Raw genomic sequence first — 458,970 nt, forward strand, 5'->3', positions numbered from 1 at the left:
TGCACGCACGGCACAGGCCCTTCACAACACCAAGGAACTGACTCCGGACCAGATGCGTGACGGCATGGAAGCGCTCAAGATCGACGCCGCCCGCATGGAAGAGCTCGGCCTTGCCGGGTTTGGTCCTGAAATTGCCGTATCCTGTGAAAACCACGGCGGACCGGGCCTTGGCGCAATCCAGCAGTGGAATGCGGGTGAAGGCGAATGGACGCTGATCAGCGATTTCGGTCCCGCGGACCGCGAGATCATCGATCCGCTGATCATCGAAGACTCCATGGCATTTGCCGCGGAGAACAACATTCCTGAACGCTGCAACTGATGCAGCCATCGGCCGCGCCTTCGGGCGCGGCCATCCCAACCGACAAACAGGACAAAGACCTCATGAGTATCGCGGAAGCGCCCGAACAGCCGGCCCCGGCGGAAGATACGATCCTCTCGGTGAACAATATCGAGGTGATCTACAATCACGTGATCCTTGTTCTGAAAGGCGTGTCGCTGACGGTTCCAAGAGGCGGGATTGTCGCGTTGCTTGGTGCCAACGGCGCAGGCAAGACAACAACGCTCAAGGCTGTTTCGAACCTTCTTCATGCCGAGCGGGGCGAGGTGACCAAGGGCTCGATTGTCTTTGAAGGCAAGCAGGTCGAGGCGCTGACGCCGAACGAACTGGTTCGCCAGGGATGCATTCAGGTCATGGAAGGCAGACACTGTTTCGGGCACCTGACCATTCAGGAAAACCTTTTGACCGGCGCTTTCACGCGCCGTGACGGCAATGCCGCCATCAAGCAGGATCTGGAGATGGTTTATGACTATTTTCCACGCCTGCGGGAACGCCGTGCCAGCCAGGCCGGATATACGTCGGGCGGCGAACAACAGATGACGGCAATCGGACGTGCGTTGATGTCGCGGCCCAAGATGATCCTGCTGGACGAGCCCTCCATGGGGCTTGCGCCGCAATTGCAGGAAGAGATTTTCGAGATTGTTCGCAAGCTGAACGAGCAGGAGGGCGTGTCGTTCCTGCTTGCAGAGCAGAACACCAATATCGCCCTGCGTTATGCGACCTATGGATATATTCTGGAGTCCGGCCGCATTGTCCTTGATGGCGTCGCGTCCGAGCTGCGAGAGAACGAGGATGTGAAGGAATTCTATCTCGGCGTGGGCGGGGAAGGGCGCAAATCGTTCCGCGATGTCAAGCACTACAAGCGGCGCAAACGCTGGCTGGCCTGATGGTGAGGACCGCGTGGTGCCAATCGGTGACGGAAGGCTTTCCCGATGCCATTTGATGGCGGCAAACTTGACGACGTCAGACGGGATCGTTAATTAAACAAACGTTCATTTTTTTAATGGGCAAAACCGCTGTCGCACAAATCGGTGCGGTGAGCGGGAGTAGGGATACCGGAGCCAGGCAGCGGAAACAGGATGGCACGCAAGGTAGGATCGATTGGAGCGGAAACGGCGGACAGGGTACGCCTGGCCGCATTGTCGCTATTTGCCCGCTATGGTTATGCCGCCGTTTCAATGCGCCAGATCGGCCGCGAGATCGGGCTGCAGGCCGGCGCGATCTACAATCATTTTCCGACCAAGCAGCATTTGCTGCGTGGCCTGATGGTCGAGCATATGGAACGCTTGCTCACAGCCTGGGAGGCCGAGAGAGACGACAATCTGCCGCCGCGTGAAGCGCTTGTCGCCTTTGTTCGTTTTCATATTCGTTATCACGTTAAATGCGGCGAAGAAGTCTTTATTTCCTATATGGAATTACGAAATCTGGAAGAGCAGAATTTTGTCGAGGTTGAAGAGCTGAGGCGGCGTTATGAGCACTCGTTGCGCTCGATCCTGGAAGCCGGAACCGAGGCAAGAGTGTTTACCGTGAGCGATCCGCGCGTTGCGACAATGGCTGTGATTGCCATGCTGACCGGCGTCACCAACTGGTACCGGACCGACGGTCGCCTGTCGCTGGACGAGATTGAAGAGCTTTATGTCCGCATGATTTCGGGCGCGGTCGGAATGAAGGAGAACTGACGTGTATACGACGGGCATGAATTTCGGGCTCGGTGAAGACATCGAGCAGTTGCGCGAGACGGTCTATCGTTTCTCGCAGGACCGGATTGCTCCGCTTGCATCGGAAATCGACGAGACAAACCAGTTTCCGATGCATCTTTGGCAGGAAATGGGAGCGCTCGGCTTGCTGGGCATGACTGCGGATCCCGATTTCGGCGGGACGGGTCTTGGTTATCTGGCCCATGCCGTTGCCATGGAGGAGATTTCGCGGGCGTCCGCCTCAGTCGGCCTTTCCTATGGCGCGCATTCAAACCTTTGCGTCAATCAGATCAACCGCTGGGGATCGAACGAGCAAAAGGAAAAGTATCTGCCAAGGCTTTGTTCCGGCGAAAATGTCGGTGCGCTGGCGATGTCGGAACCCGGCTCCGGGTCGGATGTCGTGTCGATGAAGCTGAAAGCGGAAAAGCGAAACGACCGGTTCGTGCTCAACGGCAACAAGATGTGGATCACCAACGGTCCGGATGCCGATACACTTGTCGTCTATGCAAAAACGGACATGGAAGCCGGTCCGCGCGGTATTACCGCTTTTCTGATTGAAAAGGGTATGGCCGGGTTTTCGACGGCGCAGAAACTCGACAAGCTCGGCATGCGCGGTTCGAATACCTGTGAACTGGTGTTCGAGAATTGCGAGGTTCCCTATGAGAACATGCTTGGTGAGGAGGGGCAGGGTGTACGCATTCTGATGTCCGGCCTTGACTATGAGCGTGTTGTCCTGGCGGCCGGTCCGGTTGGTATCATGGCGGCGGCGCTTGATATCGTTGTGCCTTACGTCCATGAGCGCAAGCAGTTCGACACGCCGATCGGTGAATTCCAGCTGATGCAGGGCAAGCTTGCGGACATGTATACCACCATGAATGCCTCCCGTGCCTATGTTTATTCGGTGGCATCGGCCTGTGACCGAGGCGAGACGACCCGCAAGGACGCCGCCGGCTGCATTCTATACGCCGCGGAAAAGGCCACCCAGGTTGCGCTCGAGTCCATTCAGGCTCTCGGCGGCAATGGCTATATCAACGAATATGCGACCGGTCGGTTGCTGCGTGATGCCAAGCTCTATGAGATTGGGGCCGGCACATCTGAAATCCGCCGCATGCTGATCGGCCGCGAAATCTTCGCCGAAACCGCCTGACGCGTATTTAACGGAGCCCCAATGGCTGTCCTTTCATCACAGATCGCGCCGTCCTCCCAGGCTTTCGCGGACAACAGCAAGGCTATGCATGCGCTTCTTGAAGACATGCGGCAGGTCGCGGCAACCGTTGAGCTCGGCGGCAGCGAACAGGCGCGCGAGCGGCATCTGGCGCGCGGCAAATTGCTGCCGCGTGAGCGGGTACGGCGGCTGCTGGATGCCAATTCCCCGTTTCTGGAAGTCGGTCAGTTTGCAGCTCACGGCATGTATGGCGGAGATATCGCCAGCGCCGGTCTGATCACCGGCATAGGCCGGGTGTCGGGCAGGGATGTGATGATCGTGTGCAACGATGCAACGGTCAAAGGCGGCACCTATTACCCGATGTCCGTGAAGAAGCACCTGCGGGCGCAGGAAATTGCGCAGGAGAACAACCTGCCATGCGTGTATCTGGTCGACAGCGGCGGCGCGAACCTGCCGAACCAGGACGAGGTGTTTGCCGACCGTGAGCATTTCGGGCGGATATTCTTCAACCAGGCCAACATGTCGGCCAGCGGCCTTTCGCAAATCGCCGTTGTCATGGGCTCATGCACCGCTGGCGGCGCTTATGTGCCGGCAATGTCTGACGAGACCATTATCGTGCGCGAGCAGGGCACGATTTTCCTTGCCGGGCCACCTCTGGTGAAGGCCGCGACCGGGGAAGTCGTGACGGCTGAGGACCTTGGCGGCGGCGATGTGCACACACGGCTTTCCGGCGTTGCCGACCATCTGGCCAATGACGATGCCCATGCACTGGCGTTGGCCCGCAGAGCCGTCGCCAACTTGAATGCGGAGCGTGGCATACATGCCGATGTGCAAGCGTCCGAAGATCCTTTGTACGATCCTGCCGAGATTGCCGGCGTCGTTCCGCCGGATCTCAGGACGCCCTACGACATACGCGAGGTGATCGCCCGTCTTGTCGACGGTTCGCGCTTCGATGAGTTCAAGGCGCGTTACGGAACGACCCTCGTTTGCGGCTTTGCCCATGTACACGGCATGCCCGTCGGCATCGTTGCCAATAATGGCGTGTTGTTTTCCGAGAGCGCGGTCAAGGGCGCTCATTTTGTGGAACTGTGTTCGCAGCGGCGTATTCCGCTCGTCTTCCTGCAAAACATCACGGGTTTCATGGTCGGTCAGAAATATGAGTCCGGTGGCATCGCCAAGGACGGGGCAAAGCTGGTGACCGCGGTGGCGACCACCGCTGTGCCGAAGATAACAGTGCTTGTCGGCGGCTCGTTCGGGGCCGGCAACTACGGCATGTGCGGACGCGCCTACGGGCCGCGCTTTTTGTGGACATGGCCGAACAGCCGCATATCGGTCATGGGTGGGGAACAGGCTGCCGGCGTTTTGGCAACCGTCAAACGCGAAGGCATCGAGCGCAAGGGTGGATCTTGGAGCGCCGAAGAAGAAAACCACTTCAAACAGCCGGTTATCGATCAGTTTGAAGAGCAGGGGCATCCACTCTACGCATCGGCGCGCCTTTGGGATGACGGCATTGTCGATCCGCGCAAAACGCGGGACGTTCTGGCGCTGTCTCTTTCCGTTGCGCTGGGCAGTCCGGTCGGCCGAACGCAATTCGGCCTGTTCCGGATGTAGGCGGGGATAGAAACATGTTCAGCAAGATACTGATCGCCAATCGCGGAGAAATCGCCTGCCGGGTCATCCGTACCGCGCGTCGTCTTGGCGTTTCCACGGTTGCTGTCTTCTCCGATGCCGACCGGGGTGCCTTGCATGCGGAGCTGGCCGACGAGGCCGTTCACATCGGCGGGGCGGCGGCTGCGGAGAGCTATCTTGCGGGCGACCGGATCATCGATGCAGCGCTTTCGACAGGTGCCGAGGCGATTCATCCTGGCTACGGATTTCTTTCCGAAAACCCTGACTTCGTCGAGGCCGTTGAAAAGGCGGGGCTGACCTTCATAGGGCCTTCTGCCAAGGCCATACGGGCCATGGGGTTGAAGGATGCGGCAAAATCCTTGATGGAAGAGGCCGATGTTCCGGTGGTTCCGGGCTATCATGGCGAGGCGCAGGACCTGGTGGTGTTGGCTGGCAAGGCCAATGAAATCGGCTTTCCGGTGCTGATCAAGGCGCGGGCCGGCGGTGGCGGCAAGGGAATGCGGCTCGTTGACGATCCGAAGGATTTCGGAGATGCGCTCTCAGCTGCAAAACGTGAGGGCAAGGCGTCCTTCGGCGATGAACGGGTTCTGGTGGAAAAGTTCGTCGCCTCGCCGCGACACATCGAGATCCAGGTTTTTGGCGACAATCATGGCAATGTGGTTCATCTCTTCGAACGGGATTGTTCACTGCAGCGACGCCATCAGAAGGTGATCGAAGAAGCGCCAGCGCCCGGTATGACGGATGAGATGCGCGAGGCCATGGGTGAGGCGGCGGTCAAGGCCGCAAAGGCGATTGGTTACAGCGGCGCAGGCACGGTCGAGTTCATTGTTGACGGCAGCGAAGGGCTTAAGTCGGATCGTTTCTATTTCATGGAGATGAACACAAGGCTTCAAGTTGAGCATCCGGTGACCGAGAGTATTACCGGCCTTGATCTCGTCGAGTGGCAATTGCGCGTCGCATCCGGCGCGCCGCTTCCGCTTGCACAAGAAGATCTTACGATCAATGGCTGGTCCTTCGAAGCACGTGTTTATGCCGAAGATGCCAAACGTGGCTTTCTGCCGGCAACCGGGACGCTGTCGCGTCTGCGGTTCCCCAAGGAGGGCGTTCGTGTGGATTCCGGGGTGCGTGAAGGTGATACGATTACGCCGTTTTACGACCCGATGATTGCCAAGCTGATCGTGCACGGGCCCGATAGGGATACGGCACTCAAACGCATGGAGGTTGCCCTTAACCGGACAGAAGCCCTCGGCACGACCACCAATATCGCGTTTCTGGCGGCCTTATGCCGGCAGAAGGATTTTGCCCAGGGTGATGTTGATACCGGTCTGATCGATCGCGAGCTTGACAACCTCAACGCGGCTGCCCCGGTTCCGGATCTCATGATTGCTCTTGCCGCGGTTGCGGTGCTGGAACCAAATGGTTCCGACCCGGCATCCGACCCATTTGAAACACTTGGCATGTGGTCCCACTGGACGCCGCCCAAACGGGTAGTGCATCTTGTGAACGGAGACGCAGAGTACGAACTTGCGGTTTTCAGGCTTACGTCAACAAGGTGGAGTGTCTCGAACTATCGTGAGAGCAGCAGCAGCTTTGACACGGTTGAGTTCGAACTTGTTTCAAACCAAGGCGGCGAGATGCGCGTGGACCATGAAGGCCGGATATTCGGCGCGCGGTCCTTGCGTATTGGAGGTGAGCTGACGCTCATGAGCGGCGGAGCCTCTTTCTCGTTTGTACTGCCGGATGTTTCCGTCGGGGAGTTCGATACGGACGAAGGAGGCGATCGCCTTGTCGCGCCGATGCCGGGGGTCATCAAGCAGATGAGTGCGGCCGCCGGTCAAAGTGTTGAACCGGACACAGCGCTCATTGTCATGGAAGCGATGAAAATGGAGTTGACGCTGACGGCGCCGCGTGCCGGTGTGATTGCCGAGATTACCGTGTCGGAAGGCGACCAGGTGGCGGACGGCGATCTGCTCCTGTCGCTCGAACCGCAGGGCGACTAAGGCGCTCCAACCGAATCACAGAAGGATTTTGCCGGGCAGCAGGCCCACTGTGCGCAGGCGCATAATGTGCGCATCCGAAATCGTGCCATATTGGCCACAATCTTCTCAAATAGGGCGCGAAAATACCTTTTTCACACATGTAGAAGTTGCCGGACGTTGCAAAAACGTAAGTTTTGCGTAAGCTTTGTAATATATTGTTGTTGCAGAATTCTATTTCCTCCCTAGACTCAGGCTGCTTTATCGGCAGCCTTCTTTTTTGTTAAAATTCAAATAGTTGACTGGCTCGCTTAGATCCGTGCTCGCGCCGAATCGTCCCGGGTCTTGTGCGAGTGATTCGTGCAATCCGGCTGTTTTAGGGCAAGAATTGGATTACGGATTCAATTTTTCCGTTTAATGACAAGCAAAGTCGAAAAAGGCAGGTTTGTATCGCCGCGGATGTGAAATCGAAATGCGGTGCTGGGAGAAGGCAATGAGCGAAGTCCGGATAGAGAACGCCGATGCAGTCAACCGCTTCTGGTTTGATGAACTGAAACCTGAAGACTGGTTCACCAAGAGCGATGAGCTTGACAAGGATATAGCCAACCGGTTCGGGGCAACGCATCTGTCACTGGCGGGAAACATACCACAGCAATGGTGGGACTCGGCGGACAGTGTCCTTGCGCTCGTGCTTGTCTTCGATCAGTTCCCCCGCAATATCTACCGGGGAACACCACTTGCATTTGCAACGGATTGTCTTGCCTTGAAGGAGGCGAAAGCTGCGATTGCCGCGGGGCTGGATCAGCTTGTGGATGAGACGCGGCGGGCGTTTTTCTACATGCCGTTTGAACATTCGGAAGAGCTGTCCGATCAGGATCGGGCCGTGGAACTGTTTTCGCGACTGGGCAATGAAGAAATGCTTCGCTACGCGCATATGCATCGCGACGTGATCGTGCGCTACGGGCGTTTTCCGCATCGCAATGCCATTCTCGGCCGCGAGAACACGGCTGAGGAAACTACCTATCTTGCAGAGCCGGGGGCCGGGTTCTAGGCAGGCTATGCTTCATGCACTGCAAACAATGGTTGTGGATTTGGTCACGACGCGAGGCTGTCAAAACCCTGCATTCGTCCTATACCGTCATATGAATCGATTGGGGAAAAGCCGGTGATGCCGCTCCTGTCGCGTTTCTTGGTCATATGCGCTCTCTGCCTCGGCATTTTTGCCGTTTCAGGATACCCGTCCTTTGCCCAGACAAATGCGGGCTCATCCTCCGTTTCTTTCACATCCGACGATGTCAAAGCCGCCAACAAACAGATTGATGGGGCTGACGAGGAACTGGACAACTTCCGGGAAAAGGAAGACGCCGCGCTTAACGACGACCTTCGTCTTGTTGAGCTGCAGCAGCAGCTTGAGGACATAGCTGCCTCAATGGAGCAGATCTACAAGGATCTGCAGCCCCGTCTTGAAAGCATCAAGGCGCGTGAAACCGAGCTTGGTGACCCTCCGGGCGAAGGTGATCCGGAAGAACCGCTAACGCTAAGGCAGGAGCGTACGAAGCTGGCGGCCGACCGCGCTGCGGTCAATGCGGAAATCGGTGAGGTTCAAAATGTAGCGGATCGGGCGAGAACGCTCGCCGAGGAAGTGTCAGGGCTTCGCAGAACCCTTTTCCGGCAGACCCTACTCGGCCGGTCCGACCTTTCGGAGAAGAACTTCGAGGCCGCGGGCAGGGCGTTGGACCAGGAAGTCCGCGAGCTCGTCACCCGCATATCAAGCTGGTTTTCCTTCACATGGTCGTTCGAGAGGCGGGCCTTTTTGTCCGCGATTACTCTCACTTTGCTCTTTGGTGTACTCTTTGTTTACAGCGAATACCGGCTTTTCTCGCGGTTTGTGAAACAGGACCGGTCGCAGACCAATCCGTCTGCATTCAGCAAACATACATTCGCATTCTGGTCGACGCTGCTGCCCGCAATCGGCGTCGCAATCTTTTGTTCTCTGGCGCTCTTTTTTCTGGATAATTTCAATGTCCTTCGTCGGGATATCGCAAACCTCCTGACACCGCTCGTCCAGTTCATCATTGTGCTTTTCTTTGTCGGCCGACTAGCCAATGCGGTTCTGGCTCCCGCTCACCCCCATTGGCGGCTGGTCAACGTTTCCGATCGCGGTGCCCATACGCTTTGGTGGCTGATCTTCGGGATGACCTTCATCAACGCGTTCGATTACCTGGCCGGCAGCGTATCGGATGTGCTGCAGTCGCCGGCGATCTTGACCATTGCGCGCAGCTTCGTTGCATCGGTCCTCATCGGGGGGCTGCTGGTCTTGCTGTCGCGTGTCCAGCCGATGAAAACCGATGATGGATCCAGCAAGCCCTGGCCCCGCAGTGTTTCAATCCCGCTGATGGTCCTCGGATTGGCTCTCATCCTGTTTTCGGTGTTCGGCTATGTGGGCCTTACACGTTTCGTTGCAACGCAGGTGATCATCCTGGGCGCATTGCTTGTCGCGATGTATCTGGGGTTCCTTTCAGCCAAAGCCGTCTCGGAGCCGGAGGATTTCAAAGCCTCATCGCTTGGACAAGTGCTTTCCAACCGGTTCAACCTTGGTCCGATTGCTGTTGAGCAGATCGGCCTGCTGTGCGGCCTTTCGATCTATGTGCTGGTTCTCGTATTCGGCGTTCCGGTGATCTTCCTGATCTGGGGCTATCACATCCGTGATATCCAGAGCTGGGTCGCGGACAGCTTCAGCCAGATTACTGTCGGCAATGTCACCATATCGCTGTCCGGTATTCTTGTCGGACTTGTCGTTTTTGCCGTTGGCTATTTCATCAGCCGCTGGTTCCAGCGTTGGCTGGACGAGAATGTCATGCGTCGCAGCCGTATGGAAACAGGTCTGCGCAACTCGGTGCGAACCGGCATTGGCTATCTTGGCATTGCCATTGCGGCGATTATCGGTCTTTCCGTTGCCGGCCTTAACCTTTCGAACGTGGCGCTGGTTGCCGGTGCGCTTTCGGTCGGCATCGGCTTCGGGCTGCAGAACATCGTCAACAATTTCGTCTCGGGGCTGATCCTGCTCATCGAACGGCCGTTCAAGGTCGGCGATTGGGTGGTGACCGGATCAACACAAGGCTTCGTGCGGCACATCTCGGTGCGCGCGACGGAGATCGAAACGTTCCAGCGTCAATCGGTCATCGTGCCGAATTCCGAGTTCATCAATACGCCGGTGGCCAACTGGACCCACCGCAATTCGATCGGACGCCAGGAGATTGCGGTCGGTGTTTCCTACGATTCCGATCCGCGCCGGGTCATGGCCATACTGGACGAGATTGCGGAAAACCACGATCTGGTCCTACGTGATCCTCCGCCATTCGTCGTTTTTGTCGGTTTCGGCGCTTCGTCTCTCGACTTTGAGCTGCGGGTTTACATGAGCGACGTGCTTTCCGGGCTGTCGATCGCCACCGAACTGCGTACGCAGATATTCGAGCGGTTCCGCGAGGAAGGCATTGAGATTCCGTTCCCGCAGACCGATGTGCATATCAAGGAACCAAAGGACGGCGAGGCGTCTGTCGCTGAAGAGGCCAAGAAGCGCTTGCAGGCGCAGGCGGCTGAGCAGAAAAATGCGGACGATCCGCAGCCATTACCCCGGCGGCACGACCCGGACGATTAACGCCGGTTTTCGCAGTTCATTAACCGTTTGAGCAAATGGACGGCCCAAAACCTGCCTGAGATCGGGATGATTCACGGCTTTTGAACCTTGCCGCGATAGTCCGGCGGTATGAACGAGCGGGTGACTGAACCAGATATCGCCGATACGGCGCGTACGGTACCACTGTGTGTCGATCTCGACGGCACGCTGGTGAAGACCGATACGCTCTGGGAAAGCCTGATCGGTCTTCTATTGAAGAACCCGTTCCTGCTCTTTGCGGCAGTGGCATGGATTTTTCGCGGCAAGGCTGTGCTGAAAAACGAGGTGGCGGCGCGCATCGACCGTGACGCTTCCTCATGGCCCTATCGCGAGGAAGTTATCGATTTCCTCAAGAGCGAGAAGCAAAGGGGACGTTACATCGTCCTGGCAACCGGTGCGCCCGAGAAAGTCGCACAGCCGATTGCAGATCATCTCGGCCTGTTTGATGAAGTCCTGCATACGACGTCGCAAGTCAATCTGACCGCACATCGCAAGCGGGACAAGCTGATTGAACGTTTTGGCGCCGGCGGTTTTGACTATGTGGGTGACAGCCGGGACGATGTTGCCGTCTTCGAGGCAGCCAATCGAGCGATCCTGGTCGCGCCGGACGGTACCGCATCCCGCTGGGCGGACAGCCATGATGCTGACGTTCTGGTTGAAAGCCGGATGAATCTCAAGCTTATCCTCAAGGCGATGCGTGTTCATCAGTGGCTGAAGAATGTGCTGCTTGCCGTGCCGCTTGTGCTGCTTCACGAGTTGTTGAATTTCGGTCTGCTGGTGAGCGTCATCACAGCGTTCTTCTCCTTTTCGTTTGCTGCTTCGTCGATCTATCTTTTCAACGATCTGACGGATCTGGAGAATGACCGGCTGCATCACCGAAAGAAGAACCGGCCGCTTGCCAGCGGTGCTTTGAGCATAGCAAGTGGGATGAAGCTGGCCAGCGCGCTTCTCGCCGGATCCGTCGTGCTTGCCCTGTTCCTGCCGGCGACCTATTTCGGCGTGCTGCTTATCTATATCGCGGCGACAACAGCCTATTCGTTCGTCCTGAAACGCAAGCTGCTCGTGGATGTCTTCACCCTTGCCGGTCTTTTTACGCTTCGCATCATTGCGGGTGCCGCGGCCATCCAGGTCGCTCTGTCCTTCTGGCTGCTTGCCTTCTCGATCTTCTTCTTCCTCTCGCTTGCCCTGGTCAAACGCTACGTGGAACTGCTGGAGCTCTCGGACGAAAAGGGCTCGAAGAAACTCGGTCGCGGCTACTATGCGCTGGATTTCGATATGATCGGCCAGGCCGGCATTTCGTCCGCATTCGGTGCGGCGCTCGTGCTTGCGCTTTACATCCACAGCGACGAAGTCCAGGAGATGTACCGGATGCCGGCCTTGCTTTGGCCGCTGTGCCCGATGGTTGTCTATATGCTGCTGCGCATCTGGATGATCGCGCGGCGTGGTGAAGTCCACGATGACCCGGTCGTTTTTATCATGGGTGACTGGCGCAGCCAGCTTGTGATGGCCATCGGCGCGGTTCTGGTCATCCTGGCGGCGACGGCCTATCCGTTATGAGTTACGACAGTTGGGGCAGCAACACAGGCGTGGATCGTGCCGCCTGCGCCGCCGCTGATGTGACGCCGGAGCTCTTACGTTCGGGCAGTTTTCTACCCTTCGGCAATGGCCGTTCCTATGGGGACAGTTGCCATAACGATAGCGGCCGGCTGATTGACAGCCGAAACGCTAACCGCATTCTGGGATTTGACGAGGCAAGCGGTGCATTGACCTGCGAGGCCGGCACGCTCTTGAGCGATGTGCTTGCCTATGCCATCCCGCGCGGATATTTCCTGCCTGTTACGCCGGGCACGCGTTTTGTCACCGTAGGCGGGGCGATCGCCAATGACGTGCATGGCAAGAACCATCACCGGCGCGGCACCTTTGGCTGTCATGTTGCCCGATTGACGCTGGTGCGCAGCGATGGCGGGCCGCTTGAGTGTTCACCGACATCCAACAGTGAGATGTTTTCGGCGACCATCGGCGGTATGGGGCTGACCGGCCTCATAATGCAGGCAACCATCCGCCTGATGCGGGTCGGCACGGCGGATGTCAGACAACGGACGCTACGTTTCGGCAATCTCGACGACTATTTCAAACATTGCGATGCGTTTGACGCGGCCCATGAATATGCGGTGGCCTGGATCGATCAGTTGGCCCGGGGCCGAAAGTTCGGGCGAGGGCTGTTGCTGGGCGGTGACCATATTGCCGAAAAAGCGGCCCCCATGCGTCAGTCGGAGCGCCAATGGCTACAGGTCCCGTTCACACCGCCGATCAGTCTTTTGAACCGTTACACACTGGCCGCGTTCAACGAGCTGTTCTTCCGCAAGGAGAAGGTCGGCGAAGCCATCCGAACGGTGCCGTGGCAAAGCTATTTCTATCCGCTCGATTCCATCGGTCGCTGGAACAGGCTTTACGGTCCGCGCGGTCTTTTTCAGCATCAAAGCGTCTATCCGCAAACCAATGGCTCAGAGACAACGGCGAAGCTCATGGAATGCGCGCAAGCCCATGGCCACGCGTCGTTTCTGACGGTCCTGAAGAAATTCGGCTCGGTTCAATCGCCGGGGCTGTTTTCATTCCCGCGGCCGGGCTTCACCCTGACCCTTGATTTTGCCAATCAGGGAAAGGCCACGCTGCGGCTGCTGGATGCGCTCGACGATATCGTCGTGGCAGCCGGCGGTGCGGTCAATCCTTACAAGGACGCCCGTATGGGCGCTTCCGTTTTCGAGGCGTCATTTCCGGATTGGCACCGGCTGGAGAATTTGCGCGATCCGGCGATGATGTCCGATTTCTGGCGGCGTACGGCAATGGTGCTGGCATCACCGGAAAACACCGCTCACTTGGGCATTTCAGCGAAAGAAGCTGCAATTTGACCGTTTCGGGAAACACTCTCTTTACCCTCCCGATTCACGGAATCTACGGCTTTTCAAGTTATCAGACGGGTGAAGTGGGGAAGCCTTGATGAGCTATATTCCGTTCCTGATCTTTACAGTGCTGGCAAATGCGGGAGCACAATTGTTGCTCAAGCAAGGCATGATCACTTTTGATGGTAATGCTTTTGATGCCGGCGGCTTGCTGATGAAGGTCGTAGCCGTCCTATTCAACCCATGGGTATTTGCGGGATTGGTGACGTATGTGCTGGCCATGGGATCGCATCTTTATGTCCTGTCTAAGGTGGACGTCTCCTTCGCCTATCCATTCCTTAGCCTGGCGTATGTGCCGGCTGCGATTTTGGCCTACTTCCTATTCAAAGAAGACCTGAACGCTTGGCGTGTTTGGGGCATTCTTCTCATTTGTGTCGGAACTGCGTTCATGGCTCAGTCCGGACACAAGGATCCCAGAGAGATCGTTGGTTACAGCGATCGGGGCGAGCCCGGTATCAGTAAGGTCGACACATGAAGCACATTCTGTTTGGAGGTGACGGGGCTGTTGGTCGCGTCCTTGCAGCGCGGCTGGTCAAGGATGGCGAGGACGTCGTCGTCTGCGACATTTCCAAGGGCGATGTACCGCACTATGCCAACTGTCGTTTCATCGACCTCGATGTGACCGACAAGGAGCACTTTGCCAAGGTCGATATTGCCGCGGACGACATGGTCTACAATCTGTCGGCCAAGACGTTGTCGCCGCTTCAGGTTCGCGCCAATCGGCACGCTTTTTTCTGGCCGGTGAACTACTGGGGCACGGACAATATCATCAATAAGATGGTCGATAGTGATGCCACCCGGCTTGTGCATTATACGACCGACATGATCTACGGGCACACCTTCACCGGTCCACTGACGGAGGAGCATCCCGCCAATCCGCTTGGTGACTATGGTTTGTCAAAACTCAAAACCGAGGAACTGGCCGCCCATTGGCGTAAACGCGGCATGAATATCTCGATCTTTCGCCCGCGGCTTGTTATCGGGCCCGGCCGGCTTGGTATCCTGTCGAAGCTCTTCAAGCTGGTGGACTATCATCTGCCGGTGCCGATGATCGGTTCAGGGCGCAATCCCTATCAGTTCATTTCGGTTTTTGACTGCGCGGAAGCCGCGCGTCTTGCCTGGAAGGCTGGCGTGCCGAACGAAGCCTATAATCTGGGCTCTGACAATCCGCCGCCGGTACGCAAGCTGCTGCGGGACCTGATCGACCATGCCGGATCGAAATCCTTTGTGCTGCCGACACCAGCCTGGGCGGTCAAGCGCACGCTTGATCTGTTCGATCTCGTCAATCTCCCGATCATGGATCCGGAGCAATATCTGATTGCCGACGAGATGTGCATTCTGGATTGCAGCAAAGCCAAGGAACAGCTTGGCTGGGCAGCCGAATATCGCGACGAGGACATGCTGATTGCAGCCTATGACGAATATCGTGAGGGCCTTTCCAGCAGCAAAAACGAAGCGCCTGTCTCGACCAAACACAAAGCCACCATTTGAGGTCCGATCATGAATATGGCTCCAAAAATTACCAAGCCCAACCTGCTGTCGGTCGAGGACGCCAAGGCGCTCGACCTGCCGCATATGACAGAATATTTCAAGGATCACCTCAATCCCGGCCAGCTCCATTTCATGAAGCTTCTGGGCTTCAACAAGGTCAAGATCGAGCGTGCAGAGGGCATGTATTATATCGATCAGAACGACCGGAAAATTCTTGATTTCTTCGGTGGTTTCGGATCGCTCGCCTTCGGTCACAACCATCCTCGGGTGCTTGATGCGCGCATCAAGTTCCAGCAGGAAAAACGCCACGAGATCGCTATGGCGTTCCTGTCGCAATATGCGTCCGCGCTTGCCAAGAACCTTGCCGAAGTCTCGCCAGGTGATCTCGATATGGTGTTCCTGGGTTCGTCCGGGTCGGAAGCCATGGAAGCGGCCGTCAAGGTTGCCGAGCGCGCCGCGGGCCCCGAACGCAGCCGTATTGTCTATGCGGAAAACTCATTTCACGGCAAGACGAAGGGTGTGCTGTCGCTGACGGATTCACCGCTCTATCGCGGTGAGTTTCGTCTTGTGGATGAGACCTTGTGCGTGCCGTTCGGCGATATCGATGCGATCCGCAACGCTTTCGAGGCCGATCCACGGATCGGTGTCATCGTTCTGGAAACGATCCAGGGCGGGGGCGGCATCATTTCCGCGCCGGTATCCTTCTGGCAGGAATTGCGGGCGCTGTGCGACAAGCACGAGGTGCTTTGGGTGGCCGACGAAGTTCAGTGCGGCATGGGTCGCTCGGGCCGTTTCTATGCCTTTGAACATGCTGGTGTCGTTCCCGATGTGACGGCGCTTGCCAAATCGCTTGGCGCCGGCAAAAGCGCCATGGCCGCGATGATCGCCCGGCGCGACATCTATATGAAAGCTTATGGCAAGCCGAATACGGCGCTCATCCACGGCCCGGCAACGTTCGGCGGGATCGGCGAGGCCTGTATCACGGCGATCGAAGGGCTGAATATCCTCTATGATGACGATCTGATTGCCAATTCGGCTGCCCAGGGCGCTTATCTTCTGAAGAAGCTTGAGGCTTTGCAGGACAAGTATCCGAAAATCATCAAGGATGTGCGCGGGCAGGGGCTCATGATCGGACTTGAGTTCCAGGATTTCAGCCAGACCCTTCCCATGGTTTTGCGTCCTGTTGTTTCGGTACTTGATGACAAGCTGAAAGGCTCATTGTCAGGCTTTATCGGCGCATTGCTGCTGAAAGACTACGACACCCTGGTTGCCTTTACGGAATATAACCGCAACGTCATCAGGTTGGAGCCGCCGCTGATCTGCATGTCGGAACATGTCGACGCCTTTGTCGATGCCCTCGACAGCCTCCTTGGCCGCGGCATTGTCGGGATCGTGAAGGACTTTGTCGCCAGTCAGGTGAAATAGGCACAGCCCCTCCATATCCGGGCCTTGCGTCCGGGCAAATCTTCAACGCGTGGCTTGTCGCCGCGCGTTTTTTGCATGTCGCAAACAGGCAATAGGTTGCCAGTTGCGGCGTTCATATTTGCTGTCGAACCACGGAGTGCCGTGGGTAAGGCGGTTCATGCCGGCACAATTGGCTTATAAGGATACGGTGTTACCGTCACGGACCAATGTGACGGTATCATTCGGGATTTCGGCAGCAAACCCGGGCGACCGGTGGCGGAAAGGGCAGCAAGATGAAGAGCAGCGCACGTGCGGTTGTTATCGGCGGAGGCGTCGTCGGCGTCTCGACGCTCTATCACCTGGCAAAAAAGGGCTGGGACGATGTCATCCTTATTGAGCGCAAGGAACTGACATCCGGATCCACATGGCATGCAGCCGGCCTGCTGCCGCTCTTTAACATGAGCTATTCGGTCGGACAGATCCATAAATACTCGGTGCGCTTTTATCAGGAATTGGCCGAAGAAACCGGAATGGATACCGGATTCCGCAAGGTGACCAATGTGCGCCTCGCGCGAACGCAGGACCGGCTGGACGAATATGAGTATTATATGGGTGTTGCCGAGACGATCGGTATCCATGTCGACCGGATGAGCGTCGAGGAAATCAAGGAGAAGTGGCCGTACGTGAATACGGACGGGTTGATCGGTGCCATCTGCCATCCGGAAGACGGCTATATCCAGCCGGCCGATCTGACCCAGGCGCTGGCCAAGGGCGCACGCGACCGAGGGGCCACCATCTACCGCAACACATCTGTGACCGGCATCGAGCAACTGGGTGACGGGCGCTGGCGGGTGATTACCGATCAGGGTGAGGTGACGTGCGAACATGTCATCTCCTGTTCCGGTAACTTTGCCCGCCGGACGGGTGCAATGATTGGGCTCGACGTGCCGGTCATTCCGGTCGAGCACCAATACATCGTCACTGAAGCTCATCCCGAAATTCAGAAGTTCCGCGCCGAGGGCGGGGCGGAACTGTGCGTACTGCGCGAATCCGATTCATCCTGGTATATGCGAGAGGAGGCGGGTGGCCTTCTGCTCGGCCCCTACGAAAAAGGCGCGCCGTGCTGTTATGTCGACGGTCCGTCCGATGACTCGGAGTACGAGCTTTTCCAGGAAGACCTTGAACGTCTGATGCCGCATATCGACACGGCCATCGTGCGGGTTCCCTATTTCGGCGAGGCGGGCATCAAGAAGGTCTATAACGGTGCGATCGCCTATACGCCGGACGGCTCGCCGATCATTGGCCCGGCGCCCGGCAAAGAGAATTTCTGGCTTAACGAAGGTCATTCCTTCGGCGTGACGGCCGCTGGCGGGGCAGGCTGGCAGCTTGCCGAATGGATTGTCGATGGCGAGCCGACCATCGACATGATGGGTGTCGACCCGCGCCGGTTCGGACCTTACGCCACCGAGGGATATCTGAGGGAAAAGAACGAGGAGGCCTATGCCAACGTCTTCACGGTTCACTATCCCGACGAGGAACGCGGCGCGGCGCGGCCTTTGAAGCGTTCGCCCTGTTATGACCGGATGAAAGATCTGGGTGCGGTGTTCGGCTCGGTCTATGGCTGGGAGCGGCCCAACTGGTTTGCCCCGGAAGGTTACGGGATTGACGTGAACAGCATTGAAAAGCCGGATGTCCTGACCAACCATAACCACCCGACGCCGGACGAAGACAACAAAGTGAAGGAAATCTGGTCCTTCCGCCGCTCCAATTATTTTGAGCATGTCGGCAAGGAAGTGCAGAACGTGCACGAAAATGTCGGTCTGCTCGACATGTCGGCCTTCGCCAAGATGGAGGTCAGCGGCCCGGGTGCGCGAGATTGGCTGGAATCAATCCTTGCCAATTCCATCCCGAAGAAAATGGGCCGGATCGCGCTGTGCCATCTGCTGACGGAAGCCGGCGGCGTGCGTTCGGAATTCACGGTTTACGAGTGGGCGCCTGGGCGGTTCTATCTGGTTTCCGCCGGTGCATTCGAAGCGCACGATCATGACTATCTGCGCAAGCTTGCTCCGACAGATGGTTCGGTTCGCCTCAATGCCATCACCGAGCGGCTCGGTGTGCTTGTCCTTGCCGGCCCGCGTGCGCGTGACGTTCTGCAGAAACTGACACGGACGAGCCTTGATAACGCCGATTTCCCGTGGCTGTCGGGTAAGGCAATCAGTGTCGGCACGGCCAGCGCCCATGCGTTGCGCGTCAACTTTGTCGGCGAACTTGGCTGGGAACTGCACCACCCTATCGAACAGCAGAACGCGATCTTCGATTTGATCATGGAAGCCGGTGCGGAGTTCGGTATCAAGCCGTTTGGTATTCGCGCCATGACGGCCATGGCGATTGAGAAGTCATATCGTCTGATCCCGCGCGAGCTTTCCATTGAATACAACGCCTATGAATCCGGGCTCGACCGGTTCATCAAACCGAACAAGGGCGACTTCATGGGGCGTGAGGCGGTTGTGCGGGCTTGCGAGGACGGGCTTAGCTGGAATTTCGTGACGCTTGATGTTCAGGATGTGACGGATGCCGATGCACGTGGAAGCGAGGCCATCTATCAGAACGGCTCGCTTGTTGGCCGGGCGACCCATGGCGGTTACGGATGGCGGCTTGGCAAATCCATCGCGCTCGCCATGGTTCGGCCGGAGTTCAGCAGCGAAGGCACGGAGCTGGAGATCAAAATCCTCGGTAAGATGCACAAGGCAGTCGTCATCGGCGAAAGCCCGTTTGATCCGGACAATGAAGCCCTGCGGGCCTAGTCAAAGACTTGGCACGCGGGCCTCTCGAAATATGCCCTGTGCGTGGTGGCCTATGTGCTGGTCGGGACTATTTTGAGGCGTGGATTGTGCACTTGCCGACATAGGCGTGCTTCCATTTTTTTGTGCCTGCCTCACAGTTCCGCATGGCAAGGGCTTCGGCCTCTGCAGTGGACTTTCTGTTCAGGGCGCTTCCGCAGATAAACATTTTGCCTTCATAGGCTGACGCAAGAGGCTCCGTCGAGGCGTAAGCGGAATGTCCCTTTGCTTCGATATACTTCTTTATCGCATCAGGGCAGCTTCCCCTGGCGCCCGTGGCAAGGGTCCGGCGGACATTGCCTTTCCATCCGGCCAGAGAGTCGCCGGGTGGCGGCGGCGCGGATGTCGTGCAGGCGGTAAGAAGCGCTGCCAGAAAACAGCAGAGGGCGACTTTGGGTGCGGACATGGAAGTTTCCATTCTGACAGATTGGCGTTGTCCCTGACGGCCGCCAGGAAATAGAAAAGGGTAAGTCTTTTTCTTACCGGGTAATTTCTATTCAGGGTTGTTGTTTTTGTCCATCAATATTTTGGCGTATTCTTAGCTTTTGCGACAGAATACTTACATCCAATTGTGACTTGCAGTCTCACAGCAGCCTAGGCAGCCGATGTCAGCAGTTGTTTTCTCTCCGCGCGTTCCTGCTGGGGTGAGCGGCCGTAAAGCTCTCGGTAGCATTTGGAAAAATGCGAGGCCGAAACAAAGCCGCAGGCCACCGCCACCTCGACAACCGGCATGGATGACTGGATCAGCAGATGCCGTGCACGGTCGAGGCGGATTTCCAGATAGTATCGGGCAGGGGACCTTCCCATTTCCTGTCTGAACAGGCGCTCGATCTGGCGGCGCGATAGACCGGCATAATCGGCGATCTCCAGAAGCGACAGCGGTTCGGAAAGGTTGCTTTCCATCAGCTCGATGATCGACAGCACCTTGGAGTTCTGAACGCCAAGCCTCGCGCGCAGCGGCAGGCGCTGGCGGTCATGCGGATTGCGCACCCGGTCCGTCAGTGCCTGTTCGCACACACGGTTGACGAGGTTGTCGTCATGATCCTCGCCGATCAGGTTCAGCATCATGTCGAGCGAAGCGGTGCCGCCTGCGCAGGTGTAGATATTGTCGTCCGTCTCGTAGAGGTCGGCATAGACATCGGCCATCGGGAATTTTTCGGAAAAGCCCGGAAGATCTTCCCAGTGGATCGCACATCGCCTGCCCGAGAGAAGGCCGGCCGCGGCCAGTACGTAGGCGCCGGTACACAGGCCGCCAACGGAGATATTGCGGTTGTGCACCTCACGCAGCCAGGCATGGACGGATTTTTGGGCATGTGTTTCGACATTGACGCCCGAACAAACAAACACCATGGAGGGCCGCATTTCGCCGGCAAGATGACGGCGCTCTTCTTCCAGGGTTGATGTTGCCGATACCTCGACACCGTTGGAGGCTCTTACCGGCTGGGCGTCGAAGGAGGCGACACGCCATCTATAGGCCTCGTAGCCCAATATCCTGTTGGCAAGACGCAACGGTTCGATAGCTGTCGCAAATGCGATCAGCGAAAAATCCGGTACCAGATAAAATACGAAGGATCGTTTCACCAGCGGCGCATCGCCATCCATCGCCATCAATCCTTGATCAATGCTCAATAAAGACCCAGACCTTGGCATAGAGAGGGAATTCTGTGAAGCGGAAAGTTCCGGTTTTCAGACCGATTTCGTCGGACCGCCAAACAGTGAAAATGTGATAAAAAACACCGGCGTGCAACAAGGCACGCCGGTCTCATTCAGTGTCCCATCCTGCGGCAGGATTCGCGCGGATCGTAACGCGCCGGCCAGCCGATATCGTGGCGAATCTGATCGTTGAGCTTCGCGATTTCCCGCTCGGTGTAACGATGCAGACTACGGCATTTGTGCTCTTTCCAGGCAGATATGATCCATTGCCGCAAGTGCTGCAGAAATCCGGTCTGTCCGCCTCTGGCGGTATCCAACCCGCCTGATACAACTCTAAGGCCAGAAGACAGACGGTTCTCGACTGTATTGTGTTTCAACATGTTCAGGCTCCTTCCAGAATTCCCGGCGTTCATCGAAACAACCGGTTGGCTCAAAGAAGGTCGCGACCCTTGATATTGACTATGGGGTTTTTATTTGGTTCAATCAAACAAATAGTAATCATCCTTTCATTCAGAAAAATTGAACGATAGCCATGAACGCTCCTTTGAATCATCCCGCGCCGCTTTTGGAACTGGATATCCTGCGCACCTTCGTGGCGATTGCCGATACGGGCAGTTTCACAGCAGCTGCCTCCATCGTCTTTCGCACGCCCTCAGCGGTTTCCATGCAGATCAAGAAGCTCGAGGAGTTGCTGGGGCGGCCGGTCTTTGCGCGTGATGCCAGATCGGTCTCGTTAACGAATGACGGTGTGGTTCTTCTCGGCTATGCCCGGCGTCTTTTGTCGCTTAACCGTGAAGCGGTTTCACAGTTCGTTTCGCCGGACATTTCCGGCGTCGTGCGTCTTGGCTCACCTGATGACGTGGGCGAGCGCATGCTGCCGAGCGTGTTGACGCGGTTCGCCAAGACGCATCCGTCCATAGCGGTTGATGTCGTCATTGACATGAGTTCCAATCTTATCAAACGCATGGAGGAGCGGCGGCTCGATATAACCCTTTTGACCTGTTCGACCGGCAATGTGCCGCAGGGGGGAGAGGTTCTGCTGACGGAACAGCTCGTGTGGGCCGGTGCGAAGGGTGGCAGCGCGCATCTGTGTTCGCCGCTGCCGGTTTCGCTTTGGGAAGAAGGCTGTGCCTGGCGGGCGGGGGCGGTCGACGGGCTGAACGAGCGCGGCACCAAATACCGTGTTGCCTATATGAGCGCCCATACCGCCGGTCAGCGAGCGGCCATCATGTCTGATCTTGCCATCGCACCTTTGCCGAAATCCTTTGTCGGTGACGATCTGGTCGTTTTGGGCGAGGAAGACGGTCTGCCGCCCATCGGTTCCTATTCGCTCGGCATGATCGTGAAAAACGATGCGGAACCGCCGGTTGCGGCTGCCGCCGATCATATCCGCGCCGCCTTCGCGACATTGAACGAAACCGGAGAATTCTGAGCCTGATCCAGCCTCGGTGAAGACAGTGTTTAACGGGGGATCATCTCGACGCGCCGGTTTTGGGCGCGCCCGTCTTCGCTGTCATTCGGGGCGACGGGCGCCAGGAAGCCGGCCCCCGCGGCGACCAGCCGATCCGCGCCGATGCCATATGTCGCCGAAAGGGCATCGACGACGGCCTGCGCACGCCGTTGGGACAGGTTCAGATTGTAATCCATCGCTCCCTGGTTGTCCGTATGGCCGACGATCACCACGGAAAGGTCCGGAGCGGTTTTGAGGAACTTGGCCATTTCCTCCAGCGTCGGCGCCGATTCGGGCTTGATGTCTGCCTTGTCGGTATCGAAATAAATGCCGTAAAGGGTAATGCTTCCCTTTTCCGCAAAGGCCTCCTGCATGGCTTTTGCATCGACCATCTGAAAGGCCAGGTTGTCGAGTTCCACGACAGTGACTTGTGTGCGGATATTCCTGTTCGTATCGGCGCTGATCACCACGGACGCGTATGTTTCGCCGCCATCGGAGCTGCGCCTGGCTCCCAGATAGCGGAAGTTGAACGGGTCGACGACCATCTTGGGCAGCGGGAAGGTGTCGAGCGCATAGGCGAAATTGCCGCCGCCGCATTCCTTCGTCTTGCACTCAAACAGGATTTCGAACCCGTTCTGTGTCAGTCCGAGCTCAAAATTCCGCGCCACCTCGGCAAGCGATTGATCGCCTTCCAGTGTGTAGGCGATGCGTGTGACGACGCCCTCTATCGACTTTGCGTTTTCAGGGTCGCGTTTTTTCGCCGGTGCGTTTGGAAAAGCATATTCGTCGAAGTCGCGGTAGTCATAGGCGAGGATGTGAGAGCCCTCGAAACGTCCGATAAGCGGATGATCAGCGCTGCCGGCAATGTCTTCTGCGACTGCGCTCGTCGCCAGGGCGGTTGCCAAAAGGGTGTAGGCGGCCATTTGAACTGTGAGGTTTTTCATCCGGTTGCTCCCATCATCTGCTCACGCCACGGCAATTCTAGCCGAGCGGTGTCAGGTCACAAGTCGTCTGATGGCGGTATTTCAGCCGCGGCGGCGGCGTCTGCGCCCGGTCGTTGCTTCGCCTGCAGCCGGCTGTTTAGCCTTTGGCGGCAAGGTGACCGTCTCGGCGAGCCTCGGGAATGGATCGATCTTGTTTGGCAAGGCCATGGCGTTGACGAAGTGCTCCTGGAATTTGGGCTCCAGTGCAGTTTCGATCTTTTCGATCGCGGTCACGGTTTGCTCGATTTCGCGTCGGTAATCGCGGTTCAGCAGAGCCATGCGGGCACCGGTTCCGGCCGCGTTGCCCACTGCTTTGACCTTGTCCAGATCACAATCAGGTACAAGACCGAGGACCATCGCGTATTTCGGGTCGATGAAAGATCCGAACGCACCGGCAAGGCCGATGCGATCGACTTGGTCGACGGATTGCTTGTCCATGAGAAGTTTGATGCCGGCATAAAGCGCAGCCTTGGCAAGCTGGATCGCGCGGACATCGTTCTGCGTGATGGTGAGCGGCGTCTCGCCTTCCCAAAGAATATAGGAGAAGGTCCGACCATCCTCGACAATGCGTTTTGACCTGGCAGCAAGCGACCCGTCGATCACGCCGTCTTCGGTGATGATGCCGGCGAGATACATCTCGGCAATCACCTCGATGATGCCCGATCCGCAGACACCGGTCACGCCTGTTTTTTCGGCCTGAGCGGCAAAGTCCGGTTCATCCGACCAGGGCTCTACGCCAATGATGCGGATGCGCGGCTCGAGGGTTTGCGGATCGATCCGCACGCGTTCTATTGCGCCGGCGGCAGCGCGCTGGCCGCAGGAGATTTCAGCACCTTCAAAGGCGGGGCCGGTGGGCGAGGAGGCGGCGACGACGCGGCTTTGGTTGCCCAGCACAATTTCCGCATTGGTGCCGACATCGACCAGCAGCATCATCTCGTCCTGCCGGTGCGGTCCCTCGCTCAGCGTTGCCGCTGCCGCGTCCGCGCCGACATGGCCGGCGATGCACGGCAGCATGTAGACGCGGGTGCCGTGGTTGAGCGCGAGATTGAGGTCGGAGGCCCAGCTATGAACAGCACCCGATACCGCAAGGGCGAACGGCGCGCCGCCGAGTTCCGTCGGATCTATGCCGAGGAACAGGTGATGCATGATCGGGTTGCCGACAAAGACCGCATCCAGAATGTCCACGGGGTCGACTCCGGCTTCGGCGCAGAGTTCCTCGATCAGGCCGTTCAGTACGTTATGCACGGCATTGGTCATTGCCTCGCAGCCGTCGGGGTTCATCATGACGTAGGACACGCGGCTCATCAGATCTTCGCCGAACCGAATCTGAGGATTCGACGCGCCGGCCGATGCAATCGTCAGGCCGGAAAGGAGTGATGACAGGTGCATCGCAATCGTTGTCGACCCGATATCGCAGGCAATCCCGTAAGCCTCGTTTTTCAAGCCGGGATAAAGGGCGATAAGAGACGGACGGGCCGTGTCCATATCTCTATGAATCGCAGCTGTCACGGACCACTTGCCCTGCCGCAGGATCTTCTGCACCCGCGGCAGGAGATGCTGGTCGACAATGATGTCGGAAAAACCCCAATCGCGCTCCAGCGCGGTCTTCAAACGATCGAGATCACCGAGCGGCTTGTGCATGTCAGGCTCTTCGACCTCGACATAACACATCTGGATTGCCGGATTGCGTTCTATGAGCCGTGTGTCGGCAGCCTTACGCACGATCTGGGCGTTGACCTGAACGTCCTGCGGGATGTCGACGACAAGGTCTCCCTCTATGGTCGCCGAACAGGACAGACGTCTGCCGTCCTTCAATTCGCGTTTCTCGGCATAACGCTTTTCCTTCGCGCCAAAGGCCGAGATATGGGTGTCGGCAGATGTGACGCCGTGCTTGGCGAAATGGCCTTCCTGAACCTCGATCTGGCAGCGACCGCAAATGCCGCGCCCGCCGCAGACGCTCTCGACATAAACGCCGAGTTGGCGTGCGGCCTCAAGAACTTGCGTGCCTTTCTTGAAGCGGCCACGACGGCCGGACGGCATGAAGAGGACGAGGGGGTCCTTGTCGCTTTCAGCCTGTCGGTTCATGTCCGGCCGTCCTTCCTGGATCCTGCGCGATTGCTGCATTTGCCCATGAGGCCGGGTTTGCCCGGCCCGTGAGGCTGTGCGGTTCAGGCGCGGGCGCGTCGTCCGCCGCGGCGGCGGCCGCCGTTTGTTGCGGCAGCGGCCACGGCTCCATCCGGAGCGGAAGCATTCGCCGGCGCGCGGTCACGATAGGTCATAATCCAGTTCTGGCAGTTGGGGTCGGTCGCGTTCAGGACATTGGCACCATGAACCATTTCCATTTCCTGCGGCCTGCAGGGGTTCATAATGGCCGATGTCATGCCGGATGCTATGACCATCGGTATAAATGCGGCGTTGATCGCGTGACGATGCGGCAGGCCGAAAGAGATATTTGAAAGGCCGCAGGTGGTGTTGACGCCGAGCTCGTCGCGCAGCCTGCGAACGAGCTTGAAAACCTGCTGACCAGCCGTTCCCATTGCGCCAATCGGCATCACCAGCGGATCGACGACAATATCCTCGGCCTTGATGCCGTAGTCGGCAGCATGCTCCACGATTTTCTTGGCGACTGCGAAACGGACGTCCGGGTCTTCGGAAATACCGGTTTCGTCATTTGATATCGCGACAACCGGGACATCGTATTTTTTGACCAGCGGCAGGATCGCCTCCAGCTTTTCCATCTCGCCGGTCACCGAATTGACCAGTGGCCTGCCCTTGGCGACTTCGAGACCGGCTTCGATCGCGCCGGTTACGGAGGAGTCGATCGAAAGCGGGACATCGACGAGGTCCTGCACGATACCCAGCGTCTTGACCAGAAGCGCCGGTTCCGTTGCATTAGGGTCCACAGCGGTGACGCCTGCATTGACATCGAGCATCGTCGCACCGGCGGCAACCTGTGCGAGGGCGTCCGACTTGACCGTCTCGAAATTGTCGTCCTGCATCTCGGCGGCCAGCTTCTTACGGCCGGTCGGGTTGATGCGTTCGCCAATGACGCAAAAGGGCTGATCGAAACCGATAACGATTTCCTTTGTCGCGGAAGCAACGATTGTGCGGGCCATATGTCAGTCCTCAAAACTGCGCTGTTGATGACGTAGAAGGATATAAAGATGTCTTTATATCCCATGTTCCGCGATCTTCAAGCCACTCCGAGGTTTTTTTCAACCCGCCAAAGGCAAACACATGAATCTGCCGGATTGGTGTTGCCGCGCCACTTAACACGTGCGTCTCGATGGGCCCGACAACATTTTCCGGCGAGTGCGAGGTTGCCAGTGTTGTTAGAGACAGGGCGTTCTTCTTTAAGAACGATACAGAGTTTCCGACACCGCACATGGCGGCGAACTTCAACAGTGTCGTGATTTTCGCCGGACCCGCGACACCGAGATGCACGGGAAGGTCGATCCCGTGGCCCTTCAGGCTATCTGCCCATGAAATGAATTTTTGCGCATCGAAACCGAATTGCGTGACGATGCGAAGTTGTGCATCGCTGCGCTCGGCGAAAGATTTTTTCAACCGCAGCGCTGCAACAGCTACTTCCTCGGAAAAGTCGGGGCTGCCTTCCGGGTGACCGGCAACGCCGATCGAGGACACACCGTATTTGTCGAAATATCCGGTTTCAAGCACCTCCATCGTGGAAGAGAACTCCCCGGCCTGGCGTTCCAGCCCTCCGCCGATAACCAGCACATTGTTGACACCGGCCTCTTCGCTCATGCGCTTGATACGGTCTTCCAGGACAGGGCGGGTCGTCAGCCTGCGGGAGGCAAAATGCGGGACCGGTTCAAAACCCAATTCCCGCAACCTGCGCGCGGCGGCAACCAGCGTATCCGTCGTGTCGGTGCCGACATCCGTCACATAGACATGGGTTCCCTTTGGGAACAGGTTCGGCAAGTCGGCTGATTCCACAGCCTGACGCGGCGCAACCTCAATGGATGCCGCTATCTTATCCGGTCGCGCCGGCTTCATTTCCACCACTGTCGTCATCGCTGCCGGCTCTCCCACCCGAGTTTACGAGGTCTACAAGGCGTTCCTTGGTGTAGCTTTCTTCCAGATAGGCGGCGGCTTTGTCCGCCTCCGTTTCCAGATCGTCGGAGACCGGCTGTGGATCGCCGCGGCGCCACTGCGCCAGATAATCATCCGTTTCGTGGGCGCCGGAGCGCATCGCACACATGTCGATGGCTTCGGTAAAGCGCAGCGACAATTCGCGTTTTGCGCTCTTGCGGCCCTTCCGGACGATGATCTGGGCGGGAATGTCGCGCCAATAAACGGTGATCAGATCAGCCATTCACAGTCTCCTTGTAACATAAGATGGTGTTAATCGGTTTTCCTGGCTATCTGCGCGACGACGCGCACCAAGTTTAAAAACGACGTCAGTGCTGCGAATCTATATAAAGCGTCGCCGCGATCGGCAAAAGCCAGGTCGCGCGAAACGTTTATGCGCAGTCATATGGGGCAAATGTGGGATCAAACCACCGAATTGAAGATGGCGGTTGTCAAAAACAGTACAAAGGAGAAAAGAAGCGTTGCGATGATGCCGATGATCGAGCCGACGGCCAGACAATTTCCGTCCTGCTCCGTGTGAGCCAGTCCGATGGTTGCGATGGCGAAGGCCGGGAGCCAGTTTCCAAACGGAATGGGAACAACCACGATAAAGGCAAGAAAAAGGATATAAAGTCCAAAAAGCCGTTCCGTCAGATCGCTTCTTAGCGGCCAATGACGCGGGCGTACCCAGGCCTCCATCCATTTGAGCCAGGGATCGCACCGTTTGACGATCTTTTGCAGCGTTTTCTTTTCCAGCGAATAGTTGGCAAGGCGTTCGGGCAGCCAAATCTTGTTGCGCCCGGCAACGATCTGCCAGGCGATGACAATCAGCGGCAGGCCGAGAACTAGTGTTGCGCCGGGTGGCAACGGTATGAGGTTGGGGATTGAGAAGACAAGCAGGAAAGCACCGAACGAGCGCTCATCAAGCGCTTCGGCAAGCTGGCGCAGTGTGACGCGCGGACCTGCCTCGTCAGCAAGCCGATTAAGCAGGGCGGAAAGGCTCTCGGTATGTTTATGGTCGTCAACGGAGATAACTGAAACCGAACCTTTTGCCGATCTGTCGCTCAACTCGAACCCTCTTTGTTCCCGCCCACACATAGACGGCGAGGGCATGCAAGATGAAACATGTGGGCCTTCCACGAGGTTTTGGCAAGAGTCAAATCACCGGGTCCGGCTTCGTTGCTGCCGGGACGGCCGCCATAAGAGCGCCACGAAGGTCGCCGTAGCCGGTAAAACGGTACTCGTATTCCAGGCCGAGATACTCGGCTGCCTGTCTGGCCTTTTCCTGCAGTTCCTGATCTGCCTTCTGGGACAGGTACACCAGCTTGCGGTAGTTGCCGAAATACATGTCCCGAAGTTCGGGATGCCGGTCGAGGGCAAGCGGTTCAACGATGAAGGCCTCAAATTGACGGGCCAGAAAGTCCGTCAGAAAGAATGCGTCGATATCGTCATCCCACGTCTCGAATTTCTCGTTGCCGGCGAAGAATGAATAGCAGTGCGGGCCGGCAATCCTGCCGACGTCTTCCTCTTCGCACACCCTGTCGAGCATACCGCCCGTTCCGCAATCGGCGTAAGCGACATAGATATTGCTGAAACCCTCCTCGCGCGCCTCCCGTATCGCGGCCTGGACGCCGGGCGCTATCTTTTCGGGATAAAGATGCCACTTGGCCGGGAGGCAGACCAGGTCGATATGGGTGAGCCCGTTTGCCTCGCAGACCGCCAGGATTTCGCGTGCGATGGCTCCGCACCCGATGATGCGGACGGGGAGGGCCTCTTGCACTGATGTCGCGGTCTCGGACATGGCGATGCCTATACCCCAAAACTCAAAAGGCGGCCATCCGGCCGCCTATGGATGTGTACAGATTGACACAAAATTTTACCCCGCGTCGGCCATGGAATTGTGCTTGCGCTTCATGAATTCCTTTGCCGTTTCGACGGCGACAGCTGCATCGCGGCAATAGGCGTCTGCACCCACCGCCATGCCGAATTCCTCGTTAAGCGGCGCTCCGCCGACGAGCACGATATGATCGTCTCGGATACCCTTTTCCTTCATCGTGTCGATCACGACCTTCATATAGGGCATGGTGGTTGTCAAAAGCGCCGACATGCCGACGATATCAGGCTTGTGTTCGTCGATGGCTTCCAGATAGTTCTCGACCGCATTGTTGATGCCGATATCGATGACGTCGAAGCCGGCCCCTTCCATCATCATGCCGACAAGGTTCTTGCCGATATCATGAATGTCGCCCTTGACGGTCCCGATAACCATTTTCCCGAGCTTCGGGGCGCCTGTTTCTGCCAGCAAGGGGCGTAGAATGGCCATTCCGGACTTCATCGCATTGGCTGACAGCAGAACCTCCGGCACGAATAGGATACCGTCGCGGAAATCTTCGCCGACAATACGCATGCCCTCGACAAGGGCCTGGGTCAGAACATCGTAAGGGACCCAACCGCGGTCCAGCAGAATCGTCGTTCCCTCTTCGATTTCCTCCTTGAGGCCGTCATAGAGGTCGTCATGCATCTGCTGCACGAGTTCGTCGTCGGAGAGTTCGGACAAAATTATTTCGTCGTCAGACATCGGCGTTCCCTCGAGGCTAGCGATTGTCTCGCCTTTTTTGAACCACGTAAGTGCTTATGCTGACAAGTGTTATGAGGAAAAAACATAAGCTGTGGCTTCTTAAAAACGACGCCACGCGATCTGAAAAGCGACCAACGGATAACAGTTGCGGTTGGGTGGGCGCGGATCGGTGGCCTGTCCTGTCGCCAGAGCGTCACGGCTTGGCGCATAGAGAAAGGCAGCGAAAGGGCTGTGGGCTAGCATGAATGGGGATGGTTTGCTGACGCTGGTCGGCCGCGCGAGGCGAGAAAAAGACTGTTGCGATATCATGGATTGTGCCAGGGGCACGAAAGGTAACCGGTATGGAAGCTGAAAATCGTGAAGAAGGCCGCCGGTCAGGCAGGCGCGGCAGTGGTGGTGCCGCCGCACGTCGCGCGGCACGTAGCGCGGCTGGTCCGGGCGAGAAGCATTATTACATTCAGCGCAAGATCCGCGAGTATGAAGTGCTGGATGAGGAGGCGCTTGCCCTTATCGAGGCCAATGCCGAGACGGTGCTTGAAGAGATCGGCATCGAGTTCCGCGACGATGCGGAGGCCATTGCGCTTTGGCGCGAGGCCGGCGCCGACATCAAGGGCGAGCGGGTGCATTTTCCAAAAGGCCTTTGCCGCTCGCTTTTGAAAACAGCGCCGCAGGTCTTTACACAGCATGCCCGCAATGCGGCACGCTCGGTGCAGATTGGCGGCAAGGCAACGGTATTCGCGCCCGTGTACGGACCGCCTTTCGTGCGTGATCTTGATGGTGAGCGGCGTTACGCCACGATTGAGGATTTCCAGAACTTTGTGAAGCTGGCCTATATGGCGCCGTCAATGCACCATTCGGGTGGCACGGTCTGCGAGCCGGTGGATGTGCCGGTCAACAAGCGTCACCTAGATATGGTCTATGCGCATATGCGCTTGTCCGACAAGCCGTTCATGGGCTCGGTGACGGCGCCGGAGAGGGCGCAGGACACAGTCGACATGTGCAAGATCCTGTTCGGGGCCGACTACGTTGATCAGAACTGCGTCGTTATCAATCTGATCAATGCAAACTCGCCGATGGTGTTTGACGACACGATGCTCGGTGCGGCGAAAGTCTATGCGCGCAACAACCAGGCATGCATTGTCTCGCCCTTTATCCTGGCGGGCGCCATGAGCCCGGTTACTGTTGCCGGCACGTTGACGCAGGTGCTTGCCGAGGTGCTTGCCGGGGCATCGTTTACGCAGCTCGTACGTCCCGGCGCGCCGGTGCTTTTTGGAACCTTTGCGGCCTCCATTTCCATGCAGTCGGGTGCGCCGACCTTTGGCACGCCGGAGCCGTCGCTGGTGTCCTATGGCGCTGCGCAGCTTGCACGCCGGCTCGGATTGCCGTTCCGCACGGGTGGTTCGCTATGCGCATCAAAGCTGCCCGATGCACAGGCCGCACAGGAAAGTGCCAACACGCTGAACATGACGCTGCTTGCCGGAACCAATTTCGCTTTGCATTCGGCCGGTTGGCTGGAGGGCGGCCTGGTGTCGTCCTACGAGAAATTCATGATCGACGTCGACCAGCTCGGCATGATGCAGAAATTTGCCGCCGGCGTTGATATCTCCGAGGATGCTCAGGCGATGGATGCGATCCGCGAGGTTGGGCCGGGCAGCCACTACCTTGGCTGTGCGCATACCCAATCGCATTTCCAGACGGCTTTTTATCGCTCGCCGCTGGCCGACAACAATTCGTTCGAACAGTGGCAGTCAGAAGGCGAAAAACGTATGGAGGTCCGGGCAAACGAGCTTTGCAGGCAGTGGTTGAATGCCTATGAGGCCCCGGCCTTGGATGAGGGCGTCAATGACGGCCTGCGCGACTTTATCCACCAGCGCAAGGAAGCCATGCCGGATGCGTTCACGTGAAAGGGTGCGGATGATGCACGCGCCAAGGTGGCTCGCCTTATTCACCGGGACGTATGGCGCTCTGCCTTTCGTGAGGATGAGTCATGAGCGATCATCGACATTGGCACGCGGTTGATGGGCTCTATGAGCGCATTGACACAGCCCTGCGGGAAAGGGGCCTCATGGCGCGCGGCGGTGTCCAGTTTGCGGATGTTGCCGATCCGGCCCTTTGTGTGACAGGCTTCAGCACCATCATTTTGGCCGGTCATGCCGGGTCTTCCTTCTGGCCGCAATTTGAACGTTTCCGTCAAAAGCGCCGCATGGCCGACCCGCTGGATGCGTGGTCGCGCCGCATCGGTGAAGAAATTGAATCGGAATTTGGCTGTAAGGCGTTCTATCCATTTGAAAAACCATGGTGGCCGTTCCAATCCTGGATCAATGCTGCTGAAGGGCTGAAGCCTTCTCCATTGGCCATCCTCATCCATCCCGAATACGGGCTTTGGCATGGTTATCGCGCTGCGTTCGGGTTCCGGGAGGCGATTGCGCTCCCAGAGCCGGCGGAGCTTAATCATGCATGTGATGATTGCGCGGAAAAACCATGTTTGTCGGCCTGCCCGGCACACGCCATTGCTCCGGATGGCTTCGACCTTCCGAGGTGCCGGTCACATCTTTCTACGGATGACGGCCGGCAAGGCTGCATGCAGTTTGGTTGTCTGGCGCGCAATGCCTGTCCGGTCGGCGAGGCCTACCGGTATAAACCCGCACAATTACGCTTTCACATGGATGCGCTCTAGCTCGCCTGAGCGCGCCTGCGTCCGCGCCGCTCGCGTCTTTGCGGTGCACTGTCATTGGCAGCTTTGTTCCGCATTGGTCCGATGCGCTCGACAATTTCTTCAACAGTCGGGCGGGCCGCCTTTTCATGTGTATCGATCGCTGTCCGCATGGCGCGCAGATGGTCGCAGGATGTGCCGCAGCAGCCGCCGATAATCAGGGCGCCGGCGTCTATAGCCAAGCGGGCATAGTCCGCCATCAGCGGTGGGGTCCCGGAATAGTGGATTTCGGAGCCCTTGAACTCCGGGATACCGCAATTGCCTTTGACGATAATGGTCTGTTCCGGCGCGGCCTCACTCATATCGAGCAGTGAGGCGAGGATATCCGACGCACCGACCCCGCAATTGGCTCCAACGGCAACCGGAGCGTCCACGCTGTCATCGACGACATTGTGGATGTCTTTGGGATGCAGGCCCATCATCGTCTTGCCGGCCGTGTCGAATGATCCGGTATAGGTGTATGGCATGCCACATTTGTGCGCGGCTTCAGCCGCAGCCCGGATTTCCTCGGGTGCCGACATGGTTTCGATCCAGGCGATTTCCGCCCCGCCTGCCTTCAAACCCTTTATCTGCTCCACAAAGGCGTCTACCGCATCTTCATAGCTGAGTGCGCCGAGCGGTTGCAGCAATTCGCCGGTCGGTCCAACCGAGCCGGCGACAATGACACGCCGGTCTGCCTTGCCAGCAACTTCGCAGGCGATTTCCGCCGCGCGGCGGTTGAGTTCAAATACCCGGTCCTGGGCGTGATGGAGTTTCAGGCGGTGCCGGGTGCCACCAAAGCTGTTGGTCAATATGATATCAGCGCCGGCATCGACAAAATCCTGATGCAGCTTGAAGATCTTCTCCGGCGAATCCTCATTCCAGAGTTCCGGGGCTTCGCCCGATTCAAGCCCCATGGCAAACAGGTTGGTGCCTGTCGCGCCATCGGCGAGCAGGACGCCCTTTTCGGCAATGAGGTCGGCAAGCGGATTGGTTGATCCGGTGGACATGGTGCGCTTCCTGTTAAGGTGATTAACGTAACGATATAAAGATATCTTTATATTGAAGCAATCAAGAAATTCTAAATGCAAAGAAAAAAGGCGGCCCCGAGGCCGCCTTTTTCCAGCTTTTCCGGCCTTATTCCGCAGCCATGGCGTCCTCGTGGCTGACAGGTGTCACCATGGCTGCGATCACCTCGTGGATATCCACCGCGCCGACCGGCGCCCCGCTCGCATCGGTCACATGGGCTTGAGCGACGTTGGCGTCGGTCATGGTTTTTGCTGCCTCTTCCAGCGTGGTGCCGAGCGGGATGCCCATACCTTCGGCGGCCCCATCGAAGGGCTTCATGATCGTCTCGATGAGGATCACGCGGCCCCGGTTCACTTCCCTGACGAAGTTCGAGATGTAGTCGTCAGCCGGGTTGAGCACGATGTCCTGACCTGTTCCCTGCTGTACGACTTCACCATCGCGAAGGATGGCGATCTTGTCGCCAAGGCGCAGCGCTTCATCGAGATCGTGGGTGATGAAGACGATGGTCTTGCGAATCTCCTTTTGAAGATCGAGGAGGACCGACTGCATGTCCATGCGAATAAGCGGGTCAAGCGCCGAGAATGCTTCGTCCATGAGCAGGATCGGAGCATCGTTTGTCAGCGCTCTTGCAAGACCCACGCGTTGCTGCATGCCGCCGGAGAGCTGATTGGGGTAGTTGCCTTCAAAACCACTGAGGCCAACCCGGTCGATCCAGCGCTGCGCCCGCTCAAGCTGCTCGGAACGCGAGACGCCCTGAACCTCAAGCCCATAGACTGAATTGTCCATCACAGTGCGGTGCGGCAGCAGGGCAAATTTCTGAAACACCATTGCCGTTTCGTGACGGCGGAACTCACGCAACTGGTTGGGATTCATCTTGCAGACGTCATCATCGCCGACGAGCACCTCGCCTGAGGTGGGGTCGATCAGGCGGTTGATGTGCCGGATCAATGTCGACTTGCCGGAACCGGACAGGCCCATGACGACCTGGATACCACCGGCCGGCATGTCGATGTTGATGTCTTTCAGGCCCAGTACATGACTGTGCTTTTCATTAAGCTCGGTCTTGGTCATGCCTCCTTTGACAAGATCGATGAACTTTTCCGGCGTCTTGCCGAAAATCTTGTAGAGGCTGCGGACAGAGATGCCCGGGCTTTCCTTCGCATCAGCCATGGACGACCTCCTGGTGTTTCTGCAGACGCTTGCCGAATGCCTGGCTTGTTCTGTCAAAGATGATAGCGATGCCGACGATCGCCAGACCGTTGAACACGCCTAGCGTGAAATACTGGCTATTGATGGCCTTGAGCACCGGTTGGCCGAGGCCTTGAACACCGATCATGGACGCAACAACCACCATGGCGAGCGCCATCATGATGGTCTGGTTGATGCCGGCCATGATAGTTGGCAGCGCAAGCGGCATCTGAACATTTTTCAGCCGCTGCCAGTTGGATGAACCAAAGGCGTCCGCGGCTTCCAGCACGTCCTTGTCGACAAGGCGGATACCCAGATTGGTCAGGCGAATGATCGGTGGAATGGCGTAGATGACCACCGCAATCAGACCCGGAACCTTGCCGATGCCAAGCAGCATGACCACCGGAATAAGATAAACGAAGCTCGGCATGGTCTGCATGACATCGAGGATCGGATTTATGACAGCCTGCACCCTGTCCGACCGGGACATGATGATGCCGATCGGGATGCCGATAAAAATTGCCAGTATCGTACACACGAAGATCATGGAGATGGTCTTCATCGTGTCTTCCCACATATCGAAATAGCCGATCAGAAGCAGGGTAACGACTGTTCCGACAACGATCTTGATATTGCGGCTCGCAAACCAGGCGATCAGCGCTATCGCGAGGATGATGATCGGCCATGGCGTCTCAGTCATCAGATCCTCGGACCAGATGAGAAATTGTTTGAGTGGTTCGAAGAACAACTCGATATATTCGCCATATTCTCGTGTGAAGCTTCTAAAACCGTCGTCGATCGCCTTCTTCAGCGCGCGCAGACTTGCCCCGTTCATGCTCGGAAATTCGATAAGCCATTCCATTTTGTGGTCCCTTCCAGCCCCGCAGGTGGACGCTTTTTCTTGTTTTTGTCGTTCCTAGCAAGAAGCCCGGCGGTTTTCGCCGGGCTTCGCAATTTCTAAGAGTTTGCCAGGTAGTTCTTGACCTTTTCGGCGGCCTCAGGGGTCACCCACTTGGTCCAGATTTCTTCCTGGTTCTCAAGGAAGTAACGTGCACCTTCCTCGCCGGTCGCCTGGTTTTCGACCATCCATGCAAGAAGGCCGTTGACGGTCTTGTTACTCCAGGAACGGTTGGACAGATAGTTGTAGGCGGTGCCTCCGCGTTTCTGGAACTCGTCGGTTACGACGGTGTAGACTTCCGATTTCGGCCATGCGTTCGGCTTCGGATTTTCGCAATCGAGCTGGGACGTGCAGTTATCCCACTCTTCCTTGCTGTGGGGAACGCCAAAACCAAGGCGCACCATCTCGTATTTTCCGAGGATGGCGGTTGGCGCCCAGTAGTAGCCGAGCCAGCCCTGATTACGCGAGAAGGCCTTGGCGATCGAGCCGTCCAGTCCGGCAGCCGAGCCTGTGTCGACCAACTGGAAGCCCTTGTCTTCAGCCTCGTAGGCCTTGAACAGATTACCGGTGGAAATCTGGCAGTTCCAGCCCGACGGGCAGTTATAGACACCGCCCTTGTCCGGATCTTCCGGATCGGGGAAGAGGTCCGGACGTGCCAGCGCATCGTTGATCGTTTTGATCTCAGGATAGGCTTCGACGATATAATTCGGAACCCACCAGCCTTCAACGCCGCCATCGGCAAGCGATTCCGCGGCAATGTGCAGGCGGCCTTCCTTGACGGCGGCATCGACGGCGTCACGGAATGCGTTGATCCACAGCTCGGGCGCGACGTCCGGCTGGCCTTTCTCGTTCATTGAGGTGAAGGTGGGCATTGTATCGCCCGGTACCATTTCCGCGTCGCAACCGTAGCCTTCGGAAAGGATGATCTGGTCGACATTCGCCAGCACTTCGGCCGACTGCCAGTTCATCTCCGCAATCGTAACCGTACCGCATTCTTCAGCGGATGCGGCGTTGGCGAAAAACATCATTCCTGTGGCAAATAGCGACGAAGCAATCAGCTTCTTCATTTTTTAAGGTCTCCCGTTTTGCAGCGTCTTAAATATGTCACGCCCTGGTGCTCCACTGCAAAACACCAAGCCGTTTTTCCTTTCACAGGCCGATCATGCCCCGAGCTCACGACCTGTTGTCCCCTCCGGCCTTTGCGACCGTTACGAGCATAGAAAAGCAACAAAAAGGCAGGCAATGGTCTTTTTGCGACATGCTGCAAGCTTATGTTGTTTCCCAGTGGGGTTAAAGCTCAAAATTGGACGTCCGGAACAACTTGCAACATGGTAACTAAACTGGTTTTTTTTGTGTTTGACTCTGAATGATTTGATGCTGAATCAAAAAATCTGATATCTCGAAAGCGACACACGTTTCCATTCCACCTTGGGGACAGTGCCGGTCTTGCGACGTTTCATTGCCGCAATCGGGCTGGCCTTTGCCCGGACAAGCGGTCTATATGCATTGGAAATTCGGGGCTTTGTTCCGCTCCGGTGGCAGACCCAGGGGTGGCGGAAAATGAATCAGCATGTGAATGTCAAGCGTCGTGATCGCGGTCCGAAGGGGCGATCCCTTGACGACACCGCGTTCGAGGAAATGCGCGGGCTTTTCGAAGGCGAAAACCTGCGACGCGATCTGCTCATCGAATATCTGCATCGGGTGCAGGATACCTATGGATGTCTGTCCGCAGCGCACATACGGGCGCTTGCGGAAATGATGAAGCTGCCTCAGGCCGAGATTTACGAGGTGGCGTCTTTCTACGATCATTTCGATGTCGTGCGGGAAAATGAAGATCCGCCGGCGCCCCTGACGGTGCGGGTATGCGACTCCCTGTCCTGCATGATGGCCGGATCCGAGGCCGTGATATCCGCGCTCAATGACGGTGCGGATCCCTCATTTATGCGGATCGTGCGCGCACCGTGCATGGGTCGCTGCGACACCGCCCCTGCAGCGCGGGTTGGCAACCGGGAGGTGGATCACGCATCGGCTGACGGGCTGCTCAAGCTTGCCGGCGAGGGCGGTTTCGATGCGATCATTCCTGACTATGTCAACCTCTACGCCTATCAGGAATATGGCGGTTACGGGACTTACGAAAGGGTAAAATCGGGAGAAATCCCGATCCAGTCGCTTCTCGACGCCTTGTCAGACGCAGGGCTGCGCGGCCTTGGCGGCGCGGGATTTCCTGCCGGCAAGAAATGGGGCTTTGTCCGGTCCTATGACGGCCCGCGGCTGATGACGATCAACGGCGACGAGGGCGAACCTGGAACGTTCAAGGACCGGTATCTGCTGGAGAGCGATCCGCATCGCACGCTCGAAGGTGCGTTGATCGCCGCACATGCCGTTGAGGCTGAACGTGTCTATTTTTATATGCGCGACGAATATCCGGCTGTTCTTGAGATCCTGCGAACGGAAATTGCGGCCCTTGAGGCAGCAGAACTCATCGAGCCGGGTTTTATCGAGCTTCGACGCGGCGCGGGCGCTTATATCTGCGGCGAGGAAAGCGCCATGATCGAAAGCATCGAGGGTAAACGCGGACTGCCGCGCCATCGCCCGCCCTATATTGCTGAAGTTGGTCTCTTCGGCAGGCCAACGCTTAACCATAATGTCGAAACGCTATGGTGGATTCGCGACATTATCGAAAACGGTGCCAAGTGGTTTGCCGATCAAGGCAAGCCAGATCATCCGGGGCCTCGATCCTGGTCGGTTTCCGGGCGGGTTAAGGAACCGGGAGTTAAATTGGCACCGGCCGGTGTCACGATCCGTGAGCTTATCGATGAGTATTGCGGCGGCATGGCAGACGGGCACGTCTTTAAAGCTTATCTGCCGGGCGGTGCGTCGGGCGGGATTTTGCCGGCCGGTTTTGACGACGTTCCACTGGATTTTGGCGGCAAGCTCGCCGAACTCGATGCATTTGTCGGCTCGCATGCCGTGGTTGTGTTGTCTGACAAGGACAGTGTGAAGGACGCAACGCTCAATCTGTTGAAGTTCTTCAAGCATGAAAGCTGCGGCCAGTGCACACCTTGCCGGTCGGGCACCGAGAAAATGGTTGCACTTCTTCAAAAGGACGGTCCGCTGGATGAAGTGGCCATCAGGGATCTGGAAGCCGTTATGCGCGATGCGTCAATCTGCGGGCTTGGTCAGGCGGCGCCCAATCCGGTCAATCATCTGCTGACCCATTTCAGGGATGAGCTTTGATCGTGAAACGCTGGAGGCGTGTGCGGCAACCACATTGTCGCATTATCTGTTCCACCCCGCATTACATCTTGCCCTTTGCCGGTTGGCGCGGCAAATAATGTGGTGTTGCCGAGTGTTTTCCGTGGCGCTGGAGATGGTGCGCCTGCCGAGGTTGAATTGAGATGACGGATATTACCTTCAAGCTTGACGGCAAGACCGTCACCGCCAGAAGCGGCGAGACGATCTGGGAGGTTGCCAAACGCGAAGGTACGCGCATTCCACATCTTTGCCATCTCGACAAACCCGGCTACAGGCCTGACGGGAATTGCCGTGCCTGCATGGTTGATGTCGAGGGCGAACGCACGCTGGCCGCATCATGTATAAGGCAACCAAGCGATGGCATGGTTGTTCACACCGATACCGAAAGGGCGGAAAAATCGCGCCATATGGTCTTTGAACTGTTGGCCAGCGATATGCGCGAACCGGAAGAAGGCCCGGACAATCAGTCGGAGTTCTGGAACTGGGCAGGTACCATGGGCATTGGCGGCTCGGACCGGTTTCCCTCCAAATTCGCAGATGAGGGGATGGACACCGGCTTCGATATCACCAACCCGGCCATTGCCGTCAATCTGGAGGCCTGCATTACCTGCGGCGCCTGCGTGCGGGCCTGCCGGGAAGTCCAGGTGAACGATGTGATCGGCATGGCCGGACGCGGCAATCATTCCGTTCCGGTGTTCGATATCCACGATCCGATGGGGCTTTCAACCTGTGTGACCTGCGGGGAGTGCGTACAGGCCTGTCCGACGGGCGCGTTGTTTGAGAAGACGCTGCTGGATGAGGAGAACAAGACCCGCGCTGTGCAGGAATTCGACAAGGTGGTCGACAGCGTCTGCCCGTTCTGTGGTGTCGGATGCCAGACAAGCGTTGCCGTCAAGGACAATCGTATTGTCCAGGTCGACGGGCGCAACGGACCCGCGAATGAGAACCGCTTGTGCGTCAAAGGCCGTTTCGGTTTTGACTATGTGCATTCGCCCGACAGGCTGACCAAACCGCTGATCCGCCGCGACGATGCGCCGAAAGCCGGCGATATCGACCTGCGCGATGTCGACCCGCTGACCGTCTTCCGCGAGGCAAGCTGGGAAGAGGCTCTGGAAAGAGCCTCATCCGGGATCAAGACCATACTGGACCGTGATGGCGGAGCGGCGCTTGCCGGTTTCGGATCCGCCAAGGGATCCAATGAGGAAGCCTATCTGTTCCAGAAGCTTATACGCGAAGGCTTCGGTACGAATAATGTCGATCATTGCACCCGGTTGTGCCACGCGTCTTCAGTCTCTGCGCTTCTCGAAGGTGTCGGGTCCGGTGCGGTGTCCGCGCCGTTCACGGACGCAATGAAGGCAGACTGCATCATTGTGATCGGCGCGCGGCCGGCGACAAACCATCCCGTTGCCGCAACCTATTTCAAACAGGCCGTCAAGCAGGGCAAGCAGCTGATCATCATGGATCCGCGGCGGCAGAACCTTATGCGTCACGCCACCCATGCGCTGCAGTTCAAGCCCGGCAGTGATGTTGCTATGCTCAACGCGTTGCTCAATGTCATCGTTACCGAAAAACTCTACGACGAGCAGTATATCCAGGCGAATGTCTCCGGTTTCGAGGCACTGAAAGAGAAGGTCAAGGACTTTACGCCTGAGGCCATGGCGGAGGTCTGCGGGGTGGACGCTGAGACGTTGCGCACCGTTGCGCGTGTTTACGCGACTTCGGAGCGTTCGATCATTTTCTGGGGCATGGGCGTTTCCCAGCACACGCACGGCACGGACAATTCGCGCTGTCTGATCGCCCTGGCGCTGACAACGGGCCATGTGGGCCGGGAAGGCACCGGCCTTCATCCGCTGCGCGGCCAGAACAATGTTCAGGGTGCCTCGGATGCCGGCCTCATTCCGATGTTTTTTCCCGATTACAAATCCGTCGAAAACGTCGATATCAGGAGCAATTACGAAGACCTGTGGGGGCGCTCGCTCGATCCTGTGAAAGGATTGACGGTTGTTGAGATCGTCGACGCGATCCACGACGACGTGATCAAGGGCATGTATATTATGGGTGAAAACCCGGCGATGTCGGACCCCGACCAGCTTCATGCCCGGGCAGCGCTCGCCAAGCTGGAGCACCTTGTTGTGCAGGATATCTTCCTGACGGAAACGGCTTGGCATGCCGACGTTGTTTTTCCGGCATCAGCCCATGCCGAGAAGCTTGGAACCTACACCAATACGAACCGCCAGGTGCAGATCGGCCGGCCGGCGCTGGACCTGCCTGGCGAAGCGCGCCAGGACTGGGAGCTCATTGTCGACCTTGCCAAGGGCATTGGCCTCGATTGGGCCTATCGCGACATTTCTGAGGTTTACGACGAGATGGCGGCTGTCATGCCTTCGCTCAGGAATATTCCCTGGGAAAGAATCGAGCGGGAAGAATCGGTGACCTATCCGGCGGATGCGCCGGATAAACCCGGCAATGAGGTGATTTTCCGGGAAGGATTTCCGACTGCGGACGGCCGCGGGAAAATCGTTCCGGCCGATCTTCTACCCCCCGACGAGGTTCCGGATGAACAGTATCCGATGGTGCTGACGACAGGCCGGCTGCTTGAGCACTGGCACACCGGCGCCATGACACGGCGCTCCGGTGTTCTCGACGAGATCGAACCGCAGGGCATCGCGGTCATGAACCCTTACGAGATTGAACGCCAGGGTCTGGCTGCGGGCCAGATGGTTTCCGTGGAGACGCGACGCGGTGTTGTCGAAGCAGTGCTGCGTGCCGACAGGGAAGTTGCGGACGGGATGATCTTCATGCCGTTTTGTTTTAACGAGAGCCCTGCAAACAGGCTGACGAACCCGCAGCTCGACCCGTACGGGAAGATTCCGGAGTTCAAATATTGCGCGGCGCGTATTGAAAGCATGGAACAGGCTGACGCTGCAGAGTAGGCGGCCTTAAAGCGCCGTTAGCTCAGATAGCCGAGCGAACGCAGGCGCCGCTCGATGGCCTCACGTTCGGCTGCGTCGAAGGCGCGCTGCTCGTTGTTGTGCTGTTCGAACATGGTCCGGAAAGTCATCCGCGCTTTTGTCATCAATTGGCGGCAGGTTTTCTGCGGCGGTATGGCAACCAGGGCTTCCTCGATCAAGCGAGAGTGCTTCTTGGAGATTTCAACATGCTGTTGCTCGTGCCATACGACATGCCGGCTGAGTGCCTCGAAGGCTGAGCGGGTCCTGCCGTCGGCCCTGTTGAGTTCCGACCATTCGGGCAGGGTCACCAGTAGATCAAGATCGATATCGGCACTTTCAATCCGGCATGTATCACCTTCTCGAACTGTTTTGACCTTGGGTGTCATTTTGGTCTCGGTCGTACCGATCGCATGGCCGTTCTGCGGCCCCCGGCGGGCGATCTGCTCGTTGATCTGTTCCACGGTGGTGCCGGGAACCTTGTAGTAGACGGTTGTCAGCCCCGAGCTCGTGCTGGTGCAGGCCGAAAGCGCCATAAGGCCCGCCACAACCAGGATTGTTCGGCCCGTTCCCAGACCTGTCCCGAGCTTCCTGTCTTTGATGTTGCGGCGCATCAACTCTGTGCTCTCCCCATTGTGCTTAAGACGAGCTGTGCACAAGTTTGCGGAAAAATCGTGTCAGGTACAATATATGTCGGGCAAAATTCACCAGCCCGGCGGCCGGAGATGTCAAAAATGTCACATCGCCCTTTACCGGATGGCGGAAAAATGGTTCATGAAATGAACGGTCGTTTGTTTTGTTGATATGTCGGATGGCTGTGGAGCGCGACTTCAGCGCCCGCGTCGTTGAATGTCAGGGAGAAGGACAATGGATGCAGTTGTCGAAACGCAGCAGGAACGCTTCGGGCTGACAGAGGAGCAGCGTGCGATACAGGATATGGTCACGTCCTTTGCTGAGGATCGCGTGGCACCTTTCGCTGTGGAATGGGATCAAAAGAGACATTTTCCCCAGGACGTGGTGCGTGAAACCGCTCCGCTCGGTCTTGGCGGCATCTATGTCCACGATGATGTCGGGGGCTCTGCACTTGGACGGCTGGATGCCGTTGTCATATTCGAGGCGCTTGCCAAGGCCTGCCCGGCATTTTCCAGCTTCATCTCCATTCACAACATGGCGGCATGGATGATCGACCGGTTCGGTTCGGATGAACTGCGCCAACGTTTTCTTCCGGGGCTGACATCGATGGAGCAGATTGCCAGCTATTGCCTGACCGAGCCGGGCTCGGGCTCGGATGCGGTGGCCCTCAAGACGCGGGCGGTGCGCGATGGCGACCATTATGTCATCAACGGCGCCAAGCAGTTCATATCGGGCGCCGGCGTCAACGATATCTACGTTACCATGGTCAGGACCGGCGAGGACGGCCCCGGTGGCGTCTCTGCCCTTGTCATTCCCAAGGACGCGCCGGGACTGTCTTTTGGGGCGCCGGAGACCAAGATGGGCTGGCATATCCAGCCGACCGCGCAGGTCATTTTCGACAATTGCCGTGTGCCGGTTGAAAACCGCATCAACGATGAGGGTATGGGTTTCAAGATCGCTATGGCCGGTCTTGATGGCGGACGGTTGAATATCGCCGCCTGTTCTCTCGGCGGTGCGCAGTCAGCGTTTGAGAAGGCCATCGCCTATACGGCGGAGCGGCAGGCATTCGGCAGGACCATTAATCAGTTCCAGGGTCTTCAGTTCAAGATGGCCGATATGGCGACAGAACTCGAGGCATCGCGCCTGATGCTCTATGCCGCGGCTGATCGGCTCGACCGGAAGGCCTTTGATGCAACGACATGGTCGGCCATGGCCAAACGCTATGTGACGGATACCGGGTTCAAGGTCGCAAACGATGCATTGCAACTGTTCGGCGGCTACGGTTATCTGGCCGATTATGGCGTCGAGAAACTGGTCCGAGATCTACGGGTTCACCAGATTCTTGAAGGCACCAATGAAATCATGCGGGTTATCATCGCGCGTCAGCTCGGCCGCTGACGGACCGGTTGCATAAAGGCGGGAACAAACATGACCAATATCGCATTCATCGGCCTTGGAAATATGGGTAATCCAATGGCGGCCAATCTCGTAAAGTCAGGCCTGAACGTGACGGGCTTTGATCTTGTCGCCGGCAATCTGAGCCAGGCAGAAGCCAATGGCCTTGCCATAGCATCGACAGCCGCTGCCGCTGTCGATGGCGCCGATGTGATCATTACGATGCTGCCGGCGGGCGCGCATGTGCTGTCCGTCTATGAGGAGATTCTCCCGTATGCAAAGCCCGGAGCACTGCTGATCGACTCGTCCACGATCGATGTGGAGAGCGCACGGCAGGCGCATAAGATGGCGGCGGACAGGAAGATGCTCTCGGTGGATGCACCGGTTTCCGGTGGCGTCGGTGGGGCGGAGGCCGGCACGTTGACATTCATGGCGGGTGGTTCAAAGGAGGCCTTCGCGCTGGCCGAGCCGATCCTCGATCCGATGGCCGGTCGCGTTGTCTATTGCGGCGATGGCGGCGCCGGGCAGGCCGCAAAGATCTGCAACAACATGATCCTCGGCATATCCATGATCGGTGCCGGAGAGGCTTTTGTTCTTGCCGAAAAGCTCGGCTTGTCGCATCAGGCGCTGTTTGACGTGGCATCGACATCGTCCGGCCAGTGCTGGTCCATCAACACTTATTGCCCGGTTCCGGGGCCGGTTCCGACATCGCCGGCCAACAATGATTACAAGCCCGGCTTTGCCGCAGCGCTGATGTTGAAGGATCTGAAGCTGGCTCAGGAAGCAGCGCAAAGCGCCGGTGCTGTCACACCGCTCGGTGCGAGTGCTTTGCAGCTCTATGGTCTTTTCAATGCTGCCGGTGAGGGAGGGACCGATTTTTCCGGAATCATCAATCTGCTGCGCGGCGAAGAAAAAAAATGAAACAAAAGTGCCGAATTTAGTTTTGATTAAGGTCTCAATAACCGTCCGGTAACGTTATTCCCCTAGAACAGTCCTGCGGCGGGAACACCGCCGACGGCTCCGGATCAGGTACTGCGTACCGGGGTGTCTGCGATCTTCGTGCGTATCAACGAAGGGCCGCGTGTTTGGTGGCCGTGCCGCGCCAAGGGCTTCCCGAAGCGCGGTTGTCGCGTATCCGAATCTCTCTTCCCTTGCAATTTCCAGGCGTTTCAGGCTGCCCGGTTCCCTATGATCGCACGCACTGAATCAGAAAGACCGTCCCAGTTTGTGACGGGGACGGCCTTGGTCTCGTTCCGTCAGTCGGTTATCCGGCCGAATAGGTCCTGATCCATGCGGTCGCCGAGGCCACCAGACTGCGATTTGAAGCTTCATTTTTGCGCGCATTGTCGGCAACGCCGTTCCATGCAATGTGCACGCCGTCATTCTTGTTGAAAATATACAACATCGCCAAATTCCTTAGTTGAGGTTACAGCGCACAGGGGTGCTGTTATCGCCCATATAGTTGTGAAGCGAGTGCATTGGAATATCTAAATCCGTCACTGGATATTCTCTCTGCGCCTTCGCTGAACACACGTGACGCACATGCACGTGCAGCAAGCTTTCGGGTTTGAAATTGGCGCTAGGCAGTCGCCGGCATCGGTGATACTCAGACCGGCCATGACACGGGCACTTATGCTTCAGGGAACCGGATCGGATGTCGGCAAGACAGTGCTTGTCGCCGGCCTGTGCCGCCTCGCTGCCAACCGGGGCCTGAAGGTTCGGCCCTTCAAGCCGCAAAACATGTCAAACAATGCCGCCGTTGCCGACGATGGCGGAGAAATCGGCCGCGCACAGTGGCTGCAGGCGCTTGCCTGCCGGGTCGAGCCTTCCGTGCATATGAACCCGGTTTTGCTCAAGCCACAGTCGGAATGCGGTTCGCAAGTGGTGGTTCATGGCAAGGTCCGGGGCCAGGCGCGGGGCCGCGATTATCAGCAACTGAAGCGCGGCCTTCTCGAAGCCGTCATGCAAAGCTGGGATGCCGTCCGGCGCGATGCCGACCTCGTCATCGTCGAGGGTGCGGGCTCTCCTGCGGAAATCAACCTGCGCGCCAATGATATCGCCAATATGGGTTTTGCGACGGCGGCCAATGTGCCGGTCGTCCTTGTGGGCGATATCGACAGGGGCGGGGTCATAGCTTCACTGGTGGGCACCCACCGGATCCTCGCAGACGAGGACCGGAACATGATCCGCGGTTACCTCATCAACAAGTTTCGCGGTGACGTTTCGCTTTTTGAAGACGGCATCGCACGCATCGGCGAGTTTACCGGATGGCCCTGTTTCGGAGTCATTCCGTGGCTGGAAGAAGCCGGGCGTCTTCCGGCCGAGGATTCCGTGGTGCTGGAACGCATGGCGCGGGGCAAGGGGACAGCTCTGAAAGTCGCTGTTCCCGTGCTTGACCGTATCGCCAATTTTGACGATCTCGATCCGCTACAAGCCGAAGCCGATGTGGATGTGGTTATGGTGCGCGGCGGCGACGACCTGCCAGAGGATGCCGGGCTTGTCGTCATTCCGGGATCGAAATCCACCATTTCCGATCTTGCTGCCTTTCGTCGCAACGGCTGGGATATGCAGCTTAAAGACCATATTCGCCGTGGCGGCCATGTCGTCGGTATTTGCGGTGGATTGCAGATGCTCGGCCGTAAGGTCTTTGATCCGGAAGGCATCGAAGGTCCTGATGGCGAAGCCGATGGCCTCGGCCTTCTTGATATTGAAACTGTGCTGGAACCTGAGAAAACGGTTCGCAATGTCAAGGCGCATAGCGCGATCTTCGACGCCGCGATGTCGGGGTACGAAATTCATCTTGGCCGGACCGAAGGGCCTGATTGCAACCGTCCCTTCTGTTTTATCGATGGGCGTCCGGACGGCGCCATATCGGGCGATGGACGGGTCGGCGGAACATATCTTCACGGTCTCTTTGGCGCGGATGCATTTCGCCGCCGGTTTCTTTCAGGCTTCGGTATTGCTGCTGACGGACTGGATTACCGGGCGCATGTGGACGAGGCGCTTGATGCAATCGCAACGCGTCTGGACAGTCTGATCGGACCACACTTGCCCGGCTTTAAAGAGCTTTCTTAACAATCCGCTAACTCTCTTTCATAAACCGGTGTTTGTCTTTTCACGCTATTGTGTAGGTAGTTTGCGCGACCGAAATGAAAATCGGCTCGCGTCCATACCTATCTAAGGTGTGGAAACAGCTGACCCGGACTGACCGGTGAAGCAGGTGAATGATTGTTGCATTGCCTTTGGGCTGGCACTCGCTTTGCTGCAGGTGCAGATCTGTTGTGATCATCCCAAAGGCAGGTCCGGGCGACAAAGCCGGACGAGATGGTGTATCGCTTTTGTGGAGATCAGGGTGACTAACCCGGGTTTGACTTTATTTGGTGTCGTAAAAAGCAGACTGCGCGCGGTCGTTGCCCGCTCGCTGTTGCTTCTGGTCGGAATCGTCATTCTGGCGCAGGGCGTCAACGCCCATTTCATGCCGCCGCTCACCGGTCCGGATTTGCTGGCCGACATCATACTTTGCCTTAAGATCACGCTGGTTGTTGCTGTTCCCTTTGTTCTTTATGTCGTCACGCTTCAGACACGTGCGGATATGCTGGCTGAACATTTTCGCATGCTTTCAAGAACGGATGCGCTGACAGGCCTTTTGAACCGACGCGCTTTTGTCGAATCCCAAAAAATGTCGAAGGATCAAGGAAGGAGAAAAGGACATTCAAAACGGGCTGACAGCAGGGCGCTGCTGGTAATCGACCTTGATCATTTCAAGCAGGTCAACGATCAATTCGGACATGATGCCGGTGATGCCATCCTGGTTCAGGTGGCCGATCTGTTCCGCATCAATCTGCGGGCCGACGACGTTGTCGCGCGGCTGGGCGGTGAAGAATTTGCCGTGGCCTTGCAACGCGGAACCGTCCAGGAGACATGGAATGTCGCACAGCGCCTGCGCCAGGCGGTTGAACGCAATGTGTTCATCTACGGTGAAAACGAAATCCGGCTGACAATCAGCGTCGGCGTCGTTCGCTATGAGGGCGGCAAGTGTTTCGAAACCGCGCTGCGACAGGCCGATCTGCTGACCTATAAATCCAAGAAGGACGGGCGCAACCGCGTCAGCTATGTCGACAACAAGTCAGGACTGGCCGCTGCCGCATAGAGGGGACATGTCCTTTCGGTCCTAAACATTCCATTCAAAGACCGGCTTTAGAGCGCGAAGTACGTCAGTGCTGATTGACACCCCTGTCCAACTGCGCCTATCACTCCTAGTGCGAATGGTCCGCAATGGCATAAAGCCAGGAGGATCAAAGGGAATGCGACGGGCGGACCCAAACCGGGCGCTTAAATCGCAGCCGACCCCGCGACTGTAGAGCGGATTGGCAATCCCTGCCGGAGAATGAAGGTGATCCGAATAGTCGGAGCATGTGGGTTTTCCGGTAAGCCACTGGAGTGGCGGCGCGATGAACCGGGTTGGACGCCTCTAGAAATCTGCGAATCGTCCGCCTTCGCGCCGCAAACACTCTGGGAAGGTGAGGGACTGCCGGACCGGCCGATTGGCCGATCAATTCGTGAGCCAGGAGACCTGCCATTCGTAAGGGGCGTTTTTGCCCGCCTGAAAGGGACCTGTTCCCCGGCCGGACACGGAGGTTGCGATGGCTGCACAAAATCTATTACCCGCCATTTTGGTGGTCACTGCGCATAATGTATCGGACGCTCACTGTTTCCCGTATCGATAGCGGGACGCGCGACCATGATTATGCAATCTTCGCCCGCCGCGTCTGCGGCCGGCTGGCTCCTGGCATCTGACTGTCCGCCCGGTGGTTTGACGGCAAAGCGTTTGCGTGGACAGCCATGACCACGCTCGGCCCTGGTGTGACGTTCATTCTCGGCGGTGCCCGCTCCGGTAAATCCGCCTTTGCCGAAGAGCTGGTGATTTCAAGCGGCCTTGAGGCGGTTTATCTGGCGACCGCTCAATCCCTCGACGGTGAAATGGAAGACCGTATCCAACGTCATCGCGATCGGCGCGGTGCTGACTGGAAGACTGTCGAGGAGCCCTTGGAGCTCGTCGCGTCCTTGCGCACGCAAGTGCGTCCAGGTCGCGCTGTTCTGGTTGATTGCCTGACGCTTTGGATAACCAACCTGATGCTCGCTGAGCGCGATATCGCTGCTGAAACACAGACGCTCATCGATCGGCTCAAGGATATCAGCGGTTCGGTTGTTCTGGTTTCCAACGAAGTGGGGCTCGGTATCGTTCCCGAAAACGCCATGGCACGCGCCTTTCGCGATCATGCCGGGCATTTGCATCAACGTGTCGCATCATGTGCGCGCAACGTATTTTTTGTAGCGGCGGGCTTGCCGCTGAAAATGAAGGGTTGAACAATGCAGGGACAGAAAATTCCCGCGACTGTGATTACCGGATTCCTTGGTGCCGGAAAGACCACAATGATCCGCCACCTGCTCAGCAAGGCAGACGGGAGACGCATTGCGCTGATCGTCAACGAGTTCGGCGATCTTGGCGTGGACGGTGATGTGCTGAAGGGATGCGGCGCTGAAAACTGTACGGAAGACGATATTGTCGAGCTGACCAATGGCTGCATCTGCTGCACCGTTGCGGACGACTTCATACCGACGATGGAAAAACTCCTGGACCGGGACGAAAAGCCTGATCACATCGTCATTGAAACCTCCGGTCTCGCCTTGCCCCAGCCTCTGGTCGCCGCCTTTAACTGGCCGGGCATCAAACCGCGTGTCACCGTCGATGGCGTGATCACTGTTGTGGACAGTGCGGCTGTGGCCGATGGCAGGTTCGCCGAGGATCACGAGCGGCTCGATGCGCAACGCAGGGACGACGATGCGCTGGATCACGAAAGCCCGCTTGAAGAACTGTTTGAAGATCAATTGACCGCGGCTGACCTGATTGTCCTCAACAAGGCGGATCTGATTGACGATACACGTCTTGAAGCGGTTCGCAGCGATGTCGCGGTGCGGTCGAAGCGCAGCCCGGCTATGGTCACGGCCAAAGGCGGTGAGGTTCCGCCTGCTGTCCTTCTGGGGCTTGGCATGGAGAGCGAAGCCGATATCGCAAACCGCAAGTCGCATCATGAACGCGCGCATGATGCCGCGCATGAGGCTGGTGAAGATCACCACCACGATCATGACGAGTTTGACAGTTTTGTTGTTGAGGCCGGTGCGATCGCCGATCCGGACCGGTTTATCGAACAACTGAAATCCATCATATCGGATCACGACGTGCTGCGGCTGAAGGGCTTTGCCGATGTGCCGGGCAAGCCGATGCGGCTTGTGATCCAGGCCGTCGGGACCCGTATCGATAGCTATTTCGACCGGCCCTGGTCGGTGGGCGAGGTGCGAGGCAGCCGGCTGGTTGTCATCGGCCTTCATGATATCGACAAATCCACTATAGAAACGGCCATCCGGCAAGCGGCCGGCGGCTGAGAGACGATATGCATCTGCTGCTGGCGCAAAAGGGTACGATCTCCGACAGCGATGAGGCCGTCGATCTCGGCCAGTCGCCGGGCGACATTGTTTTCCTCAGCGCCGCCGACACGGAGCTTGCAAGCCTCGCAGCCGCGCAGGCAGGTCTCACCTCCTCGGCGCCGACACTGCGCCTTGCCAGCCTCATGACGCTGCGCCATCCGATGTCCGTTGACAGTTATGTCGAGCGGACGGCCAAACATGCGCGGCTGATCGTCGTGCGCGCATTGGGCGGCGCGAGCTACTTTTCCTATGCGCTTGAATGCCTGCACAGCTGTGCCGTGGCCAACGGCATTGCCATGGCCGTATTGCCAGGCGACGACAAGCCGGATGACGGCCTTTCTTCGTTTTCGACCATGTCCGAAGGTGATGTTGAAGCGCTATGGCGTTATCTGGTTGAGGGCGGGGCGGCAAACACCGCGTCCTTTCTCACTTATTGCGCATGGCTTCTGGGCCGCGCCGACAAACCTGCCTCGGCAGTTCCTCTGCTCAAATCCGGTCTTTGGTGGCCTGGGCTGGACACCCCGGCGCTGGCCGATATCGTCACGTCCGGAAATGAGCGGCCCGTCGTGCCGATCTGTTTTTACCGGGCGCTTGTGCAAAGCGGTCAAACCCAGCCGGTCGAGGCGCTTGTCAGCGCGCTGCAGGGCGAAGGCGTTCAACCGTTGCCGATTTTCATTTCGAGCCTGAAGGATCCTGTGTCTGTCGCCACAGTGGAAGCCGTTTTCGGCGAATGTCCGCCTGACGTTGTTATCAATGCAACGGGGTTTGCGGTTTCCGCACCCGGCGGCGCGCGCAAGCCAACAGCTCTGGAAGCAACCGGAGCGGTCGTTCTTCAGGCCATATTTTCAGGATCCACCCATGAGACCTGGTCAGCATCCGCGCAAGGTCTCAGCGCCCGCGATCTGGCGATGAACGTCGCATTGCCGGAGGTTGATGGCCGTGTGCTCAGCCGAGCCGTGTCGTTCAAGTCTGCAGCCTCCTTTGATGAAAAGGTCGAAGCCAATATCGTTACGCATGTCGCAGAGCCGGATCGGGCCTTGTTTGTCGCCCGCCTTGCGGCCAATTGGGCATCCCTGCGCCGGGGCAAACCGGTAGAGCGCAGGGTTGCGCTCATTCTTGCCAACTATCCGAACCGGGACGGCCGGCTGGGAAACGGCGTCGGTCTTGATACGCCGGCGGGGACGATCGAAGTTCTTACAGCGATGGCGGCTGCCGGTTACGACGTTTCCGCACTGCCCGACGATGGCAACGTTCTGATGGATGTGCTGATGGAAGGGCCGACTAACGCCGCCGTGGATGCGCGTGCGATCCGCGAGACCATCAGCCGGACAGATTACCTTCAATTTTTCGATCAACTGCCGGAACCTGTGAGACGAGCCGTCAGCACCCGCTGGGGTGCGCCGGACGAGGATCCGTTTTTTGTGGGTGACAAAGAAGGCGGCCGGTTCGCCTTGCCGTTGATGCGGTTCGGCAATGTGATGGTCGGTATCCAGCCGGCGCGGGGCTACAATATCGATCCGAAGGATAGTTATCACTCACCCGATCTGGTGCCGCCGCACGGCTATCTGGCCTTCTATGCATTCTTGCGGACCTCGTTTGAAGCCGACGCAGTTGTCCATATGGGCAAACACGGCAATCTTGAATGGCTGCCCGGCAAGGCGCTCGCCCTGTCGCAGGATTGCTACCCGGAAGCCGTCTTTGGCCCCGTTCCGCATCTCTACCCCTTTATCGTCAACGATCCGGGTGAGGGGACACAGGCCAAGCGGCGGACATCGGCAGTGATTATCGATCACCTGACACCGCCGCTGACAAGGGCCGGGAGTTACGGGCCGCTGAAGGATCTGGAAGCGCTGGTCGATGAGTATTACGAGGCGGCGGGCAGCGATCCGCGCCGGTTGCGGCTGCTGAAAGCGCAAATTCTCGATCTGGTGCGCGATATCGGGCTCGACAGCGATGCCGGGATCGCTACGGGAGACAGTGACGAGGCAGCGCTGGAAAAACTCGACGCCTATCTGTGCGATCTGAAGGAAATGCAGATACGCGACGGGCTTCACATTTTCGGTCGTTCTCCGGAAGGACGGTTGCGGGACGACCTGATATGCGCCCTGGCGCGGGTTCCGCGTGGCATGGGCGAGGGGGGCGATGCCAGCCTGCAACGGGCGATTGCGGATGATCTGCAGCTCGGTTTCGATCCGCTTGATTGCGCCATGGCGTCACCCTGGAGCGGTTCGCGCCCGCAATGGCTTCTGGACCTTTGCTCCGATCCGTGGCGCACGGCGGGCGACGCCGTTGAACGTATCGAACTGGCGGCACAGGAACTTGTGTCCGGCCGCAGGGAATGCCCTGCTGAGTGGACTGCGACGCAGCAGGTTCTGGAAGGTGTCAGTCAGGTGCTGGAACCAGCTTTGCGCCGCTGCGGAACGGCAGAGCTGGAGGGCTTGCTTTTGGGTCTCTCGGGGCGCTTCGTCGAGCCTGGGCCATCGGGTGCGCCGACGCGCGGGCGGCCCGATGTCCTGCCGACCGGCCGCAATTTCTATTCCGTCGACAGCCGTAGCGTGCCGACGCCGGCTGCCTGGGAACTGGGCAGGAAATCGGCAGAACTGCTTGTTGCCCGCTATACGCAGGACCATGGCGAATGGCCGACCTCTTTCGGTCTTACGGCGTGGGGCACCTCGAACATGCGTACTGGCGGGGATGATATTGCCCAGGCACTTGCGCTAATCGGCGCAAAGCCGGTGTGGGACAATGCCTCGCGCCGGGTGACGGGATATGAGGTCGTTCCGCTGGCGCTGCTCGACCGGCCGCGCATTGATGTGACGCTTCGCGTATCAGGCTTTTTCCGCGATGCGTTTCCGGAGCAGATTGCACTGTTCGACCGGGCGGTGCGGGCGATTGGCGTGCTGGAAGAGGATGCTTCGGACAACCCCATTGCTGCCCGTATGAAGGCCGAACGTCAGGCCCTGGTGGATGATGGTGTGGATGAGCAACTTGCATCCGAGCGCGCCGGATACCGTGTCTTCGGGTCAAAACCGGGTGCCTATGGCGCGGGTCTTCAGGCCTTGATCGATGAAGGCGGTTGGGAAGGCAGGCAGGATCTTGCCGAAGCCTATCTGGTCTGGGGCGGTTATGCCTATGGTGCCCATGCGGAAGGCAGGGCCGAACGCAATGCCTTGGAAAAACGGCTCGGCACGGTTGAGGCGGTGGTGCAAAACCAGGACAACCGGGAGCACGATCTGCTCGACAGCGACGATTATTACCAGTTCGAAGGCGGCATGACGGCTGCCGTTGAAGCGCTGTCCGGCAACCGGCCATCGGTTTTCCACAATGATCATTCGCGGCCTGCAAAGCCGGTGATCCGTACACTTGAAGAGGAAATCGCCCGGGTGGTGCGCGGCCGCGCGGTTAATCCGAAGTGGATCGACGGCGTTATGCGCCATGGTTACAAGGGCGCGTTTGAGATTGCGGCCACCGTCGACTATCTCTTCGCCTTCGCCGCGACAACGGGCGCGGTCCGCGACCACCATTTCGAGGCCGTCTATCAGGCCTTTATTCTTGATGATCGTGTCCGCGACTTTATCGAACAGAACAACCGTCCGGCCCTGCGCGAAATGGCGGCGCGGCTGGACGAGGCGATCACGCGCGGGCTATGGGTGCCGCGGTCCAACTCCGCGCAGTTCGATCTGCGCGCGCTCTCGGGAACCAGTGAAGAAAGGCGGTCCGGACATGGCTGAAAAGTCTGACAAGCTGAAAAACCTCTCTGAAGAGGAACTCAATGCACGCCATGCGGAGAAGATGAAGAAGAAGAAAGCGGCCCGCGACAAGATCATCGCCACCAAGACCATCGAAAAGGGTTTGACCATCGTCCACACGGGCAAGGGAAAGGGCAAGTCCACCGCTGCGTTCGGTATGATATTCCGGGCGATCGGCAATGATATGAAGGTTGGTGTCGTCCAGTTCGTCAAAGGCAAATGGGGCACCGGCGAGCGCAAGGTGCTTGAGGCCTTCCCCGATCAGGTGACGCTCGCCACGATGGGCGAAGGTTTTACCTGGGAAACACAAGACCGCCAGCGCGACATCGATGCGGCACGCCAGGCCTGGGAAAAGGCGAAGGAGATGATCCTCGACGACGAGCACCAGATGGTGCTGTGCGATGAGTTGAACATCGTGCTTCGCTACGACTACCTGCCGATCGACGAGATCATCGAAACGCTGAAACAGAAGCCTGAAATGAAGCATGTGATCATTACAGGCAGGAATGCGAAAGACGAGCTCATGGACTTCGCCGATCTCGTGACCGAAATGGAAATGGTCAAACACCCGTTCCGCTCAGGCGTGAAAGCCCAGGTCGGTATCGAATTTTAGTCCACTCTAACGGTTTTGGGTAAGGCAGTTGTGCTTCATTAGGGTTGCAGTTTGGCGTGTGACAACCATCCTTTGCGGTCTGTCCGAACACAGAGGCGTGACCTGATTCTGTATGTGCTTGGATTTCTGTAGCTGTCTTTTGATTGGTTGGAGTTTTAAGTTTGTCAAAGGGTAGAGAGAAGGCAGGAGTACTTCCCTATCTGATAGGTGGTTTGTCCTTCATTCCCCTTTTGGGGGTAGTATTTGGAATTATAGCCATAGTCTGGGGCGTCTTCACCAGACACGTAGCTGGACGAAAAGTAGCGATTATCGGGGCATGTGGTATCGCGTTCACCGTTGTTATCTATTCGGCGCTTTTCTATTTTGGTTTTGTTCAGCGCGGCGGTGTCTACGACAAGCTGAGGTCAGAGGCAGCAAGGGCCCAGCTCACATCGTTGGTCAGCGCGATTGAATTCTACAAATTGGAGAACGGAGCTTATCCAGCTACATTGATTGAATTGGCAGCTTCTCTTCCCGACAATTCGATGGTGTTTGTTTATGACCCTACTGACATATCGACGGGCGACAACCGAAGACGCTTTTATTACAGGGTATTAGAGAACGGAAAATATCATCTGCGAAGTGTTGGTCTTGATGGCAAGCTGTTCACTGAAGACGACATACTTCCCGATATCGAACTCAAAAAAGACAGTAGGATAGGAGTTCAACTCCAACCCTAGCGTGCCCATCTGTCTTCGCATTGTGCAAGCGTAGCTTCTCGATCGAAAGGTCTAATATTAGGACCGGAATACCCCCACACTCGACGATCGGTTTAGAATGGGCGATGTAGTGCTGAAATATCGGTGCCGGGCAGGGCAGTGTGCATTCTTCGTTTGCTTGACTGTATCAGCAACGCCCAATTGTCATCTTTCTAGCGATGACTGGATTGTTTCTCAAACGTGTTTTCATACGCCGAACTGATCATTGCCTGCGACCCGGCACCTCAAAAAAGAGTTGATCGCGGTTAAACTCGTAAGATAGGCTGGAGCCGGGGAAAATATTGGGGGGCAATACGTGAATTATCTGGGCTATCTGCGCGGGTTACTTGCCGCGATGAGCTTTGCCGTTCCGGCAGCCTACGCAGCGGACTCCCTGACCGTCACGACACTTGAATGGCCTCCCTATACGTCCGAGAACCTTCCCAAAGGAGGTGCCACCACCGAAGTGGTGCGCCAGGCTTTCGCCGCCGCGGGGCTTGACGTCAGCGTTGTGACGCTCCCGTGGAAGCGGGCCATTTCAATGGCCAAGGAAGACGCTAAATCCGTTGCATATTTTCCGGGTTATCACTGCCGTCATGTGGACGGATTTGTTGCCTCCGATCCGATCGGCAACGGGCCGCTGGGGTTTGCGGAGAATGTCAATTCGCCCGTAACCTGGGCGAATGTTGACGATATTGGTGAGCAGAAGCTCAAGGTCGGCACGGTTCTTGGCTACGCCAACACGGATGAATTTGACGAGAAGGCCGGAACCGGCTGGATTCGTGCGATCCCGGCTCCGGACGATGTAACGAACCTGCGCAAGCTCGCCCGCGAGCGGATCGATATCGCCGTTATCGACAAGCTGGTCCTGTCCTATCTTCTGGCGACTGAAGACTCGCTGAAGGATCTGAACGAGGTTCTGGTGTTCAACGAACGGCCGCTTGAGGACAAGACGCTTTATCTTTGTTTTAACGACGATGAAGACGGGCGTGCCATGCGTGACAAATTCAATGAAGGTCTTGCCAAGATAAACGTTGAGGGCGTCGTCGAGAACTATTTCGAAGACGAGTTCTGATGGTTGATTCGACTGGCGGATCCACCGAGGACAGATCGGCAAATCCGGAACCTCAAGTGCGCAGCCGGTTTGGACGGTCCGTTCAGACCAAGTTTCTGCTTTACGTGGTGCCGCTCGTTCTTGTCTCGACGGTTGTTGTTTTCGGCCTTTTTGAATGGAATGCCCGCCGGTCTGCAGAGGAACAATTGCAGGGCAAGCTGGAAAAGCTTGCCGAGATTCAGAGCGCGGTGGTTGCAGAATCCCTTTGGAACGTAGCTGACGAGCAGATCAAGCTCATTCTGGCCGCCTTGCTGACTGACTCCGATGTCCTGGCAGCTGCCGTTTATGACGAGCGCGACAGGCTCGTTGCCGAGGCGGGCATGACCGATAAGTTCGATACGACGCGGTTTATCGCACAGGAGGATATTTTTTACGACTCAGGTGATCAGAAGATCAGAATCGGCTCGTTGCGCATTGCCCTTGCCGAAACCCGGCTGGGGGCGTTGGCGAGCGAACGCCTGGCGCTGGTCGTGCTCCTTGCGGGTATATTGCTCGTCGCAGTTGTTGCGGCGACCCTGACTGCCAACAGGCGGATCATTGGCCGGCCGCTGGCCCTGATGATGGAGTCCATCAACCAGCCCCGCTCCGGAGCGCCGCGAAAACCGGTTGATTGGAAGAGCGACGACGAGATCGGGCGGGTGGTGACGGCATTCAATGAAATGCAGGCGCGCCAGAACGCCTATGAGCAGCAATTGCGCGCCGCCAATGATGAGCTTGAGCGGCGTGTGCAGGAGCGGACCGCCGAACTGGTGGATGCAGAAGCAACGGCCCGCGAGGCACGGGGACAGTTGACGGACGCCATCGCCAGTATTTCCGAAGGCTTTGCGATTTATGACGATAAGGACCAGCTGATTGTTGCCAACCAGCGCTACCGGGAAATCATGCTTGGCGATGCGGAGGCGGAGTTGCCGGGCGGCACGCCTTATGTGGACCTTTTGAAGCGCGCCGCCGATTCCGGACGTTTTCCAAATGCGAAAGAAGATCAGGTATTGTGGATCGAGCGCCAGATCGGGCGGCATCGGGCAGCCGGTACCCCATACATTCAGGAACTGACCGGCAAGCAGTGGCAGCAGGTCAGCAATCGCCGGACTGACCAGGGCGGCACCGTTGCCGTGCATTCCGATATTACGGAAATCAAGCGCATATCCGACGAGCTCAAGAGCGCCAAGGATGCGGCCGAGGCGGCCAATGAGGCAAAGAGCGCGTTCCTGGCCACCATGAGCCACGAAATCCGCACGCCGCTGAATGGCATTATCGGGATGAGCACATTGCTCAACGGCACCGATCTTGACGACGAGCAGCGCGACTTCAGCGATACGATCGCAACCGCCGCGGACACATTGCTCACCATCATCAGCGACATTCTCGATTTCTCCAAGGTCGAGGCCGGTGCGCTTGAGCTTGAACGCACGCCGATGGACCTTGTCGAAACGGTCGAGTCGTCGGTGGAGCTGGTTGCCTCGAAAGCGGCCGAGAAGGGAATTGAGCTTGCCTGCCGGATCAATCCGGATGTGCCGGCAGCGCTTTTCGGCGATCCGGTTCGCCTTAAGCAGATCCTGATGAACCTTCTCAACAACGCAGTGAAGTTCACTGAAGTTGGCGAAGTGGTGCTGACGGTCTCCACCATGATGCCCGAGGCGGGGGAAACCCCGGGTGAGACAGCGCTTTTGACATTTGCTGTCCGTGACACCGGAATCGGCATTCCGGCGGACAGGATGGACCGGCTCTTCAAATCGTTCAGCCAGGTGGATGCCTCGACCACGCGGCGTTATGGCGGTACCGGACTTGGCCTCGTCATCACCAAGCGTCTTGTTGAACTGATGGGTGGTGAGATCTCGGTCGAAAGCACGGCAGGCGAGGGCACGACCTTCACCTTCACGCTGCCGGGCGAAGTCGCACGACTGCCGGACAGGGCGAGCCGAGAGACGCAGCTTTCAGCCATCCGCGGCAAACGGGTCCTGATTGTTGATGACAACCGAACCAATCGTTTGATTCTCAATGAAAAATTCAGGTCCTGGGATTTGGTTCCACGGACTTGCGGCACGCCGGGAGAAGCACTTGAACTGATCAAAAACGGTGATCTCTTCGACATCATCATCGTGGACTACAAGATGCCTGAAATGAACGGTTTCGAGTTCACGGCCGCGGTTCGCGATTTCCTCGGGGGCGAGGCGCCGCCAATGATCCTGTTCAGTTCGGTATCGCCGCTTGAAGATCGTTTCCGCGAGGGTGTGGCGGAGATGAATTATGCTGCATCGCTGACCAAGCCGGCCAAATCAGGCCAATTGCTGAGTGCGCTGGTCAGAACTCTTGCGCCGGATGTTGTTGCAACGGAGCCGCAAAAGGACGAGACGTCCAATGCCGAGATGGCGGAAGGGCAGGATCTGAGGATCCTTCTTGTCGATGACAATTCCATAAACCAGAAAGTCGGCCGCAAGATTTTGAAACGGCTCGGTTACGACCCGGTTGTTGTCAGCTCCGGTGTCGAAGCGATCGAAGCCTGCCAGAGCGACGAGTATCACATCGTCCTGATGGATATCGAGATGCCCGACATGGACGGCATCGCGGCGACCGGCAAGATAAGATCGTTATTGCCGGAGGACCGTGTGCCTTACATCGTTGCGCTTACGGCAAACGCCATGAATTCGGAGCGAGAGAATTACCTGAAGTCCGGGATGGACGATTATCTGAGCAAGCCGATTGACGTCGATGCTCTGACGGAGAGTTTGGCATCGGCAATGGAACTGAAGGAAAACAGAGCGGCCAGCCACACAGGATAAAGGTCGCCACAGAACGGGGGAAACAGTGTCGGACGATGTAATTGACCGCAACGCGCTCAAGCGCTTGCTGGACGTTATCGGCGGAGACCGTGACGACTTCGAAGAACTCCTCGAAGAGTTCGAGGAATCGACGCCGCAGACCTTGCAGAAGATGACGGAAGCTGCTCAATCAGCTGACCTTGATGCGCTGAGGATTGCGTCCCATAGCCTGAAATCCAATGGCAGGGATTTTGGCGCTGCTGCATTGGCCGCGGCCTGCGAGGCGCTGGAGCAAGCGTGCCGCGAGGGATCGGTTGACGATCCGCAGGCGAGGGTGACGGAGATATCCGAGGAGCTGCAGCGCGCCCGCGCGGCGCTTGCGGGTGTCGAACTCTAATGAACGAGGCGCTCTCGACGTCTGCAGGCAAAGGCGCTCAAACCGCCGATGCTGCGCGGATTCTTGTGGTTGACGACAATAGTCTCAGTCGCAAGAAAATGCGGATGGCCGTCGAGAGCCTGGGACATTCCGCCGATGTTGCGAAGAACGGCCTGGAAGCGCTTGAAGCCCTGAAATCACAGGCGTTTGATGCTGTTCTGCTTGATATCGTCATGCCCGAGATGGATGGCTTTGATGTGCTTGCCGCTATGAAGGCGGATGAGCGGATGCGTGATGTTCCGGTCATCGTGATTTCGGCTCTTGATGATGAGACGGAGAGCGTCGTCAAGGCCATCGAACTGGGCGCGGAAGACTTCCTGCCGAAGAATTTCGATCCGGTACTCCTGCGCGCGCGCGTCGAGAGTTCCTTGTCGAAGAAACGGTTCCGCGATCAGGAGCTGGAGTATTTCGGCCGTATCGAGCGTTTGACGGAAGCCGCCGAAGTGCTTGAAAGCGGCAGGTTCAATCCTGAAAGCCTTGAACTCGATGAACTTGCAAACAAGGATGATCCGCTGGGGCGGCTGGCCGCCGTGTTTCGCGGCATGGCCGGCGAGATCTATGAGCGCGAACTGAAGCTCAAGCGCGCGATCCACACCTTGCAGGGAGCGTTCCTCGTGATCGCCGTCGGTCTTGTGTGGGGTCTGACACCGGCGCTTTCCCGCATGGCGTCCGGCCTTGGATCGAACCCCTTGGGTCTGGCCATCTGGGTCAATGGCATCGCCGCGGTGTTCTGCCTGGGGATTGCCGCCTACCGGGGAAAGCTTCCCAGGCTTAATTGCTCCCAATTCATGTTCTTCGTTTACTGGGCGATCATAGCCGGCATCCTGCAGCGCATGACGACCTTTGTCGTCACCGAGCACGTCGAGGCGGCGATGTTGTCTTTGATCGTCACGCTTCAGGGTTTCATGGTTTTTGCGTTTGCTGCCGTTACGCGCATGGAGAAGGCGACGCCCCGGCGTCTCGTCGGACTGCTCGTTGGCCTCATAGGCGTGTCGCTTGTCCTGCTGACGCGATTTGACATGTCGAACGGCGCTCAAAGTGCGTGGCTGCTCTTTGCCATGCTGCTGCCGTTGCTCTTTGCCGTCGAAGCCCTGGTGCTTGCCGGAAAGCGCCCCGAACATGTGGATATCTTTGCCTCCGTGGGGCTGATGATGGGGCTGTCGGCCTGCATGCTTGCGCCGTGGGCCTATTTCAGCGGGGATCTCATGCCGCTGGGTCCACAGATCGGGCAGCTCGAAGTCCTTGTTGTCCTGATGGGCATTGTCGGGGCGGGATCGTTGCTATTGGCCTTCCATCTGATCGCCACCGCCGGCGCGGTCTTCTACAGTCAAAGTGCCTACACCATGACGATCGCGGGTGTGGTCTGGGGCATGCTGTTGCTGAATGAGGAACTGTCCGCGCTGGCCTGGATCGCCTTTGCAATCATCGCGATCGGGATGTATCTGGTCGAGCCGAAGGCCAGCGATGAAGAGTTGGTCATCAAGCGGTCTTTCAACGCCCGAGACTAACGCGCGGCAGGCAGGCCGGCGTTGCCCTGTCATCCGATTGGGGCCTTTAACACGGTTATGTGTTGCTTTGCCCAAATCCCGCCAGCTGATTTCAGCCTTGACCGGGCAGCTTATAATACTTTAGGATTTTCTATATAGTATAGGAAAACCTAAATGATTCTAAGTCACGATTCGGCTTTTGCTGCCCTTGCCAACCCGGTTCGCCGCCAGATGCTGGATGAGTTGCTGGGCGGCAGTAAGACGGTCAGGGAGTTGGGCAGCGGCCATGACCTGACGCCGGGCGCGATCTCTCAGCATCTGAAGGTTCTGGAAGAAGCACAGCTTATCAAGCGTGTGGTAAAGGGCCGAGAGCACCACTGCGAGCTGTCGCCGGCCGGCCTTGATCCGGCCCTCGAATGGGTCGAGCGGCATCGGGCGTTTTGGAGGCAGAAACTGAGATCCTTCGGCGCCCATATCGACAAGGGTTCCGGCGGAGAGACCAATGGGTGACGTTCCCGAAGACAATTACCGGGTCCATGAAAGCATGTGGTTCAATACCGATCGTGAGACGGCGTTTGCCGGCTGGACGGAACCGGAGGCCATTGCTTCCTGGTTCGGCCCGCCCGGCTACAAAGCCGAGGTTCTTGAACTGGACCTTGTGACAGGTGGGCGTTGGCGGTTTCGGATGGTTCCGGAGGCGGGTTGGCCATCGCATCATGCCGGTCGATATGTCGAGATAGTCCGGCCGGGCAGATTGGTGTTCACGTGGGAAAGCGAGGAGGACCTGCATCTGACAAATGGGCGCGAGACTCTTGTCACCGTGACATTTGCAGAGGAGGCCGGCGGTGTGCGGATCGATATCATACATGAGCGATTGCCGGATCGATCAGCGAAGGAGGCGCTTTCCTACGGGTGGCGCAGCGGCATCGAACGTCTCGAGGACTGGCTCAGGAGGCTTGAAACATGACAAGTCACATCACCGGCGGATGCGCCTGCGGCGCGGTGCGATATGAGGCTGCCAACGATATCGAATTCTCCTTCAACTGCCACTGCCGCAAGTGCCAACATTCGACCGGGACGGGACATTCTTCCGCTTTTGCCTTGCCCGTGTCGACGGTGCGGGTTCAAGGCGAAATCAGGGAATTCGAGGCTGGGAGCGACGCCGGAGCCGCGACGTTTTCCGGTTTTTGCCCGATATGCGGCTCTCCGATGACCAGCCGGACGGAGCGGTTTCCTGAGCGGATATACTTTCATGCCGCGACATTGGATGATCCAACGGTTTTCAGCCCGATGTTCACGGTCTTTGAAAATTGTGCGCAACCATGGGACCCGCCTCGAAAAGACCTCGAACCCGCCTCGCATTGAACTCCTCGCGACACGTTCCGCAGGCGACCGGAACTCGCATCGGCTTTTCTCCGGCCATCCAGCACGGGCTATTCACTCAATGCACGGTTCTGGTCTTCCTTCGTGTTGCGTCTGTAGACACTCATGATTGCGCCATTTTTACAGGCCTGCGATTTGACAAGCGAAAGCTGCGCCGAAGGGCTGTTTTGCCCGAATAGCCGCTTGCCTGATCCGACTGTCACCGGAAAGGTCCATAGGCGGAATTCGTCGATCAAATCATGGGAAAGAAGGGTCTGGATGAGCTCCCAACTTCCGTGAATTTGCAAAAGCGGGCCATCTTCGTTTTTCAATCGCGAAACGGCATTCGCAATGTCGCCAGAGATCGCGACGGAATTGTTCCACGTCAGATCTTTCAGCGTCGACGTCACCACATATTTTCTGGCTGAATTCATCATGCGCGCGGTCGGACTTTCTTCAGCTTCCGGCCAGTGGCCGGCAAAAAGCTCATAGGTTTTGCGGCCGAACAGCATGTCGTAGGGTACGGCCATGGCTTCCTTTTGCACCTGCTCCATAACATCTTCCCAGTAGGGAGCGGCCCAACCGCCTTTTATAAAGCCGCTGGACCGGTCTTCCTCGGGCATGCTCGGTGCCTGCATGACGCCATCCAGCGTAACGAAAGTCAAAATCGATAGGTCTCTCACCGGTCGGTCTCCTTTTTCAGAAACCCTGCGAGAACGGTGAGGGTGCCCTCCCATCCGTTGGCATGGATGGTGCATGCCGTGTCCGACGGGATTCCTTTGTGCGTAATGACAATTTCAGTCACGTCCGCCTTGTCGAGAAACTCGAACGTGACTTCCATTGGTATGTTTTCAAGCGGATCCGGCGCTTGCCAGATCCATGTCATGGCAATGAGTTCGGGCGGTTCAATCCGCTGGAACACGCCGGCAACTTCCGGGTTTCGGCCGTCGGGCATAACGTAGCGGAGCCGAAACTCGCCGTTCGGTGTGAAGTCGAACGTCAGCGCTTCCACTGAAATATCCGTACTGGGCGTGAACCATTGTTTAAGGAGCTCCGGCCGCGTGAAGGCCTTAAATATGCGTTCGCGCGGCGCTGCTATGTCACGGCGCACAATCAACGGGATGGGGTAATCCGTCACCGGCCGCCTCCTGCCTCATCATCTGAGCAAACAAATGCTTCCAGGCGTTCCAGCGTGCCTTCCCAGAATGTACGGTGTTCTGCTATCCAGTCCTCAGCCTCCCGCAGTGTCTTTGTTTGCAAGTGAAACCGGTGCACGCGTCCGACGATTTCACGACGGACCATGCCGGCTGCTTCGAGCACCTTGAGATGTTTGGAGATGGTCGGCTGGGCGACGTTGAAGGGTGCGCGCAACTGGTTGGCCGACAGAGCGCCATCGTGGGCCAGCATGGAAATCATCTGACGTCTGGTGCCATCACCGAGTGCGTGAAAGGCGCGATCAAGCGCCGCTTGATATTGAATAGCCATGTGGCTATATGATTGACTTTTTCCGGGATGTCAACGCCGGCCTGGAGATGATCGCCGTCCTGCCGCAACGTGATCCATATCGCTGTGCTGCGAAACACTGTATTGTGCCGCAATGTCCGCAACCACCCAAGAAGGGAGCATTTTCGGGATGAAAGAGACATGAATTCCGCGCGCATCAGTCTGACGGGGAAGGTCTTTGAGCAGGATTTTGCTCCGTGGATCCGCCGCCACTCCAGAAAGCTCGGTCTGGAGATCCTTAGGCTGTCAAGAGATCGCGATGCGCTGATTGTGGAAGCCTGTGGATCAGAGCCGATGCTGCAGGCTCTAGCCCTTGGTTGTGCGCTTGGACCGGAAAGTGTTCTGGTGGATAGGTTTGATATCGAAATCCGGAATTTGCAATAATTTTATGCAATTAGACGGTTTTGTTGGCGTCAAAATAGGCATCTTGCCCTGTCAATAGCAGGGCCTGAGAAACATTGAGCAATTTAGTCAACGAACGTTGATTTGCCCGCAAAAATGATTCTAACCTGTGCTCACTTAGGAGTTTTGAGATGGGTTGGATTGCGGGGGGCCTGTGTGCCGATGTTCCGCCGGGCACGGTGGTGCCGATCTGTGTCGATGGTGTAGACCTCGCAGTCTGGTGCTCGCAAAAGGGTACCTTCAGCGCCTGGGGCGACCGCTGCCCGCACCGCGGCATGAGATTGTCCCACGGCTTTGTGCGGGGTGAAACGCTGTCCTGCATTTACCATGGATGGCAGTATGACGAAGCGGGAAGCTGCGCCTACATTCCGGCACACCCGGCGCTGACTCCACCGAAAACGATCTGCGCCAAAAGCTATTTGTGCAGCGCTAAAGACGGCGTTATCTGGGTTTCGCTTACAGAGACAACAAAAGAGCCTCCAGATATCGGAAACCGGAAACCCGTTCGGTCTCTTCCATTCGATTGTTCGCCAGGCGATCTTGGCCGTCTGCTCAAGACCAACCTTCATCCTGTTATTGTTGTCGGCGGCAGTTCCGATCTGGCTTTGGCCGTCCAACCGGTCTCCGATCGTACATGCATGGTGCACGCCCTTGCTGCCGAGGGCCACGATCCAAAAGCCGTCTCCAGACAGCTTGAAGACATGAGGCGTGCGTTTGAGGAACAGGCGGCATGACGGGAAACGCCGAGAACCACTGGTATCCCGTAGCCATGCTGTCGGGGCTCACCGAGGCGCGAGAAACGCTCTTGCTCGGCCGGCAGATAACCGTCGGGCCCGGTGAGGATGTAGCATGGGCCAAATCCGCGGACGGGTCGCCCATGCCGGTTGTCGAGCGATTTGGCCATTTGTGGACTTGCCCGGGAGAACCGCGCAAGGATCTTTTCTCGATACCAGAAGCAGATGCGCCCGGCAGGCGGCTTGTGGATGTCGGCTCGGTCAAGGTCCGCTGTTCGCCGCTGAGAGCTGTCGAGAACTTTCTCGACATAGCGCATTTTCCCTTCGTTCATACGGATATCCTCGGCGCAGAACCCCATACCGAGGTCGAGCGCTATGAGGTGGAGATTCAGGACGACACGGATGAGGTCTGGGCCAAGAAGGTCAAGTTTCACCAGCCGCAGGCGGCAAAATCGGCAACAACCGGGATTATGACCGAATATATGTATCGGGTCCCCGAGCCGACATGCTCGGTACTCTACAAGACTTGCCCGCCGAGGCCCGGCGAATGGGACATCATCACTCTTTTTGTGCAACCGCTGACGGAGGAGTGGTGTGAGGTCTGGCCATGGATGGCCCTTTATGACGACGAGAGCACCATGTCGGAGATGGTGAGTTTCCAGCAGATGATCTTCTTGCAGGACAGGTCAATTCTTGAAAATCAGATCCCCAGGAAGCTGCCGCTGGACCCTGGTATGGAGGTTCCCACCCAGGCCGATATGACATCGGTGGCGTATCGCCGGTGGTTGAAAAAGATAGGCTTTGGCTACGGCGCGCAATTGGTGGCCGCATGATCCTCCATGACTATGTACTGAGTGCCAGTTGCTACAAGGTCCGGCTCATGGCCGCGCTGCTGGGGCAAAAGCTCACCTTAAAGGCGGTCAACTTTCACCCGGCGCGGGAACACAAATCGCCCGAGATGCTGGAGCTCAATCCAGCCGGCACGCTGCCTGTTCTGGTCGATGGCGACGTCATCCTGACCGACAGTGTGGAAATCCTGCGATATATGACACGTGGTGTTCCGCAATGGCATACGGACGATGAAAGCTGGTTCGGCTTCGCAGCCACGCTGAACGATACGTTGGGTCTGGCGCGGCTGCATGACATACTAGGGTATGAGGCCGATATCGAGGATGCCAGGAAACAGGGCGTCGCATCGCTTCGTTTTCTTGAAGCTGCCCTGGCGGATCGGCGCTTTGACGGTGGCATGTTCCTCACCGGACCAGATCCGACGATCGCTGACATCGTCTGCTTTCCCAACACTGCGCTCGCTCCCGATGGCGGTGTAAGCCTTGACCTTTATCCGTCCATCCGCCTGTGGATGCGCGCCATTCGATCATTGCCCGGATTTATCGAGATGCCCGGCATTCATCGGCTGCATGAACTCTCGCCGGTTCCGCAGGCTCAAATATCTGTATCCGAAAGTGTTCCGTCATGACTGCGCTGCTGCTTCGAAAGTGTGATGCGATCGTCACATCCGCGTTGGAGCCTGTGCGCATCGGTGAGGATATCCTGTGCGAAAATGGTGCTGTTTCCGCGATTGGGCCCGACCTCCACATTCCCGAAGGCGCGCAGGTGATCGATGGCGCCGGGCTCTTTGTCTATCCCGGACTCGTCAACACGCATCACCATTTTTTTCAATGTTTCGTGCGTAACAGGGCCGAACTCGACTGGACCCGTTACTCGGTCATCGAGTGGCTGGATCTGATCTATCCGATATTCTCGCGGCTGACCGAAGACTGCTTCTATCACAGTTCCATTGTCGCCATGGCCGAACTGATAAAACACGGATGCACAACGGCCTTTGACCATCAATATTGCTTTCCGCGCCATGCCGGCTCTCGCATTATCGACCGTCAATTCGAGGCGGCGGAGCTGCTGGGTATGCGTTTTCACGCCGGGCGCGGCGGCAACACGCTGCCCAAGTCAGAAGGCAGCACCATTCCGGATGAGATGCTGGAGAGTACCGACGCGTTCATTGCCGACTGTGAACGCGCGATTGACACGTTTCATGATCCTGCGCCGCTGTCGATGCGGCAGGTGGCTGTCGCGCCGTGCCAACCGGTCAATTGTTACCGGGAAACCTTCGAGCAATCGGTGCGGCTCGCCCGCGACAAGGGTGTTATGCTGCACACCCATGTGGGTGAGGGAGAAAGTCCGGTTATCGAGAAGGTTCATGGAATGCGGACCGTGGACTATTGCGAAAGCATCGGTTTCGCCGGGGCCGACACCTTCTACGCCCACTGCTGGGAACTGAGCCGTGACGAACTGGAAAAGCTCGCGGCCTCGGGCACGGGTGTGTCGCACTGCCCCGAACCGGTCTATCTGGTGGGTGCGGAGGTGACGGATGTGCCCGCGATGGACGCCCTTGGTGTGAGGCTGGGTCTGGGCTGTGACGGGGCTGCTTCCAACGACAATTCAAACCTCATGCACTGCATCCATTCCGGTTATATGTTGCAGTGCCTGGCAGCGGCGACACGCCAGGACCCGGTACCGGTTCCCGCCCGCTTCCTCGGCTACGCTACAGAAGGCGGCGCTTCGCTTCTCGGTCGCTCCGACATTGGAGCCCTGCGACCAGGGATGGCCGCCGATCTCTTCGCCATTGATACCCGCAGGCTGGATTTTGTCGGAACACGGCACGATCCGATCAGCCTGCCTGCGAAGGTGGGCATGGGCGCGCCGGTTGATCTTACCGTGATCAATGGGCGGATCGTCTGGAAAGACGGCGCATTCCCGGATCTGGACGAAGGCGCGCTGTTCGCCGCCGCCGAAACCACGCTTCAAACTGTACTGCCCGATACAAAGCTTAGGAGATAAGACATGCAGAACCAACTCAAGCGCCGCACGTTTCTGAAGACGTCGCTGGCTGCCGCCGCGGCAACCACGGTACCCTTCAAAGCCCATGCGGCTGATGCATTGAAAATGGGTGTTGTTTTGCCATCCCCGGTAGCCGATGTCGGCTGGTCCCATACACTGATGGACGGAGTAAACACCGTCAAGGAAGCCTATGGCGACAAGATCGAGGTCACGGTTCTGGAAAATATCGCGGAAGGCCCTGACGCCGACCGTATCGCCAACGGGTTGGTGGGAGATGGCAATACCGTTCTTCTTCTGGGTTCCTTCGGCTACCAGAATGGCGGTATGCAAATCGCAAGGCGGCGTCCTGACGTGTCGATCATTCATGCCTCCGGCTTCATGACCGCCCCGAATTTTTCTCCCTTTACCGCCAAATACTGGCAAGGCACCTACCTGATGGGAATGGCTGCCGCCTCGCTGAGCAAAACCAAGAAGCTGGGTTGTGTGGCCGCCTTTGCGATCCCGGAGCTCATTACCTCGATCAACGCCTTCATGCTGGGCGCCAAATCGGTCGACCCGGACACTGAAGTCAGTGTCGTTTGGGTGAACTCCTGGTTCGATCCTGCTTCGGAACAGGAAGCCGCAAAGGCACTGATCAGCCAGGACGTGGATGTGATTTTCTCAAACGCGCAAGACACGCCATCGGTTATCTCCGTAGCCGAGGAGGCAGGGGTCTACGCATTCAATCTCAACTCGTCGATGAAATCCTATGCGCCAAGCAAATATCTCGGCGTGGTGGGAACCGATTGGGGACCGCACTTCAAACGGCTTGTTGACGCCCACGTGGCCGGCAATTATCCGGGCGAAAACTTCTGGCTGGGTATGGAGGATGACATCGTCTATACGGCTGACTGGAACGCCGACATTCCCGCTGACGCCGTGGCGGCAATAGAGGCGCGGCAGAAGGAAATTCGCGACGGTTCCTTTGTGGTCTTCAAGGGCCCGCTTGTCGACCAGTCCGGAACCGAGCGTTTCGCCGAGGGTACAGCCATGTCGGATGGCGAAATTCTGGGTATGGATTGGCATGTGGCCGGCGTCACCACGCCTTTGCCTTCATGAGCAAGCCTGCATTGCTGACGCTGACGGGTGTTTCCAAGCGTTATGGCAAAATACAGGCCAACAGAAATATCGACCTCAGCGTAAAGCTGGGGTCTATTCATGCCGTTCTGGGTGAAAATGGTGCTGGCAAGTCCACGCTGATGAAGCTCATTTACGGAATCGAGCAGCCCGACGAAGGCACAATTGCCTGGGAGGGCAAGCCGATTTCCCTGTCGCGTCCCTCCGAGGCGCAGGCGCTGGGTATCGGAATGGTGTTCCAGCACTTTTCGCTCTTCGAGACGCTGAGTGTCGTGCAAAATGTTTCTCTGATGGTGCCGGGGCGATTGAACGAGCTGGCTGACCGGATCACCGAACTTGGCGAGCAATTCGGCTTGAGTGTCGATCCTCATGCCATGGTCCACACCATGTCCGTGGGTGAGCGGCAGCGCGTCGAGATCATCCGCTGCCTGCTCCTCAATCCCAAGGTGCTTATCCTTGATGAGCCGACCTCAGTCCTGCCGCCGCAAAGCGTGCGGATGCTTTTTGATACGCTGAGGCGGCTCCAGGCCGAGGGCATGGCGGTTCTTTTCATCTCTCACAAGCTGGAAGAGATACGTGAGCTCTGTGACGAAGCCACGATCCTGCGCCACGGCGAGGTTACGGGCAGGGTGGATCCGCGCGAGCACGATGCGCATTCCCTTGCAAAGATGATGATCGGTCGTGATATGCCGCATCTTTCACCCGGCACCCATGCCACGCCGGGCGAAGTCAGGCTGGTCCTGAACGACCTCAGCCACCCGCGGGCAACACGGTTCGGTACGTCGCTGGAGAAGATAAATCTGTCGCTGCGCAGTGGGGAAATCATTGGCATTGCCGGGATTTCCGGCAACGGCCAGCAGGAGCTGGCCGCGCTTGTTTCCGGCGAGACCCGCGCCGGGGATGCCGCGATGATTGAAATCATGGGACGTCCGGTGGGCCACCTCGGACCGCTTCAACGCCGCAAGCTGGGCTTTGCGTTCGTTCCGGAAGAAAGACTGGGTCGCGGTTCGGTTCCTGAAATGACGCTCTCCGACAACAGCCTGCTGACGGCCCATTCCCGCGGAATGCTGCGTGGCGGCTTCATTCGCCGCCAGATGGAGCGAGCCTTCACGCGCGACTGCATAAAGGCCTTTGACGTGCGCACGCCCGGCATCGACGCCGAAGCCGGAGCGCTCTCGGGCGGCAATCTGCAGAAATTTATCCTGGGGCGTGAGATCATGCTGGCGCCCGGCGTGATGCTGGTCGCACAGCCGACCTGGGGTGTTGATGTCGGGGCGGCGACGGCCATCCGTCTGAAGCTGCTTGAGATGAGGGATCAGGGTGCCGCGATCCTTGTTATTTCCGAGGAGCTGGAGGAGCTTTTCGAGATCTGTGACACGCTGCATGTGCTTCGTGCCGGTCATCTCTCACCGCCCTTGCCGGCGGCGGAGACCTCAGCCAGGGATGTTGGCGCATACATGATTGGAGCGGCGGCATGAAAGTGCGTCTGGTCCGCCGAGACAGCGCGTCGCGCATGGCCATGCTGGCCGCGCCTGTACTTGCGCTGGTATTGACGTGTCTGACAAGCCTTATCCTCTTCGCCGCTTTGGGTAAGCCGGCCGGTGTTGCCCTTCACGCCTTGCTGCTGAAGCCCTTTTTGAGCTGGTACAGCTTTTCCGAGGTGTTGCTGAAAACGGCGCCTTTGCTCCTGATCGCCCAGGGTTTGGCCATCGGGTTCCGGGCAAATGTCTTCAATATCGGCGCCGAGGGGCAGTTTGTGATCGGCGCCATTTGTGCGTCGGCCTTTCCTGTCTATTTCCCCAATGGCGATTTGCCCATGATGCTTCCCGCCATGATCATATGCGGGGCTTTGGGCGGTATGGCCTATGCTCTGATCGCGGCGGCACTGCGCACCCGTTTCGGGGCATCGGAGATCCTGGTGACGCTGATGCTCACCCTCATTGCGATACAGATTCTCAACTATCTTCTCCTCGGCCCCTGGAAGGACCCGCGCGGGTTCAATTTTCCACAGACGGTGATGTTCCCCTTCAATGCGCTGTTGCCAATTCTCATAGAGGGCACGCGAACGAATATCTCACTGATCTTCGCACTCGTCGCGAGCGTGTTTACCTATCTGATGATGCAACATCATTTCGGCGGATATCAGCTGCGTACCGCCGGCCTCGCGCCCAAGGCGGCCCTTTATGCGGGTTTCAGCGCTCCGCGTCTGATCTGGATCAGCCTTGCTTTTGGCGGGCTGGCGGCCGGCATCGCGGGTGCCAGCGAAGTCGCCGGCCCACTCGGCCAGTTGCAGCGCTCGGTTGCCACCGGTTACGGCTTTGCGGCGATTATCGTGGCCTATCTGGGCGGGTTGAACCCGATCGGCATCGTGATCTCCAGCTTCATCATATCGGCGCTCTATATCGGCGGTGACAGCGCTACTGTTTCCGCCGGTCTGCCGGTAGCAGCGGTGGAGGTCTTCCAGGGCATGCTCCTGGGTTTTTATCTGCTCACCTTCACGCTGATCCGTTACCGGATAGAGTTTGACCGGAGGATTGCGGCATGAGCGGGCTTGAATTCCTTCTGGCCGGAACACTGGCCGCCGCACTGCCGATGCTTCTTGCAGCGTTGGGCGAAATGGTTGTTGAAAAAACCGGCCTTTTGAACCTCGGTCTTGAGGGGATGATGGCGTTGGGGGCCGCGATCGCCTTCATCTGTGTTTATCACAGCGGTTCACATGGTCTGGGATTTCTGGCGGCCGCATTCGCGGGTGCTTTGCTATCCATGCTGTTTGCTATTCTGGTTATCGGTGTGCGCGCCAATGCCGTCGCGACGGGACTGGCGGTCGGGGTTCTGGGGCTGGGCCTGTCGGCGCTGTTCGGCAAGTCCTACGAAAGCCTGACGGTTGATGGACTTCCGGAAATCGGTCTGCCGGTTCTCTCCCAGATCCCGCTCGTCGGTCCCACCCTTTTTACCCAGGACATCGTGGTCTGGCTGACGATCCTCGGCACGGTTGGTCTTTGGTATGTGCTCAACCGCACGAAACTGGGCCTGATCATCTCTGCCGTTGGGGAAAACGCTGAAGCCGCGCGGGCTATTGGTTATCAGGTTGGCGCTATTCGTTGCGCGGCCGTCGGTTTTGGCGGCGCTCTTTGCGGTCTGGCCGGGGCCTATGCCTCGACGGTCTACACGCCGCTTTGGGCTGACGGGATGATTGCCGGCCGCGGGTGGATCGCGCTTGCACTGGTTGTCTTCGGAACATGGAAGACCGGTCGCGTGGTTTTCGGCGCGCTGTTGTTCGGCCTTTTGTCGCTGGGAGAACTGACCGCGCAGGCTGTCGGGGTCGGTCTTCCGTCCCAGCTCCTGTCCAGCCTCCCATATATCGTGACAATCTTGATGCTGACCGTGATCTCAAGCCGAGGCCTGAAATCCAGGACATAGGCAGTCTTGCGCGTATCTTTATAGCCCGGATGCAGCGTCTTCATATTGGCTGGACAGGGTAAGCCATTGTTCTTCGGCCTCGGCAAGCCTCTTTTGCGCTTCGCCGCGGTTCTTTGCTTTTCGTGTGGCACCATCCGGATCGCGTTCATAAAGCGACGGGTCGGCAAGCTCCGTGTCCAAAGCCTGAATTTCTTTCTCAAGCCGCGCCGTCAGCGTCTCGATTTCATTGATCTTTTTCTTCAAGGGCGCCAGCTCCTGGCGCCTTTCGGCGGCGGCCCGTCTCAGATCGGCTTTTGACTGACCGGTCGCGTTGTCGCGCGCCCTGGCCTTGCGTGAGTTGCCGCCAAGGATCAGTGTCCGATAATCGTCGAGGTCGCCTTCATAGGATTTGACCGTGGCATCGCCCACCAGCCACAGCCGATCGGCCGTTGCCTCGATGAGGTGTTGATCGTGCGAGATCAGAATCACCGCGCCTTCGAAGGTGTTGAGGGCATCAATCAGAGCGGCGCGGCTGTCGATATCCAGATGGTTGGTCGGCTCGTCCAGTATAAGCAGGTTCGGGCCGTCAAATGCCGCAAGACCCATCAGCAGGCGGGCCTTTTCACCCCCCGACAGGTCGCGGGCGGCGGTGTCCATCTTTTCGGTTGAAAGGCCCATCTGCGCGACCCGTGAGCGCAATTGCGCCTCCGTCGCGTCCGGCAACAGCTTGCGTACATGTTCGACCGCACTGTCGGCGGGCCTTAGATCATCCAGCTGATGCTGGGCGAAATAACCGATCTTGAGGTGCGCAGCCCGGGTCATCGAGCCTGCTTCCGTCGCCAGTTTGCCTGATATCAGCTTGGCGAAGGTGGATTTTCCGTTTCCGTTGGCGCCAAGAAGGGCGATCCGGTCGTCATTGTCGATGCGCAGATCAAGCCTGGACAGGATTGGCTCACCCGGTGTGTATCCCACCGATGCCTTCTCCAGGGCGATGATCGGCGATGCCGGTTGTTTGGCCGGTTTTGGAAATGCGAAACCCTGGACGTGGTCATCAACGACCGCCGATATATTGCCGAGGCGTTCGATGGCTTTGAGGCGGGACTGCGCCTGCCGGGCTTTCGAGGCCTTGTAACGGAAGCGTTCGACAAAGGCTTCCATGTGCTTTCGCTTGGCGAGCATCTTTTCGCGGGCCTTGGTCTGCAGCGTCAGTGCTTCGGCGCGCTGGCGTTCGAACTGATCGAACGGGCCGCGATAGAAGCTCAGCCCTTTTTGCTGAAGGTGAACGATCGAGTTGACGGCGCGGTTCAACAGGTCGCGGTCGTGGCTGATGATGATGACCGTATGTGGATAGCGTCTGACATAATCCTCAAGCCACAGAGTGCCTTCCAGGTCGAGATAGTTGGTCGGCTCGTCCAGGAGCAGAAGATCGGGCTGGGCGAAGAGCACTGCGGCCAGCGCGACCCGCATGCGCCAGCCGCCGGAAAAGCTTGCCGCCGGTCTTTGCTGGGCTTCGTTGTCGAAACCGAGACCGGATAGAATGCTGGCCGCGCGTGACTCGGCCGAATGGGAATCGATATCGGTCAACCGTGTCTGGATGTCGGCAATGCGATGCGGGTCGGTTGCCGTTTGTGCCTCCGCCAGGAGGGCTACGCGCTCCTCATCGGCCCGCAAAACGATATCGATCAGCGGCTCATCCGTTCCCGGCGCTTCCTGAGCGACCTGTCCGATGCGGCAGTTCTTCTTCAGGCTGACCGAGCCGGTTTCCGATGAAAGGTCACCGCAGATCACCTTGAACAGGGTGGATTTGCCGGTGCCGTTGCGGCCGACCAGTCCTGCCTTTGTTCCCTCCGGCAGGGTCAGCGACGCGTGGTCGATCAGCAGGCGCCCGGCAATGCGCACGGAAAGGTCGGTTATCGTCAGCATAGGGCTTATTGGATCGGGCGCGGCCCGAACGCAAGAAAAAACTAGGCGCTGGTGCGAGTGGCAAATTCTGTCGCGTAATGATCACGCTGCAGCCTTGCCGCCGTCACGGCATTGCGCAGCAGCATGGCCACCGTTACCGGCCCGACACCGCCGGGAACGGGCGTGATCCAGCCGGCAACCTCCGAGCAACTGTCGAAATCCGCATCGCCAACCACCTTCGGCCCGTCCGGCCCGTCGATCTGGTTGATGCCGATATCGATCAGGACAGCGCCCGGTTTCAGCATATTTGCCGTGACGAGACCCGGCTTGCCGACGGCGACGAAAACCGCATCGGCCGAGCGCGAATGCATGGCGATGTTGCGCGTTTCATGGTGGCAGACGGTAACGGTCGCGCCTTGCGCCATCAGCAGAAAGGCGATTGGTTTGCCGACAATGGCGGAATGGCCGATGACGGTCACCTCCAGCCCTTCAAGGTTTACCCCGGTTGCCTTCAGAAGTTCCACGGCGGCAACGGCTGTGCAGGGTCCCATCTTCAGGTCGTTGTAGACGATGTCGCCGATATTGGACGGGTGCATGCCCTCGACATCCTTGAGCGGATGCACGGTGCGCTGAAGGCGCCGCTCGGTCAGATGTTTCGGGGTCGGGCGCTGGATGATGATACCCGTGACGCGCGGATCCGTGTTGAGACCCTGAATGATGCCGACAAGCTCATCGCGGCTGATGTCGGACTGATAATTGCGGGCTTCAAATTCAATGCCCACCTTTTCGGCAGCGCGCTGCTGGTTGCGCACATAAAGGGCCGAGGCGTCCACATCTCCGATCGAAATGGATACCAGCTTGATCGGCCAACCTTCCTTCTTGAGGGCTTCAACGTCCTTTGAGACGGTTTCGCGAATGCCGGCTGCAATGGACCTGCCATCGAGCAATTTGTGTGCATGGGACATTATCCGGAAATTCCTTCTGCCGGGTGATGCGGTTGCATGAACTGCGCAATAGGCAAATTGCAATGCGGCGTAAACCGAAAAAGGCACGGCCCACACCGCGATGTGTTGAATGCCGTGGCAAAACCGGCAAAATGCCGCCGAATTTCTTCTTTCGGATTTCTCGGAGCATTTGATGACAATTACACTCTATGAACTCACCGGACGCGACACGGAGCGGCCGTTCAGCCCCCATTGCTGGAAAACGGTTATGGCCCTTGCGCACAAAGGCCTGACCTATGAGCGCTCCGCTGTGCCGTTTACCGAGGTTCCGAACGTCGAAAACGGGATCGGCAAGACGGTGCCGGTGCTGCGCGATGGCGAGCATGTCGTTTCCGATTCATTCGATATCGCGCTTTATCTTGATGAAGCCTACCCGGACAGGCCAACGCTTTTTGGCGGCGAGGGCGGTGTTGCCCTGTCGCGCTTTATCGAAGCCTGGAGCGCGACCCAGATATCAGCGACGATATTCGGTGCCTTGCTGCTCGACATCCATTCCATGCTTGAGCCGGTAGATCAGGACTACTTCCGCAGGAGCAGGGAAGCGCGTCTCGGCAAGTCACTGGAAGATGTTGTGGGTGCGAGTCCGGACAAGGTCAAGGAGCTTGCAAACAGGCTCGATCCGTTACGCTTGATGCTCAAGCGTCAGCCCTTTATCGGCGGGGATCAGCCGTTGTTTGCTGACTATATCGTGTTCGGGATTTTGCAGTGGGCCCGCATATGTTCGCCCATTCAGCTGCTGCAGCCGGATGATCAGGTCACCGCATGGTTTGAGCGCTGTCTCGACCTGCATGGCGGCGTTGGGCGGTCGGTCGCCGCGGCTGCCTGACCGGCGGGTGAGGGGAGACCCTTGTGTTGCCTTTCCAGCAAGGCTATAGAGCCGGCAAATCTCCCGCGAATATGACAAAGGATAAGCAGATCATGGCGATCGAACGCACCTTCTCGATGATCAAACCCGACGCGACAAAGCGCAACCTGACCGGCGACATTACCAAGATGCTGGAAGATGCCGGACTGCGGGTCGTGGCCTCCAAACGCGTCTGGATGAGCCTGCGCGAAGCCGAGGGCTTTTACGCCGTTCATAAAGAACGTCCTTTCTTTGGCGAACTGACCGAATTCATGTCCTCAGGTCCGACAATCGTTCAGGTGCTTGAGGGCGAGAATGCCATCGCCAAGAACCGCGAAGTCATGGGCGCGACCAACCCGGCCGATGCCGCGGATGGCACAATCCGCAAAAAGCATGCCCTGTCCATCGGCGAGAACTCCGTGCACGGCTCGGACGCGCCGGAAACCGCGGCAGAAGAAATTGCCTACTGGTTCTCCGGAACGGAAATCGTCGGCTGATCCAAAGTCGCGGATCCGACAATCAAGGCCGCCGCCTCAGAGAGGCCGGCGGCCTTTTTATTGGTTTGCATCGGTGATGCGGTTCCGCATGTCCGTGAAAGAACACACACCAGCGCGTGAACACCGGTCCATAGCCTGAGATGTTCCGACGTCCGGCTTATTCCCAAGCCTCATTGAAATACCTTTGGTAATGTTCTAGGAGATCCGGAACAGAACCTGCCTGTCATATCGAAGGAACGATGCCGATCCGGCCGTGCTGCAATCGCATGCGCTGGAGCCTGAACAAAACCGAGACACACATATCCACATATTTCGATGGAAGCGGCCTGCTCAGCTTGTCACTTCCGAAAGGAAATTCGCGCCTGACATATGGCGTGAGGGTTGGGATGTGTCTTGTTGTGTTTGTGCGGGTTGAACCCAGGTCCGGCATATTCTCCGATCCACCTCAAATCCCTACAGATGTCCAAGACCATGCCGCCTGCATTCGACCGGAGGCCGACATGCATGTCGAGCATAATCAAAAGATCGCCCTGTGCGAGTTTGGCGAAGAGTTGGGGTTAATCGCTCCCGAAACCAGAAACCGTCAGGACAAACAGAAAAAAGTTGAACAAATTCTATCGTTTGTTGAGGAAATTGCGACAGTTTCACGACACTATTCCAAAAGCAAACCACTTCAGCTTGTCGACGGGGCCGCGGGAAGCTGCGCTCTTGGTTTCTTCATCTATCACTATTATCACGGGTTGATCGGGCGCTCCGTCCAGGTCAAGTCCATCGACACAAACGCGGCCCTTATGCAAAAGGCTGCGAACACTGCACACCGTCTTGGTTTCTCGGGGATGGATTTTCAGAATGGCGATGTTCTGGATCTTGAAACACAGGTACAACCGGATGTCGTCTGTGGGCTTCATGCCTGTGATCTCGCGACGGACAAGGTCATCGCCCTCGGGGTCCGTACAGGCGCGCGCAATATCCTGTCGGTATCTTGCTGTCAGCACAGCTTTCGAAAGAAGATGACATTCGCCCCGGAGCTCAGATTTTTTACGGAGCATCGGATCTATCGTGACCGGATGACTTACATGGTCGCTGACAGCATGCGCGCGCTTCTTCTTGAGATGGTCGGATACAGGGCCAGCGTCGTGGAGTTTGTATCCTCGCGCGCCACCGACAAGAATGCGATGTTGCGCGCTGCGCGCACCAACCTGCCAGCCTCGCGATCAGCAATCGAAGGCTATCTGCGTCTGCGGGACGCATATCGCACAGCGCCTCGTCTTGAGGACTACCTTTTCGCATTTGGCCGTCTGCCCGAGGCTGTTCGAACATGATGGAATTCCAGGCAGGGAATGCCAGAAGGCCGGGCCGGATTTGAACCGCAAATCGGCCCACCTTCATTCAAGCAGCCCATCGGATCGGGGCAAAGATACGCGATGTTCAACACAGGCTGTTGAATGTCAGTTGACTTTGACATCCGCTTCATAGACGGACCTCCCGCTTTCGACCCAAGCCCGCTGTCGATAGGTTTCTTCTTAAACATTGGAGAAAGTGATCATCTGCAAACAGCGGCTGGAACGGCCTGATTTCAGCCCGTCATTTTCACGGTAGGGAATACCTCTTCAAATACTTCACTGCGTTGACCAGCAGTGCTCTCCGAGTGTGTTCATCGTCCGAAATCTGCACGATAGGCACGTGGTGTTGTCCCCACCAATCTGGTGAACGAGCGGGTAAAATGTGCCTGGTCACAATAGCCGGACAGGAAACCGATCTCGGCCAGCTCCCGCGCCGGCTCATTGCAGAGATACCTGGCCGCAGTCTGAAGTCGGGCCTCGGCGATCAGTCGCGAAAACGACGTTGAGTTCTCAGTTAAGCGGCGCTGTAAGGTGCGTCGGGAAGCCCCCGCTTCGGCACAGAGGTCTGTGAGAGTCCAACGGCGCAACGGGTCTGAGGCGACGCGATGGCGTAGGTTTTCGACCAAGCCTTCATGTGGTGCCTCTGGCGCCATTGCCGACTGGCCATCGAACGGCGCACCGCTCAGGACGATTTGTTGATGTGCGCCAACAGCACCGGGGTCATGCCAAATACCCGCGTTCCGCAAGACCTTGCCCTCACTCGCACACAGATCGACTGGGGCAGAGGTTACGATTTCGCACAGCACGGTCAGCACCGCCATAACAAGAAGCGTCTCGACCTCGGTTGGCGGCGCATGGCCATCGCGTGCGCGGTGGCGCAGACCAAACGTGGTCTGCCCCTGATTTTCGACCTGTATCTCGTGACGGCCGTGGCTGAATTTTTCAAGCCGCCGCCAGCGATCCAGCAAATCCGAAATGCTACGGGCTTTCAGGAGCGCTTGAGCGACCGGTTCAGGCGGCATGTCGCGCGCTGCATCTGCAATTGTCAGAACTGCGATCCTGCCGTGCTCGGCCATGACCGCCTCAAGCAGTTCGCGCTTGGCCGTCCGCGAAACCCGAGCGCCCGTTGGCGGGCGAACCGGCACCGGAATGCCCTGCTGCGCCAGCCCTGCTGCGACCAGCCGGATCATCGTCGCCGATGCAAAATCCTCATTTTTTGAGTTCGCGGTCATTCAGCCACTTTTTCCCTTCGCAATTCATAGACCCAAGCGGGTGGGATGTTAAAGGGGACGAAGGCGATCCGGCGAGTAACAATGCCAAGATGATCGAGTATCGCGCCTGGCACAGGGCAACGCCAGCCATAGGTGAAAAGGCGAAAGCTGCCACCGGGCCGAAGGCTGGCGAAGCTTCCCGCCAGGATGCGAAACACCTTGCCGTGCGGCATGGACAGCAGCGGCAAGCCGCAGATGACCACGTTAGCCGGGACGCCAAAGAGATTGAGGTGCCGGATGCGCGCTGCGTCTGCGCAGATTACCGTTGCCGCAGGATATCGGGCGGCCAGTGCGGAGGCAAATCCGCTGCTGGCCTCTATCGCCGCGATGCGACTATCCGGAATTCCGCGGGCAAGCAGGGCGGATGTGAACACACCCGTTCCAGGACCGAGTTCAATCACGGGTCCATCTGATGCCGAGAGCCCATTTGTGATCGCGCGAGCCAGACCAGAGCTTGAGGGTGCGACAGCGCCGACCTTAAGTGGGGCTTTCATCCACTCGCGCCCGAAGCTGGACGCGGGCAGGCGGCCTGTCGCTGCATCTCCTTTAAAGAGAGTGCTCCATGTCATGCCGCAAACTCCTCTGCCTGCACCGGAAAGCGCGTGGGCCTGACGCCGGTGGCTGCGCGGATCGCATTGGCGATGGCGCCCGGGCCAGCGACAATGACGGTCTCACCTGCACCCGCGGGCGGCAGGTCGCTGGTTATCAGGTCCACGTGAAGCGGTGGTACCTCCGATAGGGCAGGAATCGGAATGTCGTTGAAGTTTTCCGCGACGACACGACCCGTTTCGATCGGCAGGTCATCGGACAGGATCATTCCGATGCTCCAGACCAGGTTGCCTTCGCATTGTGCGCGCACCTGATCCGGGTTGATCACCAGTCCGCAATCGTGAACACACCAAAGCCGGGTCACACGAACATAACCTGACGGATCAATCGCCACGTCCGCAACGACTGCGGCGTAGCTGTTTTCTTTATAAATGCCACAGGCAATGCCTCGACCGGTCCGTATGCGATTTTTGATCGATGCCGCCTTGCCCGGCCAGTTTGCCGTTTTGCCTACCCGTCGCAATACATTGGCGAGGCGGGGATCACGTATATGGGCAAGGCGGAACGCAAGTGGATCGGCACCTGCTGCAATCGCAGCTTCGTCCATGGCGCTTTCAACCGCCAGGCAGTTTGGTCCCGCACCCAATCCGCGCCATGGGCCGGAGTGGACTGGCAGCCGGATCATATCGTATGCCGCATGGGCGCGGTCCACCGCATAGGGGATCCGCATCCCTCTGGCGACACCCGGATCGCCTGCGACAAAATCAGTGGCCTTCTGCATCCAGGCCGGCATGCCCGCTGACGTGAATATGATGTGCGAAGATACCTGCTGGTGTTCCCAATCCGTGATCCGACTTTCCGAAACCCGCAGGCGCAGCCGGTGCGAGGAAGGGGGTCGGTGAAAGCCAAAGGCAAGCTCTTGCGCTCGCGTCCACTGGACTTTAACCGGCGCGCCGACGGCCTGCGCCAGAGCCGCCGCCTCGATTTCCGCGCGGCACAACACCTTTCCGCCGAAGGCTCCACCAATCCGCATGCTTTGGACCGTCACAGCATCTTGTTCTAGCCTGAAATGACCGGCCAGTTCATCGCGGACATAAAATGCATCCTGGGTGCCGGTCCAGACTTTCAGCCGCCCATCGTTCCACTCCGCCACCGCGGCACGGGGTTCGATCTGTGCATGAGGCGCGAAGGAAAGGTCTAACCTCAGGTTGATATCCCACGATGTCCCGTCGACAGGATCATCCATTACCCGGTTGCCGAGTTTGCCCTTGCTGAGTGTGGTGTCAATGTCGATGGTCTGAGCAATGTTTGAAAATGTCGGGTGGCAGTCGATCTGCCAGTTGACCGCCAGGGCCTCTGCGATCTGGTCCAGGGCGGCGGGTCGCTCGGCGACGATCCCAAGCCCCTCAGCCAGTCCGTTCGGGTGACCGCAGTCTTCGACAATAGCAACAAAGCCCGGGATTGTTTCGGCGGCAATTCTGTCCCAGCCTGTTGCCCGTGATCCAACCTCGGGCGAGACCGGCGCACGCAGCACCCGTCCGTGAAGTAAGCCCGGGCGAGCGACATCCGCCGCATAGAGTGCGGACCCGGTCACGATGTCCCGTCCCTGCGCAAGCTCGGGCGAAGCGCCGATCAAACCTCCTCTTTGGAGCGCCCTGAGCGTACTCACCGGTCGGGGCGTCACTTCCACGTGACCTTCCAGGCGACCAGCTTCCAGCGCATCCCGAAGACTTGCACAGGCTTGTGCCAGAGGTTCAGAGAACTCTGCTACGGATTCGCTGCCCACCGTCGCTTTGACGGGAGACAATGAGGTGTCGTGGAGGGCAAGCTGGACGGCTTCCCACTCTACCCCAAGTTCGGCGCATGCGATTTGTTTGAACGCGGTGGCAACATTCTGTCCCATCTCAGCCCTTGGCAAGGTCAAAACAAACAGACCTTCCCGGTGGGAGATCCAGCCAAACGCTGCATCTAGATTCGGCTCGGGTCGCTTTGGTATGACAGGGACGTGGCTCCATGTCGTGATGCCAGCGCCAATCAGTGCAACCAGCCCGCCACCTGCGGTGGCAAGAAACGTTCTCCGCCGCATCACGTAGCCTCCACCGCGCGCTGGATTGCAGCGCGAATCCGTCCGTAGGTGCCACAACGGCATAGATTCCCGTCCATTGCAGCATCTATATCGGCGTCACTTGGCGATGAGAATTCATTCAGAAGCGCCACCGCCGACATGATCTGACCTGGCTGACAATAGCCGCATTGCGGAACCGCGAGGTCGAGCCATGCCTGTTGTACAGGATGCAGTACACCGTCTGTCGCGAGCCCCTCGACAGAGCGGACTTCGGAACCCTCAATGCTTTCGGCAGGTGTTATGCAGGACCGCGTTGCAACCCCGTCAACGATCACCGTACAGGCACCACAGACACCGACACCGCACCCGTATTTCGCACCGACAAGGCCGAAATGATCGCGTAGCAGAAAGAGCAAGGTTTCGCCGGCCCAATCCGCCGGAATAGCTTGGGTTTTACCATTCAATACAAAGGCCATGACTCATTCCCGTTCGTTGGTTTCGAATGGAATTTAGGAACCTGTGGCAAAGTGGTATTGAACGATCACGCCAAAATACGCTTCTCCTCCTTTTCCGCACAATGAAGGTGTCGTGTTTGCTCGCCGGCAGCGTGATGGATGATCGCAGGTTTATGTGCTCGTCAGGTAGAGCGTGACACAGAGGTTAAGTATTCAGCGAGCCGCTTGGGTGCCACGGTTACACCCGGACAGGCAGCAATGAGCATCCGGCGTTGCCTGCGTGAACATGTCCGGACGCCTGCTATAGCCGATCGGCAGCAGCCAGACGATCTCAGCAACAAAAGTATACGCAATCATCGCCGTCAGCCGGGAAGATTGTTTGCTTCCTTTTGTCCGCCCATACAAGCTCTCAGAAGATATCTGATCGTCCCGGTGCTGATGCTCCGTGGCGGTTTCCAGACTTTTCGCCGGTGTTTGCAGGCGGTTTTGATAATTTGTGCTGCAGATTGTGGCAGGCGCGCGGTCGTGTCTATTGCCAGCGCTTCATCGCATCTTCATCCGTGTCCCGGGCATCCACCCAGGAGCCGGTGCTTCCATCGATCTTGATTTCACGTTTCCAGAAGGGTGCCCTGGATTTCATGAAATCCATGAGGAAGGCCGCGCCATCGAATGCTGCCTGCCGATGGCGTGAGGCGGCTATCACCAGAACGATATTTTCGCCCGGAGCAATCCTGCCGTAGCGGTGGATCGCGGTGACGGCATCAAGCGGCCAGCGCTCGCAGGCCTCTTCGGCAATGCGCCGCATTTCGCTTTCGGCCATGCCCGGATAGTGTTCAAGCTCCAGCGCCTCCAACGCACCTTTTTCGTCGCGGCACAGACCGGTGAAGGTCACAACCGCGCCGATATCGCTCTTGCCCCCGCTCATGAGATCGATTTCCTTGCGGATATCGAAATCCTCCTGCTGAACCCGGATATCCGGTTTGACACCCACGTCTCAGCCTCCCGTCATTGGCGGAAAGAGCGCGACTTCACGCGCATCGCCCAGCGCATCACCGTGCTGGCTATGCTCCTGATTGATCGCCACATGAATGACCTCCGGCGTCTCAAGGGCGAGGGCGTATTCCTCACCGCGCGTGCGCAGATGATCAATGAGGTCCGATACTGTGACGACGCCGTCCGGCAGATCGATCGTTTCTTCGCTCTTGCCGATGCGCTCCCGGATCCATGCGAAATAGACAAGCTTGATCATCAGTTCTCCACCACGTGCTTCAGTCCTGCGCGGAAATAATCATATCCGGTATATATCGTTACGACGGCGGCGATCCACAAAAGCGTGATGCCGATTTCCGTCGTATAGGGGATGATGACATCGCCGGCGGGCCCTGCCAGGAGGAAGCCGATTGCGATCATCTGAATTGTTGTCTTCCATTTCGCGATCCAGGTCACCGGAACCGAGACCTTCAGTTCAGCCAGATATTCCCGCAGCCCAGAAACCAGGATTTCCCGGCAAAGGATGATGATGGCCGCCCAGATCGTCCAGCCGGCAATTGTGCCGTCGGCCGCCAGCAGCAGAAGGATTGAAGAGACGAGCAACTTGTCGGCGATCGGGTCGAGCATGCGCCCGATATTGGACGTCTGATTCCAGATGCGCGCCAGATATCCGTCGAAGAAATCGGTGATCGAGGCAACGATATAGAGCGCAAGAGCACTCCAGCGCGCCACATCCGATCCATGCAGGCGGCCCTCGACAAAGAAACAGAGCACAATCAGCGGTACGGCCGCGATACGGGCATAGGTCAAAAGGTTCGGAATATTGTAGGTATGCGATGCCATGGGGGCCCGTTTCTTGAATTTGCACCCATACAAATAGGGCCGGCGCTCCGGCGTCAATAATCAATTGAAAAATGGGCCACTCGTCGCAGTACCCGTCTCGGTGATTGCCTGACAGGCAGCCAGCTTCTATGACAGGATCAAACTTGCACAGGTGGTTACAGCAATCTGAGGAAAGGTCGACAATCTATGGATTCCGCATCGCCATGGGCCGGCCGTTACGCGCCTACGCTGGAAGACTTCGAAAGGCTGGGGCGCGAGGCGCTCGACATGCTGCCGGAGAGTTTCCGCGGGCTGTGTGAGGATATCCAGATTTCCGTGGCGGATTATGCGACCAAGGATGTCTTGAAATCGCTTGACCTGACGAGCCCCTATGACCTGCTCGGCCTGTTTGAAGGCCTTGGTCTTGCCCAGGGTGCCAGCGAAATCCGCACGGGGCAGTTGCCCAACCGGATCTGGCTCTATCGGCGGGCCATTCTGGAGTACTGGGTCGACCGGGAGGAAACGCTTGACGCCATTATACGCCATGTCCTTATTCACGAGATCGGTCACCATTTCGGGCTGTCCGATGATGACATGGAGGCGATAGAGGCCGAGGCGTACTGACTGGCTCTAGTTGCCCGCGTCCTCGTGAAAGTGGTCATAAATCTGCTGCGCCATGGCTTCGGAGATGCCGTCGACGCTTCTGAGATCCTCTACTGCGGCCCGAGAGACCGCCTTGGCTGTGCCGAAATGATGTAGAAGGGACCGTTTGCGTGACGGTCCGATACCGGCAATCTCGTCCAGCGGATTGCGGGTCATTTCCTTTTTGCGCCGGGCGCGGTGCGTTCCGATGGCAAAGCGGTGAGCCTCATCGCGCATGCGCTGGATGAAATATAGGACGGGATCGCGCGGCGGCAGCGAAAAGTCCTTTTTACCCGTCATGAAAAAACGTTCCCGTCCGGCATCGCGGTCCTGACCCTTGGCAACACCGATCGTTGCGACACTGCCCGTCAGTTCAAGCTCGTCGAGCACGGCATTAACCGCCGAGAGCTGGCCCTTACCCCCGTCGATCAACAGGACATCCGGCCAGCTCGGGACTGTGATGTCTGCATCGTCACCGACCTCCGGTATTTCCGGTCCGGGCTTGCCGTGCTCCTTCACCAGCCTTGAGAAGCGCCGCTGAATGACTTCCCGCATCATGCCGAAATCATCGCCCGGGGTCAGGTCCTTGGATTTGATGTTGAACTTTCGGTACTGGTTCTTGATGAAGCCCTCAGGGCCGGCAACGATCATGCCGCCGATGGCGTTGGTGCCCATGATGTGCGAGTTGTCGTAGACCTCGATCCGACGCGGCGGGTTTTCCAGTCCGAATACTTCCGCAAAGCCCCGGAGGAGGCTTGCCTGTGTCGAGGTTTCCGCCAGTCGGCGGTTATGCGCGTCCTTGGCGTTGGCGCGTGCATGATCCATCAGATCACGTTTTTCACCCCGTTGGGGCACACTGATGGTGACCTTGTGGCTGGCGCGGATAGAAAGCGCTTCGCTGAGCAAGGTTTGCTCCTCAATCGGCTCGGAAATGAGAATCTGGCGCGGACAGGGCTTGTCGTCATAGAATTGGGACAGGAAGGCGCCGAGGATTTCCGCGGGCGAAAGCTGGGCGTCCGCCTTTGGAAAATAGGCTCTGTTGCCCCAGTTCTGGCCGGTGCGGAAGAAGAAGACCTGAATGCAGCTCATTCCACCTTCCTGATGGATGGCAAAAACGTCGGCTTCCTCCACCGTCTGCGGATTGATGCCCTGATGGCTTTGGACGTGCGACAGTGCTGCAAGCCGGTCGCGATAGATGGCGGCCCGTTCGAAATCGAGTTCTTCCGATGCCTCCTGCATGGCCTTCGACATGGTCGCCTTGACCTTCTGGCTCTTGCCGGAGAGGAAGTCCTTGGCTTCTTCAACCATTGAAGCGTAAGCGTCCTCGGTGACTTCTCCGGTGCAGGGCGCGGCACATCGCTTGATCTGATGAAGAAGGCAGGGCCGGGTGCGGCTTTCATAGACCGAATCCGTGCAGGTCCGCAGCAAGAAGGCGCGTTGCAGCGAATTGATGGTCCTGTCGACAGCCTGGGCTGAAGCAAAGGGGCCGAAGTAACTTCCTTTACGCGCCCGCGCGCCCCGGTGCTTGTAGATGCCGGGGGCCAGGTCACCCTCGGTCAGCAGAATATAGGGGAAGGACTTGTCGTCGCGCAGCAGCACGTTGAATCGGGGCCGCAGACGCTTGATCAGATTGGCCTCAAGCAACAGCGCCTCGGTTTCCGTGCGCGTTGTTATGAACTCCATATTCGTGGTGATGCGCACCATGCCGGCGATACGATTGGTGTGGCCGCGTCCCTGGGCGTAGTTGGAGACACGCTTTTTCAGACTGCGGGCCTTGCCGACATAAAGCACATCGCCGTTTTCATTCAGCATGCGGTAGACACCCGGTGCGTTCGGCAGAATCTTGACAAAAGCCTGGATCAGTTCCGGGCCTTTCAGGCCGCTGCCAGCGCGCCCGCCGTCCTCCCAGCCCTCCGTTTCGGATGGCAGGCGGCCGGGTTTTTTCAGCACGACGTCCTTGGCGCCGGCGGGCGCTGCGCTATCCGATTTGGCCATCGGGTCCTTCCGGGTGCGTTTGTCTTCATTATGTGATGCGCGGGAGCCGGGCTGTCAAATTGATGCGTGCGGCCGCGTTGGCCTCATCCACATGGTTTTAATGATGCAGGCAAACAGAATGGTGGTCTTAAAAAACGGCCACGACATAGGTGACAAACAGGGCCAGCATGACGACGCCATGAACGCGTGTGATCGACTTGCCAAGCAGCGACCACAGGATCAGCAGAGCGCTTGTAATCGCCATGATCCACATATCGATATGAACGATGTGTGAGGGAACGTAAAGCGGATGCACGAGGCTGGTGATGCCAAGGATTGCCGCCATGTTGAAAATATTGGAGCCGACCACATTGCCGATGGCAACGGCGCCGCTGCCGCGCCAGGCTGCCATGACGGTGGTGACAAGTTCGGGCAATGAGGTGCCGATCGCTACGATCGTCAGGCCAATGATTGTCTCGGAAACGCCGAACACACGGGCGATGTCAACGGCGCCATTGACTGTCAGCGAGGCGCCGACCGGCAGGCCGATCAGACCGAACAGGAGATAGGCGGCGATCCGCGAGTTTTCAGCTGGCAGTTCGTCCAATTCGTCGTGATAGTCGCCGCCGAGCGCCGCGGTAACACGGTCTCTGCGAGCCCGGATGAACTGCCAGGAAAGAAAAAAGATCAAAATCAGCAGAAGGATCAAACCATCGACATGATCGAGGATGCCCGAGCCCATCATGGTCATGAGCACAACGGTCAGCAGCGCCATGATAAAAAGGCTGAAGCCGATGCCCTTCTCCTTGCATGCGATCGGGGCGATCAGCGCCGGCGCGCCGAGGACCAGCAGGACATTGGCAATGTTGGAGCCGACGACGTTGCCGATCGCGATGCCGTAAACGCCTGTGAACGCGGCTTTCAGGGAAACCAGGAGTTCTGGTGCCGAGGTGCCGAAGGCGACGATCGTCAGGCCGATGACCAGCGGGCTGATGCCGAGTTTTTCCGCCAGCGAGACTGCTCCGCGGACGAGGTAGTCTCCGGCAAACAGCAGAAGCGCCAACCCGGCAATCAATATGAGGAAGCTGATCATGAAATGGCTGATTCCGGGCTGGGGAAGCGTCGTTTTTTAGTCTGTGGCGCGGTTCCTTGCATATAGGTACAAGCGCGCAAAACACAATGGCGCTGCACGAGAACAAAAGAATTGTTGGCCCTTATACTCACGGGGCGTTTGGTTTGAACTGATCGTATTCAGGAAAAAACCTTGCGAACTTTGCAGGCCAGTTCTTCAATTTCGGCCGTCCGCGCTCCCATTTGCCTTCAAAGCGCAGCGAGAGATAACCCAAAAGGGCAGCCAGTGCGAAGTGTCCGCCATGGAGTTTCTTGGTGGTTCTAGGCAGGCTTTCGTTGAGATGATCCAGGGACCGTTCGACCTTGGACCACTGACGATCGATCCAGGGCTGATGAACCTTTTCTTCGGGGCGAAAGCGCCGCTCATACATTATGGCCAGCAGGCAATCCGTCACGCCGTCGCACAGCGCTTCCAGGACTTCGGCCTCGGTGCGTTTCTGGGCATTGCGCGGATACAGTTTCTTGCCGCTTTCGCGGTCGATGAACTGCATGATGGCACGGCTGTCGTAAACGGCGGTTTCGCCGTTGATCAGAGTGGGGATTTTGCCAAGCGGATTGTTCGAAACAAGCTCAGCGGGATCGGCCGTCGTATCAACGCTCTCGGAGCGGGTGTCGATGCCGACATAGTGTGCCGCCATGCGCACTTTTGCAGAATAGGGGGAAGGGGGCGAATAGAGCAGCTTCATCGCGATGTCCTTTTGGCTGAATTCTGGTGAGAAGAGGCAGGTGATTATCTGCCACGCACAGGCGGCAGCACGACGGAGGACCGCCGGCAGGCACGGCTCGTGACTTGCGGGCAGGAGCGGTACTGAAACTCCGTCGTCATGCAAATGCGGACTTCACGCAGGCGGCGTTTATCGCAGGTGACAGCGAAATGATCGTCCTCAAGCTGCGGATTTGCATTGATGAACGCTTGTGCAACCTCATCCGGCGACATGGTCTTGTAGGTACCGTCCGTCGAACCGATGTCCGGCACGGAGACACTCGCATGGGCATCGCGGACTGCATCGAAATAGTCGTCCTGATCAAGGCCGGAACAGGTCCCGTGTTTTTTCCATTGGTGACGAATGAGGCCGCGGCTCGGCATTATGGGAAGCATCTGGTCCTCGATCGCCCGTGTAACGCGCTGGCTCCCTTCGTCGCAGAATTCCGGATATCCCTTCTCGAACTGCGGCCAGAGCCCGTGGACGATAAAGGCATAGGGGCGTGCGCCGTTGCACTGCTGCGGATTGGCCCGCTCGCCTTCGGCCTCGCAATAGCTCGGAGACCAGGAAAGCGCCAACACGTAAAAATCGAAACCAGACGGGCCGGATGTTTTCCCGTTGTCAGAGGCATCGCATCCCGCCAGCAGAAAGAGCCCGGCGCAAACCGGTACGATAAAGGCACGCAGCAGTTGCAATTGTCTATCGCACTGACCGGCAATAGGCGCCGTAGACATGCCAGGGATCTAGGCCGTCGATGCAGAACTCGACATTGTCACCGACACCGGCAAAACCCTGACCCTTTTCGATCAGGTACCAGATGGAGCGGGTATGGCCGTCGCTCATCGCCACCTTGCCCTGGCAGTAACGTCGCGCGATCCGGTGCATTTCGGTGGCCGGCTCGTAGTTGCGCTCATAAACATCCAGATAATCAACGATCGCCAGATCCCGCTGAATGACGTTTCGATCAGCAATGCGAAAACGGTGCGATATGGTCCGGAAAACAGACGGGCTGTCACAGGCGGCAAAATGATGCCATCCGAAGGCGCTTGCGGGCGTTACTTGCCCGCCAAGGAGTGCCGGAACGGCAATGGCGGCGGACAGGACGGCGTGCAGAGTAATTTTGCGAAACATGGACATGGGTCCCCCAGGTCTAAAATCTACCGAATGAGTAAATCAGATTCGGACAATCGCGAGCTGCCTGTGAGGATGATCAACCGGCGGCGGTGCGTCAAGCCTAGCGGCAGGTCGGACTCCTCTATTTTTTTCGCGTCTGCCTTTCCTCAACGATCCAGAAAAGATCATGGCTGGCCTGACCGGTCTGTCTCAGGCAGTTCTGAAGCACCGGCAGAAGCATCTTCAGTTCTTCTTCAAGCGTATAGGGCGGATTGACCAGGATGAGGCCGGAACCGCACAAGCCGGTGGTTTCTTCCATGCTGCATATCTGCAGTTGCGCGCAGAGCATTCTGTCAATGCCAAGAGCGTTCAGCTTCTTGTGGAATTGTGCCAAGGGCGCGCCCTGTTTGATGGGGTACCAAAGACAGTAGATGCCCGATTGCCAACGGCTGTAGGCGCGAGCGAGCCCGTCAACAAGGCGATCATATTCTCCCTCCTTTTCGAAGGGCGGATCGACAAGGACCACGCCTCGGCGCTCTTTCGGAGGAAGGTGCGCGCCGAGTGCCAACCAGCCGTCGAGTTCAGTGACCCGGGTCTGGTAATCCCCCTCGAAATGGGATTTCAGGGTCAGGCAATCCTCGCGGTGAAGTTCAATCGCCGATAGCCGGTCCTGTTTTCGCAGCAACATGCGTACAAGTTTTGGAGAGCCGGGGTAACAGGTGATACCGCTGCCGGGGTTCATGGAGCGGACCACGTCCAGATAGGGTTTCATTAGATCGGCTGCGGCTGGCGGAAGATCGGCATCAAGAAGCCGGCCGATCCCTTGGCGCCATTCGCCTGTTTTTGCCGCTTCATCAGAGGAAAGATCATAGAGGCCGGCACCGGCATGCGTATCAACGACGCGAAATGCCTTGTCCTTGCGCTGCAGATAGGTGAGAAGCCGCACCAGCACTGCGTGTTTCAGGACATCTGCGAAATTGCCCGCATGATAGATATGTCTGTAATTCACGCTCTTTTGCGCCTGTGCTTGTCGAGTTTCCCGTTTGTGTCCGGGCTTGCCGTGTCCGGCTTATATCGGAATATGAGTGATAACCGCCAGCCAGATCGCTTCCGGATCGGTTCCTTCCTTCGCATCCTTGCTCTATATCCGAGGACATCCTGTCAATAATGGGGTTTTGGATGAGTAAAGAGGCGCAAGCCAGAACGGGCTATTCGGCCTGTCCGCATGATTGCCCATCGACCTGCGCCCTAGAGGTTGAGTTGCTGGACGGCAACCGTGTCGGACGCCTGCGCGGCGCCAGCGACAACAGCTACACGGCCGGTGTGATATGCGCCAAGGTGGCGCGCTATGCCGAACGCGTGCACCATCCCGGCCGCGTGCTTCAACCCCTGTTGCGCAAGGGAACCAGAGGAGACGGGAACTGGCAGGATCTGTCGTGGGACGATGCGCTTGATCACATCGCGGAGCGGTTTCTTACAGCCGAGCGCAAATGGGGTTCGCAGACCGTCTGGCCCTACTACTATGCAGGCACGATGGGGCTCATTCAGCGTGATTCCATTCACAAGCTGCGTCATGCAAAGAAATATTCCGGACAGTTCGACAGCATTTGCACAAACGCTGCCTGGTCTGGGTTCTATTTCGGCGCCGGGACCCTTGCCGGTCCCGATCCGCGCGAGATGGCCAAGTCCGATTGCGTGGTCATCTGGGGCACCAATGCGGTTTCTACGCAAGTCAATGTCATGACCCACGCGGTGCGGGCGCGAAAAGAGCGTGGCGCCAGGATCGTGGTCATCGATATATACGACAACCCAACCATGGCCCAGGCCGACATGAAGCTGATATTGAAGCCGGGCACAGACGGTGCGCTGGCCTGCGCGGTCATGCATGTCCTGTTTCGGGATGGCTTTGCCGACCGGGCCTATCTTGACCGTTATTCGGATGATCCGGTCGGGCTTGAGGTGCATCTGCAATCGCGCGGCCCGGAATGGGCCGCGCAGATTACTGGTCTTGCTGCGGAGGAAATCGAAGCATTTGCCCATCTGGTCGGCGAAACCAAGCGCTCTTATTTCCGGCTGGGCTACGGTTTCACACGCCAGCGTAACGGAACCGTCAACATGCATGCCGCGTCCTGTATCGCCACCGTTACCGGCGCGTGGCAGTATGAAGGTGGCGGCGCGTTTCACTCCAATGCGTCGGTTTTCGGGTTCGATCATTCCAGGATCATGGGGCTTTCGCTGCGTGATCCTGATGTGCGTCACCTCGATCAATCCAAGATAGGACGGGTCTTGAAAGGTGACGAGGAGGCTCTGGGGGGTGGTCCACCGGTGACGGCCATGCTGATCCAGAACACCAACCCTGCCAACGTCGCCCCTGAGCAGCGCAAAGTGATCGAAGGCCTGATGCGCGAGGATCTCTTTACGGTTGTCCATGAGCAATTCATGACCGAAACCGCTGAACTTGCCGACGTTGTCCTGCCGGCAACGGTTTTTCTGGAGCATGACGATGTCTATCGCGGCGGCGGCCACCAGCACATCATGCTGGGGCCCAAACTGATTGAGCCGCCAGAAGGACCGCGGCCAAATCTCTTCGTCGTCAACGAACTGGCGAAACGTCTTGGTGTCACCGATCCGGGGATGTTTGAAGCCGACGCCCTGTCGCTGGTCGACGACCTGTTGCAAAGGAGCGGACACGGAGACCTTGAGGCGTTGCGCGCAAACAAATGGATCGACTGCCAGCCGGATTTCGAGACATCCCACTTCATCAAAGGTTTTGCCTGGCCGGACGGCAAGTTCCGGCTGCGATTGAGCTGGCATGATGCACATGCGCCAAACCGGCCGCCTCGCATGATGGGGCCTCAAGGCCCGTATGAACAACTGCCCGAGTTCCCCGATCACTGTGATCTGATCGAAAACGCCGATGCCGAGCATCCCTTCCGTCTTGCGACGAGTCCGGCGCGCAATTTTCTGAATTCGACATTTGCCGAAACGCAAACATCACGGAAGCGGGAAGGGCGGCCGGAGCTGATGATCGGCAAGGCCGATGCCGAGCGTTGCGGCGTTTCAAACGGGGATCTGGTGACAATCGGAAACCCGCGAGGGTCCGTCAGGCTTCATGCAAGGATCGTGGACGGTGTCAAACCGGGCGTCCTGGTTTCCGAAGGACTGTGGCCCAACAAGGCCTTTGTCGACGGGGAAGGTATCAACGTTCTGACGGGTGCCGACTCCATCGCACCCTTCGGCGGCGCGGCATTCCATGACAACCATGTGTGGCTGCGCCTCTAGTTTTGCTGTTTGTCGATATCGTGGGAATAGAGGATGTCGTCCGGATCAGGCTCGGGAAAGGCGTCCAGAAGCACTTTCCCGGTCGTGGTGATACGGACCTTGCCTTCGGCGACAAGCCTTAGCGCCGACGGATAGAGATTGTGCTCGGCCTTCAGGACGCGGGCCGCCAGCGTCTCGGCATCGTCTCCGGGCAGCACCGGAACGGCGGCCTGGGCAATCAATGGGCCTTCGTCCATGCCCTCGGTCACGAAATGAACGCTGCAGCCATGCAGGCGAACCTGATGGGCCAGTACGCGCTCATGGGTATCAAGGCCCCTGAAGCTCGGCAGCAGCGAGGGATGGATGTTGATCATGGAACCGAGCCACTTGCCTACGAACGCGCCGGAGAGCAGCCGCATATAGCCGGCGAGGCACACAATGTCCGGCTTTACGGTCTCCAGAGCAGCATGAACCGCATCCTCATGAGCCTCGCGGCTGGTGTAGTCCCTGCGGTCCAGCACATGCGTTTCGATTCCATAGTCTTGCGCCAGTTTGAGACCGGCGGCATCGGGTTTGTCGGATATGACACCGACAATGCGGCACGGGTAGCCGGCGGCCATGGTTGCCGAGATCAGGGCGCTCAGGTTCGAGCCGCGGCCGGATATCATCACCGCCACCCGTTTATGGCTGCCGGCGCTCATAGGCTGAGTGTTCCGTTGGTGCGCACGATGGCGCCGCTGTTCCTGTCGACAAGGCGGCCGATTGGCGTCGCGGTTTCTCCTTGGTCCCGAAGCACGTCCAGCACCTCGTCCACGTGTTCCTGCGCGACTGCGGCGATCATGCCAATGCCGCAGTTGAAGGTTCGCAGCATTTCGTCGCGTTCAACGCCGCCTGTTTTGGCAAGCCACGAAAAGACAGGAGGAACCGATATCGAATCAAGATCGATCTCTGCGGCCAGCGTTTCGGGAAGTACCCTTGGAATGTTTTCCCAAAATCCGCCGCCGGTAATATGCACCAGCGCTTTGACCGCATCCGTCGCACGTATCGCGGCAAGCACGGGGCGCACATAAATACGTGTCGGCGCAAGCAGCGCCTCGCCAAGTGTGGTTCCGGCGTCGAATGGGGCGGGCGCATTCCATGCGAGACCGGAGAGCTCGACAATGCGACGGACAAGAGAAAATCCGTTTGAATGAATGCCGGAAGACGAAAGGCCGATCAGGATATCGCCGGAAGCGATATCGTTGCTCGGCAACAGGCCTCCGCGTTCCGCTGCGCCGACAGCAAATCCGGCGAGATCATAGTCCGCGTCCGAATACATGCCGGGCATTTCGGCTGTTTCTCCGCCGATCAGGGCGCATCCCGCATCGATGCAACCTTTGGCAATGCCTGCTACGATGGCCTCGCCCTGGTCGACATCCAGTTTTCCGGTTGCCAGATAATCAAGGAAGAAAAGCGGTTCTGCGCCTTGCACCACAAGATCGTTTACACACATCGCGACGAGATCGACGCCGACCGTATCGTGGCGATCCGACTCGATGGCGATTTTCAGCTTCGTTCCGACACCGTCATTGGCAGCGACAAGAACCGGGTCTTCAAAACCTGCCGCTCTGAGATCGAAAAGGCCGCCGAAACCGCCGATTTCTGAATCTGCGCCGGGGCGCTGTGTTGATCTGACATGCGGCTTTATGCGCTCTACGAGGCTGTTGCCCGCGTCGATATCCACGCCGGCATCGCTGTATTTCAAACCGTTGGCCCGATCGCTCATACGTGTCCTCAAAATTTGCCGATCCTCGCTGGCGAAATGCCATGTCCTGCTGGTCCGTGCAAGGCTGGCTGCTGGTGGCGTGGAGAAAAAAGCAGTGTTATCCCGGCCTCGCGCCGGATTAAATTGATCGGGAATCGCGATAAAGCACTGTTCAGTCGTTGAAATTGTGGATCAGTGATACGAGATCATGGCAATGTTCATGTGACCGGTTGAGATTCGGCGCGACCCGTATAGCGGGCAGGCTGGATCAGGATGCCGTTTATCCGTGTGCTGCCGGTCACGCACTCAAGATAACAGACAGGCTGTCCGGACCAACCAGACGCATGACAATACCAAATATCATAACCGTTCTGCGCTTCCTCATGGTGCCGGCTGTTGTCTACTCGCTGCTTGTCGGCGCGATGTGGCCGGCCTTTGTGATATTTGTCATTGCCGGCATATCCGACGCTGTCGACGGCTTTATCGCCAGGCAGTTTCAACAGCAGACCGAGCTGGGCGCCTATCTGGACCCGATCGCCGACAAGCTGTTGTTGATGACGGTCTTCATCATGCTGGCCATTTTGGGGCATCTGCCGCACTGGCTTGTCGTGATGGTTGTTTCGCGCGACATTCTCATCATTATCGCCGTTATCCTGTCCAGCGTGATGGCGCGACCGTTCGACATGAATCCGATATTCGTATCGAAGGCGAATACCGCGCTACAGATTGCGCTGGCATCGGTTGTGCTGGCTGAGCTTGCCTTCGGAACAACATTCGGCGATCTGCGATGGCTGCTGATCTATGGTGTCGCAGTGTTGACCGTTCTTTCCGCAGCGGCCTATCTGAGGGTCTGGGTTGATCACATGGCCGGGTAGGTGCACATGTTGATGGATTTTATTTAGGCATGGGGGCCGCGATGGTTACACAGATCAACACGGCTTCGTTGCGCAGGCAGGCTGTTTTCTGGCTGGGTGCGTTTTTCCTGTTTGGCCTGTTTCTTTATGTTTTCAGGGGCATATTGCTGCCCTTTGTGGCGGGGATGGCGCTTGCTTATTTCCTCGATCCCGTTGCCGACAAGCTTGAAAACTGGGGCATATCGAGGCTGGTCGCGACGGTCCTGATTCTCATCACCTTCCTGCTGATCTTTATCATCGGGTTGATGATCGTCGTTCCGGTGCTTGCCAGCCAGGCGAGCGGCTTCATCGCCAAACTGCCTGACTATGCAGCCCAGCTTCAGTCCTTGATCGCATCGACAAACACGGAATGGCTGAGCAAGTGGATTGGCGCGGAACTGCCCGATCTCAAATCGTCGCTGGGCGAACTGCTTTCCCAGGGAGCCGGGCTGGTCGGGCAGGTCTTCCTGCAGGTCTGGAATTCCGGCAAGGCGCTTGCCGACATTGCATCCCTGTTCATCGTTACGCCGGTCGTGGCGTTTTATCTCCTGCTTGACTGGGACCGGATGGTTGAGACCGTCGATGCATGGATTCCCCGCAGCCAACTCAACTCAGTCAGGGAAATCTCGCGCGATATGGACAGTGCTATTGCCGGTTTTGTGCGCGGGCAGGGCAGCGTCTGCCTGATCCTCGGCGTTTATTACGCAGCCGGTTTGACACTTTCCGGGCTGAATTTCGGACTGCTGATCGGCCTCTTTGCCGGGCTTATCAGCTTTATTCCCTATGTGGGCTCGATGGTTGGCCTGGTGCTGGCGGCGGGCGTCGCGCTGGTCCAGTTCTGGCCGGACTATATTTCGATTGCCGTTGTGCTTGCCGTATTCTTCTCCGGACAGTTCATTGAAGGCAATATCCTCCAGCCCAAGCTTGTCGGCCGCAGTGTCGGTCTTCATCCGGTCTGGCTGATGTTCGCACTGTTTGCCTTCGGTTCGCTGTTCGGTTTTGTCGGTCTGCTTGTCGCCGTGCCTGCGTCGGCGGCGCTGGCCGTGCTTGTGCGCTTTGCCCTTAAGCGATATCTGGAAAGCAATCTCTATGATGACGGAGCCGGCCCGGTTGCCGTCAAAGAGGATGCTGAGAAGGACAATGGCGCCTAACAACGGTAAGGGGCGTGAGCGCGGGACAGGGCAGTTGCCCCTCGAATTCGCTCACCGGCCCAATACAACGCGCGACGATCTGGTTGTATCCGATCCGTTGAGTGCAGCCATCGGGATTGTCGATATATGGCCCGAATGGGTTTCGCCCGTCGTCATCCTTGCCGGCCCGACCGGAGCCGGTAAAACGCATCTCGCCGAGATATGGAAAGACAAGTCCGGGGCGGTGACGGTGTCGGCGCATACCGGTGACAGCTCTGCCCTCCAATCTGCCAGCGAAGGGCCGGTGCTGATCGAGGACATTGATCGTGAGGGCTTTGACGACACCCTGCTTTTCCACCTGATCAACACGGTGCGCCAGCATGAGACCGCGCTGATGATTACGACGCGGATCTGGCCGGCAGCCTGGCCCGTGGAGCTTGCCGATCTGCGGTCCCGGCTCAAGGCTGCAACGATTGTGGAAATTGGCGAGCCGGATGACGATCTTCTTGCCCAGGTTATTGAAAAACTGTTCGCGGACAGGCAAATCGTCGTCGACCCCAAAGTTGTCCTCTTTCTGGTGCACCGGATGGAGCGGTCGCTTGACGCTGCGCAGACCATTGTGGAACGCATGGACCGGCTGGCGCTTGCGCGCCGCAGCAAGATCAGCCGATCCCTTGCTTCCGAGGTGCTTGCCGAGCTCGAGGCGGGTCAGAACGCCGATTTACCATAAGCCTTTGTCGCATAGGCATATTGTCGGCTGCGGTGTATGATTGGCGTGAGGTAAGATCGCAGATGGACGACAAGACAACAATAGCACCGCCAGACGGCCAAACGGGGCTGGCTGAAGCCACCGAAACACTTATGAATAGCCCGGAGCGCTTCATAAACCGCGAATTCTCCTGGCTTCAGTTCAATCGGCGGGTTTTGGAGGAGACGCAGAACAGCGCGCACCCGCTGCTTGAACGTATCCGCTTTCTTTCAATATCCGCGGCCAATCTGGACGAGTTCTTCATGGTGCGTGTGGCCGGTCTTGAAGGCCAGGTCAGGGAGGGCATTACAAGCCGCTCCGCGGACGGACGCACACCTTTACGCCAGCTCAACGAAGCGCTTGACGAGATCGGCAAACTACAGCTTGAGCAGCAGGCCTCGCTGGCAGTTTTGCAGCAATATCTGGCCGAGGAAGACATATTGATCGTTCGGGCCGGTGACCTCGACCGCGATGATCTCATTTGGCTTAAAAAGGAGTTCCTGTCGTCAATTTTTCCGGTGCTGACGCCGCTCTCGATCGATCCGGCGCACCCGTTTCCGTTCATACCCAATCTCGGCTTCTCGATTGTCCTGAAGCTCTACAGCCGCAAGAAGCGCGAAAGCATGACAGCGCTTCTGCGCCTGCCCGTTGCGCTCAATCGTTTCGTGCGGTTGCCCGATCGCGATGACAAGGTCCGCTTCATAACGCTTGAGGATGTCGTCGGTCAGTTTATCGGAACGCTGTTTCCAGGATACAGCGTCAAGGGTTCCGGCACTTTCAGGATTATCCGCGACAGCGATATCGAGGTCGAGGAAGAGGCAGAGGACCTTGTCCGGCTGTTTGAGCGCGCCCTGAAACGCCGCCGCCGCGGCTCGGTCATTCGGATTGAATTTGATTCAGAAATGCCGGAAGCGCTGCGCCACTTCGTAACCTCGGAGCTTAACGTCGCGGAGGATCGCGTGGCTGTCCTGCCAGGCCTGTTGGCGCTTTCCACGATATCGGAGATCGTCGATACGCCTCGCGATGATCTGAAGTTTGAGCCCTACAATGCGCGTTTTCCTGAGCGTATCCGTGAACATGCCGGCGACTGCCTTGCGGCCATCCACGAAAAGGACATCGTCATTCATCATCCGTATGAATCGTTTGATGTCGTTGTGCAGTTCCTTCGGCAGGCGGCATGCGATCCGGATGTCCTGGCGATCAAACAAACCCTCTACCGCACCTCTAATGACAGCCCGATCGTCCGCGCACTGATCGATGCGGCGGAGGAAGGCAAGTCGGTGACGGCTCTCGTCGAACTGCGTGCGCGTTTCGATGAGGAAGCCAATATCCGCTGGGCGCGTGATCTGGAACGGGCAGGGGTTCAGGTCGTGTTTGGTTTTCTGGAACTCAAGACACATGCCAAGATGTCGCTGGTCGTGCGCCGCGAGGAGGGCAAGCTTGCGTCCTATTGCCATCTGGGAACCGGTAATTACCATCCGGTCACCGCCAAGATCTACACGGATCTGTCCTTTTTTACCTGCGACCCGGACATAGCGCACGATGTCGCACATGTCTTCAATTTCATCACCGGTTACGGGCAGCCGACCGAGGAGATGAAACTGGGCGTCTCGCCCAGCACGCTGCGCAGCCGCCTGCTGGAACATATCGAGGCCGAGATCGAACACGCAAAACGGGGTAAGCCGGCCGCAATCTGGATGAAGGTGAACTCGCTTGTCGATCCTGTGACCATCGATGCGCTGTACAGGGCAAGCCAGGCCGGCGTTGAAGTTGATCTTGTGGTGCGCGGCATTTGCTGTCTGCGTCCGCAGGTCGAAGGGTTGTCCGAGCACATTCGCGTCAAATCGATCGTCGGACGCTTCCTGGAGCACTCGCGCATCTTCTGCTTTGGCAATGGCAGGGGCCTGCCGAGCGCGGACTCGATTGTCTATATCAGTTCGGCGGACCTCATGCCGCGTAACTTGGACCGGCGTGTGGAGACGATGGTGCCGCTGGAGAATCCGACGGTGAAAGAACAGGTTCAGTCACAGATCATGCTTGGCAACCTGATCGACAACCAGCAGAGCTATGAGATATTAGCAGACGGCACGTCGCGTCGCATGGATGTGCGTGCAGGAGAGGAGCCGTTCAACGCCCAGCATTATTTCATGACCAATCCCAGCCTGTCCGGCCGCGGCGGTGCTCTGGCATCGAGCGCTCCCAAACTGATCGCGGGCCGGGTTTCACAAAAAAAGAAGAAGAGTTGAGCACGTAAAGCCGCATGGTTGAATCGGAAGCCCAGGGCCGTCTGCCCGGCATAGCGCCGATATCCGTAGTTGATATTGGATCGAACTCGGTACGTCTTGTCATTTATGAAGGACTGAACCGCACGCCGACGGTTCTGTTCAATGAAAAGGTTTTATGCGGCCTTGGCAGGGGTATCGCGGCGACCGGTCTTTTGAGCACCGAAGGTGTCCAAAAAGCGCTGGGCGCGCTTCGGCGGTTCCACGCCCTGTCAGAACAGGCCCGCGCCACCGACCTTCATGTGATCGCTACCGCTGCGGCGCGGGAGGCGGCAAACGGCCCTGACTTCATCGAAGAGGCCCAGACAATCCTCGGTCGCGAAATTCACGTCCTAAGCGGACGGCAGGAAGCGCATTATTCGGCGCTTGGGGTCATCAGCAGTTACTTCGACCCTGACGGCATCGTGGGAGACCTCGGCGGCGGATCGCTTGAACTTGTTGATATTCGAGGAACGCAAATCGGCGACGGCATAACCTTGCCGATTGGCGGATTGCGGCTCTCGGAGGCAGCGGCCGGTTCGGTCGACAAGGCGCAGAAGATCGTTCGCAAGAACCTCGCGGCTGCAACCTTGCTGGAAAGGGGCAAGGATCGCACATTCTATGCGGTTGGCGGTACCTGGCGTAACCTTGCCAAGCTTCATATGGAGATGATCTCCTATCCGCTTCATATGACGCAGGGTTACGAGATCGAGACGAAAGATGCGATTGACTTCTTAAAGGGGGTCGCCGGGGACAATTCCGCCAAAGGCAAGGCGATACGTGCTGTGTCGCGCAACCGTCGCGGACTTTTGCCTTTCGGTGCGGTGACCATGGCGGAAATCCTGCGCGCCATGAAGCCGCAGAAGGTGAGTTTTTCTGCGCTCGGTGTGCGCGAAGGCTTCCTTTATTCGCTGTTGAATGGACAGGAAAAAGCCGAGGACCCGTTGATCTGCGCCGCTGACGAACTGGCTATCCTGCGTGCCCGCTCACCGGAACATGCAAGGGAACTGACCCGCTGGACGGAGGATGCATTCAAAGCTTTCGGCATTGACGAAACGGTCGAGGAAGCCCGCTATCGCCGCGCCGCCTGCCTTTTGGCGGACATAAGCTGGCGTGCGCATCCCGATTACCGTGGGGCGCAATCACTCAATCTGATATCGAACGGCACATTCGGCGGCATCACCCATGCCGGCAGGGTCTATATCGCGCTTGCCAATTATTACCGCTTTGAAGGTCTGCGCGGCGATGACCACAGCGAGACGTTTGCTGCCATCGCATCGCCGCGCTTTCAGCAACTGGCCAAGCTGCTTGGCGGTCTGTTGCGCGTCAGCTATCTGTTTTCGGCATCCATGCCCGGCGTGACACCGCTCATCCGCTTCGAACCGGCGGGGCCGGACGAGCTGGTGCTTCACGTGCCCAAAAGGTTGCGCGCCTTTGCCGGCGAACGCCTGGAAGGCCGGCTGCTGCAGCTCTCACGACTGACCGGCCACGCTATCCATCTTGAGATCGGTTCCTGACCGCGCTGTTACGCCCGCCGGTCAGTCCGACAGGTCGACGACCTCGACCTTGCGGTCGACGAAGCGCAGCGCCAGCTCGCCGCGGAGCAGTTTGAGAGCCTTTTCTCCGAAAAGCTCGCGCCGCCAGCCGGACAGTGCCTCGACATTGGCGTTTTCGCCGTCAGCGGCGATACGCTCAAGGTCTTCGGTGTTGGCGATGACTTTCGGCGCCACTCCGTGCTTTTCGGTTGTCAGCTTCAACAGCACCTTGAGCAACTCGCTTGCCGCCGCCGCGCCTTCCGGCGGCTGCGACGGCCGCACGATGCGGGGCAGTTGTTCCTTTGGTGTCGCCAATGCCTCGTCGACCGCCGTGATAATCGCTCCGCCGGCCTGGGAACGTTCCCAACCCTTGGGGATCGACCGCAGGCGGCCAAGCGCGTTAACGTCGCGTGGCTGCTGCTGAGCTATCTCATAGATTGCCTCGTCTTTCAGCACACGCCGGCGCGGGATGTTGCGCTCTCGAGCTTCCCACTCGCGCCACGCGGCGACCTTTTTCATGACTTCGAGGTCCTGAGGCTTCCTGACCCGCATGCGCAGGCGCTTCCAGGCATCGTCCGGATGCAGGTCGTAGGTGGATGCCGATTCAAGTACATCCATTTCCTCTTTGACCCAGTGAACGCGATTGTCCCTCTCAAGCCGCGCTTTCAGCATGCGGTAGACGTCCCGCAGATGCGTGACGTCGGCAAGCGCATAGCTCAGTTGCTTGTCTGAGAGCGGCCGCCGGCGCCAGTCGGTAAAGCGCGAGGTCTTGTCGATCTGCGCTCCGACTGTCTTTTGAACAAGCTGATCGTAAGAAACAGAATCGCCGAAGCCGCAGACCATGGCGGCGACCTGCGTATCAAATATCGGATGCGGGATGAGGTTGCCCAGATGATAGACGATCTCGATGTCCTGGCGGGCCGCGTGAAAGACTTTGACGACGGAGGTGTCCGCCATCAGCGCAAAAAAGGGCTTGAGGTCGATGCCCTTGGCGAGCGGGTCGACAATGAACGCCATGTCGTCGGCCGCCATCTGGATGAGGCAGAGCTCCGGCCAGAAAGTTGTCTCTCGAATGAATTCCGTGTCGATTGTGAGGAAGTCTGCCTGGGAAAGACGGTTACATACGGTTTCAAGATCACCGGTGGTACTAATGATATCCATGTAAGCTCTTTATCTAATAATCCATGCCTTGTCTTGTCTTGCCTGATTGCCCGTCTCGATCAGTACTGAACTATCTTGCTGGGGATTCGGGTAAAGGGCAATGTCGCGCGCGGCCGTGCGTGATGACTGCCGGATAAGCAGCCGGAACCCGCATGCGCTGACTGGTCAGAACGAAATGCCGCAAATGTGGCGTTATTTCATGCCGCTTCTTGACAAATCACGCCTGTCATGCGCTTGTCCGCCCGGTTTTCAAGGTGACCATCCGGACATTCGGTCCGATGCCGCTATCAAACGCAAAATGATTCAGGAAATACCGATGCATCGCTATCGCAGCCATAACTGCGCCGCCCTCCGTAAATCCGATGTCGGGTCAACCGTCAGGCTGTCCGGCTGGGTCCATCGTGTCCGTGACCATGGCGGCGTCCTGTTTATCGACCTGAGGGACCATTATGGTGTCACGCAGGTGGTGGCCGATCCTGATTCAGCGGCATTCAGACTGGCCGAGACGGTTCGTGGTGAATGGGTCATCCGTATCGACGGTGACGTCAAGGCGCGCTCGGACGATACGATCAATCCGAACCTTCCCACCGGTGAGGTGGAGATCTATGCCCGTGAGATCGAGGTGCTTTCAGCGGCCAAGGAACTGCCGCTGCCCGTGTTTGGAGAACCCGAATACCCTGAAGATGTGCGATTGAAGTACCGTTTCCTCGATCTTCGCCGCGACACGCTGCACCAGAACATCATCCGCCGTACAGAGATTATCTCGGCGATGCGCGAACTGATGGGCGGAGCCGGTTTTACCGAATTCGCGACGCCCATCCTGACGGCCTCATCGCCGGAGGGCGCTCGCGACTTTCTGGTGCCGAGCCGTATCCACCAGGGCAAGTTCTACGCACTTCCGCAGGCGCCACAGCAGTATAAGCAGCTCATCATGGCGTCCGGTTTCGACCGTTACTTCCAGATTGCGCCGTGTTTTCGCGATGAGGACCCGCGCGCCGACCGGCTGCCCGGCGAGTTCTACCAGCTTGACCTTGAGATGAGCTTTGTTGAGCAGGAAGACATCCTGTCGACGATTGAACCGGTCATCCGTACGGTTTTTGAGCGGTTCGCGGACGGCAAGCCGGTCTCGCAGACATTCCGGCGCATTGTCTATGCGGATGCTATGCGCAAATACGGAAGCGACAAGCCGGACCTTAGAAACCCAATCGAAATGGAGGCCGTGACCGAGCACTTTGCCGGTTCGGGCTTCAAGGTCTTCGCCAACATGATCGCGGGCGATCCCAAGGTGGAAGTCTGGGCGATCCCGGCCAAGACGGGCGGAAGCCGCGCCTTTTGCGACCGGATGAACTCCTGGGCGCAGGGCGAGGGACAGCCTGGCCTCGGCTATATCTTCTGGCGCGATGAGGACGGTGCTGTTGCCGGCGCCGGGCCGTTGGCAAAGAATATAGGGCCAGAGCGCACCGAGGCGATCCGTACCCAGCTTGGTCTGGAAGCGGGCGACGCCTGTTTCTTCGTCGCCGGTCAGCCCGGCAAATTTGCCGGCTTTGCTGGCGATGCCCGCACGCGTGTTGGTGAAGAACTCGGCCTTGTCGACACGGACCGGTTCGAGCTGTGCTGGATTGTCGATTACCCGTTTTATGAATGGAATGACGAGGAAGACTGCCTCGATTTCTCGCACAACCCGTTCTCCATGCCGCAGGGCGGCGTGGAAGCGCTGGACGGCGAGGATCCTCAATCGATCCTGGCCTATCAGTACGACATGGTCTGCAACGGCTTCGAAATCGCCTCCGGCGGCATCCGCAACCATATCCCCGAGTTGATGGTCAAGGCCTTCGGTCTTGTTGGTTTCGACGCCAAAGAGGTCGAGGAACGCTTTGGCGGTCTCTACCGTGCCTTCCAGTATGGCGCACCGCCCCATGGCGGAATGGCAGCAGGCATTGACCGGATTGTCATGCTGCTCATAGGGGCGAAAAACCTGCGCGAAGTTACCATGTTCCCGATGAACCAGCAGGCCCAGGACTTGCTGATGGGTGCGCCGAGTGAGGCAGAACCGGCTCAACTACGCGACCTCAATGTGCGGATCATCCCGCCGGCCAAGGACGAGTAGCCAAGGGTGCCTCTCGTTCCAGGCGCGTACGAACAAAAAGACTATCGGCGGCCGGCGGCAGCCTGGAAATTGCGTCGGTCCAGCGTTCACTGCCCGACGGGATCTGCTCGTGCGAGCTCTGGCGGATGGCCGGACAAATGCCGAAGAACTGGACGGCATCGCGAGACAGCAGCAGTCTGTTCACGCTCAACCATGTGTTGAGATCAACCCCAGGAAACCAACCACAATCAAACTGACTGCCCACACAGTATCCAAATTGAACCAGGTTTTGGACAGGAACTTCAAGCCCAGCCAGAAATAGGTTCCTGCGGCCAGCGCGCCACCAGCCAGTGTCATGGCGGCCGTGTGGGTGACTCCGACCAGAAACGCTGTTCCGATATTTCCTGCCATCAAGCTTCCGGAAGCCAGGTGACCGGCGTCCTGGTGCTGCGGTGCGCAGATACCAAGGTAGATGGGCACCAGCATCAGGCCGGCTCCGTGCGCCATGGCAACGAGAAACGACCATAGCGCCAGTCTGGATGGCGGAACGCGCGACAGGATGCGTGGATGGCGGCGGACAACTAACAGATAGATGCCGAGGGCAATTAGAATGAGTCCGGCACCAATTCGGACCTCACGTTCCCAGTAAACCAGCGTGGTCATCATGGAAAACGGCAGGAGGATGACCATCATGGCCATGAAGTGTCCGGCCGAAAGGGCCGCCAGTGCGTAGATGAGCGCTGTGCGCTTTTTCTCCATGAGTGCCGAAGAAACCGCAAGCGGCCAGCCCATGGCAGGGTTCAGCCCGTGGTAGAGGCCGGAAACGATGACGGCCCACCAAAGGGCCGCCACAAGAGATATGTCAGACAATTGCTAAACCGATGGATAACAGAAGCTGTCTGTCGAACAGTCGCCACCTTCCAAACGGATCTGGTGGCTGCGGTAACCGTCCGGGAACTCAACCCAGAAATCCTTGTTCAGTGTCAGACCGCCATTTTCACCGACATCCGCCATTACCATGGCTGCACCGCGCTCTCCGGGATAGAATTGATCGTCCCAGGTGGAATAGAGGGAATTGGTCCAGTAAACGCGTTTTCCGTCTCGGCTGATTTCGACCATTTGCGGACCGTATCCGAACTCTTTGCCGTTGGGATGCTTGTGTTTGGCCACAATGCCGCCAATTTCAACCTTGCCTGCCAGCTTCGGCGCCATCGGATCAGAAACGTCATACTGATGCATTTCACCGGTGCCCCAGCAGGCCACATAAAGATATTTGTCATCGAGGCTGAGGTCTATGTCGGTGACCAGCGGTGGTACGGCGGAGAAGCCCTTCAGCAGCTCCGGAAGGTCGTCGGCATCAGCGGGAACAGGAGGAATGGTCACTGTCTTCTTTGCGTGAAATTTGCCATCTTCGTCACGCCACCAGGTAAAGATCGCACCTTCCAGATTCGTTGTATCAACAACCACGCCGCAGAAGCCGTACTCCTTTGCCGGGTCGTGAGCCGGACGGATTTCCAACGCCATCTGATGGTTTTCGCCCAAATCGATCGTCTGAATGTTCCGGCGTCCACGCAGATCCCAGAAATGGATGGAGTGTCCGTACTTGTTGGAGAGCAGGTCTTCTGGAACGATGCCGTTCTCAAATTGCGGCGGCAGACCCCATTCAGAACTCACCATATAATCACGCGGCAGGTTCCACCAGAAATCATAGTGCTTGTCCTGTGCGCCGCGATCCATCTCATAACGACCAAGCACGTCAAATGTTTCGCAATCCATGATGAAGATGCCGGGGGGGCCATCAGTACCATCTTCTCCGCCACCGCCGAGGGTCGATACATAAATGCCTTCTGGACCGCAATGGATCGTATGGGGGCGGGAATATCCCGTCTTTTCCAGGATTTCATCAGCTTCAATCGTGCGATGAATTTTCATGTTCATCGGATCTTTCACATCGATCACGTAGATACGCGACGATCGGATTCCCGGAACAATAAGGTAGCGCCGTTCGAGGAAGGCGTGGCCCGTCAACGGAGACAGAGCCGACGAACAGGCGTTCCAGCCAAAATGGTGAAACTCGTCCCCCTTGTTGGGCATAAACAGGCTGCTGACGATCTCTCCGAAGTTTTTTGATTTAGGGTCAACATCCACCACAGCGATACCGTCCGGTTGTGATCCGTCAGGGCTTAGCATCAGCGTGAATGCAAGGTTTTCGACCGGCGCGGCCATCGCCAGCTTGGCCGTTGCATGAAAAGTTGGATCAGGGCGTATGCTCATGTTGTTTCCTCCTGTTGAACTCACTTATACCTAGATCGCTCCAAGCGGGTGTCAGTCAGCCAAATGCAATCGTGAAACGGTCGGCAGAGCTTTTTGATGACATCGACACCATTATCTAAGGCCTTTGATTGTGTTCCTCCTCCTCAATCTTATCGATCTACGTCATGGGTTTCACCCGGGCAGCCGTTTTATCGGCAAATGCGGCAAGTCGTTCGTTCGATGCGGGTTGAGTGTTCACCACACCCGCCACGAACGCCTCCATGTAAGAAGCATCAAGCGCTGACATATTTCGGGTGTGCGAAATGGCAGAGCAAATGGCGAAATTAGAAAGCGGTGGCACACTGGCTGTAGCTTTGGCTATCTCCAGGGCCTTGGCCTCGCTGTCCTCCTTCACAAGATATTGACACAATCCAACGGCCAAAGCTTCCTCCGCCTTGTAGATGCGCCCGGTCAGCATCATATCGATCATCCGGGCGCGCCCCACGAGTTCGGCAACTCGAATGGTCGCGCCGCCGCCGGTAAACAACCCGCGCTGCCCCTCCGGTAATGCAAAATATGTTGTCTGGTCGGCGACGCGGATATGAGCGGCTGATGCCAGTTCGAGACCACCGCCGACCGTTGCGCCTTTCAAGGAAGCAATGACCGGAACACCACTATACTCCATCTTGTTGAAAGCCTCATGCCAGCGAAGGCAAACATGCATGAAGTCCGCAGCGCTGCGCTCCTGCTTGTGATGTTCCACGAGGTCCAGCCCTGCCGAGAAATGATCACCTTCGGCGCGCAAGACAACAGCGCGCGCACCGCTACGGGGAATGGCTGAGAAAACGGAAATCAGTTCTTCGATGGTTTCAGCATTGAGCGCGTTGCGTTTTGCCGCGCGATCAAGGCTCACAATTGCTATTTCATCATCTCTGTCGAGCGTGATGTTTTTAAGTTCAAGGGAGGGAAGTTGCATGAGGGCCTCCTCGGCGCCAAATGGGACTTAACTACAGGAAAGGAAGCTCGACGAGTTTGGCATCGACTGTTTTCTCGGGACGAATGACCTGCACGTTGTCACCGGCTTCACAGCTCGTTTCGACAAGCGCAAAACCAATGTTGCTTTTCATGCGTGGTGACCAATTGGTGTTGGTCATATCGCCAACTCTGCGGCCATCTTTGCGGATTTCCTCCCAGTGATAATGCAGTCGATCGGGTTTCTCACCGTCCAGAATGATGCCCAACTGATGGCGTTTCAATCCTGCGGCTTTGATCTTACGCAAGGCAGCAATGCCGACCACACCGTCATGGACATCGAGGTCAAGGTAATTGCCCAGCCTGACCTCGAACGGATTGGTTTCGTCGTCGGTATCACCACCTACTGAAAGCAGGCCGCTTTCGGTTCTTTCAGCCGTAGCCGGCGCGCCGGGGCCGATGCCCCACGGCTGCCCGGCTTCCTTGAAAATATTCCAGAGTTGCGTGCCTTTGGTCCCATCACGAAGGTAGATCTCAAAGCCACCCTGCTTCGACCAGCCTGAACGTTGAATAGCGACAGGAATGCCATCGATCTCAGTCTCACGGAACCAGAAATACTTGAGATCGCAGACCCAGTCGCCAACGACGTGAGCAACGACATCTTCAGCTTTGGGGCCCTGCAACGCCATCGGTGAGACATCCGGCTGCGAAACCTGAACGTCCAGACCGCGCTCTGCTGCGATTGACCTTGCCCACAATTGAATGTCGCTGTCAGCAATTGAGAACCAGAACAGGTCGTCTGCCAGTTTCAAAAGGATCGGATCATTGATGAGGGTTCCGCTGTGATTGCACATCGGGATATATTTGCCCTGACCAATCTTGCATTTCGAAAGATCACGTGGAGACAGAATCTGGGCCAGCGTGGCTGCATCCGGCCCCTTGAGCTGGACCTGCCGCTCAACGCCAACGTCCCACTGGGATACGCCGTTTATTATCCGCCAGTATTCAGCTTCCGGGTCGCCGAAACCAGTCGGCAGTATCATGCTGTTGTAAACCGTGGCCGATACCATGCCTTCGGCCAACGCAGATTCATAAAACGGCGACGCGTGCAGACGAGCCGAAGGATAAATTGCGACCATTTCGCCCGGACCTCCTCCCAAAGGCAGACCGTCTTATTTTCGGGCTTAAGTATTGGTGTGACAAATGATAATGCTTCGTCCTGAGGACAAACAAGAGTTATAGGTAGCTTTGCCATTATGCATCGGATGCCCCCTCTGAACTGGCTCCGAACGTTCGAAGCGTCGGCACGTCATCTCAGCTTCACGCACGCTGCAAAGGAGTTGGGTCTTAGTCAGGTCGCTGTTTCCAAACAGGTTAAACAGCTGGAACTCCACATACGTGAACCGCTGTTCGTTCGCCACGCCCGGAGTCTGGAAATGACAAAGGCGGCAGAGGCCTACCTTCCCAAGGTCCGTGATGCCTTTGAACGATTGTCAGATGGGACTAAAGAGGTCTTCGGTGGACGACGTTCAAAAGTTCTTACCCTTCGGGCCGCAACGGGTTTCTCGGTCAACTGGTTGGTACCGCGGCTACCTGATTTCTACGCACGATATCCAGATATTCCGATACGTATTGTCTCAAGCGTCTGGAATGAGGAAATCGGAAATCCCGATTTTGATCTGGATATTCGATATGGAACCGGAAAGTGGCCAGGCGTGAACACTGATCGTTTGACATGGGACACAATCTCCCCGGTCTGCAGTCCGTTGATTGTTGAGGGCGGTGAGCTCACACATGTTGACGATCTGAAAAACTGCACATTGATTCATGTGTTGGGGTACGAGGAAGGCTGGGCAAAGTGGCTACGAGCCGCGGGGGCGGCAGATGTCGTAGATGCCGGCCGGGGAGTGCAAGTCGACAACTCTCTTGTCGCCTTTGAACTGGCTGCGCGCGGCTGCGGCGTTGCTCTTGCGCGCTCATGTCTGGTGGATCCAATGTTTGAATCCGGCCGTCTTGCCAGACCTTTCGACCTTCAGGTTCCGATCGATGAAGCATTTCATCTGGTGTCCAAGCAAACCGATCAGGAACATGCCGATGGCGCGGTGCTGCGTGCATGGTTGCTCGAGGTGGCTGAACGTGAAAGACAATAATCTGATCATGAGAACAACGCTCATAATCGAGGCATGACGAAGGTCTGCCTTGGGTTTGAGCGCGGTCGTCGGGAGGCGGAACGCCCAAGGCATTCGCCGCCACGGTCGACGGTCTTCACTCCGAAAAAAGCCCGCCGGGTGGCGGGCTTTTTTTTTCTACTGGTTGGCTGTCACCGAGACGTTCAAGACCTGGGGCAGGGTCTGCGGTGCACCCATGGCCGAACCGGCGACCGATGCGAACGGCAGCGGTGCCTCCGGCTGAGCGGTGATTTCAATGCTCTTTGGATCCGACAGGTAGAGGCTGACAGCCTCCGTCACCTGTTTTTGGAATTCTGGGTTCTGCAGCTGTGCCAGCAGCAGCGGCATCATGCCCTGAAGTCCCTGGACCATCTGATCGCGGCTCATGCCCTGACGGCTGGCCACCATGTCGAGAACCTTGTTGGTGAGCGACGCATCGTCAAAGCGGACCGAAAGGCTGTTGAAGGTGAGCTGCTGCATCATCCCCATCATGGCAAGACCCATGGCCTGCTGCGATTTGCCGTCATCGTCCTGCTTTGCCATCTGCTCCTGCATCTGCTGCAGGCCCTTGATGAACTCCAGCGTGTAGCCGGAAATCGAGAACTGCATGTCCAGCCGGCCCACATCGTCAAGGGTGAGGGCATATTCGGTCAGTGCGATCTCGCCCGTTTCCGGAGCCCAGTGTCCGTTCAGCACGACGTCGCCACTGAGGGTTTGGTATCCCATGCCGTTGATGGCTTGCTGAGCCTGCGCGTCCTTGACATCACTCAGGTCGATTTCAAGACCGTCGATACGGGCATCGAAATCCATCCGCGATCCGTCAGAGCTTTTCTTGGTCGTTGTTGTGGAACGCGCCGCCTTGAAGACATCCTGCCCTTCGATGGTCAGTGCAATCGGGCCGGTCGTTGCCGAGTCATACCACATAATGTCGTCTACGGATTCCGCGCCCGGTTCACCCGGGATGCGCAGGTTTTCGACCTTCAAGTCGCTGATTGTCAGCTCGTTATCGTCCTCTGAGAACTTGATCTCGTCATTGGTGAAAGACTCTGCGGTGTATCCGCCGGAGCCGTCTTCCTTGACACCATTGAAGGTGAGGTCTCCGAGATCAAGGCCATCATCTTCGCCCGGCATTTCAATATCGACATCCTTCAGCGTGATGGTGTCGCCATCGGCGCTCACGCCGTCATAGGTGATATTGGCGCCCTGGGACGCATAGGCAGCCGCAAATTTCTTGGCAAAATCGTCGGCATCGAGCGCGAACGACAGGTGAGTTGACGCCAAGAGGGTAAAACCGGCTGCAAGTCCGGTCTTAAGGTATGGGGCGCGCATGCTTTATCCTTCCTGCTTTTGATCTTGAACCGACAGGTCCCTTTGAAGTGGCACTGTCCTACAACGTTGTCGGGGGCACCAATACAGCGAATACTGTATTTTCCTGGATAAAAAACCCCTCGCGACCAATACATGGTTGCCGGAAGGTTATACTTCAACAGTGCGGCGCTTCCATGAAACACACCAAGCCTTGCTGCGAATCAGTGCATCGGTTAAGGGCAGGATATGGGAAAAAGCCTTATTCCACCGGGCGACGGCGAAGACAGATCGGAACCCGTCGACCTGAAAACAGCGCTTGAAGAGCGTTATCTCGCCTATGCGCTTTCGACGATTATGCACCGTGCGCTGCCGGATGTGCGCGACGGGCTAAAGCCGGTGCACCGGCGTATCGTCTACGCCATGAGCGATATGGGCCTCAGGTCCAATGGCGGTTTCAAGAAATCGGCCAAGATCGTCGGTGAGGTGATGGGTAATTTCCACCCGCATGGCGATCAGGCGATCTACGACGCACTTGTGCGCCTGGCGCAGGATTTCGCCGTGCGCTATCCGCTTGTCAACGGACAGGGCAATTTCGGCAATATCGACGGCGATAACGCCGCCGCCATGCGTTACACCGAATCCAAGATGACATCGGTGGCCGAGCTGCTGTTGCGTGGCATTGACGAGGACGCCGTCGATTTCCGCACCACCTATGATGAGGAAAACGAAGAGCCGGTCGTTCTGCCGGGCGCTTTTCCGAACCTTCTTGCCAATGGGGCAACCGGCATTGCCGTCGGCATGGCGACCTCGATCCCGCCGCACAATGCCGCCGAGCTGTGCGATGCAGCCCTGCATCTCATCAAGCATCCCAATGCCCGCATCGAAAAGATGGTGGAACTGGTGCCCGGTCCGGATTTTCCGACCGGCGGCATCATCGTCGAAGACCGCGAGTCAATCCTCGAAGCCTACAAGACCGGACGAGGGGGCTTTCGTGTTCGCGCCCGCTGGGAGAAGGAAGAGACCGGCCGCGGCGGCTATGTCATCGTCGTCACCGAAATCCCCTATCAGGTGCAGAAGTCGCGGATGATCGAAAAGGTCGCGGAGCTGCTTCTGGCCCGCAAACTGCCTTTGCTTGACGATATTCGCGATGAATCGGCCGAAGACATCCGTCTTGTCCTGGTGCCGAAGAACCGCAGCGTCGATCCGACCTTGCTGATGGAATCGTTGTTCAAGCTGACCGATCTGGAATCGCGTGTCTCGCTCAACCTGAATGTTCTGTCGAAGGGCAAGGTGCCGAAGGTGATGTCGCTGCCAGAGGTGCTGCTGGAATGGCTGGAGCACCGCAAGGAAGTGCTGCAGCGGCGCTCGCGCCATCGACTTGCCGCGATCGAGCGGCGGCTTGAGATCCTCGGCGGTTATCTCATTGCCTATCTCAATATTGATGAGGTTATCCGCATCATACGCGAGGAGGACGATCCGAAGGCCGAACTCATGCGCCGCTATGATCTGACCGACCTCCAGGCGGAATCAATCCTCAATATGCGCCTGCGTTCCCTGCGCAAGCTCGAAGAGTTCGAAATCCGTAAGGAGTTTGACGGCCTCACCGCAGAAAAGGCAGATATCGAAGCGTTGCTTGCTTCCGACGAAAAACAGTGGGCAACCGTTGCCTGGGAGATCGGCGAGGTCAAAAAGACCTTCGGCAAGGACACCGAGCTCGGCCGTCGACGCTCCACCTTCGGCGACGCACCGGAGACTGATATCGAGGCGATCCAGCAGGCCATGATCGAGAAGGAACCGGTCACGGTTGTCGTCTCGCAGAAGGGATGGATCCGGGCGATGAAAGGACATTTGTCCGACTATTCGGGCCTGACCTTCAAGGAGGGCGACAAGCTCAAATTCGCTTTCCCCGCCCATACGACCGACAAGATCATCCTGTTTACGACCGGCGGCAAGTTCTACACGCTCGGTTGCGATCGGCTTCCGGGCGGACGCGGTCACGGCGAGCCCGTGCGCATCATGGTCGATATGGACAATGATCAGGACATCGTCGCGGCCTTTGTCCACGACCCCAAGGTGCGCCTGCTTCTGGCGTCCACGGTCGGGAACGGCTTTATCGTGCCGCAGTCCGAGATCACTGCCAATACCCGCAAGGGCAAACAGGTCATGAACGTCAAGCTGCCGGTCGAGGCGACACTGTGCGTGCCGGTCAGCGGCGACTGCGTCGCGGTGATCGGCGAAAACAAGAAACTGCTTGTCTTCCCGCTTTCGCAGTTGCCGGAAATGACCCGTGGCAAGGGCGTGCGCCTGCAGCGTTACAAGGATGGCGGCGTGGCCGATGTGAAGACCTTTGCGATGGAGGAGGGGCTAAGCTGGCAGGATTCAGCCGGCCGCACCCATACGAAGACGCAACAGGAACTTGCCGAGTGGATCGGCGACCGGGCCCAGGCCGGCCGCCTTGCGCCGCGCGGTTTTCCGCGCTCGGGCCGTTTCGGCAACTGACGCGCATCGGACCTCGCCTGCCGCCCGATGTGTTCAAAAGGTCTCTTCGAGAAGGTCGAGGAGAGAGCCGGCCAGACCGGCGGCTGCAACAAGTCCGCCGTGGCAGGGGATGATCATGGTCGGCGGTTCCTTGGCGATTTGTTTTTTTACCCAGTCCTTGTAGAGGGTTTTATCCTTCACTCCGAATTTCGGAAAGGTGCCCAGCATTTTGGGCGTTTGGGCGTGTTGCCCGGCCGGGAGGTGTTCCGCACTGAAGGCATCCGCCACGATCCAGATCATGTGCGGTCCGGAGGCTACGCGGATCCAGACCTCTCCGGTTTTCAGGCCCCGTGGCTCAAGGATTTGAAACCCCGGCAACAGCGCTGCCTCAAGCTTCTCCAGGTTGCAAAATTCAAGTGTAGTCTGTTTCACCAGGCGGGGCGTCGCATCGGGTGAACAGACAAGGCCGGCCTGCGGAAAAAGCCGGTCATATTCTGCGAGGCCCTTGTTGTGGTAGTGGTTTGGCGCCAGCAGGAAAGTTACGTCGCCCAGTTTGCCGAGGTCCGCGGTGCCCGCCTTTTCAATCCCGGCCACCGGACTGTAAAGGCATAGGCTGCCATCTGAAAGACGGATTGCGGTGCATCTGAGTTTTCCGATCTGAGCGGTGAAAATGTGCCCGTCATTACCGACCGGTGTGAATAGTTGGGATTGCGCGCTCATGATGTCCTCATCGATTGCAGATGACCGGTCAGCAGTTTTGCAAGGTTACAGCCGCCCTTATGCGAGGCGAGTGATCTGTTTTTTGCATGTATGCCCATAACAGCCGTGACGAGGCCGCTGGCCATCGTATCGACCTCGGTGGCCTCATCGATCTCGCCCAATACAAGTGCATTGCTCAGCGCCTGCCGGAAATGATCTTCAAGGGTGCCCCAGTAGAATGTGCCGATGTCGTCCAGTCTGGGGCTCTGTACTCGTGCATTTTCAATGCCGGTGTTGACGACCAGACAGCCCCAGGGGCTTGATGTGACGGAATTGTCGGCGACGAGGTTGTTTAAAAACACGATGATTTCGTCAAGGCCGCCGCGCTTCATCGGAGCCATCGCCTCTGATATCGCTGCGTCGCAGTAAAACTTCAGCGCTTCCAGATAAAGGCCTTCCTTGCCGCCGAACTCACTGCGGATCGCAAACTGATTGAGGCCCGTCAGTTCTTCCAGTTCACGCACGCCAAGCGCCTGATAACCGTGCGCCCAGAAGGCTTTACAGGCGCTTTCGACAGCTTTTTGGCGGTCATAGGATTTTGGCCGCGGCATTTGTACTGCTCCGATCGTCTATTTCTATACAGTCGCATAGAAATAGACGATGCGCAAGCGGCGCAAACGAAGGGCATAGTCTAGGCGTTTTCGGCGATGACCCTGCGCAGCACGTCCGCAAAGAGGGCGCAGGCAGAACTCAGTTGTGCGTCGGCGCGGGTGCACAGGCCGATGGACCCGACGGTCGATTCCGTATCGACGGGCAGGGTTGCAAATTCACCGCCGTCGATTTCGGCAGCGACGACGGCGCGGGAGATAATCCAAACGGCCTTGTGATTTTTCACAAAAGTCCGGCCGAAAGAATCCGAAACTGTTTCAATGACTTGAGATGGTTCGGTGATGCCTTGCTCGATAAACAGCCGATCGACGAAAGGCCTGATAATGGATTGCCCGGTGGGAACAAGAACCGGATAGTTGCTGATGGAATCCACCGAAAACCGTTTGCGGTCTGCCAGCGGATGGGACGCATGGACTGCAAGGATCACCTTGTCACGGTAAAGCGGCTCGAAGATGAGGCCGAGCATCATGTCGGGCGCGGGCAGGCGTCCCATGACAAGATCAAGTTCACCGTTGCGTAACTGATCGAGCAGCGCACGATTTTCACCGGTGACGATCTTCAGCCGGTTGCGCATGCCGGCCTCGAGATATCTGGCTACGGCAAGCGGCACGGTTGTGGTTGAGACAGTCGGCAGTGCGCCCAGCCGGATCCTCGGACCGTCCGCAACATCCAGTTCGGCAAGCGCATTGACCCCGTTGCGGGCGGCGGTCAGCGAACTGCCGGCATGGCGGAGAAAAACCTCGCCATATTGCGATATGCGGATGCCGCGGCCTTCGCGCTCGATAAGCGGCCGCCCACAGATGTCTTCCAGCTCTCTTATGGTGCGTGTAACGGCCGGCTGCGTCAGATGCAGGCGCTCGGCCGCGCGGCTGACGCTCTTCTGCCGTGCAACCTCAACAAAGGTTTCAAGATGCCGCAATTTCATCCTGCGCAGTGAATTCATATCGGTTTTGCTATCCAAATGGCGTTTAAATTCATTATTCATCCCCGAAGAAATATGCAAACATCAAAGTCTGAGGCGCGTGACACGGCCTTGCCGCTGAGACGCGCCTTTCCAAGTATTTGTGGAGTGGTTCATGGGTGGAGACGATACGCCGTCCGAGCGTTATGTGTCCGGTATGCGGACACGCCGGAATGTGCTTGGAGATGCGCATGTGGATCGCGCGGAGGCGCGCAAGTCAGAGTTTGATGCTCCGTTCCAGGAGCTGATTGTTGAAGCGGCCTGGGGGCATGTGTGGTCGCGTCCGCAATGGACGCCGCGCGAGCGGTCGATCGTGACAATTGCTCTGATGGCCGCTCTTGGCCACGATGAAGAACTTGCCATGCATATACGGGCGTGTCGCAACACCGGCGCGTCCGATGCCGATATTCGCGAGGCGCTGCTTCATGTTGCGATCTACGCCGGTGTGCCGGCAGCAAATCATGCCATAGCAATTGCAAAAAAAGTGCTCGGCGAGATGCAGGAGCCGAGTGCTGCGGAGGACAACAATGGATAATGGAACACCGGAAACCGGGGCCTTTTTCGAGCGCGATCGCGCCTGGCATCCGAAGGCCTTTACACCGGATTACAAGAGCAGTGTTGTGCGCTCGCCTCGAAGGGCGCTTCTATCCCTGGAAAACAGTCCCGGCGAGATAACCGGCCCGGTGTTCGGGCACGACATGCTCAACGAAAATGATGCCGATCTCATTCACAATTTTGCCCGCCCCGGCGAAAGCGCCCTTGGAGAGCGGATCATCGTGCATGGTCGGGTTCTTGACGAACGGGGCAGGGGTGTGTCCGGTGCCTTGCTTGAGTTCTGGCAGGCAAATGCCGGCGGGCGCTACCGCCACAAGAAAGACGAATACATGGCGCCTCTCGACCCCAATTTCGGCGGGTGCGGCCGCACCATTACCGATGAGAACGGAAACTACGCACTGCGTACGATCAGGCCGGGGCCCTATCCCTGGCCGAACGGGATCAATGATTGGCGGCCGGCTCATATCCACTTTTCGATTTTCGGGCACGGATTTGCACAGCGCCTGATCACCCAGATGTATTTTGAAGGCGATCCGCTGATCCCGCTTTGCCCGATCGTACAGACCATCAATGACGAGGCGGCGGTCAAACAGCTTGTCGCGCTGTTCGATAAGGCACATGCCACTCCGTTTGACTCACTTGCATACAAATTTGACATTGTGTTGCGCGGCCGGCGTTCCACCCTGTTTGAAAACCGGATGGAGGGAAATTAAATGGCCCAGTCACTCGACCGTCTGAAGGAAAGCCCGTCACAGACCGCAGGGCCTTATGTCCATATCGGTTGCGCGCCGAATTTTATCGGCATTGAAGGGGTTTTCGACCATGATCTCGGGGTCAGCATGGTCAATGACGACACCCAAGGTGAACGTATCTCGATCAGTGGCCAGATCTTCGATGGCACCGGTACAGTGCTTAAGGATGCGCTTCTGGAAATCTGGCAGGCCGACAGCAACGGGCTTTTCAACAGTCCCGGCGAAACGCGAGGGGCGGCCGATCCGAATTTCACCGGCTGGGGACGGCAACCGACCGATATCGACAGTGGACTCTATCGCTTCGATACCGTCAAACCCGGACGTGTGCCGTTGCAGGACGGACGGCTTCAGGCACCCCATGTCAATCTCTGGATTGTCGCGCGTGGCATCAATCTTGGTCTGAATACACGTGTCTATTTCTCCGACGAGGAAGCGGCGAATGCCGAAGACCCGGTTTTGGCGCGGATTGAACACCGGGTTCGTGTCCCGACGCTGATTGCGTCGCGTGAGAGCGATAATTATCGGTTCGATATTCATCTTCAGGGTGATAAGGAAACAGTCTTCTTCGATATCTGATGCCGATGCGGTGATCGGATGAAACCTGCCTTTGAGGATGCTGTTCAGAGATCAGCGAATGGCGCTGAGGCGGGCGGCAGACCTGCAAAGAAAAGACGAAAGGCCATGTCATGAATGATGCGTTTATCTGCGACTATATCCGGACCCCGATCGGGCGTTTCGGCGGAAGCCTGTCTTCGGTGCGGGCGGACGATCTTGGCGCAGTTCCGCTCAAGGCATTGGCCGAACGCAATCCCGGTCTCGATCTCGAGGCGATTGACGATCTCATATACGGATGCGCCAACCAGGCCGGTGAGGACAACCGCAATGTCGCACGCATGAGCGCTCTTCTGGCCGGTTATCCTGTTGACGTGCCGGCGGGAACGGTCAATCGGCTTTGCGGATCCGGGATGGATGCGACAATTGCCGCCGCGCGGGCCATCAAATGTGGAGAAGCAGACCTTGTCGTCGCCGGCGGGGTCGAGTCGATGTCGCGTGCACCGTTTGTGATGCCCAAGGCCGACGCGGCATTTTCACGGCGCGCTGAAATCTACGATACGACGATTGGCTGGCGGTTCGTCAATCCCGTCCTCAAGGCGCAGTACGGCGTGGAGTCGATGCCTGAAACGGGGGAAAACGTCGCTGAGGATTTTGGCGTCTCGCGGGAAGATCAGGATGCATTCGCCCTGCGTTCCCAGCAAAAAGCGTCTGCCGCACAGGCGAATGGCAGGTTGTCAAAGGAGATTACCGCGGTCGCGATCCCGCAGCGCAAGGGCGAACCGATCATCGTGGAGCGTGACGAGCATCCGCGTGAGACCTCGATCGAGAAACTTGCGGCATTGCGCGCGCCCTTCCGGGAGGGCGGCACGGTGACCGCCGGGAATGCATCCGGTGTCAATGACGGGGCCGCTGCGCTGATCGTTGCCTCGCAAGCCGCGGTCGACCGGTTCGGGCTGACGCCGATTGCACGTATTCTGGGAGGAGCGACCGCCGGTGTCGAGCCGCGCATCATGGGCATCGGGCCGGCGCCGGCGACAAAGAAGCTTGCGGCCGGCCTTGATATGTCAGTCAGCGATTTTGATGTCGTCGAACTGAACGAGGCCTTTGCGAGCCAGGGCATTGCGGTTCTGCGCCAACTTGGAATTGCCGAGGATGCCGAATTTGTCAATCCGAATGGCGGGGCGATCGCGCTTGGTCATCCGCTTGGCATGTCAGGCGCGCGTATCACTGGAACCGCTGCTCTTGAACTTCACGAACGTGGCGGACGTTATGCGCTGGCAACCATGTGTATCGGCGTGGGGCAGGGCATTGCCATTGCGCTGGAGCGCGTCTGACAACCAAGATCAGGTCTTGGAAAAAATGTCCCTGCCGGGCGGTGGCGTCCGGCCAAGGGTTTTGCGGTCGACCTGCTCGAAAAGCAGCAGCAATCGGTCCTGCCAGGACACAATCTCTCCGGAACGGGCAAAGCCAAGGCGCTCCGTGCCGAAGGCGAATGCAAGATCTTCGTTTTCGTCTATGACGACTTCGCCGATCTCGAGCCACCCGGGTTTTGGCGGATATGACGCCATGGTCTCGACCGGGCCTGCGCCGATCCAGCAGTAAAGCCCGATTGTTGCAAAGGGCCTGGCGTTGTCGTTGCCCGGAAACCGGAAGAAACCCGATCCGTCGCCGGCATTGAGGGCTGTATTGCGATCGCGAATATGGACCTGCGCTGATGAATCAAGGCCGTATTCGGCCAGAACGGGATTGAGCGGAGCAATTTGCTCGGTGGAAACGAAGGCCAGGTGCCGAGAATCCAGCCCGCTGGCTTTTACCAGAAATTCAAGCGCCTCCGCGAGTGAGGCGGCCGGATCCATGCCGGGCTTTTTCATGCAGCAAAACATGTGAAAAAGCGGCAGAACCGTGCGGTCATGTTTTCTCTCTATGTCCTCAATGCGGGCACAGGGCTGTATTGCTAGGGTGCCGGGCTGGTCAAGCACGCCTGTTTCGTCGTAGCGAAGCCCGCCATTAAACGCCTGTTCCTCTGCGACAACGGGTTTGCCGAACACCAGGCGAAAGCTCCGGCTCTCGTAAAAATCGATCAAGGCTTCGTGGAGCAGATGCGTTCCCAAATCGAGTGACGCGCCATCCTTGCGGGCATCGGCTGACGCCGTCCGGGGCAGCATAAGCGCGGCCGCCGTTGCGGCGCCGGCCTTGAGCACATTACGTCTATTGTGCTGCATGCACGTGCTTCCTTTCAATGCTGCAACATCGCCACCCGCCGAACCTTATAGGCGACAGCGGACCTACAAGGCCAGCCTGACGGCTGAGATGGCTGGAATGATTGCTTCAGCCTGCGCCGCTTGCGGCAATAAACGGACCATTGCGGAAATCCGGTTTGCCATAGGTAAAGGGCTTGTTGTCGGGCGTGGTGACATGCCCCCCCGCCGCCCTCAGAACAGCATGACCGGCTGCGGTGTCCCATTCCATCGTCGTGCCGAAACGCGGATAGATATCGGCTTCGCCACAGGCAAGCAGACAGAACTTCAAAGATGAACCGATCGAGATTGTGTCGCTGATGTCATTTTCGGCGAGCCAGCGTTCCGTTGCGTCATCGCGATGCGAGCAGCTTGCAACGGCCACCGGCCCTTCCGCAGGGGGGCTGCGAACGGCAATGCTGCGCCTTTTTCCCTTGCAGGTCTCTGTAGCGCCGCTGCCGACCGTCCCTGCAAAGAGCCGGTCGAGGGCAGGGGCGTAGACGACGCCGAGCACCGGCTGGCCGTGCTCAATCAGGGCGATATTGACGGTGAACGCGCCCGCCTCGTCGTTTTTCAGGAATTCCTTGGTGCCGTCGAGCGGATCGACCAGGAAGAAGCGCTGCGGGGCCTGAAGTTCATGGCTGCGCTCGTTCTCCTCGGAAATGACGGCAATATGCGATGCCTGTTTTGCCAGTGCTGCGAGGATGATCGCTTCGGCTGCGTTGTCAGCTGCCGTTACCGGGGAGCCGTCGGTTTTCAGTTTGACCCGCGGACAGGCGCCGTAGAAATCCATGATGGCTGCGCCGGCCGACCGGGCCACGGCTTCAAGCTCATCTGTGAGCACCTGATGGTTCATGCGATTTATCCCGCCGGGAACCCGAATCCGTTCGACCATACTATGGGTTTTGAAGTTGGCAAATCTTCGTTTTCCTGTCGATGCTTTTGTCGAAGCAAAAACACGGTTTTTACTCAACCACACCCATTTGTCTGATTGCCAGATCTTTCATGATTTCCTCCGATCCGCCGCCAATCGCCATGACCTTGACCTCCCGATAGATGCGTTCGACGGGGTTGCCGCGCAGGTAGCCGGCGCCGCCGAAAATCTGCATCGCCTCGGAGGCGCAGTATTCGAGGATCTTGGTGGACAGGAATTTTGCCTTGCTGATTTCCGCAACAGGCATCGGGCCCTCATTCACCATCCAGCAAATCTGACTGAGATAGGCCTCCAGAGAATCGATCCGCGCCGACATGTCGGCAATCTTGTGGGCAATCACCTGATGTTCGATCAACCGCTTGCCGAATGTCTGACGCTGGTTGACGTATTCGATCGATTGGGAAAGGCACAGTTTGGCCATGCCAAGGCTCTGCGCAATCAGGGCCAGACGCTCGAAATTGAAATTGTTCATGACGGCTATGAAACCGCGATCCTCGGGCCCGAGAAGACTGTCGGCGGGCAGGCGGCATTCATCAAAGAACAGTGTTGCCTGATCGGAGCACCACCAGCCCATTTTGCGTTCCAACGCGGTGCGATCGAATCCCGCAATACCAGCCTCGAGGAAGAACAGCGATATCCCGGACAGACCCGGTCCGCCCGTTCGCGCCGCGATGACAAAGTAACGGCTTGTCATGCCTCCGGTAATGAAAGTCTTGGTGCCGTTGAGGACCCACTCATTGCCGTCGCGCCGTGCCGTTGCTCGCAGGTTTGCGACGTCCGATCCACCGGAGGGTTCGGTTACGCCGAGAGAAGAACATTCCTCGCCTGAAAGGATTTGCGGCAGAACTCGCTGTTTGAGTTCTTCGGACCCCAGAGCTGCGATGGGGCCGGTGGAAATATTGCGGGCGCCAAGCGCCGCGCCGACGCCTGTCGCTCCGCATTTACCGAGCTCCTCGCAAACCGCGGCGCGCATGAAGCAGTCATCGAAGCCAAGGCCGCCATAGGCTTCGTCGATGCCGAAGCCGAACATGCCCATTGCACCGGCTTTAAGGTGCAGATCCGCAGGGATTGCGCCCGCCTCATCCCATTCGTCCGCGAAGGGTGTGATTTCGCTCTCGACAAATTTTGAGAAGCTCTGCCGGAATGCGCTTCGCTCCGGCGTCTCGAAGGGGTGTTGCATAACAGGTCCCAAGCTGACGGCACGGTGTTTACTGTACATGGAGTAGTCGCGAAAACAAGACGAACGTTCTGTTTTCTGGCGCGCGAGCGTAGCCCGCACCGTCAGGGTCTAAAGGCCGAGGCGGTTTGCTATTTTCGAAAGGGCGACCGCGTTGCCGCCGCCGGTTTTTTCCCGGATGGAGAGGCGATGGCTTTCGACCGTGCGCACACTGATGTTGAGTTGCTCGGCGATTTGCCGGTTGGTCAGACCTTTTGAGACGGCCGACAAGACCTGTTTTTCCCTTTCGGTCAGCCCGAAATCATTGGCTGGGACAAGACGGTTGCTGTTGCGGCCTGCCAGTGATGCCGCAGCCTGAGGACCGAGATAGGTGGCGCCTTGTGCAACCGAGCGGATGGCATTGATCATCTCGTCCTTGGACACATCCTTCAGCACAAAGCCGTTGGCGCCGACGCGCAACGCCTCCTGAACATATTCTTCGTTGTCATAGATGGATAAAAACAGGATCTTTGTGTTGGGCCGAGATTGCTTGATGCGCCGGGCAGCTTCAAGCCCGTTCATTTCCGGCATGGAGATGTCGAGCAGCACAAGATCCGGTCCGAGCATCTCGCACAATTCTACCGCCTGCGTGCCGTTGCTGCCTTCGCCGACAACCTCCACAAAATCCGCATCCGTCAACCGCGACCGGATGCCTTCACGCACCAGATCGTGATCGTCGACGATCACAAGCCGAACCCGATTGCCGTCTGATGGTCCAGACCGCATTCGTTCGTTCCCCTTTATTGTTATTCGTTCATTTTTTTTGTTTTACTATCGGCAAAGTTACGGCGATTGCAAGCCCGTGCGGCTTTGCCTTGGAAAACCGGATCGTACCGCCAAATGTGTCCATCCGTTCCTGCATATTGCGGATGCCCAAACCGCCGACCTTGCGCGCCCGCGGCATGCCGACACCATCATCTTCGAGCCGTAGTTTCACGTTGTTGCCGTGTCGGCACAGTTTGATTGTCACGTTCCGTGCGTCCGAATGGCGGGCCACATTGGTCAAGGCTTCCTGAATCACCCGGTAGAGCGCTGTTTTGGCCTCGTCGCTCAAAAGCTCTCTGAGCGGTTCGGCCTGGACGTCGACACTTATGCCGACCCGCTTTGAAAACTCGCTGCCGAGGCTCTTGACGGCGGCGGCCAGTCCCATGTCGTCAAGGACGGAAGGGCGCAGCGCCATCGATATGCGCCGTACCTCCGATATGGCGTCGTCTATTGCGCTCATCGATTTTTCGACGGGCTCGGTTATGTCACCTTGCTTCTCGGATCGGTTCAATGCGCTTTCAAGGCCATAGCGGGCAGATACCAGAAGCTGGCTGATACTGTCGTGGAGTTCCCGCGAGACACGCTTTCGCTCATCTTCCTGAAATTCGACCTGCCGGGCAGACAGCTCCTTGAGCCTGGCATCCGCAAATCTTTGCTCCGATAGCCGTGCTGCGGCAATGGTCGTGCCGGTGAGCGCCAACGCCCCAAGCATCAGGACAAAGAGGACAAGCCGGGTCTCGCTGACATTGCTCTGCAATTCCGCCTGCACCTTGGCGACCTGCCGGGAGACCTCGTCGAGATAGATGCCGGTTCCTAGCATCCAGTCCCATTTATCGAGATAGACCGAATAGCCGAGCTTCTCGACATATTCACCGGTGGACGGCTTTTTCCAGATAAACGAGTAGAACTCGCCGCCTTTTTTTGCCCGGTCGATCAGATCTCTGATCACGTGGCGCCCGTCTGCGTCCTCAAGTCCGATCCAGTTGCTGCCGACGAGATAGGTCAGGCGCGGATTGACGATATTGGTTCCGTTTTCCTCGTAGATGAAGAAATAGCTGTCCTCGTCCAGGGTCATTTTCTGGACAATTTCCCTGGCCTGGCGTTGGGCCTGCCGCTTGGTCTTCAGGTTTGACGCGTAGATGGGCGTGAGCGCATTGCGCGCCAGCGTCACGTAGTTCTTTAGTTCGGTATGCTTGAGGTCAAGATAGAGGTTTTCGACAGTCTCAGCTTGAATCCGCGAGAGCCGTGACGACTGAAAATTGATCACGAATATCATTGCCGCCGAAATCAATATGACTGGCAGCAGGGTAATCAACAGCAATTTTGTCTTGAATCTCATGTACATAATCCGCGTTGTCGCGGCTTTGTTGAGCCGCAATAGGCGGAAAATGGCACATGCATGCGACGATTGCACGCAGTTGCTGACCATATCAGTAGTAGTGCTGATAGAACTGGTATTTGCACGAATTGAGAAACTGTTGTCAAATGCTAAGCAGGCCCGACAGCGAACGGACAAACCGTCGTTGTGAGGCCTTTTTTGGGAGGATGTTAATGGAACGTCGTAAATTTCTTAAGGGCGCCGCGATTGCCGGCGCCGCTTCCACGCTCGCCGCGCCTGCTCTTGCGCAGAGCAAAATCGAGATGGTCATCGTATCATCATGGCCACGGGACTTTCCCGGCCTCGGGCTGCCGGCTCAGCGTCTGGCGGAGCGCATCGGTGAACTGACCGACGGCCGCTTCGATGTGCAATATTTCGCATCTGGCGAACGCGTCGGTGGATTCGATGTTTTTGACGAAGTGGCTTCGGGCAACGCTCAGGCCTATAACTCGGCAGACTATTATTGGAAGGGCAAGCACCCTGGTTGGGCGCCCTTCACCGCAATTCCGTTCGGCATGACCTACACGGAGATCGACGCCTGGATGAAGTATGGCGGCGGTCAGGAGCTTTGGGACGAGCTTGCTGCTGAATTCGGTCTGAAAAACCTTGCCTGCGGCAATACGGGCGTTCAGATGGGCGGCTGGTTCAACAAGGAAATTGAAAGCGCTGACGACCTGAAGGGTCTGAAAATGCGTATTCCGGGCCTTGGTGGCGACGTCATGGCAAAACTCGGTGCTTCGCCCATTTCGGTGCCTGGCGGTCAGATCTACGAAAACCTCGTCTCGGGTGCTATCGATGCAACCGAGTGGGTTGGCCCGTACAATGACTACTTCATGAAGTTTTATGAGGCAGCCAAATTCTATTACTGGCCGGGCATGCATGAGCCGGGAGCTCAGATTGCATTCGGTATGAACAAGAGCTGGTGGGAAAATCTGTCGAAAACCGACCAGAAAATTCTGGAAGCCGCGTGTGCTGAAGCAAATGCCCACACAATGGCTGAAACCAACGCCTTCAACGGTGAGTATCTGAACCGGCTGATCAACGATCACGGTGTCCAGCTGCGCGAGTTCAATGATGACGTCTATGACGCCTTTGGTGAGGCTGCTGCGGAAGTCATTGAGGAAGCGCGCGAGTTCGACGATCTTTCCAAGAAGATCTACGACGCTGTGCTTGAGAAACGTGCTGAGCTCGGCGCTTGGACGGAGCTGTCTGACACCGCATACGTTCAGAAGCGCAACGCTGTTCTCAATCAGTAGGATTGAGGCTTTAGGCGAAAAACTTGCGGAACGGGAGCGATCCCGTTCCGCACCGGGAGGACGTTTCGTCCGGGCATTAGGGACGAATTGTCGGGCAGCCTGATTTTTGGCGCAATATAAATGCAGCGGCATAAACCATTATAATAGACCGCTTTGCGCAGATATGCTGGCCCGCAAAACCCAGCTGGGGGAGCAACAATGGCGGAATCGCCAACGGTCGACGAACAGCCGGCCACTTTTTTTTCCAAGACGGTGCGCGTGTTTGGGTGGTCCGTCCTGGCCGTAATGGTCGTGTTTCTGGTCAATAATTTTCTGTCACATGGCGCGGGATGGCCGGGCGCGGGTGCTCCCTTGGATGGTGAAACCACGGCCAGCGGCCTGGTGCAGCTTCTTTTGTATCCGCTGGCAATCGTTGCGGCGCTTGTCCTGGTTATGCAGACCAGGGCCATGTCGCTACGCGCGGACGGTAAACGAATTGCCCGCATCAACACATTCCTGATCCGCGCCGCATTCTGGTGTGTCCTTATCGTTGGCGTTGGCGATGCCATCGTGTCATTCATGCGTATTGAAGGGCTCCTGGAAGCTTATTTCGGCAAGGAACTGACCAGTCAGCTCGGCCGCTCCCAGTTTCGTGGCATTTATTTCCACATGCCACTATTGGCTCTCGGCGTCATTATCGCCTGTTTCACAAGAACACTGGGATTTCCCTGGCTGGCGCTTTTAATCGTCATTGCCGAGCTAGGCATCGTCTTTATGCGCTTCATCTTTTCTTACGAGCAGGCATTCATGGCTGACCTTGTTCGTTTCTGGTACGGCGCGCTGTTCTTGTTTGCCAGCGCCTACACGCTGCAGGAAGAAGGGCATGTTCGTGTCGATGTGTTTTATGCCGCCTTCAAAGACCGCACCAAGGCTGTGGTCAATGCAGTCGGTACGCTTACGATGGGGCTGGTTTTCTGCTGGACGATCCTGATTGTCGGCATGGGGCAAAAGACCTCAATCATAAACAGCCCGGTCTTTAACTTCGAAGTCACGCAGGCAGGATTCGGCATGTATGTGAAATACATGATGGCCGCCTTCCTGGGGATTTTTGCCATATCAATGATGATCCAGTTTGTCAGCTATCTGCTGGAGGCCATCGCCGACTATCGTGGCGAACCAGGCCACGTAGATCATGAACCGGTTGTACAGTAGGGACGAGCGATCATGGAACTTTATTTTCTCGCTCTTCTTGTCCTTCTGATGGCGTTTGCGCTGGGTGCGGGCTATCCCGTCGCCTTCGCGCTGCCTGGCTCTTCCATCATCACCATCCTGCTTGCGGCGGGTTTCGGCTATCTTTTTGCCGGCGATACCGACGCGTTCTTCGCGCAAGGTGGGCCTTCACAATGGCTGAGCGCCGGCGTGACGAACCTTCGAGGGGTCTATTGGGAACCGGAACGCGATACGCTGATAGCAATCCCGCTCTTCATTTTCATGGGGATCATGCTGCAGCGCTCGAAGATCGCCGAAGATCTGCTTATCACCATGGCGCAGCTCTTCGGGCCTATCCCGGGCGGTCTTGGTATTTCGGTGGTCTTTGTCGGTGCATTGCTGGCCGCGACAACCGGTATCGTCGGGGCAACAGTCGTGGCGATGGGTCTCATCTCCTTGCCGGCCATGCTGCGCAACAATTATTCCCAGCAACTGGCGACCGGTACGATTGCTGCTTCAGGTACGCTCGGGCAGATCATTCCGCCGTCGATTGTGCTCATTATTCTGGCTGACCAGCTCACCAGCGCGGCCGATCAGGCCGGCACGGCGCGGAAGGCGCTGTTTAAGGATTCGACCGGCGAATTGTCGATGCCCAGCATCTTTGATGTGAGCTCGACCAGCGCCGGCGAAATGTTCCTCGGCGCGATCGTTCCCGGACTGGTTCTGGTCGGTCTATACATGGTTTACATCCTGATCTTCGCGGCCATACGCCCGAAGTCGGCCCCGCCGGTGCCTTACGACGGGAAGTACGATGCAAAGTTTGCGCTCAAGGTTTTCCTGTCCCTGTTTCCGCCACTTATCCTCATCTTTCTGGTTTTGGGCTCGATCATCGCCGGCGTTGCAACGGTCAACCAGGCGGGTGCCATTGGTGCCGGCGGTGCATTGATCATGGCAGGCTATCGCCTGCACGAAGGTAAGAAAAACGCATACTTTCCGGCGATCATCGCTATCCTGGCGCTCTTGGCGCTGACGTTCATTCTGTCATTCTTTGACACCAACATCAGGAACATAAGGACGAACGCAGACGTTATCGGTGTCGTTTTGGCTACGCTTTCCGTCATCGCTTTGTGTGTCGCGCTCATCTGGAGCGGATGGCGGGCTTTTAAGACGGACGACACGCTCCAGGGCGTCATGATTGAAACCGCCAAGACCACGTCTTTGGTGTTCATCATCCTGCTCGGTGCGGCAATCCTGACGGCGGCTTTCCGTGCCTTTGGCGGTGAGCATCTGGTCAAGGAATTCCTGAACGGGATCGGCGGCGGCTTCTGGACGAAATTCATCATCGTCATGGCGGTGATCTTCGTTCTTGGCTTCTTCCTTGATTTCATCGAGATCGCGGTGGTTGTCGTGCCGATCGTTGCGCCCATCCTGCTTGCCGATCCGTCTGCCAATGTGACCGCGGTCTGGCTCGGAGTCATGATAGGTCTCAACATTCAGACCTCGTTCCTCACGCCGCCATTCGGGTTCGCACTGTTCTATCTGCGGGGCGTTGCGCCGGCGGTTGTTAAGACGCTGCAGATCTACAAGGGTGTAGTTCCCTTTATCTGCATCCAGTTGATCGCGCTTGTGATTGTCGGGATGGTACCGCAACTGGTCAACTATCTGCCAAACCGTGTTGCTCTTCTGTCTGAGACTGCACCGCCACCGCGCAATCCGCGTTTGACCTACTGCGTTGGCGAATTTGTCAGCGCCGAGCTGAAGGAAACACGCGGTACGTTGCTGGCTGCAGTCGATACCGCACGCCAGCTTGACTACGGTATTTTGCCGGACAAGCTGTCGAAATCGGTAACCGGCAGTTTCGACAATGTTGCGGCGGCGATTGCGTTGCTTGATGAACGCGAGCTTGCCGAAGACACGCTGCAGAATGCGTCGGGCGGGTTTAAGCCACTGCATACACAGGTGCGTGCGATTGAAGCCGACATGCGCAATATTGACGACGATCTCGAGGACCTGGAAGTTTTGATCGATCGTTTGAGGGATCCTTCGCAGGCTGCGCAGAGGGAGCGGCTTGAAGCACGTTTCGCCAGTCTGGAGGGGGAACGTGATGCCCTTGAGGCAACCATTCCCGACAGCTGGGACCAGGCGTATGCGGACTATGATGCGCTGCTCGATGCAAGGAACGGTATCGACCGGGAGTATTTCCAGACTGCCGCCAACGCCTACGAGCCGGCGGCAGCGCTCCTTGCGAGTCTGAATTCCTTCGATGCCTTCAAGGCGCTTGGCCCGGAGATTGAAGCGATTGCCGGACAGGTTTCTGATGGTGAACCGGCCGATATGGTCGAGCCGCTCAACGTGTTGTCCAGAAAGTTCGGTGAGATTGAGGGCGCATCCGATATCAAGTCGGATCTTTCGCAGGCACGCCGGGCCCTTCGCTCCAAGACGCCGAGCAAGGAAAAGGCGCTTGCGGAAATTCAAAAGGCTGTTGATGAATACAGGGATCAGCTGGTCTGGCGTGAGAAGGCCGAGACGGCACTTAAGCCGGGACTGACAACCTATGTTGACATGTTGAATCCGACAATCGGTATCCGTCAGCAACGCCGTCTGACACGGGAGCAGGCGCTCTTCGTGGCGTCATGCACCTCCGATCACCGGGACATCTCGCTGAACTTCTGATTTCAGTCGAAGCTGTAGGGAATGGTGTCCCGGGAGTTCGGATCGACGGTGAGCTTGCGCTTTAGCGGCGGCACGGCGCGCTGGTGACAGTCGGTCCGCTCGCAGATGCGGCATGATATGCCGATCGGCTCGAATGCCTGGTCGCTGGCCAGATCGAGGTCGTCAGCATAGACAAGGGCGCCGGCATGCCTGATTTCGCAGCCAAAGGCGAGAGCGTAGCGCTGCACCGGATCGCGAAACCCGCCGCTTGGCTTGCTGATTGCCGTTGCCAGGCAAAGATACCTTACGCCGTCCGGCGTTTCGGCCAACTGGCGTAAAACACCCGTCGATGCGGCAAAGGCATTGTGAACGTTCCAGAGCGGACAGGCGGAGCCGAAACGGGCAAATTGCAGCTTGGTGGCGCTGTGCCTCTTGGTGATGTTGCCGGCCTGATCGACGCGGGCGAAGAAAAAGGGGATGCCCTTGTTCCCGGGGCGCTGGAGTGTGCTCAGACGATGCGCGACCTGTTCGATGCTGGCTCCGAAACGATCGGCGAGCAGTTGCAGGTCGTGGCGCAACTCGCCGGCAGCCGAAAGGAACGGGCCATAGGGAAGGAGCGTGCTTCCGGCAAAGTAGTTGGCAAGTCCGATCCTGCAGACCGCGGCTGCATCCAGCGTGCGGAACTGGGCGTTTTCAATGATCGCGGAAATCGTATCGGCATGTTCGAGCAGGCCGATCTGGTGGGCCAGTTGAAAGGCATGGGTTGAGGGTTCGGTACGCGGGTTGACGCTTAAAACCCGTGACACCGGATCGAAACGCCTGATCGTGCCTGGCGCGGTGGCCGCGCCGCCCATGGCGACCCTGACGCGATGGTGCCTTTCAAGGTGATCGGCCAGCGTACGTACGCGGTTGCGTGTCGAACCCTGAAGATCCAGTGCAAGCTGTTCTGCCGCAATATCAAGCTCATGGACATAATTGTCGATGTAGTGGAAGAAATCTCGGACTTCCTCATAAGGCGTCGGTTCGTTGAGGCCGCCGGACCTTTCCAACGTGTCGTCCAGTTCGGCAAGCTGCTCGCCGGCGCGCCGAAGCGCCTGATGCATAGCCAGGAAGGCTCGCGCGACGGATGGCGTGTTCTGGGTAACAAGCTTCAAATCCTGAGCGGAAGGCTGTTGGCCCTTGAAATGCGGGTCGGCGATGGCTTCTACCATATCCGCCAGCAGCCGGTCGCTGTCATTTTCCGAAAGGCTGGCAATATCGACCGAAAAGTTCTCCGCCAGCGCCAGCAGGACCGGCGCGGTGACGTGGCGCTGGTTGTTTTCAATCTGGTTGAGATAGCTTGTGGAAATGCCCAGCTGTTTGGCAAAACCGGCCTGGGTCAGTTCGGTTTCTTCGCGAATCCGGCGGATATTGCGGCCGATGAAGAGTTTGCGTGCGCGCATTTTCACAACTTTGCAAAATGAGTTTTGCAAATTTAGCTAAATCAACTTTGTTGCTAATTCAAGGCTTTTGCCAAAGTCACCGACACGGTACATGATGGCAAATCCCATAATCAGCGCTTTACAGGGAGAAAACCCATGACACTTTACGCAACGCTTTCGGCGGGCCGTAGCCACACGCTTTTGCGCGATCTTGTAACGGTCGTGTTTGCTTCAATTCTTCTGGCAGTTTCCGCAAAAATCGCCGTGCCGTTTTTTCCGGTGCCGATGACAATGCAGACACTGGTTGTTGTCGGACTCGGCCTTGCTCTTGGTTCGCGCCTCGCAGTCATGGCCGTCGGGCTTTATCTCCTTGAGGGTGCACTTGGATTGCCTGTCTTCACCGGCACGCCGGAAAGGGGTATCGGCGTTGCCTATATGATGGGACCGACGGGCGGATTCCTGCTCGGCTTCCTGTTTGCCGCAGGCATCACCGGCTGGCTTGCCGAACGCGGCTGGGACCGTAATGTTGTTTTTGCCTTTCTGGCTGCTCTCATCGGTGCGGCCATCATCTATGTACCGGGCCTTTTGTGGCTGGGCGGCCTCATTGGCTGGGACAAGCCCGTCCTTGAATTCGGGTTCTATCCCTTCATCCTGGGCGATGTGTTTAAGGCTGCTCTCGCGGCGGCGATCTTTCCCGCTGTCTGGTCGTTTCTGCGCTCCCGGGATTCAGCCTGATGCTGGAGATCATCGAACAGCTTGAAGAGAAGCGGCGCGAGGCGCATCTCGGCGGTGGTCAGCGCCGCATTGATGCCCAGCATGCCAAGGGCAAGCTGACGGCACGAGAGCGCCTTGACGTGCTCCTCGACGAGGGGTCGTTTGAAGAGTACGACATGTACAAGACCCATCGCTGCAGCGATTTCGGCATGCAGGACCAGCAGGTCGCCGGTGACGGGGTGGTCACCGGCTGGGGAACGATCAATGGCCGGCCGGCCTACGTTTTCAGTCAGGACTTTACAGTCTTTGGCGGATCGCTTTCCGAAACCCATGCGGAAAAAATCTGCAAGGTCATGGACCTTGCCATGCAGAACGGCGTGCCGCTGATCGGTCTGAACGATTCCGGCGGCGCCCGTATCCAGGAGGGCGTGGCCTCGCTGGGTGGCTATGCCGAGGTTTTCTGGCGCAATGTCCAGGCATCGGGCGTCATCCCGCAGATTTCGGTGATCATGGGCCCCTGTGCGGGCGGAGCGGTGTATTCGCCGGCAATGACCGATTTCATCTTCATGGTGAAGGACACCAGCTACATGTTCGTCACCGGCCCGGATGTGGTCAAGACGGTGACCAATGAGGTGGTTACAGCCGAGGAACTTGGCGGCGCGTCAACGCACACGAAGAAATCCTCCGTTGCGGACGGATCGTTCGAGAACGATGTTGAAACATTGCTGGAAGTGCGCCGCATGTACGGTTTCCTGCCGCTTTCCAACCGCGAAGCGCCACCCGTGCGCCACACGCCAGACACGGTCGACCGGGTGGAGATGAGCCTCGACACGCTCGTTCCCGACAACCCGAACAAGCCCTACGATATGCATGAGGTGATCGTGAAGATCGCCGATGAAGGCGAGTTTTACGAGATCCAGAAGGACTTCGCCAAAAATATCCTTTGCGGCTTTGTGCGCCTCAACGGCTCGACCGTCGGCGTTGTCGCCAACCAGCCGATGGTGCTTGCCGGATGTCTCGACATAGACAGCGCCAAGAAGGCCGGGCGGTTTGTACGGTTCTGCGACGCCTTCAATATTCCAATCCTGACGCTGGTCGATGTGCCGGGCTTCCTGCCGGGAACAGCCCAGGAATATGGCGGCATTATCAAACATGGCGCCAAGCTGCTTTTTGCCTATGCGGAAGCAACGGTTCCGAAGGTGACAGTGATCACGCGGAAAGCCTATGGCGGTGCCTATGACGTGATGGCCTCCAAACATATCCGGGCAGACGTCAATTATGCCTGGCCGACAGCGGAAATCGCGGTGATGGGCGCCAAGGGCGCGACGGAGATTCTCTACCGGTCCGAGCTTGATGATCCCGACAAGATCGCCCAGCGGACCAAAGACTATGAGGACCGGTTCGCCAATCCGTTTGTCGCTGCCCAGCGCGGCTTTATCGATGAGGTCATCATGCCGCATTCGACAAGGCGGCGGGTGCTGCGCGCTTTCGAGTTGCTGAAGACCAAACAGGTCAACGCGCCGACGAAGAAACACGACAATATTCCGCTTTAGGCGGGGGAACAGGCAGATGTTCAAGAAAATACTGGTAGCCAATCGCGGCGAAATCGCCTGCCGGGTCTTCAAGACGGCGAAACGCATGGGCATTGCAACGGTCGCTGTTTACTCCGATGCGGATCGCAATGCCTTGCATGTCGACATGGCGGATGAGGCGGTCTTTATCGGGCCCGCCGCTGCGGCCGAGAGCTATCTTGTCATCGACAAGATCGTTGATGCATGCAAGCAGACCGGTGCGGAAGCGGTACATCCGGGATACGGCTTCCTTTCGGAACGGGCTGAGTTTTCCGCCCGGCTCGCCAAGGAGGGCATAGCCTTTATCGGCCCGCCGCCCGGTGCAATCGAGGCGATGGGCGACAAGATCACGTCCAAGAAGATTGCGGCCGAGGCGGGTGTTTCCACCGTTCCCGGTGTCATGGGGCTGATCGACGATGCCGAACACGCGGTGCGGATCGCCAGTGAGATCGGCTATCCGGTGATGATCAAGGCAAGCGCCGGCGGCGGTGGCAAGGGCATGCGCATCGCCTGGAACGACGACGAGGCACGGGAGGGTTTTGAACGTTCCAAGTCGGAAGCCGCGTCCAGCTTCGGCGACGACCGGATCTTTATCGAAAAGTTCGTAACCGAACCGCGTCACATCGAAATACAGGTGCTTGCCGACACGAAGGGGCACTGCATCTATCTGGGTGAACGGGAATGCTCCATCCAGCGGCGCAACCAGAAAGTCATCGAGGAAGCGCCGTCGCCTTTCCTCGATGAAGAGACCCGCAAGGCCATGGGCGAACAGGCGGTGGCGCTTGCCAAGGCGGTTGATTATGCGAGTGCGGGGACGGTGGAATTCATCGTCGACAAGGACCGCAATTTCTATTTTCTGGAAATGAACACCCGGCTTCAGGTTGAACATCCCGTGACGGAACTCATCACCGGGGTGGATCTCGTCGAACAGATGATCCGCGTAGCAGCCGGCGAAACGCTGTCTCTCGCGCAGGATGACGTGACGCTCAATGGCTGGGCCATCGAGAGCCGGCTATATGCCGAAGACCCGTTCCGCAATTTCCTGCCGTCGATCGGGCGGCTGACGCGCTACAGGCCGCCACAGGAAGGTACCGGCAGCGATGGTCACATCGTGCGCAACGACACCGGTGTGTTTGAAGGCGGCGAGATTTCGATGTTTTACGATCCGATGATCGCCAAGCTCTGCACTTGGGCGAGCGACCGCAACACGGCGGTTGAGCGGATGGCGGACGCGCTGGACTGTTTTGAGGTCGAGGGCATCGGGCACAATATTCCGTTCCTCTCGGCGGTTATGGACCATGACCGGTTCCGCTCGGGTAATATCACCACCGCCTTCATTGCCGAGGAATATCCCGACGGCTTTAGCGGTGTTGAACCCGATCGCCAACTCATTGCGGATCTTTCCGCCGTGGCCATGGTGCTTGACGCGATTGAAACGGAGCGCCGGGAAAAGACATCAGGCGGGCGGTTTGCGCAGGGTGATCCGGCGGGGCAGGTGGAACGCACAATCCGCATGGACCGTGAAAATACCGGTGCGACCATCACGCATGATGGCGAGGCCTATGTGGTTACGATCGCGGCATCTGACGCCATATGTCTGAAGACAGGTTGGCAGCCAGGTGAGACGCTGGCATCGGTGGATATCGACGGAACGATCTCGGTCTTCAAGGTCGATCCGGTTCCGGGCGGTTACCGGCTTCGCCATCGTGGCGTCGATGCGTGTGTTCAGGTGTTGTCAAACCGGGTGGCTGAACTTGCCGCCCTGATGCCGGAAAAACTGCCGCCTGACACGTCGAAAATGCTGTTGTGCCCGATGCCGGGCCTCGTCGTCGCCTTGCATGTGGAAGAAGGCGCGGAAGTAGAAGAGGGGCAGTCGCTGGCCATTGTCGAGGCGATGAAGATGGAAAACGTCTTGCGGGCGGAACGGGCCGGCAAGGTTGCCAGGATACCTGTGGCGGTCGGCGACAGCCTTGCCGTCGACGAGGTGATCATGGAATTCGAGGGCTGACAGAGGCTGCAGAATCGCGAGGAACCGGCGCGGATCGTGCATCAGGACACGCCAATCCCGCGCCATGAGGATACGATCATGACCGATGCAAACAGAGACTGGCTGGACCTGGCAAGCAAGGAGTTGAAGGGCAGGGACCCGTCGAGCCTGAACTGGGACACGCCCGAAGGCATTACCATAAAGCCGCTCTATGTGGCGGATGATCTTCCCCCTCGGGCAGCGGATGAACTGCCGGGTTTTGCTCCATTTACACGTGGTGTTCGCGCAACGATGTATGCTGGCCGGCCATGGACGGTGCGCCAATATGCCGGCTTTTCGACAGCCGAGGAATCCAACGCATTCTACCGGAAGAACCTTGCAGGCGGGCAGAAGGGGCTCTCCGTGGCCTTTGATCTGGCGACGCACCGGGGCTACGATTCCGATCATCCGCGTGTGGTCGGCGATGTCGGCAAGGCCGGGGTTGCCATCGATTCCGTCGAGGACATGAAAATCCTCTTCGACGGCATACCGCTCGACCAGATGTCGGTCTCCATGACCATGAACGGGGCGGTGATCCCGGTGCTGGCGATGTTCATCGTCGCGGGTGAGGAGCAGGGTGTCGACCGATCAGCGCTCTCCGGCACGATCCAGAATGACATCCTCAAGGAGTTCATGGTCCGCAACACCTATATCTACCCGCCGGAAGCTTCCATGCGGATTGTAGCGGATATAATCGAGTATACGGCCCATGAGATGCCGAAATTCAACTCGATCTCGATCTCCGGCTATCATATGCAGGAGGCCGGATCGACGCTTGCGCAGGAACTGGCCTACACGCTCGCCGACGGGATGGAATATGTCCGTGCGGCAATGGGCAAGGGGCTGGATGTCGATGCCTTTGCCGGCAGACTGTCCTTCTTCTTCTGCATCGGCATGAACTTCTTTATGGAAGCGGCCAAACTGCGCGCCGCGCGTCAGCTCTGGGCGCGCATCATGACCGATTTCGGCGCCAAGTCGGAACGCTCCAAAATGCTGCGGACCCATTGCCAGACATCCGGTGTCTCGCTGACCGAGCAGGACCCTTACAACAACGTCGTGCGCACTGCTTTCGAGGCCATGGCGGCTGTCCTTGGCGGAACGCAATCATTGCACACCAACTCGTTCGATGAGGCCATCGCCTTGCCGACGGAGTTTTCGGCGCGCATCGCCCGCAATACGCAGTTGATCCTGCAGCATGAGACCGGTGTGACCAATGTCGTCGATCCGCTCGGCGGCTCTTACTATGTCGAGGCGCTGACCAGGGAACTGGCTGACGAAGCCTGGCGGATGATCGAAGAGGTTGAAAGCCTTGGCGGCATGACGAAGGCCGTGGAGCAGGGGCTTCCGAAGATGCGGATCGAAGAGGCCGCGGCGCGCCGTCAGGCACGGGTCGACAAGGGCGAGGACGTGATCGTTGGTGTCAACCGCTACCGGCTCGAAGACGAGCCGAAGGTGGATATTCTCGAGATCGACAATGCCAAGGTGCGCGACGCCCAGATCGCGCGGCTCAAGAAAATTCGCGATACGCGGGATCAGAAATCCTGTGAAACAGCGCTGAAGGCGCTGGAGGAGGTGGCTGCGTCCGGTGCCGGGAATCTGCTTGGGGCTGCCGTCGAAGCGGCCAGGGCGCGTGCCAGCCTTGGCGAGATTTCAGATGCGATGGAGCGCGCCTTTCAGCGCCACAAGGCAACCACGAGGGTCATCTCCGGTGTTTATGGCGAGGCTTACAAGGGTGATGCCCAGTATGAGCTGATCCAGAAAAAGATCGCGGACTATCAGGCTGAGCGTCAGCGCGAACCGAAGATCCTGGTGGCAAAGATGGGTCAGGACGGCCATGATCGGGGCGCCAAGGTCATCGCGACGGCGTTTGCGGATATGGGTTTTAACGTGGATTTGTCGGATATGTTCGAAACGCCGCCCGAGGTTGCCTCGCGCGCCATTGCCGGCGATGTCGACGTGATCGGCGTGTCTTCGCTGGCCGCCGGCCATCGCACGCTGGTGCCGGAGTTGATCGGCGAACTGAAGGCGGCCGGCCGGGAGGATATCATCGTCATATGCGGCGGCGTTATTCCCGAACAGGACTACGAATTTCTTCAGGATGCAGGGGTGACCGCGATCTTCGGGCCGGGCTCCAACGTGCTTGACGCAGCCAATGTCGTGCTTGCAGAGGTTGCCGGAATGCGGCGTAATCGGTAGCTGCTTTGCGGGCCGCGGTGTCCGCCTATCGTTGGCAGGCTGACTGCGGTGTGTGAACACATGCCGGGGTAGTGTTGTGAATTCGTTGACGACTTTTCGCTATGATGGAAACCGAATTGTTCGCGGTGGCTGCCTGGGTGGCCAGTCAAGCTAGGCTTGTGATCCGCGCTCGTGGGGAACGGGAATTTGTCCGTCAATCGCCTGCCGTTGTATGTGTTGATCGGTGGTCTGCTCGGCATTCTGATCGGGTTGATCAACCCGTTCCTGACTTCAATATTGGCGCCCATCGGCGACATATATGTACGACTGATGGAAGTGATTGTGCTTCCTTATCTGATTTCGTCACTGGTTCTCGGTCTTGGACAACTGGCCCCGCAGACCGCAATGAACCTCTTTCGCAAAAGCTGGTTGATATACATCGCGCTTTGGGTGATGACGTTCGTCGTTCTGGCGTTCGCTGCCCTGACCGTACCGCTTGTACAGAAATCCGCCATAGTCGACTTTGCGACCACCTTGTCATCCGAACAGCAGTCCGGAACGGCGCTTGTCGACCTGCTGATACCAAACAATTTTTTCGAGGCGCTGAGCAACAATTACATCCCGTCCATTGTGCTGATGGGTCTAATTTTCGGGATCGCGATACAGCACAGTAAAAAACCGACGGAACTGCTTGAAGTTCTTTCAATTATTCAAAAGGCGTGCGTTCGAATCTGGGGCTGGGTGATCCTGATGGCGCCGATGGGGGTATGCGCACTGTTTGCTGGGTCCATCAGCACAATGAGCCCTGAAGGCTTTGCCGCCATGTCCATCTACATCATCGTCATTGTGCTCACGGCATTGCTTGTCGGATTGTGGCTTTTGCCGATGATGTTGTCAGCCTTTGTGCCAATGGGATATCGCGAACTGATGTCCGAGCTCAGACAGGCGATGCTGATTGCAGTTGCGACATCTCTTTCCGTCGCAGCGCTGCCGCTTATCCAGGCGGCAACCTTGAAGATGGTGAAAAAATACCGCGCATCCGACAAGGAGTCCGAGCAGAGCGAAGTCATTCAGACAACCTTGTCGGTCAGCTATCCACTGGCGCAGATCGGCAACTTTTTCATCTTTATCTTCCTGCTTTATGCATCGTCCTATTACTTCATTCCGCTGACCGGCATGCAATTGGCCGAGCTTCCTCTGGTGACGCTTATTTCCGGCTTTGGTGCACCAAGCTCATCCATCGGTGCCGTCACATTTATCGCCGATTGGCTCAAACTTCCGGACGGAACGACCGATCTCTATGTCGAGACGATGGCGATTACGCGTTACTTTCAGGTGGTCGCGTCTGTCAGTGCATTCGCCTTCGTGACAATCCTCGTCACATTCGCATTTTATGGAGGCCTCCGATTTGACCTGCGCCGGTTCGTTCTGACGGTCTTGGTCGCGGCAATTGGCCTTTCCGCCATTCTGGCAGTGGGCCGCATGGGTGGAACGCATATCAAGTTCTACTCTCAGACCAGCTATCTTGCTCAAGGCCTGCCGGCTAACGTGCAGGCCCTTGGCGACGCTAATCTCCCCTCAAACTTCGCGTCTGGCGACGGTGACAGGCAAAATGCGCAAAACGCCAGAGCGGACAACGTGCTTGACCGCGTCCAGTCAAGCGGTGTCTTGCGCGTTGGCGTCAATCCGAATGTCATGCCCTTTGCGTACAAAAACCAGAAGGGCAGGCTGGTTGGCTATGATGTCGAGCTGATGTACCGGTTTGCGCATGATATGAGCGTCGATCTTCAGTTTGTTCCCTATGACTGGCATTCACTCACTGCCGATCTGTCCAGTCATAAGTTCGATATTGCGATAAGCGGCCTCTACATCACGCGCAGCCGTATGGAGTCCTACACCTTCAGCGAGCCCTATTACGAAAACCCGTTGGCCCTGATTGTCCCGACGGTACGGGTCGCCGATTTTGCGTCGCGCGAGAAAATCAATGCTCAGACAAATCTGACGATTGCAGTCTTCGACGATCCGGTGCTCATTGAAACGGCAAAACGCAGCTTTCCAACGGCGACATTCAAAATCCTCGAAAACTATGATGACCTTGAACAGCATCGCGATGTCGATGCGGCGCTTTGGACGCTGGAACAGGCCCGGGCCTGGGCGATTTCTCACGACGGCTATTCGACCGCCGTGCCCAAGAATATCGGAACGCGTTTTTTGTTCGCCTATCTTATGCCCCCCAATGCGGATGGCATTGCCGACTATCTAAACTACTGGATGGGGCTGCAGCAGGAAAATGGTGTGCTGAAGGACATGAACGCTCGCTGGATCGGTCAAAGCCCGGTAGATTGAGTGCCGCCAATGGGGAGGGAACCCTGGTGATTGCCGGCCATGCGATTTGATTTTCCCGAACGGGCAACCATGTTTAGGGCATGACTGCGCATCTGGATACCCAAACACTCGGCTATCGACTGGCGGTGACGCCGCTTTCAGGCAAAACCGTCGCCAAATGCGGCGATGTGGTTCTGGCTGAAAGCGGCGATGCAAGAATGATGCATGAAACGCGTCTGCCGTCCGTTGTTTATTTTCCCCGCAAGGACATCGCGGTCAAGCTTCTGGCGACCAGCGATCACCGCACCTTCTGTCCTTTCAAGGGCACGGCCACCTATTGGGATGTCCAGGTGGGTGACCGTATCTTTGAAAATGCGGCCTGGTGTTACAAGAATGCGTTGCCCGAATCCCGTGACATTGAAGGTTATGTTGGTTTCATGCCGGACATCCTCGATGCGGTCGAGATGGAGGATGACGGCGCGGAAGCGATTGACGATGGCAACATATCCGGGCCGACCATAGATTGGATCATGCGTGAGGCCTGGCTTTGCGGATCGCCGGAGGAACTGACAAAGGCGATTGCCAACAAATTGAATGAAGACGGCATCGCCGTATCGCGTATGAGCGTGTTGATCTGGTCGCTGCACCCGATGATAGCCGGCCGGAACTACGTCTGGACGAAGAAGGACAATCAGGTCGAAACCTATGCGCCGACCTATGACATTCACAAGCATCCCTCATTCGTCAACAGCCCATTGCGGCACGTAACCAACGGTCTGGGTGGCGTGCGGCAGAACCTTTTGAGCGAGGACATCGAATTCAATTTCCCCATCATGGAGGACCTCAAGGCTGAAGGGGCAACGGATTATGTTGCGATGCCACTGCAATTTTCGAACGGGCAGATCAATGTCGTGACGCTGACCTGTGATCACCCGGACGGTTTTACCACCGCCAATCTGGGTCTCGTTTTCGAATGCGCATCGGTCATCAGCCGGCTTTATGAGGTCTTTTCGCTTCGCGACAACGCCTCATCCCTTCTGGAAACCTATCTGGGAAAACGAACCGGCGCCCGGGTCCTCGGCGGGGAAATCCGGCGCGGCGACGGCGACAGGATCGATGCGGCGATCTTGTTTTGTGATCTGCGGGACTCGTCAAGACTGGAAGAGGAGATGGGCCGGGACGATTATCTGGTTCTTCTCAACCGGTTTTTCGAAACCACCACACGCATCATCAACGACAATGGCGGGGAAGTGCTGAAGTTCATCGGTGACGCGGTGCTTGCGATCTTCCCGACCGGCGATGATCCGGAACTGGCGAGCCGTCAGGCCTTGGCTGCGGCGCACGGGATCGACGCTGATATCAACCGAAGCACGGCCATCTCCGACGAAGCGGTGAGATGTGTCGTCGGCCTTGCCTTTGGCAATGTGACCTATGGCAATGTCGGCTCGCAGGAACGGCTTGATTTCACCGTCATCGGCTCCGCGGCCAACGTGGCTGCAAGGCTTGGGGACCTTGGCAAGCGGCTTGGTCATGAGGTCGTCGCCAGCAAGGCCATCGCTGATTGCGACAGCGGTTCTTTAAGGTCTCTCGGCGATTTTGAGCTGCACAATGTTTCGGCTCCGGTTGAGGCCTTTGTGCCAGCGGGTGGCAGGACCGCAAAACCGGTCTGAGTGCGGCCTGCTCGTGAAAGGCGTCGGTACGGGCGATAACGGGTCTGCCTGGACATCCCGTTTCCCGGTCCGGTGATCAATCCTCGGCGTAGGTCTGCACAGCGATGCCGGCTTCCGCAAGCATTGTCTCGGACACATCGAAGCTATGGTCCAGCGCTCCGTCATGGGCGGGCTTTTGCGGGCAGATAACGGACTTGATTCCGCTTTGAATGATGGCTCTTGCGCAGTCTGAACAAGGGAAACGGTTGATATAGATTGTACAGCCGTCAACCGGTGTTCCCACACGCGCGGCGTTGTAGATGGCGTTGCGTTCGGCATGCTCGAACCAGAAGAACTTTTCTCCCGACGCGCGGTCAAAGCGTTCATCATCCTCAGCCTTCACGCCGCGCGGGAGGCCGTTATAGCCGGTGGCGCGGATCTCGCGATCCGGCCCGACGATCACGGCTCCGACGGAGAAATCGCGGTCCTCGGTCCACGAAGCGACGTGGTTGGCAAGATCTCGAAAACGTTTGTCCCAGCGTATGTCTTTTTGCGTTTTCATCTCATGTGACACCGACGATTTTCGACAATGCCCCGAATTGTTCACTTGTCAGTTCCTGAAAAGGTGGAAGGACGCGTTTCCACGTGTCCTCGCCGGTTCGTTTGGCTACGAGCGACTTGACCGAAGGGATCAGCGCTTGCGCGGCTATCGCGCTGCGCAGGCCGGATATCTGTTGCACAAGCGCTGTATCGGGTGCTGAGCGCCCGGCCCACAGGTCCGCGCACAGCGGGGCGGTTTCGTTGACGGTTGCGGAAATACAGCCGGCGAAGCCGCTGGCTGCTGCTTCGCTCAGAGCCACTTCCGAACTCGGAAAGACGTCAAGATCCGGCATGCGGCCGACCAGGTTCCGGCAATAGTCGAGATCTCCCGAAGAATCCTTGATGCCGCAAAAGCGGTGCGGCCAGGCCTGGTGCAGCCGTTCGATGACCGTCGGGGAAATGGTGATGCCGGTCATTTGGGGGAAATTGTAGAAGTAAATCCTGACCTGGCGCTCCCCAAGCGCTTCATGCAGGTTTGCATACCATTGTACCAGCCCATCATCGGATACCGGTTTGTAATAATAGGGAGGGAGCACCAGTGCGACGCCGTATCCGCAGTCGTCCGCGTGGGAGGTCAGGTCTATAGTTTCGGCCAGCGATGGTGTTCCGGTCCCGACCATCAAAGATGCAGTATCGACATCAGAGGCTGCCCACGACATGACCGACTTGCGTGCGGGCGTTGCAAAGGAGTTGGCTTCACCTGTGGAGCCGAGAATGTTCAGGCCGTCGCAACCATTGTCCAGCGCCCAGCGGCAATGTTCCACAAAGAGGTCCCGCACAGGTTCTCCGGATGGTGAGATCGGCGTTGGGACTGCGGCAATGACACCTTGCATTATTTTCTGCTTTCCTTGTTCTGCTCTTCGGCGAGCGGATTTGGCGGTGCCGCCGCAACAAGCGGATGATCCCGATCGGCGGGCATTGAGGACGACCAGCCGCCGGGGCTTCCAAGACCCGTGACCGCGTCTTCAAAATACTCGCGATTGACGTCGATGAAAACGGCGTCCTTCTGCTCTACTTCATCATCCCAGCGTATGGCGTCGACAGGGCAGACACTTTCGCAAAGCCCGCACTCGATACATTCCACCGGGTGGATGTAATACATGCGCGCCCCTTCGTAGATACAGTCAACCGGGCAGACCGCAGTGCATTCGCCATCCTTCACATCGATGCATTCGCTCTTGATGATCAGCGTCATAGAGACCTAACGCCCTTTCCACTCAGGCGGGCGCTTTTCCCTGAAGGCTGTAACGCCTTCATCTGCATCTTCGCTGGTCAGCGCTGCCACAAGCTCCGGCAGCCGTGCGGCGTAGGCCTCGTGCTGCGTCAGATGACCTGTCTTGCGTATCGTTGCCTTTATCGCCGAGACGGACAATGGCGCGCAGGCGAGGATGTCGGCCACCCAGCGATCGACCTCTGTGTCGAGCTCATCCGCCGCAACAACGGCATTCACAAGGCCGTATTTTGCTGCCTCGTCCGCTGGCATCATGCGGCCCGTCATCATCAGGCCTGTCGCAATCTTCTCCGGAATCAGCCTTTGCAGCATGATCATGCCGCCATCGAGCGGCACCCTGCCAACCTTTGCCTCAGGCAGACCGAAACGCGCCGTTTCCGATGCGATGACAATATCGCAGCCGAGGACCATTTCCATGCCGCCGCCGAGCGCCAATCCGTTTACGCGGGCGATCACGGGAACCTTGAGGTTCTTGCGCATCGATATGCCGCCAAACCCATTGGGATTGCGTTCCGCCCAGTATTCCAAGCCGGATTTGCCGGCGTCGGATTTCAGATCGGCTCCGGCGCAAAAGGCACGATCGCCGCTTCCGGTCAGAACGACACACCGTACCGAACTGTCAGCCTCGATACGGCTCCAGGCCGCTTCCATGGCCTCTTCGGTTGGCAGATCGACCGCGTTCATGCGGTCCGGCCTGTCGATCGTGATCCTGGCGACACCGCCTTCCTGTGTGAATGTGACGCTCATATCGCCATCTTGTCCGTGGCTGGTGAAGCCAGCCCGAATTCCTGCATCACCTCCGCCGTGTGTTCGCCGAGTTTCGGCGGTGTGTACCGGACTTTCAGCGGCGCCTTTTCCAGATGCACGGGCGATCCGACAAGCGTCATCGCGCCGAGCACCGGGTGGTCGATGTCGACCAGCATGTCGTTGATTGTCGTCTGGGGATCGTCGAGCGCCTCTCCGAGCGGGCGAACCGGTGCGCACAGAAGGTCCTGTTCCTCAAGCCGTCCAAGCCAGTGGGCCGTTGTATTGGTCGCAAAATGGCTGCGGAACAGATCCTGAAGGACCTGCTTGTGTTTGCGCTGTGTGGCAAGGTCCGGATATTGCGGCGAGATATCCTCAATGCCAAGCGCCGTGCAGATATCGCGCAGCGGATTGGCCTTGAACGCGCCAACGAGCACGATCGCGCCGTCGGTCGTGTCGAAGACACCCGTAAGGGGCATTGCGGCCCAGTTCAGCACCTCCCGGTGTTTGCTCCATTGGGCCGCTTCCTGCATCTGCATGGCAATCATGGAATCGTAGAGCGACACGCCGACCTTCTGGCCGGTGCCGGTCTTCTCGCGCATCAAAAGCGCGGCCATGACCCCTTGGACGAGGTGCATTCCGGCGGTGTAATCGCACAGTGTCGTCGGATAGATGCTGCGCGGTATCGACGGGTCGGATGTCTTTTCCATCACGCCGCTCATGGCTTGGGCGAGCACATCCTGGCCACCCTTGTGTGCATAGGGGCCTATTTCTCCAAATCCCGTGCCCGATGCGCAGATGATGCGGGGATTGATCTTGCTGAGCGCCTCGTAACCGAAGCCCAAGCGATCCATGACACCGGCGCGGAAATTGTCGACAACCACGTCACTGACCTTGACCAGCTCGTGGACCGCCCTTTTGCCTTCCTCGGACTTGGTGTCGATTTCGACCGACCGTTTGTTGCGATTGAGCGACGAGAAAACCGCATTGTTCATTGCTTCTTCGGATGTCTCGCCGAAGAAATTGCGGGACAGGTCGCCGGAACCGGGACGCTCGACCTTGATCACGTCCGCGCCGAAATCGGCAAGCATCTGGGTCGCGCATGGTCCGAGCATGACTTGCGTGAAGTCGAGGATCCGGATGCCGCTGAGGGGCATTGTGTCGTTGTCTGTCATCGCCTGTTTCCTCATACCGCGACGGGGTCTTCGATCAGCGCATTGGGCGATGGAATATCGCCCGGGTCCGCGCCCTGCGCCCGCATCTGTTTCTGGATGCGTTTCGGATCGACGTCGCGCAGTGCCGTGTTGCCTGATAGTGCCAGCGACACGGCAACGCCCGCAGCTTCCCCTTGCGCCATGCATGGCGGGATTTCGCGCGAAAGCTTCTGCGCATCGCTGTCGACGGAATAGTGACGTCCGGCGACAATCATATTGTCGATGCCGACCGGCAAGAGCGCGCGGTAGGGCGTGTAGTAGTCGCGGCCCCGGCAGACGCTGTCTGCGAAATATCTGCGGCTCGCGACGTCCTTCTTGGTGACCACATATTCGCCCTTGAGCAGGCGGGTCTGCCTGATGCCGAGCTGTTCGGCGGCGCCCAGCATCTTGGCGTTTTCAAAGCCGGGAATGTTCTCGCGGGCAAAATGAAGAAGGTTCATCATGCGTTCGCGCCCCTCGACCTCGGCTCCCAGCATGTCTTCGGGAGAAAGCCCGTCATACCCCGGCATGTGCGGGCAGTTACACCACACGACGCCGGGCAGGGGTGTCTTCAGCCACCACATGCCCCAGGCCCCGCCGATCCTTCTGCGCGCCTCGCGGTCGAGTTTTTTGTAGGCCTCCGGTTCGCTGTACTCGAAGGCTTCGGCGCGGTCGGTGTCGACATCCATGAGCCGGAAGACGGTGGTGACGATGTACTGGCCCATGATGAAATCGGCGCCGGCAGAGGAGGCGACATCGAGATCGCCGGAGGCGTCAATGACTATATCTGCCTTGATGGCCTGACGGCCGAGTTTCGTCTGGACAATGATGCCGGTGACACGGCCGTCCTCGACAAGCGCTTCGGAGAACCAGCTGTGCAGGCGCAGATTGACGCCCGCTTCCTGCACCAGGTCAAGGCTCACCCGCTTCCAGCAGTCGGGATCGAAGGCGACAGCGTGGATGATCGGCTGCGGCATGCCGGTCTTGTGGAAGTCGATGCAGCCCCAGCGCGACCATTTCTGCCACATCTCCCAATTGGTCAGGCAGTCCTCGCGCGGCGGATAGACAGCGCCGTCCTGCTGCTCCATGCGGTCGACAAACTCATTGACGATGCCAGTGGTGACGATCTCGTTGCCTTCATTGACCATGTCGTCGAGTACTAGGACCATGCCGCCTGAGGCCATGCCGCCGAGGTGGTGGTATCGCTCGACCAGCGTCACCGAACAGCCGTTGCGAGCCGCTGAGACTGCGGCTGCGACGCCGGCCGGACCGGCGCCGATGACGACCACGTCCGAGACGGCGACAACCGGGACTTGCTGACTTGATGACAGGATGAATTCTTTTGCCTGTTCAGACATTTATCTGTCTCCTTGGGGTGCAGCCAGCTTGCCGGGTGGCAATTCGGTTGCAATTAAATTTATAATTTTCAGTGCCTTATGCGGTCATGTGACGATATCGATTCAGGTGTTTCCTAAGTGTGCCAGCGGATTATTCTTCGTTCCGCGATCGATACGATTGCGAACAACAGAACCGAAAGGCCGGAAGACATGAAAACCGTCGCGTAAAGCATGGGCGACCGGTAGTTGTACATGGACTCCAGGATCAGAGCGCCCAGACCCAGGTCCGCGCCGATCCACTCGCCGACGATGGCGCCGATCACGCAGGTCGTCGCAGCGATCTTCAATGCGGAAAACAGATACGGAAGCGAGGAAGGCAGGCGGATTTTCCAGAAGATCTCGGATTTTGAGGCCGACAGGATACGTGCCAGTTCCATCGTTTGCGGACTGACTGACTGCAGACCCCGGACCATGTTGACGAGAGTAGGGAAAAAGCAGATCAGGGCTGCAATCACCACCTTGGTCGTCATGCCGAGGCCGAAGATCAGGGCGAGGATTGGCGCGATCGCCAGGATGGGAATGGTGTTGATGAACACGGCGATCGGAAAAAATGCCTTCTCGACGGTTTTCGAGTGCACAAAGGCGATCGCAATCAAAACGGCCGCGAGGTTTCCGGCGAAAAACCCCAGCGACGCCTCAAAAAGCGTCGGCCAGAAATTCGCCAGTAAAACAGGGAATTCGTTGACCAGCTTGTCGGCAACTTCGCTGGGTGCCGGAGCGATATAGGTCGGCACGCCGAACAAGCGCACGCCTAACTGCCAGATGAGCAACAGGCCGATAACGGTTGCGATCGGTATGGCCACGGCTTCGAACTTGCGGCGCCGTTCGAACCGGCGCTCTTCCTCAAGTGCCGCCAGTTTGGCTTCGTCGGTTTCGATGCTACCGGGATTTGCCTTGTCCACCATGGTCATCAGCACGTCTCCAGAAGCTCACGCAGATGCGCCGCGTAGCGGGTAAATTCGGGTGTGTCGCGCAGTTTGATCTCGCGCGGATAGGGCAGATCGATCTCGACCACTTCGCGCAGCCTTCCGGGGTGAGAGGCCAGCATCAGCACTTTCTGCCCCAGAAACACGGCCTCGGGAATTGAGTGGGTGACAAACAGGATCGTGACGCCCGTTTCCCGCCAGATGTTCAGCAGTTGCAGATTGAGGTGGTCGCGGGTCATCTCATCGAGCGCACCGAAAGGCTCGTCCATGAGGAGAAGCTTCGGTTTGCAGACAAGTGCTCTTGCAATGGCGACACGCTGGCGCATGCCGCCGGAGAGTTCATGGGGCAGGGCGTCTTCGCGGCCGGACAGGCCAACCAGTTCCAGAAGTTCCGACGGGTTCTTTTCACTGATCGGGATATTGACGCCGCGTTTGCGGCCCATTTCCAGCGGCAACTGGACGTTCTCAATGGCGGTGCGCCATGGCAACAGCGTTGCGTCCTGGAACACGAACGCAAATTCGCGTGCCAGCCGCGCCTCTTCGGTCGATTTTCCAAAGATGCTGACTTCACCGGTGGCAGCCGGAATGAGATCCGACACAAGGCGCAGCATTGTTGATTTGCCGCAGCCGGATGGGCCGAGAATCGTGTAGAAGGCGCCGTCTTCGATATCGAGGGTGAGGTTCTCGATTGCGGTGAAGGAACCGAACCGCACAGAGGCGTTCCTCAGGGATGCGGCAACCGGGGGAGACCCGGCTGCCGCTGCCTGGACTGTTGCTCCAGAAGGCATGTTGCTTATCCGTATTTAGGCCGATCTGCGGCGGTTGCCTCGAGGATCGACAGAGTCATCATGTCGTCGACCTTTGGCGGGTCGCCATCAAACTGATCGAGCGCGGCATAGGCGTCAATCTGCGCCTGCCAGTTTTCGCGGGTCATGGTGCCCCAGCCGCCCTTTGCCGTCACGGCGTTGAACGAATAGCCGTCGACCAGGGGCACAGCCTTGAGTTCGCTTTCAAGATCAAGATTCGGATAGCGTTCGACGAGGAACTCGCAGGCCTGTTCCTGGTTCTCATGGACCCAGCCCCAGCCTTTTGCGCTGACGCGGATCATGGCTTCGACCTTGTCCTTGTGCTCGGCCAGCGTCTCGTCGGTCACGTAGTAGGGGTTGGCATAGAGCTGGATGCCGGCATCCCAGAGGCTCAAGTCGACGCGCTTGTCGCCGAGAACGGAAAGCGCGTTTACATTGGTTGTCCAGCCGGTGACGACATCCGCCTGACCGGTCATCAGCACGGCCATGTCGCTGCCGCTGGTCAGGACTTCCACATCGTCTTCGCTGATGTCGTTTTGGGCAAGCAGCGCGCGAAGCAAAATGCGGGCCGTCCCTTGTGTGGCGACCTTTTTGCCGATCAAGTCCTTCGGCGTTTTGACCGGGTTATCGGTCAGGGAGAAATAAGTGAAGGGATGCTGCTGATAGCCGGCGGCGACGCATTTGATCGGAATGCCGGCAGCGCGCGCCAGCATCAGCGACGGGCTGGAGGAAATCGAACCGAGATTGGCGCGGCCGGAAGCAACGGACGCGACACCGTCGATGTTGGGGCCGCCTGGAACGATCTCGAGGCTGAGGCCCTCATCCTTGTAGTAACCCAGCTTGTCGGCAGCCACTTCGCCGAGAATGCCATTTGACGCCAGCCAGCCAAGCTGCATGGTGACCTTGAACTCATCTGCCGCGGCGGCCTTGTTAATGCTCACCATTGCGCCGGTGAAAGCTGCTCCCGCGGCGACGCCCATGCCCTTGAGGAGCGTGCGCCTTTGAATGTTTGTGTTCGCCTTGATTGTCATTGAAGTCTCCAATTTTGGGCTCTTTGGCGACCGGCAGACCTGTGCGGCCGGCCGCATTCCTCCCGGCTTGACTCTAAACGCGATTTGGGTGAGGCAAGAAGAAGCGATTTGAGCCAACAGTGGTGCAAAAAATGCATCACATAGGGGGAATACCATGCACACGGTGTTTTTGCGCTATCTGGACGAGGTGGCACGGCAGGGCTCGATCCGCAAAGCGGCAAACATTTTGAATGTGTCTTCCACATCGGTGAACCGGAAGATCATCAATATCGAGGAGGCGCTGGGCGTGCGACTGTTCGACCGTTCGCCCGAGGGGGTCGAAATTACACCGGCCGGAAAGATCGTTCTCGAGCACTGCCGCAAGACGCTCTACGACTTCGACCGCGTGAAGGCGGTTATTGACGACATCCGCGATCTGCGCACCGGGCATTTGAACATCCAAACGCTTGATTCCGTCACATTCGGTATTCTGCCGCCGGTGCTTGAGGAGTTCGGCAACAAATATCCCGGCATCTCCCTGTCGATCACCACCGAACAGCCCGAGGCTATTGTCCAGTCCGTGATATCGGGCGAGACGGATATCGGCATCAGCTTCAGCAATGATATTCACCCCGATGCCCGCGTTTTCGCCGAGCGGGCGGCGCCCTTCGGTCTGATCATGCGCCCCGACCATCCGCTGGCGGAGCGCAGCAGCGTGACCGTTGACGAGGTTTCCGCCTATCCGCTGGTGCGCACGATCGATGCGCGGGCCGGCCATTCGCTGCTCGATCAGGAGATGACATCGCTGTCTGTGCATCTGTCGACCCACATCTTCACCAATGCGCTGGTCACCGCAAAACAGGCGATCCTGTCCAATCAGGTCGTCGGCATCTACACCAAAATCGGTTTCCTGCAGGAGATCGAGCGCGGCGAGCTCAACTTCGCAAAGCTCTCACACAAGGCGCTTGGCGAATACAAGATTGGTCTGGTCGTGTCGGCGGCTGCTTCTATCAACCCGATCAAGCACCTGTTTTTGAGTGTGGCCGAGCGTCACCTCAAGACGCTTAAATTCGACGCCTGATGTGCTCTAGTTCCTTATGCGGTAGCCGGTCTTGAATATCCACATGATGGTGCCGAGACAGATGGCCAGAAACAGCGCGACCATCGTAAGGCTCAAACCCACGCTGACATCGCCGGCACCAAAGAAGCTCCAGCGGAAACCGGAGATCAGATAGACGACCGGGTTGAAAAGGGTGATCTTCTGCCAGAGCGGCGGCAGCATCGCGATGGAATAGAAACTTCCGCCAAGGAATACCAATGGCGTGATGACCAGCAGCGGAACGAGCTGAAGCTGCTCGAAGTTCTTGGCCCAGATGCCGATGATGAAGCCGAACAGGCTGAAAGATACGCAGGTCAGCACAAGAAAGCCGAGCATCCAGAACGGATGATCGATCCGCAGCGGCACAAAGAGATTGGCCGTCAGCAGGATGATCAGGCCGATAATGAAGGATTTGGTCGCGGCCGCGCCGACATAGCCGGTGACGATTTCAAGGCTCGATATCGGAGCCGACAGGATTTCCTGAATGGTGCCGATAAAGCGCGGGAAATAAATCCCGAAGGATGCGTTGGACACACTCTGCGTCAGGACGGTCAGCATGATGAGACCGGGCACGATGAAGGTGCCGTAGCTTACCCCCTCGACCTCAGCAAAACGCGAGCCGATCGCCGCGCCGAAGACAACGAAATAAAGCGATGTCGACAGAACGGGCGATACAACACTCTGCAGCAGGGTCCGAAAGGTGCGTGACATTTCGAACATGTAGATCGCTTTGACGGCATGAATGTTCATGTGCGGCCCTTGATCAGATCAACAAAGATTTCTTCCAGCGAGCTTTGATGTGTCCGTACGTCGCGCAGAACGAGACCTGCGGCCTTCAGATCGCCAAAGAGTGAAGTGATGCCGGTGCGTCCGCCGGCCGGATCATAGGTATATATGAGCGCGTCGCCACTGGTGTCGATCTCCAGGCCGTAGGACGACAGGGCGTCCGGGATCACGTCGAGCTTATCGTCCAGTTCGATGCGGATCTGTTTTGTCCCAAGCCTCTGCATCAGTTCGGATTTTTCCTCCACCAGCAGCAGCTTGCCCTTGTCGATGATGCCCACGCGATCAGCGATCGCCTCGGCTTCCTCGATATAATGAGTTGTCAGGATAATGGTGACACCATCGGCTTTCAGGGCGCGGACGATGTCCCACATATCCTTGCGCAGCTCTACGTCGACACCGGCGGTGGGTTCGTCAAGGAACAGCACGCGTGGCTCGTGCGACAGGGCCTTGGCGATAAGCACCCGCCGCTTCATGCCGCCCGACAGCGTGACGATCTGGTCCTTGCGTTTGTCCCAAAGGGATAGCCGCCGCAGCACATTCTCGATATAGCCAGGGTCTTTCGGCTTTCCGAAGAGGCCGCGCGAGAATGAGACCGTGTTGTTGACCGTCTCGAAGGGTTCGAGATTTACCTCCTGTGGCACCAGTCCGATGAGGCCCCGGCTTTGGCGGTAATCTTCAACGACATCATAGCCGCCGACGCGCACTGAACCGCCGCTGGCGTTCACGATGCCGCAGATGATCGATATCAGCGTTGTCTTGCCCGCTCCGTTGGGGCCGAGAAGGGCGAGAATTTCACCCTGCTTTATGTCGAGGGAGACGGTTTCCAGCGCCTTGAAACCGCCGTCATAGGTCTTGGAGATTCCGTCGATGGAACAAATGATCCCGGTGTCAGAACCCGGTGGGTTATCTGTCATGGAATCATGTTTAAGCGGGATTGTATTCATCCGGTGCGCGGCCTTGCGTTCGAGTCACGCGGGACTTTATTTCAAATTCCGGTTATTTGAAACGGCAAGAAAAAGCGCCGCCCGGTTTTCGGTCCGGACGGCGCTTTTTGTGGCATACGCTTGCGCTATTGCCGCAAGCTATTGGCGATCAATGGTTAGAAGAGACCCTCGATATGTCCCTCTTCATTGAGCCGGATAGCCTCGGCGGACGGCGTGCGGGGCAGGCCGGGCATCGTCATGATCTGGCCGCAGATCACCACGATGAACCCGGCACCGGCGGACAGGCGCACTTCGCGAACCGGCACGCTGTGGCCGGTGGGCGCGCCGCGCAGGTTGGGATCGGTCGAGAAGGAATACTGTGTCTTGGCCATGCAGACGGGCAGATGGCCGAAGCCGGCTTCTTCCCACTGGCGCAACTGGTCGCGGATTTTCTTGTCGGCGAGCACCTCGTCAGCCCGGTAGATGCGCTTGGCAATGGTTTCGATTTTTTCGAACAGGCTCATTTCGTCGGGATAGAGCGTTGAGAACTGCGCCATACCGCTCTCCGCAATCTCGGAGATGCGGGTTGCAAGGTCCGTGATCCCGGCCGAGCCATCCGCCCAGTGCTTGCACAGGATCGCTTCGGATCCAAGGCTGGCCACGTACTCCTTGACGGCTTCGACTTCAGCGTCCGTGTCTGTCACGAAGTGATTTATGGCCACGACCGCGGGAACGCCGAAGGATTTGACGTTCTCGATATGGCGCCCAAGGTTGGCGCAGCCGCGCTGAACGGCTTCCACGTCTTCGGCGCCAAGGTCTTCCTTCTTGACGCCACCATTCATCTTCATGGCCCGCACCGTGGCAACGATGACGACGGCATCCGGCGAAATGCCGGCCTTGCGGCACTTGATGTTCATGAATTTCTCGGCGCCGAGATCGGCTCCAAAACCTGCTTCGGTAACGACATAGTCGGCGACCTTGAGAGCCGTCTTTGTGGCAACGACCGAGTTGCAGCCGTGGGCAATATTGGCGAAGGGGCCGCCGTGCACGAAGGCAGGATTGTTTTCCAGCGTCTGGACAAGGTTCGGCTGCATGGCGTCCTTGAGCAGCACGGCCATTGCCCCATCGGCCTTGATGTCGCGGCAATAGACAGGCGAGCGATCACGGCGGTAGCCGATGATGATATCGCCCAGCCGTTTCTCAAGATCCGCAAGGTCGTTCGACAGGCACAGGATCGCCATGACTTCGGAGGCTACTGTGATGTCGAAGCCGCCTTCACGCGGAAAACCGTTGGCGACACCGCCGAGCGAACAGACGATTTCGCGCAGGGCCCGGTCGTTCATGTCCATGACACGTCGCCAGCTCACGCGGCGAATGTCGATGTCGAGTGCGTTGCCCCAATAGATGTGGTTGTCGATCATCGCAGACAGCAGATTGTGGGCGGAGGTGATGGCGTGGAAATCGCCGGTAAAGTGAAGGTTCATGTCCTCCATCGGTACGACCTGCGCATAACCGCCGCCGGCTGCGCCGCCCTTCATGCCGAAGCAGGGGCCAAGCGAGGCTTCGCGGATGCAGATCGCCGCTTTCTTGCCGATACGGTTAAGGCCGTCGCCAAGGCCGACCGTGGTCGTGGTTTTGCCTTCGCCTGCCGGTGTCGGGTTGATTGCGGTCACCAGGATCAGTTTGCCGTCCGGCCGGTCCGCGACGCTTGAGATGAAATCGGCTGAAACCTTTGCCTTGTCATGCCCGTAGGGCAGCAGGCTTTCTGACGGGATAGCGAGCTTGGCGCCGATCTCTTGGATGGGCTGTTTGTTTGCTGCGCGAGCGATTTCGATGTCGGATTTGTGGGCCATAAGGGTCTCCCGTCCTGATTGGCGATGAATGCTGCGTCCTGTTTGCCGGATTTGCTGCGTATTGCCGCTCTGCTTCCTCCGGTTTCGTTGCGCATCTTTGAAGTCATTCGCACCAATTGACTTTCTGAAAAACGTCGTGTTTTTTCGATAAATGGACATTCTTGCTGCGACAAATATACCCTTCAGGGTCGGCTTTCTTCTGGTCGACGGTTTTGCGCTGATGTCCTATTCCGCTGCGGTCGAGCCGCTGCGGGCTGCCAACAGGCTGGCCGGGCAGGATGTCTACGAGATATCGCAATTGCCGGTCGTCGGCGCGCAATCGGTCAGTTCGAGCGGGGCAATCGTCAAGGCAACAACCCATCTTGGCGAACGCGTCGATTTCGATCTGATTATCGTTGTTGCCGGGAGCGGTCCCGAGCGGTTTTCTAACGAGCGGGTTTTTCAGTGGCTCAGGCACCTGGCGCGCAGGGGTGTCATTATGGGCGGCGTTTCCGGCGGACCGGTGATCCTGGCAAGGTCTGGAATCATGGGCGGCCGCCGTATGACGGTGCACTGGGAACATGCGGAGGCGGTTAGCGAGTTCTCGCCGTCGCTGCTTCTGGAACGCAGTATTTACGTCATTGACCGGGACCGGCTGACCTGTGCGGGAGGCATGGCGGCGCTCGACATGATGCATGCGCTGATTACCGCCCACCACGGGCCCGAATTCGCCAGGCGTGTCAGCGACTGGTTCGTGCATACCGAGATCCGCCCGGCGGGCGGGCCTCAACGCTCGGGCGCTGTCGAACGATACGGAACGACCAATCGACCGATCCTTCAGGCGATCGAACTGATGGAGGATCACATTGCCGATCCACTGGCGCTTGATCAGATCGCACGGCTTTCCGGGCTCGGGTCCCGTCAGCTCAACCGGTTGTTTCACGACAAGCTGGGTCGCAGCACGATGGGGTTTTACCGTGACCTGCGACTCGACAAGGCCGACGCGCTGCTGGCGCAATCGTCGTTGAGCATTACGCAGGTCGCGCTTGCTGCCGGCTTTGCCACCTCAGCGCATTTTTCAGACAGCTACCGGCGCAGGTTCGGCCGCTCGCCGTCGCAGCGCAGGACCTGCGGTCAACCGCGCCCGATATAGGGCATAGTCGTTGCCATGACGGTCATGAACTGGACGTTTGCGTCCAGCGGCAGCTCCGCCATGTGAAGAACCGATGAAGCCACGTGCACCACATCCATCGTTGCTTCCGGGCTGATCGATCCATCGGCCTGGGGAACGCCTGTCGTCATGGGCATGGCCATGTCCGTCAATGCATTGCCGATATCGATTTGTCCGCAGGCAATGTTGAACGGCCTGCCATCCAGCGACAGAGTGCGGGTCAGGCCGGTCACGGCGTGTTTCGTAGATGTATAGGGCGCCGAGCCGGGGCGCGGGACATAGGAGGATACGGAGCCGTTGTTGATGATGCGGCCGCCCTGCGGCGATTGGCTTCGCATGATGCGGAATGCCTGCCTTGCGCACAGGAACGTGCCGGTCAGATTGACGTTGACGACTGCCAGCCAGTCCTCGACGCTTGTCTCGTCAATTGTGCGCGGGGGCGTGCCCATTCCGGCGTTGTTGAAGAGCACGTCGATCCTGCCCCAGCTCTCAAAGGCTTTTGAGAAGATGTCTTCGACTTGCCCGGGGTCGGTGACGTCACCGGGAAGCAGCAGAGCGTCCGGATGGCCGTCCGCCGTCTCTTGCAGGGGTGCGATGCGCCGGCCGATGAGGCCGACCCGGTAGCCGTGATCAAGGAATGCGCGAGCACAACTCCTTCCAATGCCGGAACCGGCGCCGGTAATTATGATCGCCTTCCTGGTTTCATCCATTGCGGCGGATCCTTTCAGATTGGAGTTGCTTCAGGTCAGGCGGTCGTCGATGAGCGGATTGGGTTTTGCCAGTGTCTCAAGAGAGGAGATGTCTTCAAGGCTGATCCTGTTGCCGTGGACGATCACACCATAAGGTTTCAAGGTGTTGAATGCGCGCGAGAGGTTTTCCGGTGTCATGCCGAGCAGAGACGCGAGCGTGCGTTTGTCATGGGGCAGTTCGATCGCGCCGTTCTCGCCCTGGTCAATGTTGTAACGCAAAAGCCGGTTGGCAAGGCGCTCAACGGCCGTGCGAAGCTTCAGATCCTTGTGTTCCTTGACGACGACGCGATAGCAGCTTGCAAGTTCAATGACGATGGCGCGCGCAAAGGCTTCGTCGTTCTGGAACGCGTCACGAATATTCTCCGAGGGAACCATCAGCAGTTTGCAGCGTTGGCATGTCCTGGCGGACATTAGATAGACTGCATCCTTCAGGACAGCGGCGAGGATGAATGTGCCCACCGGGCGCACCATTCCCATGGTTGATTCCCGCCCGTTGGTCCGGGCAAAAAGCTCCACGCAGCCTTCAATCACAATATAGAGAAAATCGGCCGGATCGCCTTCGGTGATCAGCTCGAGCTGAGCGGGGAACGTCTGCAAATAGGCGGCCTGCATCAGCTTCTCGAAATTCGAATCGCTCATACTTTCGAAAAGTTCCAGCGATCTCACCTGTGGCAGGTCGGACGGGCGCACCGATCAATCCTTTAAAAATATCAAGAGTACGATTGATGTTGTTAGCAGGCTGTATGCGGAACTGCAATCAGCTTCATTGACCGGGAGAGCGCCGTTTCTTGCGGCTTGCGGCGGGACGTCTTGTTTCTTCACCGGCACGGTCGGTCGTTGACTTAGATCAATTCCAATTAGGGGTACAGGCTGGATTGTCCTTTGTAAATCAACGACGAACGCCCTGAACAAACACTCAAGAGAGTTCAGAGACGGTCGCCGGCACCGCAACCGGAGGATACAGATGAGTCAACTCCTCAATCGCCTAAACTTCCTGTCTCCAAGCAATACGGGAACCTTCTCAAAAGGGCACGGCATTACCACGAACGAGTCCCGTGATTGGGAAGACAGCTATCGCAAGCGCTGGCAGCACGACAAGGTCGTCCGCTCAACGCATGGGGTGAACTGCACCGGGTCGTGCTCCTGGAAGATCTACGTCAAGGGCGGGATCGTGACCTGGGAGACACAGCAGACCGATTATCCCCGAACGCGGCCGGATCTGCCGAACCATGAGCCTCGCGGTTGCTCGCGCGGTGCAAGCTACAGCTGGTACATGTATTCGGCCAACAGGGTGAAGCACCCCCTGATCCGCTCGCGGCTGTTGAAGCTTTGGCGCAAGGAACGCGCGCTGAAGACGCCGGTGGGTGCATGGACGGCCATTCAGGAAAATCCAGCCAAGCGCTCCGAGTACATCAAGGTGCGCGGTCTTGGCGGATTCGTGCGCGCCAGCTGGGACGAAGTCAATGAAATCATCGCCGCCGCGAACGCCTATACGGCAAAGCGGTGGGGACCGGACCGGGTTATCGGTTTCTCGCCAATCCCGGCCATGTCGATGGTCTCCTATGCCGCCGGCTCACGCTACCTGTCACTGATGGGCGGTGTGTGCATGTCGTTCTACGACTGGTATTGCGACCTGCCGCCGGCCTCGCCCATGACCTGGGGCGAGCAGACCGATGTGCCGGAATCTGCTGACTGGTACAATGCCGGTTTCCTCATGCTGTGGGGCTCCAACGTTCCACAGACGCGCACGCCCGACGCGCATTTTTATACCGAGGTGCGCTACAAGGGCACGAAATCCGTCGTGGTTTCGCCTGACTATTCAGAAGCCTCAAAATTCTCCGATATGTGGCTGCATCCCAAGCAGGGAACCGACGCGGCACTCGCCATGGCGATGGGGCATGTGATCCTGCGGGAATACCATCTCGACCGCCAGGCCGACTATTTCGAGGATTATTGCCGCCGCTACACCGACATGCCGATGCTGGTGCGTCTGGTGAAGAAAAGCGGAAACTATGTTCCGGACCGGCTCCTGCGCGCTTCCGATTTCAAGGACGGGCTTGGCGAAGAAAACAACCCGGACTGGAAGACAGTCGCCATCGATGAGAAGTCGGGCGAGCTGGTTGCTCCGAACGGCTCCGTCGGTTTCCGCTGGGGCGAGCAGGGCAAATGGAACCTTGAATCGAAGGACGGCAAGGGCCGGGATGTCGAATTGGGGATGAGCCTGATCCTCGACAATGATCACGACGAGATCGCCAATGTCGCCTTTCCTTATTTCGGCAATCGCGAACATGATCATTTCGAGGGCACTGACCATGACAGCGTGCTGGTGCGTTCGGTGCCGGCCAAAAAGCTGGAGCTTGCCGACGGCGAGGTCATGGTTGCCACCGTTTTTGACCTGTTTGTCGCCAATTATGGCCTCGATCGCGGGCTTGAAGACAGCAATTCGGCGAAATCCTACGACGACAACCTGCCTTACACGCCGGCATGGGCCGAGAAGGTCACCGGCGTGCCGCGTGAACAGATCATCACCGTTGCCAGGGAATTTGCCACCAACGCCGAAAAGACGAATGGCCGTTCGATGGTCATCCTCGGCGCCGGTCTCAACCACTGGTACCACATGGACATGAACTACCGCGGCATCATCAACCTTCTGGTGATGTGCGGGTGTGTCGGGCAGTCCGGCGGCGGCTGGAGCCATTATGTGGGCCAGGAAAAGCTGCGCCCGCAGACAGGCTGGCTTCCATTGGCGTTCGGCCTCGACTGGAACCGTCCGCCACGGCAGATGAACTCGACCTCCTTCTACTACGCCCACACGGATCAGTGGCGCTACGAGTCGCTTACGGTCGATGAAATCCTGTCGCCAACGGCGCCTGATGGCCCGTGGGACGGCACGCTGATCGACTACAACATCCGGGCCGAGCGTATGGGCTGGTTGCCTTCCGCGCCACAGCTCAAAACCAATCCACTGGAGGTTGCCAAGGCTGCAGAAGAGGCAGGCAAGGACGCAAAGGATCTGGTGGCCGAGCAGTTGAAATCGGGCGAGTTGCAGATGTCCTGTGAAGATCCCGACCACGAAGCCAACTGGCCGCGCAACCTGTTTGTCTGGCGTTCGAACCTTCTGGGTTCCTCGGGCAAGGGGCACGAATACTTCCTGAAACACCTTTTGGGAACGAATCATGGTGTTCTGGGCAAGGATCTGGGCGATGAAGGCCGCCAGAGGGCGACAGAAGCCGTCTGGCATGACGAAGCGCCGGAGGGCAAGCTCGACCTGCTGGTCACCCTTGATTTCCGCATGTCAACGACCTGCGTCTATTCCGACATCGTCCTTCCGACCGCCACGTGGTACGAGAAGAACGACCTTAATACGTCGGATATGCATCCCTTCATCCACCCGCTGACCAGTGCGGCGGATCCGGCCTGGGATGCGCGCAGCGACTGGGACATCTTCAAGGGCATTGCCGAGAAATTCTCCGAGGTTGCTCCGGAAATCCTCGGTGTCGAAAAGGATGTCGTGCTTGTTCCGATCCTGCACGATACGCCAGGCGAACTGGCGCAGCCGATGGATGTGAAGGACTGGAAGAAGGGCGAGACCGAACCGGTGCCCGGCAAAACCATGCCGGCCGTGGCCGTCGTCGAGCGCGACTATCCGAACCTTTACAAGCGTTTCACGGCTCTTGGTCCGTTGATGGACAAGCTCGGCAACGGTGGAAAGGGCATCTCCTGGAACACCGAGCACGAAGTCGAGCAGCTCGGCAATCTGAACGGTCGTGTGACCGAAGAGGGCGCAACCAAGGGACGCCCGAAGATCGAGACCGATATCGACGCCAGCGAAGTCATTCTTTCGCTTGCTCCCGAAACCAATGGCGAGGTCGCCGTCAAGGCCTGGGAGGCCCTGTCAAAGAATACCGGCAGGGATCACACCCATCTCGCCGTGCCCAAGGAGGATGAGAAGATCCGGTTCCGCGACATTGTCGCCCAGCCGCGCAAGATCATCTCTTCGCCGACCTGGTCGGGGCTGGAATCGGAGAAGGTCTGCTACAATGCCGGCTACACCAATGTCCACGAACTGATCCCCTGGCGCACCATCAGCGGACGCCAGCAGCTCTACCAGGATCACCTGTGGATGCGGGCGTTCGGCGAGGCGTTCTGTCTCTACAGACCACCAATCGACACCAAGACAATCAATCCGGTGATTGAGAGCAAGTCGAACGGCCGGCCCCAGGTGGTGCTGAACTTCATTACGCCGCACCAGAAATGGGGCATTCACTCGACCTATTCGGACAACCTGATGATGCTGACGCTCAACAGGGGCGGACCGGTCGTATGGATCTCCGAGACGGATGCGAAAACAGCCGGGATTGTCGACAATGACTGGGTCGAGGTCTTCAACGTCAATGGTGCGATTGTTGCCCGTGCGGTTGTATCGCAGCGCATGAAGGACGGAACGATCTTCATGTACCACGCACAGGAAAAGATCGTGAATACCCCGGGTTCGCAAACGACCGGCCAGCGCGGGGGCATTCACAACTCCGTCACCCGGGCGATCACCAAGCCGACCCACATGATCGGTGGTTACGCGCAGCAATCCTACGGCTTCAACTACTACGGAACCGTCGGTGCGAACCGTGACGAATTCGTCGTGGTTCACAAGCTGGAAAAAGTCGATTGGATGGAAGGTCCTTACAAGGGACCGGTGTCTACGAACACGGAGGCAGCAGAATGAGAATCCGCGCACAAATCGGAATGGTGCTGAACCTCGATAAATGCATCGGGTGCCACACCTGCTCGGTGACCTGCAAGAATGTCTGGACCAACCGTGAAGGCGTCGAATACGCCTGGTTCAACAATGTCGAGACAAAGCCGGGCGTCGGTTATCCCAAGGAGTGGGAAAACCAGAAGAAATGGAATGGCGGCTGGGTTCGCAACGGGAACGGCAAGATCGAACCCAAGATGGGTGCCAAGTGGCGTATCCTGTCGAAGATCTTCGCCAACCCGGACCTGCCTGAAATCGACGACTACTACGAGCCGTTCGATTTCGACTACGGCCATCTGCAGACGGCCGGCGAAAGCCAGACGACACCGACGGCGCGTCCGCGCTCTCTCATCAGCGGCGAGCGCATCGAGAAGATCGAATGGGGTCCGAACTGGGAAGAAATTCTCGGCGGGGAGTTCTCCAAGCGGTCGCAGGACTACAATTTCGATGGCGTCGAGAAAGAGATTTACGGCGAATTCGAAAACACCTTCATGATGTACCTGCCGCGGCTGTGTGAGCACTGCCTCAATCCGACCTGTGTCGCGGCCTGTCCGTCCGGTGCGATCTATAAACGCGAAGATGACGGCATTGTCCTCATCGACCAGGAAAAATGCCGCGGCTGGCGTATGTGCGTGTCGGGCTGCCCCTATAAGAAGATCTACTACAACTGGTCTTCGGGCAAATCGGAAAAATGCGTCTTTTGCTATCCGCGCATCGAAGCCGGTCATCCGACAGTCTGTTCCGAGACCTGTGTCGGGCGGATCCGTTACCTCGGGGTCATCCTTTATGATGCCGATGCGATTTCCAACGCCGCTTCAACCTCGGATGAAAAGGATCTTTACGAGGAGCAGTTGAATGTCTTCCTCGATCCGAACGATCCGAAGGTCATTGAACAGGCACGCAAGGATGGTATTCCCGAGGCATGGCTGGATGCTGCCAAGCATTCGCCGGTCTACAAGATGGCGATCGACTGGAAAGTCGCGTTTCCGCTGCACCCGGAATACCGCACGCTTCCGATGGTCTGGTACATCCCGCCACTCTCACCGCTGCAGTCTGCCGCTCAAACCGGCAAGATCGGCGTTGAAGGCGAGATGCCGGATGTGAAATCGCTGCGCATTCCGGTCCGCTACCTGGCAAACCTGCTGACGGCAGGCAAGGAGGCTCCGATTGTCTCGGCGCTTGAGCGGATGCTGGCGATGCGGGCTTACATGCGCGCCAAGACCGTTGACGGAGTGATCGACGAGGCCATTGCCGAAAAGGCGGGGCTCACCGGCCAAATGGTCGAGGACATGTATCACGTCATGGCGATCGCCAATTACGAGGATCGCTTCGTCATTCCGACAACCCACCGGGAAATCAGCGAGGACGCTTACGACGTACGCGGCTCCTGCGGCTTCTCCTTCGGAAACGGCTGCTCGGGCGGTGCGTCGGATACCGATCTCTTCGGTTCACGGCGGACAAGGACGACGCAGACGCCAACCGATCTCTTCAAGGAGCAGGTCTGATGAACCGTACTCTCAAGATTGTTTCGCTGCTGCTGTCCTATCCCACAAAGGAGCTTCAGGACGGCATTCCCGAACTCAACGCCGCATTGGCTGACGATGTCGGCGTCGACAAGCGGGCGGTGCTTTTGCTGACAAGGCTTGCCGACGATATCGCCGCGCTTGATCTTTATGACGCCCAGGAGCGGTACGTTCATCTCTTTGACCGGACCCGCACGCTCTCGCTGCACCTCTTTGAGCATGTGCATGGCGAAAGCCGCGACCGCGGCGGAGCAATGGTTGACCTGATGGAAATGTACCGCAACGGCGGTTTCGACATCAATGCCAGGGAACTGCCGGATCATCTGCCGATGTTCCTGGAGTTTTTGTCGGTGCGGCCTGAACCCGACGCGCGCGAGTCGTTGGGCCAGACAGCCCATATTCTCGCAGCACTGCGCGAACGGCTGAAAAAACGCAAATCCATCTATGCCAATGCCTTTGCGGCCCTGGAGATCATCGCCCGGGAAAAGCCGGACGAGGCTCTGCTTGAAGGTCTGCTTCAGGAGCCCCTGGACGACCCGGACGACCTGGAGGCCCTTGACCGCATTTGGGAAGAGGAGGTTGTGACCTTCGGCGGCAATGCCGGAGAGAATGCCTGCGGGCCGGACCGCCTGCAACGCCAGATGCGCGCCCATCAACGCAAGCCGGATAGCGGTGCGGCCGCGCCGCACGCCTGAACGGAGGCTTTCATGTCGAATTATCTCAATACACTGCTCTTTACCGTTTATCCTTATGTGGCGCTGGCGATCATGATTATCGGCTGCATCCTGCGATATGACCGGGAGCCCTATAGCTGGCGATCGGGTTCATCCCAGCTCCTGCGGCGCAAGCAGCTCGTCTGGGGCTCGGTACTGTTCCATGTCGGTATCCTGTTCCTGTTCTTCGGGCACTTTGTCGGTCTGCTGACGCCGCATTTCGTTTACGCGCCCTTCATCTCGGCGGAAGCAAAACAGATGCTGGCCATCGTCGCCGGCTCGATTGCCGGCATCATCTGCTTCATCGGGCTGACCATGCTCATCCATCGACGGTTCTTTGACGAGCGTATCCGCGCAACCTCGACGTTTGCCGACAACGCGATCCTGATCATCCTGTGGATGCAGCTTGTTCTTGGCCTGATTACCGTTCCCTATTCGCTGCAGCATGCTGACGGTTCGGTCATGCTGGCGCTATCGGAATGGGCACAGCGTATTCTCACGCTGCGCATCGACGGAACGGCGGAACTGGTCGCGGCACAGTCCTGGCCCTATCAGCTGCATATTCTGCTTGGGCTGACGATCTTCCTCATCTTCCCGTTCTCGCGGCTGGTGCACATGTTGTCTGCGCCGATACGTTATCTGTGGCGCCCCGGCTATCAGGTCGTGCGCGAGCGTAATCGTCGCGAAAACCCAAACCGGATCCCGGCGGAGTAAGTCATGGCGACGATCTACACAAACCCCTCGTTAAACCCCGGCCACAAGGCCGGGGACAGCTATTCCGGTTACAAGGAGCCCGACACCTCGGTGCCGCCCAAGGCAAAACCCGTCACCAGGGAACTGAGCGTCAACGGCGTGGTTATTGAGGAGTCGGAGCTGCTTGCCGAAGCACAGAACCACCCGGCTGAAAATCCGGGTCAGGCTCTGGCGGAGGCTGCGCGGGCCCTCGTCATTCGTGAACTGCTCTGGCAGGAAGCAATGCGCCTTGATGTGAACGCAACACCTGCAACCGACGGGCAGGGGCGTTTGGAAGAACAAAAAGACGCGGCGATCCGAGTTCTGATCGAACAGCAAGTCGATGTCCCTTCTGCTGACGATCGCGCCTGCCGCCGGTACTACGATCAAAACCCGGAGCGGTTTTCTTCAGAAGCGCTGATCGAGGCGCGGCATATCCTTCTGGCTGCGCCACCTGACAATGCCGGTGCCCGGAAGGAAAAACGGGCTCTTGCGGAGCAGTTGATCAGTCGGCTCAAGGAGCATCCCGAGGAGTTCCAGGCCCTTGCCCGGTCCTATTCAGATTGTCCGTCGAAGGAGCATGGCGGAAATCTCGGCCAACTGTCGCGCGGCAGTACCGTACGCGAGTTCGAAAAGGCGGTTGCAAGGATGAACGAAGGGGATATGTCCCAAAACCCGGTAGAAAGCCGTTTCGGTTTTCATATCGTTTTGATCGAGCGCAAGGTGCCCGGCCGCAGGCTGCCCTATGAAATGGTTCGCGAACGTATTGGGGTATGGCTTGAAGCCGGAACATGGTCCAAAGCGGTATCCCAATACATATCCATTTTGGCAGGGTGTGCTGACATCCGGGGTGTGAACCTGGAGGCGGGTGACGGACCCCTCGTGCAATAGGATCAGTAGCCATGAACAGGCATGAGGAAGCAAGAGCCACGGCAATAATGGCGTTGAAAACGCCGCCGCCGGTTGCGCAATTCCTCACGCCGCTTCAATACATCCTGACCGACCATTTTCGTCAGCGTACGCTTTGCCAGGTAATGGAAGAGTTTGCCGAGGGCGGAGCTTTCGATGAGGACAAGGTGGGTGCAGCCTTGCACTTTATGATGTCCGACTTCAGCCTGCATGTCATTGACGAGGAAGAGGATCTATTCCCTCTGTTGAGGCAGCGTGCGATGCCGGAGGACGATATCGAGGAGGTGCTTGATGACCTCAGCGCAGAGCATGCAACCGACAGGACCGATGCCGATGATATAACCGGCATATTGCGTGATGCGATCGAAACCGGAGGCAAGGGATTTCCAGGCGCTGACGGCAGTGAGTGGCTGAGACGTTTTGCCAAGAACGAACGCCGGCACCTGATCGTCGAGAACGCCATTGTCATGCCGCTTGCCCGTGCGCGGCTGTCCGCTGCGGATTTGCGCAGTCTTGGCCGACGGATGGCCGCCCGGCGAGGAATTGAGTATCCCGGCAAAGTTGATGTCGACCAGTCATAGTAGGGCCGTTGCCGGTCGATAGGACGATCAGCCTTACAAATCGACTGAAAAGGGTGTAAAAGACTGTAATGTCAAGGAGTTTTGGATGAGTGCAGTACCTTCCCATATGCTCGCTGCGATACGGTTTGCGCCGGAGTTTCACGTTGACGCGGTGCTTGACGAAACCGTTCAGTCCCTGCGTGGCGACGGCCTTCGCATTGCCGGTGTCGTGCAGCGCGAAAAGCCGGAGAGCAATGGCTGTTGCCCCATCACATTTCTGGAGGATGTGGCAACGGGACGTCGGTTGCGGATTTCCCAGGCGCTCGGGTCCGGTTCAAGAGGATGCCGCCTCGATCCGCAAGCCCTTGCGGATGTCTGCGGCACATTGATTGCGACTGTTGAAAGCGGTGTCGATCTTCTGGTGCTTAACCGGTTCGGCAAAGGTGAGGCGGACGGTCACGGTTTCCGGTCTGTGATTGAAAAGGCGCTTGATCACGGCGTTCCCGTATTGACGGCCGTGCGCGATACCTACCTGACGGATTTTGGAACCTTTGCCGGCGGCATGGCTGACACGTTGCCGCCACGAGCAGATGCGGCCATTGAGTGGGGGCGCATTGCCGCCGGTGTGGTGCACGATCAGGACAGCGCTGCCTGATTTCCCGTGGTGCGCTGCACAAAAAATGTGCTCGTCGCCCCTTATTTCGCCGTTGATGCATAGCCTGCCCAGTCAGTGCACGTGAGTATTTTTTTCTAAGTGCATGAAAAGAAAGATATTTTGATCTTATCTTCCGTTTGGCACATGGCTTGCTTTGTTATCAGCGGGTCCAGAGGGGACCGTCAAAGGGCGCCAATGGGTGTCCCGGAGGTAAGGCCACCGGCAGCATGGTTCGTCAGAAATCAGCGCCGGTGGCCTTTATTGTTTCGGCGTGTCGTTCGAGCGATGTTCAGATACCGTTTGCAAGGTCGTTTGCCAAAAAATCCGCCAGGGTATCGGATGTGAGGGCGGCCTTTTCGATTTGCAGGTAATGGCCGCAATTGTCCAAAACGGTCTGTTTTGAGGTTCCGAGTTTTTCCGACAGCGAAACCGCCGTCTCGGCGGGCACCATCCTGTCATCGGCAGCGGCGACAATCAGAACCGGAATGGCAACGTCGACCAGTCGATCGGTCAGGTCGTACCGGCTACAGGCCAAAAAATCGTCATAAACAACGTTTTGCGGGCAATTGAGAAGGCGCTCGCGGGCGGCTTGCTTGAGATCATCATCGACCTCGCGATGCCAAGAATATTTGACGATATTGCCGACCGTTGCCTCAAACTGGTTTTGAAGCCCGTCCAGAATGGCAGGGCTCACGGCCAGCTTCGCCGCACCGGCAAGAAGTGAAATGCCCGCAAGGCGGGGATTTTTGTCAGCTGCGAGCGTGAGCGCAATGGCAGCACCCATGGAATGGCCGACGAGAAGCACGCGCTGCAAGTTCAACGCATCAAGAAAACCTGCAATGGCCTCGGCGTAACCCGCCACCGATTGCCGGCTGGCGCCCGCCGATTTGCCATGTCCCGGCAAATCGACGGCAATGACCGGAACCGAGCTCAAACGGGTCTCGTCTGCTTGTTGCATGTCCAACCAGCTGGCCGGCCAGTCCGCCGTGCTGCCGCCGGCGCCATGAACCAGAACGACCGCCAACCCGTCAGCGCGTTCGTCTGCACCATTGTGGCGGTAAAACATCTCGTCGCCATTGATCGTGACAGTCGGCATGGGCTCTCCGTTCCTTTCTCAATACTTTCACGCGTTTTGGACGCTATTCCAGCGTGTTTTAGGTTTCGTGACCAGGAAGGATAATGCATATTTGCGAAATGAATGTTAGTTAATTTCCTGGCAGTGCAGCATCATGCGCCTGCATCTTGGTTGACAGTTTCCAAGGGCGCCAATAGCCAGATTTACTGGCGGCCCCGAGCTGGCTGATTGAAGAGGGAGGCTGGAATTGACGGATACCTCGGATCACCGACCGCCGGAACGGGCCGACTGTTTGCAGGCGGGCCTTTATGTTGACAGCGGTTCGGATGCGGTGCGGCGTTTCACCCTCGATGCGCTTGAAAGCGCCAAGGCAACAACCGACACGCAAAAGGCGGTAGCCCTCTACAACGCCGTGCGCGACGGTTTTCGCTACAACCCCTACAGTATCTCGATGCGTGCCGAAGACTATAAGGCCAGCCATATCGTCAAAACGCAGTCCGCGTACTGCGTTCCGAAGGCGATATTGCTGACTGCATGTCTGAGGGCGGCCGGCATACCGGCTGCCGTCGGTTTTGCCGATGTCCGCAATCATCTGAATTCTCCCAAGCTTGCCGAACTGATGGGATCGGACCTTTTTATCTATCACGGCTATGTCCAGCTCTGGCTGGGTGACAGCACGTTCAAGGTGACGCCGGCCTTCAACTCCGAGATGTGCGAGCGCTTTGGCGTGAAGCCCCTGGATTTCGACGGCACCGCGGATGCTTTGTTCCATGAATATGACGCGGATAACCGTCGTCACATGGAGTATGTCAACGACCGCGGCATCTACCAGGACCCTCCGATTGTCGAGATACTGAGTACGTTCAAGGCGTTTTATCCGCGCCTTGCTGAGTTTGCCGCCGGTGCGAGCCGGCAAGGCCAGGAACCCGTTGATGCCGCTTTCCTTGGAAACGGCTGACACCAACCATCTGAAACAGGGACATTTCAATGACCGATCGATATGCGGCCTATTCGAAACTCAAGCTCGACTATCCTGCCGACCGCATTCTCAGGATAACGTTCAGCAATCCGGAAAGCTTCAACTCGGTTGACGGCGAAACCCATGGACAACTCACTGAGATCTGGCGCGAGATCGATCACGACCCGCAGATCAATGCGGTCATCGTGACCGGCGAGGGCAAGGCCTTTTCTTCAGGTGGCGACTTCAAGCTGATTGAGGAGATGGCGGATGACTACGCCATCTTGATGCGGGTCTGGAAGGAAGCAAAGGACCTTGTCTACAATATTGTCAATTGCAATACGCCCATCATTTCCGCGATCAACGGCCCGGCGGCCGGGGCCGGCCTGGTGGTCGGGCTGCTTGCCGACATATCGATTGCCGGAAAAGCCGCGCGGATCGTGGACGGCCACCCGCGTCTCGGTGTTGCAGCGGGTGATGTCGCGGCAATCATCTGGCCGCTGCTTTGCGGTATGGCGAAAGCCAAATACTATCTTTTGACCGGTAAGCCCATGACCGGCGAAGAGGCGGAACGTATTGGACTTGTATCACTGTGCGTGGAAGATGCGGAGCTCCAGGAAACGGCCCTGACGATCGCGAAAGACCTTTCCAGCGGCTCGCAAAGCGCCATCCGGTGGACCAAATATTCGCTCAACAACTGGCTGCGTTCTGCAGGGCCGATATTCGACACGTCCACGGCCCTTGAAATGCTCGGTTTCATGGGGCCGGACGTGCGTGAAGGACTTGCGTCCCTGCGCGAAAAGCGCAAACCGGAGTTCGACCCGGATTGTCCGATTTAAGTCCGGTCAACTCATTGTCAGGCCACCGGAAACAGAAACGGTCTGTCCGGTAATGAATTCCGCATCGTCACTGGCAAGGAAACAGACGATGCCCGGGAAATCGGACGGTCGCGCCAGCCGACCGACAGGTATGGCTTTTTCCAGCGCCGCCTTGATGCGCTCTCCTTGTCCGTCACCGGCAAATTCGGCAAAGAGCGGCGTATCGGTCGGTCCCGGACAAACGGCATTCAGCCGTATGCCGCTGCGTGCGAGCTCGCGGGCCATTGTCTTCGTGAATGCGATGATCCCGCCCTTGCAGGCGGAGTAGACAGCTTCGCCGGTTGAGCCGACACGGCCGGCATCCGACGCGATGTTGATGACCCGCCCGCGTCCTTGCTCGATCATGATGGGCAGAACGGCGTGGTGAACATGCAGCGGGCCATAAAGGTTGATGTCGATCACCTTGGTCCAAAGGTCGGTGTCCGACTCCACGAAAGGCACAAGCCGGTCCCAGCCGGCATTGTTGACAAGGATATCGATGCTGCCGTTCTGCGTGAGTTCGGCGACGGCCTCAAAGACAGCGGCCCGGTCTGTTATGTCGACCTGGTACGCCTTGGCGGCGCCCCCTGCTTTGGTGATGGTTCCGGCGATGTTTTCCGCACCGGCCCTGTCGAGGTCAAAAATGGCGACATGGGCACCTTCCTCTGCAAGACGCCGGCTGATGGCAGCGCCGATGCCGCTCGCGCCGCCTGTCACAATCGCGTTCCTGCCTTTGAGCCCTCGCATGACATTACTCCGCAAACTGCTTTGGTTACCAATCCGCGTGAGAATAGCCTGATCTTTTGCCTTGTGCGATTGGGTGCGGCTTTTGGTCCATTCCGGGCCGGGATGCTGATTGTCGGGGAAGGGCGTTTGTCCGATCGGAAAGGTCGCCGGCTTTGGCGCGGATGTACGACAATGCGCGTCTGTTCAGCCAAAACGGGGAAGGTTTTGCAAGATACCCATGTAACTCCATGAAAATATTATTTTTTATTTCCGATTGGCGGTCCGGTCATAATTGAGGCGCTAAACCGTGATGGCCATTGTTGCCCAAAAAAAGGGCGTAATCGCGCTAAAGCCGTTGACCACGCTCGAGTGACTCTCCATGTTGAGAAAGGAGGGGGCGAAGCCCAGGCTGTTGTGAGCGACGATCGCTCAAGGGTGGACTATGACGTTGTATATTGTATGGGCACTGATCGGCCTGCAGGTCAAGCACTACATTGCAGACTATACGCTCCAGTGGCCGTCCATGATCGCCGGAAAATGCGACCTGAAAAAAGCGGGTGGATACACGCACGCCGCTATCCATGTGGCGATGACCTTGCCGATCCTTCTGCTGTGCGGGCTGTCGCTGGCCACGATTGCGGCTTTGGCTGTATTTGAATTCGTCGTCCACTATGCGACGGACTACGCCAAGGGCTGGTACGATTGCAAACACAAGCTTGATGTGAACACCCGCCATTTCTGGGCTGTGCACGGCGCGGATCAACTGGTCCATCAGTTGACCTACGCGATCATCCTGGCAGTGATCATGATGTCGATGCGGGTTTGACCAGACGGTTGGCTGGTTTCAATCAACCGCTGGCGCGCTGATCCAGAACATGGGCAAGATCCGATGTCGTGTTGGCAAGCCTGCGGGCAAGTTCCCTGATGACTTCGACGGCGACATCGGGAAACTCGCCGATGAGTTCCATAAGGTTCTCGCGCTTGAGTTCCAGCAGGGTGAGTTGCCCGCGCGCCTTGACGGATGCCGTTCGCGGTACGTCGCAGAAAGCCGATATCTCTCCAAAAAGCGCGTTTGAACCGAGTTTTGCAACGACAACCTGGGTGTCCCCGCTGTCTGACAGAATATCCGCCTCGCCGCTGGCGATCAGATAGGCCGACGTGCCGTTTGATCCCTGCGCGAAAACCTCTTCACCGTCATCGAAGACGAGCTGGGTGGACGTATAGGCAATCAGCTTGAGTTTGCTTGGGTCGACGCTCTCAAAAAGCGGCACCTTCTGCAGCATGGCGACATCATCATCAAGCGTGCTCATTACAAATCTCCTGCTTTCCCATCGCCTTTATTCTCACAATATCAATTGGCCATCGCTTCAAGGCGCTCGGAAACCTTTTCCGGCGCTCCTTGGGACACAATCCGTCCGTGCTCCATCAAGAGTATTCTGTCGAAATCGTCCCAGCCGCCATTGTCTAGCGGTACACAGATGACACCCATATTGCGGGTGCCGTCCTGTTTGCCCATTTCCACAATGGTGTGGACAATTCTCATCCGTTCCCCGGCTTCAAGTGCCGAGAGCGCCCGGTTAAGAATAACAATGTCGGGCTGTTTCAACAACGCGCGCACCAGTTTCAGTTTCTGAGCCTGATTGCTAGAAAGATTGCGTCCGCCGTTGCCGATGTCGAATGACAGGCCGACATGGAAGACCGTGTCCGCAACTCCGCAACTCTCAAGCAGTGTCTTGATGGATTTCAGTACACGCTCGCGCGCGCCGATGCGGCGTGAATCGATCCGGCCGAAAAGGATATTGTCCAGGACGGACAGGGAAGGGTTGAAGCGGTCGGGATCGTGGAAAGCGACCGCATCGTTTTCCTGTTTGTCCAGCTCTTCGCGCAGCGTCTTGCGCGCCGCCAGAAACTGGTCCTGCAATTGCTGATCGACCAATCCGAAACGCGTCTGGGCCTCGCAGTAGTCGAAGGCCAGATCCAACATGGCTTCCAAATCGGCCTCGCTGGCATCGGACATCTTTTTGCCGGAGAGTTTTTCCAGGGCGAGTTTCATTTCCTGAAGGCGTTCAGGCGAGGGGCCGCCCGAGCGCTGCAACAGCGTGCTGTCTTCTGCCAGATCGCCGAACAGTTCGACATTGTTGCGTGCAATCTCAAGGCCGATGTCAAAGAGGCGCGACAGAAGCCCCATTTCATTCAAAAGTTTTCTGACCATCCGGTTTGCCGGCAAGCCTTCCTGGCTGAAGGACTCGTCCACGGATGTGCCGAAAATCAGGTTCTCGCCTATGGTCAGTTGATGGCTGTATTTTTCGGGATCGAACAGCTCGACAGCACCCCTGGAGCTTTCCCCCGATTGATTGTCAGCAAACTGGCGTCTTGCCTCCATGATGCCCGAGATCACCGTCTCGTCCGCGTTTGCCTCGAGCCGGCGCAGCAGCCCGTATTCGAGGACGTCTTCATAAAGGTCGACGCTGTGCATGATTGAAAGCAAACGGTCGGCGATCTCACCGGTCGGCCACTCCACATTCACTTCTGCCCCGAAGCTCGGATCCTTCACTTCGCCGGCTTTTGCCGATATCGGTTCGTTTTCATAGGGGCTGAATGCCGCTCCCGATCCGTCTTCCCCAAGGATCGGCGGTGCATCGCCGGTAAAGGGCAGGGTCTCTGCGAGGGCGGAACGAAGGCTGCCCCCTGCAAAGAAGATATTGCTGTCGGCATAGCCGATGCGCTGGCCCGTCTGCCTTTCAGGTACGGATCTCAGATCCTCTCCGTCGAGGGTGATGTGACCCGAACTTGTGACCAGGAGCCTTGCCAGAACCTCGGCGACATATTCGGCACCTGAATCGGCATTGCCGACAATCGCGAGTGCTTCGTTGCGCGAAATCGAATTGGTGAAATCCTGGATCACGGGCTGCTCCTGGGAATCCAGAACGGTCACGTGATCCAGTTCAAACCCGTCCCTTATCGGATCGGCCGGTTTGTCGCCGGGCTCCTGACGGGCTCCTGGCATAATCGGCGTGTTGGCAAAATCCTCAACGGCCTGTTCGTAGCGAATCTGGTTCAACAGGCGTTGCTGGTCCCAGTCGATGATGCCTTTGATCGGGGAGGGCAGGTCCTTATAGGCGGCGATGGAGGCGACGAGCGCGCCTAGATCCATGCGGCCGGTGATAACCAGGTAGCCGCCCAGAAGATAGAAGATGAAGGCCAGGAACTGGATCAGGAAATTGTTGAGGAACTTGACCTGGAACTTACGCTGATAGAGCTCGAAACGGATGACCACAATGCGCCGGAGCATCTGCCAGATGTTGGAACGTGCGCGGTTTGAGGTGCCGTGCAGGTGGACATCGTCCATGCCTTGTACGAATTCACCGATCCTGCCGGACAGTTTACGTGCCGTTTGCTGGCGCTGGCGTCCGAGTTCCAGCAGCCGGCGGCGAAGCCGCGGGATGATCCATGCCTGAAAGAGGACGATCACCAGGGTAATAACCCCGAACATGGTGTTTTGCAGGAACAGGAAGGTCAGGCCTGTCAGTGCTTGCGCACCGAGAAACACCGGGGCCGAGAACGCATCGCCGAAAAACTGCCCGAGCGGCTCGACTTCGTCCTTGATGACACTGGTTATCTCCGAAGGCTTGACGCTTCGCGCCTTTGCGATGGGATAACGCAGGACACGGTCGAACAGTTCGTAGCGCAGGCGACGCAGGAGTTTTTCGCCAAGCTTGCCCTTGTAGGTGTTGATGTAGAGCTTGAACCAGCCGTTGAGGGCAACGGCGACCAGAAAGCCCAGCGCCAACGCGATGAGCATTTGCTGGCGGTCGAGTTGCAATCCGCCGAAGAGATTTATCGTCTGCCCGAAAAGCGTATCGGCAAAGGGCAGATCGATGGACAGGAAAGGCTGTGTTGCCTGGGGCGAATCAAAACCGTCTCCCTGAATCGGGCCATTGACGATGAGCTTTGGCAACTGAAGCATCTGAAAATAGACCGGCATGGAGACCAGGACCACGACAAAGATCCAGACCTGCTGCTTGCGCGAGTGATCCCAGATGTATCGAAGAAGATTACGCTGCAAGGTTGTCCTCAGTTGCGTGGCACGGCCGCCGCCCCGGATTGCCCGATGGAACAGCGCCTGAACCCTTGACCGAAGGCATGACCAAGTCAAGACGGGCTGCCAAAGGGTCGGGTCCAAAATAACCGTTATCGGCATTTTTTTACCCGGTTTCCCTCGGCCTTGCAAAACAAACCGTTGGCTCAATTGGCGGCGGCGGTGGATGCGCGCGGCGTTCGCACGGGGTTCTTGTCGTTCGGACAGTTTTGGACGCATAGTCAGCCGACAACATCAAACAGTATTGGCAGGTTGAATCTTATGAACGTATCGGATGCACTCACGTCCCGAATTGCGTGCCGCGCTTTTAAGCCGGACCCCGTGCCTGAGGAGACGGTTCGCACCATACTTGAGACTGCCAGGCAGGCACCTTCCGGCGGCAATCTGCAGCCCTGGCATGTCTACGTTCTGTCAGGCGCGTCGCTTTCCGGGCTGATTGCGGATGTTGGCGAACGCTCTATTGCAACGCCGCGCGGGGCGCCGACACAATACGAGATCTATCCGAAATCACTGAAAGAACCCTATTCATCCCGCCGCTTCAAATGCGGCGAGGATCTTTATGCCACGCTCGGCATTTCGCGGGAGGACAAGGCGGGCAGGGTCGCGCAATTCATGCGCAATTACGCCTTTTTCGGAGCGCCGGTTGGCCTGTTCATTTACCTCGACCGAACCATGGGTCCGCCGCAATGGGCCGATACCGGGATTTTTCTTCAGAGCATCATGCTTCTGGCGCGTGAGTACGGGCTTCATACCTGCCCGCAGGAGGCCTGGGCCGTTTGGCATGAAGCCGTGTCCGCCCATCTTGATCCACCGGATGAGTGGATGCTGTTTTGCGGTATGGCTCTTGGCTACATGGATGAGGACGCGCCCGTGAACACCCTGCGTACCGAGCGGGCGGGCGTCAGTGAGTTTGCAACATTCCTCAGATAGGGCCTTTGGTTAGCGCAGCCTGGGATTGAGTGCGTCCCGCAACCAGTCGCCAAGCAGGTTGACGGACAGTGCAAGCAGCAGTAGCGCCACCGACGGGAAAAGCAGGATCCACCATTCGCCGGAGAACAGAAAACCCTGGCCGATGCGGATCAGGGTTCCGAGCGACGGCTGGGTGGGCGGTGCGCCGACGCCCAGAAACGAAAGGGTCGCTTCGGCAATGATCGCCAGGGCGAGGCTGATGGTCGCGATGACCAGAACCGGGCTGAGAACGTTCGGCAGGATATGACGCAACATGACGGCAAACGGGCTCCGGCCGATCAGTTTCGCCGCCTGGACATATTCCTTGTTCTTTTCAACCAGTGTCGCGCCGCGCACAACGCGCGCAAACTGAACCCAATCGGAAAGCCCGATGGCAAGGATCAGCACCCAGATCGCCATCTGGTCGCGCATGTCGACCGGTGTGAAGCCCTTGGCGATTCCAAAGATGAGCATGGCAACGAGAATGGCGGGAAAGGTCAGCTGTATATCGGCAATGCGCATGATGACCGCATCGGTCCAGCCGCCGAGATAACCGGCCAGAAGACCCGTGCTTACGCCCAGAACCATTGCAAACAGCACCGCCATGAAGCCGACGAAAAGAGAAACACGCATGCCGTAAAGAATGGTTGAGAACATGTCGCGACCCTGACCGTCCGTACCGAGAAAGAAGGAATCGCCGGTAAAGGCGTTGGGTGTCATGGGGGCCGAAAACCCGTTCATCAGGTTCAATGTTGATGGATCATAAGGATCATGCGGGGCGATGAGCGGCGCAAACAGCGCCCCAAGAATGAGAGTTGTCACCACCAGGGTCGAAACCATCGCCAATGGAGAGCGGCGGAAAGACCACAGGAAATCCGATTGCCAGGCGGTTGCCAGTACGCTCATCAGCCCTTGGCCTCCGCAACGCCCTCTGTCCGCAGCCGTGGATCGACGGCAAAATAAAGCAGGTCGACAATCAGATTGATGGCAACGAACATGACGGAGATGAGCAGCAGATAGGCCGCCATGACCGGAATGTCGACAAACTGGATTGCATTGACGAACAGCAAGCCGACGCCGGGCCATTGAAACACCGTCTCGGTGATGATGGCGAAAGCGATGATGGACCCGAGCTGCAGCCCGGTTACCGTGATTACCGGCACAAGGGTGTTTTTCAAAGCATGGCGAAAATGCACAACCCGGTCGGGCAGGCCACGCGCCCGGGCGAAGCGAATATAGTCCTGGCGCAAGACCTCCAGCATTTCCGAGCGGACAAGTCGCATGATCAGCGTCATCTGATAAAGACCGAGGGTGATTGCCGGCAGGATCAGGGCCTTGAGGCCGGACTCGGTAAGAAAACCGGTCGTCCAGCTGCCGACCTTTACGGTTTCTCCGCGGCCGAAGCTCGGCAGCCATCCAAGTTCGACCGAGAACAGGTAGATCAGCAATATTCCGATCAGGAAGGTCGGCAGCGAAACGCCGATCAGCGACAGGCCCATGATGATATTGGCCGCCAGCCCATTTCGCCTTATGGCGGTGAAGACACCCATCACAATACCGATCGTAATCGCCAGCAGGCCCGATACGGCCGCCAGTTCCAGCGTCGCTGGTGCGCGTTCAGCCAGAATGTCGGCAACGGGCCGGCCCTGCCGGTAGCTGACGCCGAAGTCGCCGTGTGCCGCATTGCGCATGAACTTGTAATACTGGACGGGAAAGGGCTCATCGAGACCGAGCTGCGTGCGCAGTCGCTCAACGTCCGCCTCGGTGCGTTCCTGGCCGAGCATATTGTCGATCGGGTCGCCAACGAAACGAAACATGGAAAACGCAACCAGGCCGACGATGAATAGAACGACGACCGCCTGGAAGGTACGTTTTATCGCGTAGGCCAGCATGGGTTGGCCTTGATCAGTTGACGTTCACCCATCTGAGGATAAAGAAATTGTCCGGGCGTTGCGTCATGTCGATATTGCTTCTGGAACCCCAGACGAGCGGCTGGACGTAAAGCGGCACATAGGCCGTTTCGTCACGTAGGATTGTTGCTGTCTCGTCAAGCATAGCCTGACGCTTGGCATCATCGATTTCCGACTGGATCATTGGCAACAGAGTGTCGACGCGCTCGTTTGAGAAGCCTCCGAAATTCCAGGAGCCGAGTTTCTTTTCCGCATTGGGCGTTGCCATCAGGAAGCGGATTGGATGTTCGGCATCGAATGTCCCGGGCGACCAGCCGAGCAGGTACATGTCGTAATTGTCGGCGCGCAATTCCGGCCAGTAATTACGCACGGGCATGGCGTCCAGTTCGGCTTTCAGACCGATCTGCGCGAGCATGCCTACGACGCCCTGACAGACAGCCTCGTCGTTGAGATATCGGTCGTTCGGACATTTCAGCCCAAAGGAGAACCCGTCAGGAAATCCTGCTTCGGCGAGCAGGGCCTTGGCGCCCTCGATGTCGTAGGCAGGCCTGTCTCCAACCGCTTGCGAGTAACCGCGCATGGCCGGACTGACGAGCTGGTTTGCCGGCTCTGCATTGCCCCGCATGATGGTTGCGAGGATCGCATCGACATTGACGGCCTTTGCCACTGCTTCGCGTACGCGCGCATCTTGGAACGGATTGGGCTTGCCTGCATCGCCGGTATATTTGATTTCATCGGCCTCGTGCCCGAAGCCGAGCATGATGACACGGGCCTCGATGCCCTGCAGTACCTTGACGTCATCACGCCCCTTGAGGCGTTCGGCATCCTGGATCGGGACCGGGTTGATCATGTCAACATCGCCGGACAGCAGTGCGGCGACAGCTGTGGCCGGATTCTGGATCGGCGTGAATTCGGCCCGTGTGACGTTGTGTTCGGCCTCTCCCCACCAATCCGGGAAAGGCACCAGCACGGTTTTCAGTCCGGGCTGACGCTCGGCCACCATGAATGCACCGGTTCCGTTTGCGTTGAGCGTGGCAAAATTGCCTTCCTCCTTGTCGGGCCGCTCGGTGCCGTTGGCGGCTGCCCAGCCGGAATCCATGATCATCCAGTTGGCGATAGAGTCGGGAAAAATGGGATTGGGCTGATTGGTCATGAAGTCGACGGTATAATCGTCGACCACGCGGACCTCCGATACCGGTGCGAACCATGACGAGGTGTCGGCTTCTTCGCTGGATGCGCGCTCATAGGAAAATTTGACGTCTTCGGCGGTGAACTCCGATCCGTCATGGAACTTGACGCCTTCGCGCAGTTTGAAGCGCCAGCCTTCGCCCTGGCCGATGGGTTCCCAACTGACCGCCAGCGCCGGTTCGATGCTCATATTCTTGTCGCGGCGAACAAGGCCTTCATAGACATTGTTGAGGAAGCCGAGAACAGGCGCGGAGTTGACCGCGTGCGGGTCCATCGTTTGCGGGTCGGTGACCGACGCCCAACGGAAGGTTTCCGCGTGTGTCGCCGAGCCTGCCAGCGCGAGAAAGAGAGATCCCAATATCAGTCGCTTCATGACGCAATCCTTTTATGACGATCTGCCTGATACCGTTTTCTCAATAGTCATGGAACGGCGATCGAAATCAGGCAGGCTGTTACCCCTGCAAAGTGGCGGCGCCCGGTCTCCCGGTTGCTTCCGCCAGTCTTCATACCCCGGTCACCGTTATTTGGTTTGCCGAGGCACTGATTGGACAATATGATTGTCTCACGGTGATGGGCAAGTCACCGGTGTGCAATCAAGTCGGCGCGCCGAATGCCTTTGTCCGCTTCAAAGGGCGAGTGTGTCGGGTTCGAGCGTTACGTAGGGTCAAAAGCGGAGGGGTAATATGCAACAACCGGCCGATCGGCAGATAGCCATGGAATCCATTCTCTTGGCCACTGCACCTGCCGATGTTGCAAGCACCATCCTCGACCAGTCCGAGGCCCGCAGTTTTGAACGCGGTGCGACTATTTTTCTGCAGTCTGAGCCGGCCCACAGCGTCTATGTTGTTCTGGAGGGTTGGGTAAAATTGTTCCGGATATCACAGAACGGTGGCGAAGCCATTGTCAGCGTCATGACCAAGGGACAAAGCTTCGGAGAAGCAGTTGCCTTTCGCAATGACGCCTATCCGGTGACTGCGGAGGCAGCGACCGATTGCCGGCTGCTTCAGGTCCGCGCCAATCTGATCCTGACGATGATGAAATCGCGTCCGGAGGTTTGTCTGGCAATGCTGGCGTCGACCTACAAACATCTTCACGGACTTGTTGCGCAAATTGAGCAGTTAACGGCTCAAACGGGAGCCCAGAGGGTCGCTGAGTTTCTGCTTGAGCTTTGCCCGGTGGAGGAAGGCCCGTGTGCCGTCACGCTGCCCTATGACAAGGTGCTGATTGCCGGCAGGCTTGGCATGAAACCGGAGAGCCTGTCGCGTGCCTTTGCCCGCCTTCGTTCGGTCGGCGTCAAGATCAGCCAGAACCAGGCGGCAATTTCCGATGTCAGGCGGCTGCACACCTACGTCGAGTCCGACAGGGCCGATGCGTGGAACTGGGCACAATGAGTGGGCGGTTTGAAACCGTCATTTCGGCAATCGATGCGGCGAATTCGGACGATCCGGCGTTAAAACACGATGGCAATGAGGAGATGCCCGCCGCGTTGCTCTATGGCCGCAGGATGTCAGCCGAGCTTGAACTTGTCGATCCGGGCGCAAGCGAGCTTTTGAAGGTCGCGGCGCGCGGCCAGCATATCGAACGCTGGAAAATGCCACGTAACAGCTATCCGGAGGGGCGTACAGGTTACCTCGCCTGGCGTAAGGCGCAGGCCGTCTTCCACGCACAGCGCGTTGGTCAGATCATGCGCGATGCGGGTTACGATGAGGCCGATTGCGACCGCGCGGGAACGCTTCTGCGAAAAGAGGGCATCAAGCGTGATTGCGAGGTGCAGATGCTCGAAGATGTTATCTGCCTTGTGTTCCTGAAATGGTATTTCGCGGACTTTTCCAGGGAACATTCGTCGGAGAAAGTCTTCCGGATCGTTCAAAAGACAGCCCGCAAGATGTCCGATGAGGTCAGGACCCGCGTTCTTCGCGAGTTTGACTTGCCGGCTGACTTGCTGCCGGCGCTCCAAGCCTGAAAGGGCCGGCCCCGTAGACCGGCGCTATTTCTCAAGTAGGAACCAGTTCGTATCGTTCTGCAACGTCCAGTGGTCCCGCCTGCAGACGAAGCCGTCTATTCGAAGGTCTTGAGATAGGCGATGACGTTCTGTCTGTCTTTTTCCTTCTTCAGGCCCGCGAAACTCATCTTGTTGCCTGGCAGATATGTCTTTGGCTTTTCGAGATAGCCGTCCAGTTCCTCCACCGTCCAGACAAACCCTTCGCCCTTTTTCTCGATGAAAATGGCAGAGTATTTGAAGTCCTCAATCGAGGCGATTTCGTTGTCGACAATGCCGTTGAGGTGAGGTCCGACCTTGTTCTTGGCACCGTCGCCGACCGCGTGGCAGGCTTTGCATTTCCTGAACACCTTTTTGCCTGCGTCTGCGTCGCCATCGGCAAAAGCCGGTGTGGCGAGGACAGCAAGCGCAACCGATGCGATGACTGTTTTCAGGATCGACATAATTATTCCTTTTGATTTTCCGTTAGATCAGGATTTCGAGTGAGACGTTTGGCATCGCTGCAAGTGTCGCGTCGATTTGCTCTCTCGTCATGAGGCAGAAGGCGGTGGAAAGACCGTCGGCCAGCGCCGCGTTGGCGGCAGAAACGGAAACAAGGCTCCATTGACCGCCGGGTCTGCCGGTGCGCGGATCAATGATGTGTCCGATACTGCCGGTTGCATCCAGAACGGTCCCAAGCGGGGCAGATGTCGCCAGGGCGCGATCATTTAAAGGGATCCGGCTTTGAACGCGGCCTTCGGGGTCCACGATCCCGGCGCGCCAGGGGCCGCCCCTTGGCGCTTTGCCGAGGGCGGCAGTTTCTCCCATATTGATGGCGATATCGGTCAGGCCATGCCGGCGCAGGAGAGCGGCTATCTTGTCCGTAACATAACCTTGCGCGATGCCGTTGAGAGTCAGCGCCATGTCACGGGAAGCAAAGGAGAGGGATGCGCCCCGCCTTTCAAGCCCTGTCCAGCCGGTCTGTTCCAGCACCCGGATGATCTGTTTCTCCGTCGGCGCTGTGTTGTTTGCCGAGGTCTGCGCATAGAGCGCCCACAGAGGCTGGATCGTTGGGTCGAATGCGCCCTGCGTTGCGGCATGAAGAGCGTCGCACAGCGAAAGAAGTTCGATCATTTCTGCCGGCGCATCTGACAACCGACCATCCTTGTTCAGACGGGAAAGCGCCGAGTGCGGGCGATAAAGGCTGAAAATGTTCTCAAGCCTTGAGACTTCAGCCTCCACGGCCGCAAAAACTCCGCTTGCCGCGGATGGTTCAACGCCTGCAAGGCTCATCGAGGCCGGCGCGCCAAGCGCGGTGCCGCGCCAATTGGCGACCGGAGCCGAAGCAAGTGCGGATCGCGGCAGAGCGACGGCCGCCGCAGTCAGAGCCAGAAAGCGCCGGCGCTGAAGTCGGGGCATCATCGCGTCGTCTCCCCGGGCAAGTCGAACTCGACCGCGCCCAGAACCGTGTCGTCGGGAATTTCGTCGAGTGTGGCCACCTTGCCGCCGCGCTTTGCGACAAAATTCGAGGCGTCGGTTTCGTCTGCGAATGGCACGACTTCCGGCGCGCCCATGCCGCCCTTCGCGTCGGATCCGATAACAAATTTGGCGCTGCCCGCATCGATCCAATTGCTCATTCCGGGCTCGTCCCAGCTCTTGGCGACGGACATGTTGCTGACATAGACCGCTGTCACCGGAGCCTCACGCTCGGAACTGCGCAGATAGGCGACCGCGTCGCGCACCTGCGCGAAAAACAACGGATTGGGCATGCCTTCCAGATGGATCTGTGCCTTGGGGCCGCCATGTTCGGAAACCCACATCTGGCAGTAATGGCTGAGCGCCTGCTCGGTCAGCGGCACGGGCGGCGGCGCTTCCGCCTTTTCTTCGCTGCAGGCGGAAAGGAAGAGGGCTGCAACAGGCACAAGGAGGATCAGAGCTTTTCTCATGGTTCAACTCTCCTGAAGGCGTGGCGTGCAAGGAAAAAGGCCAGAACCGGCCACAGGATCAGCGAGGCAGGTGCGGCCCAGACGGGCAGGGCGCTTGCTGCGCCCGTCATGCCGTTTGCCAGTGCGACGTTCTCGGAGGCCGAGACGTTCCACAGGCGGAAGGCGTCGGCCGGGTTAAGGGCCAGAAGCCATGGGAAGACGGAACGGGTGAAGACGCCTCCATTGTCGAAGACAACAGCGCCAAGCATGCCAAGGTCGTAGAGCACGACAAAGACCAGCCAGAGACCGGCGGCGAAGCCGGCGGCTGCCGTGGAACTGCGGGCGAGGGCGGACAGAGCGTATCCGAGCGCCAGGAAAACGGCCCCCAGCAGGATCGATGTGGCGATCAGCCGAAGAAGTGCGACAATGCTCTCCTGGCCGGCACCCCCGGCAAAGCCGGCGGCCAGTCCCGCCGCGCCGAAGCCGATGACCATCGCGAGTGCGATGGTGCCCAGATGAGCGACGAATTTGCCAAGCAGGATCTCTCCACGGGAGACGGGATAGGTCAGAAGCAGTGCCAGACCGCCGCGCTCGTTTTCACCGGCAATAGCGTCAAAAGACATCATCAGTGCCAAAAGCGGCGCGAGGTAGACCGACAGGGTTGTCATCGATGCGACGGAAACCGTCAGCAGGTCGACCCCGAGCGCGCCGGTTGGCGCTGCGCCGGCAAATGTCAGCGCCAGGGCGAAGAGCGTCATGATGAGACTTGCCATGACCACCCAGAGATTGCGCCGTGCGATGTGAAATTCTGCCGCTGCGACGGCCAGGATGCGCGACATCATGTGCGATCCTCCCCTGAATAATGGCGATAAAGGTCTTCAAGGCTCGGCGGATCCATCTCGACGTCGATAACGAGATCGCCGAGGGCGGCGATATGGGCGAGACGCTCCATCTTGTTTTCCGGCTGGCACAGAAGTTCGACCGAGGCACCGTTGATACGCTTGCCGCCGAGCCGGGCATGGATTTCCGCCGCGTCGTTGTCGCGCGCCGTCAACATGAGCCTTATCGGCAGCTCGGCACGTGAGCTTAGATGCGCCAGCGTATCGTTGGCGACGAGCTGTCCCTTTCGCATGATGGCGATGCGGTCCGTTCGTGCCTCGACTTCCGTCAGGGCGTGGGAGGCAATGAGGACAGCTGTGCCGTTTGAGGCCATTTCGTCGATAATCGCATAGAGGTCATGCCGTGAAATCGGATCGAGCCCGCTGGTCGGTTCGTCGAGCAGGGCGATGCTTGGCTTGCCAAGTAAAACCTGAGCCAAACCAAGGCGTTGACGCATTCCCTTCGACCAGGTTCCAATGCGCCTGTCGGCCGCGTCGGCAAGACCGACGCGCTCAAGCAGCGGTCCCGTCACTTTCGGGGACTCGCCGGCCAGCCGGGCAAACAGCTTTAATTGTTCGCGTCCCGTCAGGGAGCGATGGAAGGTGACCGCCTCGGGAAGATAGGCGGACGCCTTGCGCGCCTCCGCCGAGCCGGGCACAGCGTTGGCGACCCGGACTTCGCCTTCGCTCGGCGACCAAAGACCCAGGACGATCTTCATGAGCGTCGTTTTGCCCGCACCATTGTGGCCGAGAAGTGCCACCCTTTCGCCGGGCGCGAGGAAAAAATTGACGTCGTGCAGGGTCTCGGCGTCGCCGTGACGCTTGAAGAGACCCGTGACCGAAAGGACAGAGTCGGTTTGAGGAGGCATTTGATCTTTCATGGGATTGCTCATGATGCATCTCCAAGGTCAGGGACCGTGATTTCAACCGGCCGCATCAACGGCTTGCTGTCGATCACGCCGCCCGGAAGCAGTGCCGGAAAACTCGACTGAGCCCAGCGCACAAGCTGAACGGCTGGCGCGCCAAGAAGCAACTTGGCGGCAGGCTGGGTCCAAAGGATGTGATCCATGCTGTCATTGGGACGGTAGGGGGCGTCGGCTATGCCGTCACCGTTTATGTCATAGGCGGCGAAATCGCTCCAATGGTTGCCGCGGCCTTCCGCGGACCAGTCGACCCAGCGCGAGCCGACATATTTGACCTGTGTCCGGTTGCCGATGAAGGCGTTGCCGGTGATCGCGTTGCGTTCCGAACCGGCGGTGAAATGGATGCCGATGGCGCAACGCTCGAACCGGTTGCCGTCCACGATGTTCTTGTGCGCATTGTAGAGAAAGACACAGCGGTTCTTTCCGTCCCGGACAAGATTGCTGCGTATCTCTGACTGGTTGGCATAGTTGAGCATGACACCATGCTCCGCATCGCCGATCGAAATATTGCCGACCACCCGCACACGCTTTGAAAACATGACGGCGTAGCCCAAATCATTGCCGATGGAGATGTTGCCGGACACTTCACTGTCGTCGGCGTACATGTAGTGGACCGCGAAGCGCAGATTGCGGAAGCGGTTGTTGGTGAATTTGTTCTTCTTCGACGTGTTGACGAAAATTCCGTCGCGGCCCCAGCGGACGTCGTTGCCGTCAACGACCGCACCCGGCGCGTTCCAGACATAGACACCATTGCCGCGATCATTCATCCGGTGATCCTTGCGGCCGATGATAAGATTGCCGGATACGCGTGCATTCTTTGCGCCATGAATATCAACGCCATGCAGATTTTCGATGATCCGATTGTCTTCGACGACGGCGCCTTTGGCTTTCTTGTCGAGCTTGACGCCCGAGTCGATCGTCTCGTGGGAGGATCCCGATCCCTTGATGGTCAGACCGCGTATGGTCACGTCCGGAGCGGAGACGGTTATGACGCTGCCGGTCCCGCTACCTTCCAGGGAAGCCTCGCCGTCACCGTCCAAGGTCAGGGGGCGGTCAATCACTATGCTGGCGAAATGGGTGCCGGGGGCGAGACGCAGAATGTCGCCATCCTGCGCCTCGCCCAAAGCAGTTTCCAACGCCCCGGGCTCTGCCGGCACATATCGTTCGTCCGCAAGGCAAGCCAGCGGCCAAATCAACAGCGCGGTCATGAGCCCGAGACGCAGCATGGTCAGGCTCCTCTGGGCTCGACGAACATGCGGCCGCGCATTTCCATGTGCAGCGCGTGGCAGAACCACTGGCAGTAGAACCAGTGAACGCCCGGACGTTCCGCAACGAATGTCACGGAGGCCGTTGCCAATGGCGCCACTTCAATGGCGACGCCGAAGTTCGACAGGCAGAAGCCGTGGGTCAGGTCGTCGATATCGTCGAGGTTGGTGATGTAGACCGTCACCTCATCGCCCTGCTTCACCGTGAATTTCTCCATGCTGAAGGTGGGCGCGACGGATGTCATATAGACCCGTACCTTGTTGCCGTCCCGGATCGGTTCCTCGGCGCCTTCCTCCAGATCGACGCCATCGGCGGCGGCCTGTTTGATGGCGTCCTCGAACATCGGGTCGTTGCGGTCCCAGACGGTGACCGGATTGACCTTGGAACGGTGGACGATGATGCTGTCATGCGGCTCGGCGAATGTCGGGCCGTCATGGACAACCTTCATCTCGTCGCCCGAGATATCGATGAGCTGCTCATTCTCCGGCTTCAGCGGACCAACGTTCAAGAAACGGTCCTTGGAGAACTTGTTCATCGAAATCAGCCATTTGCCGTCAGCTTCCGCGGTTTCACCCATGGAGGTTGAGTTATGGCCCGGCTGATAGTGAACGTCGACCTTGGAGATGATCGGATCGACATCAGCACCTGCATAGGCCTGCAGGGCCTTGTCCATGTTCCACTTGACGACCTGGCTGTCGAGGAAGAGGGTCGTGAAGCAGTTGCCCTTGCCGTCGAAGGCCGTGTGGAGGGGCCCAAGACCAAGCTGAGGCTCGGCGACGATGCAGGAACGCGGATCGGCATCGGCATCGAACAGAGGAGCGACTTTTTCCACATCGATCACCGAGACGGTCGGCGACAGCTTCCCGTTGATGACCACGTGACGCTTGTCCGGCGCCGTGTTGCAGCCGTGCGGGCTGTTGGGGATCGGTACGTAGCGGGTCAGCTTCGAGCCTTTGCGGCCATCGACGACAGGCACGCCATGCAGCTCCTGATAATCACCGGCTGCGACAGCCTCTTCGATGCGCTTGATGTCGAAAATGACCACATGGTCCGTTTCGTTTGCCGTCATTTCGGCAAGGTTCGTACCCATCTCCGAGTTGTAGCTGGTGGCGAATGCGTATTTGCCCTGATAGTCGCAGTCGCAATTGTCAAGGTTACCGCTGACGATGACCTGCCATGCCACTTCCATCTTGTCGCCGTCGATGGCGGAGAAGATGTTGACGTATTCTTCGGGCTTGTCGAGGATCGTGCCGTCATTGATCAACGGAGCCTCGTGTTCGCCATTGGCGAAGACATAGCCGGTGCGTGGATACTTCTGCGGACGCAGACCGTGAATGTCCTTTGCGTTCGGGATCTCGAGGATCTTGTCGCATTTCATGACATCGCAACGGATGCGGGCAACACGCGTATTGGCCTTGTCGTTGGCGAAGAGGTAGCGCCCGTCATAGGTGCCGTCGGTAAACGACATATGCGGGTGGTGCAGGTCGCCATTGTCATAGGTGACCTTTCCCTGCGCCTTCAGATAGGCCTTGGTTTCAGGCAACAGGCCTTCCGTCATGATCTTCAGCGATTCATTCGTCTGGCCCCAGCCCGTTGCCGAGCAGCGGTTGAAGACGGGAATACGCATCAGTTCGCGCATGGACGGAACGCCCAGAATGCGGATCTCTCCGGTCTGGCCGGACGACCAGAAGCCGTAATATTCGTCCAGTTCGCCGGGTGCCAGCGCGAAGTCTCCGGATGCGGCCTGTGCAGGCTCACCGGATGCAAGGAGGCTGGTGCCGGCCGCGGCCAACACTGCTCCCCCTGCCGTTGCTCCGAGCAAGTCACGCCTGTTGATGGTCAATGATTTACTCTTTTCAGACATTAGCTCTCTCCTTTTTAGAAGCCGGTATGGTGGCTGCCGCGGGCGGCGCCGTGGGATTCTTCTTGTTGCGCGCTTCGAAGGCGGCGCGGCTTTTGAGCTTGCGCATCACGACGGGGCATTTGCTCCCGGACTGGTAAAGCACCTGGCAGTGCAGGCAGTTGACGCATTCATTGGGATTGATCTCGCCGGTCGGGTGAATGGCCTGGACCGGGCATTCATTGGCGCAGGTCCGGCAAGGATGACCGCACTCGTGATAACGCTTGAGCCAGTCGAACATGCGGATGCGGGCCGGTATCGCCAACGCCGCGCCAAGCGGGCACAGGTAACGACAGTAAAAACGCTCGACAAAAAGGCCAACAACGAGGAGACCGACGGCGAACAGGACAAAGGGCCATGCGCGGGCGAACTTCAGAATGATCGCCGTTTTGAAGGGTTCGACCTCGGCAAAGGTTTCGGCCAATGGTATCGAGCCCAGCGATATGCCGAAGAGCGCAAGGAAAATCATGTATTTGACCGGCCACAGCCTTTCGTGGAGGCCCCAGGGCAACTCCCACTGCGGAACCTTGAGGGCGCGGGCGATCTTGTTGGTCAGTTCTTGCAGGGCCCCGAACGGGCATAGCCAGCCGCAATAGGCTCCTCGTCCCCAGAAGACGAGGGCGGCGGCGACGGAGAACCAGAGGATGAAGATCATCGGGTCGAGCAGGAACGCATCCCAGGTAAAACCCTGTTGCAGCGCGCCGGCAAGAGCCATGAGGTTGACCACGGAGAGCTGGGCATTGGCGTACCAGCCGAGAAATACCAGCGTGACGGTGAGGAAACCCATGCGGAACCAGAACAGCGCACGCTCGTTGCGCGTGGCCTGAAGCTGGAAGAAGAAGACGCCGGTGAGCACCGTAAGCATGGCTGCAAGCACACCGATCTCGATCTTGCGGTCGAGCCAGATGCGTTGCCAAAGCGCGGTCTTTGCGGCGGCCTCTTCGGCTGCGTCATCTACGGAGACGGGCGTTACGGGAAGAAGATATTTCTCTGGCAGTCTGTAGCCGAGATCAAAGGTCAGGAAGCTCTTGTCCACCGGGCCGGTTGCCCGCTGCGCCAGAAGCTGAAGACGCCAGGGTTCAGCTGGATCAAACTCGGAATCGGCCGGGATTTTGAAAATGTCCAGCTCGGTAAAATTGGGCGCGTCGGATGTAGCCGTCGTGCCGAGGCGGCGGTGCTGCTTGTCGAAGAAGCGCACGGACCAGTCGCCCTGAATGAGCTGTATGCGGTCGAATATGCCGCCGCGCACATAGCCTGAGCCCTTGAAGGAATAGCGGCCCCTGCCGGCCACCAGGATTGCGTGTTCGCCTTCGTCGAGCCATTCTTCGAGGTTCGCGTATTCGGCGTCACCAAGCAGGCTGAGGCCGATGGACGGCACGCTGACGAGCGCCGCCTTCATATCGATATAGGTGTCCGTGTCAGGACCCTTATCCGGGCGTGCAGCAGCGCGGGCATCGCCGGAATTTGCAAAGGCGCTGTTGATCTGACCAACGTCCAGGGTCAGCGAGCGGATTGAGCCATCCCCGGTCAGGGTCAGCCAGTCTTCGGTCTCGCTGAGATCCATATTCAGTTCGCGCTGCGGCCCGCTGGCAGCGTCCGGGGATAGGCCGCCCAGGCCAAGGGCGCGGGCAACCTTTAGTCCGCCACGCACAAGTGAATCGTCGATGACCATGATGGTTACGGTGGCGCCGGAAATGATATCGAGCTCATGGGCCGATCCGCCTGCGGCTGCCTCGGCCTTCAAATCGAGGCCGGCATAGCCTTCCGTCAGGCGCTTGACCTTGGCGTCCGGTATGCCGATGAGAACAATGGGTTCGGAGTGCTCGACGAGCTGCACGCCTGTCAGGACTGCGTCGTCATTCATGGCTGCGACCACGTGGATCGGTTTGCCGGAATAGCCGGTCGTCCCGACAAAATCAGATGTCAGGAATACCCAGCCGACTGTCTTTCCGTCTTTTAAGACCGGGGCGACCGGGACATCATTGCGCAGGCCGCCGAATCCTGTTGCGCCCGGTACAAGTTGACTGGCCTCCAGTTTGCCGAGGAAACGCGGTAGTTCAGCCTCATCTGCGGCAAATGCCGGCAGTGCAAGCAAAAGCATCGCAAGAGCCAGAAAGGCGCTCAGACAGGTGCGGGTCTGCAACAAGGTTCTCCCCATTTCAGGAGAAACACTGTCAGTTTTTGGGGGCATTTGCCTTGACGATCGTCAAGTGAGTTGCCGGCTCTTGCTACAACTTTCGCGGCGTGATCAGGATCGGAAAGAACACCGAAACAAATATCGCGAAGGCGATGATCCAAAGGGCGCCTGATGTCAACGTTGCGATGTTGTACCAATCAAGACCCGCTATCGATCCCGAGGCGCGAAAAATGGCGGCGGCCGCGATCAACCCATAGGCAAGGGCGACAGAGCGAGGTGCGGTGAGGGGCAATCCGGCGTGCCCGAGAATTGCCCGGCTCATGACCGCAAGGGTCATACCGCCAACGGCCCCGATCCCAAGGAGATGCAGCGCAGCAACCTGACTGATCAAACCGAGATAGGCGAGGCCGAGTGCAAGGTAGCCGGCGGCAAGCATGGCAAAGCCGAGGTGCAGGCTCCACAGGATCGGTTTGTCGAGGCACCAGAGTGTGCGCCAACCTGCAAGGCGCAAAGCCTGCGACAGGCCGGTCACAATCGCCAGAACACCGATGGCACTCTCGGACGGAACGAAGACCAAAAGCAGCGGCAACAGGATCGCTGAGGCGATTGCCGTTGCGTCGAGCGGTTGAAACGATTGCGGAAGGTTCTCTTCCACACCGGCCCGGGTCATGGCGTTGCGGGTGAACGCTGGCGTTACTCTGCCGCCGATCACGACAATGACGGCAGTGACTGCAAGCAGCCCAAGGTGCAGGCCGGGCTCGACACCATCGGCTATCAGTCCCGTCCATTCCAGATGAACCAGAAGGTTGCCGCTCCAGATCATGGTCAATAGGACGAGAAACATCAGATTTTGCGGTTTGGGGCGTTTGACGAGCTGAGTCGCGATCTTGGCAGCAAGCACCGGCAGGAATGCCAGGTCGATGACGGCAACAATGAACGGATCGATATGGCCTGACCACCAGACGGCCAGGCGGCCGGCCAGCCATAGTCCGGAAACAGCCAGTATGAACGCGTGGCGGGCGGCCTTGGCTCCGGTCCAGTTGGGAACTGCGGTCAGGAAAAAGCCGCCCATCGCGGCCCCGGCATAGCCGAAGATCATTTCATGCGCATGCCACAGATGTGGTGCCGGCGCAAACGGCATGGATATGATCAGTCCGCCGGTCGCGTGAACTGCAAGCCATCCTTCCCAAAGTGCGATGGAAAATACCGCGAACAGCCCGGCGGCCAGGAAAAAGACCCTGAAACCGTCACCGAAAAGGGTTCGCAAGGCTGCTATCATCGGCACTGGCCCTTATTACAATTGGGGCAGGTTGGCCGCCAAGGAGTAGCCGTATCGTGATATTCGCCTCTCAGTGCGGCATCGAAATCGCGGTCCCTGCAATGTGAAGACCCTGTAGGCCAGGTGCCTGTCCATCCTTGACGAAAGTCAAGATGCTTCGCGGCTCCAGGGCCGAAACCTGACAGAGCCTGATGGATCACACGGATGGAAGGTGCCCTGAGGAGGTAGTGAAGCTTACATTGTGAGTTTTTGTTTGTCTTACCTCCGGCCCTTCGTGCTAAGACGGCTTGCACAATTGCCGCACCTGATTTTTGCGACATGTGCTGCTTTCGGTTGTTTTGCAAATCATCTGAATATTTTTGGTGCGTTCTTTAAAGGCACCCGGGGTCCTTATGAATACATCCGCCGAGAATGCCGGAAGCGCAGGCAAAGGAAGCCTGCCTTTGTCTGAAAACTCGAATGTGTTCGACAGAAGCAGCCGCCTCTTGCTTGAAAAGCCATACTGGATCGCCGTGGCCGTCGTGCTGGCGCTTATTCTCCTGCCGGTCGCCGTTTGGCTTGATCTCAGGCATCTGTCCAATGAGTCATTGATGCGACAGGCAAATGATCTCAATGCCGTCATATCAGAGATCCGCAGCTACTATGCCAGAAACGTTGTGGGACGCATTCAGCAAAACGGTGGCGAAACCACCATTGCTCACAATTACGAAGAGATTGACGGTGGCGTTCCCATTCCCGCGACGCTGTCGATTGAACTTGGAGCGATCGTCGGCACCAAGGGAGACAATATTCGTTATCGATTTGTGTCAGATGAGGTGTTTGAACGCCGGACGAGGCAAAGGCTTGACGCATTTGAAGCAGCGGCGCTGTCTTCGTTTCGTGAGGCGCACGCATCCGAAGGTGATACAGTTACCGAGATTTCCGGTTCACTGCTTGAGCGGCAGATCCGAATAGCGGTGCCTGTCATTATGGGGCAATCGTGTGTCACCTGCCACAACGGCCATCCCGAAAGCCCCAGAAAGGACTGGAAGGTCGGCGACGTTCGCGGCATTCAGGCGATTACGGTCGTTCAGCCGCTGGCCACAAATCTGTTCTCTTTTAAATATCTGCTCGCCTACCTGCTTGGGGCCGGTTTCGTGGGTATCGCCTTCATCGCGCTGCAATGGCGACAAGGCAAACAATTCCTGATCGTCAATAACGAACTGGAAGAGGCAAATTCCTTTCTGGCGTCCGTCTCCCTGAAAATATCAAAGTATTTGTCGCCACAAGTCTACAAGTCGATTTTCAGCGGTGAACGCGATGCCGTCATTTCGACTGAGCGCAAGAAACTGACGATCTTCTTTTCCGATATCAAGGATTTCACGGTGACAACCGAGCGATTGCAGCCGGAAGAACTCACCCGTCTCCTCAATGAGTATTTTACCGAAATGACCAGCATCGCCCAGGCGCATGGAGCAACGGTCGACAAATTCATCGGTGATGCGATCCTTGCCTTTTTCGGAGACCCTGAAACGAAAGGCGCGGCTGAAGATGCACGGGCCTGTTTGAATATGGCCATCGCAATGCAGCGACGCATGGCCGAGCTTTGCCAGGAATGGCGCAAGCGTGGGATCGAAAATCCTTTTCAGGTGCGCATGGGTATCAATACCGGCTATTGCAATGTCGGAAATTTCGGCAGTGAAGACCGCATGGACTATACAATCATCGGAGCGGAGGCGAACCTTGCCGCGCGGCTTCAGTCGATTGCGGAACCCGGAGGTATTGTCCTGAGCTACGAGACATTCGCGCTCGTCGACGACATGGTGCGCGCCCGTCCGCTGGAGCCGATTACGCTGAAGGGCATCAGCCGCAAAGTTGTGCCTTACGCGGTTGTAGACGTTCCTTCTGCAGAAACGAAACAGCAAGTGCTTGAGGAAAATACCGGACGGTTTCATCTCCGTGTGAATTTCGACGGAATGGAACTCAATGAAGAACGGCAGATCGAGGCGGCTTTGAAATCGGCCCTAGACCAGCTCAGGAGACGACGTCCGCAATCGGGTTCAGCATAACCCGCATTGCCAACCAGTTTGATGTCTTCTTTACGGCAGATGTAACTCAGGTTGCGCTGCGCAAGCGCATTTTGACGAGTTTCGGCTCCAGATAGGTCTCAAGCGCTTCCGGCCCCAGTTCACGGCCGTTACCGCTCATTTTCCAACCGCCAAATGGTGCCTGCAACTCGCTTACATCGTTGACATTGATGCCGACACCGCCACACTCGATCCGATCGGCGATGGTCCACATCCGATCGAGATCCTTGCCGTAAATATAGGCGGCGAGACCGTAGGTCGGACCATTGGCCATGTCGATCATTTCGTCCACATTTTCGAACGGAGCAACTGCGGCAAGGGGGCCGTAGGTTTCGCTGCACATCGGAAGCGAGTTGAGCGGGGCATCGCCGATGAGAGTTGGCCGATAGAAATGGCCCGCCGAAAAGGCGCTGTCCTCCGGACGCTTTCCGCCTGCCAGCAGCTTCCCGCCCTTTGCCAGTGCATCCGTCTTGTGTTGTTCCACACGCTCGATGACCGAGGCGTTCAGCACCGGTCCGTATTCGACGCCAGGGTCTATGCCGTGGCCAAGGACAGTTGCTTCGGTAAGCTCCGCCATGATCGAGCAAAACTCGCCATAGACGGATTTGTCGACCAGAACTCGATTCACGGTGATGCAGATCTGGCCCATGTTGGAGAAGGATCGCCGGTGGGCAGCTTTTGCCGCTTCCTGAAGATCGGCATCCGCCATCACGATGAGCGGCGCGTTGCCGCCAAGCTCGAGACAGAGTTTTTTCAGGTTCCCGGCCGCATTGCGCATGATGTCCTGACCGGCGGCGATGGAGGCGGTGGCGGACAAGGCCCGTATCCTGTCATGGCGGGCGAGGGCGGCGCCGGCAACCGGGCCATGCCCCGGTATATCGGCCAGTGCGCCGTCCGGTATGCCGGCTTCGTGCAGGCAATCGACAAGCATGGCGATTGCAAGGGGCGTTTCAGGCGGCGATTTGACAATCAGCGGACAACCGGCGGCAATCGCCGGACCCACCTTCCAGCAATAGAGGTCGACCGGGTAATTCCACGGCACGATTGCGGCGGCGACACCGATTGGATGGTAGGAAACGATATTCTTTATGCCCGGCGCCATGGCTGGCCTCAGCGTTCCCCAGATGCGGGTTGCTTCTTGGGCGTAGTAACGCAACACGGTCGCGCCGAAGAGGATTTCCTTCCGGTTGTCGGCAACTGGCTTGCCCTGTTCGCGCGTCAGCAACCGGGCCATGTCATCGGCGCGTTTCTCGATGAGATGCGCAGCCCGGTTGAGGATTGCGGCCCTTTCGTCGGGTAACATGGCCGCCATCTGCGGCGCCGCGCGTTCTGCTGCCTGCACCGCCTCATCAACCGTGCCCTCATCGGCCAGAAGGGTTGAGCCGACGTGGTCACCCGTTGCCGGATCCGCTATTGCGAGGCGCTCGAGCCCGGAACGCATTTGCCATTTGCCGTCAATAAATACACCGCGGTCCATACCGGTCTACCTCAACGCATCTTCAGCCGGCGCCAGAGCTCGGCGTAGTTTTTGTCGTTCTGCTTGTTGGCCTCGGCCTTTTCAGCCGTGTTGGGACTAACCATGACAAAGGGCTCATGGCCCTTTTCGACAAGGATTTCGGCAGTTGCGGCGTTGATGGCCTGACCAACAGCAATGGCGATGGATGTCGATGTCGCGCCGACCCGGTATTTCAGTCCCTCTATCTCAATTCCTGCATCGCCCTTCGGGACGCCTGTGTCGATGACGACATCGGCGAGTTCGAAAAGACGCTTGCCGCAGGTGTGGCGGGACGGCGTGGATGACGAGTGCGGCACGGAGGTCACGCCGATCAGTTTCATGCCGCGTTCCTTCGCATCGACGGCGATGTCGAGCGTCACCGCGTTCAAGCCGGAATGGGAGAAAATGAGCATGGCATCGCCCGGCACAGTCTGATGCGAGGACAAAATAGCGTCGCCATAGCCTTCCTGTCCGTGGATGAAGCGGTATTGCCTTGCACCGCCATCGCCGAGGACGCGGTGGAAGGAGATCATCGAGCTTTCGACGATGGGGCGAAATCCGGTAACCGTGCCGGTGCGCGGAAACATCTCCATCGCCGCGAAAGAGCCGTGCCCGGTCCCGAAGGTGAAGACGAGCTTGTCGTCCATGATTGCCGCTGCGCAGATTTCTGCGGCTTGCGAGATCGCGTCAGCCTGGGTGTCCGAAACTTTCTGCAGTCTTTCGATGACCGTGTTGAGGTAGCGCTGGGAGATATTCGTCATTGCGGCTCCGGTTTCCGTATGAAGTCCATCCGGTTCAGAGGAGGGATGAAAGCCCGTCGAGGGCGGTTTGAAAAAGCTGCTTCTCGCCTTGCGAGAGCTTTTCAAGCGGCAGCTTTTCCTGGGTGAGCGCGTCGACCGTGCCTAGGCAAAGGGTCGCACAGGAGACGTTGAGAGCGGTGGCGGCGGCAAGCAGCGCCGAGGTTTCCATATCGATGGCCAGGACATTCCGAGCGGCCAGTCTTTCACGGTTCGTGCTGGCCCTTGCACGCCCTTCTTCGTCTATGCCGAACATGTCCCGGTAAAAGGCGTCGAAGGTGGCATAAAGGCCGCGAATGGTCGAAAGGCCGTTGCGCGATGCTGCGTCGTCGATGGCATCGGCCAACCCGGTGTCGGCCATGAACGTGTCAGTGCCGCTAGCATAGGCTGCGGATGTGCCGTCAAAGCCGAGCGCTGCGTCGCTGATCATCAGATCACCCGGCTTGCCGGGCGCAAAATACATGGCTGTGCCAATGCGCAGGAAGCGCGTGACACCGAGGTCTGCCAGTTCGTGCAGCACGATTGTGGCGATGGGAGCACCCATGCCGAAGGCGGTGACGGTTATGGTTTTCCCGCCGAACCGGCCGGTGACGGTCTTCAAGCCGCGCGACACCGGGAGGAATGTCGGCTCCTCCAACAGCTGCGCTATCCGGTCTACGCGGTCGGGATCGCCGATGAGTATTGCCCGGTCGCCGATGTCCTCCGCACTGAGATCAAGATACCAGGCTCGTTTCATAACCGTCTCCTCGAAAGTCTTTGCCTCAGCAATGCTGCAACCTCCTCGATCCCCGTCGTCGCAGCAGCGACGGGATTGGTTTGTCCTGACATTTCAGCAGCGATGTAGGCGCCGGCCAGCGTATCGCCGGCGCCGGTGGTATCGCGCGCGTCCACCGCTGAAACGGGCACCACCGTGTCAATTCCCTGACCGCAAACGCGCACACCGTTCGGGCCGTTGGTTTCGACAACAATCGCGCTGCTGCCGACTTTGCCGATGAGAGAACGCTCAGATGCATTGCAGAAAATAACATCGGCTTGTGGCGAGAGGGCTTCAAGAACTGCCGGGGTGAAGCAGTTCAGGTCAGATTTGAGCACACAGTACAGGCGTGCGCCATCGGGGCGCAGGGACAGGATTTCCTGCATCAAATGCGGTGGCCCGACAGAGATGCAAAGATGCGTTGATGCCCGGATGAGGTCGCGCTGCGCCTGGTTGAGGCGTTCTTCGCCCGCCAGTGCCGGATCGAACAGGCAGGCACAAGTGCCGTCGGCCTGATAGGCCAGAACGGCGGACGGTGTCGGTCGTCCATCCAGCATGGCGACCCCGTCTATGCGGACATCGTTGTCATAGAGCTGATTTGTGTAGAATTTGCCGTCGGCCCCGCCACCGATCCATGTGACCGCATAGGCTGTCTCTCCGGCATTGGCCGCCGCCATGGCAACATAGGCCGGGCATCCGCCGAGCCTTGGCCATGCATCCGGATCGCGATGGTCCGCTATTGTCGTGCGGTCGCCGGCAATCTGGCCTGAAAGACCCATCACATAGTCGAGGCTCGCATAGCCGGTGACGACAAGCGTGCTCATGCCAGCAACTCCGCTGCTTCTTGCGTGGTGACAAGCCGGCCAAGGTAGCGCTCGATATCTTCCAACGAGGCGTCGGCAAGATGTTGCCTGTTGGAGTTTGTTGCGTCCTTGACGACGCAAACCTCAAAGCCGTGCGCAAATGCGTCCTGCGCCGTTGCGCGGACGCACACATTGGTTTTGACGCCGCAAAGGATCAGCCGTTCAACCGATTGCTCGGTCAGGAAAAGCGCCAGCTCCGTGGCGAAAAAGGCGCTGAACCGGCGTTTCTCGATTTCAATTTCCTGACCGTCGGAAAGAGGGCCGAAACCTTCGAAAAACTCCGCATGAAAACCGCCGCTGACGCAATGGCGCGGCAGGTGCTTGCTTTCAAAGTCATCGAAATTCCGGCGGTGCCGGTCGGCGACATGGACTATGAGCGTGCCTGTTGAACGGGCCTTGGCGATCAACGTCAGGCAGTTGTCAACGACGTCTTGTGCGCCGTCATAGTAGTTTTCGCCATCGGGATGGAGAAAGGAGTTCTGCATGTCGATGACGATCAGAGCGGTTTTCATGCCAGCTGATCCTTTGTCCTGCGATTGCGCCAGCCGGCGATGCACAGCGCCACCAAGACCATCAGATAGGGAATAGTTCCGATAAGTTTGGGTGGCAGCCCCGCCGTCTGCATACGGATCTGTGTTGCGTCCAGGAAGCCGAAGAGAAGGCAGACGAGGGCAGTGGTCACCGGCCGGTCGCGGCCGAAATAGAAAGCTGCCAGGGCGATGAAACCTCGCCCGGCGGTCAGGCCCTCATTAAAAAGGCCGATTGAGGCAAGGGCCAGATGTGCGCCTGCAAGGCCCGAGAAGAACCCGGCGAACATTGTCGTGCCGTCTTGTACCCTCAGCTCCGATATGCCCATCGCATGTGCGACCTTCGGCGCGTTGCCCGTGGCGCGGACCCGCAAGCCGGCGCGGGTATTGGCCAACGCCCATGGCAGGCAAAGGACTGTGAGCCAAGCGAAAATGGTGAGTGGGTCCAACCGTGAAAGGGTCAGTCCGACGATGGGGATATCCTTGACCCCGTCGCCGAATATATGGGGCAACAGGGCGACATCCTGCAGGCGGAGCGTTCCGCTGGAATCGTAGAACCAGTTGAGGATAAAGCCGAGCACACCGGCAACAAGAACGTTGAGACCGAGACCGGCGACGATCATATTGGCTCCGGCCCGGGTGATGACCAGCGAAAAGACGAGGCCGACCGATGCGCCAACGAATGCAGCAGCCAGTATTGCGGCAAACCAGTTTCCGGTAGCTGACGACACCACGACCGCAACGAACGCGCCTGCAAGCATCTTGGCGTCGAGTGCAATGTTGACGATGCCGCCCTGGCGATTGACCAGCCCGCCCATGGCAGCGAGCAGAATGGGGGTGGTGAGCGCTATCGAGGCGGCGAGAACCTGGTCGATAATCATTTGCTCCTCCGCCTGCGCAGAGCAAATCGTCCGATTTCCACGACCGCGAAGATCATCACGGTTCCTTCGATAATGTTGACGATATCGAGGGGAATATCGGAGAAGAGTTGAACGGTGGTTCCGGCAGATGCCAGCGCACCGAACAGGATGGCCCCAAGCAAGATACCGACCGCCGTGTTGCGCCCGAGAAGCGCGACGGCCATGCCGGTAAAGCCGTATCCGGGCGAGAAGCCGTCGGCGAAACGGTGCAACTGGCCAAGCGCGTGGGAGGCGCCGCCAATGCCGGCCACGATGCCAGACAGGATCATGACGGCAATGATTGTCCGGGGTATGGAGATGCCCACGGCGCGGGAGAAGCGTTTGTTGAGACCGACCAGCGCACTTTCGAAACCGTAAGCGGTGCGTGTCGACCACAGCCCGTAGGCGGCGAGGACAACGAGGCCGATCAGAAAGCCGCCATGCAATGTGGATGGCGGCAGAAGCCTTGGCAGTTGGGCGGCCTCGTGAACCAGCGGCGTAACATTGTTTCCGGAGATTTCGGACAGTAGAGGTCCGTTGACCAGATAACCCGTAATGCCGAGCGCGACGAAGTTGAGCATCAAGGTGGAGACGACTTCGTCCACATCGAAGCGCGCCAGCAGGTAGCCGGGGATATAAAGCCAGAGCGCGCCGCAGATCGCTGCGAACAGGAGCGCCAGCGGTATCAGGGAAAACCCGAAGGATGCGGAGAGCGAAAAGCCGATAAATGCACCGCACAGACCGCCGATCACAAAGGCGCCTTCCACGCCGACATTGAAGACGCCGGACCGGAAACAGACCGCCGTTGCCACCCCGGTAAAGAGCAATGGCGTTGCGGCTGAAAGCGTTGCGGAAATGCGTCGTGTCGAGCCGAATGACTCTTGCACCATGAGCGTGAAGGTATCCACGGGGTTCTGACCGACGGCAAGCAGAATGATAGACGCAACGACAAGGGCAACAATAAAGGGAAATGCCAGGCCGAAGCCGCGCTCAAGCCATGCTGCGAACCGGAATCTTTGCGGGAGCGCGACCTCAGACATGGGCTTCGCTCTTCAAAAGCATGAGTTTCCCTATGTCTGTGATATCGGTTTGCGCTGCCTGGCGTTCGCCGACGATCTGACCGCCTGCCATCACAAGAATACGGTCTGAGATTTCGAGAATCTCCTCCAGTTCCTCTGAAACGAGCAGCACGGCGCCGCCGGCGGCGCGGAACTGCCGCAAAATGGTGTGAATGGCGGCGATGCCGTTGAGATCGACGCCGCGTGTGGGTTGCGACACGATCAGCAAAGACGGGTCGGAAGCGATTTCCCGGGCAAAGACCAGTTTCTGCTGATTGCCGCCGGAAAGGCTGGAAACCGGATCGGCGACGTCGCCGTAGACGACGTTGAGTGCCTTCAGGCGCTTCAATGCCTCGCGTCGCAGAGCCGGCAGGCTGAGCATTATGCCACTCTTGAGCTGCCCGGATCGCTGGCTTCCGGCGATGACATTTGTCTGTATCGAAGCTGCAAGAGCCAGGCCCTCATGAGCCCGGTCGGCGCTGACATAGCTCATGCCGCGTGTGCGCCTGTCGCCGTTACTTTTTGAACTTATGTTCTCGCCCATGAGGCTGACGGAGCCGCCGCTTGCCGCCCGTAATCCGACAAGGCATTCGATCAATTCGTGCTGGCCGTTGCCCGAGACGCCGGCAATGCCGACGATTTCTCCGCGCCGCACCTCAAGATTGATGGCATGCAGCGGATGGGATTTGTCGAGGGCCGGTACATCAAGCTCCTTGACGTCGAGGACCACGTCGCCGGTTTCATGGTTGTCATCCGCTTGCTGCGGCGCTGCTTGTCGCTCGTTCCCGCCTATCACATGGCTTGCAATGGTGTTGATATCGGTTTCGGCAACGGCGCTTGAAAAGCAGATCTCGCCGCGCCGCATCACCGATACCTGATCCGCCAGAGCCATGACTTCCTTCAGCTTATGGCTGATGAACAGAATTGTGGTGCCGCCGTCGCGCAGTGTCTTGAGCAGGCCGATCAGATCGTCCACCTGCTGCGGCGCCAGGACTGCTGTCGGCTCATCAAGAATGAGGACTCGTGCGCCGCGCCGTAACAGCCGAACGATTTCAACAAATTGACGGATATGAACCGGCGTGCTGCCTGCCCGTCGGTCCCAGTCAATGTCTATGGATGCCTGTTTTGCCAACCGGTCCGCATCCCGGCGCGCCACGCCCCAGTCGATGCGGGAAAGAGGGCCGAGGGAAACGGCGGCTGGCTCGTCTCCCAGTACAAGGTTTTCCAGAAGCGTCAGGTCCGGGGCCAGCATGAATTCCTGGTGGACCATACCGATGCCGAGGCGGAATGCGTCCTGCGGGCCGGTCAGATAGACTGGTTGATCGTCGAGGACAACATGCCCGTCATCGGGTTGCTCCATGCCCTGCAGCATGCGCATGAGTGTCGATTTACCTGCGCCGTTTTCACCGACAATAGCGTGGATCTCATTGGGAGCGATGCTGAGCGTCACGTTGCGGTTCGCCTGAACTGCGCCATAACGCTTGCTGAGCGAAACGGCGCCGAGGCGAACGGAGATGTGCCTGTCTTCTGATTGTTGTTCAGTGTGCATCTGCGGCTTTATCGACCGAGTTAAAAAGGGCAAGCCGTGAGGCTTACCCTTCCGCCTTGGGAGGTTACTTGAAAAAGTCGGGATAACCCTGTGTGGACACGTCCCAAACCTCGATATCACCTGCGATGATACCGGCTTTGAGTTCGTCCACCTTTTTCAGGTAGTCGGCGGGAATCTTGTCTTTGGTGTGCTTCATGTCGGACAGTCCGACCCCGTTTTGAACCAGGCCGAAATCCATCACCTCGCCGCCGGGGAATGTGCCGGCTGCGTAATTGGCGAGGATGTCTTCAACAGCGACATCGACGCGCTTGACCATGCTGGTCAGAACGTTCCCCGGGGCCATGCCGTCCTGATCGGTGTCAACACCGATTGCGTATTTACCCGCCTGTTTGGCCGCTTCGATGATGCCGATACCGGTGCCGCCGGCGACCTGATAGACAATGTCTGCACCTTCATCGAACATGGCCTGCGCCATTTGCTGGCCCTTTGCCGGATCGCCGAAGGATTCGGAATAGGCGACTTTGACATCGATATCCGGGTTGATCGCCTTGGCGCCCTGGATATAGCCGACGATGAATTTGTCGATGCCCGGCGCCTTGACGCCGCCGATCACACCGATCACCGGTTCCGGGTTGATGCCGGGAATGGAGGTGTCGGTCGTCGCGAGAGCGGCGAGGGCACCTGCAAGGTATGAGCCTTCATGTTCGGCAAAGACAACGGAGGCCACATTGTCGCCCTCGCGGGTCTGGTTCATGATCACCCAGTTGGTGTCAGCATAGTCCTTGGCGATTTTTTCCATCGGCTCGCCATGGATCCATTCAAGGCTTATGACGAGGCCGAAGCCGCCATCTGCGGCGCGGCGCATGATCTCTTCACCCTGCGCGGCGACATCCTTGGATTCAATCGGCCGGCCTTCGATGCCGGTCTTTTCCAGGCCAGCCTTGAAGCCTGCATTGGCCGTGTCGTTCCATGAGCCGTCACCCAGGCCGCCCTGGGCGATGATGAGTGCTGCCGGTGGTTTGTCCGCTGCCAGGGCCGGCACCGTTGCCCATGACAGTGCGAGCGCGCTCGCGATTGCTGCCTTTTTCAACATTGTCATTCCTCCGATTGTGGTTTGATTAATCGCCCACCTGTACTGAGAACATTGGACTGCTGGCTTCCCGAAACGATGCTCGGGGCTGCGACAAGGTGCATGTCGCAGGTGTAATATTCGCCGAGATAGACGGCTTCGGCGGCCTCAATCAGTCTGCCGCCCGTGCCATAGCTGCGCCTGAAAACCACCATGACGGCTGCTGGCCCTTTCACCTGGAGCAGATCCGTTTCTTCCTGTGTGGCAAGGCGTGTTGCGACGCGTTCATGTGCTTCAACGACCCTGTAGCCAGCGGCTTCAAAGGCTTCATAAAGGGAGAAGGTGCCTGATTTCAGGGCCGTCTCGTCGTTGCCGTTCAGGGCTTCGACCCGAGAGGCCACCGCTGTGGGAATGATCGATCTGTGTACTGCGCAGGGCACGCCTTCGATCGAGCGTAGACGGGACAAAAATACCGCAGCCTCGTTGCACTGGAATTGAATGGCCTGTTCGGCGGAGGCCGGCCGAAGAGCGATCAACGATTGTTCGGTGCTGAAGCCTTCGCCTTTGGTTGATTGGGAAAAGCTCAAAAGCGAGCCGGCCCGCCGGTGCAGTGAGGGCCGGGCGACAAAACTGCCTGCACCCTGCCGGCGGTGGACGATCCCGTCGGTGACCAGTTGCTCGATGGCGCGCACCACCGTGCCTCGGCTGACGCCGTGGCGGGCGCATAGTTGTGTTTCGCTCGGCAGCTGATCACCCGGTTTGAACTCTCCGGACGATATCGCCTGACGAAGGTCTTCTGCCAGGGTCAGGTAGCGTGGTCCTGCATGTTGCTTCCTCATATCCGCACTGTAGCCTAATCAGTTGACTAGTCAAGTTGATGGCGATTGCGATGTTGTGGACGATTGGCGCTGAGGCTGGCTTGAAAAGGCGAGACTGAGGATTTGAACCCGGCAGCTACGCGCCGCCGCTGGCGGCGTATAGGTGGCGGGTGTAGTCATCGGTAAAATCGCCCGTGTGCAGAGTGCTTGCCGGTGCGATCTCGACGATGCGGCCCTTGTTCATCACTGCCATGCGGTCGCACATGAAGCTGACGACGGGCAGGTTGTGCGTTACCAGCAGATAGGTCAGCCCCTGATCCCTGCGCAGCCGTTTCAGCAGGTTAAGGATTTCAGCCTGCACGGACACATCAAGCGCGCTGGTCGGTTCGTCAAGAAGCAGGACCTTCGGTTCCAGTGTGAGGGCGCGGGCGATGGCGACACGCTGACGTTGACCGCCGGAGAGCTGGTGCGGAAACCGGTAGCGGAAGCGCTGATCCAGCCCGACAAGCGAAAGGACTTCGCCGACACGCGCGTCGCGGCCCGAAAGGCCGTGAACCGCCAGCGGTTCGGACAGAACCGTGTCTACCGTCTTGCGCGGGTGAAGCGAGCCATAGGGATCCTGAAAGACCATTTGGCAGGTGCGGGAAAAGCTCCTGTCGGTGCCGTGGCCGCGATCCTTGCCGAATACTCGGATTTCGCCGGTCCAGTCCGGAGCAAGTCCGACAATGGATTTAAGCACCGTCGATTTGCCCGAGCCGCTTTCGCCGACCAGTGCAAAGCTCTCGCCTTCGGCAACTTCGAGATCGACCCCATAGACGACCTGTCTCGGCCCGTAGGAGATATCGAGGTTTTTCAGGGAGATCGCGCTCATGTGCCGCCCCAGGCCGTGCGGTCGAGGATCGGCAGTTCATCACGGGTTTCGTGCATTTGCGGAATGGCTGCCAGCAGGCCTTTCGTATAGGGATGCGAGGCATTTTTTAGATCGCGAGCAGTGCAGCTTTCAACGATCTTTCCGGAGTTCATCACAACGATCCGGTCGCAGTAGCGGCTGACGAGATTAAGGTCATGGCTGATCAGGATGAGCCCCATACCACGACCCGTCACCAGTTCGTCTATGAGATCGAGGACCTGACCCTGGACGCTGACATCGAGTGCGGACGTCGGCTCGTCGGCGATCAACAGGTCGGGCTTGGGGATCAGCATCATGGCGATCATGACCCGCTGGCCCATCCCGCCGGAAACCTCGTGGGGGTAAAGGCCGATGACATGGGCGGGATCGTCGATACGCACCGCATGCAGCATTTCGACGGCTCTTTCACGCGCCCTGGCGCGCGAGATCTTGCCATGCGCGCGCAGCGCTTCGGTGATTTGCGCGCCGATCGTCATGACCGGATTGAGCGAGAATTTCGGATCCTGCATCACCATGGATATGCGCGCGCCGCGCAAATCGCGCATTTGCCGTTCGGTCCGGGTGGTCAGATCGATCCCGTCGAAGGTCATTTTGTCGGCAGAAACCTTGCCTGGCGGGCGTATGAGTTTGAGGATCGCCCGACCGGTCATGGATTTGCCCGAGCCGCTTTCGCCGACAATGCCCAACCGTTCACGCCCTAGCGTGAAGGACACACCATCGACCACCCGGGCCGGGCCCTTGGACGTCGGAAAAGTCACACTCAGATTCTCGATATCAAGGAGAGCGCTCACGACTTGTCCGCCTGTTTTGGGTCAAGTACGTCGCGCAGCCCGTCGCCCAGGAAACAGAAGCCGAGCGAGACGAGGATGATGGCAAAGCCGGGCATGGTGGCTACCCACCACTGATCAAGAATGAAGGTGCGCCCGCGCGAGATCATGGCGCCCCACTCTGGCAGAGGCGGCTGTGCGCCGAGGCCAAGAAAGCCAAGTCCGGCTGCGGTCAGGATGATCCCGGCCATATCGAGCGTGACACGAATGATCATCGAGGAGGTGCAAAGCGGCAGGACATGCAGCGTGATAATGCGGGCATTCGATGCGCCCACCAGTTTCATGGCCGAGATGAATTCCGAATTGCGGAAGGTCAGCGTTTCGGCCCGTGCAATGCGTGCATAGGCGGGCCATGCGGTGACGGCGATTGCCAGAATGGCGTTTTCAATGCCGGGGCCGAGTGCCGCGACAAAGGCGAGGGCGAGGATCAGTTTGGGCATCGACAGGAAAACATCCGTCACGCCCATGAGGATCTTGTCGATCCAGCCGCCGAAATAGCCGGATATGGCGCCGATTACGAGGCCGAGCGGCGCCGAGATAATGGCGACCAGCGCCACAATGAGGAGCGTGATGCGCGCGCCATAGACGACGCGCGAAAAAATATCGCGCCCGAGTTCATCGGTGCCCATCCAGTGCTCGGCGGATGGCGGAAGCAGGCGGCGGCCAAGGTCCTGTCCGAACGGGCTTTCGGGCGCTATGAACGGTGCGAACGCGGCCGTCAGCACCAGTGTCGAGATGATGAGGATGCCCAAGACGGCAAGGGGATTGCGCAACAGTGCAATAGTGACACGATAGGCGCGCCCGCTATTTGCCTGGAAGCGTGACGTCGGCGAATCTTCGTTGATCCATTCCCGGATGCTCATCATGCGCTCCTTGGATCCAGAATGCGGTAGAGCACATCGGAGATCTTGTTGATCACGATGAAGACGCTGCCGATCACCAGCGTCGCGCCAAGGACTGCGTTCATGTCGGCGTTAAGCAGCGCGGTTGTCAGATAGTTGCCGATGCCCGGCCATGAGAAGACAGTCTCGATCATCACCGAACCTTCCAGAAGGCCGGCATAGGAGAGGCCGATCACCGTGATCAACGGAACACGGATTGCGCCGAAGGCATGCACCCATATCACCCGGAACTCCGACAGGCCCTTGACCCGTGCGGTGGTGATGTATTCCTGGCCCAGCTGGTCGAGCATGAAAGAGCGCGTCATGCGCGCGATATAGGCAAGGCTGAAGAAGCCAAGGATCGTGGCCGGTAAAACGAGATGGCTCAGAGCATTGAAAAAAACATCCGTATCGCCGGCAATCAGACTGTCGATCAGAAGCAGTCCGGTCACCGGTTCGACGAGGCCGTCATAGAAAACGTCGATGCGGCCGGGGCCGGCAACCCAGCCAAGGCCGGCGTAAAAGACGGCCAATCCCACCAGCCCCAGCCAGAAAGCCGGTACGGAGTAGCCCAACAGGGCCAGGACGCGGATAATCTGATCGATCCACGATCCCTGATGGGCAGCTGCCCAAACGCCCATCGGAACGCCGAGTGTCACACCGATGATAATGCCGATGGTTGCCATTTCAAGTGTTGCCGGGAAGACGCGGATCAGGTCTTCGGCGACAAGCTTGTTGGTCGAGATGGAACGACCGAAATCGCCGCGAAGGGCATCCCAGACATAATCGGCGAACTGGACGATCAGCGGCCGGTCGAGCCCCATCGCGAGCTTTGCGGCATCGTATTGTTCCTGCGTCGCCCGGTCGCCGACGACGGAAAGAACGGGATCGATCGGCACGACGCGCCCGATAAAGAAAGTAATGGCCAAAAGGCCAAGGAATGTCAGCGACACCATAATGATGAAGCTGCCTACAGCGCCGAGGTTGCTTCGGATGTTGCGCGCGACCGCTGAAATGGAATGTCCTTTCCGGGCCTCGGCCCTGCCTTAAGCATAATGAATTCACTGATAAATATTTTTCTTGGTCAAGGCAAAAGTTTTTGATTTAATAAAAAAAATTTTTATGGGAGATGTCATGTCGCAAGCCGCTCTTACGAGTGAACCCAAAATGGGCCATCTGATTCGCAAATGCAGGAAACAGAGCGGCATGACACTGCAGGCCCTCGGAGACAAAGCCGGCGTTTCCGTCGGCTATCTGTCACTTGTTGAACGGGACCATGCGACCCCGTCGCTTGCGACACTGGCGCAGATAGCCCGGGCGCTGGATGTCGGACTTGAGTATTTTGTCTCGACACCCAAGCCGGTGGACTCGCTGACCCGTGCGGATCGGCGTCCCAGGTTTTCAATTTCCGAAACAGGTGTCAGCTATGAGACGCTCGGCACCAAGTTTCCGGGTGCGGAATTGTCGTCCTACATCATTCACACGCCACCCGGTTACGTCTCGGAAGTCTCTCAGCACGAGGGCGAGGAGTTCATCTACATCCTGGAAGGTGAGATCGAACAGACGGTGGGCGAAGAGACATTTGTCATGCACCAGGGCGACAGTCTTCATTTTCGCGGCTCCGTGCCGCATTCCTGGAAGAACGCCACAGACAAGCCGGCCCGTATCCTCTGGACCGGTGCGCTTACCGTTCTGCAGAACACCGGTGCGCGCCGGCCGCCCAATCTGCCGCCGGCTTAATACAAGAACCATAATGATCAACAGGTAGGAGAAACCCCATGTTACTACTGCGAAGAACCCTGTTAGCCGCCGCTGTCGCGCTGCCATTGGCGGCGCCGGCCGTGACATTCGCCGACACGCCTCCCGGCGTGCTGGTCGTTGCCCAGAACATCGACGACATCGTCGCCATCGATCCGGCGCAAGCCTACGAGTTTACCAGCGGCGAGCTGGTGACGAATATTTATGACCGCCTTGTGCAGTATGATGCCGAAGACACCACGGTTCTGGCTCCCGGGCTGGCCGAGTCCTGGGAAGTGGATGCCGACAACAAGACCATTACCTTCAAGCTGCGGGACGGTGCCAAGTTTCACTCGGGCAATCCGGTACGCGGCGAGGATGTGGCTTATTCCTTTGCCCGCGTCGTCAAGCTCAACCTGACACCGGCCTTTATCCTGACCCAGCTCGGCTGGACACCGGAAAATGTCGAGGACATGGTCACTGCCGACGGCAATGTCGTAACGGTCAAATATGACGGCGATTTTTCGCCGGCCTTCGTCATGAACGTTCTTGCCGCCCGGCCGGCTTCTGTCGTCGACATGAAGACGGTTATGGAGCATGAGGTCGACGGCGATATGGGCAATGCCTGGCTTAACGCCAACTCCGCCGGCACCGGACCGTTTTCGCTGCAGGCTTACCGCCCCGCAGAGCTGGTTCGCCTCAGCGCCAATGCCGATTACTTCAAGGGTGCACCGAAGGTTGATTCCGTTATCATCCGGCACGTTGCGGAAGCCGCGACCCAGCAATTGCTGCTGGAATCGGGCGATGTCGACATGGCCAAGAACCTGACACCCGACCAGATCAAGAGTTTGAGCGGCGACATCAAGGTCGAGGTCTTCCCGCAAGCAGCGGTGCATTTCCTGTCGTTCAACCAGAAAACCGACAGCCTGACACCGCCGGCCGTTTGGGAAGCAGCCCGCTACCTCGTCGACTACACGGGCATGACGGATACGATTATCGATGGGCAGATGGAAGTTCACCAAGCCTTCTGGCCGAAGGGCTTTCCGGGCTCCTATGACGATACGCCCTATAGCTACAATCCTGAAAAGGCGAAACAGATCCTTAGTGATGCGGGTATTGAGACGCCGATCAAGGTGACGCTCGATGTTATCAACGCGGCGCCGTTCACCGATATGGCGCAGTCGCTGCAGGCAAGTTTCGCGGATGCGGGTATCACATTCGACATTCTGCCCGGAACCGGGGCGCAGGTGATCACCAAATACCGTGATCGTACCCACGAAGCCATGCTCCTTTACTGGGGCCCCGACTTCATGGACCCGCATTCAAACGCCAAGGCGTTTGCCTATAACTCGGACAACTCCGACGGCAATTACACGGCCACCACCACGTGGCGGAATGCCTGGGCGGTTCCGGAGGAGCTGAATGTGATGACCAAGAAGGCTCTGACAGAGTCTGATCCTGAAGCACGGTTGAAGATCTACCGCGAACTGCAGGAAAAGGTTCAGAAAGACTCGCCCATCGTCATCATGTTCCAGGCGGCCTATCAGGTGGCCATGGACGAGAATGTCACCGGCTATGTAAACGGTGCGACATCCGATTTTGTCTTCTACCGCCTGGTGGAAAAGAACTAGGCCGGACAACAGTTACGATGGCCGCCGGCAATGCCGGCGGCCATTTTTCTCAAAGATCGGGCACCCGAAGCTCTTCGACCGGACCTTCCAGTACAAGCTCTGCCCCGGTCAATGCCTGCAGGTCTTCCATTGAAATGGCCGGCAGTTTTTCCCTCAGGACAAAGCGACTGTTCTCGATGTCGAGGACGGCGAGGCTTGTGTAGACGCGGGTCACACAGCCCACACCTGTCAGCGGGAATGTGCAGCGTTCCACCAGCTTGGGATCGCCATTCTTTGTCGTGTGATCGGTGATGACGGCGACACGTTTTGCTCCGTGAACCAGATCCATCGCGCCACCGACGGCCGGCACGCCTCTGCTGCCGATACGCCAATTGGCAAGGTCACCGTTCTGCGCGATCTGGTAGGCGCCCAGGATCGCAACATCGAGATGACCGCCGCGGACCATGGCAAAGCTGTCGGCGTGGTGGAAAAACGCGGCTCCCGGGTTCAATGTCACGGCCTTCTTGCCGGCATTGATCAGATCCCAGTCTTCCTCGCCTTCCGCGGGCGCCTCGCCAAAATCGAGGATGCCGTTTTCGGTGTGAAACACGGCCTGCCGTCCGGGTGGCTGATATTGGGCCACCATCTCCGGGAAGCCAATGCCGAGATTGACATAAGCGCCGTCTTCGATGTCTTGCGCGGCCCGCCAGGCGATCTGGGCGTTGGTGAGTTTGTTGTCACTGGTCATGGGAAGGTCGCTCCCGCGCGGATGAGGGCTTCTTCCTGTTGTGGATTGGTCACCTCAACGAGCCGGTCAACAAATATGCCTGGCGTAATGACGTGTTCGGGATCGATCCCGCCCGGTTCAACGATCGTGCTGGCCTGCACGACGGTCGTCTGCGCGGCAGCGCACATCAGCGGGCCGAAATTGCGCGCTGCCTTTCGGTAGGTGAGATTGCCGTGCGTGTCGCCGGTCTCGGCCTTGATGAGGGCGAAGTCGGCCTTCAGCCAGCGTTCGCGCACGTATGGCCGACCGTCGAATTCCTCGACCGGTTTACCCTCGGCCAGTTCGGTGCCGTAGGCAGTGGGCGTATAGAAGGCCGGAATGCCCGCGCCGCCGGCGCGGATGCGTTCGGCAAGTGTGCCCTGGGGGATGAGTTCCAGCTCGATATCGCCGGCAAGATAACTTTCTGTGAATGCCCGCGGGTCGGACGAGCGGGGAAATGAACACACCATCTTTCGCACCAGGCCTGCATCGATCAGTGCGGCAATGCCAATCCGGCCATTGCCGGCATTGTTGTTGATGATGGTCAGATCCCCGATGCGCCTTTCGGCGAGCGCATGGATGAGTTCGATCGGTGCTCCAGCGCCGCCAAACCCACCAATCATGATGGTCGCGCCATCACCGATATCGGATATCGCTGCGCTGAGACTGGCAATGGTTTTGTCCATGGCTCCCTCTGCTTTTTGCTGCAACCGCATGCTCTGCTGACACCGGGATAGGGAAATCCGGACTGGACGGCAATTCTTTTTGTGCGATATAGGTATTATGTTCGTATAACGCACAAAGCTGGCATCGCAATGATTCAACAACGCGACATCATGAGCGGCCTCGCCAAGGGGCTTGCAATCATCGAGACCTTCTCTGCCGAAAGGCCGCGGCAATCGATTTCCCAGGCTGCGGCGGCGAGCGGTCTTGATCGTGCGACAGCGCGCCGCTGCCTGCTGACGCTCGCCCACCATGGTTACGCGGATTATGACGGCAAGTTCTTCACATTGACGCCGCAGGTGCTGCGGCTCGGCACGGCCTGTCTTGCCACCATGCCTTTGCCGCAGGTTGTGCAGCCATTTCTCGACCGGCTGTCCGATGAGCTCGGAGAAAGCAGTTCCGTCTCCATTCTCGACGGGCCAGAGATCGTCTATGTCGCACGCGCGGCCGAACGGAAGGTCATGTCCATCGCGCTGATGCCGGGGTCGCGGCTGCCTGCGTTCTGCACATCGATGGGGCGTGTGCTGCTCGCTGCGCTGCCGGATGCCGAGGTTGAGAAGATCCTGGCGGCAACGCCGCTCACCGCACGCACGGGGCGAACGATCACTGACCCCAAGGCGTTGCATGCGGAGTTGGCGCGTGTGCGGGAAGACGGGTATTCGGTCATCGATCAGGAGGTGGAGATGGGGCTTTGTTCCATCGCCGTGCCTCTCCACAACAACCAAGGACAAGTTATCGCCGCCATGAATCTTGGCGTTCCCGCACTCCATGATGCCGGCAGCCTTGCCGAAAAATTCCTTCGCCCGATGCGGGCCGTTCAACGGGAGCTTTCCAGCCTTCTGCGCTAGTTCGACGTGGGAAGAACGTCGCTATCCACATGTCCGACCTCTGCTCCTATCGACTCTGCCCTATAGAACAGGCAGAAAGTGATGTAGTTTTGGTTGTAGGATGGTGGCCATGCCACCGCTGATATAGTGTGCATCGCTGCGATTTTTTTTAAGCAGCGCAGATAAACGGGGGTTGGCGTGAATATTTTAAAGATTGCTTGTGGTTTCGCTTTGATTGGGCTTGGCGGTTGCACTGCGACGATACCTAGTGACGCGGAAATAAAAGAAGCCAATCAGTTTCTGGCACAAAACGCCTGGGGTGGCGCGAATGCCGGAGCAAGACGGACGAGCAGCAATACGTCAAGCTCCAAAAAGATCGTTGTGCGCAATGAGAGCCATGAAGCCATAGCCGGTGTTCCCTTGCAGGTCGGGGTCCGGTGGGCGATACGCGATGACTGTTCGACGCGGACCTTCAATGTCCGTGTTATCCAGCAGCCCCGTTTTGGAGAGGCATATGTAAGGCCGGTGAACTTTACGGTGCCGACGACCGCCCTGAACAGGGGGCAGGAAGCAACCATGCGCCGCTGTGCCGGAACGCCGACGATCGGTCAGGCCATTTTCTATCGGGCGCCCGAGGGCAAGGGCAACTACATCGACAATTTCGCGATCGAAACCAGCACCGGGCTACGCTTCAACTACCGCATACGTGTGATCAAACCGGTTGGCTGATGACGCAGGCCGCAGATGCCTGGCACTGCGGCCATGAAAGGCACAGCTTGTGAGTATGTGTCAGGTCCAGGGCTGATCGGGGTCCGGCAACGGGATCGCCGACAAAAGCTCGCGCGTGTAATCGGCCTGGGGTGCCTCGAACACCGCGCTTGTTTCCGCGTTTTCGACGATTTCGCCGTGATGCATCACGATGATGCGGCTGCACAGACGCCTGATGACGGAGAGGTCGTGGCTGATAAAGGCGAGCGTCAGATCAAGCTCCTCGACAAGGTGCTCAAGCAGGTTCAGCACCTGTGCCTGGCTTGAAACGTCGAGGCCGGAAACAATTTCATCGGCCAGGATGAAATCCGGCCGCAGCGCTATGGCGCGGGCTATGCCGACACGCTGGCGTTGACCGCCTGACAGTTCATGCGGAAACCTGCTGCGGAAGCTCATGGGCAGACCGACATGGTCAAGCGCTTCATCCACCCGATTTCCGATCCCGTCCAGGCCCTGAAGCCGCAGGGGGCCAGCGATGATCCCGCCAACCGTACGGCGCGGATTGAGCGATGACATCGGGTCCTGGAAAATCATTTGGAAGTGCCGACGCATCGGTCGCAGCGCGTTCTCACCCAGATGGGTGATGTCCGTTCCATTGAACCGGATGGTGCCCGATTGCGGTTCGATGAGGCGAATGAGCGCCCGCCCGAGAGTTGATTTTCCCGATCCCGAGCCGCCGACAATTCCGAGAACCTCGCCCTTCGGAATATCGAAGCTGAGCCCTTTTAAAATGTTGATCGGCGGAGCCCGGCCAAGCAGCGGCTTGCGCGCCAGGTCGGGCAGAGAGAGATTCAGATCACGGATTTCGTAGAGTGCCTCAGTCACCGCGCCACTCCGCTTCAAAGGCTTCGACCTCTGCCTGCACGGTTTCGATGACGCTGTCGGGGACTGGCGTCAGGCTCGCCTCAGGATCGGTATATTTCGGTGTTGCTGCCAGCAATGCCCGTGAATAGGCGTGTTCCGGCGCCGAGAAAAAGCTGCGCACATCCGTATCCTCGACGATCATACCGGCATAGAGCACGGAAAGGCTCTGGCAGACCTTGGAGACGACGCCGAGGTCGTGGGTGACAAAGAAAAGCGCCGTTTTGTGCCGCGCCTGCATTTCCCCGATCAGGCGAAGGATCTGTTTTTGCACGGTCACATCCAACGCCGTCGTCGGCTCATCGGCGACAATCAGCCTCGGTTCGGCGGCAAATGCCGAGGCGATCAAGATGCGTTGCCGCATGCCGCCCGACAGTTCGTGCGGATAGCTGGTCATGACGCGTTCGGGATCGGGTATGTGGACCTCGTCCAGCAGTTCCATCGCCCGGGCTTCTGCATCCTTGCGCGACCAGCCGAGAATATCCACGAGGCGATCGGTTATCTGTCGGCCGACGCGGTGCGACGGATTGAGCGCCGTTAGCGGATCCTGCGGAATGAGCGCGGCCTTTGCGCCGATGCGGCGACGCCGCTGTGCCGGGGCGAGAGATAAAAGGTCTTCACCGTCGAGAAGGATTTCACCCTCAATCACGTGAACGGCGCGTGGCAGAATGCCGAGTATGGCCTTGCCGATCATGCTCTTTCCGGCGCCGCTCTCACCCACCAGTCCGCGCACTTCACCTTCGTTCACCTCCAGCGAAACCGACCGCAGGATGCGCGGGCCGCCGGTCAGGGCAACGGACAGATTGCGGATCGACAGAAACGCGCTCATCGCAGCACCGGATCGAAGCGGTCTTTCAACCCTTCGCCAAGCTGACTGAAACTGAGAACCGTCAAAAACAGTGTGACAAGCGGAAACACCAGAACCCACCAGGCCTGATGGATCGATATCCGTCCCTCGGCGATCATGCCGCCCCAGGTCGGTGAATCGGTCGATATGGACAGGTTGACGAAACTGAGGATCGCTTCGACGATCACTGCGATGCCCATCTCAAGCGTCAGCAGCGCCACCATGGTCGGCAGCACATTGGGCAGAATTTCGGCAAACATGGTGCCGACGCGTGTGCGGCCTGCGACCTGGGCCGAGGCGACATAATCCATGACGCCTTGAGACATCGCTTCCGCCCGCACCACACGGGCAAACCGAGTCCAGTCGATAACGACAACGGCGATGATGATGGATGTGAGACCGGTCCCCAGAACGGCAATCAACAGGATTGCGAAAAGCACCGGCGGGAAGGACATCCAGATGTCGACGAGGCGCGAGATGACGGCGTCGGGCCAGCCGCGGAAATAGCCGGCCACAAGGCCAAGCGTGGCGCCGATCAGGCATGTTGCCGTGCCGGCAATCAGCGCCACGGCCAGCGCCACGCGCGCGCCGTAAAGAATGCGCGACAGCACATCGCGCCCCAGACTGTCCGAGCCGAGCCAGTAGCCCGGTTCCGCGCCATCCATCCAGAAGGGCGGCAGCCTTGAGGTGAAAAGGTCCTGGGCCAGCGGATCCTGGGGGCTGATCCAGGGTGCAAACAGTGCGGCGAGAGCCAGCAAGCCAAGCCATCCGCCGGACAGCCACAGGCGCAATCCGGCCCGCCGTTTGACCTGTGCGCGTCCGTCAAGCATGGCGAAGCCTCGGGTTCAGCATGGCGTAGGTCAGGTCGACGGCAAGATTCACCGCGGTGAAGATCAGCGCAAAGACGATGACGATGCCCTGGATAAGCGGCAGGTCGCGATTGATGACCGCATCGATCGCCATGTTGCCGAGGCCTTCATAGGAAAACAGCCGTTCGATGATGACCGTGCCGCCGATCAGGAAGGTGAACTGGACGCCGACCAGCGTCAAGGTCGGCAAAATGGCATTCGGCAACGCTTCACGGGTGATGACGTGATTTTCACCGTAACCCTTGGTCCGTGACAGGGTCACATAATCAAGATGCATGGTTTCCTTGAGTGATTGCTTCAAAAGCTGGGCGATGATCGCGGCCAGCGGAATGGCAAGCGCCAATGCCGGCATGAACATGTGCGCTACAAGGTCGGCGAAGATTGTGAACTGCAGGCGGAGGATGCTTTCAAACAGATAGAAGTCGGTCGTGAATGGCAGATCGAGCGACGGCGATACGCGACCAGAAATATGAAAGACCGGCACCAGGACACCGAAGAGGAGGATGAGCAGCAGGCCCCAGAGAAAATCCGGTATGGACAATGCCATGCCGTTCGTCACATCGATTGTCGCCTCGGTCTTTGTGCCCCGGAACCGCGTGCCGGTGAGGGCGAGGGTGCCGCCGATCAGCACCGCGATCGCCAGCGCCATGATCGAGAGTTCCAGCGTTGCCGGCAGGCGTCCGAGGACGAGTTCAATGACTGGCTGGTGCAGCGATATTGATGTTCCGAAATCACCCTGGAGGACACCTTGCAGCCAGATGAAAAACTGCTCGATTATGGGCTTGTCGAGACCATAGAACGCCTCAAGGCGAGCGATATCGGCGTCCGTCGCACCGGGCGGCAGCATCATGGCAATCGGATTGCCGGGCACCACACGGATAACGAAGAACACGATAATCGCGACGCCGAGCAGGGTAATGAGCGTGCTCAGGAGCCGAAGAAAGACAGTGCGTAGGAGCAGCATTGAAAGTCTCTGGAAGGGTGGGGCCGCCGCGCCGGCGGCGACCCCGGATGGTCTTACGAGCGTGTCATGAGATGCGGCAGCAGGGCACCCGAAGCATGCGGCGTGACCTTGACCCCATCGACATGCAGGATCGGCTGCACATACTGGATCAGCGGAATGACCAGTGCATTTTCGGCGATGTGCCGATCGACATCTTTCCAGCCCGCGATACGCTTGTCCTCATCCTGCTCGCCCCAGAGCGGCAAGATCATTTCAAGCAGTTCCTGACCGTCCCAGACCGAGTGCGGCGATGGGCCGAACATGGCAAAGCCGGTTGATGTTGTCGGATCGCCTACGGCATTGCCCCAGTTGTAGAAGGCAGCGGGCGCGAGTTGGTCAGCCGCGCGCAGTTCGAAGTGTTTCGCCACTTCATAGACCTCGATTTCTGCCTCGATCCCGACACGCCGCCAAAGGCCGACAATCGCCTGGATGATCTCGTAATCCTTGGGCTTGAAACCACGGGTGGTCTGGATCTTGAAGCGGACGGGATTGTCCGTCGAGTAGCCGGAGGCCGCCAGCAGCTCCTTGGCTTTTTCCGGATCGTAGCCGACCGTGATCGAAGGATCGTAAGCCACGTAATCCGGCGTCTGCAGCGTATCGATGGGTACGCCGTAGCCGGACAACAGACGGTCGACGATGGTTTTCTTGTCGATCGCCAGAGCAGCGGCCTTGCGCACGTTGGGGTCGTTCATGACGTCAACGTCGTTGATGAAGATCATGCCGATATCCGAGATCGGCGCATCCGTTCCGGAAATGCCGCCCGATCCTTTCAGGCGGTCATATTCCTCATAGGGCATTTCCAGCGTGACATGGGCGTTACCGGATTCGATTTCGGCAACGCGTGCTGCCGCATCGGTGACGAATTTGATCGTCACTGTCTCGAATTCAGGCTTTCCGCCCCAGTAGTCGGGATTTGCCTTCAGGCGCACAAACGCGTTGCGCTCGAACCGGTCGACCATGTAGGGGCCGCTGCCCACCGGCTTGGCCTCGAAGCCTTCCGGCCCCACTTTTTCATAGTAGGCTTTCGGCAAGACGTAGCCGGTCAGGAATGACATCCATTTGAAGATGGTCGGCTCGTATTCCTTCACGTCGGCGGTGATGCGGTTGCCGTCAATAGCGAAATTGCCGACCTTTCCCCAGATAAACTGGATCGGATTACCCGTTTCGGGATTGCCGGCACGCTCGAGCGACCAGACGACATCTTCGGGCGTCAGCGGTGAACCGTCATGCCATTTCACGCCTTCACGCACTGTCATAAAAATCTGCGAGCGGTCGTCGTTCCAACCCCATTCGGTGATGATGCCGGGAGCGAATGTCAGATCGGGATTCTGGTGGATGAACATATCGAAGACTGACTGGTAGATGCCCTGGATCGTCGGATTGACTGCCGAGGGGCCGACCGTCGGATCCCAGCTCGGCAGGTTCACATTGTAGGCAATGACCAGTTCGTCGATTTGCTGAGCCAGCGCTGGCGTTGTAAATGCCGTGATGGCGACGCTGGCAGCAGAAAGCTGCAGCATGCTGCGGCGACTGAGTTTTGTCATGGTTTGAACTCCCTCTTTTATCCTTGGTATGGTTATGATCCGGCCAGTTTGCGGCCGAGAAGAAAGCCTGATCCCGCACCCGTTCCCGCGCCCGGCCAGACTGCTGCGCCGGTGTGGTGGAGGTTCTTCATCGGTGTCGTTCCGTCGGTGCGGCCCCGGGAGGGGCGGAACAGGAAATGCTGTGACAGGTGGTGGCTGCCGCAAATCTGGTCGCCGCCGATGAGGTTCGGATTGTCGGCTTCAAGATCCAGCGGAGTAACGATACGGCGCGACAGGATTTTTGCCTTCGTGCCGGGTGCATTTTTCTCGATAATATCGAGGACCCGATCCGCAAAAGGCTCCGCGGCCGCCTCCCATTGGTCTGCCTTTATCGTGCCGGCTGCGTCGCCTTTTATCTGTGCTGGCGCCATGCGGGCCTGAAGCCACAGGATGTGTTTTCCATCCGGTGCGCGGCTCGGATCGATCGCCGTTGGCTGACCGGCGACGACCACCGGTTCATCCGGCAGAAGACCGGCGCTTGCCTGCTGATAGGTGCGGGCCATCTGATCGAGCGAGGGCGCCAGATGCACATAGGCAAAGTCCCGAAGCTCCGCACTCGCTGCCCAGTCTGGAAGATCGTCCATGGCAAGATGGATCATCATCGTGCCGGGCGCGTGGGTAAAACGGGTCATCGCCGAATCATAGTTTTTATCCGACGTGCCGCCCGTGAGCTTTAATAGCGCGGAGGCGGACACATTGGCGATGACGGCGCGGCTGGCATTGAAGCTGCGGCCATCCGCAAGCTCGATACCCTTGGCCTCGCCGCCTTCGGACAGGATCCGGGCAACGGGTGCGTCGCACATGACGGTTCCGCCTTGCGCCTCGATCGTGGCGACCATGGCGCGGACGATGGTATCGGCTCCGCCCTTGCCGAGGACCATGCCGAAGGCCTGGTTGGCCATGGCCTCGAGATAGGGGAACAGCGCGCCGCCGGCGATATCCGGAGCAAAATCGAGATGCATGCCCCAGGCGCCGAGTGTTGCCTTGAGGTGTTCGGACTGGAATGTCTCATTGAGCCAGTCGCGCGGGGAGGACATGAGGAAACGAAGCAGGTCCAGGCTCCCGCCAGTCCCTTTCTTGCGCCAAAGACGCCAAGAAGAACTTGCTAATGCACGCATATTCATCGGACTTCCGAGGATAGCGAACAGATGCTCGGCTTCGGCGGGGAAGGCTTCGGTCAGAGCCGTCCACGTCTCGGCATCCTGCCCGGAAAATGCGGCGATGCGTGCGGTGGTTTTTTCCACGTCATTGCTGACTCCCAACCATTTGCCATCCGGGAAGACACTGGCAAAGCAGTTTGAAACCGGCGCGAATTCCAGGCCATTTTTCACGAGCTCATCGCCATAAGCCTTGAAAAAGGGAGAGCCGGCAAAAAGCGAAAGGTTCATCGCAGCCCAGTCATGACGAAAGCCGGGCTCTGTATACTCACCTGTTTTGACCGCACCGCCCGGTTCAGACGCCTGTTCGAAGATAGCCACGCGCCAGCCCTTGGCTGCGAGATGGGTCGCGCATGCCAGGCTGTTATGTCCCGCGCCGATGATTACGGCGTCAAGATTATTCTGAACCATTGTTGACTCTCATTCGTTCGGAGAGATATTTGCAAATGCAAATAATAATGTCTAGCATGAATCCAATCGATGGTCAGATTGACCGGTTCAGGAACAATCAGGGAGTGAGGACAATGAGTTCGGCAAATGTGTTGGAACAGCTTGGTGCGATGTTGCTTTCGGGAGGCGTCGAGGTCGTAGACTGCTCCGGCGTTCTGGGCCCGGATACGCCCCTGCTGAAATTGCCTGAAGGCTTTGGCGACAACACTCCGAAGATCGAGGTGCATCGTATTTCCGAGTATGATGACAACGGGCCGTTCTGGGCCTGGAACTGGCTGAAACTCGGCGAGCACTCGGGCACACATTTCGATGCGCCGCACCATTGGATCACCGGCAAGGATTATGAAGACGGCTACACGGACACATTGCCCGTTCAAAGGCTGGTTGCACCGGTGAATGTCATCGATTGCTCCAAGCAAACGGCAGAAAATCCGGACTTTTTACTGACCGCCGATGGCGTGAAGGCGTGGGAAGCCGAGCACGGTGATATCGGCAAGGGCGAATGGGTCGTCATGCGGTCAGATTGGGACAACCGTGCGCATGATGAAGCGCTGTTCCTGAATGCCGACGAAAACGGTCCGCACTCACCCGGACCGACAGTGGATTGTGTCGAATATCTTCTGTCCAAGGAGATTGTCGGATGGGGCAACCAGTGTATTGGAACCGATGCCGGCCAGGCGGCGGGTATGGAGCCTCCGTTCCCCGCACATAATCTGCTGCACAAATCGAATTGCTACGGTCTGGCATCACTGGCAAATCTCGACAAACTGCCGGCGAAGGGCGCAATTCTAATTGCCGCTCCGCTGAAATTCGAGAAGGGAACCGGTAGCCCGATCCGCGCGCTGGCACTCGTTCCAAAGGGATAAGGCCGGTGAAGCCTGTCGATCACGTCATCATCGGATCGGGCATCAATGCGCTGGTGGCGGCGGCCCTGCTTTCAGGCAAGGGCCGCCGGGTGCTGGTGCTTGAACGTGCCGAGGTCGCAGGCGGTTGCATGCGGACCGAGGAGGTGACGCTGCCAGGCTTCCACCACGATGTGATGGCGGCGACCTTTGTCCTCTTCATAACATCACCGGCCTTTGGAGAACTGGGAGAGGATCTGGCCCGCCATGGGCTGGAGTTCTGCCATACAAGCGATCCAACCGCGGTTTTGCGCCCGGACGGGTCGGCGCTGGTGCTGAAGACGGATCGTGCGGCGAATGTCGCGGCGTTTAATGCTTTGCAGGCCGGCGAAGGCGACCAGCACGCGAAGGATGTCGGGGCGATCGAAGCAGATGCGCCGTTCCTTTTTGCGCTGCTCGGCGGACGTTTATGGTCACGGCAGATGTTGCGGCTGATGGCCGGCCAGGCATGGAAGCGCGGACTGCGCGGCCTTGCGGCATGGGTCGGGACAGCCCTTCGTCCGGCACGTGGCTGGCTGGAGGCATCCTATCGCAGCCCGTTGATCCAGGCGCTTTGGGCGCCCTGGGTACTCCACACCGGGCTGACGCCCGAAAGCACGTATTCCGGTCAAATGGGTAAGGTCATTGCCTTTGCGCTCGAGGCGGCGGGCGCGCCGGTCGTCAAAGGCGGTTCGGGACAGGCGGTAGCAGCGTTCCGCGCTCTTATCGAAGAGCGCGGCGGGGAGATCCGCACCGGTGTCCACGTTGATCAGATCATTGTTGAAAACGGACGCGCATGCGGTGTGGTCACCGCATCGGGTGAGCGGATCGAGGCGCAGGAGATCATTGCTTCAGTTGCGCCGGGACAGCTTTATGGTCGGCTGCTGCGTGACAACAGCGTCAAAGAGAGCGAGGAGGCTGAAGCATTCCGTCACGGACGGGGGAATTTCCAGCTCCACTACGCGCTCGATCAGCATCCTGAATGGTTGACACCGGGTCTTGATGACGTGGCCCTGATCCACCTGGCCGACGGGATCGATTCCGTCTCCAAATCGGCCAACGAGGCGGAGCGGGGCATGTTGCCCGTCACGCCGACCATTTGCGTTGGCCAGCCCCATCGGCTGGATGCGACCCGGTGCCCGGAGGGAAAGGCGGTGCTGTGGCTGCAAATTCCGGATGCGCCTCGCGTGATCAAAGGGGATGCGGCGGCGCAGATCGAGTGTGGAGCGCAATGGACCGATGCAACCCGTGAAGCCTTCGCTGACCGGATCGAGGCGATCCTTGCCGGGCACATCAAGGATTTCGACAAAATCAAGCTTGAAAGGCGGGCCTATTCACCGGCTGATCTTGAGAAGCTGAACGTCAATCTTGTCGGCGGTGACCCCTATGGCGGCGCCTGTTCGATCGACCAGTTCTTTGTGTGGCGACCGTTTGCCGGGTCGGTGGACAATACGACCGCGGTCCGCAATCTTCATCACATCGGCGCATCAACCCATCCGGGACCCGGCCTTGGCGGCGGGTCCGGCTACAATCTGGCTAAAAGGATGGGCGCATGAGCGATGCAAGGCAGTTGCAACGTGGTGACAGCACCCGCCTGGGCGAGATCGGCCTTAACAATTTCGCGCCTTATCTGATGAACAGGATCATGGGCCGCTACAATGTCTCGCTTCGCGAGGAGATGGCGGCCTTGGGTTTGACGACGCCACAAATGCGGGCGCTGGCGGTTTTGTCGGTCATTGACGGCATTCTTCTTCGCGAATTGGCGGTCTATGCGGTGGTCGAGCTTTCCACCCTGAGCCGGGCAACGGATTCGCTGGAAGCTGACGGGCTGGTGCGATGCCAGGCGGATACATCCGATGGCAGGGCACGGCGGGTTTTTATCGCCGATGCCGGCCGGGAAGCCTTTGACCGGCTGTGGCCGCACATGTCGGAGAATTACGAGCGCATGTTTGCAGGTATCGATGATGAGGAGCAGCGCGCTTTTGTCGGCACGCTGCAAAAGATGCTGTCGAATATCCGCAAACATGATTTTTAGCATGATTGATTAAACAGGAAGAACACCATGGCCGAGCGGTCATTCAAGGCAGAAGTAGAACATCTGCGCCTCGGATCGGGCGAAACCTTCACAGGCGAAGGGATCCTGGCGATCACCAAGGCGCTGCTTCAATGCGGTGTCGGCTATGTGGGCGGTTATCAAGGCGCACCGATTTCGCACCTGATGGACGTGCTGGCCGATGCGCAGGATCTGCTTGGCGAACTGGGCGTTCGGTTTGAAGCCAACGCATCAGAAGCGGCCGCTGCCGCAATGCTGGCCGCAAGCGTGCATTACCCGATCAGGGGCGCCGTGACGTTCAAGGGCTCTGTCGGCGTCAATGTGGCCTCCGATGCGCTTGCCAACCTTGCCTCTTCCGGCGTAACCGGCGGTGCGTTGATCATCGTGGGCGAGGATTACGGCGAAGGCTCCTCCATCATGCAGGAGCGGAGCCACGCCTTTGCCATGAAGTCGCAGTTCTGGCTGCTCGATCCACGTCCCAACCTTCCGTCGATCGTCAAGGCGGTGGAGCAGGGGTTCGAACTTTCCGAAGCCTCGAACACGCCGGTCATGCTGATGGTGCGTATCCGCTCCTGCCATGTGACAGGCAGTTTCGATGCACAGGACAATGTGCGCCCGCCGCTCAGCGTACGCGATGCGCTCTCCGAGCCGCGCCGCGATTTCGCCCGGGTGGTTCTGCCGCCGATGTCCTTCGCCCATGAGCATGACAAGATCAACAACCGCTGGCCGGCGGCAGAAAAATTTGTTGCCGAAAACAAGCTCAACGAGCAGTTCGGACCAAAGGAATTTCCGGTCGGGATCGTCCTGCAGGGCGGCATGTATAATGGCGTGATCCGCGCCCTGCAAAGGCTGGGGCTTGCCGATATCAACGGCAATACGGATGTGCCGCTTTACGTTCTGAACGTGACGTATCCGTTGTTGCAGGATGAGTTCCTGTCCTTCAGCGAAGGCAAGGAAGCATTGCTGGTCATCGAGGAAGGTCAGCCCGAGTTTATCGAGCAGGGCCTGTCGACGATGCTTTACAGGTCCGGCAGTCCGGTGGCGATCCATGGCAAGGATATGTTGCCCATGGCCGGTGAATATACCGGACAGGTCCTCCTGGACGGGCTGACGGCGTTTCTCAAGAAAGCCGCTCCCAATTGCCTGCCGGGGCAGGTGGTTGCGCCGAATTTTGAGATGCCGACCGTGCCGGATATCTCAAAAACCGTTCCGATAAGGCCGCCCAGCTTCTGCACGGGCTGTCCCGAGCGACCGATTTTTGCTGCGATGAAACTGGTGGAGCAGGAACTGGGTGCGCACCAGATAACCGGTGACATCGGGTGTCACCTCTTTGCCTGCCTACCGCCTTTTGAAATCGGCGGGTCGACCATGGGTTACGGTCTTGGTCCGGCGTCGAACGCTGCCTTCGATGGCGGCGGCGACAAACGCGCCGTATCGTTCCTCGGCGATGGCGGCTTCTGGCACAATGGCCTTTCCAGCTCCATCGGCAACATGGTGTTCAACAAGTCGGATTCGGTTGCCGTGATCGTCGACAATTACTATTCGGCGGCAACCGGCGGGCAGGACATTCCGTCTTCGCGCGCCGACAATCCCACCAAGGCCACAAACAACCCCATTTCAAAGGCGCTGGAAGGCGTCGGGGTGGAGTGGGTACGCCAGATCGACAACACTTATGATGTCGGGAAAATGCGTGAGGTGATGCGCGAGGCGCTGACCACCGACTATGACGGACCGAAGGTCATCGTTGCATCGTCTGAATGCATGCTCAACCGACAACGGCGTGAGAAGCCCTTGCGTAACAAGGCGGTCAAGGAAGGTCGGCGTGTCGAAGTCCCCAGATTTGGCGTCGATGAGGATATATGCACCGGCGATCATGCCTGTATCCGCCTGTCGGGCTGTCCCTCGCTGTCGCTCAAGACTCTGGACGACCCATTGCGCGATGATCCGATCGCCAGCATCGACCAGACCTGTGTCGGGTGCGGAAATTGCGGCGAGGTTGCCGATGCGGCGGTCCTGTGTCCGTCCTTCTACCGCGCCGATGTTGTTCACAATCCGGGCGGATTCGAAAGCTGGCGGGCGAAAATCGGTCAGCGTTTCATCGCGTGGCTGCAATCGCGCCGTGCCGTATCGCGCCTGAATTTTTCAGAGGCGTAGACGTGGCAGTCGAAGAGCAGTTTGTGGCAAGGGCGCCGGACCCGCAGCTTGGCGGCATCATCAAGCTTGCGGTGATGGCCGTCGGCGGGCAGGGCGGTGGTGTCCTGACCAACTGGATTGAATCGCTGGCCCGTGCCGGGGGATATGACTGCCAGGCGACATCGGTTGCCGGCGTCGCACAGCGAACGGGTGCGACCATCTACTATATTGAGATGGCGCCCGCCGGAGATGGAACACCCGTCTTTTCGCTCGCTCCTTCAGCCGGCGATGTCGACATTCTTGTTGCCGCTGAAATGATGGAAGCCGGCCGGGCGATTGTCAGAGGCTTTGTCACGCCGGACCGGACGACACTGATTGCGTCGACCCACCGGGCGTTGGCCATTTCGGAAAAGACGGTTCCGGGCGATGGCGTCGCGTCGTCGGAGGAAGTGCGGGCTGCGGCCGAGATTGCCGCCAGCCGCCTGATCCTTTTCGATATGGAGCAGATCGCCGCCGACAATGGATCGGTGATTTCGGCAAGCCTGTTCGGCGCCTTGGCGGGGTCGGAGGTCCTGCCGTTTTCGCGTGAGGCCTTTGAACAGGCGATCCGCGCCGGAGGCAGGGGCGTTGAGGCCAGTTTGCGTGCCTTTGGGGCGGCTTTCGAACGGACGGCAGACGGGATCGAACCGATTGCTTCAGGGCATGCAGGCGAGAAGCCGGATGCATCCGGTTCGGAACCAACGGGGTCCGGCCCATTGCTTGAACAGTGGCGGGCGCTGCGTGCCCGTGTTGACGGCTGGCCGGAAACGGTCGGTGACATGGCAAGGCCGGGACTGCAGAAGGTCGTCGACTTTCAGGATATTGCCTACGGCAAAGAGTATCTCGACCGGGTTGAAAATGTCCTTTCGCGAGACAATGAGGATAAGGACTACCTGCTGACACGCGAGGCAGCGAAATACATCGCCAACGCCATGGCCTATGACGATGTCATTCGTGTTGCCGACCTGAAGACCCGGGCGCCACGATTTTCCCGCATCCGGTCCGAGATGGCGGCGCCTGACGATTCACTCATTCAACTGACCGAGTTCATGCATCCGCGCGCCGAGGAGATTGCCGGAATGCTACCGGCCGGGATCGGGCGGAAGGTTGAAGCCAGCGAGCGCTGGATGGCTCGCCTCGATCGCTGGTTCAACAAGGGGCGCCGGTTACGCACGCACCGGGTACGTCCCTTCCTGATGCTCTATATTCTGGGGGGTCTTAGCGGCTACCGTCGCCGCACGCTCCGCCACGCGATTGAAGTGGATCATCTCGAGCGTTGGCTCCGTACGGTGTTTGAGTATCTCGATAACGACTATGATGTTGCCGTTGAGATTGTCCGCTGCCGGCGGCTGATCAAAGGCTATTCCGACACACATGCGAGGGGCTTGTCCAAGTTTGACCGCGTCCTTGATGCGGTAAAGCTGGTTGCCGGGCGTGAGGATGCTGCGCAGTGGATTGAGCGCCTGCGTGAAGCTGCCTTGAAGGATGAGGAGGGTGAAGCGCTGGATGGTGCTGTCGAGACCATCCGCAGCTTCACCTGAAAAGCGGTCAGTCCAGTATGGCCGTCGCCTCGACCTCGATGAGGAAATCCGGCATTGCAAGTGTCTGCACGCCGATCAACGTGTTGGCAGCCGGTGTCACATCCCCGTAAAAGCCACCGATGGCCGGACCGAGCACCTCCAGCTTGTCGGGTGAATAGTCCACGACATAGGTGCGCAGACGCACGACATTCTCAGCTGTGGCACCACATGCAGCAAGCACCTCTGTGAGGTTGGCAAAGCACTGTGCGGCCTGAGCAGCGAGATCGTCTTTGCCGACCAGTTCGCCATTGGCATCCCAGGCAACCTGACCGGCCATGTGAAGGAGACGCCCGCCTTCGCTTTCGACGGCGTGGGAGAACCCGAATTGAACGGCGTTGTACATCGAGGCCGGATTGATCGCATTGCGTTTCATAACTGCTCCTGATTTCCTTGCGTTGCAAAGGCAAACGGAAAATTGCCGGACATTCCAAGTCCCACGATATCATGTTGAGTCCAGCGGACAACGCCATACACCAAATCGTGACGCCCTGCGGGCGTGGGGCTTCCCGTCAGGCTTGCGGGAGGCCGCTCTTCGCTTGTGCCCCCTCAGGCCATGGCTCGACGATAACGTGAACGATGTGCTCTTCGGTGGTTTTGAGGAAACTGACATCCTCGCCCGGTTCTGTGGCGGAGCCGGTTTGGCATTAGAGACATGTCTCGCAAGTCTCGTTCTGACCGGGCTTTTTTGCGGGTCTCTAAACGCCTTAGCACTCTCTACTGGTGGTCTCTTTCCAGGAATTCCGAAACGGATATCATTCAAACACCGGCTGAGATCCCGCAAAAGATGGTCGATGCCCAAAATAGTGTTTGCTGAAAGCGTCTCCCAGCGCCGCCTTGTCGAATTCAACCACGCCGGTATGGGTGTCACCCTCGCCATAAAACGCGTAGAGCACGTCTTCGGCAACCATCAGTGACATTGTGTAGTGCACACCCTTGTGCCGCCCGGCTGCCATGCCTCCAGTGATCAAAGGTTCCGCAACAATGCTGACGGGCAGGAGCGTCTTGCGGTCAATCAACATTCCGAACTGAAGGTACAGCCTGTTTCGGTCATCGAGGTTTACGCTGTCAAACCTCTGATGGATGAAGGTCACGTAGTGATCCGCATCCCAAACCACAGGGTTGGTGCTGTTGAATACCGGTCCTGCCGATTGTTTGCCGAAACTGAATTCACCGGCGTCCAAGGCAACAACCGTCTTGCAATCCCCCTGGGCCGGATCAACTTCCAGAAGGAGATAAGGATCTACCGAATACAAACACAATAACCTGCCTTCATGGGAGAACATGACCCAGTTCTTTTCGTTGAGCCTGCGATGAAAGGGAGGTCGCAGGATGACCTGATTGAAAATCCTCTGCCGATCCACATCAAGTTCCGACAAAGCGGCCGAACAAAAGTTGTGAGTGCTGGTTTCGAGGTAAACGCAATGATTTGTGTAGATCTTCCCTTCGTGGTGAAGCAGCCTCCAATCTTCCGGCCGGGCACCCTCGACACGTTCATATGTGAGGGTCTGATGTCTTTGCAGTGAGAGGTCTTTTCCCATGGTGCACAAGATCGGAGCGGACCAGGTCTCGAAGAGTTGACCGTAAACCCAGTTCTGCCCGTCGGCTTCAGCCCGGCATAGAAGATGGATGTCGCCATCGATCAGAATGCTTGCGGGATTGAAGGCTCCGGAATGCGATTCCGGACCGAGTTGACCGGCATTTATCAGGCGGCGTTGCCCGCGGATCAGACTGCGGTTCGCGCTGGACGCGTTTTGACTGTCGAATCCCACTTTTAGTTGATGTTCCGCATTGAGCTGATTTCCTTTTTTTCCAATTGACCGCTGCCGCGCTACGCCGGTTGTCCCTCTCATGAAGGAACAAGGAAGGGACTTTCAGTTTCTACACATTGTAAAAATGTATCCACATCGAACCTCCCGTCTCTTCTCCAGACATCGAGCAGTTTGCGCAGGACCATATGTTCCTGCGGAAGACCGTCATAGTTGCTGCAACAGAAATGCATTATCCGGGCGCCATCCAGCCACCCTTCTTCCGGTTTGCCAATGATGGCGTTGTAGGCACCGGGTAGCACTTCAATTGTAGGTGCGGCACAACTAAGTACATAGTTGAGAGACGGTTGGTCTTGTAGCCGCCCGCACTTTATTCTGGCTTCGTACCAAGATCGGTGCCAGAGCTTACCGACCTCATGCGCCTTGCAGGTGTCCTTGAAGAGAGCTACGCCTGAATTGAAATATCCTTCATCGTGATGTCGCCAGCCGAGTTCGCGATATGTGCTCTGATTTGTCCATCTGCTCAATTGCCCTGACCATGGTTCTCCATCCACGTCCCAGGCCAGGGCGATATCAGCTTCCGTGGCAAACAAATGATCAATGTTACTGATGGGCAAGGTGTCTGCATCAAGAAACAGAAAGTCACCGTCTACAAGCTGTCGTATCTGAGTTTTGATATATCTGCTCGTCAAGAAGGGATACCGCTTATCGCGGAATATGCATCGCACCTCGATCTCCAGCCTCGACAACTCCTCTCGCAACTGGGCATTAAACTCATCCGCACCCTTGCAGGACAACCAGATAATTTGGGCGTCCGGATGAAGTTTCCTTAGTGCATTGCTGGAGATGATGGACAGATCAGCATATATCTCGCTGCCCGGCGGATCGACCACAACATAGCAGAAGGTGGACCTGGTCATGCTTGCGCTGACAACCTCTGTTCGCGTTTTGAATGTGATGAAAGTCTTATCATTATGGTGCGGGACAATACTGAACGGCTACTAATTAACATATTGCCCTTTTCAGTAAAGAGAGCTGGATTGCATCAATTGCCAGTGCGAATGCCAGAGTTTTACTCTCATTTTTGACCCTTGGGCGAGTATACGTCGAGGAATGGGGACAGATGCAGGATAAGTGTGTATAGAACCGCTGCGGATGTGCCATTTTAAGAGGCAACTGTTACTGAATGGCAGACCTATCAACTGTTGTTACGACACGGTCCTTGACCACTGTCTTTCGTTTTCACTGCAATGATCCTGTATCTGCAACGGCTTTGTCCTTCCTCGGAGCAGATCCCGGGATGGAGCAAACGCCGGAGCAGGAAACCGATGTTGTCGTAAGATGCCTTGACGACGGCCAGTTCGATTTCGATCCGCCGTTCAGTTCCGATCCCGGCGATGCAAATCATATGGTCGCCCGCGCTTATCGGCTGTTAAGCGACAGTTTTCTTGCGGAAAACCCGTCTGATCCCGTGCTTCATGGTGGCAGCCTGATTTCGAACGGACAAAGGTTCCTGGTGTCGGCACAGAAGGGTAACGGAAAGACCACATTGCTTCTTGCATGCCTTGCTGCGGGTATGCCGGTTGAGGCCGATGAGCATGTTGTTTTACGCAAGGGCGATTTGATCGCGCGCCCCCGGACTTTAAGGATCAAGAGCGGATCGGTCGGGCTTGTCCCGCTTCTGAAGGATAAGGTTCTGGCATCGCCCTCGTTGAGAGACTGGAATGGAGACTTCATCTATTCCTTTCCGCCTCAAACGGAACAGGTGCGTTGGAAAATCCGGTCTGGACAGGCGGATCAACTGATTTTTCTTGAAGCAAATTTTGGCGGAGCCTCATCGGTCGAGCGATTGGAAAAGGACGAAGCTCTCGCATTGCTTCTGCAGAACTGTTTCCTGCCGGATTCCAACAAGAGTGACGCATTGGCGCGGATCTACGGACTCGCACAGGATACGCCGGCCTGGCAGGTTCATGTCGGTGATCTCGGACAAGCAGTCTCGCACATTCAACGCATTTCCCAGATGTAACCGCTCATTGCGACTGGCGTGTATGGCGGCCGTTGCAGAGAAGCGACGTCTCAGGGTTCGCGCAAGCCCGACACCTTTCTATCCTTGGCAAACCCGTGTTTGGCGCTTCGTCTGGTCAGGCTTTCCAGACATGGTCTGAGCAGCAAATTTGAAAGGACCAGCACACCAGACGGGCCCGTGTTCATGCGCCGCAATGTCGCCATGGAACCCCGAATATCCTCCTTCAACGCCTCAGACTGGGTTGCGACGCAACCATCCGCTATGCGTTTCCGAATGGCCCTTGCTCTTTCTTTCGATACGGAACTTGTGTCGGTGACGGGACGGGAGCCAAGGATTTCCTCACTGGCGGCAGCCCACAAATCATATGCGCTTGCAAGTCGCGGACGATTTGAGAGCGTTGTCGCCAGTTGCTTGCCGGATTGATCATCCAGGGATGCGTTGGCATGGGAAAACTCCAGCAAACCCTTGAGGTTGATCGTTCCAAACACCGTGCCGAGATTCTGAAAATGGTGATGCATCATGCCGAACAGCAGAAAATGATCGAACCTCAAAAGGCGAACACTGACGCCGGCAAATTCCGCGTTGATCGCGTTTTCCAGCAGATATTTGTCCGGTAGCAGGTAACGCGACTGACGTCCGCTCAGGTAAATATGCGGCTCGACATAAGCGGGAAAATCGGCCCGATGCATGGGCGGAAGATGATGGTGCGTTATCGACGTTGTGGCATCGGGCACATCCTCATAACCGATTTCCCTCAAAGCCTGAATTGCAGTTTGCGCTTCCGACCGATGGACGTAAAAGTCAATGTCGCGCTGCGATCGCCACCAGGGTTGCCCTGAGAGCAAGGAAACAGATCCTTTCAGCATCAGGGGCGTTACGCCGACGCTATTCAGGCTGCCGATGATTTCCAGTAATCCGTCGCGCTGTTTCTTGCGGCGTGCCGCGAGAAATTCTTCCATTTCTGCCAGCTCATGACGAATGCCCTGGCCGGTATTTGTTTTGCCGTCGATGGGATGAAGAAGTCCCTTTTGCCGCATGGCATGCAGCGCCGACTCAACAATCTGCCACCTGGCGGCAGATGTGATCACACCCTGAAGATTTTCCATGTCCGAAAAGAGCGTTTGACGTAGTGCGGTCAACTCGTCGGGCTTAATGTTTTCCTTGAGACATTCAATCAGCAAGTCCGGTCGTTCGTCCGGTGATCTCATGGCAGTCTTATCCGGTCCGGGGTTATTGTATTCATTGCAATAATACTGATGGATTCGTGATGTGTATAACAGCTTTGCGATCCAGCAGGCTGAAATGCTTGCCATTGCCGGGTACAGTCGGCTGGTGATCTTCATGCTGCTGACCGTTTTGCATGTTTGGCATCCGCAGGGATATGACACTGGCGAAGGAAAGGCGCAGTGACGTGAATATCGATCAAGGGGACAGGGGTGTGCGGTTATTGCATTTGGCCCCGATAATGCCTGCACGTTCTGGAAACGGCCTTGCGATGCGGTGCGGCATGTTTACCGAGGCGTTGGCACGACTTGGCGCAACCGAAGTAATTGTGGTTGGCGGTCAGGACACGGTGCTCGATGAGGGCGAGATTGAAGGTGTGTCGGCGCGTGTGGTTTCCACTGCCGGGAGACTGGATACCAGGCTCCGCCTGATCAGCCAGATTGAAAACGGCTATGAGCGTGCTGAGGCGCTTCGGGCGCTGGGTCGACCGTCCTCTACAGCCGTTTTGTCCGCCCCCGTCATCAAGGACGTAGCGGAATGGGTGGCGCAAAAGCAATGGTCGGGCATAGTCGTTTCCCGCAGCTATCTTACTCCACTGTTGAATGTCCTCCGGCCGATTGCCGATCGTGTTCCGCTATTGGTTGACCTCGATGATGACGATGCGTTGATGTTGAGAGAACGGGCGGCCATCGCCCGTTCCAGCAATAACTCGCAAAAGGCTGCCGTTCTGGAGGCCGAAGCCGATTGTTACGAGAAGGTTATCCAGAGCTGCTCCGGCCACGTGGTGACGTTTTGCAGCTCCAGCGAAGCCACATCCTTTCAGTTGAAAAGACGGCTTCAGCTTTCCAATGTCGTGTCGATACCAAATGGAATAGAAGTTCCGGAAAAAGCACGTGTGAGTGCAGAGCGTCATACGCTTTTGTTCGTGGGAAATCTCGCCTATCAGCCAAACGTTGACGGTATCAGTTGGTTTGTCAGCCATGTTTGGCAGAGAGTGCGGGAACGCTTTCCAGACGTTGAGCTGGTGGTCGCGGGCAGTAACCCGTCTTCACGGTTGGCGGAACTGTGTCACGCGAATGAGGTTACATTGGAATCGGACCCGGTATCGATATCCCCGCACTACACACGGGCAAGGGCAGTCGTCATCCCGTTGCGAACCGGTGCGGGGACCCGGATAAAGCTGCTGGAAGCCGGCGCCCACAATGTACCGGTTATCTCAACGTCCAAGGGTGCGGAGGGCCTGGATGTCCTGCCGGACAAGCATTTCTATTGTTGCGATTATGACCCGGAGGAAATGTTAAGCGCCTGTACTGAATGCCTGTCCAGCCCGGTGGAGGCAATGCAAAAGGCGGAAGAATTACATGCGATGGTTTGCAGAAACTATGGTCGTTCGGACGTTATCGGGACTATTACGGAACTGGTGCAGTCCATTATTAAACCGACTCTGAAGCAATAAAGGCGAGTGAACTTCTTGTTCCTTTAAGTAATAAGTGCTTATTTCGGCTTTGTTTCGTATGTGTACAGGGTGTCCCAATGGATAGCATATCAGAAGACGCATGTTTTGAGCCTGTGAGCAATCTCGAAGTGAGCGAGGTACCCGATGGATTTGTGATTTATGACGAACCTAACGGCAAGGTGCATTATCTCAATCCAACCGCGGCGATCATCTACTCGCTGTGCAACGGAAAAAAGACCGTTGCCGATATTCAGAGTTTCATCCGTTCTGCCTATGAAACCGATGAAAAGACCGAACTGGATGGCTTTTTTCAAGAGTTGAGCGACGCGAATCTCATCGTCAAGCGGAAGTAAAATGTCGTCTCAAGCGATCGATTTCTTAAACTTTCCGGCGAAAACGCGAAAAAACCAATCACTTTAAGTGGTAGTTGAAGAATAAATCTTGTTGGTGAATATTTTGCCCCAATGATTTACACGATGATACGGTCATGATAGACGATTCCCGGTTTGTTACATGATTAGGGGACAGTAACGTTGTCAGATGAAGCCGAACGCCACCTAGAAGACATCGATGAAGACAAGCGCAACACTATTACGACGCTGCTGAAAGTATCGGCTTTTGTGATCCCGACAATCGCTACATTTTCCATAGACGGGAAATTGTCGCTGGCTCGCGCGCAGGTACTGTCGAACACATTCAGTTCGTAAGCACGCCGGTACATGGCTGTTGACGGATTAAATGTTGTCCGGACGTTCGCCCAGTATCTCCGCGTGCCTTATCGTAAAGAACGAAGCTCATTTCCTACCTGATTGCCTGCGGTCTATCGGGCGACAGGTCGATGAAATTGTGCTGGTCGATACCGGGTCAGTCGATGACACCGTATCAATAGCTAAAAGTTTCGATTGCAGAATTTTCCATTTCGATTGGGTTGATGACTTTTCAAAGGCCCGCAATTATGGTCTTGATCAGGCCACAGGCGAATGGGTTCTGTATATCGATGCGGATGAGCGGCTGAATATCTCGACCGCAGGCGGCCTCAAACAGGCACTAGCGGATGTCGATGCCATCGCCGCAAGAATTAAGTTCCGTTCCAGCCCCAAAGTGACTCCATATGCGGAGTACCGCCTGTTTCGGAATGATGTCCGGCTCCGTTTCACCGGTTCGATGCATGAAACCAACGTGCCCGGCATATTCGATGCGGTTGAACGGGACGGTGCCAAGATTGTCGATCGTTTTGACGTCTCCATCCTGCATCTCGGCTATGAAGGGGACCAGTCTGCAAAGCATGAACGGAACCTGCCGCTGCTTGAAGCAGCGATCCGGGATGATCCGGATCGTGTTTTTCTCCGGTTGCATCTTGGTTCGGTGCTTGGCGCGCTTGGCAGGAGGCAAGACGCCGTCCGGCAACTGACACGTGGAATAGAACTCGCGGAGAGGCCGCAGGCTCCGGAGCAAGCCCGCGTTGAAGGTTCGGCATGTGCCAAAGTGTTGTGCGATTTCTTTCTCGATACGGGAGATTTAGCTTACGCCGTTGAGTTCGCCGGCAGGGGGCTGTCCTTGTTCGGAGAAAACCTGCAATTGCATTGGATGCAGGCCAGATGCCTGGTCGCGGCAGGTTCTTACGAAGATGCCATTGAAATACTCAACGGTCCTTTGAACCAACGGTATGACGAGTTCTTTGACCCGAAAATTGCTTATGATCACCGTCTCTTCCGGGAAGACCGCTTCGGTCTGCTGGGAAGCGCCTGGTTCAGGCTTGCAGAGTATCAAAAGGCCGCCGACTGTTTTGCACGTGCTTCCAGCGAGGCGGAAGATGGACGGGAATATGAGGCCAAGGCGTCGGTCGCAAGGATGCGCCTTACAACGGCCGGATAACTTTACCACTTGCTGCAATGGGTTGATATGCGGATCAACGCAAACGGGTTTGGCTTGGATTGGGCCAGCGGTCTCCCGAGCAAGTGTTTTTTGAAATTCGGCCCAGATTGACACGGAACCAGACCGGTGCGTATGGATTACGCAATGGACAAGAACACCTCAAAGGATTGGATTTTTCAGCAGCGTTTTGCCGTCGCGCCGATGATGGATTGGACGGAAAAATAAATGCCTTCAGTGACTTATAGGGTTGGCTGTGCAATTTCCGTGCACTCAGCTGGCAGAAAAATTAGTTGGAAATCGTCTTACGGCACCCGATCTGCCAAACGAGGGCAGGGCTGGTAATATTCTTGGCGAAGAGGGCCGCCGCGCTCTCGACCTGCTCTCGTCTTCGACCATCACTGGCCCTTTCTCAGGAGGCTTGGTTGAGTGTCAGGTCTATATGAAGCTCTCTCCGGGAAAGCTCCGAGCTCTCTGTCAATCTCCATCCAGTACTCTTTTTTCAATGCTTGATTAGATTCTCGCCGGGCTGAAGAAGGCGGGCTGTCAAGGGCGGCCTCTAGGCCGCCGCCTTCGGCGGGCGCAGCCCCTTGACTGCCCGATGCAGCCCGGCAGGCTTGCTTGCAAGCAGCAAAACAGTCTTCTAGTCACCCCAAAAGATACTGCTATCATCGACACGCCGCCCGACGAGTGCGCTATTCTCGATCTACCATGGACTTAAGATCCGCAAGGACAGCATCTAACCATGCGCGATCCTCATACATGTAAACCCGTGCAGCATCCCGCCGTGTTGCAATTGCCCCAAGGCTAAGCTTGGCATGGACACCGGCTACCGTCACTGCTGGAACAGCGACAGCTTCACGTACGGCCCTTGCGTAGCTTTCAAAAGATTTCCAGCATTCAAGCCATGCATCCGCATGAATGTCTCTGATAGGGCGGGGCATGAGATCGTTTCGTCTACCTGCCGCGCGAAGACGCTTCAGTAGTCGCCGTGCTCCAGCGTTTTGACGACGAAATTGTTCGGCCACCGCTATACGGCGGAACAACTCGGCATCGGGATTGGGATCGAAGCCGCTTGATGCCGGTTCCGAAGAGCCATCAATGACCTCAAAAACAGGATATGCCATTGCTGGTGCGGCAAGGCTGGCGGCCAGTATGGCACGGCGGGAAAGTCTTGTGTTAAGGGTATGAGTAGCCATGACCGGACTCCTCTAAGTCAGGTTGTGGTCAGGCGCGGGAGGGTGGTACGAACACCATTTCGCGCCGCTGACTTGCTTCCGGGCACAGATAATATCCGGTCGGCAAGCTATTGAGCGTGAGGTAGACTATCTGATGGCAGAGCTTTGGTCAAAACAAATTTATGAAAAACATTGAATTGTCCTTCACGGCTGCTCAGTGCCGGGCCGCTCGTGGGCTGTTGAACTATTCCCAGTCCAGAGTCGCAGAGGTGGCCCACATCGCCCCCGCAACGCTCTCGGAGTTTGAGCGGGGCGATAGGATTCCAAGCCACAACAATCTTCAGGCGATACGCACCTCCTTGGAGACTGCCGGTATTATTTTCCTAGATAGGTCAGGAGTTCGCCTACGCTCTGGCTCAGAGGAAAATGCCCCTAGCGGAACACCAATTTCTCCAGGTCTGTGCAGAGCTGCTCGCTATCTTCTTAATCTGTCACAGCAAGATCTGGCCGAAGTGGCCGGAATTGCGCGATCTACGATTGCCGAATTCGAGCGTGGAGCGCGCATGCCCGTTGCCGATAATGTGGCAGCAATGCGCAAAGCCCTAGAAGCCGGTGGCGCTGAGTTCATTGACCCTAGTGGCGGCGGGCCGGGTGTGCAGTTACGGGAGTGATGTCTACAGGTCGGGAACTTTCCACTCATGTAATTACAGTACTGGCGGAGAACTAAGCCGGGTTTGGTAGAGCCTTGAGTGACGGGCGTTGCAGACTGTTTATGGCTACACCTGTTGTTGCGGGTAATGATACCCTGCCTATCCTCAATTTGGGTCGCGATAAGAGGAGGTTATTGCGAGCCTCGGTATGTCAGTAATTGGCAATCCTCAGTGGTCGTGATTGTTTGAAGCAATTTTGAAGAACGATAGAAATAGCATAGACAAAGTCAGGGTATCACGTGCCGGGCACACCTTTCACGAGCGGTGGGCGGCACGGCGTGCGCTGCAACTTGTGTTTCCAAAGGACAATCTTTTTGCGATTGTTATCGAAGGTCTCTCTCCCAACGAGCGTCTCAAACTCGGACAGGATGCAGAGGACATCGCCGATCTTATCCTCTTCTATGGGAATGGCGACACTTTTGAGACCTGCACCGCCCAGCAAATTTTGCAGTTCAAATACAAGGTGGCTGCAGAAGCAGTCACATCTTCCTATCTCAAAAAAACCATCAAAAAATTTGCCGCAACACTACGAGAACTCAAGAAGAGTGTGACAGATGAAGAAATTGCAAAGAAACTGTCATTTGGGTTCGTGACTAACGCCGAATTTTCAAGCGACCTATGGGAGGCCATTGCATGTTTAAAATCGGGAGGTACACCGAAAGCCATAAGCGCTAAGACTCAGCTTCAATACCTGAAAATCTGGTGCCGCGAGGAAACCATCAACGCGGAGGAGATTTTTCCGCTAATCGAATTTCGGGCCTCGACAAGCGATCTGCCAGCACAGAACCGATCTTTGCGAAGAACAGTCAGTGATTGGTCGGCCGACTCCACCGGGCAGGCGGCTAAGCGGTTGTTTGCACTCGTGGAACTTGTCCGCGAGAAAGCACAAATCGAGGGTCAAGGCAATAACTCTATAAGGCGTGAAGATGTCCTAGAGGCGCTCGAATGTGATGAGGATCAGCTGTTTCCAGCGGATACACGGTTTGTTGATGTTGGTGATGTTGTTGAACGTAGCGCCCTACAAGACGTCAGAGACAAGATTGAAACATGCAATCTACCCGTATTTCTGCATGCTGATGGCGGTGTTGGAAAAACCGTCTTCATACAGAGCCTTGCCGCAAATCTGACAGATACTTTCGAGGTCGTGGTTTTCGATTGTTTCGGCGGCGGTTCGTATCGGTCCGAAGCTCAAGCCCGTCACCTGCCACGGGTTGGCTTGCTGCAAATCATCAACGAACTTGCTACGCGCGGGCTCTGTGATCCACTTCTTCCAACCGACAGTGATCAATATGGGTTGACAAAAACCGCCGTCAAGCGTCTCAAGCAAGCCAGCGAAACCGTCAAAAACCAGTCGGTAATGCGAGGAGTGCTAGTTGTTTTAGACGCTGCAGACAATGCGCAGCTCGAAGCTGATGCACGCAATGAGGCTGCGTTTCCAAGGCTTCTGCTCGCATCGCTCAGCGAAGAGCCTATCGACGGTGTGAAGCTTTTGCTCACCGCACGTCCTCACAGGATGAACGACGTCATTGGCAAGAGCCAGGTAGAGCGCTATGAGCTGGAACCCTTCACTAAAACGGAGACGCAAAGTTTTCTTGAGACCAGGCGAAAGAATATCGCGGATGTGGAATTTTCCACGGCGTTCGCGCGTTCGCGAGGCAATGCCCGGGTTCTTGAGTACCTCGTCGAGAGTTGGGATGCCAATGTGTCCGGCAATTCGCCGCAGACCGAAATATCCGTAGAAGAATTGATCGCACAAAAGTGCGAGAAAATATTCCACGATCTTCACAAGGTAGGTTGGAGCGAGACTGAAGTACGCGAATTCTTTGCCGCTCTATCGCTTCTTCCACCGCCCATTCCGCTGACTGAATTGGCCAAGGCGTTGGACTGGTCAGAGTCGCAGGTAAATAGCGCTGCCTCTGATCTTGCACCGATGCTTGAGCTGGTTAAACACGGTGCGATTTTCCGCGATGAACCGACTGAGACCTACATTAAGGATCACTATGCGAGCGAGGTTTCTGCGCAGCAATCCATCGCGCAAAGGCTTCAGGCGCAACAGACGGATTCCTTCTACGCGGCGGAAGCGTTGCCTCATTTCCTCGTGGTAATTGGCGATAGTAACAGAGCTTACGAGTTAGCGAGCTCTGACGAATTCCCCGGTGTTATCGAGTCGGAATACGGACGGCGCAGATTAAAACTAGCGCGTCTCTACGCGGCATTTTCTCTTGCTGCACGCGAGGGGGATTTGGACCGTGTCTTGAGCCTCACGATGAAACTCTCGCAGGTGGCTTCGGCAAACGCGAGAGGCGATGAGTTCATCCGACGTTCTCCCTCGTTGGCAACAATCCTAGGAGATTCTGATTCCTCCCGCCGCCTGTTCAATGATCGATCCGGCTGGCGCGGCGCACGCGATGCACGCCTTATCGTCGCTTACAGTTTTTCAGACGAGCTTGACGAAGCGCGCATACATCAAAACAGGGCGATTGGTTGGATAAATTGGTACCTGCACAATGACGATGAGCGCAAACGGTTTGACCGGTCAGGTCCCGAGGCATTCGACATTGCAGCGGTGATGTTATCGAGTGTGTTGAAGAATGAGTTCTCCTCGTTCAATCGCAATATCCAGTTGTGGAATTTCAAGTTTGCGCTCTCTGTCATTGAACAACTTATTACGCTGTGTGCACAGCACGAATCGTTCAATGGAAGCGAGGCTTTGCAGTCTCTGGCTAAATTTGCGGCGTCGAAAAGGTGTCTTTCTCTCAGCCTGCAAATTGGTCTGCTATCAAAGGAATATGGCCTATCAAAGAGCCAGGTCAAAGCTGTGTCGCGAGCGGCCAGCTCTTTATCACAGCGATACAAGCAGAAAATTCCTCAGGACAACTCCGACTACCAAATGGAACTGCAGGGTACTCTCGCCAGTGCGGCGATGGGGTCCTTAGTCATGAATTCGAGGCAATCCGCAAAGCGGCTGTTTAAGTTGTATCACCATCGCAGACCATCAAGCTATGACTACAGCGAGCGGCATGGCTTGAATTTAGTTTGGATGTCTGTCCAATCGGCTTGTATCGCGGCGTGGTCGTCCGGTGAAGAGATTTCTTTTCACCATCTGATGCCGGCGGACGTGAAAACGGGGCGAAGGACAAAGTCAATCGTGACCGAAGCTGATCTAAGTACATTCCTCGATAGCCTCTTTGTGACAAAAGACAATGGCAAACAGAGAAAAGGACAGAAGCAAGAAAAAACCAGACAGTTTTCGCAACATGAACGGGAAAACATTGTGAGGGGCGCAGCGTGTGTCTTGCAGCTGGTGAAGCCTTTGGAGATTGCCCTACTTTCGAAGCGTGCGCTGACAAATAGTGTTTTGGCTGAGTTCTTGGCTGTCTGGAAAACTGTGCTGAATCCCGACCTCCATTGGAAAGCCGAAACGGGAAGAGACAATGTCGCGCGTCACGTTGGCATTGGGCTTGCTAGGATACTACTTCACTACAGTGAAACGGTCGAAGGGAAAGAAGCGCAAGACCTGTTGGATATTATCGGCGCGAACCGGTTTTCACTGGGTGATAAGCTAAGCGTTCTGACACTTATCGCGAGGCGTAAAAATCTGACGGATGTCACAGGAGTGTACGCAAATTCGCTTTCCAGCGACATTGTAAAGGACGACTATATCGAACAACGCGGCGAGTCCTACCGAGATTTGGCTGGATCGCTGATCCCGATGAGTATTGAGGAGGCGCAAGAATACTATGCTGAAGGGTTGACTCAACTTGATCAGATGGGCGGGGACGACTTCGACCTGATCTACTCTGCATTGCACTACGCGGCTGAACAGCCCGGGGGATTCGTCAAGCCTGAGCACTCGCACCGACTTATGAATCTCTGTCAGACGATTTTCCAACATGATCCATCGAAGTTTGGATGGACACTATTTGGGCGCGCGGCCACTTGTTCCTTCGGCTTCCCGACAATGTATAAGCTGATCCGTTGGCATGATCAGGATGTTGTCAATTACTCCTATGGCCTTCCCCAACTTGCCTGTTTTCTTGCGAAGGAAGGTCACCTGGATCCACGCCGTGGGGCGGTACTACTTACAATCTGTGAAGATCATGGCTGGCATGAGTGGCAAGTCGGCAAGGGGCTGCATGATTTGCTTTCAGTCGCCGATCCAGAAGACAGAGAAGCGATCTTCTCACTTGTGACAAGGAAGCTGGATCGTGAACACAGTTTTGGCGGTTGGGAAGGACTTTGGGAAAGTTTGCTGGATTGTATGGATGCCTTTGAAGAAATCAACCATGGGGGTTTACGGAATCACTTTCGAGCATTGCGAGAGGCGGCCCGGCGTCAGCGCGACATCGAAAATGCTAGAAGGAACTATAGCACGGCAAGAGCTGACCACAGCCTTCAGGTAGGTAGCAAGAAGCGTGATAAACAGGCTGGCGAAGATGCCTTCGCGATTATTCTTGCCAGGTGTGATCCCACATCAGCGTCCTCGCTTGATGAAGCAATACGAGACATTCAATCTAGTGATGCGCTGCAGTTCGATAGCAGAAAACGTCTGTTTGATGAGATACGGAAGACGTGCCCATTTGAGAATCGGGTTAAGTTCCTTGATGCTCTTTGCGAGTCCGGCGAGCTAGAATTTGATAGCGCGCTCGATTTGATGGTCGAATGCGTAGAGGCTTGGAGCGATAGCACGGCGCATATAAAGAAGAACGTACTTGAACTGATCAAAAAGCTTTTTGCGTTCAAGGGCTCTGAACTATTTGATCTTCGCTATTCGGGCATTTCCAGGCAAATCTACCGTTTGTCTGAATTGTGTGGCGATCCGAAATTCGTGCTGCAAACTGTCTTGGACACGATAGCTAAGGAACGCCTCGAGCTTGGGGGCGACGAATGGCTTCAATTGGCGACTAACCTGTCCTGCCACACTGATCCATCGACAGCCTTGGATGCATTCGAAGACTTGCTGTCGAGTTCCGCCGCGAAAGTAGGCGATGAGGTCGGCGAAGGCGTGTATCGCGCTGTGTTTGCGGGTAAGACCGAAGAGGTCGATCTGGTCGCAGACATCATCTGGCATTTGCTCGGTAGTAGCGACGCCTTTGTCAGATGGAGTGCCGCAAGAAGTCTTGGGGGTATGCTTGATCTCGGTTTGACCGAGGACATAGGGCGGTTACTTGATAGATTTGACGTGTGCGAAAATCCGTCACTGTCCTCCAAAGAGTATCATTTCGCCTTCCTAAATGCTCAGCAATGGCTGTTGATGGGATTGGCGCGTGCCGCTCTACACCACGGCGACAAGCTCAAGTCCCTGAAACCGAAAATTGAAGCGCTTGCAAAGCGGACCGATTTGCATGCGCTCCACAAGCTTCATCTGGTTCGGTGCCTGACACATATGGAAGACGGAAAGGCCAATAACCCGGAGCTTGCGCAATTATGGATCGAGGTTCGAACGCCACCCCACGGCTTTGTCGAACGCGATGGCTGGCCAGATAAAAAAGATCAATCGATCGATTTTGATTTCGATTACGAATTTGACAAGTACAAGGTTCCCAATCTGGAAAACCTCTTCTGGATTTCGAAGAACGAAGCGAGTGATTCCATTGCCGCTGAAGTGATAAAGCGATGGCCAGACGCCAAGAGTATGTCCGACTTTCCTGGCGGAATTCGTTATCTTGGCGACGAGAGATTCGAGACTTATCGCGAGCACATTCAAAGGCATGCTTATCTACATGCGGCGACAACACTTTTGAACACCAGGCCAGTAGTGCGGTCGAGTTATGATTATAAAGAAATAGATCCTTGGCAGGAATTCTTGAGAGAGAACGACGTATCTTTTGAGGATGGCTCATGGCTGTCGGATCATAAAGACCGTGTTCCGAAACAGGCGCATGAAGTCCTACTCGGCACTCGCAGAGGAAACATGGAAACACTTTTAGATAAGGATGTGCTGTTCCAGAAGGTTGGGTTCCCGGAAGAATCGGCGGATTGCTTCTGGCCACTCTATGGAATTTGGAAATCACCGGACGACGTACATGTCAGTCTTAACTCCGCTTTGATTCTTGAGCGAGGTGCGATCGGGCAATGCGCTAGGCTCTCGAAATCTCCTAGTCACGATTTATGGCTGCCCCGTTTCAAGTCGGATGGGAGCATTGATAGCTTTGCAAAAAGGAATCCATTTTACCCTTTGATTTGGGCACCTGAAAAGTACCCCATGGGTATTGATGAAGGTGATGAATGGGCTGCTCGGAGCGCGATAGCTCGCCCAAAGCTAGGCCTAGCAATTAACAAGCTGCTAGGGCTGACACCCGAAGACGAAGAGCGGCAGTGGTGTAACAGCAACGGCACGCTCGCATTGACGTGCGATGTCTGGGGTGAATGGAGACCTGATCCCGATGACCATAGGAGTAGATTTCAGGATGAGGGTACATTGTTGTGTGCAGAAAATGTTTGGCTCGATGGAGCACTCAAATCCTGCAAAATGAGTTTGGTTTTCGTGCTCAGTTTCTCGAAATACAAATCTAGCAGGAGCTATGATGATTCTTCCGGGGTTCGGGAACTATATATTGGCTTAAAGCGAAGCGGTAAGCCCCGTCGTGTCTGGTTTGCCAAAAAAGCATCTGAAACGTCGTACTAGCAATGTACGCTCCAATGCCGTTCTCGGTCGTTCAGTACTCTCCATTTAAGGTGCATCAAAAACGAGGACCCTAGAAAGGAAAAGTCCTATGAGACCCTCTCAATACCGCTACATGCTTTGGCAGCTTATTGCTGCATGCGACAGCGGAAAATATGACACTTTGAGTCTAGATGAAGTGCAACAGCACGCGGACGCCGGAACTATTGCATCGTTCATGGTTGAAAAATTCGGTCAGGATTGCGATTTCAGCTTGATTGAACCAAGCGATTGGCTGGCTATCAGCGAAACCTGGAGCAGCATTGCAAATGCAGTCGAACCAAGTCGAAAGTTTGGAGTTGAAAAAAGAGGAGTTTGCCTTTTGATGGCCTACGTTCTCGAAAGTCTGCAGATGCTAGATTTGGAATCCTCAAATCGGCAATCATTTTGAATTTGTGTACGCCGTAATTTCTTGCGGTTTTATTATGCCCGATTGCAACCCTGTTTATTGCGATATAGCTCGAATTTCTGAAAAACCTGCCCTGTTTTTGTAGAGCAGACACTTCATCCGTGAAACGTATCAATGACTGCTTTTCGTGCAGGATCCACGCATGTGTAGATGCGTTTGATTAACGGGTATCCGTCATACTTTTGTATCTGAGAAGATCCGAAAATTTCCGCTTTCATCAAACGGTAGACTGATCGCTGCACCACGTTTTCGCCATTGATAACAGAGATTTACCTATTTTTACCTGCACATGGGGTCTTGCGCGATGTGCCGGTAAATCGGATGTGCAGACAAGGGGTTAGGGTGCCTTTGCACCATATCCTTTTATCTTGCCCTCCGTCGCTACTGGCCCCCGTCCGGCAGATTTCCTGGATAATGTTGGATTAGCTTTGATTATACCTTCACAGTCGGAAACGCTATCGCAATGAAAACGCCAGCCGATATTTGTGCGACGCCTACACCTAAGCCTTCCAAGGGATTTGAGTCTTACCACACCTGCAGGAAATCGCCTTCGCCCCCGGAACTGCAATGTCGGCGCGAATGTGACGGCTACAATGCTCGCAGACAAAAAGCGATACGAGCTTTTCGATGTCTTCAAGCAATACATCAATGTCCTCCCCCACGATCTTGTCGGGATTATCGTGAGACACAAGGTTTGCGATAAGGGCTGATCCTGCCAGCTCCGAGAAAATCTGCGTCTTGAGCAGGTCAGGCGATTTGCTCTTCAGGGTCGAGCGAAGTTGACTGATCAGCTCGTCTGCCATGCGCCTCTCGTTGATATCGTTGAAACGGAACGCGACCCTGACCTCAAGGGCATGACATATGTTCTTGAGAACAAGCTCCAAGAGCTTGCGCAGGTCATTGGTGACGTCTTCCTTACCCTTTTTCTGTTCGATGATCTCCTTCAGCGTTGCGGGGCTGTTTTCGAGAAGAATGCCGTTGGTATCATCGGAGCAGACCTCGTGAAACAACCAGCCGTGTTGCCCCATTTCCTTCTTGATGATGTCGAACCAAATATTCTCATGGGTGAGGATGATTATCTGCCAATCCGAAAATTCGTCCCTGAGAAGGCGAAGGAGTCGACGCCGGTGGGAGGTGTCGAAGCTGGTGACAATGTCATCGAGCACAAGAAACTTCGCATGCTTGTTGAAGATACGGGCATTCGCTAGGAAGAGCACAACCCCCAGGCTATTCAGATGGCTTTCGCTCAAATATTTTCGCGGCGGCTGTGTGGGCGTCCCGTGAAACGAGTATTCAAACTCAACGCCTTCCTCTCCCACCATCGTTAAGCGTACATTATCAACACTCTCCTTGGGGTGCAGCTTTGCATAGAAGGCACCGACATCCGCGCTGATAGTATCCAGGACGGCCTGGAGCGCCGCGTTCTGAATAGTGACAAAACGCTCGAAAATTGTGGACAGAGTCAGGATTTGCGCCTCATAAGCATCAATAATGCGCTGAGCTCTTTCGAAGTCGCGCACCTGTCGCCCGAGCGAGTCAAGCGTGCCGAGGGTAGTGGCGACCTTTTGTTCGAGTTCGGTGAGGCCAAGTTTTTCGGCACCCTCCAGCGCTTTTTTGGCACCAGATCCACATAGAGCGCGGAGGTCTGAGACGGCCTTGTCAAAACCTTCAGGTTGCTCGAAAACCGCAAGTGCATCAAAGGCGGTGCCAAGGCCTCGATAGTAGGTGCGGAGCAATACTGTCGCGCCGGCGGCAGAAGAAACCAGTGCTTCGCAGCCCGCCAGGTCCTTGTATGTTTCGCTGATGGTTTTGGTACGCGTACCGATACCGCTGATCGTCTGTAGCAGCGCATCTTTCAGACCTTTGGCCGTATCGAATTTTCCCTGGATCTCGGCCATTTCCGAAAGACGCTGTGTGACTTCCGTTTGCAATTTGGTGAGATCGAATGGGTTCAAACAAAAGGGACAGGCATCGTCTGTATAGCTCTCGGAATCGATGACGGCCTGGCCCTTGGTCAGAAAATCGCTCAGCCGGAGCTTGTTGACGCTCTCGCGTTCCTTGGCGAGCGCGTTATACGTGTCGATGAAAGTCGCTGCCTCGCCAAGAAAATGATCAATATCAGCCTTCAGCTCATCGCAGGCCTTAGCGAGCTGAGCCAGTCGCTCGGCTGCCTTGATCTTTTCGGCGCTGCTTCCGAGACCGCGAAGCTCCTCCAGGGCTTTTGCGAAGGATGACTCATCCGAGATGACAGTCTTGAGATTGAACGGTTCGACAATGCCTATGGCGATACCAAGGAAGGTCAGCCTGTCGGGCACGACTTGCCCGGCGGCATCGACCATATCGCCTTGCAAGGTTTCGGATTGCTGTTTGGCTCCGGTGTAAGCGCCCTCTTTCTTTAGGGTATTGTTGGTCTGCTGAATAACATCGCGAAACTGGGTGATTTCTTCATACCCGATAATGTCCGCTATAGCCTTGCGCTTATTGCCTTTTCTTTCATCGAGAAACTTCACGATGTCGGCATGCCGGAGAATGATCCGGTCGCCCTTGAGCGCTTCAACCAAATCGCCGGTGTCGTCGTTCGCAAAGCTTGTTGTTGTCTTGAGTTCGGCTGACAGGCTTTTGGTCCCGTTCCGGTTCTGGCCGTCAAATCGAACCTCAACGTTGCACGCATCATCATCATCGGCAAGGACGTGGCGAAGCGCTTCCTGCTTGCAGTCCTCACGCCACAGATGATCCACTCGGTCCTGAATAAACCACTCGATGGCATCAGTGATGGTGCTCTTGCCAGAAGCGTTTTCCCCGAAGATGACAAGACTCTTGGTCTTGCTCCCGAAATCAAGAGGAAGAGGAAAACGAGCACCACGAAAGGCCGATACTTGGAGGTGGCGGAGCTTGGTCATGATCAATTTTCTTGCTGCGGGCAGTCGCCCTTGAGAACGGCCCTGCGGGCACCTTCAAGTTGACGCAGGAGATTTGTGCGCGTGAGCTTGCTTTCACCACGAAGTTTTGAGATGGCGGATACGCTTGCCTGGTCCAGCGCTTCGTCCTTGGCCTGGTCGTCAATGAAGTCTGACAGGACCTCGCTCGCGGATCTGATTTTTTCAGTGGTCACAATCGGCCCTCTCCACTAACATGTTGTAATGAATATTATTTTCACAAGAACGTACAACCTAAGAGAGCAAGAGGTCAAGTTCGTTCAGGGCGTGGCTGGTATCTACTTCATCTTCTTGACGGACGTGGTGATAGAGTACCCGTTTAAAGCCTCGCAGCTGATTTATATCGGAATGAGTGAATCCAAGCAGAACAGCATCGCGATGCGTTTGCGTGGCCATCTAACAGGTCAATCCGGAAATCTTGGAATCTCGAACTACGCAAAAGCGCATAAAGTGAGATTTACATACTACTCGGCTGATGTTCTCCGGAACTATGGCAATGATAACGTGTTTGATATGGAGAGTTTCTTCTTAAGCGACTTTCTCGAACACCACGGGTCCTTCCCGATTTGCAACGGCCAGGCCGGGCACCAGTTTTCCGGTGCGGGAGCGCAGATTGCGGCAAAAGTCGATTGGTCTTTCTTTCAACAAGCCTGGAAAGCCTCTCGCAGATGAGGCTCTTCTGAGAACGCAGCGTGCGCAAGGCTAATGCCCGTTGTGTCTTGGGCTCCTGGTTCGACATGAAGCCATATTGCTAGCCTTGCTGGCCGATAAAGTTAAGAGTTCGGCCGCGTATCTGGAACGCTTGTTTTTGGGAAGCGACGCCGTGACATTTCTTGACGTACCAGTGTCCGCTTAGGCCGAACATGCTTGAAAGCGAGAGTATCAATGGATATTATTTGGTTCAGGTTTGAGCCCGAGCCTCCCCCCTCCGACGGGAAAGCATTCAGCATGTGGGGCATGAACTTGAGATTTTTCTGTTCGAGCACTCACATAAGGAGGGATTGTGTTCATAGCTCGCAATGGGAGAGCCTCAGATGGACCTATCCGCCCCTATCAATGAACTGAAACGCAAGGCTAAAATCATTTCGCGCGAAACTGGTTTGGCGCACAGCCAAGCCTTAGATTGCGTTGCTGGTGAGGAAGGTTACGCAACTTGGAGCCTTCTGATTCGCAAATACGAAGACCAAAAACCTAATCCGGTGCAGAGCACAAGCAGCGGCTACCTCATAGAAAGCTTGCCGGTGGATGATGGCTATCGAGTTGAAGCGATCGCTCTCGCAAACTCGACATTTGAAGAAGTCTTCAGGCGGATTGAGCCCGACAACCCCAAGGCGACAAGAGAGCTTTGGAATGCATCTGACTATGTGGACAATCATCACCTGCGCAATGATATGCTTCCGATTGACAGTGAATATGCGCTCTCACTTATCGAGGTGCTCTTGGTTCATTATGTTATCGACCTGGCAACGAAGGCTGATGGCCTGTTTGCTGAGCCAGATTGATCTTGAGTATTGGGGAGCCCATTGGCTCTCTAGAAAGCTCAAAGAAGTATTAATGCGAGCTGGTTGGGAACAGCAGTCGAAGGCCCGCATTTTTTTGTCAGAATAACGCCTTAACCCAGTCATATGAGCATCTTTTCCAGTTGCTCAGACAAATCGTTCGGGATCAGCTCATTGATGCCCTTTTGGAGGTGAGAAGCAACTTTCGAGTATGTTATCGTGGGATCAGCGAATGGAAGGATGTATCCTCCATCCCGGGGTATTAGAACCGCTCCGCGCGCCCAAAACAAACGCTCCAGGTGCCGTTGAAGAGTGATTATGGGTTCAGGTTGCATCGGAGAGTTAAATCCAACGCGCATCCTTGAAAGGTCAAAATCCAATCGATCCAGCCATTCATGCAATTCAAGGTCTTCCATCCCTGTTTTGAGACTTCGATCAGCATTGATAAATTGGAAACGACTTAAACTGCTGCTTTGGCAAGCCGCTAGATAACGACAAGCAGAACACAATAAATCGGCTGCGGCGGCTGAAAGGGCTTCAGCTGCGGAGTTTCGTTGATTCTCATCACCACAATTGGGCAGTTCCGCTTGGCTAAAGGTGGCAAGCGCGTCTTTAAACTGCTCAACAACACTTAAGACATATTGGTTGTCGGCAGTTGCAATCCTGCAACCAGAAAACGTGTCCATAAATATCAGACCGCCCTTCATGGCAACGTCTCGTGCCCATGGCCCTAAATTCTCATCCGTACATGCTTCAAGTAATGAGGAGAGTGAACTGCCGGTTGACGCTAAAACTGTTCGATTGTGAATTTGGGCAATGCACTGAGCTGTTAACTGCCTGACAACGTCATAGTCAGAGTTTTCTTCGTCGGCCAGTGCTTTCGCCGCATTGATGTGAAAGAGAAGCGTGTACGATAAATCGCCATCACCAACCTCCTTCCACATCAACAAATTTCGATAATCTGTTTCAGAATACTTTTGGATCGGACTGTTTTCACCGGCTCCAATTTGCTCAGAAACATTGGCACACAGAGTGATTTTGTTTAGGCGACTAAGGTCAAATTCTTGGCCAAGTTCAAAAATCACACTGCCTAAGTTCTTTGCGATTATGACTAGCTCCGCTTCGTCGATATTCAGTCCAAGTACCTGCACATTGAGATCATGACGCATTGGAATTGGGTCAGATTCACCTGTTGTGCTTAATGGGTCGATTTGCGAAAGAGCCTTCTGCAAGCCTTCGGTGATTTCGTCATGCTCCACCGATCCAATCAAATCTCTAAATTGCTTAAACTCAGGTGCGTTTTCGGGCGCAATGAAAAACTCTTGACTACAGGAAGCAGCTGCTTTGGTGAAATCGCTGATTTCTGGGATTGGGCTATCCCTTGCTACACCGATCAATATCCGCTGAGGGGTAAGCGGAAGAAGAATGGCGGCGCGAGTATCCTTTTCTCCAAATAGAAATGGGTTGTAGGTTCCATTTTGATTGAGCGACAGGACGGCACAGTCTGGCAAAATCCAAGGAATAGATGTTTCATTTCCGACTATCGACCATTCCAGCGCGAGCAAGTCACTTCGAGCGGAACCATCGTCGATGAGGCCAGCCAACAATTTTCCATGCAAGGATGAAGCGTCGAACGTTTCAGAATTCAGCGCTTTAGAAAACACTTGGTCTAACTCTGAAAGCAATTCTGAGAATCGGTGCCCGAGTGATTCTAGAAGTGCGTATCTCAGCATCCGAAGAAGAGCATGGAACTCATCAGATCCACTTTCAATGAAAGACGGTTGACCTGAAAACTTGAGCTCCTGCTCCATCGCTGTTTTCAGGAAGCCATCTAAACTGGCACCCTCATCCAAATATGTCATGAGGATGTCAGGTTCTTGGAGCATTTTAGCAAAGGCCGGTATGTACTCTTGCATAGCGGCGCGAATGGATTGCCTTGCGGCCTTTGTTCGCATTCCAGTTAGGCCAACCAACTGAGCTGCCGCATCAGATGATACCGACGATCCATTTGGAAGATTTCTCCACTCGCGCACGTCGCTCTGGCGCTTTGCCTCCCACCGGGTAATTTTATCGTCCAAAGTTGAAGCTAACCCAGCGGATACCGGAGAATAAAACTCTTTGTCACCGCCAAATTTCTCAATTCTTCTACGAAATGGATCATCCAATTTCGGGAACACCCATACCGATGGATATCTTTTTCCACTATCGGAACATCTGAAGCCCGACTGGAGCATCTGCTGAAGATAGTGTTGATAGGACCCAGCCAACAGCGTATTTCCCGTCAATATCATTGATCAACAATCGATATTTACGATTTCAAATAAAAGGCTGCTAGATTGAATGGTCAACTTCAGCAATGGCAGGGAATGACAACTGGATATCGTCTGCCGAGTGCCCGAAAGGGCTCAGTTCGGTCATTCGCTGCAGTGCGTTCGAATGGCCGCATTGGGCTAGAAGTGGGGCGAGAATTGAATGTCCGGCTCTTTGCTCCAAAGATAAAGACCATTGGACAATGCGTGTGCGATCACCTCTATCATATCAGTATGGCGACTGAGTGTGGGTCTCGGTGGTTGCGAGCCCCTGCAACCAACGATATCAGCGGTTGGCGATCAACCATTGGAGGTGTTCTTCTTCGCTCAACTGCGGTGTGTTCTGGAGCCTGTGTAGATCCTCAGGCCGTAGATGAGTGTATCGTTTGAGCATTTTCCAGTCCTTATGACCGGTCACAAGGGCTACCTTCTCGATGGACAGTCCCGCCTCGAAAAATCGACTGGTGGCTTCGTGCCTCAGGTCGTGGAAAACGAGGTCCTCGATCTCCAGTTTTTGCCTTCCGCGTCGAAATGCAGTACCTGCAGACTTATGATGATGTGGGAATACTCGGCCAACTCCGTTTGTGATGATTTTCTGTTCAAGCAGCAGTTGCCACGCATCAAATCCAGTTAGATTGAGCAGCGGTACTTTCTGGCTGTTTCCGTCCTTGTGACGTGGGTCTTTGCGATTCCGAACGATGACGATACGGTTTTTCAAGTCAACGTCCGACCACTCGATCTTGAATATTTCTTCGAGCCTCATCGCCGTCGCAATCGCAAATCGAATAACACGCCCCATCGGAATTATCATGTTGGTCTTGTTGTCGAAGTAATTGAGCAACGCATCAATCTCATCTTCGGTCGGGCGGCGATTTCGTTCTTTCGATCTGCCAATTAACCCGAGCCGCGACAGAGCCACACGCGCAAGTCGGAGATCCTCCGTTCTTGTATTAATGCCGTGAACGGCTGCCGCATGAGTGAGCACCGTATGAATATATGAGAGGTCAACAGAGAGGGTGACAGGACCGGCACCTTGTTTGGCACGCATTTTTCCAAATGCAATCAATGCGGAGCGATTTAGACTCGATATGCGTGTAGATCCGATATCTCGCTTCAAAGCTACTAGGACCGCATTTTTTGAACGCCGGATTGGTTTTCCAACTTCCTGAAGGTCAGCTATGTGCAGGTCAATAAGATCAGAGATGGTTTTTGGCGTTCCAGTTTTCCGAGAGATCGGTTCGTACCCAATGTCGATCATTCGTTCGGTTTCTGTTACCCATTCCGATGCGAGGCTCTTGAGCCGGAAAGTTTGCGAAGCATATCTGCCCTTGCGGCGGACCTGGGCTCTCCAGTTACCCTCGTTGGTGCGTACAATGGTAGCCATGATCCGTGCAGTCCTTTCAATCCGTGCAAATTCCGTGCACTAAGAGATCAAAAGAGGTACAAATCCGTGCAAATTTGTCCAAAATCAGCCACCTCGTTCTTCGTTTGATCTTATTGAAATGTATCATAAATATCTGAAAAATAAAGAGAAAATCTTCGCCGTTGCGCCAATGATGGATTGGACTGATAGGCATTGTCGGTTTCTGCATCGGCTGCTGACGAGGCGAGCGTTGCTTTATACCGAGATGGTGGTTGCCGATGCTGTGATCCGTGGGAACCGTGAGAAAATCATCGGGTTTGATCCGGCAGAGCATCCCGTCGCGTTGCAACTTGGTGGTTGTGAGCCGGAGAAGCTGGCTGCGGCCAGCCGCATCGTCGCGGATGAGGGTTATGACGAGATCAACCTGAATGTCGGCTGTCCGTCCGATCGGGTGAAGTCCGGCCGCTTCGGGGCGTGTCTCATGCGGGAGCCGCAGCTTGTCGCCGATTGCGTGAGCGCGATGAAGGGTGCCGTCAAAATCCCGGTTACGGTCAAATGCCGTCTGGGCGTCGACGATCAGGATCCGGAAGAAGCGCTCGATGCGATGGCCGATGCCGTGTTCGGCTCCGGAGCAGACGCTTTATGGGTGCATGCGCGCAAGGCGTGGCTTCAAGGGCTCAGCCCGAAGGAAAACCGTGATATCCCGCCGTTGGACTATGATCAGGTATTTCGCCTCAAGCGAAGATTCCCTAGCAGATTCATCGGGATAAATGGCGGCATTGAAGATTTGAATCATGCAAAAGCGCTGTTGCCGAACGTCGACGGCGTCATGCTTGGACGCGCCGCCTATCACAATGCAGGACTGCTGGCGGATGTGGACCGGGAATTCTTTGGTCAGGACAGCGAGGTGGACTGGGCAAATGTCCGCGATGCGATGATGGAGCATGCGGGCCGCCATATCGCGTCCGGCGGGAGGCTCATCCACGTAACGCGCCACATGGTCGGGCTGTTTCACGGGCAGCCAGGCGCCCGTCGCTTCCGGCAAATTCTTTCAGGGGGTGCGGGCCGGGAAGATGCCGATCCGGAGCTTATTGCCGAGGCCTTTGCCTGTGTGCGTCTGCCGGAACCGCTCGTTGCCTGACCTGGAAATAAGACAGTGCGGGTGCTGCCGGACTCTTTCGGGTGGACATCCAAAGGAGCCGTCAGGCACACTTGGGCTGGACCAAGCACTGCCGTTCACCATGCCAGATTGACCGCTGGGGAAGACATGGTATCAGCAACGGAGCCAACAACATGCCGAATGATATTCCGAGCGTCATTGATCTGCGCAAGATGGACGATGCACGCAACTGGGCGAGCAAGGCCAACACGAGGCCCGGACGAGATGAAATTCTCGACCTTATTGCTGAAGAGACCCGAGCCCGCGCATCAAATTCATCGGTCATACTGGAGCTCGGGTCGGGACCGGGTTTTCTCGCCGAGCGTTTGTTGTCGCGAATAGACAATGTCAATTATGTCGCGCTCGATTTCTCACCGGCGATGCATGTGCTTGCGCGCGAGCGGCTAAGGCGTTTTGCTGGTCGGGTCACCTTTGTGGAGCGCAGTTTCAAGTCAGACCGCTGGACGGACGGGCTTGGTCCGTTTGACGTCGTCGTCACCAATCAGGCTGTGCATGAGTTGCGTCACAAAATGCACGCCACCGCATTGCACCGGCAGGTCCGTGCAATCCTGAAACCCGCCGGTTTTTACCTTGTTTCCGATCATTTCCATGGTGAGGGCGGTGCGCAGAACAAGGATCTTTATATGACCGTTACCGAACAGACCGCGTCTTTGCGGGATGCCGGGTTTTCCAGTGTTCAAAAAATAGCATCAGCGGGCAGTCTTGCACTCCATTGTGCCGAAAAAGGATGACGTCCACCGTTCGGCTTCGAGCGAAAACCTTTTCAAACAGGAAGCACTGCTTTGCGGGAAGGTATAGCGATTTGCCCGGATGACGGTGTAGAGCCGGATCCTCAGTGGCCGGGTTTGCCCGTCTTGCCGCGTGTCATCTGCCGGCGACGTTTTTCGCCGTCGTCTTCGTAGGAGCCTGCGCCGATCTTTCCACGCCTGATTGGCTTGGGCATGTCGGTGCCCGGGCCCATATCGTCGAGCGTCGGCTTCTGGAAATAGCCGTCGCGCTCACTGCGTGGTAATGGTCCGCGCGGTTTTGCCTTCTTCTCGCGCCGTGCTTTCGGGCTGGCGGCCATATCGTTTTCAAGCCGGGCGAGGGGATCGTCCATGACGGCAAGTTCGGTATCGCGAAGCCGCTTGATTTCATCGCGCAGGCGCGCGGCCTCCTCGAAGTCGAGATCGGCAGCGGCGTCGCGCATTTTCTTCTCCAGGTCCTCAAGATGGGCTGCGAGATTGTTGCCGATCATCTCGCCGGTTTCCTTGAAGCCGGAAATGTCGGCGCGGACGTGATCCTGTTCGTAAACGCTGTCCAGGATATCCGCGATCTGGGCTTTCACACTTTCAGGTGTGATACCGTGTTCCTTGTTCCACGCCATCTGCTTTTCGCGTCGCCGGTTGGTTTCGGTCATTGCCCGATCCATGGAGCCGGTCACATGGTCGGCGTAGAGAATGACCTTGCCGTCGACATTACGCGCCGCCCGGCCGATGGTCTGAACCAGCGAGGTTTCGGAGCGCAGGAAGCCTTCCTTGTCGGCATCTAGGATCGCGACAAGTCCGCATTCGGGGATATCGAGACCTTCTCGCAGGAGGTTTATGCCCACAAGTACATCGAAGGCGCCGAGCCGAAGGTCGCGGATGATTTCGATGCGTTCCAGCGTGTCGATGTCGGAGTGCATATAGCGCACGCGCACGCCCTGTTCGTGCAGATATTCGGTCAGGTCCTCAGCCATGCGCTTGGTCAGGACGGTGACGAGCGTTCGGTAGCCTTCCTGTGTTTTCAGTCGGATTTCGTCGAGAACGTCATCGACCTGGCTCTTGGCAGGTCGTACCTCGACGGGCGGATCGATCAGACCCGTGGGCCGGATGACCTGTTCGGCAAAAACGCCGCCGGACTGTTCCAGCTCCCAGCCGCCAGGCGTGGCTGAAACAGCGACAGTTTGAGGCCGCATCGCATCCCATTCCTCGAACCGCAGTGGCCTGTTGTCCATACAGGATGGCAGGCGGAAGCCGTATTCGGCAAGGGTCGCCTTGCGGCGGAAGTCGCCGCGATACATGGCGCCGATCTGAGGCACCGTAACATGGCTTTCATCGAGGAAAATCAGAGCGTTATCCGGTATATACTCGAACAGTGTCGGCGGCGGTTCTCCGGGTGCGCGGCCGGTCAGATACCGCGAATAGTTCTCGATCCCCTGGCAGGAGCCGGTCGCCTCCAACATTTCCAGATCATAACGCGTGCGCTGTTCAAGCCGCTGGGCCTCAAGAAGCCTGCCGGCGCGTTCCAGTTCGGCGAGCCTGTGGACCAGTTCGCCACGAATGGATTTGATGGCCTGATTGAGCGTCGGACGGGGCGTCACATAGTGGGAATTGGCGTAGATCTTGACCGATTTGAGTTCGTCCGTCTTTTGCCCGGTCAGCGGGTCGAACTCTGTGATCGTATCGATCTCGTCCCCGAACAGAGAAATGCGCCAGGCACGGTCTTCAAGGTGGGCGGGGAAGATCTCAATCGTATCTCCGCGCACACGAAAGGAGCCGCGTACAAAGTTCATGTCGGAGCGACGGTATTGCTGGGCAACGAGGTCGGCAAGAAGCTGGCGCTGATCCAGGCGGTCACCGACCTGCATCTGGAAGGTCATGGCCGTATAGGTCTCGACCGAACCGATACCATAGATGCAGGAAACCGATGCAACGATGATCGCATCGTCACGCTCCATCAGAGCACGGGTCGCCGAGTGGCGCATGCGGTCGATCTGCTCGTTGATCGACGATTCCTTCTCGATATAGGTGTCGGAGCGCGGAACATAGGCCTCCGGCTGATAGTAGTCGTAATAGGAGACGAAATATTCGACGGCGTTTTCCGGAAAGAAATTCTTGAACTCGCCATAGAGCTGGGCAGCGAGCGTCTTGTTCGGCGCCAGGATCAGGGCGGGACGCTGGGTTGTCTCGATCACCTTGGCCATGGTGAAGGTCTTGCCCGAGCCGGTGACGCCGAGCAGCACCTGCGTACGGTCATCGTCGCCAAGCCCGGAGACGAGATCGGCGATTGCGGTCGGCTGGTCTCCGTTCGGCTCGAACTCCGTTTTCATGCGGATTTCAATGCCGCCTTCGGATTTCTCCGGGCGTGCCGGTCGGTGGGGTACCCAGGCCTGACCGTCCTTGAACAGCGGATTTCCCGACTCAATCAGTTTTGACAGGGCTTCCACGGTTGCCGTGACGCCGGCGCTGCCGCCGGAGACGGCGCTGTCCTTGCCGCCGTTCGCGGTTTTGCGCTTCGGCTCTGCTTTCGATTGAAGGGCTTCGGCTTCCTCCAGCGAAATATCGAGACCGGCAACCGGGTTAAGGCCCGCGGCCGCACGGGTCTTCGGATCCTTGCTACCTCCGATGGACGTGCCGCGTGCGGTTCTGCCGGCCGTCGTGTTGCGGTCCGTTTTCTTTTTGGGCTTCGGTGCTTTCTTGGCCTCACCGGCTATTTCCTCAGCCCATGTGGCGATATCACCCGAAAGCGGAGTGCCTTCGAGGGGCTTTTGGGGGCTCTCGCCGAAGCCGTCCGGCCGGGTCTTCCTATTTTTGGAGCTCATGGAGCGAATATGGCGACTGAATGTGAAAATGGAAAGGGCGGACCGCGCTGATTTCGCTCGCTCCTGACAGTGTTCTGTCAGGAGGATGCGTTTCGCTGACGGGGGAGGGCGATCACAGCCCATTTGCAATTGTGCCGTGCGTCAATAATGTGAGCCATCGGCAGATTCGGATGACCGATCGACTCAGTTGAATTGAGGTAGGGCATGAACGCGGAAATCAAGACGCAATCAGCGGATGAAGCAGGTGCCCAAAGCACGAGTAGGCTCCGCGAGTTTCTGATTGTCGTTGGAGCATTGGCCATCGGCGGCGTCTTGCTGTTCGGCATCTATCTCTACTGGAATTTCGAGCGCGATCATCCCGCCACTGCCAATGCCTTTATCAATGCCAACTACATATGGGTGTCTCCGCAGATCGATGGCCAGGTCGCACAGGTCTTTGTCGAGGACAATCAGGCTGTAAAGGCCGGCGACAAGCTGTTTCAGCTCGACCCGAGCCTCTACCAGGCCCAACTCAAGGCCGCTGAAGCCAGTCTTGTGCTCGTTCACCAGGAAATCGAAGCAGGCAAGGCCAAGGTCGCAGCCGCCAAGGCACAAGTGGCTGAACAGCAAACAGCCGTCGATACGGCAAAGTCGCTGTCGGACAGCACCAAACCTCTGGTGCGTGATGGTGTTGAACCGGTCCTCAAGGGCATTGAGATTGAAAACAGCCTTGTGGCTGCAAGATCAAAGCTTGCAACGCTTCAGGCGGATTTGACCGTTGCAGAACGTGAGTACGGCACGCCGGAGGTCATACAGGCAAAAATTGACAACGCCGAAGCGACATTGGCGGAGGCCCGACTCAATCTTGAGTGGACAAATATCGTTGCGCCTGCTGACGGATATGTCACAAATCTCACTTTGAGGCAGGGAGATGTCGTCAGTTCTGGCGACGATCTCTTCCCGTTTATTGAATCGCAGAAATGGTGGGTCGACGCCAATTTTAAAGAGACCAATGTCGAGCGAATACAGCCCGGTCAGCCGGTCAAGATTACTATCGACATGTATGGCGACAAGGAGTTTACCGGCGTCGTTGAGAGTATCGGTTTCAGCTCGGCTGCATCTTTCTCGTTATTGCCGGCGCAAAATACGACAGGCAACTGGGTGAAGGTGACGCAGCGCATCCCTGTCCGCATTGCCCTTGACACGATTGACCCTGCCTATCCTTACCGCATCGGGACCAGTGTGTCGGTTGAGGTCAATACCGATCCGCCGACTGGTGCATCCGGCCAGTAGAAGGCGGCGGCTTTGCCCATGTCCGAAGAACCGGCACATCAGATCAAACCGCTGCCGCCCGGTTTTCAGCGCAACATGATTATCGTCACGACGCTGTTCATCTCTTTGATGGCGTCCATTGATCTGACAATTGTGACCGTAGCGCTGCCCTATATGGCCGGAAATCTGAATGCGACGTCGGATGAGGTGACGTGGGTTATCACCATGTTTGCCGTCGGGCAGGCGATCGTTATCGGGATTACCGGGCACCTTTCGCGCGTTTTGGGACGCAGGGTTCTGATCCAGGTGGCCGTTGTCGGCTTTGTCGCATCATCCGTGGCCTGCGGCCTTTCGCAGGATCTGGATATGATCGTGGCCTTTCGTTTTATACAGGGCCTGTTTTCCGGCCCGCTCATACCCCTGTCGCAAGCCATGCTGATCGATGCGGTCGAGGAAGAGGAGCGAGCCAAGATCCTGGCTTTCTGGGTTGTCGGGGTCATGGGGGGGCCTGCGCTCGGCCCGATGCTTGGCGGCTATCTGGCGCAGGATCTCGATTGGCGCTGGAATTTCTGGGTAAATGTCCCGGTCGGCGCGGTCGCGCTGATCCTGATCCTGACATTTGTGAGACGAACACCGCATATCGCCATGAGGACGGACTGGCTTGGTCTCGGCTTCCTCATTGCCATGCTTTCATCGCTTCAGATCGCTCTCAACCAGGGCGACAAGCTCGATTGGTTCGGATCGCAGACGATCGTGTATCTTTTATTGATTTCCTTTGTCGCCGCACTGGTTGTTGCCGGACGGGGCATCCATCTGGGCAAGCGGCATATTATCAATATCGGGCTCTTTGCCGATCTCAATTTCACCCTGTGTTGCCTGGTGGTGACGGCGATGGGCAGCACTTTCCTTGCGATCATGATCATTGCGCCACAGCTCTTTGTGGATGGTCTTGGATGGCAGGCCTCAACAGCAGGCCTGGTGATCGGCTGCTACGGTCTGGGTGGCGTGACGGGCAGTTTCATCGCCGGCAGGCTGCAATCATTCCTGTCGTTCAGGATCAGCTACATCATGGCCTGTCTGATCATGGGGTCCGGCTGGTATTGGTTCAGCCGCCTGGATGGAAATCTCGGCCCATGGCAGGCAGTACCGCCCGGCGTGATGATCGTGTTCGGCATGATGCTGGTATTTCCCATTCTGGCCGCCCGCGCCTTTGCAAATCTCCCGCCCGACCAACGGGACGAAGGGGCCGGGCTTTTCAATCTGACAAAGACATTAGGCTTTTCGTTCGGCACCACGGCCGTCGGAACGCTCATCTACAACGGCAACCTGGCGAATTGGACGCGTTATGCCGGTGATATCGATCCTGCAAGTCCGGCGCTCAACCAGTATCTCGACGCGCTTGATGGCGTGTCCTACGACACGCAAATGGCCTATGTCGCCGATCTCTTGTCAAGCCAGACCCAGCTCCTGACCATATTCCAGATTGCCGAGCACCTGTCTTTCATGACATTCGGTCTCGCGCTGCTTGCCGTGTTCTTTGGCGATTCGGCGAAACGGAAGGGCGGCAGCTATGCCGGTTGGCTTGATGTCAGGCCATTCGGGCGCTTTTTCAAGGCGGCCGGATATTCGGGCTCGCAATAAAGGGACCGGACAGACCTTGCGATCAGTCAGGTGTTGATCGGTGTCGGCTTTCCGTTTTCGTCAAGCGCGACCATGATGAAATGCCCGTCGATCACCTTTTCCCTGACCGGTTTGAGATAGCGTTGCGCCCAGGCCTCGACCTTGAGAGTCATGGACGTGCGACCGGTGCTTTCAATACTCGTATAGACGCAAAGCGTGTCACCGATATGCATTGGTTTTTCGAACACCATTTCGTTGACGGCGGCTGTTACGACCCGTCCTCCTGCATGTTCGGCGGCGCGAATGCCGCAGGCCAGATCCATCTGCGCCATGACCCAGCCGCCAAATATATCCCCTGCCGCATTGGCATCGCCCGGCATTGCCAATGTGCGGAGCGTGAGATCACCTGTTGGCATTTCTGTTTCAGTCGATGTCATGGTCGCCTCCGATCCTGGTCGAAGGGACTGATACCGGCTTTGCGACGCAATGCAACTGCAGAAAGGTTCGTCTGTTCTAACGGTCTCCGAACCGCTTGCAGATTTTGACCCGGCAGGAAGGGTTATCGCGTGTCGGAACCGTTGCCAGATTGGCAATCGAGCGGGAACTGCAAAAGGTGCTTCCCGAGACGTAACGGTTGTAGATCGGAAGAGACGGGTTGCTTTTTGAATTGTATCGCAACTGCGCAACACCATCGCGTTTGAGGATGGATTGCACCTGGCTGCAGGTCATATTGCCGATGTCGTAAGTCTGGACTGCTCCGGCGGGCGCGGCAACAAGCAGGATTGTCAGGGAAAGGGCAAGACGCTTCAAGTCATTCTCCCGTGTGTGTTTGTTCAATTCCCGGCGAAAGCCCCGGAATGATCATCGAGGGCCTTCGAAGGTTTTCGGCCATGGTGGACCGATATAATGCAGACCCCTCAATTATGCCAACATCAGCCAGCCGATGTCCGCGTTTTATGACGATCATGCCAAAAACACCGGCATAATGTGGTATTGCTTCATGGGGTCTATCCGTAGATGCCTTTCCACGCAGCTTCGGAGTAAATTTGATTATCTGCCCTTCGTCGCACAGCACGCGGCTGTGAGCATTTCGCGGAGTTCTTCGATACCTTCGTCGATCAGGGCCGTAATATAGGTTTCGGGACCCGTTTGGAGGCTGACGATATTGCCGTAGGTGGGATTGTCGTCGTTGCTGATGATGACCTCTACTATTCTCAACTCCTCTCCCAGCAGGCTGGCAACGTGGGCGATGGAGCAAATATAAGTTGTTCTCGCGATCATGCGGCTTCGCCCGTCAGCCGGGCTTTGGGCTCCCAACGCCACGGCAACATTTCGTTGAGCCTGTTGGTCTTATGATCATGGATGCGGTCGAGGATCTCTGCGAGGTAAGCTTGCGGATCGAGCCGTTCACTTTGGCGGTCTCCTCTGACTTGCGACTTTTGAGTGATAACAGCCTGACCCTAAGGAACGTATGCGTCCGGTTTGGCGTAGGCGGTGCGCCGGTCACAGTTAGCGACGGTCCATGACCTGGGCATCATCGGAACCACGAAAGCTTGCAATCAGGCAAGCTATGGTCGGTGTATCATCCGATCAGACAGGTTTCGGTGCTGCATCTGGTATAAAGTCTGTGCCATCAACCCAAATTCGATGACGAATGAACACAATGCGACCAGCGGGGGAGGCCATCGCGATTTTGCGACCGCGGCGTTGCGCAAGCTGGGCACCTAGATTATCGCTTTTACTGCGTGCTACAGGACATTTTATGTTTAAGTTATTGCCCGATACATTGAAGTATTTTGAGGAACACCGCTCAGAACGGCTTGGTGGAAATAATCCAGTAACCTTGATGACTGAGAGAGATTTTGAACGCATTGAGCGTGCATGGGGATATTCCCTGCCTGAAGATTACAAACATTTCATGTCGACCTATGGCGGCACATCATTCCCCTGCGACGGGCAGAGTCAAACATCCTATACGTATCAAGAAGGTGACATTCAGCAGCATTTCGAATGCCAGTTAGCCGGTATCATGGCTACAGATGTGCTTTTGACCATCCGCCATCACATGATCGACGACCCGGACAATGAAGCTGAGCAGCCTTTTTTCCCAACCAATATGCTGCCCTTCGGTGCCGATCCGGGAACCAATCTGTTTTTGCTTGAACTGGGCACTGATACGCCGAATGTTTGGTTCTGGGAGGATCAGTATGATGCCTGGGGCGAAGGGGAAAACACACGTTTGGGGTCTGTAGCCTCCAGTTTCACGGACTTTATCAATGGTTTGGCAGGTGGCGATGCTGTTGAGAACGAAGACATCGATGTGTACACCTTCTGGAAATCAAAACAGGATATCCAGAAAGCTTGTTCCGAAGATTTTTCCTGGATGGAAGAAGTGTGGGGTGGAAAGATACCACAAGACTACCGGAAGCTGGTGGAAGCTTTTGGCTACCCTTATCTGAACGATGGAGAGGTACCACGCTGGCTGACATATAAATTTGAGGACCCGGACAGGATTGTAGATGTTTGCCAAGGGTCTTTTGATCATTTCCTGACGCCTGAGCAAATGAAAAAGGATCGTAGCTGGTTGACGGATTCGGCAGAAGGTAGCTTGATACCGCCTGGCTATATGGCCTTTGCTGTCGGCGGTGGATTTGTGTACTTTTTGCTGAAGCTGGGTGTGGTCTCTTCATCTGTCTATGTGTGGGAGGAAAGTGATGATCCCTGGGACACAAACGACAACACGAGAATAGGTCTGGCCGCCAATTCTCTTGATGAATTTTTTGCCCAGCTAGTAAGGGCCTAGCGGTGTGATCAACTTACCCAAACAAACGCAAGAAATGTCTGTTTGAGCGTAAAGGCATATAACGCAATGCCATGATTTCTACTCCTTTTATTGACACATACGACGATAATAGACTGGGGCAAATAGTCGTCATTTTGTCGCTGGAGTGCATTTGGGATCTGATGCCACTGATAGGATTGGATTTGGACAATCCAGAAAGCCTCAGGTCGGTCTGTGTCCGAGCGACTGAGAGCGCACCACATGCGGTTTATGATGCAGACGAGGTCTTAGGGTGGGTCCGTTGGTATCATCTTGTCGCGCAGGCTCTAAGGCAAAGCGACTTCTCGGAACTGAGTGATGCCGATCTGATGCGATTTTACGATTGGCTGGAAAACGGAATGACAGGTGGTCCGCATGAGTTTCCTCATCGAAATTTTTGGGAAGACGCTTGCCGTTGGGTGCATTACAGCGATGAGTTCTCCGAACTGGTTGATGACACAGAACAAAAGGTCATCACGGATTTCTCACTTGCTGTTTTCAATGGCTTTCATGACCAAGCTTATAATAAAGCCTTGAAGGAAATGGCGCTTGAGCCTGATAGCTACTTTGACACTTGGCAGAAAACCAAGTTCCACATCGATGTGGTCCCGGGCGTAATGATGTGCGAGCCAATGACTACCCTTAATTTTATGCGACATGCTCATGTGCTGCGTGACCTCTCGGAAGCCTACATGACCAAGGATGAAGATCGTCAGATTCTGGAGCGTTTTGTTATCCTCTACGCTGAACAGAAAGAAACATCGAAGTATTTTAAAGACTATGTTACTGATTTTGATTCATTCCGAATGGAAAATTTGTGGTCAAGCCGCTTTAAAGAATCCGCAGGACCAGAAGTGAAAACACACTACAGTGTTTCCCGTTACGTCAATGACATTCAAGCGGTGACATTGTCTTTTCAAAAGGCTTTCGGAACAGCCAGCGGTGCAGAGTTTTTGGGAATAGATGGCGGCGTTGGTTCTCACAAACGTTTTTCCGAGAACTGGCGAAGGAACGGATTGAAGAATACCAAGTTACAAAAACAGGTAGTTAAAATGGCATCTCAAGGCCAGTTACACCCGCTACAGGGCTTACGCATCTCACGTCTGATTAATGACCCCGACGAAGATATGGACTTTGAGGACATTGAGGCGCTTGTCGATAATGTGTTGAAACTTCGGTGGCCCGAATTTGAAGAAACATGGATAAGGTGCACGTAGTGTGTTTAGCGAAAAATCTGTCGGCCACGCTGCTGCTTGCAACTTCAGTTGGTGTTGGCCACATTTCAGAGAGTTCGGCTGAGCATCAACATGACGTTAGTGGCATAGAGCCCCAAGTGGAAGTGTTTTTCATTTCCGATGTCTATCGTCTCCATCATGACTTGGACGCCGCAGACTGTGGCAAACTGAGCTTTAAGGAATTTGGTCCTTCAATAGTCAGGTTCGAAGAACGCTTATTCGAGTTCTTGCGGACTGAATTTGCAGTCGAGACCAGCGTTCTCTCAGATTCGGAAGTGCAAGCTCTTGTTGATCAGGCACTCAAGGATGGGGAGCGACTGGGTGATACTCGGCAGGGGAGTATGTTGTCCCTCGTCACCATTCATTTGCTACGACCTGACATAATCAGCGATGAGTGGATATGGAATCAGGTATTACACCAACATCCATTATCCCGAAACCCAAATCAAAGAATAGGAATACTGGTCGGCTATTTAATCATCGATTTTGCCAGCTTGGAGGAGCACAACGCGTACTTTGCAAGGCTTGATAGGTTTTGGCGCTGATCGTAAATCGAGTCAGAAAGAATCTTGAAATGGAAGTCCCAAGCTTTGCCGTATTTGTTAAAGCAACCGATCGACTAAGTGGTGCGCCGAAAGTTTCTCTGGAATGGGCGCGCGCGCGGCGTGCTCATATGAAGATTTTTGAAGACAGGGTCGAGATCGGCGATTGGTCACTGCCGCATGCAGATGTGACCAAAGCTACGCTCTATCGAACCGATGGTAAGTTAAAGGCACATCTTTTGGAAATCGTAACACCCCAAAAGACTGTGCAGATAAATCCAAACACTGGTGTGGATCCAACTCCGCATCTTCCTTACGAAGTGACGTTGGCACCTTATCCTGCAAACTTGCAAAATTTGCGCAAGGCCTTTTGGGCAGTTGTCATTGCTATGGCTGCCGCGTTAATCTTCCTTTATTGAAAGATCCTGATGAACATTGGTCAATAGCACACCAAGCATTCTGGCGGATGGGCCTAACCAAGATGCGCAATCGCCCATGCGGCTATCCGTTGTCCGTGGTTTCCAACATTGACTTTGAAGCCCGCCCTTTACATGCGCATGGAGACATTTGATGTGCGGGAATTAGAGTAGCTGCTTTTGTGGAGAAAAGTGATAAACGGGATAGCTGCCACAGCAATTGCCCCCATCGCGATTGTTCTTGCTTTCGTTGAAGCCAGCTTCGTATTGTCTTCGGAAGTAACAGACAACACAATGTTGGTCATCCTGATCATATTGGTTTTTGCGAACGTTGGTTGTCTAGGATGGCTTTGGTGGCGCTACAGTTCGTTCAGTTCACGTAAATCAAAACAAAACTCCCAATAGTTTTCTCAAACGTTTTCTTAATCTACGCTACCTAACCGATTTTCGATGCCAACTGCATTGGCTTCAACAGTCACCGACCCAGACGCCTTGTAGCCGCCGGATTTAGACCGCCTGCAAACTTCGCCACCTGCTGGCGTCCAGTTCCAAGGAAGCAATTCGTCAAGCCTGTTTATCTTGTGATCGTGGGTGAGGTCGATTCCGGTAGGGGGCAGAACTATATCATAGGACATGCAGAGTCTTCGCTAAGCCAGGCAACTCGTTCCGGAGTTCTTGGGGAGGTACATTTGACACTGATATTCCTCAAATCTCTCGCGCCAGCACCTTGTTGCGGCAATTGACGACCGAATTGATTGAGGATCTGTGACATCTACATTTCTGGCAGCCATCAAATGTGGAGTATCCCCGCCAGCATGAACTTGCCCTAGCCCTGCGTGAAATCGGCCGGATAGAACGGACGCTGTTTATCATAGGCTGGTTGCTCGATGCTGACATGCAACGCCGTGCACAAAATCGGTCTGAACAAGGGCGAGGCGCATCACGCCCTGAAGAACGCGTTGAGAATTGGTCGCCAAGGTGAAATCCGCAACCGCACCACCAAGGGCCAGCACTATCAGATGGCAGGGCTGAACCTCATTTCTGCAATCATCATCTACTGGAACACATCGAGATTGGGTGGCGGGGTTACCTTCTGCTTTGACGCGAACGCCAGAAGCAGCCTGAACGTATCCCGGTAGGCTGCGATCGTGTGCAGGCTGACCTGACGCTGCGGCATCAACCTTTCTGTAAAGAATACCTGCAGCGTTGGAGCAAGCGCAGTCACGATGCGACCTCCGCATTTTGTCCCAGTCTCTTGCCGACAAGCGCCATGCGGTTGCCGGGTGTATTGCCATCCCGATAACCATCCAAAATCGTATTCACCGCAAAGGTGTGGCGAAGGTCGTGAAATCTGGGTTTACATGATGCCGGGACGGCGCCGAGGCTGATCATCACGTTTGAGGTAGCTGGACGGTGCTGTCACCAATGACGGGTGCAGCGGGATCTCAGGGGTCTTGTCGAACTTGGTGTTGCGGACAAGCAATGTGCCGCGTGTGGCGTCAAAATCCTCAATATCCAATCTGATCGTCTCACCAATACGCATGCCAGTCACAAAGAGAAGTGTGATCAAGGCGCTCGTGGTCAGCGCACGATCTGCAGACCGAAATATCCGCGTCGCATCTACAAGTGCGTCAAGGTCCTGCTTTAAGGACATGTACGGTGTCGCACGCCCCTTGTTTTACAAGAGAAAGTGCGTTGGCGGCACTTCGATCGCCGGATCAATGCTCTACACATGTATTGCGCGAACCGACGAACGACAGAAAGCCTTGCGTAAGCCCAGGCCTGGCCCGCTTGCGGAAGGATCGCCCAGGACAAAGCCATCTCCGTTGTGATGCGTGTTTGACCTTGCTTCTCAAGATGGGTGATAAACTGTGATATCATCTTTTCCGACCGAACAAGCTTGAAGCTAAATGCGCGGCGCACAGCAAAGTAATCGAGGCTTTACGAAAGATGTTGATGCGAACGCTCCCAGCCAAATACGGGCGATAGATCGCAACCCTTCCTGATCTACTTTTTGCGTAGATCGCTGTGGTGATCATCTGCCGATGGCGCAAAACCTGACCAACTTCCGGCAGTGACGCCCCATTGCGCAGCATCTCTGTCGCAGCTGTATGCCGCAGTCGATGGGCAGAAATGCCACCCAGCCCGCAATGCTGCGCCGCGCGGCGCACGACTTGCGACACCGCCTCAAACGTCATCGGCCCGTGGGGCGATTGAAAGCGCACAAAAGCGGTGCGACCACGCGCGCTGTGTGGTCGCCAATGCGCAACACAATCGACAATAGCTTCACCCACATCTGCCGGTGGTGGCATCGCTGCGGTTCGGCTTCCTTTGGCATGCGCGATAACAATCTCATCCGATCTCCATTTCATGTCTTCCAATTGAAGTCAGGCGACGTCGCCCGCCCTGAGGCCCAAGCGGCTGAGAGGCATCAAAATGGCGTGACGCCTTGCCCTAAGGGCGGTCTTTCGGTCGCAACTATCCAGGAGCAGTTTGAGCGTGTCCGGTGCAGTACCCTTTGGCAGGCTGCTCATTTTCCGCCCCGGAACGGTTGGTACCGAGGCCGTCATTGATCGGTCGGTGATCCCGCTGAAATGGAGACACGTCAGAAATGCCCGCAAAGTCGTGACGAACATGGCGGCGCCAGATCTGCTCATCTTTGGATATGTTGCTGCGACGAAAGCGATGACTTCGGCTTCTGTCAATGTCGACAGCCTCTTGTGCACGTCGCCTATATCGCCGGTATAGGCCGCCAAAAATGGCATGATTTCATGGATGTATCCTCCCGCCGTTTTGCTCAGGATACCCTGGTCAACCATGAGATACTTGCGATAGCCCTCGACAATGGGCGTCAAAGGTCCGGCAGCTGAGCACTCGCGCTCGCCGAGGACCAGTTGAGACACGCTCGGCTACGAATGCTCTAAGACAGCATCGCAGATATCAGCGACACAAAGCTGACTTACAGCGAGCCAGCGGTCAAGATCAGCGAAAAGTTCGTTCAGCAGCAAACAGCGCCGCTGACTGTATCCCAGCAAGGTAACGTAATCGAAACACGCATCTTGATACTTGCACAATGGTCCCGCAGGTGTTGCTTCAGATAGTGCAATGTTCATCTTGTCCTCCAAATGGTTTGAACCGGAGGAGCCAACATCAGTGCTGGGAAATTATGCCGATGTTTTTGACGTGATTGTCTTAAAGGGCAAGAAACTGCAGGTTTATGTCGGCACAATCAACAGCTCGGCATAATCTATAAGCTCAACTTGGCGAACCGTCAGGAATCAATCGTCAAAAAACAGGCTTTCGCTAATGTCCGCACATGTGCGCACGGCGCAATGCGGTCTGTCCTTCGAAGGCACGAAAGCGCGTTTTGCAAATTCGTTTGGTGAGCAGAACAGCGCATTGCGAACATAGCGATCATAGATCGGCAAGGATGGATTCCTCGGTGATTGCCAACGAAGAATGGCGTCTCCATCCCTGTTCACAGCCTGTTGAATGGCTGCGCAGCTCATTGCCTGGACGTTGTAACGTTTGATCGCAAGTGCCGGAGTGGCGACTGATACAATGCAAAGTGCCAACAGAAGTCTTTTCATGGCGGTTTTCTCCCTGATGCCACCACGCGCCTGAAGCATATCTACAGTATCTATGTAGCCTCAGGCACAATTTCTATAGGGACCGTCGCGCGGACGGTCGTGCCCGCGCGCTGAGGTTGCCTTTGACTGTTGTCAGTTGTTCGAGCGGTCGAAGGTGGGATTGACGCACTTCCTAACCATGCAGCTGGCTGTATCGCTTGTGGGAACGTAAGCCCGCTGCGGGAATTTGCCCTTGTCACAAAACAGGCTGTTTTTGACAAAGCGGTCATAGAGCGTCAGTTGCGGGTTCCGTTTCGAGCTCCAGCGCAGGATTGCGGCACCGTCCCGGTCGACTGCCTGCTGAACGGCGCTGCAGCTCATGTTCTGTATGTTGTAACGCTCGATTGCCAATGCCGGGAAGCTGACCAACACGATACAAGCTGCCAAGACTACTCTTTTCATGATGTAATTCTCCCAAATCCGTCATGCATCCAAAGGATGGCCGCATCCGATTGGCGCGGTCTTTGAGTTAATTATGGCGGCGGTCGGGCTCGAAAAGCGGAATTCACGCATTTGCTATAGTTCGCCAGCAAGGCGTGATCGGACGTGTTCGTATGGCTTGCAATTCGTATCATCGGTATCATTGTGGTGAATGTGTCGGATACGGTTTCGCCCAATCGTTTAAACAGAGCCATGGAACCGGGAGTTACTTATGCAATACGCAATCTTGATCTACGGGACGGAAGGTTTCTTTGAACGATTGCCGGAGGAGGAACAGGAAATAGCGCTGCAGCACCATCGTGACCTGCAGGCCGAACTCGATGAGAAGGGAACGCTCGGACCGGTGGCGCGGCTGATGGACACCTCATCGGCGATGACGGTGCGCAAGCGCGGTGAGAGCGTGCTGGTGCTCGACGGCCCCTTTGCCGAAACCAAGGAGCAGCTCCTCGGCCTTTACATTATCGAATGTGCGAGCATCGACGAAGCGATCGAACAGGCCAAAAAACTGCCGGCCGGCGTTGCGGCGTATGAAGTCAGGCCGGTTGGCTGGGGCGGCGGGACAATCAGTGACGATACGGACTGATTGAGTGCCGCTTGAGAGTGAGATCGCCGCGCATTTCGCCATGGCGCGGCCACGGGTATTGGCGGCGCTGACACGGCGTTTTTCGGATATCGATCTGGCTGAGGAAGCCTATCAGGAGGCTTGTCTGCGTGCACTTGAGCGATGGCGTCGGGACGGTTTGCCGCGCGATCCGACGGGATGGCTGCTTCTGACTGGACGCAATGCGACGATTGACCGGGTGCGGCGCGACAAACGTATTGTCTTCCAGGATGTCATGCCGGAGCAAGAAGAAGACCCAGGCGACGTTGAAGCAGACCTTGCGGACGAGATTGATCTGTCGGAACTGCGAGATGATGTTTTGAGGCTCATGTTCATGTGCTGCCATCCGGATCTTTCCCTGCAGGACCAGCTGGCCCTTGCGCTGAAAGTGATTGGCGGGTTTTCCGTGGAGAAAATCGCCCGCGCCTTTGTCGTCCGCCCAAAAGCTATGGAACAACGCATCACCAGGGCGAAGAAGAAGGCTTCCAGCCTTGCGACGCAGCTGGATACGCCAAGCCTGCAGGAGCGAGCCGCGCGGCTCGATGCGGTCAGTACGATGATCTACCTCCTGTTCAATGAGGGATATTCAGCCAGCGGTGGAGATATTCATATCCATACGGAGTTGTGCGAGGAGGCGATCCGCCTTGCCCGGCTGTTGATCGCGCTGTTTCCGTCGCAGCCTGAAGTCATGGGCCTCTTGTCGCTTTGCCTGCTGCAGCACTCGCGCAGACGCGCCAGAATAGATGGTAAAGGCGGCCTTGTTCCGCTTGAACAACAGGACAGATCGCTTTGGAGCCGTGTGGAAATCTCCGAGGGCAAGGTTCTGCTCGAAAAGGCTCTGCTGCGCGGGCGGCCGGGAAGCTATCAGATCCAGGCGGCGATTGCTGCCGTGCACTGTGCGGCCGCCGGTGCGGATGATACGGACTGGCAGGAAATAGAGCGACTCTATGCGGCGCTTGAGCAGGTGCATCCAACCCCGGTCGTGTCGCTTAACCGTGCGGTGGCTTTGGCCAAAGTGCGCGGCGCGGCAGCCGGATTGGAGCATCTTTCCAGTCTTTCGGATGCCCTGTCGAATTATCTCTATTTCCATACGACGCGGGCTGCGCTGCTTGATGAGGGCGGCGAAACCCGCGAAGCGATCCGATCCTACAAGCGCGCGCTGGAGCTTGGGCCAACCGGTCAGGAATACGAACATATCCGAGAAAAGATCGCGCTTTGCGGCCAAAAGCAAAAAAATACCGACGCCATGTAGGGACCGCTGGTTCCCGTTCGTCCTTGGAATATCGAAACCTGATTTTCCAAGGAGGAAACAATGTCAAATCCGATGCAGACACATGGTGCGGCAAGCTGGATACAGCACAGCGGAAGCGATCCGGCAGGCGCGCGTAAGTTTTACGAATCCGTCCTCGGGTGGCACGTCAATGACATGCCTATGCAGGATGGTTCTTCCTATTCCGCTATTGTGGTGGGTGAGAACCCGATTGGCGGTTTCATGCCGCAACCCGCGCCGGAGGGTGCCTGGACGATTTATATCACCGTCGACGATGTGGACGCCCGCTTCAAATCGGCGGTCGAGAACGGCGCACAAGGTGTTGAAGAGCCGGCAGATTATCCGGGTGTCGGGCGGATGGCGAAGATCCGCGACCCCTACGGCGCTTCTATATCGTTGATCACCTATGAGAGCATGCAGGGCTGATCCTGGCCGGCGCGGCTTGCCGCGCCGGATGCCGTTTGGCCCCTGGAGGGAACGTCATGATGACCACGACGATTACATTCATCGGGATTTTTCTGCTGATGCTCACGGTCCTGTCCGCGATAACCAGCGGGCATCGTGCCAAATACGAGATCGATTTCGGCGATGGCGGAAACCGGAAAATGATGCGTGCCCTGCGCGCCCAGGGCAATTTCATCGAGTATGTCCCGATGCTGCTTATCGGCATGGGCGCCAGCGAATATGCGGGCGCCCCCGGTTGGCTGCTTTGGACGGGCGGCTGGGTACTGGTTGTCGCTCGCCTTTCGCATGCCGGCTCATTGCTGGGGGTTGGCGGCACGCCGGGCCGTCTCTTTGGAACCGGGCTGACCTGGCTTCTACTGACCGTTTTCGGCGTCTACCTTATCGGCCGCAGCACAGGGTTGATTGCCTGATAACAGAGGGACCTTTCATGGCTCATGATCCACATCTGGCCGAGCTCCTGCGCCAAGCGCTGGAGGGAAGGGCAGGTATCAGCGAAAAGAAGATGTTTGGCGGCGTCTGTTTTTTGCTTAACGGCAATATGTTTGCCGGCGTCGCCAATCACGACAGTTTCATGTTCCGGGTCGGAAAGGATCTGGAGGCAGAGGCCCTGACAAGGCCTGGGGCGCGGCCCATGGACTTTACCGGCCGCAAAATGGGTGGCCTTATCTGGGTGGAGGCGGATGCAGCCATCGAAGCTGGCCTGAAGCAATGGCTTGATTTCACCGCGCGTTTCGTCGGCGCATTGCCACCAAAATAGAGGATCAACATCATGTTTGAGGGATTTCCCAAAAAGTCCGTGAGGTTTCTTCAGGACCTGAACAAAAACAACAGCCGTGAATGGTTCGAAGCGCATCGGGCCGATTACGACGCATACTTCGTGGAGCCCGCCATGCAGCTTATTGAGGCCCTTTCGCCGGTAGCGGCGTCGCTTGATCCACCGCACCACGCCGTGCCGAAGGTCAACAAATCACTGCGGCGCATCCACCGCGATACCCGTTTCTCGAAGGACAAGACCCCGTATCACACCCATATGCACATCGTTTTGTGGACCGGTGATCATCCGAACCGATCGGCCGGAACGCATCTGGTGCTCTCGCATGATCATTTTGGATTTGGCGCCGGGCACTGGGCGTTTTCCAGCGAAGGGCTGGAGCGCTACCGTTCTGCAGTTCAGGACAGCAAGGCACGCGGTCAACTGGAAACAGCGCTCAGTGAGGCGAAGGCTATCGGCTGTACACCGGGCGATCCTGAACTGCAGCGGGTGCCGCGTGGTTTCGAAGCGGATGGTGCGATTGCTGAGTTGCTTCGACGCAAGGGGCTTGTCGCGATGACACACGACAAGCCAAAGCCGGATAAGAGACTGTTCGGACCGGAGGCGGTGGGTTATCTCAATGACATTCTGCGCGCCCTTAGTCCGCTTAACCGCTGGATTAACCGTTACGTTGAAACGGCCTGATCAGCACGGTTCAGGGCATTTTCTTCAAAGCCTGGTCATGATATCGAACCCGAATGCCAAATTCCCGTCGCCTGCGGCGCGCTTTTTTGTTGTTCGTATCGCTGCTGCTTGCCTCATCCGTTACCGGTGCCGGCGGCCAGTCTGTGCCCGTGCCAAAATCCAAACCGTCTCCGCAGGAGATCAAGCCTCCGGTTCCAAAGGCCGCGCAGCGTCCCGGCTTGCCCGATGAGGAGCGGACATGCCGCAAGCGACTTGAGAAGGCCGGTGTGCGTTTTCATCCGGTCAAGCGCATCTACGGCAAGAACGGTTGTGGAATTCGCTACCCGGTAGAGGTTACGCGCCTGCCTGATAATGTTCGTCTTTCCGGCCGAACGGTGCTGTCATGCCCCGCGGCGGAGGCGTTGGCCGGCTGGTCGGCAAAATCGGCCGGGCCGGAAGCCAGGAAACGCTTCGGGTCGGATCTCGTCAAGATCGATCAATATGCCTCCTACGATTGCCGTACGCGCAATTCCCAGAAGGGCAGTAAGCTGTCCGAGCACGCCAAGGGCAATGCGATCGATCTCGGGCGCTTCCACATGTCCGACGGTACGGTTGTCGATGTTGCATCACGGCCCAAGAAGGGCGCGCCTGAGCAGCTGTTTCTAAAGGCATTGCGAAAATCAGGCTGCACCTTCTTCACGACGGTGCTCGGGCCGGGCAGCGACGCTTTTCATGACGATCATTTTCACTTTGATGTCGCCAAGCGCCGCAGCGGTTACCGCTACTGCAAATAGTCCCGTTTAGTCCTTGTCGCTGACGCCGGCCTGTTCGAATGTCGCCATGCCGCTGTGACACTGCGCTGCGGCTTTGACGATGCCGGCGGCCAGCGCGGCGCCGGTGCCTTCGCCCAGCCGCATGCCGAGCGACAGGAGTGGCTTCTTTCCAAGCTTTTCGACGAGCATGGTGTGACCGGGCTCGGCCGACACATGGCCAACCACGCAGTGATCAAGCGCACTTGGATTGGCGGCCTGCAAGACTGCAGATGCCGCGGTTGCCACATAGCCGTCGATGATCACCGGTATGCGCTCCATCCTAGCCGCCAGGATTGCGCCCGCCATGGCGGCAACTTCACGTCCGCCGAGCCGTCTAAGCAATTCGAGCGGGTCGCCAAGATGCGGCTTGTGCAGCACAACAGCCCGCTCAACGGCGTCGATCTTGCGCGTCAACGCCTCGCCATGGGCCCCTGTGCCCGGTCCCGTCCAGTCTGCCGCGCTGCCGCCGTAAAGGCCGTGGCAGATGGCGGCGGCGATCGTGGTGTTGCCGATCCCCATCTCGCCAATGCACAGAAGGTCGGTTCCGCCGGCAATGGATTCCATGCCGAACGCCATGGTGGCCGCACAGGAACGTTCATCGAGAGCAGCTTCCTGGGTAATGTCGGCGGTGGGCAGTTCCAGCGCCAGGTCGAAAACCTTGAGACCAAGATCGTGAGTGATGCAGATCTGGTTGATCGCCGCGCCGCCCGCTGCAAAGTTCGCCACCATCTGAGCAGTGACGTCCGCGGGGTAGGGCGACACGCCCTGGGCGGTTACGCCATGATTGCCCGCAAAAACTGCCACCAACGGACGATTGACTGCTGGCGGACGGCCGGTCCATGCCGCCAGCCATTCGGCGATCTCCTCAAGTCTGCCCAACGAGCCGGGCGGCTTGGTAAGAACCGCATCCCGATTGCGTACAGCCGCGGCCGCGTCAGCATCCGGACCGGGGAGGTTAGCCAGCAGTTCTCGAATATCGTCAAAGGGTAGACCGGTGGTCGACATCAGTTATGTCCTTGTAAATGAAACGCGCTCACGCAATAGGATAATTGGTGATATTTGCAAACAGGGCCGAATGCTATTGTTCGATCGGCGGCCCGTGACGTTTGAGAGACAGAATGGACGGAATTGTAACAGAGACGGCACGCGCTGTTGCCTTCTTGAGCCGTTTGCCGGTTCCGGACCGTTTTTTTGCCGGAGCGGATGCGGATATGACGCAAAGCGCCCGGACCTATCCTCTCGCGGGGATGGTCGTTGCATTGCCGGCCGCTCTGCTCCTGTTCATGCTGCTGTTTATGGGTTTGCCGCCGCTCTTTGCGGCCGGACTTGCGGTCACGTGTCAAATGCTGACGACCGGCGGTCTGCATGAGGATGGTCTGGCCGATTGCGCCGATGGTTTTGGAGCAGGAGGAGAGCGCGAGCGGATCCTTGCCGTCATGAAGGACAGCACGATCGGCACATTTGGCGGACTGGCGCTGATTTTGTCGGTGGTGCTGCGTGTGGCCGGACTTGCGACGATTGCGTCGGCTGTCAACCCGCTGGGCGCGGCATTGGCGCTGTTGTCGGTTTCCGTTGCCAGCCGCGGTGCAATGGTCTGGCATTGGCATAGCCTGCCTGCGGCGCGACCGGACGGGGTTGCAGTCTCCATCGGGCGGCCGGATGAGAAAACCGCTGTCTTTGCCGCTGTTAGCGGCGCGCTGCTCACGGCCGTTCTCGCATTTCCCGCCGGCGGCCTTGCCGGGGCGATCACGTCATTGTTTCTGGTTGCCATAGTCTGTTCAGTATTTGTCCGTATGACGGAAGGCAGGATCGGCGGTCACACTGGTGATACCATTGGCGCAACCCAGCAAATCTGCGAGATCGCCGCGCTGCTTGGGCTTGCTCTTTGGGTCCAGACAACCATATCGGGGTAGGCGGCAGGAATAACGGAAGACGATATCGTGGAATCACCCTGCATACTTGTCTGTTCGATCGACGTGAAAACCGGATTTTGCTTCGGTTGCGGCCGAACCGGCGACGAGATCGCCGGTTGGCTCGATTTCGAACCGGGGCAACGGCGCGAAATCATGGATGCCTTGCCGCAGCGCCTTGAAACCATTGAGCGCAAGCCGCGCCGCGAAACCAGGCGGCAAAGGATCGCGCGCCAAAGCCAGGGAAGCTGAGTGATGGACCGCGGCTTGTTGATCATTTTCGGTGTGCTGGGCCTCGGGCTCCTGCTGCTGTTGATCAATCACAATTCCGGCGAAACACTGGGTCTTCCGAACGACAGCTTTGCCTATGTGCTCTACACCGGCGTGTGGGGCATGGTTGTCGCCGCAGCAGTTGTGGGGTCCGGTATGCGTATTGGAGAAATGGCACGCAATGCTGTGATCTGGCTGATCGCGCTTTTGCTTTTGAGCACGGTTTATGTCTACCGTTTCGAACTTCAGGATGTCGGTTATCGACTCGCCGGCTCGCTGCTTCCCGGCACGCCAATCAGTCGTATGTCGGCCGATGGACGGCCCGAGGTCATCCTGACAAAGGGCAGTGGCGGGCATTTCCAGGTCCGGGCCGCCATCAATGATGAGCGCGTCAATATGATGGTCGATACTGGAGCAACCATGGTTGCGCTGTCTTACCGGGACGCGGAACGGGTTGGCCTTGATATGGGCAATTTGCGGTTCGAACGGCCCATCGCAACTGCAAACGGTGTCGCCATGGCCGCCATGGTCATGTTGCCTGAACTATCCGTCGGCGATATCAGCCGGCGCAATGTTCAAGCCGGTGTGATGGAGCAGGGCAAGTTGGCCGAGAGCCTGTTGGGCATGAGTTTCATTGGAACGCTATCGTCTTTCCACATCAGCCGTGACGAGCTGGTGCTTCGGGACTGATCCTTCTCACACAATGCTCCAGAAGAAGCGGGCCGCGACAATCAGCAGAAAAACGCCGAACGCCGCTTCGAGCTGCCGCTGGTCCATCTTGTGTGCGGCTGCGGCGCCAAGCGGCGCCATCAGCAGTGTAATGGGTATCGTCAGGACAACGGCAATCCAGTTGACATAGCCGGTCGAGTAGATTGGCAGAGCCGGATTGCCCCAGCCTGCCCAAAGGTAACCGACAAGACCGGGCCAGGATATGAGGATTCCAAGGCCCGAAGATGTGGCGACGGCCTGGTGCACCGAGCGACCGTACAAGGTCATGAATGTGTTGTTCAGGACACCACCGCCGACGCCCATCAAGGCCGACAGCAATCCGATGAAAAAACCGCAGATGGCGCGAATGGGATTTTTGGGCAGGTCGTTGCCCAGTTTCCAGCTTTCACGGTTGAGAATCATGCGTATGCCGACCAGCAGCGCTATGGCGGCGAATATGCCGCGCAGCGCGCCGCTGGACGCCCCGGCCACGATAATCGACGCGGCGATGACGCCAAGCGGAACGAAAATCACCCAACTCCTGAGCAGTTCCATATCTGGCGCCTTGCGCCTGTAATGGGCGGTAAATGAACTGATCGACGTTGGGACAATCACCGCGAGCGAGGTTCCGATGGACAGGTGCATGCGTACCGAATCCGGCGTGTCGAGCAGCGTGAAGGCCTGGTAGAGGACGGGCACGAGGATTGCTCCGCCGCCTATGCCGAACATGCCGGCAAGAAAACCGGCGACAACCCCGGCAACCGCCAGAACCGACACGAACCACAACAGCTCTTGCAACGGAACCATGTATTGCTCCTTAAAAGCGGCCGGTTTGCACGTCGCCCGGCACGCTGTCAAGCAAAGGAGCGGCGCCTGTTTTTGTTTGGATCAGGGGTTTCAATGCTGGGCGCATCGACAAGAATGCGGTCTCTTGGAAGGATTGCTGTCACCTCCGTTCCTTCCCGCAATTTCGACCTGAGAACAAACTCGCCGCCATGTTCGGCCAAAATGGCCTGAACGATAGGCAAGCCGAGGCCCGTGCCCTGTTCCGCACTTTTGATGGCGATCGAGCCTTGCCCGAATGCGGACAGGACCACCGGGATTTCATCTTCCGGAATTCCTGCTCCGTTGTCCTTGACCGACACATATTGACCGCCACCGGCGGTCCAGCCGACCTTCAGGGTGATCTCGCCCTTTGGCGGCGTGAACTTGACCGCGTTTGAAAGCAGGTTGAGGATGACCTGCCGCATCGACTTTTCGTCTGCCCATACCAGCGGCAACACCCGCTCGAACTGGGATGAAACGGTAATATCCTTGTCGCGCGCCTTCATTTCGATCATCGCGATACAGTCTTCCGCGATGTTGCGCATGCTGACCGGCTCTTCGTTCAGCGCATAGCGTCCGGCTTCGATACGCGAAAGGTCCAGAATCTCGTTGATGAGCCGCAAGAGGTGATCGCCCGAACGGTAAATGTCAGCGATGTATTCCTTGTAGGTCTCGTTTTCGAGCGGACCCAGAACCTCGTTTTTCATGACCTCGGAGAAGCCGAGAATTGCATTCAGCGGTGTTCGCAGTTCATGACTCATGGAAGCAAGGAAGCGCGATTTGGCCAGATTGGCTTCCTCGGCGCGGCGCCGCGCCTCGTCCGATGTGGAATTTGCCAGTTCCAGTTCGGCGATCAGCCAGTCCTTTTCTTCCTGCGCCGACAGCATATTGACATTGGCATTGTAGAGACGTCCGGTGACGAACAGGAAGAATACCAGCGCGCCCAGCAGCATGGACAGAATCGAGATCTGGAACGGATTGTCCGGCGGCGAACCGGCCAGATAAAACGTCAGCATCGGCGTTGAGAACACCAGTAGCGGCAGGCGCCGCAGCGTGAAGCTGGACATCGCCGTGACGGCCATTGCAATCAGCAGGATTACGCCCTTGAAAAAGGCATAGTCCATGCTCGTACAGCTATCGCAGGGCTGATAGGCAAATATCGCCCATCCGAGCCCGGTGATCCCGTGTGCGGCCACGAACTGAAGTTCGATCTTCTTCGCGATCAATGTCGTGATGGTCTGTTTTGCCGCCCGTTTGGCAAGAAATGCCATCAGCGCATAGCCTGCAAGCGTGGCAATGAGCCAGACAAACACGTTCTCGATTTCAAAGAAGCCGATACTGATTCCGGCCGTAACGAGAACAAGCACGGGCATTGCCGCCGCGCCCTGAACAGCCGAACTGACATACATCTTGACCAGTTCGCGATCGTACTGGGCGCTGCTCTTGTTGTCAGACAGAAGACGGTCGCGCGTTGCCTTCACCGCCCGGGCAATTTCCGGGTTCCGGTGAACGCGTTAGCGATCGACTATATTCGTATCTGCGGTTTTTTCTGCCGAACTCATACCAACACAACGGATTTGCAACCGTTGGGACATTAGGCGTCAATGATTAAAAGAACCTTCAAATACGCTCCTATAAGAGCAAAAGTTGACTTATATATTTGGGCGGCGGATCGGCAGACCAGGCCGCGAAACGGGAGAATGAAATGCTGCTTTACGATGGCGGACGCGCGCCCAATCCGCGTCGGGTACGGATATTTCTTGCCGAAAAGGGGATTGAGGTTCCCCTAAAGCCCGTCGATATGACGGCGCTCGGCCACAAATCGGAGGAAATCACTGCGCTCAACCCCTATCAGCGGCTACCGGTCCTGATGCTTGATGACGGGACGGTTCTGACCGAAACCGTTGCGATCTGCCGGTATTTTGAGGAACTGCATCCCGAACCGCCCCTCATGGGCATCGATGCCCTGGATCGTGCAAAGGTTGAAATGTGGAACAGGCGCATGGAATTCGGGCTCTTGAGTTTTGTCGCCATGGCTTTTCGCCATACCCATCCGGCAATGGCCGAGTGGGAAGTGCCGCAGGTTAAGGAATTTGGTGAAGCGAACCGTCCCAAAGCTCTGAAAGAAATGGATTTTTTGGATAGGGAGTTGGCGGACAGGGCCTTCGTAACGGGCGATCGATACACAATTGCCGATATAACCGCGATGATGGGGATGGATATGCTCAAGCCGGCGCGTATTGATCGTCCCGTTCACCTTGAGAACCTGATGCGCTGGTATGAAAGCGTGTCCTCACGACCCAGCGCCTCAGCCTGATCGTTCCGATGGCTTCATTGTCGCTGGAAACACTTTTGCAGGATATCAGGGCGTGTCGCGTTTGCCGGGACATGCCGAGATATGGTGCGGCGCTTCCCCATGAGCCCCGGCCTGTCTGTGTGGCGAGCGGCACGGCCCGGGTGCTGATCGCCGGGCAGGCGCCCGGTACACGGGTGCATGAGAGCGGTATCCCATTCAATGATCCTTCCGGCGACCGGCTGCGCGGCTGGATGGATGTAGACCGGGAAACCTTCTACGATGGCGGACGTATCGCCATTGTGCCGATGGGGTTTTGTTTTCCGGGCCTTGATGCCAAGGGTGGTGACCTGCCTCCGCGCAAGGAGTGCCGGGAGCTTTGGCACGATCGCGTAATCGGCGCACTTCCCGATATTCGCCTCGCTCTTGTCATCGGCCAGTATGCTCATGCCTATCATCTTGGCCCGCACCGCGAAAAAACGCTGACGGCAACCGTACTTAATTGGCGGGCTATGCGTAGTGCCGTGCCCGGTTTCGTCACCTACGCGTTGCCGCACCCGTCCTGGCGCAACAATATCTGGCTCAAGAAAAACCCGTGGTTTGAGAGCGAACTGCTTCCGGCCTTGCGTGCTGATCTGGTGAGTATATTGGAATCCTGATCGCATTGAGTGGGGAGAATTGTTATTTTTTAGAAAAATTATCTCCAGTATTCCAAATTTGGGATTGATTTTCTAATTTTCTGTGCGATTTAGAGGTGAGTACAGGGATTGTCGAGGCCGGGCCAGCAGCCCGCTTCATATTTGGAGATTACCGATGGACCGACTTGACCGAAAAATTCTGCGGCTGTTGCAGGAGGACTCGACCCTTGCGGTAGCTGATATTGCCAAAAAGGTCGGATTGTCGACCACACCCTGCTGGCGGCGCATCCAGAAACTGGAGGAAGAAGGTGTGATCCGGCGTCGCGTTGCACTGCTGGATCAGACGAAGATCAATGCAAGCGTAACGGTGTTTGTCGCCATTCGCACCAATTCGCACTCACATGAATGGCTGCTGCGTTTCTCTGAAGTCATCAGCGAGTTTCCGGAGGTTGTCGAATTCTACCGTATGAGCGGTGATGTCGACTATCTCCTGCGGGTGGTCGTGCCCGATATTGCCGCCTATGACGCCTTTTATCAGCGCCTGATCAAGAAAATCGAAATTCGCGACGTCTCGTCCTCCTTTGCCATGGAGCAGATCAAATACACGACGGAACTGCCGCTCGATTATATGGTGCTTGAGGGCGGGCGCGCGTCGGAGCCGGCCTAAGAAGAGGTCTATCGCCCGGCGGTCTTGGCCTTTTCCGCCTTGGCGGCAAGCCTATCCAGGGTTTTTTGACTGGTCAGTTCCTTCACCGCATCGCGTCCGATCCACCGGGGCGTAGGGTCGGGCCTTGCTTCCAGTTTGCGTGCAAGGTCCAGGGCCGGGCCGTGCAGTTCCATCGATCTTTTGCCGATTTGCCGAAGGGCCCAGTTGACGGCCTTCTTCACAAAATTGCGCTCGTCGGTCGCATGCTCTTCGATCAGCGTGAGCCATGCGGCGATTTTGCTATCGGGCTCCTTTTTCAGATGGACCGCGCCCCAGGCGATCATTGCGAATGCGGTGCGGCGGACGAACTCGCGCTCGTCGGCGGCGAACGGCGCGATGAGCGCGTCATGCAGCCTGGCCTCGATGAACAGGCCGGCGGCATGGTCGACCACTTCCCAGGAATTGAACTCCTTTGCCCAGTTTCGCGCCTGATCGGCTGTTACCTCTTTCGGATCATCGCTGAAACAGGCAAGCAGACGGGCTTCTCGGATTCCAGTTTTCCAGAGCGCCAATGCGCGATCATGATTGCGCTTGATTTTGCGGGCGAGGGGGCGCAGTTCGGCATTGCGGATACCGAGCGCCTTGCTTGTGTCAATGCCGAAGCGGGCCATACCCTCTTTCTCGTCGGCGACCGCATGAGCATGCAGCCAATCGACAACCTGCTGGCAATCCCAATCGGGTGCAGGCTCGCGGCCTGCCATGTCAGCGCTCCAAACGGGCCAGCAGGGAGGATGTATCCCAGCGGTTGCCGCCCATCTTTTGGACCTCCCGATAGAATTGGTCGACTAGGGCGGTCACTGGCAGGCTGGTGCCGTTGCTTCGGGCTTCGTCGAGCACGATGGCCAGGTCCTTGCGCATCCAGTCCACGGCAAAACCATGGTCGTAATGGCCTTCATTCATGGTCTTGTAGCGGTTCTCCATCTGCCAGGAACCGGCTGCTCCCTTGGAGATCACCTCGATCACCTTTTCAATGTCGAGGCCGGCCGCCTTTCCGAAATGGATGCCTTCGGCGAGACCCTGCACGAGCCCGGCTATGCAGATCTGGTTGACCATTTTTGTGAGTTGGCCGCTGCCGACCTCGCCCATAAGGCCAACCATTTTTGCGTAGCATTCGATAACCGGCCGCGCATTTTCAAAGGTTTGGCTGTCGCCTCCGACCATGACGGTGAGGGCGCCGTTCTGTGCGCCGGCCTCGCCGCCGGATACCGGTGCATCGAGGAAGCCAAAGCCTCGCTGAGAGGCTTCGGCGTGAAGCGCGCGGGCAACTTCTGCCGATGCCGTGGTGTTGTCGATGAAGATGGCACCGGATTTCATGCCGTGAAAGGCGCCGTCGGGGCTCGTTGCGACGCTGCGGAGATCGTCGTCATTGCCGACACAGGCGAATACGTAGTCCGCTTCCGATGCGGCTTCGCGAGGCGTTTGAGCGGATGATCCGCCGAATTCGGCGACCCATTTGTCGGCTTTTGCGCCGGTGCGGTTATAGACCGTGACGTCGTGTCCGCCCCGCGTGCGCAGGTGACCTGCCATATGGTAGCCCATAACGCCCAGTCCGATGAAAGCCACTGTTGCCATCCGTTATGCCCTTCTGCAAAGTGCTTGTGTTTTTGATGCCTGAAGGAAATAAATCAATGCGGCGGATCATCAAAGTCCTTGTCAGATTTATTTTTATTGCGATTCCGTTGCTTATCGTCGCTGCAGGTGGCGGCTATCTCTGGATGGCCCGTTCATTGCCCCCGGTTTCCGGATCCATGACCGTCGAACAATTGTCCGACACTGTAACGGTTGCCCGCGATGAAAACGGCGTACCGCACATAACCGGCACGTCCATTGCCGATGTCTTTACCGGGCTCGGTTTTGCCCATGCGCAGGACCGGCTCTGGCAGATGGAAGTCGTCCGTATTGCAGCACAGGGACGCCTTTCGGAGCTGTTTGGCGAGACTACCGTAGACAGTGATATCTGGCTTCGCAGCATGGGTCTGTTTGAGGCGGCCAAATCATCCTACGAGATGTTGCCGCAGGAGACCCGCGATGCTGTCGAGGCCTATACGAACGGGGTCAATGCGTGGATGGCAAGGCAAGGGCGCACCTTCGCATCGAAACTGCCGCCAGAGTTTGTCATACTCGGACATACGCCCGAGCCCTGGGAGCCTGAGCATTCGATTGCGGCCCTGAAGATGATGTCTGTCACGCTTGGCAAGAATGCATCGGCCGAGGTCATGCGGCTGGCCTTTGCGCGGTTGGGATTTTCATCGGATGAAATCGAAGATTTGCTGCCTCTTTTGCCGGGCGATGAGGCACCTGCGCTGCCGGACCTTTCGGCACTTCTAGAACTGCCTTCCGGTCCCATTGAGGTCTCAGCTGGCAGTGAGCCTTCCGCCGGGCCGGTGCTGGCATTGCTTGATCACCGCAACAAGGGTGCGTCAAACAACTGGGTGCTCTCCGGTTCGCGCACAAAGAGCGGTCAGCCGATCCTCGCAAACGACCCGCATCTATCCCTTTCGGCACCCTCGATCTGGTATCTTGCTCATCTCAGGGTGGAGGGCGATGGAGATGCGCGTAATTTCATCGGCGCATCGACACCAGGTTCGCCGCTGATTCTTCTTGGCCGCAGCGACAAGGTTGCCTGGGGATTTACCAATACCGGATCAGATGTTCAGGATATCTTCATTGAAAAGACCAATCCGGACAATGATGACGAATATCTTACTCCGGATGGCTGGCAATCGTTTACCAGCCAGGAGGAGATTATCCGGATACGCGGTGGCGGGGAGCGCAGGTTCATGCGCCGCTTGACCCGGCACGGGCCGGTGCTTCCGCCGTCTTATCTCAATATCGGCCGGTACCTGCCGGACAACACGGTCGCGGCCCTTCAGTGGGTCGCCCTTGCGGCCGACGACACGACCATGGATAGCGGTATTCAGGTGCTGAGTGCTGCAACTGTTGATGAGTTCCAGGCAGCCATGGCGGATTATGTCACCCCCATGCAGTCGATGGTTGTTGCCGATACGTCTGGCAATATCGGTCTGATTATACCCGGCCGGGTGCCGATCCGTGATCCGCGCAATGCGGTAATGGGCCGGGCGCCGGTGCCGGGCTGGGACAGTCTCTATGACTGGAAAGGCAGTATTCCCTTTGAGGGGCTGCCCCGTGAAAACAACCCGCCGGGCGGCGCGATCGGAACAGCAAATACAAAGATTGTCGGGCCGGACTATCCGTATCTTCTGACCCTGGACTGGGAAGAGCCGTGGCGTCAGAAGCGGGTCGATCAACTCATCGTCGACAACCGGACGCCGCAGACGATTGCGATGACGCATGATGCCCAGGCAGATGTGCTTTCGCTGGCTTTTGCCGAGCTTGCTCCTGAGATGATCGCACTCATCGATGGCAGGGACGGCATTGATGGTGACGTGCTTGCAGAGCTGAAAAGCTGGAACTACGACATGGTTCGCGACAGCAGCGCGCCGCTTGTTTTCATGGCATGGTTTCGCGAGAGCATGATCGGTGTTTTTCGAGACGATCTCGGCCCATCCTTCGACCATTGGTTCAAGGCGCGCGCCAATGTCATGCTCAACGTCCTGAATGGCGAGACCAAGCGCGAATGGTGTGACGATGTCTCGACAATCGGCAAGGAAAGCTGCGCGGATGTTCTTGCCGCCGCATTGAACCGGGCTCTTGTCGATCTGCAGCAGCGTTACGGCGAAGACCGAGCCAAGTGGAGCTGGGGCGAAGCGCACCTTTCAGCGGGCGCGCACACGCCTTTCACGCAGATTGAGCCGCTGAACCGCCTGTTTGACGTGCAGGTGCCGAGCGCTGGCGGGCCATTTACCCTTGACCGCGGCGTGACGCGTCTCAACAAGGACAAAACACCCTTTATCAATGCCAGCGGGTCAAGCTTCAGGGGCATTTATGATTTTGAGGATCTTGACCGGTCGACATTCATTCAAACCACTGGTCAGTCCGGCAATCCGTTTTCGAAACACTACCGCGATTTCGCGGTTCCATGGTCGAATGTCGAAGCCATCACCATTCCTGCCGACCCGATGCTTTATGAACCGGGGATCGTCGGTGTCTGGCGATTGTCACCATAGGCCGGGCCTGAACCGGACGTGCGCTAGCGCTTCAGATGTCGGGTGAGACGCCGCTCGAACCAGTTCCACAGGTTACGCAGAGCTTCGACGATAATCAGATAAAAGATTGCCGCCCAGATATAGGTCTGGAAATCGAAGGTGCGGGAATAGGCGCGACGCGTTTCACCGAACAGGTCAAAGACCGTGATGATGGCAACAATGGCCGATCCCTTGATCATCAATATGATCTCGTTGCCATAGGGGCGCAGGGCAACGATCATTGCCTGTGGAATAATGATCTTGCGATAGGTCTGAAGCCGCCCCAGGCCCAAGGCCCGCGCACCCTCGAACTGCCCGCGCGGAACGCTTTGGAGGGCGCCCCGCAATATCTCGGCCTGGTAGGCGGCGGTATTGAGCGTGAAGGCAAGGATGGCGCAATTCCACGGGTCGCGGAAGAAGCCCCACAGACCGATGGCTTCAAGCTGAGGCCGAAACTCGCCGAGCCCGTAGTAGATCAGGAAGAGCTGTGCGATCAGCGGCGTTCCGCGGAAAAAGTACACGTAGCCATAGGCCGGAACCGAAAACCAGCGGCGTGACGACATACGGCCCATGGTGACCGGCACGGACAGGATTGCCCCAAGGAAGACCGAAATGGCGACCAGCGTGATCGTCACGCCGAGGCCCGAGAAATAGCGCGGTGCGTATCGCTCGATCTTTTCCGGATCCCACTCCGCCACAAGAAAGAGAATAATCCCGACACCGACAACAAGCCATAAAGCCATTGCCGCCGTGCCGGCCGTGCGGGCGACGGTCCAGGGACGCGGCGGCAGAGGTGGGGGCGCCTTTGCCTCGATCATGTTGTCGGATACGCTCATACCCGAACCCCCGATTTCTCAACCTTTCGTTCGATTGCGCCAATGACAATCGATGAGAGGATCGCAAGGACCAGAAACAGCAGGCACGCGATGCCGAAGAAGAGAAATGCCTCCTTGCTCACCCGTGCTGCAATGCCAGCCTGGCGAAGGATATCCGGGAGTCCGATAACCGATACAAGCGCCGTTTCCTTCAGCAGGATCATCCACAGATTGCCGAGCCCCGGCAGTGCAATGCGGATGAGCTGGGGCAGGATGATCTTGATCATCGTCTGCACTTTGCCAAGCCCGAGTGCGTAACCGCCCTCATACTGCCCGGCCGGGATGGCGCGGAAGGCCGAGAGGAAAACCTCGCTGGCAAAGGCTGAAAAGACGACACCGAGGGCGATCATTCCGGCAAGGAAAGAGTTGATCTCGATGGCGGCTTCATAGCCCATCGCCAGAAGCAATTGCCGGATACCGATCTGCAGCCCGAAATAGACGAGGAACAGCGTGAGCAGTTCCGGCAGGCCGCGAAAAATCGTCGTATAGATTTCTGCCGCCATACGCAGAGCGCCTTCATCGCTCTGTTTGGCGAGCGCCAGAAGGAAGCCGACGAGCAAACCGAGAGGAAGCGTTGCCAGAGCAAGGCCTACAGTGACCAGAACTCCGGAGGCGATCTGATCGCCCCATCCATCCGGACCGAAACTCAGAAGGGTCAGGGTCTCTTGCATATTATTCTTGTTTATCGAGCATAATGCTCATTCCCCTTATGGAAACGGCGGGTGTAAGCCCGCCGTTTCCTTGTCTTCAAGCGTAATCGCGATCAGTCGCCATACACGTCAAATTCAAAATACTGATCGTTGATTTCCTTGTATTTTCCGTTCTCACGCAGAGCGATGATCGCCGCATTGAACTGCTCGCGCAGCTCATCTTCACCCTTGCGGATGGCGATGCCCGCGCCAGGTCCGTTGATGACGGGATCGGGTGTCAATGTGCCCAATATCTTACAGCACGCACCGTCATCGGTCTTCAACCATTCTGACAGGACGATGACGTCATCTATCACGGCGTCAATGCGGCCATTGGCGATATCCAGCTTGTACTCATCCGGTGTCGGATAAAGACGAACTTCAACCGACGGTATTTTTTCCTCAGCATAGTTGGAGTGCGTGGTCGCGCTCTGTGCACCAAGGACTTTTCCGCTAAGGCCGGCATCCGTTGCCTCTGTAATATCAGAGTCTTTCGGAACGGCGATGGCGGGTGGCGAGTTGTAGTACTTGTCAGAGAAGTCGACCTTCTCTTTGCGCTCTTCCGTTATCGACATCGATGCAATAACCGCGTCGAATTTTCCGGCAATAAGCGATGGGATCATACCGTCCCAGTCATTGGTGACGAACTCGCACTTTACCTTCATTTCTTCGCAAAGCGCGTTGGCGATATCGATATCGAATCCCTCAAGCTTGCCGTCCGACGTCAGATTATTGAACGGCGGATAGGCGCCCTCGGTGCCGATCTTAATTGTTTTTGTGTGATCATCAGCCTGTGCTGCGCCCATGGAAATGGCCAGCGCAGCCGCTGAGGCGGCGAGGGTAAGGTACTTTGAGATACGCATGGTGATCCTTCCTAACATTGTGCCTTGATTGTTGATATTGGTGGCACATTCAAACGGGTCCCCAATGTCCCGTATTGGCGGCGATATTCCCACTGTTTTCAAACAAATTGCAACTGCAAAATTGCTGCGGAACGCATGGTTTTGCGCATTTCGAGGCCACCAGGCGGACAATACAGGCCGGATCGGGCCGATAAGGCGGCTCGGACGGCAATTACCGAAGTGAAATGCCAAACTGGGAAAGCGGGATATAGGTGACCGGATCGCCTTGTTCGACGGACACTGTTTGCTCATCAAGCTCAATCAGGCCGTCGGCGCTGCGCAGGCCGGAAATCAGTCCGGAGCCGTCGTGGCGGAACTTCCGTGCAACCATCGCGCCGCTGTCGTCCGGCTCAAGCCAGCCACGGACTAACTCGCGCCGGTCCGGCTTTTTTTTCTCTATCGCAAATCCCGCCGGGATGCGAAAGCGTTGCGGTTCCTTGTGACGGCCGCCGCCGAGAAGCCGCATGGCCGGATAGCAATAGAGCAAAAAGCACACAAAGGCCGCGACCGGGTTTCCCGGAAGGCCCAGGAAAACGCAATTGCCGACTTGTCCGAACGTCATTGGACGACCGGGCTTGATGGCAATCTGCCACAGATGCCTTTTGCCAAGACGGTCAATTGTCGTGACGATGTGGTCTTCCTCTCCGCGCGACGCACCACCGGTCGTCAAGATCACGTGATGGTCGGCGGCGACCTTTGAAAGCGCGTCGGCGATATTATCCTCGTCGTCCCTGAGGATGCCGACATCGGTCAGTTCCACCGGCAGGCCGGCACAGAGGGACGCGATCATGTGGCGGTTTGAATCGAAGACCTGTCCGCGCTCAAGCGCGTCTGTCTGTCCCGGCTCGACAAGTTCATCGCCGGTTGAAACGATGGCAACTTTCAGGCGTCGGTAAGTCCCGACGTTTGCCCGGCCGAGTGACGCAAGGGCTGCGATGTCCTGCGGGCGCAGCCGCTGGCCCAGCGAAAGCAGATCGTCGCCCGCCTTGACGTCTTCTCCTGCGAGCCGGCGGTTCGCGCCGGGCCGCAGGCCGGCGGGAATGGTCACTTCGGTTCCGTCCTCGGAAAGCCCGCAATCTTCCTGCATCGCTACGCAGTCGGCGTTTGGCGGCATTACGGCCCCAGTGAAAATGCGGGCTGCGGTTCCTTGGACAAGCGCCGGCGGATTGGCTTCACCGGCCGGGATGCGAGCACCGACCGCAAGCGTTTGTTGTTTTGCATAGTCGGCGTGGGTAAAGGCGTAGCCGTCGACGGCGCTGTTGTCGTGCAGTGGAACGTTTCTGGGTGCTGTCACGCTTTCCGCAAGGTACCGCCCGAGCGCGCTGTCGAGCCTGACATCTTCGGTATCGACTATACGATGGAGACGCTCCACGATGAGCTCGACAACCTCACCATGCCGCAGCCTGTCCTTGTCGTGCAGAAAGCAGTCATTGATGAGGCTTGGCGACTGGCTCATTACTTCTTGACCTCCGCAAGGCCGGTCTGGACCTCGATGAAGTCTGTGATCGCGTTTGTGTCGTTGAGATCGAAAATCGGAATGTCCGCACTGTCGTCCGGTTCGTCTGTCGCGATGGCGACGACGGTTGAATCCACACCGGCCAGCGGTTCACGGCTGTGGGCTTCGCGCCGGCGGGCCTCGATCTTCGGGTGGCCTTCGCGTTTGTAGCCCTCGATGATGACAAGATCGCACGGCTCAAGCCGCGCCAGCACGGTATCCATGTTTGGCTCTTCTTCGGTACGCAGTTCGTGCATGAGCGCCCAGCGGTTTGAAGAGACAATGGCGACTTCCGTGGCGCCCGCTTCGCGATGGCGGAAGCTGTCAGTGCCCTCGTGGTCGATGTCGAAGGCGTGATGGGCGTGTTTTATGGTGGAGATGCGCCAGCCGCGTTTGGTCAGTTCCTCGACGACCCGGACAGTCAGCCCGGTTTTGCCGGAGTTTTTCCATCCGGTGATGCCGAATACGCGTTGCATCTTGTTTGCCCTCTCGATGATGTGCCTTATCCGATCCGGGCCAGTATGTCTTCGGCCGCTGCAAGATCTTCAGGCGTGTTGGCGTTAAAGAACGGATCAACGGGTCCGGCGGCGGTCTCGACGTTGGCGAACTCAACGCTCAGCAGATCGTGACGCTGAACCCAGGCCATGACTTTTAGTGTGTCCGTATCGCGCAGCCAAGCTGTCAGATCGTCGCGAAGGCAAACGGGCCAAAGGCTGAAAACCGGGTGACGGAAGCCGCCCGACGTTGCCATGACAATGGTTTCACTGCCACCATCGTTTGCCGACAAAAGACCGGCAACTAGGTCGGTCGGAAAAAACGGCGTGTCGGAGGCCGCGGTAACGATGTGGGACATGCCGGGTTCATGGATCGATGCCCACTCCATAGCGGCGCTGATGCCGGCCAGCGGACCGGCAAATCCCTCAACCTGGTCGGCGACGACGGGCAGTCCGAATTGCGAAAAGCGTTCGGGATCGCCGTTCGCGTTCAGAAGCAGGCGCCCGACCTGCGGACGCAGCCTTTCGACCACCCGAGAAAGCATGGAGCCGTCGCCGAGCGGTCGCAGTGACTTGTCACCACCGCCCATGCGTCGCGACAGGCCGCCCGCCAGGACGCAGCCGAGAATGTCGTCTTGTGTCAGCCTCACGGGCCGCCCTCCGCCTTCCGTGCGTGTTTTCTGTTCTCATCCGGGATTGTTGCCGGGTCCTGATCAAACACGATCCTCTCTTCTCCCGACAGGGCGATAAAACGCTTGCCGCGGGCGCGCCCGATAAGCGTCAGGCCAACCTGCCGGGCAAGTTCCACACCCCAGGCAGTGAATCCTGATCTCGATATCAGAATCGGTATCCCCATCATGGCCGTCTTGATCACCATCTCCGATGTCAGGCGGCCGGTCGTGTAAAAGATTTTGTCCTGCGCGCCAATCCCGTTTGTGAACATCCATCCGGCGATCTTGTCGACAGCATTGTGCCGCCCGACATCTTCCATATAAACCAGTGGCCTGTCCTGACGGCACAGCACGCAGCCATGAATTGCGCCGGCTTCGAGATAGAGCGAGGGTGCGGTGTTGATGGCCTTGGTCAGCGCGTAGAGCCAGGACGTGTGCAGTTTTGCCTCGGGATCGAGGCGAATGGCGTCGAAACCATCCATCACGTCACCGAAAACCGTTCCTTGCGCACAGCCGGACGTGCGGACCTTTCTTTGCAGCTTGTCTTCGAAATCAGTCTCGTTGTCCGTGCGCACCACAACGACATCGAGCTCCTCGTCATACTCAATATCCGTGATCTCGTCGTCGCCTGACAGCATATTCTGGTTCAGCAGGTATCCCACCGCGAGCAGGTCCGGGTAATCGCCGATCGTCATCATGGTGACGATTTCCTGGCGGTTCAGATAGAGTGTGAGCGGCTTTTCCGTTACCACGCGGGTCTTGACGGGATTGCCGTCCTGGTCGGTGCCGGACACTTCCTGTGAGAGGCTCGGGTTTTCGGGGTCGGGACCCAGGATAAAGCCGCTCTTGCTCATGTCATACGATCCTGCATTCGATAGCTATTGGCGTGCCGGTTCGTTTGCTTCCAGCGCAACCTGCCGTGCCACATGCATAACGTACAGAGCCATCAGAGCACCCGCAATTGCCGAAATCAGCATGATATAGAGGATCGGATACGCACCGGATTCAGGCGACAGAACAGCACCTGACAGCACTGAAAGCCCGGCACCACCGCCAATCATCAAGGCGCCGCCCAGACCGGCCGCGGATCCGGCCAGATGCGGGCGGACGGAAACGATGCCGGCATTCGCACTCGGCAGGCTGATACCGTTGCCGAAGCCGATGAATATCATATAGCCGAAAAAAGCCAGCGGATGGTTCGAGCCGGCTGCAAAGGTCAGGATTGATGCGACCATTCCAAGCGCCGAAATGACATTGCCGGACAAAAGCATCGAATTGATGCCGAAGCGCTCGGTATATCGCCCGGAAATGAAATTGCCGGCCATATAGCCGACTGCTGTCAGGGCGAAGTAGAAACCCACCTCTGAAGGGCTCAGGCCCAGATGCGTCACCGAGACGTAAGGCGCGCCGCCAAGAAACGCGAAAAACGAACCGGATGTGAAGGCTGCCGAAAGCGCGTAGCCCCAGAATCTGCGTGAGCGGATCAGTTCGGGATAGGCACGAAATTGCGCTGCAAAATTGGCTGATGGGTGTTTGTTGGTTTCACCCATATCGGAAATCACCAGACCGAAAGCCAGACACCCGAAGAGGAGCGATACCAGGAAGGATGCCTGCCAGCCGAACATCTCATCCAGAACACCGCCAATCGCCGGTCCGACCATCGGAACCACGGCCATGCCCATCGTAATGTAGCCGAAGAGGCTGGCGGCACGGGCCGGCTCGTGCATATCCCGTACGGCGGCGCGCGAAAGAACGAGGCCGGCGACAATCACGGTCTGCACCAACCGGGCCACCAGAAGTATCTGGAAATTCGGCGCGAAGATGCAGACCAGGCTGGCGACAAGGAAAATGCCAATGCAAGCAAGCAAAACAGGGCGTCTGCCGAAACGGTCTGACAGCGGTCCGATTATCAACTGAACGGCGGCGGTTGCCGCCAGATAGGCCGAAATCAGAAGCTGAGCGTAGGAATAGCTGACACCGAAATATGTCGCGATGCCGGGCAGGGAAGGCAGAGCGATGTTCATGTTCAACGCGCCCGCGCCAGTGACGATCACCAGTGTGATGATGTGTGGGGGCGTGTGTTTGTCCAGGAACCTGCTCTGTTCGCTCAAGATAGTTTCCTAATCCGGTCTGGCAGGACCGGCGAAGGGGACAATTTGTCGGAGAGGAATCAGGAGCCGCCCGGATTCCCAATGCGATGTGCAATCAGGTCTTCAAACCTGTCAGCGGTATACTGGCAATCCCGCCAGTCTGCAACGAGCAGTGTATACGGCGCGGTCTGTTTATTTGGCAATCAGACCATTCGAATATACCTGCATCTGACTGTTTTTAAAAGAATACCTGTCCTTATCCGCCGGTGACGCTCATGTGTCGGGCAACGGCCGGTTTGTTGCTTCTGCGGTCGATAATGAAATCATGACCCTTGGGTTTGCGCAAAATAGCGGCGTCGATCGCTTCGGAAAGGAGCTCATTGCCTTTGGAAGCGCGCAGCGGCTCGCGCAGGTCGGCTGCATCGTCCTGACCCAAACACATGAACAATGTGCCGGTGCAGGTCAGTCGCACGCGATTGCAGCTTTCGCAGAAATTGTGGGTCATCGGCGTAATGAACCCGAGGCGTCCACCTGTCTCCTCTATTTCGACATAGCGTGCCGGACCGCCGGTCTTGTAGTCGATGTCGGTCATGGTGAACTGTTTTGCAAGGTCCGCGCGCAGCATCGACAGCGGCAGATAATTGTCGGTGCGGTCTTCGTCAATTTCGCCCATCGGCATCGTTTCAATCACCGTCATGTCCATGCCGAGGCCATGGGCCCAGCGCATCAGCTCGGGAATTTCAGTATCGTTGAAACCCTTGAGTGCGACCGCGTTGACCTTGAGTTTCAGGCCGGCTTTGCGGGCTGACTCCATTCCGCCAAGCACCCGGTCCAGATTGCCCCAACGGGTAATCCGCCGGAATTTGTCCGCGTCCAGAGTGTCCAACGACACGTTGATACGCCTGACGCCACAATCGAACAGTTCCTCGGCAAAGCGTGAAAGCTGCGAGCCGTTTGTTGTTATGGTGACTTCCTCAAGCAGCCCGGAATCAAGATGTCGAGAGAGGCCCCGGATGAAGTGCATGATGTTCTTGCGTACGAGCGGTTCGCCGCCCGTCAGGCGTAGTTTCCTGACGCCCTTTTCGGCAAACACTGTGCACAGCCGGTCGAGTTCCTCAAGGGTAAGCAGGTCTTTCTTTGGCAGAAAGGTCATGTTTTCCGCCATGCAGTAGGTGCAGCGGAAATCGCAGCGGTCCGTTACCGATACGCGCAGATAGGTCACGGCGCGCCCGAACGGGTCCACCATCTGCTCGTCGCGCGCTTCATGAACGGCCTGATTGGCTGCGTCACCCTTGTCGATATCCAGCACTCCACTAACTCCCTCGGGCATGACGACCTGATCACGGTCGCCAGTTGTGGCACATCTGGTGCCGGTCCATGCTTTGGAAGTGTTATCTTGCGTCTGAGACGGTTTCGTCAAGAGACGGGAGGTGCGGAAAGTGTCGCATGACAGTTGTCGCTGTGGTCAGGCAGGCAGTTTGAGTTCAGTGAACAATGACATCTGGACAATCCGGACCGGATTGTGCTGAGTGCCGCAAATGGCGGAGCTAACATGCAAGAGGAGGGCTCCTTGGCGGAATCCAAACTGAGACCGACGGAATTGCGTGTTTCCAAGGACCGCAAGACACTGACCGTAGCTTTCGGCGAAGACGAGGTGTTCTCGCTGCCTGCCGAGGCATTGCGGGTTCTTTCTCCTTCGGCGGAGGTTCAGGGGCATTCTCCTGAGCAACGTGTTACCGTACCCGGTAAACGTAATGTCCAGATTTCGGGGGCCGAGCCGGTCGGGAACTATGCGGTCCGGCTGATCTTTGATGACGGGCACGGTACCGGGCTTTTCACCTGGGTTTATCTTCATGATCTGGGAGCGAATTTCAACAGCCACTGGTCCGGCTACCTGAAAGAGCTTGACGAGAAGGGTATGGACCGGGACAGGGCCGACATGCCGCGCTAGCGCCCGTCTATGTCTGTTGGCCGTCTTCCCATTCTTCCATTTGCCGGATCATGCGCTGCATGACCTCGCCGACAAAATTGCATTCGTCGGTGTTTGTCGTCGACATGGAGTGTTCGATCAGCTCCAGCTCGATAGCAAGCGCCCTTAGGGTTATGTCCCGGCCCTTGTCGGTCAGATAGAGGCGCAGGACGCGCTTGTCGGTGTCGTCCTTGCGCCGCTCAATCAGTCCACGTTTTTCGATTTGCGGAAGGAGCATGCTGATATTCGAACGGCCGACGAGCAGCTTGTGCGCCAGATCCTGCTGAGAGATGCCTTCGAAGCGGTAGAGATTGGCGAGGATATCGAGATGCGGGACCTTGATATCCAGCGGCGCGAGCGCCCGGGCGAGCTTTTGATGGATCATCTGGCTTGCCCTGGCAACAGCGATCCAATTCTTAAAACGCGGATTGTCCCACGGTAGCGCTTGATTTTTGTTCATAGTTGTACAATTATGTTCAAGGTTGAACTTAATATTGGAATCCGACTATGGCATCATTCATCCACAAGGTCATCCGCCTCGGCTTTGATATCACAGGTCGCGTGGCGCCAGAAACCACCGGACGTGCAGCTTTCAGGCTTTTTTCAACGACGCCATCACGCCGGCCCTCCGGTGAGAAGGCACGGCGTGCGCTCGAAATGGCGCGGCCGGTTATGGCCGGTGCCAAAAAGACCGTCCTGCGCACGCGCGACGGTTCGGTCGCAACATGGTTTTTTGCCTCGGCAAGCCAGCCGCGTGAAACTGTGCTGGTTGTCCATGGCTGGGGCGCCCGTACCGAACACATGCTTGATATCATAGCGGCGCTTCAGCGATCGGGCAGAAATGTGGTGGCGCTGGATTTGCCCGGACATGGCGCTTCCAGTGGCCGCAGGTTGCAAATGGCCATGGCCGTTGAAGCGGTGGATGCCGCCTGGAGGCAGTACGGCCCTTTTTCGATGATGCTCGGGCATTCGTTTGGCGGTGCAGTGATTTTGAATGCCGCTGCCGGTTCCGTGTGTGGACATGTGCCCCGGCATCCGCACAAGCTCGTGCTGATTTCGACGCCGAATGCCCTTCCGAAGGTCTTCGAATGGTTTGCCGATTGGCTTGGCCTGAACAACCGCAGCCGGTTGGCGCTCTATGATGGTGTGCGCAAGGTGACTGGCCGGCCGTTGTCCGAGTTCGTTGGTGCGGAGCAACTGGCCGGCATGACGATACCGACGATTGTCATCCACGCACCGGACGACAAGGAGGTGCGGGCCGACAGCGCGCGGGCGCTGGCCGCGGCGGGCCCGCATGTTGATGTTCTGTGGGCTGATGGATATGGTCACCGGCGCATTCTCAAGGCGCCGGAAGTGCTCGAATCACTGGTGGCATTCGCCGACAGGCCTGGGGAAGCCAGGGCGGCCTGACAGCGGGCCTTTCGATGAACATTCAGGCCGTTGGCCGGGACCATGCTTTCCAATGACCATTGTAACGACGGTAGAAGAGCTTGAAGCGATATACGGAACAGCCGGGGCGGCCTCCCTGGCCAAGGTGGCGCATCACATAACGGATGAATATGCGCGGATCATTGAGGCTTCGCCATTCTGTGCCCTGGCAACAGTGGGCCCAGAGGGACTCGACTGTTCGCCGCGCGGCGATATGCGCGGTTTTGTTCATATCCGTGACGAAAAAAACCTGCTTCTGCCGGATCGGCGCGGCAACAACCGGATCGATTCGCTGCGCAATATCGTGCGGGATCCGCGCGTCGCGTTGATGTTTCTGGTGCCGGGTTCCGGAAATGCGCTGCGTATCAACGGTCGGGCGGTCATCAGCACCGATCAGACGCTTTGCGATGGTTTTGCGGTGAACGGTAAAGCGCCGCGCAGCGTCATGGTTATTGAAGTCGGAGAAGTCTATTTTCAATGTGCCCGGGCAATTGCGCGCTCGCAGCTTTGGAACCCGGACAACCATGTTCATGCCGAAGGCCTTCCAACACCCGGCGAGATTCTGTCGGAGCTTTCGAAGGGCCAGGTTGGCGGCAAGTCCTATGATGAGGCCTGGCCGGCGCGGGCCGAAAAAACCATGTGGTAAACCCATCGTGCTGTCAGGTTTCAGCTGGCAGCCTTCCAGTTGATCCACCGGCCGTGAAAATCCACCCGTGCAAGCAGCATTGTTTGCCGACCCGGCCATGACGTCAGTGTCAGCGCGGCGCCTGGCTTGTCCCCGTCACCTTCAAGACCCAGCAAGAAGAGAGGCGTTTGATCCGTGCACCGCGCGCCGGCGGCATCGATCAAATCACGGCCCGCCCGGCGCTCCTGTTCCGGCAGATATTGCCAGGCGATTGTGTGAAAGATGACATGGGCATGCCCGTGCGGTGCGTCGGCCAGTCTTGTCGGCAGCCATTCCAGCATGTGCGCCTTGTCCACCAGAACCGGAAACCGGTCATGGAGTTGGAGCGCTGCCCTGAGCCGTTCGAAACGGTCACTCTGGTCAGCCCATACATAGGAAAGCAGCCGCGTGCGGTGTTCCGGATCGGACAGATCAAACGGTGCAAGATCGCATCCGCGGCGCTCCGCGATCGAGACCGGCCCTTTGGGAGCCGGATTTCCGGACCATTGCGGCTTCAGTTGAACCGGGGAACCCGGGTCGCCAAGATCTTTTCCGTCGATCCTGTGGGCGTACCGGTCGAGAAGCAGGTTCAGGCCGGCACTGGCGCCGAGTTCCGAGAGCGTGATCGGCAAGCCGGTCTTGCTTGCAATGTGTGAAAGCGCGGCGATGACGGCAGTCGAGCGGCGAATCTCATTGGTCTGGGGCGCGAAGGCCATGCGGGCGCACAGCCAGTCATCATGGCGCTCTACAGCCTGAAGGACCTCCGAGTGAAGAACTGCGTCCTCCAATCCCTCGTGTGCCGGAGGGTAGATGTTTGAAAGAGCAGGTTCACAATTGCCGATCACCCGCTCATGCAGCGCCGCACACAGGCGCACTGGAACGGCATCTCCATCGGCGGTCGGGTCGCCTCGCCAAGACCGCAGCATCTCGAGCAGCCGGGATTGCGGCAAGCCAAACTGCGCGATCGTGCGGCAGATTTGGGCGGTAAAGGGCGAACCCAGATGATCGCAGGCTTTCTCCTGGCGCAGAAAAGCTTCTGTCATCGCCGGGGGCAGGGGCCTTGCCGTCATCCCAGATTGAGGTCCTTGAAGAAGTCGTTGCCCTTATTGTCAATGACAATAAAGGCTGGGAAGTCCTCGACCTCAATCTTCCAGACCGCTTCCATGCCGAGTTCGGGGTACTCCACGACCTCGACTTTCTTGATGCAATCCTTGGCCAGAAGGGCAGCGGGGCCGCCGATAGAGCCGAGATAGAAGCCGCCATGGCGTGCGCAGGCCTCTCTGACGACGCGGGAGCGGTTGCCCTTGGCCAGCATCACCATCGAGCCGCCGAAGGACTGGAACTGGTCGACATAGCTGTCCATACGGCCAGCTGTAGTTGGGCCGAAAGAGCCGGAGGCATAGCCCTCGGGCGTCTTGGCGGGGCCGGCGTAGTAGATCGGGTGATCCTTGAAATAGTCCGGCATGTCTTCGCCGTTTTCGAGGCGCTCGCGGATTTTGGAATGGGCAATATCGCGCGCGACGATAATGGTCCCGCTCAACGAAAGTTGAGTCTTCACAGGATGTTGCGAGAGTTCCTTGAGAATTTTTTCCATTGGTTGGTTGAGGTCGATGTGGACGACGTGCTCGGTCAACGCATCCTCGTCGATTTCGGGCATGTATTTGGCCGGATTGGTTTCCAGCTCTTCGAGGAACACGCCATCGCGCGTTATTTTGCCCTTTGCCTGACGATCTGCGGAACAGGACACGCCAAGTCCGATGGGCAACGATGCGCCGTGCCGCGGCAGACGGATCACCCGCACGTCGTGACAGAAATACTTGCCGCCGAACTGTGCGCCGACACCCATCTGCTGCGTGAGCTTGTGGACTTCCGCCTCCATTTCAAGGTCACGGAAGGCATGGCCGAGCTCCGAACCCTCGGTCGGCAGATCGTCGAGATATTTGGTCGAAGCAAGTTTGACCGTTTTCAGGTTCATTTCCGCCGAGGTTCCGCCGATAACAATGGCCAGGTGGTAAGGAGGACAGGCCGCGGTGCCCAGGGTGAGAATTTTTTCTTTCAGGAAGTCAATGAGCCTGTCATGGGTCAGCAGCGACGGCGTTCCCTGATAGAGGAACGTCTTGTTGGCCGAGCCACCGCCTTTGGCAACAAACAGAAATTTGTAGGCGTCTTCGCCTTCCTCACAGATGTCGATCTGTGCAGGCAGGTTGTTGCGGGTGTTCTTTTCCTCGAACATGGCCAGCGGCGCGAGCTGCGAATAGCGAAGGTTCTTTTTTTCGTAAGCGTCGCGCACGCCCTGTGCGAGCGCCTCTTGGTCGCCGCCTCGAGTCCAGACCTTGCGGCCCTTTTTTGCCATGACGATGGCGGTGCCGGTGTCCTGGCACATGGGCAGAACGCCGCCGGCCGCAATATTGGCGTTTTTCAACAGATCAAAGGCTACAAAACGGTCGTTTTCGGTAGCTTCCGGATCTTCGAGAATTTTGGCGAGCTGTTTGAGATGGGCAGGCCGCAGGAGGTGATTGATATCGGCGAAGGCGGCTTCGGCCAGAAGCCTGATGTCCTCCGGTTCAACACTGAGGATTTCCTCTCCCTTGAAGGTGTCGATGCTGCCATGGCCATCGCTGATCTTCCGGTAGGGTGTCTTATCGGCCCCGAGCGGAAACAGGTCTGAGGCTGGCGTATCGGACATCGGGCTTACCTTTCCTGACTGGCTGCATAGTTGGAAGGCTGTGTATTCCGAGGTGGTGTCAATTGCAATCATCAGGCGGGGCGGAAACGAAAGGAGCCCCGGCGGGCGGGGCTCCTGGAAAGCAGTCGAATGGCCGGTTTAGCTTGCGGCCTTCTTGACATATTCCGCAATCATGCCGGAAAGCTCGCCATATTCGGAGCAATCACGGCCGTTGCAAAGACGGCGAATTTCAGCCAGTTGCTCGAGCGCCCCTTCAAGATCGCCCTTCTGGAGCAATGCTTCGCCCATATATTCACGCACAAGCGTGTATTCAGGGTCGAGCGCCAATGCCTTTTGGTAGTAAACCAGGCCTTCATCAACACGGCCAAGCTTGCGGGTGGCAAATCCCAGATAGTTCAAGACGCGCTTGTCGTCATCGATGGACGCCAGCTTGAGGACATCAATGGCTTCCTGATAGCGGCCCGCATGAGCAAGGTAGCGACCCGCTTCATAAAGGCTTTCCTGGTCCACCTCGGAAGACTGACGAACACACTTCTTTTTGTTTTTGTCCCAGACCCAGCCTGCGTTGCACGTGTTGTTGTTAGACGACCCGCCGCCGCTGCCGGCAGTCATGCCGGGCGTTGACATCAGGAGGCTTGCCGAAACCAGCAGTGCCGTAGAGAGTATTGCAGCTTTCATTGATATCCCTCTGGTTTTTTCCATTGGTCCTATCTTACACGTTTTCATCCTCTCGACTGTTCACGATCTTATCAGCCGATGCGGATGTGATCACAGATAGGCAGCAAAAATTACAGAGCAAGGGACGGGATGCCTGTGGGAATAGCCACACTTAATCTGGCAGGCACAATGTTTTGCCCTTTACGAGAAGGAGTGGCACGATGTCTCTGGAGATCGTTGAAATGAAAAAACAGGCGTTGAGCGAGAACGATCGCTGGCAGGCCGTTTCGCAGCGCGATGCCAGTGCTGACGGACAGTTTGTCTTTGCGGTCCGTACGACCGGTATCTATTGCCGCCCGTCCTGTAGCTCGAAGGCGGCCCTGCGCCGCAATGTTGCCTTTTACGACAGTGCCTTGGAGGCGGAAACGGCGGGTTACCGGCCCTGCAAACGATGCAAGCCGGAGGAAAATGATCCTTCCCGGAAGCATTCGGAAATGATTGCCGCCGCATGTCGGATGATCGAGCAGGCGGAGGAGCCGCCAAGCCTTGAAGATCTCGCGCGCCATGCCGGTATCAGCCGGTTCTATTTCCATCGTCTGTTCAAGGAAATTACCGGAATCACACCGAAAGCCTATGCGGCAGCCTGCAGGGCGGCCCGGGTGCGCGGTGAACTGGAGCGCGGAGCATCCGTGACAGGCGCGATATTTGATGCGGGATATAATGCGAGCAGCCGTTTTTATGAGGAATCGGATGGTCGCCTCGGCATGCGTCCTACACAGTTCCGTGATGGCGGGCGTGACGCGCGCATCGCCTTCGCCGTTGCCGAATCCTCGCTTGGTCCGGTGCTTGTGGCCGCGACCGAACGGGGTGTGTGCGCAATCGATTTCGGCGATGATCCCGATGCTCTGGTGAAAAATCTGCAGGACCGGTTTCCGAAAGCGGACCTTGTCGGTGGTGAGCCGGATTTTGAGCAGACAGTCGCCGCCGTGATTGCTCAGGTTGAAGCACCGCAATCGGACTTTGATCTGCCTCTCGACATCAGGGGAACGGCATTTCAGCAGAAAGTGTGGGCGGCCTTGCGGGCCATTCCGGCTGGAACAACGGTTTCCTATTCGGAGGTGGCGCGTGATATCGGCAAGCCGAGTGCAGTGCGGGCCGTCGCCCAGGCCTGTGGTGCAAACAGGATTGCGGTGGCCATTCCGTGCCACCGGGTCGTTCGGACCGACGGTGCGCTTTCGGGATATCGCTGGGGCGTAGAGCGCAAGCGCGAATTGCTGAAGCGTGAGGCCCGGTCATGAGTAGCCTTGCCACGCGCCCGGCAGACCGGGCGGTGGGCCGCATAGGGGAGCATGTTGCTTCCCTGGATTGGCAACGACTCCATGAGGCGATTGACGAGAGGGGTTTCGCCGTAACCGAACCGGTTCTCGGCAAAGCCGAGTGCCGGACCCTGGCCGGTCTTTATGACGATGCGTCGCTGTTTCGCAGCCGTATCGTCATGGCGCGGCACAGTTTCGGGCGCGGCGAATACCAGTACTTCTCCTATCCGCTACCTGAATGGGTCGCTGAGATGCGCGTGGCGTTTTACGCGCATCTCGCACCCGTCGCGAACCGATGGCATGCCGCACTGAACAGCGGGATCCGTTTTCCGGATGAGCATCGCGATTTCCTGAACCGTTGCCATGATGCCGGACAGACACAGCCAACGCCGTTGCTGCTTCGCTATGGCGTTGGCGACTACAATTGTTTGCATCAGGACCTTTATGGAGAACATGTCTTCCCGCTGCAGGTCGCGATCCTGCTGTCCGAGCCCGGTGCCGATTTCACGGGTGGAGAATTCGTTCTCACCGAGCAGCGCCCGCGTATGCAGTCGAGGCCTGAAGTTGTCGGCCTGACGCAAGGTGCGGCGGTTGTCTTTGCGGTGAATGAACGCCCGGTCGCCGGAAAGCGCGGTGTTTACCGGGTGCGCATGCGCCATGGCGTCAGCCAGGTCAAGTCCGGGCACCGGCATGTGTTAGGGCTGATTTTTCACGATGCGTTGTGATCAGGGCTCGTCAGGCGCCGCGCCCTGTGCCTGCTGCGCCTCTATCGCCGGCTGAACCGCGCCGGCGATTGCCTTTTTGGCCTCTTCGTCAAGTTCCCTGTCGCCGACGACTTCGACCGTGACGTTGCGTTGAGCAAAGTTTATGCCGTTGGCCTCGAAGGCATCGCGAAGTTTTTGATAGGCGTCGCGGCGGATCAGCCATTGGGCGCCAGGCTTGGCCATGAACTTCACGCCGATCACCATGTTGAATTCTTCCATGCGGCGCACGCCCTGGGATTTAAGGGTCTGGATAATGCTCGTGCCATAACCTTCGTGTTCCAGCAGTTCCGCGCCGATCTTCTTGACGATCTTTTTCACCAGCTTGACGTCGGTGTCGAACGGCACGCGGAACTCAAGCCGCATGATGACCCAATCGCGGCTGTAATTGGTCAGCGATTTCAGTTCGCCAAACGGAATTGTGTGGATCGCGCCCAGATGGTGACGGACCCTCAGCGAGCGGATCGACATGGATTCCACGGTCCCGCGCAGTTCGCCGATCTCGATATATTCGCCGATGCGGAAGGCATCGTCGACGAGGAAGAAAATACCGGAAACGATGTCGCGCACGAGCGCCTGCGCGCCAAACCCGATGGCAATGCCGATTACGCCGGCACCGGCAAGCAGCGGGCCGATATTGATGCCCAGCGAGGCGAGGATCGTCATTGCCACCACCACAATCAGAAAGATCATGAGCGTCATGCGCAATATGGGCAGCAGCGTCGCCATGCGCGCTTCCGGTCCCGGAGCCTCGCTTCCCTGTGGCGGGACATAATTTGCAAGCCGGCGGTCGATGGCTGATTTCGCCCATACCCAGACAAGGTCTGCGACAAGGACGGCCGCAAGAACGTCGGCGAGGATGCCGACAAGGCGCCCGGCCGCGGTCTGCGATTCGGAAAGTGCGAAAATATTGCCTTCCCAAACGTAAAGCACCGTGAACAGTGCGCCGATCAGAATAACAAAGCGTGCCAGGCGGCGCACCACGGGCCGGTAGAGTTCATAAGGGCCGACAATGTCCTCGGGTTCATCATCGTCAGCCTCGGTGTCCGGCGTGGTCGCAGCCTCCACATCAGCCGGTTCAGGCGATGGGATATCTGTCGCTTCGGCAACATTGTCTGCTTCGGCGGCGGGCTTCTCTATAGTGGTCTCCGGCTGGATGCGTCCTTCGGCTTGATTGAACAGATGGTCCACAAGCGCGTTTGTCAGCCGCGTGACCGGCACAATGAGGCCGAGGACCGTCAGGGTCCACATCATTGCCGTGGCGCCAAGGAGCCAAAGGATAAATGCGGCCACTAGAAGCACGCTGAGGAAACCGGGCCAGAACCGGCGCCGGGGCTTTGCGGTGTTTTGCCCGAGCATTTGCGCCCTGCGGTTAACGGCAGAAATATGCCAGATCGCTGCCAGCAGCAGTGCGGTGCAAAGCAGGCCAGCCAGGACTGTCACCGCCAGCGTGGCCCCGACCGCATCCGTCGTTCCGGCAAGATGACTGAAGATATCGGCAATGGCGAAAGCGGTCGCTGCGACCGTTGCCAGCAGCGTGATCCAGCCATGAAGGGGGCGGGCCATGTCGGATTGGAGTGGCACCAGCCTCAGCTCGGCGATACGCGGTGCTAGCAGGAAGATCGACAGTGTGTGCGCGCTGCGCACGGTGATAACCACGATCAACAGGTTCATCACGACATTTTCGACGAGAGGTGGCCAGTCGAAACTCAAAAACGTGCCTATGGTGCCGACCGAGAATACGGCCAGGCCGCCGAGCATCAGCGCAGCCCTCAACAGGGCGGCGCTCACGCGCGCCCAGAGCGTATAGCTTCGTCTCAGTTCAAGCCGGTTGAGTATGGCCTGAACGTACTGGCGATACAGCCACTCAAGGCCGCCGCCCACGACCAGAAATATCAGCACGTAGGTGATGCTGCGCAGTGTCTGGTCGGCCGTAATATTCGAACGCCAGACATCGGCCAGATAAGCCGGCGCCGAGGGAAGATTGCGCCAACTGACGGCGAGCGCGGATAGCCGCTCACGTATCTCATTGGCGCGGGCGGCAAATTCGTCACGCAAACTCGTTCCGGGTTGTGCGGCGAGCGTTCCTTCGCCGTCCTCACTTTGGGTGCGCAACCATTCGACCATGCCCGGATCGGAAAGGAGACGCATGAGCTCACGGACATCATTCGGCGATGGCGGTGGCGTTTGTGCAGGTTCCTCGGAGGTGGTGCCGGCAACCATGCCCGGCATGGTTTGTGCGATGGCTGTCTCAGCGCCTGCCCAGCCGAAAAACAGGAGTGCGATGAAAAGGGCGCGTACCGCGATCAGTCTATGCACCGGCGGTCTCCGGGACTGCGTTATCGTTGTCGGATGTGTCTGGTTCAAGATGAAGCTCAGCCGGATCGATGTCCGGTGCGACGAGCCTTTCAACAACCAGTTCACCGGCTGTCGGCATGACCTGGCAGGCGAGGCGGATATCCGGGCCGAGTTTGAGGCGCGCGAGCGTTGCTGCCTCAACCTTTCCGGCGTCGGGCAGTGACGGATCCGCTTCCAGAACCCGGATCCGGCACGTGCCGCATCGCCCGCGGCCACGGCACAGATTTGCGTGCGGCACATCGTGGAGACGTGCGATTTCCAGCATGTTGGCGCCGACGGGCGTGCTGAAGGTCGGCCCGTGTAGATAACGCACCGACACGGTTCGCTGACGGGCGTGATAAAGGCGGACTGCCCGCGCGATAAAGGTCGCTGCGGTCAGCACCAGGTAGACAATGATCGTGGTCCAGACAATACGGCTCTGGAGTGCCATGTTGCGCTGGATTTCGTCATTGCGTTGTGCGGCAGCAGCTTCCATCTCCTCGATTTCTTCTTGCGTGTAGTCCTGTGCCGGCTGATTGTCCGCAGACTGTTCCATGGCGGCCTGACGTTCGGCGATGACCTGGTTGCCGGCATCGACAAAGCCGACCAGGGCGAGAACCGGCACGGCAACAACAAGCGGATATATGAAAAGCGACAGGCGGTCCCAGGATGCCTTGAGGCGCAGCCAGCTGAACATTCCGATGCTGCCGTGCAACCAGGCAACGACAACGACAATCACCTGGCGCAGACCTTCCGCAGGCGCATCCATCCAGAAATAGGAAAGGATAATGCGGTAGGTTGGATCAAACCCATAGAGGTTTTTGGCCGCCCAGATACCAACGAAGTGGGAGGCAAGCAGGGGAATCACCAACAGGCCAGAAACCAACTGAACGCTGTCATATCCCGACATGCGCAGGGTGTTGCGTCGATAGATCGCGGCAAGGCCAAGCACCAGGTGGATCAGCAGGCAGAGCCCCAGAAACTGCGCCAGGGGAGGCGTCGCCCAGGGCTTGGTCAGATAGGTTCTGGCCGCTTCAACCGCATCCACAGAGATAAGGCCGAATGCCATATTCAGCAGATGGCAGGCCAGAAATAGATACAGCACCGAACCGGAGAGCATGCGCAGGTTTCGCTGCATATAATCTGTCCCATCACCCTTTGTTTCTTGCTATTTATTGAGTTTATTCACGAAAAAGGTCAAATTTTCCTGTGTAATTCCTTTCGAAAGTTGCATTTGGGCTGTCAGTTCAGAGCCGGCGGCCCGCTGTCAGGGACCGATGAGCGGGCTGTGTGGGTTCCGTTGCCTGCCTGCTGAACGTAATTTCCATGCAACATTGATCAATTTTTTAGGAATTCGGTAGTATTTCATTGATTTCGTACCGCAGGCTGTTGCGCTTTAAGTGCTACAAGTCGTAGCAATAGCTCTGCGAAAAATCGGCTGCGCCGAGGGATGCGTGGCATCACGGGGATTGAACCAAGGGGGCTGGATTTGAAAACCAGGAGTTTGAGGATGCGCAAAAGCTTGGTGATGCTGGCATGTGTTTTTGGAGTTGGCGCCGTGTTGCCGACCGCACCGCCGGCCTTTGCTCAAAGTTCTCTTTTTGAGGTGATTTTCGGTCAGCAGCAGCGCGGCAAACGCCATCGCCAGCGTCAGATCGAAAAGTTTCGCGCCCAGCGGGCGACGAAACCCGCGCCAAGGGTCAAAGCGCCGAGCTTTTACAACTATAAGCCCGATGCGGTCAAAACAGTCGATCTTTCTCCTCTGGCCGAAATCGAGGTGGCATCGGCCGAGCCGATGGTCATTCCGCCGATCCCGCAGGATGAGTTTGAGCGCTCGCTTCGTCATCTTGAGGGTCATCGTATCCAGGCGTTGAAGGAAGTGGGTGACGCGCTGATTGAGTATTACAAGGCCAATCACGCGTTTGTCTGGGTCACGGACATGAAGCCGAACGCCCGTGCGATGGCAGCCATGGAAGAATTGGCCGCGGCGGACATGTACGGCCTGTCATCCGACGACTACCGGGTGGACGTTCCGGGCGACGATTACGATCCGACGAAAACGTCGGAGCGTTTGCGGGAAATGATCCAGTTTGAAGTCGCGCTGAGTGCGAAGGCGTTGCGCTATGTGCTGGACGCCACTCGGGGTCGTGTCGATCCAAATCGTCTCTCCGGCTACCATGATTTCAAGCGAAAGGAAGTGGACCTCGTTTCCGCACTCGGCAATCTTGCCGCAACATCCGATGCAAAAGTCTATCTGCAGGGCAGCAATCCGGGCAACGACCAGTTCGAAGCGTTGTCCGCCGAACTTGCGGAGCTGCGCGCAGCCGATGCGGAAGATCATATCGAGATCGCGGAAGGAACCTTCCTGAAGCCGGGACGTTCAAGTCCGGAGCTGAAAAATATCGTCGCTGCGATTCGCAAGCGCGGTTCCGACACGCTTCTGGTCGATCACGGCATCACCCTTATGGAATACCAGGCCGATGGCGGGGATCTTTACACGCCCGAACTGGTCTCGATGGTTCGCGCTTTCCAGACGGAAAGCGGCCTGAAACCGGACGGCATCGTCGGCAAGATGACCATCGGGAAACTCTCCGGCATGACCAATGAGACAAAGATCGGCAAGGTCATACTGGCCATGGAACGGCTGCGGTGGCTGCCGCGTGATCTGGGCACCCGGCACGTTTTCATCAATCAGCCGGCCTATGAAGCTACCTATATGAACAACGGCAAGGAGGGCATCTCCATGCGCGCCGTTGTTGGCAAGAAATCCAATCAGACCAGCTTTTTCTACGACGAGATCGAGACGGTGGAGTACAATCCCTATTGGGGTGTGCCACGGTCCATTATCGTCAACGAAATGCTGCCGAAGCTTAGACGGGATCCGTCCTATCTTGACCGTCAAGGATACGAGCTGACCGACCGGCGCGGGCGTCGTGTCGCGTCCCGCAATATCGATTGGTACTCCGTCGGTTCAAAGATTCCGGTCGACGTTCGCCAGCCGCCCGGCAAAAGGAACGCGTTGGGCGAGTTGAAAATCATGTTCCCGAACAAACATGCCATCTACATGCATGATACTCCGGCCAAAAAACTCTTCAGCCGCGATGCCCGTGCGTTCAGCCATGGTTGTGTTCGCTTGCAGGATCCGCGCGGCATGGCCGCGGCAGTTCTCGGCACGTCGCGGGATCATATCGCACAGCAGATTGCGAAGGGACGCAATATGGCGGAGCCCGTCCCGGGAAAGATTCCGGTCTATGTCTCCTACTTCACGGCATGGCCCGGGGAAGACGGCACGATCGGCTATTACGCCGACATGTATGATCGGGACAAACACCTCAACAAGGCGATCAAGCGGACCGAGCAGACCCGGCAAGCGCAAAGCTGAAACGCCGCAGATCAGACCCTTTCAAGAAGACGCCCGACAAGTTCGGGCGTCAACTCGTTATAGTGTCCGATAATTTCGTCGGGGCCGAGATTTTCCATTGCCGTGTCGGAATACCCGAACGGTATGCCTATCGAAGGAATCCCGGCATTCGCCGCTGCCTGAACGTCATTGACTGAATCGCCGATCATGACGGCAAGGGACGGATGGGCGCCGGCCATGTCGATCGTTCCATGGATATGCCCTGCGTCCGGCTTCCTGACAGCGAATGTGTCACCACCTGTCACCGCCTTGAAGCGCGGCATCAGGCCCGTCAGTTCCAGCAGCCGGTGCGCCATGATCTCCGTCTTGTTGGTGCATACCGCAAGGGCGTAGCCGGCATCCTCCAGCCGGGCCATGGCGTCAAGCACACCGGGGTACGGCTCGGACCGGCCGGGCATGGAGGCGCTGTAGTGCGTGAGGAACAGAGCAAAGAGCGCTTCGAATTCTTCCGCTGAAACCGGATTGTTGCGCAATTGCAGTGCCTTGTCGATCATCACACGAGCCCCGCTGCCGACCAGGTAGGTTATGTCGTCAAAGGTTACCGGCGCCAACTCCATGCTGGATATGGTGTGATTGAGGCTGTCGAGAAGGTCGGGAGCCGTGTGGAGGAGCGTTCCGTCGAGATCAAAAATGACAAGGGGTTGGGACATGGCGCGTGGCTCTCCGTTCTGGCTATCGGGTAGGCGAGGACGTGCCGAATTGCAAGGCTATCGTTCAGCGGGGTGAAAGTGTCCGGGTCCCGATCAAACAAGCCGATCGGGGCCGATAATACAGAGCGGAACGGTTTTTGAACCCGGCCGGTAAGCATAGCGCCCGAATAGGCTTTGCTTGCGGACGCCTACATGGTAACAGCGCTGAGGTCTTTACATGGAGCAACCGGCGTATGGACGCCCGACAACTGAAAATCCAGGCGGCGGCAGTTGCCTTGGAGCAAGTCCATTCTGGAATGCGGCTCGGCATCGGTACAGGATCGACGGCTGAGGAGTTCGTTCGCCTGCTGGCCGAAAAGGTGGAGCAGGGCTTTGAGATCCGGGGCGTGCCGACATCGGAGCGTATCGCCGGATTATGTGTCGAGCTGGGTGTGCCCATTTTCTCACTTGATGACCTGCCGGAACTTGATCTGACCATTGACGGAACCGATGAAGTCGATGGGGAATTGAGACTTATCAAGGGCGGCGGCGGAGCGCTGCTTCGCGAAAAAGTGGTAGCGAGCGCGTCCAGGCGCATGATTGTGATCGCCGACGAAAGTAAGGTGGTCGACATGCTGGGCAGGTTTGCCCTGCCGATAGAGGTCATTCCGTTTGGTCTTGCCGCAACCCGTATCGCAGTTGAAAAACTGGCAACCGCTGCGGGCCTTAGCGGATCGATTGAACTGAGAATGGCGGATGGCATACCTTTTGAAACGGATGGCGGCCATTTCATACTGGATGCATCTTTTGGCCGTATTCCGGATGCAGAAGCGCTTTCAAATGCGCTCAATTCCGTACCGGGAGTCGTCGAGAACGGGCTGTTTCTCGGTCTCGCCAACGCTGCTGTAATCGCCGGGGCATCCGGCGTAAGGACAATGGAAAACAGAGGAAATCAGGAACTATGACAAAGATGAGCATGGCCAGGGGCATTCGCCATTGCGCGCTGACGCTCGCCACAGTCTCGGCCATCGGACTGAGCGTGCCCGCGCTGGCACAGGAGCCGTCGGCCGAGCACATCGCTGCGGCCCGCGGGGCAATCAATGCCATCAGCGCAACCGACCAGTTCGATGCGATTCTGCCCAATGCGGCGCAGAACCTTAAAACATCGCTGATCCAGACAGCGCCGAACCTGCAGGAAGTGATTTCCGTCACGGTGGATGAAACGGCCATCGAGATGGCTGGAAGGCGTGCCGATCTCGAGCGGGAGGCTGCGCTGATCTATGCAAAGAACTTCACATTGGAAGAACTTCAGGCAATAGACGCCTTCTATAACAGCGAAGCAGGAAAGAAGCTTCTGCAGGTTGGCCCGATCGTGACCCGCGAACTGCTGCAGGCGGCCGAGGTCTGGTCAAACGGAATCGCACGCGATCTTTCGCAGGCAACCGACGAAGCCCTGCGTGCGCGCCTGGGCGAAACGCCGGTGACCCAGGAAGGCGATGGTGGGGATACCCAGTAGGGGCTCACATAATGTTGAAAAAGCCCGGTTTTGCCCGGGCTTTTCTTTTGCTATTGCCAACCTAATTCTTGACCCTTGCCGGCGAATGTCCGGCTCAATCTGCAAATGACCGAGCCATCGTCGGTCCGAAGGCGTGGAAATGACTGATTTTGATTATGACTTCTTTGTCATCGGCGGCGGGTCCGGGGGTGTGCGAGCAGCCCGACTGGCAGCAGGTCTCGGCAAGAAGGTCGGCATAGCCGAGGAATACCGCTATGGCGGAACCTGTGTTATCCGCGGCTGCGTGCCCAAAAAACTGTTTGTCTATGCGTCACACTTTTCGGAGGCCTTCGAGGACGCCGCTGGCTTTGGCTGGCGGGTCGGGGAGACGCATTTCGACTGGCAAACCCTGATTGCCAACAAGGATCGCGAGATTGCCCGGCTGGAGGGGCTCTACCGCAAGGGGCTGAGCAATGCGGGGGCCGAGATATTCGATAGCCGGGCGGAGCTGGTGGATGCCCATCGGGTGCGCATCCTGAGCACCAACCGGATCGTGACGGCCGACAAGATCCTGATCGCCGTTGGCGGTCGTGTGAACGGCGCGGACGGGCTGGAAGGCCAGGAACTGACAATCAGTTCGAATGAAGCGTTTCATCTGGAGACCCTGCCCAGGTCGATCCTGATCGCGGGCGGCGGTTATATCGCGGTTGAATTTGCGAATATTTTCCACGGCATGGGGGTGGAAACGACCCTGATCTACCGCGGGACCGAAATCCTGAAGAATTTCGACATGGATCTGCGGCGCACACTCCATCGCACCATGGAGGAGAAGGGCATCCGTATCCTGTGCGAGGAAGTGATCTCGAAGATCGTGCGCTCGGCCGATCAGCGGCTGGACGTCACCACATCCGGGGCCAAGAACCTGAAGATCGACCAGGTCATGCTGGCGATTGGCCGTATTCCAAACACGGATGGGCTTGGCCTTGAAGCTGCCGGTGTCGAGACGGATAGTCATGGCGCCGTGGTAGTCGACGAGTATATGCGCACGAATGTGGACAACATATTTGCCGTTGGCGATGTCACCAATCGTATCCAGTTGACGCCGGTCGCCATTCACGAGGCCATGTGTCTCGTTGAGACAGCGTTCAAGGATAACCCGACCAGCCCGGACCACGATATGGTGGCGACGGCGGTCTTCTCACAGCCCGAGATCGGCACGGTTGGTCTGTCGGAAGACGCGGCGATGAAGCAGTTTGACGAACTGGAGATTTACAGCGCCACCTTCCGGCCGATGAAGCACACTCTGTCGGGACGGCAGGAAAAAATGATCACCAAGCTTGTGGTCAACGCTGCCGACAGGCGGGTGGTCGGCGCGCATATCCTTGGACCCGATGCCGGGGAAATGGCACAGTTGCTGGCGGTTGCGCTGAAAGCGGGCTGCACCAAGGATGATTTTGATCGGACCATGGCGGTTCATCCAACCGCCGCTGAAGAGCTGGTGACAATGTACCAGCCGACCTATCGCATCAAGAATGGCGAAAGGCTGGACTAGAGCGTTTCCGTTCAAGCCGGAAAGGCTATGGGCCTTCATCAGCGCTTGATTTGTGGTCCTTCGATCAGCCAGTCGATGACACCGGGCCAGAGCGTGTCGCGGAAGCGCGAGCGGAAAAATCCCAGATGGCCAATAGGTTGTCCGCCGGCGTTCGTTGGCGAAAGCCAGCGCTCGGATATGTCGGCATTGACGTAGTGCTTAATCAAGCCATGAATTGCCTTTGGCGTTCCCCACGGGTCGTCCGTCATGCCGACCGACAGGATCGGCATGCGCACGGTGGCATAACCGTCACGGGCACCGACCTCGGGGTCGTCAAAAAAATATTCGTGATGAAAACACCATTTCGCCCAGTCGCGGAAGACGGATGCCGGTATCGGTTCGCCCAGGCCCATCCAGCGCGCCGTTCGACCGATCACACTTGTCATTGGCAGACCGAAGACGTGCATGAAGAAAAGATTCTGCCAGGGCGTATCGGTGTTGCGCCAGTAGCCGGACAGGCTGGCGACCATGCAATAGCGTTCAAATCGCTGCGGTGTGCCGCAAATGCCGAGCGCCTGTCCGCCAAAGGACTGACCGACGCCGACCATGGGGTGGCCAGGCGAGACCTGATCGAGCCTTTCCATGGCGGCCGGCATGTCCTTGTGCGCCCAATCACGCATGTTGATCCGACCCTTGAAACCCTTGGGACGCGGCGAATCCGGCATGCCGCGATAGTCGTAGGTCAAAACAGCCCTGCAGCCGCAAGCGACCAGTTCACGGGCAAATGCGGCATAGAACCCGCGGGGCGCCCCTGTGGCGGATGAAATCAGAACAAGCGGCCCGTGATTGGCGTCATCGCTGTGGAGCGTACCGGCCAGTGCATATCCGTCCGATGTCCTGATTTTCAAGTTCCGGCCCTCGACATCTTGTGTCGGTGTCCTTTTGCTCACAGCAGCACGGTGCCTTTTTGACGGTTTTCCATCGGATTACGCCGAGATATTCATGTATTGATTCCGGTTGAGTATCCATTTTCATCGGCAGTTTGAGGGCAAGCTAACATTTACGTTTACGTCAAAGTCAACTGTTAATTCACTCTTGAACAATCCGGCACGCGCGATATAGCGGGACAAACCCAATTGGAGCGAGCGACATTGATGGATGGATCGCGACAAGGTGATGGCCATAACGGGCCAAGCAACCTGATTGCCTATTTCGGCTACGGTTCCCTTGTGAACCGGGCAACGCTGCGTACCGATTATGTCGCAGCGCAGCCGGTCCGGCTCATGGGCTGGCGCCGGTGCTGGAGACCGCGCCATGCGCAAGATCCGATAGACAGTGGACATGTGACGTCATTGCTCAGCGCCCGGCAGGTGGAAGGGAGCGTCATCGACGGGCTGCTGATCTACGACCGGCTGGACAATTTGCCGTCTGTCGATGAGAGGGAAATGACTTATGACCGGGTCGCGGTTCCCATCGAACGGCTGGATATGGCAGGTGGTGAACTGCCAGATTGTCCGGTCTATGTTTATGAGGCGCAGACCAATACCGCGGACCACGACCCGCATCACCCGATCCTGCAATCATACCTTGATGCTGTGCTTCAGGGGTTCCTGCGTGAATTCGGCAGGCAGGGCGTTCACGATTTCCTGGAAACAACGGATGGCTTCGAACGTCATGTTCACGCTGACCGCCAGGACCCTGTCTATCCTCGTGCCGTGCGCCTTATCGAGGAAGAAAGGTCCTTTATAGACGGGATTCTTGAAGAACGGGGCATCCGCTTCCTCGATCCGCCGAGACGTGAGCCTTGAGCGGTAAGGTGGCACCATGACGCTGCTGATCGCCAAGATCCTGTCGACTGTTTTCCTCGTTCTTGGTCTGTCAGCGATAGCAGAGCGTGCCGGCCCGGCACTGGCTGGTGTTTTGGCCGGATTTCCATTGGGCGTGGCGATTGTCTTCCTGTTTATCGGGATCGAACAGGGCCCCTTTTTCATAACCGATGCGGCCGCCTACACCGTCGGCGGCTTTGCGGCGACACTCTGCTTCAACCTGGCCTACTGGTTTATCTCCAGCCGCATTCAAAATCATGTATTTCTGGGGTCGATCCTGGGAGCGCTTGCCGTCTTTCTTCTTGCTGCATGGATCATTTCCCAATGGCCGCTCAACGTGTGGACCGGGACGCTCCTAGTTGCTGCCGTTGCGGCGTCGTCAGTATTCGTGATGCGCGGCCACAACGAGACCCGCATCGCCTCTGCTATTCGATTGACCTGGCCCGTGATCGCTCTTCGGGCTGCGATTGCGGTGGTGGTCGTCTTGGCGATTACCGGAGCAGCCGCTGCCATCGGGCCGAAATGGTCGGGGCTTCTGGCTGCGTTTCCCATAACGCTCTTTCCCGTACTGATTATCATCCAATTCACATACTCGGTTGAGGATGCGGGCACGGTGATCCAGACATTTCCTTTCGGGTTGCCGTCTCTCGTCGTCTTCGTTGTCTGCGCCTGGGCAACGTTCGAGCCGCTCGGGGTTCCATTGGGATTTGTGACCTCCCTCATGGCCTCGGCACTATGGCTGACCGGTTTTTTTGTTCTAAGGAAGCGGCTGAAGGAAATGGGCCCCATATCCCGTTAGTCATTCGCCGGCCGGGCGTTATTGATGTAAGCTTAAAGGCGTCGGGCGTTAAAGGCGCTGGCAATCGCGCCGGATTGCCGTTATAAGCCCGCCGTTGTCGGGCATGAATGCCCAAACAGTACCAATCAGGATGAGTAAGATGGCACAGAATTGGACACCGGACAGTTGGCGCAACAAACCTATACGCCAGGTTCCGGATTATCCGGATCAGCAGGCGTTGGAACGCACAGAAGAACGTCTCGCATCTTATCCGCCTCTGGTATTTGCCGGTGAGGCCAGGCAGTTGCGCGACCGTCTTGCCGAGGTCGCCGAGGGCAGGGGCTTTTTGCTTCAAGGCGGTGATTGTGCCGAGAGTTTCGCCGAGCACGGCGCCGACAATATCCGCGACTTTTTCCGCGTCTTCCTGCAGATGGCCGTTGTCCTGACGTTCGGGGCGCAACAGCCGGTGATCAAGGTTGGACGCATTGCCGGCCAGTTCGCCAAACCGCGTTCTTCCAATTCCGAAACGAAGGACGGGATTGAACTGCCGAGCTATCGCGGCGACATTATCAACGGGATCGAGTTTGACGAGGCATCGCGCATTCCCGATCCTCAGCGGCAGGTGATGGCCTATCGCCAGTCGGCAGCCACACTGAACCTTTTGAGGGCATTTGCCCAGGGCGGTTATGCCAATCTGGAAAACGTGCATCAGTGGATGCTGGGTTTCATCAAGGACAGCCCGCAGGCTGAACGTTACCGCAAGCTGGCCGATCGCATTTCCGAAACAATGGACTTCATGCGCGCCGTCGGTATTTCGGCCGAAAACCATGCACGGCTTCGTGAGACGGAGTTTTTCACCAGCCACGAGGCGCTGCTCCTGGGCTATGAGCAGGCTTTGACGAGAACAGATTCAACATCCGGCGAATGGTACGGCACGTCTGGTCATATGATCTGGATCGGTGACCGGACGCGCCAGCCTGATCATGCACATGTTGAATATTGCCGGGGCATCAAGAACCCGCTTGGTCTCAAATGCGGCCCGTCGCTGGAACCCGATGAGCTTCTGGGACTGATCGACTTGCTCAATCCGGACAATGACGCCGGCCGTCTGACCCTGATTGCCCGGTTCGGACACGACAAGGTAGCCGATCACCTGCCGAAGTTGATCCGCGCGGTCGAACGTGAAGGCAAGAAGGTTGTCTGGTCCTGCGATCCGATGCATGGCAACACGATCACGCTCAACAGTTACAAAACACGGCCATTTGAGCGTGTCCTGTCCGAGGTGGAAAGCTTCTTCCAGATTCACCGTGCTGAAGGCACGCATCCTGGTGGCATCCATGTGGAGATGACGGGCAAGAACGTCACCGAGTGTACGGGCGGTGCGCGCACCGTTACCGCGGACGATCTGTCGGACCGGTACCATACCCATTGCGATCCGCGCCTGAACGCCGATCAGGCGCTCGAGCTTGCGTTCCTGGTTGCGGAGCTCCTCAAGGGTGGCCGCGACGAAGAAACACGGATTGCCGCAACGGCCTGATCTTTGCCACTACATGATTTCAGACAGCGGCTTTTGCCGCTGTCTGTGCGTTCAGCGCACCGAACAATTCCTTCAAAAGAATTCACTTGCGTGGGGCGGGAGCTTCCTGTTCGCTCTGCGTGTTTGGAGGTGCGTAATGGCAAAAGCATATAAGGGGTCGTGTCTGTGCGGCGGTGTCCATTTCACCGCAGAAGGACCGTTGAGGGGCGTTGTGGCCTGCCACTGCAAGCAATGCAGAAAGCAATCGGGACACTATTTTGCGGCCACCAATGTTGCCGATGAGCGGCTCTCGATCACCGGCTTTCAAAATCTTGCCTGGTATCACGCATCGGATGATGCCAAACGCGGATTTTGCAAGGTTTGCGGCTCAACGCTTTTCTGGAAACACAAGGACGATCCTTTCACCTCTGTGCTTGCGGGCTGTCTGGATGGTGACACGGGTCTTTCGCTTGAGAAGCATATTTTTTGTGCCGACAAGGGCGATTACTACGAGATCGCCGATGGTTTGCCGCAGTTTCCGCAGGGTGGCTAACGCGTTAGCGTTCAATATTACTGGATGATGTGTGCAGGGATTGCCATCTTCCTAGGCGGCCTGAAAACGCTAGGTGATGGGCAAAGAGGATTGCCCATGTCATCGCTACCAGCGCTTTTTATCTCCCATGGTTCCCCTGATATCGCCATAGCCGATACTGAGGCGCGGCGTTTCATGAGCGCATTTGCGCAAACCGCACCGCGGCCGGACGCCATAGTCGTTGTCAGCGCCCATTTCGAGGCGGGTGGCGTCGCTGTTACGAGTGACCGTCGGCCGGTCACCATCCACGATTTTGGCGGATTTTCGCCCGAGCTCTACAAAATCGAATATGCCGCCCCCGGCGACCCGGACCTTGCCGGGCGTATCGCCTGCATGATGCATGCGGAAGGCCTGGCGGCAGGCGTTGTCGCGGATCGTGGCTTTGATCACGGCACATGGGTTCCGCTCAGCCTGATGTATCCCGACGCCGATATTCCGGTTGTTCAGGTGTCTGTCGATCCGCATGCGGGACCTGAACATCACTACAGGATCGGTCACGCATTGGCGCCGCTTCGCAGCGAAAATGTGCTTGTGATGGGATCCGGGTCGATGACCCACAATCTGAAAGAGGCCTTTGCGGCATTGCGCTGTGGTAAAAGGAATGCAGAAACGCCTGACTGGGTGACGCAATTTGTCAACTGGATGGATCTGAAGATCAAATCAGGCGATCTTGAAGCACTGCTCGACTATCGTAGCCGTGCGCCCCATGCGATGGAGAACCATCCGACGGATGAACATCTGATGCCGCTCTATAGCGCCATTGGCGCAGCGGGCGAGACATGGACGCCGCAAAAACTGCACACATCACACGATTTCGGTGTTCTTTCGATGGATGCCTACGCCTTCAGCTGATGCCGAACGGCAAATGACCGGGTTTGTTATTCCAGGACCTGAGCCAAGCGGGATTGCCTTGACCCGTTCTGCACGATACATGGCAGATCATGAGCGACACATCTCAATTGAACGATGTCATCCGCATCGCGGTTGCCCAGTTGAACCCTACCATGGGCGACATCGCCGGCAATCTTGAGCTTGCCCGCAAGGCGCGCGACGATGCTGCTCGGCAGGGTGCGCATCTTATCCTTTTTACCGAGCTCTTCATCTGCGGATATCCACCGGAAGATCTGGTGCTTAAACCGGCATTCCTGAAAGCCTGTGACCGTGCCCTGCAAGCACTGGCCGCCGATACGGCCGATGGAGGCCCCGGCGTCGTTGTGGGTGTGCCCAGGCAAAATGACGATGGCCGCTTCAATGCCGTCGCACTTCTCGATGGCGGGCGGATTGTGGCCGAGCGTTACAAGGTCGACCTGCCGAATTACTCCGAGTTTGACGAAAAGCGGATTTTTGATGTCGGCCCGATGCCGGGACCGGTGAACTTTCGCGGCATTCGCCTTGGTCTGCCGATCTGTGAGGACCTTTGGGGCGATTACGGCGTGTGCGAAACGCTGGCCGAGACCGGAGCGGAACTCCTGCTGGTCGCCAATGGCTCACCCTATTACCGCGAGAAAATCGATGTGCGCCATCAGGTTGTCCTGCGGCAGATCATCGAGAGCGGCTTGCCGATTGTTTTCGCCAACCAGCTTGGCGGCCAGGATGAGCTCGTCTTCGATGGTGCAAGTTTTGCGATGAATGCGGATAAGACGCTGGCTTTCCAGATGAGCCAGTTCGAGGAACAGGTGAGTGTCACCACGTGGCGGCGTGATGATGATGGGTGGACCTGCGCCGAGGGGCCGATGTCGCAGATTCCGGAACAGGAAGAAGCAGATTATCGCGCCTGCATGCTCGGCCTTCGCGATTACGTGAACAAGAACGGATTTTCCAATGTGGTGCTCGGCCTGTCGGGCGGGATCGACAGTGCGCTTTGCGCCGCACTTGCCGTCGACGCCCTGGGCGAGGAGCGTGTGCGCACGGTGATGCTGCCATACCACTACACATCGGATGAATCGTTTACCGATGCCGAGGCCTGCGCGCGCGCCCTTGGATGCCGCTACGACACGGTCCCGATCGAGGGGCCGGTAGAAGGTTTCACCGATGCCCTTTCAGCGCTGTTCGAGGGAACGAATGAAGGCGTCACCGAAGAGAACCTGCAAAGCCGCGCCCGTGGCACGATCCTGATGGCGATCTCGAACAAATTCGGTTCGATGGTCGTCACAACAGGCAACAAATCGGAAATGTCGGTCGGTTATGCGACCCTCTATGGCGACATGAATGGCGGCTATAACCCGATCAAGGACCTTTACAAGATGCAGGTCTATGCTCTATCGCGCTGGCGCAACGAGCAGGTGCCGCCCGGAGCGCTCGGACCCTCCGGCGAAGTCATTCCGGTGAACATCATCGACAAGGCTCCGTCCGCCGAGCTCCGGCCCGATCAGACGGATCAGGATTCGCTTCCCGAATACCCGGTGCTGGACGATATTCTCGAATGTCTTGTTGAACACGAGATGGATATTGATTCCATCGTTGCGCGCGGTCACCCGAGGGAATTGGTCGACCGGCTCGAGCATCTTCTCTACATCGCCGAATACAAGCGCCGTCAATCGGCGCCGGGCGTGAAGATAACCCGCAAGAATTTCGGCCGTGACCGGCGCTATCCGATCACCAACAGGTTCCGGGACCGCAATTGACGCGTTGGCATTTTCCGGCGATCGTCAGGCTGCCGACAGCGCCAGAACCGAACGGATTACGATGTAGAGACCCAAGGCGCCAAGGGCCAGCAGGAAGACCTGCCTGAAGCTTTCCTCAGATGTGCGTTTTCTCAAGCGCGTGCCGATCATCAGGCCGGCAAAGGTCGGGATAACGGCGAACAAGGAGGCGATGCCAAGGTCAAGGCTCAGAAGGTTTTGCGATCCCATGGACAGGCCGAGGCCGATGGTCGAGAGCGTGAACAGCATGCCCATTGCCTGGACAAGCTGGTCGCGTTTGAGCTGAGTCGACTGCAGGTAGACAACGCCCGGCATGGTGAATGCTCCTGTCATCCCGGCAAGAAGGCCACTCACCACACCAACCAGCGGATTGAGCGGTTTTTCCAGTCGGGAGGGAACAACGAACTGCGAGCGCGTCATGCTCAGCAGCACATAAAGGCACAGCAGGAATCCCAGCAGGGCGGACATGTAATTTGTGTCGAACCTGGAAAGAGCGAGTGTTCCGGGCCATGTGAAAAACATGGTTGGTATGAAGAAGGTCCAATAGCGTTTGAACAGCCTCGCCGTGTGAGCACCCGCAAACCCTTGCCAAAGATTGGTCCCGAAGGCGGGGACAAGAAACAGAGCCATGGCTGCCGGCAGGCCGACAATGGTTGTCATCAGGCCGATTGAGATCAATGGCAGGCCGAAGCCGACCATGCCCTTGACGATGCCGGCCAGCAAAAAGATGACGCCAACAATAATCAACAGGGAGAGATCGGGCATGGAGGCTTCTTGTAAAGTGCGTGCAGAATCGCGATTGCCGGCGCATGATGGCACAGCTTGGCGGTCGACGCACGGTGCTTGACCGGCCATATCCTTTCAGGGCATAGCTTTGACACGCTCGCTGACCCTTTTGTTTCCTCGCAGCGCTCTTGCCGATTGAGCAATACTCCACAGGACACCGGTTCCAGGCCAAGCCATGTCATTTCCTGCCTTCGTGCGCGACAATATCAGATGGCTGGCCGGCGGATTTCTGCTGACATTCTTCTCAAGTTTCGGGCAGACATTCTTCATCTCTTTGTCGGCCGGATCCATCCGCTCGGAATTCGGCCTCAGTCATGGTGAGTTCGGCACGCTTTATATGCTGGCGACCCTGGCAAGCGCGCTTGTACTCACCCAGTTCGGCCGGATCGTGGATGTGATGAGCGTGTCGCGCGTAACCTTGTTGATCGTCCCGCTGTTGGCGTGTTTCGCTCTGTCCATGGCCTACGCGGACACTTTAGCTGTCCTTGTTCTGGCCATTTTCGGATTACGCCTATTCGGGCAGGGAATGATGACCCACAATGCGATTACTGCGATGGGGCGGTGGTATGTCGCGCAGCGCGGGCGGGCGGTATCCGTCGCTACGATCGGTCATCAGGCCGGTGAGGCGGTTCTTCCGATTGTCTATGTTTCTATTGTGGCCGGCATGGGATGGCGCAATACCTGGCTGCTTTCGGCTGCCGTCCTGATAGCCGTTGCACTTCCGGTCATATATCTGCTGATGCGCGTCGAGCGGCAGCCGCGGTCAAGCGATGGTCCGGAACCTATGCGGGTGCTGCGGCACTGGACGCGGGCGGAGGTGGTGCGTGATCCTGTCTTCTGGCTGATCCTGCTTGGGATGCTGGCACCCGGCTTTATCGGAACAACGATCTTCTTCCATCAGGTTTATCTCGTCGAACTGCGGGGCTGGTCCATCGAAGCCTTTGCGGGATCCTTTGCCCTGCTGGCGGTGATGACCGTCTGCTTCGCCCTTATCGGCGGCTTGCTGATCGACCGTTTTTCGGCGGTGCGGCTGATGTCTAGTTTTCTGGTGCCGCTGGCGGCTTCCTGTTTTCTCCTCGCCACCGTTGAGGCGACCTGGGGCATGTTTGCCTTCATGTTGCTCCTCGGCGTTTCCTATGGTCTGTCCTCGACCCTGTTCGGGGCTTTGTGGCCTGAAATATACGGAACACGGCACCTCGGTGCCATTCGCGCTGTGGTGATTGCGCTTATGGTTTTCTCCACCGCGATGGGACCCGGCGTGACGGGCTTCCTCATCGATTTCGGCGTTGGTTATCCGCTGCAAATCCTGACCATGGGCGTCTATTGCCTGGTAATCTGTGTTGCCATGATATTCATCAGCCGTCTTTTGGCGGCGCGTGAGATTGCCATGGCACATGCGGGGCGGCCACAATAAGGCTTGCCAATCACACTTCCCTTGAGTAACCCGCCATCATGACAGATCTGGAAGACAATCGACCGGCCACGGTGCGTTTCGCCCCGTCGCCGACTGGCCACATACATATCGGCAATGCGCGCACGGCGCTGTTCAACTGGCTGTTTGCAAAGCAGCGGGGTGGTGAATTTGTGCTGCGCTTCGACGATACGGATGAGGCGCGTTCCAGCGATGCTTTTGCCGAGGCTATCCGGGCCGATCTGGAATGGCTGGGTATCAGTCCCGACATCGTTGCCTGGCAGTCCAAGCGCTTTGACGCCTATGGAGCGGCGGCGGAACGGCTGAAGGCGGCCGGACTGCTCTATCCATGCTACGAGACCGGTGAAGAGCTTGAGCGCCGGCGAAAGCTTCGGCTTGCACGCCGCCTGCCGCCGGTTTACGGACGCGAAGCGCTAAAACTCACCGAGGAGGAGAGAAGTGCGATTGAGGCGGAAGGCCGAAAGCCGCACTGGCGCTTTCTGCTTCCGAACTTTGCCGATGATCCCTTCGAGACACGACGCACCGAGGTCCATTGGGACGATATAGTACGCGGGCCTCAGACCGTTGATCTTGCGTCCATGTCGGACCCGGTGCTGATCCGCGAGGACGGAACCTATCTCTACACGCTGCCATCGGTCATCGACGACATCGAAATGGGCGTGACCCATATTATTCGCGGTGACGACCATGTGACCAACACAGGCGCGCAGATAGCCCTGTTCAAGGCGCTCGGAAGCGAGGCGCCGTCTTTCGGTCATCACAATCTTCTGACCTCCGTTTCAGGAGAAGGATTGTCGAAGCGGTCGAATGCGCTGTCTATCGGTTCCTTGCGTGACGAAGGCTTCGAGCCCATGGCGATTGCCAGCCTGGCGGTGCTGATCGGAACATCCGAAAGCGTTTCGGCGCTGCCTTCCATGGCGGCGCTGATGGAGCTGTTCCGTCCGGAATTTGCTTCAAAGTCGGCAGCGAAATTCGATCCGGCCGAACTGACGAGCCTCAACCGGGCACTTGTGCATGATCTTTCCTTCGACGACGTCAACACGCGATTGGCTGCCCTTGGCATTTCCGGCGAAAGGGCTGAAGCGTTCTGGTATGCGGTGCGCGGCAATATCGATTTCGTCAAGGAGGCAGAGCAGTGGTGGACGATTGTTACCCAAGGCCTGAGCGACCCGGAGCCCTTGGACACCGGGGATGTGGACTTCGTACGAGAGGCCTTTGCTCAATTGCCGCCGGAACCATGGGATGCAAACACATGGTCCGAGTGGACGAACAGCGTCAAACAGGCAAGCGGGCGTAAGGGGCGCTCCTTGTTCATGCCGTTGAGGCTGGCTCTCACTGGTCGCCGGTCGGGGCCGGAGCTTGCAGATCTATTGCCTCTGATTGGTCGGGCAGGAACTTTGGACCGACAACCCTGACACGCCGGTTCGGATCGATTTCGCGGGATGGCGCTTCCGGTTCGGGTTTGATTGTCACCGTTTCATCCGGTTTGTCATCATTGTCCTTCGGCGGCGTGATGATGATGATCGAGCGGCTGCCGCCCGGGGCGACCGCAATATCATCGTCCAGCGGGCCGGCCCGACAGGTGCATTGCGGGTCATCGACGCTCCCTGTCCGATAGGCGAATGCGGTTGGCAACGAGCGGTAAGGGGTTTGGTCGGCGACCGAAACCATGTCTTCGCTGTCCTGATCGGGAACCCGGTGAAAAAACAGGCTGACATCGGCCGCAGGGCACATCGTGGCACAACGCCGGGCATCGCGGTCGAACTCCAGCGGTGATGCGGAAAAAGAAACCGGGAAATAGTAGCCGTCACAGGTTCTTACGCACATGGTGCGGTAGCGGGTATAGGGATCGCCAAGGTCGATCAGGTCCTGTTCAGGTTCAACGCCGATCGACTGGCGGATGCGGACCCCGTCGTCAGGTGGGCATCCGTTGGCGCGCAGCGCAGAGAGGATTCGCTGGCGGGCGCCGGGGCTCGCTGTGCGCGGTGCGTTTTGCCGCTGTAAAAGCAGCCTGTCGAGCTGTGCTTCCTCGCGCGCCAGAACGGATGAGATCCGCCGGCACATCGCCTCGGTTCTATTGCCGAAGACGATGATACTGCCGCCGCAATCCAGGCTGTAAAGGTCAGATCGAATCTGTTCGACTTTCTGCCGTTGCTCGACGATTGCAGCGTCGTAACTATTTGCCGGCACGGCGGCAATCTCCCGGCTGTCATACTGATCAAGCTGGGCGTAGAGCCGCTCGCAAAGGGCCATGTCCTGCGCTGTTGCCCGCTCGCCAAAAGATACGCTCAGCATTGCCGCGAGGACCAGAACATGCCGCAATCCGGGACCAGTCAGCTTCAAGATAGGCACCTTTTCTGTGTTGCCGGATCATACACGCAAATTGCGGCTTGTGCAGCCACGGGGTTGCCGGTCCTTTTGCCGCTACTCCGGAACCGAGGCCTCGACGACCGCCAGCGTCGCCATGTTGACCACGCCGCGTGAGGTAACGGACGGCGTCAGGATATGTGCCGGTTTCGCGCCACCCAGGAGGATGGGGCCGACATGCAATGCATCGGTCATCGTCTTGACCACACCGAGCGCGATGTTGGCGGCGTCGAGTGTTGGAAACACCAGCAGGTTGGCTTCCCCGGTCAAATTGGAATTCGGCATGACCCGATTGCGCAAATGCTCCGAAATGGCTGAATCGCCATGCATTTCGCCATCTGCCTCCAGATCGGGATCCAGCTTGTGGATGAGTTCCACAGCCTGGCGCATCTTGCTGGCACTGCCCGAGACTCGGGATCCGAAATTGGAATGCGAGAGAAGGGCGGCGCGGGGCGTGATGCCGAAACGCCTGATTTCTTTTGCCGCCATCAGTGTTGTTTCGGCGATCTCCTCGGCTGATGGGTTCAGCGAGACATAGGTATCGGCAAAGAAGGTCGCACCCCGTTGTGAGATCAACAGGCTGAGTGCAGAGAACTCGCGTACACCCTCATCGCGTCCGATAACCTGATCGACGTCCCTGAGGTGTTTTGCATATCGGCCCTCAACTCCGCAGATCAGTGCATCGGCATCGCCGCGACGCACGGCCAGAGCGCCGATAACAGTGGAGTTGGTGCGCACCATGGTGCGCGCCGCTTCCGGGTTGATGCCCTTTCGCCCGACAAGCGAGAAATAGAGATCGACATAATCACGGTAGCGCGGATCGTCATGGGGATTGGTGACCTCGAAATCGGCCCCCGGCCTGATCCTTAGCCCGAATCTCTTCAGCCGTGTTTCGATGATGTCCGGGCGGCCGATGAGGATCGGACGCGCTATTTCGTCTTCGATGAGGACCTGCGTGGCGCGCAAAACGCGTTCGTCTTCGCCTTCAGCGAAAATGACCCGCTTCTTCTGTGCTGTCTTTGCGGCGGCAAAAAGCGGCTTCATCAACAGTCCGGACCGGAAGACAAACCGGTTGAGCTGATCCAGATAGGCTTCCATGTCCGCAACAGGGCGTGTGGCGACGCCCGATTCTGCCGCCGCTTCGGCGACGGCGGGCGCGATGCGCAGGATCAGGCGCGGATCAAAAGGCGAGGGGATCAGATAGTCTGGTCCGAAAACCGGCGTATCGCCTGAATAGGCCTTTGCGGCGACGTCTGAGGCCTCCTCCCGCGCCAGCCCGGCAATGGCGCGCACGGCGGCCATTTTCATTTCTTCATTGATGGTGCTCGCGCCGCAATCAAGGGCGCCACGGAAGATGTAGGGAAAGCACAGGACGTTGTTGACCTGATTGGCAAAGTCTGACCGCCCGGTGCAGATCATTGCGTCAGGGCGGGCCTGACGCGCCACATCGGGCATGATCTCCGGGTTCGGATTGGCCAGAGCCATGATAAGGGGCTTGTCCGCCATCCTGGCGAGCATGTCGGGCTTGAGTACATTGGCCGCCGACAGCCCGAGAAAAACGTCGGCTCCGTCAATATGATCCTGAAGCGACCGCTTGACTGATTTCTGAGCGTAGGCGGCTTTCCACCGGTCCATCAGAACTTCTCGGCCTTCATGGACCAGGCCTTCAATGTCGTGAACCCAGATGTTTTCCTTTTTTGCGCCGAGTTTGACCAACAGATTCAGGCAGGCTAGGGCGGCAGCGCCCGCACCGCTGGTGACGATCTTGGCGTTTGCCAGGTCTTTGCCAGCCAGTTCAAGGCCATTGAGAATAGCGGCTGCGACGATAATCGCCGTTCCATGCTGGTCGTCGTGGAAGACGGGTATGTTCATCTTGTCGCGCAGTTGGTCTTCGATCTCGAAGCACTCGGGTGCTTTGATATCCTCAAGATTGATGCCGCCGAATGTCGGCTCGAGTGCGGAAACCACCGAAACGACATGATCGATGTCCTGCGAATCGATTTCGATGTCGAACACATCGATGCCGGCGAATTTCTTGAAGAGGACTGCCTTGCCTTCCATAACCGGCTTGGAGGCGAGGGGTCCGATGGAGCCCAGACCAAGCACAGCTGTGCCGTTGGAGACAACGGCAACAAGGTTGCCGCGCGCGGTATAGTCAGCCGCCAGTTCCGGCTGCTTTTGTATGGCAAGGCATGGCGCAGCGACTCCGGGAGAATAGGCCAGTGCGAGATCGCGCTGATTTCCGAGCGGCTTCGTCGCCTGGATTTCCAGTTTTCCGGCGCGTGGATATTTATGGAAAAAAAGCGCGCTTTCCTGAAAATCGCTTTGCTCGGAGTCTTCCGGGCTGCCAACTTTGGAGTTCATGAGGTCTGGTCCTTGATTTGCCGGCACAGAAGGCGCCACTTTTCAGTATTTACCTAAAACGCACTCGGATAAAGACCGCCGTCCACCAGAATGTTCTGACCGGTGATGTATCCGGCTTGCGATGAACACAAAAAGGCGCATGTGTCGCCGAATTCCGCCGCTGTTCCCATCCGTGCTGCAGGAACCTGTTGAAGGACCATGGCCTTGACCTCTTCGATGGGCTTTCCTGTCTTTTGCGATGTATTGCGGAATGAGGATGCCAGGCGATCGGTATCCATTTTGCCCGGCAAAAGCGCATTGATCGTAACATTTTTTGACGCAACGCCGCGCGCGACACCCGCAAGAAAGGACGTCAGGCCGGCGCGCGCGCCCGATGACAGGTCGAGGCCGGGGATTGGCATATAGACGGATGACGATGTTACGTTGACGATACGCCCGAACTGCCGCTCGCACATGCCGTCGATAACCGCCTGGATCAGCTCAATGGGCGTTACCATGTTCTGTGTGACGCCTTCGAGGATTGCATCCCGGTCCAGTTGCTTGAAATCCCGAGGCGGCGGACCGCCATTGTTGTTGACCAGGATATCGGGCTCGGGACAGGCATCCAGCAATGCGCGCTGCCCGTCATCGGTGGAAACGTCCGCGGTGACCGCCTGGACACGCACTCCGGTTGCCGTACGGATTTCCTCCGCTGTTGCCTCAAGCGTATCGGCGTTGCGGCCGTTGACGACGAGGTCGCATCCGGCTTGCGCAAGGGCCATGGCGCATCCCTTGCCCAGCCCGCGGCTCGATGCGCAGACAATCGCTTTCCTGCCCGAGAGGCCAAGGTCCATTGTACTGTCCTTTCAAGATATCCTGCGCGATGTCCGGTCCCTTTTGCACGAGCGGCCAACTCGGATCAAACTCTATTTGTCATCGGATTGTGATACGACTCTGGTTAGTCATTCACTGCAACGCTGAAACGTTACGGTGGCGATCATGGCATATACGGCGAAACAGTATCGAACCCTTTTCATATCCGACATTCATCTTGGTTCCAGAGCAGCCAAGGCGGATTATCTGATTGATTTTCTTCGTCATCACGAAGCTGAGCAGATCATTCTGGTCGGCGATATCGTCGATGGATGGCGGCTGAAACGGAGCTGGAACTGGCCGCAGGACTGCAACGACGTCGTGCAGAAGCTTCTGCGCCAGGCGCGTAAGGGGACGCGGATCGTTTACATCCCCGGCAATCACGATGAGTTTCTGCGTGACTTTCCGGGTACGCATTTCGGCGGCATTGAAGTGGCTCTCGACACCGTCCATGAAGCGGCGGACGGCAAACGTTACCTGGTCCTTCACGGCGATGAGTTTGACGTTGTTGTCCGTCACGCCCGGCTTCTTGCCCACCTCGGGGACTGGGCATATGATCTCGCCATCCTGGTGAACCGCGGGCTCAATGGGCTGAGACGCAGGATGGGCATGCCATATTGGTCTTTTTCCGCCTGGGCAAAACTTCAGGTTAAACAGGCCGTGAATTTCATTGGCGAGTTTCAGCGCGTTGTGGTGGAAGAGGCGCGCCGGCGCGACGTTGAGGGCGTTATTTGCGGCCACATCCACCATGCGACGATCGAGGACTTCGATGGCATTCGCTACATCAATACCGGAGACTGGGTCGAGAGCTGCACCGCCGTTGCCGAGGATTTTGACGGCAATATGCAGCTCTTGCGGTGGGATGTGCATTCCGACCGTGTCGGCGAAAAGCGTGGTGCCTCCCGGATTGCCGGCAGGCGGACGCAAAAACGGCTCGCTGCCTAGGTGCCGCCCTTACCTTGTTCCGGCAGGCCGGTGACGATCTGATCGAGCGTGTGTCGTGCCTCGGGCACATCGAACATCATCCAGTTGTGGAACAGTTCCTGTTCGACAATCAGTTCGATTTCTGCTCCGCAGGCATCTGCGAGATCTGCGAAGGACAGGCAGTCCGGGTGCAGAATGTCGCGTGTGGCGGTGAAAATCCGTGTTGGTGGCAGTTTTTCAAGGTTTCCATAAATGGGACTGATCCGGTAATCCTTCAGATCATTTCCCGCTGCGTACAGGCGTGCTGCTTCTCTTGCACTGTCGACGCTCAGCCACGGATCGCTTTCTACCAGATCGGCAATCCGGCGATTGGTGAGACCTGCATCGAGCCACGGGCAAAGAAGAACAAGCTGATCGGCTGTCGGCAGCCCAAGTTCAGAGGCTTCAAGGCACAGGCCTGCGGCAATGCCGCCGCCGTCGAAATCACCCATCAGCGTCAGGCCACCCTCCGGAGCAGAACCTGTTACGTGCTCATAGAGCGGCATGAGTGCGGCATAGACGTCTTCCCAATTGTATTCCGGTGCGAGCGGGTAGGCCGGAACAGTGATGCGGATGTCTGCACGGGTCAGTAACTCGCTGACGAGCTTCCAGTGCATCGATTCAATTCCGAAGAGGTAGAAGCTGCCATAGAGGTAGAGAATCTGCCGGTTCGGCGCACTGCCTTTTTTTTGGATGTCGACAGCCGGCATGCCCGCATGCTCGGATTGAAGCACTTCGAACGTCTCGAACATGTGTCTTGGCGGGGTGGGGTCTTTTGTATTTTTGGCAGCCTCAATTTGCCGGTGCAGCGATTGTGCATCGGCAAAGCGACGTTTTCGCGTCAACCGCAGGTACTGGGATAACAGCCTGCTTCTTACACTGGGTCTGGCTGGATCTACGTAAACCAAAACCGGGATTTCCATTCATGATCAATTGCTTGAGAGATAAATAGGGTATTTTTTCTCAACATGAAATATTTTTTTCATCGCCAAATTTCTGATCGGATTTCAACCGACGGTTTGGAAAGCAGCTGCGAAGAAAATCATGTTGAGTATCGATGACGATAACCGGAAATGGTGGCTTCTAACCGCGATGGCCGGCGGCTTGGGACTGATCCTTTTCGACGAAACCGTCGTTTGCGTCGCCTTGCCGGTCATACGAGACGAGCTCGGCATGCCGGAGATTGCGTTCCATTGGGCCGTCAAATCCTATCTTCTTGTTTTTGCTTTTCTTTTGCCAATCGACGGAAAGCCGTCATGAACCTGATTGAGCCGCGGCACAGGGAGTAGGCGGGCTCTATGGTGTTCTGCCGACAGGTGCCGAGCGGCATGATCGGATTGGCGATCGCAAGCGCAATCCTCTCCAGAGCAGAAAGCTGCCAGGGCATTTTCCTGGCCGTTTCGCAGCTGGCGGCAGCAAAGCCGGTGTTTGTTTGGATGGGTCTCAAGGAGCCAACCGAACTTTAGGGCAGGGCTATAACGTCTGAGGCAAGGACCCGATCGCCTTGCATGGTTTGTCGATGATCAGGCTTTTCTGACGGCGAGAACTGCATTGGTGCCGCCGAAGGCGAAGGAATTGCTGACAGCCACGTTGATGTCGCGCTTTTTGGCGACATTTGGCGTCACGTCGAGATCGCACTCCGGGTCGGGTTCCTCGTAGTTGATCGTCGGAGGAATAATGCCCTCTTCGAGCGCCTTCACACAGGCGACCAGCTCAATACCGCCGCTGCCGCCAAGGGCATGTCCATGCATCGACTTGGTCGACGAAACGGAAATGCTGTCCGCGTGGCTTGCGAAGACGTTGCGGATGACTTTGGTTTCCGTAGCGTCATTGGCCCGCGTCCCGGTGCCGTGTGCGTTGATATAGTCCACATCCTGCGGGGTGATGCCCGCTGAACGCAGGCAGTGTTCCATGGCCCGTGAGGGGCCATCAACCGTCGGATTGACCAGATCGCCGGCATCGGCCGTCATGCCGACGCCTGCAAGTTCACACAGGACCTTTGCTCCGCGTGCCTTGGCGTGGCCGGCCCGTTCGAGAACGACAACACCAGCGCCGTCAGCCAGGGCCAAGCCCCTGCGGGTGAGCGAGAAGGGGCTGCATGTTTGCGGAGCGAGGACGCGCAGCGCCTCCCAGGCCTTCAGGACACCCCAGATCAGCGGCGCGTCGGTTCCGCCGACGACCGCCACATCCGCATCGCCGCTTTTAATGGCCTGGTAACCGGCAACGATCGCGTGATTTGCGGACGAACAAGCGGACGTCACGCCGTAGACCGGCCCTTTGATGCCATGCCACATGCTGATCTGGCTGGCAGGCGCCGAAGCCATGGACCGCGGTACGGTCATCACATGCGTACGTCTTGCGCCTTCCAGGAAGAATTTCCGGAAGCCTGTTTCAACGATTTCCCATCCACAGTTACCGGCGCCGATGATGCAGGCGGACCGGTTGGCAAGGTCCGGATCGCTGAACTCCAGACCGGCCTGCTTGATCGCCTGATTGGCGCTTTCCATGGCAAGAAGCGTGAAGCGGTCGAAGGCCGGCAGGCGGCGCTCCGGAATTCCGGCGTCCACGGGTTCAGGAATTTCGCCGCCAATCTCTATCTTCAGATTTTCGGTTGTGTTGATGTTGCGAAAAGGACGAATGCCGCACACGCCGTCCTTCATGGCCGACCATGTCGTCTCGACATCGTTACCCAGCGCGGTCGTGCACCCTAACCCGGTAACCGCGACTGCGGTATCTGCAATGCTCATTGAGTGCCGATGCCCATGGATTTGCCGAGTTCAAGCAGATCGCCGACGGTCTTGATGGAGTCCGCTGCTGAAACCGTGTCGATATCGATTGCGATATCGTATTCTTCTTCAATCGTCATGATGATCTCGACCAACTCAAGTGAGTTGACGCCGAGAGAGTCAAGCGTGGTTTGCGTAGTGATTTTTTCGGGATCGTGTCCGAGTTGTTCGCCGATAATCTTTGCAATCGTGCGTTCGGGATCAGGTGACTCTGTCATTAGTGCAGCTTGTTTCTTGCTTTCAGGTCATACGTTTTCGCGCCCGTTTGTCACGGCACGACGGCACGGAACAATGGGATAGCGGTTTCACAACGGCAGGGCAAGATTCTATTTACCTTCCACTTTCTTTATTACCCGGTCCAATTTGCGAATATTGATAACGTCACGATGCGCACGTTCACGCGGCACTGCCGGCATGCCGTAATAGACGCCACCGGCCGGCACGGATGTTCCGACCCCGGCAGCGGCGCCGATGATCGCATCGTCGCCGATCTTCAGATTGTCTCCGATCCCGGCCCGGCCGCCAAGCGTGACCCGGTCGCCGATGACCGTGCTTCCGGCAATTCCGGCCTGCGCACACAGGACGCAGTGTTCACCAATGCGTACGTTGTGACCGATCATGACAAGGTCGTCGATTTTCGTTCCGTCGCCGATGGAGGTGGGCTTCAGCGTGCCGGAGTCGATGCAGGTCGATGCTCCGATTTCGACATCGTTGCCGATGATCACGCCGCCGAGACTTTCGTTCTTAAGAAGTGAGGAGTTCCGGTCCGCCTTGTCCGAGACTTTGCCGGTTGCCTTGACTGCCTCGACATTGCCGGGGTCGACCGGATGAAAGCTGAAGCCGTCGGCGCCGATCGCTGCATTCGGGTGGATCACGGCACGCGAACCGATTTTCACGCCAATGCCGATACGAGCACCGGAATAGACGATTGAGTCGCCGCCGAGTTCGGAATTTTCGCCAACCGTGACATGCGAAACCAGCGTTGTCCCATCACCGATAATCGCGTTGTCAGCAACATAGCAAAGCGGCCCTATGCTGACATTGTCTCCAAGCGTCACATTCTGACCGATCACTGCGGTCGAGTGGACCCCGGTGGCGGTGTTGGGCCGATTGCGAAAAAGGGCAGACAGGGTCGGGAGCGTTTTGCGGTCTGCGGGAACGCGAATGACCGTGTGAGGTGCAATCTCTATTCCCGTGACGCCTGCCGGCAAGATAGCAGCGGCGGCCCTCGTCGTTGCAAGGCCTTGAAAGAAATCCGGGCTGATGGCAACCGCCATATCGCCTTTGCCATCGGCGAGATCGGGCTGGACGGCCCGCTCGATTTCGAGCTCGGGATCGCCGGTTACCTCGCCGCCGAGCGCATTGGCGATTTCCTGTGCCTTCAAATCGGTTCTCCTTTTGGCAGCGCATGATCGTAAAGCGCCGGTATCTGAAGCTTCTGGCCCGAATGGCCACCATTACTTGTTGGGAATGGGTGGCCGGTCTGCCGCCCGCTTCGGACCATACATGCGCACAGCCGTTTTCACAATGTCCGGCCGCGATGATCCGGCGCAATTGGCACAGTTGGTGTATCTGCTGCCGTTAGGCGGTGACAGTCGCGAGATAACTGGGTATGTGTCAGTCATGTCGTTGCCACCTCGAACTGATTCCCAGCCATCAGGCTCCGCCGGGGGTCAAAACGGAAATATCGATACGCGTCATGAGCCTGATGTCGAGGTATCGCAGGCAGGCGACCAGACTCTCGTTTCATTGTCCGGCAACTGGCAGCTTTATTGTGTCGCCGAGATCGACGCGACCATGCGGGATCTTGAGGCGTCCATACAAAAAGGCAGCGTTACCGTTGATTTTGCCAGGGTGGGCAAGGTCGATACATCCGGAGCGCTCATTGTTGAGCGCTTGCGTGATCATCTCGAGATAAAGGGCTGTGACGTCGTTTATCAGTCCGTCAGCGAGGAGCAGACAATCCTGCTCGAAGCTGTCGGCAATGCATTTCGGGTCAAGCCTTCGGATGAAGAACAGGGCATCCGCCAGCGTCTTGTCGACCGGATTTTCGAGCCGATCGGCCGGCTGACGGTCTCGTTCTGGGACGATTTTATCGCGGCCATGTACATCCTCGGTTCTGCGGTGCGCGGAACGCAGCTCAAGCTCGACCGGTCATCAGGGATTTCAGTGGCCGCGATTGTAAGCCAGATGGATCATATGGGGGTCAGGGCGGTGCCGATTATCGCTTTGATGTCCTTCCTTATCGGCGGAATCATTGCCCAGCAAGGGGCGTTCCAGCTTCGCTATTTCGGCGCGGAGATCTTTGTGGTCGATCTTGTCGGCATCCTGCAATTGCGTGAAATCGGCGTGCTGCTGACTGCAATCATGATCGCCGGCCGGTCCGGCTCGGCGGTGACTGCGGAAATCGGCTCGATGAAGATGCGCGAAGAGGTCGATGCGCTGAAGGTCATGGGCCTTAATCCGGTCGGTGTCCTGGTTTTCCCGCGTCTGGTTGCCTTGACCGTTATGCTGCCGGCGCTAACGATTGTCGCAAATTTCACGGCCCTGTTGGGGGCAGGTGTGACGACGTGGGTCTATTCCGGCATCACGCCTGATACATTCCTTTCGCGGCTGCGCGAAGCCATCGACATGTCGACCATCATTTCCGGCATGATAAAGGCCCCGTTCATGGCGCTCATCATCGGTATCGTCTCGTCCGTCGAAGGCCTCAAGGTCGGCGGCAGTGCTGAATCCCTTGGACGGCACGTGACATCGGCGGTCGTCAAATCCATATTTGTGGTGATTCTGGTGGACGGTATTTTCGCCATTTTCTACGGAGCGATCGATTTCTGAGCATGGCGAACCAATCCCACGAACATTTCAAGCTTGGTGTGCCCAAAACAGATGAAGAGGGCCGCGAGTGCATTTTGGAAGCGCGCAACATCAGTGTTGCTTTCGGAACGCATCAGGTTCTCAAAAGTCTCGACCTGGATATCTGGCGCGGGGAGATTCTCGGATTTGTGGGTGCATCGGGTGCCGGTAAATCGGTTCTGTTGCGCACGGTCCTGCAACTGTCAGCGCGGCAGGAAGGCACCATCAAAATTCTTGGGATCGACTATGACACTGCGACGCCGCGTCAACGTATCGCGCTCGACATGCGGCTTGGCGTGTTATTCCAGCATGGGGCGTTGTTTTCCGCCCTGACGGTGCTTGAGAACATTCAGGTGCCCATGCGCGAATATCTGGACTTGCCGCAAGCGTTGATGGACGAACTGGCGCTGGTCAAGATCGAGCTGGTGGGACTGAGGCCTGAAACGGCGTCGCTTTACCCTTCGGAACTCTCGGGCGGCATGATAAAGCGTGCGGCATTGGCGCGCGCTCTGGCGCTAGATCCGGATCTTGTGTTTCTGGATGAGCCGACATCCGGTCTTGACCCGATCAGCGCCGCTGAATTTGACGAATTGATCGCCAAACTGCGTGATACGCTGGGTTTGACGGTCTATATGGTCACACACGACCTGGACAGTCTGTTTTCGGTCTGTGATCGTATCGCCGTGCTCGGCAACAAGAAGATTATCGTCGAGGGCACGATTAAAGACATGTTGGCCAGTGACGAACCATGGGTACGGTCCTATTTCCATGGGAAACGCGCACGTTCGCTTGTGCGGGCGAAATGATAGGGTCATAGTTGGCGCCTAGTGATGGGGACAGAATCACCTTCAGGACAAGGTGATGCGTAGAAGCAGGATATGGAAACCAAAGCGAACTATACGCTGGTCGGGGTTTTTACGCTCATCGTCATGGTGGCGGCGTTCGGCTTTGTGTACTGGATGGCGACATTCGGCAAAACCGGTCAGACCGCACAGCTTGAAATCCGCATCCCGGGTTCGGCCGGCGGCCTGAGCGTCGGCGCGCCGGTGCTGTTCAACGGTATTCGCGTGGGTGCCGTTCAGTCCCTGACGATCGACGGCGTCGATCCGAATTTCGTGTTGGCCATGACCCAAGTTCGGGCCTCTGCGCCCGTTTATGAGACAACCAAAGCCAAACTGGGCATTCAGGGGCTGACGGGCCAGGCGCACATCGAACTAAGCGGTGGCGATAAAACCGGCCCGAATATTCTGGAACAGGCTGTCGAGAAAGGCAGCTACGCCATCCTGACTGCGGATGAGTCCAGCGTGACAAACCTGCTCGCGACCGCCGAGGATATTCTTGGACGGGTTAACAGTGCGGTCAAAGGCATTGAGGAATTTGTTGAAACGGCAAAGGGCCCGCTGACGCGAACGGTGGAAAACGCGGAAAAATTCTCTGATGCGCTTGCCGCCAATTCGGATGGCATCAGCGACTTCCTCAAGAATGTGTCCTCGCTTTCAGAGACGATCGAGAATGTATCCGGCAAGCTTGAAACCATCGTAACGCGGGCGGATCAGCTCATCGCTGCCGTCGAGCCGGACAAAGTTGCGGCGATTGTCGATAATGTCGAAAAGGTTACTGCCGACGTTGCAAAAGCGTCGCCTGAAATCGAGCCGTTGGTTGAGGACCTCAAGGTTGCCGCATCGAATTTTGCGCAGCTGGGTGAGGAAGCCAGTGCCGTGCTCAGCCGCGCCGATACACTGATTGCGTCCATTGATCCGGAAAAGATACAACAGACCGTCGACAATGTTGCAGCGGCCAGCGAGCAGGCGAGAGAAGGGATTGCCAGCATTACGACGGTTGCCAATACGATCGAGAACCGGACCGACCAGATCAATCAGATCATCACCAATGTCGGCCAGCTCTCCAGCCGGCTTAACGACGCGGCTTTGAAGGTCCAGACAACGCTCGACAAGGTTGACGGTTTCCTCGGCAATGGCGATGCGTCCGGACTTGTGGCGGAGGCGAAGAAAACGCTGCAGACATTCCAGCAGGTTGGCGAGAAGATCAATGCTCATATCGGGCCGATCGCTTCCAACCTTCAGCGGTTCACCGGATCGGGGCTGCGTGATTTCGATGCGCTCGTTTCGGAGGCGCGCCGTTCGATTACGCGGATCGAACGTACGTTCACGAAAATCGGAGACGATCCGCAGAGTCTCCTTTTCGGCACATCCGGTGACGTAAAGACCTATGATGGGCGGCGTCGGCGTTGACAATGGCCTGCGACGCGCGGAAAGCTAGGCAATGCTGTGGGGACAGCGCGAGCGGGGGTACGCTTTGAAGAACGTCAAAACTACAAGCCTAGCGGCTCTCATGATCGGCACCATGGCGCTGGGTGGTTGCGCGGCGCTTGGCAGTGGTGCGAAGAAAGATACCTATGAGCTCTCCGGAATTCCTCCGGTCTCTGGGCCCTATTCGAAACGGCGCCAGATTGTTGTGACCGATCCGTCGGCGCTCAAGTCGCTGGACGGGGCCAATATCGTCATCCGGACATCACCTTCATCGATTCAATATCTCGGCAAATCGCAATGGGCCGATAACCTGCCGGCGATCATTCAGGAGAAGCTGATCGAGGCGTTTGAGGATTCCGGCCGTCTGGGCGGCGTTGGAAAGCCCGGTGACGGGATCGCCGTCGACTACCTCATTTCGCCGAGTATCAGATCCTTTGAAATCATCACCGGCAGCGGCGATACAGCGGTTGTGGAAATTTCCGTGCGCATCATCAATGACAGGAATGGCGTTGTGCGGGCGCAGCGTGTGTTCCAGTCGACTGCACCGGTCCTTGGCGCAAGCAATGAGGCGTTTGTCTCGGCGCTTGACAGAGCCAATGGAGAGGTCATGAACGAGATCGTCGCCTGGGTTCTCAAGATCGTCTGACGCCTGAGCGGCTGACTTCAATAAAAAACCCGCCGTGCTGATTGAGCAGGGCGGGTTTTTTGATGTCTGTGCCGAGGCCTATTTCAGCCGGCCGCTTGCATGGGCAAGCATGGTGTAGACCTTGCCAGTGTCGGACGTCAGATAGGTCTGCGTGACCATCTTGTCGCGGTCGGTTTTTGCCACATCGGCGAGCAGTTTTTCAAAGTCGGCGATGTAGTGATCGACCGCTGAGCGGAATTCCGGCTCCTGGGCATATTTGTTCTTGATCTCCTCAAAGGTCTTTTGACCTTTCAGCGTGTAGAGACGCCGTGTGAAGATATCGCGCTCGCCGCTCTGATAACGGCGCCACAAGTCGACGGAGGCGTCGTGATCGATTGCGCGTGCAATGTCCACCGAAAGTGAGTTCAGGGATTCAACCACCTGGCGCGGGTTGCGCGAGCGCGCGTTGCTGGCGGTCGCTCCACCCTGATTGCGTGCCGGCTGGGTGCCGTCATCTTCTTCTTTGCGTGATGCGCTGCGCAGAAGATCGCGAACCCATCCCTCGCTCTGAGGCTTGCGGCCGGCTGCGGGCGCAGGCTGACTGCCGCTTTGCATGACGCCAAGCCCACCGCGCAGATCGGATTTCGGCTGTGCCGGCGCTGGCGTTTCCGCCACGGTCTTCCTTTCCGTTGCCGGAGCAGCTGCCGGTGCCGGTGTCGGCGCAGCGGCCGGCGGCGGAGCAGCCGGAGCCGGGGCCCTCGGGCTGGAATGCTCCAGCATCTGCGATGACTGTTGAACGATGGATGACAGATCCTGCAAAGCCTTGATCTGCTCGGACACGGCATCGCGCATTGCGGCGGTGCTTTCGCGTGTTTCTTCCGGAAGGTCGAACACGCCCTTCTTGATCTCCGAGCGCGTAGTGTTCAACTCTTCGCGGATTTCGTTCGCAGACTGACGGATTTCCTCAGTGGCGCCGCTGAAGCGCGAGATGGCGTCATCAACCGCTTCCTTGACGGCATTCTTCAAGGTTTCGGCTGTTGTGGATGAACGGTTCTCGGTGTCGGACAGGAGGCTGCCGATGTTCTCGACCGAAGACGACAGGCTGCCGGTCAGTTCCTTGGCGGCGCTTCCGGCGCGCTCTTTGACCTTGCCGAATGCATCTTCGACAATGTTTTCGAGCGAACGCATGTTCTTCTCGATTTCTTCCGAGCGTGTCACCAGACCCGTGGACAGGTTGTCGAGGGCTTCCTTGCGCTCTTCAAGCGTATTGGCAAGACCGGACTGTGCAGAGCCGAGAAGGTCCGATGCGGTGGACAGAACCTTCGAATGTTCTTCGAAGCTTCCGGCGATGTCGCCGACACGGTTGAGGGTCTCGTTGGAGATCGTATCGAGCTGAGAGATGTTGGTCTGCAGAACCTGGGTCGAACCGGCAAACATTTCCGCTGCGCGTCCGGCGGTATCGGCGAACTTCTCCGTCGTGTTGGTCAGGCGCGAGTCAACATCCTCAAGCGTCGTTGCGGTGTTGTTGACCAGATTCGAGATCGCGGCATTGCTGCGTCCCAGCTCGGAAATAAGATCGGTCACCTCTGTTTTGAGGCTGTTTCCGGCGCTGTTGATGGCATCGAGCGTTTCGCGTGTGCGTGACGTCAGTGCATCGACGAGAGCGGCACTTTGTTCCTGCAACTGCTCGGCGCTTGCCAGGGTGATTTCCTTCAATTCGCCGGTGATTTCCCTTCCGCGTTCGGCATAGGCTTCCACCAGTGGTGCGGCCTGTTCGTCGATGAGCTTGGTGAGCTCCGTGGAACGGTTCGACAGCATCGAGTTGAGCTCGCGAGTGTGCTCCTCGAGCGTTGCCTTGATGGCCTGGTTGCGGACCTCCATTGCCTTTTCGCTGTCGGAGAAATGGGACGCGATGGCCTGTGCCTGTTCGCCAACCTTGTCACCCGCATCGATCGCGGCGCTGGTGATCGCCTGAGCGGCGTCGAGGATGCCCGTCTCGCTGTCGTTGAGCCTGCCGGTCAGTTCAGCAAGCTGCTTGTTGAGAGATTCGGTGCGCTCGGACAGGCGAACTTCGATGGCATCGGAATAGTTCGCCGCCGCCTCGCTGAGCCGTGCGGAGAAGCCTTCGCCGATGCCCTGCAGGGACTGGTAGGAACGCTGAGCTTCCGAATCCATATGCTCGACGGTCTGGGCCACGGTTTCGCGCAGTGTCGTGGCCATGCCGAGGGCTTGCGTTTCGATCGTGGCTGTAACGCTTTCCAGGCCGGCGCCGAGTGCGGCGTCCATGGTCTGGAGCCGTTCCTGCATGTTTGACGTGCGCTCGTCTATCGTCGCGCCAATGCGGTCGACATTGGCCGACAGCGTTGAATCCATTGCAGCAACGCTGTCGTCGAGCTTTCCGGACAGGGCGACAAACTCGCCCGACAGGGTTTCGGATATCCGCTCATTGCCTGAACTCATCAGCGTGTCGATACGCTCGGCATTGGAACCCAGGGTGTTTGCAAGCATCTCCGTATTTTCCGTAACGGAGCGGGCGATTGCCTCGGCACTGCCGCTGACAACCCCGTCGAGGCGTTGCGAGCCGGTATCCAGCGCATTCTCAAGCGCCTGGGTGTTGTCGGTGATCGATTTGGCAATCGTATCGGTACCCTGACGGATAAGACCGTCGATACGCTCGGCGTTGGAGCCGAGGGTCACGGCAAGAGCGTGGGTGTTTTCTGTCACAGCGCGGCCAACCGCGCCTGCGCCTTCGGACATCATTGTCTCAAGCCGCTCGGCATTCGCGTTCAGCGTATTCGACAGGTTTTGCGTGCTCTCGTTGGAGATGCTGCCGATTGTCTGCGTACCCTCGCGAATGAGATTCTGCAGACGCTCCGCACTGGAGCCGAGGGTCGATTCCAGTTTCTCTGCGCTGTCCGATGTCGCATTGTTGATTGCAGCCGTGCCAAAGCCGATCAGGCCTTCCAACCGTTCCGCGCTGGCGCTCAACGTGGCTTCCATCTTCTGGGCATTGTCGATTGCCGCGTTGTTTATGGTCTGCGCACCTTCCTGGATAAGGCCGGCAATATTGTTGGCGCTGGTGTCGAGCGCCGAAGACAGGGCGACGGCCCGTTCATTGACGGCATTGGCGATTGCTTCCGTACCGCCAACCATCAATTCGTCCACACGCTGGGAGGTGTTTGCCAGCGCCGCTTCCACCGCTCCGGCTTTGGTTTCCAGCTTGTTTTCGATTTCCGCGCTGCTGCCGGCCATTGTCTCTTCAAGCGTGCGGGTGCGCTCGCTCAAAGTTTCGGCAAGCCTGCTGGTATTGGCGGAAAGGATGCCTTCCAGGGAATTGGTGTTTCCGGAGAGTGTCTCGTTGATCGTTTCGAGGCTCTCGCTCAACTTGCTCTTCAAGGATCCGCTGCGGTCCTCGAAGGCGGAGGTGAACTCGGATACCCGTTCGTCAAAGGCCGTGTTGAGCTGAGAGATCGTGCTCTGCAACCGGTCCTGGAAGAAGCCCGAACGCTCGTCGAGGTCGCTCATTGCGTCTTCGGTATGATGCTGCAGGCTCTGGCGGAAATTGACAGCCTTCTCGTCGAGTTTGGCGTTCAGCGACTCGATCACATTGTCGAGGCCGCCACTGAGCGCCTGTTCGCCGACAGCGAGGCTCTCGCTGATCTCTTTGGTCCGCGTCACCAACGTCTCGTTAAGCTGGCGGGCACGTTCGTTGAGGATCGTATTGAGCTTCTTGGTGTTGTTGTCGAGAGACGAGGCGCGGGTCTCGAATTCGCCGAGCAAGGCCTGTCCGTGTTCCGTCAGGTTGAACTGCAGCGCCTCAAGGCGGTTATCGAATTCCTTGGCGAGTGCGCGCCCGGAATTGCCGAACGACAGCATCAGCGCTTCCGTGCGCTTCTGCAGCAGATCCGATACGGATTGCGTCAGTTCGTCGGCCTGTTCTGACAATTTCGTCGTACGGGTATCGAGCAGTCCAGCCACGGCTTTGCCGGAGGTCGTCAGCCTGCTGGATATTTCATCGCCAGCAGTCTCGAGTTCCTCGCGCAGTTGCTCGTGGGCACTGACAATGGAGGCGCGAACGCGTTCGGAGTGGCTGACAATCGCCTCGCGCTCGTTGCTCAGGCCTTCAACAAGGCTCCGCAAACGCACCTCATTGTCCGAATAGCTGTGTTCCAGCGCGTTGATTTCGGAATGAACAAGAGTTTCCAGCTCCGAAGCGCGGGCGATGGTGCGCTCGATGCCTTCATTGATGGCCGAAACCTCGCGGCGCACGGCCTGGCCGACACGCATGATGTTGTCGGTCGCCATGGTTTCCGGTTCGAACAGCCGTACTGCCAGTTCGGCCATGGATTTGGCCACCGAACGCATTTCCTGGGCGCGAGCGATCATCATGCCGAACGCAAGAATGATCATGACGGGCAGAACAATGGCGAGCACCATCAACAGGAACTGCGGATTGTTTGCGAGATCCGAGGTCGAATTGACGTCGCTAAAACCGGTTCCGTAGACGAGGTTGAAAAAACCGAGGCCACCGATTGTCCAAAGGCCGGCCAGGGCATAGGTCACCAAACGCGCGGAGCGGCCACCTTTGCCGTCAAGCGAGCGCATGATCGCGGCACGCGATTCGCGGCTGTCGTCATTGGCCGGGGCGAATAGCGGCGATGACGGGCGATTTTGTTTTTGCTGCTGCTGCTGGCGCTTCGGCGTTCTGGGCTGGGAACGCTGTTGCGACCGGCTGGTACGGGCCGGCTCGCTGGCAGATGCCTTCTGGGCAGGGGCGGGTGCAGTTCTCGACGCAGGCTTGGCGGGTGCGCGGCGTGATGCCGATTGGCGCTTGCCGCCATTGGTCGCGCGTGCGTTGGCTTCAGAATCCGTCTTTGCAAGTTCTGCCGCTGCCGAAGCCACCTGTGCTTCGAGGTCTTCAAGGGAGGGTTCGTCCGCCAGATCTACACCCTCATCCTCCTCAAGATCGAGACGCAGCGCGTCTTCCAGTGCCTTGAGCGGATCGTCTTCGACCGTTTTGTTTTGAGCAGTTCTCTTCGCCATACTGATCGATGCCTCGTACTCTGTACCCTTGACCCCGGTACGATGTCCGGGATTTCCAGCCCTGTATGCAGCGGGAATGACCCCCGTTCAAACGGTGCCGCAGTCGCTCGAACCTTCGAGCGCATAAGGCATGGGCATTCCCCACGCGCTGCCTCTTTTTAAGAGAGACTTCCCGTGTCCCAGCCATCATTTCTGACACAGTTAACGACTGGAAACAAATTCTACGGCATGAATAAGGAGCCATTCTGATCAAGAATAAGGAAGGCTGGCGATACCCACAGTTAAATTTTGCCGCAAATCCGGCATTTACGATGCGTTAACCATAAATGCAATTTTCAGTGCACTTCTCTGGACCTGTTAAGCGGATGCCGAAGATTCTGTTGTGGACTGTTTTGAAGCAGCGGGAAAGGGGTAAGTCATGGTTGCGCATCTGGAAATATTCGAGCCGCCTCAATGCGAGCAGGGCAAGAGCCCGTCGAGCGAGCGGCCGATCGATCTGGTCCATCTTGCACGGCAGACCAGCGGCGACAAGGAAACAGAGACGGAAGTCCTTTGTTTGTTTGCGCGCCAGGCCCGTCAGTGCGTCAATCAGATTTGTGGAACAAATCATCTGACAGAGACCAAGGATCTTCTCGCCGTTGTGCGGACTTTGCGCGGATCGGCCAACAGTGTGGGCGCGTTCAGCGTGTCACGTGCGGCGCAATACCTGGAAACAGATCCGATGGACGGGCAGCTTCATGACGCGCTGACCGATGCCGTTGTCGATGTTGAAAACTTCATTTTCGGGTTGGCGCGATAAGCGGCATACCGGCGCTTCCAAGGCAGTCCGCTCACAAGAGCTGCGTTATGACGCAGTGATTTTCACGACAACGCTTGACTTCCGCGCAAGTGTCTTTAACTCCGCATTGTTGCCAAATATGCGGAGCTCATTGCATGACAAAGCTGACCATTGTCGCCAACGACGGCACCAAGTTTGAAATCGATGCCGAAAACGGTTCGACGGTGATGGAAAATGCCATCCGCAATGCCGTACCCGGCATAGAAGCGGAATGCGGCGGTGCCTGCGCCTGCGCAACCTGTCACGTCTATGTCGACAATGAATGGAGTGAAACCGTCGGTGCGCCCGAGGTGATGGAAGAGGACATGCTGGATTTTGCTTTCGACGTGAGACCAACATCCAGGTTATCCTGTCAGATCAAGGTTTCAGATGAACTCGACGGCCTTGTCGTGCATGTGCCGGAACGTCAGGCATAGCTCAAACCAAGATCGGTGATTGCCGATGACCGAAATCGTTGAAACGGATGTCGTAATCGTGGGGGCGGGCCCTGTTGGCCTGTTCGCTGTTTTCGAGCTCGGCCTTTGCGATCTGCAATGCCATCTCATTGACATACTGGATCGGCCCGGCGGCCAGTGTACGGAGCTATATCCGGAAAAGCCTATCTATGACATTCCCGCATGGCCGGTGATCTCGGGCCAGGAGCTGACGGACAAGCTTTTGGAGCAGATCCGGCCGTTCTCGCCGCAGTTTCACCTCAACCGCATGGTCACCGCCCTTCGCAAGCTGGACGACGGCAGCTTCGAGGTCGAGACGGATGAGGGCGAGATTTTCCGCGCCAAGGTGGTTGTCATTGCCGCCGGCGGTGGCTCGTTCCAGCCCAAAAGGCCGCCGATACCCGGCATAGAAGCTTTTGAAGGTAAAAGTGTGCATTACTCCGTGCGGCGCATGGAAGAGTTTCGTGACCACGATCTCCTGATCGTTGGTGGCGGTGACTCCGCACTCGACTGGACCCTCAACCTGCATCCCGTTGCCCGGTCCATTACGCTTGTTCATCGCAGACCGCAGTTTCGGGCGGCGGATGACAGCGTCAACAAAATGTTCGCCTTGCGCGATGAGGGCGCCATCAGCTTTGAGATGGGGCAGATTACCGGCCTCAATGGCGATGATGGTCAACTCAATTCGGCGGTGCTGAAATCCGAGGACGGTGAGCAGGAAATCAGTTGCTCCAGAATGCTGCCGTTCTTTGGCCTGACCATGAAACTGGGGCCGATTGCCGATTGGGGCCTCAATCTTCATGAAAACCTGATCACGGTCGACACGGAGAAGTTCGAAACCAGTGAACCAGGTATTTTCGCAATCGGCGATATCAACTGGTACCCCGGCAAATTGAAACTGATCCTGTCCGGCTTCCATGAAGCCGCTTTGATGACGCAGGCCGCATGCAGTATCGTCAGGCCGGATGAGCGTGTGGTGTTTCAGTACACGACCTCATCCACAAGTCTGCAAAAGAAGCTGGGCGTAAAGTAGGACACGGCCGTCATGACAGGGGCCGATACGACCATACAATCCGGGCAATCGCCCTATGCGCGCCGCACCTGGCGTCTGGCGCATGGGCGCACGATGGAACTCGGCCCGCGCGGACATCTCATGGGCATTTTGAATGTCACTCCGGATTCATTTTCAGACGGTGGCCGGTTTGCCGGCATCGATGCGGCGGTTGCCGCAGCCGAAGGCATGGTCTCGGACGGGGCGGCAATTGTCGACATTGGCGGCGAATCCACACGGCCGGGTGCCGATCCGGTTGACGCCGCGACGGAACAAGCCCGTGTTCTGCCTGTCATCGAAGCGTTGTCGAAACGCGGTGATGTTATTATTTCGATCGATACATACCGGGCGGAAACAGCTCGTCTGGCCGTTCGTGCGGGCGCGCACGTCATCAATGATGTGTGGGGCCTGCAACGGGATCCGGAGATGGCGGCGCTGGTGGCGGCGCTTGGCGCGGGCGTGTGCATCATGCACACGGGCCGCGAACGGAAAAAAGCCAATGATGTCATGGAAGATCAAGCGCTTTTCCTTCGTCAGTCGCTGGAGTTTGCAGGCGCCGGCGGAATAGGGCAGGACGCGATCGTCCTCGATCCGGGCTTTGGCTTTGCCAAGGACGTGGACGAGAATGTGGAGCTGATGGCGCGCTTTTCGGAACTTCACGCTTTGGGATACCCGTTGATTGCCGGTACGTCACGCAAGCGCTTCGTTGGAGCCGTCAGCGGCCGGGACACGGATGAACGCGACGTTGCGTCGGCCGCAACAACCGCGATGCTGCGCCTTGAAGGTGCCGCGATCTTCAGGGTCCACGAGGTCGCCGCAAACAGGGATGCATTGGCTATGGCCGACGCCGTTGTGACCCAACGCAATATGGAGACCCGGATATGAGCGAGACCTACAGGATCGGTCTGAAAAACTGTGTGTTTTTTGCCCGGCACGGTGTTTTTGAGGCCGAGGCGCAACTGGGTCAGAGTTTTCACGTCGACATTGATATGGACGTGGCGTGCGGCGATGCGCTGCAATCGGACAATCCCGGCGATGCAGTGGATTACGGTGCTGTTCATACATCTGTGCAGGAGATCGTGACGGGAGAACGCTTCAAGCTCATCGAGGCGCTCGCCTATAAAATAGGTCAAGCGCTTTGCATGCAATTTCCAGCCATTCGCAAAGTTATGGTGACGATCCGCAAGCCAGGTGCGCCCATAGAGGGCGTTTTCGATCATGCCGAGGTGCGTGTTGAATACGTCTCCGATTAGTTGCGCGCTTGGCCTTGGGGGAAACATCGGTGAGCCCAAAAGGAGCATGGCCCAGGCCCTGCGTTCGCTTGATCAAATGGACCTGATCCATGTCCGCGACGTGTCGCGGCTTTACAGAACACCGCCCTGGGGCAAGACGGATCAGGCCTGGTTCTTCAACAGTTGCGCGCTGATTGAGACGTATATGCAGCCGCACGCGCTTCTGGATGCGTGCCTGTCGGTAGAACGGGAGCTCAAACGCGAACGGCGCGAACGCTGGGGGCCGCGCATCATCGATATCGATGTACTGACCTATTCCAACCGTTCCGTTCACGAGGAAGGGCTGACCATTCCGCATCCGCACATGCACGAACGAGCCTTCGTTTTGTTGCCGTTACTTGACATTGCGCCGGATCTTGCAGTCGCCGGGAAACGCATTGCCGAATGGGTTGCTGAAGCCGACAGCGCAGGCATTGAAGCGGTAAGCGAAGACGGTCTGTGGTGGCGTTGATCCGGCGAGGTTAGCGCAGATGATCCTGTTGCTGCTGCCTCGAGGCGCCGACCTTGCGGTCACGCGACAGGGTCATGCCGATGACCGGGATCAGCCTCTCGCGCACCTTGACCGAAATTGTCACGTTCATGACGTCGGGTTCCTGCAGATGCGCGACCATGGCGCCATTCAGCTTTTTGCGATTGAGGCCGACGACAATCTTGTTTCCGTTGACTTTGCCGGAGGTCAGGTCGAGACCCTCACCCTTTGCACCGTCCTGGAATTTGCCCGTGTAGTTGCCGCCGCGGTCGCCAATAATCGCCGTCATTTTCTGTGAGAAGATGCCAACGCGGCAATGGCCGTCCATGGCGACACCGATCTTGTGTTCCGCCGAGGGTGCACCATTAAAGTGGCAATGGAACTTGGTGCCCTTGTATTTTCCGGCGACGATTTCCCCTGGGCCCCGCCACACACCGGAGACGGAGTCGAAAAACACCTTGTCCTTCGGACCCGCCCATGACGCCGACAAAAACCCGGAGACAAGCAACACACACGCGGTCAGGGATAAACGAAGAAACATGATCCAGCCTGCAGCAAATTAAGACACCCCAACATCAACCGGAATGGTTAATTGCCGGTTGAAATGAGCCGGGATTGTAGCAGAGGGTCCGTGAAAGACGAAATCACATGCGAAAACAGGACCGTGTACAGGCGTTTTGCAGCTTTTGGAATTTCGTCGGCGTCGCGCTTCAAGCGCGCGGCCGATTGTTCTAAGTTTCCCTTATGGACGAATCTGTTGCCGCTAAATCGCTTTCCGCTCTCGGTCACGAGGCCCGGCTTGCCGTCTTTCGCCTGCTGGTCAGGGCAGGGGAAGACGGGCTGAATGTCGGTGAAATTGGGCTGCATCTTGAAATCCCGCCCTCGACCCTTGCCCATCATCTTTCGACGCTTGTGGATGTCGGGCTTGTCCGTCAGAAGCGGTTTGGGCGGGAAATCCGCAATTACGCGGAATATGACCGAATGACAGGTCTTGTCGATTTCCTCACACGGGAATGCTGCGCTGGCGTTGGTCAGCCGTCATAACGGTTCTAGACCGGCTCGTTGTCCTTCTTCTTCCCGGCGCCGGCCGCCTGCCGTGTCAGGTCGCTGACAAACTCGCCGATTCCGGGGCGCTTCAGATGGTGAAACGCCATCGGTCGGCACAAATCCACGGCCGTGATCCCGATGCGTGCCGTCATCAATCCATTGACCACGCCCTCGCCAAGCCGCGCCGAAAGCTTGCTGGCGAGGCCATGTCCCATAAGCTGCTGGATGACGCCATCGCCCATCGACATCGTCCCGGTCACCGCGAGATGCGCAATGACGTTACGGGTCAGGCGGATAGCGCCAAGCGTTCCGGGGCGTCCGCCATAGAGCAGGGCAATGCCTCTGATGAGCCGAACGGCTTCGTAGAGCACATAGCCGATGTCCAGCAGGGCACGCGGGCTCAACGCGGTGACGACCGACACGCGTTTTGAGGCATTGATGATCATGCGGCGGGCTTCGATATCCACCGGCCCCAGCAATTGCGTCTCGGTCAGTTCGATGAGATGCGGGCCATCGATGATGTCGCCGTCGAGTTCCTTTAACTGTCTGCGTGCGCGCGCCGTTTCAGGCCGACCGGAAAATAGTGCGATCAGGCGTTTTTGGACGGATTTGGCCTTGGCCGGGTTCTTTTCCAGCCGCGCCGCATCGCTTGCATCGCGGATGGTTTGAACCGTGTTGAGGCGCGCCAGAGCGCGTACTTCGCGTATTGCCAGGCCGGCCAGCGCGGCAACGGCGATGGCGGTTAGCAGGGTTGCCGTCCAGCCCAGCCATGGAGAGCGCAGGAAGTAGTCCTGGATCAGGCCATCGACCCATACGGCGAATGCCAGCGAGAACAAAAGTCCAAGAGCACTCGCTGCTATTTTTCCGAAGGACGGGCCGCGTCGCCGCGGGCGTGCAACCTGCGGCGTCAGCGTTTCGGCCAGCGCGGCATATTCCTGATTGTCGGTCTGGCGCTCATCAAACGGGTCGGCTGCGGGTTCGCTAAATTCAAAGCCCTGTGAAATAGCCCCCGGTTTGCGGGGCTTGGTTGCTGTCTTTACCGGTTTTGGCGCAGCAGCCTCAGTATCGACGTCGAAGGCTGCCGGTTTGCGATTTCTGTTTGTCATGCGAGCCAGTCTCCAAACAGGAATTCGAATGCTCGATCCAGACGTATATGCGGGAGCGAAAGGGTCATTCCCTCGGCGGTCCGTTCAAGGCGCGGCGGGCGGAACCGAACGAAGTTCAAGGGTGGCTCCGACTGTGCGGTCCTTTCCCGCATTTGCTTGAAGAAAGCGTCCGCATCCTGCGGCAAATCACCTGGAAAGATGCCGGTTTCGCTCTTTCCGTCGAAAGTCTGGCCATCGATACGCTCACCTTCCATCGGTGTTCCGACGATCAGCGGCAGCTTCTCCCTGCCACGCTTTGCGCTTGCCTCCCGGGTCGCGCGGACAGCGGCCATGGCGACGACTTCAATGTCGGCTTTGTCATAACCGGCACGGCGCATTGCCTGATCGACTATCCTGCGCACAATCGCTTCCAGCCGGTCATGGCTTTCATGATGCAACTGGTCGGCTTTGGTTGCGCCGATGAGAACGCGGTCGATACGGCGCGCAATCAATGAGGTCAGCAGATTGTTCCGCCCCGGCCGGAAACAGGACAGGATATCGACCAGCGCGCGCTCCAGATCCTGCACAGCCTCGGGGCCTGCGTTCATGGCCTGCATGGCATCGATGAGGATGATCTGCCGGTCGAGGCGGGCGAAGTGATCACGAAAAAACGGTTTTACGACCAGTGATTTATACGCCTCAAACCGCCTGTCCATCATCGACCACAATGACCCCGACGGTGCAGACCCTTCTGGCAAATCCGGCAACGGGGCAAAGGTCAGGGCAGGAGAACCCTCAAGATCGCCCGGCATGAGAAACCGGCCTGGCGGCAGGGTGGACAGGGCGCGCTCATCGCTGCGGCAGGCGCGAAGATAATCTGCAAAGAGGTCCGCGTTCCGGCGGGCAAATGTTTCGTCCGCCGCAGATCCGGGCTCCTGTTTGATTGTCTCTTCGAGCCATTGGCGCGAAAGATCCGCGCGCGCGGGCGAGCGTGCAAGGGCGACCGCATTGTCGCTGAAGGTGCGGTAATCCTGATTGAGGAGCGGCAGATCAAGGAGCCATTCGCCGGGATAATCAATGATATCGATGGACAATTTGCCGGGAGAAAGCAGCCGGTTCCACGCGCTGGCCGACTCATACTCGATCGTCAGCCGCAATTCCGAAATCGCGCGGGTCGACTGCGGCCACAGGCGCTCGTCCACCAGCGCCCGGACGTGATCCTCATATTGAAATCGCGGTACGCCATCGTCCGGTTGCGGCTCAAGATACGCTGACGCGATGCGTCCGCTTTGCTGCGCTTTGAAGAGTGGCAGGCGGCCGCCATGCAGGAGATTATGAACCAGAGCGGTAATGAAAACGGTCTTGCCGGCCCGGGACAGGCCGGTAACGCCAAACCGCAGCGTTGGACGCAGTAAACCGCCAGCGCGGTCGAGCAGATTATCAACGGTAATAAGCGCTTCGTCAGAGATGCGTGATAGAACTGCGGCCAAGGTTCACCTGCCTGGAGTGGTCGTCGGAACGCATATAAGAAGCCGTCAGGGCCGGATTCAAGCGCGGCGAGATTTGTGGCCCTTGTCGGAATGCAAGTCAGTAGAAGCGTTTCTTGCTTTATTTATTCAATTAAATCAGTTGGATAAAGAAGTCCTGTGCTGACTTTTCCGATCCAGGCGGACTAGCTGTGGACCTTACGCGCTTTCTTTCTAAGTCGCTTGGGATAAAGGAACTCTTCCATGTGTCCGCCGCTGCGGATATCCGGCGTTGCGCCCTGAAACCGCAACACTGCAAGACCGGCTGTCGGGTAACCTTTTCGCAATCGCTCCGCTGCATCCTCCGAAGCGGTTGCGCACAGCGTGCGGAGCGTGTCTTCCATCATCGGATTGTGGCCGACCAGCATTGTCGGGAAAGCCGTCTGCTGTGACAACAGGTCGACATAAAGCCTATGGTCGTCATTGTAGAGCGCATTGATATAGTGGATTTCGGGTGTTTTCTGCATGTGAGAAACAACGATCTCGCTCGTCTGGCGGCAGCGAACAGCCGTTGAACACAAAACCACTTCCGGTTGCTGTGGCAGACGGGCCAGGGCGCGGCCGACGAGATCTGCGTCCTCCCGGCCCCGGTCGTCGAGTTGGCGGCCGAAATCGCGCTGACCCGGATGCGCCCAGGCGGCGTGAGCATGACGAAGAAGATAAATCGTGGCAGGCGATGAAACAGGTTTGCCCATGTGTGAAAAAGCGATCTCCCAAAACTGCAGGCGACGATACAACCATATTAAGCATCATTCTACGGGTGAAGCGAGAGGCGGGATAAATATTGCTGTGCGCACGGCGCTTCCTTGGAGCGTGGGCAGGTGTGGCAGCGCCGCGCGTTTTCTTCCGGTCGGTCTGCCGCCATGTCGGGACGTGGTTCTTGCCTCAGACGGGCGAACAATATTCAGCCAAATAAAACCCAAGCATATTTATGACATTATCACGACATTTCTTCCGCTCCGCTGAAACGTTTCATGACCGTTTTGAGCCGTTAAAAAACTCACATGGCCGCTGAATTCGCGCTTGTAAGGTGGGGGCGGTGTAGATATACACACGCTCCAAATGCACTGCGACTGAGGAATCACAATGAGTGAGATGATCGATCTTGGTTCCTATGTTCCCTCTGATGACGAGGAGTTCATGAATGAAAAGCAGCGTGCCTATTTCAGAGCTAAGCTGAACGCATGGAAAAACGAGATTCTGCGCGAGGCACGTGAAACCCTTGGGAACCTTCAGGAAGACAGCGTCAATCATCCCGATGTAGCCGACAGGGCCTCGTCAGAGACCGACCGGGCAATTGAGTTGCGGGCGAGGGATCGTCAGCGCAAGCTGATTTCCAAGATTGATGCGGCACTGCGCAGACTTGATGAAGGCACCTACGGCTATTGCGAGGAAACGGGCGAGCCGATCAGCCTGAAGCGATTGGATGCACGTCCGATCGCAACGCTTTCCATCGAAGCTCAGGAGCGCCATGAGCGCCGCGAAAAGGTTTACCGGGACGAGTAGGTTTCGCTGTCGGTTCTGCCCAGACTGTCTTCTGCCACCAGCTAGCGGGAAGAACCCGCTCAGGTTTACTGCATCATCTCAGAACAGCTGTAGCCTAGTTCATCCAGCTTGAGTTTCTCACAGCTTTGGGCAGCGCGGATTTCATCGTAGTACAAGACAAGGCCGGGTAACCCTTTGCCATTGCGAAAACCCTTGCCGTCGACGGGTGCTCCGTCCTTTCCCAAACCGGTATTGTAGATCCCGAATTTGAAATAGGGCCTGTGTTTGGACGGGGTTTTTCGGGCCGTCGGTCCTGTATGATCATAGACCTGCCTGCCATTGCGCCAGACGGTGAAGCGTCCCTTTTGGCCGGTTGAATGGGTGATTCTGATCACGAAATCATGCCACTTTTTTTTGGCCGCATAGGATGCGACGACACGAGCGCGCTGGAAGTCGAACTCGCGTTGAATGAACAGTCCTTCTGTGTCGTCAAACTTGATCAGCCAGTTCGGTTTGCCACGGGCCAGAAACTGGAACATGCTGTTGCCGACATTGCGTGGAACGCTGTAATCTGCGGGGATGAATACGCTTATTGCGTACCAGTATTCCCGGTTCCACTCGTCAAAACCGTACACGGCGGTGCTGAGTTCATGCCGGTGTCTGCCATTGCGGCAGTCATTCCAGGTTTTGCCATCCCAGCCACATTCGCCTTCGCGTGTTTCAATCCTCAGGCTTTTGTTTCCCAACCGAACCGGATGTCCGTCCTGTGCGGTGACTTTCTGAGCGCCCCAATCCTGGAAATTGTTCTTTAGGCTCAGCCGGTATGTCTTTCCGAAGCCGATATCCTCATCAAGAACAACTGAAACCGTCTGATTGATCGGTGTTCCCACGAGGCTCTCGTCCGCTTGCGCGCTCAGTGCAGGCAGGATGCAGAATAACAGTCCGGTCAGGATGCCGGTCAGTCCACCAGTATACGACATTGATCCGCTCCAGATCAGGTTGATTGGCCGCTTAAGTTGTATGCCGTTGGCTTTTACAACAGACGCGGCGTTTGATCCAGACACTGAACACAGCCCGTCACCAGTTTTGGAAACGGTGTTTGGTGAATTCTCATGACTATTGCGTTGCTTGTACGACCGGGAGAGCCTCAGCCTCCCAAACCGGCCATGGCGCATTCCAGTATCGTATAAGCCATTCCTGCTTCAAGCATCGTAGATTGGCAGCCGTTTTCCCGGCTGCTCTTTCTAGTGCTTGACGGTCAGGTCACCCAGCAGCTTTTTCATTTCATCCTCGAGGGAAGCCGACGGCGCACTCGCTGTTTGCTCAGGCTTCTGCTCGGAGACCGGCGCAATCTCGTCAACATCCGTCGTGGTTGCCTTGATGGGGTCCTGTTCCGTCTTGCTGATTTCGGCTTCCAGCACCTTGTCAAAGTCTGCAATCAGATCGTCGGCGGTAATGGCCGGAGAGAGGTTGACCGCATCGCTCACGACGGGAGCCTCAGGCACGCTTTCAGGCTGGGGCGCCGGGCGCGCCTGGGCAGCATCCGCAACGGGCTGAATTGCTTTTGGGGGTGTTTGCGGCGTCATGATTGCCGGTGCTTCGGCCTGCGCCGGAGGAGCCGGTGGGGTTTCGGGTTCCGGATCAGGCATGACGAGATCGCGTGCCGCTTCGAGCGCGTCTTCCAATTCCGCCGCGATGGCGTCTTCTGTGTCTGTTGTCTCTGCTGAGGCCTCAACTGCCTGTGCTGCCGCGACCGAGGATACGGCCATAGCCGCGAGTTCCGGAGCCGGAGTGGGAGGTGCCGTTTTTGGCTGTGGAGCGGGTGCAGGCGCCGGCTCTGCCTTGGGTTTTGCCGCGGCGGCCGGCTGCTGCTGCGCCGGTTTCACATCCTTGAGTTCGGCTGCTGCCGGCGGTTTGGCCGGTGCTGGCGGCTCATCCGGTTTTGACGTCGGGATATTGAGCGGCTCCGTTGCAATCGGCTCTGATGCCGGTTTTGCAGGTGGTGCCTTTGGCTGTGGCGGCCTTTGCTGTGCCGGCCTTGATGTCTGACCGGCTCCTTGCCCTGCCGAGGCAGCCGCGTTTTCCTGCTGCGCCGCCCGTGCTGCTGAGCGGTTGATGCCCCGTTCGACAACAATATCGCTGGGGCCGCCGATCATCACCAGATGCTCGACATTGTCCCGGCGAATGAGTACGAGCCTGCGGCGGGCGTCGACGGCGGCCGCGTCGAGGATGGCCAGGCGCGGCTGACGATTTGTGCCGCCGCGCATAAATGCCATGTGGCCGCGCCGCCTCATATTCCAGACGATAACGGCTATCGCGGCGACGATTACCACACCGATCGCGATCATTGAGTAAAGGGACATTCCGTCCGTGCCGATAAGCGCATCACCCATATTGAATTACTGCCCCCAATTTCTCACCTGCTGCGGCGAGTCGCTGCGATCAACCGCGCAAAAAATGGTAGAGGCCGATCGAAACGCATGCAAGCGCACCGTTCTTTATTCTGTGAGTACAGGCAAAATGAGCAATATTTGAGGCATTTTCCGCTATTTTTTAGTTGTGGAAGGCGCTCCGGATACTTTTCGCAGTGTATAGGCGCGCAGCAAAGCCGGCGGTCTCTTTCATTGTGTGCGCGAATGTGGTCCAAACAGGTTATTTCGCTTTGAGGGGAATCATTCTCGCTTCAAGAGGACGCTGATGGCGCGAGAGAACCAGCCGGCAAATTATCCGACGCCCATAGTCGACCGGCATTCCAAACCAGACACGGTTATCCGCTTGATTGTGCTTGCGGTTGTCCTTGTCTGCGCGGCGGCGGCGTTCGTGTATCTGGAAGGACGGGTCAATACCAATCTGGGCCTCGGCCTTCTGGGCATGCTGGCCATGATCGGTATTTTCTACCTCGTTTCCTCGGTGATCGGATTTGTGCAGATCATGCCGCGTCCGGGCGACGATTTGCTGGCGCGCATATTCGTTGACGGCCATCCGGAAGGAACGGTGGTCACCGACGACAAGGGGCGGGTTGTCTATGCGAACCGTGCCTATGCCGAGTTGACCGGCGCAACCGGGCCTGGGGACGTCCGGTCCATCGAGGCCATTATGTCCCGGGACAGCCAGGCGGCCGAGGCGGTCTACCGCCTGACAAACGGTATTCGGGACGGCAAGGACGGCCAGGAGGAGTTCCGGCTTCTAAAGAACCTTGGCGGCGTTAGCGACCCGTTGGAAGGGCCGCGCTGGTATCGTTTAAGGGCGCGTCCGCTCGAGGTCGGCAAATCGGGCGAGCTGCTGCACTCCTGGCAGCTTTCCGACATTACGGCGGAGCGCGAGGACCAGGAGCAGTTCTTCCGTGAGCTGCAGCATGCCATCGACTATCTCGACCATGCGCCGGCGGGCTTCATGTCGACCGGGCGCGAAGGCGAAATCGTCTATATCAATGCAACGCTCGCGGCCTGGATCGGGCTGGACCTGACTCAGTTCACGCCGGGATCGATCGCTCTGGGTGACCTGATCGCCGGGGAAGGCATGGCGCTGATTGAATCCGTACAGGCAGCGCCCGGCCTTGACAGGACTGCAACACTTGATCTCGACATGTTGCGGCGCGACGGCAAAAGCATGCCCGTCAGGCTGGTGCACCGGGTCAGCGCCGCCCGTGACGGTGCGCCCGGAGAAAGCCGCACGATCGTGCTCCTGAGAAGCGGCGAGGGGGCCAGCCCCGCAGAATCGGCGGCGGCGGAAATGCGCTTCACGCGCTTCTTCAACAATACGCCGATGGCAATCGCCTCGGTTGACGGCAAAGGCAAGATCATCCGCACGAATGCGCCGTTCCTGAAGATGTTTTCCGGTGCTGTCGCCAGGGACGACCTGGAAAAGGGCACTCTGTTCGAGAACGTCGTGCACGAGGCGGACCGGGATGAATTCGCCTCGGCACTGGAGGCTGCGGCGCGGGGACAGGGTGAAATCGCGCCCGTCGATACACGGCACGCGGCAGATGACGAGCGGTTCTTCCGTTTCTACGTCACCGCCGTTGTTGACGATGGCGACAGCGAGGAAGCCGCCATCATCTACGCGGTTGAAACGACCGAGCAGAAGGCGCTTGAAGCGCAGATGGCCGAAACCCAGAAGATGAATGCGGTGGGCACGCTGGCCGGTGGCATTGCACATGACTTCAACAATGTCCTGACGGCAATCTTGCTTTCGGCCGACCATCTGCTTTTGTCGCTCCGACCGTCCGATTCCAGTTTTGCCGACCTCATGGAAATCAAGCGCAATGCCAACAGGGCAGCGGTGCTTGTGCGGCAGTTGCTGGCTTTCTCGCGCAAGCAGACCATGCGCCCGACGGTTCTTTCCATGACCGATGTCATCGGCGATCTGCGCATGCTGGTCGACCGGCTGACGGGCACCCATGTCAAGCTGGATGTTGAATATGGCAAGGATCTGTGGCCGGTCAAAACCGATCTTGGCCAGTTCGAGCAGGTCATTATCAATCTGGCGGTCAATGCGCGTGATGCCATGCCGGAGGGCGGCACGATCAAGATCCGCACATCGAATCTGGAGAGCGCTGACGTGGCCGGGCTGAACAATCGCGGCATGGAAGAAGGCGACTACGTGATGATCGCGGTCGAGGACGAGGGCACCGGCATCGCGCCAGAGCTGATGGACAAGATCTTTGAACCCTTCTTCACGACCAAGGATGTCGGCAAGGGAACGGGCCTTGGGCTTTCCATGGTTTACGGGATCATCAAGCAGTCCGGCGGTTATATCTATCCTGAATCCGAACTCGGCAAGGGCACCACATTCCGTATTTACCTGCCACGGCATATCGAGACAGAAGAAGAAGGTGAAGCAAGCGAGGTTACCGAAGGCACACCTGCCGGCGCTGCCGGCAAGAAGGAGAGCCCGGCCAACGGGGCGGCCCAGCCGCAGGATCTGACCGGATCAGCGACGGTGCTGCTGGTGGAAGACGAGGAAGCCGTGCGGCGCGGCGGCAAGCGGATGCTGGAAACGCGCGGCTACACCGTGCATGAAGCCGGCTCGGGCGTCGAAGCGCTGGACGTCATCAAGGAGTTGAACGGCGATGTGGATATTGTCGTCTCGGATGTCGTTATGCCGGAAATGGACGGTCCGACCCTGCTTCGCGAATTGCGCAAGGAATATCCGGACATGAAATTCATCTTTGTCTCCGGTTACGCTGAAGACGCTTTTGCCAAAAACCTGCCGGAAAACGCGCAGTTCGGATTTCTTCCGAAACCGTTTTCACTCAAACAGCTGGCAACCGCGGTCAAGGAAGTGATCGACAGTTGACAGCCGTGGCGCAGCCATGGAATTGGCTGTAACAATAGGTGAAACGATTCGACAATCGGTGCGGCGTGCATGATCGTGTGGATCAACGCACAAAGAGTTCATTTGCCGGCTCGACCACATTGGCGCCGCAATATTCCGATTGAAGCCTGATCAATTTTTAATTCACCTTGGACGGGGGAAGATCGAATGTACAAGAAAATCGCAGTCGCAATGATGGCGGGCACATTCCTTGCTGCCTGCACGACGACTGATCCCTATACGGGCGAGCCTCGCGTTTCGCGCACCGCTGGCGGCGCGGCGCTCGGCGCGGCTGCGGGCGCGGGCCTTGGCCTTCTCGCCGGCGGCAATGATCGCCGCAATGCGCTGGTCGGAGCAGGGCTTGGTCTGCTGGCCGGTGGTGCGATCGGCAACTATATGGACCGGCAGGAAGCCGAGTTGCGGGCCCAGTTGCAGGGCACTGGTGTCTCAGTGACCAGGAACGGAAACAACCTGGTTCTGAATATGCCGTCCAATGTCACATTTGCCCTCAACCAGGCACAGATCGATCCGAGCTTTTTCGGGACGCTGAACTCCGTCGCCATCGTTCTTTCAAAGTTCAATCAGACACTGATCGACGTCTATGGCTATACGGATTCAACCGGATCTGCCGGATATAACCTGGATCTGTCCCAGCGCCGGGCCCAGTCGGTTTCGGCTTATCTGTCCGCACAGGGCATCGATCGCCGGCGGATGTATGTCACGGGCTTTGGTCAAGAGCGGCCGATTGCAAGCAACGCCACCGAGGCGGGCAGGGCGCAGAACCGCCGCGTGGAAATCCAGATCGTTCCGCTGAGCTAGCGCCGCGGCCAACAGGTCACACAGATTGTGGAGAGCGCTGCATATTGCGGCGCTCTTTTCATTTGGGCCTATACCGGCTCCGGCGTGGGTGTTCGCTGCGTTTGCGGTGTCATGTGCATGCCGGTGAAGGCCGTTGCGATGCTGATCACAATCAGTGCGGCGATGACGAAAATAATTGAGCCGGCATGGGCCGCCGCAGCAAATACAATTGAAAGTCCAATAACGAAGAGTTTGCCGGTGCTTTTCGCGGCCGCGAGCGCAGACAGCCGCTGATCTTTGGGTGCGACCTCCATGAAATGCAGCCTGAGGGCAATTGTGATGCCTTTAAGGGCCACCGTTGCAACGAACAGGACTGTTGCATGAAAATAAACACTGCCGGCGAAGTTGAGGTAGTGATTGGCCAAAATCAGGATGCCGGTTGCGGCAACGAGCAGTGCGCCGAGAACCAGTACAAGCTGGTTTGATTTCTCGTTCAAGCCACGCCAGACCCAGGATGAGATTGCCATGGCCGCGGCGGTGGAAATGATTAGTGCGGCAAGGCCATGATTGCTCTTTGAATGATTGAGCGCGGTGATAAGCGCAAAAAAAGGTACCGACAGGCTTGCCGCAAATCCGAGCAGCCTCACAACCATGAACCTCTGGAACCATGTCTGTCGAAACAGCTCCAGTGTCTGTTTCGACAGGAGGCCGGAGATATGCTCCGCCTGCTGTTCATCGGCCGTTTCCTTTGCGCCGGACAGGCGTTCTTCGGGGGTGTCCCGTACAGCGCGCATCAGAGCCGCTGCAAGGAAGAAACAGACGATCGCGGTGATAATGATAATCGCGTGTCGGGTTGAAGACGGATGTTCCAGCAACGCCCAATGACTTGATGCTGTCAGCACGATGACACCGATCGCAGCCAGAAACAGCTGCTTGTACTGCATATTGCGGCGGTTTTCCGCTTGCACTGTATCGCCCAGCAGGTCTGTTATCAGAAGATTGTTGAACTCCCGGGCGAGACTGCCGATCAGGACTGCAATGAAGAAGGTCGCGATGACAGCGGTTTTTGGCGCGTAAATTGCAGCGGATAACAGGAGAAGGAAACTGATGCCGATGGCGCACTGCGAAACAGCGATCAACCGCTTTCTGTTATGTGTCTGTTTGGCGATCCTGAGACCAAAGACGTCAGCGGCCAGACCGGCCATGTGCCGGGACGTGACAAGCAGGCCGGCGACGAGGACAGGCAAGTCCTGTTCGACGGCCAGATAGGTCAGCACAACGGATGGCGAGGCCATGGTCCAGCCCATGCTCGTCAATGCGCCCTGTCTTGCGAGGGGCAGGTAGTTCCTGTCTTTTGTCGTCGTCGCTCTGGCGCTCATCGTTACCGCACAATGCCTGATCACTATGGAGCGCCAATTCTACCAAAATGATCGTAAAGATAGGGTTTTCCCGACTGCGAAAATGGTAATCGCCGTAATCTACGGGCTTATCGAGAACGTGCGTCATTGGTTGTTTTTTTCGCGATACCGGTTATCCGGCCTTCGCAAGAGCCATGGCGATTTGCGCCGCGAGAAGCGCATTGTTGCGCACCAGGGCGATATTTGTGTCAAGGCTCCGGCCCTTGGTGATTGTCAGGATTTCGGACAGGAGGAACGGCGTAACCTCCTTGCCGCTGACGCCTTTGGCGCGGGCACGTTCCAGGGCCTCGGCGATATGGGCTTCCATTTCGCCGCGCGGAATTTCGTCGTTCTGCGGCACGGGGTTGGCGATGAGCATGCCGCCGTCGATGCCCATCGCTGTGCGCGTTTTTTGAAAGCGTGCGATGTCATCGGCACTGTCGAGCCTTAAGGGGCTGCGAAGGCCCGATGTGCGCGACCAGAAGGCCGGCAGTTCGTCCGCGCCGTAGGTGACCACCGGAACGCCCTTTGTCTCCAGTACTTCCAGTGTCTTGGGGATATCAAGAATGGCTTTGGCGCCGGCACAGACAACGATGACCGAGGTGCGGGCAAGTTCCTCAAGGTCTGCGGAGATGTCGAAATCTGTTTCAGCGCCGCGATGAACGCCGCCGATCCCGCCTGTGGCGAAGACACCGATACCGGCTAGGGCCGCCGCGATCATCGTCGCAGCCACCGTCGTTGCGCCGGTCCGCCCGGTTGCCACGGCAAAGGGAAGATCCGCACGGGATACTTTCATGGCGTCGGACCGCTGCGCCAGCGCGTTAAGTGCCTCATCTTCGAGGCCGATATTCAATTGGCCGTCAATGACCGCGATCGTCGCGGGAACTGCTCCCGCGTTGCGGATAATGTCTTCCACGCCGCGCGCCATGTCGAGATTGCCTGGCCAAGGCATGCCATGAGTGATGATGGTCGATTCAAGCGCGACAACCGGATTGCCGGCTTCGAGCGCGGCCCGGACCTCGGCGGAAAAAGACAGGGGAAATGCGGCGTCGGTCATGTCGGTTCTCGTTTGTTGGCGGCATTACGGGAGGGGCTGTGCTGGCGGCACGTTTTGAAGGACTTCAGTGATTTTGTGCTCGTTGAGATGGGCGGGTGCGGCCTCGCGCGACTGGATTGTCAACCCGGCCGCTGCCGTGCCGTAGCGCAACGCGTCGCGGAAGCTGTAGCCGGCCAGATAAGCATGCAGACTTGCCGCAGCCAGCGTGTCGCCGGCGCCGGTGACATCGACGATTGCATCGATCGGCAACGGCCTTATCTGAAAGACATCATCGTCGTCATAGGCCAAAAGCGGGTCTTTGCCGCGGGAGATTGAGGCGCGCGCAATGCCCATCTTTCGCAGCTCTTGCGGCCAGTTCTCGGGCGGGATATCGCCGCAAAGGGCGACGGCCTCGGCCGCATTCATGAATATCACCGACATATGTGCAAAGGCCGGTGTCAGCTTGCCGACCTTGGCCGGAGAAATGGCAATTGCCGCCAGCTTTGTGCGGTTCTCGTGCGTCATGCGGGCGAGGGCGGCGAGCGTTTGTTCCGGCAGATTGGCATCGCACAGGACGAGATCTGCCGCTGCAACAGCCTGACGGATCGATTTGCGCGAGAGCTGGCGGTAAACGAACCGGTCATAAAGGTCCATATCGGCGACTGCGATATGAAGATTGCCATCGGCCTCCAGAACGGCGGAATAGCTGGGGGTCCTGCGGTCGAGAAAGACCTGAGCCATATCGACAATGCCGGCGGCCTCCACCGCGGTCGCGACGATTTCGGCGGCTGCGTCGCCGCCGCGCACGGACACCATGGAGACCGCATTGTCGAGCCTTGCCATGATGCGCGCTGCGTTGAAGCCGCCACCGCCGGCTTCTTCGTGCCAGCGACCCGGATTGCTCGCGCCCGGGACCGTTGCGCCGTCGAGCGTTGCTCGCCGGTCGATATGCGCGCCCCCCAGGACAAGAACCCGAGCCATGCTGAACAGCCTTCAATCGCTTGCGGTCAATGCCGCGTATGAGCCGTTGGCTTATCGCATGGCGCTGGGCAATTCAATTTGGAAAGCGCGATGCAGCGGCCCATTCAAATTGCGCCAATCGACGCGTTTGTTGACACGTCTCTATTGCGCCGGTGTGTCCCGAAACAGCACAGCGCCATATTCACATGATAGCGCGGCGCAATCTTTGGGTGTGATCCGCACCATGCGCTGTCCCTTGTCCTGAACGTCAAAGATAAAAAACGTTGCCGCAAAATCCATCGGCTTGGCCTCAATGACTGTGCCGCTTGCATCAAGCAGTTCAGCGGACAGGCCGCCGCAATTGGCGCAGGCAACGGCCACCTGATAATCGTCCGGAGCAAGTTCGCCCAGGTTCAGGCTTCCCGTCCGGCCGGCATTCACCGTGCCAATTGCGCCGCTGAGCTGGACGAGTTTCCTGTCGTAGCGCGCACCGACCTCCTGCATCTGTGCGACCATGATGCCGAGCTCCTTCAACAACTCCTCGGATGGTTGTTGCGCCATAGCGGTGCTGATCGGAGACAACGCCGTCATGAGGGCAACGAAGATGACAAGGACAAGAGTGCGCACCGGCTTAAACCCCCTCAGCTCAAAGCAATGGATCATCCCTTGCGCAGTGTGACAAATCGCAGGTATCACTTCCACATATTTCAGCCGATCCGCGCCAGATGCATGTCAAAGCGCGAATCGGGTTTTGTTTCGGATGCGATTGGTCAGTTTCACTGCCTGCCAAGTTTCGGTATTCCCGGTTCTGTCTTCAGACAAAATAAGAACATAAAGGCTATTATATTATAATATCAGTGCCTTAGTGACATATTGCAAAATGAGAACAAATAGGGTACATTTTTTGAATGCGGCTTTCATTGCCAGTGATGCGTATATAACCTAAAGGTGGACGGAATGGCTCAGAACTCTTTGCGGCTTGTAGAGGAAAATTCGGTGGACAAAAGCAAGGCACTCGATGCAGCGCTCTCACAGATAGAGCGGGCTTTCGGCAAGGGCTCGATCATGAAGCTCGGCTCAAACGAAAATATCGTTGAAGTCGAAACCGTGCCGACCGGATCTCTGGGGCTGGATATCGCACTGGGCGTTGGCGGACTGCCGAAAGGCCGCATCATCGAGATTTACGGGCCTGAGAGCTCCGGTAAGACAACCATGGCGCTGCATACGGTGGCCGAGGCGCAGAAGAAGGGCGGCATATGTGGCTTTATCGATGCCGAACACGCGCTCGATCCGGTCTATGCGCGCAAGCTCGGCGTCGATCTTGAAAACCTCCTGATCTCGCAGCCCGATACCGGTGAGCAGGCGCTTGAGATCACCGACACGCTGGTGCGCTCCGGCGCGATCGATGTGCTGGTGATCGACTCGGTCGCGGCACTGACGCCGCGCGCCGAGATTGAAGGCGAGATGGGCGATTCGCTTCCCGGCATGCAAGCGCGGCTCATGAGCCAGGCGCTGCGTAAGCTGACCGCTTCGATTTCCCGATCCAACTGCATGGTGGTCTTCATCAACCAGATCCGCATGAAGATCGGTGTGATGTTCGGCTCGCCCGAAACGACGACCGGCGGCAATGCGTTGAAATTCTACTCCTCGGTGCGGCTTGATATCAGGCGCATCGGGTCGGTGAAGGACCGCGACGAAGTGGTCGGCAACCAGACGCGCATCAAGGTGGTCAAGAACAAGATGGCGCCGCCTTTCAAGCAGGTCGAGTTCGACATCATGTATGGCGAAGGCGTTTCCAAGACCGGCGAATTGATCGATCTTGGCGTGAAAGCCGGCATTGTTGAAAAATCGGGCGCCTGGTTCTCCTATAACAGCCAGCGTCTCGGGCAGGGTCGCGAGAACGCCAAGACCTTCCTGAAGGAAAATCCGCAGATGGCGCAGGAGATAGAAATGGCCTTGCGACAAAATGCCGGCCTGATCGCCGAACAGTTGCTGGAAGAGGGCAGGCCCGATGATAGCGATGACGGTGAGGCGGATGTTGCCGAAGCTTAGGCTCCTTGTTTTTTGATCCGGGTTGGCCGGCGGCATTGACGGTGCCGCCGGCCAACTTATTTGTGCGGGCAAGGTCGCCCAGGTCCTTGCCTGTCTGGACAGTCCTCAAGCAGGCGGATAAAAGCCGAACGGACTTTCGGCGGCCGTGAAGCCGCACACGCAACCTGTTTGATGTCAAAGGGCGTTTCATGAATGGCGTAAACGAGATCCGGTCGGCTTTTCTCGACTATTTCGGCAAGAACGGGCACGAGATCGTGCCGTCCAGCCCGCTGGTGCCTCGGAACGATCCGACCCTCATGTTCGTCAATGCCGGCATGGTTCAGTTCAAGAACGTCTTTACCGGCCTTGAGCACCGCGACTACACACGCGCCGTAACGGCGCAGAAATGCGTTCGCGCCGGCGGCAAGCACAACGATCTCGACAATGTCGGCTATACGGCGCGCCATCACACCTTCTTTGAAATGCTCGGTAATTTTTCCTTTGGCGACTATTTCAAGGATGTTGCGATTGAACTGGCCTGGAACCTCATCACCAAGGAATTCGGGGTTGACGGCAATCGGCTCTGGGCCACCGTTTATCACACGGATGACGAGGCCTATGATCTGTGGAAGAAGATCGCGGGCCTTCCCGACGAGCGGATTGTCCGTATCGCCACCCATGACAATTTCTGGGCCATGGGCGATACCGGCCCTTGCGGTCCGTGTTCGGAGATATTCTACGATCATGGCGAGGACATCTGGGGCGGACCACCCGGATCGGCCGAGGAAGATGGTGACAGGTTCATCGAGATCTGGAACCTCGTCTTCATGCAATACGAACAGCAGACGATTGACGAGCGGGTCGATCTGCCCAAGCCGTCGATCGATACCGGCATGGGTCTGGAACGTATTGCAGCGCTGCTGCAGGGTAAACACGACAATTACGACATCGACCTGTTCCAGGCGCTGATCAGCGCGTCGGAAGAACTGACCGGTGTGAAGGCCGAAGGAAAGGCGCAGGCGAGCCACCGCGTCATTGCCGATCATTTGCGTTCCTCATCCTTCCTGATTGCCGACGGTGTGCTGCCGTCCAACGAGGGCAGGGGCTACGTGCTGCGGCGGATCATGCGCCGGGCCATGCGCCATGCCGAGCTTCTTGGCGCGCGTGAGCCACTCATGTGGAAGTTGCTGCCGGCGCTGGTCGAGCAGATGGGCCGTGCCTATCAGGAACTGGTGCGGGCCGAGGCACTGATCTCCGAGACGCTCAAGCTTGAGGAGACACGATTTCGCAAGACACTCGAGCGCGGCCTTAATCTCCTGTCCGATGCAACGGCTGATTTGCAGGAGGGCGCCGAGCTTGATGGCGAAACGGCCTTCAAACTTTACGACACATACGGGTTTCCGCTTGACCTGACGCAGGATGCGTTGCGCCAGCGTGGCATCACCGTTGACGATGCCGGTTTCAATGCCGCGATGGAGCGGCAGAAAGCCGAGGCGCGGGCCAATTGGGCAGGTTCCGGCGAGGCGGCGACAGAGACGGTCTGGCTGGAATTGCGCGACCGGTTGGGCGCGACCGATTTCCTTGGCTACGACGCCGAACAGGCGGAAGGCGTTGTACAGGCTATCGTCAAGGATGGCGCTGAAGTGCAGTCGGCGTCCAAGGATGAGGCTGTGCAGGTCGTCGTCAACCAGACGCCGTTTTACGGAGAATCCGGCGGTCAGGTTGGCGATACGGGCCTGATCAGTGCCGACGGATTGCGTCTGCGGGTGAGCGATACACAGAAGAAGGCGGAAGGCCTTTTTGTTCACAGTGCCGTTGTCGAGGACGGTGTTCTTCAAAACGGCGCTGAAGTCGTGCTGAGTGTCGATCACGAGCGTCGCAGCCAGCTGCGCGCCAATCACTCGGCGACCCATTTGCTGCACGAGGCCCTGCGTGAAATTCTCGGCAGCCATGTGACACAGAAGGGATCGCTGGTCGCACCGGACCGCCTGCGCTTCGATATTTCACATCCCAAGCCCATGAGCGAGGATGAGGTCGCGAAGGTCGAAGACATGGCCAATGAGATTGTCATTCAAAACAGCCCGGTGACCACAAGGCTCATGGCAGTCGACGATGCCATTGCCGAAGGCGCGATGGCGCTGTTCGGAGAGAAATACGGCGATGAAGTGCGGGTCGTATCCATGGGAACGGGCCTTCATGGTGACAAACAGGACAGGACCTATTCAACGGAACTTTGCGGTGGCACCCATGTCAACGCCACCGGCGATATCGGTCTGGTAAGGGTTGTCGGTGAGAGTGCGGTCGCCGCCGGCGTACGGCGTCTTGAAGCGCTGACGGGCGAAGCGGCACGCAAGTACCTTTCCGAGCAGGACAGCCGGGTGAAAACGCTGGCATCCTCACTTCGGGTACAACCTGGCGAGGTGGTCTCCCGCGTCGAAGCGCTTGTCGATGAACGCCGTAAACTTGAGCGTCAGATCACGGAACTGAAAAAGAAGCTGGCGCTTGGCGGCGGCGGAAACGGTTCGGCGGATGAAACGCGGGATATCGCCGGCGTTAAATTCCTTGGCAAGACTGTCGCCGGCGTCGAGCCGCGCGATCTCAAGGGACTTGTCGATGAGGCCAAGACATCGCTTGGCTCGGGAGTGGTCACGCTGATCGGCGTGTCGGGCGAAGGCAAGGCAAGCGTAGTCGTCGGGGTGACCGAAGACCTGACAGACCGCTACAGCGCCGTCGATCTGGTACGCGTTGCATCGGCTGCTCTTGGTGGAAAGGGCGGCGGCGGCAGGCCGGATATGGCGCAGGCCGGCGGACCGGATGGCGCTAAAGCGGATGCTGCTGTTGATGCGGTCGCCGGCGCCCTTGCAGGCTAAAAGCGTCGGGCGATTTCATCCGACGGAAAATGACTGTCATGTGCAGGCGCTACAGAGTGCCTGTCGTGTATTTCAGGGAGCGGCTGGCATGAAGAAGATTATCGTTTCATCATTTTGTCTTTTGGTTGCGGGTGCTCAGCCGGGCTTCGCACAGGATGCAGGCCAGGAGGCTCTGGACGACTGGTTGCAGTCCTATCGCGACCTCGGTGCAACGGCATCCTATGAGACTGTACACACCTCTGGTGATACGCTGACGGTCAAGGGTCTCGAAGTCAGCTATTCCACCACCTTCACGATGCCGGATTCTGATGCGGAGGACGGCGATCAGACTGTCAGCCTGTCGATGAGCTGGAAAAGCCCCGAACTCACCGCGCAGAACCTGAGGGCAAATGCCGGGGGCTACGCTGCCGACAGCCTGACCCTTTCAAACGGCTCGACCATAGCGGCTGCCCTGGATACGGAGGATGAAGGCGGTCTGAAGGTCAACGGTACAATAGACGGATATGTCGTCACAGACGGGCGGTGGCCGCGCTTGCCCCGGATTGCCGAAGACCCCGAGCGGCCATTCAGCCGCTGGCTTCCGCTGATGCAGACGGTCGTCCAGATCAGCTACAAGGAGGAGCGGGCCGAGCAGATTTCTTTTGATATTTCGGCAGGCGAAGCCGGTGACGAGTTTACGATGACAACGCTCATCGAAGACTATGCGGCGCTTGATATGAGCAACGGACGGCTGGCAGAATATGGAACCGGCAAAATAAGCCAGGAAACAAAAGTCTCCGGTGAGGGCGACGACGAAGACTTTACCCAGACAACGACAATGGCAAGCAGCCGAACAACCGGCCTCGATTTCGGGGCGATGCTTGCACTGTTCGACCCGCAAATGCGCGGCTCGGAAGAATACCGGACGCTGATCGAAACGTCGTCGGTGAATGGCTATCGCGAAAAGAGTGACTTCTACAGTCTGATCGTCGACCGCAGCGGCTATGAGGATGTCGCCGTGCGGGCACCGCGTACGGACCTGCTGGCTTTTCTCGACACCCTGGCAACCGGTGAGGAACCCGAGGTTTCGGCGCTCGTCCTGTCGGTGATCGATATCTACCGGTCATTTGCGGTCGGACGGATGTTTGCTGACGGATTGTCCGTGGGCTACGACATGCCACCGGAGGCGGGCTCGGGCCAGGTCGGGCAGATCCTGCTTGAGGATTTGAGCGCCGACGGTCTCGGCGAATTCTCGATTTCATCGGTCAGCTTTGATCTTGGCTCGGAAGGCGCTTTTGACCTTGGCCGCTTTTTCATTGGCGACATTGAGTTCCCGCCATTCGATCCCGTCGAAACCTTCCTTTCCGATCTCGACAATCTCGATGATCCCGATCCGCTGGTGGTCGCCAGACTGTTCACGCCGCGCTCCGTTGTCATGGAACTGGCGGGCTTGTCCGTCACGGGAGCGATGCCGCAGGGCGATATCAGCCTCGGCCGCTATTTCATGGAGCTGGAAACCACCGTCCCGCCGATGCCCACTTTCGTTGAGATCGCAACGGAAGGGCTGGCTATTCCGATTGCAGCGCTTGACGACGACGAGGCCATCGCTGCATTTCGGGCGGCGGGCATCGACACGCTGCGGCTCGACGAAAAGATCAGGCTGCGCTGGGATGCATCCACCGAGGACCTGATTGTCGAAAACATCGTCGTCGAACTGGGCGATGTCGGTAAGGTTCGCGCCAGTGCAAGGTTCGGCGGCCTGACACGGCTTGTCATGGAAAACCCGACAAGTTACCAGGCGCTGATCGCCACCCTTAACGTCAAGGACTTTGAACTGGAACTGATCAATGAGGGCGGTTTTGAGACGGCGATTGCGTTGATGGCGGAAGATGCGGATGTCAGCGAGAACCTGATGGCAGAACTTCTCCTTGAGCAACTGCGGCAGGCTTTGACCGTTGTCGACAATGATGCGTTCACCGACATGGTGCTGAGTGCGGCAGAGACGTTCTTCGACGAGCCGCGCAATCTCAGCTTGACGATTTCACCCGATACTCCGGTTGCCGTTTCACAGATCGCCGCGGGTGCGATGACCGCGCCGCAAATGCTGCCGGATCTCCTCGGTGCAACAGTCGAGGCCAACCGCTAGTTTTTCTCACCTGACCGTCAAACGAAAAACCCCGCCGGACAGCGGGGTTTCTTTTCTGAATATCGGTCCGGCTTCAGCCGGCCATTGCCTTTTGAAGGTTCTCGTCAACCTTGTCGAGAAAGCCGATGGTCGACAGCCAGGGCTGATCCGGACCGATGAGCAAGGCAAGGTCTTTGGTCATGTGACCGCCTTCGACGGTTGCCACGCAGACTTCTTCCAGCGTTTTGGCAAAGCGTGCCAGATCGGCGTTGTCGTCCAGCTTGGCGCGGTGCGCAAGGCCCCGGGTCCAGGCGAAGATCGACGCGATGGAGTTGGTGGAGGTTTCCTCGCCCTTCTGATGCTGGCGGAAGTGGCGCGTCACCGTGCCGTGGGCCGCCTCGGCCTCAACCGTCTTGCCGTCCGGTGTCATCAGGACCGAGGTCATCAGACCGAGCGAGCCGAAGCCCTGAGCGACCGTATCGGACTGGACGTCGCCGTCATAGTTCTTACAGGCCCACACATATCCGCCCGACCATTTCAGGTTCGCGGCGACCATGTCATCGATGAGGCGGTGCTCATAGGTGATGCCGGCTTCCTTGAAGGCGTCCTCGAACTCGGCCTCATAGATTTCCTGGAAGATATCCTTGAAGCGGCCGTCATAGACCTTGAGGATGGTGTTCTTGGTCGACAGATAGACCGGCACTTTGCGCTGCAGGCCGTAGTTCAGCGAAGCGCGGGCAAAATCCTCGATCGACTTGTCGAGGTTGTACATGCCCATGGCAATGCCGGAGCCGGGGGACTCGAACACCTCGTGTTCGATTTCCTGCCCGTCCTCGCCGACGAACTTCATGAACAGCTTGCCCTTGCCGGGAAATTTGAAATCCGTCGCGCGATACTGATCGCCGAAGGCGTGACGGCCGACGATGACCGGCTTCGTCCAGCCCGGAACAAGGCGCGGGACGTTCTTGCAGATGATCGGCTCGCGGAAGATGACGCCGCCGAGAATGTTGCGGATCGTGCCGTTGGGCGAGCGCCACATCTTCTTCAGGTTGAATTCTTCGACGCGTGCTTCGTCCGGCGTGATGGTCGCGCATTTGACGCCGACACCATATTTCTTGATGGCTTCTGCGGCATCGACGGTGATCTGGTCGTCGGTGGCGTCGCGACTCTCCATGCCAAGGTCGTAATATTTCAGATCGATGTCCAGGTAAGGGTGAATCAGCTTGTCCTTGATGAACTGCCAGATAATCCTGGTCATCTCGTCGCCGTCGAGTTCGACGACAGGGTTTTCGACCTTGATCTTTGCCATATGAAAGAGCCTCGTTACTGAAGGGATTGGGGCTTTGCCCGTAAAATATGGTGATGTTTGCGGCTCCTATACCATTGTGGTGCCGGAAGGCAAAGGCGGGCCGTCTCGCGAATTCGTATAAGGTGGTTCAAGCAGTGGCGAACTGTGTTAACGCAGGCCTGTCAGGATGGGGAGAGTCTCGGCCATGGAGTTTGAATCGGCTGTTTTCGAGGATGAGACGCGGCGTTTACACTATGTCTCGATGGGGGACCACGACAAGCCGTTGATGCTGTGCCTGCACGGCTTTCCGGAGTATTGGGGCGCATGGCGTGACATCATGCCCCATTTGGCACGGACATTTCGTGTTGTCGCACCCGATCAGCGCGGTTTCGGGCGCTCATTCAAGCCTGAGGGCGTTGAGGCCTACCAGACCTGGCATCTCGTCAAGGACATCAATGCGCTGGCGGATTATCTTTCGCCAGATGAGCCGTTTGTCCTTTTTGGCCATGACTGGGGTTCCGCCGTTGCCTATGCCTATGCTTTCGGGCGGCCGGAGAGGCTTCGCGCGCTGGTCGTCGCCAATGGCGTCCATCCTCATACGTTTCAAAAGGCAATCATCGACGATCCGCGGCAGCGCGCCGCCAGCCAGTATATGCGTTTCCTCCGCAGTGAGGGTGCGGCAGCAACAATGCGGGAAAATGATTTCGCGCGCACGCTTAACATGATTGCCGGCTTCTCCAAGGCCGACTGGATGAGTAATGAAGACAGAAAAGCCTATCTGGAAGCCTGGGGCGGCGATGGCACCATGGAGGCGATGCTGAACTGGTACCGGGCATCTCCGGTCGTTGTTCCGCCGGTTTCTCAGCCGGCAGAGGAGGTGGCCGAAAAGGTTCCTGTCTATGACATTTCACCTGAGGCGATGACCGTGCGCGTTCCGCATCTTGTCGTCTGGGGCGAGGATGACGAGGCGCTCAGGCCGGTTTGCCTTGAAGGCCTTGAGCGTTTTGCCGGTGATCTGACGGTCGAGCGGATTTCGGGCAGCGGCCACTGGGTGCTGCATGAACAACCGCAAAGAGTTGCGGATGCGGTGAAGCAATGGCTTTCATCCCGGAGCCTTTGATGGACAGACGCGTGTGAGGCAGCAGGGGTTAGCGCGCCTCCGGATTTGTGCAATGATCGGCAAAGCCTGTCGGTCCCCGGGGAAATGCGATGTTCTACTTCAATGTCCGCAACAGCAAAAATCCGGAGCGCACCGCGGCCGGTCTGCTAAGGCTCAAGGTCGATATGGAAGAGGCCGGTATTCCGCCGCGGCATCCCGACACCACCCTCATTGCGACATGGAATATCCGCGAGTTTGATTCCAAGGCCTATGGCGAACGCTCGCTGGAATGCCTCTATTACATCGCGGAAATCTGCTCGAAATTCGATATCATAGCAGTTCAGGAAGTTCGCGAACGGCTGGACGCGCTGGAGCAGGTGCGCGCCATCATGGGGCGCGGGTGGAAATACATCGTTTCCGATGTCAGTGAAGGCAAGCCCGGCAACCGGGAGCGCATGGCGTTTTTATACGACAGCAACAAAGTCCGTTTTACCGGCCTTGCCGGCGAGATCGTTATCCCGCCGATCCAGATCAAGGAGAACGGCAAAACCGTTCGCTATGATCCGGCGCGGCAATTGTACCGCACGCCCTTCATCGTCGGTTTCAAGTCGGGCTGGACGACACTCCAGCTCTGTACGGTCCATATTCTCTATGGAGAGGACGAAGCTGACAATGAGGAACGGGCGCGGGAAATTGCATCGGTGGCACAGTTCCTGTCCAAGCGTGCGCAGGAAGGTCAGATCGAGGATGCCAATCTGGTACTGCTTGGTGACTTCAACATCTACAAGCCTACTGACATAACCATGAAGGCGATCACGGACGCAGGGTTCGTGATCCCGGAGGAACTGCAGGACGTGCCTGCCACAAACACAGGCAAGAAAAAGCGTCACTACGATCAGATCGCCGTCATGCCGCAAATGTGGAGGATGGAGACAACCGGCAGGGCCGGTGTCTTCGACTTCTACAATACGGTTTACCGCGCCCTTGAAGAGGATGAGGTCTCCTATGCCGAGGAGATGGGCGAGGCCTATAACGTCACATCGAAAGGCAAGGTGCGCACGAAGTCCGGCAAGACCAGCTATTACCGCACCTACTGGCGCACGCATCAAATGTCTGACCATTTGCCGATGTGGATGGAAATCCGGTCCGATTTCTCGGTTGAATATCTCGAGGAGTTCATGGTGCCGGACGAGCTTTGAAAGTCCGGCGCCAAAGCCGGTTTATTGTTCCTTTCGCCCTTTCTTCGTTTGCGGCAATATGCCAGTTAAAGCCTTCATCAGGACTTGCAGGCTGACGGGATCTCATGGCCGGAACGGATAGGAACAGGGAACTCTTGACGGGCGGGCCGGCGATTGTGCTGGTCGAACCGCAGCTGGGCGAAAACATCGGCATGGTCGCCCGCGCCATGGCGAATTTCGGCCTGTCTGAGTTGCGGCTCGTCAATCCGCGCGACGGCTGGCCGAGCGAAAAGGCCCGTTCGGCAGCGAGCAAGGCTGATCATGTCATCGATGCGGCAACGGTCTTTACAACGCTTGAGGAAGCGATTGCGGATCTCAATTTCGTTTATGCGACAACGGCGCGGGAAAGAGACGGTTTCAAACCGGTGCGCGGACCGGTTGAGGCGGCCGATACCTTGCGGCAACGCATGGGCTCGGGGCAAAAATGCGGTGTTCTTTTCGGGCGCGAGCGCTGGGGGCTGAAGAATGAAGAGGTGGGTCTTGCCGACGAGATCGTGACCTATCCGATCAATCCTGCCTTCGCCTCGCTTAATATCGCCCAGGCCGTGCTGCTGATGTCCTATGAATGGATGAAATCGGGCCTTGGCGAAAAGACGCGGACACCGTTTGTCCAGGCCGACATGGAGCCGGCGACCAAAGCCGACCTCCAGGGCCTTTTCGATCATCTGGAAGAGGCGCTGGATGCACGGGGATATTTCCGGCCCGCCGACAAAAAGCCCAAAATGGTCGACAATCTGCGTGCGGTCTTGAGCCGGCAAGGGTTCTATCTGCCGGAAATCAGAGTGCTGCGCGGTGTCATTCGTTCGCTTGACCGGTTCAGCCGGCAGGCGCCGAAAGGGCAGAACCCGGGCGCGGGTGAGCGCAATGTGTCCGCCGGGCAGTCAGCAAGCGAGGGCAATAAAGATTGAGCGATGCGCCGGTCCTTCTGTTTGATTCAGGCATAGGCGGTCTGACGGTGCTCCGCGAGGCGCGTGTCCTGCTTCCCGAGCGGCGCTTTGTCTATGTGGCGGATGATGCAGGGTTTCCCTATGGCGGGTGGAGCGAGGATGCCTTGAGCGAGCGTATCGTCCGGCTTTTCGGGCAGCTCATCGCCGAATACCGGCCTGCAATCTGCATTATTGCCTGCAACACCGCATCAACGCTCGTTCTGGAGCCGCTGCGCAAGGCCTTTCCGGAGATGCAGTTTGTCGGCACGGTGCCGGCTATAAAACCAGCGGCGGAATGCACGCGCTCAGGGCTTGTCAGCGTGTTGGCGACACCGGGTACGGTCCGGCGCACCTATACACGCGACCTTATCCAATCCTTTGCCTCGCAATGCCATGTCCGCCTTGTCGGTTCTGAGAACCTTGCAGGCCTCGCCGAACGGTATATTCGCGGCGATAGCATTGACCCCCAGGATATACTTGCGGAGATCGAGCCGTGCTTTGTGGACCAAAACGGCCGCAAGACGGATATTGTAGTGCTTGCCTGCACGCATTATCCGTTCCTTGCCAACCGCTACCGGAGCCTTGCGCCATGGCCGGTGGACTGGCTGGATCCGGCCGAAGCGATCGCGCGGCGGGCCAAGTCCCTTTTACCGGTGTCGGACGGCGTTTCCGAAGTGCCTGATATAGCCGTTTTCACCTCTGCCGAGCCTGATTTCGCAATACGGCGGCTGATGAGCGGTTTCGGCCTGCAATTCGTTGCCACGCAGGATTGACAACAGGGCCTGATTGGCCTAAATCCGCGCAGTCTCCGGGCCTTGTGCCCGGTTTTTGTTACGTGTCCCGTGAATGACCGCCGCTACGCAAGGCCGGACATTCTGTCAGTCGGCAAAAACAGCCGGCAGAGGAGGGCGCGTTTCCTTCGACCGGTTTGGGAACAAACCGGTCTAGCCATTTGAAAGGGAATGCGATGAGTAAACGCGAATCGTCCAAATACAAACTTGATCGCCGCATGGGCGAAAACATCTGGGGCCGTCCCAAATCACCGGTGAACCGCCGCGAATACGGGCCGGGCCAGCACGGACAGCGCCGCAAGGGCAAGCTGTCCGACTTCGGTATCCAGCTTCGCGCCAAGCAGAAGCTGAAGGGTTATTACGGCGATATCCGTGAAAAGCAGTTCCGGAAAATCTACGAGGAAGCAAACCGCCGCAAGGGCGATACCCCGGAAAACCTGATTGGTCTTCTGGAGTCGCGCCTCGACGCCGTGGTCTACCGTGCGAAGTTCGTTGCGACTGTTTTTGCAGCGCGTCAGTTCGTCAATCACGGCCATGTCATGGTCAATGGCGTCCGCACGAATATTCCGTCCTACCGCTGCAAGCCGGGCGATGTGATCGAAGTGCGTGAAAAGTCCAAGCAGCTTGCTTTTGTCCTCGAAGCATCGCAGCTCGCCGAGCGTGATGTGCCGGAATATATCGAGGCTGATCACAACAAGATGGTCGCGACCTATGTTCGCATCCCGACTTTGTCGGATGTGCCTTATCCGGTTCAGATGGAACCGAACCTGGTCGTCGAATTCTATTCGCGCTGACCGGTTCCAACCGAACAGAACAAGGCCGTCGGAAATTCCGGCGGCTTTTTTTGTTTCCTTCTCAGCCACGTCGCGATAGGTAGCTGCGTGACGTTCGGGACAGGAATAACCCCATGAACATGCATGACAGCGCAACGCTTCGCGAAGTGGTTGAAGCTGATGGTGACACACAGGCAGACACCTGCCATCCGATGTTCCGGGATGCGCCGTCCTCGGTCAGCTTCAAAAAGCTGCGCAAACGGCTTTTGAGGCAAACCCGCCAGGCGCTCGAGGATTTTGGCATGGCGGGTAGCGGCAATGGCCGGCCTGGGCGCTGGCTTGTTGCCTTGTCCGGCGGGAAGGATTCCTACGGCCTTTTGGCAATTCTGCTTGACCTGAAGTGGCGTGGCCTGCTGCCCGTCGAGATTGTCGCCTGCAATCTAGACCAGGGGCAGCCGAATTTCCCCAAGCATATCCTGCCGGATTTCCTGGAGCGCAACGGGGTGGCGCATCGTATCGAGTATCAGGATACCTATTCGGTGGTGACTGATAAACTTCCCGAGACGAGCACCTATTGTTCGCTCTGTTCAAGACTTCGCCGCGGGCATCTTTATCGCATCGCGCGCGAGGAGAATTGCGATGCGCTGGTTCTCGGGCACCATCGCGAGGATATTCTGGAAACGTTTTTCATGAATTTCTTCCACGGCGGACGGCTCGCCGCCATGCCGCCGAAGCTGTTGAACGATGAGGGCGATGTCCTGGTTTTACGGCCGCTTGCCTATTGCGCTGAAGACGATCTGGCAAAATTTGCCGAGGCTTTGCGGTTTCCGATCATCCCATGCGATCTGTGCGGGTCCCAGGACGGGCTGCAGCGTGACGCGATGAAGGTCATGATCGCCGATATCGAAAGCCGTATGCCGGGCCGCAAGGATTCGATGATCCGGGCACTGACGAATGTCCGTCCGTCGCATCTCCTCGACCGCAGCCTGTTCGATTTTCTCAGCCTCGATGAACATCGCGCCGACAGCGTGGAAAAGACAAAATGACATTTTCCGATAGCGATATGACGGACCTCGTCGATCTCCTGAAAAGGACGGGCGAGGAGGAAATCCTACCGCGTTTTCGGGCGATTGAAGACAGCGATATCAAGCAGAAGGAATCAGCCTGGGACGTCGTGACCGAGGCTGACACCGCTGCGGAGGAATGCCTCACGGCGGAGTTGAGCCAGCGTTATCCGGACGCGTTCATCGTCGGTGAGGAAGCGACTGCGGAAAACCCTGGCCTGATTGACGGGCTGGGCGAGGCGGAATTCGCCTTCGTCATCGATCCGGTTGACGGGACCTACAATTTTGCATCTGGCATGCCGACATTCGGGACGATCCTTGCCGTTATCGTCAACGGCGAATGTGTTGCCGGCATTATCCATTACCCGGATGGTGGCGAGAGCCTTGTCGGCGCTGCAGGGGGCGGAGCCCGTCTTCTTGGCGCTCGCGGCGGTGAACGACGCTTGAAAGTGGCAGAGCCGACAGGCCTTGACCAGATGGTGGGCACCATATCGTGGGGGTTTCTCAAAGAGCCGGAGCGCAGCCGGATTGCCGGGAACCTCGCCGGTATCGGGATGCCGTTCGCATTTCGTTGTTCGGCCTGGGAATACCGGCTTGCGGCCGCGGGCAGGGCGCATTTTGTCAGTGCACATAATCTGATGCCGTGGGATCATCTGGCCGGCGTTCTGATCCATGCGGAAGCCGGTGGCTATACGGCCTGCCTTGACGGCTCACCCTACGGCCCCGGAGTTAACAGCGGAGGGCTGATCACTGCGACGGATCCGGAAAGCTGGTCGCTGATCCGGCGTGAGATTTTTGAACTGTCTTGAACCGGACTCGCTCCTGGCCCTTATGACCGGGCAAACAGCCGGCCTTTTTCCGTCCAAACGATGATTGCGACGCCAATCCAGCCGAATGCAGCAAACGCTGCTGCAATGGGAATGAGGGTTCCGTCAAATGCCTGCCCGACCAGGGCGCCAAGAACAGCACCGCCTGTAAAGCTGATAACCCCCATAACAGAGGATGCTGTGCCGGCGATGTGGCCGAGCGGTTCCATCGCCAGGGCGTTGAAGTTCGGCGGCACAAGACCGAAAGCGCCGATAATCGCCGCCATCAGTGCATAGGCAATCGGAAATGGCGGGGTGCCCGGCAGGCAAGTAAGAAGCAGGATCGTGCCAAAGACGGCATAGGCAATCAGCGAGCTGTGCGAGATCAGCCGCATGCCGACGCGCCGCACAAGCGAGCCGTTGCCGAAGTTCAGTACCGCCATAACGCCTGCATTGACCGCAAAGGCGAAGACGAACAGCGCTCCCAGATCATAGACGGATTGATAGATCTGCTGCGCCGAGATGACATAGGCAAACAACCCGCCGAAGCACAAGGTCGATGCCAGGGTGTACCCCATTGCCTGCCGGTTCGTGACCACCTCGCGAAAAGCCTTGACGATAGCGGTGAAAGACAGGGGAAGGCGGTTTTCATGGGGCAAGGTTTCACGCATGCGAAACCCGGACCAGCAGGCCATGATCAACCCGGCAAGACCGAGAAGAATGAATATCCAGTGCCAGGACAGGACACTGATAATTGCCTGCCCCAGGGCTGGAGCAAGGATTGGCACGATCATGAATATCGTAAAAGTGTAGGACATGACCCGAGCCATGTCGCGTCCGCCGAAACAGTCCCGTATGATCGCGTTGACGACGATGCGCACGGCCGCCGCCGCTATACCCTGCGCAAGTCTCAGCACCAGCAGCGTGGTGTAACTGTCAGCAAAAGCGTCTGCTACAGCGGCAAACGCATAAAACAGTGTCGCCGGAATTAGAATTGCCTTGCGACCAAATCGGTCCGAGATGGGGCCGAACAAGATCTGCGCACAACCAAAGCCCAGCATGAATACGGTGATTACCGCCTGACGGTCATTCTCATCCATGAGGGAAAAGCTGTGGCTGATTTCCGGCAGAGCCGGCAGCATGATATCGATCGAAAGGGCAATGATGGAGCTGAGCGCTGCCATCAGCAAGATGAATTCGGCAAAACTCATGCCGGCGCGTTCGACCATTTCGCTGCGGTGCGGCGAATCAGCCGCCTGTCGACCCGTGCCGGGTTCGCTATTCATATCCATAACGCTGCCTTTGGTGCGGTGTGCTGGATGGCCGGAGAGAGGCCGCATGCCGAGGTCGATTGGTAGATTCGGCGACTGTTCGCAAAGCACGGCCTTGTGCAATACGCCAAACAGGCCGCAAAGAGGAGACCGGTTTTACGGGGTAAACCCAAACTCTGGATTTGGCAATAGCGTGCAAATACGACGCCTGGCTATACGTACACTCCGGCGTTGAGCCGCATTACGCGCCGATCAGCCGGTGTAGCCGGCGAGTTTGCCGTTGATGACATAGTCGAGAATTTTGACGATCTGATCCGGTGTCTCAACAACCGCAAGGGCGGCTGCATCGACTTCCTTGAGCGCATGTTGATGGTCAGGCCCGTGCATGACGATCAGCGCCTTGCCGAGGGCAGAAGCATAGCCTGCATCGAACGCGGCGTTCCACTGCCGGTATTTTTCGCCGAACCGTACAACCACGATATCGGCATCGCCGATCAGCGTGCGCGTGCGGATCGCATTGACCTTGGCGCCCTTTTTGTCGTGCCAGAACTTGTCGGGCTCGGCGCCGAGTATGGATACGCCGCAATCATCCGATGCTTCGTGATGCGTCACGGGGGCGCTGAAAGCGACCGGAAGATCGGCCGCCCTCACACCTGCCTCGATCTGTTCACGCCAGGCGGTGTGAATCTCGCCGGACAGGTAGACGTTCCAGTTGCGCATCAAGCGGCGCCCTTGGTGGTGATGCCTTTTTCGCTCAGATGGCTCTGGAGTTCTTCGGCCTGGAACATTTCGCGGATGATGTCGCAACCGCCGACGAACTCGCCCTTGACGTAGAGCTGAGGAATGGTCGGCCAGTTCGAATAGTCCTTAATTCCCTGGCGCAGATCATCATCTGCCAGAACGTTGATGCCTTTGTATTCAACACCGAGATAATCGAGGATCTGCACGACCTGCCCGGAGAAGCCGCATTGCGGGAAGCCCGGTGTGCCCTTCATGAAAAGAACGACTTCACTGCCCTTGACCTCATTATCAATAAATTCGCTGATGGCTGACATTTCAATTCCTTATGGCTGCCGGGGAAAAGGCCCGGAGTTGGCTATGGACCGTAAATAACTCCGATGCGGGGGGATTTCCAGTCCTGCCGACACGCCGTGAGACCGGCGCCTTTCAAAAGCAAAAGCCGCGGATCGCTCCGCGGCCTTTTGCGTCTCAATGCCTTGGGCTTAGTAGTCGAGGCATTTCTGCAGAAGGGCGGGATCCGGATATTTGGCATTGGGGCCAAATTCCGCATAGCAGGCCGAGGTCCATGCATGTGCGGTGTTGTCGAATGGCGTGGCGGTGCCGCCCGAGTTCGCCTGGATTTTCATCATGCCAACGGGTGCGGCGGTTGAAGCGCGCCGGTTGTCGTCGGCATGAGCGGCGCCAAAAGTGGAAAGGGCGATTGTCGCTGCGGCGGCAAGGGATGCGGTTGCGTAGATTGCGTTTTTCATCTTGTGTCTCCTTATGGTTTATCCCCCTCACTGGGGTACGCGAACACATTGGGAGGCGGCGGCTGAACCGGTCTCGAATGTACTGTTCAGCCGATGTTCACCACAATGAATGTGTTTACGACCAGTAGATATTCAGGTTTCGTATTCTCAAGCCGCCTACACGTCGTCGCAGCTGTCCTGATGAGGTGATGCATGTCGATACAGCCAGGAGCTCTGATTTGATTTCGTGTGACGACCAATGCAAAATGGCAAGTCGCCGAGGCTGCATTTCTGAAATAAGCTATTGAAAATCATATAGTATTTTGTGCGACTGAATTTGGCTCAGGCATGGTGGTTCCACGGATTATGCTGAAGATGAAGGTAAGAGAACGGTGTGATGAAGCTTGAACTGCCGGAACTGCCGGCTTTGTCTCTCACAGGCAACGGGCGGCAGTTGCGCGAGACCGTCTTTGCCGACAGCTTGCCTGAAAGCCTTGGAGACGGCGACATCCGGCTGAACCTTTCGGGCGTGGAGGGCGACGGGCAGGTCGAGTTTGTCGAGCTTGATCCCTGGTGCAACCTCATTGTCAGCCGTTGTTACTGGAAGCAGCCGGGTGCGTTACGCTATCGCGGCGAAGGATGGATCCGGTTCAATTTCTGCCTGGCCGCCGATGCGACCTTCGTTTTCGATCAACACGGCGCTTATGAACTCAAAGGCAGCGAATTGCGGGTTTTTCATCAACCCAACGGGATCGATTGCGGTCACATCATCCGCCCCAAGGCGCGCTCGGTTTGCGTAACCCTTTCACTGCATCGTGACCAGATGATCCGGCGCATGCGCGAGATACCGGAATTGGCTGGTACGGCGCTGGCCCGTATTGCTGACGATGACGGCTTCTTTTTCGAACGGCTAGGCCAGCGGCCGGAAGCATTGAGGGCCGTACGTGATCTCCTCGACAATCCCTATGGCGGCAGCTTGCGTGCTCACTATATCCGCGCCAAGAGCGAGGGGCTGCTGTGCGCCGCCTTTGACGCGATGCTCGAGCGAAACGTCGAACAACGTGGCCCCCTCATGCGCGAGGCCGACTGGCGGCGCGTTGAAACGGCCAAGATGCACATTGATCACGACATTCTCGCCGTTCCGTCCGTCGAACGCCTGGCGCTGATGGTCGGGCTCAATCGTAACAAATTGTCATATGGTTTCAGGCACCGCTTCAATGTGACGATATCGCGCTACGTCGCAGGCGAGCGTCTGGAACTGGCCTGGCGCCTGCTGGAAGCTGGTCAGTTAAGCGTGTCACAGATCGCCGACCAGGTGGGTTACGCGCATGTCTCGAGCTTTTCGGCCGCATTCAAGGCACATTTTGGCCTTTCGCCCGGCAAGATAGCCGCTTGTATGCGCGAAAGTCTGCAATAGTGCGGCGCGCCTAACTCTTGGTGACGACCGCCTAAGCACAGCCTTTTGTTGGCAGCTAGTCTCTCCCGAACAATTATCCTTTGTGGGAGGTGGATTTGTCGACACTTGAATTCGTGCTTGTGCATGGCTCATGGCATACGGGCGAGTGCTGGGATGAGGTTAAGGCGAGTTTGGAGGCGAAGGGTCATCGGGCGTTTGCCCCGACCCTGCCTGGCCGCGGTCCGGGCCAGAGCACTGATGTGACGATGCGCGATTATGCCGATGCGGTGGCACAATTTGTTGTTGCCGAGGATTTGGCGGGCATCGTGCTGGTTGGACATAGCGCGGGCGGCACCGTTGTCTGTAAAGCGGCAGAACAGCTTGGCGACCGCATCAGTCGGCTCGTGCTGGTCTCGCCACTCCTGGTGGACAGCGGCAGCGCGCTAACGGATGCCGTGCCGCCCGAGTATGCCGGGCTGTTTGCTCATATGGCATCGGAATCGTCCGACAACACCATAATGGCGCCTTGGGAGGTATGGCGTGACTCCTTTATTGGCGATGCCGAAGAGACATTGGCCCGCAAAGCCTATGAACGACTCTGTGCCGAACCGTTCGGCCCGGTGTCGGAACCGGTCGACCTTGAAGCATTCGCGGCGATGCCGATCGCCAAATCCTATATCAACTGCACGGAGGACGTCGTCTTTCCGATTGGCGAATATGGGCTTTTCCCGCGCATGTACCAGAAGGTCGCGCCGTGCCGGCTGGTGAACGCTCAAGGCAGCCATGAGATGATGTATTCCAACCCGCATGCACTCGCGGAAGCCCTTGTGAAAGCCGGGCGGCCATGAGGATGTCCTGGACGATGGCATGCTGAAGCTGGCTTCGCGCTCATGCCGGGATGCGTGGCATTCAATATCATCGATGCCGGCCGAAAGTTGACCGAAATTGCACGAATGTGATTATGCGCTTAGCAACGCGGGCGAGTTGGCGGGGCTTATTCGCCAAGGCGCGGTTTCCCCCGAGCAGGTTCTGGAAGCTGCGATTGCCCGTATTACCCGCCTGAATCCGAGCCTCAACGCGGTCGTCGAGACCATGTTCGAGCAGGCGCGCGGCGCGCTGGCGGAAACAGCCAATGGAGGCGATGCGGAAAGGCCCTTGTTTGGCGTTCCGGCGCTGGTCAAGGATTTGCACACGCTGGTTGCCGGCAGCACCTTGACGCACGGAAGCGCGTATTTCGAAGGCCATGTCAGCACTGGGGACAGCGACATCGTGCGCCGGATGCGGAGTGCCGGTTTGTCGGTCATCGGTCGCACCAACACGCCGGAATTCGGCCTCAACACAACCACGGAAGGCCGTTTTCACGGGCCGGCGGTCAACCCCTGGAAGCGCGACCGTTCGCCAGGCGGCTCAAGCGGCGGCAGCGCAGTCGCGGTTGCCTCGGGGATGGTGCCCGTTGCGCATGCCACCGACAGCGGCGGGTCAATCCGTATTCCGGCCGCCTGTTGCGGTCTGGTCGGCCTCAAACCCAGCAGAGGCAGGATCTTTGCCGGGCTCGATCCCGGCGAAGGCTGGCACGACATGTTCAACGCCTTTGCCGTCACCAGAAGCATCGGCGATACGGCGCTTTTGCTCGATTGCCTGGCCAACACCGAGAAGCCGGCCCCGTACATTGCGGCAGGCTTTTCCGGTTCGTTCAGGACATTGGCCGATGTGTCGGTCCCGGCGTTCTCCATCGGTGTGCTCACGACACCGACATCCGGTGCTCGAGTCGACAGCCGCTGCACAGCAGCCGTTGAACGGGTCGCCTCGGCATGCCGCTTACTGGGCCACGCCATCCAGCCGATTAAGCTGGACTATGATGTTGCCGCTTTTGCCGACGCTTTCACCAAGATCATTTCAGCAAGCGTGGCGGCAACAGTGCATGCCCACACGAAAGCACACGGGCGTCAGCCGAATCGCGATGATTTCGAGCCTGCCGTATGGCAGGCTCTGGAACTCGGCAACGCGATCAGCGGCGCCGAACTCAATCTGGCTACAGCAAGCTTGCATCTGATCGCAGGCGATATTCTGCGCGAGATGGCCGGACTTGATCTCATTTTGTCGCCGACCATTGCCCGACCACCGATACAGACCGGATCGCTGGATACGAACACTGATGATCTTTCCGCCTTTCTGGCCAGGGTTTTTGCGTTTGCGCCGTTTACGTCGATCTACAACGCAACGGGTCAGCCTGCGATCAGCCTACCGGTCGATGCCGATGGCGACGGATTGCCGGTTGGCGTCCAGTTCGCGGCCGAGCCAGGTCGGGAAGACCAATTGCTGCAGATCGGTTGGCAAATGGAACACCGCTTCCCCTGGCGCGATCGCCAGCTTGCCCTGATCCGTTCGCTCTAGGACCAATCGACATTCGGTCTTCATTTTTCCTGGGCTTCAATCATATCGCCGCAACAATTCCATCGATGCTTTGAATGTCGATTGAGCCTAGTCCGGTGCGCTTGTCTGCAGCGCCAGCGCGTGCAGTGCTTCGCCCATATTGCCTTTCAGCGCCTGGTAGACCATCTGGTGCTGCTGCACCCTGGTTTTGCCCCGAAAGCTTTCCGAGACGACCTCGGCGGCGTAGTGATCACCGTCTCCGGCCAGATCGCGGATTGTCACCTGCGCATCAGGGATAGCGGCCTTGATCATTTCTTCGATGTCACCGGCATTCATCGGCATGGCACTCTCCCCGTATTGAATTTTGTCGATGCGCGCACTCAGCCTTCGCCGGCCTGCGCGGCTGTTCCATCCATATAGTCTGGGAACCATGATTCATAGGCGGTGCGCAACTCCTCTACAGATATGGAGAGGATGCCGTCTATCGTCAATCTGCCGCCGCCTACCGTGCCGAGCCGCCGGAACGGCACGCCAGCGCCCTCGGCGTTCATACAGACGAAGTTCGCAAGATCCGGGGCAAGGGCGACAATGTAACGCGCCTGATCCTCGCCAAAAAGAAGGGCATGTGCCGGATCCTGCGGCTGTTCAAGATCGATCTTCATGCCCTTGTTCGACGCTATGGCCATTTCTGCAAGGCTGAGAGCAAGGCCGCCATCGGAGATGTCATGGCAGGCGGTCACCTGGCCGTTGCGGATGGCGGAACGCACAAAATCGCCATTGCGTTTTTCGGTGTAGAGATCGACGGGCGGCGGTGGGCCGTCCGACTGTCCGAGACAATCGCGCATATAGGCCGATTGGCCAAGATGCGTGCCGTCGCAGCCGAGCAGGACGAGGATATCGCCCTCGTTTGCGCCGCCTATGGTCGCCATTTGTGTCCAGTCGGGAAGCAGCCCGACCCCGGCGATAGTAGGCGTTGGCAATATGGCTTCGCCATTCGTCTCGTTATAGAGGGAGACATTGCCGGACACGATCGGGAAACTGAGGGCCGCGCATGCCTCGCCGATGCCTTCGATCGCCTTGACGAGCTGCCCCATTATTTCAGGACGCTCGGGATTGCCGAAATTGAGATTGTCCGTTGCAGCAAGCGGCTCGGCGCCTGTTGCCGTCAGATTGCGCCAGCATTCGGCGACGGCCTGCTTGCCGCCTTCAAGCGGATCGGCCTCGCAATAGCGGGGCGTGACATCGGATGAAAAGGCCAGCGCCTTGGTCGGGTGCGTATCGACCCTGACCACACCGGCATCACCGCCCGGAAGTTGCAGGCTGTTGCCCTGGATCAGGGTATCATATTGTTCATAGACCCAGCGGCGAGAGGAATTGTTGGCCGAGCCGATCAGCGACAACAGCGCCTTTCCGTAGTCCTCCGGTTCTTCGACGCTGTCTGCCGGCAGCGGTGAATAAAGCCCAGTCTCGCGCCAGGGCCGGTCATATTCCGGAGCCTCGTCGCCCAGTTCGCGGATCGGCAGATCGGCGACCTCGTCGCCCTGATGGACGACGCGAAAGCGCAAATCGTCCGTGGTGGTGCCGACAATGGCAAAATCGAGGCCCCACTTTTTGAAGATGGCTTCGGCCTCGGCTTCCTTTTCGGGGCGCAGGACCATGAGCATGCGCTCCTGGCTTTCCGAAAGCATCATCTCGTAGGCGCTCATGTTTTCTTCGCGCACTGGCACCTTGTCGAGATCAAGCTCAATGCCAAGGCCGCCCTTGGCGCCCATCTCCACTGCTGAGCATGTCAGCCCTGCCGCGCCCATGTCCTGAATGGCGATCACGGCACCGGAAGCCATGAGTTCGAGGCAGGCTTCAAGCAGGCATTTTTCGGTAAACGGGTCTCCGACCTGAACGGTCGGGCGCTTTTCCTCGATGGACTCATCGAATTCGGCGGACGCCATGGTCGCCCCACCAACGCCGTCGCGGCCGGTCTTTGCACCGAGATAGACGACCGGCAGGCCGATGCCTTCCGCTTTCGAATAAAAGATCGCATCTGTGCGGGCGAGCCCGGCGGCAAAGGCATTGACGAGGCAGTTGCCGTTGTATCGGGCATCGAATTCAACCTCGCCGCCTACCGTCGGAACGCCGAAGGAATTTCCGTATCCGCCGACACCGGCAACGACACCGGCCACAAGGTGATGCGTTTTGGGATGCTCCGGTTCACCAAAGCGCAGGGCGTTCATCGCCGCGATGGGGCGGGCGCCCATGGTGAACACATCGCGCAAAATGCCGCCAACGCCGGTCGCCGCGCCCTGGTAAGGCTCGATATAGGACGGGTGATTGTGGCTCTCCATCTTGAAGACGACACAGTCGCCATCACCGATATCGACAACACCGGCGTTTTCTCCCGGCCCCTGGATGACATGCGGGCCGTCGGTCGGCAGTGTGCGAAGCCACTTCTTTGAGGATTTGTAGGAGCAGTGCTCGTTCCACATCGCCGAGAAGATGCCGAGTTCGGTAAAGCTCGGCTCGCGCCCGATCAGTTCAAGAATGCGATCATATTCGTCGGGTTTGAGGCCGTGCGCTTCGATAAGCTCTTGTGTGATCTTGATGTCGTTCGGAATATTCATTGCGGCAATATCGTTGCGTTTCCAAAGGTGATTGTCAGCAGGATGATCCACCACCGGCCCAGCGCCGTGTGTCGGCGGCGATGCGATTGCCGGCCGACTGGGACATGAGCGGGCCATAGGCGCTGACCGTTGCCGGTGTGCCCTGTGCCTCTATCACGGCAAGCGGACGGTCCTGCGGTCTGCCGCCGGGCACAATCAGGATGCGCGGACGGCCGGAGAAAGAGTTGAGTTCGGGGGCAAGCCGATAGGCCCTGAATGCACGGTCCGCACCCTTGAACCAGCATTTGTTGGCCGCAAGCGCTATGCGTTCCATTGTCGGCAGCGCCGCATCCTGTGAACTCACCGAGATATTGCCGGGACCTGATCCCGATGTCTGGCAGGCGGCGAGCGCGGCAGTCAGAACCGGCAACGCGATCAGAAGGCGGCGCGGCGTCAATGTCATGCGGCCATTCCAAGCGCGGAGGCAAACAGGGCGTGGCCGTCCGTTCCGCCATGTGCCGTTTCGATGAGGTTTTCCGGATGCGGCATCATGCCCATCACGTTGCCCTGTGCATTGATGATGCCGGCAATGTCGTTGGTGGAGCCGTTGGGATTGGTGTCTTCAGCGTAGCGGAAGACAACACGGCCCTCGTCTTCAAGTCTATTGAGGTCGTCCGGCGCGGCAAAGTAGTTGCCATCGTGATGGGCAACCGGGCACCGGATGATTTCGCCCGTTTCATACTGCCGCGTAAAAGCCGTCTCTGAATTGATGACTTCGAGCTTGACTTCGCGGCAGACGAATTTGAGCGAGGCGTTGCGCATCAGCGCTCCGGGAAGAAGGCCTGCTTCAAGGAGAATCTGAAAACCGTTGCACACGCCGAGGACACGCACGCCCTTGGCGGCTTTCTCTCGCACCGCCTCCATCACCGGCATGCGCGCGGCGATCGCACCGCAACGCAGATAGTCGCCATAGGAGAAGCCTCCGGGAATGACGATTAGGTCAACATCGGGGATTTCCGTCTCGGTCTGCCACACGGTATGGGGCGCTTCGCCGGAAATCTTCGTCAATGCGGCAATCATGTCCCGGTCGCGATTGAGGCCGGGAAGAAGAAGGACTGCTGATTTCATGTTTCCAGAATGGTTTTGGAGGTCTGTGTGGCCGCCTTTTAGCGCATATGCGCGGCAATTGCGATAGCTGTTGCCTTGCTATCCAGTGCGGAGTATCGTCAAGATAGTTTATGTTTAAAATATTTGCCGCTCAAGCGATGGTCCGCGCGTGGGGCAGGGTGTGCTTCACCGGACAGGGAGGTTTTATTGGCAAAGGACAAGAGCCGCGTCGAAAGTAGCATGTCACTCGATTTTGAAGGGCGCATGTCCTATGGCGACTATCTCAAGCTCGACATGCTACTGGACGCACAAAAACCGCTCAGCGACAAGCAGGATGAAACGCTGTTCATCATCGTTCACCACGTGCAGGAACTTTGGTTGCGCCTGATCATCCATGAGCTGGAATTCGCCATGCGCAATCTGCGGGAAAACAAGGCGGGCCTGGCCTTCAAGGCGCTGGCGCGCGTATCGGCTGTTCAGGAACAACTGGTGACGGCCTGGGATGTCCTGTCAACGATGACCCCGTCCGACTATATGACCTTCCGGGACTGTCTCGGTCAGGCATCGGGGTTCCAGTCCTATCAGTACAGGCTCGTTGAGATTTTGCTGGGTGCCAAGGATGCGCGCATGCTGGCGCCGCATCGGCACAAGCCGGAAATCCATGCCCGGCTTGAAGTGGCCTTCAAAGGACCGAGCATTTATGACGAATCGATTGCGCTGGTCAGCAGGTCCGGTTTCGATGTCCCGAACGATCTGCTCGAACGCGATTTCTCGACCAATCATGAATTCAGCGAAGCGCTGCGCGATATCTGGCTCCAGGTCTATCGTGATCCTGAACGCTATTTCGAACTCTACGAGCTGGCGGAAGAACTGGTCGATGTTGAAGACCGCTTTCAGCAATGGCGCTTCAGGCACATGAAAACGGTTGAGCGCATCATCGGCTACAAGAAGGGAACCGGTGGCTCATCCGGTGTCGGCTTTTTGAAGACCGCGCTGGACCGGACATTCTTTCCCGAGTTGTGGGCTGTTCGAACGGAGCTTTGAGCGTCAGCAAAAGCGATGTACGACTCAGACGAGTTCGACCGAATAATCCTCGATCACGGTGTTTGCCAGGAGCTTCTCGCACATGGCGGAGATTTCCTCTTTCGCCTTTGCCGGATCGGCTGAAGTCAGCTCCAGGTCGAAAACCTTGCCCTGGCGCACCTGACCGACGCCGTCGAAGCCGAGCGATCCGAGCGCGCCCTCAATGGCCTTGCCTTGCGGGTCGAGCACTCCGTTTTTCAATGTGACGGTAACGCGTGCCTTGATCACGGGCGCATTCCTCGCTTTTTCGCGCTGCTATTTGACGAGGACCGGTCCGGTCCCGCGTGGCGGCTCATTGCGGTTGACGATGCCAAGACGCCGGGCGACTTCCTGATAGGCCTCGACCAGTCCGCCAAGATCGCGGCGATAACGGTCCTTGTCCATCTTGTCCTTTGTCTCGACGTCCCACAGGCGGCAGCTGTCGGGCGAAATTTCGTCGGCAACGACGATCCGCATCATATCGCCTTCAAAGAGCCGGCCGCATTCGATCTTGAAGTCGACAAGCTGAATGCCGACGCCCAGGAACAGACCTGACAGAAAGTCGTTGACCCGAATGGCCAATGCCATGATGTCGTCGATCTCCTGGGGGCTGGCCCAGCCGAACGCGGTGATGTGTTCTTCCGATACCATCGGATCGTTCAGCGCATCGGCCTTGTAATAGAACTCGATGATGGAACGCGGCAGCACGGTGCCCTCATCAAGGCCGAGCCGCTCTGACAGGGAACCGGCGGCGACATTGCGGACCACCACTTCCAGCGGAATGATTTCGACTTCCTTGATGAGCTGTTCGCGCATATTGACGCGCTTGATGAAATGGGTGGGGATGCCGATCCGGTTCAGGTGCTCGAAAACAAACTCTGAAATCCTGTTGTTGAGCACGCCTTTTCCCTCAACAACATCGTGCTTCTTGTTGTTGAATGCGGTGGCGTCGTCTTTGAAGAACTGGATAAGCGTGCCGGGTTCGGGGCCTTCGTAAAGAATCTTGGCTTTGCCCTCATAGATTCGGCGGCGACGGTTCATGATTTTCTCTGTTCCTTCGGCCGCACGATGCGGCTGACTGGTTGGTCCTGGATTGGCTATCATCTAGCGGAAACGGAGGGATATCACAATCGCTGTGCAAGGCCCTTTTTGACGCTGATCCACTGCCTATTGGATGGCCGCTTTTCACAGCAACGACAGGCAGGGGGCTGAGCCGGCCGTCCGAATTGCGGCAAATTCGCGCGGTTTGCGCCGAAATGTCGGGAAATTGGCGCGCGTGATACAATGCGTAAAAGCGCCGATTGATCTTTTCTTAGGCATTTGATTTACACATATAGGAGAAGCGGCGCCTTTGTTGTAAAGAGCGCAATGAAGACGGTTATTTACGTTCGGGAGAACTGAATATGAGCGGCATGGACGAACGCAGCGAAGCCTATGAGAACAAATTTGCTCACGATGAGGAACTGCGGTTCAAAGCGGGAGCACGCCGTAACAAGATGCTGGGTCTTTGGGCCGCCGGACTACTGGGCAAGGAAGGCGAGGATGCCGAGGCTTATGCCAAGGAAGTTGTTCTGGCCGATTTCGAAGAGGCGGGGGACGATGACGTTTTCCGCAAGGTCCGCAAGGATTTCGATGATGCGGGCGTTGAACAGTCCGACCATCAGCTTCGCCGGCACATGGATGAGCTGATGCAGAAGGCCATCGAGCAGATCCGCACCGAATAGCAGATAAGCCCTAGGGGTCGAGTTTGCTTAAGAAGCGGGCAAAGACCATCAGCCCCTCGGGCCACGGGCCAAAGCCTGATTCGGCATTGATATGGCCGGCATTGCCGGCATCCATGAACAACGCCCCCCAGGCGGCGGCTGTATCATCGGCGACGTCGAAACTGCTGTAGGGATCGTCTCGGCTGGCAATGACCATTGCCGGAAAAGGCAGTGGATCGCGGGAATAGGGTCCGAAGGTCATAAGGTGCTTCGGACGTATCTTAGGGTTCGATACGTCGGGCGGCGCCACGAGCATCGCGCCGACAACGGGTTTTTCAAACTCCGATATGGCCTGCACCGTTGCCGACACACCGAGCGAATGCGCAACGATGACCACCGGCCGCTTTGATTCGTTAACGGCGGCGGCGATTGCCGTTTTCCAATCCTCCAGCTCCGGTTTTTCCCAGCTCTTCTGCTCGACGCGGCGTGCCGTCGACAACTTTGCCTGCCAGCGGCTTTGCCAATGGTCAGGACCGGAGTTCTTGTAGCCGGGTATAATCAGAATGTCGGCTTCGGATGCTTTCATCACATGCTCACAAATCGACCGTTTGACGATCAGCCTTCGGTGCCGAAGACCCGTGCAAATATGGTGTCGACATGTTTGGTATGGTAGCCGAGGTCGAACTTTTCCCGGATTTCCTCTTCGCTGAGGGCGTTTCGGACATCTTTATCGACAAGCAGTTCTTCAAGGAAATCCTTGCCTTCTTCCCACACCTTCATGGCATTGCGCTGGACCAGACGATAGGCGTCTTCGCGGCTGACGCCCGCCTGTGTGAGGGCCAGCAGCACGCGCTGCGAATGAACAAGGCCCCGGAATTTGTTGAGGTTCGCCATCATGGTTTCGGGATAGACGACCAGCTTTTCAACCACGCCCGTCAGCCTTGCCAATGCAAAATCCAGGGTGACCGTTGCATCCGGCCCGATCATCCGTTCCACCGACGAGTGGGAAATGTCGCGTTCGTGCCAGAGCGCAACATTTTCCATTGCAGGCATTGCATAGGAGCGCACCATGCGGGCAAGGCCGGTCAGGTTCTCTGTCAATACCGGATTGCGCTTGTGGGGCATGGCGGAGGAGCCTTTTTGACCCGGAGAGAAATATTCCTCGGCCTCAAGGACCTCTGTCCTCTGCAGGTGCCTGATCTCGACGGACAGTCTCTCGATGGATGAGGCAATGACACCGAGCGTGGCAAAATACATGGCGTGCCTGTCCCGCGGTATGACCTGTGTGGAAACCGGTTCGGATGTCAGACCCAGCGCTTTGGCGACGTGGTCTTCCACGCGCGGATCGATATTGGCAAAGGTTCCGACCGCGCCGGAAATGGCGCAGGTGGCAATCTCCTCACGGGCGGTTTCCAGCCGCTTCCTGCAGCGTTCAAACTCGGCATAGGCCTGGGCGAGTTTGACGCCGAATGTCGTTGGCTCGGCATGGATGCCGTGGCTGCGGCCGATGGTGATCGTATCCTTGTGTTCCAATGCCCGCTTTTTGAGCGCGGCGAGCAATTTGTCCATATCGGCAAGCAGGATATCGGTGGCGCGCACGAGCTGGACGTTGAAGCAGGTGTCGAGAACGTCCGATGAGGTCATGCCCTGGTGGACGAAACGGGCATCAGGTCCGACGATCTCGGCAAGATGGGTGAGGAATGCGATGACGTCGTGTTTGGTAACGGCCTCGATCTCATCGATGCGCTGGACGTCGAACTTGGCGTCCCCGGCCTTCTCCCATATGGTCTTCGCCGCCGATTTCGGCACGACCCCAAGATCGGCCAGCGCATCGCAGGCATGGGCCTCGATTTCGAACCAGATGCGGAACTTTGATTCGGGAGACCAGATGGCGACCATATCAGGTCTGGAATAACGAGGGATCATGGACGAGGCTCACGGGTGAAAAGGTCAGGGCCCGGCACGTGGTGGCCGGCGGGAGATATGTGTGCCTGCTAGCAGAAAAACAAGGCGATCTCAACGCATCCGTTTGGCCAGCAGGATGCTGACGACGAACAGGGCAACGAAGCCGACGGGAAAGAAAAAGCGCAGACCCACGGCGGCGAACTGGTAGAGTGCTGCAATTATCGTGACGGTTGTCTGCTGGATCCACGCGATGGAAAGAAACGCCTCGCTCCAATGGGCGAAGAATGTCCAGTAAAGGGCCGCAAAGAGACCGGCAGTGATTGAGATCGTCGCCGCGCACAGACAAAAGAATGCGGCAGCAAACCGGACCTCGACCGCCTTTTTTCCCGACAAGGCGCGGGCAATCAAAACCGCGGGAGGAAACGCCACCAGTCCGCCGACAAAATAGAGCAGCGTGAGAGCCGTTCTGTGGGAGGTCAGTCCGCCAATCGAGATTTCGAGCGATACGGCGAGCGAAACCGCCATGGTGATACCCCAGACCAAGGCGCCCGATGCCAGCATTCCGGCACGTGGCCACCCTGTTGCGTCGTCAGGCATGTTGGCCTTTCCCGTTGCGGGGCCGGGGCGTTTCAGATCCGTACGCCGTTTGCCGCCTCGCGTATGGCCGCAATGTTAGTGCGGTAGGCATCGATATTGCCGCCCTTGAAAACTGCCGAGCCGGCAACCAATGCGTTGATCCCGACCTTTGCCGCATCGCCTGCATTGTCTTTGGTGATACCACCGTCAATTTCCAGATCAATCGGGCGGTCACCAATCATATCGTTGATGCGCCTGGCTTTTTCCAGAACGGCAGGGATGAGTTTTTGTCCGCCGAAACCGGGATTGACGCTCATGACCAAAACGAGGTCGAGTTCATCAAGCACGTACTCGATCACCTCCTCGGGGGTCGCCGGATTGAGCGATACGCCGGCCTTTTTGCCCATCGAACGGATTGCCTGCAGGGACCGGTGAAGATGCGGGCCGGCCTCGGCATGGACGGTGATGATATCGCAACCGGCTTTCGCAAACGCTTCAATATAGGGATCGCATGGCGCGATCATCAAATGGCAGTCAAAGACGGCATCCGTATGCGGTCGCAGCGACTTCACGACATCTGGCCCGAAGGTGATGTTGGGTACGAAATGGCCGTCCATGACATCAAGATGGACCCAGTCGGCTCCCGCGTCGATGACATCGCACACTTCTTGCCCGAGGCGCGAGAAATCTGATGCGAGGATTGACGGTGCGATCGTGATCGGGCGGCTCATATGGGGCTCCGGTGCCAGGGCTTTTGCGGCGGAACTAGCATTTACGCAACCGGCGCACAATCGGCCCCGGTGTTCAATTGACAGCTATATGTCGTTGCCGTGAACCGACTGCCAGGTTGGTAGCACATCGTCCGCTTCCGGCGTCGCCTCATACACACCGCGGGCGATGGCCCGCGACATTGTCGAGGCGGCAACTGCACACAAATCGATGAACGCATCGACATCCAGTGTCTTGCCGCTTGTGCCGGTCGCCAGCGAGAAGATCAGGTCGCCGTCATAGGCGGTATGAGCTGGCCAGATCGCCCGGGCAAATCCGTCATGGGACGAAATGGCAAGACGTTTGGCTTCAGCCTTGCTCAGCACGGCGTCGGTCGCGATAACGGCTATGGTGGTGTTGCGGCCTTCGGGACTTTCCGGCTCGCGGAATTTGATGCGCAGGTCCGTCGTGCTTTCCGGCAATGGCGACGGCAGGCCAAGCCCACCGAATTCGTTGCCGATCTCGAAGGGTGCGGCCCAGAAATGCGGCCCACCGGCCACATTGGCGGTGCCAACCGCGTTGACGGCAACAAGGGCGCCGACGGTTACGCCATTGTCCATAATCGTCGAGGCCGAGCCCAGCCCGCCTTTCAGTTCTGCGGTGGTCGCGCCGGCTCCGGCTCCCGCGGTTCCGGTTTCAAAGTCCTGCGCCGCGCTGTTTGCGGCTTCAAAGCCGAGTTCGCGGTAAGGCGGATAGAGGCCCCAGTCCTTGTCGCCGCCGTTTACAAGGTCGAAGAGGATGGCGGATGGAACAATCGGGATGACATGCGGACCGATTTCAAAGCCGACACGTTTTTTGCGCAGGGCCGCCTGAACCCCGGAGGCGGCGTCCAGGCCGAAGGCCGATCCGCCCGACAGAATGATCCCGTTGACGGCGCCGACCGTATTGTGCGGCTCAAGCAGGTCGGTTTCCCTCGTGCCGGGTGCGCCTCCCAGAACTTGCACCGAAGCCACAGTGTTGTCCTTGCACAAGACGGCCGTAACACCGGATTTCAGCCGTGAATCCTGCGCATTGCCGACGGTCAGGCCGCCAACGTCCGTGATCAGATTTCTTTTGCCGGTTTTCATCATTGGGTGGTGCCGCCTTGACCGGTATTGCCGCCGGACAGATCCGCCGGAACAAAGGCACCATTATACCAGACCATCAATTCGAACGGATTGTCCTTGCGCTCTCCAAATTCGTCGAACTCGATCTGGCCAATCGCCGTGAAGTATTGGCGGCCCGACAGATGATCCGCAAGCGGCGCGCTGGAAAGGCCTGCGGCACGATTTGCGGCCATGAGAACCTGACCGGCTGCATAGGCTGCTATCGTATAGTTGCCAACCGGAATTCCGGCCTGGTCAAACTGCGATATAGCCCGCGTGGCGCTTGGCATGTATCGGGCATCCGGCAGGGTGACCGCAAAGAACCCGTCAGCAAGCGGCGGGTTGCCGTCGGCTGCGTTCAGCGCGTCGCCTCCCAAAAATGTCAGCTCAAGGCCGGCCTCGACGCTGTCGCGTGCAATGGTCGCCGCATCCTGACGGTCGCCGCCAATAAACACATGGGTTGCACCCGAACGCTCAAGGCGGCGCACCAGGCCGAACTGACGATCCTGAGAAGGGCGGAAATTGTCGACAAAAATTGGCGATATGCCGATTTCCTCAAGCAGAATCCGAACGGATTCCATCAGTTCCCGACCATATATCGTGCCGTCTTCGACGAGCGCCAGCGGCTTGCCCACCCAGTCGGTCGAAATGGTCCGGGTCACCATTTTGGCTTCGTCGTCATCGCGCGGGGCCATTCTGTAGAAAAGCAAGCCCTGCCGGTTGGCGTCTTCGGCCACGATTGCTGAACGCACGCCAAGCGTCAGGGAGGGAATGCCGGAGGCCGACAGGATCGGAAGCGCAGATGAAAGGCTTTCCATGCACAGGAAACCGATGACGGCGTCGACGCCTGCTTCAACGAACGCGCTGGCGGCATCCTCGCCTCCGGCCGGGTCGCAGCTATCGGGCTCTTCGAGGATTTCTGCGATCGCCGGGCCGGAATTATCCTTTAGGACGTTGATTCCCTGAAGGATCTGGTCGCCGAGAATTGAGAAATTGCCTTCCGCTGGGACAACGACCCCGATCCTCAGCCCTGAGCCATTTTCCTGCGCAGTCACCGGTGCGGCGGCAAGTGGACATACCGCCAATAAAAGCGCTGCAAGAATTGACTTTCGTCCCAGCCTCATAGGCTTCCTTTCGTCCGACCGGCATCGGCGTTTTTTTCAGCGATATCAGATCAGAAACCCATGACCAAGTCGAACCTTCAATTTCAATGGGAGGGTTGTGCCAACCGGACAGCTGGCCATGGTTTACCAAACAAAGGTAATTCAAGCCGGGTGGTTCCAAATTGCGCAGATGTGTCTATGTAAAGTCTGCACAAAGAGTGCCGGGTCGGCTTGCACCATTGTGCAAGGATCAAAGCTGGAGTTGGTGGGTGTTGGAGAGAAGGACGGTTCAGTCCCAGGAATACCGGGATGCGATGGCTCACTATGCCGGGCATGTTCAGCTCGTGACAACTGAGCATGACGGTGTGCGCCGGGGCGTAACCGTTACAGCGGCGTGTTCGGTCTCGGATGAGCCGCCCACCGTGCTGGTTTGTCTGAACAAGTCCAACCCCAACAACAGTATTTTTCTAGAGAGCGGCAGGTTTGCGATCAATGCGCTTGCCGAAAGTCATCAGGCGATGGCGGCCTCCTTTGCCGGGTTTGACAAAAGGGATGCCAGTCAGCGCTTTGCCATGGGTAACTGGGATACGATTTCGACCGGCTGTCCGACACTTCGCGATGCGATGGCGGTGTTTGACTGCAATCTGATCGAACACAAGGTGGTCGCGACACATATGATCCTATTTGGAAAGGTGGAAGGACTGCGCGTCGGTCCCATGCAGCGTCCGTTGCTGTTTCTGGACCGAAGCTGGCGTAGCCTGTAGCCTGATTTTCACCAGCCTTTTTCAACCATGAGAGAACCTCATTGACGAAACAAGCCAAAGCCATTCCGGAATCGATTGACGAGACGTTCGAACTTCTCGACAGCCAGGACTATGTGGGCAGCAGGGCGCTCGCGACGGTGTTGTTCCTCAGTCTCAAGATGAAACGGCCGCTCTTGCTGGAGGGCGAGGCGGGAGTCGGGAAAACCGAGATCGCCAAGGTGCTCTCAGCTGCGTTGGGCAGGCCGTTGATCCGCCTGCAGTGTTATGAAGGCCTTGATATCTCGACCGCTGTCTATGAGTGGAACTATCCGGCCCAGATGCTGGAAATCAGGATGTCGGAGGCGACCGGTGAGACCAATCGCGGAGCGATTGAAAGGAATATCTTTTCCGATGAATATCTGATCCGCCGCCCGGTTCTTCAGGCTTTGTCCTCGGAAGGTGGTGCGCCGGTGTTCCTGATAGACGAACTGGATCGCACCGATGAGGCGTTTGAAGCCTACCTGCTTGAGGTCCTCTCGGAGTTTCAGGTAACGATCCCGGAGATCGGCGTCATCAAGGCGGATGAGCCGCCGATCGTGATTATCACGACGAACCGGACGCGCGAGATCCACGATGCACTCAAACGACGCTGCCTCTACCACTGGGTTGATTATCCCGATGCGGATGCGGAGCTGGAGATTGTCCACCGCAAGGTTCCGGGCTGTAATGCGGCTTTGTCGCGCGAGCTTGTCGGTTACGTTCAGAAGCTTCGCCAGCTTGATCTTTTCAAAAGTCCGGGCGTGGCCGAAACCATCGATTGGGCGAGCGCACTAACGGAGCTCGATAGTGTGGCGCTGGACCCGGAGACGATTTCCGACACGATCGGTACCTTGCTGAAATATCAGGATGATATCGCACGGATCGAGGAAGGTGAGGGGCGCAAGCTGCTTGATGAGCTCAGGTCCGAGCTGACGACGGCCTGAGGAGCAACAAACGGAGGCTGGAGCTGGCCGCGCAAACCGGCATAGACAAACAAGCGCAGGACGGGCGACTGGCGGATAACATCGTCTATTTTGCCCGGGCGTTGCGCCGCGCCGGTATGCGCGTTGGACCGGCTGCGGTGACCGATGCCGTGGAAGCCGTGAAAGTTGCCGGGATCGGTTCGCGAGACGATTTTTACTGGACCCTGCATTCGATCTTCGTCAACCGGCATGAAGACCATGCGGTGTTCGACGAGGCCTTCCGGCTGTTCTGGCGTTCCCGCGAGCTGGTGGAGAAGCTGATTGCCATGTTCTCTCCGGTGGCGATGGAGCGGCGGGAAAAGGAAAAGCAGCGCAGCGGACAAACACGGGCCAGCCAGGCCTTTCAGAACCGCAACGAGCGGCCGCTGCAGAAGGACGAACCTGAAATAGAGGTGGACGCGCGTCTCACCAGTTCGGACAATGAGGTCCTGCGTAAAATGGACTTTGCGCAGATGACTGCAGAAGAGCTCGTGCAGGCCAAACAGGCACTCACACAGCTTCTGCTTCCCGATGACCGGGTTGTCACGCGACGGTTCCGACCAAGCCGCAGGAATGTGCGAATTGATCCGCGCGCAACAATGCGCACGGCGCTGAAGACGGGCGGCGACCTCATTTTGCCCAGATTCCGCCAGCCAAAAACGGTTCATCCGCCCATTGTCGTTCTGGCCGATATTTCAGGCTCCATGAGCCAGTACACACGCATATTCCTGCATTTCCTGCACGCGTTGACGGACAAACGGCGACGGGTTCACACCTTTCTCTTCGGCACGCGGCTGACGAATGTGACGCGGCAGATGCGCCATCGCGATCCGGACGATGCGCTGGAAGAGTGTTCGGCCATTGTGCAGGACTGGTCGGGTGGAACGCGGATTTCCGACACGCTGGCCGAGTTCAACCGGTTGTGGTCCCGCCGGGTTTTATCTCAGGGTGCGATCGTCCTGCTGATCAGCGATGGTCTTGAACGCGAGAGTGTTGATGATCTGCCGCTCCAGATGGAAAGGCTGCAGAAATCCTGCCGGAGACTGATCTGGCTCAATCCGCTTTTGCGGTTTGAGGGTTTTGAAGCCAAGGCGATGGGTGTGCGGGCGATGCTGCCGTATGTTGACGAGTTCCGCGCGGTGCACAATCTAGAAGCCCTATCGGATCTTGTTGCCGCACTCGATGGTGGGCGCGGCAGGGACAGCGATCCGCGGCGCTTCCTCAAGAGTGCCGGAATCTGATCTTGGAGGCGATGGCGATGGCTGAAACTGGCGAACAACTTGATCCGCTCATGGTTGCGCAACGCTGGTCCGGCGAGGGGCGGGAGGTTGCGGTTGCAACCGTCATAGACACCTGGGGCTCGGCGCCGCGTCCGGTGGGCAGCCACCTCGTGATTGACGCTGACGGCAATTTTCACGGATCGGTTTCCGGCGGATGCGTCGAAGGCGCGGTCGTCAGTGAGGCGATGGATATCATATCGGGCGGCAAACCGCGCATGCTTGAATTCGGGGTCGCCGATGAAACAGCCTGGGAGGTCGGGCTGTCCTGCGGCGGCCGCATCCGGGTCTTCGTGGAAAAACTGGGGTAACGCGTGGATATCGATCTGCTTAGCCAACTGAATGCAGAGCGTGCCGCGCGCCGTGCGGCCGTGCTGGTAACCGATCTCGCTGATGGAAGCAATACGCTTGTAAAGGAAGGCAAAGCGACTCCGGGCACACTGGGGCCGATGGTGGAACGGGCGTTCCGAACCGGCAAGTCGGCTGCAGTCGAAGCCGATGGACGCCAGTATTTCATCAACGCCCATTTACCGCCGCCGCGTCTGGTGGTGATCGGAGCCGTCCATATTTCGCAGGCGCTTGCGCCAATGGCAAAGATTGCCGGATTTGACCTGAGCGTCATCGATCCGAGAACGGCGTTCGCGACGAGCGAGCGGTTTGAGGGGGTGACGCTCCATGCGCAGTGGCCTGAGGAGGTCTTGCAGGCGCATCCGCTGGATCCGTTTACGGCGCTTGCTGCCGTGACGCACGATCCCAAGATAGACGATGACGCCCTGAAAGCGGCGCTGGACGCCGGATGCTTTTATGTCGGCGCCCTTGGCAGCCGCAAAACCCATGCGAAGCGGGTGGCCAGACTTTCGGATATTGGCGTCACAGATGAGATGATTGCGCGGATCGCTTCCCCGATTGGTCTGGATATTGGTGCTTCGAGCCCGCAGGAAATTGCCGTTGCAATCCTTGCGGAGATTATTTCGGCCTTGCGGAAAAGACAGGTGGTAGGCAGTTGAAATTCGGACCGGTCTCAACAGCACAGGCAGTCGGCTGCGTGCTTGCCCATTCGTTGGTAGCGGGCAAGGTGCGGCTGAAGAAGGGACGGGTTCTTGACACGGAAGACGTCGCTGTGTTGGAGGGCGAGCACATTGAAGAGGTCGTCGTTGCCTGCCTTGAGCCCGGCGATATCGGTGAAGATCGTGCGGCTGAGGCGCTTGCCGAGGCACTTGACGTTCCGCAGATCAGGGCCGGACGGGCGGCCACCGGGCGGGTCAATCTGTTTGCCGACACAAACGGCCTTTTTCGTGCCGACGCCGAAATGGTCAACCGGTTCAACCGCATCGATCCGGCCATCACACTGGCGACCGTTGCCGACCATAGCCAGGTGAGCGCCGGCGAAATGGTGGCGACCATCAAGATTATCCCGCTTGCGGTTTCGGGCCAAAGCCTGAATGCCGCACAGGATGTCATTTCGAAGCCGGGCATACTTGCGCTCCGCCCGTTCCAAAGGGCGCGTGTCGGACTGGTTGCAACAACTTTGCCATCGCTCAAACAGTCTGTCATGGACAAGACCGCACGGCTTTTGCAGACGCGCCTTGATGCGTCCGGAAGCGTGCTTGCGGCCGAAAAACGGGTGCGCCATGACGCTGCGGCGGTGGCCGATGCAGTGTCGAAAATCAAGTCAGAGTGCGATGTGATCGTCGCGTTCGGGGCATCGGCGATCGTGGACGGCGAGGATGTCATTCCGGCAGCTATCAAGCTCGCGGGCGGTGCTGTTGACCATGTAGGCATGCCGGTCGATCCCGGTAATCTTCTTGTGCTTGGGCATGTCGGGCCGGTTCCGGTGATCGGGGCGCCTGGATGCGCGCGCAGTCCCAAGGAAAACGGATTTGACTGGGTGCTTGCCCGTATTCTGGCCGGTGAGACGCCTTCACCCGAGACGATTATGTCCATGGGTGTCGGCGGACTGTTGAAGGAAATTCCTACGAGGCCGCAGCCTAGGCTGAAAGGCGAAGGCGTCGATAAAGCCGATCTGCCGGTGGAGATCGTCGTTCTTGCCGCCGGGCGCGCCAGCCGTATGGCAGGTGCGTCAAAAGAGGACCCGCCCCACAAGCTTCTTGCCGAGTTCGACGGCGTACCGCTGCTGCGCAAATCATGTCAGGCGGCCCTGGCCAGCAAAGCTTCGGCGGTTACCGCCATTGTTGGCTATCGGGGTGAAGAGATGTCTTCGGTACTCGACGGTCTTGAAGTAACGGTCGTCGACAATCCTGACTTCGAGGAAGGCATGGCATCATCCCTGCGCCGTGGCGTGGCCTCACTGAACGAGCGAAGCGCCGGCGCGCTGATTATGTTGGCTGACATGCCGGCTGTTGAAGCATCTCATCTGGATACGTTGATATCGGCGTTTCAAAATGTCGGCGGTGAAGCCGTTGTCCGTGCGGCGAGTGGTCAGGTGCGGGGTAACCCCGTAATCCTGCCACGTTCCGCCTTCGATGCCGTCATGCGCCTGGAAGGCGATACCGGCGCACGCCAGATCATCGCCGCGAGCGGTTTGCGGGTTGTTGATGTTGATATCGGGGATGCCGCTCTGGTCGATGTCGATACGCGTCAGGCTGTCATCGAAGCCGGCGGTGTACTCAGGAATTGAGCCGCTTCAGGAAATCTTCGCCGCAGCTTCCAGGCCACGATCAATATCGTCCAGAAGATCGGCAGCGTCCTCAAGGCCGATCTGCAGGCGCATGACGGGTCCTTCTTCCGGAGCTTTGGCGACGGTGCGGTCAGCAAGCGAAACTTGGACTGCCAGGCTCTCATAGCCACCCCAGGAATAACCCAGTCCGAAAATCTCAAGGGCGTCCAAAAACGCGTGTGCCTTCGCGCGCTGCAGGTCGCGTGATGGTCCGCCGTCAAGAACGATCGAAAACAGCCCGCTTGCACCTTTGAAATCGCGTTTCCATAAATCGTGACCCGGAAAGTCCGGCAGGGCGGGGTGCAGCACGTTCGCTACGCCGTTTCGCCCCTGCAGCTTTTGGGCGATCTCAAGGGCGGTGTTTTGATGGCGTTCCAGCCTTACGCCCATGGTGCGCAACCCGCGAAGGACCTGATAGCAATCATCCGGGTTGCCGCAGGCGCCAAGGGCTGTGTAACCGTCACGCAAGCCCTGCCAGTACCGCTCATTGGCGGAAACAAGGCCCAGCAGTACGTCGGCATGGCCGCCCGGATATTTGGTTGCAGCGTGGATACTGATATCGACACCGAAATCGAGCGGCCGGAAGTAGAGCGGCGTTGCCCAGGTGTTGTCCATCATGACGATGGCATCCTGTTTGTGTGCGACGGCGGCAATGGCCGGTATATCCTGGATTTCCATGGTGTTTGAACCCGGCGACTCGGTAAACACCACTTTTGTATTGGGCTTCATCAGCGTTTCAATACCGGCGCCAATAAGCGGATCGTAATAGGTGACCTCCACACCAAGCCGTTTCAGCATCGTGTCGCAGAAACGGCGGGTCGGGAAATAGACCGAATCGACGACAAGCATGTGGTCGCCGGAACCGAGGAATGACAGCAGTGGAACCGTGATGGCAGCGAGGCCCGATGGAACGGCAATGGTGCCGGTCGATCCTTCAAGTTCATCGATCGCATCCGTCAAGGCATCGGACGTCGGCGTTCCATGGGTGCCATAGAGATACTTCTGATTTCCGCTCGCCATGGTTGCGGCATCTGGAAACAGCACAGTGGAGGCGCGCGCAATCGGAGGATTGACAAAGCCATGGAATTCGAGCGGGTCGTTGCCGCAATGGGCGAGCCTTGTATTGTCGCCCCATTTCGACCGGTTTTCTGACTGTGCCATTGGTTTTCCTGACGTGTCTGTCTCGGCGTGTCGGTCTACACCGGCACCGGCGCAAGTGCAAAGGCCTCATTGGCCATAGATGCGGAAATATTGGATATTATGTCCAGATTTCCCTGCAACCCCGACGCGTTTAACCAAATCCGGGACGAATTGTCATATTTTGAACATATGGACTTGACCCGGAGCGGGAATTGGGAATGTGATACCCGTGTCGAGAGCGTGTCAAAAAAGAGCGGTATATTGACGCTGATAAAAAACACGCTCTCAGGGAGTGACAAAAACAGGGCAATCGAAAAGGTTATACAAATGACAAGAAAAATCCTGTCGGCAATCGTCGGCACAGCGGTATTGAGTCTTGCGGCCGGTACCGCGTCAGCGGCGACCCTTGACGAAGTCAAGTCGAAAGGTTCGTTGCAGTGCGGCGTGAGCCAAGGCCTGCCGGGGTTCTCAAATCCGGATCAGGACGGCAACTGGACCGGTCTTGATGTCGATTTCTGCCGTGCAGTGGCTGCAGCGGTCTTTGGCGACGCATCAATGGTGAAGTTTACACCTCTGTCCGCCAAGGAGCGTTTCACGGCTCTGCAGTCAGGCGATATCGATGTTCTTTCGCGCAACACCACCTGGACCATGAGCCGTGATACGGCGCTGGGTCTGAACTTCTCTGTCGTCAACTACTATGACGGGCAGGGCTTCATGGTTCGCAAGGAAATGGGCATCAATTCAGCTCTTGAGCTTTCCGGCGCGTCCATCTGCACGCAGACCGGCACCACGACGGAGCTGAACGTGGCAGACTATTTCCGGTCCAACAACATGGACTACGAACTGGTCGCTTTCGAAAAGAACGACGAAGTGGTTGCAGCCTATGATGCGGGGCGTTGCGACGTCTTTACCACGGACCAATCCGGCCTTTATGCAAACCGTCTGAAGCTTGCCGAGCCGGCAGCTCACGTCGTTCTGCCGGAAATCATCTCCAAGGAGCCGCTTGGTCCGGCAGTCCGTCAGGGCGACGACCAGTGGCTTAACGTCATCAAGTGGACCCACTTTGCGATGCTGAACGCAGAGCAGCTTGGCGTAACGTCCGCAAATGTCGATGAGATGAAAAACAGCGACAACCCCTCGATCAAGCGGCTGCTTGGAACCGAGGGTGAGTTCGGTGGTGCCATCGGCCTCAGCAATGACTGGGCCTATAACATCATCAAAGAGGTCGGCAACTATGCCGAGGCCTTCAACCGCAATGTTGGCCCGGACACGCCGCTGGCAATCGCCCGCGGCCTGAACGCCCAGTGGAACCAGGGCGGCCTGCAATACGGTCCGCCGATCCGCTAAAGAAACAAAATGTGCCCGGCTTTCTCACGATCGCCGGGCACATTGCCTAAATAATGAATGAACCCGCCGGAAAGGCGGGCGTGGGGAAAAGACAGGCCCGGCCGCCGATGGAGTTTCGGGGCACGGGTGGGAGATCACATAATGGCTATGCAGGACGTTTCGCAGGGCGTCGGCCAGCCGAAGGTTGCTTTATTCAACGATCCGAAAATACGCGGCTGGGTCTATCAGGTCGTACTGCTCGTGATCATTGCATATCTGGCCGTTGTCGGCGTCCAGAACATGTTCGCAAACCTTGCGGCGCAGAACATTGCATCCGGCTTCGGGTTTATTGACCGGAACGCGGGATTCGCCATCAGCCAATCGCTGATTGAATACAACCAGGCGGAATCAAGTTACGGGCGGGTTTATCTCGTCGGTCTGCTCAACACCATATCGGTGGCCTTTGTCGGAATAATCATCGCGACTATCCTTGGCTTTCTGATCGGCATCGCCCGGCTGTCGCAGAACTATATCATCCGCCTTGTGGCCTCGGTCTATGTGGAAGTCTTCCGCAATATTCCCCTGCTGCTTCACATATTCATCTGGTATTTCGGTGTCTTGCGCCTGTTGCCGGCGGCAAGAGAAAGCCTTGGGCTAGGCGCCTTCGGCATGATCAATATCCGCGGTTGGTTCGCGCCGAAACCCATTCCGCAGGATTTGTCATTTCTGACGTTCCTGGCGTTTGTCATTGGTATCGTTGCCACCGTGGTGATCTATTACTGGTCGCGGCAGCGTCAGATGAGGACAGGGCAGCAGTTCCCCATCGTCTGGACAGCTCTCGGACTGATCGTCGCCTTGCCGATTGTGGTCTTTGTCGTCACCGGAGCGCCGCTCGAATTCGAATATGCAGAGATGGGACGCTTCCGGCCGACCGGCGGCATGACAATCGTGCCTGAGTTCATTGCGCTGCTCTTGGCGCTTGCCTCCTATACGGCTGCTTTCATCGCGGAAATTGTCAGGGCGGGTATTCTGGCCGTCAACAAGGGACAGTCTGAAGCCTCACATGCGCTTGGTCTGCGCAACAGTCCGACTTTGCGGCTGGTGATCATTCCTCAGGCCATGCGCGTGATCATACCGCCATTGACGAGCCAGTATCTCAATCTGACCAAGAACTCATCGTTGGCGGTGGCAATCGCCTATCCGGACCTGACCTCGGTTTTTGCCGGCACGGCGCTCAACCAGACGGGGCAGGCGGTTGAAATCCTTACGATGACGATGCTCACCTATCTGGCGCTGTCATTGCTCACCGCGGCGTTCATGAACTGGTATAACGCCCGTATGGCGCTGGTGGAGAGGTAAGACGATGGCTCAGACATCCCATGACACCTCCATTGCCTTTGTCCGCGAGGAAATGGTGGATGCATCGGCGGCTCCCGTTCGGGACATCGGTGCGATCGCCTGGCTGCGCAGCAACCTGTTTTCGACATGGTATTACACGCTGCTGACGTTGTTGGTCCTTTATGCGCTGTATCTAGTGATACCGCCGCTTTTCAGGTTCGCGTTTGTTGACGCAGTCTGGACCGGCACGGACCGGGCCGCCTGCACCACGATCGGGCAGGGCGGCGTGCAGGAAGAAGGCTGGTTCGGCGCCTGCTGGACCTATGTGGGCGCCTATTTCAACCAGTTCATCTACGGTCGATATCCCGATGCCGAGCAGTGGCGGGTCAATATCGTCTACGTGATGCTGTTCGGGGGACTGGCTCCACTGCTGATCCCGTCCGCTCCCTTCAAGGGTGCCAACATCCTGTTCATGACCATCATCTTTCCGGTCGCCAGCTTTATCCTGTTGACCGGCGGAAACCTGCACTATGGCGGTTTCCTGCTGCCGGAACTGTTTACGGACAACGCCACCGTCCGGTTCTGGATTGATTATCTGGTCGTCACACTTGTCCTTATGGCAATCGGATACGGGATCGCGCGGGGCACCGACTCCAATCCCAATCCCATTATCTTTAGCATTCTCGCCATTATGGGCGGGCTGGCGGTGGTCCTGCTGCTGTTTGCAGTGCCATTCGGCCTGGAGACGGTTGAAACGGACCGGTGGGGAGGGCTCCTGGTCACCCTGGTGATCGCGGTGACCGGCATTGCCGTATCGCTGCCGATCGGCATCGGGCTGGCGCTCGGGCGACGTTCCAACATGCCGATCGTCAAACTGTTTTCGGTGATCTTCATTGAGTTCTGGCGCGGCGTTCCGCTGATTACGGTTCTGTTCATGGCCTCGGTCATGCTGCCCCTGTTCCTTCCGGAAGGCACACATTTCGACAAGCTTCTGCGGGCGCTGATCGGCGTTGCCATGTTCTCGGCGGCCTATATGGCGGAGGTTGTCCGGGGCGGGCTGCAGGCGATCCCCAAGGGGCAGTACGAAGGTGCCATGGCGCTGGGGCTGAGCTTTTGGCAGATGATGCGAATGATTATCCTGCCGCAGGCGCTGACGCTTGTCATCCCCGGTATCGTCAACACCTTCATTGGCCTTTTCAAGGATACGACGCTGGTCCTTATTATCGGTCTGTTCGACTTTCTCGGGCAGATCCAGGCCAGCTTCTCCGATCCGAAATGGGCTTCGCCCGGTCAGGCCCTGACGGGTTACCTGTTCGCCGCGTTTGTCTATTTCTGGTTCTGCTTCGGTATGTCACGCTACTCGCAATACATGGAACGCCGGCTCGATACCGGCCACAAATCATAAGTCAGGGGAATAGGAATGTCTGAAGAGGCAATTCAGGAAGTAGACCGGTCAAAGATGACGGTGTCCGACACGGATGTCGCCGTCGAGATTACCGGAATGAACAAATGGTATGGCGATTTCCACGTGCTTCGCGATATCAACCTGAAGGTGATGCGCGGCGAGCGGATCGTCATTGCCGGACCGTCGGGGTCCGGCAAATCCACCATGATCCGGTGCATCAATCGCCTCGAGGAACACCAGCAGGGCAAGATCGTGGTTGACGGGATCGAGCTAACCAACGATCTGAAGAAGATCGATGAGGTGCGCCGTGAAGTCGGCATGGTGTTCCAGCACTTCAATCTCTTTCCGCATCTGACGATCATCGAGAACTGTACGCTGGCGCCGATCTGGGTACGCAAGATGCCGAAAAAGGAAGCCGAGGATGTTGCGATGCATTTCCTTGAGCGGGTCAAGATCCCCGAACAGGCGCATAAATATCCCGGCCAGTTATCCGGCGGTCAGCAGCAACGTGTGGCTATTGCCCGCTCGCTGTGCATGAACCCCAGGATCATGTTGTTCGATGAGCCGACCTCGGCACTTGACCCTGAGATGATCAAGGAGGTGCTCGACACGATGGTGGGGCTTGCCGAAGAAGGCATGACCATGTTGTGCGTAACGCACGAGATGGGTTTCGCACGCCAGGTCGCGAACCGCGTCATCTTCATGGACCAGGGCCAGATTGTCGAACAGAACGAGCCCGGCGAATTCTTCGACAATCCTCAGCACGAACGCACGAAACTGTTCCTGAGCCAGATCCTGCACTAGTGGTGGTTGGCCTACGGCCCGTTGATTGTTGATTTCAGGACTGAGCCGTCTTGCTGACGGCGGCTATGGCGTCGTAGCCGTAAAGCCAGTCAAAGTCGGACATGAGTTTTTCTGGTGATCTGAGCGACAATACAATGTCGCGCACCATGCGAACCGGCCCGCCGGCCTGGTAAGTAAATTTGTTGAAATCGCCACGCTTGCGAACCCTTGCAATGCGTGGTGTCCGTGCGGCGCTGAAGGTTTTGATGGCCTTTTCAATATCGCCGCCGGCCGTTGCCATACACTCGGCCAGCGCGCAGGCGTCTTCGATTGCCATGGCCGCGCCCTGTGCCGCATGCGGCGTGAGCGCATGGGCTGCATCGCCGATCAGCACCGTCCTGGCTCCCGCACTGAATACCGTTTGCCTGACCTCGAACAAAGGCCACCTTCTCCATGTGGTGTCTGCAAGCCAGGCGCGGATGCCTTCGTCCCAGCCCTTGAAGTGTTCGAGCAGTGAGGCCGGTTCCGCCGCAAGGTCCCATTCGTGACTGTCGATTGTACCAGCGGTGATGGCAATGACATTGACCGCATTGCGGCGTCCAAGCGGGTAAAGAACAAGGTGGGATCCGGGTGCCAGAAAGGCAGTGACCGTTGGGAGGCTATCCCCGTCGGATGAATACAAGTTTTCGCTAACACCCCGCCAGGCGACGGTGCCGGAGAAGGTCGCCGGGCTGTGTGCGGCGGCGATCTTTCTCGTCGATGACCAGACGCCGTCGGCTCCGACGACGAGCACCGGTTCCTCACCAACAATTTCGGTTATAATCGTCAGCAGATCGTCCTCGGTATCTGCCGCAATATGCTTTCCCATGTGCATTCGGACATTAGTCTTATCAGCAACGGCTGCCGCCAGTATATTCTGAAGGTCTGTACGGTGGGCAACCCCGTAGGGGGCATGCCAGCGCGTGCGTGCTGATTCGCCAAACTGCAATTCACAAAGAAGACGACGGCTGGTTCCCGAGCGCAGCGCCAGCGTTTTCGGCTCGGCAATGATGGAGGGCAGCGCGGCGGCCAATCCAAGGTCGATGAGAAGTCTTGTAACGTTTGGGGAGAGCTGCAGTCCGGCACCGACTTCCGCCAGTGCATCGTAACTCTCGATCACGTCGACATGGAAGCCGCGCTGTGACAGCGCAAGTGCGGCGGTCAGTCCGGCAATGCCTGCGCCAATAACAGCAATTTTTGGTTGCATTTTGTTGTCGTGACTAATTGGCAAATATGCCGCTTCTGAAGAACAGTCCGGTCGAATTTGGTCTGATGGTTTCCTGACAAGCGTACCATCTTTCGGCCATTGCTCAAACCCTGTTCAGATCAGCTTATCTCGACCTCGAATTTGCAGCCATTGGGTTTGGTCTCGCCCGGTTCCAAGTCGCTGTTGAAACGATAAAGCGTTGAGCAGTAGGGACAAATTATCTCATTGTCGCTACCCATGTCTAAAAACTCATGGGGGTGATCGAATGGTGCATTGGCACCGACACACATGAATTCCCGGACGCCGACCTCGATTGAAGGATGTCCGGCGTCGTTGTGGAAATGCGGGATGGGCTGCCCGGCCATTTCAGTTCTCCAAAGTCAAGTAGTCTGTCCAATCCATATACGCATGGTTGTCAAATGTGTAGAGAAAATACTCCTCCATATGTCGCATTTTTCAATCGGTATTAAAAAACTCCCACTTTTTCGGTGATTGTTACCTGACAGACAGGCCGGCGACCCGAACGGATTGTCGAAAGCCGGCCGGCTGGCATTCAGTATCCGTTTGCATTGATGCTTGAATGCGATGTTGAGAAATGTTCAAGATTGTCATATCTCACTGGTCCGGACTGCAACTTTGGAGCCGCGGAATGGATTTCAACCGCCTGCAGATGGACGAATTCGAGAATGACGGCGTCGGCATCGCCTTTCTGGACACCGGCCCGCGCGACGGTTTTCCGGTTCTGCTCATTCATGGCTTTGCCTCAACCGCTCACGTGAACTGGGTTCATACCGGCTGGGTGAGGGGGCTTTCCGAGGCCGGTTACCGGGTTGTTGCGTTGGACAATCGCGGTCATGGAGCAAGTGAAAAGCTTCACAACCCAGCTTTCTATTCGCCAGAGCTGATGGCATCGGATTCAAGGGCGCTGCTTGATCATCTCGGGCTAGGTCGGGCGCATGTGATGGGATATTCCATGGGTGCGCGGCTGAGCGCATTTCTCGCCCTTCAGGCGCCCGATGCCGTGCGCTCGCTTGTCTTCGGCGGTCTTGGTGCCGGCATGATTGACGGGGTTGGAGATTGGGCGCCGGTCGCAAGGGCGCTTCTTGCACCGTCCCTTGAGGATGTGAGCGACGAAACGGGCAAGGCGTTCCGGGCCTTCGCCGATCAGACGAAGTCAGACCGCATTGCGCTTGCGGCTTGTATTGAAGCCTCGCGCACGCTGGTCCAACCCGACCAGCTGCAGCAGCTCACCATGCCGACGCTCGTGGCGGTTGGAAGCAAGGACGTCATCGCAGGATCGGCGGATGAACTCGCTTCAAAAATGCCACATGCACGGGCGTTCGAAATTGCCGGTAAGGATCACATGCTGGCGGTGGGCGACAAGACCTACAAGGCGGAAGTTATCTCCTTTTACAGCAAGGCAGGGGCCTGATGAGCAATGCAACGACATCACAGACTGTGAACGACAGCGTTGTTTGTCACTATGAGGGTGCGCACGGCAACAGGCTTGCGGCGAGCGTTTACGAGGCCGAAGGCCCGCCCGTCCTGTTTTTCCACGGTGGCGGTCAGACGCGCCATGCATGGGATACAACGGCACGGGCGTTGCAAAAGGCCGGGCGCACTGCGATTGCCATCGATCAACGCGGTCATGGCGATAGTGAGTGGGTTACAGACAAGGCCTATGCTTTCGACGATTTTGCCGCCGATGTCGCCAGTGTTGCTCGCAGGATCCGCCGCGATTACGGTATAAGGCCGATCGTCATAGGTGCGTCGCTGGGCGGCATTTCCTCGCTTTCAGCGCAGTATGAATCCGGACAGGATCTCCTAAAAGCCCTGGTTCTCGTCGATGTTACGCCGCGCATGCGCAGGGACGGAGTCGACCGGATTTTGGGCTTTATGTCGGACCGAATGGAGGAGGGGTTTGTATCGCTTGAGGAAGCCGCCGATTCCATTGCAGCCTATCTTCCCAATCGCAGCCGCCCAAAATCCTTGTCAGGGTTGTCAAAGAATTTGCGTCTCGGCGATGACGGTCGCTATCGCTGGCACTGGGATCCGGCGTTTATAAACGGTCCGCGTCCCGTCAGCACCGGCCGTGACAATCCCGAAGCCTATCGTTCGCAGGCCGCGCGGGCGCTTGCCATTCCGACATTGCTCGTGCGCGGCCGGCAGTCCGAGCTTGTTTCAGAAGAGCATGCCGAAGAGTTTCTCAAACTGGTTCCGCATGCCAAGCTCGCCGATGTCTCGGGCGCCGGCCATATGGTGGCTGGTGATCGGAACGATATTTTTCAGGCGGCTATTCTGGAGTTCCTTGAAACAATCTGACCGATTTACCGTGCTATTTGCCGGAGAAGACCGGCGGTCTCTTTTCCTGAAAAGCCTTTCTACCTTCCTGGTAGTCTAGGCTGGCAAAAGTTGATTGCGCGATATTTTCCGCGAGCGTCCGGTCATCGGTGCTGCCACTGAGTACCGCGCGTATCGAGGCTTTGGAGGCGCGATTGGACAGCGGTGCGTTTGTGCAAATCTGCTCAACCAAGTCCATGGTGACCGCTTTGAGATCGGCAAGACCGCAAACCGACAATAAAAGCCCGGCAGAATGGGCTTGCCGCGCATTAAAGCGTCGGCCGGTGTAAAGCAGCGCGCGCGCCGTTTGTGGTCCGACGGCCTCGACGATATCGCTCATCGCATCGACCGGGTAGGCAAGGCCCAGCCTTCCCGCAGGCACGGCGAAGATCGCATCATTGCTCGCAATACGCATATCGGCGGCCGCTGCAAGACCGAATGCGCCGCCGAAGCATACGCCATTGATCATGGCGATTACAGGTACGGGGCAATGCCGAACGGCGCGAAATCCGTCTGCGTTCGATTTTTCATAGTCTTCGGCTGCCGAGCGTTCCTCTCTCAACTGGTCGAACTCCGTGATGTCAGCACCGGCGGAGAAATCCATCCCGCCTTCTCCCTCAAGGATGACGCAGCGGATATCTCCCTGGGCGCAAAGCCATTCAAGCGCTTGAGGGATTGTGCGCCACATATCAAAGGTGATCGCGTTTTTCCGTTCCGGTCGATTGAGGGTCAGGAAACCAGCCGTGCCGTCGGTAGAAGCGATAAGGGTCTCGGCGGCGAAAGTGTGCCTTGATTTCATCAAAAAGTTATCCATTTGAATCTTAATGTGTCTGGCCTATCTTTACCGAATGTTGTTTCTGTTGCGATAGAGATAATCTGGCCGGATCCGTGTAATTACACGGCCTTTCGAGCCACCGCCGGAGGAAGGTAATATGGTTGTTGGCAAAACCGTTGGCGCCAAGCAGGTCAAGGTTATGGATCCCATATGGGAAGCGATCCGGACCGAAGCGGAACAGGCGATCGAAAATGATCCGGTGCTTGCGACCTATCACTATTCGACAATCCTGAACTTCAGGACGCTTGAAGACGCGGTCATCCACCGCGTGTGCGAGCGGCTTGATCATCCGGATATGCCGACAAATCTCCTCAGGCAGACCTTTGAAGAAATGCTGGCAGACTGGCCGGAATGGAGCTCGGTGCTGCGTGTTGACGTACAGGCGGTCTACGATCGTGATCCTGCCTGTGGGCGCTTCATCGAACCGGTCCTCTATTTCAAGGGGTTCCATGCCATTCAGGCTCATCGCCTTGCCCATTGGCTTTGGGAGCAGGGGCGCACGGATTATGCGCTTTACCTGCAGAGCCGATCGTCCGAAGTGTTTCAGACGGACATCCATCCGGGCGTGCGCATGGGCAAAGGCATTTTCCTTGACCATGCTACCGGTCTTGTCGTGGGTGGAACCGCGGTGATCGAGGATGATGTGTCCATCCTGCAAGGCGTTACCCTTGGTGGAACCGGCAAGGAACAGGGTGACCGGCATCCGAAGGTGCGCCATGGTGTCCTGATCGGCGCCGGCGCCAAAGTGCTCGGCAATGTCGAAATCGGTTGCTGCTCGCGCATTGCATCGGGTTCGGTGGTGCTCAAGCCGGTTCCTGAATCAACCACTGTTGCCGGAGTGCCGGCGCGCGTGGTCGGGCAGGCCGGTTGCAAGGAACCTGCGCGTTCGATGGACCAGACATTGAACGACTGATTTGAAGCGGGGGACAAATCCGCTTCTTGTGGAAATGACGGGATTTGCCGCTGGGGGCTTTACACTGCCCGCCAAGCCATGCATGACACCGTTCGAATGGCACCAATACGGAGAGCGACTTGAAGCCTGAAGAACTGCGTAAGCTCGATTCCTACTTCAAACGGACGTTCAATCCACAGATGCAGGTGCGGGCACGACCGCGCAAGGACGATTCAGCCGAAGTCTATATCGGTGATGAGTTTTTGGGCGTGCTGTTCCGGGACGATGAAGATGGCGATTTGTCGTTCAACTTCTCCATGGCGATCCTGGATATCGATCTCGACGAGCACTGATCGCGCCCTGGCGAAGCTTCGGGGGCTGGCAGTACAAAAGAGCTGCGGCAGGCGTTGTCAGGCGGCGGGGCGCTTGTTGCCGGCAGCCAGAGCGCCTTTCACGAATGACGTGATGGACCGGTCAAGCGTTTGCCATTCGGGCAGGAGCCGGTGGGAAAACCGGTAAGTCAATGTCAGGTCCGGGGCGATGTTGACGTCACGCATGCAGGCACGGGCCCCATTGGGCAGGCCCTCGCTTCTGAGGCAGCGCACCACGAATTTGGACTGACCGGGCCGGTCGCCGATATAGAGATATTCGCCGGCATAGCGCGTATTGGCATCAAACTCGTATTCGGTGAGGCCGTGTTGACCAGGAATTGCCTGATCCGTTGTCAAACGGCTGTAGACCGAAGTGAGGCGCTCCGACATATCCAGTGGCATGGCGCGTTCCGACATTGTCAGGAAAACCAGTTGATGAGCATTTCCCGAACCGTTGAAAATGGCACTTTGCGCGCGTGAGTAGCCTTCCAGCGCCGGCCATGAGACATAGGCTTCAATGCGTTCATAGTCGCCGTCGACACGTTGGCTTTCAAAGCGGATCGTATTGGCCGGCAGTTCCAGGTGTTGATCGCCGATACGCAGTGCCACCGGTGCCGTTTCGGTACTGAAGCCGGCTGTCGCCATGCGCTGTCCCATCCAGCGCCCGCCAATGCTCAGCAGGATCGTAAGTACTCCCAGAACAGCGATGCAGATCAGGACCTTGCGTATCAGTTCCGGTGAAATGAGCGGTTCGTATTCGCCGGGCGACGTTGACGGAATTGTCTGATTCATGAATAGAGGTCCGGTCGCTCTTTGGCTTACTGGCTGGATTACAGGCTCCCGCAGATCATTCAGGACTATGGTTAAGGGGCGGTAAATTCGGGCGCTATGTCGCACCATTCACATGGAGTTAGAGGTACGAAATGCCGCTTTACAGTTTAGGAGACGACCGCCCGTCATTACCCGAGGGTTTTCACTGGATCGCCGATACAGCGGTTTTGATTGGAAAGATCACCGTTTATGACGATGTCGGTATCTGGTTTGGAAGCGTTCTGCGCGGTGACAACGAACCGATTGTGATCGGGCAGGGAAGCAACATTCAGGAAAATTGCGTCCTTCACACGGATATGGGATTTCCGCTGACCGTTGGGGCCGGGTGCACAATCGGTCACAAGGCGATGCTGCATGGCTGTACGATTGGCGACAACAGCCTTGTCGGCATGGGGGCGACGGTCCTTAACGGTGCACGCATCGGAAATAACTGCCTGATCGGCGCCGGAGCGCTTGTAACCGAGGGCAAGGAGATACCGGACAACAGTCTGGTGGTCGGATCGCCGGGCAAACCGGTACGCGAACTCGATGAGAAAGCTGTTGAGATGCTTCGCTGGTCAGCTCGCCATTATGTGGACAATGCCCGACGTTTCGCAAATGGGCTGAAACGTATCGATCCCTAGTGAAATTGGGGGTGGGAGCCGACTTTCGTCGGCTCCCAAGGCCATGGTCTGAGACGGGAAGGGTGGGGACTGACCGTGGCCTAAACTTATGCGTATCCCGCTTATTTGCTGTTGTATCCATACCGCGGCGTGCCCGTCCCACGCCCTTTGCGCTACTTGCGGATACTGCCAACCGATGTCGGTTGACCATGTTCAATGCTTTTCCAGCGTCCCGAATGGCGCGTGGATTGACGCTTCAAATAGGTGTATTCCGTGTCCCGCCAAAGCAGCACCTTGTTGCGCATATTATCCAGGATGTAGTCACCGAGGTCGGTCCGCACTGTCAGGACCGCATGGCCTGAGCCGTCAGGTTGGCGAACAACGGTGATCAGCAGATCTGCCGGCTTGAAACCTGCTTCCATGAGCATCTGGCGTTTCAGGAGGACGTAGTCCTCACAATCCCCAACCGACTCAGGATAAGCCCAGTACTCCTCGACACCGAAGATTTCCATGTCGGTCCGCGGCTCGATAGCCTGGTTGACCGAATGGTTTATCTCGATCATCTTCTGCCACGCGACTTTGGTCAGCTTCATGGGACGCGAACTGCGTGAACGCTGCCTGCATTCGCGAGGGTTGCTCTTGCAGAACTGATAGTGGCCAATTGGCTGGCTCGTCAGGCCGGTGGTGATCATATTGGCCGCATTTGCCTGTGTATGAACCGGCAAAGTCAGGATTGCGCCTATCAGCGCAGATCTGAAAAGTGTTGCGGTTTTCATGTCGTGTCTCCCCGTCGATTTGGTGGGAGCATGACATCTATGTTTTTAGATCACGCAAATATCTGCAGTATAAATAAGTATAAACTTTCGATTATTTGTATTTTACTTTGAATAAAATAAGTATAAAATTTGATTCAAATTTTAATGAATTGAAACTGCGAGACAGCACGGGCTGTCACCGTTGAAACCGGAGCATCCAGGCAATCTTGATCGTTGGAGTTTGGTGGAAGGCCCCGCTGCCGGCATGCGGCATGGTGCCGGGCAAAAGCCTGCGACGGTGCAGTTAGGACGCCCGAGTTTGTAGAATGGTCCAGCGGACGCAATGCCCGAGGCGACGGGCTTGGCATTCATGCGGAAAATTGAGGTGCTCGGGATTCAGGAAACCGCGTAGCTATGGATCCTGTCTGGGCAGGCAGTCATGCTCAGATAAAGTTTTCGAGCGATTCCGGCGGCTGGATCGTGGCGAATTCAATCGCGATGCCGTCATCGAAATGGCGCACCACACGGGCCCGCATCGTGCCCAGAATCACCTGGGTTCCCATCTCGGGACGGATTTCCAGCTCGAGCGCTGCGCCTGACATCGACAGATCGACGATGCGACAGGGATAGGTGTCTCCGTCAGCGAGCCGGATTTCGGCATTGGGGTTGCGCGGAACGATCCGCTCATGCCGCCTGTCTTCCGGAAGACCCAGCTCATTTCTGTTGGCAAACCATGTCAACTGGGCGGCGAGCTTCTGGCGCTTCCTGTCCGGTGCGCTGACCGCCATGCGGAACCCGTCGTCGAGCAGTTCGGTTACCTTACCCTCAATGCGGCCGATGTGATCGATATAGGAGACGATCCGCTCTTCCAGCCGGGGCAGGGCAGCACATTTGAATTGGACTTCACCGGGAGACATCTCGACCGCAACGCACTCATATTCGGTGAAATCGGCGCACATCAGCCGTCCGTGAAGATTGACCACAACGTTTTGATAGGCTGTGTCTTCATCCGGCTCCATGGCAATTGATTGTGCCGATCCTCGTGCAAAGTGCATGTGGGTTAAGTCCGCTCCTTGGAATTGTGCCATCACAATAGGATGTTCTGGTTAACAAGCGGTAATCAGATTAGCGCTCATTTTTATGGGTTTTGCCTTGCCCGGGGGCATTAGGGGAGTTTGAGAACGGGGGCGCGTCTACAGGGGTTCAACTGACCGCGGTTAAGGTTAACGGATGGTTTAGATTGCCAGGGCCCGGGTCTCATGGCACAACGGACTCAACACACTACAGGTTGTTTCAAAACAGCCATTCAGCACAAATTCGTGGTGGGGTGGGGCCCGACCAGAGCCGTTTGACAGCAATGTCAAACGGCTTCTTTTTTGCCAGCTGCCGGTATGCTAAGCAGGCGCCGCAATCTTTCCAGGAGTTGAAATGACCACTCAGCGCGCGCTTGATGAACCGGAAGGGGCTGGACCGGGCGGTCCCGGCGCGAGGCAGCCCATGTTCAACCTGCCCGCGGTGATTGTCTGGGTGCTGGCGATCATGTGGCTGGTGCAGTTGGTGCGCGACTTTTTGCTGAGCCGCTTGCAAAACCTTCAGGTCGTTATCGAGGGCGGTTTTATTCCGGTTCGTTACTCAATCGATCTGGGCGAGCAGAGCCTTGCCTGGTTGTGGACGCCCTTGACGTATTCACTGCTGCATGGCGGGTTTGCCCATATCATCGTCAACTCGATATGGCTGATGGCCTTTGGTGCGGTTGTGGCGCGCCGGATTGGAACAGGGCGTTTTCTTGTCTTTTGGCTGTTTTCCGCCGTCGCATCGGCCGGGCTTTACTGGCTGATGAACCAGGGCAGCAATGTGCCAATGATCGGTGCATCCGGTGTGGTTTCGGGCCTCATGGGGGCTGCCGCCCGCTTTGCCTTTCCGTCCGGCGGGCGTTTCAACCGCACCGATGCGCATCTTTTGCCACGTCTGACATTGGCGCAGGCGATGGGCAATAAAACCGTTCTCATCTATGTCGCCGTCTGGTTCGGGATCAATGCGCTCGCGGCCTTTGGTTTTGCGGCGGGAGCGGGCGACGGGGCACAAATTGCCTGGGAAGCGCATATTGGCGGCTTCATCTTCGGGTTCCTGCTTTTTCCGCTGTTTGACGTTCAACCGCGACACTGAAGGCGACACATCCGGACGGTTCACGGTGACCGGGCAATGACTTGCAATTCACATTCAGTGCGCGCACCATGTCCCTATTGAAAAACAGAGTGCACAATCTGGGCGTGCGCTTGGCGGCGTACGGCGCGAAAAGGAGGTCACGATGACAGTTAAAGCGATATTGGATCAAAAGGGGCGGGATGTTTTTACCGTCGGGCCGGATATCACCGTTGCCGAAGCCGGCAGACAACTATCCAAGCACAAGATCGGCGCGATTGTTGTCGTGGATACGTCAGGCAAGATCTGCGGCATCGTGTCCGAGCGCGATATCGTGCGGTCAATTGCCGAAAAGGGGCCGGCTATTCTCGAAAATCCTGTTTCGACGGTCATGACATCCAGCGTGAAAGTGTGCGACGACAACCACACGGTCAATCAGCTTATGGAAATGATGACGCAGGGACGCTTCCGGCACCTTCCGGTCGAAGTTGACGGAAAAATCGGCGGCATCGTGTCCATTGGCGATGTCGTGCGCATGAAAATCGAACAGGTGGAACGTGAAGCCGAAGAGATAAAGGCTTATATTGCAAGCTGATTTTCGATCTCACGGCGGAGAATTGGAGGCGGACGCGTTGCGGCCGCCTTTTTATTGATGCCGGTGCGTGATGATTGATCAGCCGTCCAGGGCAGCCTTAATCGTTTCGGCATTGGCTTTGAGCACATCCGGTTCTTCCATGGTGCTTGCTGGTGGTCCGAGCTTTACCCCGTCGAAACGCGGAATGACGTGAACATGGAGGTGGAACACGACCTGACCGCCCGCCGGCTCGTTGAATTGTTGGATGGTGACGCCGTCGGCGTTGAACGCCTTCATGGCGGCGCGCGAGATCTTCTGAACGCTGGCCATCACATGGCCGAGGTCCGCGGGTTCGACATCGAGAATATTGCGGGCGGGCGCCTTCGGGATCACCAGGCAATGGCCAGTGCCGCGCGGCATGATGTCCATGAAGGCGAATGTCTTGTCGTCCTCGTAAACTTTGTGACAGGGCATCGCGCCGGTCAGAATCTTGGCAAAAATATTTTCATCGTCATAGGCGGGCGTTTCGGTCATCTGTATCCTCGCTGATCATGAAGCGGCGCACGCAACGATTGCCTTTCGCAACTGCCTGCGTCAAGCATTGCACCTTGGACAAACCCTCTGTTGTGCCAAAAAGCCTTGATCCACCATCAAGATAGTGGCGAAGATGGGTTTTCACGCAATTTGTGCTTTGCCGGCGCCTTATCCTGGTCCGGTTGAATGCAGGACCAAACGGGAGATGGACATGGCATCGAAGAAAAACGTTTGTGAGGTGCTTCTGGACAGCCTGCATGTGGCTGGAGCGCGCCAACTCTTCGGGGTGACGGGTGACGCGCTCAACCCGCTGCTCGAGGCCATTCGCGGGGACGAGCGCTTTGAGTGGATTGCCATGCGGCACGAGGAAAACGCCGCCTATGCTGCCTATAGTCAGGCGGCATTGACTGGAGGGATCGGCGTGTGCGCGGGAACAGTCGGTCCCGGAGCGCTCCATTTGATCAACGGTCTTTACAATGCAAAACGCGAGGGCGTCGGTGTTGTCGCCTTGACCGGACAGATCGGTCACAAGGAGCGCAGCACCAACTACCACCAGGAAGTCAATCTGGAAAAGATGTTTGACGATGTCTGTGCGTTCCAGGCGGTCATCAACTCTCCTGAGCAAATGCCGCGCCTTGCGCAAATCGCCATCCAGCGCGCGCTTATCGGTCGCGAGGTCGTTCGCATTGAACTGCCCATCGATGTGACGGAAGAGCCGGTCCCCAACCTGCGCAAGCATTATCACATGGTGACCGAGGCTTCAGCGGTTGTTCCGCCGCAATCTGAAATCGAAAGAGCGGCGGAAATCATCAACAAAGGCAAGAAAGTCGCGTTTTTCTGCGGTGTGGGCTGCCGCGACGCCAAGGACATGATCATCGACCTGGCAAAGCGGGTGAAGGCCCCGGTCGCGCATACGCTCAAGGGCAAGGATATTTTCGACTACGATGACGGGCCGGTTGTCGGAATGACCGGGCTGATCGGAAATCCGGGCGGCTATCATGCCGTCCGGGACTGTGATGTGCTGGTCATGCTTGGCACCGACTTTCCCTATGAATGGTTCCTTCCGGACGGACCTGAAATCATCCAGGTCGACTGCAAGGTTGAAAATGTCGGCCGCCGGGCCTCGGTGACGGTGGGTCTTGTCGGCACGGTGAAAGAGACGCTCGAAAGGCTTGTCCCGCTTGTCCAAGACAAGAGCGATGACAGCTATCTCAAGACGCATGTCAAATGGGCCGGTAAATGGCTGGAAAGCATGGACAAGCAAGGCTCCCTCGAAAACGACGGCGAACCGCTGCATCCGCAGCTCTTTGCAAAGGCCATTTCCGACCATGCCGCCAGCGATGCGGTGATCGCGGCCGACGTTGGTCTCAGCACCGTTTGGATCGCCCGGCAAATGCGGTTGAAGGGCGGGCGCCGGCTTGTCGGCTCGTTCAATCACGGCTCTCTCGGCTCCGGTCTGCCGTCCGGTCTCGGCGCCGTTGCCACGGACCCGAAGCGCCAGGTCTGGGCCCTGTGCGGCGATGGCGGCTTTGGCATGGCCATGCAGGATTTCGTGACTGCGGTGCGTTACGGATGGCCTTTGAAAGTCATCGTGTTCAACAACAGCGAACTGGGCTTTGTGAAAATGGAGATGGAGGTCGGCGGCTATGCCTACAACGCCGAGGCCACGCATCTCGTCAATCCGGACTTCGCCGAATACGCAAAATCATGCGGCGGTGATGGGGTCCGGGTGGAAAGGGCCAAGGATATCATGCCGGCGATCAAGGCCGCGATTGATTCGGACAAACCCTTCTTAATCGACGCGATTGTCACCGCCGGTGAACTCGTCATGCCGCCGCATGTCTCAGTCGAGCAGGCCTGGGGCTTTGGAATGGTCAAGATCAAGGAAGGTATTCTTGGGCTCAAGGGCGATCATAAACAGTGGGACAACTGGAAAGAAGAAATCAAAGCCGCTTTGTGATCGTTACTGGATTGTAATGGATGCTCGAATTCCGTGAAGATATGCGTTAACAATTGCTTATGGAATTCGGTTAGGATTTGGTGACGATTGGCGCCTATCATTGGCAACCGGGTTTTGTGACGGGTAGAACATTGCCCGGTTCGGATAAGTGCAGCGTTCCGGAAACTGGTTGCGATGCCTCTTCCGGGTCGAAAATCGAGCATTGCCGCACCTGCGCGCGGCAATGACCGCTTGAGTGAGGAAGGGTATTGCAGGCCGATTGCGGCGCGTTTTTGGACTTCACCGTTTGAAGGTCCGTCCAACAAGCGAGTATCAGCCTTGCCTGCAGAAGGGTCCATGAACGGCGATCAGCGCTCCTTGACCGCAATGAAGGCAATGGCGTTCTCCCTCGCCATGGCGTTGCTGATTGTCACCCTGTCTCCCGGTCAGGCGGCCGCCTTCAAGATTTTCGGTATCCGGCTCTGGGGTAGCGAAGACGCCAAGGAAGCCGCAGAAGAGGTGCCCGACGCAGTGCCCTATGACGTCCATCTGTCTGTGGACGACGATGCTGAGCTGGGGGAGCTGCTGAACTCCATTTCGCTTCTGGTAACAAAAAAAGACTCGCCGCCTTCCGGAACGATCGGCCTTCTTACCCGCGCCAAGAATGACAAACGCCGCCTCGTTGCGGCGCTTTATTCCGAAGCCCTTTACGGCGGCACCGTCGACATTCTGATCAATGGCACAGCGTTCGAGAATGTACCGATCGATGCCGTTTTAAATCGCGGTGCGCCGGCAAGTGTGCACATCGATGTGGATGCCGGGCCGGAGTTCACCTTCGCCCGGGCAGATGCTCGGACGACCACTGGCGATACGATCGATCTTGCCCAGTTCGGGGTTGTTGTCGGGGAGCCGGCCAAGTCGGAGACGGTCGTCAATGCGGAGAGCAAGCTGGTCACGGCATGGCACGACGATGGTTATGCCTTTGCCAGGATCGCCAGCCGCGACATGATTGCCGACCACCGAAACCGCACCCTTGAGGTTGATGTGCGGCTGAACCCCGGACCGCTGGCAATTTTTGGTCCCGTCACGGTCTCGGGTGCCGAAGATGTTGATTCGGCCTTTATCATCCAGCAGGCCAACATACCGCAGGGCACTGTTTACAGCCCGAAGCGGCTATCGGATGCAAGCAAGAGGCTTCGCGGTCTTGGCGTGTTCGACAGCGTTGTTATCGTGGAATCGGAAGAACCGGGACCCGACAATTCCGTTTCCATCTCCATTGAAGTCAGCGAACGCAAACCACGAACGATTGGTGCCGGTGTCACCGCCGCAACGCAAGACGGTCTTGGGACGGAGGCCTTCTGGACGCACCGGAACCTTTTCGGTCGGGCCGAGCAATTGCGCATTGAGGGTGCTGTTTCCGGTATCGGTCGGTCCAATTTTTCGACGTCCCTCGATTATCATGTCGCTGCGACTTTTACGAAACCAGGTGTCTGGGGGCCAACGACATCTTTCAAGTCCCGTCTGGAAGCGCAGTATCAGGATACCGATGCGTTCAAGAAGCATTCCTTCAGTGCCAATGCCGGGCTGGAGCGCGAGTTTGACGACCAGTTGACCGGTTCCGCCTATCTTGACGTCGAATATGCGCGCTTCCAGGACACGGACGGTCCTTCAACCAGCGTTCTGGTTTCGGTGCCACTGGAACTGATTCGCGATACGCGAGACGACAGACTGAACCCGACAACCGGATACAGGGCCCTTTTGTCGGCGGAGCCGACCTATGACGTTCACAATGGTGACAGTTTCTTCAAGACGCAGGCCGGCTTGAGTGTCTACCGCGCGCTCAACAGCTCCGGTTCCTTTGTTCTGGCGGGCAGGGTGCTCGTCGGGTCCATCTTTGGCGCCGACCTTTCGGAGGTGCCTGCAGACCGGCGGTTTTATGCCGGCGGTGGCGGCTCTGTCCGTGGATATGAATTCCAGTCGGCTGGACCGCGTTCGGGCAGTCAGCCGACGGGTGGGCTGTCACTGGTTGAAACCTCCATTGAGGCGCGATTGCGCGTGACGGAAAACATCGGCCTTGCGGCCTTTATCGACAGTGGCGGCGCGTTCACCTCGTCAACGCCCGGGCAGGGCGGCGAGTGGTTTACCGGCGCCGGGGCAGGGATACGCTATCTCACGCCCGTTGGTCCGCTGCGCGTCGATTTGGGCGTTCCGCTCAACAAGATCAGCGGCGATCCCGATTTTGGAGTTTATCTGGGCCTTGGTCAGGCGTTTTAGGTTGGCGGTGCCAATGCGCTATAATGGACCGGCGAATCCCATGAGCGAACGGTTCCGATGAAGAGCGTGAAACGCATTCTTACAGTCCTTGCCGGCGTCATCGTCGTGTTGTTCCTGTGTGTCCTTGCGCTTCTGGGCACAGGTCCGGGTCTTTCCATGACAGCCTCAATGATCGGTTCCGTTGCAAGCGGTCAGGGGCGGGCAGTTGCTTTGACTGATCTATCGGGTGTGCTCGGTGGAACGCCAAAGATCGGCAAGCTGACCATCGCGGATGAAAAGGGCGACTGGTTGATTGCCGATGGCATCGAGGCCGATATCGCGCTTGGCAGATTGCTGACCGGTACGGTCGATATCAGCAGGCTTTCGGTGACAGAACTTGCGGTTTCCAGGCAGCCGGTTGCCGGCAATCAGGACGCAGCATCCGATACCGGTCCTCCCAGCCTGCCTGCGGTCACCATCGTGGCGGACAATATCTTCATTCGGTCGATCAATCTGGCGGAGCCGTTTCTTGGTGAAGCGGCCCGGCTGCAGTTGACGGGGAACCTTCTGCTGAGGGATGCTCCCGTAGACCTTTCAGGTATGCTGGATGTGGTGCGCATCGACGGCACGTCCGGTGAAGTCTCGGCGCAGTGGAAGGTAGCACCCGAAACAAATGAGCTTGATCTGGATCTTACGGCCAAGGAGCCTTCGGACGGCCTTCTTGCCCGACTTCTCAATATTCATGGCCTGCCAGCGATTGATATCGACATCGCCGGAAGCGGTCCGCTTGATGGCTGGGACGGAACGCTTGCGGTCAGCCTTGATGGAGAAAGAACGGTCGAAGGCGATGTTTCGCTGTCGGTGAGCGAGGAAAGGCAGGCCGTTAAAGGCACGCTCAAGGGATATCTGGCGCGGCTGATGCCTCAGGATGTGGCTCCGCTTTTTGCCGGCGACACCAGTATCGATCTCGATATTGAGCGTGACGATGGCAGAACGGTTCGTATCGGAAAGCTATCGGCAAAGTCTGCGCTCCTTTCGCTCGAGGCGTCGGGCCAGGTGCTGCCGGATGATGACAGCGTCGATCTTCGTGCCGATATCGCTTTCGGTGAAGAAAATGCGCTGGTGGCCTTTTCGCTGGGCGATGATCGTACAGTCGATGTCGGACAGGTGTCTGTCCGTTCCAGTCTGAAAGGAAGCCTTGAGAAGGCCGAGTGGATTTTGGACGGTTCGGTCCGATCCTTGAGCGCCGATGCCTTTTCGGTCGAAAACGCCACAATTTCCGGACGTTCTTCCAACGTCAATTTTCTTCGTGGCAGCGGCGATGCCAATCTGGAACTGGCGTCACAGTCGCTGAAAACCGGTCAGGATATGGCCGACAATCTTCTTTCCGGCTCACTGAGCGCGTCAGCCGAGGCGGCGTTCAAGGGTATGCAGGTCGATATCTCACGCTTCGATTTAAAGGCTTCCGGTCTTGATGCCAGCGCAAGCGGCAGCGCCGATCTCGCCGAGCGTTCTTTTGATCTCAAAACACAGGCGCAACTGCGCTTGACCGAAGACGACCAACTCGTCCCGGTGCTTGGTCAGTCAGAGGTGAAGATATCCGGACAGATAGCGCAAACGGAACCCGGCGCGCTGACGGTGACAAATCTCAATGTGCAGAGCCAGAACCTGGAGGCCAACGGTAACGGGCGACTCGATAACGGTTCATTGGAGTTCGGCGTGCAGGCATCGATCATGGACCTTTCCAGGGTCGCCGGCGGTCTGGAGGGCGGCGTCAACGTCGATCTCGATCTGTCGGGTCCGCAGGATGCGCCGAACTTTGATCTTAAGGCGGAGGGCGCCGAGATATCGGTTGCCGGCAAACCTCTGGAAGGCCTGTCGATTGTCGCCAGGGGCGTTGCCTCTGCTGCGCAGCCTTCGGCCAATCTCAAGGTGGACGGTCGCTATGAAAACCAGCTCGTTTCGATTTCCGCAAGCCTGACGAGAGATGCAAACGGCGCGCCTCTTGTCGACACCCTGGATTTGACAGTGCCGGGTGCAACGGCGACCGGAAGCCTCAACGCGGATGCGGCAGGCCTTCTGACCGGCGCAATGGACGTCAATGTCACCTCTCTGGCCGAGCTTGGCCCTCTGATGCTGCAGGAGGGATTGTCCGGTGCGATGTCCGGAAAGGTCATATTTGCCGGATCGGATGGCAAACAGTCGGTCAAAGCTGATTTCGAGGCAGGAGAATTTTCAGCCGGCGCGGTTGCCGCATCGGGTGTCTCTGTACAGGCGTCTCTTCAGGACCTTTCCTCACCGCAATCCGTCGATGTTTCCGCGACCGCCGCGACACTCGAGGTATCGGGGACGACCGCCTATGATGTGAAGGCCACCGCCAAAGGCGGCAGCGACCTTATCCCGTTTTCCGTTTCCGCCCGGGTCTATGATGCGCCCTTGTCCGTTGAGGGCGATGTTTCATCCGCAAATGGAGCGACGACCGTCACGCTCTCAAAGGCGAGCGCGACCTTCCGCTCCATACCTGTCAGCCTGTCGGAGCCGGTTTCGCTGACAGTCTCTGAAGATGCAACGCATGTGGAGACTGCCACGCTGAAAGTCGGAAGCGGTACGGTCGTTGTCAGTGGCAAGATGCAGGACCAGCTTGCATTCGACATTGCGGTCAGCCAGTTTCCGATCGCGCTTTTTGAGAGCATTGCTCCCACAGGCCTTGGTCAAAGCGGCACATTATCGGGAAAAGCGACCGTATCCGGCTCGGCTTCGGACCCGCTTGTCGACTACAATCTCGCCATTGCCGGTTTTTCCGTAGAGGCAAGCCGCGGTGTTCGCATGCCGACGCTTTCGGTTCAGTCTTCGGGCAATCTTGCGTCCAATACGCTGACAACGAAAACCCAGGTGCTTGGCAGCGGCGTGCAGTTCAACGTTGACGGGACGGTCGGCATCGAGGGACAACGGGCGATCAATCTGAGAATAAACGGTAATGCACCGCTGGAGCTTGCGACCCTGCCGGCCGCCGATTCAGGCGTGCAGCTGGAGGGCATGGCGAGGGTTGCCATGAGCGTCACCGGAACGGCCGCCAGCCCTGTCATCAACGGCACCGTTACGACCGCCGGGGCGGATTTTGTCGAGTCCAATACCTCGCTGACCGTCCGCGAGATCAACGCGACAATCTCGTTCGACGGGACAACGGCGCGTATTGTCGAACTGACCGGCAGGCTCGGGACGGGCGGTACGGTTTCGATGGCGGGGTCGGTCGGGACGAATCCTGCAAGCGGTCTTCCGGCGAATATCTCACTGACGGTCAGCAACGGCACCTACACGAACAGCGAGATCGTGACCGCGCAATTCGACGCAGATCTGAAGATTGAGGGCGAGTTGCTGCGTTCAGGAAGGATCGGTGGATCGATTTCGCTGGACCGGACGGATATCAGCATTCCCGATCGCCTTCCGGCGTCGATACCCTTTATCGATGTCAAACATGTCGGGGCATCGCGGAGCGTTCAACAGCAGGCCCGCGAACTCGAACCACGCAACGTGCAGGCAAGCGGCAACGGCTCCGGTGGCGGACTTTTTCTCGATATCTCGGTCAGTTCGCCAGCGCGTATTTTTCTTCGCGGGCGCGGTATAGACGCCGAATTCGGCGGATCGGTCGACATTACCGGCACGAGCAGCGCGCCGCGCGTGCGCGGCACATACTCCATGATCAGAGGCCGGATCGACATTCTGACGAAGCGGTTTGACTTCAGCAACGGAACGATCACCTTTGCCGGCCCCCTCGACCCGACCTTGAATTTCACCACGACGACGACGCGAGGCGGAACATCCTACTCGATTGTCGTCACCGGCACGGCGTCCCAGCCGGATATCTCGTTTGAGTCCTCGCCGTCGCTTCCCGAGGATGAAATCCTCGCCAACCTCTTTTTTGGCAAGAACCTGTCCAACCTCTCCGCTGTCCAGATCGCCCAGCTTGCCAATGCCGTGGCGTCCCTTGGGGGCGCAAACAATCGCGGCGGCATTCTCGATCGGCTGCGTGGTTTCGGCGGGCTCGCCGATATTGACATCAACACCGACGATGCGGATGGCGGCACATCGGTTGGTGTCGGCCGGTATCTGAACGACCGCACCTATCTTAATGTGGAAAAGGGATTGTCCGGAGGTTCCGGCCGGGTGACCATCGATTTGGACATCACCGACAATCTCAAGGCGCGCGGAGAAGCGGATATGGACGGCAACTCAAAGGCCGGCCTGTTCTTTGAGCGCGACTACTAGAACCTTCAGCCTTAGCTGATGGATCATCAATTCACGCGGTGACGGTGTTTGTCATTCGCCAACAGGGTTTTAAGCGATCCATCCGCTCGAGCGGCCAGGATCAATAGGTTCTTTCATAGGCAGCGCAGCGTGCGGCCGTGTCCATCTGAGCGACATGGGCAATCTCGCTTTTCTTGTGTGCCCGGTAGACGCCGGAAAACATATCAGGAAACCAACCTGTTACCGTGTCGCTCGCTCCAAAACGCTCCAGTGCGACTTCCAGTGTATCAGGCAAACGAATGTACCCGCGGTCGGCCAGAGTTTCGGGCGACAGGAGCGACAGATCCTCCTCTGTCGCGTCGGGCGCGGTCAGTTTCTCTTCGATCCCCTGACATCCGGCATGGACGACGGCGGCCAGGGCCAGATGCGGGCACGCGGCGGCATCGGCGGCGCGGTATTCAATGTTGAACTGCCGTGCAACGCTGGCGGGATCCTTGGCGGTGACAGGACATACCCGCAAAGACGCCTCGCGGTCTCGAAAGCCGAGGTTGTTGTAGGCCGCCGACCATCGATGCGGTGTGAGGCGCAAATAGGAGACGACAGAGGGTGCCGTAAGCGCGAGGATCGCGTCGAGATATTTCAGGATACCTGCGCAAAAGGCACTGGTCAGTTGAGACATCCCGCACGGACCGCTCGGGTCATAGGTGGCGGGCGTTCCGTCTGGATTGAGGAAACTCATATGGATATGCACGCCATTGCCGACGCTGTCGGTGTCGCGGATCGGTGTGAAGGTTGCGGCCTCTCCGTGCGCGCGTGCGACCGAGCGCGTAAGTTCCCGCAGAATGACGGCGGCATCGGCAGCACGCACGCCTTCCTCGGGGCCGATGACGACCTCGTATTGATTGGGGCCGTATTCTTTCATGATGCTGTCCGGGCTGAGGCCAGCAGCAGAAATCTGCGTCATCAGGTCTTCGCACAGTCCTCTGTGCACCTCGAACCCGGTTCGCCCATAGCCTTCGCCCACCAGCAGGCTGTCACCCTTAAGTTGGAACTCATGTTCGAACGCCGCTAACAGACGCACCCCGCCCAGTTGCTCCAAACGAGTCAATGCGCTCTTCAGCAGAGCGCGGGTGCAAAAATCCCAGGGTTCGCCGTCCAGCTCGACAATGTCGCCCAGCATGAAGCGTTCAATCTGTGTGCCGAGCGCGGCAGTGACGCCAGTGGTTTCATCCGGGATCAGGAGCAAATCACCAAGCGCACCGAACGGGCTATCGGCGATACCGTCAAAACAATTGATCTGCACGTTGGTTGGCGTCCATCCCACGCCGCGTTGCAGCCGTTTCTCAAGGTCTCGCGATGGAAAGGCCTTGCCGCGCACTTTCCCTGAGAGATCGCAGGTTGCAGCAAAGATCAGATCGCTCATGGCTCGTTCTCCAGAATCGTTTCTCTTGCCGCATCCCAGGCTTCGATCCGGGCACGTGTTTCGCCCCATGTCTCCTCTGCAATCCGGGTGACAATGGCCTCTGTGACCGCCAGGGCGGTGCTGTAACTGTCCCAGACTGTTCCCATGTCGATGGGTACAGCAACCACTTCGGAGGCAAATCGCGTTGCAGGAGACAAGCCTTTGTCCGTCATCAAAACGACCTTGGCGCGTCGTGCATTCGCCTGTTCGGCCAGGCGAACCAGGTTCCTCTGGTAGCGCCGGAAATCGACCAGGAAGAGTATATCGCCGGGTTTCATGCGCAACAGATATTCCGGCCATACATCGGGCTCACGCGGAAGGTGAAAGACATCTTCCCGGGACTGGCGTAAGTGAAAGGAGAGGATCAGTGCGATCGTATCGCTGATCCGACCCCCGACGACGTATATTCTGCGTTTTCGGTCGTTTAAAAGATCACAGATGCGATTGAATTGCCCTTCGGTGACGGCTTCGCTTGCGGAGTTCATCTGGTCCGCGGCGCGATCTAGGAAGCCCGTCAGATATCCGCCCTCTATCTGTTTTGACGTTGCATGAAGATCAACGGGTGAGCGCTGACCGTCCCGCAGCTCGGCCAGCAACCGCTTTTGCATATCTGCATAACCACCCAAACCGATTTTACTCACAAAGCGCGATATCGAAGGCGGCGATACTTCGGCGCGTTCAGCCAGTTCCTGGATCGAGATGAGCCCGGCGTAGGGGTAGTCCGACAACAAGGCGGTTGCCAGTTTTCTCTCGGATCGAGTGAAGGAAGCTGAAGTCGCTTCAATTTGATTACGGATGCTCATAGTGCCATCGTTTCTGGAAATTTATTTTCAGTCAATGGTATTCTCATTGACTCTGTCGCTTTATTTTCTTTACGCTATGTTACATGAACAAGCTTTCTGCTCGAACATTGCTTAGTCAATCCGACCTCTCGCCAGTCGAGGTTTTGAATGCTGACAGTCGCGTACCGTTCCTTTTGCTCTGTGAGCAGCGACCGCGGCACCCGGGGCTTTTAAGCGGGACCGACCTCAACGCGGCGCAGTCCTTGCGCGACCACATCTCGGCCAGGCGCATGGACCTGAACCTCGCCATCAATCAACCCAACAAGATCGACCCCGAGAGCGACTGGTTCATTCCGGCCCATGCAGAACCACGCGGGTTGATGCATAGCTTGATCGAGGTGCGCAACGATCAATTGGGCGACACGGCTGGTGTGACCGTCTGGGCCGACCTGCTGGCTGACGCCATTCAATCGACTGTAGAGGCCTGAGCGTATGACCTTGTCACGTGACATCCCGCTTGATCCGCACCACAGCGCGCTCTTGTTCATCGACGTACAAAACTTCTCGGCTCATCCCAAGGGGTCCGAGTTCGCCGATTGCAGTGACGCCGACTTCGACAAAAAATACGGCTGGTACTTCAATCAGCTGAACACCCGCATTGTTCCGAACATGCAGGCGCTTCAGACGGCCTGCCGCAAAGCGCAGGTCGAGGTGATGTACACAACCATAGAAAGCCTGACATTGGACGGGCGCGACCGATCACTCGATTACAAAATCACTGGCTTCAACGTGCCCAAGGGGTCGTGGGACGGGAAGGTGATCGATCAGATCGCGCCCAGGGGCGACGAGATCGTGCTGCCGAAGTCATCCTCGTCAGTCTTTGTCTCGACCCATATCGACTACATCCTGCGTAATCTGGGCGTGAAGCAACTGGTCGTCTCCGGGCTTCTGACCGACCAATGTGTTGAAAGTGCTATCCGCGACGCCTGCGATCTTGGCTATCTGGTGACGCAGGTAACCGATGCGTGCCTGACCTATTCCACGGACCGGCACGACAATTCAATCAGCACAATCAAGGGATATTGCCGTCAAGTCACGACGGCCGAGCTTGTTAAGGAACTGGAGGGCACTTGATGGAAAAAGCACTCGAAGCCGTTCTGGCGGCAATTGACGCTGAGAAAGATCATGTTGTTGCGCTGACCCAGGATCTGGTCCGCATACCCTCGGTCAATCCGAAATTTCAGGCCGAGCAAGGGCTGAACCGAGAAGCCGACGTGCAGGATCGGATCGAGGAAGAACTGCGCCCAATGGAATTCGGCATTGAGCGGTTCGAGACGTTTGAAAACCGACCGAACGTGGTGGCGGATTTGCCGGGGTCGGAGGAAAAAAGCATGATCCTGTGTGGTCACGTGGATGTCGTGCCGGTGGGCGATGCAAATGCGTGGGCGCGTGATCCTTTTGGTGGCCAGCTGGATTCAGGAAAAATTTGGGGACGCGGCGCGGTCGACATGAAAGGCGGCGTGGCGGCGTGCATCTCGGCTGCCCGCGCCATCCGCAGGGCAGGGGTTGAGCTGGAAGGGCGTTTGTCGATCCACACTGTCGTGGACGAGGAAGCCGGCGGCTTTGGCGCCATTGACGTGGTCAACCGCGGCCATCTGGCAAAACACGCGATCATTGCGGAGCCCACCTGGGGTGACGTGATCCCGGCGGAAGGAGGCCTGGACTGGACCAAGGTCACCATCTTCGGCAAACAGTCCCATGCGGGCTGGCGCTATAACATGATCTGGCCGCAGCACGACACGCCCGGACGGCTTGAGCCGGGGGTGAATGCCATTGAGCTTGCAACACGCTTCATTGCCGCATTACGCGATTTTGAGGCAAGCCGCTGCCGCAGGACCAACCATCCGCTGATGCCCGCCGGCCTGGCCACCATCAACCCCGGCACGATCATGGGCGGGGCCGGTATGGGCGAGGATGGCAATCCGGCGATCATGACCAATGCTGCGATGACCTCGGATGTCTGCACCATTGTGCTCGACTACAAATTCATGCCGCAGGAAGACTTTGCTGACGTAAAGGCCGAGTTCGAGGCCTTCGTACACCATTTTGCCAGCATGGACCCCTGGATGCGGGAAAACCCGCCAAAGATCGAATGGTCGCTTTGGGACTTGCACTTCCCGCCTATGAACACACCGGAAGATCACCCGCTGGCGCAGGCCACTTTGGCCCGTGCGACGCAGTTGCAAGCCAAGCCGCCGCTCCTGAAGGGGTTTGAAGCGGTCACGGATGCCGCCCACTACGCCGGAAAGGGCGTGGTGCCGATCATTTACGGCCCCTCCGGCGACGGGTTTCACGGCGACAATGAATGCGTCGAGGTCGACAGCCTGGTCGAGACGACCAAGGTCATCGCGGCCACCGTTCTGGATATGTGCGGGGTCAAATCTTGAGTGATTTGAAACACATAGACACCAGCCATGCGCGTCTCGCCTATCGTGAGACGGATGGGCCGGGCCAGCCTCTCTTGATGGTCCACGGCAACTCAACGTCCCATCAGGTGTTCCGTAACCAGTTGGATGGTGCGATTGGGGCTGCGTATCGCTGTGTGGCTTTTGATCTGCCCGGACATGGGGCAAGCGACGATGCATGCGACCCGGACACCACGTACAACGTACAGGGCTACGCCGCCGCCGCAGTCGAACTGATGCAGGCGCTTCGGATCGACCGCTATGCTGTGCTGGGTTGGTCGCTCGGCGGACACATAGCGCTGGATATGATGGCGCAGACCAGGGCCTTGGCCGGTGTCATGATTACAGGCTCCCCACCGATCACCCAGGGCAAAGGTGCGGTCTCGGAAGGGTTCGCCGGCGACATCGAGCACTCCATTGCTTCCAAGCAAATCCTGACCGGCGAGGAGATCGAGGCCTTCGCCCACAACACCTGCGGACCGAACGCGCCCTACGCTTCGTTTCTGAAAGAGGCGGTGACCCGCTGTGACGGGCGCGCCCGGTCGCTCATGATCGCCAAGTTGGCTTGCGGGGTAGGGCCGAACCAACAGGAGCTTGCACTCAACGCACCGGTTCCATTGGCCATCGTCAACGGCTCGGAAGACGCCTTCATACACAACGATTTCATTGCGCGTCTGCCCTACCGGAACCTTTGGGACAAAAAGGTCCACGACCTGCCTGGCATCGGGCACGCGCCTTTCTGGGAGGCGCCTGAAACATTCGACGCCTATCTCAGCAGATTTCTCAACGACATCACCTAATGGGGAGAAAGACTATGAAACGCAGAACTCTACTTGCAACCGCGACGGCCTTCGGTCTCATCGCTCAAGTCGGCTTCGCCGCAGCCGACGTGGTCAAAATTGGCGTTCTGGCGCCCGTCTCCGGCCCGCAGGCCGCCGATGGTCAGGAGATGGTCAATGGCGCCCAGCTCGCCATTGACGAGCTGAACGCTGCCGGTGGCGTCGCGGGTCACACGTTTGAACTGGTCGTGGGTGACGTCGTCGACGGCGCGGCGGACAAGGTCACGACGGCGGCGGAACGTTTGCTGGGCGACCGCCAAATGGGCGCGATCATGACGGGCTATGCCTCCGGTTCAAATTTCGAGATCGAGCTGATGGCCGAGATGGAGATGATCTACATGGTCTCGGCCAACTCGTCCCAAACCGAGGGGATTATTGCGCCCGACCCGGATGCTTTTCCGACAGTCTGGTCGCTCACTCCGTCCTTTGCAGGCTACAACACAGAGATCGTGCCGGTCATAGAAGGGCTGGCGGCGGACGGGAAACTTGACCTGCCGAACAAAAAGGTCGCACTGATCGCTTCGGACAATCCCTACTCCAAAGGGATTGCCGATGGAATGGTCGAAGCCTTTACTGGCGCCGGATGGGAAGTCGTGACCAACGATCTTCTGCCCTTTGGCGAAATCAACGACTGGCGCGGCTTCCTGGGTACGGTAAGAGAGGCGGAGCCAGCTGTCATCATCAACACCGATTACGTGTCGTCCAACGCTGCGCTTTTCGTGTCCCAGTTCAACGAAAACCCGACCGACAGCCTGGTGTTTATCCAATATGCACCATCCGTCCCCGAATTCATTGAACTGACGAAAGAGCAGTCTTCGGGCATCGTCTACAACCTGCTCGGCGGTATCTTGAACACGCCGACCAACCCGCGTGCGGCAGAGGTGATGGCCAAGTACAAGGACGCTTTCGGCAACGAGCCGGGCACCTATGGCGCGGCCCTCTATGAACAGGTGCTGATCTATGCCGCAGCCCTTGAGAAGGTGGGCGATCCTGCCGATCGTGTAGCGATTGGCGAGGCCATCGGAGCCTCCAGCACCCAAACCGCCATGGGCATGGTGTCCTTCGATCCGGCCACCCATCTGGCGGTCCAGTCCAACGAGGGCATCCCCCTGCAGTTCTATCAAATCCAGGATGGCGAGCGGGCGCTGTTCTACCCGCCGGTCTATGCCACGGGCGAGTTTGTTGAACCTGCCTGGATGAAGTGATCTCCCGAGGCGGGCTGCGCGTGTCCATCCGCGTGCAGCCCGGCTCTAGTTTTTGAGAGCCTCCCATGACCCGATCCATTCTTTCCGTGCACAATGTCAGCAAGCGCTTTGGCGGGTTGACGGCGGTGAACAATGTAAGCTTTGACGTGAAGCCGGGCGAACTTCTGGGCATTGCCGGACCGAACGGGTCCGGAAAAAGCACGCTGTTCAACCTCATGACGCGCATTCCGTTCGGTCCAAGTGAAGGTCAGGTCACGTTTGACGGCCAGAGGATAGACACGCTGGCGCCGCACAAGATAGCTGGACTGGGGCTGTCTCGAACATTTCAGAAGGATGTCGAATTTCCGGACCTTTCAGCGTCGGAAACGGTGCATATCGCGGCGACTTATGGCGGTCGTCACGCGCGCAAAACGGGGGCAGACATTCTGGACTTCGTCGATTTCGCCACGGATCGCCGGGAAATGCACACGACTGAATTGTCCGTTTATGAACGCAAGCAGCTTATGATAGCCTCGGCGTTGGTGATGGACCCCAAGGTCCTGATGTTGGATGAACCGGCCTCCGGCCTTACCCGCCCCGAAATCAACGCGCTTGAGGCTCTCTTACGCAAAATCAGCCAAAGTGGTGTGACCATCCTGTTGATCGAGCACGTGCTGGGCCTCCTGATGGCCGTCTCCGAGCGCCTGATCGTTTTGAACCAGGGCGCGCTTTTGGCGGAAGGGCACCCCAAGGATGTGATGCAAGACCCTGCGGTGATTGAAGCTTATCTCGGCGCGCGCGCGGCATGACGCGGGTCCTCGACGTCTCCGGCATTGATGCGGCCTATGGCTCGGTAACGGTTCTGCGTGGGCTCAGCCTGCATATGAACGCAGGCGAAAATATCGGGCTTTTTGGTCCCAATGGCCATGGCAAGACAACGCTGTTGCGGGTGATCTCCGGCCTGATGAGGCCACGGGCGGGCCAGGTGAGATTTCAAGGAGAGGATATCACCGGCGCGCGGCCTTCGGTCATCGTGTCGAAAGGCCTGGTGCAATCACAGCAGGGCAACACGCTTTTTGGCGACATGGCGGTCGCGGAAACACTTGAAATGGCTGCCTTCACGAAACCGGCTCGCGCCGTTGCGCAAGCCTCCCTTGCGCAGGTCTATGACCTCTTTCCGCGTCTGGCTGAACGCGGACCGCAAAAGGCCAAAACCCTGTCAGGGGGCGAACGTCAAATGCTGTCGATCGGCGCGGCCTTGATGTGCGCGCCGCGCCTGCTTTTGCTGGACGAGCCGACACTTGGCCTGTCGCCCAAGCTGAAAGAAGAGCTGGCTGTTGCGCTCAAGGATATTTCCGCCCGCGTGCCCGTGGTGGTGGTCGAACAGGATGTGGAATTGCTTTTGTCCCTGGCGGACCGTCTCTACCTGATCGAGCATGGTGAAGTGGTGCGCGAGATCGCCCAGGACAATGCGCCCGACCACCAGGAAATCATGCAGATGTATTTCGGAGAGGGGGCGCATTGATGGATGCGTTGATGACAACCCTCGTGTCCGGCATCGTGTTGGGCTCGCTCTACGCGCTGATGGCCAGCGGCCTCAGCCTGATCTGGACGACGCTGGGTGTATTCAACTTCGCCCATGGTGCGCTGATGATGATCGGAGCCTTTGTCGCCTGGACCGTGTCCGAGCCCCTGGGGCTCGGTCTGTGGCCCGGATTGATGGCCGGTATTGGGTCGGCGGCCTTGCTGGGGATCATCATAGAGTTCCTGTTGGTCCGTCCGTTTTACGGCCGCTCGAACATGCTTCTAATTACCGTGATGACCACGCTGGCTGCGATGATCATCCTCGAGAAATCCGCACAGATAATCTGGGGTGCGCGGCTCAAGCAATTGCCGCGATTGGTCGAGGGTGATGTCTCTGTCTTCGGCGCGGTCGTGTCGGCCCATGAGGCGCTGATCGTTCTCTTGGCTCCGTTGATCCTTCTGGCGCTTTGGGCCTTTACCACCAAGACCGCAACAGGCCGATCCTTGCGCGCTGTGGGCCAGAACCAGGACGCGGCAGCGCTTCTGGGAATCAATGTACCGCTTACATTTGCGCTCGCCTTCGGTCTTGGCGCGGCGCTTGCCGGGCTGACGGGTGTACTTTTGGGCGGTATCCGGTTCATCACGCCAAGCCTTGGCGCAGAGCCGCTTGTCAAGGCGATGATCGTTGTGATCTTTGGCGGGCTTGGCTCGCTTGGAGCAACCGTCGGCGCAGCTTTTGTGATCGGATTGGCGGAAGCGTTTCTGGTGCTCGTTCTCGGTCTTTACTGGACGCCTTTCATGCTGTTTCTCGGGCTGATCGTTGTGCTTATTTTCCGGCCTAACGGCCTCTTCGGGAGGGCCTGAGATGCTGCGCACGCTCGGTCTTCTTCTGGCGCTCGTCGGCCTTGCTGTCGTGCCGATCTTTGTGACCGACAGTTATACCCGGCACCTGTTCATCCTGGCTTTTGTCTATGCAGTGATCGCGTCGAACTGGGACCTTTCACTGGGCTATGCAGGGTTGTTCAACTTCGGACACCTGACGTTCTTTGCAGCAGGCGTCTACACGGCGGCCCTTGCGGCCAAAACCTTCGGCGTAAACCCCTGGCTTGCCATTCCCATGGGCGGCGCGACGGCCGTGTTGGCCGCGCTGATCGTGTCTTTACCCGTAGCCCGGCTGAAGGGCATCTATGTGGTGCTGGTGACCTTCGGCTTCAGTCAGTTGGTGCTGCAGCTGATCCTCAGTCAAAGTCAGATCACCGGCGGGGCCGGCGGCATGGTCCGTATTCCGGGGCTGGAGATCGGAGATTACCGCTTCATCCGGGATTTCAAATTTGGCTACTATTACGTCGCCCTCGGGCTTCTGACCTTGTCGACAGTCTATCTGTTCTGGCTGACGAAATCGCCTTTCGGCAAATCCCTGCTCGCCGTGCGCGACAATGAGGATTATGCACAGGCCCGCGGCATCTCCGTTGCCCGGCAACGGGTTTTGGCATTGGTCGCCAGTGCTGTGTTTCCAGGCATTGCGGGCGGTTTCTTTGCAATCTACCTGCGCGTTGCCGCGCCCGACGTGCTCAGTTTCGGCACTCTCAGCCTGGCGTTGTCCATGGTCCTGATCGGCGGCACCGCCACAATCATCGGTCCAATCATTGCCGCACTGGTCTTGACCTTCGCCACCGAGGCCATGGCGGGCATCCGTGGGATGGAGGAAGCGCGCTTCATCGTGGTCGCGGTCGGCATGATCCTGATCCTGCGATTTGCTCCGGGCGGATTGGCGCGTTTAATAGGCAAAAGCACCTGAAGGTCTCAGGCCTGGTGCCGTGACATGAATAACAAGAACGAAACCGATATGACCGTCCTGTTCTTCGGGCGCGATTACAAAGGCACGGCTCGTTACTTTTTGGCGGCAGAGGAGGGCTTTGTGCCCGCGCGTTGTGCGATCCAGTCATAGACCCGCCGCGGGCCACTATATGAGTTCGGCCGGTCCAGAGACATGATGTAGCCGGCGAAGCTGTCGACCACATCGTCTGTTGCCTGGACAAGCAGGCCCGTGCGCATGACGTCATCAATCAGGCCGAGCCATCCCAGCGCAACGCCGTCTCCTGCGATCGCGGCCTGGGTGACCATGTCGTAATTGTTGAAGCTGACATAGTTCTGCGAGCGTTCTCCGACTATGCCGAGGGCATCGAACCATCCCTGCCAGGTCTGCCACTGTGCCGACGGTGGCCTGGAGAGACTTAAGAGCTGGGTTTTCAACAGATCTTTCGACGATGTGATCGGCCCGTTGGCCGCAAGGAATTTCGGGCTGCAGACGGCTGCCACGCGCTCTTGCAAAAGCAGAATATCGTCCCCCTTCATCTGGCTGAGAGGCCTGACATGGATACTGATATCGCAATCGTCGCCATCGTCTTCGGGAGGGATTTGCGAAGCCAGAATCTGAAGCTCGATTTCCTCACCAAGCTCCGAACGCAATTGGGACAATCGCGGAAGAAGCCAGAATGTCGAGAAGGCGAAATCGGCCGAAAGCCGAACCCGCGGCTTCGATTTGCGCTCCAGCAAGGCATTGACGGAATTGCCCATTTGCCGCATTGCCGGACCGACGACATTGAGCAGGCGCGAGCCCTCGTTTGTCAGCACCACGCCGCGGTGTATGCGGGTAAAGAGGACAACACCCAGTTCCTGTTCCAGCGCCTTGATACGCTGCGATACCGCCGACTGGCTCATGCCCAGCGCATCGGCGGCGCCGGTGAAGTTGCCGTGACGGGCGACAAGGTCGAAGGCGCACAGACCCACAAGGTTCTGGCTGAGCTTCCTATTAGCCGGACTTATGCCACTCATAATCAATTACCCACTGCACACGCATGCATATTTGTAACAAACATGCTATCGTTAACAATTGTGCGGACGTTTCAAGGAATCCGCTGACGCGATTGCGTAAAAAAACAGAGACGGGGAAACACATGTCCATAAAACCTGCGCTAACCGAATTGCCTATAGGCACCGCCGATAGCGGTTTCTACAGGGGATTCAGTCACATCGTTACCATATCCTCCAAGCTTGTGATTGGGGGGCTGGTCGTTTGGGCGATTGCTTTTCCAGAGCAGGCCGGCGCCATTCTCAACCGGATCAATGCCTTTATCCTGGCCTCGTTCGCGTCATGGTATATCTGGACGGTCGCGTTTTTCGTCTTGTGCTGCCTGGCGCTTTCCATATGGCCCACGGCAGGACGACTGAAGCTTGGCCGGCCGGAGGATGAGCCGGAATTCTCGAATTTCTCCTGGTTTTCCATGATGTTCGGTGCCGGTATCGGTGTTGGAATGTTGACCTGGGCCGTGGCGGAGCCGGTCTATCACTGGAACAACAATCCGGAGGTGATCCAGGGCATTACCAACGGTGCGACCGCAGACAATATCCGCATGGCGTATAAATGGTCGTTCCTCCATTGGGGACTTGGGGCATGGGCCTGTTACGCGATTGCCGGTCTGGCGCTTGGTTTCTTCAGTTATCGCAGGGGACTTCCGCTGACGATGCGGTCCTCGCTGACGCCCTTGTTCGGCGAAAGACTGTCGGGTTCGCTCGGTCACATCGTCGACATCGTCGCCGTGGTTGCCACAATACTCGGCGTCGCGCAGACGCTGGGTTTCGGCGTCGAGCAGTTTGTTGCCGGTCTGACGCGTATCGGCATTACGGGCCTGACTACGGAAGCCGGAAACGCCAATTCCGCGGGCGTGATCGTTGCGATCGTGGTCATTATGGGTGCGTCGACGCTATCGGCCCTGTCGGGTGTCGGCAAAGGCATCAAATGGCTCTCCAACATCAACATGGTTCTCAGTATCCTGCTACTCGGGTTTTTCCTGCTGTTCGGTTCGACCTTCTTTGGAATGAAGGCGCTGCTGCTTGGTCTGTGGGATTACCTCATTGCCCTGCCCGACATGATGTTCCGTGTATGGTCGGGTGACGGAGATCCGGACAGCGTCGCCTCCAAGCTGGAATCCTGGCAGGGTGGCTGGTCTGTCTTCTACTGGGCCTGGTGGATTGCCTTTGCACCTTTTGTCGGCCTCTTCCTGGCCCGTATCTCCAAGGGCCGCACCATCAGGGAATTCGTGCTTGGCGCGATGATCGTGCCGTCGCTGATGTGCTTCATCTGGTTCACATGGGCAGGTGGCACGGCGATTGATCTGGAACTGAATGGTGGCGCCGGCGGCCTGATCGCCAGCGCTCCTGACGGCGACAAGATCTTTGCGATGGTCAACTATATGCTGATACCGGCACTGGGCTGGGCGATGTCGCTGATGATCGTCGTCCTCCTCATGACCTACCTGGTGACCACGGCTGACTCCGCCGTGCTGATCGTCAACACGATCAACGCCGCGGGCGACGAAGGTCCGAAGGCTCGCCCGCATATCATCTTCTGGGGCGTTGCTCTTGGATCGGTCGTGACTGCTCTGTTGCTGGTCGGCGGGCTCAAGGCGATCCAGACGGCCATGGTGATCGGCGCCTTGCCGTTCTCGCTGGTGATGGTGCTTCAATGTATCTCGCTGGTCAAGGCGATCTACAATGACGGCCGACGAGAAAAGGCCGGTATGGAGACTACGGTTCAACCGGCAGCCGAATAGACAATCTGCTCCCCCGCTTATCAAGAGCGGGGGAGTTTTTCATTTAGAGGTGATGCATCCGCCGATCACCCGGACAGATGCCAAAACCTGCTTCCTGTTTAAGATGCGTGTGAGAGCTGCTCCCGGCGCTGGCGCATTGTGCGCTGCTCAAGCCCGATGCATCCCCAGATGATGCCGAGCAGGATGTAAAAATGCCGCCAGTGATCGGTGTCGATGAACGTCGATATCAGGATATGGCCAAAGAAGACGACATAGGCGCAAACGAAATAGGGTTGCCAGGGGCGATCCCTGAGCAGGCATTTGAACCCGACGGCAAGTGTCCAGACAATGAGTGTCAGATAGGACGCAAAGCCGAGCCAGCCGTAGTCGAGCAGTGCCTTGAGCCAGATATTGTGGGTATCCTCGCCAAATAGTGTGCCGAAGATCAAAGGGCCGATACCGAGTGGTTTGGTCAGCGCGAGCTCAAGGCCGAGCCAATAGCGGTTGAAGCGCCCGAACTCCCCGGCGTCGTAGCTTTGAACAAGCTGTGCCCGTACGACGAACAGTTCCGCGACCTGATCGAATTGCAGCGCGATCAACAGCATGAGGGCGAGTACAAAAAAACCGGCGCATCCAAGAAGCAGAACCCGCAGGCGAAAGGCGGTGGAGTTTTCCTTCAGCAGCATGATGAAAACGATGGTCAGCATGCAAAGGGCGTAAAGCCCCCAAGCGGCGCGAGAAAAAGACAGGAAAATCGCCATGGTCAGGATCGCAAGGGCCATGATGCGAGGCAGCGAGGCGCTCAACCGTCCCATAAGGATCTGCTGCATCATGAAACAGGCTGGAAGCACGAGGAATGGTCCGAAGACGTTTGGATCTTGGAAAACACCCATTGCCCGGCCGTATCTCAAGAACAGATCGCTTGCGGGAAAGAGCTGAAAATAGCTGAGGATACCGACGAGCCCCGTTGTCAGGGCTCCAAGGACATAGGCATTGAAGATAGGCCGCAGGCGGTTGCGATCGGCTTCGATCACAGCGGCAAAAAACACTGAGGACAGTGCCAGGAACAGCGACACGGCGATGTAGAGCGTACGGCGCGTATCGAGCTGCTCAAGCATTGTCAGGGACAACAGACCGCCAATATTGAAACAGACAAGAATGGTCAGCAAGATGGCACTGTTTTTGGAAAGGCGCAGTCCGAAGAGGAACCACACGGCGATAAGGCCGACCATGTAGAGTTCGTAGGGCGCTGGTTCATAAAGCACAAAGCCGGAAAGAAAGGCGCCGAGCGCAAGTGAGCCTTTGGCAAGGAGAGGCACGGCGGCCGGCGAAAGTCCTCCCTGTGCAATCGTCCCGGCCATCAATAGGCGTTTTCCGAACCGAGCAATCGGAATGGTGTCAGAAAAAGTATCCTCAGGTCAAAGAGCAGCGACCAGTTTTCAATGTAGTAAAGGTCGAAAGCGGTGCGTTGCTTGATTTTTTCCGCATCGTCAATTTCGCCGCGCCAGCCGTTGATCTGCGCCCAGCCGGTCACGCCGGGCTTGACACGGTGACGCGCGAAGTAGCCGTCAACCACTTCTGTGAAGACCGTGTCATGCGAACGCGCATGAATTGCATGGGGGCGCGGGCCGACCAGTGAAAGCTCCCCCTTCAGCGCATTGAAGAACTGGGGCAACTCGTCGATTGAGGTGCGTCGGATAAAGCGGCCGACAGGTGTGACGCGCGGGTCGTCCTTGGTTACCGGATTGATCGCCGTCGGGTCCGATTTTTCGACATACATCGATCTGAATTTGTACACATTGATGATTTCGTTGTTGAAACCATGTCTTTGTTGCTTGAACAGGATCGGTCCCTTGGAGGTCATCTTAACGGCAATGGCCGTTGCCAGCATGATTGGCGAGAAGGCGATGATGCCCAGGATGCTGAAGACGATATCGAAGGCACGTTTGGCAACTGAGTCCCAGTCATTGATGGGCCGGTCGAAAATGTCCAGCATCTGGACGGAGCCGATATTGGAGTAGGCGCGGGGCCGGAATTTGAGTTCGCTTGAGTGGGCTGCCAGGCGGATATCGACCGGCAGTACCCACAGTTTCTTCAGAAGCTCCATAACCCGCTTCTCGGCCGTCAAGGGCAGGGAAAGGATCAACATGTCGATACGTGCCAGGCGGGCGAATTCAACCAACTCCGAAATATTGCCGAGCTTGGGATAGCCGGCAACAATGGCGGGTGAGCGCCGTTCACTGCGGTCATCGAAAATACCGCAGATGCGTACATCGTTATCGGGTTGCTGTTCGAGTGCGCGAATGAGTTTTTCGGCCGCTTCGCCGCCGCCGACAATAACGGCACGCCGTTCCATGGTGCCGTCGCGCGCCCAGCGGCGTATTGCAAATGCAATGAAGTTCCTTCCAAGGGTAAGAAAGGCTAAACCGGACAGGAACCATGACCCGAACCAGACACGGGAAAACTCCTGGCCGATTTTCATGAAAAAGGCGGCCGCGGTCAGCGTAGCGAAGGCAATTGTCCAGCCGATGTAGAGTTTAGGCAGATTTCTGAAAGCGCTGCGTAACGACTGTACCTGGTAGGCATCGCTGATCTGAAACAGGAGGACCGCAAGGATGGCGCCGGCGACCGAGGCAAATATGTATGAGCTCGTATATTCGCCCTGCGGGGCAACATAGATCAGACTGACCGCAATGCCGCAGAGGCTCAGGCCGACGATCTCGAACAGCCGTGCCATGCCGGTGATCATCGCTGGAGAAAGGCTGTCATCACCCAGCTGACGGGCGATTTGAGTCGCCAGCTTGCCGATTTTTTCGGAAGGTTGAGCGGACGGATCGGCCGGTGGCGTCTGCGGTTCGTCTGCCGGTTGTGCGCCTTCGGGCTTCTCGGGTTCGATGGTTTGGTGTGCGGTCATGTATCCAGCGGCATCCCTGACTTTCAGGGCTCACGGATATCACAGAGCCGTTAATATTCTTTGACCCGTATACCGCGGGCGGGCGGTCAGGCGGTGCAGTCCCTGTAGAAATCCGTGATCTGGTTCGCCATGGTCCTTGCGGAAAACCGCGTCTCCAGGTCCATTTTGTCCGGCATCTGCGCCATCAGTTCCCGCGGGGACCCGACTGTGTTTGCCATCGCTTTCGCAAGGGCGTCGGCGTTCCCGGGCGGGATCAGTACCGGACTGTCGACCCCGAATATTTCAGGTATGCCCCCCACACGGGTGGCGATTACTGGGCGTCCCGCAGCCAGCGTTTCCAGAACGAGGTAGGGCAGGGACTCCGCCCTTGAAGGCACGACGACAAACTCACCGCGCCGCAAGGCATCGCGAACAGGCATTGCCGGCTCGAGTTTCACCCGGTCAGTCTGGCCGCTGGCCTCCAGCATGCGCCGGTATTTGTCCTTATCGTCGCCATCGCCGATCATCATGGCGCTTAAAGGCTTGCCGATCAACTTCTCGGCCTTGCCCAGGGCATCGATAAAGACGTCGGGTCCCTTCAGGTCGCGCATCATCCCGACATAAAGGAAATCGGCCGCGCCCTCTTCGGGCGTTATGTCCTCGAATTCCTTGTCGTGCAAACCGTTATAGATGAGCCGGCTGGGCGGCCGTGGGGGGCCGATCTTGGCGGTATAGGCCTGGCGTTCATAGTCGCTGACGAAAACAAGGCCGTCGGTGAAGCGTTCTAGGAAGCGTTCGAGGGCAAAATAGAACCGTCCGGACAGTTGCGAACGGCTATAGTGGAGGCTGCCCCCGTGCGGGGAATAAAGGCGGGATACGCGAGACCTGGAAACCCGCAACTGTGAGCCGACCAACCGCGTCATGGCACCGCCTTTGGCGCCGTGACCATGGATGATGTCCGGCTTCAAACTCTTGATTTCACTCCTGCATTTTAGTGCAGTAACAATATCTCCTGGCCCAATGGAACGGTGCATGGGAACTCTGGTCAGGCCGAGATTGAGAAATGGCCTGATTGTGTCGAACAGGGCATCTTCATGTGCTCCGCCGGTGATGCTGTCACACAGTATTCCAACCTTGTGCCCGGCCTCGTGCTGATATCGTACAAGATCCCGCACATGCCGGAAAATGCCGCCGACCGGAGAGCGGAAACAATGCACGATACGCAAGGGGGCATGATCCGACATTTACGTCCTGACCCTTGTCCTCAGAACAGACGCTCACGGACGTAGATAGTATCGCCCGCCAGAATGGGATCTGAGATCGTTACCCGTCCTGTCAGGACGTCGCCATTGACCTTTCTCGTGATATCGACGTTGGATTGATTTGCACGGGCGGTGAATCCACCTGCGATGGCGATGGCGTTTTGTACATTCATTCCAGGAACATAGTTGTATTGTCCTGCCGTATTGACCTCACCAAGGATGAAGAAGGAGCGGTGCTGATCGACCTGAATTGAAACATCGGGATCGCGCAAATAGCCCTGGCGCAGCTTTCCTGCAATATGCGTCTCGAGTTCGGAGACGGTCTGGCCGCGGGCTGCGACCGATCCGATAAGCGGGAATGCCACATAGCCAGCCTGATCAACTGCATAGGTGTTTGTCAGCTCTTCCTGTTCGAACACTGTGATGCGCAGATTGTCTCCTGAATCCAGCCTGTAGGGCTGAATGACGGCCTCATGAAAGGCCTGCGGTGCAGGCCGATAACCCGAGCAGGCGGCCAGGGCAATGGCGAGTCCTGTCATAAGGGCAGCGGCCGCAATTTTTCGTATTTCAAACGCCATGTTGAGCGAATACTCTTCACAGGAGCAGTTATTGAACCGGCCCCGTTATCGACCGGTTAAGGTTAATGACGGGTAAAGTGTGGGGTATTTTCGCACCCAAACTTTCCGAATGGCGGCATTTGGGGTTAGCGGGCTGATTTTGTTAATGAAATATAAATGCAGATTTAACCCTTATGTTACCATGTTCATTTACTCATTCGACTGATTGAAGTGGAGTGATTACCCATGCGCGGTTCGCAGTCGAGCGGCAGTGACGTTGATATTGATATTGTGCGGTTGTTCGTTGCCGTTTGGGAACGGCGCATCGCCATTGTTTCTCTTTTGCTTATCGTAAGCGTTGCCGCGTTTGTTCTTTCAGGCATGTCGTCGCCGCGATATCGCGCAGAGGCTCGCATCCTGATAGAATCGCGCCAGTCGCCACTGTCCGGCGCCAACCAGACAACGAACGGGCGCCCGCAGTTTCTTGACGAGCAGGGTATTGTCAGCCAGGTCGAGATCATCAATTCGACCAATCTGATCAAATCCGTCGCCGATCAACTCGACCTTGTCGACAATCGCGAGTTCAGCTCTGCGGCCAAACCCTCTCTTATCGAAAGCCTTCTTATTCAGTTCGGTTTTGAGGAAGACCCGTATGATGCCTCGCCGGAGGAGCGTCTGATCGAACGATTCCGGGAACATATGACTGTTTATCAGGTCGACAATTCCCGCGTCATCGTGGTTACCTTCTGGTCTGTCGACAGACAGCTTGCGGCGCAGGCCGCCAATGCAATCGCCCAGACTTATCTCACGCTGCAAAGCGGCGCCAAGGTGTCGACCAATGTCGATGCGACGGCCTGGCTCGAGCCGGAGATCGCCGATCTGCGGGACAAGGTGCGCGCGGCCGAGGCGAAGGTGGCGCAGTTCAGGGCCGAATCTGGCCTTTTGCTGGTGGACAGCACGGAGACACTCGCCACGCGGCAGCTTTCCGAGATTTCCTCGGAATTGAGTCGGGTGCGCGGCGAAAAGGCCGAGGCCCAGGCGCGGGCGACGGCCGTCAGGAATGCGATCGAAAGCGGGCGTCCTTCAGAAGACTTTGCCAATCTGGTTCAGTCCGATGTCATCCAGAGATTGCGGGAACGGCAGGCAGCGCTCCAGGCACAGATTGCGGATCTTTCCGTAACGCTGCTTGAGCAGCATCCACGGATCAAGGGCTTGCGGTCGCAGTTGAACGATATCGAAAAGCAAATTCAGGCAGAGACCCGTGGCTTGCTGCGAACATTTGAAAATGACGCAGAAATCGCGCAGCTACGCGAAGATGAACTAAATCAGCAACTTGGCGAGTTGAAAGCGGATTCGGCAAGGGCAGGCGGCGATGAGGTCGAATTGCGGGCGCTTGAACGCGAGGCAACCGCGCAGCGCGAGTTGCTTGAAGTCTATCTGAGTCGTTACCGCGAAGCTGCCTCGCTTTCGGACCGGGGCGACCTGCCGGCCGACGCGCGCGTCATTTCCGAAGCATTGGTTCCGACGAAACCCTATTATCCGAAGCCCGTGCCGGTGGCGATTATTGCCGGGTTGGTTACCTTCCTGCTTTCGTCTCTCGCCATCATGCTGTTTGAGCTTTTTTCCGGCCGGGCGCTCAGGCCGGTCGATTACGGTGTAGCGCCGACAAATTCGGATGCAATGGAGCCTGAAGCCGCTGTTGATCCAGGCCCGCCCATTGGGACGGGGCTCACACCAAAACCGTTTGATGATGTGCCCGTGGCGGGTGTTTCAGACAAGGCCGAACCGGGGGCTGAAGCCTTCGAAACTGCCCGGGAAGACGACGCCGTTGAGACATTTGCAGCAGAGCAGAGCGATGTTGTCGTGAGCGCGCATACGCCTGACTTGAATGCAGACCCTGTCGGGGCCGATGCACCTGTTGCCGCGAACGACGACAGCTCCGCTGAAAATGACGAGACACTGGATGAAGACGTGGTGGTCGAAGCCGGACCGGCCGTTGAAGAACCGCCTCATGACAGTTTGGATGCAAAGGTCCCGGTTGCAGCTGACATCGATGACGGCATCATCGAAGACCACGAGCCGGAATACAGTGTCAGTGCCGTCACCGACCATCTGATTGCGGCCGGAACGCGTCTTGCCATTGTGGTCTCGCCCGAAGGCGACAAGGGCTCGATGACTTCCGTCATGCTTGCTCGGATGCTGGCAAATGAGGGAAGCCAGGCATTGCTCCTGGATATGACCGGCTCTGCCTGTCCAAGTCGGATGATGGTGCCCCATTCGGATCTGCCGGGCATTACCGACGTGCTAGTCGACGACTGCACCGTGCCGGAGGCCCTTCATGCGGACCGCCTGTCAAATGCGCATATTCTTCCCCAAGGCATAACGGACCCGGCCATGGCCATGCAAAACGCTGACAAGCTGCCGGATGTGGTTGGCGCTCTGACCAAAGTCTATGACATTGTCATTGTGGAATGCGGTCCGGCTAATTCTGCCGGCGTCAAGCGCCTTCTCGACGGGCAGGACGTGGAGATGATCTTCTCCGTGGTGCAGCCCGATGACGATCTGATGGTTGAATACCTCAACGATTTTTATTCGGAAGGTTTTCAGAATCTTCTCATGATGAGCCCCGGGGCAGGGGCGCCCGGCAGCCCCGACCGGACCGCTGCCTAAATCAGAGTTGTTCTAGCGGTTGGTGACCCAGAGGCGGATCGCCTTGGCAAGCTTGAAGATGGCCGGATGGTGCTTGGTAAAGCGCTTGATGTCGGTTGACAGCCGGGCTGCAAGGGCACCGATATGTCCGAGCGGTGTGATGGCCACAAACGTATCATAGTGGGTTGTTTCGACATCGCACCAGGAGCGTTTGAACTGTTCGTCTCCGACACCGAAATCGAAAGTGTGAGCGCCGGACTCACAGGCGTCGCGAATAACCAGGTAGAATAACAACTCACCCGGACTTGCCGCTTCTGTCGGCCCGATCGCGATGGAACTGAACTGGCAAATCACATCACGGCCCTTTGTCGACAGAGCCGCTATCGCGCATAAGAACCCGTCGCGGTTGCGCAGACGGATCGCGTACATTTCAATTGTTTTTCTGTCCTGACCGACGCTTTCCTGAGCCAGACGGCGGAAATAGGATTTGATCTTCGCGTCATCGAAGACGTCCGGCAGGCCCATAAAGGCAAAGCGCGCAGCTTTCTGATTGAAGAACTCCTCCAGCAGATCGCCTGCTTCATCGGGAGTGCGCGCTCGTATGTAGTCGTATCCGCCCAGCTCATCGAGCCGGCGTTCCGAGATGCGAAATTTTTTTCTGCGACGCTTGGCGTTGCCCCTTGAAAGGACAGCATCAAAGCCTCCATCCAGTGTTGCCTGGAATGTCGGGTTCTGATTTTCAACATGCGGCCAATGGGAAAACGGGTGAACGTATCCATGCCAGGCCCTCGGCTGCCGGTCGAGGAAGACATAGTCAACGCCGAGCGGCAGTTGGGCAATCTGCTTCCTGATTGCAAGCATGGTGGCCGGATTGGCATCATCGAGGAAATGCGTTGAGAAAACCCCGAAATTCACGTTGTTGAACGGCGTTGCGATATATCTGGCAATCCGGAACGGTCCGCTGCGTGTGATACATAGCGGCAGGATGAACGCGGTTTCGCCGGACCGTGCGCCGGATGTGTAGGTGGCCGTTATGATAAGCGGCGTCGCGCCGGTCTCTTCGATCCAGCCACGGCACCAGTCATAAGTCTGGTGAATACTGCACTCGGGAGCAGCCTCCAATGCCCGCCATACGGGCTCCAGAGGTTCAATTTCCCTGTTGCATTGAATGGAAAAACTGGTTGCCTCAACCGGTTTTCGCATCAATCAAATTCCCATCTCTCATCCAGCATGTCAGCGCCTTGGCCTGCTGAGGCTTCTAATATTTCGCGCGAACAAGTGGAACCAACGTCAGAGACACACTATCCGATTGAACTTAAAAAACTCTGATCGATACGAATTCTGGTTAAAATTGGTTGCCGATTAATTGCTTTCGTCGCCTTGCGGCCGTTCCATCCAGCGAATAATCCACATGGCCGGTAAAACCCAGATTACGCCGCTGACGGCAAAATATATAAGATGCACCCACCATGGTGACTCCGCCAGCCTGTAGGTCGCGACCGTCGTCGCCACCAGCGCGTAAAGCACCACAAGCGCAATCAAGGCAAATGTACCGATGAGTTTGCGTAGGCGAAGCGGCATTTATCCCTAATCCTCGTCTTGAAGGCTTTTGAAGTATAGGAATTGATGTCGCAATCAAGTCCTTAATCTCTTTGTGGCGCCGCCATGCCTGACTCTCGGCGGCAGGCCCTGGATTTGGTTTGATACCGTTAATTGATCCGTTAACCCAAATTGGACTTTTAAGTCGCAGATTTACGATTGTGGCACGATATTGCCGTATGATTGCAACATCTTGAACAGGAAGGTGTTTCGGGCTCGAAAGCGTGAAGCTGCCGAGTTGCGTGGCAAGGAGACACAATTGTCATTCCATACGGCAAACATCAGTCCGGTCTCGGATGAAAAGCCGATGGCCGATACGCCGCGTCGGATAGATATCGGGTTTCTGTCCGGGTGCCGGTACTTCGCTTATGAGGCGATGGAAGACATTGCGGCTCTGTGGACAGGTCTTCAGCGCGATTGTGTCGGCACACCATTTCAAACCTATTCATGGATCAAGGCAGTTGTCGCGGCGGATTGCCCAGATCAGGGGGATGGGAAGACCGCTTGTTTCAGGCCGCTTTTTGTTGTCGGTTTTGTCGAGGACAAACCGGTCGTGATCCTGCCTTTGGCAATTCGCTATGCGATGACCGGCAAGCTTTTGACTTGGCTCGGCGACAGGATTTCCGATTATCATGGTCCGTTGGTCGATCGCGCCTATGCATCGCGACTGCCGGACAATCTGATTGAAGCGATTGCGTCTCTGATTCACAGTGCCATTCCACAGATCGACGCGGTTCACCTGACACGTCTGCCTGCCAGCGGACCCGATATTGCGAAATCGTCGCTGACAAACGCCTCTGTTCTTGCCGCTGAATACAGCTCCCACACGCTTGCCCTCAAGAAGGACTGGAAGGGTCTTTACGCAGCAATGCGCTCATCCAAGTCGCGCCAGCGTCTGCGCTCGAAATACAGGGCGTTCAAGGCGACCGGCCGCGTCAGTTTCCGAAGGGTAAGAGGCGCGGAAAACTGTTTGACGGCGGCCCGGCAGATACTGGATTGGAAGTCCGCCCAGGTGGAGGAAGCTGGCAGACGCAGCCCCTTTGGTACAGCCGATGCTCCAAGTGCCACCCGGATGGCAATCGAAGCGGCGCTGAGTGATGCGGACAATACGTCGCTGAGAGTCTACGGCCTTTTCAGAGACAACGCTCTCACGGCCGGTATGCTGGCCTTCGCATCCGACCGGGTGTTTTACTACTATGTCTCAGCTTATTCGCCGCAGCTTGACAGCAAGTTCTCGGCTGGCATCCAGCTTCTGACCAAGACGATAGAACTGGCAGCGCGGGCGGGCTGTGACAGCTATGACCTGCTCATCGGCGATGAGAAATACAAGAATGATTGGGCCGATACCGATGTCGCTCTGTTCAACTACACGCGCCCGTTTACATTGAAAGGCCGGTTGATCTGCGCGGCCTTGCATGCGCGTTTTTCACTGAAGAAGAAGATCATGAGAACCCCATGGCTCGACGATTTCGGTCGTTCGACGGTCAAGACGATCTTTGGCCAGACGGCTCGCAAGGCACGTCTGGCTGCGCGGGAACCGAGTCGCGGGGATAAAGCCGTCAGTCCCATCCAACACAGACCACCCATGTAGCGAGAGGTTTTATGGCCGGAACGATACACAGCACACACAACCGTATCGGCACCTTCCTTCGAAGCAAATTGAGCAGCCACGCGATGGCCCCGGACCTGCGTATGCCGGATGTCGACTGGCTCGTCCATCTTGTCACGATGCTTATATCGATTGCGGTTTTGGCTCCTGTGGTCCTGCAGCCATGGGTGGAGCCGAAATGGTTGTTCCTCGACGCGCTGACCGCCGCAGAGCTGTCCGATAGCTGTTGTCGCTCCTATTACGGGTTTATCTCGCTTTTGGGTATCATGATCTGGGTGGCATCAGCAGCCGTGTGTCTGTTCGCCGCGGCATTGCTGTTTTTCATGGGCAAAAAAAATTCGTTTCTCGTCTTTGCACTAAGCGCGGGACTGTTCACTGGCTGGCTTGCTCTGGATGATGGCTTTCTCCTGCATGAGCGGGTGTTGCCGGGGCTGGGCGTTCCGCAAAATGCTGTGCTTGCCGGATATGTGATCATCGCCTTTGGTTATCTGGCGGCAAATTACAGGATCCTGCTTGCGAGCGATTACTGGCTGCTTCTGGCCGGTGGCGGAGCGCTGGCGTTCAGCATGCTGGTGGATGTGGTCTTCCACAGTCTTGATCCGAACATGGTGCTGCTTGAGGACAGCGCGAAATTTGTCGGCATATGCGCGTGGGCCACGTTCCACATCACTACGATGGCCAAAATCCTGCTTCTTGATCGCGAGGCCAGACCATGACCTCAACCTCCGGTAAAGAACCGGTCGCCTTGCTGCTGGGCAACTATCGCCCATCGCTTACCCTGGCGCGAGACCTTCAGCGGAAAGGTTACCGTGTTGTGGTCAGCTCGCATGGATGCGAACGAGGCTGCCAATACAGCCGGGCGGTTTCGGATATCTGGGATCATGCACCGCTTGAGGCCACACCGGACAGGTTTGCCCAGGAACTGCAGATGTTCCACAAGGACAATCCGAACCTTGCGGTTATTTTTCCGGTTGCGGAGGAATATGTCCGTCTGATTGCCGAGCATGAAAATTCGTTCGAAGGCCTCCCGCCGATTGCCACGGTCGATGCTGCAACCGTCCGCAAATGCCTCGACAAGCCATACATGATGCAACTGTCGCATTCGTGCGACGTTCCCACCGCGCCTTTTTCGACGAGTTCAAATACCGAGCAGTTTTACTCGGCGATGGAGACAGTCGGTTTTCCTTTGATCGTGCGGCCATCCGATTCAACAAAACGGATCGATGGCGCAAAGGCCTTGTTTCTGAATTCCGCTGCCGAGGCGGAACAGGCCTTCAAGGATTTCAGCCTCGGGTATCAGGACCTTCTGCTTCAACAAAAGTTCGAGGGTGTTCGCCACAATGTCTATTTTGCTGCTCACGACGGCGTCGTGAAACGCTGTCTCCATGCGGTTATTGATCGTACGGACAGCCCCGACGGAACCGGGCTTGCCGTTGAGGGCAGAACACTTCCAGCCGGTCACCCGCTTGTCGATCAGACCTGCTCACTTGTTCGCGCACTCGGCTACACCGGTATCGGTTGCGCGCAGTTTCTCTTTGATGAAGTGACGGAGCAAAGCTCCTTCCTGGAAATCAACCCGCGCATTGCCGGCAATCACGCCTTGCCGGAGTTTGCGGGCCTGGAGTTGGGCACGTTCATGCTCGACCTCGCACTCGGCCGCAAGCCGGGGGCTGGAAGCGAGCAGGGTCGGGCCGGTATTCGCTATTGCTGGACCAGCGGCGATCTCATGGGAGCCAAAGTTTCCTATCTGAGAGGCGAGGTCAGCCTGCGAGAAACAGTCACGTGGATTATTCGGGCGCTGTCCGTTGGCTTTCGATCCGATGTCCACATGGTTTTCAGCGTGTCGGATCCCGCGCCGGCGCTTCACGCCCTTTGGGATGTCGTGCCGCGCCTTGCCCGTTGGAAACGGCCGGTTATTTCACCGCGTCAAAATACGATAACAAATCATACTTCCGGAAAATCGTTATGAACATGAATGTAGATGCACGTCTGTCCAGCCAGGCCAACACCATTGGCCTTGAATCTGTAAAGGCAGCCACAGGTCACCGCGGGGCTTTATCCAGCGGCCTGCGGGTGCAGGTTGTTGCACCCCTGGAATGGGATGAAATCGCGACGGGATTTGCTGATATTCTTCCTGAGCAAACGGGCGCCTTCAATATCGCGCGGTGGGGAGAGGATCGCATTGAATGCGTGAAGTTCCTGGAGAACGATCGCATTGTTGGCGGGGCGGTTGCCTATGTTCGCCCAATTCCGCTGACCGGAACCGGTATTGCCATCGTCAAATGGGGACCGATCTGGCGTGCGAAGGGACAGGAGGTCAGCGATGACATGTATCGCAGGATCATACTTGCCCTGGACGAGGAGTATTGCACGCGCCGCAACATGCACCTGACGGTCGCGCCGCAGGCGGTTCCACCGTATGACGCGCTGGCGCTGAAGGTGCTGGAACAGCTTGGATTTTCCAGGGGCGCGAGTTTCGCCGCGCCGGAGCGCTACCTCGTCAATGTCGATCTTGCCGAAGACGATCTGATGGCGAGCCTCGATCAGAAATGGCGTTACAATCTGCGCAAGTCATGGAAGAACGAATTTGATATCGCGTTTTGCAACGACGACAACGGACTGAAGGAATTCCTCAAGCTCTATACAGAGATGACAAGCAGAAAGCAGTTCCTTGATGCATCCGCGATCGACTCGCTCGAGGATTTCGTTCGAAATGGCGTAAACGGCATAAGGCCGTCCGTGGTTCTCGTTTCGCACGAGGGGACACCCACTGCAGGCGGCGTGTTTTTCGCATCCGGCGAAGTGGCAAGTTATATGTACGGAGCGACCGACGGTCGGGCCCTGCGTCTCAAAGCGGGGTACGCGATGCACTGGTGGATTGCTCAACATTATTGTCAGCAGCCCGGTGTGAAATGGTACGACCTGGGCGGCAACGATCTGGATTCGGGCCTGCATCAGTTCAAGAAAGGCATGGTCGGCAAGGGCGGCAGCATCGTTGATGCCCCGCCGCGTTTTCACCATGCCCGCTCGCTCTTGTCCAACTTTCTGGGCACCTCGGTTTTCCGTCTACGTGACGCGATGTCTGCTGTAGAGCGTTACAAGCATGACCTGCTGCGAAAGGCCGGCCGGTGAAACACGGCGCGTTTCGAAGCTTTCTTGCGCGATTTTCGATCCTGGTTTCGGGCCGCCTTGTCGGCGCGGTGGCAACATTTGCCCTCAACCTGCTGATTATCAGGCTCCTGGGCGTTGATGCGCTGGCCGATTATGCGGTGTTCGTGTCGATTTCCGGTGTGCTGGCGGTCTGCCTTTTCCTTGGTTTCAACTCCGTCGCGTCCTTCTTTGCTGCAGAATACCAAAACGACAAGTCCCTTGATCTGCTGAAGGGTTTCGCCATACGGGCAATGAAAAACGGTTTGGCGGTTATCGCTGTTCTGCTGGCAGCTTTCAGCGTCTACTGGGCGATAAACCCGGTCGGCATCGGCCTGGACCATGTGGCCTATCTCGGCATTGTCGTCGTGACGGCCGCCGGCCTTGCGACACTCAATCTGAACAGCGCGATACAGGTCGGGCTGAAGCGGCCTCTGGCGGGGTTGCTGCCGGATACATTGCTGCGTCCCGTTATCCTGATCGCCGGCGCCGCCCTTCTGCTTTTCGGCCAGTGGGTGACGGACATATCCGGGATCATAGCCCTGGCCGGCGTTGCCGCCTGGCTTGCGGTGGCGGCGGTCTTGATCTGGGATGCAAATTTCCGCAGGCGTTTCAGAGAATTTGACGGACGCGGGGAAAGCGGCCGCTGGTACCGGGCTGCGTTTCCATGGCTGGGCACGAGCCTGCTTTGGGATCACATGATCGATCTCGTTGTTTTGACCGCCAGTCTGCTCGCCGGTTCGGTCGAAATCGCGATCCTTCACATCTGCTTTCGTTACCGGGTGCTTGCCGGCTTTGGAATGCGGACCATCCATTCGCTGATGATGCCGGAAATCACAGAGCAGACCTTGCGACGCGATACTGAAGCCCTTCAGCGCAAATTGTTTCTGACAAATATCGCGTCGATCGGTTATTCGATTTGTGTTCTGGCCGTGTTCGCAGTCGTCGGTCACTTTCTGCTCGGCCTGTTCTCGAAAGAGGTGGAGGCCGGTTATCCGATTCTTCTTGCCGTGACCCTGACCATGCTGGCGCGCTCGATCTTCGGTCCCGCTCCGCTTATTCTTGCCGTCCACAATCAGCATGTGGCGACGATGCTGGTGAGCCTTGCCGGCCTCGTCGTAGCCGTCACATGGATGATGCTGGCCTATCCGGGTCTTGGAATCATGGCTGCAGCGTCCGGATACACGGCGGGCAATCTTCTTGTATCGGTGGTCTTGTGGCGGTATGCGCGCCTGAAGACCGGCATCGACTGTTCCATCTTCGCGGCCTTGACGCCGGCCGGAGCCACTTTTGCCGTAAAGTAGCACTGCCCGGCAGAAAACACTGTCAGGACACGTTTGCCGGTGATGAGGCAAAATGGCGCTTGCCTTCGGCTGCACTCTGCTTCAAATGTCCGAAAAATCAGTCCGTTGACGGAAAGCCGATCCATGAGTGTTGCAGAGAGTTCGGATAGTGTAGCCAGGAACCGTGTGGCGGTGCGGATTTGGCTCGGGATCGTTACCCTTGCGATCTTTGCTCTTGTGATTGTCGGCGGCGCAACACGATTGACCGATTCAGGCCTTTCGATAACGCAATGGGAACCCATCCATGGTGTCATCCCGCCGCTCAGCGAAGCCGAATGGCAGGAAGAGCTCGAGCTCTATCGGCAAATTCCGGAATATCAGCAGATCAACAAGGGCATGAGCCTTGATGAGTTCAAGTTCATCTACTGGTGGGAATGGGCTCATCGGCTGTTGGCACGCGGGGTAGGGGTTCTCTTTGCCGTGCCGCTCCTGGTTTTCTGGGTTTCGGGGCGCATTGAACAACGCCTGAAATTGCCTCTTTTGGGACTTCTAGCGCTTGGAGGGCTGCAAGGCTTTATCGGATGGTGGATGGTCACGTCCGGCCTCGTCGACCGGGTGGATGTCAGCCAATACCGGCTTGCAACGCACCTGACGCTGGCCTGTGTGATCTTTGCAGCGATAATCTGGGTCTCGCGCGGGCTTGCTCCGCATAGCAGCGACCGACCCCCATCGGAGGGGTCAGGTGGTTTTGCCGGTCTTATAGCCCTAATGATCGTCGTGCAGATTTATCTCGGAGGTCTTGTCGCGGGGCTTGATGCGGGGTTGGCCTATAATACCTGGCCCTTGATGGACGGCGCATATGTTCCTTCGAACCTGCTGGTGATGGAGCCTGTGTGGGTGAATTTCTTCGAAAACGCCAAAACTGTTCAGTTTACCCACCGCGTCTTTGCCTATCTTCTGTGGCTTGCAACGCTGTTCCACATGATCAGATGCATGGTTCTTGCGCCTGAGACGACCCATGCCAGGCGTTCGGTCGTCCTATTTGTCCTGATGACACTGCAGGCGGCTATCGGCATCACGACACTGCTTGAGCAGGTGCCGGTGACTTGGGCGCTAATCCATCAGGGCATGGCATTGGTGGTACTGGCCTTTGCCGTCGCGCACTGGCGCGCTTTTGCCGGCACCTATCCAAGACCCGCCCTGTCCCTTCAGGCAGCCTGAAGAGACACTGGCGAGGTTGTCGGAGCGCAGCGGGTTTACCCGGCGAGCATCAGGTCCATGTTCTGAACGGCAGCGCCTGATGCGCCTTTTCCGAGATTGTCGAGCAGGGCCACCAGATTGACATGCGGACCTTCCGGGTTGCCGCAGACAAACAGGCGCATATTGTCCTGTCCGGCGAGAGCCTCGGCATTGATGCGTTCGCTCGAACCGCATTCCTCAAGTGTCGCAACCTCGACAAAAGACTGGCCGGCATAGTGCGCGTTCAAGATTTCATGCACATCGGCCAGCGTCGTATTGCCGGTCAACAGATCGAGGTGAAGCGGAACCTGGACGATCATTCCTTGCGCGAAGCGGCCGACACTGGGCGAAAACAGCGGGGTTCTTTCCAGAAGTCCGTGCTGCTGCATCTCGGGCAGGTGCTTGTGCCGCAAAGAAAGCGCATAGGCAAAATGCGGCGCGTCAATATGCTCCGCATGCGCCTCGTCTTCCATCTTTGCAATCAGTTGCTTTCCGCCGCCGGTATATCCCGATACCGCATTAACTGTGACCGGATAGTCGGACGGCAGTAAGCCGGCCATCCGCAGCGGGCGGATCAACGCGATCGCACCCGTCGGGTAGCAGCCGGGGTTGGCGACAAAGCGTGCGCCGGCAATCTTGCCGGCCTGGGTACGCTCCATCTCAGCAAAGCCATAGGTCCAGCCCGCATCTGTCCGAAAGGCCGTGCTCGTGTCGATGACACGGGTTGAATTGCTGCCGCCGAGCATGCCCATGGCCTGACGCGATGCGGTGTCAGGCAGGCACAGGATGGCGATATCGGCCTCATTGAGCTTGTCTTCGCGCATAGCATCGTTACGCCGCTCGGCTTCCGGGATCGAGATCAGATCGATATCGTCGCGACGCGACAGCCGGGACCTGATCTGCAGTCCGGTTGTTCCGTGTTCGCCATCGATAAAAATCTTCGGTTTCATTGTCGTCCCGATCTTCTTTCCGTTTGTTGGTGTGTCTAACCGCTTTGATCTGTCAAACCTGATCGCCGAGAAGCTTCGCCCGCGGCAAATTTGACGTATCATTTGTAAGCACTCCCGTATAATTGTAGCGCAAACAGGTTTCAATAGGGTTGGTTTTATGCGTGTGTTGAGCCGTTTTGTTTCAACGGTGTCCCTGACTGCCGTTTTGCTTCCCATTGGATTTGCAATGGCCGACGAGACGGCCTTCAATTCGCCCCAGAAACTCGGCGAGGCGCTGTTTCACGACGTCAATCTTTCAAAGAACCGCTCGCAGGCCTGCGCCACCTGCCATGCGCCCGAAGCCGGATTTGCTGACCCGCGTGAAAACGGGCACCCAGGAACCGTGGCAAGGGCCGTTTCGCTTGGCGATGACGGCGTTTCGATCGGTGACCGGAATGCTCCGACCGCCAGCTATGCGCGGTTCAGCCCGGTTTTTCATCTCCGCAAGGACGGTGAATATGTCGGCGGGCAGTTTCATGACGGGCGGGAGCCTGACCTGGAAGGACAGGCGGGCGGTCCGCCGCTGAACCCGGCTGAAATGGGCATGGAGAGCAAGGCGGCGGTCGTGGCGCGGCTCATGGAGAATGCCGACTATGTGGCCGCATTCAAAGCGCATTTCGGTTCGGATGTTTTTGACGATGCGGAAGTCGCCTATGGGGCGATGACAAAGAGCATTGCCGCCTTTGAGCGAACGGATGTCTTTTCGCCGTTCGATTCCCGTTACGACCGTTATCTGAAAGGCGAGGTCACCTTCACCGATCAGGAGGAGTTGGGCCGGACGTTGTTTTTTTCCGACCAGTTCACCAATTGCAATCAATGTCACCAGCTTCAGGCCATTCCGGGCGCTGAGCGGGAGACATTCAGCAATTACGAGTATCACAATATCGGAGTGCCGGTGCATGTGGCTGTCAGGGAAGCCAATGGCAGCGGGGAAAAGGTCGCCGATCTTGGACTGCTCGCCAATACGGTTGTGAGCGATCCGGCGCAGGCGGGCAAGTTCAAGGTGCCGACATTGCGTAATGTCGCCGTGACCGGTCCCTATATGCATAACGGCATTTTTGCGGAGTTGCGGACGGCTGTCGCGTTCTACAACAAGTTCAACACAACGGCGCCGTCAGCGCAGATCAACCCGGAAACCGGTGAGCCTTGGGGTCAGACCGAATTCGAACATACGATTTCGGTGGAAGAGCTGACCCACGGGCCGGCTCTGGAAGACGAGAGGATCGATGCGCTTGTCGCGTTCCTGAAGACGCTGACCGACGCGCGCTATGAGCACCTGCTTGAGGAATAAGCCAAGCCATCAAACGGTTCTTTTCCAACTCTTGCCAGCGCATCCCGGGCAATCAGGATATGAAACGGCAAAATGGTTCTCAGGTACAACCGGCCGCCGAGATTGTGCGGGTGGACCCAGGTGGCGAGGTAGACACGCCCCTGCGTCGAAAGAACTGAAACCCGGAAATTCAGATGCCGGTCGTTGAAGCCGGCGATGAGCTCTTCTTGTGTTTCGCTTTCGACGGGGAAAGCTCCGACTTTGTCCTCGGCAGGCGGGCCGTCCCCGGACAGGCCAAAGGGTGCTGTCAGCATATTGCGTAAGCACACCAGAACGCGCGCCCAGGCGGGAAACGAGGTGATGATCTCAGCCGCGCGGCGCGGAGGCATGTTTGCAGCAACACAATAGCAATCAAGGAAATCGCCCGGCGATACACGCTTGTGCAGTGTGCTTTGCGCGGGCAGGTCTGTTGCAGCCACGCCATTTTCAAACATGTCCAGCCTCTCGCATGTGCATCATCACCAAAAACTTTTCCAGCATATAGGTGTTACCACTGCCCCGAACAGGTGCTTTGCCAGGGTCAAATCAGCGCAACCAAAGCCCTTGCGATTTGCTCGAAAGCAAAAGAGGCGCTGCCAATGGCAGCGCCTCATATTGATCAGACCTGAAAGGCTGTTTAGCGCTTGGAGAACTGGAAGGAGCGGCGGGCTTTTGCCTTGCCGTATTTCTTACGTTCAACAACGCGGCTGTCGCGGGTCAGGAAGCCGCCTTTTTTCAGAACCGCACGAAGGGCCGGCTCGTAGTGGGTCAGCGCTTTTGAGATGCCGTGGCGCACTGCGCCGGCCTGTCCGGACAGACCACCGCCAGTCACCGTTGCGATCACGTCGAACTGGCCGTCACGGGCCGCAGCGACGATCGGCTGCTGCAGGATCATCTGCAACACAGGACGGGCGAAATACTCCGAGAAGTCTTTCTTGTTGACCGTGATCTTGCCGGTTCCGGGCTTGATCCAGACGCGGGCGACCGCGTCCTTACGCTTGCCGGTGGCATAGGCGCGGCCGTGTTCGTCCAGCTTCTGCACGTGGACGGGAGCCTGGACTTCTTCGGTTTCGGTTGCCTGGCCGAGTTCTTCCAGTGAGTTGAGTTCAGCCATGGTCAGCCATTCCTCTTGTTCTTGGTATTGAGCGCGGCGACGTCGAGAACGGCGGGCTGCTGCGCTTCATGCGGATGCTCGGAACCAGCGTAAACGCGCAGGTTCTTCATCTGGCGACGACCGAGAGGACCACGCGGGAGCATGCGCTCGATGGCCTTTTCAACGACGCGTTCGGGAAAGCGGCCCTCGAAAATCTGCCGCGCCGTGCGCTCCTTGATGCCGCCGGGATAGCCGGTGTGCCAGTAGTATTTCTTGTTGGTGTATTTGCGGCCGGTCAGGACGGCCTTGTCCGCATTGATGATGATGACATTGTCGCCGTCATCGACATGAGGCGTGTAGGTCGGTTTGTGCTTGCCGCGCAAGCGCAGGGCCACGAGGGAAGCAAGGCGGCCGACGACGAGACCTTCGGCGTCGATCAGTACCCACTTCTTCTCCACCTCTGCCGGTTTCTGCGAGAAGGTTTTCATTGATATGCTCTTTCTCAGGACCTTTGAAACAAAGGCTTTTCTTGTTGCTTGGCGCCGGACCCGTCCGGCAAACGCATATCGGCCCCGCTCGGGACCGATATTGACGGCGGTTATAGATCAAGCAATTGACTGCCGCAAGCAAAATTTTGAAGCCTTATCTTCAAAATACCCATTAAATTCAATAGTTTAAAAAATAGGTATTATATTACCACAACGGGGCCGGCCTATGACCGCTCACGCATTTGACGGCTGACCCGGCGGTATCGAATAGGTTCCTGTTGCATGGGCGACCGTCAGCCCGTCCGAACAGGTTCTCATTTCGACATCGAAGACGACCAGTGAACGTCCGAATTTAAGAATTCGGCAGAGGCCGTCAATCGGCCCGGCAAGCGCCTTTCGCATGAAGTTGATGTTGAGGTTGGTGGTGACGCTCAACGCTTCCGGTCCGGTGTGTGAAAGCACACAGGCATAACCGCCGATGTCGGCGAGTGTGAAAAGGGAAGGGCCGGAAACCGTTCCGCCGGGGCGTAGATGCGCCTCCGTTGCATCAAGCCGGACAGTGCAGCCGCCAGGCACAACATCAACAACCGAATAGCCTGACATGGCATCGTTCAGTTGCGGGTATACTTCCGCCAGAAAAGCGTTGACTTCCTGTGCGGTCATGAGGGGGTTCAAGGTATGTTTTGACATGGTGTTCCGTCTGTTAGCTGCCTTTTACGGAATTTATCGGCCGGTCTTCGGTCCAGTCATAGGTTCCAAGATCGCGTTCACGAACCGCCTGCTTCCAGCCGACCTCTTCGGCGCGGTGTTTGAAATTCAGGCCTTCGGGCGAATGGCGGGTGATGCCGTCAAACACCGTCGCGAACATCTGTGTCTGGTGCAGTCCCATGGCTTCGATTGCCTGGTTGACCACGAGCTTTTGCATCATGAGCTGATTTTTCGGAACCCCGGCGACCCTCTCTGCCAAAGCGTCAACCTCGCCGTCAAGCCGGTCAGCGGGAACGGATTTGAGTACAAGGCCCCAATCCTCGGCTTGCGCGCCGTTGATCGTATCGCCCGTAAAGAGCATGCGTTTGGCTTTTTCCGGTCCGAGGCGATAAACCCACATGGCGGTTGTCGGGCACCCCCAGACGCGCGTCGGCATGTAGCCGATGCGGGCATCATCAGCCATGACGATCATATCGCAGCACAGCGCGATGTCTGATCCGCCTGCGACGGCAAATCCGTGAATCTTGGCAATGACCGGTTTGTAAGAGCGCCAAAGCGACATGAAATGCTGCGTGTTGCGCATCATGAAGCTGTAGTCTTTCATCGGGTCCCAGGGCATGTCCTGGGTGGCTTCGAAGCCTTTACCCTCGCGCGCTTCGGCGTAGTAGGCGAGATCGTAGCCGGCGCAGAAGCCCTTGCCGGATCCCGACAGCACGATGACATGCACATTGTCATCGTCATTGGCTGCGGCAACGGCTGCCTCCAGTTCCCGTGGAAGTTCATCGTCTATCGCGTTGAGAACATCGGGGCGGTTCAGTGTTATCCGGCCTATGCGGCCGTCTGTTTCGAAAAGAACCCTCGCCATAGTCATCCTCCCGAAAGATGCAATTCCTTAAATAACGTTGACGTAAACGTAAGGGGAAGTGTTGTCCTTGCCAAGTCGCATGGCCGCGATATACCAAGGAAAGGTGCCGCATGGCGATGCAAGCGAACGGAGGATCCGTGATGTCAGAAACCGCAGCCGCGAACAGCAACGATCAGGATGCGCTTGTCGTCCGCCAGTTGGCCGACGGGGTTCTCAGGCTCACGCTGAATAATCCGCCGGCAAATGCCCTGTCGATTGCGATGATGGAGGCCCTCAAATCTGCTCTTGATGCGGCCGGGACCGATAATGATGTTCGGGTGGTCGTCATTTCGGCAGCGGGGAAAGTGTTTAGCGCCGGCCACGATCTGAAAGAATTGACGGCTCACCGATCGGATGACGACCGGGGGCGCGTTTTTTTTGAAAAGACAATGCGTCTTTGCTCCGATCTCATGATGACGATCACCGCCTTGCCGAAGCCGGTGATCGCGGAGGTCGATGGGCTCGCAACGGCGGCCGGGTGTCAACTGGTGGCGACGTGCGATCTGGCGATATGTACCGATACGTCGCAGTTTTGTACGCCGGGCGTGAACATCGGTCTTTTCTGCTCTACCCCCATGGTTGCGGTATCGCGGGCTGCTCATCGAAAACAGGCGATGGAAATGCTGTTGACCGGTGAGCCGGTCGATGCGTCGAGCGCCAAGGAATTCGGTCTCGTCAATCGTATTGTTCCAAAAGAATATCTGCGGACCGTGACCGACAAATATGCTGCCGTTATCGCATCAAAGTCCGCTTTGACCCTGAAGATTGGCAAGGAAGCCTTTTACCAGCAACTCGAGCGGCCGCTCAACGAAGCGTACGATTATACTGCCTGGGTGATGACTGAAAACATGCTGGCGCGGGACGCCGAGGAAGGCATCAACGCTTTTCTGGAGAAACGCGAACCCAAGTGGAGCGACCGTTAGGGCAGGGCATTCGGTATGCGGCGAACCATTTCGGTTCAACGCTGTTTAGCGGTTCTCATCACTGGTCCGCTGCCTGCATTCCATAACCCGGCACTGGCGCGTATCTTTTGCCGGTACATAGGTGGTGACGCCGACTTCGCCGTTCGAGCAAAAGCGTCCGTTCGAGACATAGATGTCATAGAGCGTCAAATCAGCGATGCGCGGAGACGGATAGCGCAGTATTGCGGCGTTTTCTTCTTTGAGAATTGCCTGGATGCGCGCACACGTCAGTGTTGGCGTGGCGTATCGGCTCAGTGCATGGGCGGGCAGGCTGACAGCCAATATGCATAGGCAAAGTGCCGCTCTTCTCATTTCCCCGGTCTCCTCATTATACTTCTACTGGCAACGGTCCGGCATCTCCCTATGATGCGGCCGTCAGCCCAGCTATAGACACAATGTCTTTTTGACATGTATCTCCTGCGCGCTCCCCAGCGCGCAATTTATTATTCGATCCGCGATTAAGTGTACAGACGAACCGGAAAATCAAGTGACAGCGATGGACCATAACAGCTATCCCGACGACTATGTTGCCGAAATTCTACATTCGGTGAAGACCATCGCCGTCGTGGGGGCATCGCCGAAAGAGGTTCGACCGAGTTATTTCGTGGTGAAATATCTGCTGGCGAAAGGCTATGAGGTCATTCCGGTTAATCCGGGCCAGGCCGGCAACCGGATCCTTGGCCAGCAGGTTTATGCCAGTCTTGCAGACATCCCGCATCCGGTCGATATGGTCGATGTTTTTCGCGGGTCTGAAGCCTTGTCCGGAATTGTCGATGAAATGCTGGCGCTCAAGCCGCTTCCAAAGGTTTTATGGTCGCAGTTGAGGGTGCGTGACGATGCGGCCGCGCGCAAGGCCGAGGCAGCCGGTATCCGTGTTGTCATGGACCGGTGTCCGAAGATCGAATTCGGGCGCTTGTCCGGCGAAATCGGCTGGACCGGCGTCAACAGCCGTGTGATTTCTTCTAAGAAGCCGGCGGTACAGGCGGGTTTTCAAGCCTTGGGCATCCGAAGCCCGAAGAAATGAGTTTCCAGAGCCGCGCCGATAAAGGGGTCGGTGTTTCTCAAATTGAAGCGCTCCGCACAAAAACTTCTTTGACCTTGCTGTAATCCTACGGGATAACCCCCTATCCGAACCATCAATCCGGAGGGGATTATCATGTCGAATAACGAACCGGGCTTCAGCACCCTGGCCATCCATGCCGGTGCACAGCCGGACCCGACAACGGGGGCACGCGCAACGCCCATCTATCAAACGACAAGTTTTGTATTCGATGATGCAGATCATGCCGCCTCGTTGTTCGGGCTGAAGGCCTTCGGGAACATCTACACACGGATCATGAATCCGACGCAGGCTGTTCTGGAGGAGCGTGTTGCCGCGCTTGAAGGCGGCACGGCGGCGCTTGCAACGGCCTCCGGTCATGCCGCACAGCTTCTTGTGTTCCATACCATCATGCGCCCCGGCGACAATTTCATTGCTGCAAACAAGCTCTATGGCGGTTCCATCAACCAGTTCGGGCATGCATTCAAGAATTTCGACTGGCATGTACGCTGGGGCGACCCGGCCGACATAGCCAGCATAGAAAGCCAGATCGATGAGCGCACCCGCG

General features: G+C 57.5%; 421 protein-coding genes, 4 pseudogenes and 1 riboswitch (2 of these 426 running past the window's edge). Of the genes and pseudogenes, 218 read left to right on the forward strand and 207 right to left on the reverse strand.

Annotated elements, in window-relative coordinates:
- The 14 genes from OQ273_RS04470 to OQ273_RS04535 form a co-directional block, all read left to right on the forward strand.
- Window positions 1-319, forward strand: the end of a protein-coding gene (locus tag OQ273_RS04470; RefSeq protein WP_267989269.1) for an ABC transporter substrate-binding protein. 971 nt of this gene lie to the left of the window's left edge; only the last 319 of its 1,290 coding nucleotides appear in the window; the start codon falls outside the window, past its left edge; its stop codon occupies window positions 317-319.
- A gap of 62 nt (window positions 320-381) precedes the next feature.
- Window positions 382-1,224 carry an ABC transporter ATP-binding protein gene (locus OQ273_RS04475; RefSeq protein ID WP_267989270.1) on the forward strand — a complete coding sequence of 281 codons (843 nt, stop codon included), beginning with the start codon at window positions 382-384 and terminating at the stop codon, window positions 1,222-1,224.
- A 192-nt stretch (window positions 1,225-1,416) separates the two neighbouring features.
- On the forward strand, window positions 1,417-2,016 hold the full coding sequence (locus tag OQ273_RS04480; protein WP_267989271.1) for a TetR-type transcription factor C-terminal domain-containing protein: 600 nt from the start codon (window positions 1,417-1,419) through the stop codon (window positions 2,014-2,016).
- Between the two features lie 16 nt (window positions 2,017-2,032).
- Window positions 2,033-3,181: an isovaleryl-CoA dehydrogenase gene (locus OQ273_RS04485; RefSeq protein ID WP_267993026.1), complete on the forward strand. Its 1,149-nt coding sequence runs from the start codon at window positions 2,033-2,035 to the stop codon at window positions 3,179-3,181.
- Window positions 3,182-3,202: 21 nt separating this feature from the next.
- Window positions 3,203-4,810: a carboxyl transferase domain-containing protein gene (locus OQ273_RS04490; RefSeq protein ID WP_267989272.1), complete on the forward strand. Its 1,608-nt coding sequence runs from the start codon at window positions 3,203-3,205 to the stop codon at window positions 4,808-4,810.
- Between the two features lie 14 nt (window positions 4,811-4,824).
- A complete protein-coding gene (locus OQ273_RS04495) occupies window positions 4,825-6,828 on the forward strand; it encodes an acetyl/propionyl/methylcrotonyl-CoA carboxylase subunit alpha (protein WP_267989273.1) in 2,004 nt (667 codons plus the stop codon).
- A 469-nt stretch (window positions 6,829-7,297) separates the two neighbouring features.
- Window positions 7,298-7,855: a DUF924 family protein gene (locus OQ273_RS04500; protein ID WP_267989274.1), complete on the forward strand. Its 558-nt coding sequence runs from the start codon at window positions 7,298-7,300 to the stop codon at window positions 7,853-7,855.
- A gap of 117 nt (window positions 7,856-7,972) precedes the next feature.
- Entirely contained in the window at window positions 7,973-10,462 is a 2,490-nt protein-coding gene (locus tag OQ273_RS04505; protein ID WP_267989275.1) for a mechanosensitive ion channel family protein, read from the forward strand.
- 120 nt (window positions 10,463-10,582) lie between these two features.
- Window positions 10,583-12,037 carry a UbiA family prenyltransferase gene (locus OQ273_RS04510; protein ID WP_267989276.1) on the forward strand — a complete coding sequence of 485 codons (1,455 nt, stop codon included), beginning with the start codon at window positions 10,583-10,585 and terminating at the stop codon, window positions 12,035-12,037.
- A complete protein-coding gene (locus OQ273_RS04515; RefSeq protein ID WP_267989277.1) occupies window positions 12,034-13,389 on the forward strand; it encodes an FAD-binding oxidoreductase in 1,356 nt (451 codons plus the stop codon). Before OQ273_RS04510 ends, OQ273_RS04515 begins: the two co-directional genes overlap by 4 nt.
- A gap of 88 nt (window positions 13,390-13,477) precedes the next feature.
- Window positions 13,478-13,915: an EamA family transporter gene (locus OQ273_RS04520; protein WP_267989278.1), complete on the forward strand. Its 438-nt coding sequence runs from the start codon at window positions 13,478-13,480 to the stop codon at window positions 13,913-13,915.
- Window positions 13,912-14,931, forward strand: coding sequence for an NAD-dependent epimerase/dehydratase family protein (locus OQ273_RS04525; RefSeq protein WP_267989279.1), 1,020 nt, complete (start codon window positions 13,912-13,914; stop codon window positions 14,929-14,931). Before OQ273_RS04520 ends, OQ273_RS04525 begins: the two co-directional genes overlap by 4 nt.
- 9 nt (window positions 14,932-14,940) lie before the next feature.
- Entirely contained in the window at window positions 14,941-16,356 is a 1,416-nt protein-coding gene (locus OQ273_RS04530) for an aspartate aminotransferase family protein (protein WP_267989280.1), read from the forward strand.
- A 272-nt stretch (window positions 16,357-16,628) separates the two neighbouring features.
- Window positions 16,629-19,139 carry a GcvT family protein gene (locus tag OQ273_RS04535; RefSeq protein ID WP_267989281.1) on the forward strand — a complete coding sequence of 837 codons (2,511 nt, stop codon included), beginning with the start codon at window positions 16,629-16,631 and terminating at the stop codon, window positions 19,137-19,139.
- Window positions 19,140-19,206: 67 nt separating this feature from the next.
- Here the strand turns inward: OQ273_RS04535 and OQ273_RS04540 are convergent, their stop codons facing one another.
- The 3 genes from OQ273_RS04540 to OQ273_RS04550 form a co-directional block, all read right to left on the reverse strand.
- Window positions 19,207-19,581, reverse strand: coding sequence for a hypothetical protein (locus OQ273_RS04540; protein ID WP_267989282.1), 375 nt, complete (start codon window positions 19,579-19,581; stop codon window positions 19,207-19,209).
- A gap of 188 nt (window positions 19,582-19,769) precedes the next feature.
- Window positions 19,770-20,777 carry a GlxA family transcriptional regulator gene (locus tag OQ273_RS04545; RefSeq protein WP_267993027.1) on the reverse strand — a complete coding sequence of 336 codons (1,008 nt, stop codon included), beginning with the start codon at window positions 20,775-20,777 and terminating at the stop codon, window positions 19,770-19,772.
- A gap of 164 nt (window positions 20,778-20,941) precedes the next feature.
- Window positions 20,942-21,208 (reverse strand): hypothetical protein, encoded by a 267-nt coding sequence (locus tag OQ273_RS04550; protein WP_267989283.1) that lies wholly within the window; start codon window positions 21,206-21,208, stop codon window positions 20,942-20,944.
- A gap of 152 nt (window positions 21,209-21,360) precedes the next feature.
- On the opposite strand from OQ273_RS04550, the gene OQ273_RS04555 reads away from it, so the two are divergent.
- Entirely contained in the window at window positions 21,361-22,260 is a 900-nt protein-coding gene (locus OQ273_RS04555; protein ID WP_267989284.1) for a LysR family transcriptional regulator, read from the forward strand.
- A 29-nt stretch (window positions 22,261-22,289) separates the two neighbouring features.
- On the opposite strand, the gene OQ273_RS04560 is transcribed toward OQ273_RS04555, so the two are convergent.
- The 8 genes from OQ273_RS04560 to OQ273_RS04595 form a co-directional block, all read right to left on the reverse strand.
- A complete protein-coding gene (locus OQ273_RS04560) occupies window positions 22,290-23,222 on the reverse strand; it encodes an OmpA family protein (protein ID WP_267989285.1) in 933 nt (310 codons plus the stop codon).
- An 81-nt stretch (window positions 23,223-23,303) separates the two neighbouring features.
- On the reverse strand, window positions 23,304-25,346 hold the full coding sequence (locus OQ273_RS04565; protein ID WP_267989286.1) for an ASKHA domain-containing protein: 2,043 nt from the start codon (window positions 25,344-25,346) through the stop codon (window positions 23,304-23,306).
- An 83-nt stretch (window positions 25,347-25,429) separates the two neighbouring features.
- Window positions 25,430-26,377, reverse strand: a complete 948-nt coding sequence (locus OQ273_RS04570) for a methyltetrahydrofolate cobalamin methyltransferase (RefSeq protein ID WP_267989287.1) — start codon at window positions 26,375-26,377, stop codon at window positions 25,430-25,432.
- 10 nt (window positions 26,378-26,387) lie between these two features.
- The gene (locus tag OQ273_RS04575; RefSeq protein WP_267989288.1) at window positions 26,388-27,296 is read right to left on the reverse strand and encodes a methylenetetrahydrofolate reductase; all 909 of its coding nucleotides are present in this window, start codon (window positions 27,294-27,296) and stop codon (window positions 26,388-26,390) included.
- On the reverse strand, window positions 27,256-27,597 hold the full coding sequence (locus OQ273_RS04580; RefSeq protein WP_267989289.1) for a virulence factor: 342 nt from the start codon (window positions 27,595-27,597) through the stop codon (window positions 27,256-27,258). Before OQ273_RS04580 ends, OQ273_RS04575 begins: the two co-directional genes overlap by 41 nt.
- A 179-nt stretch (window positions 27,598-27,776) precedes the next feature.
- Window positions 27,777-28,421: an exopolysaccharide biosynthesis protein gene (locus OQ273_RS04585; protein ID WP_267989290.1), complete on the reverse strand. Its 645-nt coding sequence runs from the start codon at window positions 28,419-28,421 to the stop codon at window positions 27,777-27,779.
- A gap of 88 nt (window positions 28,422-28,509) precedes the next feature.
- Window positions 28,510-29,154, reverse strand: a complete 645-nt coding sequence (locus OQ273_RS04590; RefSeq protein ID WP_267989291.1) for a DUF1638 domain-containing protein — start codon at window positions 29,152-29,154, stop codon at window positions 28,510-28,512.
- 75 nt (window positions 29,155-29,229) lie between these two features.
- Window positions 29,230-29,931: a B12-binding domain-containing protein gene (locus tag OQ273_RS04595; protein WP_267989292.1), complete on the reverse strand. Its 702-nt coding sequence runs from the start codon at window positions 29,929-29,931 to the stop codon at window positions 29,230-29,232.
- A gap of 341 nt (window positions 29,932-30,272) precedes the next feature.
- On the opposite strand from OQ273_RS04595, the gene OQ273_RS04600 reads away from it, so the two are divergent.
- Window positions 30,273-31,835 (forward strand): trimethylamine methyltransferase family protein, encoded by a 1,563-nt coding sequence (locus OQ273_RS04600; RefSeq protein WP_267989293.1) that lies wholly within the window; start codon window positions 30,273-30,275, stop codon window positions 31,833-31,835.
- A gap of 41 nt (window positions 31,836-31,876) precedes the next feature.
- Here OQ273_RS04600 and OQ273_RS04605 read toward each other — a convergent pair whose 3' ends face one another.
- Window positions 31,877-32,083 carry a hypothetical protein gene (locus OQ273_RS04605; protein WP_267989294.1) on the reverse strand — a complete coding sequence of 69 codons (207 nt, stop codon included), beginning with the start codon at window positions 32,081-32,083 and terminating at the stop codon, window positions 31,877-31,879.
- 51 nt (window positions 32,084-32,134) lie between these two features.
- On the opposite strand from OQ273_RS04605, the gene OQ273_RS04610 reads away from it, so the two are divergent.
- Window positions 32,135-32,608, forward strand: a complete 474-nt coding sequence (locus tag OQ273_RS04610; RefSeq protein WP_267989295.1) for a hypothetical protein — start codon at window positions 32,135-32,137, stop codon at window positions 32,606-32,608.
- Here the strand turns inward: OQ273_RS04610 and bmt are convergent.
- The 4 genes from bmt to OQ273_RS04630 form a co-directional block, all read right to left on the reverse strand.
- Window positions 32,605-33,633 carry a betaine--homocysteine S-methyltransferase gene (gene bmt / locus OQ273_RS04615; protein WP_267989296.1) on the reverse strand — a complete coding sequence of 343 codons (1,029 nt, stop codon included), beginning with the start codon at window positions 33,631-33,633 and terminating at the stop codon, window positions 32,605-32,607. The two genes, OQ273_RS04610 and bmt, sit on opposite strands and share 4 nt — an antisense overlap.
- Before the next feature lie 127 nt (window positions 33,634-33,760).
- The gene (locus OQ273_RS04620; protein ID WP_267989297.1) at window positions 33,761-34,822 is read right to left on the reverse strand and encodes a quaternary amine ABC transporter ATP-binding protein; all 1,062 of its coding nucleotides are present in this window, start codon (window positions 34,820-34,822) and stop codon (window positions 33,761-33,763) included.
- Window positions 34,815-35,702, reverse strand: a complete 888-nt coding sequence (locus OQ273_RS04625; protein WP_267989298.1) for an ABC transporter permease — start codon at window positions 35,700-35,702, stop codon at window positions 34,815-34,817. The genes OQ273_RS04620 and OQ273_RS04625 overlap by 8 nt, the downstream gene beginning before the upstream one ends.
- A gap of 95 nt (window positions 35,703-35,797) precedes the next feature.
- The gene (locus OQ273_RS04630) at window positions 35,798-36,805 is read right to left on the reverse strand and encodes an ABC transporter substrate-binding protein (RefSeq protein ID WP_267989299.1); all 1,008 of its coding nucleotides are present in this window, start codon (window positions 36,803-36,805) and stop codon (window positions 35,798-35,800) included.
- Window positions 36,806-37,298: 493 nt separating this feature from the next.
- Here OQ273_RS04630 and OQ273_RS04635 point away from each other — a divergent pair, with 493 nt between their 5' ends.
- Both OQ273_RS04635 and fdhF read left to right on the forward strand, forming a co-directional pair.
- The gene (locus OQ273_RS04635) at window positions 37,299-38,975 is read left to right on the forward strand and encodes an NAD(P)H-dependent oxidoreductase subunit E (RefSeq protein WP_267989300.1); all 1,677 of its coding nucleotides are present in this window, start codon (window positions 37,299-37,301) and stop codon (window positions 38,973-38,975) included.
- A gap of 161 nt (window positions 38,976-39,136) precedes the next feature.
- A complete protein-coding gene (gene fdhF / locus OQ273_RS04640; RefSeq protein ID WP_267989301.1) occupies window positions 39,137-41,926 on the forward strand; it encodes a formate dehydrogenase subunit alpha in 2,790 nt (929 codons plus the stop codon).
- A gap of 17 nt (window positions 41,927-41,943) precedes the next feature.
- On the opposite strand, the gene OQ273_RS04645 is transcribed toward fdhF, so the two are convergent.
- The gene (locus OQ273_RS04645; RefSeq protein ID WP_267989302.1) at window positions 41,944-42,555 is read right to left on the reverse strand and encodes a DUF922 domain-containing protein; all 612 of its coding nucleotides are present in this window, start codon (window positions 42,553-42,555) and stop codon (window positions 41,944-41,946) included.
- Between the two features lie 253 nt (window positions 42,556-42,808).
- On the opposite strand from OQ273_RS04645, the gene OQ273_RS04650 reads away from it, so the two are divergent.
- A complete protein-coding gene (locus OQ273_RS04650) occupies window positions 42,809-43,972 on the forward strand; it encodes an isobutyryl-CoA dehydrogenase (protein ID WP_267989303.1) in 1,164 nt (387 codons plus the stop codon).
- A 30-nt stretch (window positions 43,973-44,002) separates the two neighbouring features.
- Window positions 44,003-44,890, forward strand: coding sequence for a 3-hydroxyisobutyrate dehydrogenase (gene mmsB, locus OQ273_RS04655; protein WP_267989304.1), 888 nt, complete (start codon window positions 44,003-44,005; stop codon window positions 44,888-44,890).
- A gap of 343 nt (window positions 44,891-45,233) precedes the next feature.
- Here mmsB and OQ273_RS04660 read toward each other — a convergent pair whose 3' ends face one another.
- Window positions 45,234-45,374 (reverse strand): hypothetical protein, encoded by a 141-nt coding sequence (locus OQ273_RS04660; RefSeq protein ID WP_267989305.1) that lies wholly within the window; start codon window positions 45,372-45,374, stop codon window positions 45,234-45,236.
- Window positions 45,375-45,586: 212 nt separating this feature from the next.
- On the opposite strand from OQ273_RS04660, the gene OQ273_RS04665 reads away from it, so the two are divergent.
- The 14 genes from OQ273_RS04665 to OQ273_RS04730 all read left to right on the forward strand — a co-directional run bounded on the left by OQ273_RS04665 (window position 45,587) and on the right by OQ273_RS04730 (window position 62,715).
- Complete coding sequence (locus tag OQ273_RS04665; protein ID WP_267989306.1) at window positions 45,587-47,044, forward strand: cobyric acid synthase; 1,458 nt, start codon at window positions 45,587-45,589, stop codon at window positions 47,042-47,044.
- 277 nt (window positions 47,045-47,321) lie between these two features.
- The gene (locus OQ273_RS04670; RefSeq protein WP_267989307.1) at window positions 47,322-48,119 is read left to right on the forward strand and encodes a GGDEF domain-containing protein; all 798 of its coding nucleotides are present in this window, start codon (window positions 47,322-47,324) and stop codon (window positions 48,117-48,119) included.
- 99 nt (window positions 48,120-48,218) lie between these two features.
- Window positions 48,219-48,564: riboswitch (cobalamin riboswitch) on the forward strand.
- A 247-nt stretch (window positions 48,565-48,811) separates the two neighbouring features.
- Window positions 48,812-49,336 (forward strand): bifunctional adenosylcobinamide kinase/adenosylcobinamide-phosphate guanylyltransferase, encoded by a 525-nt coding sequence (gene cobU / locus OQ273_RS04675; RefSeq protein WP_267989308.1) that lies wholly within the window; start codon window positions 48,812-48,814, stop codon window positions 49,334-49,336.
- A gap of 3 nt (window positions 49,337-49,339) precedes the next feature.
- A complete protein-coding gene (cobW, locus tag OQ273_RS04680; RefSeq protein WP_267989309.1) occupies window positions 49,340-50,413 on the forward strand; it encodes a cobalamin biosynthesis protein CobW in 1,074 nt (357 codons plus the stop codon).
- Between the two features lie 8 nt (window positions 50,414-50,421).
- A complete protein-coding gene (gene cobN / locus OQ273_RS04685; protein WP_267989310.1) occupies window positions 50,422-54,186 on the forward strand; it encodes a cobaltochelatase subunit CobN in 3,765 nt (1,254 codons plus the stop codon).
- Window positions 54,179-54,817: a cob(I)yrinic acid a,c-diamide adenosyltransferase gene (gene cobO / locus OQ273_RS04690; protein WP_267989311.1), complete on the forward strand. Its 639-nt coding sequence runs from the start codon at window positions 54,179-54,181 to the stop codon at window positions 54,815-54,817. Before cobN ends, cobO begins: the two co-directional genes overlap by 8 nt.
- A gap of 161 nt (window positions 54,818-54,978) precedes the next feature.
- The gene (locus OQ273_RS04695; RefSeq protein WP_267989312.1) at window positions 54,979-55,536 is read left to right on the forward strand and encodes a type II secretion system protein GspG; all 558 of its coding nucleotides are present in this window, start codon (window positions 54,979-54,981) and stop codon (window positions 55,534-55,536) included.
- A gap of 334 nt (window positions 55,537-55,870) precedes the next feature.
- Window positions 55,871-56,629, forward strand: a complete 759-nt coding sequence (locus OQ273_RS04700; protein WP_267989313.1) for a substrate-binding periplasmic protein — start codon at window positions 55,871-55,873, stop codon at window positions 56,627-56,629.
- Window positions 56,629-59,448 (forward strand): response regulator, encoded by a 2,820-nt coding sequence (locus OQ273_RS04705; protein WP_267989314.1) that lies wholly within the window; start codon window positions 56,629-56,631, stop codon window positions 59,446-59,448. Before OQ273_RS04700 ends, OQ273_RS04705 begins: the two co-directional genes overlap by 1 nt.
- Before the next feature lie 25 nt (window positions 59,449-59,473).
- Window positions 59,474-59,824, forward strand: coding sequence for an Hpt domain-containing protein (locus OQ273_RS04710; RefSeq protein ID WP_267989315.1), 351 nt, complete (start codon window positions 59,474-59,476; stop codon window positions 59,822-59,824).
- Window positions 59,824-61,371 (forward strand): response regulator, encoded by a 1,548-nt coding sequence (locus OQ273_RS04715; RefSeq protein WP_267989316.1) that lies wholly within the window; start codon window positions 59,824-59,826, stop codon window positions 61,369-61,371. Before OQ273_RS04710 ends, OQ273_RS04715 begins: the two co-directional genes overlap by 1 nt.
- A gap of 153 nt (window positions 61,372-61,524) precedes the next feature.
- Complete coding sequence (locus OQ273_RS04720) at window positions 61,525-61,860, forward strand: ArsR/SmtB family transcription factor (RefSeq protein ID WP_267989317.1); 336 nt, start codon at window positions 61,525-61,527, stop codon at window positions 61,858-61,860.
- A complete protein-coding gene (locus tag OQ273_RS04725) occupies window positions 61,853-62,317 on the forward strand; it encodes an SRPBCC family protein (protein WP_267989318.1) in 465 nt (154 codons plus the stop codon). The genes OQ273_RS04720 and OQ273_RS04725 overlap by 8 nt, the downstream gene beginning before the upstream one ends.
- The gene (locus OQ273_RS04730) at window positions 62,314-62,715 is read left to right on the forward strand and encodes a GFA family protein (RefSeq protein WP_267989319.1); all 402 of its coding nucleotides are present in this window, start codon (window positions 62,314-62,316) and stop codon (window positions 62,713-62,715) included. Before OQ273_RS04725 ends, OQ273_RS04730 begins: the two co-directional genes overlap by 4 nt.
- Window positions 62,716-62,783: 68 nt before the next feature.
- Here the strand turns inward: OQ273_RS04730 and OQ273_RS04735 are convergent, their stop codons facing one another.
- Genes OQ273_RS04735 through OQ273_RS04745 form a run of 3 tightly spaced genes read right to left on the reverse strand, consistent with a single transcriptional unit; the run spans window position 62,784 to window position 64,197 of the window.
- Window positions 62,784-63,395 carry a dihydrofolate reductase family protein gene (locus OQ273_RS04735; RefSeq protein WP_267989320.1) on the reverse strand — a complete coding sequence of 204 codons (612 nt, stop codon included), beginning with the start codon at window positions 63,393-63,395 and terminating at the stop codon, window positions 62,784-62,786.
- Window positions 63,392-63,850 carry an SRPBCC family protein gene (locus OQ273_RS04740; protein ID WP_267989321.1) on the reverse strand — a complete coding sequence of 153 codons (459 nt, stop codon included), beginning with the start codon at window positions 63,848-63,850 and terminating at the stop codon, window positions 63,392-63,394. Before OQ273_RS04740 ends, OQ273_RS04735 begins: the two co-directional genes overlap by 4 nt.
- The gene (locus tag OQ273_RS04745; protein ID WP_267989322.1) at window positions 63,847-64,197 is read right to left on the reverse strand and encodes an ArsR/SmtB family transcription factor; all 351 of its coding nucleotides are present in this window, start codon (window positions 64,195-64,197) and stop codon (window positions 63,847-63,849) included. Before OQ273_RS04745 ends, OQ273_RS04740 begins: the two co-directional genes overlap by 4 nt.
- A 159-nt stretch (window positions 64,198-64,356) precedes the next feature.
- Here OQ273_RS04745 and OQ273_RS04750 point away from each other — a divergent pair, with 159 nt between their 5' ends.
- The 9 genes from OQ273_RS04750 to OQ273_RS04790 all read left to right on the forward strand — a co-directional run bounded on the left by OQ273_RS04750 (window position 64,357) and on the right by OQ273_RS04790 (window position 72,743).
- Entirely contained in the window at window positions 64,357-64,599 is a 243-nt protein-coding gene (locus tag OQ273_RS04750) for a hypothetical protein (RefSeq protein WP_267989323.1), read from the forward strand.
- A 149-nt stretch (window positions 64,600-64,748) separates the two neighbouring features.
- Window positions 64,749-65,351 (forward strand): Rieske 2Fe-2S domain-containing protein, encoded by a 603-nt coding sequence (locus tag OQ273_RS04755; RefSeq protein WP_267989324.1) that lies wholly within the window; start codon window positions 64,749-64,751, stop codon window positions 65,349-65,351.
- Window positions 65,348-66,184, forward strand: coding sequence for an aromatic ring-hydroxylating oxygenase subunit alpha (locus OQ273_RS04760; RefSeq protein ID WP_267989325.1), 837 nt, complete (start codon window positions 65,348-65,350; stop codon window positions 66,182-66,184). Before OQ273_RS04755 ends, OQ273_RS04760 begins: the two co-directional genes overlap by 4 nt.
- Window positions 66,181-66,828 (forward strand): glutathione S-transferase family protein, encoded by a 648-nt coding sequence (locus OQ273_RS04765; protein ID WP_267989326.1) that lies wholly within the window; start codon window positions 66,181-66,183, stop codon window positions 66,826-66,828. The genes OQ273_RS04760 and OQ273_RS04765 overlap by 4 nt, the downstream gene beginning before the upstream one ends.
- On the forward strand, window positions 66,825-68,207 hold the full coding sequence (locus OQ273_RS04770) for an amidohydrolase (RefSeq protein ID WP_267989327.1): 1,383 nt from the start codon (window positions 66,825-66,827) through the stop codon (window positions 68,205-68,207). The genes OQ273_RS04765 and OQ273_RS04770 overlap by 4 nt, the downstream gene beginning before the upstream one ends.
- A 3-nt stretch (window positions 68,208-68,210) precedes the next feature.
- Window positions 68,211-69,305, forward strand: a complete 1,095-nt coding sequence (locus tag OQ273_RS04775; protein ID WP_267989328.1) for a BMP family ABC transporter substrate-binding protein — start codon at window positions 68,211-68,213, stop codon at window positions 69,303-69,305.
- The gene (locus OQ273_RS04780; protein ID WP_267989329.1) at window positions 69,302-70,801 is read left to right on the forward strand and encodes an ABC transporter ATP-binding protein; all 1,500 of its coding nucleotides are present in this window, start codon (window positions 69,302-69,304) and stop codon (window positions 70,799-70,801) included. The genes OQ273_RS04775 and OQ273_RS04780 overlap by 4 nt, the downstream gene beginning before the upstream one ends.
- Entirely contained in the window at window positions 70,798-71,868 is a 1,071-nt protein-coding gene (locus OQ273_RS04785) for an ABC transporter permease (protein ID WP_267989330.1), read from the forward strand. Before OQ273_RS04780 ends, OQ273_RS04785 begins: the two co-directional genes overlap by 4 nt.
- The gene (locus OQ273_RS04790) at window positions 71,865-72,743 is read left to right on the forward strand and encodes an ABC transporter permease (protein ID WP_267989331.1); all 879 of its coding nucleotides are present in this window, start codon (window positions 71,865-71,867) and stop codon (window positions 72,741-72,743) included. Before OQ273_RS04785 ends, OQ273_RS04790 begins: the two co-directional genes overlap by 4 nt.
- An 18-nt stretch (window positions 72,744-72,761) precedes the next feature.
- Here the strand turns inward: OQ273_RS04790 and OQ273_RS04795 are convergent, their stop codons facing one another.
- Both OQ273_RS04795 and OQ273_RS04800 read right to left on the reverse strand, forming a co-directional pair.
- A complete protein-coding gene (locus OQ273_RS04795) occupies window positions 72,762-74,645 on the reverse strand; it encodes an ABC-F family ATP-binding cassette domain-containing protein (protein ID WP_267989332.1) in 1,884 nt (627 codons plus the stop codon).
- A 41-nt stretch (window positions 74,646-74,686) separates the two neighbouring features.
- The gene (locus tag OQ273_RS04800; RefSeq protein WP_267989333.1) at window positions 74,687-75,589 is read right to left on the reverse strand and encodes a bifunctional 5,10-methylenetetrahydrofolate dehydrogenase/5,10-methenyltetrahydrofolate cyclohydrolase; all 903 of its coding nucleotides are present in this window, start codon (window positions 75,587-75,589) and stop codon (window positions 74,687-74,689) included.
- Window positions 75,590-75,761: 172 nt separating this feature from the next.
- Between OQ273_RS04800 and OQ273_RS04805 the strand changes: the two genes are divergently transcribed.
- The 3 genes from OQ273_RS04805 to OQ273_RS04815 all read left to right on the forward strand — a co-directional run bounded on the left by OQ273_RS04805 (window position 75,762) and on the right by OQ273_RS04815 (window position 78,291).
- Complete coding sequence (locus tag OQ273_RS04805; RefSeq protein ID WP_267989334.1) at window positions 75,762-76,454, forward strand: glutathione S-transferase family protein; 693 nt, start codon at window positions 75,762-75,764, stop codon at window positions 76,452-76,454.
- A 92-nt stretch (window positions 76,455-76,546) separates the two neighbouring features.
- Window positions 76,547-76,969 (forward strand): nucleoside-diphosphate kinase, encoded by a 423-nt coding sequence (gene ndk, locus OQ273_RS04810; protein WP_267989335.1) that lies wholly within the window; start codon window positions 76,547-76,549, stop codon window positions 76,967-76,969.
- Window positions 76,970-77,469: 500 nt separating this feature from the next.
- Window positions 77,470-78,291 carry a methyltransferase gene (locus tag OQ273_RS04815; protein WP_267989336.1) on the forward strand — a complete coding sequence of 274 codons (822 nt, stop codon included), beginning with the start codon at window positions 77,470-77,472 and terminating at the stop codon, window positions 78,289-78,291.
- Window positions 78,292-78,623: 332 nt separating this feature from the next.
- Here the strand turns inward: OQ273_RS04815 and OQ273_RS04820 are convergent, their stop codons facing one another.
- The 7 genes from OQ273_RS04820 to pgsA all read right to left on the reverse strand — a co-directional run bounded on the left by OQ273_RS04820 (window position 78,624) and on the right by pgsA (window position 84,485).
- Window positions 78,624-79,544 carry a helix-turn-helix transcriptional regulator gene (locus tag OQ273_RS04820; protein ID WP_267989337.1) on the reverse strand — a complete coding sequence of 307 codons (921 nt, stop codon included), beginning with the start codon at window positions 79,542-79,544 and terminating at the stop codon, window positions 78,624-78,626.
- Window positions 79,541-80,152: a class I SAM-dependent methyltransferase gene (locus tag OQ273_RS04825; protein ID WP_267989338.1), complete on the reverse strand. Its 612-nt coding sequence runs from the start codon at window positions 80,150-80,152 to the stop codon at window positions 79,541-79,543. Before OQ273_RS04825 ends, OQ273_RS04820 begins: the two co-directional genes overlap by 4 nt.
- Window positions 80,149-82,218 carry a xanthine dehydrogenase family protein molybdopterin-binding subunit gene (locus OQ273_RS04830; RefSeq protein ID WP_267989339.1) on the reverse strand — a complete coding sequence of 690 codons (2,070 nt, stop codon included), beginning with the start codon at window positions 82,216-82,218 and terminating at the stop codon, window positions 80,149-80,151. Before OQ273_RS04830 ends, OQ273_RS04825 begins: the two co-directional genes overlap by 4 nt.
- Window positions 82,218-82,673 (reverse strand): (2Fe-2S)-binding protein, encoded by a 456-nt coding sequence (locus OQ273_RS04835; protein ID WP_267989340.1) that lies wholly within the window; start codon window positions 82,671-82,673, stop codon window positions 82,218-82,220. Before OQ273_RS04835 ends, OQ273_RS04830 begins: the two co-directional genes overlap by 1 nt.
- Window positions 82,674-83,181: 508 nt before the next feature.
- The gene (locus tag OQ273_RS04840) at window positions 83,182-83,643 is read right to left on the reverse strand and encodes a molybdenum cofactor biosynthesis protein MoaE (protein ID WP_267989341.1); all 462 of its coding nucleotides are present in this window, start codon (window positions 83,641-83,643) and stop codon (window positions 83,182-83,184) included.
- Between the two features lie 3 nt (window positions 83,644-83,646).
- Entirely contained in the window at window positions 83,647-83,901 is a 255-nt protein-coding gene (gene moaD / locus OQ273_RS04845; protein ID WP_267989342.1) for a molybdopterin converting factor subunit 1, read from the reverse strand.
- The gene (gene pgsA, locus OQ273_RS04850) at window positions 83,901-84,485 is read right to left on the reverse strand and encodes a CDP-diacylglycerol--glycerol-3-phosphate 3-phosphatidyltransferase (protein WP_267989343.1); all 585 of its coding nucleotides are present in this window, start codon (window positions 84,483-84,485) and stop codon (window positions 83,901-83,903) included. Before pgsA ends, moaD begins: the two co-directional genes overlap by 1 nt.
- 186 nt (window positions 84,486-84,671) lie before the next feature.
- Between pgsA and OQ273_RS04855 the strand changes: the two genes are divergently transcribed.
- Window positions 84,672-85,088: a metallopeptidase family protein gene (locus OQ273_RS04855; RefSeq protein ID WP_267989344.1), complete on the forward strand. Its 417-nt coding sequence runs from the start codon at window positions 84,672-84,674 to the stop codon at window positions 85,086-85,088.
- Between the two features lie 6 nt (window positions 85,089-85,094).
- Here the strand turns inward: OQ273_RS04855 and uvrC are convergent, their stop codons facing one another.
- The 6 genes from uvrC to OQ273_RS04885 all read right to left on the reverse strand — a co-directional run bounded on the left by uvrC (window position 85,095) and on the right by OQ273_RS04885 (window position 91,037).
- Window positions 85,095-87,101, reverse strand: coding sequence for an excinuclease ABC subunit UvrC (gene uvrC, locus OQ273_RS04860; RefSeq protein WP_425493337.1), 2,007 nt, complete (start codon window positions 87,099-87,101; stop codon window positions 85,095-85,097).
- A 127-nt stretch (window positions 87,102-87,228) separates the two neighbouring features.
- Window positions 87,229-88,173, reverse strand: coding sequence for a calcium/sodium antiporter (locus OQ273_RS04865; protein ID WP_267989345.1), 945 nt, complete (start codon window positions 88,171-88,173; stop codon window positions 87,229-87,231).
- A 127-nt stretch (window positions 88,174-88,300) separates the two neighbouring features.
- Complete coding sequence (locus OQ273_RS04870) at window positions 88,301-88,897, reverse strand: glutathione S-transferase family protein (protein WP_267989346.1); 597 nt, start codon at window positions 88,895-88,897, stop codon at window positions 88,301-88,303.
- Window positions 88,898-88,941: 44 nt separating this feature from the next.
- Window positions 88,942-89,649: a ribonuclease T2 family protein gene (locus OQ273_RS04875; protein ID WP_267989347.1), complete on the reverse strand. Its 708-nt coding sequence runs from the start codon at window positions 89,647-89,649 to the stop codon at window positions 88,942-88,944.
- Window positions 89,615-90,046, reverse strand: coding sequence for a hypothetical protein (locus OQ273_RS04880; RefSeq protein WP_267989348.1), 432 nt, complete (start codon window positions 90,044-90,046; stop codon window positions 89,615-89,617). The genes OQ273_RS04875 and OQ273_RS04880 overlap by 35 nt, the downstream gene beginning before the upstream one ends.
- Before the next feature lie 124 nt (window positions 90,047-90,170).
- A complete protein-coding gene (locus OQ273_RS04885) occupies window positions 90,171-91,037 on the reverse strand; it encodes a 23S rRNA (adenine(2030)-N(6))-methyltransferase RlmJ (protein WP_267989349.1) in 867 nt (288 codons plus the stop codon).
- A gap of 170 nt (window positions 91,038-91,207) precedes the next feature.
- Here OQ273_RS04885 and OQ273_RS04890 point away from each other — a divergent pair, with 170 nt between their 5' ends.
- Entirely contained in the window at window positions 91,208-93,310 is a 2,103-nt protein-coding gene (locus tag OQ273_RS04890) for a molybdopterin oxidoreductase family protein (protein WP_267989350.1), read from the forward strand.
- On the opposite strand, the gene purN is transcribed toward OQ273_RS04890, so the two are convergent.
- Both purN and purM read right to left on the reverse strand, forming a co-directional pair.
- The gene (gene purN / locus OQ273_RS04895) at window positions 93,307-93,990 is read right to left on the reverse strand and encodes a phosphoribosylglycinamide formyltransferase (protein ID WP_267989351.1); all 684 of its coding nucleotides are present in this window, start codon (window positions 93,988-93,990) and stop codon (window positions 93,307-93,309) included. The genes OQ273_RS04890 and purN overlap by 4 nt on opposite strands.
- Window positions 93,987-95,054: a phosphoribosylformylglycinamidine cyclo-ligase gene (gene purM, locus OQ273_RS04900; protein WP_267989352.1), complete on the reverse strand. Its 1,068-nt coding sequence runs from the start codon at window positions 95,052-95,054 to the stop codon at window positions 93,987-93,989. Before purM ends, purN begins: the two co-directional genes overlap by 4 nt.
- 323 nt (window positions 95,055-95,377) lie before the next feature.
- On the opposite strand from purM, the gene OQ273_RS04905 reads away from it, so the two are divergent.
- From OQ273_RS04905 to ppx, 5 genes are all read left to right on the forward strand, one after another.
- On the forward strand, window positions 95,378-95,908 hold the full coding sequence (locus OQ273_RS04905; RefSeq protein ID WP_267989353.1) for a CDP-alcohol phosphatidyltransferase family protein: 531 nt from the start codon (window positions 95,378-95,380) through the stop codon (window positions 95,906-95,908).
- Window positions 95,909-95,949: 41 nt separating this feature from the next.
- Window positions 95,950-97,077 carry an AI-2E family transporter gene (locus OQ273_RS04910; RefSeq protein ID WP_267989354.1) on the forward strand — a complete coding sequence of 376 codons (1,128 nt, stop codon included), beginning with the start codon at window positions 95,950-95,952 and terminating at the stop codon, window positions 97,075-97,077.
- Window positions 97,067-97,786 carry a DnaA regulatory inactivator HdaA gene (hdaA, locus tag OQ273_RS04915; RefSeq protein WP_267989355.1) on the forward strand — a complete coding sequence of 240 codons (720 nt, stop codon included), beginning with the start codon at window positions 97,067-97,069 and terminating at the stop codon, window positions 97,784-97,786. Before OQ273_RS04910 ends, hdaA begins: the two co-directional genes overlap by 11 nt.
- Before the next feature lie 62 nt (window positions 97,787-97,848).
- Entirely contained in the window at window positions 97,849-100,050 is a 2,202-nt protein-coding gene (locus tag OQ273_RS04920; RefSeq protein WP_267989356.1) for an RNA degradosome polyphosphate kinase, read from the forward strand.
- Window positions 100,051-100,064: 14 nt separating this feature from the next.
- Window positions 100,065-101,582: an exopolyphosphatase gene (gene ppx, locus OQ273_RS04925; protein WP_267989357.1), complete on the forward strand. Its 1,518-nt coding sequence runs from the start codon at window positions 100,065-100,067 to the stop codon at window positions 101,580-101,582.
- Between the two features lie 21 nt (window positions 101,583-101,603).
- On the opposite strand, the gene rnd is transcribed toward ppx, so the two are convergent.
- Window positions 101,604-102,755, reverse strand: coding sequence for a ribonuclease D (gene rnd, locus OQ273_RS04930; protein WP_267993028.1), 1,152 nt, complete (start codon window positions 102,753-102,755; stop codon window positions 101,604-101,606).
- A 322-nt stretch (window positions 102,756-103,077) separates the two neighbouring features.
- On the opposite strand from rnd, the gene aspS reads away from it, so the two are divergent.
- Window positions 103,078-104,868 carry an aspartate--tRNA ligase gene (aspS, locus tag OQ273_RS04935; protein WP_267989358.1) on the forward strand — a complete coding sequence of 597 codons (1,791 nt, stop codon included), beginning with the start codon at window positions 103,078-103,080 and terminating at the stop codon, window positions 104,866-104,868.
- 186 nt (window positions 104,869-105,054) lie between these two features.
- Here aspS and OQ273_RS04940 read toward each other — a convergent pair whose 3' ends face one another.
- From OQ273_RS04940 to OQ273_RS04955, 4 genes are all read right to left on the reverse strand, one after another.
- Complete coding sequence (locus tag OQ273_RS04940) at window positions 105,055-105,717, reverse strand: hypothetical protein (protein ID WP_267989359.1); 663 nt, start codon at window positions 105,715-105,717, stop codon at window positions 105,055-105,057.
- A gap of 3 nt (window positions 105,718-105,720) precedes the next feature.
- On the reverse strand, window positions 105,721-107,121 hold the full coding sequence (locus OQ273_RS04945; protein ID WP_267989360.1) for a selenium-binding protein SBP56-related protein: 1,401 nt from the start codon (window positions 107,119-107,121) through the stop codon (window positions 105,721-105,723).
- A 157-nt stretch (window positions 107,122-107,278) separates the two neighbouring features.
- On the reverse strand, window positions 107,279-108,076 hold the full coding sequence (locus OQ273_RS04950) for a crotonase/enoyl-CoA hydratase family protein (RefSeq protein WP_267989361.1): 798 nt from the start codon (window positions 108,074-108,076) through the stop codon (window positions 107,279-107,281).
- Between the two features lie 31 nt (window positions 108,077-108,107).
- The gene (locus OQ273_RS04955; RefSeq protein WP_267989362.1) at window positions 108,108-109,211 is read right to left on the reverse strand and encodes a glycine cleavage T C-terminal barrel domain-containing protein; all 1,104 of its coding nucleotides are present in this window, start codon (window positions 109,209-109,211) and stop codon (window positions 108,108-108,110) included.
- A 117-nt stretch (window positions 109,212-109,328) separates the two neighbouring features.
- On the opposite strand from OQ273_RS04955, the gene OQ273_RS04960 reads away from it, so the two are divergent.
- Window positions 109,329-110,222, forward strand: coding sequence for a LysR substrate-binding domain-containing protein (locus OQ273_RS04960; protein ID WP_267989363.1), 894 nt, complete (start codon window positions 109,329-109,331; stop codon window positions 110,220-110,222).
- 156 nt (window positions 110,223-110,378) lie between these two features.
- Here the strand turns inward: OQ273_RS04960 and OQ273_RS04965 are convergent, their stop codons facing one another.
- On the reverse strand, window positions 110,379-111,569 hold the full coding sequence (locus OQ273_RS04965) for a hypothetical protein (protein WP_267989364.1): 1,191 nt from the start codon (window positions 111,567-111,569) through the stop codon (window positions 110,379-110,381).
- A 225-nt stretch (window positions 111,570-111,794) separates the two neighbouring features.
- On the opposite strand from OQ273_RS04965, the gene parC reads away from it, so the two are divergent.
- On the forward strand, window positions 111,795-114,047 hold the full coding sequence (parC, locus tag OQ273_RS04970; protein WP_267989365.1) for a DNA topoisomerase IV subunit A: 2,253 nt from the start codon (window positions 111,795-111,797) through the stop codon (window positions 114,045-114,047).
- A gap of 33 nt (window positions 114,048-114,080) precedes the next feature.
- Here the strand turns inward: parC and OQ273_RS04975 are convergent, their stop codons facing one another.
- From OQ273_RS04975 to pcaQ, 3 genes are all read right to left on the reverse strand, one after another.
- Window positions 114,081-114,746, reverse strand: a complete 666-nt coding sequence (locus OQ273_RS04975) for a hypothetical protein (protein ID WP_267989366.1) — start codon at window positions 114,744-114,746, stop codon at window positions 114,081-114,083.
- Entirely contained in the window at window positions 114,743-115,336 is a 594-nt protein-coding gene (locus tag OQ273_RS04980) for a TetR/AcrR family transcriptional regulator (protein ID WP_267989367.1), read from the reverse strand. Before OQ273_RS04980 ends, OQ273_RS04975 begins: the two co-directional genes overlap by 4 nt.
- 80 nt (window positions 115,337-115,416) lie before the next feature.
- Window positions 115,417-116,337, reverse strand: coding sequence for a pca operon transcription factor PcaQ (gene pcaQ, locus OQ273_RS04985; protein WP_267989368.1), 921 nt, complete (start codon window positions 116,335-116,337; stop codon window positions 115,417-115,419).
- Between the two features lie 133 nt (window positions 116,338-116,470).
- On the opposite strand from pcaQ, the gene pcaC reads away from it, so the two are divergent.
- The 4 genes from pcaC to pcaF all read left to right on the forward strand — a co-directional run bounded on the left by pcaC (window position 116,471) and on the right by pcaF (window position 119,551).
- A complete protein-coding gene (gene pcaC / locus OQ273_RS04990; protein ID WP_267989369.1) occupies window positions 116,471-116,890 on the forward strand; it encodes a 4-carboxymuconolactone decarboxylase in 420 nt (139 codons plus the stop codon).
- Entirely contained in the window at window positions 116,883-117,623 is a 741-nt protein-coding gene (gene pcaH, locus OQ273_RS04995; protein ID WP_267989370.1) for a protocatechuate 3,4-dioxygenase subunit beta, read from the forward strand. Before pcaC ends, pcaH begins: the two co-directional genes overlap by 8 nt.
- Window positions 117,624-118,238, forward strand: a complete 615-nt coding sequence (gene pcaG, locus OQ273_RS05000) for a protocatechuate 3,4-dioxygenase subunit alpha (RefSeq protein WP_267989371.1) — start codon at window positions 117,624-117,626, stop codon at window positions 118,236-118,238.
- 110 nt (window positions 118,239-118,348) lie between these two features.
- Entirely contained in the window at window positions 118,349-119,551 is a 1,203-nt protein-coding gene (gene pcaF, locus OQ273_RS05005; protein WP_267989372.1) for a 3-oxoadipyl-CoA thiolase, read from the forward strand.
- A 9-nt stretch (window positions 119,552-119,560) separates the two neighbouring features.
- On the opposite strand, the gene OQ273_RS05010 is transcribed toward pcaF, so the two are convergent.
- The 5 genes from OQ273_RS05010 to OQ273_RS05030 form a co-directional block, all read right to left on the reverse strand.
- The gene (locus OQ273_RS05010; RefSeq protein ID WP_267989373.1) at window positions 119,561-120,439 is read right to left on the reverse strand and encodes a twin-arginine translocation signal domain-containing protein; all 879 of its coding nucleotides are present in this window, start codon (window positions 120,437-120,439) and stop codon (window positions 119,561-119,563) included.
- Between the two features lie 106 nt (window positions 120,440-120,545).
- Complete coding sequence (cysQ, locus tag OQ273_RS05015) at window positions 120,546-121,310, reverse strand: 3'(2'),5'-bisphosphate nucleotidase CysQ (RefSeq protein ID WP_267989374.1); 765 nt, start codon at window positions 121,308-121,310, stop codon at window positions 120,546-120,548.
- Window positions 121,311-121,419: 109 nt separating this feature from the next.
- Window positions 121,420-122,568: an acyl-CoA dehydrogenase family protein gene (locus tag OQ273_RS05020; protein WP_267989375.1), complete on the reverse strand. Its 1,149-nt coding sequence runs from the start codon at window positions 122,566-122,568 to the stop codon at window positions 121,420-121,422.
- A gap of 108 nt (window positions 122,569-122,676) precedes the next feature.
- Window positions 122,677-123,330, reverse strand: a complete 654-nt coding sequence (locus OQ273_RS05025) for a response regulator (RefSeq protein ID WP_267989376.1) — start codon at window positions 123,328-123,330, stop codon at window positions 122,677-122,679.
- 28 nt (window positions 123,331-123,358) lie between these two features.
- Window positions 123,359-124,708 (reverse strand): cache domain-containing protein, encoded by a 1,350-nt coding sequence (locus tag OQ273_RS05030; RefSeq protein WP_267989377.1) that lies wholly within the window; start codon window positions 124,706-124,708, stop codon window positions 123,359-123,361.
- A gap of 212 nt (window positions 124,709-124,920) precedes the next feature.
- Here OQ273_RS05030 and OQ273_RS05035 point away from each other — a divergent pair, with 212 nt between their 5' ends.
- From OQ273_RS05035 to OQ273_RS05045, 3 genes are all read left to right on the forward strand, one after another.
- Window positions 124,921-126,003 (forward strand): TRAP transporter substrate-binding protein, encoded by a 1,083-nt coding sequence (locus tag OQ273_RS05035; RefSeq protein ID WP_267989378.1) that lies wholly within the window; start codon window positions 124,921-124,923, stop codon window positions 126,001-126,003.
- Between the two features lie 198 nt (window positions 126,004-126,201).
- Window positions 126,202-127,194, forward strand: coding sequence for a TRAP transporter small permease subunit (locus OQ273_RS05040; RefSeq protein WP_267989379.1), 993 nt, complete (start codon window positions 126,202-126,204; stop codon window positions 127,192-127,194).
- A 12-nt stretch (window positions 127,195-127,206) separates the two neighbouring features.
- Complete coding sequence (locus OQ273_RS05045; protein ID WP_267989380.1) at window positions 127,207-129,864, forward strand: TRAP transporter large permease; 2,658 nt, start codon at window positions 127,207-127,209, stop codon at window positions 129,862-129,864.
- A gap of 2 nt (window positions 129,865-129,866) precedes the next feature.
- On the opposite strand, the gene OQ273_RS05050 is transcribed toward OQ273_RS05045, so the two are convergent.
- The gene (locus OQ273_RS05050; RefSeq protein ID WP_267989381.1) at window positions 129,867-131,285 is read right to left on the reverse strand and encodes a helix-turn-helix domain-containing protein; all 1,419 of its coding nucleotides are present in this window, start codon (window positions 131,283-131,285) and stop codon (window positions 129,867-129,869) included.
- A 135-nt stretch (window positions 131,286-131,420) separates the two neighbouring features.
- Here OQ273_RS05050 and OQ273_RS05055 point away from each other — a divergent pair, with 135 nt between their 5' ends.
- The 6 genes from OQ273_RS05055 (at window position 131,421) to OQ273_RS05080 (ending at window position 141,745) form a co-directional block, all read left to right on the forward strand.
- Window positions 131,421-131,999 (forward strand): biotin transporter BioY, encoded by a 579-nt coding sequence (locus OQ273_RS05055; protein ID WP_267989382.1) that lies wholly within the window; start codon window positions 131,421-131,423, stop codon window positions 131,997-131,999.
- Complete coding sequence (locus tag OQ273_RS05060; RefSeq protein WP_267989383.1) at window positions 131,999-133,531, forward strand: acyl-CoA carboxylase subunit beta; 1,533 nt, start codon at window positions 131,999-132,001, stop codon at window positions 133,529-133,531. The genes OQ273_RS05055 and OQ273_RS05060 overlap by 1 nt, the downstream gene beginning before the upstream one ends.
- Window positions 133,532-133,547: 16 nt before the next feature.
- Window positions 133,548-135,557 carry an acetyl/propionyl/methylcrotonyl-CoA carboxylase subunit alpha gene (locus OQ273_RS05065; protein WP_267989384.1) on the forward strand — a complete coding sequence of 670 codons (2,010 nt, stop codon included), beginning with the start codon at window positions 133,548-133,550 and terminating at the stop codon, window positions 135,555-135,557.
- Window positions 135,558-135,635: 78 nt separating this feature from the next.
- Entirely contained in the window at window positions 135,636-137,771 is a 2,136-nt protein-coding gene (scpA, locus tag OQ273_RS05070; RefSeq protein WP_267989385.1) for a methylmalonyl-CoA mutase, read from the forward strand.
- Window positions 137,772-137,957: 186 nt separating this feature from the next.
- Complete coding sequence (locus OQ273_RS05075) at window positions 137,958-140,096, forward strand: cation:dicarboxylate symporter family transporter (RefSeq protein ID WP_267989386.1); 2,139 nt, start codon at window positions 137,958-137,960, stop codon at window positions 140,094-140,096.
- A gap of 80 nt (window positions 140,097-140,176) precedes the next feature.
- Entirely contained in the window at window positions 140,177-141,745 is a 1,569-nt protein-coding gene (locus tag OQ273_RS05080; RefSeq protein ID WP_267989387.1) for a DUF427 domain-containing protein, read from the forward strand.
- Window positions 141,746-141,821: 76 nt separating this feature from the next.
- On the opposite strand, the gene OQ273_RS05085 is transcribed toward OQ273_RS05080, so the two are convergent.
- The 9 genes from OQ273_RS05085 to OQ273_RS05125 form a co-directional block, all read right to left on the reverse strand.
- Window positions 141,822-142,286, reverse strand: coding sequence for a deoxycytidylate deaminase (locus tag OQ273_RS05085; RefSeq protein ID WP_267989388.1), 465 nt, complete (start codon window positions 142,284-142,286; stop codon window positions 141,822-141,824).
- A 1-nt stretch (window position 142,287) separates the two neighbouring features.
- Window positions 142,288-143,157, reverse strand: coding sequence for a dihydrodipicolinate synthase family protein (locus OQ273_RS05090; protein WP_267989389.1), 870 nt, complete (start codon window positions 143,155-143,157; stop codon window positions 142,288-142,290).
- Window positions 143,157-143,519, reverse strand: a complete 363-nt coding sequence (locus tag OQ273_RS05095) for a 4Fe-4S dicluster domain-containing protein (protein ID WP_267989390.1) — start codon at window positions 143,517-143,519, stop codon at window positions 143,157-143,159. Before OQ273_RS05095 ends, OQ273_RS05090 begins: the two co-directional genes overlap by 1 nt.
- Window positions 143,520-143,525: 6 nt before the next feature.
- Window positions 143,526-144,302, reverse strand: coding sequence for an enoyl-CoA hydratase-related protein (locus OQ273_RS05100; protein ID WP_267989391.1), 777 nt, complete (start codon window positions 144,300-144,302; stop codon window positions 143,526-143,528).
- Window positions 144,299-145,474, reverse strand: a complete 1,176-nt coding sequence (locus OQ273_RS05105) for a CaiB/BaiF CoA transferase family protein (protein WP_267989392.1) — start codon at window positions 145,472-145,474, stop codon at window positions 144,299-144,301. Before OQ273_RS05105 ends, OQ273_RS05100 begins: the two co-directional genes overlap by 4 nt.
- 11 nt (window positions 145,475-145,485) lie before the next feature.
- Window positions 145,486-146,850, reverse strand: a complete 1,365-nt coding sequence (locus tag OQ273_RS05110; protein WP_267989393.1) for an FAD-dependent oxidoreductase — start codon at window positions 146,848-146,850, stop codon at window positions 145,486-145,488.
- A 113-nt stretch (window positions 146,851-146,963) separates the two neighbouring features.
- Window positions 146,964-147,800: an ABC transporter permease gene (locus OQ273_RS05115; RefSeq protein WP_267989394.1), complete on the reverse strand. Its 837-nt coding sequence runs from the start codon at window positions 147,798-147,800 to the stop codon at window positions 146,964-146,966.
- Window positions 147,800-148,603 carry an ABC transporter ATP-binding protein gene (locus OQ273_RS05120; protein ID WP_267989395.1) on the reverse strand — a complete coding sequence of 268 codons (804 nt, stop codon included), beginning with the start codon at window positions 148,601-148,603 and terminating at the stop codon, window positions 147,800-147,802. Before OQ273_RS05120 ends, OQ273_RS05115 begins: the two co-directional genes overlap by 1 nt.
- A 5-nt stretch (window positions 148,604-148,608) precedes the next feature.
- The gene (locus tag OQ273_RS05125; protein WP_425493338.1) at window positions 148,609-149,652 is read right to left on the reverse strand and encodes an ABC transporter substrate-binding protein; all 1,044 of its coding nucleotides are present in this window, start codon (window positions 149,650-149,652) and stop codon (window positions 148,609-148,611) included.
- Window positions 149,653-149,806: 154 nt separating this feature from the next.
- On the opposite strand from OQ273_RS05125, the gene OQ273_RS05130 reads away from it, so the two are divergent.
- Window positions 149,807-150,712: a LysR family transcriptional regulator gene (locus tag OQ273_RS05130; protein WP_267989396.1), complete on the forward strand. Its 906-nt coding sequence runs from the start codon at window positions 149,807-149,809 to the stop codon at window positions 150,710-150,712.
- 6 nt (window positions 150,713-150,718) lie between these two features.
- Here OQ273_RS05130 and OQ273_RS05135 read toward each other — a convergent pair whose 3' ends face one another.
- The 3 genes from OQ273_RS05135 to OQ273_RS05145 all read right to left on the reverse strand — a co-directional run bounded on the left by OQ273_RS05135 (window position 150,719) and on the right by OQ273_RS05145 (window position 154,292).
- Window positions 150,719-151,480 (reverse strand): ABC transporter permease, encoded by a 762-nt coding sequence (locus OQ273_RS05135; protein ID WP_267989397.1) that lies wholly within the window; start codon window positions 151,478-151,480, stop codon window positions 150,719-150,721.
- On the reverse strand, window positions 151,477-152,430 hold the full coding sequence (locus OQ273_RS05140; protein WP_267989398.1) for an ABC transporter ATP-binding protein: 954 nt from the start codon (window positions 152,428-152,430) through the stop codon (window positions 151,477-151,479). Before OQ273_RS05140 ends, OQ273_RS05135 begins: the two co-directional genes overlap by 4 nt.
- A 185-nt stretch (window positions 152,431-152,615) precedes the next feature.
- Entirely contained in the window at window positions 152,616-154,292 is a 1,677-nt protein-coding gene (locus OQ273_RS05145) for a formate--tetrahydrofolate ligase (RefSeq protein ID WP_267989399.1), read from the reverse strand.
- A 151-nt stretch (window positions 154,293-154,443) separates the two neighbouring features.
- Here OQ273_RS05145 and OQ273_RS05150 point away from each other — a divergent pair, with 151 nt between their 5' ends.
- Window positions 154,444-155,424: a GlxA family transcriptional regulator gene (locus OQ273_RS05150; RefSeq protein ID WP_267989400.1), complete on the forward strand. Its 981-nt coding sequence runs from the start codon at window positions 154,444-154,446 to the stop codon at window positions 155,422-155,424.
- Here the strand turns inward: OQ273_RS05150 and OQ273_RS05155 are convergent.
- On the reverse strand, window positions 155,406-156,152 hold the full coding sequence (locus OQ273_RS05155) for an SDR family oxidoreductase (RefSeq protein ID WP_267989401.1): 747 nt from the start codon (window positions 156,150-156,152) through the stop codon (window positions 155,406-155,408). The genes OQ273_RS05150 and OQ273_RS05155 overlap by 19 nt on opposite strands.
- Before the next feature lie 30 nt (window positions 156,153-156,182).
- Window positions 156,183-156,881, reverse strand: coding sequence for a cyclic nucleotide-binding domain-containing protein (locus tag OQ273_RS05160; RefSeq protein ID WP_267989402.1), 699 nt, complete (start codon window positions 156,879-156,881; stop codon window positions 156,183-156,185).
- Between the two features lie 274 nt (window positions 156,882-157,155).
- Here OQ273_RS05160 and OQ273_RS05165 point away from each other — a divergent pair, with 274 nt between their 5' ends.
- The 7 genes from OQ273_RS05165 to OQ273_RS05195 all read left to right on the forward strand — a co-directional run bounded on the left by OQ273_RS05165 (window position 157,156) and on the right by OQ273_RS05195 (window position 166,036).
- Window positions 157,156-160,914 (forward strand): nitrate reductase subunit alpha, encoded by a 3,759-nt coding sequence (locus tag OQ273_RS05165; protein ID WP_267989403.1) that lies wholly within the window; start codon window positions 157,156-157,158, stop codon window positions 160,912-160,914.
- Window positions 160,911-162,449 carry a nitrate reductase subunit beta gene (narH, locus tag OQ273_RS05170; protein WP_267989404.1) on the forward strand — a complete coding sequence of 513 codons (1,539 nt, stop codon included), beginning with the start codon at window positions 160,911-160,913 and terminating at the stop codon, window positions 162,447-162,449. The genes OQ273_RS05165 and narH overlap by 4 nt, the downstream gene beginning before the upstream one ends.
- Window positions 162,449-163,162, forward strand: a complete 714-nt coding sequence (gene narJ, locus OQ273_RS05175) for a nitrate reductase molybdenum cofactor assembly chaperone (protein ID WP_267989405.1) — start codon at window positions 162,449-162,451, stop codon at window positions 163,160-163,162. The genes narH and narJ overlap by 1 nt, the downstream gene beginning before the upstream one ends.
- A 12-nt stretch (window positions 163,163-163,174) precedes the next feature.
- Window positions 163,175-163,894, forward strand: coding sequence for a respiratory nitrate reductase subunit gamma (gene narI, locus OQ273_RS05180; RefSeq protein ID WP_267989406.1), 720 nt, complete (start codon window positions 163,175-163,177; stop codon window positions 163,892-163,894).
- A 3-nt stretch (window positions 163,895-163,897) separates the two neighbouring features.
- The gene (locus OQ273_RS05185) at window positions 163,898-164,803 is read left to right on the forward strand and encodes a peptidylprolyl isomerase (protein ID WP_267989407.1); all 906 of its coding nucleotides are present in this window, start codon (window positions 163,898-163,900) and stop codon (window positions 164,801-164,803) included.
- 11 nt (window positions 164,804-164,814) lie between these two features.
- Window positions 164,815-165,402, forward strand: coding sequence for a hemerythrin domain-containing protein (locus OQ273_RS05190; RefSeq protein ID WP_267989408.1), 588 nt, complete (start codon window positions 164,815-164,817; stop codon window positions 165,400-165,402).
- A gap of 85 nt (window positions 165,403-165,487) precedes the next feature.
- Window positions 165,488-166,036, forward strand: coding sequence for a DUF2478 domain-containing protein (locus OQ273_RS05195; protein ID WP_267989409.1), 549 nt, complete (start codon window positions 165,488-165,490; stop codon window positions 166,034-166,036).
- 289 nt (window positions 166,037-166,325) lie between these two features.
- Here OQ273_RS05195 and OQ273_RS05200 read toward each other — a convergent pair whose 3' ends face one another.
- Window positions 166,326-167,132, reverse strand: coding sequence for an alpha/beta fold hydrolase (locus tag OQ273_RS05200; protein WP_267989410.1), 807 nt, complete (start codon window positions 167,130-167,132; stop codon window positions 166,326-166,328).
- Window positions 167,133-167,358: 226 nt separating this feature from the next.
- Between OQ273_RS05200 and OQ273_RS05205 the strand changes: the two genes are divergently transcribed.
- Both OQ273_RS05205 and OQ273_RS05210 read left to right on the forward strand, forming a co-directional pair.
- The gene (locus OQ273_RS05205; RefSeq protein WP_267989411.1) at window positions 167,359-168,069 is read left to right on the forward strand and encodes a transglutaminase-like domain-containing protein; all 711 of its coding nucleotides are present in this window, start codon (window positions 167,359-167,361) and stop codon (window positions 168,067-168,069) included.
- Between the two features lie 29 nt (window positions 168,070-168,098).
- Window positions 168,099-168,908: an enoyl-CoA hydratase/isomerase family protein gene (locus OQ273_RS05210; RefSeq protein WP_267989412.1), complete on the forward strand. Its 810-nt coding sequence runs from the start codon at window positions 168,099-168,101 to the stop codon at window positions 168,906-168,908.
- A 6-nt stretch (window positions 168,909-168,914) separates the two neighbouring features.
- Here the strand turns inward: OQ273_RS05210 and OQ273_RS05215 are convergent, their stop codons facing one another.
- Entirely contained in the window at window positions 168,915-169,673 is a 759-nt protein-coding gene (locus OQ273_RS05215) for a glucose 1-dehydrogenase (protein WP_267989413.1), read from the reverse strand.
- A gap of 421 nt (window positions 169,674-170,094) precedes the next feature.
- On the opposite strand from OQ273_RS05215, the gene OQ273_RS05220 reads away from it, so the two are divergent.
- Window positions 170,095-170,478, forward strand: coding sequence for a DUF3307 domain-containing protein (locus OQ273_RS05220; RefSeq protein WP_267989414.1), 384 nt, complete (start codon window positions 170,095-170,097; stop codon window positions 170,476-170,478).
- A 22-nt stretch (window positions 170,479-170,500) separates the two neighbouring features.
- On the opposite strand, the gene OQ273_RS05225 is transcribed toward OQ273_RS05220, so the two are convergent.
- Together OQ273_RS05225 and OQ273_RS05230 are read right to left on the reverse strand one after the other, a co-directional pair.
- Window positions 170,501-170,962: a cyclic nucleotide-binding domain-containing protein gene (locus OQ273_RS05225; protein WP_267989415.1), complete on the reverse strand. Its 462-nt coding sequence runs from the start codon at window positions 170,960-170,962 to the stop codon at window positions 170,501-170,503.
- 41 nt (window positions 170,963-171,003) lie between these two features.
- Window positions 171,004-173,718: an ABC transporter transmembrane domain-containing protein gene (locus OQ273_RS05230; RefSeq protein WP_267989416.1), complete on the reverse strand. Its 2,715-nt coding sequence runs from the start codon at window positions 173,716-173,718 to the stop codon at window positions 171,004-171,006.
- Between the two features lie 294 nt (window positions 173,719-174,012).
- On the opposite strand from OQ273_RS05230, the gene OQ273_RS05235 reads away from it, so the two are divergent.
- Window positions 174,013-174,681 carry a nitroreductase gene (locus OQ273_RS05235; protein ID WP_267989417.1) on the forward strand — a complete coding sequence of 223 codons (669 nt, stop codon included), beginning with the start codon at window positions 174,013-174,015 and terminating at the stop codon, window positions 174,679-174,681.
- A gap of 9 nt (window positions 174,682-174,690) precedes the next feature.
- Here the strand turns inward: OQ273_RS05235 and OQ273_RS05240 are convergent, their stop codons facing one another.
- From OQ273_RS05240 to OQ273_RS05250, 3 genes are read right to left on the reverse strand one after another with little or no spacing between them, the layout of a single operon-like run.
- Window positions 174,691-175,605, reverse strand: coding sequence for an ABC transporter permease (locus tag OQ273_RS05240; RefSeq protein WP_267989418.1), 915 nt, complete (start codon window positions 175,603-175,605; stop codon window positions 174,691-174,693).
- The gene (locus OQ273_RS05245) at window positions 175,605-176,591 is read right to left on the reverse strand and encodes an ABC transporter permease (protein ID WP_267989419.1); all 987 of its coding nucleotides are present in this window, start codon (window positions 176,589-176,591) and stop codon (window positions 175,605-175,607) included. Before OQ273_RS05245 ends, OQ273_RS05240 begins: the two co-directional genes overlap by 1 nt.
- Before the next feature lie 13 nt (window positions 176,592-176,604).
- Entirely contained in the window at window positions 176,605-178,170 is a 1,566-nt protein-coding gene (locus OQ273_RS05250) for an ABC transporter substrate-binding protein (RefSeq protein ID WP_267989420.1), read from the reverse strand.
- Between the two features lie 310 nt (window positions 178,171-178,480).
- On the opposite strand from OQ273_RS05250, the gene OQ273_RS05255 reads away from it, so the two are divergent.
- The gene (locus OQ273_RS05255; RefSeq protein WP_267989421.1) at window positions 178,481-179,188 is read left to right on the forward strand and encodes a Crp/Fnr family transcriptional regulator; all 708 of its coding nucleotides are present in this window, start codon (window positions 178,481-178,483) and stop codon (window positions 179,186-179,188) included.
- Entirely contained in the window at window positions 179,185-179,760 is a 576-nt protein-coding gene (locus OQ273_RS05260; RefSeq protein WP_267989422.1) for a DUF4202 domain-containing protein, read from the forward strand. The genes OQ273_RS05255 and OQ273_RS05260 overlap by 4 nt, the downstream gene beginning before the upstream one ends.
- 95 nt (window positions 179,761-179,855) lie before the next feature.
- Here the strand turns inward: OQ273_RS05260 and OQ273_RS05265 are convergent, their stop codons facing one another.
- The 9 genes from OQ273_RS05265 to OQ273_RS05305 all read right to left on the reverse strand — a co-directional run bounded on the left by OQ273_RS05265 (window position 179,856) and on the right by OQ273_RS05305 (window position 190,071).
- Window positions 179,856-180,239 carry a c-type cytochrome gene (locus OQ273_RS05265; protein ID WP_267989423.1) on the reverse strand — a complete coding sequence of 128 codons (384 nt, stop codon included), beginning with the start codon at window positions 180,237-180,239 and terminating at the stop codon, window positions 179,856-179,858.
- A 22-nt stretch (window positions 180,240-180,261) separates the two neighbouring features.
- On the reverse strand, window positions 180,262-181,197 hold the full coding sequence (locus OQ273_RS05270) for an FAD:protein FMN transferase (protein WP_267989424.1): 936 nt from the start codon (window positions 181,195-181,197) through the stop codon (window positions 180,262-180,264).
- A complete protein-coding gene (locus OQ273_RS05275; RefSeq protein WP_267989425.1) occupies window positions 181,194-181,721 on the reverse strand; it encodes a nitrous oxide reductase accessory protein NosL in 528 nt (175 codons plus the stop codon). The genes OQ273_RS05270 and OQ273_RS05275 overlap by 4 nt, the downstream gene beginning before the upstream one ends.
- A complete protein-coding gene (locus tag OQ273_RS05280; protein WP_267989426.1) occupies window positions 181,718-182,542 on the reverse strand; it encodes an ABC transporter permease in 825 nt (274 codons plus the stop codon). The genes OQ273_RS05275 and OQ273_RS05280 overlap by 4 nt, the downstream gene beginning before the upstream one ends.
- On the reverse strand, window positions 182,539-183,471 hold the full coding sequence (locus tag OQ273_RS05285; RefSeq protein ID WP_267989427.1) for an ABC transporter ATP-binding protein: 933 nt from the start codon (window positions 183,469-183,471) through the stop codon (window positions 182,539-182,541). Before OQ273_RS05285 ends, OQ273_RS05280 begins: the two co-directional genes overlap by 4 nt.
- The gene (locus OQ273_RS05290) at window positions 183,468-184,727 is read right to left on the reverse strand and encodes a nitrous oxide reductase family maturation protein NosD (RefSeq protein ID WP_267989428.1); all 1,260 of its coding nucleotides are present in this window, start codon (window positions 184,725-184,727) and stop codon (window positions 183,468-183,470) included. The genes OQ273_RS05285 and OQ273_RS05290 overlap by 4 nt, the downstream gene beginning before the upstream one ends.
- Window positions 184,728-184,729: 2 nt before the next feature.
- Window positions 184,730-186,631: a TAT-dependent nitrous-oxide reductase gene (gene nosZ / locus OQ273_RS05295; protein WP_267989429.1), complete on the reverse strand. Its 1,902-nt coding sequence runs from the start codon at window positions 186,629-186,631 to the stop codon at window positions 184,730-184,732.
- Window positions 186,624-188,810, reverse strand: coding sequence for a NosR/NirI family protein (locus tag OQ273_RS05300; protein WP_267989430.1), 2,187 nt, complete (start codon window positions 188,808-188,810; stop codon window positions 186,624-186,626). Before OQ273_RS05300 ends, nosZ begins: the two co-directional genes overlap by 8 nt.
- 85 nt (window positions 188,811-188,895) lie before the next feature.
- Entirely contained in the window at window positions 188,896-190,071 is a 1,176-nt protein-coding gene (locus tag OQ273_RS05305) for an NnrS family protein (RefSeq protein ID WP_267989431.1), read from the reverse strand.
- Window positions 190,072-190,673: 602 nt separating this feature from the next.
- Here OQ273_RS05305 and OQ273_RS05310 point away from each other — a divergent pair.
- Window positions 190,674-192,131 carry an adenylate/guanylate cyclase domain-containing protein gene (locus OQ273_RS05310; protein ID WP_425493406.1) on the forward strand — a complete coding sequence of 486 codons (1,458 nt, stop codon included), beginning with the start codon at window positions 190,674-190,676 and terminating at the stop codon, window positions 192,129-192,131.
- Window positions 192,132-192,177: 46 nt separating this feature from the next.
- On the opposite strand, the gene OQ273_RS05315 is transcribed toward OQ273_RS05310, so the two are convergent.
- From OQ273_RS05315 to OQ273_RS05380, 14 genes are all read right to left on the reverse strand, one after another.
- Window positions 192,178-193,626, reverse strand: a complete 1,449-nt coding sequence (locus tag OQ273_RS05315) for an aldehyde dehydrogenase family protein (RefSeq protein WP_267989433.1) — start codon at window positions 193,624-193,626, stop codon at window positions 192,178-192,180.
- 11 nt (window positions 193,627-193,637) lie between these two features.
- Entirely contained in the window at window positions 193,638-194,405 is a 768-nt protein-coding gene (locus tag OQ273_RS05320; protein ID WP_267989434.1) for an SIS domain-containing protein, read from the reverse strand.
- Between the two features lie 34 nt (window positions 194,406-194,439).
- Window positions 194,440-195,177, reverse strand: a complete 738-nt coding sequence (locus OQ273_RS05325) for a phosphorylase family protein (RefSeq protein ID WP_267989435.1) — start codon at window positions 195,175-195,177, stop codon at window positions 194,440-194,442.
- Window positions 195,174-196,019, reverse strand: coding sequence for a carbohydrate kinase family protein (locus OQ273_RS05330; protein WP_267989436.1), 846 nt, complete (start codon window positions 196,017-196,019; stop codon window positions 195,174-195,176). The genes OQ273_RS05325 and OQ273_RS05330 overlap by 4 nt, the downstream gene beginning before the upstream one ends.
- On the reverse strand, window positions 196,016-196,570 hold the full coding sequence (locus OQ273_RS05335; protein WP_267989437.1) for a cysteine hydrolase family protein: 555 nt from the start codon (window positions 196,568-196,570) through the stop codon (window positions 196,016-196,018). Before OQ273_RS05335 ends, OQ273_RS05330 begins: the two co-directional genes overlap by 4 nt.
- Window positions 196,567-197,466: an ABC transporter permease gene (locus OQ273_RS05340; protein ID WP_267989438.1), complete on the reverse strand. Its 900-nt coding sequence runs from the start codon at window positions 197,464-197,466 to the stop codon at window positions 196,567-196,569. The genes OQ273_RS05335 and OQ273_RS05340 overlap by 4 nt, the downstream gene beginning before the upstream one ends.
- Entirely contained in the window at window positions 197,463-198,524 is a 1,062-nt protein-coding gene (locus tag OQ273_RS05345; protein WP_267989439.1) for an ABC transporter permease, read from the reverse strand. Before OQ273_RS05345 ends, OQ273_RS05340 begins: the two co-directional genes overlap by 4 nt.
- Window positions 198,517-200,091, reverse strand: coding sequence for an ABC transporter ATP-binding protein (locus tag OQ273_RS05350; protein WP_267989440.1), 1,575 nt, complete (start codon window positions 200,089-200,091; stop codon window positions 198,517-198,519). The genes OQ273_RS05345 and OQ273_RS05350 overlap by 8 nt, the downstream gene beginning before the upstream one ends.
- A 64-nt stretch (window positions 200,092-200,155) precedes the next feature.
- Complete coding sequence (locus OQ273_RS05355; RefSeq protein ID WP_267989441.1) at window positions 200,156-201,184, reverse strand: BMP family lipoprotein; 1,029 nt, start codon at window positions 201,182-201,184, stop codon at window positions 200,156-200,158.
- A 2-nt stretch (window positions 201,185-201,186) separates the two neighbouring features.
- Complete coding sequence (locus OQ273_RS05360) at window positions 201,187-201,999, reverse strand: GntR family transcriptional regulator (RefSeq protein ID WP_267989442.1); 813 nt, start codon at window positions 201,997-201,999, stop codon at window positions 201,187-201,189.
- A 115-nt stretch (window positions 202,000-202,114) separates the two neighbouring features.
- Complete coding sequence (locus OQ273_RS05365) at window positions 202,115-202,849, reverse strand: ABC transporter ATP-binding protein (protein WP_267989443.1); 735 nt, start codon at window positions 202,847-202,849, stop codon at window positions 202,115-202,117.
- Window positions 202,846-203,679, reverse strand: coding sequence for an ABC transporter ATP-binding protein (locus OQ273_RS05370; protein WP_267989444.1), 834 nt, complete (start codon window positions 203,677-203,679; stop codon window positions 202,846-202,848). Before OQ273_RS05370 ends, OQ273_RS05365 begins: the two co-directional genes overlap by 4 nt.
- Window positions 203,676-204,581, reverse strand: a complete 906-nt coding sequence (locus OQ273_RS05375) for an ABC transporter permease (protein WP_267989445.1) — start codon at window positions 204,579-204,581, stop codon at window positions 203,676-203,678. The genes OQ273_RS05370 and OQ273_RS05375 overlap by 4 nt, the downstream gene beginning before the upstream one ends.
- Window positions 204,578-205,552: an ABC transporter permease gene (locus OQ273_RS05380; protein WP_267989446.1), complete on the reverse strand. Its 975-nt coding sequence runs from the start codon at window positions 205,550-205,552 to the stop codon at window positions 204,578-204,580. The genes OQ273_RS05375 and OQ273_RS05380 overlap by 4 nt, the downstream gene beginning before the upstream one ends.
- 211 nt (window positions 205,553-205,763) lie before the next feature.
- Here OQ273_RS05380 and OQ273_RS05385 point away from each other — a divergent pair, with 211 nt between their 5' ends.
- Both OQ273_RS05385 and OQ273_RS05390 read left to right on the forward strand, forming a co-directional pair.
- Window positions 205,764-206,336, forward strand: coding sequence for a helix-turn-helix domain-containing protein (locus OQ273_RS05385; protein ID WP_267993030.1), 573 nt, complete (start codon window positions 205,764-205,766; stop codon window positions 206,334-206,336).
- Window positions 206,337-206,374: 38 nt separating this feature from the next.
- Window positions 206,375-207,964 (forward strand): ABC transporter substrate-binding protein, encoded by a 1,590-nt coding sequence (locus OQ273_RS05390; RefSeq protein ID WP_267989447.1) that lies wholly within the window; start codon window positions 206,375-206,377, stop codon window positions 207,962-207,964.
- 49 nt (window positions 207,965-208,013) lie between these two features.
- On the opposite strand, the gene OQ273_RS05395 is transcribed toward OQ273_RS05390, so the two are convergent.
- On the reverse strand, window positions 208,014-208,691 hold the full coding sequence (locus OQ273_RS05395; RefSeq protein ID WP_267989448.1) for a 3-oxoacid CoA-transferase subunit B: 678 nt from the start codon (window positions 208,689-208,691) through the stop codon (window positions 208,014-208,016).
- A complete protein-coding gene (locus tag OQ273_RS05400) occupies window positions 208,688-209,395 on the reverse strand; it encodes a 3-oxoacid CoA-transferase subunit A (protein WP_267989449.1) in 708 nt (235 codons plus the stop codon). Before OQ273_RS05400 ends, OQ273_RS05395 begins: the two co-directional genes overlap by 4 nt.
- A gap of 129 nt (window positions 209,396-209,524) precedes the next feature.
- Between OQ273_RS05400 and OQ273_RS05405 the strand changes: the two genes are divergently transcribed.
- The gene (locus tag OQ273_RS05405; RefSeq protein WP_267989450.1) at window positions 209,525-210,280 is read left to right on the forward strand and encodes an IclR family transcriptional regulator domain-containing protein; all 756 of its coding nucleotides are present in this window, start codon (window positions 209,525-209,527) and stop codon (window positions 210,278-210,280) included.
- 177 nt (window positions 210,281-210,457) lie between these two features.
- Entirely contained in the window at window positions 210,458-210,988 is a 531-nt protein-coding gene (locus OQ273_RS05410; RefSeq protein WP_267989451.1) for a hypothetical protein, read from the forward strand.
- Window positions 210,989-211,048: 60 nt separating this feature from the next.
- On the opposite strand, the gene OQ273_RS05415 is transcribed toward OQ273_RS05410, so the two are convergent.
- The 6 genes from OQ273_RS05415 to OQ273_RS05440 are packed head-to-tail and all read right to left on the reverse strand — an operon-like array spanning window position 211,049 to window position 217,758.
- Window positions 211,049-211,852 (reverse strand): ATP-binding cassette domain-containing protein, encoded by an 804-nt coding sequence (locus OQ273_RS05415; protein ID WP_267989452.1) that lies wholly within the window; start codon window positions 211,850-211,852, stop codon window positions 211,049-211,051.
- Window positions 211,845-212,717: an ABC transporter ATP-binding protein gene (locus OQ273_RS05420; protein ID WP_267989453.1), complete on the reverse strand. Its 873-nt coding sequence runs from the start codon at window positions 212,715-212,717 to the stop codon at window positions 211,845-211,847. Before OQ273_RS05420 ends, OQ273_RS05415 begins: the two co-directional genes overlap by 8 nt.
- Window positions 212,714-213,565, reverse strand: coding sequence for an ABC transporter permease (locus OQ273_RS05425; protein WP_267989454.1), 852 nt, complete (start codon window positions 213,563-213,565; stop codon window positions 212,714-212,716). The genes OQ273_RS05420 and OQ273_RS05425 overlap by 4 nt, the downstream gene beginning before the upstream one ends.
- Window positions 213,558-214,568, reverse strand: a complete 1,011-nt coding sequence (locus tag OQ273_RS05430; RefSeq protein WP_425493341.1) for an ABC transporter permease — start codon at window positions 214,566-214,568, stop codon at window positions 213,558-213,560. The genes OQ273_RS05425 and OQ273_RS05430 overlap by 8 nt, the downstream gene beginning before the upstream one ends.
- A gap of 53 nt (window positions 214,569-214,621) precedes the next feature.
- Entirely contained in the window at window positions 214,622-216,151 is a 1,530-nt protein-coding gene (locus OQ273_RS05435; RefSeq protein ID WP_267989455.1) for an ABC transporter substrate-binding protein, read from the reverse strand.
- Between the two features lie 32 nt (window positions 216,152-216,183).
- A complete protein-coding gene (locus tag OQ273_RS05440; RefSeq protein ID WP_267989456.1) occupies window positions 216,184-217,758 on the reverse strand; it encodes a phytoene desaturase family protein in 1,575 nt (524 codons plus the stop codon).
- Window positions 217,759-217,871: 113 nt separating this feature from the next.
- On the opposite strand from OQ273_RS05440, the gene OQ273_RS05445 reads away from it, so the two are divergent.
- Genes OQ273_RS05445 through OQ273_RS05465 form a run of 5 tightly spaced genes read left to right on the forward strand, consistent with a single transcriptional unit; the run spans window position 217,872 to window position 224,444 of the window.
- Window positions 217,872-218,663, forward strand: a complete 792-nt coding sequence (locus OQ273_RS05445; protein WP_267989457.1) for a cyclase family protein — start codon at window positions 217,872-217,874, stop codon at window positions 218,661-218,663.
- Window positions 218,664-218,668: 5 nt separating this feature from the next.
- Window positions 218,669-220,234 carry a phytoene desaturase family protein gene (locus tag OQ273_RS05450; protein ID WP_267989458.1) on the forward strand — a complete coding sequence of 522 codons (1,566 nt, stop codon included), beginning with the start codon at window positions 218,669-218,671 and terminating at the stop codon, window positions 220,232-220,234.
- A complete protein-coding gene (locus OQ273_RS05455; RefSeq protein ID WP_267989459.1) occupies window positions 220,231-220,713 on the forward strand; it encodes a MarR family winged helix-turn-helix transcriptional regulator in 483 nt (160 codons plus the stop codon). Before OQ273_RS05450 ends, OQ273_RS05455 begins: the two co-directional genes overlap by 4 nt.
- Window positions 220,714-220,740: 27 nt before the next feature.
- The gene (locus tag OQ273_RS05460; RefSeq protein ID WP_267989460.1) at window positions 220,741-222,885 is read left to right on the forward strand and encodes an indolepyruvate ferredoxin oxidoreductase subunit alpha; all 2,145 of its coding nucleotides are present in this window, start codon (window positions 220,741-220,743) and stop codon (window positions 222,883-222,885) included.
- Window positions 222,886-222,887: 2 nt separating this feature from the next.
- Entirely contained in the window at window positions 222,888-224,444 is a 1,557-nt protein-coding gene (locus tag OQ273_RS05465; protein ID WP_267989461.1) for an indolepyruvate oxidoreductase subunit beta family protein, read from the forward strand.
- 7 nt (window positions 224,445-224,451) lie between these two features.
- On the opposite strand, the gene OQ273_RS05470 is transcribed toward OQ273_RS05465, so the two are convergent.
- From OQ273_RS05470 to OQ273_RS05480, 3 genes are all read right to left on the reverse strand, one after another.
- Complete coding sequence (locus OQ273_RS05470) at window positions 224,452-224,856, reverse strand: RidA family protein (protein WP_267989462.1); 405 nt, start codon at window positions 224,854-224,856, stop codon at window positions 224,452-224,454.
- A 379-nt stretch (window positions 224,857-225,235) separates the two neighbouring features.
- On the reverse strand, window positions 225,236-226,252 hold the full coding sequence (locus OQ273_RS05475; RefSeq protein WP_267989463.1) for a hypothetical protein: 1,017 nt from the start codon (window positions 226,250-226,252) through the stop codon (window positions 225,236-225,238).
- A 77-nt stretch (window positions 226,253-226,329) separates the two neighbouring features.
- Window positions 226,330-227,169: a glycosyltransferase family protein gene (locus OQ273_RS05480; RefSeq protein ID WP_267989464.1), complete on the reverse strand. Its 840-nt coding sequence runs from the start codon at window positions 227,167-227,169 to the stop codon at window positions 226,330-226,332.
- A 380-nt stretch (window positions 227,170-227,549) separates the two neighbouring features.
- On the opposite strand from OQ273_RS05480, the gene OQ273_RS05485 reads away from it, so the two are divergent.
- Window positions 227,550-228,275, forward strand: a complete 726-nt coding sequence (locus OQ273_RS05485; protein ID WP_267989465.1) for a hypothetical protein — start codon at window positions 227,550-227,552, stop codon at window positions 228,273-228,275.
- A gap of 50 nt (window positions 228,276-228,325) precedes the next feature.
- Here the strand turns inward: OQ273_RS05485 and OQ273_RS05490 are convergent, their stop codons facing one another.
- Window positions 228,326-229,483 (reverse strand): nucleotidyltransferase family protein, encoded by a 1,158-nt coding sequence (locus OQ273_RS05490; RefSeq protein WP_267989466.1) that lies wholly within the window; start codon window positions 229,481-229,483, stop codon window positions 228,326-228,328.
- A gap of 61 nt (window positions 229,484-229,544) precedes the next feature.
- Between OQ273_RS05490 and OQ273_RS05495 the strand changes: the two genes are divergently transcribed.
- From OQ273_RS05495 to OQ273_RS05515, 5 genes are all read left to right on the forward strand, one after another.
- The gene (locus OQ273_RS05495) at window positions 229,545-229,685 is read left to right on the forward strand and encodes a hypothetical protein (RefSeq protein ID WP_267989467.1); all 141 of its coding nucleotides are present in this window, start codon (window positions 229,545-229,547) and stop codon (window positions 229,683-229,685) included.
- A gap of 55 nt (window positions 229,686-229,740) precedes the next feature.
- The gene (locus tag OQ273_RS05500; protein ID WP_267989468.1) at window positions 229,741-230,955 is read left to right on the forward strand and encodes a glycosyltransferase; all 1,215 of its coding nucleotides are present in this window, start codon (window positions 229,741-229,743) and stop codon (window positions 230,953-230,955) included.
- A gap of 77 nt (window positions 230,956-231,032) precedes the next feature.
- Complete coding sequence (locus OQ273_RS05505) at window positions 231,033-231,308, forward strand: PqqD family protein (RefSeq protein WP_267989469.1); 276 nt, start codon at window positions 231,033-231,035, stop codon at window positions 231,306-231,308.
- Between the two features lie 180 nt (window positions 231,309-231,488).
- On the forward strand, window positions 231,489-231,662 hold the full coding sequence (locus tag OQ273_RS05510) for a hypothetical protein (RefSeq protein WP_267989470.1): 174 nt from the start codon (window positions 231,489-231,491) through the stop codon (window positions 231,660-231,662).
- Window positions 231,663-231,693: 31 nt separating this feature from the next.
- Window positions 231,694-232,830: a glycosyltransferase gene (locus OQ273_RS05515; RefSeq protein WP_267989471.1), complete on the forward strand. Its 1,137-nt coding sequence runs from the start codon at window positions 231,694-231,696 to the stop codon at window positions 232,828-232,830.
- 692 nt (window positions 232,831-233,522) lie between these two features.
- On the opposite strand, the gene OQ273_RS05520 is transcribed toward OQ273_RS05515, so the two are convergent.
- The gene (locus tag OQ273_RS05520) at window positions 233,523-234,026 is read right to left on the reverse strand and encodes a hypothetical protein (protein ID WP_267989472.1); all 504 of its coding nucleotides are present in this window, start codon (window positions 234,024-234,026) and stop codon (window positions 233,523-233,525) included.
- A 161-nt stretch (window positions 234,027-234,187) separates the two neighbouring features.
- Here OQ273_RS05520 and OQ273_RS05525 point away from each other — a divergent pair, with 161 nt between their 5' ends.
- From OQ273_RS05525 to OQ273_RS05535, 3 genes are all read left to right on the forward strand, one after another.
- Window positions 234,188-234,676: a helix-turn-helix domain-containing protein gene (locus OQ273_RS05525; RefSeq protein ID WP_267989473.1), complete on the forward strand. Its 489-nt coding sequence runs from the start codon at window positions 234,188-234,190 to the stop codon at window positions 234,674-234,676.
- 220 nt (window positions 234,677-234,896) lie between these two features.
- Entirely contained in the window at window positions 234,897-241,343 is a 6,447-nt protein-coding gene (locus tag OQ273_RS05530) for a P-loop NTPase family protein (RefSeq protein ID WP_267989474.1), read from the forward strand.
- An 88-nt stretch (window positions 241,344-241,431) separates the two neighbouring features.
- Window positions 241,432-241,770 (forward strand): hypothetical protein, encoded by a 339-nt coding sequence (locus OQ273_RS05535; RefSeq protein WP_267989475.1) that lies wholly within the window; start codon window positions 241,432-241,434, stop codon window positions 241,768-241,770.
- Between the two features lie 518 nt (window positions 241,771-242,288).
- On the opposite strand, the gene OQ273_RS05540 is transcribed toward OQ273_RS05535, so the two are convergent.
- Together OQ273_RS05540 and OQ273_RS05545 are read right to left on the reverse strand one after the other, a co-directional pair.
- Window positions 242,289-244,688: an AAA family ATPase gene (locus OQ273_RS05540; protein WP_267989476.1), complete on the reverse strand. Its 2,400-nt coding sequence runs from the start codon at window positions 244,686-244,688 to the stop codon at window positions 242,289-242,291.
- Between the two features lie 2 nt (window positions 244,689-244,690).
- Window positions 244,691-244,900, reverse strand: coding sequence for a hypothetical protein (locus OQ273_RS05545; RefSeq protein WP_267989477.1), 210 nt, complete (start codon window positions 244,898-244,900; stop codon window positions 244,691-244,693).
- 28 nt (window positions 244,901-244,928) lie between these two features.
- On the opposite strand from OQ273_RS05545, the gene OQ273_RS05550 reads away from it, so the two are divergent.
- Window positions 244,929-245,396 carry a hypothetical protein gene (locus tag OQ273_RS05550; protein WP_267989478.1) on the forward strand — a complete coding sequence of 156 codons (468 nt, stop codon included), beginning with the start codon at window positions 244,929-244,931 and terminating at the stop codon, window positions 245,394-245,396.
- 362 nt (window positions 245,397-245,758) lie between these two features.
- The gene (locus OQ273_RS05555; protein WP_267989479.1) at window positions 245,759-246,226 is read left to right on the forward strand and encodes a P-loop NTPase family protein; all 468 of its coding nucleotides are present in this window, start codon (window positions 245,759-245,761) and stop codon (window positions 246,224-246,226) included.
- Between the two features lie 119 nt (window positions 246,227-246,345).
- Here the strand turns inward: OQ273_RS05555 and OQ273_RS05560 are convergent, their stop codons facing one another.
- Window positions 246,346-248,490, reverse strand: a complete 2,145-nt coding sequence (locus tag OQ273_RS05560) for a hypothetical protein (RefSeq protein WP_267989480.1) — start codon at window positions 248,488-248,490, stop codon at window positions 246,346-246,348.
- A 328-nt stretch (window positions 248,491-248,818) separates the two neighbouring features.
- On the reverse strand, window positions 248,819-249,916 hold the full coding sequence (locus tag OQ273_RS05565; RefSeq protein ID WP_267989481.1) for a site-specific integrase: 1,098 nt from the start codon (window positions 249,914-249,916) through the stop codon (window positions 248,819-248,821).
- A gap of 118 nt (window positions 249,917-250,034) precedes the next feature.
- Here OQ273_RS05565 and dusA point away from each other — a divergent pair, with 118 nt between their 5' ends.
- Window positions 250,035-251,036, forward strand: coding sequence for a tRNA dihydrouridine(20/20a) synthase DusA (gene dusA, locus OQ273_RS05570; protein ID WP_267989482.1), 1,002 nt, complete (start codon window positions 250,035-250,037; stop codon window positions 251,034-251,036).
- 152 nt (window positions 251,037-251,188) lie between these two features.
- Window positions 251,189-251,806 (forward strand): class I SAM-dependent methyltransferase, encoded by a 618-nt coding sequence (locus OQ273_RS05575; RefSeq protein WP_267989483.1) that lies wholly within the window; start codon window positions 251,189-251,191, stop codon window positions 251,804-251,806.
- A 340-nt stretch (window positions 251,807-252,146) separates the two neighbouring features.
- Here the strand turns inward: OQ273_RS05575 and uvrB are convergent.
- Window positions 252,147-254,640, reverse strand: a pseudogene (gene uvrB / locus OQ273_RS05580) (excinuclease ABC subunit UvrB); the annotation flags it as partial.
- 204 nt (window positions 254,641-254,844) lie between these two features.
- Here uvrB and OQ273_RS05585 point away from each other — a divergent pair.
- Together OQ273_RS05585 and OQ273_RS05590 are read left to right on the forward strand one after the other, a co-directional pair.
- The gene (locus OQ273_RS05585; protein WP_267989485.1) at window positions 254,845-255,912 is read left to right on the forward strand and encodes an HlyD family secretion protein; all 1,068 of its coding nucleotides are present in this window, start codon (window positions 254,845-254,847) and stop codon (window positions 255,910-255,912) included.
- An 18-nt stretch (window positions 255,913-255,930) separates the two neighbouring features.
- Window positions 255,931-257,532, forward strand: coding sequence for a DHA2 family efflux MFS transporter permease subunit (locus OQ273_RS05590; RefSeq protein ID WP_267989486.1), 1,602 nt, complete (start codon window positions 255,931-255,933; stop codon window positions 257,530-257,532).
- 26 nt (window positions 257,533-257,558) lie between these two features.
- On the opposite strand, the gene OQ273_RS05595 is transcribed toward OQ273_RS05590, so the two are convergent.
- The 4 genes and pseudogenes from OQ273_RS05595 to OQ273_RS05610 all read right to left on the reverse strand — a co-directional run.
- Entirely contained in the window at window positions 257,559-257,948 is a 390-nt protein-coding gene (locus tag OQ273_RS05595; protein WP_267989487.1) for an acyl-CoA thioesterase, read from the reverse strand.
- Between the two features lie 76 nt (window positions 257,949-258,024).
- On the reverse strand, window positions 258,025-258,321 hold the full coding sequence (locus tag OQ273_RS05600; RefSeq protein WP_267989488.1) for a hypothetical protein: 297 nt from the start codon (window positions 258,319-258,321) through the stop codon (window positions 258,025-258,027).
- 240 nt (window positions 258,322-258,561) lie between these two features.
- Window positions 258,562-258,792 carry a hypothetical protein gene (locus tag OQ273_RS05605; RefSeq protein ID WP_267989489.1) on the reverse strand — a complete coding sequence of 77 codons (231 nt, stop codon included), beginning with the start codon at window positions 258,790-258,792 and terminating at the stop codon, window positions 258,562-258,564.
- Window positions 258,789-258,934, reverse strand: a pseudogene (locus OQ273_RS05610) (transposase domain-containing protein); the annotation flags it as partial. The gene OQ273_RS05605 and the pseudogene OQ273_RS05610, both read right to left, overlap by 4 nt.
- Window positions 258,935-259,273: 339 nt before the next feature.
- Here OQ273_RS05610 and OQ273_RS05615 point away from each other — a divergent pair.
- The 5 genes and pseudogenes from OQ273_RS05615 to OQ273_RS05635 all read left to right on the forward strand — a co-directional run.
- Window positions 259,274-260,314, forward strand: coding sequence for an SMI1/KNR4 family protein (locus tag OQ273_RS05615; protein WP_267989490.1), 1,041 nt, complete (start codon window positions 259,274-259,276; stop codon window positions 260,312-260,314).
- A gap of 182 nt (window positions 260,315-260,496) precedes the next feature.
- Window positions 260,497-261,549: a hypothetical protein gene (locus OQ273_RS05620; RefSeq protein ID WP_267989491.1), complete on the forward strand. Its 1,053-nt coding sequence runs from the start codon at window positions 260,497-260,499 to the stop codon at window positions 261,547-261,549.
- A complete protein-coding gene (locus OQ273_RS05625) occupies window positions 261,531-262,112 on the forward strand; it encodes a hypothetical protein (RefSeq protein ID WP_267989492.1) in 582 nt (193 codons plus the stop codon). Before OQ273_RS05620 ends, OQ273_RS05625 begins: the two co-directional genes overlap by 19 nt.
- Entirely contained in the window at window positions 262,103-262,528 is a 426-nt protein-coding gene (locus OQ273_RS05630; RefSeq protein WP_267989493.1) for a hypothetical protein, read from the forward strand. Before OQ273_RS05625 ends, OQ273_RS05630 begins: the two co-directional genes overlap by 10 nt.
- Window positions 262,529-263,327: 799 nt before the next feature.
- A pseudogene (locus OQ273_RS05635) lies at window positions 263,328-263,616 on the forward strand (Tn3 family transposase); the annotation flags it as partial.
- Window positions 263,617-263,882: 266 nt separating this feature from the next.
- Here the strand turns inward: OQ273_RS05635 and OQ273_RS05645 are convergent.
- The 6 genes from OQ273_RS05645 to OQ273_RS05670 form a co-directional block, all read right to left on the reverse strand.
- Window positions 263,883-264,179: a tyrosine-type recombinase/integrase gene (locus OQ273_RS05645; RefSeq protein WP_267989494.1), complete on the reverse strand. Its 297-nt coding sequence runs from the start codon at window positions 264,177-264,179 to the stop codon at window positions 263,883-263,885.
- 223 nt (window positions 264,180-264,402) lie between these two features.
- Entirely contained in the window at window positions 264,403-264,906 is a 504-nt protein-coding gene (locus OQ273_RS05650; protein WP_333781679.1) for a tyrosine-type recombinase/integrase, read from the reverse strand.
- Between the two features lie 6 nt (window positions 264,907-264,912).
- A complete protein-coding gene (locus OQ273_RS05655; RefSeq protein WP_267989496.1) occupies window positions 264,913-265,428 on the reverse strand; it encodes a hypothetical protein in 516 nt (171 codons plus the stop codon).
- A gap of 6 nt (window positions 265,429-265,434) precedes the next feature.
- On the reverse strand, window positions 265,435-265,638 hold the full coding sequence (locus tag OQ273_RS05660; protein ID WP_267989497.1) for a hypothetical protein: 204 nt from the start codon (window positions 265,636-265,638) through the stop codon (window positions 265,435-265,437).
- Window positions 265,639-265,803: 165 nt separating this feature from the next.
- Complete coding sequence (locus OQ273_RS05665; RefSeq protein ID WP_267989498.1) at window positions 265,804-266,154, reverse strand: hypothetical protein; 351 nt, start codon at window positions 266,152-266,154, stop codon at window positions 265,804-265,806.
- A 93-nt stretch (window positions 266,155-266,247) separates the two neighbouring features.
- Complete coding sequence (locus OQ273_RS05670) at window positions 266,248-266,556, reverse strand: hypothetical protein (RefSeq protein ID WP_267989499.1); 309 nt, start codon at window positions 266,554-266,556, stop codon at window positions 266,248-266,250.
- Window positions 266,557-266,806: 250 nt separating this feature from the next.
- On the opposite strand from OQ273_RS05670, the gene OQ273_RS05675 reads away from it, so the two are divergent.
- From OQ273_RS05675 to OQ273_RS05705, 7 genes are read left to right on the forward strand one after another with little or no spacing between them, the layout of a single operon-like run.
- Window positions 266,807-267,178, forward strand: coding sequence for a YciI family protein (locus OQ273_RS05675; protein ID WP_267989500.1), 372 nt, complete (start codon window positions 266,807-266,809; stop codon window positions 267,176-267,178).
- A 4-nt stretch (window positions 267,179-267,182) separates the two neighbouring features.
- Window positions 267,183-268,448 carry an RNA polymerase sigma factor gene (locus OQ273_RS05680; RefSeq protein WP_333781680.1) on the forward strand — a complete coding sequence of 422 codons (1,266 nt, stop codon included), beginning with the start codon at window positions 267,183-267,185 and terminating at the stop codon, window positions 268,446-268,448.
- A gap of 60 nt (window positions 268,449-268,508) precedes the next feature.
- The gene (locus tag OQ273_RS05685) at window positions 268,509-268,892 is read left to right on the forward strand and encodes a VOC family protein (protein WP_267989501.1); all 384 of its coding nucleotides are present in this window, start codon (window positions 268,509-268,511) and stop codon (window positions 268,890-268,892) included.
- Window positions 268,893-268,948: 56 nt separating this feature from the next.
- The gene (locus tag OQ273_RS05690; protein ID WP_267989502.1) at window positions 268,949-269,341 is read left to right on the forward strand and encodes an MAPEG family protein; all 393 of its coding nucleotides are present in this window, start codon (window positions 268,949-268,951) and stop codon (window positions 269,339-269,341) included.
- A 17-nt stretch (window positions 269,342-269,358) separates the two neighbouring features.
- Window positions 269,359-269,688 (forward strand): TfoX/Sxy family protein, encoded by a 330-nt coding sequence (locus OQ273_RS05695; protein ID WP_267989503.1) that lies wholly within the window; start codon window positions 269,359-269,361, stop codon window positions 269,686-269,688.
- Between the two features lie 12 nt (window positions 269,689-269,700).
- Entirely contained in the window at window positions 269,701-270,387 is a 687-nt protein-coding gene (locus tag OQ273_RS05700; RefSeq protein ID WP_267989504.1) for a DUF2461 domain-containing protein, read from the forward strand.
- 53 nt (window positions 270,388-270,440) lie between these two features.
- Entirely contained in the window at window positions 270,441-271,160 is a 720-nt protein-coding gene (locus OQ273_RS05705; protein ID WP_267989505.1) for an extensin-like domain-containing protein, read from the forward strand.
- 6 nt (window positions 271,161-271,166) lie between these two features.
- On the opposite strand, the gene cobT is transcribed toward OQ273_RS05705, so the two are convergent.
- The gene (cobT, locus tag OQ273_RS05710; RefSeq protein ID WP_267989506.1) at window positions 271,167-272,183 is read right to left on the reverse strand and encodes a nicotinate-nucleotide--dimethylbenzimidazole phosphoribosyltransferase; all 1,017 of its coding nucleotides are present in this window, start codon (window positions 272,181-272,183) and stop codon (window positions 271,167-271,169) included.
- Between the two features lie 113 nt (window positions 272,184-272,296).
- On the opposite strand from cobT, the gene OQ273_RS05715 reads away from it, so the two are divergent.
- From OQ273_RS05715 to OQ273_RS05725, 3 genes are read left to right on the forward strand one after another with little or no spacing between them, the layout of a single operon-like run.
- The gene (locus OQ273_RS05715) at window positions 272,297-273,091 is read left to right on the forward strand and encodes an adenosylcobinamide-GDP ribazoletransferase (RefSeq protein ID WP_267989507.1); all 795 of its coding nucleotides are present in this window, start codon (window positions 272,297-272,299) and stop codon (window positions 273,089-273,091) included.
- A 27-nt stretch (window positions 273,092-273,118) separates the two neighbouring features.
- Window positions 273,119-273,340, forward strand: a complete 222-nt coding sequence (locus tag OQ273_RS05720; RefSeq protein ID WP_267989508.1) for a DUF1289 domain-containing protein — start codon at window positions 273,119-273,121, stop codon at window positions 273,338-273,340.
- Window positions 273,341-273,343: 3 nt separating this feature from the next.
- Complete coding sequence (locus OQ273_RS05725) at window positions 273,344-274,048, forward strand: retropepsin-like aspartic protease family protein (protein WP_267989509.1); 705 nt, start codon at window positions 273,344-273,346, stop codon at window positions 274,046-274,048.
- 6 nt (window positions 274,049-274,054) lie between these two features.
- Here OQ273_RS05725 and OQ273_RS05730 read toward each other — a convergent pair whose 3' ends face one another.
- Window positions 274,055-274,873, reverse strand: coding sequence for a sulfite exporter TauE/SafE family protein (locus OQ273_RS05730; protein ID WP_267989510.1), 819 nt, complete (start codon window positions 274,871-274,873; stop codon window positions 274,055-274,057).
- 47 nt (window positions 274,874-274,920) lie between these two features.
- Window positions 274,921-276,453, reverse strand: a pseudogene (locus OQ273_RS05735) (sensor histidine kinase).
- Window positions 276,454-276,596: 143 nt separating this feature from the next.
- On the opposite strand from OQ273_RS05735, the gene OQ273_RS05740 reads away from it, so the two are divergent.
- From OQ273_RS05740 to OQ273_RS05750, 3 genes are all read left to right on the forward strand, one after another.
- Window positions 276,597-277,208: a glutathione S-transferase family protein gene (locus OQ273_RS05740; protein WP_267989511.1), complete on the forward strand. Its 612-nt coding sequence runs from the start codon at window positions 276,597-276,599 to the stop codon at window positions 277,206-277,208.
- 8 nt (window positions 277,209-277,216) lie between these two features.
- Entirely contained in the window at window positions 277,217-277,843 is a 627-nt protein-coding gene (locus OQ273_RS05745; protein ID WP_267989512.1) for a uracil-DNA glycosylase family protein, read from the forward strand.
- A 154-nt stretch (window positions 277,844-277,997) separates the two neighbouring features.
- On the forward strand, window positions 277,998-278,489 hold the full coding sequence (locus OQ273_RS05750) for an Lrp/AsnC family transcriptional regulator (RefSeq protein ID WP_267989513.1): 492 nt from the start codon (window positions 277,998-278,000) through the stop codon (window positions 278,487-278,489).
- Window positions 278,490-278,497: 8 nt separating this feature from the next.
- On the opposite strand, the gene OQ273_RS05755 is transcribed toward OQ273_RS05750, so the two are convergent.
- Window positions 278,498-279,229 (reverse strand): DNA alkylation repair protein, encoded by a 732-nt coding sequence (locus OQ273_RS05755; RefSeq protein ID WP_267989514.1) that lies wholly within the window; start codon window positions 279,227-279,229, stop codon window positions 278,498-278,500.
- 1 nt (window position 279,230) lies between these two features.
- Window positions 279,231-280,100 (reverse strand): NAD(P)-dependent oxidoreductase, encoded by an 870-nt coding sequence (locus tag OQ273_RS05760; protein ID WP_267989515.1) that lies wholly within the window; start codon window positions 280,098-280,100, stop codon window positions 279,231-279,233.
- A gap of 56 nt (window positions 280,101-280,156) precedes the next feature.
- Between OQ273_RS05760 and OQ273_RS05765 the strand changes: the two genes are divergently transcribed.
- A complete protein-coding gene (locus OQ273_RS05765) occupies window positions 280,157-282,616 on the forward strand; it encodes a penicillin acylase family protein (protein ID WP_267989516.1) in 2,460 nt (819 codons plus the stop codon).
- 23 nt (window positions 282,617-282,639) lie between these two features.
- Here OQ273_RS05765 and OQ273_RS05770 read toward each other — a convergent pair whose 3' ends face one another.
- The 9 genes from OQ273_RS05770 to moaA all read right to left on the reverse strand — a co-directional run bounded on the left by OQ273_RS05770 (window position 282,640) and on the right by moaA (window position 291,096).
- Complete coding sequence (locus OQ273_RS05770; RefSeq protein ID WP_267989517.1) at window positions 282,640-283,470, reverse strand: ABC transporter permease; 831 nt, start codon at window positions 283,468-283,470, stop codon at window positions 282,640-282,642.
- Complete coding sequence (locus OQ273_RS05775; RefSeq protein ID WP_267989518.1) at window positions 283,467-284,180, reverse strand: ABC transporter permease; 714 nt, start codon at window positions 284,178-284,180, stop codon at window positions 283,467-283,469. Before OQ273_RS05775 ends, OQ273_RS05770 begins: the two co-directional genes overlap by 4 nt.
- Before the next feature lie 92 nt (window positions 284,181-284,272).
- Window positions 284,273-285,061, reverse strand: a complete 789-nt coding sequence (locus OQ273_RS05780) for an ABC transporter substrate-binding protein (RefSeq protein ID WP_267989519.1) — start codon at window positions 285,059-285,061, stop codon at window positions 284,273-284,275.
- 211 nt (window positions 285,062-285,272) lie between these two features.
- The gene (locus tag OQ273_RS05785; RefSeq protein ID WP_267989520.1) at window positions 285,273-286,556 is read right to left on the reverse strand and encodes a molybdopterin molybdotransferase MoeA; all 1,284 of its coding nucleotides are present in this window, start codon (window positions 286,554-286,556) and stop codon (window positions 285,273-285,275) included.
- Window positions 286,556-287,071 carry a molybdopterin-guanine dinucleotide biosynthesis protein B gene (gene mobB / locus OQ273_RS05790; RefSeq protein ID WP_267989521.1) on the reverse strand — a complete coding sequence of 172 codons (516 nt, stop codon included), beginning with the start codon at window positions 287,069-287,071 and terminating at the stop codon, window positions 286,556-286,558. The genes OQ273_RS05785 and mobB overlap by 1 nt, the downstream gene beginning before the upstream one ends.
- Before the next feature lie 26 nt (window positions 287,072-287,097).
- Window positions 287,098-287,739 carry a molybdenum cofactor guanylyltransferase MobA gene (gene mobA, locus OQ273_RS05795; protein ID WP_267989522.1) on the reverse strand — a complete coding sequence of 214 codons (642 nt, stop codon included), beginning with the start codon at window positions 287,737-287,739 and terminating at the stop codon, window positions 287,098-287,100.
- Window positions 287,736-288,614: a formate dehydrogenase accessory sulfurtransferase FdhD gene (gene fdhD / locus OQ273_RS05800; protein WP_267989523.1), complete on the reverse strand. Its 879-nt coding sequence runs from the start codon at window positions 288,612-288,614 to the stop codon at window positions 287,736-287,738. The genes mobA and fdhD overlap by 4 nt, the downstream gene beginning before the upstream one ends.
- A 24-nt stretch (window positions 288,615-288,638) precedes the next feature.
- Window positions 288,639-289,871, reverse strand: coding sequence for a multidrug effflux MFS transporter (locus OQ273_RS05805; protein ID WP_267989524.1), 1,233 nt, complete (start codon window positions 289,869-289,871; stop codon window positions 288,639-288,641).
- Window positions 289,872-290,106: 235 nt separating this feature from the next.
- A complete protein-coding gene (gene moaA / locus OQ273_RS05810; RefSeq protein WP_267993033.1) occupies window positions 290,107-291,096 on the reverse strand; it encodes a GTP 3',8-cyclase MoaA in 990 nt (329 codons plus the stop codon).
- Between the two features lie 324 nt (window positions 291,097-291,420).
- On the opposite strand from moaA, the gene OQ273_RS05815 reads away from it, so the two are divergent.
- A complete protein-coding gene (locus tag OQ273_RS05815; RefSeq protein WP_267989525.1) occupies window positions 291,421-291,801 on the forward strand; it encodes a gamma-butyrobetaine hydroxylase family protein in 381 nt (126 codons plus the stop codon).
- Window positions 291,802-291,808: 7 nt separating this feature from the next.
- Here the strand turns inward: OQ273_RS05815 and OQ273_RS05820 are convergent, their stop codons facing one another.
- Window positions 291,809-292,279 carry a MarR family winged helix-turn-helix transcriptional regulator gene (locus OQ273_RS05820; RefSeq protein WP_267989526.1) on the reverse strand — a complete coding sequence of 157 codons (471 nt, stop codon included), beginning with the start codon at window positions 292,277-292,279 and terminating at the stop codon, window positions 291,809-291,811.
- A gap of 47 nt (window positions 292,280-292,326) precedes the next feature.
- Here OQ273_RS05820 and OQ273_RS05825 point away from each other — a divergent pair, with 47 nt between their 5' ends.
- Both OQ273_RS05825 and OQ273_RS05830 read left to right on the forward strand, forming a co-directional pair.
- A complete protein-coding gene (locus OQ273_RS05825; RefSeq protein WP_267989527.1) occupies window positions 292,327-293,229 on the forward strand; it encodes an alpha/beta hydrolase in 903 nt (300 codons plus the stop codon).
- 52 nt (window positions 293,230-293,281) lie between these two features.
- On the forward strand, window positions 293,282-293,893 hold the full coding sequence (locus OQ273_RS05830) for a pyridoxamine 5'-phosphate oxidase family protein (RefSeq protein WP_267989528.1): 612 nt from the start codon (window positions 293,282-293,284) through the stop codon (window positions 293,891-293,893).
- Between the two features lie 20 nt (window positions 293,894-293,913).
- Here the strand turns inward: OQ273_RS05830 and OQ273_RS05835 are convergent, their stop codons facing one another.
- The 3 genes from OQ273_RS05835 to OQ273_RS05845 form a co-directional block, all read right to left on the reverse strand.
- Window positions 293,914-294,954, reverse strand: coding sequence for a DUF2332 domain-containing protein (locus OQ273_RS05835; protein ID WP_267989529.1), 1,041 nt, complete (start codon window positions 294,952-294,954; stop codon window positions 293,914-293,916).
- 23 nt (window positions 294,955-294,977) lie between these two features.
- Window positions 294,978-296,597, reverse strand: coding sequence for a fumarate hydratase (locus OQ273_RS05840; RefSeq protein WP_267989530.1), 1,620 nt, complete (start codon window positions 296,595-296,597; stop codon window positions 294,978-294,980).
- 138 nt (window positions 296,598-296,735) lie between these two features.
- Window positions 296,736-297,275, reverse strand: coding sequence for a tetratricopeptide repeat protein (locus tag OQ273_RS05845; protein WP_267989531.1), 540 nt, complete (start codon window positions 297,273-297,275; stop codon window positions 296,736-296,738).
- 200 nt (window positions 297,276-297,475) lie between these two features.
- Between OQ273_RS05845 and ada the strand changes: the two genes are divergently transcribed.
- The gene (gene ada / locus OQ273_RS05850) at window positions 297,476-298,552 is read left to right on the forward strand and encodes a bifunctional DNA-binding transcriptional regulator/O6-methylguanine-DNA methyltransferase Ada (protein ID WP_267989532.1); all 1,077 of its coding nucleotides are present in this window, start codon (window positions 297,476-297,478) and stop codon (window positions 298,550-298,552) included.
- Entirely contained in the window at window positions 298,549-299,295 is a 747-nt protein-coding gene (locus OQ273_RS05855; RefSeq protein WP_267989533.1) for a 2OG-Fe(II) oxygenase, read from the forward strand. Before ada ends, OQ273_RS05855 begins: the two co-directional genes overlap by 4 nt.
- Here OQ273_RS05855 and OQ273_RS05860 read toward each other — a convergent pair whose 3' ends face one another.
- Both OQ273_RS05860 and OQ273_RS05865 read right to left on the reverse strand, forming a co-directional pair.
- On the reverse strand, window positions 299,296-301,650 hold the full coding sequence (locus OQ273_RS05860) for a mechanosensitive ion channel family protein (RefSeq protein ID WP_267989534.1): 2,355 nt from the start codon (window positions 301,648-301,650) through the stop codon (window positions 299,296-299,298). It lies immediately after the preceding gene.
- A complete protein-coding gene (locus OQ273_RS05865; RefSeq protein ID WP_267989535.1) occupies window positions 301,643-302,806 on the reverse strand; it encodes a 2Fe-2S iron-sulfur cluster-binding protein in 1,164 nt (387 codons plus the stop codon). The genes OQ273_RS05860 and OQ273_RS05865 overlap by 8 nt, the downstream gene beginning before the upstream one ends.
- 372 nt (window positions 302,807-303,178) lie before the next feature.
- On the opposite strand from OQ273_RS05865, the gene OQ273_RS05870 reads away from it, so the two are divergent.
- A complete protein-coding gene (locus tag OQ273_RS05870; protein WP_267989536.1) occupies window positions 303,179-305,050 on the forward strand; it encodes a L,D-transpeptidase family protein in 1,872 nt (623 codons plus the stop codon).
- An 11-nt stretch (window positions 305,051-305,061) separates the two neighbouring features.
- Here the strand turns inward: OQ273_RS05870 and OQ273_RS05875 are convergent, their stop codons facing one another.
- On the reverse strand, window positions 305,062-305,739 hold the full coding sequence (locus OQ273_RS05875) for an HAD family hydrolase (protein WP_267989537.1): 678 nt from the start codon (window positions 305,737-305,739) through the stop codon (window positions 305,062-305,064).
- A 233-nt stretch (window positions 305,740-305,972) separates the two neighbouring features.
- Here OQ273_RS05875 and rpiA point away from each other — a divergent pair, with 233 nt between their 5' ends.
- The 3 genes from rpiA to gor all read left to right on the forward strand — a co-directional run bounded on the left by rpiA (window position 305,973) and on the right by gor (window position 308,765).
- Window positions 305,973-306,683, forward strand: a complete 711-nt coding sequence (gene rpiA, locus OQ273_RS05880; RefSeq protein WP_267989538.1) for a ribose-5-phosphate isomerase RpiA — start codon at window positions 305,973-305,975, stop codon at window positions 306,681-306,683.
- Complete coding sequence (locus OQ273_RS05885; RefSeq protein ID WP_267989539.1) at window positions 306,680-307,234, forward strand: DUF2059 domain-containing protein; 555 nt, start codon at window positions 306,680-306,682, stop codon at window positions 307,232-307,234. Before rpiA ends, OQ273_RS05885 begins: the two co-directional genes overlap by 4 nt.
- Window positions 307,235-307,373: 139 nt before the next feature.
- Window positions 307,374-308,765: a glutathione-disulfide reductase gene (gor, locus tag OQ273_RS05890; protein ID WP_267989540.1), complete on the forward strand. Its 1,392-nt coding sequence runs from the start codon at window positions 307,374-307,376 to the stop codon at window positions 308,763-308,765.
- A 38-nt stretch (window positions 308,766-308,803) separates the two neighbouring features.
- On the opposite strand, the gene OQ273_RS05895 is transcribed toward gor, so the two are convergent.
- Window positions 308,804-309,652 carry an alpha/beta hydrolase family protein gene (locus tag OQ273_RS05895; protein WP_267993034.1) on the reverse strand — a complete coding sequence of 283 codons (849 nt, stop codon included), beginning with the start codon at window positions 309,650-309,652 and terminating at the stop codon, window positions 308,804-308,806.
- Window positions 309,653-309,898: 246 nt separating this feature from the next.
- Between OQ273_RS05895 and OQ273_RS05900 the strand changes: the two genes are divergently transcribed.
- From OQ273_RS05900 to OQ273_RS05925, 6 genes are all read left to right on the forward strand, one after another.
- Entirely contained in the window at window positions 309,899-310,552 is a 654-nt protein-coding gene (locus tag OQ273_RS05900; RefSeq protein ID WP_267989541.1) for a gamma-glutamylcyclotransferase family protein, read from the forward strand.
- Between the two features lie 16 nt (window positions 310,553-310,568).
- Window positions 310,569-311,369 carry a hypothetical protein gene (locus tag OQ273_RS05905; RefSeq protein WP_267989542.1) on the forward strand — a complete coding sequence of 267 codons (801 nt, stop codon included), beginning with the start codon at window positions 310,569-310,571 and terminating at the stop codon, window positions 311,367-311,369.
- Window positions 311,370-311,508: 139 nt separating this feature from the next.
- Window positions 311,509-312,885: a class II 3-deoxy-7-phosphoheptulonate synthase gene (locus OQ273_RS05910; RefSeq protein WP_267989543.1), complete on the forward strand. Its 1,377-nt coding sequence runs from the start codon at window positions 311,509-311,511 to the stop codon at window positions 312,883-312,885.
- A 136-nt stretch (window positions 312,886-313,021) separates the two neighbouring features.
- Window positions 313,022-313,417 (forward strand): GFA family protein, encoded by a 396-nt coding sequence (locus OQ273_RS05915; RefSeq protein WP_267989544.1) that lies wholly within the window; start codon window positions 313,022-313,024, stop codon window positions 313,415-313,417.
- 96 nt (window positions 313,418-313,513) lie between these two features.
- Window positions 313,514-314,308, forward strand: a complete 795-nt coding sequence (locus OQ273_RS05920) for a DODA-type extradiol aromatic ring-opening family dioxygenase (RefSeq protein ID WP_267989545.1) — start codon at window positions 313,514-313,516, stop codon at window positions 314,306-314,308.
- Window positions 314,309-314,397: 89 nt separating this feature from the next.
- The gene (locus OQ273_RS05925) at window positions 314,398-316,080 is read left to right on the forward strand and encodes an NAD+ synthase (RefSeq protein ID WP_267989546.1); all 1,683 of its coding nucleotides are present in this window, start codon (window positions 314,398-314,400) and stop codon (window positions 316,078-316,080) included.
- A 24-nt stretch (window positions 316,081-316,104) separates the two neighbouring features.
- Here the strand turns inward: OQ273_RS05925 and OQ273_RS05930 are convergent, their stop codons facing one another.
- Window positions 316,105-316,863: a sulfite exporter TauE/SafE family protein gene (locus OQ273_RS05930; RefSeq protein ID WP_267989547.1), complete on the reverse strand. Its 759-nt coding sequence runs from the start codon at window positions 316,861-316,863 to the stop codon at window positions 316,105-316,107.
- A gap of 196 nt (window positions 316,864-317,059) precedes the next feature.
- On the opposite strand from OQ273_RS05930, the gene OQ273_RS05935 reads away from it, so the two are divergent.
- Together OQ273_RS05935 and gltX are read left to right on the forward strand one after the other, a co-directional pair.
- A complete protein-coding gene (locus tag OQ273_RS05935) occupies window positions 317,060-318,298 on the forward strand; it encodes an MFS transporter (RefSeq protein WP_267989548.1) in 1,239 nt (412 codons plus the stop codon).
- Between the two features lie 38 nt (window positions 318,299-318,336).
- Window positions 318,337-319,731 carry a glutamate--tRNA ligase gene (gltX, locus tag OQ273_RS05940; protein ID WP_267989549.1) on the forward strand — a complete coding sequence of 465 codons (1,395 nt, stop codon included), beginning with the start codon at window positions 318,337-318,339 and terminating at the stop codon, window positions 319,729-319,731.
- On the opposite strand, the gene OQ273_RS05945 is transcribed toward gltX, so the two are convergent.
- The 3 genes from OQ273_RS05945 to OQ273_RS05955 form a co-directional block, all read right to left on the reverse strand.
- Window positions 319,649-320,659 (reverse strand): DUF2865 domain-containing protein, encoded by a 1,011-nt coding sequence (locus OQ273_RS05945; protein ID WP_267989550.1) that lies wholly within the window; start codon window positions 320,657-320,659, stop codon window positions 319,649-319,651. The genes gltX and OQ273_RS05945 overlap by 83 nt on opposite strands.
- 81 nt (window positions 320,660-320,740) lie before the next feature.
- Window positions 320,741-323,047, reverse strand: a complete 2,307-nt coding sequence (locus OQ273_RS05950) for an NADP-dependent malic enzyme (RefSeq protein WP_267989551.1) — start codon at window positions 323,045-323,047, stop codon at window positions 320,741-320,743.
- Window positions 323,048-323,100: 53 nt separating this feature from the next.
- Window positions 323,101-323,880 carry an SDR family oxidoreductase gene (locus OQ273_RS05955; protein WP_267989552.1) on the reverse strand — a complete coding sequence of 260 codons (780 nt, stop codon included), beginning with the start codon at window positions 323,878-323,880 and terminating at the stop codon, window positions 323,101-323,103.
- 145 nt (window positions 323,881-324,025) lie between these two features.
- Here OQ273_RS05955 and OQ273_RS05960 point away from each other — a divergent pair, with 145 nt between their 5' ends.
- Window positions 324,026-324,844, forward strand: coding sequence for a UDP-2,3-diacylglucosamine diphosphatase (locus tag OQ273_RS05960; protein ID WP_267989553.1), 819 nt, complete (start codon window positions 324,026-324,028; stop codon window positions 324,842-324,844).
- Here the strand turns inward: OQ273_RS05960 and OQ273_RS05965 are convergent.
- The gene (locus OQ273_RS05965; RefSeq protein ID WP_267989554.1) at window positions 324,841-325,614 is read right to left on the reverse strand and encodes an alpha/beta hydrolase fold domain-containing protein; all 774 of its coding nucleotides are present in this window, start codon (window positions 325,612-325,614) and stop codon (window positions 324,841-324,843) included. The two genes, OQ273_RS05960 and OQ273_RS05965, sit on opposite strands and share 4 nt — an antisense overlap.
- 292 nt (window positions 325,615-325,906) lie before the next feature.
- Between OQ273_RS05965 and OQ273_RS05970 the strand changes: the two genes are divergently transcribed.
- Complete coding sequence (locus OQ273_RS05970) at window positions 325,907-326,122, forward strand: hypothetical protein (RefSeq protein ID WP_267989555.1); 216 nt, start codon at window positions 325,907-325,909, stop codon at window positions 326,120-326,122.
- 263 nt (window positions 326,123-326,385) lie between these two features.
- Here OQ273_RS05970 and OQ273_RS05975 read toward each other — a convergent pair whose 3' ends face one another.
- The 3 genes from OQ273_RS05975 to OQ273_RS05985 form a co-directional block, all read right to left on the reverse strand.
- Window positions 326,386-327,609 (reverse strand): beta-ketoacyl-[acyl-carrier-protein] synthase family protein, encoded by a 1,224-nt coding sequence (locus tag OQ273_RS05975; protein ID WP_267989556.1) that lies wholly within the window; start codon window positions 327,607-327,609, stop codon window positions 326,386-326,388.
- A complete protein-coding gene (locus OQ273_RS05980) occupies window positions 327,606-327,866 on the reverse strand; it encodes an acyl carrier protein (RefSeq protein ID WP_267989557.1) in 261 nt (86 codons plus the stop codon). Before OQ273_RS05980 ends, OQ273_RS05975 begins: the two co-directional genes overlap by 4 nt.
- Window positions 327,867-327,974: 108 nt before the next feature.
- Window positions 327,975-329,033 (reverse strand): UDP-3-O-(3-hydroxymyristoyl)glucosamine N-acyltransferase, encoded by a 1,059-nt coding sequence (locus OQ273_RS05985; protein ID WP_267989558.1) that lies wholly within the window; start codon window positions 329,031-329,033, stop codon window positions 327,975-327,977.
- Between the two features lie 238 nt (window positions 329,034-329,271).
- Between OQ273_RS05985 and OQ273_RS05990 the strand changes: the two genes are divergently transcribed.
- The 4 genes from OQ273_RS05990 to OQ273_RS06005 all read left to right on the forward strand — a co-directional run bounded on the left by OQ273_RS05990 (window position 329,272) and on the right by OQ273_RS06005 (window position 333,417).
- Complete coding sequence (locus OQ273_RS05990; RefSeq protein WP_267989559.1) at window positions 329,272-330,483, forward strand: ABC transporter permease; 1,212 nt, start codon at window positions 329,272-329,274, stop codon at window positions 330,481-330,483.
- A 2-nt stretch (window positions 330,484-330,485) separates the two neighbouring features.
- Entirely contained in the window at window positions 330,486-331,307 is an 822-nt protein-coding gene (locus OQ273_RS05995) for an ABC transporter ATP-binding protein (protein ID WP_267989560.1), read from the forward strand.
- A 72-nt stretch (window positions 331,308-331,379) separates the two neighbouring features.
- The gene (locus tag OQ273_RS06000) at window positions 331,380-332,753 is read left to right on the forward strand and encodes an MlaD family protein (RefSeq protein ID WP_267989561.1); all 1,374 of its coding nucleotides are present in this window, start codon (window positions 331,380-331,382) and stop codon (window positions 332,751-332,753) included.
- Between the two features lie 100 nt (window positions 332,754-332,853).
- On the forward strand, window positions 332,854-333,417 hold the full coding sequence (locus OQ273_RS06005; RefSeq protein ID WP_425493407.1) for an ABC-type transport auxiliary lipoprotein family protein: 564 nt from the start codon (window positions 332,854-332,856) through the stop codon (window positions 333,415-333,417).
- A gap of 78 nt (window positions 333,418-333,495) precedes the next feature.
- Here OQ273_RS06005 and OQ273_RS06010 read toward each other — a convergent pair whose 3' ends face one another.
- Entirely contained in the window at window positions 333,496-338,439 is a 4,944-nt protein-coding gene (locus OQ273_RS06010) for an apolipoprotein A-IV repeat region-like domain-containing protein (RefSeq protein WP_267989563.1), read from the reverse strand.
- A gap of 418 nt (window positions 338,440-338,857) precedes the next feature.
- Here OQ273_RS06010 and OQ273_RS06015 point away from each other — a divergent pair, with 418 nt between their 5' ends.
- From OQ273_RS06015 to folK, 6 genes are all read left to right on the forward strand, one after another.
- Window positions 338,858-339,238, forward strand: coding sequence for an Hpt domain-containing protein (locus tag OQ273_RS06015; RefSeq protein WP_267989564.1), 381 nt, complete (start codon window positions 338,858-338,860; stop codon window positions 339,236-339,238).
- Between the two features lie 134 nt (window positions 339,239-339,372).
- Window positions 339,373-339,693, forward strand: coding sequence for a 2Fe-2S iron-sulfur cluster-binding protein (locus tag OQ273_RS06020; protein ID WP_267989565.1), 321 nt, complete (start codon window positions 339,373-339,375; stop codon window positions 339,691-339,693).
- A 25-nt stretch (window positions 339,694-339,718) separates the two neighbouring features.
- Window positions 339,719-340,744, forward strand: a complete 1,026-nt coding sequence (locus OQ273_RS06025; RefSeq protein ID WP_267989566.1) for an NAD(P)/FAD-dependent oxidoreductase — start codon at window positions 339,719-339,721, stop codon at window positions 340,742-340,744.
- A 12-nt stretch (window positions 340,745-340,756) separates the two neighbouring features.
- Complete coding sequence (folP, locus tag OQ273_RS06030) at window positions 340,757-341,647, forward strand: dihydropteroate synthase (protein ID WP_267989567.1); 891 nt, start codon at window positions 340,757-340,759, stop codon at window positions 341,645-341,647.
- The gene (gene folB, locus OQ273_RS06035; protein ID WP_267989568.1) at window positions 341,644-342,015 is read left to right on the forward strand and encodes a dihydroneopterin aldolase; all 372 of its coding nucleotides are present in this window, start codon (window positions 341,644-341,646) and stop codon (window positions 342,013-342,015) included. The genes folP and folB overlap by 4 nt, the downstream gene beginning before the upstream one ends.
- The gene (gene folK / locus OQ273_RS06040) at window positions 341,981-342,505 is read left to right on the forward strand and encodes a 2-amino-4-hydroxy-6-hydroxymethyldihydropteridine diphosphokinase (protein ID WP_267989569.1); all 525 of its coding nucleotides are present in this window, start codon (window positions 341,981-341,983) and stop codon (window positions 342,503-342,505) included. Before folB ends, folK begins: the two co-directional genes overlap by 35 nt.
- Before the next feature lie 10 nt (window positions 342,506-342,515).
- On the opposite strand, the gene OQ273_RS06045 is transcribed toward folK, so the two are convergent.
- Window positions 342,516-343,064: a hypothetical protein gene (locus OQ273_RS06045; RefSeq protein WP_267989570.1), complete on the reverse strand. Its 549-nt coding sequence runs from the start codon at window positions 343,062-343,064 to the stop codon at window positions 342,516-342,518.
- Window positions 343,065-343,267: 203 nt separating this feature from the next.
- Between OQ273_RS06045 and OQ273_RS06050 the strand changes: the two genes are divergently transcribed.
- Entirely contained in the window at window positions 343,268-343,567 is a 300-nt protein-coding gene (locus OQ273_RS06050) for an ArsR/SmtB family transcription factor (protein ID WP_267989571.1), read from the forward strand.
- A 5-nt stretch (window positions 343,568-343,572) separates the two neighbouring features.
- On the opposite strand, the gene OQ273_RS06055 is transcribed toward OQ273_RS06050, so the two are convergent.
- The 3 genes from OQ273_RS06055 to OQ273_RS06065 form a co-directional block, all read right to left on the reverse strand.
- Window positions 343,573-344,676 (reverse strand): YcjF family protein, encoded by a 1,104-nt coding sequence (locus OQ273_RS06055; RefSeq protein ID WP_267989572.1) that lies wholly within the window; start codon window positions 344,674-344,676, stop codon window positions 343,573-343,575.
- The gene (locus tag OQ273_RS06060; protein ID WP_267989573.1) at window positions 344,673-346,145 is read right to left on the reverse strand and encodes a YcjX family GTP-binding protein; all 1,473 of its coding nucleotides are present in this window, start codon (window positions 346,143-346,145) and stop codon (window positions 344,673-344,675) included. The genes OQ273_RS06055 and OQ273_RS06060 overlap by 4 nt, the downstream gene beginning before the upstream one ends.
- Window positions 346,146-346,327: 182 nt before the next feature.
- Window positions 346,328-346,876, reverse strand: a complete 549-nt coding sequence (locus tag OQ273_RS06065) for a SixA phosphatase family protein (RefSeq protein WP_267989574.1) — start codon at window positions 346,874-346,876, stop codon at window positions 346,328-346,330.
- A 391-nt stretch (window positions 346,877-347,267) separates the two neighbouring features.
- Here OQ273_RS06065 and dksA point away from each other — a divergent pair, with 391 nt between their 5' ends.
- Window positions 347,268-347,687, forward strand: coding sequence for an RNA polymerase-binding protein DksA (gene dksA, locus OQ273_RS06070; RefSeq protein WP_267989575.1), 420 nt, complete (start codon window positions 347,268-347,270; stop codon window positions 347,685-347,687).
- A gap of 65 nt (window positions 347,688-347,752) precedes the next feature.
- On the opposite strand, the gene OQ273_RS06075 is transcribed toward dksA, so the two are convergent.
- Both OQ273_RS06075 and OQ273_RS06080 read right to left on the reverse strand, forming a co-directional pair.
- Window positions 347,753-348,646 carry a heparin lyase I family protein gene (locus OQ273_RS06075; RefSeq protein ID WP_267989576.1) on the reverse strand — a complete coding sequence of 298 codons (894 nt, stop codon included), beginning with the start codon at window positions 348,644-348,646 and terminating at the stop codon, window positions 347,753-347,755.
- A gap of 264 nt (window positions 348,647-348,910) precedes the next feature.
- Window positions 348,911-350,059 carry a flagellar biosynthetic protein FliO gene (locus tag OQ273_RS06080; protein WP_267989577.1) on the reverse strand — a complete coding sequence of 383 codons (1,149 nt, stop codon included), beginning with the start codon at window positions 350,057-350,059 and terminating at the stop codon, window positions 348,911-348,913.
- Window positions 350,060-350,363: 304 nt separating this feature from the next.
- Here OQ273_RS06080 and cckA point away from each other — a divergent pair, with 304 nt between their 5' ends.
- Together cckA and OQ273_RS06090 are read left to right on the forward strand one after the other, a co-directional pair.
- Window positions 350,364-352,964, forward strand: coding sequence for a cell cycle histidine kinase CckA (gene cckA / locus OQ273_RS06085; RefSeq protein ID WP_267989578.1), 2,601 nt, complete (start codon window positions 350,364-350,366; stop codon window positions 352,962-352,964).
- 186 nt (window positions 352,965-353,150) lie between these two features.
- On the forward strand, window positions 353,151-353,801 hold the full coding sequence (locus OQ273_RS06090) for a YiaD family glycine zipper/OmpA-like lipoprotein (protein WP_267989579.1): 651 nt from the start codon (window positions 353,151-353,153) through the stop codon (window positions 353,799-353,801).
- Between the two features lie 68 nt (window positions 353,802-353,869).
- Here the strand turns inward: OQ273_RS06090 and OQ273_RS06095 are convergent, their stop codons facing one another.
- From OQ273_RS06095 to OQ273_RS06110, 4 genes are all read right to left on the reverse strand, one after another.
- Entirely contained in the window at window positions 353,870-355,159 is a 1,290-nt protein-coding gene (locus OQ273_RS06095) for an MFS transporter (RefSeq protein ID WP_267989580.1), read from the reverse strand.
- A 151-nt stretch (window positions 355,160-355,310) separates the two neighbouring features.
- Window positions 355,311-356,234, reverse strand: coding sequence for a pseudouridine-5'-phosphate glycosidase (locus tag OQ273_RS06100; protein WP_267989581.1), 924 nt, complete (start codon window positions 356,232-356,234; stop codon window positions 355,311-355,313).
- A 24-nt stretch (window positions 356,235-356,258) separates the two neighbouring features.
- A complete protein-coding gene (locus OQ273_RS06105) occupies window positions 356,259-357,194 on the reverse strand; it encodes a carbohydrate kinase family protein (RefSeq protein WP_267989582.1) in 936 nt (311 codons plus the stop codon).
- A gap of 141 nt (window positions 357,195-357,335) precedes the next feature.
- Complete coding sequence (locus tag OQ273_RS06110; RefSeq protein WP_267989583.1) at window positions 357,336-357,800, reverse strand: hypothetical protein; 465 nt, start codon at window positions 357,798-357,800, stop codon at window positions 357,336-357,338.
- A 330-nt stretch (window positions 357,801-358,130) separates the two neighbouring features.
- Between OQ273_RS06110 and recA the strand changes: the two genes are divergently transcribed.
- The 3 genes from recA to OQ273_RS06125 all read left to right on the forward strand — a co-directional run bounded on the left by recA (window position 358,131) and on the right by OQ273_RS06125 (window position 364,199).
- On the forward strand, window positions 358,131-359,225 hold the full coding sequence (gene recA / locus OQ273_RS06115; RefSeq protein ID WP_267989584.1) for a recombinase RecA: 1,095 nt from the start codon (window positions 358,131-358,133) through the stop codon (window positions 359,223-359,225).
- Window positions 359,226-359,413: 188 nt separating this feature from the next.
- Entirely contained in the window at window positions 359,414-362,074 is a 2,661-nt protein-coding gene (gene alaS / locus OQ273_RS06120; RefSeq protein WP_267989585.1) for an alanine--tRNA ligase, read from the forward strand.
- 88 nt (window positions 362,075-362,162) lie between these two features.
- Window positions 362,163-364,199 carry a hypothetical protein gene (locus OQ273_RS06125; protein ID WP_267989586.1) on the forward strand — a complete coding sequence of 679 codons (2,037 nt, stop codon included), beginning with the start codon at window positions 362,163-362,165 and terminating at the stop codon, window positions 364,197-364,199.
- A 73-nt stretch (window positions 364,200-364,272) separates the two neighbouring features.
- Here the strand turns inward: OQ273_RS06125 and OQ273_RS06130 are convergent, their stop codons facing one another.
- On the reverse strand, window positions 364,273-365,487 hold the full coding sequence (locus OQ273_RS06130) for an NADP-dependent isocitrate dehydrogenase (protein ID WP_267989587.1): 1,215 nt from the start codon (window positions 365,485-365,487) through the stop codon (window positions 364,273-364,275).
- Window positions 365,488-365,671: 184 nt separating this feature from the next.
- Between OQ273_RS06130 and OQ273_RS06135 the strand changes: the two genes are divergently transcribed.
- From OQ273_RS06135 to OQ273_RS06165, 7 genes are all read left to right on the forward strand, one after another.
- A complete protein-coding gene (locus tag OQ273_RS06135) occupies window positions 365,672-366,586 on the forward strand; it encodes an alpha/beta fold hydrolase (protein ID WP_267989588.1) in 915 nt (304 codons plus the stop codon).
- Window positions 366,587-366,675: 89 nt separating this feature from the next.
- Window positions 366,676-367,764, forward strand: coding sequence for an endonuclease/exonuclease/phosphatase family protein (locus OQ273_RS06140; protein WP_267989589.1), 1,089 nt, complete (start codon window positions 366,676-366,678; stop codon window positions 367,762-367,764).
- A 104-nt stretch (window positions 367,765-367,868) separates the two neighbouring features.
- Complete coding sequence (locus OQ273_RS06145) at window positions 367,869-368,711, forward strand: RNA methyltransferase (RefSeq protein ID WP_267989590.1); 843 nt, start codon at window positions 367,869-367,871, stop codon at window positions 368,709-368,711.
- The gene (gene murI, locus OQ273_RS06150) at window positions 368,708-369,502 is read left to right on the forward strand and encodes a glutamate racemase (RefSeq protein ID WP_267989591.1); all 795 of its coding nucleotides are present in this window, start codon (window positions 368,708-368,710) and stop codon (window positions 369,500-369,502) included. The genes OQ273_RS06145 and murI overlap by 4 nt, the downstream gene beginning before the upstream one ends.
- Before the next feature lie 194 nt (window positions 369,503-369,696).
- Window positions 369,697-370,314 (forward strand): 30S ribosomal protein S4, encoded by a 618-nt coding sequence (gene rpsD, locus OQ273_RS06155; RefSeq protein WP_267989592.1) that lies wholly within the window; start codon window positions 369,697-369,699, stop codon window positions 370,312-370,314.
- A gap of 113 nt (window positions 370,315-370,427) precedes the next feature.
- Window positions 370,428-371,339, forward strand: a complete 912-nt coding sequence (gene ttcA / locus OQ273_RS06160; protein WP_267989593.1) for a tRNA 2-thiocytidine(32) synthetase TtcA — start codon at window positions 370,428-370,430, stop codon at window positions 371,337-371,339.
- Window positions 371,336-372,166, forward strand: a complete 831-nt coding sequence (locus tag OQ273_RS06165; protein WP_267989594.1) for an inositol monophosphatase family protein — start codon at window positions 371,336-371,338, stop codon at window positions 372,164-372,166. The genes ttcA and OQ273_RS06165 overlap by 4 nt, the downstream gene beginning before the upstream one ends.
- 20 nt (window positions 372,167-372,186) lie before the next feature.
- Here the strand turns inward: OQ273_RS06165 and OQ273_RS06170 are convergent, their stop codons facing one another.
- The 4 genes from OQ273_RS06170 to OQ273_RS06185 form a co-directional block, all read right to left on the reverse strand.
- Window positions 372,187-373,455, reverse strand: coding sequence for a multidrug effflux MFS transporter (locus OQ273_RS06170; protein ID WP_267989595.1), 1,269 nt, complete (start codon window positions 373,453-373,455; stop codon window positions 372,187-372,189).
- Between the two features lie 231 nt (window positions 373,456-373,686).
- On the reverse strand, window positions 373,687-374,154 hold the full coding sequence (locus OQ273_RS06175) for a YtoQ family protein (RefSeq protein ID WP_267989596.1): 468 nt from the start codon (window positions 374,152-374,154) through the stop codon (window positions 373,687-373,689).
- Window positions 374,154-374,489: a Grx4 family monothiol glutaredoxin gene (gene grxD, locus OQ273_RS06180; RefSeq protein ID WP_267989597.1), complete on the reverse strand. Its 336-nt coding sequence runs from the start codon at window positions 374,487-374,489 to the stop codon at window positions 374,154-374,156. Before grxD ends, OQ273_RS06175 begins: the two co-directional genes overlap by 1 nt.
- A 168-nt stretch (window positions 374,490-374,657) precedes the next feature.
- Window positions 374,658-374,924 carry a hypothetical protein gene (locus OQ273_RS06185; RefSeq protein ID WP_267989598.1) on the reverse strand — a complete coding sequence of 89 codons (267 nt, stop codon included), beginning with the start codon at window positions 374,922-374,924 and terminating at the stop codon, window positions 374,658-374,660.
- A 376-nt stretch (window positions 374,925-375,300) separates the two neighbouring features.
- On the opposite strand from OQ273_RS06185, the gene OQ273_RS06190 reads away from it, so the two are divergent.
- From OQ273_RS06190 to OQ273_RS06200, 3 genes are all read left to right on the forward strand, one after another.
- Window positions 375,301-376,320 (forward strand): helix-turn-helix domain-containing protein, encoded by a 1,020-nt coding sequence (locus tag OQ273_RS06190; protein ID WP_267989599.1) that lies wholly within the window; start codon window positions 375,301-375,303, stop codon window positions 376,318-376,320.
- A 95-nt stretch (window positions 376,321-376,415) separates the two neighbouring features.
- A complete protein-coding gene (locus OQ273_RS06195) occupies window positions 376,416-377,147 on the forward strand; it encodes an alpha/beta hydrolase (RefSeq protein WP_267989600.1) in 732 nt (243 codons plus the stop codon).
- A gap of 136 nt (window positions 377,148-377,283) precedes the next feature.
- Window positions 377,284-378,693 (forward strand): amidase, encoded by a 1,410-nt coding sequence (locus OQ273_RS06200; RefSeq protein ID WP_267989601.1) that lies wholly within the window; start codon window positions 377,284-377,286, stop codon window positions 378,691-378,693.
- Between the two features lie 87 nt (window positions 378,694-378,780).
- Here the strand turns inward: OQ273_RS06200 and OQ273_RS06205 are convergent, their stop codons facing one another.
- The 4 genes from OQ273_RS06205 to purQ are packed head-to-tail and all read right to left on the reverse strand — an operon-like array spanning window position 378,781 to window position 382,394.
- A complete protein-coding gene (locus OQ273_RS06205) occupies window positions 378,781-379,014 on the reverse strand; it encodes a BolA family transcriptional regulator (RefSeq protein ID WP_267989602.1) in 234 nt (77 codons plus the stop codon).
- Window positions 379,015-379,052: 38 nt separating this feature from the next.
- Window positions 379,053-381,287, reverse strand: a complete 2,235-nt coding sequence (gene purL / locus OQ273_RS06210) for a phosphoribosylformylglycinamidine synthase subunit PurL (RefSeq protein WP_267993035.1) — start codon at window positions 381,285-381,287, stop codon at window positions 379,053-379,055.
- Window positions 381,288-381,321: 34 nt separating this feature from the next.
- Window positions 381,322-381,729, reverse strand: a complete 408-nt coding sequence (locus OQ273_RS06215; RefSeq protein WP_267989603.1) for a hypothetical protein — start codon at window positions 381,727-381,729, stop codon at window positions 381,322-381,324.
- On the reverse strand, window positions 381,726-382,394 hold the full coding sequence (gene purQ, locus OQ273_RS06220; protein ID WP_267989604.1) for a phosphoribosylformylglycinamidine synthase subunit PurQ: 669 nt from the start codon (window positions 382,392-382,394) through the stop codon (window positions 381,726-381,728). The genes OQ273_RS06215 and purQ overlap by 4 nt, the downstream gene beginning before the upstream one ends.
- Before the next feature lie 219 nt (window positions 382,395-382,613).
- Between purQ and kynA the strand changes: the two genes are divergently transcribed.
- The gene (kynA, locus tag OQ273_RS06225) at window positions 382,614-383,417 is read left to right on the forward strand and encodes a tryptophan 2,3-dioxygenase (RefSeq protein ID WP_267993036.1); all 804 of its coding nucleotides are present in this window, start codon (window positions 382,614-382,616) and stop codon (window positions 383,415-383,417) included.
- Window positions 383,418-383,441: 24 nt separating this feature from the next.
- Here kynA and purS read toward each other — a convergent pair whose 3' ends face one another.
- Window positions 383,442-383,684 carry a phosphoribosylformylglycinamidine synthase subunit PurS gene (gene purS, locus OQ273_RS06230; protein ID WP_267989605.1) on the reverse strand — a complete coding sequence of 81 codons (243 nt, stop codon included), beginning with the start codon at window positions 383,682-383,684 and terminating at the stop codon, window positions 383,442-383,444.
- A gap of 27 nt (window positions 383,685-383,711) precedes the next feature.
- A complete protein-coding gene (gene purC / locus OQ273_RS06235; RefSeq protein ID WP_267989606.1) occupies window positions 383,712-384,476 on the reverse strand; it encodes a phosphoribosylaminoimidazolesuccinocarboxamide synthase in 765 nt (254 codons plus the stop codon).
- Between the two features lie 362 nt (window positions 384,477-384,838).
- On the opposite strand from purC, the gene OQ273_RS06240 reads away from it, so the two are divergent.
- Entirely contained in the window at window positions 384,839-385,159 is a 321-nt protein-coding gene (locus OQ273_RS06240; RefSeq protein WP_267989607.1) for a DUF1476 domain-containing protein, read from the forward strand.
- A gap of 10 nt (window positions 385,160-385,169) precedes the next feature.
- Here OQ273_RS06240 and OQ273_RS06245 read toward each other — a convergent pair whose 3' ends face one another.
- From OQ273_RS06245 to OQ273_RS06270, 6 genes are all read right to left on the reverse strand, one after another.
- Window positions 385,170-385,724, reverse strand: a complete 555-nt coding sequence (locus OQ273_RS06245; RefSeq protein ID WP_267989608.1) for an RBBP9/YdeN family alpha/beta hydrolase — start codon at window positions 385,722-385,724, stop codon at window positions 385,170-385,172.
- A 29-nt stretch (window positions 385,725-385,753) separates the two neighbouring features.
- The gene (purB, locus tag OQ273_RS06250; RefSeq protein WP_267989609.1) at window positions 385,754-387,064 is read right to left on the reverse strand and encodes an adenylosuccinate lyase; all 1,311 of its coding nucleotides are present in this window, start codon (window positions 387,062-387,064) and stop codon (window positions 385,754-385,756) included.
- Window positions 387,065-387,154: 90 nt separating this feature from the next.
- On the reverse strand, window positions 387,155-387,640 hold the full coding sequence (locus OQ273_RS06255) for a hypothetical protein (protein ID WP_267989610.1): 486 nt from the start codon (window positions 387,638-387,640) through the stop codon (window positions 387,155-387,157).
- A gap of 32 nt (window positions 387,641-387,672) precedes the next feature.
- On the reverse strand, window positions 387,673-388,350 hold the full coding sequence (gene rpe / locus OQ273_RS06260; protein WP_267989611.1) for a ribulose-phosphate 3-epimerase: 678 nt from the start codon (window positions 388,348-388,350) through the stop codon (window positions 387,673-387,675).
- Window positions 388,351-388,434: 84 nt separating this feature from the next.
- Complete coding sequence (locus tag OQ273_RS06265) at window positions 388,435-389,457, reverse strand: P1 family peptidase (RefSeq protein WP_267989612.1); 1,023 nt, start codon at window positions 389,455-389,457, stop codon at window positions 388,435-388,437.
- Window positions 389,454-390,596, reverse strand: coding sequence for a branched-chain amino acid ABC transporter substrate-binding protein (locus OQ273_RS06270; RefSeq protein WP_267989613.1), 1,143 nt, complete (start codon window positions 390,594-390,596; stop codon window positions 389,454-389,456). The genes OQ273_RS06265 and OQ273_RS06270 overlap by 4 nt, the downstream gene beginning before the upstream one ends.
- Window positions 390,597-390,844: 248 nt before the next feature.
- Between OQ273_RS06270 and OQ273_RS06275 the strand changes: the two genes are divergently transcribed.
- The 6 genes from OQ273_RS06275 (at window position 390,845) to OQ273_RS06300 (ending at window position 396,234) form a co-directional block, all read left to right on the forward strand.
- Complete coding sequence (locus tag OQ273_RS06275; protein ID WP_267989614.1) at window positions 390,845-391,339, forward strand: flavin reductase; 495 nt, start codon at window positions 390,845-390,847, stop codon at window positions 391,337-391,339.
- 41 nt (window positions 391,340-391,380) lie between these two features.
- Entirely contained in the window at window positions 391,381-392,301 is a 921-nt protein-coding gene (locus OQ273_RS06280; RefSeq protein WP_267989615.1) for an AAA family ATPase, read from the forward strand.
- 116 nt (window positions 392,302-392,417) lie between these two features.
- Window positions 392,418-393,560: a vWA domain-containing protein gene (locus tag OQ273_RS06285; protein ID WP_267989616.1), complete on the forward strand. Its 1,143-nt coding sequence runs from the start codon at window positions 392,418-392,420 to the stop codon at window positions 393,558-393,560.
- A 17-nt stretch (window positions 393,561-393,577) separates the two neighbouring features.
- Entirely contained in the window at window positions 393,578-393,907 is a 330-nt protein-coding gene (locus OQ273_RS06290) for an XdhC family protein (RefSeq protein ID WP_267989617.1), read from the forward strand.
- Window positions 393,908-393,910: 3 nt separating this feature from the next.
- Window positions 393,911-394,603, forward strand: a complete 693-nt coding sequence (locus tag OQ273_RS06295; RefSeq protein WP_267989618.1) for an XdhC family protein — start codon at window positions 393,911-393,913, stop codon at window positions 394,601-394,603.
- Complete coding sequence (locus OQ273_RS06300) at window positions 394,600-396,234, forward strand: molybdopterin-binding/glycosyltransferase family 2 protein (protein ID WP_271292089.1); 1,635 nt, start codon at window positions 394,600-394,602, stop codon at window positions 396,232-396,234. The genes OQ273_RS06295 and OQ273_RS06300 overlap by 4 nt, the downstream gene beginning before the upstream one ends.
- A gap of 6 nt (window positions 396,235-396,240) precedes the next feature.
- Here the strand turns inward: OQ273_RS06300 and OQ273_RS06305 are convergent, their stop codons facing one another.
- Window positions 396,241-397,434: a cystathionine beta-lyase gene (locus OQ273_RS06305; protein ID WP_267989620.1), complete on the reverse strand. Its 1,194-nt coding sequence runs from the start codon at window positions 397,432-397,434 to the stop codon at window positions 396,241-396,243.
- A 306-nt stretch (window positions 397,435-397,740) separates the two neighbouring features.
- Between OQ273_RS06305 and OQ273_RS06310 the strand changes: the two genes are divergently transcribed.
- The 4 genes from OQ273_RS06310 (at window position 397,741) to OQ273_RS06325 (ending at window position 402,286) form a co-directional block, all read left to right on the forward strand.
- Window positions 397,741-398,760, forward strand: a complete 1,020-nt coding sequence (locus OQ273_RS06310) for an amino acid ABC transporter substrate-binding protein (protein WP_267989621.1) — start codon at window positions 397,741-397,743, stop codon at window positions 398,758-398,760.
- Between the two features lie 141 nt (window positions 398,761-398,901).
- The gene (locus tag OQ273_RS06315) at window positions 398,902-400,098 is read left to right on the forward strand and encodes an amino acid ABC transporter permease (protein ID WP_267989622.1); all 1,197 of its coding nucleotides are present in this window, start codon (window positions 398,902-398,904) and stop codon (window positions 400,096-400,098) included.
- Between the two features lie 4 nt (window positions 400,099-400,102).
- A complete protein-coding gene (locus OQ273_RS06320; protein WP_267989623.1) occupies window positions 400,103-401,482 on the forward strand; it encodes an amino acid ABC transporter permease in 1,380 nt (459 codons plus the stop codon).
- 15 nt (window positions 401,483-401,497) lie between these two features.
- Window positions 401,498-402,286, forward strand: a complete 789-nt coding sequence (locus OQ273_RS06325; RefSeq protein ID WP_271292090.1) for an amino acid ABC transporter ATP-binding protein — start codon at window positions 401,498-401,500, stop codon at window positions 402,284-402,286.
- A gap of 34 nt (window positions 402,287-402,320) precedes the next feature.
- Here OQ273_RS06325 and OQ273_RS06330 read toward each other — a convergent pair whose 3' ends face one another.
- The gene (locus OQ273_RS06330) at window positions 402,321-403,511 is read right to left on the reverse strand and encodes an FAD-dependent oxidoreductase (protein ID WP_267989624.1); all 1,191 of its coding nucleotides are present in this window, start codon (window positions 403,509-403,511) and stop codon (window positions 402,321-402,323) included.
- Between the two features lie 119 nt (window positions 403,512-403,630).
- Window positions 403,631-403,876 (reverse strand): zinc-finger domain-containing protein, encoded by a 246-nt coding sequence (locus OQ273_RS06335; protein ID WP_267989625.1) that lies wholly within the window; start codon window positions 403,874-403,876, stop codon window positions 403,631-403,633.
- Between the two features lie 284 nt (window positions 403,877-404,160).
- Between OQ273_RS06335 and OQ273_RS06340 the strand changes: the two genes are divergently transcribed.
- The gene (locus OQ273_RS06340) at window positions 404,161-404,943 is read left to right on the forward strand and encodes an alpha/beta fold hydrolase (RefSeq protein ID WP_267989626.1); all 783 of its coding nucleotides are present in this window, start codon (window positions 404,161-404,163) and stop codon (window positions 404,941-404,943) included.
- On the forward strand, window positions 404,943-405,833 hold the full coding sequence (locus OQ273_RS06345; protein ID WP_267989627.1) for an alpha/beta fold hydrolase: 891 nt from the start codon (window positions 404,943-404,945) through the stop codon (window positions 405,831-405,833). Before OQ273_RS06340 ends, OQ273_RS06345 begins: the two co-directional genes overlap by 1 nt.
- A gap of 13 nt (window positions 405,834-405,846) precedes the next feature.
- Here OQ273_RS06345 and OQ273_RS06350 read toward each other — a convergent pair whose 3' ends face one another.
- Window positions 405,847-406,650 (reverse strand): enoyl-CoA hydratase-related protein, encoded by an 804-nt coding sequence (locus OQ273_RS06350; RefSeq protein ID WP_267989628.1) that lies wholly within the window; start codon window positions 406,648-406,650, stop codon window positions 405,847-405,849.
- A gap of 133 nt (window positions 406,651-406,783) precedes the next feature.
- On the opposite strand from OQ273_RS06350, the gene cysE reads away from it, so the two are divergent.
- Window positions 406,784-407,599: a serine O-acetyltransferase gene (gene cysE, locus OQ273_RS06355; protein WP_267989629.1), complete on the forward strand. Its 816-nt coding sequence runs from the start codon at window positions 406,784-406,786 to the stop codon at window positions 407,597-407,599.
- Between the two features lie 119 nt (window positions 407,600-407,718).
- Window positions 407,719-407,931, forward strand: a complete 213-nt coding sequence (locus OQ273_RS06360; RefSeq protein WP_267989630.1) for a DUF3126 family protein — start codon at window positions 407,719-407,721, stop codon at window positions 407,929-407,931.
- Window positions 407,932-407,988: 57 nt separating this feature from the next.
- On the opposite strand, the gene OQ273_RS06365 is transcribed toward OQ273_RS06360, so the two are convergent.
- Window positions 407,989-408,741 carry a hypothetical protein gene (locus OQ273_RS06365; protein WP_267989631.1) on the reverse strand — a complete coding sequence of 251 codons (753 nt, stop codon included), beginning with the start codon at window positions 408,739-408,741 and terminating at the stop codon, window positions 407,989-407,991.
- A gap of 131 nt (window positions 408,742-408,872) precedes the next feature.
- Here OQ273_RS06365 and OQ273_RS06370 point away from each other — a divergent pair, with 131 nt between their 5' ends.
- Entirely contained in the window at window positions 408,873-409,403 is a 531-nt protein-coding gene (locus OQ273_RS06370) for a gamma carbonic anhydrase family protein (RefSeq protein WP_267989632.1), read from the forward strand.
- 152 nt (window positions 409,404-409,555) lie between these two features.
- Here the strand turns inward: OQ273_RS06370 and OQ273_RS06375 are convergent, their stop codons facing one another.
- Together OQ273_RS06375 and OQ273_RS06380 are read right to left on the reverse strand one after the other, a co-directional pair.
- A complete protein-coding gene (locus OQ273_RS06375) occupies window positions 409,556-410,158 on the reverse strand; it encodes a transglutaminase-like cysteine peptidase (RefSeq protein WP_267989633.1) in 603 nt (200 codons plus the stop codon).
- Window positions 410,159-410,580: 422 nt separating this feature from the next.
- A complete protein-coding gene (locus OQ273_RS06380) occupies window positions 410,581-411,192 on the reverse strand; it encodes a PilZ domain-containing protein (protein WP_267989634.1) in 612 nt (203 codons plus the stop codon).
- Between the two features lie 373 nt (window positions 411,193-411,565).
- Between OQ273_RS06380 and OQ273_RS06385 the strand changes: the two genes are divergently transcribed.
- Together OQ273_RS06385 and OQ273_RS06390 are read left to right on the forward strand one after the other, a co-directional pair.
- Entirely contained in the window at window positions 411,566-412,303 is a 738-nt protein-coding gene (locus tag OQ273_RS06385) for a rhomboid family intramembrane serine protease (RefSeq protein WP_267989635.1), read from the forward strand.
- 142 nt (window positions 412,304-412,445) lie between these two features.
- Window positions 412,446-412,874: a CBS domain-containing protein gene (locus tag OQ273_RS06390; protein ID WP_267989636.1), complete on the forward strand. Its 429-nt coding sequence runs from the start codon at window positions 412,446-412,448 to the stop codon at window positions 412,872-412,874.
- A 78-nt stretch (window positions 412,875-412,952) separates the two neighbouring features.
- Here OQ273_RS06390 and OQ273_RS06395 read toward each other — a convergent pair whose 3' ends face one another.
- Window positions 412,953-413,387: an HIT family protein gene (locus tag OQ273_RS06395; protein ID WP_267989637.1), complete on the reverse strand. Its 435-nt coding sequence runs from the start codon at window positions 413,385-413,387 to the stop codon at window positions 412,953-412,955.
- 211 nt (window positions 413,388-413,598) lie between these two features.
- Between OQ273_RS06395 and OQ273_RS06400 the strand changes: the two genes are divergently transcribed.
- The 3 genes from OQ273_RS06400 to OQ273_RS06410 all read left to right on the forward strand — a co-directional run bounded on the left by OQ273_RS06400 (window position 413,599) and on the right by OQ273_RS06410 (window position 421,845).
- Window positions 413,599-415,347 (forward strand): thiamine pyrophosphate-dependent enzyme, encoded by a 1,749-nt coding sequence (locus OQ273_RS06400; protein WP_267989638.1) that lies wholly within the window; start codon window positions 413,599-413,601, stop codon window positions 415,345-415,347.
- A gap of 336 nt (window positions 415,348-415,683) precedes the next feature.
- The gene (locus OQ273_RS06405) at window positions 415,684-417,600 is read left to right on the forward strand and encodes an autotransporter assembly complex protein TamA (protein WP_267989639.1); all 1,917 of its coding nucleotides are present in this window, start codon (window positions 415,684-415,686) and stop codon (window positions 417,598-417,600) included.
- A gap of 57 nt (window positions 417,601-417,657) precedes the next feature.
- The gene (locus OQ273_RS06410; protein ID WP_267989640.1) at window positions 417,658-421,845 is read left to right on the forward strand and encodes a translocation/assembly module TamB domain-containing protein; all 4,188 of its coding nucleotides are present in this window, start codon (window positions 417,658-417,660) and stop codon (window positions 421,843-421,845) included.
- Window positions 421,846-421,945: 100 nt separating this feature from the next.
- On the opposite strand, the gene OQ273_RS06415 is transcribed toward OQ273_RS06410, so the two are convergent.
- On the reverse strand, window positions 421,946-423,247 hold the full coding sequence (locus tag OQ273_RS06415; RefSeq protein ID WP_267989641.1) for a glutamine synthetase family protein: 1,302 nt from the start codon (window positions 423,245-423,247) through the stop codon (window positions 421,946-421,948).
- Window positions 423,244-424,089 (reverse strand): MurR/RpiR family transcriptional regulator, encoded by an 846-nt coding sequence (locus OQ273_RS06420; protein ID WP_267989642.1) that lies wholly within the window; start codon window positions 424,087-424,089, stop codon window positions 423,244-423,246. The genes OQ273_RS06415 and OQ273_RS06420 overlap by 4 nt, the downstream gene beginning before the upstream one ends.
- 83 nt (window positions 424,090-424,172) lie before the next feature.
- On the opposite strand from OQ273_RS06420, the gene OQ273_RS06425 reads away from it, so the two are divergent.
- The 9 genes from OQ273_RS06425 (at window position 424,173) to OQ273_RS06465 (ending at window position 431,878) form a co-directional block, all read left to right on the forward strand.
- A complete protein-coding gene (locus OQ273_RS06425) occupies window positions 424,173-424,556 on the forward strand; it encodes a hypothetical protein (protein ID WP_267989643.1) in 384 nt (127 codons plus the stop codon).
- Window positions 424,557-424,560: 4 nt separating this feature from the next.
- Window positions 424,561-425,202: a cysteine hydrolase family protein gene (locus tag OQ273_RS06430; RefSeq protein ID WP_267989644.1), complete on the forward strand. Its 642-nt coding sequence runs from the start codon at window positions 424,561-424,563 to the stop codon at window positions 425,200-425,202.
- Window positions 425,202-426,515, forward strand: a complete 1,314-nt coding sequence (locus OQ273_RS06435; RefSeq protein WP_267989645.1) for a M20 family metallopeptidase — start codon at window positions 425,202-425,204, stop codon at window positions 426,513-426,515. The genes OQ273_RS06430 and OQ273_RS06435 overlap by 1 nt, the downstream gene beginning before the upstream one ends.
- Window positions 426,512-427,333, forward strand: a complete 822-nt coding sequence (locus OQ273_RS06440) for an alpha/beta fold hydrolase (RefSeq protein ID WP_267989646.1) — start codon at window positions 426,512-426,514, stop codon at window positions 427,331-427,333. Before OQ273_RS06435 ends, OQ273_RS06440 begins: the two co-directional genes overlap by 4 nt.
- Window positions 427,334-427,347: 14 nt before the next feature.
- Window positions 427,348-428,577: an ABC transporter substrate-binding protein gene (locus OQ273_RS06445; RefSeq protein ID WP_267989647.1), complete on the forward strand. Its 1,230-nt coding sequence runs from the start codon at window positions 427,348-427,350 to the stop codon at window positions 428,575-428,577.
- A 65-nt stretch (window positions 428,578-428,642) separates the two neighbouring features.
- Window positions 428,643-429,365, forward strand: coding sequence for an ABC transporter ATP-binding protein (locus OQ273_RS06450; RefSeq protein ID WP_267989648.1), 723 nt, complete (start codon window positions 428,643-428,645; stop codon window positions 429,363-429,365).
- Complete coding sequence (locus OQ273_RS06455) at window positions 429,362-430,081, forward strand: ABC transporter ATP-binding protein (protein WP_267989649.1); 720 nt, start codon at window positions 429,362-429,364, stop codon at window positions 430,079-430,081. The genes OQ273_RS06450 and OQ273_RS06455 overlap by 4 nt, the downstream gene beginning before the upstream one ends.
- Window positions 430,082-430,092: 11 nt before the next feature.
- On the forward strand, window positions 430,093-430,944 hold the full coding sequence (locus tag OQ273_RS06460; RefSeq protein WP_267989650.1) for a branched-chain amino acid ABC transporter permease: 852 nt from the start codon (window positions 430,093-430,095) through the stop codon (window positions 430,942-430,944).
- 1 nt (window position 430,945) lies between these two features.
- Window positions 430,946-431,878: a branched-chain amino acid ABC transporter permease gene (locus tag OQ273_RS06465; protein WP_267989651.1), complete on the forward strand. Its 933-nt coding sequence runs from the start codon at window positions 430,946-430,948 to the stop codon at window positions 431,876-431,878.
- Window positions 431,879-431,970: 92 nt separating this feature from the next.
- On the opposite strand, the gene OQ273_RS06470 is transcribed toward OQ273_RS06465, so the two are convergent.
- On the reverse strand, window positions 431,971-432,915 hold the full coding sequence (locus tag OQ273_RS06470) for a LysR family transcriptional regulator (protein WP_267989652.1): 945 nt from the start codon (window positions 432,913-432,915) through the stop codon (window positions 431,971-431,973).
- Between the two features lie 122 nt (window positions 432,916-433,037).
- Here OQ273_RS06470 and OQ273_RS06475 point away from each other — a divergent pair, with 122 nt between their 5' ends.
- On the forward strand, window positions 433,038-434,693 hold the full coding sequence (locus OQ273_RS06475) for a BCCT family transporter (protein ID WP_267989653.1): 1,656 nt from the start codon (window positions 433,038-433,040) through the stop codon (window positions 434,691-434,693).
- Between the two features lie 98 nt (window positions 434,694-434,791).
- On the opposite strand, the gene OQ273_RS06480 is transcribed toward OQ273_RS06475, so the two are convergent.
- The 4 genes from OQ273_RS06480 to OQ273_RS06495 all read right to left on the reverse strand — a co-directional run bounded on the left by OQ273_RS06480 (window position 434,792) and on the right by OQ273_RS06495 (window position 439,405).
- Window positions 434,792-436,033, reverse strand: a complete 1,242-nt coding sequence (locus tag OQ273_RS06480) for an O-antigen ligase family protein (protein WP_267989654.1) — start codon at window positions 436,031-436,033, stop codon at window positions 434,792-434,794.
- On the reverse strand, window positions 436,033-437,586 hold the full coding sequence (locus tag OQ273_RS06485) for an undecaprenyl-phosphate glucose phosphotransferase (RefSeq protein WP_271292091.1): 1,554 nt from the start codon (window positions 437,584-437,586) through the stop codon (window positions 436,033-436,035). The genes OQ273_RS06480 and OQ273_RS06485 overlap by 1 nt, the downstream gene beginning before the upstream one ends.
- A gap of 86 nt (window positions 437,587-437,672) precedes the next feature.
- Window positions 437,673-438,809 (reverse strand): glycosyltransferase family 4 protein, encoded by a 1,137-nt coding sequence (locus OQ273_RS06490; RefSeq protein ID WP_267989655.1) that lies wholly within the window; start codon window positions 438,807-438,809, stop codon window positions 437,673-437,675.
- A 20-nt stretch (window positions 438,810-438,829) separates the two neighbouring features.
- Entirely contained in the window at window positions 438,830-439,405 is a 576-nt protein-coding gene (locus OQ273_RS06495; RefSeq protein ID WP_267989656.1) for a polysaccharide biosynthesis/export family protein, read from the reverse strand.
- A gap of 225 nt (window positions 439,406-439,630) precedes the next feature.
- Here OQ273_RS06495 and OQ273_RS06500 point away from each other — a divergent pair, with 225 nt between their 5' ends.
- Window positions 439,631-442,054, forward strand: a complete 2,424-nt coding sequence (locus OQ273_RS06500; RefSeq protein WP_267989657.1) for a Wzz/FepE/Etk N-terminal domain-containing protein — start codon at window positions 439,631-439,633, stop codon at window positions 442,052-442,054.
- A 12-nt stretch (window positions 442,055-442,066) separates the two neighbouring features.
- On the opposite strand, the gene OQ273_RS06505 is transcribed toward OQ273_RS06500, so the two are convergent.
- The gene (locus OQ273_RS06505) at window positions 442,067-443,236 is read right to left on the reverse strand and encodes a GNAT family N-acetyltransferase (RefSeq protein ID WP_267989658.1); all 1,170 of its coding nucleotides are present in this window, start codon (window positions 443,234-443,236) and stop codon (window positions 442,067-442,069) included.
- A gap of 159 nt (window positions 443,237-443,395) precedes the next feature.
- Complete coding sequence (locus OQ273_RS06510) at window positions 443,396-443,614, reverse strand: DUF2842 domain-containing protein (RefSeq protein ID WP_267989659.1); 219 nt, start codon at window positions 443,612-443,614, stop codon at window positions 443,396-443,398.
- A gap of 277 nt (window positions 443,615-443,891) precedes the next feature.
- Between OQ273_RS06510 and OQ273_RS06515 the strand changes: the two genes are divergently transcribed.
- The 6 genes from OQ273_RS06515 (at window position 443,892) to OQ273_RS06540 (ending at window position 450,892) form a co-directional block, all read left to right on the forward strand.
- Window positions 443,892-445,223 carry a GNAT family N-acetyltransferase gene (locus tag OQ273_RS06515; protein ID WP_267989660.1) on the forward strand — a complete coding sequence of 444 codons (1,332 nt, stop codon included), beginning with the start codon at window positions 443,892-443,894 and terminating at the stop codon, window positions 445,221-445,223.
- Between the two features lie 11 nt (window positions 445,224-445,234).
- Window positions 445,235-445,957 (forward strand): hypothetical protein, encoded by a 723-nt coding sequence (locus OQ273_RS06520; RefSeq protein ID WP_267989661.1) that lies wholly within the window; start codon window positions 445,235-445,237, stop codon window positions 445,955-445,957.
- The gene (locus tag OQ273_RS06525; protein WP_267989662.1) at window positions 445,954-447,210 is read left to right on the forward strand and encodes an ATP-binding protein; all 1,257 of its coding nucleotides are present in this window, start codon (window positions 445,954-445,956) and stop codon (window positions 447,208-447,210) included. Before OQ273_RS06520 ends, OQ273_RS06525 begins: the two co-directional genes overlap by 4 nt.
- Window positions 447,207-448,373, forward strand: a complete 1,167-nt coding sequence (locus OQ273_RS06530; protein WP_267989663.1) for a lipid II:glycine glycyltransferase FemX — start codon at window positions 447,207-447,209, stop codon at window positions 448,371-448,373. Before OQ273_RS06525 ends, OQ273_RS06530 begins: the two co-directional genes overlap by 4 nt.
- Window positions 448,370-449,692, forward strand: a complete 1,323-nt coding sequence (locus OQ273_RS06535) for a lipopolysaccharide biosynthesis protein (protein ID WP_267989664.1) — start codon at window positions 448,370-448,372, stop codon at window positions 449,690-449,692. Before OQ273_RS06530 ends, OQ273_RS06535 begins: the two co-directional genes overlap by 4 nt.
- Before the next feature lie 123 nt (window positions 449,693-449,815).
- Window positions 449,816-450,892: a COX15/CtaA family protein gene (locus OQ273_RS06540; RefSeq protein WP_267989665.1), complete on the forward strand. Its 1,077-nt coding sequence runs from the start codon at window positions 449,816-449,818 to the stop codon at window positions 450,890-450,892.
- A 35-nt stretch (window positions 450,893-450,927) separates the two neighbouring features.
- On the opposite strand, the gene argC is transcribed toward OQ273_RS06540, so the two are convergent.
- Window positions 450,928-451,860 carry an N-acetyl-gamma-glutamyl-phosphate reductase gene (gene argC, locus OQ273_RS06545; protein ID WP_267989666.1) on the reverse strand — a complete coding sequence of 311 codons (933 nt, stop codon included), beginning with the start codon at window positions 451,858-451,860 and terminating at the stop codon, window positions 450,928-450,930.
- Between the two features lie 157 nt (window positions 451,861-452,017).
- On the opposite strand from argC, the gene OQ273_RS06550 reads away from it, so the two are divergent.
- Entirely contained in the window at window positions 452,018-453,190 is a 1,173-nt protein-coding gene (locus OQ273_RS06550) for a cytochrome-c peroxidase (RefSeq protein WP_425493349.1), read from the forward strand.
- Here OQ273_RS06550 and OQ273_RS06555 read toward each other — a convergent pair.
- From OQ273_RS06555 to OQ273_RS06575, 5 genes are all read right to left on the reverse strand, one after another.
- Entirely contained in the window at window positions 453,166-453,663 is a 498-nt protein-coding gene (locus OQ273_RS06555) for a DUF2867 domain-containing protein (RefSeq protein ID WP_267989668.1), read from the reverse strand. The genes OQ273_RS06550 and OQ273_RS06555 overlap by 25 nt on opposite strands.
- Window positions 453,664-453,845: 182 nt before the next feature.
- Window positions 453,846-454,322 carry a 30S ribosomal protein S9 gene (gene rpsI, locus OQ273_RS06560; RefSeq protein WP_267989669.1) on the reverse strand — a complete coding sequence of 159 codons (477 nt, stop codon included), beginning with the start codon at window positions 454,320-454,322 and terminating at the stop codon, window positions 453,846-453,848.
- 2 nt (window positions 454,323-454,324) lie between these two features.
- On the reverse strand, window positions 454,325-454,789 hold the full coding sequence (gene rplM / locus OQ273_RS06565) for a 50S ribosomal protein L13 (protein WP_267989670.1): 465 nt from the start codon (window positions 454,787-454,789) through the stop codon (window positions 454,325-454,327).
- A gap of 234 nt (window positions 454,790-455,023) precedes the next feature.
- Window positions 455,024-455,452: a PaaI family thioesterase gene (locus OQ273_RS06570; RefSeq protein ID WP_267989671.1), complete on the reverse strand. Its 429-nt coding sequence runs from the start codon at window positions 455,450-455,452 to the stop codon at window positions 455,024-455,026.
- Window positions 455,453-455,492: 40 nt separating this feature from the next.
- Window positions 455,493-456,362: a crotonase/enoyl-CoA hydratase family protein gene (locus OQ273_RS06575; protein ID WP_267989672.1), complete on the reverse strand. Its 870-nt coding sequence runs from the start codon at window positions 456,360-456,362 to the stop codon at window positions 455,493-455,495.
- Window positions 456,363-456,502: 140 nt separating this feature from the next.
- Here OQ273_RS06575 and OQ273_RS06580 point away from each other — a divergent pair, with 140 nt between their 5' ends.
- Window positions 456,503-457,324, forward strand: a complete 822-nt coding sequence (locus tag OQ273_RS06580; protein WP_267989673.1) for an enoyl-CoA hydratase — start codon at window positions 456,503-456,505, stop codon at window positions 457,322-457,324.
- 45 nt (window positions 457,325-457,369) lie between these two features.
- Here OQ273_RS06580 and OQ273_RS06585 read toward each other — a convergent pair whose 3' ends face one another.
- Entirely contained in the window at window positions 457,370-457,675 is a 306-nt protein-coding gene (locus OQ273_RS06585) for a hypothetical protein (RefSeq protein WP_267989674.1), read from the reverse strand.
- 184 nt (window positions 457,676-457,859) lie between these two features.
- Here OQ273_RS06585 and OQ273_RS06590 point away from each other — a divergent pair, with 184 nt between their 5' ends.
- Together OQ273_RS06590 and OQ273_RS06595 are read left to right on the forward strand one after the other, a co-directional pair.
- A complete protein-coding gene (locus OQ273_RS06590; protein ID WP_267993038.1) occupies window positions 457,860-458,387 on the forward strand; it encodes a CoA-binding protein in 528 nt (175 codons plus the stop codon).
- Between the two features lie 132 nt (window positions 458,388-458,519).
- Window positions 458,520-458,970 carry the 5' end (the start) of an O-acetylhomoserine aminocarboxypropyltransferase gene (locus OQ273_RS06595; RefSeq protein WP_267989675.1) on the forward strand. The gene runs 833 nt beyond the window's last position, so 451 of the gene's 1,284 nt are visible here — the first part of the coding sequence; its start codon is at window positions 458,520-458,522; its stop codon lies beyond the right edge, outside the window.

The sequence above is a fragment of the Hoeflea prorocentri genome, from assembly GCF_027944115.1.
Lineage (GTDB): Bacteria > Pseudomonadota > Alphaproteobacteria > Rhizobiales > Rhizobiaceae > Hoeflea_A > Hoeflea_A prorocentri.

What these genes read in the sequence shown, in the direction of transcription:
- OQ273_RS04475 (WP_267989270.1), top strand. Translation starts at nt 382, where the DNA reads ATGAGTATCGCGGAAGCGCCCGAACAGCCGGCCCCGGCGGAAGATACG.
- OQ273_RS04480 (WP_267989271.1), top strand. Translation starts at nt 1,417, where the DNA reads ATGGCACGCAAGGTAGGATCGATTGGAGCGGAAACGGCGGACAGGGTA.
- OQ273_RS04485 (WP_267993026.1), top strand. Translation starts at nt 2,033, where the DNA reads ATGAATTTCGGGCTCGGTGAAGACATCGAGCAGTTGCGCGAGACGGTC.
- OQ273_RS04490 (WP_267989272.1), top strand. Translation starts at nt 3,203, where the DNA reads ATGGCTGTCCTTTCATCACAGATCGCGCCGTCCTCCCAGGCTTTCGCG.
- OQ273_RS04495 (WP_267989273.1), top strand. Translation starts at nt 4,825, where the DNA reads ATGTTCAGCAAGATACTGATCGCCAATCGCGGAGAAATCGCCTGCCGG.
- OQ273_RS04500 (WP_267989274.1), top strand. Translation starts at nt 7,298, where the DNA reads ATGAGCGAAGTCCGGATAGAGAACGCCGATGCAGTCAACCGCTTCTGG.
- OQ273_RS04505 (WP_267989275.1), top strand. Translation starts at nt 7,973, where the DNA reads ATGCCGCTCCTGTCGCGTTTCTTGGTCATATGCGCTCTCTGCCTCGGC.
- OQ273_RS04515 (WP_267989277.1), top strand. Translation starts at nt 12,034, where the DNA reads ATGAGTTACGACAGTTGGGGCAGCAACACAGGCGTGGATCGTGCCGCC.
- OQ273_RS04520 (WP_267989278.1), top strand. Translation starts at nt 13,478, where the DNA reads ATGAGCTATATTCCGTTCCTGATCTTTACAGTGCTGGCAAATGCGGGA.
- OQ273_RS04525 (WP_267989279.1), top strand. Translation starts at nt 13,912, where the DNA reads ATGAAGCACATTCTGTTTGGAGGTGACGGGGCTGTTGGTCGCGTCCTT.
- OQ273_RS04530 (WP_267989280.1), top strand. Translation starts at nt 14,941, where the DNA reads ATGAATATGGCTCCAAAAATTACCAAGCCCAACCTGCTGTCGGTCGAG.
- OQ273_RS04535 (WP_267989281.1), top strand. Translation starts at nt 16,629, where the DNA reads ATGAAGAGCAGCGCACGTGCGGTTGTTATCGGCGGAGGCGTCGTCGGC.
- OQ273_RS04540 (WP_267989282.1), bottom strand. Translation starts at nt 19,581, where the DNA reads ATGTCCGCACCCAAAGTCGCCCTCTGCTGTTTTCTGGCAGCGCTTCTT.
- OQ273_RS04545 (WP_267993027.1), bottom strand. Translation starts at nt 20,777, where the DNA reads ATGGATGGCGATGCGCCGCTGGTGAAACGATCCTTCGTATTTTATCTG.
- OQ273_RS04550 (WP_267989283.1), bottom strand. Translation starts at nt 21,208, where the DNA reads ATGTTGAAACACAATACAGTCGAGAACCGTCTGTCTTCTGGCCTTAGA.
- OQ273_RS04555 (WP_267989284.1), top strand. Translation starts at nt 21,361, where the DNA reads ATGAACGCTCCTTTGAATCATCCCGCGCCGCTTTTGGAACTGGATATC.
- OQ273_RS04560 (WP_267989285.1), bottom strand. Translation starts at nt 23,222, where the DNA reads ATGAAAAACCTCACAGTTCAAATGGCCGCCTACACCCTTTTGGCAACC.
- OQ273_RS04565 (WP_267989286.1), bottom strand. Translation starts at nt 25,346, where the DNA reads ATGAACCGACAGGCTGAAAGCGACAAGGACCCCCTCGTCCTCTTCATG.
- OQ273_RS04570 (WP_267989287.1), bottom strand. Translation starts at nt 26,377, where the DNA reads ATGGCCCGCACAATCGTTGCTTCCGCGACAAAGGAAATCGTTATCGGT.
- OQ273_RS04575 (WP_267989288.1), bottom strand. Translation starts at nt 27,296, where the DNA reads ATGACGACAGTGGTGGAAATGAAGCCGGCGCGACCGGATAAGATAGCG.
- OQ273_RS04580 (WP_267989289.1), bottom strand. Translation starts at nt 27,597, where the DNA reads ATGGCTGATCTGATCACCGTTTATTGGCGCGACATTCCCGCCCAGATC.
- OQ273_RS04590 (WP_267989291.1), bottom strand. Translation starts at nt 29,154, where the DNA reads ATGTCCGAGACCGCGACATCAGTGCAAGAGGCCCTCCCCGTCCGCATC.
- OQ273_RS04595 (WP_267989292.1), bottom strand. Translation starts at nt 29,931, where the DNA reads ATGTCTGACGACGAAATAATTTTGTCCGAACTCTCCGACGACGAACTC.
- OQ273_RS04600 (WP_267989293.1), top strand. Translation starts at nt 30,273, where the DNA reads ATGGAAGCTGAAAATCGTGAAGAAGGCCGCCGGTCAGGCAGGCGCGGC.
- OQ273_RS04605 (WP_267989294.1), bottom strand. Translation starts at nt 32,083, where the DNA reads ATGACCGGCCAAAATGATGGTGCTGAAGCCTGTCACACAAAGGGCCGG.
- OQ273_RS04610 (WP_267989295.1), top strand. Translation starts at nt 32,135, where the DNA reads ATGGCCGACCCGCTGGATGCGTGGTCGCGCCGCATCGGTGAAGAAATT.
- bmt (WP_267989296.1), bottom strand. Translation starts at nt 33,633, where the DNA reads ATGTCCACCGGATCAACCAATCCGCTTGCCGACCTCATTGCCGAAAAG.
- OQ273_RS04620 (WP_267989297.1), bottom strand. Translation starts at nt 34,822, where the DNA reads ATGGCTGATGCGAAGGAAAGCCCGGGCATCTCTGTCCGCAGCCTCTAC.
- OQ273_RS04625 (WP_267989298.1), bottom strand. Translation starts at nt 35,702, where the DNA reads ATGGAATGGCTTATCGAATTTCCGAGCATGAACGGGGCAAGTCTGCGC.
- OQ273_RS04630 (WP_267989299.1), bottom strand. Translation starts at nt 36,805, where the DNA reads ATGAAGAAGCTGATTGCTTCGTCGCTATTTGCCACAGGAATGATGTTT.
- OQ273_RS04635 (WP_267989300.1), top strand. Translation starts at nt 37,299, where the DNA reads ATGAATCAGCATGTGAATGTCAAGCGTCGTGATCGCGGTCCGAAGGGG.
- fdhF (WP_267989301.1), top strand. Translation starts at nt 39,137, where the DNA reads ATGACGGATATTACCTTCAAGCTTGACGGCAAGACCGTCACCGCCAGA.
- OQ273_RS04645 (WP_267989302.1), bottom strand. Translation starts at nt 42,555, where the DNA reads ATGCGCCGCAACATCAAAGACAGGAAGCTCGGGACAGGTCTGGGAACG.
- OQ273_RS04650 (WP_267989303.1), top strand. Translation starts at nt 42,809, where the DNA reads ATGGATGCAGTTGTCGAAACGCAGCAGGAACGCTTCGGGCTGACAGAG.
- mmsB (WP_267989304.1), top strand. Translation starts at nt 44,003, where the DNA reads ATGACCAATATCGCATTCATCGGCCTTGGAAATATGGGTAATCCAATG.
- OQ273_RS04660 (WP_267989305.1), bottom strand. Translation starts at nt 45,374, where the DNA reads ATGTTGTATATTTTCAACAAGAATGACGGCGTGCACATTGCATGGAAC.
- OQ273_RS04665 (WP_267989306.1), top strand. Translation starts at nt 45,587, where the DNA reads ATGACACGGGCACTTATGCTTCAGGGAACCGGATCGGATGTCGGCAAG.
- cobU (WP_267989308.1), top strand. Translation starts at nt 48,812, where the DNA reads ATGACCACGCTCGGCCCTGGTGTGACGTTCATTCTCGGCGGTGCCCGC.
- cobW (WP_267989309.1), top strand. Translation starts at nt 49,340, where the DNA reads ATGCAGGGACAGAAAATTCCCGCGACTGTGATTACCGGATTCCTTGGT.
- cobN (WP_267989310.1), top strand. Translation starts at nt 50,422, where the DNA reads ATGCATCTGCTGCTGGCGCAAAAGGGTACGATCTCCGACAGCGATGAG.
- cobO (WP_267989311.1), top strand. Translation starts at nt 54,179, where the DNA reads ATGGCTGAAAAGTCTGACAAGCTGAAAAACCTCTCTGAAGAGGAACTC.
- OQ273_RS04705 (WP_267989314.1), top strand. Translation starts at nt 56,629, where the DNA reads ATGGTTGATTCGACTGGCGGATCCACCGAGGACAGATCGGCAAATCCG.
- OQ273_RS04715 (WP_267989316.1), top strand. Translation starts at nt 59,824, where the DNA reads ATGAACGAGGCGCTCTCGACGTCTGCAGGCAAAGGCGCTCAAACCGCC.
- OQ273_RS04720 (WP_267989317.1), top strand. Translation starts at nt 61,525, where the DNA reads ATGATTCTAAGTCACGATTCGGCTTTTGCTGCCCTTGCCAACCCGGTT.
- OQ273_RS04725 (WP_267989318.1), top strand. Translation starts at nt 61,853, where the DNA reads ATGGGTGACGTTCCCGAAGACAATTACCGGGTCCATGAAAGCATGTGG.
- OQ273_RS04730 (WP_267989319.1), top strand. Translation starts at nt 62,314, where the DNA reads ATGACAAGTCACATCACCGGCGGATGCGCCTGCGGCGCGGTGCGATAT.
- OQ273_RS04745 (WP_267989322.1), bottom strand. Translation starts at nt 64,197, where the DNA reads ATGGCTATTCAATATCAAGCGGCGCTTGATCGCGCCTTTCACGCACTC.
- OQ273_RS04750 (WP_267989323.1), top strand. Translation starts at nt 64,357, where the DNA reads ATGAATTCCGCGCGCATCAGTCTGACGGGGAAGGTCTTTGAGCAGGAT.
- OQ273_RS04755 (WP_267989324.1), top strand. Translation starts at nt 64,749, where the DNA reads ATGGGTTGGATTGCGGGGGGCCTGTGTGCCGATGTTCCGCCGGGCACG.
- OQ273_RS04760 (WP_267989325.1), top strand. Translation starts at nt 65,348, where the DNA reads ATGACGGGAAACGCCGAGAACCACTGGTATCCCGTAGCCATGCTGTCG.
- OQ273_RS04765 (WP_267989326.1), top strand. Translation starts at nt 66,181, where the DNA reads ATGATCCTCCATGACTATGTACTGAGTGCCAGTTGCTACAAGGTCCGG.
- OQ273_RS04770 (WP_267989327.1), top strand. Translation starts at nt 66,825, where the DNA reads ATGACTGCGCTGCTGCTTCGAAAGTGTGATGCGATCGTCACATCCGCG.
- OQ273_RS04775 (WP_267989328.1), top strand. Translation starts at nt 68,211, where the DNA reads ATGCAGAACCAACTCAAGCGCCGCACGTTTCTGAAGACGTCGCTGGCT.
- OQ273_RS04780 (WP_267989329.1), top strand. Translation starts at nt 69,302, where the DNA reads ATGAGCAAGCCTGCATTGCTGACGCTGACGGGTGTTTCCAAGCGTTAT.
- OQ273_RS04785 (WP_267989330.1), top strand. Translation starts at nt 70,798, where the DNA reads ATGAAAGTGCGTCTGGTCCGCCGAGACAGCGCGTCGCGCATGGCCATG.
- OQ273_RS04790 (WP_267989331.1), top strand. Translation starts at nt 71,865, where the DNA reads ATGAGCGGGCTTGAATTCCTTCTGGCCGGAACACTGGCCGCCGCACTG.
- OQ273_RS04795 (WP_267989332.1), bottom strand. Translation starts at nt 74,645, where the DNA reads ATGCTGACGATAACCGACCTTTCCGTGCGCATTGCCGGGCGCCTGCTG.
- OQ273_RS04800 (WP_267989333.1), bottom strand. Translation starts at nt 75,589, where the DNA reads ATGTCCCATGCACACAAATTGCTCGATGGCAGGTCCATTGCAGCCGGC.
- OQ273_RS04805 (WP_267989334.1), top strand. Translation starts at nt 75,762, where the DNA reads ATGACAATTACACTCTATGAACTCACCGGACGCGACACGGAGCGGCCG.
- ndk (WP_267989335.1), top strand. Translation starts at nt 76,547, where the DNA reads ATGGCGATCGAACGCACCTTCTCGATGATCAAACCCGACGCGACAAAG.
- OQ273_RS04815 (WP_267989336.1), top strand. Translation starts at nt 77,470, where the DNA reads ATGCATGTCGAGCATAATCAAAAGATCGCCCTGTGCGAGTTTGGCGAA.
- OQ273_RS04820 (WP_267989337.1), bottom strand. Translation starts at nt 79,544, where the DNA reads ATGACCGCGAACTCAAAAAATGAGGATTTTGCATCGGCGACGATGATC.
- OQ273_RS04825 (WP_267989338.1), bottom strand. Translation starts at nt 80,152, where the DNA reads ATGACATGGAGCACTCTCTTTAAAGGAGATGCAGCGACAGGCCGCCTG.
- OQ273_RS04830 (WP_267989339.1), bottom strand. Translation starts at nt 82,218, where the DNA reads ATGCGGCGGAGAACGTTTCTTGCCACCGCAGGTGGCGGGCTGGTTGCA.
- OQ273_RS04835 (WP_267989340.1), bottom strand. Translation starts at nt 82,673, where the DNA reads ATGGCCTTTGTATTGAATGGTAAAACCCAAGCTATTCCGGCGGATTGG.
- moaD (WP_267989342.1), bottom strand. Translation starts at nt 83,901, where the DNA reads ATGATCAAGCTTGTCTATTTCGCATGGATCCGGGAGCGCATCGGCAAG.
- pgsA (WP_267989343.1), bottom strand. Translation starts at nt 84,485, where the DNA reads ATGGCATCGCATACCTACAATATTCCGAACCTTTTGACCTATGCCCGT.
- OQ273_RS04855 (WP_267989344.1), top strand. Translation starts at nt 84,672, where the DNA reads ATGGATTCCGCATCGCCATGGGCCGGCCGTTACGCGCCTACGCTGGAA.
- uvrC (WP_425493337.1), bottom strand. Translation starts at nt 87,101, where the DNA reads ATGGCCAAATCGGATAGCGCAGCGCCCGCCGGCGCCAAGGACGTCGTG.
- OQ273_RS04865 (WP_267989345.1), bottom strand. Translation starts at nt 88,173, where the DNA reads ATGATCAGCTTCCTCATATTGATTGCCGGGTTGGCGCTTCTGCTGTTT.
- OQ273_RS04870 (WP_267989346.1), bottom strand. Translation starts at nt 88,897, where the DNA reads ATGAAGCTGCTCTATTCGCCCCCTTCCCCCTATTCTGCAAAAGTGCGC.
- OQ273_RS04875 (WP_267989347.1), bottom strand. Translation starts at nt 89,649, where the DNA reads ATGTCTACGGCGCCTATTGCCGGTCAGTGCGATAGACAATTGCAACTG.
- OQ273_RS04880 (WP_267989348.1), bottom strand. Translation starts at nt 90,046, where the DNA reads ATGTTTCGCAAAATTACTCTGCACGCCGTCCTGTCCGCCGCCATTGCC.
- OQ273_RS04890 (WP_267989350.1), top strand. Translation starts at nt 91,208, where the DNA reads ATGAGTAAAGAGGCGCAAGCCAGAACGGGCTATTCGGCCTGTCCGCAT.
- purN (WP_267989351.1), bottom strand. Translation starts at nt 93,990, where the DNA reads ATGAGCGCCGGCAGCCATAAACGGGTGGCGGTGATGATATCCGGCCGC.
- purM (WP_267989352.1), bottom strand. Translation starts at nt 95,054, where the DNA reads ATGAGCGATCGGGCCAACGGTTTGAAATACAGCGATGCCGGCGTGGAT.
- OQ273_RS04905 (WP_267989353.1), top strand. Translation starts at nt 95,378, where the DNA reads ATGACAATACCAAATATCATAACCGTTCTGCGCTTCCTCATGGTGCCG.
- OQ273_RS04910 (WP_267989354.1), top strand. Translation starts at nt 95,950, where the DNA reads ATGGTTACACAGATCAACACGGCTTCGTTGCGCAGGCAGGCTGTTTTC.
- hdaA (WP_267989355.1), top strand. Translation starts at nt 97,067, where the DNA reads ATGGCGCCTAACAACGGTAAGGGGCGTGAGCGCGGGACAGGGCAGTTG.
- OQ273_RS04920 (WP_267989356.1), top strand. Translation starts at nt 97,849, where the DNA reads ATGGACGACAAGACAACAATAGCACCGCCAGACGGCCAAACGGGGCTG.
- ppx (WP_267989357.1), top strand. Translation starts at nt 100,065, where the DNA reads ATGGTTGAATCGGAAGCCCAGGGCCGTCTGCCCGGCATAGCGCCGATA.
- aspS (WP_267989358.1), top strand. Translation starts at nt 103,078, where the DNA reads ATGCATCGCTATCGCAGCCATAACTGCGCCGCCCTCCGTAAATCCGAT.
- OQ273_RS04945 (WP_267989360.1), bottom strand. Translation starts at nt 107,121, where the DNA reads ATGAGCATACGCCCTGATCCAACTTTTCATGCAACGGCCAAGCTGGCG.
- OQ273_RS04950 (WP_267989361.1), bottom strand. Translation starts at nt 108,076, where the DNA reads ATGCAACTTCCCTCCCTTGAACTTAAAAACATCACGCTCGACAGAGAT.
- OQ273_RS04955 (WP_267989362.1), bottom strand. Translation starts at nt 109,211, where the DNA reads ATGGTCGCAATTTATCCTTCGGCTCGTCTGCACGCGTCGCCGTTTTAT.
- OQ273_RS04960 (WP_267989363.1), top strand. Translation starts at nt 109,329, where the DNA reads ATGCATCGGATGCCCCCTCTGAACTGGCTCCGAACGTTCGAAGCGTCG.
- OQ273_RS04965 (WP_267989364.1), bottom strand. Translation starts at nt 111,569, where the DNA reads ATGCGCGCCCCATACCTTAAGACCGGACTTGCAGCCGGTTTTACCCTC.
- parC (WP_267989365.1), top strand. Translation starts at nt 111,795, where the DNA reads ATGGGAAAAAGCCTTATTCCACCGGGCGACGGCGAAGACAGATCGGAA.
- OQ273_RS04975 (WP_267989366.1), bottom strand. Translation starts at nt 114,746, where the DNA reads ATGAGCGCGCAATCCCAACTATTCACACCGGTCGGTAATGACGGGCAC.
- OQ273_RS04980 (WP_267989367.1), bottom strand. Translation starts at nt 115,336, where the DNA reads ATGCCGCGGCCAAAATCCTATGACCGCCAAAAAGCTGTCGAAAGCGCC.
- pcaQ (WP_267989368.1), bottom strand. Translation starts at nt 116,337, where the DNA reads ATGAATTCACTGCGCAGGATGAAATTGCGGCATCTTGAAACCTTTGTT.
- pcaC (WP_267989369.1), top strand. Translation starts at nt 116,471, where the DNA reads ATGGGTGGAGACGATACGCCGTCCGAGCGTTATGTGTCCGGTATGCGG.
- pcaH (WP_267989370.1), top strand. Translation starts at nt 116,883, where the DNA reads ATGGATAATGGAACACCGGAAACCGGGGCCTTTTTCGAGCGCGATCGC.
- pcaG (WP_267989371.1), top strand. Translation starts at nt 117,624, where the DNA reads ATGGCCCAGTCACTCGACCGTCTGAAGGAAAGCCCGTCACAGACCGCA.
- pcaF (WP_267989372.1), top strand. Translation starts at nt 118,349, where the DNA reads ATGAATGATGCGTTTATCTGCGACTATATCCGGACCCCGATCGGGCGT.
- OQ273_RS05010 (WP_267989373.1), bottom strand. Translation starts at nt 120,439, where the DNA reads ATGCAGCACAATAGACGTAATGTGCTCAAGGCCGGCGCCGCAACGGCG.
- cysQ (WP_267989374.1), bottom strand. Translation starts at nt 121,310, where the DNA reads ATGAACCATCAGGTGCTCACAGATGAGCTTGAAGCCGTGGCCCGGTCG.
- OQ273_RS05020 (WP_267989375.1), bottom strand. Translation starts at nt 122,568, where the DNA reads ATGCAACACCCCTTCGAGACGCCGGAGCGAAGCGCATTCCGGCAGAGC.
- OQ273_RS05025 (WP_267989376.1), bottom strand. Translation starts at nt 123,330, where the DNA reads ATGCGGTCTGGACCATCAGACGGCAATCGGGTTCGGCTTGTGATCGTC.
- OQ273_RS05030 (WP_267989377.1), bottom strand. Translation starts at nt 124,708, where the DNA reads ATGAGATTCAAGACAAAATTGCTGTTGATTACCCTGCTGCCAGTCATA.
- OQ273_RS05035 (WP_267989378.1), top strand. Translation starts at nt 124,921, where the DNA reads ATGGAACGTCGTAAATTTCTTAAGGGCGCCGCGATTGCCGGCGCCGCT.
- OQ273_RS05040 (WP_267989379.1), top strand. Translation starts at nt 126,202, where the DNA reads ATGGCGGAATCGCCAACGGTCGACGAACAGCCGGCCACTTTTTTTTCC.
- OQ273_RS05045 (WP_267989380.1), top strand. Translation starts at nt 127,207, where the DNA reads ATGGAACTTTATTTTCTCGCTCTTCTTGTCCTTCTGATGGCGTTTGCG.
- OQ273_RS05050 (WP_267989381.1), bottom strand. Translation starts at nt 131,285, where the DNA reads ATGCGCGCACGCAAACTCTTCATCGGCCGCAATATCCGCCGGATTCGC.
- OQ273_RS05055 (WP_267989382.1), top strand. Translation starts at nt 131,421, where the DNA reads ATGACACTTTACGCAACGCTTTCGGCGGGCCGTAGCCACACGCTTTTG.
- OQ273_RS05060 (WP_267989383.1), top strand. Translation starts at nt 131,999, where the DNA reads ATGCTGGAGATCATCGAACAGCTTGAAGAGAAGCGGCGCGAGGCGCAT.
- OQ273_RS05065 (WP_267989384.1), top strand. Translation starts at nt 133,548, where the DNA reads ATGTTCAAGAAAATACTGGTAGCCAATCGCGGCGAAATCGCCTGCCGG.
- scpA (WP_267989385.1), top strand. Translation starts at nt 135,636, where the DNA reads ATGACCGATGCAAACAGAGACTGGCTGGACCTGGCAAGCAAGGAGTTG.
- OQ273_RS05080 (WP_267989387.1), top strand. Translation starts at nt 140,177, where the DNA reads ATGACTGCGCATCTGGATACCCAAACACTCGGCTATCGACTGGCGGTG.
- OQ273_RS05085 (WP_267989388.1), bottom strand. Translation starts at nt 142,286, where the DNA reads ATGAAAACGCAAAAAGACATACGCTGGGACAAACGTTTTCGAGATCTT.
- OQ273_RS05090 (WP_267989389.1), bottom strand. Translation starts at nt 143,157, where the DNA reads ATGCAAGGTGTCATTGCCGCAGTCCCAACGCCGATCTCACCATCCGGA.
- OQ273_RS05095 (WP_267989390.1), bottom strand. Translation starts at nt 143,519, where the DNA reads ATGACGCTGATCATCAAGAGCGAATGCATCGATGTGAAGGATGGCGAA.
- OQ273_RS05100 (WP_267989391.1), bottom strand. Translation starts at nt 144,302, where the DNA reads ATGAGCGTCACATTCACACAGGAAGGCGGTGTCGCCAGGATCACGATC.
- OQ273_RS05105 (WP_267989392.1), bottom strand. Translation starts at nt 145,474, where the DNA reads ATGACAGACAACGACACAATGCCCCTCAGCGGCATCCGGATCCTCGAC.
- OQ273_RS05110 (WP_267989393.1), bottom strand. Translation starts at nt 146,850, where the DNA reads ATGTCTGAACAGGCAAAAGAATTCATCCTGTCATCAAGTCAGCAAGTC.
- OQ273_RS05115 (WP_267989394.1), bottom strand. Translation starts at nt 147,800, where the DNA reads ATGACCATGGTGGACAAGGCAAATCCCGGTAGCATCGAAACCGACGAA.
- OQ273_RS05120 (WP_267989395.1), bottom strand. Translation starts at nt 148,603, where the DNA reads ATGCCTTCTGGAGCAACAGTCCAGGCAGCGGCAGCCGGGTCTCCCCCG.
- OQ273_RS05125 (WP_425493338.1), bottom strand. Translation starts at nt 149,652, where the DNA reads ATGACAATCAAGGCGAACACAAACATTCAAAGGCGCACGCTCCTCAAG.
- OQ273_RS05130 (WP_267989396.1), top strand. Translation starts at nt 149,807, where the DNA reads ATGCACACGGTGTTTTTGCGCTATCTGGACGAGGTGGCACGGCAGGGC.
- OQ273_RS05135 (WP_267989397.1), bottom strand. Translation starts at nt 151,480, where the DNA reads ATGAACATTCATGCCGTCAAAGCGATCTACATGTTCGAAATGTCACGC.
- OQ273_RS05140 (WP_267989398.1), bottom strand. Translation starts at nt 152,430, where the DNA reads ATGACAGATAACCCACCGGGTTCTGACACCGGGATCATTTGTTCCATC.
- OQ273_RS05145 (WP_267989399.1), bottom strand. Translation starts at nt 154,292, where the DNA reads ATGGCCCACAAATCCGACATCGAAATCGCTCGCGCAGCAAACAAACAG.
- OQ273_RS05150 (WP_267989400.1), top strand. Translation starts at nt 154,444, where the DNA reads ATGGACATTCTTGCTGCGACAAATATACCCTTCAGGGTCGGCTTTCTT.
- OQ273_RS05155 (WP_267989401.1), bottom strand. Translation starts at nt 156,152, where the DNA reads ATGGATGAAACCAGGAAGGCGATCATAATTACCGGCGCCGGTTCCGGC.
- OQ273_RS05165 (WP_267989403.1), top strand. Translation starts at nt 157,156, where the DNA reads ATGAGTCAACTCCTCAATCGCCTAAACTTCCTGTCTCCAAGCAATACG.
- narH (WP_267989404.1), top strand. Translation starts at nt 160,911, where the DNA reads ATGAGAATCCGCGCACAAATCGGAATGGTGCTGAACCTCGATAAATGC.
- narJ (WP_267989405.1), top strand. Translation starts at nt 162,449, where the DNA reads ATGAACCGTACTCTCAAGATTGTTTCGCTGCTGCTGTCCTATCCCACA.
- narI (WP_267989406.1), top strand. Translation starts at nt 163,175, where the DNA reads ATGTCGAATTATCTCAATACACTGCTCTTTACCGTTTATCCTTATGTG.
- OQ273_RS05185 (WP_267989407.1), top strand. Translation starts at nt 163,898, where the DNA reads ATGGCGACGATCTACACAAACCCCTCGTTAAACCCCGGCCACAAGGCC.
- OQ273_RS05190 (WP_267989408.1), top strand. Translation starts at nt 164,815, where the DNA reads ATGAACAGGCATGAGGAAGCAAGAGCCACGGCAATAATGGCGTTGAAA.
- OQ273_RS05195 (WP_267989409.1), top strand. Translation starts at nt 165,488, where the DNA reads ATGAGTGCAGTACCTTCCCATATGCTCGCTGCGATACGGTTTGCGCCG.
- OQ273_RS05200 (WP_267989410.1), bottom strand. Translation starts at nt 167,132, where the DNA reads ATGCCGACTGTCACGATCAATGGCGACGAGATGTTTTACCGCCACAAT.
- OQ273_RS05210 (WP_267989412.1), top strand. Translation starts at nt 168,099, where the DNA reads ATGACCGATCGATATGCGGCCTATTCGAAACTCAAGCTCGACTATCCT.
- OQ273_RS05215 (WP_267989413.1), bottom strand. Translation starts at nt 169,673, where the DNA reads ATGCGAGGGCTCAAAGGCAGGAACGCGATTGTGACAGGCGGCGCGAGC.
- OQ273_RS05220 (WP_267989414.1), top strand. Translation starts at nt 170,095, where the DNA reads ATGACGTTGTATATTGTATGGGCACTGATCGGCCTGCAGGTCAAGCAC.
- OQ273_RS05225 (WP_267989415.1), bottom strand. Translation starts at nt 170,962, where the DNA reads ATGAGCACGCTTGATGATGATGTCGCCATGCTGCAGAAGGTGCCGCTT.
- OQ273_RS05235 (WP_267989417.1), top strand. Translation starts at nt 174,013, where the DNA reads ATGAACGTATCGGATGCACTCACGTCCCGAATTGCGTGCCGCGCTTTT.
- OQ273_RS05240 (WP_267989418.1), bottom strand. Translation starts at nt 175,605, where the DNA reads ATGAGCGTACTGGCAACCGCCTGGCAATCGGATTTCCTGTGGTCTTTC.
- OQ273_RS05245 (WP_267989419.1), bottom strand. Translation starts at nt 176,591, where the DNA reads ATGCTGGCCTACGCGATAAAACGTACCTTCCAGGCGGTCGTCGTTCTA.
- OQ273_RS05250 (WP_267989420.1), bottom strand. Translation starts at nt 178,170, where the DNA reads ATGAAGCGACTGATATTGGGATCTCTCTTTCTCGCGCTGGCAGGCTCG.
- OQ273_RS05255 (WP_267989421.1), top strand. Translation starts at nt 178,481, where the DNA reads ATGCAACAACCGGCCGATCGGCAGATAGCCATGGAATCCATTCTCTTG.
- OQ273_RS05260 (WP_267989422.1), top strand. Translation starts at nt 179,185, where the DNA reads ATGAGTGGGCGGTTTGAAACCGTCATTTCGGCAATCGATGCGGCGAAT.
- OQ273_RS05265 (WP_267989423.1), bottom strand. Translation starts at nt 180,239, where the DNA reads ATGTCGATCCTGAAAACAGTCATCGCATCGGTTGCGCTTGCTGTCCTC.
- OQ273_RS05270 (WP_267989424.1), bottom strand. Translation starts at nt 181,197, where the DNA reads ATGATGCCCCGACTTCAGCGCCGGCGCTTTCTGGCTCTGACTGCGGCG.
- OQ273_RS05275 (WP_267989425.1), bottom strand. Translation starts at nt 181,721, where the DNA reads ATGAGAAAAGCTCTGATCCTCCTTGTGCCTGTTGCAGCCCTCTTCCTT.
- OQ273_RS05280 (WP_267989426.1), bottom strand. Translation starts at nt 182,542, where the DNA reads ATGATGTCGCGCATCCTGGCCGTCGCAGCGGCAGAATTTCACATCGCA.
- OQ273_RS05285 (WP_267989427.1), bottom strand. Translation starts at nt 183,471, where the DNA reads ATGAGCAATCCCATGAAAGATCAAATGCCTCCTCAAACCGACTCTGTC.
- OQ273_RS05290 (WP_267989428.1), bottom strand. Translation starts at nt 184,727, where the DNA reads ATGCTGCGTCTCGGGCTCATGACCGCGCTGTTGATTTGGCCGCTGGCT.
- nosZ (WP_267989429.1), bottom strand. Translation starts at nt 186,631, where the DNA reads ATGTCTGAAAAGAGTAAATCATTGACCATCAACAGGCGTGACTTGCTC.
- OQ273_RS05310 (WP_425493406.1), top strand. Translation starts at nt 190,674, where the DNA reads ATGCGACAGGCAAATGATCTCAATGCCGTCATATCAGAGATCCGCAGC.
- OQ273_RS05315 (WP_267989433.1), bottom strand. Translation starts at nt 193,626, where the DNA reads ATGGACCGCGGTGTATTTATTGACGGCAAATGGCAAATGCGTTCCGGG.
- OQ273_RS05320 (WP_267989434.1), bottom strand. Translation starts at nt 194,405, where the DNA reads ATGACGAATATCTCCCAGCGCTACCTCAACACGGTCATCGAAAGACTG.
- OQ273_RS05325 (WP_267989435.1), bottom strand. Translation starts at nt 195,177, where the DNA reads ATGAAACGAGCCTGGTATCTTGATCTCAGTGCGGAGGACATCGGCGAC.
- OQ273_RS05330 (WP_267989436.1), bottom strand. Translation starts at nt 196,019, where the DNA reads ATGAGCACGCTTGTCGTCACCGGCTATGCGAGCCTCGACTATGTGATG.
- OQ273_RS05335 (WP_267989437.1), bottom strand. Translation starts at nt 196,570, where the DNA reads ATGAAAACCGCTCTGATCGTCATCGACATGCAGAACTCCTTTCTCCAT.
- OQ273_RS05340 (WP_267989438.1), bottom strand. Translation starts at nt 197,466, where the DNA reads ATGATTATCGACCAGGTTCTCGCCGCCTCGATAGCGCTCACCACCCCC.
- OQ273_RS05345 (WP_267989439.1), bottom strand. Translation starts at nt 198,524, where the DNA reads ATGTCTGAGGTCGCGCTCCCGCAAAGATTCCGGTTCGCAGCATGGCTT.
- OQ273_RS05350 (WP_267989440.1), bottom strand. Translation starts at nt 200,091, where the DNA reads ATGCACACTGAACAACAATCAGAAGACAGGCACATCTCCGTTCGCCTC.
- OQ273_RS05355 (WP_267989441.1), bottom strand. Translation starts at nt 201,184, where the DNA reads ATGTTGAAAAAGGCAGCAATCGCGAGCGCGCTCGCACTGTCATGGGCA.
- OQ273_RS05360 (WP_267989442.1), bottom strand. Translation starts at nt 201,999, where the DNA reads ATGAGGAAGCAACATGCAGGACCACGCTACCTGACCCTGGCAGAAGAC.
- OQ273_RS05365 (WP_267989443.1), bottom strand. Translation starts at nt 202,849, where the DNA reads ATGAGCGCGATCTCCCTGAAAAACCTCGATATCTCCTACGGGCCGAGA.
- OQ273_RS05375 (WP_267989445.1), bottom strand. Translation starts at nt 204,581, where the DNA reads ATGATGAGCATCCGGGAATGGATCAACGAAGATTCGCCGACGTCACGC.
- OQ273_RS05380 (WP_267989446.1), bottom strand. Translation starts at nt 205,552, where the DNA reads ATGGTGTCGCTGACATTCCTTGGCCTTTTGGCCATTACTTTCTTTATC.
- OQ273_RS05385 (WP_267993030.1), top strand. Translation starts at nt 205,764, where the DNA reads ATGGGCCATCTGATTCGCAAATGCAGGAAACAGAGCGGCATGACACTG.
- OQ273_RS05390 (WP_267989447.1), top strand. Translation starts at nt 206,375, where the DNA reads ATGTTACTACTGCGAAGAACCCTGTTAGCCGCCGCTGTCGCGCTGCCA.
- OQ273_RS05395 (WP_267989448.1), bottom strand. Translation starts at nt 208,691, where the DNA reads ATGACCAGTGACAACAAACTCACCAACGCCCAGATCGCCTGGCGGGCC.
- OQ273_RS05400 (WP_267989449.1), bottom strand. Translation starts at nt 209,395, where the DNA reads ATGGACAAAACCATTGCCAGTCTCAGCGCAGCGATATCCGATATCGGT.
- OQ273_RS05405 (WP_267989450.1), top strand. Translation starts at nt 209,525, where the DNA reads ATGATTCAACAACGCGACATCATGAGCGGCCTCGCCAAGGGGCTTGCA.
- OQ273_RS05420 (WP_267989453.1), bottom strand. Translation starts at nt 212,717, where the DNA reads ATGAGCGCGTTTCTGTCGATCCGCAATCTGTCCGTTGCCCTGACCGGC.
- OQ273_RS05425 (WP_267989454.1), bottom strand. Translation starts at nt 213,565, where the DNA reads ATGCTTGACGGACGCGCACAGGTCAAACGGCGGGCCGGATTGCGCCTG.
- OQ273_RS05430 (WP_425493341.1), bottom strand. Translation starts at nt 214,568, where the DNA reads ATGCTGCTCCTACGCACTGTCTTTCTTCGGCTCCTGAGCACGCTCATT.
- OQ273_RS05435 (WP_267989455.1), bottom strand. Translation starts at nt 216,151, where the DNA reads ATGACAAAACTCAGTCGCCGCAGCATGCTGCAGCTTTCTGCTGCCAGC.
- OQ273_RS05440 (WP_267989456.1), bottom strand. Translation starts at nt 217,758, where the DNA reads ATGGTTCAGAATAATCTTGACGCCGTAATCATCGGCGCGGGACATAAC.
- OQ273_RS05445 (WP_267989457.1), top strand. Translation starts at nt 217,872, where the DNA reads ATGAGTTCGGCAAATGTGTTGGAACAGCTTGGTGCGATGTTGCTTTCG.
- OQ273_RS05455 (WP_267989459.1), top strand. Translation starts at nt 220,231, where the DNA reads ATGAGCGATGCAAGGCAGTTGCAACGTGGTGACAGCACCCGCCTGGGC.
- OQ273_RS05460 (WP_267989460.1), top strand. Translation starts at nt 220,741, where the DNA reads ATGGCCGAGCGGTCATTCAAGGCAGAAGTAGAACATCTGCGCCTCGGA.
- OQ273_RS05470 (WP_267989462.1), bottom strand. Translation starts at nt 224,856, where the DNA reads ATGAAACGCAATGCGATCAATCCGGCCTCGATGTACAACGCCGTTCAA.
- OQ273_RS05480 (WP_267989464.1), bottom strand. Translation starts at nt 227,169, where the DNA reads ATGACCAGGTCCACCTTCTGCTATGTTGTGGTCGATCCGCCGGGCAGC.
- OQ273_RS05485 (WP_267989465.1), top strand. Translation starts at nt 227,550, where the DNA reads ATGGAGCAAACGCCGGAGCAGGAAACCGATGTTGTCGTAAGATGCCTT.
- OQ273_RS05490 (WP_267989466.1), bottom strand. Translation starts at nt 229,483, where the DNA reads ATGAGATCACCGGACGAACGACCGGACTTGCTGATTGAATGTCTCAAG.
- OQ273_RS05500 (WP_267989468.1), top strand. Translation starts at nt 229,741, where the DNA reads ATGCCTGCACGTTCTGGAAACGGCCTTGCGATGCGGTGCGGCATGTTT.
- OQ273_RS05505 (WP_267989469.1), top strand. Translation starts at nt 231,033, where the DNA reads ATGGATAGCATATCAGAAGACGCATGTTTTGAGCCTGTGAGCAATCTC.
- OQ273_RS05515 (WP_267989471.1), top strand. Translation starts at nt 231,694, where the DNA reads ATGTTGTCCGGACGTTCGCCCAGTATCTCCGCGTGCCTTATCGTAAAG.
- OQ273_RS05520 (WP_267989472.1), bottom strand. Translation starts at nt 234,026, where the DNA reads ATGGCTACTCATACCCTTAACACAAGACTTTCCCGCCGTGCCATACTG.
- OQ273_RS05525 (WP_267989473.1), top strand. Translation starts at nt 234,188, where the DNA reads ATGAAAAACATTGAATTGTCCTTCACGGCTGCTCAGTGCCGGGCCGCT.
- OQ273_RS05535 (WP_267989475.1), top strand. Translation starts at nt 241,432, where the DNA reads ATGAGACCCTCTCAATACCGCTACATGCTTTGGCAGCTTATTGCTGCA.
- OQ273_RS05540 (WP_267989476.1), bottom strand. Translation starts at nt 244,688, where the DNA reads ATGACCAAGCTCCGCCACCTCCAAGTATCGGCCTTTCGTGGTGCTCGT.
- OQ273_RS05550 (WP_267989478.1), top strand. Translation starts at nt 244,929, where the DNA reads ATGAATATTATTTTCACAAGAACGTACAACCTAAGAGAGCAAGAGGTC.
- OQ273_RS05555 (WP_267989479.1), top strand. Translation starts at nt 245,759, where the DNA reads ATGGACCTATCCGCCCCTATCAATGAACTGAAACGCAAGGCTAAAATC.
- OQ273_RS05565 (WP_267989481.1), bottom strand. Translation starts at nt 249,916, where the DNA reads ATGGCTACCATTGTACGCACCAACGAGGGTAACTGGAGAGCCCAGGTC.
- dusA (WP_267989482.1), top strand. Translation starts at nt 250,035, where the DNA reads ATGTATCATAAATATCTGAAAAATAAAGAGAAAATCTTCGCCGTTGCG.
- OQ273_RS05575 (WP_267989483.1), top strand. Translation starts at nt 251,189, where the DNA reads ATGCCGAATGATATTCCGAGCGTCATTGATCTGCGCAAGATGGACGAT.
- OQ273_RS05585 (WP_267989485.1), top strand. Translation starts at nt 254,845, where the DNA reads ATGAACGCGGAAATCAAGACGCAATCAGCGGATGAAGCAGGTGCCCAA.
- OQ273_RS05590 (WP_267989486.1), top strand. Translation starts at nt 255,931, where the DNA reads ATGTCCGAAGAACCGGCACATCAGATCAAACCGCTGCCGCCCGGTTTT.
- OQ273_RS05595 (WP_267989487.1), bottom strand. Translation starts at nt 257,948, where the DNA reads ATGACATCGACTGAAACAGAAATGCCAACAGGTGATCTCACGCTCCGC.
- OQ273_RS05605 (WP_267989489.1), bottom strand. Translation starts at nt 258,792, where the DNA reads ATGATCGCGAGAACAACTTATATTTGCTCCATCGCCCACGTTGCCAGC.
- OQ273_RS05615 (WP_267989490.1), top strand. Translation starts at nt 259,274, where the DNA reads ATGTTTAAGTTATTGCCCGATACATTGAAGTATTTTGAGGAACACCGC.
- OQ273_RS05625 (WP_267989492.1), top strand. Translation starts at nt 261,531, where the DNA reads ATGGATAAGGTGCACGTAGTGTGTTTAGCGAAAAATCTGTCGGCCACG.
- OQ273_RS05645 (WP_267989494.1), bottom strand. Translation starts at nt 264,179, where the DNA reads ATGTCCTTAAAGCAGGACCTTGACGCACTTGTAGATGCGACGCGGATA.
- OQ273_RS05660 (WP_267989497.1), bottom strand. Translation starts at nt 265,638, where the DNA reads ATGAACATTGCACTATCTGAAGCAACACCTGCGGGACCATTGTGCAAG.
- OQ273_RS05665 (WP_267989498.1), bottom strand. Translation starts at nt 266,154, where the DNA reads ATGCTTCAGGCGCGTGGTGGCATCAGGGAGAAAACCGCCATGAAAAGA.
- OQ273_RS05670 (WP_267989499.1), bottom strand. Translation starts at nt 266,556, where the DNA reads ATGAAAAGAGTAGTCTTGGCAGCTTGTATCGTGTTGGTCAGCTTCCCG.
- OQ273_RS05675 (WP_267989500.1), top strand. Translation starts at nt 266,807, where the DNA reads ATGCAATACGCAATCTTGATCTACGGGACGGAAGGTTTCTTTGAACGA.
- OQ273_RS05685 (WP_267989501.1), top strand. Translation starts at nt 268,509, where the DNA reads ATGTCAAATCCGATGCAGACACATGGTGCGGCAAGCTGGATACAGCAC.
- OQ273_RS05690 (WP_267989502.1), top strand. Translation starts at nt 268,949, where the DNA reads ATGATGACCACGACGATTACATTCATCGGGATTTTTCTGCTGATGCTC.
- OQ273_RS05695 (WP_267989503.1), top strand. Translation starts at nt 269,359, where the DNA reads ATGGCTCATGATCCACATCTGGCCGAGCTCCTGCGCCAAGCGCTGGAG.
- OQ273_RS05700 (WP_267989504.1), top strand. Translation starts at nt 269,701, where the DNA reads ATGTTTGAGGGATTTCCCAAAAAGTCCGTGAGGTTTCTTCAGGACCTG.
- OQ273_RS05705 (WP_267989505.1), top strand. Translation starts at nt 270,441, where the DNA reads ATGCCAAATTCCCGTCGCCTGCGGCGCGCTTTTTTGTTGTTCGTATCG.
- cobT (WP_267989506.1), bottom strand. Translation starts at nt 272,183, where the DNA reads ATGTCGACCACCGGTCTACCCTTTGACGATATTCGAGAACTGCTGGCT.
- OQ273_RS05715 (WP_267989507.1), top strand. Translation starts at nt 272,297, where the DNA reads ATGGACGGAATTGTAACAGAGACGGCACGCGCTGTTGCCTTCTTGAGC.
- OQ273_RS05725 (WP_267989509.1), top strand. Translation starts at nt 273,344, where the DNA reads ATGGACCGCGGCTTGTTGATCATTTTCGGTGTGCTGGGCCTCGGGCTC.
- OQ273_RS05730 (WP_267989510.1), bottom strand. Translation starts at nt 274,873, where the DNA reads ATGGTTCCGTTGCAAGAGCTGTTGTGGTTCGTGTCGGTTCTGGCGGTT.
- OQ273_RS05740 (WP_267989511.1), top strand. Translation starts at nt 276,597, where the DNA reads ATGCTGCTTTACGATGGCGGACGCGCGCCCAATCCGCGTCGGGTACGG.
- OQ273_RS05745 (WP_267989512.1), top strand. Translation starts at nt 277,217, where the DNA reads ATGGCTTCATTGTCGCTGGAAACACTTTTGCAGGATATCAGGGCGTGT.
- OQ273_RS05750 (WP_267989513.1), top strand. Translation starts at nt 277,998, where the DNA reads ATGGACCGACTTGACCGAAAAATTCTGCGGCTGTTGCAGGAGGACTCG.
- OQ273_RS05755 (WP_267989514.1), bottom strand. Translation starts at nt 279,229, where the DNA reads ATGGCAGGCCGCGAGCCTGCACCCGATTGGGATTGCCAGCAGGTTGTC.
- OQ273_RS05760 (WP_267989515.1), bottom strand. Translation starts at nt 280,100, where the DNA reads ATGGCAACAGTGGCTTTCATCGGACTGGGCGTTATGGGCTACCATATG.
- OQ273_RS05765 (WP_267989516.1), top strand. Translation starts at nt 280,157, where the DNA reads ATGCGGCGGATCATCAAAGTCCTTGTCAGATTTATTTTTATTGCGATT.
- OQ273_RS05770 (WP_267989517.1), bottom strand. Translation starts at nt 283,470, where the DNA reads ATGAGCGTATCCGACAACATGATCGAGGCAAAGGCGCCCCCACCTCTG.
- OQ273_RS05775 (WP_267989518.1), bottom strand. Translation starts at nt 284,180, where the DNA reads ATGCAAGAGACCCTGACCCTTCTGAGTTTCGGTCCGGATGGATGGGGC.
- OQ273_RS05780 (WP_267989519.1), bottom strand. Translation starts at nt 285,061, where the DNA reads ATGCGTATCTCAAAGTACCTTACCCTCGCCGCCTCAGCGGCTGCGCTG.
- OQ273_RS05785 (WP_267989520.1), bottom strand. Translation starts at nt 286,556, where the DNA reads ATGAGCCAGTCGCCAAGCCTCATCAATGACTGCTTTCTGCACGACAAG.
- mobB (WP_267989521.1), bottom strand. Translation starts at nt 287,071, where the DNA reads ATGCAACGCGTATTCGGCATCACCGGATGGAAAAACTCCGGCAAAACC.
- fdhD (WP_267989523.1), bottom strand. Translation starts at nt 288,614, where the DNA reads ATGAGCAAGAGCGGCTTTATCCTGGGTCCCGACCCCGAAAACCCGAGC.
- moaA (WP_267993033.1), bottom strand. Translation starts at nt 291,096, where the DNA reads ATGGTGGACCCGTTCGGGCGCGCCGTGACCTATCTGCGCGTATCGGTA.
- OQ273_RS05820 (WP_267989526.1), bottom strand. Translation starts at nt 292,279, where the DNA reads ATGAACAAAAATCAAGCGCTACCGTGGGACAATCCGCGTTTTAAGAAT.
- OQ273_RS05825 (WP_267989527.1), top strand. Translation starts at nt 292,327, where the DNA reads ATGGCATCATTCATCCACAAGGTCATCCGCCTCGGCTTTGATATCACA.
- OQ273_RS05830 (WP_267989528.1), top strand. Translation starts at nt 293,282, where the DNA reads ATGACCATTGTAACGACGGTAGAAGAGCTTGAAGCGATATACGGAACA.
- OQ273_RS05835 (WP_267989529.1), bottom strand. Translation starts at nt 294,954, where the DNA reads ATGACAGAAGCTTTTCTGCGCCAGGAGAAAGCCTGCGATCATCTGGGT.
- OQ273_RS05840 (WP_267989530.1), bottom strand. Translation starts at nt 296,597, where the DNA reads ATGTCCGATACGCCAGCCTCAGACCTGTTTCCGCTCGGGGCCGATAAG.
- OQ273_RS05845 (WP_267989531.1), bottom strand. Translation starts at nt 297,275, where the DNA reads ATGAAAGCTGCAATACTCTCTACGGCACTGCTGGTTTCGGCAAGCCTC.
- ada (WP_267989532.1), top strand. Translation starts at nt 297,476, where the DNA reads ATGTCTCTGGAGATCGTTGAAATGAAAAAACAGGCGTTGAGCGAGAAC.
- OQ273_RS05855 (WP_267989533.1), top strand. Translation starts at nt 298,549, where the DNA reads ATGAGTAGCCTTGCCACGCGCCCGGCAGACCGGGCGGTGGGCCGCATA.
- OQ273_RS05865 (WP_267989535.1), bottom strand. Translation starts at nt 302,806, where the DNA reads ATGCAGCGAAACCTGCGCATGCTCTCCGGTTCGGTGCTGTATCTATTT.
- OQ273_RS05870 (WP_267989536.1), top strand. Translation starts at nt 303,179, where the DNA reads ATGCGCAAAAGCTTGGTGATGCTGGCATGTGTTTTTGGAGTTGGCGCC.
- OQ273_RS05875 (WP_267989537.1), bottom strand. Translation starts at nt 305,739, where the DNA reads ATGTCCCAACCCCTTGTCATTTTTGATCTCGACGGAACGCTCCTCCAC.
- rpiA (WP_267989538.1), top strand. Translation starts at nt 305,973, where the DNA reads ATGGACGCCCGACAACTGAAAATCCAGGCGGCGGCAGTTGCCTTGGAG.
- OQ273_RS05885 (WP_267989539.1), top strand. Translation starts at nt 306,680, where the DNA reads ATGACAAAGATGAGCATGGCCAGGGGCATTCGCCATTGCGCGCTGACG.
- gor (WP_267989540.1), top strand. Translation starts at nt 307,374, where the DNA reads ATGACTGATTTTGATTATGACTTCTTTGTCATCGGCGGCGGGTCCGGG.
- OQ273_RS05900 (WP_267989541.1), top strand. Translation starts at nt 309,899, where the DNA reads ATGGATGGATCGCGACAAGGTGATGGCCATAACGGGCCAAGCAACCTG.
- OQ273_RS05905 (WP_267989542.1), top strand. Translation starts at nt 310,569, where the DNA reads ATGACGCTGCTGATCGCCAAGATCCTGTCGACTGTTTTCCTCGTTCTT.
- OQ273_RS05910 (WP_267989543.1), top strand. Translation starts at nt 311,509, where the DNA reads ATGGCACAGAATTGGACACCGGACAGTTGGCGCAACAAACCTATACGC.
- OQ273_RS05915 (WP_267989544.1), top strand. Translation starts at nt 313,022, where the DNA reads ATGGCAAAAGCATATAAGGGGTCGTGTCTGTGCGGCGGTGTCCATTTC.
- OQ273_RS05920 (WP_267989545.1), top strand. Translation starts at nt 313,514, where the DNA reads ATGTCATCGCTACCAGCGCTTTTTATCTCCCATGGTTCCCCTGATATC.
- OQ273_RS05925 (WP_267989546.1), top strand. Translation starts at nt 314,398, where the DNA reads ATGAGCGACACATCTCAATTGAACGATGTCATCCGCATCGCGGTTGCC.
- OQ273_RS05930 (WP_267989547.1), bottom strand. Translation starts at nt 316,863, where the DNA reads ATGCCCGATCTCTCCCTGTTGATTATTGTTGGCGTCATCTTTTTGCTG.
- OQ273_RS05935 (WP_267989548.1), top strand. Translation starts at nt 317,060, where the DNA reads ATGTCATTTCCTGCCTTCGTGCGCGACAATATCAGATGGCTGGCCGGC.
- gltX (WP_267989549.1), top strand. Translation starts at nt 318,337, where the DNA reads ATGACAGATCTGGAAGACAATCGACCGGCCACGGTGCGTTTCGCCCCG.
- OQ273_RS05950 (WP_267989551.1), bottom strand. Translation starts at nt 323,047, where the DNA reads ATGAACTCCAAAGTTGGCAGCCCGGAAGACTCCGAGCAAAGCGATTTT.
- OQ273_RS05955 (WP_267989552.1), bottom strand. Translation starts at nt 323,880, where the DNA reads ATGGACCTTGGCCTCTCGGGCAGGAAAGCGATTGTCTGCGCATCGAGC.
- OQ273_RS05960 (WP_267989553.1), top strand. Translation starts at nt 324,026, where the DNA reads ATGGCATATACGGCGAAACAGTATCGAACCCTTTTCATATCCGACATT.
- OQ273_RS05965 (WP_267989554.1), bottom strand. Translation starts at nt 325,614, where the DNA reads ATGTTCGAGACGTTCGAAGTGCTTCAATCCGAGCATGCGGGCATGCCG.
- OQ273_RS05970 (WP_267989555.1), top strand. Translation starts at nt 325,907, where the DNA reads ATGTTGAGTATCGATGACGATAACCGGAAATGGTGGCTTCTAACCGCG.
- OQ273_RS05975 (WP_267989556.1), bottom strand. Translation starts at nt 327,609, where the DNA reads ATGAGCATTGCAGATACCGCAGTCGCGGTTACCGGGTTAGGGTGCACG.
- OQ273_RS05980 (WP_267989557.1), bottom strand. Translation starts at nt 327,866, where the DNA reads ATGACAGAGTCACCTGATCCCGAACGCACGATTGCAAAGATTATCGGC.
- OQ273_RS05990 (WP_267989559.1), top strand. Translation starts at nt 329,272, where the DNA reads ATGTCGTTGCCACCTCGAACTGATTCCCAGCCATCAGGCTCCGCCGGG.
- OQ273_RS05995 (WP_267989560.1), top strand. Translation starts at nt 330,486, where the DNA reads ATGGCGAACCAATCCCACGAACATTTCAAGCTTGGTGTGCCCAAAACA.
- OQ273_RS06000 (WP_267989561.1), top strand. Translation starts at nt 331,380, where the DNA reads ATGGAAACCAAAGCGAACTATACGCTGGTCGGGGTTTTTACGCTCATC.
- OQ273_RS06005 (WP_425493407.1), top strand. Translation starts at nt 332,854, where the DNA reads ATGATCGGCACCATGGCGCTGGGTGGTTGCGCGGCGCTTGGCAGTGGT.
- OQ273_RS06010 (WP_267989563.1), bottom strand. Translation starts at nt 338,439, where the DNA reads ATGGCGAAGAGAACTGCTCAAAACAAAACGGTCGAAGACGATCCGCTC.
- OQ273_RS06015 (WP_267989564.1), top strand. Translation starts at nt 338,858, where the DNA reads ATGGTTGCGCATCTGGAAATATTCGAGCCGCCTCAATGCGAGCAGGGC.
- OQ273_RS06020 (WP_267989565.1), top strand. Translation starts at nt 339,373, where the DNA reads ATGACAAAGCTGACCATTGTCGCCAACGACGGCACCAAGTTTGAAATC.
- OQ273_RS06025 (WP_267989566.1), top strand. Translation starts at nt 339,719, where the DNA reads ATGACCGAAATCGTTGAAACGGATGTCGTAATCGTGGGGGCGGGCCCT.
- folP (WP_267989567.1), top strand. Translation starts at nt 340,757, where the DNA reads ATGACAGGGGCCGATACGACCATACAATCCGGGCAATCGCCCTATGCG.
- folB (WP_267989568.1), top strand. Translation starts at nt 341,644, where the DNA reads ATGAGCGAGACCTACAGGATCGGTCTGAAAAACTGTGTGTTTTTTGCC.
- folK (WP_267989569.1), top strand. Translation starts at nt 341,981, where the DNA reads ATGCCGAGGTGCGTGTTGAATACGTCTCCGATTAGTTGCGCGCTTGGC.
- OQ273_RS06045 (WP_267989570.1), bottom strand. Translation starts at nt 343,064, where the DNA reads ATGTTTCTTCGTTTATCCCTGACCGCGTGTGTGTTGCTTGTCTCCGGG.
- OQ273_RS06050 (WP_267989571.1), top strand. Translation starts at nt 343,268, where the DNA reads ATGGACGAATCTGTTGCCGCTAAATCGCTTTCCGCTCTCGGTCACGAG.
- OQ273_RS06055 (WP_267989572.1), bottom strand. Translation starts at nt 344,676, where the DNA reads ATGACAAACAGAAATCGCAAACCGGCAGCCTTCGACGTCGATACTGAG.
- OQ273_RS06065 (WP_267989574.1), bottom strand. Translation starts at nt 346,876, where the DNA reads ATGGGCAAACCTGTTTCATCGCCTGCCACGATTTATCTTCTTCGTCAT.
- dksA (WP_267989575.1), top strand. Translation starts at nt 347,268, where the DNA reads ATGAGTGAGATGATCGATCTTGGTTCCTATGTTCCCTCTGATGACGAG.
- OQ273_RS06075 (WP_267989576.1), bottom strand. Translation starts at nt 348,646, where the DNA reads ATGTCGTATACTGGTGGACTGACCGGCATCCTGACCGGACTGTTATTC.
- OQ273_RS06080 (WP_267989577.1), bottom strand. Translation starts at nt 350,059, where the DNA reads ATGGGTGATGCGCTTATCGGCACGGACGGAATGTCCCTTTACTCAATG.
- cckA (WP_267989578.1), top strand. Translation starts at nt 350,364, where the DNA reads ATGGCGCGAGAGAACCAGCCGGCAAATTATCCGACGCCCATAGTCGAC.
- OQ273_RS06090 (WP_267989579.1), top strand. Translation starts at nt 353,151, where the DNA reads ATGTACAAGAAAATCGCAGTCGCAATGATGGCGGGCACATTCCTTGCT.
- OQ273_RS06095 (WP_267989580.1), bottom strand. Translation starts at nt 355,159, where the DNA reads ATGAGCGCCAGAGCGACGACGACAAAAGACAGGAACTACCTGCCCCTC.
- OQ273_RS06100 (WP_267989581.1), bottom strand. Translation starts at nt 356,234, where the DNA reads ATGACCGACGCCGCATTTCCCCTGTCTTTTTCCGCCGAGGTCCGGGCC.
- OQ273_RS06105 (WP_267989582.1), bottom strand. Translation starts at nt 357,194, where the DNA reads ATGGCTCGGGTTCTTGTCCTGGGGGGCGCGCATATCGACCGGCGAGCA.
- recA (WP_267989584.1), top strand. Translation starts at nt 358,131, where the DNA reads ATGGCTCAGAACTCTTTGCGGCTTGTAGAGGAAAATTCGGTGGACAAA.
- alaS (WP_267989585.1), top strand. Translation starts at nt 359,414, where the DNA reads ATGAATGGCGTAAACGAGATCCGGTCGGCTTTTCTCGACTATTTCGGC.
- OQ273_RS06125 (WP_267989586.1), top strand. Translation starts at nt 362,163, where the DNA reads ATGAAGAAGATTATCGTTTCATCATTTTGTCTTTTGGTTGCGGGTGCT.
- OQ273_RS06130 (WP_267989587.1), bottom strand. Translation starts at nt 365,487, where the DNA reads ATGGCAAAGATCAAGGTCGAAAACCCTGTCGTCGAACTCGACGGCGAC.
- OQ273_RS06135 (WP_267989588.1), top strand. Translation starts at nt 365,672, where the DNA reads ATGGAGTTTGAATCGGCTGTTTTCGAGGATGAGACGCGGCGTTTACAC.
- OQ273_RS06140 (WP_267989589.1), top strand. Translation starts at nt 366,676, where the DNA reads ATGTTCTACTTCAATGTCCGCAACAGCAAAAATCCGGAGCGCACCGCG.
- OQ273_RS06145 (WP_267989590.1), top strand. Translation starts at nt 367,869, where the DNA reads ATGGCCGGAACGGATAGGAACAGGGAACTCTTGACGGGCGGGCCGGCG.
- rpsD (WP_267989592.1), top strand. Translation starts at nt 369,697, where the DNA reads ATGAGTAAACGCGAATCGTCCAAATACAAACTTGATCGCCGCATGGGC.
- ttcA (WP_267989593.1), top strand. Translation starts at nt 370,428, where the DNA reads ATGAACATGCATGACAGCGCAACGCTTCGCGAAGTGGTTGAAGCTGAT.
- OQ273_RS06165 (WP_267989594.1), top strand. Translation starts at nt 371,336, where the DNA reads ATGACATTTTCCGATAGCGATATGACGGACCTCGTCGATCTCCTGAAA.
- OQ273_RS06170 (WP_267989595.1), bottom strand. Translation starts at nt 373,455, where the DNA reads ATGGATATGAATAGCGAACCCGGCACGGGTCGACAGGCGGCTGATTCG.
- OQ273_RS06175 (WP_267989596.1), bottom strand. Translation starts at nt 374,154, where the DNA reads ATGCGCAACTGGAACGTCTACCTGTCCGGCGAGATTCACACCGCCTGG.
- grxD (WP_267989597.1), bottom strand. Translation starts at nt 374,489, where the DNA reads ATGTCAGCCATCAGCGAATTTATTGATAATGAGGTCAAGGGCAGTGAA.
- OQ273_RS06185 (WP_267989598.1), bottom strand. Translation starts at nt 374,924, where the DNA reads ATGAAAAACGCAATCTACGCAACCGCATCCCTTGCCGCCGCAGCGACA.
- OQ273_RS06190 (WP_267989599.1), top strand. Translation starts at nt 375,301, where the DNA reads ATGAAGCTTGAACTGCCGGAACTGCCGGCTTTGTCTCTCACAGGCAAC.
- OQ273_RS06205 (WP_267989602.1), bottom strand. Translation starts at nt 379,014, where the DNA reads ATGCCGATGAATGCCGGTGACATCGAAGAAATGATCAAGGCCGCTATC.
- purL (WP_267993035.1), bottom strand. Translation starts at nt 381,287, where the DNA reads ATGAATATTCCGAACGACATCAAGATCACACAAGAGCTTATCGAAGCG.
- OQ273_RS06215 (WP_267989603.1), bottom strand. Translation starts at nt 381,729, where the DNA reads ATGACATTGACGCCGCGCCGCCTTCTGATCGCGTTGCCGGTTCTGACT.
- purQ (WP_267989604.1), bottom strand. Translation starts at nt 382,394, where the DNA reads ATGAAATCAGCAGTCCTTCTTCTTCCCGGCCTCAATCGCGACCGGGAC.
- kynA (WP_267993036.1), top strand. Translation starts at nt 382,614, where the DNA reads ATGTCACTCGATTTTGAAGGGCGCATGTCCTATGGCGACTATCTCAAG.
- purC (WP_267989606.1), bottom strand. Translation starts at nt 384,476, where the DNA reads ATGAACCGTCGCCGCCGAATCTATGAGGGCAAAGCCAAGATTCTTTAC.
- OQ273_RS06240 (WP_267989607.1), top strand. Translation starts at nt 384,839, where the DNA reads ATGAGCGGCATGGACGAACGCAGCGAAGCCTATGAGAACAAATTTGCT.
- OQ273_RS06245 (WP_267989608.1), bottom strand. Translation starts at nt 385,724, where the DNA reads ATGAAAGCATCCGAAGCCGACATTCTGATTATACCCGGCTACAAGAAC.
- purB (WP_267989609.1), bottom strand. Translation starts at nt 387,064, where the DNA reads ATGATCCCTCGTTATTCCAGACCTGATATGGTCGCCATCTGGTCTCCC.
- OQ273_RS06255 (WP_267989610.1), bottom strand. Translation starts at nt 387,640, where the DNA reads ATGCCTGACGACGCAACAGGGTGGCCACGTGCCGGAATGCTGGCATCG.
- rpe (WP_267989611.1), bottom strand. Translation starts at nt 388,350, where the DNA reads ATGAGCCGCCCGATCACGATCGCACCGTCAATCCTCGCATCAGATTTC.
- OQ273_RS06265 (WP_267989612.1), bottom strand. Translation starts at nt 389,457, where the DNA reads ATGATGAAAACCGGCAAAAGAAATCTGATCACGGACGTTGGCGGCCTG.
- OQ273_RS06270 (WP_267989613.1), bottom strand. Translation starts at nt 390,596, where the DNA reads ATGAGGCTGGGACGAAAGTCAATTCTTGCAGCGCTTTTATTGGCGGTA.
- OQ273_RS06285 (WP_267989616.1), top strand. Translation starts at nt 392,418, where the DNA reads ATGCGCGTTGGACCGGCTGCGGTGACCGATGCCGTGGAAGCCGTGAAA.
- OQ273_RS06290 (WP_267989617.1), top strand. Translation starts at nt 393,578, where the DNA reads ATGGCTGAAACTGGCGAACAACTTGATCCGCTCATGGTTGCGCAACGC.
- OQ273_RS06305 (WP_267989620.1), bottom strand. Translation starts at nt 397,434, where the DNA reads ATGGCACAGTCAGAAAACCGGTCGAAATGGGGCGACAATACAAGGCTC.
- OQ273_RS06310 (WP_267989621.1), top strand. Translation starts at nt 397,741, where the DNA reads ATGACAAGAAAAATCCTGTCGGCAATCGTCGGCACAGCGGTATTGAGT.
- OQ273_RS06315 (WP_267989622.1), top strand. Translation starts at nt 398,902, where the DNA reads ATGGCTATGCAGGACGTTTCGCAGGGCGTCGGCCAGCCGAAGGTTGCT.
- OQ273_RS06320 (WP_267989623.1), top strand. Translation starts at nt 400,103, where the DNA reads ATGGCTCAGACATCCCATGACACCTCCATTGCCTTTGTCCGCGAGGAA.
- OQ273_RS06325 (WP_271292090.1), top strand. Translation starts at nt 401,498, where the DNA reads ATGTCTGAAGAGGCAATTCAGGAAGTAGACCGGTCAAAGATGACGGTG.
- OQ273_RS06330 (WP_267989624.1), bottom strand. Translation starts at nt 403,511, where the DNA reads ATGCAACCAAAAATTGCTGTTATTGGCGCAGGCATTGCCGGACTGACC.
- OQ273_RS06335 (WP_267989625.1), bottom strand. Translation starts at nt 403,876, where the DNA reads ATGGCCGGGCAGCCCATCCCGCATTTCCACAACGACGCCGGACATCCT.
- OQ273_RS06340 (WP_267989626.1), top strand. Translation starts at nt 404,161, where the DNA reads ATGGATTTCAACCGCCTGCAGATGGACGAATTCGAGAATGACGGCGTC.
- OQ273_RS06345 (WP_267989627.1), top strand. Translation starts at nt 404,943, where the DNA reads ATGAGCAATGCAACGACATCACAGACTGTGAACGACAGCGTTGTTTGT.
- OQ273_RS06350 (WP_267989628.1), bottom strand. Translation starts at nt 406,650, where the DNA reads ATGAAATCAAGGCACACTTTCGCCGCCGAGACCCTTATCGCTTCTACC.
- cysE (WP_267989629.1), top strand. Translation starts at nt 406,784, where the DNA reads ATGGTTGTTGGCAAAACCGTTGGCGCCAAGCAGGTCAAGGTTATGGAT.
- OQ273_RS06365 (WP_267989631.1), bottom strand. Translation starts at nt 408,741, where the DNA reads ATGAATCAGACAATTCCGTCAACGTCGCCCGGCGAATACGAACCGCTC.
- OQ273_RS06370 (WP_267989632.1), top strand. Translation starts at nt 408,873, where the DNA reads ATGCCGCTTTACAGTTTAGGAGACGACCGCCCGTCATTACCCGAGGGT.
- OQ273_RS06375 (WP_267989633.1), bottom strand. Translation starts at nt 410,158, where the DNA reads ATGAAAACCGCAACACTTTTCAGATCTGCGCTGATAGGCGCAATCCTG.
- OQ273_RS06380 (WP_267989634.1), bottom strand. Translation starts at nt 411,192, where the DNA reads ATGCACTTTGCACGAGGATCGGCACAATCAATTGCCATGGAGCCGGAT.
- OQ273_RS06385 (WP_267989635.1), top strand. Translation starts at nt 411,566, where the DNA reads ATGACCACTCAGCGCGCGCTTGATGAACCGGAAGGGGCTGGACCGGGC.
- OQ273_RS06390 (WP_267989636.1), top strand. Translation starts at nt 412,446, where the DNA reads ATGACAGTTAAAGCGATATTGGATCAAAAGGGGCGGGATGTTTTTACC.
- OQ273_RS06395 (WP_267989637.1), bottom strand. Translation starts at nt 413,387, where the DNA reads ATGACCGAAACGCCCGCCTATGACGATGAAAATATTTTTGCCAAGATT.
- OQ273_RS06400 (WP_267989638.1), top strand. Translation starts at nt 413,599, where the DNA reads ATGGCATCGAAGAAAAACGTTTGTGAGGTGCTTCTGGACAGCCTGCAT.
- OQ273_RS06405 (WP_267989639.1), top strand. Translation starts at nt 415,684, where the DNA reads ATGAACGGCGATCAGCGCTCCTTGACCGCAATGAAGGCAATGGCGTTC.
- OQ273_RS06410 (WP_267989640.1), top strand. Translation starts at nt 417,658, where the DNA reads ATGAAGAGCGTGAAACGCATTCTTACAGTCCTTGCCGGCGTCATCGTC.
- OQ273_RS06415 (WP_267989641.1), bottom strand. Translation starts at nt 423,247, where the DNA reads ATGAGCGATCTGATCTTTGCTGCAACCTGCGATCTCTCAGGGAAAGTG.
- OQ273_RS06420 (WP_267989642.1), bottom strand. Translation starts at nt 424,089, where the DNA reads ATGAGCATCCGTAATCAAATTGAAGCGACTTCAGCTTCCTTCACTCGA.
- OQ273_RS06425 (WP_267989643.1), top strand. Translation starts at nt 424,173, where the DNA reads ATGAACAAGCTTTCTGCTCGAACATTGCTTAGTCAATCCGACCTCTCG.
- OQ273_RS06430 (WP_267989644.1), top strand. Translation starts at nt 424,561, where the DNA reads ATGACCTTGTCACGTGACATCCCGCTTGATCCGCACCACAGCGCGCTC.
- OQ273_RS06435 (WP_267989645.1), top strand. Translation starts at nt 425,202, where the DNA reads ATGGAAAAAGCACTCGAAGCCGTTCTGGCGGCAATTGACGCTGAGAAA.
- OQ273_RS06445 (WP_267989647.1), top strand. Translation starts at nt 427,348, where the DNA reads ATGAAACGCAGAACTCTACTTGCAACCGCGACGGCCTTCGGTCTCATC.
- OQ273_RS06450 (WP_267989648.1), top strand. Translation starts at nt 428,643, where the DNA reads ATGACCCGATCCATTCTTTCCGTGCACAATGTCAGCAAGCGCTTTGGC.
- OQ273_RS06455 (WP_267989649.1), top strand. Translation starts at nt 429,362, where the DNA reads ATGACGCGGGTCCTCGACGTCTCCGGCATTGATGCGGCCTATGGCTCG.
- OQ273_RS06460 (WP_267989650.1), top strand. Translation starts at nt 430,093, where the DNA reads ATGACAACCCTCGTGTCCGGCATCGTGTTGGGCTCGCTCTACGCGCTG.
- OQ273_RS06465 (WP_267989651.1), top strand. Translation starts at nt 430,946, where the DNA reads ATGCTGCGCACGCTCGGTCTTCTTCTGGCGCTCGTCGGCCTTGCTGTC.
- OQ273_RS06470 (WP_267989652.1), bottom strand. Translation starts at nt 432,915, where the DNA reads ATGAGTGGCATAAGTCCGGCTAATAGGAAGCTCAGCCAGAACCTTGTG.
- OQ273_RS06475 (WP_267989653.1), top strand. Translation starts at nt 433,038, where the DNA reads ATGTCCATAAAACCTGCGCTAACCGAATTGCCTATAGGCACCGCCGAT.
- OQ273_RS06480 (WP_267989654.1), bottom strand. Translation starts at nt 436,033, where the DNA reads ATGGCCGGGACGATTGCACAGGGAGGACTTTCGCCGGCCGCCGTGCCT.
- OQ273_RS06485 (WP_271292091.1), bottom strand. Translation starts at nt 437,586, where the DNA reads ATGACCGCACACCAAACCATCGAACCCGAGAAGCCCGAAGGCGCACAA.
- OQ273_RS06490 (WP_267989655.1), bottom strand. Translation starts at nt 438,809, where the DNA reads ATGTCGGATCATGCCCCCTTGCGTATCGTGCATTGTTTCCGCTCTCCG.
- OQ273_RS06495 (WP_267989656.1), bottom strand. Translation starts at nt 439,405, where the DNA reads ATGGCGTTTGAAATACGAAAAATTGCGGCCGCTGCCCTTATGACAGGA.
- OQ273_RS06500 (WP_267989657.1), top strand. Translation starts at nt 439,631, where the DNA reads ATGCGCGGTTCGCAGTCGAGCGGCAGTGACGTTGATATTGATATTGTG.
- OQ273_RS06505 (WP_267989658.1), bottom strand. Translation starts at nt 443,236, where the DNA reads ATGCGAAAACCGGTTGAGGCAACCAGTTTTTCCATTCAATGCAACAGG.
- OQ273_RS06510 (WP_267989659.1), bottom strand. Translation starts at nt 443,614, where the DNA reads ATGCCGCTTCGCCTACGCAAACTCATCGGTACATTTGCCTTGATTGCG.
- OQ273_RS06520 (WP_267989661.1), top strand. Translation starts at nt 445,235, where the DNA reads ATGGCCGGAACGATACACAGCACACACAACCGTATCGGCACCTTCCTT.
- OQ273_RS06525 (WP_267989662.1), top strand. Translation starts at nt 445,954, where the DNA reads ATGACCTCAACCTCCGGTAAAGAACCGGTCGCCTTGCTGCTGGGCAAC.
- OQ273_RS06530 (WP_267989663.1), top strand. Translation starts at nt 447,207, where the DNA reads ATGAACATGAATGTAGATGCACGTCTGTCCAGCCAGGCCAACACCATT.
- OQ273_RS06540 (WP_267989665.1), top strand. Translation starts at nt 449,816, where the DNA reads ATGAGTGTTGCAGAGAGTTCGGATAGTGTAGCCAGGAACCGTGTGGCG.
- argC (WP_267989666.1), bottom strand. Translation starts at nt 451,860, where the DNA reads ATGAAACCGAAGATTTTTATCGATGGCGAACACGGAACAACCGGACTG.
- OQ273_RS06550 (WP_425493349.1), top strand. Translation starts at nt 452,018, where the DNA reads ATGCGTGTGTTGAGCCGTTTTGTTTCAACGGTGTCCCTGACTGCCGTT.
- OQ273_RS06555 (WP_267989668.1), bottom strand. Translation starts at nt 453,663, where the DNA reads ATGTTTGAAAATGGCGTGGCTGCAACAGACCTGCCCGCGCAAAGCACA.
- rpsI (WP_267989669.1), bottom strand. Translation starts at nt 454,322, where the DNA reads ATGGCTGAACTCAACTCACTGGAAGAACTCGGCCAGGCAACCGAAACC.
- rplM (WP_267989670.1), bottom strand. Translation starts at nt 454,789, where the DNA reads ATGAAAACCTTCTCGCAGAAACCGGCAGAGGTGGAGAAGAAGTGGGTA.
- OQ273_RS06570 (WP_267989671.1), bottom strand. Translation starts at nt 455,452, where the DNA reads ATGACCGCACAGGAAGTCAACGCTTTTCTGGCGGAAGTATACCCGCAA.
- OQ273_RS06575 (WP_267989672.1), bottom strand. Translation starts at nt 456,362, where the DNA reads ATGGCGAGGGTTCTTTTCGAAACAGACGGCCGCATAGGCCGGATAACA.
- OQ273_RS06580 (WP_267989673.1), top strand. Translation starts at nt 456,503, where the DNA reads ATGTCAGAAACCGCAGCCGCGAACAGCAACGATCAGGATGCGCTTGTC.
- OQ273_RS06585 (WP_267989674.1), bottom strand. Translation starts at nt 457,675, where the DNA reads ATGAGAAGAGCGGCACTTTGCCTATGCATATTGGCTGTCAGCCTGCCC.
- OQ273_RS06590 (WP_267993038.1), top strand. Translation starts at nt 457,860, where the DNA reads ATGGACCATAACAGCTATCCCGACGACTATGTTGCCGAAATTCTACAT.